General features: G+C 63.0%; 456 protein-coding genes, 1 tRNA gene, 3 pseudogenes and 1 riboswitch (2 of these 461 only partly in view). Of the genes and pseudogenes, 215 read left to right on the top strand and 245 right to left on the bottom strand.

The window, feature by feature from the left end; genetic code table 11:
- From MQW79_RS08385 to MQW79_RS08375, 3 genes are all read left to right on the top strand, one after another.
- A protein-coding gene (locus tag MQW79_RS08385; RefSeq protein ID WP_476587956.1) for a MacB family efflux pump subunit crosses the window boundary here: on the top strand, positions 1–952 show its end. 1,046 nt of this gene lie to the left of the window's left edge; 952 of the gene's 1,998 nt are visible here — the last part of the coding sequence; its start codon lies beyond the left edge, outside the window; its stop codon occupies positions 950–952.
- 447 nt (positions 953–1,399) lie between these two features.
- Positions 1,400–3,280, top strand: coding sequence for an autotransporter assembly complex protein TamA (locus tag MQW79_RS08380; RefSeq protein WP_476587954.1), 1,881 nt, complete (start codon positions 1,400–1,402; stop codon positions 3,278–3,280).
- Complete coding sequence (locus tag MQW79_RS08375; RefSeq protein ID WP_476587953.1) at positions 3,280–7,626, top strand: translocation/assembly module TamB domain-containing protein; 4,347 nt, start codon at positions 3,280–3,282, stop codon at positions 7,624–7,626. Before MQW79_RS08380 ends, MQW79_RS08375 begins: the two co-directional genes overlap by 1 nt.
- Positions 7,627–7,775: 149 nt before the next feature.
- On the opposite strand, the gene MQW79_RS08370 is transcribed toward MQW79_RS08375, so the two are convergent.
- Genes MQW79_RS08370 through MQW79_RS08355 form a run of 4 tightly spaced genes read right to left on the bottom strand, consistent with a single transcriptional unit; the run spans position 7,776 to position 13,532 of the window.
- Positions 7,776–9,644: an extracellular solute-binding protein gene (locus MQW79_RS08370; RefSeq protein ID WP_476587952.1), complete on the bottom strand. Its 1,869-nt coding sequence runs from the start codon at positions 9,642–9,644 to the stop codon at positions 7,776–7,778.
- A gap of 32 nt (positions 9,645–9,676) precedes the next feature.
- The gene (locus MQW79_RS08365; RefSeq protein WP_476587951.1) at positions 9,677–11,311 is read right to left on the bottom strand and encodes an ABC transporter ATP-binding protein; all 1,635 of its coding nucleotides are present in this window, start codon (positions 11,309–11,311) and stop codon (positions 9,677–9,679) included.
- Positions 11,308–12,438: an ABC transporter permease gene (locus MQW79_RS08360; RefSeq protein ID WP_476587950.1), complete on the bottom strand. Its 1,131-nt coding sequence runs from the start codon at positions 12,436–12,438 to the stop codon at positions 11,308–11,310. The genes MQW79_RS08365 and MQW79_RS08360 overlap by 4 nt, the downstream gene beginning before the upstream one ends.
- A complete protein-coding gene (locus MQW79_RS08355) occupies positions 12,435–13,532 on the bottom strand; it encodes a microcin C ABC transporter permease YejB (protein WP_476587948.1) in 1,098 nt (365 codons plus the stop codon). The genes MQW79_RS08360 and MQW79_RS08355 overlap by 4 nt, the downstream gene beginning before the upstream one ends.
- A 205-nt stretch (positions 13,533–13,737) precedes the next feature.
- Between MQW79_RS08355 and MQW79_RS08350 the strand changes: the two genes are divergently transcribed.
- The 21 genes from MQW79_RS08350 (at position 13,738) to MQW79_RS08250 (ending at position 34,500) form a co-directional block, all read left to right on the top strand.
- Positions 13,738–13,971, top strand: a complete 234-nt coding sequence (locus tag MQW79_RS08350; protein WP_476587947.1) for a hypothetical protein — start codon at positions 13,738–13,740, stop codon at positions 13,969–13,971.
- A gap of 143 nt (positions 13,972–14,114) precedes the next feature.
- A complete protein-coding gene (locus MQW79_RS08345; RefSeq protein WP_476587946.1) occupies positions 14,115–14,720 on the top strand; it encodes an AprI/Inh family metalloprotease inhibitor in 606 nt (201 codons plus the stop codon).
- Positions 14,721–14,941: 221 nt separating this feature from the next.
- Positions 14,942–16,090 carry a cell division protein ZapE gene (gene zapE, locus MQW79_RS08340; RefSeq protein WP_476587945.1) on the top strand — a complete coding sequence of 383 codons (1,149 nt, stop codon included), beginning with the start codon at positions 14,942–14,944 and terminating at the stop codon, positions 16,088–16,090.
- A gap of 17 nt (positions 16,091–16,107) precedes the next feature.
- A complete protein-coding gene (locus MQW79_RS08335) occupies positions 16,108–16,575 on the top strand; it encodes a P-loop NTPase family protein (RefSeq protein WP_476587944.1) in 468 nt (155 codons plus the stop codon).
- 100 nt (positions 16,576–16,675) lie between these two features.
- A complete protein-coding gene (gene mdh, locus MQW79_RS08330; protein ID WP_198874472.1) occupies positions 16,676–17,638 on the top strand; it encodes a malate dehydrogenase in 963 nt (320 codons plus the stop codon).
- Between the two features lie 90 nt (positions 17,639–17,728).
- The gene (gene sucC, locus MQW79_RS08325) at positions 17,729–18,922 is read left to right on the top strand and encodes an ADP-forming succinate--CoA ligase subunit beta (protein ID WP_476587943.1); all 1,194 of its coding nucleotides are present in this window, start codon (positions 17,729–17,731) and stop codon (positions 18,920–18,922) included.
- A gap of 4 nt (positions 18,923–18,926) precedes the next feature.
- Positions 18,927–19,457, top strand: coding sequence for a hypothetical protein (locus MQW79_RS08320; RefSeq protein WP_476587942.1), 531 nt, complete (start codon positions 18,927–18,929; stop codon positions 19,455–19,457).
- 62 nt (positions 19,458–19,519) lie between these two features.
- Complete coding sequence (gene sucD, locus MQW79_RS08315; protein ID WP_476587941.1) at positions 19,520–20,428, top strand: succinate--CoA ligase subunit alpha; 909 nt, start codon at positions 19,520–19,522, stop codon at positions 20,426–20,428.
- Positions 20,429–20,989: 561 nt separating this feature from the next.
- A complete protein-coding gene (locus MQW79_RS08310; RefSeq protein WP_476587939.1) occupies positions 20,990–23,995 on the top strand; it encodes a 2-oxoglutarate dehydrogenase E1 component in 3,006 nt (1,001 codons plus the stop codon).
- A gap of 24 nt (positions 23,996–24,019) precedes the next feature.
- On the top strand, positions 24,020–25,294 hold the full coding sequence (odhB, locus tag MQW79_RS08305) for a 2-oxoglutarate dehydrogenase complex dihydrolipoyllysine-residue succinyltransferase (RefSeq protein WP_476587938.1): 1,275 nt from the start codon (positions 24,020–24,022) through the stop codon (positions 25,292–25,294).
- Positions 25,295–25,438: 144 nt separating this feature from the next.
- A complete protein-coding gene (locus MQW79_RS08300; protein ID WP_476587937.1) occupies positions 25,439–25,885 on the top strand; it encodes a hypothetical protein in 447 nt (148 codons plus the stop codon).
- Between the two features lie 82 nt (positions 25,886–25,967).
- The gene (locus MQW79_RS08295; RefSeq protein ID WP_476587936.1) at positions 25,968–26,357 is read left to right on the top strand and encodes an MAPEG family protein; all 390 of its coding nucleotides are present in this window, start codon (positions 25,968–25,970) and stop codon (positions 26,355–26,357) included.
- Positions 26,358–26,604: 247 nt separating this feature from the next.
- Complete coding sequence (locus MQW79_RS08290) at positions 26,605–27,237, top strand: LysE family translocator (protein ID WP_476587935.1); 633 nt, start codon at positions 26,605–26,607, stop codon at positions 27,235–27,237.
- Between the two features lie 20 nt (positions 27,238–27,257).
- Entirely contained in the window at positions 27,258–28,667 is a 1,410-nt protein-coding gene (gene lpdA, locus MQW79_RS08285; protein ID WP_476587934.1) for a dihydrolipoyl dehydrogenase, read from the top strand.
- Between the two features lie 294 nt (positions 28,668–28,961).
- On the top strand, positions 28,962–29,942 hold the full coding sequence (locus tag MQW79_RS08280; RefSeq protein WP_476587933.1) for a TRAP transporter substrate-binding protein: 981 nt from the start codon (positions 28,962–28,964) through the stop codon (positions 29,940–29,942).
- A 65-nt stretch (positions 29,943–30,007) separates the two neighbouring features.
- Positions 30,008–30,532: a TRAP transporter small permease gene (locus MQW79_RS08275; protein WP_476587932.1), complete on the top strand. Its 525-nt coding sequence runs from the start codon at positions 30,008–30,010 to the stop codon at positions 30,530–30,532.
- 5 nt (positions 30,533–30,537) lie between these two features.
- Positions 30,538–31,818 (top strand): TRAP transporter large permease, encoded by a 1,281-nt coding sequence (locus MQW79_RS08270; RefSeq protein WP_476587931.1) that lies wholly within the window; start codon positions 30,538–30,540, stop codon positions 31,816–31,818.
- Between the two features lie 4 nt (positions 31,819–31,822).
- Positions 31,823–32,557 carry a FadR/GntR family transcriptional regulator gene (locus MQW79_RS08265; RefSeq protein WP_476587930.1) on the top strand — a complete coding sequence of 245 codons (735 nt, stop codon included), beginning with the start codon at positions 31,823–31,825 and terminating at the stop codon, positions 32,555–32,557.
- A gap of 16 nt (positions 32,558–32,573) precedes the next feature.
- Positions 32,574–33,398, top strand: coding sequence for a 5-dehydro-4-deoxy-D-glucuronate isomerase (gene kduI, locus MQW79_RS08260; RefSeq protein ID WP_476587929.1), 825 nt, complete (start codon positions 32,574–32,576; stop codon positions 33,396–33,398).
- Positions 33,398–34,159, top strand: a complete 762-nt coding sequence (kduD, locus tag MQW79_RS08255; protein ID WP_476587928.1) for a 2-dehydro-3-deoxy-D-gluconate 5-dehydrogenase KduD — start codon at positions 33,398–33,400, stop codon at positions 34,157–34,159. The genes kduI and kduD overlap by 1 nt, the downstream gene beginning before the upstream one ends.
- 5 nt (positions 34,160–34,164) lie before the next feature.
- Positions 34,165–34,500, top strand: coding sequence for a cupin domain-containing protein (locus tag MQW79_RS08250; protein ID WP_476587927.1), 336 nt, complete (start codon positions 34,165–34,167; stop codon positions 34,498–34,500).
- Positions 34,501–34,633: 133 nt separating this feature from the next.
- Here MQW79_RS08250 and MQW79_RS08245 read toward each other — a convergent pair whose 3' ends face one another.
- Positions 34,634–35,254, bottom strand: coding sequence for a hypothetical protein (locus tag MQW79_RS08245; protein WP_476587926.1), 621 nt, complete (start codon positions 35,252–35,254; stop codon positions 34,634–34,636).
- Between the two features lie 92 nt (positions 35,255–35,346).
- On the opposite strand from MQW79_RS08245, the gene MQW79_RS08240 reads away from it, so the two are divergent.
- The 4 genes from MQW79_RS08240 (at position 35,347) to MQW79_RS08225 (ending at position 40,111) form a co-directional block, all read left to right on the top strand.
- Positions 35,347–35,964 carry a trimeric intracellular cation channel family protein gene (locus MQW79_RS08240; RefSeq protein ID WP_476587925.1) on the top strand — a complete coding sequence of 206 codons (618 nt, stop codon included), beginning with the start codon at positions 35,347–35,349 and terminating at the stop codon, positions 35,962–35,964.
- Positions 35,961–36,308, top strand: coding sequence for a DUF4326 domain-containing protein (locus tag MQW79_RS08235; protein ID WP_476587924.1), 348 nt, complete (start codon positions 35,961–35,963; stop codon positions 36,306–36,308). The genes MQW79_RS08240 and MQW79_RS08235 overlap by 4 nt, the downstream gene beginning before the upstream one ends.
- Before the next feature lie 48 nt (positions 36,309–36,356).
- Entirely contained in the window at positions 36,357–37,574 is a 1,218-nt protein-coding gene (uxuA, locus tag MQW79_RS08230) for a mannonate dehydratase (RefSeq protein WP_476587923.1), read from the top strand.
- A gap of 149 nt (positions 37,575–37,723) precedes the next feature.
- Entirely contained in the window at positions 37,724–40,111 is a 2,388-nt protein-coding gene (locus tag MQW79_RS08225; RefSeq protein WP_476587922.1) for a putative bifunctional diguanylate cyclase/phosphodiesterase, read from the top strand.
- Here MQW79_RS08225 and MQW79_RS08220 read toward each other — a convergent pair.
- From MQW79_RS08220 to MQW79_RS08195, 6 genes are all read right to left on the bottom strand, one after another.
- Positions 40,108–41,247, bottom strand: a complete 1,140-nt coding sequence (locus tag MQW79_RS08220) for a succinylglutamate desuccinylase/aspartoacylase family protein (RefSeq protein WP_476587921.1) — start codon at positions 41,245–41,247, stop codon at positions 40,108–40,110. The genes MQW79_RS08225 and MQW79_RS08220 overlap by 4 nt on opposite strands.
- A gap of 10 nt (positions 41,248–41,257) precedes the next feature.
- Complete coding sequence (locus MQW79_RS08215) at positions 41,258–41,545, bottom strand: MTH1187 family thiamine-binding protein (protein ID WP_476587920.1); 288 nt, start codon at positions 41,543–41,545, stop codon at positions 41,258–41,260.
- A gap of 13 nt (positions 41,546–41,558) precedes the next feature.
- A complete protein-coding gene (locus MQW79_RS08210; RefSeq protein ID WP_476587919.1) occupies positions 41,559–42,293 on the bottom strand; it encodes an ABC transporter permease subunit in 735 nt (244 codons plus the stop codon).
- Positions 42,293–43,105, bottom strand: coding sequence for an ABC transporter permease subunit (locus MQW79_RS08205; RefSeq protein ID WP_476587918.1), 813 nt, complete (start codon positions 43,103–43,105; stop codon positions 42,293–42,295). Before MQW79_RS08205 ends, MQW79_RS08210 begins: the two co-directional genes overlap by 1 nt.
- 118 nt (positions 43,106–43,223) lie before the next feature.
- Positions 43,224–43,976 (bottom strand): transporter substrate-binding domain-containing protein, encoded by a 753-nt coding sequence (locus MQW79_RS08200; protein ID WP_476587917.1) that lies wholly within the window; start codon positions 43,974–43,976, stop codon positions 43,224–43,226.
- A gap of 66 nt (positions 43,977–44,042) precedes the next feature.
- On the bottom strand, positions 44,043–44,840 hold the full coding sequence (locus tag MQW79_RS08195; protein ID WP_476588204.1) for an ABC transporter ATP-binding protein: 798 nt from the start codon (positions 44,838–44,840) through the stop codon (positions 44,043–44,045).
- A gap of 152 nt (positions 44,841–44,992) precedes the next feature.
- On the opposite strand from MQW79_RS08195, the gene MQW79_RS08190 reads away from it, so the two are divergent.
- Positions 44,993–45,823 carry a YdcF family protein gene (locus MQW79_RS08190; protein WP_476587916.1) on the top strand — a complete coding sequence of 277 codons (831 nt, stop codon included), beginning with the start codon at positions 44,993–44,995 and terminating at the stop codon, positions 45,821–45,823.
- A gap of 4 nt (positions 45,824–45,827) precedes the next feature.
- On the opposite strand, the gene MQW79_RS08185 is transcribed toward MQW79_RS08190, so the two are convergent.
- Both MQW79_RS08185 and MQW79_RS08180 read right to left on the bottom strand, forming a co-directional pair.
- A complete protein-coding gene (locus MQW79_RS08185) occupies positions 45,828–45,992 on the bottom strand; it encodes a DUF1328 domain-containing protein (protein WP_198874502.1) in 165 nt (54 codons plus the stop codon).
- A 116-nt stretch (positions 45,993–46,108) separates the two neighbouring features.
- The gene (locus MQW79_RS08180; protein ID WP_476587915.1) at positions 46,109–46,903 is read right to left on the bottom strand and encodes a response regulator; all 795 of its coding nucleotides are present in this window, start codon (positions 46,901–46,903) and stop codon (positions 46,109–46,111) included.
- A 175-nt stretch (positions 46,904–47,078) separates the two neighbouring features.
- Between MQW79_RS08180 and MQW79_RS08175 the strand changes: the two genes are divergently transcribed.
- Entirely contained in the window at positions 47,079–47,282 is a 204-nt protein-coding gene (locus tag MQW79_RS08175; protein ID WP_476587914.1) for a NepR family anti-sigma factor, read from the top strand.
- A 4-nt stretch (positions 47,283–47,286) separates the two neighbouring features.
- Positions 47,287–47,838 carry an RNA polymerase sigma factor gene (locus MQW79_RS08170; protein ID WP_476587912.1) on the top strand — a complete coding sequence of 184 codons (552 nt, stop codon included), beginning with the start codon at positions 47,287–47,289 and terminating at the stop codon, positions 47,836–47,838.
- Here the strand turns inward: MQW79_RS08170 and MQW79_RS08165 are convergent.
- Positions 47,811–48,194: a hypothetical protein gene (locus MQW79_RS08165; protein ID WP_476587911.1), complete on the bottom strand. Its 384-nt coding sequence runs from the start codon at positions 48,192–48,194 to the stop codon at positions 47,811–47,813. The genes MQW79_RS08170 and MQW79_RS08165 overlap by 28 nt on opposite strands.
- Positions 48,195–48,327: 133 nt before the next feature.
- Here MQW79_RS08165 and MQW79_RS08160 point away from each other — a divergent pair, with 133 nt between their 5' ends.
- From MQW79_RS08160 to MQW79_RS08150, 3 genes are all read left to right on the top strand, one after another.
- On the top strand, positions 48,328–49,080 hold the full coding sequence (locus MQW79_RS08160; protein WP_476587909.1) for a Crp/Fnr family transcriptional regulator: 753 nt from the start codon (positions 48,328–48,330) through the stop codon (positions 49,078–49,080).
- A gap of 82 nt (positions 49,081–49,162) precedes the next feature.
- Positions 49,163–50,581: a sensor histidine kinase gene (locus tag MQW79_RS08155; RefSeq protein WP_476587907.1), complete on the top strand. Its 1,419-nt coding sequence runs from the start codon at positions 49,163–49,165 to the stop codon at positions 50,579–50,581.
- Entirely contained in the window at positions 50,578–51,495 is a 918-nt protein-coding gene (locus MQW79_RS08150) for a diacylglycerol/lipid kinase family protein (RefSeq protein WP_476587905.1), read from the top strand. Before MQW79_RS08155 ends, MQW79_RS08150 begins: the two co-directional genes overlap by 4 nt.
- On the opposite strand, the gene MQW79_RS08145 is transcribed toward MQW79_RS08150, so the two are convergent.
- From MQW79_RS08145 to MQW79_RS08110, 8 genes are all read right to left on the bottom strand, one after another.
- Positions 51,492–51,923 carry a phage holin family protein gene (locus MQW79_RS08145; protein WP_476587904.1) on the bottom strand — a complete coding sequence of 144 codons (432 nt, stop codon included), beginning with the start codon at positions 51,921–51,923 and terminating at the stop codon, positions 51,492–51,494. The genes MQW79_RS08150 and MQW79_RS08145 overlap by 4 nt on opposite strands.
- Positions 51,924–51,925: 2 nt before the next feature.
- The gene (locus MQW79_RS08140) at positions 51,926–52,336 is read right to left on the bottom strand and encodes an ElaB/YgaM/YqjD family protein (RefSeq protein ID WP_476587903.1); all 411 of its coding nucleotides are present in this window, start codon (positions 52,334–52,336) and stop codon (positions 51,926–51,928) included.
- 203 nt (positions 52,337–52,539) lie between these two features.
- A complete protein-coding gene (locus MQW79_RS08135) occupies positions 52,540–52,698 on the bottom strand; it encodes a DUF3309 family protein (RefSeq protein WP_476587902.1) in 159 nt (52 codons plus the stop codon).
- An 86-nt stretch (positions 52,699–52,784) separates the two neighbouring features.
- On the bottom strand, positions 52,785–52,952 hold the full coding sequence (locus MQW79_RS08130) for a hypothetical protein (protein WP_476587900.1): 168 nt from the start codon (positions 52,950–52,952) through the stop codon (positions 52,785–52,787).
- Between the two features lie 101 nt (positions 52,953–53,053).
- A complete protein-coding gene (locus tag MQW79_RS08125) occupies positions 53,054–53,932 on the bottom strand; it encodes a transglutaminase family protein (protein WP_476587899.1) in 879 nt (292 codons plus the stop codon).
- Positions 53,933–53,938: 6 nt separating this feature from the next.
- The gene (locus tag MQW79_RS08120) at positions 53,939–56,350 is read right to left on the bottom strand and encodes a circularly permuted type 2 ATP-grasp protein (RefSeq protein ID WP_476587898.1); all 2,412 of its coding nucleotides are present in this window, start codon (positions 56,348–56,350) and stop codon (positions 53,939–53,941) included.
- 3 nt (positions 56,351–56,353) lie between these two features.
- Positions 56,354–59,701 carry a transglutaminase family protein gene (locus MQW79_RS08115; protein ID WP_476587897.1) on the bottom strand — a complete coding sequence of 1,116 codons (3,348 nt, stop codon included), beginning with the start codon at positions 59,699–59,701 and terminating at the stop codon, positions 56,354–56,356.
- A 151-nt stretch (positions 59,702–59,852) separates the two neighbouring features.
- The gene (locus MQW79_RS08110) at positions 59,853–60,620 is read right to left on the bottom strand and encodes a FadR/GntR family transcriptional regulator (RefSeq protein ID WP_476587896.1); all 768 of its coding nucleotides are present in this window, start codon (positions 60,618–60,620) and stop codon (positions 59,853–59,855) included.
- A 450-nt stretch (positions 60,621–61,070) separates the two neighbouring features.
- Between MQW79_RS08110 and chvE the strand changes: the two genes are divergently transcribed.
- The 3 genes from chvE to mmsB all read left to right on the top strand — a co-directional run bounded on the left by chvE (position 61,071) and on the right by mmsB (position 65,203).
- On the top strand, positions 61,071–62,147 hold the full coding sequence (chvE, locus tag MQW79_RS08105; RefSeq protein WP_476587895.1) for a multiple monosaccharide ABC transporter substrate-binding protein: 1,077 nt from the start codon (positions 61,071–61,073) through the stop codon (positions 62,145–62,147).
- A gap of 246 nt (positions 62,148–62,393) precedes the next feature.
- Positions 62,394–63,929, top strand: coding sequence for a multiple monosaccharide ABC transporter ATP-binding protein (mmsA, locus tag MQW79_RS08100; RefSeq protein ID WP_476587893.1), 1,536 nt, complete (start codon positions 62,394–62,396; stop codon positions 63,927–63,929).
- Positions 63,926–65,203: a multiple monosaccharide ABC transporter permease gene (gene mmsB / locus MQW79_RS08095; protein ID WP_476587892.1), complete on the top strand. Its 1,278-nt coding sequence runs from the start codon at positions 63,926–63,928 to the stop codon at positions 65,201–65,203. Before mmsA ends, mmsB begins: the two co-directional genes overlap by 4 nt.
- 62 nt (positions 65,204–65,265) lie before the next feature.
- Here the strand turns inward: mmsB and MQW79_RS08090 are convergent, their stop codons facing one another.
- Positions 65,266–65,988: a DNA helicase gene (locus MQW79_RS08090; protein ID WP_476587891.1), complete on the bottom strand. Its 723-nt coding sequence runs from the start codon at positions 65,986–65,988 to the stop codon at positions 65,266–65,268.
- A 230-nt stretch (positions 65,989–66,218) separates the two neighbouring features.
- Between MQW79_RS08090 and MQW79_RS08085 the strand changes: the two genes are divergently transcribed.
- Positions 66,219–66,881, top strand: coding sequence for a class I SAM-dependent methyltransferase (locus tag MQW79_RS08085; protein ID WP_476587890.1), 663 nt, complete (start codon positions 66,219–66,221; stop codon positions 66,879–66,881).
- On the opposite strand, the gene sseA is transcribed toward MQW79_RS08085, so the two are convergent.
- The 6 genes from sseA to MQW79_RS08055 form a co-directional block, all read right to left on the bottom strand.
- Entirely contained in the window at positions 66,882–67,715 is an 834-nt protein-coding gene (gene sseA / locus MQW79_RS08080; protein WP_476587889.1) for a 3-mercaptopyruvate sulfurtransferase, read from the bottom strand. It lies immediately after the preceding gene.
- An 88-nt stretch (positions 67,716–67,803) separates the two neighbouring features.
- A complete protein-coding gene (locus MQW79_RS08075; RefSeq protein ID WP_476587887.1) occupies positions 67,804–68,790 on the bottom strand; it encodes an ABC transporter ATP-binding protein in 987 nt (328 codons plus the stop codon).
- Positions 68,791–68,793: 3 nt separating this feature from the next.
- Positions 68,794–69,585, bottom strand: coding sequence for an ABC transporter permease (locus MQW79_RS08070; RefSeq protein WP_476587886.1), 792 nt, complete (start codon positions 69,583–69,585; stop codon positions 68,794–68,796).
- The gene (locus MQW79_RS08065) at positions 69,582–70,475 is read right to left on the bottom strand and encodes an ABC transporter permease (RefSeq protein WP_476587884.1); all 894 of its coding nucleotides are present in this window, start codon (positions 70,473–70,475) and stop codon (positions 69,582–69,584) included. The genes MQW79_RS08070 and MQW79_RS08065 overlap by 4 nt, the downstream gene beginning before the upstream one ends.
- A 47-nt stretch (positions 70,476–70,522) precedes the next feature.
- Positions 70,523–71,635 carry an ABC transporter substrate-binding protein gene (locus tag MQW79_RS08060; RefSeq protein WP_476587883.1) on the bottom strand — a complete coding sequence of 371 codons (1,113 nt, stop codon included), beginning with the start codon at positions 71,633–71,635 and terminating at the stop codon, positions 70,523–70,525.
- Between the two features lie 125 nt (positions 71,636–71,760).
- Entirely contained in the window at positions 71,761–72,780 is a 1,020-nt protein-coding gene (locus MQW79_RS08055; RefSeq protein ID WP_476587882.1) for a LacI family DNA-binding transcriptional regulator, read from the bottom strand.
- 487 nt (positions 72,781–73,267) lie between these two features.
- Here MQW79_RS08055 and MQW79_RS08050 point away from each other — a divergent pair, with 487 nt between their 5' ends.
- The 6 genes from MQW79_RS08050 (at position 73,268) to MQW79_RS08025 (ending at position 79,642) form a co-directional block, all read left to right on the top strand.
- Entirely contained in the window at positions 73,268–74,536 is a 1,269-nt protein-coding gene (locus MQW79_RS08050) for an ABC transporter substrate-binding protein (RefSeq protein WP_476587881.1), read from the top strand.
- Between the two features lie 201 nt (positions 74,537–74,737).
- A complete protein-coding gene (locus MQW79_RS08045; RefSeq protein WP_476588203.1) occupies positions 74,738–75,616 on the top strand; it encodes a carbohydrate ABC transporter permease in 879 nt (292 codons plus the stop codon).
- On the top strand, positions 75,616–76,461 hold the full coding sequence (locus MQW79_RS08040; RefSeq protein ID WP_476587880.1) for a carbohydrate ABC transporter permease: 846 nt from the start codon (positions 75,616–75,618) through the stop codon (positions 76,459–76,461). Before MQW79_RS08045 ends, MQW79_RS08040 begins: the two co-directional genes overlap by 1 nt.
- A 12-nt stretch (positions 76,462–76,473) precedes the next feature.
- Positions 76,474–77,478, top strand: a complete 1,005-nt coding sequence (locus tag MQW79_RS08035) for an ABC transporter ATP-binding protein (RefSeq protein WP_476587879.1) — start codon at positions 76,474–76,476, stop codon at positions 77,476–77,478.
- A 161-nt stretch (positions 77,479–77,639) separates the two neighbouring features.
- Entirely contained in the window at positions 77,640–78,428 is a 789-nt protein-coding gene (locus MQW79_RS08030) for a ThuA domain-containing protein (protein WP_476587878.1), read from the top strand.
- Positions 78,429–78,598: 170 nt separating this feature from the next.
- Positions 78,599–79,642 carry a Gfo/Idh/MocA family protein gene (locus tag MQW79_RS08025; protein WP_476587877.1) on the top strand — a complete coding sequence of 348 codons (1,044 nt, stop codon included), beginning with the start codon at positions 78,599–78,601 and terminating at the stop codon, positions 79,640–79,642.
- Between the two features lie 73 nt (positions 79,643–79,715).
- Here the strand turns inward: MQW79_RS08025 and MQW79_RS08020 are convergent, their stop codons facing one another.
- The 3 genes from MQW79_RS08020 to MQW79_RS08010 all read right to left on the bottom strand — a co-directional run bounded on the left by MQW79_RS08020 (position 79,716) and on the right by MQW79_RS08010 (position 81,058).
- Complete coding sequence (locus tag MQW79_RS08020) at positions 79,716–80,312, bottom strand: hypothetical protein (protein WP_476587875.1); 597 nt, start codon at positions 80,310–80,312, stop codon at positions 79,716–79,718.
- 153 nt (positions 80,313–80,465) lie between these two features.
- Positions 80,466–80,618 carry a hypothetical protein gene (locus tag MQW79_RS08015; RefSeq protein ID WP_476587874.1) on the bottom strand — a complete coding sequence of 51 codons (153 nt, stop codon included), beginning with the start codon at positions 80,616–80,618 and terminating at the stop codon, positions 80,466–80,468.
- A gap of 44 nt (positions 80,619–80,662) precedes the next feature.
- The gene (locus tag MQW79_RS08010) at positions 80,663–81,058 is read right to left on the bottom strand and encodes a hypothetical protein (RefSeq protein WP_476587873.1); all 396 of its coding nucleotides are present in this window, start codon (positions 81,056–81,058) and stop codon (positions 80,663–80,665) included.
- A 140-nt stretch (positions 81,059–81,198) separates the two neighbouring features.
- Here MQW79_RS08010 and MQW79_RS08005 point away from each other — a divergent pair, with 140 nt between their 5' ends.
- Entirely contained in the window at positions 81,199–81,450 is a 252-nt protein-coding gene (locus tag MQW79_RS08005) for a GlsB/YeaQ/YmgE family stress response membrane protein (RefSeq protein ID WP_476587872.1), read from the top strand.
- A 66-nt stretch (positions 81,451–81,516) separates the two neighbouring features.
- On the opposite strand, the gene MQW79_RS08000 is transcribed toward MQW79_RS08005, so the two are convergent.
- On the bottom strand, positions 81,517–83,124 hold the full coding sequence (locus MQW79_RS08000; RefSeq protein ID WP_476587870.1) for a bifunctional metallophosphatase/5'-nucleotidase: 1,608 nt from the start codon (positions 83,122–83,124) through the stop codon (positions 81,517–81,519).
- A gap of 233 nt (positions 83,125–83,357) precedes the next feature.
- On the opposite strand from MQW79_RS08000, the gene MQW79_RS07995 reads away from it, so the two are divergent.
- The 3 genes from MQW79_RS07995 (at position 83,358) to MQW79_RS07985 (ending at position 85,164) form a co-directional block, all read left to right on the top strand.
- On the top strand, positions 83,358–83,819 hold the full coding sequence (locus MQW79_RS07995; protein ID WP_476587869.1) for a GtrA family protein: 462 nt from the start codon (positions 83,358–83,360) through the stop codon (positions 83,817–83,819).
- Entirely contained in the window at positions 83,816–84,451 is a 636-nt protein-coding gene (locus MQW79_RS07990) for a class I SAM-dependent methyltransferase (RefSeq protein WP_476587867.1), read from the top strand. Before MQW79_RS07995 ends, MQW79_RS07990 begins: the two co-directional genes overlap by 4 nt.
- A gap of 62 nt (positions 84,452–84,513) precedes the next feature.
- A complete protein-coding gene (locus MQW79_RS07985) occupies positions 84,514–85,164 on the top strand; it encodes a ThuA domain-containing protein (protein WP_476587866.1) in 651 nt (216 codons plus the stop codon).
- Between the two features lie 142 nt (positions 85,165–85,306).
- Here the strand turns inward: MQW79_RS07985 and MQW79_RS07980 are convergent, their stop codons facing one another.
- Both MQW79_RS07980 and MQW79_RS07975 read right to left on the bottom strand, forming a co-directional pair.
- A complete protein-coding gene (locus MQW79_RS07980) occupies positions 85,307–85,945 on the bottom strand; it encodes an NrsF family protein (protein WP_476587865.1) in 639 nt (212 codons plus the stop codon).
- Positions 85,942–86,493: a sigma-70 family RNA polymerase sigma factor gene (locus MQW79_RS07975; protein ID WP_476587864.1), complete on the bottom strand. Its 552-nt coding sequence runs from the start codon at positions 86,491–86,493 to the stop codon at positions 85,942–85,944. The genes MQW79_RS07980 and MQW79_RS07975 overlap by 4 nt, the downstream gene beginning before the upstream one ends.
- 158 nt (positions 86,494–86,651) lie before the next feature.
- Between MQW79_RS07975 and MQW79_RS07970 the strand changes: the two genes are divergently transcribed.
- From MQW79_RS07970 to MQW79_RS07960, 3 genes are all read left to right on the top strand, one after another.
- The gene (locus MQW79_RS07970) at positions 86,652–86,954 is read left to right on the top strand and encodes a hypothetical protein (RefSeq protein WP_476587862.1); all 303 of its coding nucleotides are present in this window, start codon (positions 86,652–86,654) and stop codon (positions 86,952–86,954) included.
- Between the two features lie 83 nt (positions 86,955–87,037).
- The gene (locus tag MQW79_RS07965) at positions 87,038–87,886 is read left to right on the top strand and encodes a cytochrome b/b6 domain-containing protein (RefSeq protein WP_476587861.1); all 849 of its coding nucleotides are present in this window, start codon (positions 87,038–87,040) and stop codon (positions 87,884–87,886) included.
- The gene (locus MQW79_RS07960) at positions 87,883–88,674 is read left to right on the top strand and encodes a molybdopterin-dependent oxidoreductase (protein ID WP_476587859.1); all 792 of its coding nucleotides are present in this window, start codon (positions 87,883–87,885) and stop codon (positions 88,672–88,674) included. Before MQW79_RS07965 ends, MQW79_RS07960 begins: the two co-directional genes overlap by 4 nt.
- A gap of 162 nt (positions 88,675–88,836) precedes the next feature.
- Here MQW79_RS07960 and MQW79_RS07955 read toward each other — a convergent pair whose 3' ends face one another.
- Positions 88,837–89,784 (bottom strand): ABC transporter substrate-binding protein, encoded by a 948-nt coding sequence (locus MQW79_RS07955; RefSeq protein WP_476587858.1) that lies wholly within the window; start codon positions 89,782–89,784, stop codon positions 88,837–88,839.
- Positions 89,785–90,319: 535 nt separating this feature from the next.
- Here MQW79_RS07955 and MQW79_RS07950 point away from each other — a divergent pair.
- Both MQW79_RS07950 and MQW79_RS07945 read left to right on the top strand, forming a co-directional pair.
- Positions 90,320–91,777 (top strand): DEAD/DEAH box helicase, encoded by a 1,458-nt coding sequence (locus tag MQW79_RS07950; protein ID WP_476587857.1) that lies wholly within the window; start codon positions 90,320–90,322, stop codon positions 91,775–91,777.
- 83 nt (positions 91,778–91,860) lie between these two features.
- The gene (locus MQW79_RS07945) at positions 91,861–92,754 is read left to right on the top strand and encodes a 2-dehydropantoate 2-reductase (protein ID WP_476587855.1); all 894 of its coding nucleotides are present in this window, start codon (positions 91,861–91,863) and stop codon (positions 92,752–92,754) included.
- On the opposite strand, the gene MQW79_RS07940 is transcribed toward MQW79_RS07945, so the two are convergent.
- Positions 92,751–94,166 carry an alpha,alpha-trehalose-phosphate synthase (UDP-forming) gene (locus tag MQW79_RS07940; protein WP_476587854.1) on the bottom strand — a complete coding sequence of 472 codons (1,416 nt, stop codon included), beginning with the start codon at positions 94,164–94,166 and terminating at the stop codon, positions 92,751–92,753. The two genes, MQW79_RS07945 and MQW79_RS07940, sit on opposite strands and share 4 nt — an antisense overlap.
- Positions 94,167–94,226: 60 nt before the next feature.
- Positions 94,227–95,039: a trehalose-phosphatase gene (otsB, locus tag MQW79_RS07935; protein ID WP_476587852.1), complete on the bottom strand. Its 813-nt coding sequence runs from the start codon at positions 95,037–95,039 to the stop codon at positions 94,227–94,229.
- A gap of 209 nt (positions 95,040–95,248) precedes the next feature.
- On the opposite strand from otsB, the gene MQW79_RS07930 reads away from it, so the two are divergent.
- Complete coding sequence (locus tag MQW79_RS07930; protein ID WP_476587851.1) at positions 95,249–95,371, top strand: hypothetical protein; 123 nt, start codon at positions 95,249–95,251, stop codon at positions 95,369–95,371.
- Between the two features lie 19 nt (positions 95,372–95,390).
- On the opposite strand, the gene MQW79_RS07925 is transcribed toward MQW79_RS07930, so the two are convergent.
- The 6 genes from MQW79_RS07925 to MQW79_RS07900 all read right to left on the bottom strand — a co-directional run bounded on the left by MQW79_RS07925 (position 95,391) and on the right by MQW79_RS07900 (position 99,306).
- Positions 95,391–96,020, bottom strand: a complete 630-nt coding sequence (locus tag MQW79_RS07925; RefSeq protein ID WP_476588202.1) for a nucleoside deaminase — start codon at positions 96,018–96,020, stop codon at positions 95,391–95,393.
- On the bottom strand, positions 96,020–96,781 hold the full coding sequence (locus MQW79_RS07920) for an META domain-containing protein (protein WP_476587850.1): 762 nt from the start codon (positions 96,779–96,781) through the stop codon (positions 96,020–96,022). Before MQW79_RS07920 ends, MQW79_RS07925 begins: the two co-directional genes overlap by 1 nt.
- A gap of 88 nt (positions 96,782–96,869) precedes the next feature.
- Positions 96,870–97,373 carry an ureidoglycolate lyase gene (locus tag MQW79_RS07915; RefSeq protein WP_476587848.1) on the bottom strand — a complete coding sequence of 168 codons (504 nt, stop codon included), beginning with the start codon at positions 97,371–97,373 and terminating at the stop codon, positions 96,870–96,872.
- 3 nt (positions 97,374–97,376) lie between these two features.
- The gene (locus MQW79_RS07910; RefSeq protein ID WP_476587847.1) at positions 97,377–98,195 is read right to left on the bottom strand and encodes a bifunctional allantoicase/(S)-ureidoglycine aminohydrolase; all 819 of its coding nucleotides are present in this window, start codon (positions 98,193–98,195) and stop codon (positions 97,377–97,379) included.
- A 41-nt stretch (positions 98,196–98,236) separates the two neighbouring features.
- On the bottom strand, positions 98,237–98,920 hold the full coding sequence (locus MQW79_RS07905) for a glutathione S-transferase family protein (RefSeq protein ID WP_476587846.1): 684 nt from the start codon (positions 98,918–98,920) through the stop codon (positions 98,237–98,239).
- 50 nt (positions 98,921–98,970) lie between these two features.
- Entirely contained in the window at positions 98,971–99,306 is a 336-nt protein-coding gene (locus MQW79_RS07900) for an ArsR/SmtB family transcription factor (RefSeq protein ID WP_476587845.1), read from the bottom strand.
- Between the two features lie 51 nt (positions 99,307–99,357).
- Here MQW79_RS07900 and MQW79_RS07895 point away from each other — a divergent pair, with 51 nt between their 5' ends.
- From MQW79_RS07895 to MQW79_RS07885, 3 genes are all read left to right on the top strand, one after another.
- Positions 99,358–99,816 carry an SRPBCC domain-containing protein gene (locus MQW79_RS07895; protein ID WP_476587844.1) on the top strand — a complete coding sequence of 153 codons (459 nt, stop codon included), beginning with the start codon at positions 99,358–99,360 and terminating at the stop codon, positions 99,814–99,816.
- A complete protein-coding gene (locus MQW79_RS07890) occupies positions 99,813–100,262 on the top strand; it encodes an SRPBCC family protein (protein ID WP_476587843.1) in 450 nt (149 codons plus the stop codon). Before MQW79_RS07895 ends, MQW79_RS07890 begins: the two co-directional genes overlap by 4 nt.
- A 139-nt stretch (positions 100,263–100,401) precedes the next feature.
- Entirely contained in the window at positions 100,402–100,524 is a 123-nt protein-coding gene (locus tag MQW79_RS07885) for a hypothetical protein (RefSeq protein WP_476587842.1), read from the top strand.
- Between the two features lie 6 nt (positions 100,525–100,530).
- Here the strand turns inward: MQW79_RS07885 and puuE are convergent, their stop codons facing one another.
- From puuE to MQW79_RS07850, 7 genes are all read right to left on the bottom strand, one after another.
- Positions 100,531–101,949, bottom strand: a complete 1,419-nt coding sequence (gene puuE / locus MQW79_RS07880) for an allantoinase PuuE (protein WP_476587841.1) — start codon at positions 101,947–101,949, stop codon at positions 100,531–100,533.
- A gap of 213 nt (positions 101,950–102,162) precedes the next feature.
- Positions 102,163–102,591 (bottom strand): SRPBCC family protein, encoded by a 429-nt coding sequence (locus tag MQW79_RS07875; RefSeq protein ID WP_476587839.1) that lies wholly within the window; start codon positions 102,589–102,591, stop codon positions 102,163–102,165.
- Positions 102,588–103,007 carry a DUF1801 domain-containing protein gene (locus tag MQW79_RS07870; protein WP_476587838.1) on the bottom strand — a complete coding sequence of 140 codons (420 nt, stop codon included), beginning with the start codon at positions 103,005–103,007 and terminating at the stop codon, positions 102,588–102,590. Before MQW79_RS07870 ends, MQW79_RS07875 begins: the two co-directional genes overlap by 4 nt.
- A gap of 11 nt (positions 103,008–103,018) precedes the next feature.
- The gene (locus MQW79_RS07865) at positions 103,019–103,468 is read right to left on the bottom strand and encodes a DUF1801 domain-containing protein (protein ID WP_476587837.1); all 450 of its coding nucleotides are present in this window, start codon (positions 103,466–103,468) and stop codon (positions 103,019–103,021) included.
- A 3-nt stretch (positions 103,469–103,471) separates the two neighbouring features.
- A complete protein-coding gene (locus tag MQW79_RS07860; protein WP_476587836.1) occupies positions 103,472–103,699 on the bottom strand; it encodes a hypothetical protein in 228 nt (75 codons plus the stop codon).
- Positions 103,696–104,019, bottom strand: a complete 324-nt coding sequence (locus tag MQW79_RS07855) for an ArsR/SmtB family transcription factor (protein ID WP_476587835.1) — start codon at positions 104,017–104,019, stop codon at positions 103,696–103,698. The genes MQW79_RS07860 and MQW79_RS07855 overlap by 4 nt, the downstream gene beginning before the upstream one ends.
- Positions 104,020–104,176: 157 nt before the next feature.
- Positions 104,177–105,157: a LysR family transcriptional regulator gene (locus MQW79_RS07850; protein ID WP_476587834.1), complete on the bottom strand. Its 981-nt coding sequence runs from the start codon at positions 105,155–105,157 to the stop codon at positions 104,177–104,179.
- Positions 105,158–105,324: 167 nt separating this feature from the next.
- Here MQW79_RS07850 and uraH point away from each other — a divergent pair, with 167 nt between their 5' ends.
- From uraH to MQW79_RS07795, 11 genes are all read left to right on the top strand, one after another.
- Positions 105,325–105,675 carry a hydroxyisourate hydrolase gene (gene uraH / locus MQW79_RS07845; protein WP_476587833.1) on the top strand — a complete coding sequence of 117 codons (351 nt, stop codon included), beginning with the start codon at positions 105,325–105,327 and terminating at the stop codon, positions 105,673–105,675.
- 3 nt (positions 105,676–105,678) lie between these two features.
- A complete protein-coding gene (gene xdhA / locus MQW79_RS07840; protein WP_476587832.1) occupies positions 105,679–107,145 on the top strand; it encodes a xanthine dehydrogenase small subunit in 1,467 nt (488 codons plus the stop codon).
- 172 nt (positions 107,146–107,317) lie between these two features.
- Positions 107,318–109,645 carry a xanthine dehydrogenase molybdopterin binding subunit gene (gene xdhB / locus MQW79_RS07835; protein ID WP_476587831.1) on the top strand — a complete coding sequence of 776 codons (2,328 nt, stop codon included), beginning with the start codon at positions 107,318–107,320 and terminating at the stop codon, positions 109,643–109,645.
- Between the two features lies 1 nt (position 109,646).
- Positions 109,647–110,507: a xanthine dehydrogenase accessory protein XdhC gene (gene xdhC, locus MQW79_RS07830; protein ID WP_476587830.1), complete on the top strand. Its 861-nt coding sequence runs from the start codon at positions 109,647–109,649 to the stop codon at positions 110,505–110,507.
- A 1-nt stretch (position 110,508) separates the two neighbouring features.
- Positions 110,509–112,026, top strand: a complete 1,518-nt coding sequence (locus MQW79_RS07825) for an ABC transporter ATP-binding protein (protein WP_476588201.1) — start codon at positions 110,509–110,511, stop codon at positions 112,024–112,026.
- Positions 112,023–113,105 (top strand): ABC transporter permease, encoded by a 1,083-nt coding sequence (locus MQW79_RS07820; protein ID WP_476587829.1) that lies wholly within the window; start codon positions 112,023–112,025, stop codon positions 113,103–113,105. Before MQW79_RS07825 ends, MQW79_RS07820 begins: the two co-directional genes overlap by 4 nt.
- Entirely contained in the window at positions 113,102–114,031 is a 930-nt protein-coding gene (locus tag MQW79_RS07815; RefSeq protein ID WP_476587827.1) for an ABC transporter permease, read from the top strand. The genes MQW79_RS07820 and MQW79_RS07815 overlap by 4 nt, the downstream gene beginning before the upstream one ends.
- Before the next feature lie 54 nt (positions 114,032–114,085).
- On the top strand, positions 114,086–115,171 hold the full coding sequence (locus tag MQW79_RS07810) for a BMP family ABC transporter substrate-binding protein (RefSeq protein ID WP_476587825.1): 1,086 nt from the start codon (positions 114,086–114,088) through the stop codon (positions 115,169–115,171).
- Positions 115,172–115,454: 283 nt separating this feature from the next.
- On the top strand, positions 115,455–116,681 hold the full coding sequence (locus MQW79_RS07805; RefSeq protein WP_476587823.1) for a urate hydroxylase PuuD: 1,227 nt from the start codon (positions 115,455–115,457) through the stop codon (positions 116,679–116,681).
- Positions 116,678–117,979 carry a guanine deaminase gene (gene guaD / locus MQW79_RS07800; protein ID WP_476587822.1) on the top strand — a complete coding sequence of 434 codons (1,302 nt, stop codon included), beginning with the start codon at positions 116,678–116,680 and terminating at the stop codon, positions 117,977–117,979. Before MQW79_RS07805 ends, guaD begins: the two co-directional genes overlap by 4 nt.
- Before the next feature lie 182 nt (positions 117,980–118,161).
- Positions 118,162–120,330: a malate synthase G gene (locus MQW79_RS07795; RefSeq protein WP_476587821.1), complete on the top strand. Its 2,169-nt coding sequence runs from the start codon at positions 118,162–118,164 to the stop codon at positions 120,328–120,330.
- Positions 120,331–120,482: 152 nt separating this feature from the next.
- Here MQW79_RS07795 and MQW79_RS07790 read toward each other — a convergent pair whose 3' ends face one another.
- Together MQW79_RS07790 and ade are read right to left on the bottom strand one after the other, a co-directional pair.
- Positions 120,483–122,111 carry a CocE/NonD family hydrolase gene (locus tag MQW79_RS07790; RefSeq protein ID WP_476587820.1) on the bottom strand — a complete coding sequence of 543 codons (1,629 nt, stop codon included), beginning with the start codon at positions 122,109–122,111 and terminating at the stop codon, positions 120,483–120,485.
- 359 nt (positions 122,112–122,470) lie between these two features.
- Complete coding sequence (gene ade / locus MQW79_RS07785; RefSeq protein ID WP_476587819.1) at positions 122,471–124,177, bottom strand: adenine deaminase; 1,707 nt, start codon at positions 124,175–124,177, stop codon at positions 122,471–122,473.
- Positions 124,178–124,313: 136 nt separating this feature from the next.
- Between ade and MQW79_RS07780 the strand changes: the two genes are divergently transcribed.
- On the top strand, positions 124,314–124,472 hold the full coding sequence (locus tag MQW79_RS07780) for a hypothetical protein (RefSeq protein ID WP_476587818.1): 159 nt from the start codon (positions 124,314–124,316) through the stop codon (positions 124,470–124,472).
- 4 nt (positions 124,473–124,476) lie between these two features.
- On the opposite strand, the gene MQW79_RS07775 is transcribed toward MQW79_RS07780, so the two are convergent.
- Entirely contained in the window at positions 124,477–125,952 is a 1,476-nt protein-coding gene (locus tag MQW79_RS07775) for a diguanylate cyclase domain-containing protein (RefSeq protein ID WP_476587816.1), read from the bottom strand.
- A 168-nt stretch (positions 125,953–126,120) separates the two neighbouring features.
- Here MQW79_RS07775 and MQW79_RS07770 point away from each other — a divergent pair, with 168 nt between their 5' ends.
- A complete protein-coding gene (locus tag MQW79_RS07770) occupies positions 126,121–126,669 on the top strand; it encodes an MgtC/SapB family protein (protein ID WP_476587815.1) in 549 nt (182 codons plus the stop codon).
- 234 nt (positions 126,670–126,903) lie between these two features.
- Here the strand turns inward: MQW79_RS07770 and MQW79_RS07765 are convergent, their stop codons facing one another.
- A complete protein-coding gene (locus MQW79_RS07765; RefSeq protein WP_476587814.1) occupies positions 126,904–127,350 on the bottom strand; it encodes an ANTAR domain-containing protein in 447 nt (148 codons plus the stop codon).
- Between the two features lie 280 nt (positions 127,351–127,630).
- Here MQW79_RS07765 and MQW79_RS07760 point away from each other — a divergent pair, with 280 nt between their 5' ends.
- On the top strand, positions 127,631–129,394 hold the full coding sequence (locus MQW79_RS07760) for a hypothetical protein (protein WP_476587813.1): 1,764 nt from the start codon (positions 127,631–127,633) through the stop codon (positions 129,392–129,394).
- Positions 129,395–129,527: 133 nt separating this feature from the next.
- On the opposite strand, the gene murD is transcribed toward MQW79_RS07760, so the two are convergent.
- The 3 genes from murD to MQW79_RS07745 all read right to left on the bottom strand — a co-directional run bounded on the left by murD (position 129,528) and on the right by MQW79_RS07745 (position 132,687).
- The gene (murD, locus tag MQW79_RS07755) at positions 129,528–130,826 is read right to left on the bottom strand and encodes a UDP-N-acetylmuramoyl-L-alanine--D-glutamate ligase (protein ID WP_476587812.1); all 1,299 of its coding nucleotides are present in this window, start codon (positions 130,824–130,826) and stop codon (positions 129,528–129,530) included.
- Entirely contained in the window at positions 130,816–132,147 is a 1,332-nt protein-coding gene (locus MQW79_RS07750) for a MurL-like N-terminal domain-containing (RefSeq protein WP_476587811.1), read from the bottom strand. Before MQW79_RS07750 ends, murD begins: the two co-directional genes overlap by 11 nt.
- Before the next feature lie 171 nt (positions 132,148–132,318).
- Positions 132,319–132,687 carry a DUF2200 domain-containing protein gene (locus MQW79_RS07745; RefSeq protein WP_476587810.1) on the bottom strand — a complete coding sequence of 123 codons (369 nt, stop codon included), beginning with the start codon at positions 132,685–132,687 and terminating at the stop codon, positions 132,319–132,321.
- Between the two features lie 88 nt (positions 132,688–132,775).
- Here MQW79_RS07745 and MQW79_RS07740 point away from each other — a divergent pair, with 88 nt between their 5' ends.
- Positions 132,776–133,432 (top strand): glutathione S-transferase family protein, encoded by a 657-nt coding sequence (locus MQW79_RS07740; protein WP_476587809.1) that lies wholly within the window; start codon positions 132,776–132,778, stop codon positions 133,430–133,432.
- Between the two features lie 43 nt (positions 133,433–133,475).
- Here MQW79_RS07740 and MQW79_RS07735 read toward each other — a convergent pair whose 3' ends face one another.
- Both MQW79_RS07735 and MQW79_RS07730 read right to left on the bottom strand, forming a co-directional pair.
- The gene (locus MQW79_RS07735; RefSeq protein WP_476587808.1) at positions 133,476–133,877 is read right to left on the bottom strand and encodes a DUF1801 domain-containing protein; all 402 of its coding nucleotides are present in this window, start codon (positions 133,875–133,877) and stop codon (positions 133,476–133,478) included.
- A gap of 175 nt (positions 133,878–134,052) precedes the next feature.
- A complete protein-coding gene (locus MQW79_RS07730; protein ID WP_476587806.1) occupies positions 134,053–134,943 on the bottom strand; it encodes a metallophosphoesterase family protein in 891 nt (296 codons plus the stop codon).
- Positions 134,944–135,056: 113 nt separating this feature from the next.
- On the opposite strand from MQW79_RS07730, the gene MQW79_RS07725 reads away from it, so the two are divergent.
- Positions 135,057–135,530 (top strand): NUDIX domain-containing protein, encoded by a 474-nt coding sequence (locus MQW79_RS07725; RefSeq protein ID WP_476587804.1) that lies wholly within the window; start codon positions 135,057–135,059, stop codon positions 135,528–135,530.
- Between the two features lie 285 nt (positions 135,531–135,815).
- Here the strand turns inward: MQW79_RS07725 and MQW79_RS07720 are convergent, their stop codons facing one another.
- Positions 135,816–136,775, bottom strand: coding sequence for a glutathione S-transferase family protein (locus MQW79_RS07720; RefSeq protein WP_476587803.1), 960 nt, complete (start codon positions 136,773–136,775; stop codon positions 135,816–135,818).
- Between the two features lie 361 nt (positions 136,776–137,136).
- On the opposite strand from MQW79_RS07720, the gene MQW79_RS07715 reads away from it, so the two are divergent.
- From MQW79_RS07715 to MQW79_RS07705, 3 genes are all read left to right on the top strand, one after another.
- Positions 137,137–137,685: a GNAT family N-acetyltransferase gene (locus MQW79_RS07715; protein WP_476587802.1), complete on the top strand. Its 549-nt coding sequence runs from the start codon at positions 137,137–137,139 to the stop codon at positions 137,683–137,685.
- Positions 137,686–137,880: 195 nt separating this feature from the next.
- Positions 137,881–138,507 carry a CoA pyrophosphatase gene (locus tag MQW79_RS07710; protein WP_476587801.1) on the top strand — a complete coding sequence of 209 codons (627 nt, stop codon included), beginning with the start codon at positions 137,881–137,883 and terminating at the stop codon, positions 138,505–138,507.
- On the top strand, positions 138,504–139,679 hold the full coding sequence (locus MQW79_RS07705) for a CCA tRNA nucleotidyltransferase (protein ID WP_476587800.1): 1,176 nt from the start codon (positions 138,504–138,506) through the stop codon (positions 139,677–139,679). The genes MQW79_RS07710 and MQW79_RS07705 overlap by 4 nt, the downstream gene beginning before the upstream one ends.
- Positions 139,680–139,836: 157 nt before the next feature.
- Here the strand turns inward: MQW79_RS07705 and MQW79_RS07700 are convergent, their stop codons facing one another.
- The 4 genes from MQW79_RS07700 to MQW79_RS07685 form a co-directional block, all read right to left on the bottom strand.
- Positions 139,837–140,037: a DUF1059 domain-containing protein gene (locus MQW79_RS07700; protein WP_198874595.1), complete on the bottom strand. Its 201-nt coding sequence runs from the start codon at positions 140,035–140,037 to the stop codon at positions 139,837–139,839.
- A 66-nt stretch (positions 140,038–140,103) separates the two neighbouring features.
- The gene (locus tag MQW79_RS07695; RefSeq protein ID WP_476587799.1) at positions 140,104–141,240 is read right to left on the bottom strand and encodes an AAA family ATPase; all 1,137 of its coding nucleotides are present in this window, start codon (positions 141,238–141,240) and stop codon (positions 140,104–140,106) included.
- Between the two features lie 255 nt (positions 141,241–141,495).
- Positions 141,496–142,368 carry an oxygen-dependent coproporphyrinogen oxidase gene (gene hemF, locus MQW79_RS07690; protein ID WP_476587797.1) on the bottom strand — a complete coding sequence of 291 codons (873 nt, stop codon included), beginning with the start codon at positions 142,366–142,368 and terminating at the stop codon, positions 141,496–141,498.
- Positions 142,369–142,408: 40 nt separating this feature from the next.
- Positions 142,409–142,906, bottom strand: a complete 498-nt coding sequence (locus tag MQW79_RS07685; RefSeq protein ID WP_476587795.1) for a tRNA (cytidine(34)-2'-O)-methyltransferase — start codon at positions 142,904–142,906, stop codon at positions 142,409–142,411.
- A gap of 201 nt (positions 142,907–143,107) precedes the next feature.
- On the opposite strand from MQW79_RS07685, the gene petA reads away from it, so the two are divergent.
- From petA to MQW79_RS07660, 5 genes are all read left to right on the top strand, one after another.
- Positions 143,108–143,659 (top strand): ubiquinol-cytochrome c reductase iron-sulfur subunit, encoded by a 552-nt coding sequence (petA, locus tag MQW79_RS07680; protein WP_476587794.1) that lies wholly within the window; start codon positions 143,108–143,110, stop codon positions 143,657–143,659.
- 14 nt (positions 143,660–143,673) lie between these two features.
- Positions 143,674–144,924, top strand: a complete 1,251-nt coding sequence (locus MQW79_RS07675; protein ID WP_476587793.1) for a cytochrome b — start codon at positions 143,674–143,676, stop codon at positions 144,922–144,924.
- 14 nt (positions 144,925–144,938) lie between these two features.
- The gene (locus MQW79_RS07670; RefSeq protein WP_476587792.1) at positions 144,939–145,808 is read left to right on the top strand and encodes a cytochrome c1; all 870 of its coding nucleotides are present in this window, start codon (positions 144,939–144,941) and stop codon (positions 145,806–145,808) included.
- Between the two features lie 407 nt (positions 145,809–146,215).
- On the top strand, positions 146,216–146,410 hold the full coding sequence (locus MQW79_RS07665) for a hypothetical protein (RefSeq protein WP_476587791.1): 195 nt from the start codon (positions 146,216–146,218) through the stop codon (positions 146,408–146,410).
- A gap of 28 nt (positions 146,411–146,438) precedes the next feature.
- Positions 146,439–146,972, top strand: a complete 534-nt coding sequence (locus MQW79_RS07660) for an adenine phosphoribosyltransferase (protein ID WP_476587790.1) — start codon at positions 146,439–146,441, stop codon at positions 146,970–146,972.
- 155 nt (positions 146,973–147,127) lie between these two features.
- On the opposite strand, the gene MQW79_RS07655 is transcribed toward MQW79_RS07660, so the two are convergent.
- The 7 genes from MQW79_RS07655 to MQW79_RS07625 all read right to left on the bottom strand — a co-directional run bounded on the left by MQW79_RS07655 (position 147,128) and on the right by MQW79_RS07625 (position 151,699).
- The gene (locus tag MQW79_RS07655; protein ID WP_476587789.1) at positions 147,128–147,526 is read right to left on the bottom strand and encodes a GFA family protein; all 399 of its coding nucleotides are present in this window, start codon (positions 147,524–147,526) and stop codon (positions 147,128–147,130) included.
- A gap of 11 nt (positions 147,527–147,537) precedes the next feature.
- A complete protein-coding gene (locus tag MQW79_RS07650) occupies positions 147,538–147,936 on the bottom strand; it encodes a GFA family protein (protein WP_476587788.1) in 399 nt (132 codons plus the stop codon).
- Positions 147,937–148,001: 65 nt separating this feature from the next.
- Positions 148,002–148,412, bottom strand: coding sequence for a VOC family protein (locus MQW79_RS07645; RefSeq protein WP_476587787.1), 411 nt, complete (start codon positions 148,410–148,412; stop codon positions 148,002–148,004).
- Between the two features lie 681 nt (positions 148,413–149,093).
- Positions 149,094–150,113 carry a TerC family protein gene (locus MQW79_RS07640; RefSeq protein ID WP_476587785.1) on the bottom strand — a complete coding sequence of 340 codons (1,020 nt, stop codon included), beginning with the start codon at positions 150,111–150,113 and terminating at the stop codon, positions 149,094–149,096.
- Between the two features lie 176 nt (positions 150,114–150,289).
- The gene (locus MQW79_RS07635; RefSeq protein WP_476587783.1) at positions 150,290–150,634 is read right to left on the bottom strand and encodes a hypothetical protein; all 345 of its coding nucleotides are present in this window, start codon (positions 150,632–150,634) and stop codon (positions 150,290–150,292) included.
- A gap of 31 nt (positions 150,635–150,665) precedes the next feature.
- Entirely contained in the window at positions 150,666–151,223 is a 558-nt protein-coding gene (locus MQW79_RS07630; RefSeq protein ID WP_476587782.1) for a MaoC family dehydratase, read from the bottom strand.
- Positions 151,220–151,699, bottom strand: a complete 480-nt coding sequence (locus MQW79_RS07625) for a MaoC family dehydratase (protein WP_476587781.1) — start codon at positions 151,697–151,699, stop codon at positions 151,220–151,222. The genes MQW79_RS07630 and MQW79_RS07625 overlap by 4 nt, the downstream gene beginning before the upstream one ends.
- Before the next feature lie 234 nt (positions 151,700–151,933).
- Here MQW79_RS07625 and ychF point away from each other — a divergent pair, with 234 nt between their 5' ends.
- Positions 151,934–153,031: a redox-regulated ATPase YchF gene (ychF, locus tag MQW79_RS07620; RefSeq protein WP_476587779.1), complete on the top strand. Its 1,098-nt coding sequence runs from the start codon at positions 151,934–151,936 to the stop codon at positions 153,029–153,031.
- A gap of 485 nt (positions 153,032–153,516) precedes the next feature.
- Entirely contained in the window at positions 153,517–154,056 is a 540-nt protein-coding gene (locus MQW79_RS07615) for a putative immunity protein (RefSeq protein ID WP_476587777.1), read from the top strand.
- On the opposite strand, the gene MQW79_RS07610 is transcribed toward MQW79_RS07615, so the two are convergent.
- The 14 genes from MQW79_RS07610 to MQW79_RS07545 form a co-directional block, all read right to left on the bottom strand.
- A complete protein-coding gene (locus tag MQW79_RS07610; protein ID WP_476587776.1) occupies positions 154,053–154,469 on the bottom strand; it encodes an SH3 domain-containing protein in 417 nt (138 codons plus the stop codon). The two genes, MQW79_RS07615 and MQW79_RS07610, sit on opposite strands and share 4 nt — an antisense overlap.
- Before the next feature lie 133 nt (positions 154,470–154,602).
- On the bottom strand, positions 154,603–155,310 hold the full coding sequence (gene pth / locus MQW79_RS07605) for an aminoacyl-tRNA hydrolase (RefSeq protein ID WP_476587775.1): 708 nt from the start codon (positions 155,308–155,310) through the stop codon (positions 154,603–154,605).
- Between the two features lie 72 nt (positions 155,311–155,382).
- Positions 155,383–156,006: a 50S ribosomal protein L25/general stress protein Ctc gene (locus MQW79_RS07600; protein ID WP_476587774.1), complete on the bottom strand. Its 624-nt coding sequence runs from the start codon at positions 156,004–156,006 to the stop codon at positions 155,383–155,385.
- Between the two features lie 282 nt (positions 156,007–156,288).
- Positions 156,289–157,554, bottom strand: coding sequence for an RNA polymerase sigma factor (locus MQW79_RS07595; RefSeq protein ID WP_476587773.1), 1,266 nt, complete (start codon positions 157,552–157,554; stop codon positions 156,289–156,291).
- Complete coding sequence (locus MQW79_RS07590) at positions 157,517–157,975, bottom strand: YciI family protein (protein ID WP_476587772.1); 459 nt, start codon at positions 157,973–157,975, stop codon at positions 157,517–157,519. The genes MQW79_RS07595 and MQW79_RS07590 overlap by 38 nt, the downstream gene beginning before the upstream one ends.
- A gap of 373 nt (positions 157,976–158,348) precedes the next feature.
- Entirely contained in the window at positions 158,349–159,281 is a 933-nt protein-coding gene (locus MQW79_RS07585) for a ribose-phosphate pyrophosphokinase (RefSeq protein ID WP_476587770.1), read from the bottom strand.
- 110 nt (positions 159,282–159,391) lie between these two features.
- Positions 159,392–160,156 (bottom strand): peptidoglycan editing factor PgeF, encoded by a 765-nt coding sequence (gene pgeF, locus MQW79_RS07580; RefSeq protein ID WP_476587768.1) that lies wholly within the window; start codon positions 160,154–160,156, stop codon positions 159,392–159,394.
- Complete coding sequence (locus tag MQW79_RS07575) at positions 160,153–161,232, bottom strand: class I SAM-dependent methyltransferase (protein ID WP_476587767.1); 1,080 nt, start codon at positions 161,230–161,232, stop codon at positions 160,153–160,155. The genes pgeF and MQW79_RS07575 overlap by 4 nt, the downstream gene beginning before the upstream one ends.
- 7 nt (positions 161,233–161,239) lie before the next feature.
- Positions 161,240–162,064, bottom strand: coding sequence for a prolipoprotein diacylglyceryl transferase (lgt, locus tag MQW79_RS07570; RefSeq protein ID WP_476587766.1), 825 nt, complete (start codon positions 162,062–162,064; stop codon positions 161,240–161,242).
- A 127-nt stretch (positions 162,065–162,191) separates the two neighbouring features.
- On the bottom strand, positions 162,192–162,977 hold the full coding sequence (locus tag MQW79_RS07565) for a sulfite exporter TauE/SafE family protein (RefSeq protein ID WP_476587764.1): 786 nt from the start codon (positions 162,975–162,977) through the stop codon (positions 162,192–162,194).
- Between the two features lie 11 nt (positions 162,978–162,988).
- Entirely contained in the window at positions 162,989–163,312 is a 324-nt protein-coding gene (locus MQW79_RS07560) for a protein tyrosine phosphatase family protein (protein ID WP_476587763.1), read from the bottom strand.
- A 6-nt stretch (positions 163,313–163,318) separates the two neighbouring features.
- The gene (locus MQW79_RS07555; protein ID WP_476587762.1) at positions 163,319–164,233 is read right to left on the bottom strand and encodes an MBL fold metallo-hydrolase; all 915 of its coding nucleotides are present in this window, start codon (positions 164,231–164,233) and stop codon (positions 163,319–163,321) included.
- Between the two features lie 21 nt (positions 164,234–164,254).
- Complete coding sequence (locus tag MQW79_RS07550) at positions 164,255–164,692, bottom strand: DUF6691 family protein (RefSeq protein ID WP_476587761.1); 438 nt, start codon at positions 164,690–164,692, stop codon at positions 164,255–164,257.
- Positions 164,692–165,120, bottom strand: coding sequence for a YeeE/YedE family protein (locus tag MQW79_RS07545; RefSeq protein WP_476587759.1), 429 nt, complete (start codon positions 165,118–165,120; stop codon positions 164,692–164,694). The genes MQW79_RS07550 and MQW79_RS07545 overlap by 1 nt, the downstream gene beginning before the upstream one ends.
- A gap of 89 nt (positions 165,121–165,209) precedes the next feature.
- Here MQW79_RS07545 and MQW79_RS07540 point away from each other — a divergent pair, with 89 nt between their 5' ends.
- Both MQW79_RS07540 and MQW79_RS07535 read left to right on the top strand, forming a co-directional pair.
- Positions 165,210–165,533 (top strand): ArsR/SmtB family transcription factor, encoded by a 324-nt coding sequence (locus MQW79_RS07540; RefSeq protein WP_476587757.1) that lies wholly within the window; start codon positions 165,210–165,212, stop codon positions 165,531–165,533.
- A gap of 191 nt (positions 165,534–165,724) precedes the next feature.
- The gene (locus MQW79_RS07535) at positions 165,725–168,514 is read left to right on the top strand and encodes a bifunctional aconitate hydratase 2/2-methylisocitrate dehydratase (protein ID WP_476587756.1); all 2,790 of its coding nucleotides are present in this window, start codon (positions 165,725–165,727) and stop codon (positions 168,512–168,514) included.
- A 93-nt stretch (positions 168,515–168,607) separates the two neighbouring features.
- Here MQW79_RS07535 and MQW79_RS07530 read toward each other — a convergent pair whose 3' ends face one another.
- Positions 168,608–169,123, bottom strand: coding sequence for a hypothetical protein (locus MQW79_RS07530; protein ID WP_476587754.1), 516 nt, complete (start codon positions 169,121–169,123; stop codon positions 168,608–168,610).
- Positions 169,124–169,185: 62 nt separating this feature from the next.
- Positions 169,186–169,674 carry a hypothetical protein gene (locus tag MQW79_RS07525; protein ID WP_476587753.1) on the bottom strand — a complete coding sequence of 163 codons (489 nt, stop codon included), beginning with the start codon at positions 169,672–169,674 and terminating at the stop codon, positions 169,186–169,188.
- Positions 169,675–169,894: 220 nt separating this feature from the next.
- Between MQW79_RS07525 and MQW79_RS07520 the strand changes: the two genes are divergently transcribed.
- The 4 genes from MQW79_RS07520 to proC all read left to right on the top strand — a co-directional run bounded on the left by MQW79_RS07520 (position 169,895) and on the right by proC (position 172,644).
- Positions 169,895–170,146, top strand: coding sequence for an accessory factor UbiK family protein (locus MQW79_RS07520; RefSeq protein WP_476587752.1), 252 nt, complete (start codon positions 169,895–169,897; stop codon positions 170,144–170,146).
- Between the two features lie 24 nt (positions 170,147–170,170).
- The gene (locus MQW79_RS07515; RefSeq protein WP_476587751.1) at positions 170,171–170,896 is read left to right on the top strand and encodes a metallophosphoesterase family protein; all 726 of its coding nucleotides are present in this window, start codon (positions 170,171–170,173) and stop codon (positions 170,894–170,896) included.
- 345 nt (positions 170,897–171,241) lie between these two features.
- Positions 171,242–171,742 (top strand): type III secretion system chaperone family protein, encoded by a 501-nt coding sequence (locus MQW79_RS07510; RefSeq protein ID WP_476587750.1) that lies wholly within the window; start codon positions 171,242–171,244, stop codon positions 171,740–171,742.
- An 80-nt stretch (positions 171,743–171,822) separates the two neighbouring features.
- The gene (proC, locus tag MQW79_RS07505; RefSeq protein ID WP_476587748.1) at positions 171,823–172,644 is read left to right on the top strand and encodes a pyrroline-5-carboxylate reductase; all 822 of its coding nucleotides are present in this window, start codon (positions 171,823–171,825) and stop codon (positions 172,642–172,644) included.
- Positions 172,645–172,659: 15 nt separating this feature from the next.
- On the opposite strand, the gene MQW79_RS07500 is transcribed toward proC, so the two are convergent.
- From MQW79_RS07500 to MQW79_RS07490, 3 genes are read right to left on the bottom strand one after another with little or no spacing between them, the layout of a single operon-like run.
- Positions 172,660–172,863 (bottom strand): hypothetical protein, encoded by a 204-nt coding sequence (locus tag MQW79_RS07500; RefSeq protein WP_476587746.1) that lies wholly within the window; start codon positions 172,861–172,863, stop codon positions 172,660–172,662.
- Between the two features lie 27 nt (positions 172,864–172,890).
- Entirely contained in the window at positions 172,891–173,157 is a 267-nt protein-coding gene (locus tag MQW79_RS07495; RefSeq protein ID WP_476587745.1) for a hypothetical protein, read from the bottom strand.
- Between the two features lie 8 nt (positions 173,158–173,165).
- The gene (locus MQW79_RS07490; protein WP_476587743.1) at positions 173,166–173,681 is read right to left on the bottom strand and encodes a MarR family winged helix-turn-helix transcriptional regulator; all 516 of its coding nucleotides are present in this window, start codon (positions 173,679–173,681) and stop codon (positions 173,166–173,168) included.
- A 137-nt stretch (positions 173,682–173,818) separates the two neighbouring features.
- Here MQW79_RS07490 and MQW79_RS07485 point away from each other — a divergent pair, with 137 nt between their 5' ends.
- Positions 173,819–174,709 (top strand): branched-chain amino acid aminotransferase, encoded by an 891-nt coding sequence (locus tag MQW79_RS07485; RefSeq protein WP_476587742.1) that lies wholly within the window; start codon positions 173,819–173,821, stop codon positions 174,707–174,709.
- A gap of 56 nt (positions 174,710–174,765) precedes the next feature.
- On the opposite strand, the gene MQW79_RS07480 is transcribed toward MQW79_RS07485, so the two are convergent.
- The 12 genes from MQW79_RS07480 to MQW79_RS07425 form a co-directional block, all read right to left on the bottom strand.
- The gene (locus MQW79_RS07480; protein ID WP_476587740.1) at positions 174,766–175,701 is read right to left on the bottom strand and encodes a fatty acid desaturase family protein; all 936 of its coding nucleotides are present in this window, start codon (positions 175,699–175,701) and stop codon (positions 174,766–174,768) included.
- 78 nt (positions 175,702–175,779) lie between these two features.
- Positions 175,780–176,226 (bottom strand): molybdenum cofactor biosynthesis protein MoaE, encoded by a 447-nt coding sequence (locus MQW79_RS07475; RefSeq protein ID WP_476587739.1) that lies wholly within the window; start codon positions 176,224–176,226, stop codon positions 175,780–175,782.
- Position 176,227: 1 nt separating this feature from the next.
- Positions 176,228–176,479 carry a MoaD/ThiS family protein gene (locus tag MQW79_RS07470; protein WP_476587738.1) on the bottom strand — a complete coding sequence of 84 codons (252 nt, stop codon included), beginning with the start codon at positions 176,477–176,479 and terminating at the stop codon, positions 176,228–176,230.
- Positions 176,476–177,042 (bottom strand): CDP-diacylglycerol--glycerol-3-phosphate 3-phosphatidyltransferase, encoded by a 567-nt coding sequence (pgsA, locus tag MQW79_RS07465; RefSeq protein ID WP_476587737.1) that lies wholly within the window; start codon positions 177,040–177,042, stop codon positions 176,476–176,478. The genes MQW79_RS07470 and pgsA overlap by 4 nt, the downstream gene beginning before the upstream one ends.
- A 170-nt stretch (positions 177,043–177,212) precedes the next feature.
- On the bottom strand, positions 177,213–178,286 hold the full coding sequence (locus MQW79_RS07460) for a 3-deoxy-7-phosphoheptulonate synthase (protein ID WP_476587736.1): 1,074 nt from the start codon (positions 178,284–178,286) through the stop codon (positions 177,213–177,215).
- Positions 178,287–178,608: 322 nt separating this feature from the next.
- Positions 178,609–179,112 carry a pyridoxamine 5'-phosphate oxidase family protein gene (locus tag MQW79_RS07455; RefSeq protein ID WP_476587735.1) on the bottom strand — a complete coding sequence of 168 codons (504 nt, stop codon included), beginning with the start codon at positions 179,110–179,112 and terminating at the stop codon, positions 178,609–178,611.
- Between the two features lie 90 nt (positions 179,113–179,202).
- Complete coding sequence (locus MQW79_RS07450; protein WP_476587734.1) at positions 179,203–180,003, bottom strand: ABC transporter permease; 801 nt, start codon at positions 180,001–180,003, stop codon at positions 179,203–179,205.
- Between the two features lie 2 nt (positions 180,004–180,005).
- Positions 180,006–180,809 (bottom strand): ABC transporter permease, encoded by an 804-nt coding sequence (locus MQW79_RS07445; RefSeq protein WP_476587733.1) that lies wholly within the window; start codon positions 180,807–180,809, stop codon positions 180,006–180,008.
- Positions 180,806–181,810: an ABC transporter ATP-binding protein gene (locus MQW79_RS07440; RefSeq protein ID WP_476587731.1), complete on the bottom strand. Its 1,005-nt coding sequence runs from the start codon at positions 181,808–181,810 to the stop codon at positions 180,806–180,808. Before MQW79_RS07440 ends, MQW79_RS07445 begins: the two co-directional genes overlap by 4 nt.
- 57 nt (positions 181,811–181,867) lie before the next feature.
- The gene (locus tag MQW79_RS07435; RefSeq protein ID WP_476587730.1) at positions 181,868–182,221 is read right to left on the bottom strand and encodes a YciI family protein; all 354 of its coding nucleotides are present in this window, start codon (positions 182,219–182,221) and stop codon (positions 181,868–181,870) included.
- Between the two features lie 227 nt (positions 182,222–182,448).
- Complete coding sequence (gene uvrC / locus MQW79_RS07430; protein ID WP_476587729.1) at positions 182,449–184,332, bottom strand: excinuclease ABC subunit UvrC; 1,884 nt, start codon at positions 184,330–184,332, stop codon at positions 182,449–182,451.
- Entirely contained in the window at positions 184,329–185,117 is a 789-nt protein-coding gene (locus MQW79_RS07425; protein ID WP_476587727.1) for an SDR family oxidoreductase, read from the bottom strand. The genes uvrC and MQW79_RS07425 overlap by 4 nt, the downstream gene beginning before the upstream one ends.
- Positions 185,118–185,276: 159 nt before the next feature.
- On the opposite strand from MQW79_RS07425, the gene MQW79_RS07420 reads away from it, so the two are divergent.
- The 3 genes from MQW79_RS07420 (at position 185,277) to MQW79_RS07410 (ending at position 187,122) form a co-directional block, all read left to right on the top strand.
- A complete protein-coding gene (locus MQW79_RS07420) occupies positions 185,277–185,615 on the top strand; it encodes a hypothetical protein (protein ID WP_476587725.1) in 339 nt (112 codons plus the stop codon).
- 68 nt (positions 185,616–185,683) lie between these two features.
- Positions 185,684–186,607, top strand: coding sequence for a DMT family transporter (locus MQW79_RS07415; RefSeq protein ID WP_476587724.1), 924 nt, complete (start codon positions 185,684–185,686; stop codon positions 186,605–186,607).
- A gap of 74 nt (positions 186,608–186,681) precedes the next feature.
- Complete coding sequence (locus MQW79_RS07410; RefSeq protein ID WP_476587723.1) at positions 186,682–187,122, top strand: hypothetical protein; 441 nt, start codon at positions 186,682–186,684, stop codon at positions 187,120–187,122.
- A 79-nt stretch (positions 187,123–187,201) separates the two neighbouring features.
- Here MQW79_RS07410 and MQW79_RS07405 read toward each other — a convergent pair whose 3' ends face one another.
- Positions 187,202–187,684 carry an SH3 domain-containing protein gene (locus MQW79_RS07405; RefSeq protein WP_476587721.1) on the bottom strand — a complete coding sequence of 161 codons (483 nt, stop codon included), beginning with the start codon at positions 187,682–187,684 and terminating at the stop codon, positions 187,202–187,204.
- A gap of 111 nt (positions 187,685–187,795) precedes the next feature.
- Positions 187,796–188,218, bottom strand: a complete 423-nt coding sequence (locus MQW79_RS07400) for a hypothetical protein (RefSeq protein ID WP_476587719.1) — start codon at positions 188,216–188,218, stop codon at positions 187,796–187,798.
- Positions 188,219–188,364: 146 nt separating this feature from the next.
- Here MQW79_RS07400 and MQW79_RS07395 point away from each other — a divergent pair, with 146 nt between their 5' ends.
- The 3 genes from MQW79_RS07395 to hemH all read left to right on the top strand — a co-directional run bounded on the left by MQW79_RS07395 (position 188,365) and on the right by hemH (position 191,988).
- On the top strand, positions 188,365–189,264 hold the full coding sequence (locus MQW79_RS07395) for a LysR family transcriptional regulator (RefSeq protein WP_476587717.1): 900 nt from the start codon (positions 188,365–188,367) through the stop codon (positions 189,262–189,264).
- A gap of 9 nt (positions 189,265–189,273) precedes the next feature.
- Entirely contained in the window at positions 189,274–190,854 is a 1,581-nt protein-coding gene (locus MQW79_RS07390) for a HoxN/HupN/NixA family nickel/cobalt transporter (RefSeq protein ID WP_476587716.1), read from the top strand.
- Between the two features lie 111 nt (positions 190,855–190,965).
- On the top strand, positions 190,966–191,988 hold the full coding sequence (gene hemH / locus MQW79_RS07385) for a ferrochelatase (RefSeq protein ID WP_476587715.1): 1,023 nt from the start codon (positions 190,966–190,968) through the stop codon (positions 191,986–191,988).
- 155 nt (positions 191,989–192,143) lie between these two features.
- On the opposite strand, the gene MQW79_RS07380 is transcribed toward hemH, so the two are convergent.
- From MQW79_RS07380 to MQW79_RS07370, 3 genes are all read right to left on the bottom strand, one after another.
- On the bottom strand, positions 192,144–192,512 hold the full coding sequence (locus tag MQW79_RS07380; protein ID WP_476587714.1) for a hypothetical protein: 369 nt from the start codon (positions 192,510–192,512) through the stop codon (positions 192,144–192,146).
- Between the two features lie 584 nt (positions 192,513–193,096).
- On the bottom strand, positions 193,097–193,336 hold the full coding sequence (locus tag MQW79_RS07375) for a hypothetical protein (protein WP_476587713.1): 240 nt from the start codon (positions 193,334–193,336) through the stop codon (positions 193,097–193,099).
- A gap of 418 nt (positions 193,337–193,754) precedes the next feature.
- The gene (locus MQW79_RS07370; protein WP_476587711.1) at positions 193,755–194,045 is read right to left on the bottom strand and encodes a hypothetical protein; all 291 of its coding nucleotides are present in this window, start codon (positions 194,043–194,045) and stop codon (positions 193,755–193,757) included.
- A gap of 225 nt (positions 194,046–194,270) precedes the next feature.
- On the opposite strand from MQW79_RS07370, the gene MQW79_RS07365 reads away from it, so the two are divergent.
- The gene (locus tag MQW79_RS07365) at positions 194,271–195,110 is read left to right on the top strand and encodes a DNA-methyltransferase (protein WP_476587710.1); all 840 of its coding nucleotides are present in this window, start codon (positions 194,271–194,273) and stop codon (positions 195,108–195,110) included.
- Positions 195,110–196,990, top strand: coding sequence for an AAA family ATPase (locus MQW79_RS07360; protein WP_476587709.1), 1,881 nt, complete (start codon positions 195,110–195,112; stop codon positions 196,988–196,990). The genes MQW79_RS07365 and MQW79_RS07360 overlap by 1 nt, the downstream gene beginning before the upstream one ends.
- A gap of 613 nt (positions 196,991–197,603) precedes the next feature.
- Here MQW79_RS07360 and uvrB read toward each other — a convergent pair.
- The 7 genes from uvrB to MQW79_RS07325 all read right to left on the bottom strand — a co-directional run bounded on the left by uvrB (position 197,604) and on the right by MQW79_RS07325 (position 204,638).
- The gene (gene uvrB, locus MQW79_RS07355; RefSeq protein ID WP_476588200.1) at positions 197,604–200,096 is read right to left on the bottom strand and encodes an excinuclease ABC subunit UvrB; all 2,493 of its coding nucleotides are present in this window, start codon (positions 200,094–200,096) and stop codon (positions 197,604–197,606) included.
- A 515-nt stretch (positions 200,097–200,611) separates the two neighbouring features.
- Complete coding sequence (locus MQW79_RS07350) at positions 200,612–201,949, bottom strand: sensor histidine kinase (protein ID WP_476587708.1); 1,338 nt, start codon at positions 201,947–201,949, stop codon at positions 200,612–200,614.
- Complete coding sequence (locus MQW79_RS07345; RefSeq protein WP_476587707.1) at positions 201,946–202,608, bottom strand: response regulator transcription factor; 663 nt, start codon at positions 202,606–202,608, stop codon at positions 201,946–201,948. Before MQW79_RS07345 ends, MQW79_RS07350 begins: the two co-directional genes overlap by 4 nt.
- Positions 202,608–203,264, bottom strand: a complete 657-nt coding sequence (locus tag MQW79_RS07340) for a hypothetical protein (protein WP_476587706.1) — start codon at positions 203,262–203,264, stop codon at positions 202,608–202,610. The genes MQW79_RS07345 and MQW79_RS07340 overlap by 1 nt, the downstream gene beginning before the upstream one ends.
- A 188-nt stretch (positions 203,265–203,452) precedes the next feature.
- The gene (locus tag MQW79_RS07335; protein ID WP_476587705.1) at positions 203,453–203,620 is read right to left on the bottom strand and encodes a hypothetical protein; all 168 of its coding nucleotides are present in this window, start codon (positions 203,618–203,620) and stop codon (positions 203,453–203,455) included.
- A gap of 93 nt (positions 203,621–203,713) precedes the next feature.
- Positions 203,714–204,394: a DUF1236 domain-containing protein gene (locus MQW79_RS07330; RefSeq protein ID WP_476587704.1), complete on the bottom strand. Its 681-nt coding sequence runs from the start codon at positions 204,392–204,394 to the stop codon at positions 203,714–203,716.
- Positions 204,395–204,434: 40 nt separating this feature from the next.
- A complete protein-coding gene (locus MQW79_RS07325) occupies positions 204,435–204,638 on the bottom strand; it encodes a hypothetical protein (protein ID WP_476587702.1) in 204 nt (67 codons plus the stop codon).
- 386 nt (positions 204,639–205,024) lie between these two features.
- On the opposite strand from MQW79_RS07325, the gene MQW79_RS07320 reads away from it, so the two are divergent.
- The 4 genes from MQW79_RS07320 to MQW79_RS07305 all read left to right on the top strand — a co-directional run bounded on the left by MQW79_RS07320 (position 205,025) and on the right by MQW79_RS07305 (position 207,768).
- On the top strand, positions 205,025–205,792 hold the full coding sequence (locus MQW79_RS07320) for an amino acid ABC transporter substrate-binding protein (protein ID WP_476587701.1): 768 nt from the start codon (positions 205,025–205,027) through the stop codon (positions 205,790–205,792).
- A 158-nt stretch (positions 205,793–205,950) separates the two neighbouring features.
- The gene (locus tag MQW79_RS07315) at positions 205,951–206,631 is read left to right on the top strand and encodes an amino acid ABC transporter permease (protein ID WP_476587699.1); all 681 of its coding nucleotides are present in this window, start codon (positions 205,951–205,953) and stop codon (positions 206,629–206,631) included.
- Positions 206,628–207,392 (top strand): amino acid ABC transporter ATP-binding protein, encoded by a 765-nt coding sequence (locus MQW79_RS07310; protein WP_476587698.1) that lies wholly within the window; start codon positions 206,628–206,630, stop codon positions 207,390–207,392. The genes MQW79_RS07315 and MQW79_RS07310 overlap by 4 nt, the downstream gene beginning before the upstream one ends.
- 67 nt (positions 207,393–207,459) lie before the next feature.
- Positions 207,460–207,768: a hypothetical protein gene (locus MQW79_RS07305; protein WP_476587697.1), complete on the top strand. Its 309-nt coding sequence runs from the start codon at positions 207,460–207,462 to the stop codon at positions 207,766–207,768.
- On the opposite strand, the gene MQW79_RS07300 is transcribed toward MQW79_RS07305, so the two are convergent.
- A complete protein-coding gene (locus MQW79_RS07300; protein WP_476587695.1) occupies positions 207,769–208,434 on the bottom strand; it encodes a spermidine synthase in 666 nt (221 codons plus the stop codon).
- Between the two features lie 327 nt (positions 208,435–208,761).
- Here MQW79_RS07300 and MQW79_RS07295 point away from each other — a divergent pair, with 327 nt between their 5' ends.
- A complete protein-coding gene (locus MQW79_RS07295) occupies positions 208,762–209,328 on the top strand; it encodes a response regulator (RefSeq protein ID WP_476587694.1) in 567 nt (188 codons plus the stop codon).
- Positions 209,321–209,815 carry a hypothetical protein gene (locus MQW79_RS07290; RefSeq protein WP_476587693.1) on the top strand — a complete coding sequence of 165 codons (495 nt, stop codon included), beginning with the start codon at positions 209,321–209,323 and terminating at the stop codon, positions 209,813–209,815. The genes MQW79_RS07295 and MQW79_RS07290 overlap by 8 nt, the downstream gene beginning before the upstream one ends.
- 25 nt (positions 209,816–209,840) lie before the next feature.
- Here the strand turns inward: MQW79_RS07290 and MQW79_RS07285 are convergent, their stop codons facing one another.
- The gene (locus MQW79_RS07285) at positions 209,841–210,215 is read right to left on the bottom strand and encodes a hypothetical protein (protein WP_476587691.1); all 375 of its coding nucleotides are present in this window, start codon (positions 210,213–210,215) and stop codon (positions 209,841–209,843) included.
- A gap of 179 nt (positions 210,216–210,394) precedes the next feature.
- Here MQW79_RS07285 and MQW79_RS07280 point away from each other — a divergent pair, with 179 nt between their 5' ends.
- The 6 genes from MQW79_RS07280 (at position 210,395) to MQW79_RS07255 (ending at position 219,738) form a co-directional block, all read left to right on the top strand.
- The gene (locus tag MQW79_RS07280) at positions 210,395–211,363 is read left to right on the top strand and encodes an AraC family transcriptional regulator (protein WP_476587690.1); all 969 of its coding nucleotides are present in this window, start codon (positions 210,395–210,397) and stop codon (positions 211,361–211,363) included.
- Positions 211,364–211,461: 98 nt separating this feature from the next.
- The gene (locus tag MQW79_RS07275; protein WP_476587689.1) at positions 211,462–213,591 is read left to right on the top strand and encodes an autotransporter domain-containing protein; all 2,130 of its coding nucleotides are present in this window, start codon (positions 211,462–211,464) and stop codon (positions 213,589–213,591) included.
- Positions 213,591–214,106, top strand: a complete 516-nt coding sequence (locus MQW79_RS07270; protein WP_476587688.1) for a hypothetical protein — start codon at positions 213,591–213,593, stop codon at positions 214,104–214,106. The genes MQW79_RS07275 and MQW79_RS07270 overlap by 1 nt, the downstream gene beginning before the upstream one ends.
- 188 nt (positions 214,107–214,294) lie before the next feature.
- Complete coding sequence (locus MQW79_RS07265; protein ID WP_476587687.1) at positions 214,295–215,200, top strand: AraC family transcriptional regulator; 906 nt, start codon at positions 214,295–214,297, stop codon at positions 215,198–215,200.
- A 154-nt stretch (positions 215,201–215,354) separates the two neighbouring features.
- The gene (locus tag MQW79_RS07260; protein ID WP_476587685.1) at positions 215,355–217,421 is read left to right on the top strand and encodes an autotransporter domain-containing protein; all 2,067 of its coding nucleotides are present in this window, start codon (positions 215,355–215,357) and stop codon (positions 217,419–217,421) included.
- Positions 217,422–217,665: 244 nt separating this feature from the next.
- On the top strand, positions 217,666–219,738 hold the full coding sequence (locus MQW79_RS07255) for an autotransporter domain-containing protein (RefSeq protein WP_476587684.1): 2,073 nt from the start codon (positions 217,666–217,668) through the stop codon (positions 219,736–219,738).
- Positions 219,739–219,825: 87 nt separating this feature from the next.
- On the opposite strand, the gene MQW79_RS07250 is transcribed toward MQW79_RS07255, so the two are convergent.
- The 4 genes from MQW79_RS07250 to MQW79_RS07235 form a co-directional block, all read right to left on the bottom strand.
- Positions 219,826–220,398: a peptidase inhibitor family I36 protein gene (locus MQW79_RS07250; protein WP_476587683.1), complete on the bottom strand. Its 573-nt coding sequence runs from the start codon at positions 220,396–220,398 to the stop codon at positions 219,826–219,828.
- A gap of 110 nt (positions 220,399–220,508) precedes the next feature.
- Positions 220,509–221,177 (bottom strand): SH3 domain-containing protein, encoded by a 669-nt coding sequence (locus MQW79_RS07245; RefSeq protein ID WP_476587682.1) that lies wholly within the window; start codon positions 221,175–221,177, stop codon positions 220,509–220,511.
- 209 nt (positions 221,178–221,386) lie between these two features.
- The gene (gene yciA, locus MQW79_RS07240; protein ID WP_476587681.1) at positions 221,387–221,776 is read right to left on the bottom strand and encodes an acyl-CoA thioester hydrolase YciA; all 390 of its coding nucleotides are present in this window, start codon (positions 221,774–221,776) and stop codon (positions 221,387–221,389) included.
- Between the two features lie 4 nt (positions 221,777–221,780).
- Positions 221,781–222,374, bottom strand: coding sequence for a thymidine kinase (locus MQW79_RS07235; RefSeq protein ID WP_476587680.1), 594 nt, complete (start codon positions 222,372–222,374; stop codon positions 221,781–221,783).
- Between the two features lie 358 nt (positions 222,375–222,732).
- Here MQW79_RS07235 and MQW79_RS07230 point away from each other — a divergent pair, with 358 nt between their 5' ends.
- Positions 222,733–223,122, top strand: a complete 390-nt coding sequence (locus tag MQW79_RS07230) for a DUF2147 domain-containing protein (RefSeq protein ID WP_476587679.1) — start codon at positions 222,733–222,735, stop codon at positions 223,120–223,122.
- Positions 223,119–223,499, top strand: a complete 381-nt coding sequence (locus MQW79_RS07225; protein ID WP_476587678.1) for a DUF2147 domain-containing protein — start codon at positions 223,119–223,121, stop codon at positions 223,497–223,499. The genes MQW79_RS07230 and MQW79_RS07225 overlap by 4 nt, the downstream gene beginning before the upstream one ends.
- A gap of 17 nt (positions 223,500–223,516) precedes the next feature.
- Here MQW79_RS07225 and MQW79_RS07220 read toward each other — a convergent pair whose 3' ends face one another.
- The 3 genes from MQW79_RS07220 to MQW79_RS07210 all read right to left on the bottom strand — a co-directional run bounded on the left by MQW79_RS07220 (position 223,517) and on the right by MQW79_RS07210 (position 226,657).
- Positions 223,517–224,422: a DMT family transporter gene (locus MQW79_RS07220; protein ID WP_476587677.1), complete on the bottom strand. Its 906-nt coding sequence runs from the start codon at positions 224,420–224,422 to the stop codon at positions 223,517–223,519.
- A 162-nt stretch (positions 224,423–224,584) separates the two neighbouring features.
- Entirely contained in the window at positions 224,585–225,817 is a 1,233-nt protein-coding gene (locus MQW79_RS07215) for an aminotransferase class V-fold PLP-dependent enzyme (protein WP_476587676.1), read from the bottom strand.
- A 216-nt stretch (positions 225,818–226,033) separates the two neighbouring features.
- Positions 226,034–226,657 (bottom strand): Spy/CpxP family protein refolding chaperone, encoded by a 624-nt coding sequence (locus MQW79_RS07210; protein ID WP_476587674.1) that lies wholly within the window; start codon positions 226,655–226,657, stop codon positions 226,034–226,036.
- A gap of 126 nt (positions 226,658–226,783) precedes the next feature.
- Here MQW79_RS07210 and MQW79_RS07205 point away from each other — a divergent pair, with 126 nt between their 5' ends.
- A complete protein-coding gene (locus tag MQW79_RS07205) occupies positions 226,784–227,173 on the top strand; it encodes a GNAT family N-acetyltransferase (RefSeq protein WP_476587673.1) in 390 nt (129 codons plus the stop codon).
- A 59-nt stretch (positions 227,174–227,232) separates the two neighbouring features.
- Here the strand turns inward: MQW79_RS07205 and MQW79_RS07200 are convergent, their stop codons facing one another.
- Positions 227,233–227,661, bottom strand: a complete 429-nt coding sequence (locus MQW79_RS07200; protein ID WP_476587671.1) for a CBS domain-containing protein — start codon at positions 227,659–227,661, stop codon at positions 227,233–227,235.
- A 122-nt stretch (positions 227,662–227,783) separates the two neighbouring features.
- A complete protein-coding gene (locus MQW79_RS07195) occupies positions 227,784–228,080 on the bottom strand; it encodes a hypothetical protein (protein ID WP_476587669.1) in 297 nt (98 codons plus the stop codon).
- Positions 228,081–228,223: 143 nt separating this feature from the next.
- On the opposite strand from MQW79_RS07195, the gene MQW79_RS07190 reads away from it, so the two are divergent.
- A complete protein-coding gene (locus MQW79_RS07190) occupies positions 228,224–228,643 on the top strand; it encodes a DUF4864 domain-containing protein (RefSeq protein WP_476587667.1) in 420 nt (139 codons plus the stop codon).
- A 3-nt stretch (positions 228,644–228,646) separates the two neighbouring features.
- Here MQW79_RS07190 and MQW79_RS07185 read toward each other — a convergent pair whose 3' ends face one another.
- Positions 228,647–228,847, bottom strand: a complete 201-nt coding sequence (locus tag MQW79_RS07185; protein WP_476587666.1) for a hypothetical protein — start codon at positions 228,845–228,847, stop codon at positions 228,647–228,649.
- A gap of 145 nt (positions 228,848–228,992) precedes the next feature.
- On the opposite strand from MQW79_RS07185, the gene MQW79_RS07180 reads away from it, so the two are divergent.
- A complete protein-coding gene (locus tag MQW79_RS07180; protein ID WP_476587665.1) occupies positions 228,993–230,054 on the top strand; it encodes a LacI family DNA-binding transcriptional regulator in 1,062 nt (353 codons plus the stop codon).
- Between the two features lie 68 nt (positions 230,055–230,122).
- Positions 230,123–231,325 carry a pyridoxal phosphate-dependent aminotransferase gene (locus MQW79_RS07175; RefSeq protein WP_476587664.1) on the top strand — a complete coding sequence of 401 codons (1,203 nt, stop codon included), beginning with the start codon at positions 230,123–230,125 and terminating at the stop codon, positions 231,323–231,325.
- A 142-nt stretch (positions 231,326–231,467) separates the two neighbouring features.
- Here MQW79_RS07175 and MQW79_RS07170 read toward each other — a convergent pair whose 3' ends face one another.
- From MQW79_RS07170 to MQW79_RS07140, 7 genes are all read right to left on the bottom strand, one after another.
- Positions 231,468–232,595, bottom strand: a complete 1,128-nt coding sequence (locus tag MQW79_RS07170; RefSeq protein ID WP_476587663.1) for a hypothetical protein — start codon at positions 232,593–232,595, stop codon at positions 231,468–231,470.
- Positions 232,596–233,858: 1,263 nt separating this feature from the next.
- Complete coding sequence (locus MQW79_RS07165) at positions 233,859–234,359, bottom strand: hypothetical protein (RefSeq protein WP_476587662.1); 501 nt, start codon at positions 234,357–234,359, stop codon at positions 233,859–233,861.
- A 129-nt stretch (positions 234,360–234,488) separates the two neighbouring features.
- Positions 234,489–235,196: an HAD family hydrolase gene (locus MQW79_RS07160; protein ID WP_476587660.1), complete on the bottom strand. Its 708-nt coding sequence runs from the start codon at positions 235,194–235,196 to the stop codon at positions 234,489–234,491.
- Between the two features lie 199 nt (positions 235,197–235,395).
- The gene (locus MQW79_RS07155; protein ID WP_476587659.1) at positions 235,396–236,289 is read right to left on the bottom strand and encodes a LysR family transcriptional regulator; all 894 of its coding nucleotides are present in this window, start codon (positions 236,287–236,289) and stop codon (positions 235,396–235,398) included.
- A gap of 114 nt (positions 236,290–236,403) precedes the next feature.
- Positions 236,404–237,354: a thioredoxin-disulfide reductase gene (gene trxB / locus MQW79_RS07150; protein ID WP_476587657.1), complete on the bottom strand. Its 951-nt coding sequence runs from the start codon at positions 237,352–237,354 to the stop codon at positions 236,404–236,406.
- A 230-nt stretch (positions 237,355–237,584) separates the two neighbouring features.
- Positions 237,585–238,058 carry a transcription elongation factor GreA gene (gene greA / locus MQW79_RS07145; protein WP_476587656.1) on the bottom strand — a complete coding sequence of 158 codons (474 nt, stop codon included), beginning with the start codon at positions 238,056–238,058 and terminating at the stop codon, positions 237,585–237,587.
- 362 nt (positions 238,059–238,420) lie between these two features.
- The gene (locus MQW79_RS07140) at positions 238,421–238,630 is read right to left on the bottom strand and encodes a cold-shock protein (protein ID WP_035080396.1); all 210 of its coding nucleotides are present in this window, start codon (positions 238,628–238,630) and stop codon (positions 238,421–238,423) included.
- Positions 238,631–239,124: 494 nt separating this feature from the next.
- Between MQW79_RS07140 and MQW79_RS07135 the strand changes: the two genes are divergently transcribed.
- From MQW79_RS07135 to MQW79_RS07120, 4 genes are all read left to right on the top strand, one after another.
- Entirely contained in the window at positions 239,125–240,102 is a 978-nt protein-coding gene (locus MQW79_RS07135; protein WP_476587655.1) for a class I SAM-dependent DNA methyltransferase, read from the top strand.
- Between the two features lie 181 nt (positions 240,103–240,283).
- Positions 240,284–241,300, top strand: coding sequence for a low-specificity L-threonine aldolase (gene ltaE / locus MQW79_RS07130; protein ID WP_476587653.1), 1,017 nt, complete (start codon positions 240,284–240,286; stop codon positions 241,298–241,300).
- A gap of 110 nt (positions 241,301–241,410) precedes the next feature.
- A complete protein-coding gene (locus MQW79_RS07125; protein WP_476587652.1) occupies positions 241,411–242,580 on the top strand; it encodes a GNAT family N-acetyltransferase in 1,170 nt (389 codons plus the stop codon).
- Positions 242,573–243,874 (top strand): lipopolysaccharide biosynthesis protein, encoded by a 1,302-nt coding sequence (locus MQW79_RS07120; RefSeq protein WP_476587651.1) that lies wholly within the window; start codon positions 242,573–242,575, stop codon positions 243,872–243,874. Before MQW79_RS07125 ends, MQW79_RS07120 begins: the two co-directional genes overlap by 8 nt.
- On the opposite strand, the gene MQW79_RS07115 is transcribed toward MQW79_RS07120, so the two are convergent.
- From MQW79_RS07115 to greA (MQW79_RS07100), 4 genes are all read right to left on the bottom strand, one after another.
- Positions 243,871–244,785, bottom strand: a complete 915-nt coding sequence (locus MQW79_RS07115; RefSeq protein ID WP_476587650.1) for a hypothetical protein — start codon at positions 244,783–244,785, stop codon at positions 243,871–243,873. The two genes, MQW79_RS07120 and MQW79_RS07115, sit on opposite strands and share 4 nt — an antisense overlap.
- Positions 244,786–244,889: 104 nt before the next feature.
- Positions 244,890–245,513 (bottom strand): type B chloramphenicol O-acetyltransferase, encoded by a 624-nt coding sequence (gene catB / locus MQW79_RS07110; RefSeq protein ID WP_476587649.1) that lies wholly within the window; start codon positions 245,511–245,513, stop codon positions 244,890–244,892.
- Positions 245,514–245,834: 321 nt separating this feature from the next.
- On the bottom strand, positions 245,835–249,146 hold the full coding sequence (carB, locus tag MQW79_RS07105; protein ID WP_476587648.1) for a carbamoyl-phosphate synthase large subunit: 3,312 nt from the start codon (positions 249,144–249,146) through the stop codon (positions 245,835–245,837).
- A gap of 1,613 nt (positions 249,147–250,759) precedes the next feature.
- Entirely contained in the window at positions 250,760–251,257 is a 498-nt protein-coding gene (greA, locus tag MQW79_RS07100) for a transcription elongation factor GreA (protein ID WP_476587647.1), read from the bottom strand.
- Between the two features lie 440 nt (positions 251,258–251,697).
- On the opposite strand from greA (MQW79_RS07100), the gene MQW79_RS07095 reads away from it, so the two are divergent.
- The 3 genes from MQW79_RS07095 to MQW79_RS07085 all read left to right on the top strand — a co-directional run bounded on the left by MQW79_RS07095 (position 251,698) and on the right by MQW79_RS07085 (position 253,989).
- Complete coding sequence (locus MQW79_RS07095; RefSeq protein ID WP_476587646.1) at positions 251,698–252,036, top strand: ArsR/SmtB family transcription factor; 339 nt, start codon at positions 251,698–251,700, stop codon at positions 252,034–252,036.
- A gap of 256 nt (positions 252,037–252,292) precedes the next feature.
- On the top strand, positions 252,293–252,685 hold the full coding sequence (locus MQW79_RS07090; protein WP_476587645.1) for a VOC family protein: 393 nt from the start codon (positions 252,293–252,295) through the stop codon (positions 252,683–252,685).
- A gap of 83 nt (positions 252,686–252,768) precedes the next feature.
- Positions 252,769–253,989 carry a PQQ-dependent sugar dehydrogenase gene (locus tag MQW79_RS07085; RefSeq protein ID WP_476587644.1) on the top strand — a complete coding sequence of 407 codons (1,221 nt, stop codon included), beginning with the start codon at positions 252,769–252,771 and terminating at the stop codon, positions 253,987–253,989.
- Positions 253,990–254,040: 51 nt separating this feature from the next.
- On the opposite strand, the gene MQW79_RS07080 is transcribed toward MQW79_RS07085, so the two are convergent.
- Both MQW79_RS07080 and MQW79_RS07075 read right to left on the bottom strand, forming a co-directional pair.
- Positions 254,041–254,241, bottom strand: a complete 201-nt coding sequence (locus MQW79_RS07080; protein WP_476587643.1) for a CsbD family protein — start codon at positions 254,239–254,241, stop codon at positions 254,041–254,043.
- A 114-nt stretch (positions 254,242–254,355) separates the two neighbouring features.
- Complete coding sequence (locus tag MQW79_RS07075) at positions 254,356–254,721, bottom strand: response regulator (RefSeq protein ID WP_476587641.1); 366 nt, start codon at positions 254,719–254,721, stop codon at positions 254,356–254,358.
- A 254-nt stretch (positions 254,722–254,975) separates the two neighbouring features.
- On the opposite strand from MQW79_RS07075, the gene MQW79_RS07070 reads away from it, so the two are divergent.
- Positions 254,976–256,349 carry an HD-GYP domain-containing protein gene (locus MQW79_RS07070; protein WP_476587640.1) on the top strand — a complete coding sequence of 458 codons (1,374 nt, stop codon included), beginning with the start codon at positions 254,976–254,978 and terminating at the stop codon, positions 256,347–256,349.
- Here MQW79_RS07070 and MQW79_RS07065 read toward each other — a convergent pair.
- Complete coding sequence (locus tag MQW79_RS07065) at positions 256,346–257,455, bottom strand: THUMP domain-containing class I SAM-dependent RNA methyltransferase (RefSeq protein ID WP_476587639.1); 1,110 nt, start codon at positions 257,453–257,455, stop codon at positions 256,346–256,348. The two genes, MQW79_RS07070 and MQW79_RS07065, sit on opposite strands and share 4 nt — an antisense overlap.
- Before the next feature lie 140 nt (positions 257,456–257,595).
- Between MQW79_RS07065 and yghU the strand changes: the two genes are divergently transcribed.
- From yghU to MQW79_RS07040, 5 genes are all read left to right on the top strand, one after another.
- A complete protein-coding gene (gene yghU / locus MQW79_RS07060; RefSeq protein ID WP_476587638.1) occupies positions 257,596–258,462 on the top strand; it encodes a glutathione-dependent disulfide-bond oxidoreductase in 867 nt (288 codons plus the stop codon).
- A gap of 99 nt (positions 258,463–258,561) precedes the next feature.
- A complete protein-coding gene (locus tag MQW79_RS07055) occupies positions 258,562–258,951 on the top strand; it encodes a YciI family protein (protein WP_476587637.1) in 390 nt (129 codons plus the stop codon).
- A 209-nt stretch (positions 258,952–259,160) separates the two neighbouring features.
- Positions 259,161–260,024, top strand: coding sequence for a flagellar motor stator protein MotA (gene motA / locus MQW79_RS07050; protein ID WP_476587636.1), 864 nt, complete (start codon positions 259,161–259,163; stop codon positions 260,022–260,024).
- 27 nt (positions 260,025–260,051) lie between these two features.
- Positions 260,052–260,972, top strand: a complete 921-nt coding sequence (locus tag MQW79_RS07045) for a flagellar motor protein MotB (protein ID WP_476587635.1) — start codon at positions 260,052–260,054, stop codon at positions 260,970–260,972.
- Between the two features lie 69 nt (positions 260,973–261,041).
- A complete protein-coding gene (locus tag MQW79_RS07040; protein WP_476587633.1) occupies positions 261,042–261,215 on the top strand; it encodes a DUF1328 family protein in 174 nt (57 codons plus the stop codon).
- 6 nt (positions 261,216–261,221) lie between these two features.
- Here MQW79_RS07040 and MQW79_RS07035 read toward each other — a convergent pair whose 3' ends face one another.
- From MQW79_RS07035 to MQW79_RS07020, 4 genes are all read right to left on the bottom strand, one after another.
- Positions 261,222–261,689: an N-acetyltransferase family protein gene (locus MQW79_RS07035; protein ID WP_476587632.1), complete on the bottom strand. Its 468-nt coding sequence runs from the start codon at positions 261,687–261,689 to the stop codon at positions 261,222–261,224.
- 1 nt (position 261,690) lies between these two features.
- The gene (locus MQW79_RS07030) at positions 261,691–263,223 is read right to left on the bottom strand and encodes a permease (RefSeq protein ID WP_476587631.1); all 1,533 of its coding nucleotides are present in this window, start codon (positions 263,221–263,223) and stop codon (positions 261,691–261,693) included.
- Positions 263,220–263,975, bottom strand: coding sequence for an ABC transporter ATP-binding protein (locus tag MQW79_RS07025; protein ID WP_476587629.1), 756 nt, complete (start codon positions 263,973–263,975; stop codon positions 263,220–263,222). The genes MQW79_RS07030 and MQW79_RS07025 overlap by 4 nt, the downstream gene beginning before the upstream one ends.
- 206 nt (positions 263,976–264,181) lie before the next feature.
- A complete protein-coding gene (locus tag MQW79_RS07020) occupies positions 264,182–264,622 on the bottom strand; it encodes an organic hydroperoxide resistance protein (protein ID WP_476587628.1) in 441 nt (146 codons plus the stop codon).
- A gap of 102 nt (positions 264,623–264,724) precedes the next feature.
- On the opposite strand from MQW79_RS07020, the gene MQW79_RS07015 reads away from it, so the two are divergent.
- Positions 264,725–265,165 (top strand): MarR family winged helix-turn-helix transcriptional regulator, encoded by a 441-nt coding sequence (locus tag MQW79_RS07015; protein ID WP_476587627.1) that lies wholly within the window; start codon positions 264,725–264,727, stop codon positions 265,163–265,165.
- 92 nt (positions 265,166–265,257) lie between these two features.
- On the opposite strand, the gene MQW79_RS07010 is transcribed toward MQW79_RS07015, so the two are convergent.
- Positions 265,258–266,238 carry a ribonuclease T2 family protein gene (locus tag MQW79_RS07010; protein WP_476587626.1) on the bottom strand — a complete coding sequence of 327 codons (981 nt, stop codon included), beginning with the start codon at positions 266,236–266,238 and terminating at the stop codon, positions 265,258–265,260.
- Between the two features lie 95 nt (positions 266,239–266,333).
- On the opposite strand from MQW79_RS07010, the gene MQW79_RS07005 reads away from it, so the two are divergent.
- Positions 266,334–266,531 (top strand): hypothetical protein, encoded by a 198-nt coding sequence (locus MQW79_RS07005; RefSeq protein WP_476587625.1) that lies wholly within the window; start codon positions 266,334–266,336, stop codon positions 266,529–266,531.
- Between the two features lie 60 nt (positions 266,532–266,591).
- Here the strand turns inward: MQW79_RS07005 and MQW79_RS07000 are convergent, their stop codons facing one another.
- Positions 266,592–268,580 (bottom strand): bifunctional 2',3'-cyclic-nucleotide 2'-phosphodiesterase/3'-nucleotidase, encoded by a 1,989-nt coding sequence (locus MQW79_RS07000; protein WP_476588199.1) that lies wholly within the window; start codon positions 268,578–268,580, stop codon positions 266,592–266,594.
- 624 nt (positions 268,581–269,204) lie between these two features.
- On the opposite strand from MQW79_RS07000, the gene MQW79_RS06995 reads away from it, so the two are divergent.
- On the top strand, positions 269,205–270,143 hold the full coding sequence (locus MQW79_RS06995) for an IS481 family transposase (protein WP_476584485.1): 939 nt from the start codon (positions 269,205–269,207) through the stop codon (positions 270,141–270,143).
- A 146-nt stretch (positions 270,144–270,289) separates the two neighbouring features.
- On the opposite strand, the gene MQW79_RS06990 is transcribed toward MQW79_RS06995, so the two are convergent.
- Positions 270,290–271,201 carry a sugar kinase gene (locus MQW79_RS06990; RefSeq protein WP_476587624.1) on the bottom strand — a complete coding sequence of 304 codons (912 nt, stop codon included), beginning with the start codon at positions 271,199–271,201 and terminating at the stop codon, positions 270,290–270,292.
- Positions 271,202–271,403: 202 nt separating this feature from the next.
- Between MQW79_RS06990 and MQW79_RS06985 the strand changes: the two genes are divergently transcribed.
- The 3 genes from MQW79_RS06985 (at position 271,404) to MQW79_RS06975 (ending at position 274,611) form a co-directional block, all read left to right on the top strand.
- On the top strand, positions 271,404–272,870 hold the full coding sequence (locus MQW79_RS06985; RefSeq protein WP_476587623.1) for a mannitol dehydrogenase family protein: 1,467 nt from the start codon (positions 271,404–271,406) through the stop codon (positions 272,868–272,870).
- 247 nt (positions 272,871–273,117) lie between these two features.
- Positions 273,118–274,047, top strand: a complete 930-nt coding sequence (gene ypfJ / locus MQW79_RS06980; protein WP_476587622.1) for a KPN_02809 family neutral zinc metallopeptidase — start codon at positions 273,118–273,120, stop codon at positions 274,045–274,047.
- A gap of 51 nt (positions 274,048–274,098) precedes the next feature.
- Complete coding sequence (locus tag MQW79_RS06975) at positions 274,099–274,611, top strand: cupin domain-containing protein (protein ID WP_476587620.1); 513 nt, start codon at positions 274,099–274,101, stop codon at positions 274,609–274,611.
- A 56-nt stretch (positions 274,612–274,667) separates the two neighbouring features.
- Here the strand turns inward: MQW79_RS06975 and MQW79_RS06970 are convergent.
- The 3 genes and pseudogenes from MQW79_RS06970 to carA all read right to left on the bottom strand — a co-directional run bounded on the left by MQW79_RS06970 (position 274,668) and on the right by carA (position 276,935).
- A pseudogene (locus MQW79_RS06970) lies at positions 274,668–274,972 on the bottom strand (AzlD family protein).
- A complete protein-coding gene (locus MQW79_RS06965; protein ID WP_476588198.1) occupies positions 274,972–275,685 on the bottom strand; it encodes an AzlC family ABC transporter permease in 714 nt (237 codons plus the stop codon). Before MQW79_RS06965 ends, MQW79_RS06970 begins: the two are co-directional and overlap by 1 nt.
- A gap of 38 nt (positions 275,686–275,723) precedes the next feature.
- Positions 275,724–276,935 (bottom strand): glutamine-hydrolyzing carbamoyl-phosphate synthase small subunit, encoded by a 1,212-nt coding sequence (gene carA / locus MQW79_RS06960; protein ID WP_476587619.1) that lies wholly within the window; start codon positions 276,933–276,935, stop codon positions 275,724–275,726.
- 192 nt (positions 276,936–277,127) lie between these two features.
- On the opposite strand from carA, the gene MQW79_RS06955 reads away from it, so the two are divergent.
- Positions 277,128–277,580: a GatB/YqeY domain-containing protein gene (locus MQW79_RS06955; protein ID WP_476587618.1), complete on the top strand. Its 453-nt coding sequence runs from the start codon at positions 277,128–277,130 to the stop codon at positions 277,578–277,580.
- 117 nt (positions 277,581–277,697) lie between these two features.
- Here MQW79_RS06955 and MQW79_RS06950 read toward each other — a convergent pair whose 3' ends face one another.
- Both MQW79_RS06950 and MQW79_RS06945 read right to left on the bottom strand, forming a co-directional pair.
- Positions 277,698–278,837, bottom strand: a complete 1,140-nt coding sequence (locus MQW79_RS06950; protein WP_476587616.1) for a GGDEF domain-containing protein — start codon at positions 278,835–278,837, stop codon at positions 277,698–277,700.
- A gap of 124 nt (positions 278,838–278,961) precedes the next feature.
- Complete coding sequence (locus MQW79_RS06945) at positions 278,962–280,152, bottom strand: MFS transporter (protein WP_476587614.1); 1,191 nt, start codon at positions 280,150–280,152, stop codon at positions 278,962–278,964.
- A gap of 185 nt (positions 280,153–280,337) precedes the next feature.
- On the opposite strand from MQW79_RS06945, the gene MQW79_RS06940 reads away from it, so the two are divergent.
- Together MQW79_RS06940 and MQW79_RS06935 are read left to right on the top strand one after the other, a co-directional pair.
- Positions 280,338–280,901, top strand: coding sequence for an HdeD family acid-resistance protein (locus MQW79_RS06940; RefSeq protein ID WP_476587612.1), 564 nt, complete (start codon positions 280,338–280,340; stop codon positions 280,899–280,901).
- Positions 280,902–280,922: 21 nt separating this feature from the next.
- On the top strand, positions 280,923–281,975 hold the full coding sequence (locus MQW79_RS06935) for a glycoside hydrolase 5 family protein (RefSeq protein ID WP_476587611.1): 1,053 nt from the start codon (positions 280,923–280,925) through the stop codon (positions 281,973–281,975).
- On the opposite strand, the gene MQW79_RS06930 is transcribed toward MQW79_RS06935, so the two are convergent.
- Positions 281,966–282,358, bottom strand: coding sequence for a hypothetical protein (locus MQW79_RS06930; RefSeq protein ID WP_476587610.1), 393 nt, complete (start codon positions 282,356–282,358; stop codon positions 281,966–281,968). The genes MQW79_RS06935 and MQW79_RS06930 overlap by 10 nt on opposite strands.
- A gap of 58 nt (positions 282,359–282,416) precedes the next feature.
- On the opposite strand from MQW79_RS06930, the gene dnaG reads away from it, so the two are divergent.
- The 7 genes from dnaG (at position 282,417) to MQW79_RS06895 (ending at position 288,035) form a co-directional block, all read left to right on the top strand.
- Positions 282,417–284,357 carry a DNA primase gene (gene dnaG / locus MQW79_RS06925; RefSeq protein ID WP_476587608.1) on the top strand — a complete coding sequence of 647 codons (1,941 nt, stop codon included), beginning with the start codon at positions 282,417–282,419 and terminating at the stop codon, positions 284,355–284,357.
- Between the two features lie 190 nt (positions 284,358–284,547).
- Positions 284,548–286,605: an RNA polymerase sigma factor RpoD gene (gene rpoD, locus MQW79_RS06920; protein WP_476587606.1), complete on the top strand. Its 2,058-nt coding sequence runs from the start codon at positions 284,548–284,550 to the stop codon at positions 286,603–286,605.
- 10 nt (positions 286,606–286,615) lie between these two features.
- Positions 286,616–286,813 (top strand): DUF4160 domain-containing protein, encoded by a 198-nt coding sequence (locus MQW79_RS06915; protein ID WP_476587605.1) that lies wholly within the window; start codon positions 286,616–286,618, stop codon positions 286,811–286,813.
- Between the two features lie 57 nt (positions 286,814–286,870).
- On the top strand, positions 286,871–287,143 hold the full coding sequence (locus MQW79_RS06910; protein ID WP_476587604.1) for a DUF2442 domain-containing protein: 273 nt from the start codon (positions 286,871–286,873) through the stop codon (positions 287,141–287,143).
- Positions 287,144–287,437 (top strand): hypothetical protein, encoded by a 294-nt coding sequence (locus tag MQW79_RS06905; RefSeq protein WP_476587602.1) that lies wholly within the window; start codon positions 287,144–287,146, stop codon positions 287,435–287,437.
- Positions 287,438–287,448: 11 nt separating this feature from the next.
- Positions 287,449–287,739, top strand: a complete 291-nt coding sequence (locus MQW79_RS06900; protein WP_476587600.1) for an HlyU family transcriptional regulator — start codon at positions 287,449–287,451, stop codon at positions 287,737–287,739.
- 74 nt (positions 287,740–287,813) lie between these two features.
- Positions 287,814–288,035, top strand: a complete 222-nt coding sequence (locus tag MQW79_RS06895) for a hypothetical protein (RefSeq protein WP_476587599.1) — start codon at positions 287,814–287,816, stop codon at positions 288,033–288,035.
- Here the strand turns inward: MQW79_RS06895 and MQW79_RS06890 are convergent, their stop codons facing one another.
- Entirely contained in the window at positions 288,036–288,668 is a 633-nt protein-coding gene (locus MQW79_RS06890) for a Vgb family protein (protein WP_476587597.1), read from the bottom strand. It lies immediately after the preceding gene.
- Between the two features lie 30 nt (positions 288,669–288,698).
- Positions 288,699–289,916, bottom strand: coding sequence for a helix-turn-helix domain-containing protein (locus MQW79_RS06885; protein ID WP_476587596.1), 1,218 nt, complete (start codon positions 289,914–289,916; stop codon positions 288,699–288,701).
- 109 nt (positions 289,917–290,025) lie between these two features.
- Here MQW79_RS06885 and MQW79_RS06880 point away from each other — a divergent pair, with 109 nt between their 5' ends.
- Both MQW79_RS06880 and MQW79_RS06875 read left to right on the top strand, forming a co-directional pair.
- On the top strand, positions 290,026–290,472 hold the full coding sequence (locus tag MQW79_RS06880; protein WP_476587595.1) for an SRPBCC family protein: 447 nt from the start codon (positions 290,026–290,028) through the stop codon (positions 290,470–290,472).
- Between the two features lie 11 nt (positions 290,473–290,483).
- Positions 290,484–290,618 (top strand): hypothetical protein, encoded by a 135-nt coding sequence (locus MQW79_RS06875; RefSeq protein ID WP_476587594.1) that lies wholly within the window; start codon positions 290,484–290,486, stop codon positions 290,616–290,618.
- Here MQW79_RS06875 and MQW79_RS06870 read toward each other — a convergent pair.
- The 7 genes from MQW79_RS06870 to MQW79_RS06840 form a co-directional block, all read right to left on the bottom strand.
- The gene (locus MQW79_RS06870; protein WP_476587592.1) at positions 290,615–291,652 is read right to left on the bottom strand and encodes an LLM class flavin-dependent oxidoreductase; all 1,038 of its coding nucleotides are present in this window, start codon (positions 291,650–291,652) and stop codon (positions 290,615–290,617) included. The genes MQW79_RS06875 and MQW79_RS06870 overlap by 4 nt on opposite strands.
- Before the next feature lie 117 nt (positions 291,653–291,769).
- Positions 291,770–293,464, bottom strand: a complete 1,695-nt coding sequence (locus MQW79_RS06865; RefSeq protein ID WP_476587591.1) for a methyl-accepting chemotaxis protein — start codon at positions 293,462–293,464, stop codon at positions 291,770–291,772.
- Positions 293,465–293,471: 7 nt separating this feature from the next.
- Complete coding sequence (locus tag MQW79_RS06860) at positions 293,472–293,813, bottom strand: hypothetical protein (RefSeq protein ID WP_476587589.1); 342 nt, start codon at positions 293,811–293,813, stop codon at positions 293,472–293,474.
- A gap of 154 nt (positions 293,814–293,967) precedes the next feature.
- Positions 293,968–294,654 (bottom strand): tellurite resistance TerB family protein, encoded by a 687-nt coding sequence (locus MQW79_RS06855; RefSeq protein ID WP_476587588.1) that lies wholly within the window; start codon positions 294,652–294,654, stop codon positions 293,968–293,970.
- 150 nt (positions 294,655–294,804) lie between these two features.
- On the bottom strand, positions 294,805–295,206 hold the full coding sequence (locus MQW79_RS06850) for a hypothetical protein (RefSeq protein WP_476587586.1): 402 nt from the start codon (positions 295,204–295,206) through the stop codon (positions 294,805–294,807).
- A 136-nt stretch (positions 295,207–295,342) separates the two neighbouring features.
- Positions 295,343–295,858, bottom strand: a complete 516-nt coding sequence (locus MQW79_RS06845) for a TIGR00645 family protein (protein ID WP_476587585.1) — start codon at positions 295,856–295,858, stop codon at positions 295,343–295,345.
- A 141-nt stretch (positions 295,859–295,999) separates the two neighbouring features.
- Complete coding sequence (locus MQW79_RS06840; protein WP_476587584.1) at positions 296,000–298,219, bottom strand: OmpA family protein; 2,220 nt, start codon at positions 298,217–298,219, stop codon at positions 296,000–296,002.
- 258 nt (positions 298,220–298,477) lie between these two features.
- Here MQW79_RS06840 and MQW79_RS06835 point away from each other — a divergent pair, with 258 nt between their 5' ends.
- Together MQW79_RS06835 and MQW79_RS06830 are read left to right on the top strand one after the other, a co-directional pair.
- Positions 298,478–298,897 (top strand): secondary thiamine-phosphate synthase enzyme YjbQ, encoded by a 420-nt coding sequence (locus tag MQW79_RS06835; protein ID WP_476587582.1) that lies wholly within the window; start codon positions 298,478–298,480, stop codon positions 298,895–298,897.
- Positions 298,898–298,899: 2 nt separating this feature from the next.
- Positions 298,900–299,730 carry a sulfite exporter TauE/SafE family protein gene (locus tag MQW79_RS06830; RefSeq protein WP_476587581.1) on the top strand — a complete coding sequence of 277 codons (831 nt, stop codon included), beginning with the start codon at positions 298,900–298,902 and terminating at the stop codon, positions 299,728–299,730.
- 295 nt (positions 299,731–300,025) lie between these two features.
- Here the strand turns inward: MQW79_RS06830 and MQW79_RS06825 are convergent, their stop codons facing one another.
- On the bottom strand, positions 300,026–300,742 hold the full coding sequence (locus MQW79_RS06825; RefSeq protein WP_476587580.1) for an SIMPL domain-containing protein: 717 nt from the start codon (positions 300,740–300,742) through the stop codon (positions 300,026–300,028).
- A 117-nt stretch (positions 300,743–300,859) separates the two neighbouring features.
- Here MQW79_RS06825 and MQW79_RS06820 point away from each other — a divergent pair, with 117 nt between their 5' ends.
- The 3 genes from MQW79_RS06820 to MQW79_RS06810 all read left to right on the top strand — a co-directional run bounded on the left by MQW79_RS06820 (position 300,860) and on the right by MQW79_RS06810 (position 304,076).
- Entirely contained in the window at positions 300,860–301,318 is a 459-nt protein-coding gene (locus MQW79_RS06820; protein WP_476587578.1) for a hypothetical protein, read from the top strand.
- Positions 301,319–301,420: 102 nt separating this feature from the next.
- Positions 301,421–302,572, top strand: coding sequence for a fumarylacetoacetate hydrolase family protein (locus tag MQW79_RS06815; RefSeq protein WP_476587577.1), 1,152 nt, complete (start codon positions 301,421–301,423; stop codon positions 302,570–302,572).
- 64 nt (positions 302,573–302,636) lie between these two features.
- Positions 302,637–304,076, top strand: coding sequence for an aldehyde dehydrogenase family protein (locus MQW79_RS06810; RefSeq protein ID WP_476587575.1), 1,440 nt, complete (start codon positions 302,637–302,639; stop codon positions 304,074–304,076).
- Positions 304,077–304,126: 50 nt separating this feature from the next.
- Here MQW79_RS06810 and MQW79_RS06805 read toward each other — a convergent pair whose 3' ends face one another.
- The 6 genes from MQW79_RS06805 to MQW79_RS06780 all read right to left on the bottom strand — a co-directional run bounded on the left by MQW79_RS06805 (position 304,127) and on the right by MQW79_RS06780 (position 310,541).
- Positions 304,127–304,549 carry a DMT family transporter gene (locus tag MQW79_RS06805; RefSeq protein WP_476587573.1) on the bottom strand — a complete coding sequence of 141 codons (423 nt, stop codon included), beginning with the start codon at positions 304,547–304,549 and terminating at the stop codon, positions 304,127–304,129.
- Positions 304,546–305,046: a DMT family transporter gene (locus MQW79_RS06800; protein ID WP_476587572.1), complete on the bottom strand. Its 501-nt coding sequence runs from the start codon at positions 305,044–305,046 to the stop codon at positions 304,546–304,548. The genes MQW79_RS06805 and MQW79_RS06800 overlap by 4 nt, the downstream gene beginning before the upstream one ends.
- Before the next feature lie 185 nt (positions 305,047–305,231).
- A complete protein-coding gene (locus MQW79_RS06795) occupies positions 305,232–305,981 on the bottom strand; it encodes an ABC transporter ATP-binding protein (protein WP_476587570.1) in 750 nt (249 codons plus the stop codon).
- A complete protein-coding gene (locus MQW79_RS06790; RefSeq protein WP_476587568.1) occupies positions 305,971–306,978 on the bottom strand; it encodes a FecCD family ABC transporter permease in 1,008 nt (335 codons plus the stop codon). The genes MQW79_RS06795 and MQW79_RS06790 overlap by 11 nt, the downstream gene beginning before the upstream one ends.
- A gap of 249 nt (positions 306,979–307,227) precedes the next feature.
- Positions 307,228–308,163, bottom strand: a complete 936-nt coding sequence (locus MQW79_RS06785; protein ID WP_476587567.1) for an ABC transporter substrate-binding protein — start codon at positions 308,161–308,163, stop codon at positions 307,228–307,230.
- A gap of 159 nt (positions 308,164–308,322) precedes the next feature.
- Positions 308,323–308,540, bottom strand: a riboswitch (cobalamin riboswitch).
- An 84-nt stretch (positions 308,541–308,624) separates the two neighbouring features.
- On the bottom strand, positions 308,625–310,541 hold the full coding sequence (locus MQW79_RS06780) for a glycoside hydrolase family 127 protein (protein ID WP_476587565.1): 1,917 nt from the start codon (positions 310,539–310,541) through the stop codon (positions 308,625–308,627).
- 135 nt (positions 310,542–310,676) lie between these two features.
- Here MQW79_RS06780 and MQW79_RS06775 point away from each other — a divergent pair, with 135 nt between their 5' ends.
- Both MQW79_RS06775 and MQW79_RS06770 read left to right on the top strand, forming a co-directional pair.
- Positions 310,677–312,302: an MFS transporter gene (locus MQW79_RS06775; protein WP_476587563.1), complete on the top strand. Its 1,626-nt coding sequence runs from the start codon at positions 310,677–310,679 to the stop codon at positions 312,300–312,302.
- Between the two features lie 82 nt (positions 312,303–312,384).
- On the top strand, positions 312,385–313,194 hold the full coding sequence (locus MQW79_RS06770) for an alpha/beta fold hydrolase (RefSeq protein WP_476587561.1): 810 nt from the start codon (positions 312,385–312,387) through the stop codon (positions 313,192–313,194).
- A 182-nt stretch (positions 313,195–313,376) separates the two neighbouring features.
- Here MQW79_RS06770 and phoB read toward each other — a convergent pair whose 3' ends face one another.
- The 8 genes from phoB to MQW79_RS06730 form a co-directional block, all read right to left on the bottom strand.
- Positions 313,377–314,078: a phosphate regulon transcriptional regulator PhoB gene (gene phoB / locus MQW79_RS06765; protein ID WP_476587559.1), complete on the bottom strand. Its 702-nt coding sequence runs from the start codon at positions 314,076–314,078 to the stop codon at positions 313,377–313,379.
- A gap of 176 nt (positions 314,079–314,254) precedes the next feature.
- Positions 314,255–314,965 carry a phosphate signaling complex protein PhoU gene (gene phoU / locus MQW79_RS06760; protein WP_476587557.1) on the bottom strand — a complete coding sequence of 237 codons (711 nt, stop codon included), beginning with the start codon at positions 314,963–314,965 and terminating at the stop codon, positions 314,255–314,257.
- 22 nt (positions 314,966–314,987) lie between these two features.
- On the bottom strand, positions 314,988–315,770 hold the full coding sequence (pstB, locus tag MQW79_RS06755) for a phosphate ABC transporter ATP-binding protein PstB (RefSeq protein WP_476588197.1): 783 nt from the start codon (positions 315,768–315,770) through the stop codon (positions 314,988–314,990).
- Positions 315,771–315,837: 67 nt separating this feature from the next.
- Positions 315,838–317,193 (bottom strand): phosphate ABC transporter permease PstA, encoded by a 1,356-nt coding sequence (gene pstA, locus MQW79_RS06750; protein ID WP_476587555.1) that lies wholly within the window; start codon positions 317,191–317,193, stop codon positions 315,838–315,840.
- A complete protein-coding gene (pstC, locus tag MQW79_RS06745; protein WP_476587553.1) occupies positions 317,190–318,569 on the bottom strand; it encodes a phosphate ABC transporter permease subunit PstC in 1,380 nt (459 codons plus the stop codon). Before pstC ends, pstA begins: the two co-directional genes overlap by 4 nt.
- 70 nt (positions 318,570–318,639) lie before the next feature.
- A complete protein-coding gene (locus tag MQW79_RS06740; RefSeq protein ID WP_476587552.1) occupies positions 318,640–319,653 on the bottom strand; it encodes a PstS family phosphate ABC transporter substrate-binding protein in 1,014 nt (337 codons plus the stop codon).
- A 309-nt stretch (positions 319,654–319,962) separates the two neighbouring features.
- Complete coding sequence (locus MQW79_RS06735; RefSeq protein ID WP_476587551.1) at positions 319,963–320,718, bottom strand: IclR family transcriptional regulator domain-containing protein; 756 nt, start codon at positions 320,716–320,718, stop codon at positions 319,963–319,965.
- 358 nt (positions 320,719–321,076) lie between these two features.
- On the bottom strand, positions 321,077–321,982 hold the full coding sequence (locus MQW79_RS06730; protein WP_476587550.1) for a LysR family transcriptional regulator: 906 nt from the start codon (positions 321,980–321,982) through the stop codon (positions 321,077–321,079).
- 97 nt (positions 321,983–322,079) lie between these two features.
- On the opposite strand from MQW79_RS06730, the gene MQW79_RS06725 reads away from it, so the two are divergent.
- The 3 genes from MQW79_RS06725 (at position 322,080) to MQW79_RS06715 (ending at position 325,671) form a co-directional block, all read left to right on the top strand.
- The gene (locus tag MQW79_RS06725) at positions 322,080–322,409 is read left to right on the top strand and encodes a nuclear transport factor 2 family protein (protein ID WP_476587548.1); all 330 of its coding nucleotides are present in this window, start codon (positions 322,080–322,082) and stop codon (positions 322,407–322,409) included.
- 428 nt (positions 322,410–322,837) lie between these two features.
- Entirely contained in the window at positions 322,838–323,986 is a 1,149-nt protein-coding gene (locus MQW79_RS06720; protein WP_476587547.1) for a serine hydrolase domain-containing protein, read from the top strand.
- A 1,358-nt stretch (positions 323,987–325,344) separates the two neighbouring features.
- Positions 325,345–325,671: a hypothetical protein gene (locus tag MQW79_RS06715; RefSeq protein ID WP_476587545.1), complete on the top strand. Its 327-nt coding sequence runs from the start codon at positions 325,345–325,347 to the stop codon at positions 325,669–325,671.
- Here the strand turns inward: MQW79_RS06715 and MQW79_RS06710 are convergent.
- The 9 genes from MQW79_RS06710 to MQW79_RS06670 all read right to left on the bottom strand — a co-directional run bounded on the left by MQW79_RS06710 (position 325,614) and on the right by MQW79_RS06670 (position 336,233).
- Positions 325,614–327,308 (bottom strand): hypothetical protein, encoded by a 1,695-nt coding sequence (locus MQW79_RS06710; protein ID WP_476587544.1) that lies wholly within the window; start codon positions 327,306–327,308, stop codon positions 325,614–325,616. The two genes, MQW79_RS06715 and MQW79_RS06710, sit on opposite strands and share 58 nt — an antisense overlap.
- Positions 327,309–327,558: 250 nt before the next feature.
- Positions 327,559–328,587: an AAA family ATPase gene (locus MQW79_RS06705; protein WP_476587543.1), complete on the bottom strand. Its 1,029-nt coding sequence runs from the start codon at positions 328,585–328,587 to the stop codon at positions 327,559–327,561.
- A 5-nt stretch (positions 328,588–328,592) separates the two neighbouring features.
- Positions 328,593–330,890: an integrase catalytic domain-containing protein gene (locus MQW79_RS06700; protein ID WP_476587542.1), complete on the bottom strand. Its 2,298-nt coding sequence runs from the start codon at positions 330,888–330,890 to the stop codon at positions 328,593–328,595.
- Positions 330,887–331,801, bottom strand: a complete 915-nt coding sequence (locus MQW79_RS06695; RefSeq protein WP_476587540.1) for a hypothetical protein — start codon at positions 331,799–331,801, stop codon at positions 330,887–330,889. The genes MQW79_RS06700 and MQW79_RS06695 overlap by 4 nt, the downstream gene beginning before the upstream one ends.
- Positions 331,802–332,473: 672 nt before the next feature.
- Entirely contained in the window at positions 332,474–334,429 is a 1,956-nt protein-coding gene (locus MQW79_RS06690; protein WP_476587538.1) for an AAA family ATPase, read from the bottom strand.
- Entirely contained in the window at positions 334,422–334,763 is a 342-nt protein-coding gene (locus tag MQW79_RS06685) for a DUF6634 family protein (RefSeq protein WP_191772224.1), read from the bottom strand. The genes MQW79_RS06690 and MQW79_RS06685 overlap by 8 nt, the downstream gene beginning before the upstream one ends.
- Positions 334,760–335,368 carry a hypothetical protein gene (locus tag MQW79_RS06680; RefSeq protein ID WP_476587537.1) on the bottom strand — a complete coding sequence of 203 codons (609 nt, stop codon included), beginning with the start codon at positions 335,366–335,368 and terminating at the stop codon, positions 334,760–334,762. Before MQW79_RS06680 ends, MQW79_RS06685 begins: the two co-directional genes overlap by 4 nt.
- Before the next feature lie 57 nt (positions 335,369–335,425).
- Positions 335,426–335,656 (bottom strand): hypothetical protein, encoded by a 231-nt coding sequence (locus MQW79_RS06675; RefSeq protein ID WP_476587536.1) that lies wholly within the window; start codon positions 335,654–335,656, stop codon positions 335,426–335,428.
- Between the two features lie 58 nt (positions 335,657–335,714).
- Positions 335,715–336,233, bottom strand: a complete 519-nt coding sequence (locus tag MQW79_RS06670) for a hypothetical protein (protein ID WP_476587534.1) — start codon at positions 336,231–336,233, stop codon at positions 335,715–335,717.
- A 239-nt stretch (positions 336,234–336,472) separates the two neighbouring features.
- On the opposite strand from MQW79_RS06670, the gene MQW79_RS06665 reads away from it, so the two are divergent.
- Positions 336,473–336,748 carry a helix-turn-helix transcriptional regulator gene (locus tag MQW79_RS06665; RefSeq protein WP_476587533.1) on the top strand — a complete coding sequence of 92 codons (276 nt, stop codon included), beginning with the start codon at positions 336,473–336,475 and terminating at the stop codon, positions 336,746–336,748.
- 14 nt (positions 336,749–336,762) lie between these two features.
- Here the strand turns inward: MQW79_RS06665 and MQW79_RS06660 are convergent, their stop codons facing one another.
- Genes MQW79_RS06660 through MQW79_RS06650 form a run of 3 tightly spaced genes read right to left on the bottom strand, consistent with a single transcriptional unit; the run spans position 336,763 to position 340,099 of the window.
- Positions 336,763–337,353, bottom strand: coding sequence for an SCO family protein (locus MQW79_RS06660; protein WP_476587532.1), 591 nt, complete (start codon positions 337,351–337,353; stop codon positions 336,763–336,765).
- A gap of 5 nt (positions 337,354–337,358) precedes the next feature.
- Positions 337,359–337,835, bottom strand: a complete 477-nt coding sequence (locus MQW79_RS06655) for a copper chaperone PCu(A)C (RefSeq protein ID WP_476587530.1) — start codon at positions 337,833–337,835, stop codon at positions 337,359–337,361.
- A 41-nt stretch (positions 337,836–337,876) separates the two neighbouring features.
- Positions 337,877–340,099: a heavy metal translocating P-type ATPase gene (locus tag MQW79_RS06650; RefSeq protein WP_476587529.1), complete on the bottom strand. Its 2,223-nt coding sequence runs from the start codon at positions 340,097–340,099 to the stop codon at positions 337,877–337,879.
- A gap of 67 nt (positions 340,100–340,166) precedes the next feature.
- On the opposite strand from MQW79_RS06650, the gene MQW79_RS06645 reads away from it, so the two are divergent.
- Positions 340,167–340,598 (top strand): MerR family transcriptional regulator, encoded by a 432-nt coding sequence (locus MQW79_RS06645; RefSeq protein WP_461383894.1) that lies wholly within the window; start codon positions 340,167–340,169, stop codon positions 340,596–340,598.
- Between the two features lie 80 nt (positions 340,599–340,678).
- On the top strand, positions 340,679–341,503 hold the full coding sequence (gene nadE / locus MQW79_RS06640; protein WP_461383895.1) for an ammonia-dependent NAD(+) synthetase: 825 nt from the start codon (positions 340,679–340,681) through the stop codon (positions 341,501–341,503).
- Between the two features lie 9 nt (positions 341,504–341,512).
- Here nadE and MQW79_RS06635 read toward each other — a convergent pair whose 3' ends face one another.
- Both MQW79_RS06635 and MQW79_RS06630 read right to left on the bottom strand, forming a co-directional pair.
- The gene (locus MQW79_RS06635) at positions 341,513–341,944 is read right to left on the bottom strand and encodes a c-type cytochrome (RefSeq protein ID WP_191772216.1); all 432 of its coding nucleotides are present in this window, start codon (positions 341,942–341,944) and stop codon (positions 341,513–341,515) included.
- Entirely contained in the window at positions 341,905–342,300 is a 396-nt protein-coding gene (locus MQW79_RS06630) for a MerR family transcriptional regulator (protein ID WP_191772215.1), read from the bottom strand. The genes MQW79_RS06635 and MQW79_RS06630 overlap by 40 nt, the downstream gene beginning before the upstream one ends.
- Positions 342,301–342,371: 71 nt before the next feature.
- Between MQW79_RS06630 and MQW79_RS06625 the strand changes: the two genes are divergently transcribed.
- Together MQW79_RS06625 and lspA are read left to right on the top strand one after the other, a co-directional pair.
- A complete protein-coding gene (locus tag MQW79_RS06625; protein ID WP_248306140.1) occupies positions 342,372–343,250 on the top strand; it encodes a cation efflux transmembrane domain-containing protein in 879 nt (292 codons plus the stop codon).
- Positions 343,247–343,738 (top strand): signal peptidase II, encoded by a 492-nt coding sequence (gene lspA / locus MQW79_RS06620; protein ID WP_476587528.1) that lies wholly within the window; start codon positions 343,247–343,249, stop codon positions 343,736–343,738. The genes MQW79_RS06625 and lspA overlap by 4 nt, the downstream gene beginning before the upstream one ends.
- Before the next feature lie 4 nt (positions 343,739–343,742).
- Here lspA and MQW79_RS06615 read toward each other — a convergent pair whose 3' ends face one another.
- Both MQW79_RS06615 and MQW79_RS06610 read right to left on the bottom strand, forming a co-directional pair.
- Positions 343,743–344,519, bottom strand: coding sequence for a L,D-transpeptidase family protein (locus MQW79_RS06615; RefSeq protein ID WP_386834599.1), 777 nt, complete (start codon positions 344,517–344,519; stop codon positions 343,743–343,745).
- Between the two features lie 58 nt (positions 344,520–344,577).
- Complete coding sequence (locus MQW79_RS06610; RefSeq protein ID WP_386834600.1) at positions 344,578–345,501, bottom strand: cation diffusion facilitator family transporter; 924 nt, start codon at positions 345,499–345,501, stop codon at positions 344,578–344,580.
- 117 nt (positions 345,502–345,618) lie between these two features.
- Here MQW79_RS06610 and MQW79_RS06605 point away from each other — a divergent pair, with 117 nt between their 5' ends.
- A complete protein-coding gene (locus tag MQW79_RS06605; protein ID WP_386834601.1) occupies positions 345,619–346,053 on the top strand; it encodes a copper chaperone PCu(A)C in 435 nt (144 codons plus the stop codon).
- On the opposite strand, the gene MQW79_RS06600 is transcribed toward MQW79_RS06605, so the two are convergent.
- The 5 genes from MQW79_RS06600 to MQW79_RS06580 form a co-directional block, all read right to left on the bottom strand.
- Positions 346,044–347,063: a flavin-containing monooxygenase gene (locus MQW79_RS06600; RefSeq protein WP_476587527.1), complete on the bottom strand. Its 1,020-nt coding sequence runs from the start codon at positions 347,061–347,063 to the stop codon at positions 346,044–346,046. The two genes, MQW79_RS06605 and MQW79_RS06600, sit on opposite strands and share 10 nt — an antisense overlap.
- Positions 347,064–347,074: 11 nt before the next feature.
- On the bottom strand, positions 347,075–347,677 hold the full coding sequence (locus MQW79_RS06595) for a hypothetical protein (protein ID WP_461383897.1): 603 nt from the start codon (positions 347,675–347,677) through the stop codon (positions 347,075–347,077).
- A complete protein-coding gene (locus tag MQW79_RS06590) occupies positions 347,674–348,027 on the bottom strand; it encodes a hypothetical protein (protein ID WP_461383898.1) in 354 nt (117 codons plus the stop codon). The genes MQW79_RS06595 and MQW79_RS06590 overlap by 4 nt, the downstream gene beginning before the upstream one ends.
- A gap of 61 nt (positions 348,028–348,088) precedes the next feature.
- Entirely contained in the window at positions 348,089–348,748 is a 660-nt protein-coding gene (locus tag MQW79_RS06585) for a DsbA family protein (RefSeq protein WP_386834605.1), read from the bottom strand.
- On the bottom strand, positions 348,745–349,167 hold the full coding sequence (locus MQW79_RS06580; protein WP_386834606.1) for a disulfide bond formation protein B: 423 nt from the start codon (positions 349,165–349,167) through the stop codon (positions 348,745–348,747). Before MQW79_RS06580 ends, MQW79_RS06585 begins: the two co-directional genes overlap by 4 nt.
- Positions 349,168–349,883: 716 nt before the next feature.
- On the opposite strand from MQW79_RS06580, the gene MQW79_RS06575 reads away from it, so the two are divergent.
- The 6 genes and pseudogenes from MQW79_RS06575 (at position 349,884) to MQW79_RS06550 (ending at position 355,826) form a co-directional block, all read left to right on the top strand.
- Positions 349,884–352,367 carry a heavy metal translocating P-type ATPase gene (locus MQW79_RS06575; RefSeq protein WP_461383899.1) on the top strand — a complete coding sequence of 828 codons (2,484 nt, stop codon included), beginning with the start codon at positions 349,884–349,886 and terminating at the stop codon, positions 352,365–352,367.
- 197 nt (positions 352,368–352,564) lie between these two features.
- Positions 352,565–353,053, top strand: a complete 489-nt coding sequence (locus tag MQW79_RS06570; RefSeq protein WP_386834609.1) for a DUF411 domain-containing protein — start codon at positions 352,565–352,567, stop codon at positions 353,051–353,053.
- Between the two features lie 151 nt (positions 353,054–353,204).
- The gene (locus MQW79_RS06565; protein ID WP_035083826.1) at positions 353,205–353,612 is read left to right on the top strand and encodes a hypothetical protein; all 408 of its coding nucleotides are present in this window, start codon (positions 353,205–353,207) and stop codon (positions 353,610–353,612) included.
- Between the two features lie 117 nt (positions 353,613–353,729).
- Positions 353,730–354,782: pseudogene (gene copM / locus MQW79_RS06560) on the top strand (CopM family metallochaperone); the annotation flags it as partial.
- 58 nt (positions 354,783–354,840) lie between these two features.
- Entirely contained in the window at positions 354,841–355,134 is a 294-nt protein-coding gene (locus MQW79_RS06555; protein WP_476587526.1) for a YncE family protein, read from the top strand.
- A gap of 401 nt (positions 355,135–355,535) precedes the next feature.
- Complete coding sequence (locus MQW79_RS06550; RefSeq protein ID WP_461383002.1) at positions 355,536–355,826, top strand: hypothetical protein; 291 nt, start codon at positions 355,536–355,538, stop codon at positions 355,824–355,826.
- A gap of 109 nt (positions 355,827–355,935) precedes the next feature.
- Here MQW79_RS06550 and MQW79_RS06545 read toward each other — a convergent pair.
- Positions 355,936–356,397, bottom strand: a pseudogene (locus MQW79_RS06545) (MerR family transcriptional regulator).
- Between the two features lie 459 nt (positions 356,398–356,856).
- The gene (locus tag MQW79_RS06540) at positions 356,857–357,057 is read right to left on the bottom strand and encodes a hypothetical protein (RefSeq protein WP_476587524.1); all 201 of its coding nucleotides are present in this window, start codon (positions 357,055–357,057) and stop codon (positions 356,857–356,859) included.
- A 125-nt stretch (positions 357,058–357,182) separates the two neighbouring features.
- On the opposite strand from MQW79_RS06540, the gene MQW79_RS06535 reads away from it, so the two are divergent.
- Positions 357,183–357,725: a DUF305 domain-containing protein gene (locus MQW79_RS06535; protein WP_386834614.1), complete on the top strand. Its 543-nt coding sequence runs from the start codon at positions 357,183–357,185 to the stop codon at positions 357,723–357,725.
- Positions 357,726–357,781: 56 nt separating this feature from the next.
- On the opposite strand, the gene MQW79_RS06530 is transcribed toward MQW79_RS06535, so the two are convergent.
- Both MQW79_RS06530 and MQW79_RS06525 read right to left on the bottom strand, forming a co-directional pair.
- Positions 357,782–358,132, bottom strand: coding sequence for a DUF411 domain-containing protein (locus tag MQW79_RS06530; RefSeq protein ID WP_476588196.1), 351 nt, complete (start codon positions 358,130–358,132; stop codon positions 357,782–357,784).
- A gap of 462 nt (positions 358,133–358,594) precedes the next feature.
- Positions 358,595–358,978 (bottom strand): hypothetical protein, encoded by a 384-nt coding sequence (locus MQW79_RS06525; RefSeq protein WP_386834615.1) that lies wholly within the window; start codon positions 358,976–358,978, stop codon positions 358,595–358,597.
- Between the two features lie 275 nt (positions 358,979–359,253).
- Here MQW79_RS06525 and MQW79_RS06520 point away from each other — a divergent pair, with 275 nt between their 5' ends.
- From MQW79_RS06520 to MQW79_RS06500, 5 genes are all read left to right on the top strand, one after another.
- The gene (locus tag MQW79_RS06520) at positions 359,254–359,454 is read left to right on the top strand and encodes a DUF411 domain-containing protein (protein ID WP_476588195.1); all 201 of its coding nucleotides are present in this window, start codon (positions 359,254–359,256) and stop codon (positions 359,452–359,454) included.
- Positions 359,455–359,735: 281 nt separating this feature from the next.
- A complete protein-coding gene (locus MQW79_RS06515; protein WP_386834616.1) occupies positions 359,736–360,236 on the top strand; it encodes a DUF305 domain-containing protein in 501 nt (166 codons plus the stop codon).
- A gap of 174 nt (positions 360,237–360,410) precedes the next feature.
- Positions 360,411–360,731, top strand: a complete 321-nt coding sequence (locus MQW79_RS06510; RefSeq protein ID WP_386834618.1) for a hypothetical protein — start codon at positions 360,411–360,413, stop codon at positions 360,729–360,731.
- A 60-nt stretch (positions 360,732–360,791) separates the two neighbouring features.
- Positions 360,792–362,039 carry a L,D-transpeptidase family protein gene (locus tag MQW79_RS06505; protein WP_476587523.1) on the top strand — a complete coding sequence of 416 codons (1,248 nt, stop codon included), beginning with the start codon at positions 360,792–360,794 and terminating at the stop codon, positions 362,037–362,039.
- Positions 362,032–362,319, top strand: a complete 288-nt coding sequence (locus MQW79_RS06500; RefSeq protein ID WP_386834620.1) for a heavy-metal-associated domain-containing protein — start codon at positions 362,032–362,034, stop codon at positions 362,317–362,319. Before MQW79_RS06505 ends, MQW79_RS06500 begins: the two co-directional genes overlap by 8 nt.
- 405 nt (positions 362,320–362,724) lie before the next feature.
- Here MQW79_RS06500 and MQW79_RS06495 read toward each other — a convergent pair whose 3' ends face one another.
- Genes MQW79_RS06495 through MQW79_RS06465 form a run of 7 tightly spaced genes read right to left on the bottom strand, consistent with a single transcriptional unit; the run spans position 362,725 to position 366,517 of the window.
- On the bottom strand, positions 362,725–363,024 hold the full coding sequence (locus MQW79_RS06495; RefSeq protein WP_386834621.1) for a hypothetical protein: 300 nt from the start codon (positions 363,022–363,024) through the stop codon (positions 362,725–362,727).
- Positions 363,025–363,030: 6 nt separating this feature from the next.
- The gene (gene arsH / locus MQW79_RS06490) at positions 363,031–363,756 is read right to left on the bottom strand and encodes an arsenical resistance protein ArsH (protein WP_476587522.1); all 726 of its coding nucleotides are present in this window, start codon (positions 363,754–363,756) and stop codon (positions 363,031–363,033) included.
- Positions 363,731–364,153 carry an arsenate reductase (glutaredoxin) gene (arsC, locus tag MQW79_RS06485; protein WP_386834624.1) on the bottom strand — a complete coding sequence of 141 codons (423 nt, stop codon included), beginning with the start codon at positions 364,151–364,153 and terminating at the stop codon, positions 363,731–363,733. Before arsC ends, arsH begins: the two co-directional genes overlap by 26 nt.
- A complete protein-coding gene (gene arsB, locus MQW79_RS06480) occupies positions 364,150–365,211 on the bottom strand; it encodes an ACR3 family arsenite efflux transporter (RefSeq protein ID WP_386834626.1) in 1,062 nt (353 codons plus the stop codon). Before arsB ends, arsC begins: the two co-directional genes overlap by 4 nt.
- Before the next feature lie 7 nt (positions 365,212–365,218).
- On the bottom strand, positions 365,219–365,644 hold the full coding sequence (arsN2, locus tag MQW79_RS06475) for an arsenic resistance N-acetyltransferase ArsN2 (RefSeq protein ID WP_476587520.1): 426 nt from the start codon (positions 365,642–365,644) through the stop codon (positions 365,219–365,221).
- Complete coding sequence (locus MQW79_RS06470) at positions 365,641–366,168, bottom strand: arsenate reductase ArsC (RefSeq protein WP_386834628.1); 528 nt, start codon at positions 366,166–366,168, stop codon at positions 365,641–365,643. Before MQW79_RS06470 ends, arsN2 begins: the two co-directional genes overlap by 4 nt.
- Entirely contained in the window at positions 366,161–366,517 is a 357-nt protein-coding gene (locus MQW79_RS06465; RefSeq protein WP_386834629.1) for an ArsR/SmtB family transcription factor, read from the bottom strand. Before MQW79_RS06465 ends, MQW79_RS06470 begins: the two co-directional genes overlap by 8 nt.
- Positions 366,518–366,748: 231 nt before the next feature.
- Between MQW79_RS06465 and MQW79_RS06460 the strand changes: the two genes are divergently transcribed.
- Positions 366,749–367,330 carry a hypothetical protein gene (locus MQW79_RS06460; RefSeq protein WP_198878199.1) on the top strand — a complete coding sequence of 194 codons (582 nt, stop codon included), beginning with the start codon at positions 366,749–366,751 and terminating at the stop codon, positions 367,328–367,330.
- 71 nt (positions 367,331–367,401) lie between these two features.
- Here the strand turns inward: MQW79_RS06460 and MQW79_RS06455 are convergent, their stop codons facing one another.
- Positions 367,402–367,854, bottom strand: a complete 453-nt coding sequence (locus MQW79_RS06455; RefSeq protein ID WP_476587519.1) for a DUF305 domain-containing protein — start codon at positions 367,852–367,854, stop codon at positions 367,402–367,404.
- 41 nt (positions 367,855–367,895) lie between these two features.
- Complete coding sequence (locus tag MQW79_RS06450; protein ID WP_476587518.1) at positions 367,896–368,681, bottom strand: MauE/DoxX family redox-associated membrane protein; 786 nt, start codon at positions 368,679–368,681, stop codon at positions 367,896–367,898.
- 456 nt (positions 368,682–369,137) lie between these two features.
- On the opposite strand from MQW79_RS06450, the gene MQW79_RS06445 reads away from it, so the two are divergent.
- Positions 369,138–369,491 (top strand): hypothetical protein, encoded by a 354-nt coding sequence (locus MQW79_RS06445; RefSeq protein WP_476587517.1) that lies wholly within the window; start codon positions 369,138–369,140, stop codon positions 369,489–369,491.
- A gap of 113 nt (positions 369,492–369,604) precedes the next feature.
- A complete protein-coding gene (locus MQW79_RS06440) occupies positions 369,605–370,219 on the top strand; it encodes a hypothetical protein (protein ID WP_476587516.1) in 615 nt (204 codons plus the stop codon).
- Between the two features lie 46 nt (positions 370,220–370,265).
- Here MQW79_RS06440 and MQW79_RS06435 read toward each other — a convergent pair whose 3' ends face one another.
- The gene (locus tag MQW79_RS06435) at positions 370,266–371,096 is read right to left on the bottom strand and encodes an ImmA/IrrE family metallo-endopeptidase (protein ID WP_476587515.1); all 831 of its coding nucleotides are present in this window, start codon (positions 371,094–371,096) and stop codon (positions 370,266–370,268) included.
- 38 nt (positions 371,097–371,134) lie between these two features.
- A complete protein-coding gene (locus MQW79_RS06430; protein ID WP_220304101.1) occupies positions 371,135–371,455 on the bottom strand; it encodes a helix-turn-helix domain-containing protein in 321 nt (106 codons plus the stop codon).
- Positions 371,456–371,606: 151 nt separating this feature from the next.
- On the opposite strand from MQW79_RS06430, the gene MQW79_RS06425 reads away from it, so the two are divergent.
- From MQW79_RS06425 to MQW79_RS06415, 3 genes are read left to right on the top strand one after another with little or no spacing between them, the layout of a single operon-like run.
- Complete coding sequence (locus MQW79_RS06425) at positions 371,607–372,734, top strand: ComEC/Rec2 family competence protein (RefSeq protein ID WP_476587514.1); 1,128 nt, start codon at positions 371,607–371,609, stop codon at positions 372,732–372,734.
- Between the two features lies 1 nt (position 372,735).
- Positions 372,736–374,958: a ThiF family adenylyltransferase gene (locus MQW79_RS06420; protein WP_476587513.1), complete on the top strand. Its 2,223-nt coding sequence runs from the start codon at positions 372,736–372,738 to the stop codon at positions 374,956–374,958.
- On the top strand, positions 374,955–376,172 hold the full coding sequence (locus MQW79_RS06415; RefSeq protein WP_476587511.1) for a patatin-like phospholipase family protein: 1,218 nt from the start codon (positions 374,955–374,957) through the stop codon (positions 376,170–376,172). The genes MQW79_RS06420 and MQW79_RS06415 overlap by 4 nt, the downstream gene beginning before the upstream one ends.
- A 127-nt stretch (positions 376,173–376,299) precedes the next feature.
- On the opposite strand, the gene MQW79_RS06410 is transcribed toward MQW79_RS06415, so the two are convergent.
- A tRNA-Ile gene (locus MQW79_RS06410) sits at positions 376,300–376,375 on the bottom strand.
- Between the two features lie 239 nt (positions 376,376–376,614).
- On the opposite strand from MQW79_RS06410, the gene MQW79_RS06405 reads away from it, so the two are divergent.
- The gene (locus MQW79_RS06405; protein ID WP_476587510.1) at positions 376,615–377,136 is read left to right on the top strand and encodes a DUF2087 domain-containing protein; all 522 of its coding nucleotides are present in this window, start codon (positions 376,615–376,617) and stop codon (positions 377,134–377,136) included.
- A 2-nt stretch (positions 377,137–377,138) separates the two neighbouring features.
- Here the strand turns inward: MQW79_RS06405 and MQW79_RS06400 are convergent, their stop codons facing one another.
- Positions 377,139–377,303 (bottom strand): hypothetical protein, encoded by a 165-nt coding sequence (locus MQW79_RS06400; RefSeq protein ID WP_476587509.1) that lies wholly within the window; start codon positions 377,301–377,303, stop codon positions 377,139–377,141.
- Between the two features lie 224 nt (positions 377,304–377,527).
- Here MQW79_RS06400 and MQW79_RS06395 point away from each other — a divergent pair, with 224 nt between their 5' ends.
- The 12 genes from MQW79_RS06395 (at position 377,528) to MQW79_RS06340 (ending at position 391,991) form a co-directional block, all read left to right on the top strand.
- A complete protein-coding gene (locus MQW79_RS06395) occupies positions 377,528–378,382 on the top strand; it encodes an NHL repeat-containing protein (RefSeq protein WP_476587508.1) in 855 nt (284 codons plus the stop codon).
- A 223-nt stretch (positions 378,383–378,605) separates the two neighbouring features.
- Positions 378,606–379,049: a pseudoazurin gene (locus MQW79_RS06390; RefSeq protein WP_476587507.1), complete on the top strand. Its 444-nt coding sequence runs from the start codon at positions 378,606–378,608 to the stop codon at positions 379,047–379,049.
- Between the two features lie 85 nt (positions 379,050–379,134).
- Entirely contained in the window at positions 379,135–380,556 is a 1,422-nt protein-coding gene (locus tag MQW79_RS06385) for a hypothetical protein (protein ID WP_476587506.1), read from the top strand.
- Between the two features lies 1 nt (position 380,557).
- Complete coding sequence (locus MQW79_RS06380; RefSeq protein ID WP_476587505.1) at positions 380,558–384,772, top strand: vWA domain-containing protein; 4,215 nt, start codon at positions 380,558–380,560, stop codon at positions 384,770–384,772.
- Between the two features lie 14 nt (positions 384,773–384,786).
- The gene (locus tag MQW79_RS06375) at positions 384,787–385,803 is read left to right on the top strand and encodes an AAA family ATPase (RefSeq protein WP_476587503.1); all 1,017 of its coding nucleotides are present in this window, start codon (positions 384,787–384,789) and stop codon (positions 385,801–385,803) included.
- A complete protein-coding gene (locus MQW79_RS06370; RefSeq protein WP_476587502.1) occupies positions 385,800–386,675 on the top strand; it encodes a DUF58 domain-containing protein in 876 nt (291 codons plus the stop codon). The genes MQW79_RS06375 and MQW79_RS06370 overlap by 4 nt, the downstream gene beginning before the upstream one ends.
- The gene (locus MQW79_RS06365) at positions 386,672–387,652 is read left to right on the top strand and encodes an ABC transporter ATP-binding protein (protein WP_476587501.1); all 981 of its coding nucleotides are present in this window, start codon (positions 386,672–386,674) and stop codon (positions 387,650–387,652) included. Before MQW79_RS06370 ends, MQW79_RS06365 begins: the two co-directional genes overlap by 4 nt.
- Complete coding sequence (locus MQW79_RS06360; RefSeq protein ID WP_476587500.1) at positions 387,649–388,401, top strand: ABC transporter permease; 753 nt, start codon at positions 387,649–387,651, stop codon at positions 388,399–388,401. The genes MQW79_RS06365 and MQW79_RS06360 overlap by 4 nt, the downstream gene beginning before the upstream one ends.
- A 29-nt stretch (positions 388,402–388,430) precedes the next feature.
- Positions 388,431–389,444 carry an ABC transporter substrate-binding protein gene (locus MQW79_RS06355; protein ID WP_476587499.1) on the top strand — a complete coding sequence of 338 codons (1,014 nt, stop codon included), beginning with the start codon at positions 388,431–388,433 and terminating at the stop codon, positions 389,442–389,444.
- The gene (locus tag MQW79_RS06350; RefSeq protein WP_476587498.1) at positions 389,441–390,310 is read left to right on the top strand and encodes an ABC transporter ATP-binding protein; all 870 of its coding nucleotides are present in this window, start codon (positions 389,441–389,443) and stop codon (positions 390,308–390,310) included. The genes MQW79_RS06355 and MQW79_RS06350 overlap by 4 nt, the downstream gene beginning before the upstream one ends.
- A 17-nt stretch (positions 390,311–390,327) precedes the next feature.
- On the top strand, positions 390,328–391,128 hold the full coding sequence (locus tag MQW79_RS06345; RefSeq protein WP_476587497.1) for an ABC transporter permease: 801 nt from the start codon (positions 390,328–390,330) through the stop codon (positions 391,126–391,128).
- A gap of 2 nt (positions 391,129–391,130) precedes the next feature.
- A complete protein-coding gene (locus MQW79_RS06340; protein WP_476587496.1) occupies positions 391,131–391,991 on the top strand; it encodes a substrate-binding periplasmic protein in 861 nt (286 codons plus the stop codon).
- A gap of 1 nt (position 391,992) precedes the next feature.
- Here MQW79_RS06340 and MQW79_RS06335 read toward each other — a convergent pair whose 3' ends face one another.
- From MQW79_RS06335 to MQW79_RS06305, 7 genes are all read right to left on the bottom strand, one after another.
- Positions 391,993–392,604 (bottom strand): site-2 protease family protein, encoded by a 612-nt coding sequence (locus tag MQW79_RS06335; protein ID WP_476587495.1) that lies wholly within the window; start codon positions 392,602–392,604, stop codon positions 391,993–391,995.
- Positions 392,601–393,446: a substrate-binding periplasmic protein gene (locus MQW79_RS06330; protein ID WP_476587494.1), complete on the bottom strand. Its 846-nt coding sequence runs from the start codon at positions 393,444–393,446 to the stop codon at positions 392,601–392,603. Before MQW79_RS06330 ends, MQW79_RS06335 begins: the two co-directional genes overlap by 4 nt.
- Before the next feature lie 84 nt (positions 393,447–393,530).
- Positions 393,531–395,261: an outer membrane protein assembly factor BamB family protein gene (locus tag MQW79_RS06325; protein WP_476588194.1), complete on the bottom strand. Its 1,731-nt coding sequence runs from the start codon at positions 395,259–395,261 to the stop codon at positions 393,531–393,533.
- Positions 395,262–395,397: 136 nt separating this feature from the next.
- A complete protein-coding gene (locus MQW79_RS06320) occupies positions 395,398–395,976 on the bottom strand; it encodes a c-type cytochrome (protein WP_476587492.1) in 579 nt (192 codons plus the stop codon).
- A gap of 521 nt (positions 395,977–396,497) precedes the next feature.
- Complete coding sequence (locus tag MQW79_RS06315; protein WP_476587491.1) at positions 396,498–397,436, bottom strand: Kelch repeat-containing protein; 939 nt, start codon at positions 397,434–397,436, stop codon at positions 396,498–396,500.
- A gap of 61 nt (positions 397,437–397,497) precedes the next feature.
- Positions 397,498–397,719 carry a hypothetical protein gene (locus MQW79_RS06310; RefSeq protein ID WP_476587490.1) on the bottom strand — a complete coding sequence of 74 codons (222 nt, stop codon included), beginning with the start codon at positions 397,717–397,719 and terminating at the stop codon, positions 397,498–397,500.
- Positions 397,720–397,795: 76 nt separating this feature from the next.
- The gene (locus MQW79_RS06305) at positions 397,796–398,407 is read right to left on the bottom strand and encodes a LysE family translocator (RefSeq protein WP_476587489.1); all 612 of its coding nucleotides are present in this window, start codon (positions 398,405–398,407) and stop codon (positions 397,796–397,798) included.
- Positions 398,408–398,576: 169 nt separating this feature from the next.
- Here MQW79_RS06305 and MQW79_RS06300 point away from each other — a divergent pair, with 169 nt between their 5' ends.
- Positions 398,577–400,154 (top strand): ABC-F family ATP-binding cassette domain-containing protein, encoded by a 1,578-nt coding sequence (locus tag MQW79_RS06300; RefSeq protein ID WP_476587488.1) that lies wholly within the window; start codon positions 398,577–398,579, stop codon positions 400,152–400,154.
- Positions 400,155–400,295: 141 nt separating this feature from the next.
- On the opposite strand, the gene MQW79_RS06295 is transcribed toward MQW79_RS06300, so the two are convergent.
- Positions 400,296–401,243 (bottom strand): nucleoside hydrolase, encoded by a 948-nt coding sequence (locus tag MQW79_RS06295; protein ID WP_476588193.1) that lies wholly within the window; start codon positions 401,241–401,243, stop codon positions 400,296–400,298.
- Positions 401,244–401,396: 153 nt separating this feature from the next.
- On the opposite strand from MQW79_RS06295, the gene MQW79_RS06290 reads away from it, so the two are divergent.
- The 9 genes from MQW79_RS06290 (at position 401,397) to MQW79_RS06250 (ending at position 416,649) form a co-directional block, all read left to right on the top strand.
- A complete protein-coding gene (locus MQW79_RS06290) occupies positions 401,397–402,662 on the top strand; it encodes an AI-2E family transporter (protein WP_476587487.1) in 1,266 nt (421 codons plus the stop codon).
- An 81-nt stretch (positions 402,663–402,743) separates the two neighbouring features.
- A complete protein-coding gene (locus tag MQW79_RS06285; RefSeq protein WP_476587486.1) occupies positions 402,744–404,600 on the top strand; it encodes a monovalent cation:proton antiporter-2 (CPA2) family protein in 1,857 nt (618 codons plus the stop codon).
- A gap of 97 nt (positions 404,601–404,697) precedes the next feature.
- On the top strand, positions 404,698–407,169 hold the full coding sequence (locus MQW79_RS06280; RefSeq protein WP_476587485.1) for a glycogen/starch/alpha-glucan phosphorylase: 2,472 nt from the start codon (positions 404,698–404,700) through the stop codon (positions 407,167–407,169).
- Between the two features lie 103 nt (positions 407,170–407,272).
- Positions 407,273–409,468 carry a 1,4-alpha-glucan branching protein GlgB gene (glgB, locus tag MQW79_RS06275; RefSeq protein ID WP_476587484.1) on the top strand — a complete coding sequence of 732 codons (2,196 nt, stop codon included), beginning with the start codon at positions 407,273–407,275 and terminating at the stop codon, positions 409,466–409,468.
- Positions 409,469–409,551: 83 nt separating this feature from the next.
- Positions 409,552–410,823, top strand: a complete 1,272-nt coding sequence (gene glgC / locus MQW79_RS06270) for a glucose-1-phosphate adenylyltransferase (RefSeq protein ID WP_476587483.1) — start codon at positions 409,552–409,554, stop codon at positions 410,821–410,823.
- Positions 410,823–412,283 (top strand): glycogen synthase GlgA, encoded by a 1,461-nt coding sequence (gene glgA / locus MQW79_RS06265; RefSeq protein ID WP_476588192.1) that lies wholly within the window; start codon positions 410,823–410,825, stop codon positions 412,281–412,283. Before glgC ends, glgA begins: the two co-directional genes overlap by 1 nt.
- Positions 412,264–413,898, top strand: a complete 1,635-nt coding sequence (locus tag MQW79_RS06260; RefSeq protein WP_476587482.1) for an alpha-D-glucose phosphate-specific phosphoglucomutase — start codon at positions 412,264–412,266, stop codon at positions 413,896–413,898. Before glgA ends, MQW79_RS06260 begins: the two co-directional genes overlap by 20 nt.
- 13 nt (positions 413,899–413,911) lie before the next feature.
- Complete coding sequence (glgX, locus tag MQW79_RS06255; RefSeq protein ID WP_476587481.1) at positions 413,912–415,924, top strand: glycogen debranching protein GlgX; 2,013 nt, start codon at positions 413,912–413,914, stop codon at positions 415,922–415,924.
- Positions 415,921–416,649: a metallophosphoesterase gene (locus MQW79_RS06250; RefSeq protein ID WP_476587480.1), complete on the top strand. Its 729-nt coding sequence runs from the start codon at positions 415,921–415,923 to the stop codon at positions 416,647–416,649. The genes glgX and MQW79_RS06250 overlap by 4 nt, the downstream gene beginning before the upstream one ends.
- Positions 416,650–416,657: 8 nt before the next feature.
- Here MQW79_RS06250 and MQW79_RS06245 read toward each other — a convergent pair whose 3' ends face one another.
- A complete protein-coding gene (locus MQW79_RS06245) occupies positions 416,658–417,245 on the bottom strand; it encodes a TetR/AcrR family transcriptional regulator (RefSeq protein WP_476587478.1) in 588 nt (195 codons plus the stop codon).
- 75 nt (positions 417,246–417,320) lie between these two features.
- Between MQW79_RS06245 and MQW79_RS06240 the strand changes: the two genes are divergently transcribed.
- Positions 417,321–418,235 (top strand): SDR family oxidoreductase, encoded by a 915-nt coding sequence (locus tag MQW79_RS06240; protein WP_476587476.1) that lies wholly within the window; start codon positions 417,321–417,323, stop codon positions 418,233–418,235.
- Between the two features lie 61 nt (positions 418,236–418,296).
- On the opposite strand, the gene ureG is transcribed toward MQW79_RS06240, so the two are convergent.
- From ureG to MQW79_RS06175, 13 genes are all read right to left on the bottom strand, one after another.
- A complete protein-coding gene (gene ureG, locus MQW79_RS06235; protein ID WP_476587475.1) occupies positions 418,297–418,929 on the bottom strand; it encodes an urease accessory protein UreG in 633 nt (210 codons plus the stop codon).
- 17 nt (positions 418,930–418,946) lie between these two features.
- Entirely contained in the window at positions 418,947–419,378 is a 432-nt protein-coding gene (locus MQW79_RS06230; RefSeq protein ID WP_476587474.1) for a DUF3995 domain-containing protein, read from the bottom strand.
- A complete protein-coding gene (locus MQW79_RS06225; protein ID WP_476587473.1) occupies positions 419,375–420,031 on the bottom strand; it encodes an urease accessory protein UreF in 657 nt (218 codons plus the stop codon). Before MQW79_RS06225 ends, MQW79_RS06230 begins: the two co-directional genes overlap by 4 nt.
- Complete coding sequence (locus tag MQW79_RS06220; RefSeq protein ID WP_476587472.1) at positions 420,028–420,501, bottom strand: urease accessory protein UreE; 474 nt, start codon at positions 420,499–420,501, stop codon at positions 420,028–420,030. The genes MQW79_RS06225 and MQW79_RS06220 overlap by 4 nt, the downstream gene beginning before the upstream one ends.
- Positions 420,502–420,507: 6 nt before the next feature.
- Complete coding sequence (locus MQW79_RS06215) at positions 420,508–421,047, bottom strand: hypothetical protein (protein ID WP_476587471.1); 540 nt, start codon at positions 421,045–421,047, stop codon at positions 420,508–420,510.
- Positions 421,048–421,100: 53 nt separating this feature from the next.
- Complete coding sequence (locus MQW79_RS06210) at positions 421,101–421,559, bottom strand: MliC family protein (RefSeq protein WP_476587470.1); 459 nt, start codon at positions 421,557–421,559, stop codon at positions 421,101–421,103.
- 70 nt (positions 421,560–421,629) lie between these two features.
- Positions 421,630–422,742, bottom strand: a complete 1,113-nt coding sequence (locus MQW79_RS06205; RefSeq protein WP_476587468.1) for a class I SAM-dependent DNA methyltransferase — start codon at positions 422,740–422,742, stop codon at positions 421,630–421,632.
- A gap of 91 nt (positions 422,743–422,833) precedes the next feature.
- Positions 422,834–424,543, bottom strand: a complete 1,710-nt coding sequence (gene ureC / locus MQW79_RS06200) for an urease subunit alpha (protein WP_476587467.1) — start codon at positions 424,541–424,543, stop codon at positions 422,834–422,836.
- Positions 424,544–424,655: 112 nt separating this feature from the next.
- On the bottom strand, positions 424,656–425,057 hold the full coding sequence (locus tag MQW79_RS06195) for a hypothetical protein (protein WP_476587466.1): 402 nt from the start codon (positions 425,055–425,057) through the stop codon (positions 424,656–424,658).
- 84 nt (positions 425,058–425,141) lie between these two features.
- A complete protein-coding gene (locus MQW79_RS06190) occupies positions 425,142–425,447 on the bottom strand; it encodes an urease subunit beta (protein WP_476587465.1) in 306 nt (101 codons plus the stop codon).
- A gap of 9 nt (positions 425,448–425,456) precedes the next feature.
- Positions 425,457–426,035 carry a HupE/UreJ family protein gene (locus MQW79_RS06185; RefSeq protein ID WP_476587463.1) on the bottom strand — a complete coding sequence of 193 codons (579 nt, stop codon included), beginning with the start codon at positions 426,033–426,035 and terminating at the stop codon, positions 425,457–425,459.
- 11 nt (positions 426,036–426,046) lie between these two features.
- Positions 426,047–426,349 carry an urease subunit gamma gene (locus MQW79_RS06180; RefSeq protein ID WP_476587462.1) on the bottom strand — a complete coding sequence of 101 codons (303 nt, stop codon included), beginning with the start codon at positions 426,347–426,349 and terminating at the stop codon, positions 426,047–426,049.
- 9 nt (positions 426,350–426,358) lie between these two features.
- Positions 426,359–427,201 (bottom strand): urease accessory protein UreD, encoded by an 843-nt coding sequence (locus MQW79_RS06175; protein WP_476587461.1) that lies wholly within the window; start codon positions 427,199–427,201, stop codon positions 426,359–426,361.
- Positions 427,202–427,281: 80 nt separating this feature from the next.
- Between MQW79_RS06175 and MQW79_RS06170 the strand changes: the two genes are divergently transcribed.
- Positions 427,282–427,626: a hypothetical protein gene (locus MQW79_RS06170; RefSeq protein ID WP_476587459.1), complete on the top strand. Its 345-nt coding sequence runs from the start codon at positions 427,282–427,284 to the stop codon at positions 427,624–427,626.
- Positions 427,627–427,682: 56 nt separating this feature from the next.
- On the opposite strand, the gene urtE is transcribed toward MQW79_RS06170, so the two are convergent.
- The 5 genes from urtE to urtA form a co-directional block, all read right to left on the bottom strand.
- Positions 427,683–428,387, bottom strand: coding sequence for an urea ABC transporter ATP-binding subunit UrtE (gene urtE / locus MQW79_RS06165; RefSeq protein ID WP_476587458.1), 705 nt, complete (start codon positions 428,385–428,387; stop codon positions 427,683–427,685).
- A 2-nt stretch (positions 428,388–428,389) separates the two neighbouring features.
- On the bottom strand, positions 428,390–429,139 hold the full coding sequence (gene urtD, locus MQW79_RS06160; RefSeq protein WP_476587456.1) for an urea ABC transporter ATP-binding protein UrtD: 750 nt from the start codon (positions 429,137–429,139) through the stop codon (positions 428,390–428,392).
- A gap of 5 nt (positions 429,140–429,144) precedes the next feature.
- On the bottom strand, positions 429,145–430,359 hold the full coding sequence (urtC, locus tag MQW79_RS06155; RefSeq protein ID WP_476587455.1) for an urea ABC transporter permease subunit UrtC: 1,215 nt from the start codon (positions 430,357–430,359) through the stop codon (positions 429,145–429,147).
- A gap of 40 nt (positions 430,360–430,399) precedes the next feature.
- Entirely contained in the window at positions 430,400–432,019 is a 1,620-nt protein-coding gene (gene urtB, locus MQW79_RS06150) for an urea ABC transporter permease subunit UrtB (RefSeq protein WP_476587453.1), read from the bottom strand.
- 128 nt (positions 432,020–432,147) lie between these two features.
- On the bottom strand, positions 432,148–433,449 hold the full coding sequence (urtA, locus tag MQW79_RS06145; protein WP_476587452.1) for an urea ABC transporter substrate-binding protein: 1,302 nt from the start codon (positions 433,447–433,449) through the stop codon (positions 432,148–432,150).
- Between the two features lie 238 nt (positions 433,450–433,687).
- On the opposite strand from urtA, the gene MQW79_RS06140 reads away from it, so the two are divergent.
- The 7 genes from MQW79_RS06140 (at position 433,688) to MQW79_RS06110 (ending at position 442,671) form a co-directional block, all read left to right on the top strand.
- A complete protein-coding gene (locus MQW79_RS06140) occupies positions 433,688–437,101 on the top strand; it encodes a hybrid sensor histidine kinase/response regulator (protein WP_476587451.1) in 3,414 nt (1,137 codons plus the stop codon).
- The gene (locus tag MQW79_RS06135) at positions 437,088–438,017 is read left to right on the top strand and encodes a response regulator (RefSeq protein ID WP_476587450.1); all 930 of its coding nucleotides are present in this window, start codon (positions 437,088–437,090) and stop codon (positions 438,015–438,017) included. The genes MQW79_RS06140 and MQW79_RS06135 overlap by 14 nt, the downstream gene beginning before the upstream one ends.
- A gap of 404 nt (positions 438,018–438,421) precedes the next feature.
- Positions 438,422–439,174, top strand: coding sequence for a hypothetical protein (locus tag MQW79_RS06130; RefSeq protein ID WP_476587449.1), 753 nt, complete (start codon positions 438,422–438,424; stop codon positions 439,172–439,174).
- A 107-nt stretch (positions 439,175–439,281) separates the two neighbouring features.
- The gene (locus tag MQW79_RS06125; RefSeq protein ID WP_476587448.1) at positions 439,282–439,746 is read left to right on the top strand and encodes an Lrp/AsnC family transcriptional regulator; all 465 of its coding nucleotides are present in this window, start codon (positions 439,282–439,284) and stop codon (positions 439,744–439,746) included.
- Between the two features lie 142 nt (positions 439,747–439,888).
- A complete protein-coding gene (locus MQW79_RS06120) occupies positions 439,889–440,917 on the top strand; it encodes an ABC transporter substrate-binding protein (protein ID WP_476587447.1) in 1,029 nt (342 codons plus the stop codon).
- Between the two features lie 186 nt (positions 440,918–441,103).
- The gene (locus MQW79_RS06115; RefSeq protein WP_476588191.1) at positions 441,104–441,859 is read left to right on the top strand and encodes an ABC transporter ATP-binding protein; all 756 of its coding nucleotides are present in this window, start codon (positions 441,104–441,106) and stop codon (positions 441,857–441,859) included.
- Positions 441,856–442,671: an ABC transporter permease gene (locus MQW79_RS06110; protein ID WP_476587445.1), complete on the top strand. Its 816-nt coding sequence runs from the start codon at positions 441,856–441,858 to the stop codon at positions 442,669–442,671. Before MQW79_RS06115 ends, MQW79_RS06110 begins: the two co-directional genes overlap by 4 nt.
- On the opposite strand, the gene MQW79_RS06105 is transcribed toward MQW79_RS06110, so the two are convergent.
- Together MQW79_RS06105 and MQW79_RS06100 are read right to left on the bottom strand one after the other, a co-directional pair.
- Positions 442,672–443,013, bottom strand: a complete 342-nt coding sequence (locus tag MQW79_RS06105; RefSeq protein WP_476587443.1) for a hypothetical protein — start codon at positions 443,011–443,013, stop codon at positions 442,672–442,674. It abuts the gene before it with no gap.
- Positions 443,014–443,293: 280 nt separating this feature from the next.
- Entirely contained in the window at positions 443,294–443,821 is a 528-nt protein-coding gene (locus tag MQW79_RS06100) for a superoxide dismutase family protein (protein WP_476587442.1), read from the bottom strand.
- Positions 443,822–443,953: 132 nt separating this feature from the next.
- On the opposite strand from MQW79_RS06100, the gene MQW79_RS06095 reads away from it, so the two are divergent.
- Positions 443,954–446,128 (top strand): FdhF/YdeP family oxidoreductase, encoded by a 2,175-nt coding sequence (locus tag MQW79_RS06095; RefSeq protein ID WP_476587440.1) that lies wholly within the window; start codon positions 443,954–443,956, stop codon positions 446,126–446,128.
- Positions 446,129–446,359: 231 nt separating this feature from the next.
- Positions 446,360–447,127: the 5' portion of a methyl-accepting chemotaxis protein gene (locus tag MQW79_RS06090; RefSeq protein WP_476587439.1), read on the top strand. 327 nt of this gene lie beyond the right edge of the window; 768 of the gene's 1,095 nt are visible here — the first part of the coding sequence; the start codon lies at positions 446,360–446,362; its stop codon lies off the right edge, out of view.

Here is a 447,127-nt window from a genome sequence, read left to right as displayed (position 1 = left end):
CACGGATGCCGAGGCGCTGGCCGATCAGCCCTATGCCGATAGCGTCACCCCGCAGGTCAGCTCCAATGCCACCGCGCTCTACCGCAACACCGCCACCAGCGCTTCGGTGACCGGCGTTGGTGCCGATTATTTCCAGGTCAATGGCCGCACTTTTACGGCCGGCTCGGGCTTCGGGCAGGAGAGCATTGACGCCATGGCGCAGGAGGCGGTGATTGACCAGAATGCGGCCACGGCCATCTTCACCAATGGCGAGGACCCGGTGGGTCAGGTCATCATGCTGGGGAAGGTGCCGGTGCGCATCATCGGCGTCGTCGCCGCCTCGACCGGCTTTGGCGGCGGTCGCGACAATGCCAATGTCTATGTGCCCTATACATCGGCGATGAGCCGGATCCTGGGGCAGAGCTGGCTCAATTCCATCGCCGTGCGGGTCAGCGATGGCTACGATACGGCCCAGGCCGAGGCCGAGATCACCGCGCTGCTGACCGGCCTGCATGGCGGGACGCAGGATTTCTTCCTGCAAAATACCGATACGATCCGCGAAACCATCCAGTCCACCTCGGCGACGCTGACCGTGCTCATTTCCACCATTGCGATCATCTCGCTGGTGGTTGGCGGGATCGGGGTGATGAACATCATGCTGGTCTCGGTTTCCGAGCGGACCAAGGAAATCGGTATTCGCATGGCCGTCGGCGCGCGCCGCAGTGACATTCTCAGGCAATTCCTGATCGAAGCCATCCTTGTCTGTTTTGCCGGTGGCGCGGCCGGCGTGGCGCTGAGCTTTGCGCTGGGCCAGGGGCTCACCACAATCGTGCAGGGCGCGCGGCTCGCCTATTCGACCGAGTCGATCATCCTCGCCATCGTCTCGGCCAGTGTCATTGGCGTGGTCTTCGGCTTCATGCCGGCCCGCTCGGCATCACGGCTCGACCCGGTCGAGGCGCTGGCAAGGGAGTAGTCCTTCATCCCCTCTCCCCTTGCGGGAGAGGGACAGCAATTCTGCGTTCAGCAGAATTGCAGGGTGAGGGGTTCCTTCCACGCACTGGTGCGGGGAGAGTGCAGTGACCCCTCATCCGCCCTTCGGGCACCTTCTCCCGCAAGGGGAGAAGGGGAGAGCGACTGCGGTACTGACCCTCCAGCCTCCCCGGAGGACGCAAAGCCAACCGTGACCCATCGGCCACGCCTCGCCCGCTAAAACCGAACTCTTTCAACAGAATGGGTGGTCCTCGGCGCAGCCTCGCCCTAAACTCGCCACGAAACCTCCGCCTTTTTGGCGAGGGGCCGGAAGGATTAACGGAATCTTTCCGCAGTTGCGGCAATATCGCCGACAGCCCGGTTTGGTTGTCTGCGTAAAAGGGCGGGTAGAGCACTGAAAAGCGCGCGTCTGGTAACGAGTATTGGCGCCTTGTGCATCGGTCTGACCATGGCGGTCGGGGCGACAGCGCCTGTTCATGCGTTTGAGCTCTTCGGCATCAAGTTCTTCGAGGACCAGGCCGAGGAAGATGCCGACGCCATCATCGTCGATCCCCAACCCTATTTCGTCACCTTCACCTCAAGCGAAGGCGGCGCTGTCGAAAACGCGCTGCGCAATGCCTCGGCGCTCATTGCCGACGAGGATGAGCCCGCTTCCGGCGCCGCCGGCCTCATTGCGAAGGCGCGCGGCGACTATCGCCGCCTGCTCGCCGCCCTCTATGCCGAAGGCCATTACGGCGGCACGGTCAGCATCCGCATTGCCGGCGTCGAGGCCGCCAACCTGCCGCCCGATACCAGCCTGCCCGACCCCGTGGATGTGGCCATTGCCGTTACGTCAGGGCCGCTGTTCCGCTTCAATTCCGTTTCCATCGCCAATCAGGCGCCCCTGACCGACGATCCCGACGATCAGGTCGAGCTGCCGGTGCTGCGCGGCTACGGGACCGGGGAGATCGCCAAGTCCTCGGTCATCATGGCGGCCGAACTGCTGGCGGTCGAAGCCTGGCGGCAGCAGGGTTATGCCAAGGCCGAAATCGTCTCGCGCGACGTGGTGGCCGACCACGCCACCAATACGGTCGATGCCGTCATTACTGTCAATCCGGGGCGGCTGGCTGCCCACGGGCCGGTGACGGTCACCGGCACCGATCGCATGAACCCCGAATTCGTCGCCCAGCAGACGGGCCTCGTCGTGGGCGCCGAATATGACCCCGACGATATCGACCGCGCGCACAAGCGGCTCGATCGGCTCGAAGTCTTCCGCGCGGCGCGACTTGAAGCGGCCGAGGATATCGGCAGCGATGGTCTGTTGCCCTACAATCTCCTCGTCGAGGAATTGCCGGGCCGGCGCTTCGGGTTCGGTGCCACCTATTCCACCATCGATGGCCTGGGGGTCGAGGGCTACCACCTCTGGCGCAATCTCTTCGGGCAGGCCGAGCGGCTGCGGCTCGACGCGCGGGTCGCCAGCATCGGCTGGCCAATCGACACGGCACAGTTCGACTATTTCGTGGGCGGCACCTTCACCAAGCCCGGCTTCTACCACCCGGACGTCGACCTTGTGGCCACTGTCTCGGCCGAGCGCACCATCTACCCCAAATATACCGAGACTTCTGCGGGTGGACGCGTCGGCCTCAACTGGTTCTTCTCCGATGACCTCACTTTCGAGGGCGGGGCGACCTTCGAAGTGGCGCGCTTTGACGACCTTTTCGGCATTCGCGACTTCAATACGGCGAGCCTTTATGCCGGTTTCGTCTATGACGGGCGCGATAGCTCGGTCGATCCCACCGAAGGCTGGTATGCCGCGGCCAGGCTCGAGCCCTATTTCGACCTGCGCGGCGGTACGCCGGGTGCACAGCTGGTCGTTGAGGGGCGAACCTATTTCGGCTTCGGCGAAGAGGATCCGTTTGTCCTGGCCGGGCGTGTCAAGGGCGGCGCGGTGCTGGGACCCGACCTTGTCGACATTCCGCCCGACAAGCTGTTCTTTGCCGGTGGCGGCGGATCGGTCCGCGGCTATGGCTTCAAATCCATCGGCGTCGATGACGGTGCGGGCAATATCACGGGTGGGCGCTACCTGCTGGAAGCCTCGCTCGAAGCGCGGGCCAAGGTCACCAATGATATTGGCGTCGTGGGCTTTATCGACGGCGGTTATGTCGCCGCGGACAGATTTCCCGGGCTTGAGGATCTGCGCCTCGGAGCGGGTCTCGGCGTGCGTTACTATACCGGGCTCGGACCGCTTCGCCTCGATGTTGCCGTGCCGCTCAACCGCAAGCCGGGCGACCCCGACTACGCCATCTATGCCGGCATCGGGCAGGCATTCTGATGGCGGGTATTTTCGGTCGTCCAGCTGGAAAACTTCGGCGCAACCTCTTGATCGCCGCGCTGCTGCTGGCGCCCGCCGCCGTGCCGGTAGCGCTGGTGGCGCAGGACATGAACAATGAGGAACAGAAGGACTGGCTGACCAGCTTCGTCCAGGATCGCCTCTCGACGCCGGAGCGGCAGATCCGGCTCTCCAATATCGAAGGCGTGCTGGGCTCCGACGTCTCGATCAACGAGATCACCATTTCGGATGCCGAAGGCGTATGGCTGCGGGTCAACAACGCCGCGCTCAACTGGAACCAGGCGGCTCTGTTCACCGGTCGGCTGGAGATCAATTCGCTCACGGCCGATTCCATCAACTACATCCGCAATCCCATTCCCGTGGAGGGTGCACTTGACCTGCCGGCACCCGAGGCCGGTGGCGGTCTCGAAATTCCGGAATTCCCCGTCGCCATTCAAATCGGCGAATTGAGCGTACCCAGCGTCACTTTCGGCGAAGATGTCTTCGGTCTCGGTTCGGAAATTTCGCTCGACGGTTCGATGACGCTCGAAAGCGGCAATCTCGATGCCATGCTCGACATCGTCCGGCTCGACGGACCGGGCGGCACGCTCGATCTCGATGTCGCCTATCGGCGCGAGGGTAATACGATCGACCTCGGACTGTCGCTGGTCGAGCCGCCCAACGGCGTCATGGCGAACCTGCTCAATATCGAGGGGCGTCCGGCCATGTCGCTGACGCTCGAAGGCGAGGGGCCTGTCTCCGATCTCACCGCGCAGATGCAGCTGCTGGCCGATGACCAGGTGGCGCTGGCCGGCACCGCCACGATCAAGCAGTCCGATGCCGGTTTTACGGTCAATGCCAGTCTGGGCGGTCCGCTGTCGCGGCTCGTGGCCGCGCCCTATCAGGACTTCTTTGGTGTCGAAACGACCCTCACTGCCGAGGCCCTGCTCAAGAGCGGCGGCGGTCTCAGCATTGCCAATCTGTCCCTGAGCGGCGGGCAGCTGGGCCTGACGGCGCGTGCCGAAACCACGCCCGACAATTTCCTGTCACTGCTCGATCTCACCGCCACGGTTGCCGATCCCGAAGGGAGCCAGGTCACGCTGCCGGTGCCGGGTGGTTCGACCCTCGTGCAGGGTGCCCAGTTGCGCGTCGCCTATGGTACCGAGGCCAATGAGACCTGGCAGGCCCAGCTGGATGTCGAAGCCTTCAATGCGGATGGGTTTGCCGCCCAGACCTTGTCCCTGGGCATGGACGGCGTGGCCCGGAACCTGTCAGATCCGGCCAGCCGCATGGTAACTTTCAATGGCGATGGCGCCCTCAGTGGCATCACGGCCGATCCGGGTGTCGAGGCAGCCCTGGGGGACAGCGTCGGCCTTGGCATTGCGGGTCTCTGGAATGCCGGCCAGCCGATCGAGCTGGCGGAGCTGCGCATTGTCGGGCAGGCGCTCGTGGCCGAGGCCAGCGGCGTCATTGATGGCACCGATTTTGACGGTCGCATCGAAGTCGCCACCGACAGCATCGCACCATTCTCCGGCCTGGCCGGGCGGTCGTTGTCCGGTGCGCTCAATCTGGTCGCCAATGGCGAGGTCATGCCGGCTACCGGCGGGTTCGACCTGGTTCTGGACGGCACCGGCACCAACCTCAGCGTCGACGACGCGGCGCTCGACCGGCTGCTGGCGGGCACGGTCAACCTGTCCGGCCGCCTGGCGCGCACCGAGGCGGGCATCACCGCCGACGCCTTCACCATTGCCAATCCGCAGCTGCAGTTTACGGCCGATGGCGCCTTTGCCAGCGACGTTTCCGATTTCAACATCGCGCTCGATCTCGCCGACCTGGCGCTGATCTCCGAGGAAGCGAGCGGCGCCCTCACAGTTCGCGGCTCGGCCCGTTCGACCACGCCTGAAGCGCCGCTGGTACTGGTGCTCGATGGCCAGGTGCAGTCCGGCACGCTCGGGCAATATCGTCTGGCGGATGCCAAGCTCGGTGTCGCGGCCAGCCTGCTCGATGGCACGGTCACGGGCGATGTCTCGGGCAGTGCCATGCTCGACGGCCATCGCGCCCAGCTTGCCGCGCATGTCGAGACCGACGATGTGCAGCAGAGCGTCACCGATCTCGGCTTCGAAATTGCCGGCACTCGCATAACGGGCGCGCTGACCCGGATGGTGGAAACCGGGCTGATCGAGGGGCGTCTGGACGTCGCCGCCAATGATATCTCGCTTGCCGCAGCCCTGCTGCTGACCGACGCCTCGGGCGCGGTCAATGCGGCGGTGGAACTCGTGCCGCAGGATGGCATTCAGGGCGCCGGCATCACCGCCAATGTCACCGATCTCGTCATCAACGACATCGAAATTGGCCAGGCCGACATTTCTGCCGGCATTTCCGATCTCTTCGGCGTGCCCATGGTCAATGGCACGGCCACGGCAACCGATGTGGTGGCCGGCGGGGTCGAGGTGAACACGCTAGATCTCCGCGCCAGCCAGAGCGGCGACACGACCAGCTTTGAAGCGCAGGCGGCGCTGGCGACCGGCGCCAGCGTTGACGTTACCGGCGCCCTGACCCCGGTCGAGGGCGGCTATAGCCTGACGCTGGACGAACTCGATCTCGTCCAGAACGAGCTGTCAGCCAATCTCGCCCGTCCGGTGCAGCTGCTGGTGCGTGGCGAAAGCGTGGGGCTCGATGCCGTGCAGCTGTCGGTTGGCTCGGGCAGCATCACCGCCTCGGGCACCGCCGGCACTGACCTTGATATCGTGGTCGACATTGCCGACCTGCCACTGTCCATCGCCAACACGGTCTCGCCCGGTCTTGGCCTGTCCGGCACGGTCAATGGAAGGGCGGTGGTTTCGGGCACGGCATCCGACCCGCAAGTGACGTTCGAGATGCGGGCCGGCGGCGTCGATGCCAGCGCCATCGCGCCCTTTGGCATCGCGCCGCTGTCGCTTGCCGCGTCCGGGTCGTTCGCCGATCAGGTGGTGACGCTGTCCAGCATCACGGCCAGTGGCAATGCCGGCCTTTCGGTCACCGGCTCGGGTTCGGTTCCGCTTGCAGGCGATGGTCTGGTCCTTGCCCTTTCCGGCTCGGCGCCGCTGGCTTTGGCCAACCAGTTCCTCGCCGATCGCGGCGCGCAGGTCTCCGGCACGGCCAATATCGACGCACGTGTCGGCGGCAGCCTGTCCAGCCCGCAATTTTCCGGCACTGTCACCACCGCGGGCGCCGGGTATGTCGATCCCGAGCTCAACCTGCGCCTGACCGATATTGCCGGGCGGGTGTCGCTCAACGGCACGACGGCCAATGTCGAAAGCCTGACAGCCAATCTGGCCACCGGCGGCAGTCTGTCGGCCTCGGGCACTGTCGGTCTCACCAATGGCTTCCCCACCAATCTCACCGCCAGCATAAACTCGGCGCGCTATGCCGACGGCAACCTGTTCGTGGCGACGCTTTCTGGCCGGCTGACGCTGACCGGTCCGTTGACCTCCGGGCCTTTGCTGGCAGGCACGGTGCGTATCGAGGAAGCCAATATCACCGTTCCCGAAAGCCTCGGCGGCGCGGCTGAACTGATCGATGTCGAGCACGTTCATACGCCTGCCGATGTCGAGCGCACGCTGGAACGCGCCCGCATCGACGAACGCACCGGCATGGCGGCGGGGAGCAATTCGCAGCTGCAGCTCGATATTGCGCTTGAGGCGCCCAACCAGGTCTATATCCGCGGCCGCGGCCTTGATGCGGAAGTGGGTGGCTCGGTGCGGCTGACCGGGCCGGTCAATGCCATTCAGCCGGTCGGCGGCTTCTCCCTCATTCGTGGCCGCCTCGACATTCTCGGGCAACGCCTGATTTTTGAGTCCGGCTCGGTGACGCTGCTGGGCGATCTCGATCCGCAGCTCAATCTGGTGGCCCGCGCCGAGGGCGACGGCATCACCGTCTTCGTGACGCTGACCGGTCGCGCGTCCGCTCCGGATATCGAGTTCAGCTCCAATCCCGTCCTGCCGCAGGACGAGGTGTTGAGCCGCCTTGTCTTCAACCGCTCCATGGGCGAGCTTTCCCCCATCCAGCTGGCGCAATTGGCGGCAGCGGCGGCGGAACTGGCGGGGGGCGGTGGCGGCAGCCTCGCCGAAAGCCTGCGCGGCATTGCCGGCCTTGCCGATCTCGACGTGGTCACCGACGATCAGGGCAATGTTGGCGTCACCGCCGGCACCTATATCCAGGACAATGTCTATCTGGGCGTGACGGCCGGGGCCAACGGCCAGTCCAGGGTCACCATCAACCTGGACGTCACCGACAACCTGACCGTCAAGGGCGCAGCCGGCCAGGATGGCAATACCAGCCTCGGTGTGTTCTACGAGCAGGATTACTAACAGCTCTACACCCCCACCCTTGATCCCTCCCCACAAGGGGGAGGGAGACGATGAACACCGGCGTCTCGGTCCTGCGCCTCCCTCCCCTTGATGGGGAGGGACTGAGGGTGGGGTGGGTCGCGCTCTCGGAGCCCGTGGTGGAACGGGTTCTACCGCGCTGTGGCCCCGCCGGTCTTTTCCGCCTTGGCCTCGTCCCACCACCAAAGCGTCGGGAAACCAGATGAGAATTCGGGTAGTTCGTCGGGCCGGCTGAAGCGGTCCCAGCGGGCCGAGCGGGTCGAGCGCAAAGTGTAGCTGGGGATGACGAAGTGCTTGTTGAGCAGCACCCGGTCGAGCGCCTTGGTAGTTGCTTCCTGGGTTTCGCGGTCATCGGCCACGATCAGCATTTCGATGAGCTCGTCCACAGCCGGATCGGCGACACCGGCATAGTTCTGCGTGCCTTCTTCATTGGCCGTCGAGGAGCCGAAGAAGAAGCGCTGCTCGTTGCCGGGTGAGTAGGACTGCGTCCAGCCCGCATAGATCACGTCATAGTCGAAGCTGCGCGCCCGGTTGATGAATTGCGGGCTGTCGACGGTGCGGATGCTGGCGGTGACGCCGATCTGGGCGAGATTGGTGACAAGGTTCTGTGCCACTGGCTCGATGGTCGGCCCATTGAGCAGGATTTCGAAGGTGAAGGGCTGGCCATTGGGGTCCAGCATCTGGTTGCCTTCGAGGCGGTAGCCAGCTTGGGTGAAGAGGTCGAGGGCGGTGCGCAGGTTGGCGCGAAGCTTCTGCGGGTCGCCGCTCACCGGGTTGGTGAAGGGCTTTTCAAAGACCGACGGCGGGACCTGGTCGCGTACGGTTTCCAGGATTTCCAGCTCCTCGCCCTCGGGCAGGCCTGATGACTTGAAGGGCAGGCCGAAGAAGAAACTGTCGATGCGCTCATACTGGTTGTAGAACAGCGTATTGCTCAGTTCCTCGAAGTCGAAGGCATAGTTCAGCGCCTCGCGTACCAGCGGATCGGCAAACGTGTCGCGCCGCAGGTTCATGACAAAGCCCACCATCAGGCCCGAGCCATTATAGTCCTGCGGGAACAGTTCCTGGATGACGCGGCCTTCGGTGACGGCAGGGAAGTCATAGGCAGTGGCCCAGCGGCGTGCCTGATTTTCGCTCCACCAGTCGAACTGATCACCCTTGAAGGCCTCGAACTGTACCGTCAGGTCGAGGAAATATTCGATGTGATACTCGTCGAAATTGTTCTGTCCGACCTGGGTTGGGTGATCGACACCCCAATAATCCTCGACGCGCTCGTAGACGATGGACTGGCCGGCCTCGAAGCTGGCGAGACGATAGGGGCCGGAGCCCAATGGCGGTTCGAGCGTGGATTCCCCGATATTGCGGGTATTGCCCTCTGCATCCGTGCCTTCCCACCAATGCTGCGGCAGGACCAGCAACTGCCCCAGGATCAGCGGCAGTTCACGGTTGTTGGTCTGGTCGAAGGTGAAGGTCACTTCGCCCGGTGCCGTCACCTCGGCCGAGGTGACGTTGGCATAGTACTGGGCGCGGTCCGGATTGACCTCGATGAGCTTTTCAAAGGTCCAGACCACGTCCTCGGCGGTGACGGGCTCGCCGTCATGCCACTTGGCGTCGGGGTCCATACGGAAGGTTACCGCGCCATAGTCGGGGGCGATCTTCATCGCCTCGGCCAGGTGCACGTAATAGGTGTTGTTCTCGTCGAGCGACGGGGTCATCAGCGTTTCGTAGAGAAGCCCGATGCCGCCGGCGACCTCGCCCTTGGGCAGGATCGGGTTGAAGGTGTCGAAGCCGCCCAGATCACCCAGCCGCACCGTGCCGCCCTTGGGGGCATCGACATTGACATAGTCGAAATGGGTGTAGTCGAGCCCGTATTTGGCCTCGCCATCGAGGGTAAAGGAATTGGTCCAGACGTCGGTGGCGGTCTGCGCGGTGGCGGGGAGAGCCATTGCGAGAGCCAGAAGGCCGGAGAGGAGAAGCGGGGCAAGCCTGAAAGAGGGCGTCATGATGCGGCTCCACATGGGTGTTCGTAGCGAGGTTAGTCGGTTCTTGGGTCGGACGGCAATGCATCTGCGTCCAGGGTCCGGGGTGGCGCAATGTCGAGAGCGGCGGCCAGCAGCTGGCGCGTATAGTCCTCGGCGGGTGCGGCAAAGATATCCGCCGCCGATCCCTCTTCGACCACTAGCCCATTGCGCATGACGATGAGCCGGTGGGCCAGAGCGCGGACGACGCGCAGGTCGTGGCTGATGAACAGGTAACTCAGCTGTCGCCGTGCCTGCACATCGCGCAGGAGGTCGATGACCTGGCTCTGGATGGAGACGTCGAGGGCGGAGGTCGGCTCGTCGAGCACCAGAAGTTCGGGTTCCAGCACCAGGGCCCGGGCAATGGCGACGCGCTGGCGCTGGCCGCCGGAAAATTCATGCGGATAGCGGTTCGCCATTGCCGGGTCGAGCCCGACCTCGCGCAGGGAGGCCGCGACCTTCTCGGCGCGCTGGGCGCGGTTGAGCTGCGGGAAATGCACCAGGAGCCCTTCCTCGACGATCTGTCCCACCGACATGCGGGGGCTCAATGAGCCGAAGGGGTCCTGGAAGACGATCTGCATATGCCTGCGCAGGGGGCGCAGCGCCCGCCAGCTGCGGGCCTGCACGTCATTGCCCATGAGCACGATGCGGCCGCGCGAGGGGATGAGCCGCAGGAGGGCATAGCCGAGCGAGGATTTTCCCGAGCCGCTTTCACCCACCACGCCCAGGGTCTCGCCCTTCCGGATGGCGAGATCGACGCCATCGACAGCGCGGATATGGCCGACCGTGCGACGAAGCAGGCCACGCTTGACCGGGAACCAGACCTTGAGATCCTTTGCCTCGACAATGCTGGGCGCATCCGCGGCCGGCACCTGAGGCCTGCCGCGCGGCGCGGCGGCCAGCAGGTGTTTCGTGTAGTCGTGCTGGGGCCGGGCGAAGATGGTCTCGACCGGACCGCTTTCGACGATCTCGCCCTTGGTCATGACGCAGACGCGGTCGGCAATCCGGCGCACGATGGAAAGATCATGGGTGATGAACAGCATGGCCATGCCATTCTGCTTCTGCAGGGTCTTGAGCAGGTCAAGGATCTGCGCCTGCACGGTGACATCGAGGGCTGTGGTCGGCTCGTCGGCGATCAGCAGTTTTGGGTCATTGGCCAGCGCCATGGCGATCATCACGCGCTGCCGCTGCCCGCCCGAAAGCTGGTGTGGAAAATCGTCGAGGCGCGAGGCGGGATCGGGAATGCCGACGGCGTCGAGCAGTTCGAGCGTGCGGGCGCGAGCAGCGTTCTTGCGCAGGCCCTGATGCACTTCCAGCACTTCGCCGACCTGCCGGCCGATCGTATGGACCGGGTTGAGTGAACTCATCGGCTCCTGAAAGATCATGCCGACCCGGTTGCCGCGCACGGCCCGCAACGCCGCGTCGCTGGCGCCGGCCAGCGTCTCGCCTTCGAACAGGACATCGCCTTCGAGGCTAGCCGTGGGCGGCAGGAGCCTGAGGATCGACAGCGCCGTCACCGACTTGCCAGAGCCGCTCTCCCCCACCAGCGCCAGCGTTTCACCGGGCGCGATATCGAAGCAGACATCCCGCGCCGCCTCATGGGCGCCGAAGTTGACGGTCAGGTCGCGAACGCAGAGGAGGGGGGCGGTCATCGAAACGTCTTTCGTGGATCGAAAGCGTCGCGGACGGCTTCGCCGATGAAGACCAGCAGCGTCATCATGATGGCGATGGTGAAAAAGCCGGTGAGCCCCAGCCAGGGAGCCTGGAGGTTGTTCTTGCCCTGGGCCAGGAGTTCCCCGAGCGAGGGCGAGCCCGGTGGCAGGCCGAAGCCGAGAAAGTCCAGCGACGTCAGCGTCGCCACTGAGCCCGAGAGGATGAAGGGCATGAAGGTCAATGTCGCTACCATGGCATTGGGCAAGAGGTGCCGCCACATGATGGTGCGATTGGAGACGCCTAGCGCGCGCGCCGCATTCACGTATTCGAAATTGCGGGCGCGCAGGAATTCGGCGCGCACAATGCCCACCAGCGTCACCCACGAGAACAGGAGCAGGATGCCCAGCAATACCCAGAAGCTGGGCGCGATGACGCTGGAAATGATCAGCAGCAGATAGAGCGCCGGGATCGAGGTCCAGATCTCGATGAGGCGTTGGGCGATCAGGTCGAGCCAGCCGCCATAATAGCCCTGCGCCGCCCCGGCGACCACGCCGATGACCGAGGACACGACGGTGAGCACGAGCCCGAACAGCACCGATATGCGGAAGCCGTAGATCAGGCGCGCCAGCACATCGCGGCCGCGATCGTCGGTGCCCAGGTAGTGGTAGTTGCCGGGCACGCAGAGCGGGTCGTCGACGCCGAGCGGATAGCGCTGGCAGATCACGTCCCGGGTCAGCATCCAGCTTGGCGGGTTGGCGCCGGCAAAGGCCACATAGGGGTCCACCGTGCCATAGCTGAACCGGATCGGCGGCCAGAGCATCCAGCCATTGGCCTCGATTTCCTCGGCGATGAAGGGATCACGGAAATTGGTGGTAGCGAAGAAGCCGCCGAATTTCGATTCCGGATAGTCGATGAGCGCCGGCACCATCAGCTCGCCCTTGTAGGAAACGAGAATGGGCCGGTCATTGGCGATGAATTCGGCGCCCAGGGTGAGGACGAAGAGCGCCAGGAATATCCAGAAGCTCCACCAGCCGCGCCGGTTGGCGCGGAAATTGGCGAGGCGCCGCTGGTTGAGCGGGGAGAGCCGGGATGGCTTTTCTGGTGCGAGGTCGATCCTGGCGCTCATACGTCGCGGCTTTCGAAATCGAGCCGCGGATCGACCCACATATAGGCGAGGTCCGAAATGAGCCCGATGATGAGCCCGAGCAGCGAGAAGATGTAAAGCGTAGCAAAGACCACCGGATAGTCGCGATTGGCGATGGACTGAAAGCCGAGCAGGCCCAGGCCATCGAGCGAGAAGATGGTTTCGATGAGGATCGAGCCGCCGAAGAAGACGCCGATAAAGGCGCCGGGGAAGCCGGCAATGATCAGCATCATGGCGTTGCGGAAGACATGACCATAGAGCACCTGCCTCTCGTTCAGACCCTTGGCGCGCGCCGTCACCACATATTGCTTGCTGATCTCGTCGAGGAAGGAATTCTTGGTGAGGAGCGTCGAGGTGGCGAAGGCCCCCAGACCCATGGCGGTGATCGGCAGCACCAGATGCCAGAAATAGTCGAGAATCTGCCGCCACCAGGGGAAGGTCGCCCAGCCGGGCGAGGTGAGGCCCCGCAAGGGAAAGATCGACCAGAAGCTGCCCCCGGCAAACAGCACGACCAGCGCGATGGCGATGAGGAAGCCGGGCACGGCATAGCCGATGATGACCACGGTGGACGTCCACACATCGAACCGGCTGCCGTCGCGCATGGCCTTGGCAATGCCGAGGGGGATGGAGACCGCGTAGGCGATCAGCGTCATCCACAACCCCAGCGAGATCGACACCGGCATCTTTTCGAGGATCAGGTCGATCACTGAGATGTCACGATAGTAGCTCTCGCCGAAATCGAAGCGCAGATAGTTGCCGATCATCGAAAAGAAGCGCTCGATCGGCGGCTTGTCGAAGCCGAACTGCTTTTCGATGCGCTCGACCAGTTCGGGCGGCAGGCCCTGGCTGCCGCGATAGCCGGACGAATTGCCCTGCTGTCCGGGCTGGGCGGCAAAGTCACCCGCCTCGCTTCCAGTGATGCGTTCAGTGATGCTGGCATTCTGACCCGAGAGATTGGCCAGGGCCTGTTCCACCGGGCCGCCGGGGGCAAACTGGGTGATGAGAAAACTCACCGCCATGATGCCGAACACGGTCGGGATCATCAGCAAGAGACGGCGGAGAATATAGGCGCCCATCGCTGCTCCAGCGGATTGTCGCTGTCTCGTCCCGTCAAATCATTCTGGCGGGACGGACTTTTCCCAATGCAACACTTCGGTGAACGCTTGGCAAGCCGCCGGGACGCGCTGCCGTCTTCACACGTTTTTGCGATTGCCCAAGTCGGCGAGGGCGCTTGCAGGGCTGGACAGGTTCGGCCACCATGGTGGCAACAGGGAGCCCAGTATGAAATTTGTCCCCATCGTCCAGGTCAGAAGCCAGTCCGTCGCCCGCGTGCTGATGGTGGCGCTCAAGGCCCATGGTTTTCACCCGATGGAGCCGCGAGAGGGCGGTCTGCCGGGCGTCCCCAATATTTTCGGACCCGATGGCTTCGTGGTGGAAGTGCCCGAGGAGGAGGCACAGGACGCCACGCTGCTGGCCAATGATCTGCTCAAGGATATGGAGCTGTCTCACCCCTAGCCAAATGCGGCGCCAGCCTAAAACGGCCACATTGCTATGAGAGCGGGGGTTATGCGGGACGGGCAATTGAACCCGGTTGCGGCTTTGGGTATAAGCCGCCACAAGTGTTAATGAGCCTTAAGCCTATACGGCAGGAGTGATCAATGCAGGATTGGAAGCGCGGCGCTTCATCCGTAGTCGGCCTGGCGGCCCTCGCCCTCGTGGTGGCGGCCTGTTCCCCGTCCAGCCGGACCAACACCGCAAACCTCAATGTCGTCGGCCAGCCCCAGCAGCTGCAGCCGGTGCAGAATTCCACCGTGCAGCAGAATACGCTGCCGGCCATTGGCGCTACCGGCACCCCGGCTCCGGGCCTTGCCGGCCAGCCGGTCCTGGGTGGCCAGACCACGTCCACAACCACCGTCGCGGCGGCCACGCCGGGCGTCGGCGCCAATTCTTCGATCACCACGATCGGTGCGCCTCTGACTACGGGTGTGTCCACGGGGCCCGAGGGCGCCTGGAATGTTGTTGCCGCAGGCCAGACCTGCCGCCTTAACCTGCCGCTGACCGCCAAGACCGGCACCAATTACTACCGCGCCTCGGCCCCGGGTTGCACCCTGCCGCAGATCGCTTCGGTCACCGGTTGGCAGCAAGTGGGCTCGCAGCTGCAGCTCTATGATGAAAACGGCAATATCGCCGCTTTCCTCGCCCCCTCGGGTGGTCGCTATATCGGCACGATGGGCGGCGGCCAGGCCGTCTCGATGGCCCGCTAGTATTTTTGGTGAAGCCGGCCTGCAAAGGCCGGCTTTCTGCGCTTCCGGTGCTCACGTACGGGTGTACGCTCCGCTCCGGTTCTCGAAGAGCCGACCTTTTCGACTCGGCTTGACCAAAATCCTCGGCACCGCCCTCGGGCTTGACCCGAGGGCCACTCCCAACGCATGGGGTGTGTCGTCTGGCCCTCGGGGTAACCCCGAGGGCGGCACCGGATTTGTTGATGTCTCCAAGCGCAACCGCAAAACCCTTCCCCGTCCGTGCTGCCTATGACGAGCTTGTCGCCCGCGGTGCGTTGACGCCCGACCCGGCGCAGGTGGAGGCGGCGCGTGAACTCGATCGGGTGCTGCACGATCTAGTGGGGGCAAAGCCCAAGCGGGTCTTCCGGTTTTTCGAGAAGCCGGCCCAGGCGGTGCATGGCCTCTACCTCCATGGCGAGGTGGGGCGCGGCAAGACCATGCTGATGGACCTGTTCTTTGCCGCAGTGCCGTTCCGCGAAAAGCGGCGGGTGCATTTCCATGAATTCATGGACGAGGTGCATGCCGGCATTGCCGCCTTTCGCAAATCGCCGCGTGGCAAGGGGGACGATGCCGATCCGGTCGAGGCGGTGGTCAAGCCCATTCTCAGATCCGGCCTGCGCCTGCTCTGCCTCGACGAATTCCACGTGCATGACATTGCCAATGCCATGCTGCTCGACCGGCTGTTTTCCAAGCTGTTCGCAGGTGGCGTGACGCTGGTCGCCACCTCCAATGTGGCGCCGGATGGGCTCTACAAAGACGGCCTCAACCGCCAGCTGTTTTTGCCCTTCATTGCGCTGCTCAAGGAAAAGACCGTGGTGGCCGACCTGCCCAGTCAGCAGGACTACCGGCGGCTGAAATTTGCTGGTCAGCATGTCTATGCCTTCGGCACGGGTCCCAACGTGAAAGCCGCGATGGACCAGATGTGGCTGCGCATTACCGGCGGAGAACAGGGTGTGCCGGGTGTGGTGGAAAGCATCGGCCGACAGATCCCGGTGCCGCTGGTGGCCATGGGGGCGGCGCGCTTCGGCTTTGCCGACCTTTGCGAAAGGCCGCTTGGCACGCGCGATTTCGTACGCATCGCGCATCAGTTCGACAGCATGGTGCTCGACAATGTTCCGCAGATGGATCGCACCAAATCGGATGCGGCCAAGCGGTTCATCCTCCTCATCGACTCGCTCTACGATCGCGGCGTAAAGCTGGCGGCGAGCTTCGCCGTGCCGCTGGAACAACTGGGCGCCGACGACAAGACCGCCTTCGAATTCCAGCGCACCTTGTCCCGGCTGACCGAGATGCAGTCGGAGGAGTATCTGCAAAAGGGGCTGCGTGACGCCGCGCCGACGGAAGCGGAGTAGGGGAGTTGGATCGGGTCATGATCATCGGTGGACCCGGATCCGGAAAGACCTGGCTGGCGAGGGAACTTGGCGCGCGGCTCGACCTGCCGGTCATCTCCATCGACGATTACGTGCATGACGCCGCCGGACACCTCCGCGCGCCCGCCCTGATCGATGCAGATGCCAAGGCGGCCGCCGAGGGCGCGCGCTGGATCATAGAGGGTGGCAATAGCCGCACTTATGAATATCGCGGGGGCCGTGCCGATTGTGTGGTTCATCTCACGACGCCACGCTTGCTGCGCCTATGGCGGGTGTGGCGGCGCGACGGCTGGAACCGCTCGCTGCTGACCTGGACCTGGCGCTATGATGCGGTGTTCGGAGGGCGCGATCAGGCCGTCATAGACAGTGCACGCGGACGTGCCATGGCGGTGGCGCTCGACAGTCGCCGGGCCACCAGGTCCTTCCTTGCCACCAATGCCCATCCGGCATTCCCCCTTCGCCCATGAGCAAGGGCGTTTTGCGGGTTACGACGAAGGGTTCACTTGCCCCCCTGCTCTGGGGGGGTTAAGAGGTGCGCCAATTCAACGCAGTCTGGGATGAGGACTTATGGCCCGCAAGAAGATCGCCCTTATCGGTGCTGGACAGATCGGCGGTACGCTGGCTCTGCTGAGCGCGCAGAAGGAACTCGGTGACGTCGTGCTGTTCGACGTGGTCGATGGTGTGGGTCCGGGCAAGGCGCTCGACATTGCCCAGTCCGCCGTGACCCAGTCCTTCGACGTCAAGATGAAGGGCACGTCCGAATACAAGGACATCGAAGGCGCCGACGTGGTCATCGTCACCGCCGGCGTGCCGCGCAAGCCGGGCATGAGCCGCGACGACCTGCTCGAGATCAATCTCAAGGTGATGGAGCAGGTGGGTGCAGGCATTGCCAAGTATGCGCCCAAGGCCTTCGTCATCTGCATCACCAACCCGCTCGATGCCATGGTCTGGGCGCTGCAAAAGTTCTCGGGCCTGCCTGCCAAGCAGGTGATCGGCATGGCCGGCGTGCTCGACAGCTCGCGCTTCTGCCACTTCATCGCCGATGAGCTGGGCGTCTCCATCGAAGACGTCAACGCCTTCGTGCTGGGCGGCCATGGCGATACCATGGTGCCGCTGGCCCGCTACTCCACCGTTGCCGGCATTCCGCTGACCGACGTGGTCAAGATGGGCTGGATGAGCAAGGAACGCCTCGACGAGATCATCCAGCGCACCCGTGACGGCGGCGCCGAGATCGTCTCGCTGCTCAAGACCGGTTCGGCCTTCTATGCCCCGGCGGCTTCCGCCATTGCCATGGCCGAGAGCTATCTCAAGGACAAGAAGCGCGTGCTGCCCTCCGCGGTGCAGCTCAATGGCGAATATGGCGTCAAGGGCACCTATGTCGGTGTGCCTGTGGTCATTGGCGCCGGTGGCGCCGAGAAGGTCGTCGAGATCGCCCTCAACTCTGCCGAGCAAAAGGCATTCGACAAATCGGTCGCGGCCGTGGAAGGCCTGATCGAGGCGTGCAAGAAGATCGCGCCGAAGCTGGCGTAAAGAACTTGAAGCCGCTGGTCCGCCCGGCGGCTTCTGGCTTTCCGGCTCCAGAAATGCCGGATTTTTGTCTGCCCACCCAAGGGGAAATGAATGAACATCCATGAACACCAGGCCAAGGCGCTGCTGAAGGACTACGGTGCTCCCGTCGCCCAGGGCGTCGCCATCTTCTCGGCAGACGAGGCCGAAGCTGCCGCCCGGTCGCTGCCTGGCCCACTCTACGTGGTCAAGAGCCAGATCCATGCCGGCGGTCGCGGCAAGGGCAAGTTCAAGGAACTCGGTGCCGATGCCAAGGGTGGCGTGCGCCTGGCCAAGTCCATCGAGGACGTGGTCGCCAATGCCAGGGAAATGCTTGGCAATACGCTCGTGACCAAGCAGACCGGCGATGCCGGCAAGCAGGTCAACCGCCTCTATATCGAAGACGGCGCCGACATTGCCCGCGAACTCTACTGCTCGCTGCTGGTTGATCGCGCCACCTCGCGTGTCTCCTTCGTGGTGTCCACCGAAGGCGGCATGGACATCGAGGCCGTGGCCGAACACACACCGGAAAAGATCATCACCGTTGCCATCGATCCGATGGCCGGCGTCACCGATGCCGATATTGCCAAGATCAATTCGGCGCTCGAGCTCGAAGGGGCGGCCGCCGTGGACGGCGAACACCTGTTCCCGATCCTCTACAAGGCCTTCACCGAGAAGGACATGAGCCTGCTCGAAGTGAACCCGCTGATCGTCATGACCAACGGCCGCCTGCGCGTTCTCGATGCCAAGGTCTCCTTCGACAACAACGCGTCCTTCCGTCACGAAGAGCTCAAGCCCCTGCGCGACCTCTCGGAAGAAGACAGCAAGGAAATCGAAGCCTCCAAGTATGACCTCGCCTATGTCGCCCTCGACGGCAATATCGGCTGCATGGTCAATGGCGCGGGCCTGGCCATGTCCACCATGGACATCATCAAGCTCTATGGCGCCGAGCCGGCCAACTTCCTCGACGTTGGCGGTGGCGCCTCCAAGGAGAAGGTGACCGCAGCCTTCAAGATCATCACTGCCGATCCGGCCGTGAAGGGCATTCTGGTCAACATCTTCGGCGGCATCATGCGCTGCGACGTCATTGCCGAGGGCGTGATCGCCGCGGTCAAGGAAGTCGGCCTCAAGGTGCCGCTGGTGGTGCGCCTCGAAGGCACCCGCGTCAAGGAAGGCAAGGAAATCCTCGACAATTCCGGCCTCGACGTGATTTCGGCCGATGATCTCGACGACGCCGCCCAGAAGATCGTCAAGGCGGTTCAGGGCTAAGGCGATGCGCTTGGGTCTCGCCATGATCCTGGGTCTGGCACTGGCGGCAACGCCTGTGCTGGCCCAGACCAAGACCAAGGTCAATACGGTGGACGAAGCCGTGTCGGCCCTGGAAGTGTGCGAGGCCTTTGCGCGGGACGAAGAGGGCGCGGTGGATGCCGCGATCTCGGCCGGCTGGGATGCCTATGACGAGGTCGGGGAAAGCCCCTTCATCCGTCAATATGCTGCCAGCCGCGATATCCCGGGCCTGGGCTGGGGCGATATTTTCGTCCTCGTGGAAAGCTACCCCGAGACCAATTTCGGCTATTGCCGGCTTGACCTGGCAGAGCCGGTTGGCAAGGGGCCGGCGGTCATCGAGGCCATTGCCGGTCTTGATCGCTACGCGGGTGAAGTCGTCGAAGAGGACGGCGGAACCTATGCGCGGCTTTCGGGCACGGGCGACGGGGACGTCCTGCTCATGACCCATTGGGACGACGCCAGCTTCGTGATCCAGCTCACCATCATCACGCCGAATACGGCTTCGAGCGAACAGTAAAACCACCCGCTGCGGCGGGGCATGAATGCGGCGCCAGGCGCCCACAGACGGAAGAGAAACAGATGTCCATTCTCGTCAACAAAGATACCAAGGTTCTGGTCCAGGGCCTGACCGGCAAGACCGGCACCTTCCACACCGAGCAGGCCCTGGCCTATTTCGGCACCAAGATGGTGGGCGGCGTGAACCCCAAGAAGGCCGGCGAAATCTGGACCTCGGGCCTGGACGCATCGGCCACCCTGCCGGTCTATGCATCGGTTGCCGAAGGCCGCGACAAGACCGGCGCCAATGCCTCGGTCATCTATGTGCCGCCGGCCGGTGCCGCCGCTGCCATCGAGGAAGCCATTGAGGCCGAGATCGAGCTGATCGTCTGCATCACCGAAGGCGTGCCGGTCATGGACATGGTCCGCGTCAAGGCCAAGCTCGAAAAGAGCAAGTCGCGCCTGATCGGGCCGAACTGCCCCGGCGTGCTGACCCCCGAAGAATGCAAGATCGGCATCATGCCGGGCTCGATCTTCTCCAAGGGTTCGGTGGGCATTGTTTCGCGCTCGGGCACGCTTACCTATGAAGCCGTGTTCCAGACCACCAATGAAGGCCTCGGGCAGACCACCGCTGTCGGTATCGGCGGCGACCCGGTCAAGGGCACCGAATTCATCGACGTGCTCGAGATGTTCCTGGCCGACGAAGCCACCAAGTCGATCGTCATGATCGGCGAAATCGGCGGTTCGGCCGAAGAAGAAGCGGCCCAGTTCCTCATCGACGAGGCCAAGAAGGGTCGCAAGAAGCCAATGGCTGGTTTCATTGCCGGCCGCACCGCTCCTCCGGGCCGCACCATGGGCCATGCCGGCGCCGTGATTTCCGGCGGTAAGGGTGGCGCCGAAGAAAAGATCGCGGCCATGGAAGCGGCCGGTATCAAGGTCTCGTCCTCGCCAGCGCGGATCGGCAAGACCCTGGTTGAAGTTCTGAAGGGCTGAGAGCCGTCCCGAAGGGCAAGTCGCTCCGGTGGAGCGATTTGAGGCGAGCAGGCCATGAGAGCTTGGAGCGACCCCAAGGGGCAAATCTCTCCAGTGGAGAGATTTGAGCGAACAAGGCTCGAATGGCGGGCTCTCGTCCCACCCACGGTACCGTCGTCGGGCTTGACCCGAGGACCTGCCGCAACAGGGTGGAGGCGGCGAATGGCCCTCGGGTCGAGCCCGAGGGCGGCGCGGTGTTTGGAGAGCGTGAGCTTTCCACCCGACAAGACGGACTGGACGGCTTCGGTGGAAAACGTCCAACAGCGACCAATGTCGGTCGCGCTTCGGTCACGGTTCGGTGTTAGGCGTGGCAATATGTTCGGACACGGAATGGTGTTGAGCCTATCGGTTCGGAAGTGACTAGGATTCCAAGCAGCCGCAGCCCTGCTCAGGGGCTGCTACACTTAACAGGATACTAAGGATAAGCGGTCAGTATCCGCACAAATTTCAGGGACCGCATGACACCGGCCTAGCCGGTTTGTTGAGAAGGATGGCAGGGCGCAAGGTCCTGCGACACACGCGATGACACGACAGGAAAAGAACGACACGTTCTTGCTGACCTCGTTCCTCTACGGGGGGAACGCCGACTACATCGAACAACTCTACGCTCAGTTCAAGACTGATCCCTCCAGCGTCGATGCGACCTGGGCCAGCTTCTTCTCACGGCTCGATGACAGTCAGGCCGAGGCCAGGAAGAATGCGGATGGTCCGAGCTGGGGCCGCAAGGACTGGCCCAAGGCGGAGGGTGGTGAACTGATCAGCGCCATGGATGGCGACTGGGCCCAGGCCGCGCTCAAGGTCGAAAAGGCCGTGAGCAAAAAGGCCGCCGCCGAAGGCAAGCCGGCACCTGCCGCGGCCGATGTGCTGCAGGCCACGCGCGACTCGATCCGTGCCATCATGATGATCCGCGCCTATCGCATGCGCGGGCACCTGCATGCCGATCTCGACCCGCTGCGTCTCAAGGCCGATGAGCCGGCCCCCGAACTGGATCCGGCAAGCTACGGCTTCTCCGAGGCCGATTATGGCCGTAAGATCTTCATCGACAACGTGCTGGGCCTGGAATATGCCACCATCCCCGAGATGCTGACGATCCTCAAGCGCACCTATTGCGGCACGCTCGGCATCGAGTTCATGCATATCTCCGATCCCGAAGCCAAGCAGTGGATCCAGGAGCGCATCGAGGGACCAGACAAGGAAATCACCTTCACCGCCGAAGGCAAGAAGGCGATCCTTTCGAAGCTGGTCGAGGCCGAAGGCTTCGAAAAGTTCCTCGACGTCAAGTATACCGGCACCAAGCGCTTTGGTCTGGATGGCGGCGAAGCCACCATTCCGGCGCTCGAGCAGATCATCAAGCGCGGCGGCGCGCTTGGTATCAAGGACATCGTCCTGGGCATGGCCCATCGCGGCCGTCTCAATGTGCTGACCCAGGTCATGCAGAAGCCGCACCGGGCCCTGTTCCACGAGTTCAAGGGCGGCGCCTTCTACCCCGACGACGTCGAAGGTTCGGGCGACGTGAAGTACCATCTGGGTGCTTCGTCCGACCGCGATTTCGACGGCAACAGGGTCCACCTGTCGCTGACCGCCAACCCGTCCCACCTCGAGATCGTCGATCCGGTGGTGCTGGGCAAGGCGCGCGCCAAGCAGGACCTGCACATTTCGCCAGATGGCAAGCTGGTTAACATCGCCACCGACGGCAAGCCAGATCGTTCCATGGTCCTGCCGCTGCTCATCCATGGTGACGCAGCCTTTGCCGGCCAGGGCGTGATTGCCGAGTGCCTGGGCCTTTCGGGCCTCAAGGGGCACCGGACGGGTGGGTCGATCCACTTCGTCATCAACAACCAGATCGGCTTCACCACGAGCCCGATGTTCTCGCGCTCTTCGCCGTACCCGACCGACGTCGCCAAGATGATCGAGGCACCGGTGCTGCACGTGAACGGCGATGATCCTGAAGCCGTGGTGTTCGCGGCCAAGGTCGCGGTTGAATTCCGCCAGAAGTTTGGCCGTCCTGTCGTCATCGACATGTTCTGCTATCGCCGCTACGGCCACAATGAAGGCGACGAGCCCAGCTTCACCCAGCCGCTGATGTACTCCAAGATCCGGAGCCACAAGACCACGCTGGAACTCTATTCGGAAAAGCTGATCGGCGAGGGCCACGTGACCCAGGCCGATGTCGACAAGCTCAAGGCCGACTGGAAGGCCAAGCTCGAAGGCGAATTCGAGGCCGGCCAGGACTATCGTCCGAACAAGGCCGACTGGCTCGATGGCCAGTGGAAGAGCTTCAAGCCCGCTCTCGACGAAGGTCCGCGCCGCGGCGAAACCGGCGTCGAGCTGGAAAAGCTGGTGGCCATCGGCACCCAGCTGACCAAGATCCCGGCCGACTTCAACGTCCACAAGACGGTGAAGCGCTTCATGGATAACCGCCTCAACATCATCGAGAGCGGTGAAGGTGTGGACTGGGCGACCGCCGAGGCCCTGGCTTTCGGCACGCTGGTGATGGAAGGCCATCCGGTGCGCCTTTCCGGCCAGGACGTGGAACGCGGTACGTTCAGCCAGCGCCATTCGGTGCTCAATGACCAGCAGGTCGAGAACAAGACCTATACGCCGCTCAACAATCTCGATCCGGAAAACCAGGCCCGCTACGAAGTCATCAACTCGATGCTCTCGGAAGAGGCGGTGCTGGGCTTCGAATATGGCTACTCGCTGGCCGAGCCCAAGGCGCTGACTCTGTGGGAAGCCCAGTTCGGCGACTTCGTCAATGGTGCGCAGGTCGTCATCGACCAGTTCATCTCCTCGGGCGAACGCAAGTGGTTCCGCATGTCGGGCCTCGTGATGCTGCTGCCGCATGGCTATGAAGGGCAGGGCCCGGAGCATTCCTCCGCCCGTCCCGAACGCTTCCTGCAGCTGTGCGCCGAAGACAATATGCAGGTCGCCAACTGCACGACGCCGGCCAACTACTTCCACATCCTGCGCCGCCAGCTGAAGCGCGACTTCCGCAAGCCGCTGGTCCTGATGACGCCAAAGAGCCTGCTGCGCCACAAGCGCGCTGTCTCAGGTCTCGTGGAACTGGGTCCGGACAGCGTCTTCCACCGCCTGCTCTGGGACGATGCCGAGGCGCCGGGCCTGCCCAAGACCACCATCAAGCTGACGTCGGACGAGAAGATCCGCCGCGTCGTGCTGTGCACCGGCAAGGTCTATTACGATCTGCTCGAAGACCGCGAGAAGAAGGGCATCGACGATGTCTATCTCCTGCGCATCGAACAGCTCTATCCGTTCCCGGCCAAGGCGCTGCTCGATGAACTGAGCCGCTTCCCCAATGCGGAAGTGGTCTGGTGTCAGGAAGAGCCGCGCAACATGGGGGCATGGGCCTTCATCCAGCCCTATGTTGAGTGGGTGTTCGACCAGATGGGTCGTGGCAACCAGCGTGTCCGCTATGTCGGTCGCGCCGCCGCCGCTTCGCCGGCCACTGGCCGCATGAGCGTGCATCTGGAACAGCTCCAGGCATTCCTCGACGACGCATTCGCGCAGTAACCCGAACAAGAAGGACAATTTTCAATGTCGACAGAAATCCGCGTCCCGACCCTGGGTGAGAGCGTTACCGAAGCCACGATCGGCCAGTGGTTCAAGAAGGTGGGCGACAGCGTCGCTGCCGACGAGCCCATTGTTGAACTCGAAACCGACAAGGTGACCATCGAAGTGCCGGCCCCCGCCGCCGGCGTGCTTGAAGCTATTGCCGCCCAGCCGGGCGATACCGTCGATGTCGGCGCATTGCTCGGCGCCATCGGTGGTGCGGCCGGTGCTGCCGCCTCGGCGCCGGCTGCCGCTCCGGCCAAGGCCGAAGTGCCGGCAGCCAATGCCGCGGGTCCCGAACCGGTCAAGCCCGCGGCCAGTTTTGGTACCGACCGCGCCCCGGCGCCGTCGGCCCAGAAGCTGATCAACGAGAACAATCTCGATGCCGCCACCATCGGTGGATCGGGCAAGTCGGGCCAGGTGCTCAAGGAAGACGTGCTGTCCGCACTGGCCCGCCCGGCCGCTGCTGCTCCGGCTCCGGCTGCTGCCGCACCGGCTCCGGCCCCGGCTGCCGCCAAGGCTCCGGCCGCGCCGCGCGCTCCGGTCTCGGCTGACGATGCGGCCGGCGAAGAACGGGTCAAGATGACCCGTCTGCGTCAGACCATTGCCCGTCGCCTCAAGGACGCGCAGAACACCGCCGCCATGCTCACCACCTTCAACGAGGTGGACATGAAGCCGGTCATGGATCTGCGTAATTCCTACAAGGAGCTGTTCGAGAAGAAGCATGGCGTCAAGCTCGGCTTCATGGGCTTCTTCACCAAGGCCGTGGTCCACGCGCTCAAGGAAATCCCGGCGGTCAATGCCGAGATCGATGGCGACGACCTGATCTACAAGAAGTACGCCCATATCGGTGTCGCCGTTGGCACCGACAAGGGTCTCGTGGTGCCGGTCGTGCGCAATGCCGACCAGATGTCGATCGCCGAGATCGAAAAGGAAATCGGCAATCTCGGCAAGAAGGCCCGCGACGGCCAGCTGTCAATGGCCGACATGCAGGGCGGCACCTTCACCATCTCCAATGGTGGTGTCTACGGTTCGCTGATGTCGACCCCGATCCTCAACGCGCCGCAGTCGGGTATCCTGGGCATGCACAAGATCCAGGAACGTCCGGTCGTGGTCGGCGGTGAGATCGTCATCCGCCCGATGATGTATCTGGCTCTCTCCTACGATCACCGCATCGTCGACGGCAAGGAAGCCGTGACCTTCCTCGTGCGCGTCAAGGAAAGTCTCGAAGCGCCCGAGCGTCTCGTGCTCGATCTCTAAAAGTCGCCACTTTTATGCGTTTTGAGGGGCCCGTTCTGCGGGCCCCTCGCTTTTTAACGCTATCGTTATGGGGCGCATGCCCGGCGGTAACAGTCTGTTAGGCAATTGTGCCGCTATGCAGAGGTGATGTTACGGAGTGATGCGTTGCGCGCACCAACAATTCTGACGCTGCTGGTCCTTGCCCTGCCGCTGCCGGCCTTTGCTCAGGAGCAGCTTGATGCGGACCTGGTGGGTGAACTGATGGCTTTTCACGGTTCGAAGGCCATTGTCGAAGTGATGAGCACGCATTGTTACGAAACTACTGGGCTTGATGGCGCCTACAAGGATGCGGCGGCCAACTGGTATTTGAGGAATATCGGCTATCTCGATCTGGCCGACCGGGTGATCGCCCGGCTCGGTGGTGGCGTGGAGGGGCAGCAGAAGGCCGCCGAGACCTATGGCGGCACCCAGATCATGACTGCCTATAACCAGGCGCCGGACAAGAACGCCTTTTGCCGGACCTTTCTCGAGCAGGTCCAGAGCGAAAGCCTCGACATAGACAGTCAGCTTCCTGATATCCTCAAACGGGCACAGGATATTTCTGCATCCTGAGGCAGCAAAGTCTTGCCATGACGTAATTTTCAGATGATCCAATCGCCTCTGCCGGACGTTGGTGAGGCATTAGGAGGTCGTCATGAGCATTGAACTCACTCTGCTGATCTGGAGCGCGGTCGTGGCTTTGGCCTATCTGGGCGTGCAGTCGACCCTTTATCGGATCGACTATGGCGTCGAGCACGCCAACAGCCAGCGGGACAATGAGCGGCCACCCAACAAGTGGACGGTGCGCGGCCAACGGGCGCTGAGCAATTTCCTCGAGACCTATGCGGTGTTCATCGCGCTCGCCGTGGCCACCGAGTTGTCGGGACGCTCCGATGGGCTCACCCAATGGGGCGCCATCATCTGGTTCGGTGCGCGCGTCGCCTACCTTCCGGCCTATTTCATCGACATCAAGCAGATGCGCTCGCTGATCTGGACGGTATCGCTGATCGGGTTGGTGCTGATGCTGGTTGGCGTCGCGCTTTAAGGTCATTCAGAGGACCACGGCGCCGCCCTCGGGCCTGACCCGAGGGCCTTTCCCAACACGTAGATTGTGCCTGTTCTGAGCGGTCCTCGGGTCAGGCCCGAGGACGGCACTGTATGCGGGGCGACGTCGGATTGTCCGATGGTGCCTCCCCATGCTCATAGGGCAGGGGGACCTATGCTCCGCTGCGTTGCCCCTCGCGCGCGGGTGGTGTAACCGTATCCGCGGTTTTTCGCGGCGGAAGCGAGCGATGGATTTTCCCTGGTTCGAATTTCTTGGCCTGATGCTGGCCTTTGGCATTAACGCCGTCATTCCCGGCGCCGATTTCGCCATGGTGCTGCGGCAGTCCGTGGTGCATGGCCGCCGCGAGGCATTGCTGACCTCGGCCGGCATTGCCACATCCATTCTGGTGCACGGCACTTACACCCTGCTCGGCGTCGGCGTGATCGTGGGACAGTCGCTGCTGCTGTTCAACATCCTCAAATGGGCGGGCGCGGCCTATCTGGTGTGGCTGGCCATTTCGGCCCTGCGCAGCCCGCCGCCGCAGCCGCCGGTGGTCGCCGAAGGTGCTGTCGCGCGCAAGGGCGACATGGCAGCCTTTGCCTTGGGTTTCCTCACCAATCTGCTCAATCCCAAGGCCGTGCTGTTCTTCCTCGCGCTCTTCACATCGCTGGTCTCGGTGACGACGCCGGGCGAGGTGAAGGCGATTTATGTGGGCAGCATGAGCCTCATGCTTTTTGCCTGGTTCGCATTGGTGTCGGTTTTCTTTACGACCCCTTCGGTGCGGCAAGGCTTTTTCCGCGTCGGCCGGTGGTTTAATCGGGTCACCGGCATTACATTCCTGGCACTGGCTGTGCGCGTCGCACTCGCACAGCAGCGCTGACACTCTCTGAGGCAAGAACAATGGCAGACCAATTCGACCTTACCATCATCGGCTCGGGCCCGGGCGGCTATGTCTGCGCCATCCGCGCGGCGCAGCTGGGCATGAAGGTGGCCGTGGTTGAAAAGTGGCCGACCCTGGGCGGTACCTGCCTCAATATCGGCTGTATCCCCTCCAAGGCCCTGCTGCACGCCTCCGAGCTGTTCGAGGAAGCCGGTCACGGCTTCAAGGCCCTGGGCATCGATATTCCGGCGCCTGTCCTCAATCTCAGGCAGATGCAGAACCATCGCGCCGAAACCGTGGCCTCCAATGTCGGCGGCGTCGATTACCTGTTCAAGAAGAACAAGATCACCGTCTTCCGCGGCATCGGCTCGATCCCGGCCGCTGGCAAGGTGCTGGTGACGCCGCAGAGCGGCGCCCAGACCGAGATCGCCACCAAGAACATCGTCATCGCCACAGGTTCGGTATCGGCCAACCTGCCGGGCATCGAGATCGACGAGAAGCAGATCGTCACCTCTACCGGCGGCCTGGTGCTCGAACAGGTCCCCAACAGGCTGGTGGTGATCGGCGCCGGCGTCATCGGGCTCGAACTGGGCTCGGTCTGGATGCGCCTTGGCGCGCAGGTGACCGTGGTCGAATATCTCGACCGCATCCTGCCCGGCATGGACAGCGAAGTGGCCCGCCAGTTCCAGCGCATGCTGCAGAAGCAGGTCATGGAGTTCAAGCTCTCGAGCAAGGTGGCCGGGATCGACAAGCAGGAAGACGGCTCGCTCAAGGTTCGCGTCGAACCGGCCAAAGGCGGCGAGGCCGAGTTGCTGGACGCCGACGTGGCGCTGGTCGCTATCGGCCGCAAGCCCTTCACCGAAGGCCTTGGTCTCGAGCTCGCAGGCGTGGCGCTGGATGAGCGCGGCCGCGTCCGCGTCGACGGACATTACAAGAGCTCGGTCGATGGCATCTATGCCATCGGTGACGTCATCACCGGCCCGATGCTGGCGCACAAGGCCGAAGACGAGGGCATTGCCGTTGCTGAAATCCTCGCCGGTCAGGCGGGTCATGTGAACTACGCCGCGATCCCGGCCGTGGTCTATACCAATCCGGAAGTCGCTTCCGTTGGCAAGACCGAGGATGAGCTCAAGGCAGAGGGCGTCAACTACAAGATCGGCAAGTTCCCCTTCACCGCCAATGGCCGCGCCAAGGCCATGCTGGCGACTCAGGGTTTCGTCAAGATCCTGGCCGACGTGGAGACCGACCGCGTACTGGGCGCGCATATCGTGGGCAAGAATGCCGGCGAGATGATCCATGAACTGGTGACGCTGATGGAATTCTCCGGTGCTTCGGAAGATCTGGCCCGCACCACACATGCGCATCCGACCCTCAGCGAAGCCATCCGCGAGGCCGCACTGTCGCTTGGGGACGGGGCCATTCACATCTAGCAAAATCGCGTTCAGAACGCATTCATCCGAGGGGTCCAGGACCCAGTTCGGGATTTGCACAAAGACCCCGGACCATTGTCCGGGGTTTTGCTTTTCCGGGCTAGGGGCTTATTGGCAGACCCAAAGTCATCATACAACATACGAGTTATTGTATGTTGACTTGTCACTTCTTCTTCCATACCAGTTTGTCCCAAGACCCAGTTAACGGCAAACGAAAACCGGGTCGGGCGGCCAGACCGCCACGGCAGGGGGTGGGAGCCCCTGTGCTGCAAGGGACCCTTTGGGAGGACAACCATGTTTCATCTGCCTAAGATGGCGGCTGCCGCCGTCGTCGCATCCAGCCTCATGATTTCTGCCGCCAGCGCCCAGACGGTGCTGCGCTCTTCGGATACCCATCCCGATGGCTATCCCACTGTCGAAGCTGTGAAAAAGTTCGGCGAACTTCTGTCGGAGAAGACCGATGGGGCCTATTCGGTGGAAGTGTTCCACTCTGCTCAGCTCGGCCAGGAAGCCGACACGATCGAGCAGACCCAGTTCGGCGTGATCGACCTCAACCGTATTTCGATCGGCGCTTTCGGCACCCAGGTGCCGGCTGCGACCGTGACCCAGCTGCCCTACATCTTCCGCTCGGCTGACCACTTCCACAACGTGCTTGACGGTCCGATCGGCGAGGAAATCCTGGCGGCCTTCGATGCCGTGGATGTTGTCGCTCTGGCCTTCTATGACGGCGGCGCCCGTTCCTTCTACAACAGCCAGAAGCCGATCACCTCGCTGGCCGACATGGAAGGCATGAAGTTCCGCGTCATGGGTTCGGACATTTTCGTGGACATGGTCGCCGCGCTCGGCGGCAATGCCACCCCCATGCCCTATGGCGAAGTCTATTCGGGCATCCAGACCGGCGTTATCGACGGTGCTGAAAATAACTATCCGAGCTATGACACTGCCGGTCACGCCGAAGTCGCCAAGTTCTACTCGCTTGACGAACACCTGATGGTTCCGGAAGTGCTCGTCGTTTCCAAGATCGTCTGGGATGGCCTGACGCCGGAAGTGCAGGCTGCCATGCGCGAAGCTGCCAAGGAATCGGTTGCCTACCAGCGCGAGCTCTGGACCGCCAAGGAAGTTGAATCCAAGGCCAAGGTGGAAGCTCTCGGCGCGCAGATCAACGAAGTCGACAAGCAGCCCTTCATCGATGCGATGAAGCCGGTCTACGAAAAGTACGTCACCGATCCGGCCCTGCAGGATCTGGTCGCCCGCATCCAGGCGACTGAGGGCTAAGGTCCAGGACTGACGAAGGTCCGGGCCGGCGTGAGCCGGCCCGGTTCGTCTTGAGGAGACTTCCAATGAGAAATGGCCTTCTGGCGTTGAGCCGCGTCTTTGGCGCGATATCGATGGTCGCCCTGTGGATCGCCGCGGTCGGTCTGGTCTCCATGACCATCATCGTCGCCTACCAGGTCTACATGCGCTACGTGGTCAATTCGTCGCCGGCCTGGACCGAGTCTGGCTCGATCATGATCATGAGCTGGTTCATTTTCCTGGGCGCAGCCGTGGGTGTGCGCGAGAAATTCCATATGGGTTTCGACGTGCTGCTCTACGCGATCCCCAAGGCCAGGCCTTTCCTGCGCTCGATCAGCGATCTCGCCATTTTCGCTTTCGGCTTTGGCATGGTCTGGTATGGCGGTGAACTTGCCCTGCGTGGCTGGAGCGTCCGAATTCCGGTGCTGGGCCTGCCGCAGACCTTTACCTATCTCCCGATCGTGTTTTCGGGCGTCCTGATCTGCCTGTTCGTGGCCGAGCGCATGGCGCTTCGCCTCGCGGGCGAACCGGTTGACGCCGAAACCACCGACCACTCCGTCAGCGAGGCCTGATCGCCATGGAATACTGGGTTCTCTTTGGCGTCTTCAGCGTCCTGATGGTTGTTGGCACGCCCATAGCCTTCTGCCTCGGCATCGCCAGCTTTGCCACCATCCTCTATATCGGTCGCCCGCCGATCGTGGTGTTCCAGCAGCTCAATTCCGGCGTAAGCGTCTTTACGCTGATGGCCATCCCCTTCTTCATCTTTGCCGGCGACCTGATGATGCGCGGCGGGATCGCAGCCCGCATCATCCGGTTTGCCGGGTCGATCGTGGGCCATATTCGCGGTGGCCTGGGCCAGGTAAACGTTCTGGCGTCGACATTGTTCGGCGGCATTTCCGGTTCGGCAGTCGCCGAGGCTGCGGCCGTTGGCGGGATCATGATCCCGCAGATGAAAGAGCGTGGTTATGGCGCTGACTATGCGGTGAACGTCACCTCCATGGCGGCGCTGATTGCCTTGCTGCTGCCGCCCAGCCACAACATGATCATTTACTCAATTTCAGGCGGCGGCCGTATTTCGATTGCCGACCTGTTCACGGCGGGCGTCATCCCGGGACTTCTGCTCGCCGTGGCGCTGATGATCACCGCCTATATCGTGGCGCGGATGCGCGGCTACCCGACTGAGCCCTTTCCGGGCTTTTCCAAGGCGCTGCAATATTTCCTGATCTCGATCCCTGGCCTGCTGCTGATCGCGATTATCTTCGGCGGCGTGCGATCGGGTATCTTCACAGCGACGGAAAGCTCCTGCATTGCGGTGATTTACGCTTTCCTCGTGACTCTGCTTGTGTACCGCACCATGGACTGGTCCACCTTTGTCCATTGTGTCATGGGCGCAGTGCGGACTACCGCCATGGTGCTGTTCATCATCGGTGCCGCCGCATCCTTCGGCTGGCTGATGGCCTATCTGCGTGTCGCACCGATCCTGACCGAATTTGTCGGTCAGCTGACCAGCGATCCGCTCATGGTGCTGCTGCTGATCAACGTGCTGCTGCTGCTCCTCGGCACCTTCATGGATATGGGCCCGCTGATTATCATCACCACGCCAATCTTCCTGCCCATGGTGACTTCGTTCGGCGTCGACCCGGTGCATTTCGGGGTCATCATGATCCTCAATCTCGGCATCGGCCTCAATACGCCGCCGCTCGGGCCAGTGCAGTTCGTGGCCGCCGCGGTGGGCAAGATCTCGATCTGGACGGCGATGCGCAGTGTCTGGCCATTTTACACCGCAGGCATCATCGTGCTCGGCCTCGTTACCTACATCCCGGCGCTGTCGCTGTGGCTGCCAAGTCTGTTCCGGTAGCGCCATGTCCCTGATCGACATATCGCCTCCGGCCCGAAAGCCGAAACTCGCCGAAATGGTGGTGGATGTGCTGCGCAAGCGCATCGGCGCGGGCGAGTTCGGGCCGGGAGAGAAGCTGCCGACCGAGAGCCAGCTGAGCACCCATTTCGGGGTCAGCCGCACGGTGGTGCGCGAGGCCATCGCGGCGCTTGCCGCCGACGGCATGGTACAGCCGCGCCAGGGTGCGGGTGTATTCGTCATGGCACAGGCCACATCGGCTTTCAGCGCCATTGCCGGGGAACGCTCCAACAAGATTTCGGTGGCGCTCAATGTGCTCGAAGTGCGCATGGGGATCGAGATCGAGTCTGCCGGCCTTGCGGCCCAGCGTCATAGCACTAGCCAAGTCGCTGCGATCCATGAGGCATGGAACGAGTTCGGGCGCCTGCTGAAGCAGGGCAATCCCACTGGTAAGACCGACTTCACCTTCCACCGCGCCATCGCGGTGGCCACCAACAATCCGTTCTATCTCGAAGTGCTCGATGCTTTGGGCAGCCGCACCATTCCGTGCGACGTGGCTTCGCCCTGGGGCACGGAAAGCGTGCTCACCTACGAATACCAGGTGGGCCTGCACGACGAGCATCGGCGCATTCTCAACGCCATTTCCGCTCGCGATGCCGATGGCGCCCGCGAAGCCATGCGGGATCATCTTTCGCGCAGCCAGGATCGCTATCGTGCGCGCCTGGCCGAACAAGGCCAATAGTAACCAGGACTGACCCATGAGCACCGAATTCGACATTCGCTTCGCCATCGATCCCAGCACGGCCGCGGCCATGGGCACGGACGAGCTGCGCGAGAACTTCCTGATCGATGATCTGTTTGTTGCCGGGCAGGTGCGCTGGACCTATACCCACTACGACCGCATGGCCGTTGGCGGCGCGGTGCCCAATGGCGGCGCGTTGACCCTTGAGGTCATCAAGCCCACCGGCACGACCAATTTCCTTGATCGCCGCGAGCTCATCGCCGTCAATATTGGTGAGGCCGGGACGATTTCCGTGGATGGCACGGACCATGCCGTGGGGCCGCGCGACATGCTCTATGTCGGCATGGGCAACAAGGATGTCCGGTTTGCTGGCGAGGGCGCCAAGTATTACCTGTTGAGCGCACCCGCCCATGCCAGTCACCCGACCACGCTGCTGCAGCAGTCGGGCGCCAAACGCCTTGATATGGGCAGCGCCGAAACCGCCAATGAGCGCTCGATCTACCAGTACACGAACAGCCTCAAAAGCTGTCAGCTGGTGGTGGGGCTCACCCAGTTCGCGCCGGGTTCGGTGTGGAACACCATGCCCGCCCACGTCCATGACCGCCGCATGGAGGCCTATCTTTATTTCGACCTGAAGCCCGATGCCTTCGTGGTGCATCTGATGGGCGAGCCGGACGAAACGCGGCACATGATCGTGCGCAACGAGCAGGCTATCCTTTCCCCGCCCTGGTCGATCCATTCGGGCGCCGGAACGGGCTCCTACACCTTCATCTGGGCCATGGCCGGCGACAATATCGACTATACCGACGCCGAGAAGGTGCCGATGGAAGAGCTGCGCTGATGGATCTCAGCGCATTCTCGCTTACGGGCAAGACCGTCTTGGTCACCGGCGCCAATACCGGCATCGGGCAGGGCATAGCCCTCAGCATCGGCCGGGCTGGCGGAAAGGTTATCGGTGTCGGCCGGTCGTCGATGGAAGAGACCGCCTCGCTGATGGCGGGGCAAGGTGCCGACTTCGTCGCCGTCAGCGCCGATCTTGGTTCGACCAGCGCGGCACAGGCGATGTTCGATACGGCTTGGGATCAACACGGCCCCATCGATGGCCTTGTGAACAATGCCGGCATCATCAAGCGCGTCGACGCAGTGGATTTCACCGAAGCCGACTGGGACCAGGTGATGGACATCAACCTGAAGTCGATGTTCTTCCTCGCACAGTCCATCGGGCGAAAGGCTATTGCCACCGGTCGTCCGGCACGGGTGGTCAACATTGCCTCGATGCTGAGCTTCCAGGGTGGCATCCGTGTGGCCAGCTACACGGCGTCGAAAAGCGGCGTGCTGGGCATCACGCGCCTCCTCGCCAATGAGTGGGCGGCCAAGGGCATCAATGTGAATGCCATCGCGCCGGGCTATATCGAGACAAACAATACCGAGGCCCTGCGCAACGATCCTGACCGCTCATCGGCGATCCTGGGACGTATTCCGGTGGGCCGTTGGGGCGTCCCCTCTGACATCGGCGACGCGGCAGTATTCCTGCTCGCCCCCGCTTCCAACTACATGCATGGCGCCGTCATCCCGGTCGATGGCGGCTGGCTCGCGAGGTAAGAGACATGACTGAACAGCAATTCTTTGCCCAACCCAATGCTACCGAATGGACCACCCTTGGGCCGGGCAATACCCGCCGCGTGCTGATCCATACGCCCGAGCTCATGCAGGTCGAATTCGGCTTCGACAAGGGCGCCATCGGCGCGCCGCACAGCCATCCGCATATCCAGGTCAGCTATGTTGCCGAGGGCAGCTTTGAAGTGACCATCGACGGCAAGGTCGAGGTTGTGGGGCAGGGCGGCAGCTTCATCGTACCGACCGGCCTCGTGCACAGCGTCGTGGCCCTGGAAAAGGGCCGGCTGGTGGACGTGTTTACGCCGCACAGGGCGGATTTTCTTTGAACTTCTCCCACCCACAGTTCCGCCCTCGGGCTTGACCCGAGGGCCTGTCAAGACAGGCGCAGAATTGCAGCAGGTTGAGAATGGCCCTCGGGTCGGGCCCGAGGGCGGCGTCGTGAGCGTCGAGGCGGCAGGGTCACGCCAGTTCCGCCAGCATCGCCCCGTAACCCGCCCCATGCCCTCCCGCCCAGTTCTCCATGCCTCGCTTAGTCAGCCAGCCGCGCCGGGGCGGAATGTAACTGTAGATCCTCCGCTCAGGAGTCTCGTGCCATTGCATGTTGAAAGCGGCGAACCGGGGGAAGAACTCCATATCGGAGTAGGGCAAGTGATCGTGGATCCACCAGGCCAGGGCTTCCCAATCGCCGGTGCGCTCATAGTAGGGAATGAAGCGGTTGACGATCACGCAGGCCGTTGCCCCCATGCGACCCTTGGCATCCATAATATCCCAGATGTGCCCGGCACGGTTCTTGTCGTTGGTGGCACAGTTGAGCTTGTTGACGTTGCCGAAGTGATTGACCTCGCGCGATCGGTAGGCCGAGCGCACCGAGATGCGGCCGAACCTGTCCTGCAGCGGTTCAAGCAATTCCTCGCAGAGCCTTGTTCCCGCCGCGATGGCCAGGTCCGGATTTTCGGGCAGGTTTTGAAAACCATTGATGGCGGCGATTTCAGAATAGAGGAAGTCGCGCATGAAGAAGCTCTGAGACAAGCGCACACGACCGAACTCTTCGAGGGCGCGGACAGAGCGGGGCTGGCGCATGGGGCTTGCTTCCGTAGTGGACGACGGGCACATGCTGGTGCGTTACGTCCGTTGGGGCAACCCGGTTCCGACGACAGAGCCAGGATTGCGCCATGCTGACCATCGCCTTCTACATCGCTGTCACCGCCGAGGCGATGACAGCCGCGCTCGCTGCCGGGCGACGAAACATGGACTGGTTCGGTGTCTGCCTGCTTGCCTGGGTAACGGCACTGGGGGGTGGGACCATCCGCGACATTTTGCTGGACCACTATCCGCTTTCCTGGGTGTCCAATCCCTACCTGGTGCTGCTGGTCTGCGGCGCGGCGCTTTCCACCATCGTGCTGGCGCGGGTGGTGGACAAGCTCAAATGGCCGTTTCTGCTGCTCGATGCCTTTGGCCTCGTGGTTTTCACGATCATCGGCTGCAATATCGGCATTGAAAGCGGGGCGCACCCGATCATCGTTATCGTGGCCGGAATGGTGACGGGGGCGGTTGGCGGTATTCTGCGCGATATCCTGTGCAACGACATTCCGCTGATCTTCAGGGGCGAGCTCTACGCGACGGTCTCCATCCTGACCGGCCTGCTCTACTCGCTTGGCCTATTGGCCGGCGCGCCGGTGGACCTGATGGTCATTGTGTCCATCGCGTTCGGCTTTACGCTGCGCGTACTGGCCATTGCCTTCAAATGGGAAATGCCCAAATTCGTCTACGATCCGGACATGCGCAAATGAGGCCTGAGCGCATCGTCCTGTCGCGACGCGCGGGATTCGACCTGCAGGCGATTTCGCAAGCGCTGAATGGGCTGGCAGCCCAGTCGGTGGCGCGACCGGGGCCCTGGGGTAACCCATTCACAATAGATGCCGTGATGGCCGAAACAGGTCTGAACAAGGATGCCGCACAAGCCGAGGCGGTCGCTCGCTATGCGCGCTGGATGGAAGGCGCGATCGAAGCCGACCGACCCCGGCCGGCCCTTGCGGACATTCGTTCCGCGCTGGGTGGCAAAAACCTCGCCTGCTGGTGTCGGCAGGGTTCACCCTGTCATGTCGATATACTGATCGCTCTGGCCAATGACTGAACCCGGCCGGTCCCTCAAAATAGCCCATATGCAAACGGAGACTTGAAGTTGAGACAGACATGGCGATGGTTCGGCCCCAAGGACCTCACCAGCATTGATGATATCACCCAGGCCGGGGCGGCCGGGGTGGTGAGCGCCCTGCATCACGTTCCCAATGGAGTGGTGTGGACGCCCGAGGAGATTGCCAAGCGTCACAGGGAGATTGCCACCCGCAAGGACGGTACGGCGTCTGGCCTGACCTGGGATGTGGTGGAAAGCCTGCCGGTCACCGAGGACATCAAGAAGCAGAAGGGCAATTGGCGCGAGCATATCGCCAACTACAAGGTCTCGATGAGGCACCTGGCCGATAGCGGCATCGAGACCATCTGCTACAATTTCATGCCGGTGCTGGACTGGACCCGCACTGACCTGCGCTGGACGGTCGCGCATGGCGGCTCGTGCATGCGGTTCGACATCAACGACTTTGCCGCCTTTGACATCCACATCCTGAAGCGTCCAGGGGCCGCTACCGACTTCACCAATGCCATTGCCGACGAGGCGGCCCGCCGCTTCGCGGCGATGGGGGAGGATGACAAGAAGCAGCTGGCCCGCAACGTGACCATGGGTCTGCCGGGCTCGACCGAATCCATGTCGCTCGAGGATGTGCAGGCGCATCTCGACGAGTACGGCGCGATCAGCCGTGAGCAGTTGCGCATGCATTTCGTCGACTTCCTGGAGGAAGTGGTGCCGGTGGCCGAAGAATTGGGCATGCGGCTCTGCTGCCATCCCGACGATCCGCCGTTCGCCCTTTTGGGTCTGCCGCGCATCATGTCCACCGCCGAGGACTACAAGTTCATCCTCGATGCCGTGGACAGTCAGGCCAACGGCATGACCTTTTGCACCGGCTCTCTCGGCGCCCGGCCGGACAATGATTTGCCGGCCATCGTCTCGCAGTTTGCGTCGAAGATCCATTTCCTGCACCTGCGCAACGTCAAGCGCGACAATGACGAGATTGCCGGCTCGTTCTACGAGGCCGAACATCTGGGCGGAGATACCGATATGGTGGCGGTCATCGCCGCCGTGCTCACCGAAGAACGCCGCCGAAAAGCCGAGGGTCGCAAGGATTGGGAAATCCCGATGCGCCCAGACCATGGACAGGACATCATGGACGATCTCGGACGCCGCTCGCAGCCGGGCTACCCCACCATCGGCCGCATGAAGGGCCTTGCAGAACTGCGTGGCGTCATGACCGCTCTGGAGCATGCCCAGTGGGGTCTCAAGGAGTGACGATAGCGTAATGGACTGGTGGCGAGGTTGGCCTTGTCGACCTCGCCCTCGCTACGTTGTTTACCTAGGAAATAATTCCGCCGCGGCTTTATTTGCGCGTTGCTTAGAGGCGCAACTTGCCTGTGTCGAAACACGCAATATTAAGATGAATGCTGCAGATTGCGGCCATGTCCGTGCTCGGAGCAACTTTTTCCCTGATCAATCGATTTGTCGACCGCGCGATCGGCGCGGACGGCCTGTCTCCGGTTTTGCGTGAGAAACTGCTCGGTCAGCAACTCGAATCTGTGGCGCTCATGGTGCCGGCCCTGATGGCCGCATCCCTCATTGTTTCAGCTGCTTTCATGGTGGTGACCTGGAGCCTGCCGGTCTTTGGCATGCTCGCCGCCCTGCTCAGCGCCATCAATGTCATTCATTTTGGCGCCACTCTCCTGGCGCGGCGAATACAGAAGGGCGAGGGGTCGGCGGGAGCGCAAGTGATCCTCGTGTCGCTTGTCGCGGGCGTGCTATGGGCCATCGTGCTGTCCGTAATGCCGGTTGATGGGGACGACAGCGCTATACGAACGGTGACTTTGCTGGGTGCCGGCGGGCTCCTGTGCATCTCGTTGGTCGCGCTCATCAACTTCCCGCAGGCGCTGGCGGCATTGACCATTCCTGTGGTCGTGGGCTCGCTGAGGGGGCTTACGGGGGTCGGTCAATCCGGCGACATTCTGGTGCAGGGAACGCTGATCGGCGGCTTCACCTTTATCCTCCTGACTGTGGTCTTCAATCAGGCCTCGGCTTTCGTGGCCCTGCGCGCCTCGGAAATGCTCGTCGAGGAAAAGGGCCAGATCATTGGCTTGCTGTTGCGCGAGTTCGAGCAGTCGGCCTCGGACTGGGTCTGGGGACTTGACCAACGAGGGATCGTCAACCGGCTCTCTGGCGGGTTCACCAAAGCGACGGGTGCGACGGACGCTGATCTGATGGGCGCCGATTTCCTCGTGTTCCTGCAATTGATCACATCGCCATCGGATCCGATGGTGCGGGAGATCGAGCGGGCCATGGGCGAGCGGGAGACTTTTCATGATGTGGAAATCCAGATTATTGGCACCGGGCAGGAGTGCTGGTGGCGTTTGACCGGCAAGCCAGCCTTCGACTCGGCCGGACAATATCTGGGCTATCTGGGCACGGGCTCGGACATCAGCGAGCGCAAGATTGCCGAGAGGCGGATCACGATGCTGGCGCATCATGACTCGCTGACCGGGCTGCTCAACAGAACCCGCTTCACCGAGCAGCTGGCGCTCAATGTGGCGCGCCTGGAGCGCTATGGCACGCCTTTCGCGGTGATGTTCGTGGACCTTGATCAGTTCAAGGGAGTCAACGACAGCAAGGGTCATATTGCCGGTGACCAGTTATTGGTTGCAGTGGCGTCGCGGATGCAAACCTACTTGCGCGACATCGACGTGGCGGCGCGGTTCGGTGGCGACGAGTTCGCCATCATCCTCCCCGACACTGGCGACAGGGCCGGTGTCGAAGCGCTGGCCCAACGCCTGGTGGCGGGCATGCGGGAGCCATTCCTTGTCGAGGACGACATGTTCCTCATCGGTGCCAGTGTCGGAATTGCCATGGCACCCGGTGATGGCATCCGCCCCGATCATTTGCTGCGCAATGTGGACCTGGCGCTGTATCGCGCCAAGGCCGATGGACGGTCCACGCATCGCTTCTTTGAAAGGCAGATGGATTTCGAGCAGCGGGAGCGTCGCCTGATCGAGGCTGATCTGCGCGGTGCCATCGCCCGGAATGAGCTGGTGCTGCACTATCAGCCCCTGGTCAGCGCCACCGATGGCCAGCCCACGGGATTTGAGGCACTGGTGCGCTGGAACCATCCGACACGGGGGCTGGTCCCGCCCGCCGAGTTCATTTCCATCGCGGAACAATCCGACCTTATCGTCGAGATTGGCGACTGGACCATCAACCAGGCCTGCATTGCGGCATCGGCCTGGCCGGAGCACCTGACGGTGGCGGTCAACCTTTCAGCACGGCATTTCCGTCGATCCGATATCGGCCGGGTGGTGCAGCAGGCGCTTGCACAATCGGGTCTGGCGGCGCGGCGCCTCGAGATCGAAATTACCGAGAGCCTGCTCATTGAAAACCCCGACGAAGTCATCGCAAAGCTGGCCGGAATACGTGCTCTTGGTGTCACGATTGCCATGGATGATTTCGGTACCGGCTATTCGTCGCTGAGTTACCTGCTCAAATTCCCGTTCGACAAGATCAAGATCGATCGCTCTTTTGTCGAAGCCTCGACCAGCGACCCGATGGCGCGTGACATCCTGCGGGCCATTGCCACCATGGCCAAAACCCTCAAGCTGCGGATTACTGCCGAGGGTGTGGAAACGGCAGAGCAGGCGCAATTCCTCTCGGAAATCGCCTGCCACCAGCTGCAGGGCTTCTACTTCGCGCGGCCTCTTGTTGCGGCCGATCTGCCGGCCTACCTGCTGTCGACAGTGACCGGTCGTCTTTCGGTTACTGCGTCCTCCCAGCGAGCCTTGGTAGGTTAGTCTTCGAGCAGATAGCCGCCGGCGCGGGCCGGAAGGATGTCGCTGCCGACGATCTTGGCGACCGAGCTGTTGACCACGACATATTTGGCGCTGGAGCGCGACAGCACGATGCCGTCGGTTCCTGCCCGCAACGGCGAGCGGGCAAGGAAGGCCTCGGGGCCATCCATGGCGATGATGTCGGCGACGACGTCCCCCTTCTTGACGCGATCGCCGAGGCCGACACGGTAGGCCAGAAGACCAGGGCGGTCGGCCCGCAGGACTTCGGTGGCCTCGAACGGCGTTGGGCCGGGGGCAGGCGTGGCGGGCGAGGTCGGCGCGTTGACAAGGCCGCGATCCGTGAAGAAATCGAAGAGCCCCTGCGCATCCTCCGCGCCGATTGAGTCATGCGTGTCGGCCTGTCCGCGATATTCGAGTGTCGCGGTTTGCGCGCCCATCGGAATGGGGTAGCCGGGATTGGCGCGTTGGGCCTTGCGATAAAGATTGGGAAGGACTTCGTCGAAGGAGCCGCCGCCACTGTCCTCGGCAGTCAGGGTCGCGGCCACCTGCATGCGGTCGGCCAAATCCTGCAGGCCCGGCATCAGGTCGGGCGAAGTGAAGATGTGCTTGAGGCTTTCATCGTCGCAGTGGAGGTCAAGGACGATATCGGCGTCGTGGGCGGATTTGAGGATGTGCAGGCGCAGGCGCTGCGCGGCAGTCGCGGGTTGTTGCTGATCGAGCCACGCGCCCACCGCGCCGCGGATAAGCTTGAGGTTGGCTGCGGCGTCCCCGGTCAATTTGCCGGCAATCGTCTCGGCGATGAGCGGGTAGAGATCGGGCCAGCGGCGGTTGAAATTGACGCCGGTCTCCAGATCGTAGCGACCGATATGACGGCGCAGCACTCTGGTGGCCAGGCCCAGCGGATTGACGGAGGGGAAGATGACGAAACGCGCGTTGAGCGTGCCTTTGGCATCCGCATCGCGCAGCATGGGCAGCAGATGGTGCAGGGCCATGGTGCCGGGCTGTTCGTCGGCATGGAGCGCCGCCTGCAAGTGCACCTTGGTCTGTGCGGTCTCGGGGCCCACCGTATACCAGTAGACTGTGGTGGTGTGGCCGGGCGCGTCGCCGGCAAGGTCGAGGTTGTGCAGCGTAAAGGTCATTGGACTGTCATCAGGCGAGGCGGGCCAGCTTGTCGGCCATGGATTGAGGTTTGTCTATGCGGGTCGAGAAGTGCATGGTGCAGAAGATGCGCTCGACGCCGAGTTCATGGAGGCGCGCACAACAGGCTTCGACGGCAGCGCTGACGGCACTCATCTCGCCCTCGATATTGGTGCCATTGGCATGCATTTCGTGGATGAGGCCGGTCGTGGCGAGGACGTCGCGGACTTCCTTGATATAGGCGGAGACCGAGGGGCCAACGCCCATCGGCACGATGCAGAGATCGGCTATAACCTTCATGGTCGTTCCTTGCTCAACGCCACCAGCTGGGAACATAGCGCAGGCGCGGCGGGGCGGGCAGGTGGCGCATGAGCCTCTGGTAGATGAGGCCGAAGATAAAGAAAACCACCAGCGACACCGCGAGGAAGTAGAGCGCTGCGACCGAGAAATGCAGGAAGGCGTTGTAGTCGCGCTCGAACAGGGTCTTGGCCGTCATCATGAGGTCAGCCTGGGCGCCGACCACGGGCAGGGCGAAATAGACGATGGCCGTGGCGTGGAACAGGAACACGACCTCATTGGTATAGGCCGGCCATGCCAGGCGGATGAGGTTGGGCCAGACAACGCGGCGGAACTGTTGGCTGCGGCTCATGCCAAAGGCACGGGCGGCCTCGATGGCGCCGCGTGGCACGGCACGCAGCGCGCCATAGAATATTTCGGCCGTGTAGGCGGCGGTATTGAGCACCAGCACCAGCGGCCCGATAAACAGCGGATGCAGCACGATGCCGGAGATCCCCAGCGGCTTCCACACTGCAAGGTTGAGGGAGAGCGCCAGCGAATAGAACATGAAAAACTGGATGAAGAGCGGCGATCCCCGGAAGGCGTAGATATAGCCGCGCGACAGGCGGTTGATTACCAGGTTGCCCGAGGCCTTGCCCAGCGCGAGGAAGATGGCGAGCACGAAGCCGAGTGGGATCGAGGCGGCGGCGAAATAGATGTTGAACATCACCGCCGGGGCCATGATGGCCAGATCGTTGAAGAAGCCCTGCATCAGGCGGGCACCTCGCTCAGGATGCCCCGACCAGCGCGGCGCATGATCGCCTCGAAGGCGCGCTCGGAAAGCCAGGTGACGAGGATGTAGAACACGAAGAGCACGAGATAGTAGCGCCAGCGCCAGTCGTCATGGACGAGACCGACCGTGGGCAGGAAGTTGGGAGCGCCGAGCCGGTCGGCCCAGAGCACGATATCGGCAATCTGCAGCAGCGAGAGCAGCGACGTCGCCTTGACGATCAGCATCCACACATTGGAGAGGCCGGGCAGGGCATAGACCCACATCTGGCGGATATGAACGCGCCAGAGTACCTGGGCCGCGCTCATGCCGTAGGCGCGGGCAGCTTCCAGTTGCCCGGCGGGTACGGCCCGCATGGCACCATGAATGACATTGGTAGCAAAGGCGCCATAGACGAGACCGAGCGAGACGCTCGCGAGAAGCAGGTATTCGGTCGTGCCCAGAAACCAGTTGGCTTCCCTGCAGGGCGGCCAGGGCGATGTCTGCGCGGCGATGGCCTCCGGAGTACAGACCTGGGTGGAGACGAACCACTCGACCGATTGTTCGAAGGCCAGGGGGAAGAACAGGAAGAACAGGACGTCGGGCACGCCGCGCACGATGGATGAATAAGTTGTGCCGATCAGACGGAGGGCGAAGTAGCGCGAATTCTTGAGCGTGGCGCCTGTCAGGCCAAAAACCACAGCCAGGGCGCCGCCCAGAAGCGCGGCGTAAATTGTGAACTGGAAACTCGCGTACCAGGTCAGATGCTTGCCATTGGTGATGTAGCCGACCCAGAAGGCGAGGTCTTCAAACATGCCGCTATCCCGCGGTTAGAGCGTTTCGAGCAAAAGTGGCTGCGGTTTTGCGGATGAGAAACGCACCGGATGATTGCCTCTCCCGGGGGCCGGGAGAGGCGGATTATGCCGGAGAGGCTTACTCGGCGAAGAACGGGCCCATGCCGTCGAACCACTCGGCGATAAGCTTGTCGACGGTGCCGTCAGCCTTGAGCGTCGCGAGAGCTTCGTCGACCTTGGCCTTGAGCTCGGCGTCTTCCTTGCGGATGCCGGCGCCTACGCCGTTGCCGATCATGACATCTTCGCCAACGAACTCGATTGCGCCATTCGAGGCAGTCACGACCGGATCGAGATAGGCACCGTCAGCCAGGATGGTGTCGAGGTTGCCGGCAGCGAGGTCGGCCATGGCCTGGTCAGCGGTGGCGAAGGTCACGACGGTGTTCGCGCTGCCGAGGTTTTCTTCGGCATAGGCGGCCTGGATCGTACCGCCCTGGACGCCAACGCGGGCGCCTGACAGGGCTGCGAAGTCGAGCGTTGCGCCGGCGGCAGCGACAAACTTGGACGGATCGGGCGGGAAGTAGTTGTCCGAGAAGTCGATGGTTTCGAGGCGTTCGTCGGTGATCGACATGCCGGCCATGATCAGGTCGTAGTTGCCCGCGAGCAGGTTCGGGATGATTGAGTCCCAGTCATTGATGATCCACTCGCAGGTAAGGCCCGCGGTTTCACAGATGGCGTTGCCCAGAGCGATTTCATAGCCAGCCGGCTCACCGGCATCGTTGAGGAAATTCCAGGGGGCATAGGCGCCTTCGGTGGCGATGCGCACGGTTTCCTGCGCCATTGCCGGGGTGCCGAGAGCCAGAACGGCCGCGGCCGCCAGCATCATCTTCTTCATGATCGTTCTCCGTTGAGTGGTCTATTTGCAGTTTCGCCCGGCTTTCCGGGTCGTTTCCCAACGCCATCACGCATGGTTGGCGGCGTTGAGGAATTGCTTGAGCCGGGCAGACTTGGTCGCGCCGAAGACGTCTTCGGGCGTGCCCTCCTCCTCGATCAGGCCCTGATGGAGGAAGATGACGCGGTCGGAAACGGAGCGCGCAAACTCCATGTCATGGGTGACCAGGACCATGGTGCGGCCTTCGTCAGCGAGCAGCTTGATGACGCGCAGCACTTCCACTTCCAGCTCCGGGTCGAGTGCCGACGTCGGCTCGTCAAAGAGCATGACGCGCGGATTGATGCAGAGGGCTCGCGCGATGGCGGCGCGCTGCTGCTGCCCGCCCGAGAGCTGGGCCGGATAGGCGTCGGCCTTGGACCCAATGCCGACCTTGTCAAGCATGGCGCGGGCTTCAGCCTCGACTTCGGCCTGCGCGCGCTTCTGCACCACAAGCGGCGCCTCCATGACGTTCTCAAGGATCGTCATGTGGGCCCACAGGTTGAAGGACTGGAACACCATGCCCAGTTCGGAGCGGATGCGGCGGATCTGGTTTTCATCGGCAATGCGACGGGCCGGAGAGATCCCGGACAGCGCGATGGCTTCGCCATCGATCAATACGTCGCCCTTGTCGGGCACTTCGAGCATGTTGATGCAGCGCAGCAGGGTGGACTTGCCTGAGCCGGACGAGCCGATGAGAGAGACCACCTGTCCCTCGCGCGCCGTGAAAGAAATGCCCTTCAGCACTTCCAGCGCACCGAAAGATTTGTGAATATCGCGCAGCTCTACGACCGGCGATGCCCCCGCGCTGGCGGGTTCAGCCTGCTTCATGCTCACCATTTGGCCCTTTTGGGCGCCTGCCTGACTGGCGACTGCCTTATAATCGGCTGGCAGTCTTGACCGTCTGGTAGAAAACCAGAAGCGAGTGAGATAGCAAGCGAAAAAGCGGGTTTTGCCCGGCATGGCGCGAGGTGAATGGCCGCATGTTCTTTGTGCTCTCGAAAGCGTTCTGGCTCCTGGTTCAGCCGATCAGTGTTGTCCTGCTGCTTATTCTGGCAGCGCTCCTGCTCATCATGTTCAATCGCAAGCGTCTGGCGATTGCGGCGCTGACCATGGCGTTTCTCGTGGTTGGGGTGTTTGCCTTCACCAGCATGGGCTATGTGCTGATCCAACCACTTGAGGATCGGTTCGCAGAGCCGGCGGTAGCGCCGGAGCGTGTCGGGGCAATTGTCATGCTTGGTGGCGCAACCAAGGCGCGCCCAAGCACGGCGCGGCAGACCGTGGCGCTGAATGATGCCGGCGAGAGGCTGACAACGACTTTGTGGCTGGCCCAGCGCTATCCCGATGCGCCGATCGTCCTGTCGGGTGGCGGGGCGCTGCTTTCAGACGATAGTGAGAGCGAGGCCGAGACAGCAAGGCGATTTTTTGTCGGATTGGGCGTGGACGAAAGCCGCCTCGTTCTTGAAGGGGAGTCGCGCAACACGATCGAGAATGCCCGGTTCACACGCGATCTGCTTGGCTCGGATGCGGGACCTGCCGTGCTTGTCACTTCCGCTTTCCACATGCCACGGTCGGTTGGCCTGTTCCGCGCCGAAGGTGTCGATGTCATCCCTTGGCCGACCGACTATCGCAGCACCGGTAGCCAGGGGCTCTGGTTCGACATCGCCGATCCGAATACGAACTTCGACACGGCATCGACAGCCCTGCGCGAATGGATTGGCTTGGTGGTTTATCGTCTGACGGGCCAAATCGAAGACCTGTTTCCTCAACCCCAAACGGCGCCCGCAGGCGCCGCGACCATACCGTCCCAGTAAAGGGTCAGGTCCGACGGAAGAGGCCCACGACCAGGGAAATGACCAGGAAGGCGAGGAAAAGGAAGAACAGGACCTGGGCGATACCGGCCGAAGCGCCTGCAATACCGCCAAACCCCAGAATGCCCGCGATCAGCGCGATGACCAGAAAGACGAGTGCATAGTACAGCATGGTGAACTCCATGTTTTTGAACTTGTCAGGACAACGTTTTCACGACTTCGCGAGTTCCTGAAAATAGAGAAGGGCCGGCGTTAGCCGACCCTTTCGTGATCAATGGTCCCGCAAGCTCAGGCTGCGGCGCGCGAACCTTCGTCGAAGAACAGCGCCTGGCTGATCAGGGCCTTCACCATTTCCGGGTTGAACGGCTTGGTGACAAGGAAGGTCGGCTCGGGGCGTTCGCCGGTCAGCAGACGTTCGGGAAAGGCCGTGATGAAGATCACGGGCACCGAATGGCTATTGAGAATATCGTTCACCGCATCAATGCCCGAGCTGCCATCAGCCAGCTGGATGTCAGCGAGGATCATGCGTGGCTGGGTCTGGTTGAACAGATTGATCGCTTCCTTATGAGTGCGGGCAATGCTGACGACCTTATGACCCAGGCTTTCCACCATCTGTTCGATATCCATCGCGATGAGAGGCTCATCCTCGATGATCATGATCTCGGTGGCGACCTGACGGGAAATGTCGGTGGACGCCTCTTCGAGCAAGCCGGCAAACTCGTCATCGCTGATGTCGAGAACTTCGGCGGCCTGGGCGTGAGTGAAGCCTTCTACCGCTACCAGCAGGAAGGCCTGCCGGGCGCGGGGGGCGAGATTGGCCAGATTGGCTGCCGCGCGCTGTTCCCAGGCAAAACTCGAGCTTGGCTGAGGAATGGACACTGCCGAGGACGAAAACAGTGCCGAGAAAAGTTTGTAGAGGGCGATGCGGTCGCTCGTTGCTTCTGGGAAGAGCGAGATGTCGGCGATCAGAGCCTCGAGGGTAGCGGCGACGTAAGCATCGCCCGATGTCTGCGAGCCGGTAACAGCCCGCGAAAAACGACGCAGGTAGGGCAGATGCGGAGCGATCCGCGTGGACAGTGACATTGAAGAAGACTCCCAGGTGACGCTTTATAGTTCTGAACCTCACGGGGGCGAAAACGGTTGGTTCCGATAAAAGTTCCCATAGTTTGGAACTTTTCCATCTGCGGCGAATTGTGATGGCGAACAAGCTAGCTAAACAAGACTGGTCGGTCGAATACGGATGAAGAAGGATGATCTGGTGACGCAGCAACGTGTGCGCATGCAGGCGGGGCGGGCGGATGATGGGCTCGGTCCGACGTCGGATATTGGCTCGCGTTTGCGCGCACTCTATGGGGCGGTGCAGGACGAAGGAGTGCCAACGCAACTCCTCGACCTCCTTGAAAAACTCGACAGTGCCGAAGAGGCTCAGGTCGGCAAGGCGTCTCGCCGGGACGGGGAGTGACTGCATGGCAGCCGAGGGAACCTCGTTTAAACGTGAAATGCTGGCTACTCTTCCCAGTCTGCGCGCCTTCGCGGTGTCGCTGACCGGCAAGCATGACAAGGCTGATGATCTCGTGCAGGACACGGTCATGAAAGCCTGGGCCAAGCAATCAAGCTTCGAGATGGGCACGAATATAAAGGCGTGGCTTTTTACCATCTTGCGCAATGAATTTTACAGCCAGATGCGCAAGCGCGGCCGCGAAGTGCAGGACACGGATGGTATTTTCACCGAACGTCTGGCTGTCCATCCGGCGCAATATGGATCCATGGATCTGGAGGACTTCAAGACTGCTTTGTCGAAACTGCCCGATGACCAGCGTGAAGCCATCATTCTGATCGGCGCTTCCGGCTTTTCCTACGAGGAAGCTGCATCAATCTGCGATTGCGCCGTCGGCACCATGAAGAGCCGGGTAAGCCGTGCGCGTACGCGCCTGACCGAACTGCTCAAGATCAGCGGCGAGTCTGATTACGGACCAGACGCCGTCTCTGCTCAGGTGACATCGGGCAACGGATACTGACGCCGTCGTTCCGAGACGGCATCCGCAAGTTGGTCATCCGGAATGGGCTTGATGAGAATGGGCGTGCCGGGGAGCTCCGGCACGCCGTTCATCAGCGCTATATTTGCGGTAATACCAATAACTGGGATGCCGCTCTGGGAAATCCGGCGCGCGAGTTCAAGAAGGTCTGGTCGCCCTGTTTCAAGCTCCACAATGGCGAGCCAGGCATCTGACCACTCCGCGGAATGCGCCAGGGCCTCATCGGCTCTGGTGAACGCGACGACCGTACTCGAGAACCGTGTTTCAAGAACGGTCTGGATTGACAGGGCGATAATGAATTCGGTCTCGACGACGAGAGCCGGGCGCCCGCTGTGCATATAGCCACTTTCCGTTGGTTGAACGGCTTAATGGCTCCTTTGCAACACCTCTGTCATTTAACTTTGACATGTGGAACGGGCCACAGGGGTCCGACGTTTCGGCCATGCGATCTCCCTAGCGTCAGGAAATCCGGTGAGTCTTGTCCTTCCAACTACGGGGCGTCGGGTGCCCTGCGAGCAATGCCCGTTGCGCAGCTCTCCGGCCTTCCGGGATTTTTCTGCCCAAGAGTTGAGATTCGTTTCCATCTTCAAGACGGGGGAGTTCACGGCTGAGCCCGGAACGACGATCCTGTCCGAGGGCGGGCATAGTGCTCACCTCTTCACGCTCCTTTCGGGTTGGGCGTTCCGTTACAAGATGCTTGATGATGGGCGCCGGCAGATCCTCAACTATCTTTTGCCTGGCGATCTGGTCGGGTTGCAGGGCTCGGTCATCGGCGAACTGGAACATTCAGTCGAGGCGCTCACCCCCGCAGTGCTCTGCGTGTTCCAGAGGGATCGGCTTGATGAGCTGTTCCGGGAGCACCCAAGCCTGGGCTTTGACGTGACCTGGCTTGCGTCTCGCGAAGAGCGCATGCTGGATGACCATCTGCTCAGCCTTGGCAGGCGCTCTGCGCTGGAGCGGGCAGCCTATCTGCTGGCCTTCCTGCATGAACGTGCTCTGGCAGTGGGGCTGGGCAAATCCAAAGTGCAGATCCCGCTGACCCAACAGCATGTTGCCGATACGCTCGGTCTGTCCATCGTCCACACAAACAAGACATTGCGAAAGCTGACAAATCGCGGTCTCATTCACTGGCTTGGACGCAGCTGCGAGGTGCTCGATGCCGCCGAACTGGCCCGCATTGCGGGTTGGGACGGTCCGGGCGAGCGCGTGCGGCCGCTGATCTAGGGGGCCTCAATGCTGCCACGGGTGACAGTCAAATCTGCCCAGGTGCCGGGGCCTGTCGCCGTTGCGTGTGGAGATGAGCGTCGTGACTGAGCGAGCACAAAAACTCGATGCCCTGAAGCCGGGAAGGCGCGCCACACGACGTCTGGCCGTCTGGGTGTCGCTCGGTCTGATCTGCCTGGCCGCGGTCGCCGCGCTCATGTTGATGCAGGGGATCGACCGGCAGCTCAACGACATTACCAAGACCTATGCTGTGCGCAATGCGGCACGGGAATTGACCCATGCGCTCAGCCAGGCGGAGGCGAGTCAGCGCGGATACTTGCTGACCGCCGATCCCCAGTTTCTGGCACCCTATAGGGAGGCGGTTTCGAGCCTTGACCAGCGCGTGTCCACATTGCTCGAAATGACAGCCGACGATCCCGGGCAGAGTGCGCGCGTCGCCAGCATTACCGGCAACATCACCAACAAGATGGCCGAGATGAACCGGACTGTTGAGCTGGTGACAACAGAGCGGAGCGAAGAGGCGCAGACACTCACCGAAACCGGCATGGGCGCGCGACTGATGGCAGAGGTCAGCGAGACGCTTGAGGACTTCATCGCCGAGGAAGATGCCAAACTTGCAAGCCGCAATGCCGACATCGACCAGACACGCACCGGATTGGTGGTTGCCCTTATCGCGGCGCTGACGGCGGCGGCGATTCTTGCCTATGCACTGCTCGCCCGTTCGCAAAGCCAGGTTAGCGCGCTGACCCAGCGGCATCGCGGGCTGATGACTCAAAATGAAGCGCTCGAGGCGGAGGTGGCCGAGCGCACGCGCGACATCCAGGAGGCGCGTGCTCATGCCGAGCGTGAGCGGCAGCGCGTCGAGGCCCTGTTGCAGGACACCAATCACCGGATCGGGAATTCACTGGCGACCGTGTCGTCGCTGCTGGCCCTGCAGATGATGCGCAGCAAATCCGAACAGGTCCGCTCTGCACTCGAGGCGGCACGCCTGCGGGTGCATGCCGTGGCCTCGGCCCATCGCCGCCTGCGCCTTGGCGATGATCTTGAAACGGCCAGTGCAGACGAATTCCTCTCGGCCGTGCTCGAAGACCTGGCAGAGACCCAGACCGATGGCGGGCGGGTCAATCTGCGCAGCGAGTTGGCGCCGATCGAGGTGAGTGCGCGCGATGCCACGACGCTTGGCATCCTGGTGGGTGAACTGGTCACCAATGCCCTCAAATATGCCTTTCCCGGGGATCGTCGCGGAGAGATCACAGTTGTCTTTGGACGTGACGATGCCAATGTGCCGGTCCTCGTCGTCACCGACAACGGCGTCGGGATGCCAACGATGGACGACGGGGGCGAGCCGGGATTGGGGTCGGTGATCATTCGCCAGCTTGCGGAGCAGTTTGGTGGGTCGCCCATCTATCGCACGCCCTTGGATGGCGGTACTGACGTGACCATTTCGCTACCAGAGTTGAACAAGTCTGCCGTTAGGCCTCAAGAGGACGACACAATTTGAAAATCCGGGCTATTTTCAACCGGGATGGCGGCACCCTCAGGACCATGGATCTGGATGCCTTCTGCGCCCGGGCCGTGGAGATCTTCGTTGCCGAGGGGCACACGCTTGAGTGCCGGGTCGTCGCCGGCAAGTCAGTAGAGGCCGAGTTGCGCAAGGCGGCGCATGACCCCGAGATTGAGGTCGTGTTGGCGGGCGGGGGTGATGGCACCATCTCAACTGCCGCTGCTATGGCGTTCAAGAGTGGCAAGCCCCTGGCCGTGCTGCCCGCCGGGACAATGAACCTGTTCGCGCGTGCCCTGGGCATGCCGCTCGAGCTGGAACGAGCACTCCTGGCGATTGCCCGTGGACAGGTCGAGCGCATCGACATCGCCACGGCCAATGGGCGTCCCTTCGTGCACCAGTTCGGTGTCGGTATTCACGCCCGTCTGGTGCGTATCCGCAATGGCATGATTTATCGCAGCCGGGTCGGCAAGATGATCGCAAGCCTGAGGGCCATTGTTGCCTCGGCGCTCAATCCGCCGCGCTTCGAGGTGGAACTGCATACCGAAAAGGGCGACCGCACAGTCACGGTTTCTGGTCTTGCGGTGTCCAACAATCCACTTGACGACAGCCCGGTGCCAGTGGCCGAAACGCTCGATGCGGGTAAGCTCGGTGTCTATGTCGCCCATAGCGTCAGCAGCCGGGAACTGCTCAGTCTGGTACTCGATGTGATGACTGGCCGCTGGCGGGCCAATCCTGCGGTGAGCGAGACGGAGGTGCGCGACCTGGTCTTGCGCTTTCCCCAGCGCAAACGTGGTACGCATGCTGTTGTGGATGGGGAATTGATCGATCTCGAGACGGCGGTGACCCTGCAGATTCATCCGCAGGGTCTGCCTGTCGTCATGCCGGCCAGGGACTTGCCACCGCGCGCCTAGTCGGCGCTGTCGTCATTATCGCGCAGTAGGGCAAAGGCAGCAATGGCGGCCGCCGGTAGACCGATGCGGAGCAGGGGCGACCTGACCAGCATCGGCAGCGCCGTAATGGCGGCAGTGGTAATCAGCGCGCTTGTTTCGCTGGCGCGCCGTTTCTCGGCCAGTTCGCGCTGCCGCTTGCTGTGTCCAAGAAGAGATCCGAGATATACGGCCAGCGCCAGGACGAGGAAGATACCGGCGAAGATCAGCGCGGAATAGATCGGGCCGACCACATCTGCGAGGGCGATGAAGCCGGCTGCCAAAAGGAATCCGAGGGCGATCAGCCCGAACAGGCCGATCAGCCCATACACGATGGCCGCGGATTTGGCACGGGCCGTCAGCCCCTCGACCTCCAGGCCGAGCAGGGCTGCTAGCGGGGCAATAAGACCCATGGTCAGTGCCGGGTGAGAAGGGCCAGAACAAATCCAATACCGGCCGCGGCCGCGACCGCCGTAAGCGGCTTTTCCCGGATGGTATCCTTGAGCTGCTTTTCCGCTTCGCCAGCCTGGTCCTGCGCATCGTTCAGCAGGCGTTCGCCCTGAACCTGCAGATTGCCGACCTGGGCCTTGGCGAGACTGCGGGCTTCGCTGACCTTATGACCGGTCATCTTGCCCAAGGTTTCGGTGATCGCCTTGAGGTCGGCCTGCAACTGGGCCACCTGGGCTTCCAGGGTCTGCTCTTCGACATCAGCCTTCACAGAGGAAGCCCGTGCAGCTGCGGCAGACTTGGCGGCGCTTGAACTGGCCCGGCTGCTGCCATTGCCCGACTTGCTGCGATTGGGGGCCATTTCTGGGGTGGTTGCCATTTGGACGCTCCTGTTTGGTTATCCGCACAACGCGATGAGACAGGGGAAGTTCCGACTGCCTTCGCGTACACAGTTGAGGTCCCGGCAGCGGGGGGCGCGTGCCGGGACCTTCAGGCGGACCGTGGGGGGCGACCGTCGGTCCGCAATGGGCACATTCCAAAAGGAAACCAGAGGGACCTGGCGTGCCCGGGGGAGAGTGCCTGCTAAATCCTGCCCATAAGCAGAAGGATCAGCACGATGACGAGGACAACGCCGAGAATGCCCGAGGGGAAGTAGCCAAATCCCCGCGAATATCCCCAGGTCGGCAGCGCGCCGATCAGCAGGAGAATGAGAATGATGACAAGAATGGTACCAAGAGTCATAAGCCCTCCAAGACTTTGTTCTTTAGGCGACGTCTTTTTTGATTATTCGAGGCGCCGACCGACCCGGATCGGCGCATCAGGCGACACTAGAGCAGCGCCACCAGGAGTGCGGTCGCCGTCGCCAGGATCAGCGAGGCCGGGAGCAGGGCCATGGCAATATCGGCAAAGCGCGACTGACTATCGACCTGCTCGTTCCACATGATTGCCGTGGCGCGGGCTGACTTCGCATAAGTCTTGGGCTGAGCGTGATACATCTATGCCTCCTGCGACCCGGGACCGCCGGGTCTTTCGTGGCGGTGCCATTGGGCCCGCGTGCCGAGAAAACGGAGGGAGATCGAAATTGGTTCCGCGCGCGCTATTCGACGCGGAGAACGTCGACCGACTGCTTGGTCTCGTGCGAACCATGGGTGCGCAGCACGCCGACGATGGGGGAGATGTCCGCATAGTCGCGGCCATGGCCAATGGAGATGTGGTCCGGCCCTGCAATCATGGCATTGGTGGGGTCGAATTCGACCCAGCCCACATGCTGTCCGCACCAGGCACGCACCCAGGCGTGCATGGCATCGGCGCCCTCCAGCCGTGGCTTGCCGGGTGGCGGATTGGTGCGCAGGAATCCGGATACATAGCCTGCCGGAATGCCGACGCCGCGCAGGCCGGCAATCATTACATGGGCAAAGTCCTGGCAGACGCCCTTGCGCAGGGCAAAGGCCTCGGCCGGGCGGGTTTCCACGTCAGTGGCCTTGGGATCGTATTCAAAATCGCGGTTGATCGCCATGCAGAGTGCCGTGGCGGCGCACAGCGTCGTCTGCTCCCCGGCTGTGACATCGCGCACATAGTCGGTGATGGCCGGAACGATCTGGACGCGCGGCGAGGCCGCCAGGAAATGCTGCGGGCTCGTCGGCGCAATCGACCAATACTGTGCCACTTCGCGCGCCAGCTGCGTCAGCGGGGGAGACAGGTCCGCAGGGGGCGTCAGGTCTTCTACCTGGACCCGGGCGGAGAGGCGGATGGTCAGCTTGTCGTGCGGCTCGGTCATGGTGATGGCGGTGACCGAATTACCAAAAAAATCGAGGAAGCCATTCTGCCGTGCCGGGGCGGGATCGACTGTCAGGGACGTGGCGATCACGCGCTGCACGCCGGGCACATTGGCCGGCGCCACCCTTATATGGTGGCGTCCACCATGAACGGGGGCGTCGTAGTCATATTCGAGCGCCAGGCGAATGTCGTAAAGCATGGCGCCTCAGGTGAAATAGGCTGCGGCGATGAGGCCGGACAGCATGCCGATATCGGCGGCGAGACGATCAAGCCGTTCCGGGGTGAGCGCACTGGGTGCGGTGATGACCAGATCGGTATGAATCTGCAGCGCCAGCTTGGCCGCCGGGGAGAGCTGGCCGTCATCAACGCCGCCCGGTAGCGTTTCGATCTGGTTGCGCAGTTCGGCCAGCTGGAACAGCACCGAGCGTGGATTGAGCGGATCAAGCACGAGCAGATCCACAACGCTCTGCGTGCCGGCGCTCACCGAATAGCGGCGGCGATGCGACATGACGCTGTCGCCGATTTCGAGCAGCATTTCGAGCGACCCGTCCGGGGCGTCCTTGGCGGTCAGCCAGGCCGTGGCGCGGGCCATCTGGATAGCGCGTTCGAGGCGGCGACCGAGCTCAAGGAAGCGCCAGCCGGCGAAGCGATACATGTTTTCGTGCACGAGGCCGGAAAAACCCGCCAGCTTGCGCAGCAGCACGGTCATGGCGCGGGTTGAATCGGCTCCGGCGCTGATGCGTGCAGCAAAGCGCTGGGCAGTCTTTTGCAGGTCATTGAGCGCCAGCCAGCCATCGGGCGAGAAGCGGTCGCGGATCTGTCCGGCGCTGTGCACGGCGCTGTCGATAGAGGCCAACAGGCCCTGCGGCATGGCTTCGGACGCATCGACATCGATGGTTTCGAGGAAGGCCGCCGCATGCGTGAGGATGGGTAGGTCGGATTTGGACAGCTCGGCCAGACGCGCATTATAGGCGCGCAGGATGCGAACCGTAGCTTCGCAACGCTCGGCATAGCGGCCCAGCCAGATGAGATTGTCGGCGGCGCGGCTCGGGAGGCTGCCGGGCGAATTGCGGACCAGTTTCTGGCCTTCCACCGGCAGCAGGGACACCTGCTCGACCGGCTTTGACGACATGACCCACACGTCGGCCGCGTGGCCACCGCGCTGCATGGCTAGGGCGGTCGTATCGGTGGTGGAGCCGACGCGCGCAAAGCCGCCGGGCATGATGGTCCAGCCGTTTTCCGTGCGGGCGGCATAGACACGCAGGGTAATGGGGCGCGGTTCTAGCTTGCCATCGACATAGACCGGTGCGGTGGAAAGGCGCACCGGCTCCTGGCCGACATAGAAGCCGCCCTGAGCTGCGATGCGGGATTTCAGATCAACCTTCTGCTCGTCGCTCATACTGGCTCCGAGCGCAGTGCCCCGCAGGTCGTCGAAAGGCAGCTGGTTGGAGAAGGCCGGGCCGATCATCAGGCTATCGAAATTGTCGAGCACGAATTCCTGCTCGGCGCCCTGTCCGCACCACCAGGTGGCAATCTCGGGCAGTTCGAGCCCGGTGCCGAGAAGGTGCTTGCAGAGGCGCGGCATGAAGGCGGCCAGGGCGCGGGTTTCGAGAATGCCGGTGCCCAAGGCGTTGATCATGGAGATCGAGCCGGAGCGCAGGGCCTCGACCATGCCGGGCGTTCCGATATGGCTGTCATAGCGCAGTTCGAGCGGGTCCGCGAAGCTCGCGTCAAGGCGCCGCCACAGCACGCTGACCGGCTTCAGGCCGGCCACGGTGCGGACCATGACCTGCCCGTCCTCGATCACCAGGTCTTCGCCTTCGAGCAGCATCAGCCCGAGATAGCGGGCGATATAGGCATGCTCGAAATAGGTCTCGTTGAGCTGGCCCGGTGTCAGGATGCCGACGCGGCCGCCGTCACGCCGGGCCTGTGCAAAGAGCGTGTCGCGGAAGCCGCGAAAGAAGCCGGCCAGGCGATTGATGTTGAGCCCGGAATAGATGTCCGAGAGGGCGCGGGTGGTGGCGACGCGGTTCTCCAGGGCGAAACCGGCGCCCGATGGCGCTTGCGTGCGATCGCCCAGCACCCACCAGGCACCGTCCGGCCCGCGGCCCAGTTCAAAGGCGCAGAAATGGAGGTAATGTCCGCTGACCGGATGAACGCCGACCATGGGGCGGAGGAATTCGCTGTTCTGCGCCACCAGTTCGGGTGGCAGGAGGCCTTCCTGCACCAGAGTGTTGTTGCCGTAGATATCGGCGACGATGCGTTCGAGCAGTTCGGCCCGCTGCTTGAGGCCGCTGGAAATCTGCACCCAGTCGGCTTCGTCGATCAGCAGGGGAATATGGGCCAGCGGCCAGGCGCGTTCCTTGCCCTCGGCGCCGTCATACTTTCGATAAAAGACCCCGGCATCGCGCAGATACTGGTCGGCCCGTTCGAAGCGTGCTGCAAGTTCGGTGGGGCCCAGGGCGTCGAATGCAGACATGAGCTTGTCCCAGCCCGGCCGGATGCGGCCAGACGGGTCGATCATCTCGTCCGGCACGCCGGGCAGCAGGTTGTAGTCAGCGATGATGCTGGGACCGGCCGGTGGCTTGCCGCGGGTCTGCTGATTCCGCGAAGTCATGGTTTACGTGAACCGTGGCGGACGCCTGAGGTCAAGCGTCAGCGGAAAGTCATCCGCAGGCTTTTCGGGGCGCATTGGATACGGGCCCGGCGTGTAATTGTGCGGCACGAAGCGGGCGAGCCTCCGGGCCTCAGCCTCGTTGCCATTGACCGGGAAGGTTTCATAATTGCGGCCGCCGGGATGGGCGACGTGATAGGTGCAGCCGCCAATGGCCCGACCGGTCCAGGTGTCGAAGATATCGAAGACCAGCGGCGCGTGGACCGGCATGACCGGATGCATGCCGCTGGCCGGCTGCCAGGCCTTGAAGCGAACGCCGCCGACCACCTGCCCGGCTTTGCCCGACGCGCGGAGTGGCACCGGGCGCTGGTTGCACATGACGCGATAGCGGGCGGGATTGTCAGTTTCCAGCCGGACTTCGAGCCGTTCGACCGAAGAGTCGACATAGCGCACCGTGCCGCCGATGGCGCCCTGTTCGCCCATGACGTGCCACGGCTCCAGCGCCTGATACAGTTCGAGCTTGACCCCTTCCACGCTGACCTCTCCACAGAAGGGGAAGCGGAATTCGAGCTGGGCGGTGAACCATTCGGGTTCGAAATCGAAGCCATGTTGTCTGAGGTCTTCGAGCACGCCCAGGAAATCCTGCCAGACGAAGGACGACAGCATGAAGCGATCATGGAGGGTTGTGCCCCAGCGGGTGAAGTCGCCCTGTGCCGGATTGGCCCAGTAGCGGGCGATGAGGGCGCGGACAAGCAGTTGCTGGGCCAGCGACATGCGCGCATTGGGCGGCATTTCAAAACCGCGGAATTCGACCAGGCCCAGCCGTCCGGTGGGACCGTCGGGCGAATAGAGCTTGTCGATGCAGATTTCGGCGCGGTGGGTATTGCCGGTGACGTCGACCAAAAGATTGCGGAACAGCCGGTCGGTGAGCCAAGGCAGGGGAGCGGTGCCTTCGCCCGGCGGAGGCACCTGGGCCAAGGCAATTTCGAGCTCATAGAGACTGTCATGCCGGGCCTCGTCGAGGCGCGGTGCCTGACTGGTCGGTCCGATGAACATGCCAGAGAAGAGATAGCTCATCGAGGGGTGGCGCTGCCAATGCAGCACCAGCGACTTCAACAGGTCCGGGCGCCTGAGAAAGGGGCTGTCATTGGTCGTGGCGCCGCCGACCACGACGTGGTTGCCGCCGCCTGTGCCGACATGCTTGCCGTCGATCATGAACTTGTCGGCACCCAGACGTGACTGGCGTGCCTCTTCGTAGATGGCGGTCGTGGTGGCCACACAGTCGTCCCAGTTCGATGCGGGATGAATATTGACCTCGATGACACCAGGATCGGGCGCGACGCGGATCACGTTGAGCCGCGGGTCGTGAGGTGGTGCATAACCTTCCACGTGGACCGGCTTGCCGATCTGGCGGGCGGCTGCCTCGGTCGCTTCGATGAGTTCGAGATAGTCTTCCAGCGCCGAGACTGGCGGGAGGAAAACGCAGAGGCGGCCGTCGCGCACTTCCACAGTCAAGGCCGTGCGGACATTGGAATCGATCTCGTCGAGTATCTGTTCGTTGCGGTTCTGCGTCTCGGTGCTGGCGGTGAAGCTGGCGGCGGCCTGCGGACGAATGTCGGCGACCGGCCTTTCGGCAGCTGCGATAATTGTGCCGGGCTCGGGCAAAGGCGGGCGCGGAATGCCCGGGTCCATGGGCACGATATGCGGATAGGACGTTGCGGCCAGGTGCCTGAGGCTCGACAGCGGCAGGCGATAGCCCGCGGCGCTGTCACCCGGCGCGAGATAGAGCTTGCCGCGTCGCGTCTTCCATTGCTCGGTGATCCAGCGGCGACCGGTCGCCGCCGCGTTCCAGCGCTGGATGGGCAGGACAAAGCCGGTGGGATTGGTGAGGCCCCGGCCGAACACGGTGGCGATGCGGGCGCGTTCCTCGGGATCTGAGAGTTTGGAATTGGCCGGGTCGACATTGTCAGGGAGTTTTGACTCCTTGAGGATCCATTCGCCGGGATCCTCATAGGCGGGCAGCACCGTGTCCCCGGCCAGGCCGAGATTGGCGGCGATGGCGCGGTTCAGCGCTTCGGCATCGGCAGGGCCGACATCATAGCGGGTGCCCTCCTTGGCAATGAGGCTTTCGTCCTGCCAGACCGGCTTGCCGTCGAGCCGCCAGTAGAGCGAAAAGGTCCAGCGCGGAAGGCTTTCCCCGGGATACCACTTGCCCTGGCCGTGATGCAGCATGCCTTTGGGCGCAAAGCGATTGCGCAAGCGTCGGATGAGGTCGTCGGCCAGCTTCCGTTTGGTCGGTCCGACGGCACCGGCATTCCATTCGTCGGCCTCGAAATCATCGATGGACACGAAGGTTGGTTCGCCGCCCATGGTGAGGCGAACGTCCTGTTCGTCCAGTACGGCATCGACCTTGTGGCCGAGGTCGTTGAGACGTTGCCAGCTTTCGTCGGAGAATGGTTTGGTGATCCGCGGATGTTCGGCAACGCGTGTCACGCTCATGTCGAAGGCAAAATCGACTTCGGCATAGGAGGCAAAGCCCGAGATCGGTGCGGCGTTGCGATAGTGCGGGGTGGCGGCAAGCGGTACGTGGCTTTCGCCGGTGAGCAGGCCCGATGTCGGGTCGAGCCCGATCCAGCCGGCGCCGGGCAGATAGACTTCGCACCAGGCATGGAGGTCGGTGAAATCGTGGTCCGTGCCTGCGGGTCCGTCGAGCGACACCAAGTCCGGCTTCAACTGGATCAGGTAGCCCGAGACAAAGCGCGCAGCAAAACCTAGATGCCGCAGGATGTTGACCAGCAGCCAGCTCGAGTCGCGGCACGAACCCTTGCCGTTGCCGAGCGTCTCCTCCGGCGACCAGACGCCCGGCTCCATGCGCACGATATAGCTGATGGCCTGCTGCAGGCGGGCATTGATCTCGGTAACGAAGGTCACGGTATTCCGCGGGTTTTTGTCGAGCCCGTCGAGGAAGTTCTGCAGCAGCGGCCCGATCGGTTCCGGCTGACGATAGATCGAGAGGTCTGTGCGCAGATCCTCGGGATAGTCGAACGGCCAGGTTTCGGCGCTCTCTTCGACGAAGAAATCGAAGGGATTGTAGACCGTCATGTCGGCGACGAGATCGACTTCGATCTTGAGCTCGGTCACCGGCTCTGGAAATACGAAGCGGGTGAGAAAGTTGCCATAGGGGTCCTGCTGCACGTTGACGAAGTGCAACTCCGGGGTGACCCGCAGGGAATGGCTCAGGACTTTTGTGCGCGAATGGGGCGCGGGCTGCAGGCGGATGATCTGCGGTTGCAGGACGACCGGGCGATCATATTTGTAGTGGGTCAGATGATAGATGGCGGCTTTGATCGACATGCAGCTTTGTCGCTCGTTTCTAGGCCACAGAATTAGACTTCCCGATAAAGAGCTTAGCGGGGAATGCGGGACTTGAACAGGCGCTAGAAAGGACCAAGGCAGGCTGGAGGCGCCGCCTTCGTCCCTTGCTTGCAAGTGGATCGGAAGTCAGTTAGCGGCCTATTGGTCTTGCCGGTTGGTCCGCCATGCTGGACAGGGCGTTGCGAATGTCGCGTTCGGTGTCTTTCAGGTGCAGGCGCATGGCCTCTCCGGCTGCGCGGGCATTGCCGGCGCGGATAGCCTCGAGAATGCGCTGATGCCATTCGATCGTATCCAACAGCGTGTGTCCGCGATTGGCATGACCTCGCCGGCTGATCTGGATGCCCTGGCGCAGTGGTACAGCCATGGCCTCGAACAAATAGCCGAGTATGCGGTTGCCGCTGGCAAGGGCTACCGCTTCGTGAAAGCCGACGTCGAAGTCATGGAAGCGCCGATCGGCGGCCGGGTCATCGGCCATTGCGGCCTCGGCGTTGTCGCGCATGCCCTGAAGCGCGCTTTCTATTGCGGCGATGCCGGCCCGGTTGGCGCGCTTTGCGGCCAGGGTCGCGCTCTGCACCTCAAGGGACAGGCGCACCTCGACGAGGTCGAATAGACCCTTGGAATCGTTGTGCAATATTGATGTCAGAAAATCGGCGAACGCGGCCCCATCGGGTTCCCTGACGACAGCGCGTTTGCCCTTTGCCAGCTCGAGCAGGCCGCGCCCAGCCAGAAGCTTGACCGCCTCGCGGATCGTGAGGCGGCTGACCGCAAACCGTTCGGCCAGTTCCGCTTCACTGGGCAGGCTGGCACCAGGCATGAGCTCGGTGAGGATTTCATTGGCCAGATTGTCGGCGACGGCATTGGCGGCGCTCGGGTGATCGGGCCGGGATTCTCCGGTCAAAATAGTTCAGTCTCCCCAAAGGTATCAGATACCTTTGAACCGTTGTGGCCTATTCGTTGGCCAGTTGCAACGGCTCCTCCCTCAATTGGTGACACCTTAGCCATGCCTGAACTGTGCAGCAAGCGGGCGTCTTATTTTATTGCAAGAGTCGAAAAATATTGGGGCAAATCGAATCCTGGCTTTACAGTCCTGTCTGATTATCCTAGCGTCCCGGCCCATGGGCTTGGGAGAGTCCATGGCGACATTCCGTCGTCCGTGCCGGAGGACTTCATGCAGATCCGTGCGGCGATGCCCTGGGGCGTCGACCCGACCAGATGCGGTGTAGGCGGCAAACGCAGCTGTGCCTGAGCGGGCGCAGCTGAGGGTGCCGAGCTGTTGAGGCTGCCTGATTTTTCCAGACCCAAAAGACTGAAAAACAACCAATCTCGAATATTTTTAGGGAGTCGAGACGTGAAGGTTCTCAAATCAATCGCGACGCTGGTCGCTACCGGTGCGCTGCTCGCCACCGCCGCCACCAGCGCTTTCGCCCAGGACAAGGGCCAGATCGGTATCGCCATGCCGACCCAGTCGTCGCTGCGCTGGATCTCTGACGGCAATGAGCTGAAGGCTGCACTGGAAGGCATGGGCTACACCGTCGACCTGCAGTTTGCTGAAGACGACATTCCGAACCAGCTTGCCCAGATCGAAAACATGGTCACCAAGGGCGTCAAGGCTCTGGTGGTCGCTTCGATCGACGGCACCACTCTTTCGGCCGTGCTGCAGCAGGCCGCCGATCAGGGCGTCAAGGTCATCGCCTATGACCGTCTGATCCGTGAATCGGGCAATGTCGACTACTACACCACCTTCGACAACTTCCAGGTGGGCGTGCTCCAGGCCAACAGCCTGGTCAAGGGCCTCGAAGAACGCTTTGGCGATCAGAAGCCGTGGAATGTCGAACTGTTCGGCGGTTCGCCGGACGACAACAATGCCTTCTTCTTCTACGACGGCGCCATGGCTGTCCTCGACCCGATGATCGCGGCTGGTGACATTGTCATCAAGTCGGGCCAGCAGGGCATGGAGCAGGTCGGTACCCTGCGTTGGGACGGTGCTGTTGCTCAGGCTCGCATGGACAATATCCTGTCGGCCAACTACTCGGACGGCAGCCGCGTCCACGGCGTGCTGGCTCCCTATGACGGCCTGTCGCGCGGCATCATCTCGTCGCTCCGCGGCGTTGGCTACGGTTCGGGCGACCTCTCCTGGCCGATCATCACCGGCCAGGACGCTGAAGTCCCGTCCGTGAAGGCGATCATCGCCGGCGAACAGTACTCGACCATCTTCAAGGACACCCGCGAACTGGCCCAGTACACCGCCCAGCTGATCGACACCGTGCTTTCGGGCAACGAGCCGACCGGCCTCGACACCACCACCTATGACAATGGCGTCAAGGTTGTTCCCTCGATCCTGCTGACCCCGTACGAAGTCGACGCGACCAACTACGAAGAACGCGTGATTGCTTCGGGCTACATCAAGGCCGAAGAACTGCAGTAAGTTGCAGACATCAGAAATGGGGCCTCGCGGTAACGCGGGGCCCTTACGGATTTCTGGGCTCTTGGGTCCGGCGCAGTCGCAATTGCGGTCTGGTTCCGGATGTCACCCTTTCCCTCGGATCGAGTCCGAGGGCAAACGGGCCCATCGCGAGATCTCAAGCTGGGCTCCGGCTTTCGCCGGAGTGACAATCGAGTGTGGGAGGTCATCCAGTGATGCCTCGGACACTCACCAGATGCAGGGCCTATAATGACCAAGACCATTCTGGAGATGCGCAGCATCACCAAGACCTTCCCAGGCGTGAAAGCGCTGTCCGACGTTAATCTGGACGTGCGGGAAGGCGAAATTCACGCCATCTGCGGCGAGAACGGCGCTGGCAAGTCCACCCTGATGAAGGTGTTGAGCGGGGTTTACCCCTCCGGCACCTATGATGGCCAGATCATCTACCAGGGCGAGGAACAGCACTTCAAATCCATCCGCGACAGCGAGCACAAGGGCATCGTCATTATCCATCAGGAGTTGGCCCTGGTGCCGCTGCTCTCGATTGCCGAAAACATCTTCCTCGGCAACGAGCAGGCCCGGAACGGCGTGATCGACTGGGACGAGACCCGCGATGGCGCGCGCAAGCTGCTCAACATGGTGGGTCTGAACGAGGATCCCGATACGCTGATCACCAATATCGGCGTGGGCAAGCAGCAGCTGGTGGAAATCGCCAAGGCACTCAGCAAGCAGGTGCAGTTGCTTATTCTTGACGAGCCAACCGCGTCGCTGTCCGAAAAGGATAGCCAGGCGCTGCTCGAGCTGCTGCTTGAATTCAAGAAGCAGGGCATTACCTCGATCATCATCAGCCACAAGCTAAACGAGATTTCCCGCATTGCCGACCGCGTCACGGTGATCCGCGACGGCAAGACCATCGAGACGATGGATACCGACCAGATCACGGAAGATCGCATCATCACGTCGATGGTGGGTCGTTCGCTCGATGATCGCTATCCGCCGCGCGAGGCCAAGGCACCGGGCGAGGTGGTGCTGGAAATCCGGAACTGGAACGTTTTCCATCCGCAGCACCGAGACCGCCAGGTGATCCGCGACGTGAACATCAGCCTGCGCAAAGGGGAGGTGGTGGGCATCGCTGGCCTCATGGGCTCGGGCCGCACCGAGTTTGCCATGAGCCTCTTCGGCAAGTCGTGGGGCCAGAAGATCACGGGCGAAGTGCATAAACACGGCCAGAAGATCGATACGTCAACCGTCGACAAGGCCATCGCCAATGGCATTGCCTATGCCACGGAAGACCGCAAGACCTTCGGGCTCAACCTCATCGACCACATCAAGCACAATATCACCCTGGCCAACTTGGCTGGCGTATCCAAGGTGGGCGTGATCGACGACCTGGCAGAGCTCGATGCGGCCAATGATTACCGCAAGAAGACCAATATCCGCTCGTCCAGTGTCTATCAGGTGGTCGGCAATCTCTCGGGTGGCAACCAGCAGAAGGTCGTACTCTCCAAGTGGCTGTTCGCCAATCCGGATGTGCTGATCCTGGACGAACCCACGCGCGGCATCGACGTCGGCGCCAAGTACGAAATCTACACGATCATCAATCAGCTCGCCGCGCAGGGGAAATCGATCCTCGTCATCTCCTCGGAAATGCCCGAGCTGCTCGGCATCACAGATCGTCTCTATGTAATGAATGAAGGCCGCATCGTGGGCGAAATGCCCACCAGCGAGGCGAGCCAGGAAAAGATCATGCGCTCCATTGTGCGCGCTGAAGGAAAAGCATCATGACCACCGAAACTGCACCGACCGGCCCGTCCGCCAAGCCGGCCCAGTCCCATGAACTGACCTTTGCCGGCGCCCTGAAGGCCAATATGCGTGACTATGGCCTGCTGCTAGCCCTGGTCCTCATCATGCTGTTCTTCCAGTATTTCACCAATGGCGTGCTGTTCAAGCCGGTGAACCTGACCAACATCATCCTGCAGAATAGCTACATCATCGTGATGGCGCTGGGCATGTTGCTGGTGATCGTGGCGGGCCATATCGACCTTTCGGTCGGCTCGGTCTCGGGCTTTGTCGGCGCCCTGGCAGCCATGCTGATGGTGGGCTGGAAGTTTCCGCCGGAGCTGGCATTTCTCGCCAATCCGGTTGTGGCCGGGGCCATCTGTCTGCTGGCCGGCGCAGCGATCGGCGCGGCACAGGGCTATATCATCGCCTATCACCGCGTTCCGGCCTTCATCGTGACGCTCGCGGGCATGCTGATCTTCAAGGGCCTTTCGCTGGCCATTCTCGCGGGCAAGTCGGTGGGCCCGTTCCCGGCCGAATTCCAGATGCTTTCTGCCGGCTTCATCCCCGATGTCATCGGACCGACCACCTTGCCATGGCTTGCCGAGAACGGGCAGAACGTGGTGCTGCATACGACGACGATGGTGATCGCCATCCTCGGCATCGTCGGCATGGTGTTCTTCTCGATCCGCACCCGCGCCCGCCGCAAGGCCCGCGGCTATGATGTCGAGCCGTTCAGCCTGTTCGTGATCAAGAATCTGGTGATCAGCGCGCTGGTACTGTTCTTCGCCTATATGCTCGCTTCCTATCGCGGCCTGCCGAACGTGCTGGTGGTGATGGGCGTGCTGATCGCCTTCTTCGTCTTCCTGACCAAGCGCCTGACCTTCGGTCGCCGTATTTATGCACTGGGCGGCAATCTCAAGGCGGCGGCGCTCTCGGGCGTTAAGACCGAACGCACCACTTTCTATATCTTCGCCATCATGGGTGCGCTGGCCGCTCTCGCCGGCATGATCTACGCGGCCCGCCTCAACTCGGCAACGCCGAAGGCTGGCCAGGGCCTCGAGCTCGACGTGATCGCGGCCGTGTTCATCGGCGGCGCTTCGGCGCTGGGCGGCGTGGGTCAGGTGGCCGGCGCTGTCATCGGCGCCTTCATCATGGGTGTGATGAACAACGGCATGTCGATCATGGGCGTAAACATCGACTGGCAGCAGATGATCAAGGGCGTGGTGCTGCTCGCAGCTGTGTTCTTCGACCTCTACAACAAGAACCGCTCGGCCTGATTTTTCCGGGCACAGAGCTGGGGCCGCCGGAGCGATCCGGCGGCCCCCTTTTTTGCTCGCGGTCAGCCGCGGAGCGGACTGACCACCTGTGTCCTCCCGCCATGGAGGAACACGGCGTGGTTAAACTGAGCCAGGTCGAGGGGATTGGGCAGGCGTATGTCGGCGAGACCGGGCAGGGTTTCGGTAGAGGCATCAAAGCTGCGATCGATCTGGCAAATAAAGGCGATCACGTGACCGTTGCAGTGCGCAAAGGTGGCAAGGGCGTCGACTTGTTCCTCAAGGGGCGGATCGGTCCGCTTCTGGTCGAGCAGTTGCAGATAGTCTATCGCGATGAAGGTTTCACGCGGAGCCATGGCCAGACTCGCGATGATGTGGCCTGAGGAGATGGCGTCGGAACAATCCACGCCAAGATCAGGCGCGTAGCGGGTCAGCTCGGCTGGCATCGCAGCAAGTTGCGCAGCGACATCGGCAGGCGTGTAGTCGAGAGAGAAGAAATGCGCCGCGTGTCCGGTCGCGATGGCGGCCAAAGCGAGTCGCATGGCGAACCGTGTCTTGCCCTGCAACGGCCGCGCAGCGATCAGGACGAGTCCGCCGGGCTTGAACGAGGCGTAGAGATGGTGCGGGTCGCTGGCCGCTTCGGCATGCCGGGAGGCGAGCAGGCTCCAGCTCGCGAACCCTTCCCCGGCGGCTACTTTGTCGAGGGCAGAATGGAGGGGAATGGCCGTGGCTCGGGCGTGGTCGCGCGCGGTCCGTTTGAGTCGGTGGATGGGGGCGGAAAGCCGCATTGTTGCTCCAGTCGTTGCTGGCTCGGGCAATCCCTCCTTTTGCCGTCGCACGACGGGGCTGATGGTTCATTTCGGCAATCCGGCAGGTCAGCTGCTTTCCCGGCGGAGGGGGGAGGCGTGGATTGCGCCCAGGCTAATGCTAGCCGATTCCCAGTACCAGAAGCGAGCGGGTTGACGACGGCCTGATAATGTAACTAATGAAGTTACATATAGAGATGGAGTTCTTCGCCATGCCTTCTGTCGAACCTATCAACGCCTATGCCGAGAGTGCCTTCAAGCAGGTGCCCGGCCTGGGTGGACTGCATCGCATGATCGAATTGCTGCTGGCCGAGCGTGTGCCCGAAACGGGACGGGTGCTGGTGCTGGGGGCCGGTGGCGGTGTCGAATTGCGCAACCTTGCGGCCACGCATGCGGGGTGGCGCCTCGACGGAGTTGACCCATCTGAAAGCATGCTGGAGTCGGCGCGGGCGGCGACGGCGGAATATTACGACAGGGTTGCCCTCCAAGAGGGCACGATCATCGACGCGCCGGAGGGACCATTCGATGGGGCAACCTCGTTGCTCGTCTTCCACTTCATCCCCCTGGCGGAGCGGCTCGATACGCTAAGGGGATTGCATCGTCGCCTCACGCTCGGCGCGCCGCTGGTGCTGGCGCATATGAGCTTTCCGCAGGATCAGTCCGGTCGCGAAATCTGGATGAAGCGGCATGCGGCCTTTGCCGTTTCCAACGGTATCGACCCAGCGCATGCCGAAAGCGGGCGGCAGGCCATGCTGGAACGGTTGCACCTGCTCGCGCCCGAGGCGGAAGAAGCCATGCTGGCCGAAGCCGGGTTCAGGGATGTCAGCCTGTTTTTTGCCGGGTTCGATTTTCGCGGCTGGGTGGCTACGGCCTAGTCAGCTCTCGATCTCGGCGTCCTTGTGAGCGCCCCATTCCGCCCAGGAGCCGTCATAGACGGCGACATCCCGGGCACCAGCCTGCTCAAGGGCCATCGCGAGGGTGACGGCGGTAATGCCGGAGCCGCAGGTGGTGATGACGGGCTTGCCGAGGTCGATGCCGCGATCGGCAAAGATGTGCCGCAAATCTTCAGGCGATTTCAGTTTGCCATTGTCGCTGAGAAGACCCACAGGCACGTTGAAGCTGCCGGGAATGTGGCCGGACTTGAGACCGGCGCGAGGCTCGGCCACTTCGCCATGGAAGCGGGGTGCGGGGCGCGCGTCGACCACCTGAGCGGCTTGACTGAGCAAATTGGCGCGCACGGCCGCGAAATCAACGGCGGCGGCAGGATCGAAACTGGTCTCGAAGGGCACCTTGCCGCGGGTGACCAGACCCGTTTCAACCGGCCGCTTTTCGGCGCGCCATTTCGGTCCGCCGCCTTCGAGCATGACGACTTTACGGGCGCCGAAGGTGCGAAAGGTCCACCAGGCGCGCGGAGCGCTGAAGAGGCCAATTTCGTCATAAACGACGATTGTCTGGCTTTCGGAAATGCCGAGCGCACCGACGGCACGGGCAAAATCGGCCGGGGCCGGCAGCATGTGCGGCAGGTCGGTGGTGGTATCGGCAATGCCGTCAATGTCGAAGAAGACTGCCCCGGGGATATGTCCGGCGAGGTATTCCGCCTGGGCGTTCCGGGCGGCATTGGGCATGTGCCAACTGGCGTCGACCACAACGACATCGGGATCACCGAGGTGAGCGGCCAGCCAGTCGGTCGAAACGAATGGATTGTCCAAGGCACGACTCCCTGCTTGTCCGGGGAGAATGGGCTGGAGCCGGAGCGGGGTCAAACCACAATTGACGATGGCGGCACGCCTTGAACGATCAGGCGCCGAGGGTGAGAACGTCGCGCGACGCCAGATGCAGGGTGACGCCATCACCGCGCTGAGGCGGGACGACATTGGCGTTGAATGTGTCGATGCTGAGGAGAGAGCCGTCGACATCGACCTTGAGGCGCAGAACCGAGCCCATGAAGCCAATATCTGAGACAGTGCCGCTGAGCGCCGTGTCGGTTTCGGGGCGCGGCGCCAGCGAGATCAGTTCGGGGCGGATGGCGCGGTCGGGGCCGAAGGTGGCAGCCGGCAAGGCGTTGAGATGGCCCACAAAGGTTGCGGCAAAGCGGGTAGCTGGCTTGTTGTAGATTTCGTGCGGCGTGCCGAGCTGTTCGATATGGCCCGCATTCATCACCACGATGCGATCGGAAATGGATAGGGCCTCTTCTTGGTCATGCGTCACGAAGACCGTGGTGATGCCCAGCTCGCGCTGGATCGACCGGATTTCTTCTCGCAGGGAGATGCGAATTTTTGCGTCGAGCGCCGAGAGCGGTTCGTCGAGCAGGAGCAGGCGCGGGCGCGGGGCAATGGCGCGGGCGAGGGCAACACGCTGCTGCTGGCCGCCTGACATTTCGTAGGGGAAGCGCTTCCCATAGCCGGGCAGGCCGATGAGATTGAGCATGTCCTCGACACGAGCGCGGCGCTCTTCGCGCGGCACACCGGCCACCTTGAGGCCGAAGGCGATGTTGTCGCCCACTGTGAGATTGGGGAAGAGCGCGTAGGCCTGAAAGACCATGCCAAGCTGGCGCTGGTTAGGCTTCAGGCCGGAGATTTCCTTGCCATCGACATGGATGGTGCCGCCGCTGGAAATCTCAAAGCCGGCGATCATCCTGAGGATCGTGGTCTTGCCGCAGCCCGAGGGGCCGAGCAGCGAGATGAACTCGCCCTTGGCAAAGCCGAAGCTGACGCCCTTGACCACCTGATTGCTGCCATAGGCCTTGGAGAGGTTGTCGACGCGAAGGAAGTGCTGGTCGCTCATGATTCAATCCGTACGGGCGGCGGTGCGTGGCGCAAAGCGCGCCAGGAGCTGGATCATGCCCATGGCCCCCCAGGTGATGATGAAGGAGATAATGGCGAGGGCCGAGGGTTCGTAGGCGCGATTGGCGCCGACGATCTGCAGGTATGGCCCGAAACCCGGCCGGTTGAGCAGGCTGGTGATGGTGAATTCGCCGATGACGATAGCGAAGGTCAGGAAGGCGCCAGAGAGCACGGCTACGAGGATATTGGGCAGGATGACTGACGCGATGATGTGGGGCGTTTCGGCACCCATGATCTGCGCAGCTTCGGTGAGGGTCTTGATGTCGATGGCGCGCATACCGGTATCGACGGCGCGATACATGTAGGGCAGCGCCAGGGTGACATAGGCGCAGATGAGAAGGATATCGGTCCCGAGCGCCGAGCCGGTGAAGGGGATGATCGAGGAGGAGTTGTAGAGGCGGATATAGCCGTAAACGAGCACGATAGCCGGAATGATCAGCGGCAGCAGGGTGATGAATTCCATCAGGGGCCGGAGATGCGGCAGGCGCAGACGCACGAAATAGACTGCCGGCACCACGACGAACACGCCAACGACGATGGCGAGGGCTCCGATCAGTGTCGAATAGAGGAAGGTCGCCTGGAAACCGGGATCGGAGAAGACCGAGACATAGCTGTCGAAGCTATAATACCCACGCCGCATCTTGAGCGAGAACTCGAAGGTGGCGATCAGCGGCACGAGGAAATAGGCGGCGCCCAGTGCAAAGACCAGCCAGGCCCAGAACCTGTTGGATTTCATCGCATCCACCTTTCTGATCGGGCCGAGATGACGAGGTAGATGATGTTCGCGGTGGCAGTAATGACGATCATTCCCAAAGCCAGGGCCGCGCCGAGGCCGGGATTTTGCAGGGCATCGCCCCGGATCTGCGCATAGAGCAGGATGGGCACGATGTTGAGCGAGGAGCCGGTCAGCGCATAGGCTGTGGCGATGGCGCCGAAGGCATTGGCGAACAAGAGGCTCAGCGTGCCCAAGAAGCTGGGCCAGAGGATGGGGAAGCCGACATAGCGCCAGAACTGAAGCGACGTCGCGCCCAGGGTCTGTGCGGCTTCGCTCCATTCCTTCTTCAGCCCGTCGATGGCCGGGGCGATCATCAGGATCATCAGGGGGATCTGGAAGTAGAGATAGGTCAGGGTAAGGCCCCAGAAGGACAGGATGTTGAAGCCGGCCCTATAGATGTCGATGTCGAAGACGGTTTTCAGAATAATCGTGACAAGGCCCAGCCGTCCAAGTGTCGCGATGAAGGCAAAGGCCAGTGGCACGCCGGCAAAGTTGGAGGCGACCCCGGAAAAGGTCATGACCGCCGAGCGCAGGCCATCGGGCAGACGGCCGCGGATGATTGCGAGGGCGATGGCAAGACCGATCAGCGCGCCAAGTATGGCGGAGACACCGGAAATGCGGATGGAAATCCAGTACGCGGCGAGAATCTGCTCGGTGAATAGGCCGCCGATATTCTCAAGGGTGAAAGCGCCGTCGCGGCCGACAAAGGCGGCGCCCACGAGATAGAGCGTGGGCAGGACAAGGAACATCACGGCGAAGAGAACAAAGGGCGCCACGCCCAGCCATTCGAAGGACAGGCGGCGCTGGGGGCGGCTGGTGGTCGCGGCAACAGGGATGGCGGTGTCGGTCATGGCTCGCCCAAAGAGGAGGGGCCCGCCTCAGGCGAGCCCCGAGAGCGTTACTCGGAAATGTTGGCGCCGACGGTGGAGTCCCAACCGGCAGTGATCACTTCCTTGGCGGCGTTCTGCTGCTCGATGGTCGGGAACACGGCCTTGGCATAGGCTTCGGCGGGCGGCAGGGCGTCGAGCATTTCCTGCGGGATCTTGCCGGCTTCGGCCAAGGCGTTGAAACGGATCGGGTGGCAGTAGCCTTCGAGCCAGCCGAGCTGACCTTCGTCGGAATAGAGGTATTCCATCCAGAGCTTGGCAGCGTTCGGGTGCGGCGCATGGGCCGAGATGGCCTGCACATAGACGCCGGCAACGACGCCGCTAGCCGGGACGATGATCTCGGCCTGCGGATTGCCTTCAAAGCTGTCGCGCCAGGCGAGCAGGTTGTAGTCCCAGGCGATGAGGATTGGCGTGGTGCCCTGGGCAACCGAGGCGGCCTTGCCGATGACAGGAACAAAGTTGCCGGCGTCGTTGACGCCCTTGAAGAAGTCGAGGCCGGCCTGGGCCGCGCCTTCGTCCGAACCGGTCTGGGCGAGGCCAGCGGCATAGACGGACTGGATGGCCTGGGCCGAAGCACGCGGATCACCGGCGAGGGCGACGGCATTGGCATATTCCGGATTGGTCAGGTCGGACCAGTCGGAGGGCAGTGTGGTGACGAGATCGGTGTTCACCAGCATGGCCATGGCGCCGTAGTAGTCGCCGTACCAATAGCCTTCCTCGTCCTTGGCATCATCCGGGATTTCGTCCCAGGTCGAGACCTTGTAGGGCTGGAGGAGGCCTTCTTCCTTGGCCTGCGGGCCAAAGGCGAGGCCGATATCGAGGACGTCGGGAGCCTGCGGGCCGGTATTGCCGATATTGGCGCGGACGGCTTCCAGCTCGTCGGCCGAACCCGCATCGGGGTTCAGTTCATTGACGGTGATGCCCGGATACTTGGCCTTGAAGCCTTCGATGACCTTGCCATAGCCGCACCAGGAATGGGGCAGGGCGATGGTGGTCAGCATGCCCTCGGCCTTGGCGGCTTCGTAAAGGGCGTCGAGGTCGGTCTGGGCAAAAACCGGAGCGGCAAGGCTCAGCACGGTCAGCAGCGAAACCGAGGTGGTCAGTGCGGACTTGAAATTCGTCATGTGGGAAATCCCTCTGATGTCGATCGGGCGCCGGGAAAGCGCCTGACGGCAGCGGATTAGAGGGCGGTCATGTCACTCCGATAACGGATTGATGACACCAAGGCGACACTGATCAGGCACGCGTCCTAGCCGCGCGGGGCAGGCCCTGAACTTTCGCGCAGGACGAGTTCGACGGGCCAGAGTTCGTGGACGTCGGACTGCGCCTTGCCGGCGAGTATCTGGGTGATCAGCTCGGCTATGCGGCTGCCTGCCTGCCGGATGGACGAGCGGGTCGTCGACATGGAGGGGTACATGTTGTCGGCATTGAGATAGGGGAAGACGTCGTCATGAGCGATCATGGAGACGTCGGTGCCGAGCTGTAGTCCTGCCTGGCGGATGGCGCGGAAAACCCCAAGCGCGGTCATCATCGAGCCGGCGAGGAAGGCGGTGGGCCTCGGCCTCAGCTCCAGCATGGCCTGGGCTAGCCGGAAGGCGATTTCGTCGGTAAAGGCGGAATTGCTGAGCAGGGCCGGATCGGCAGGCACCCCGCGTGCCGTCAGGGCGGCGCGATAGCCGATCTCGCGATGTTCGGCGAAGGTACGGCCCTTGACGCCATTGAGCAGGGCAATACGGCGATGGCCCAGATCGAGCAGATGGCTGGTGGCACGTTCGAGAGCGCTGGTATTGTCGATATCGAGCCAAGCGACAGGACGGCCGATATTGGTGCGGCCATGCAGCACGAACGGGATTTTCAGGTCTGTCAGCAGCTCGGCCCGCTCGTCGCTGACCGTGGGTGAATGCAGAATGACGGCGTCGACCTTCTGGCTGGCTGCCAAACGTCGATAGGCGGCCAGTTCCTCCTGGTGGCTTCCGACGGTAGAGACCAGCATGTCGATTTCCTGGCCGGCCATGTAACTACCGACGCCCGAAAGAAATTCGGACATGTGCGGGCCCAGCTCGTCGGCGCCACGTAGCACGAGGCCAATGGCGCCCGCGCGTCCCGTGGCCAGGCGCAGGGCGCTGGCATTTGGGCGATAGCCAAGCTGGTTGGCTGCCTCGGCAACCCGGCGGCGCGTGGCCTCATTAACTTCCGGATAGCCGTTGAGGGCACGGCTCACCGTGGTTTGCGACAGGCCGAGATGCTCAGCGAGGTCTTTCAGTCTCATAGCGGCGATGCGGCCCGAATGGTGTGACGCGCCGGCGCTCCGCTGACGCAGGGGCGCGAAAAACCGGTCGTATCAGCCATTAGGGCAGGCGGCGCCGTTTGAACAGGGCTTACCGCCATTCTCCTCCCAAACCCATTCAAAGCGATTTCAAATTTTGATGCAAGAGGCGGAAATCGTTTCAAGTCGATGAGGTGCGTACGTCATCCCAGGAAATAGGAATTTTAACGATTGGTGTTGGTGTGCTTTGATAAGTAAATGAAATTACGACATTAAATCTCGATCATGCGGAAAATGTCTAAAAATCCCCTGGAGCGCCGCTTGACAGTTTTTCGGGGCTCTGGTTCTTTATCGTCCAAAGCGCTTTAAAACGAAACTGAATACCGGTTCCACAAAGCGCTTTTGAAGGGGGAGGAATCTTGGTCTGTCGCCTTGGCGCAGAACCATTGTGCACACCTCTCCCGTGACAGTTTTTTCGGGAGGATTTCCAATGAAGTTGAAGACGCTGCTCGTTTCGATGATGGCGAGCGTGACGCTGGTGGCCGGTGTGGCCCAGGCGGCCGAGCTGTCCATCGTGTCTGGCGACACCGGCACGGGCCTCGAATTCCTGCGCGGCCAGCTCGACAAGTTCGAGGCCGATACCGGTCACACCGTGACCATCGTTCCGATGCCCTCGTCCACGACCGACCAGTTCGGCCAGTACAGATTGTGGCTGGCAGCGGGCAATACTGACATCGACGTCTACCAGACCGACGTGATCTGGGCTCCACAGCTGGCGGACCAGTTCCTGGACCTCAGCGAAGCCGCCGCCGATGTCGTGGGCGAGCACTTCCCCTCGATCATCGAGTCGCAGACCGTGAACGGCAAGCTGGTTGCCCTTCCGGCCTTCACCGACGCCCCGGCGCTCTACTACCGCAAGGACCTGCTGGAAAAGTACAGCAAGGAAGTCCCGACCACCTGGGCCGAGCTCGAGGCGACCGCCAAGGAAATCATGGATGCCGAACGCGCCGAAGGCAATTCGGAGATGTGGGGCTTCCTGTTCCAGGGCAATGCCTATGAAGGCCTGACCTGTAATGCTCTAGAATGGATCAAGTCCTTTGGCGGCGGCCAGATCGTCGAGCCCGATGGGACGATCTCGGTCAACAACGAACAGGCCGCCATGGCTATCGACATGGTTGCTGGCTGGGTCGGCACCATCTCTCCTGAAGGCAACCTGGCCTATATGGAAGAAGAAAGCCGCGGCGTGTGGCAGCTGGGCAATGCCGTGTTCCACCGCAACTGGCCCTATGCCTACTCGCTGGGCAATGGCGCCGACTCGCCGATCGCCGGCAAGTTCGACGTCGCCCCGCTCCCGGCTGGCGAAGGCCCGGATGCGCGTTCGGCTGCAACCCTGGGCGGCTGGAACGTCGCCGTTTCCAAGTACTCGCCCGATCCGGACGCTGCCATCGAACTGGCGCTCTACCTGGCTTCGGCTGAAGTGCAGAAGGAACGCGCGCTGATGCAGTCCAACCTGCCCACGATCGAGGCGCTCTATGACGACGCCGATATCGCTGCGCAACAGCCGATCATCCCGAACTGGAAGGAAATCTTCCAGAACGCGGTGCCGCGTCCGTCCGCCCCGACTCAGGCTTCCTACAACGAGGTGTCCTCGCTGTTCTGGAGCGCCGTGCATGACACCCTGTCGGGCAACGGCTCGGCCGCCGAGAATCTCGAAATTCTCGAAGCCGACCTGACCGACCTCAAGGGCGACGCCTGGTAAGTCCTCCCAGGGGCCCGAATGCGAAGCGGGCGGCAGGAAATTTCCCGCCGTCCGCTTCGCGCAATAAAGAATCAGGAGCGTCGGGGAGAATACCGGATGGCGACCGAGACAATGGGTGCGACTTCAGTCGTGCCGAGACGTGGGATCAGATCGGAGCTGACGCAGCAACGCGCTCAGGCGGCCAGGCTGTTCCTGATCCCCATGCTGATTGCCCTGGCCATTGTGGCTGGCTGGCCGCTGCTGCGCTCGATCTGGTTTTCCTTCACCGATGCGTCGCTGAACGATCTGGAAGGCGCCGAGTGGATTGGTTTTGGCAATTACCTGCGCTGGCAGGTGCTTGAGAGTAGCGGAAGTATCCGTTGGCGCGGCCTGCTGGTCGACCCGGCCTGGTGGAATGCGGTGTGGAATACCGTGCGCTTCGCGTTCTGGTCAGTGCTTTGGGAGACTGTCCTGGGCATGATCGTGGCGCTGGTGCTCAATGCGGAATTCCGCGGGCGCGGTATTGTTCGCGCTGCCATTCTGATCCCATGGGCTATCCCCACCATCGTCTCCGCCCGCATGTGGGGCTGGATGCTCAACGACCAGTTCGGCATTCTCAACGACCTGGGTATGCGTCTGGGACTGCTGAGCGAGAAGGTCGCCTGGACCGCTTCGCCCGATACAGCGATGACGGCCGTGCTGATCGTGGATATCTGGAAGACCACGCCCTTCATGGCACTGCTGATCCTGGCCGGGCTGCAGATGATCCCCAAGGACATCTACGAGGCTGCCGAGATCGACGGCGTCCACCCGGTCAAGCAGTTCTTCAAGATCACGCTGCCGCTGGTGCGGCCGGCGCTGATGGTGGCGATCATCTTCCGCCTGCTCGACGCGCTGCGCATCTTCGACCTCATCTATGTGCTGACGCCCAATAGCGCAGCGACCAAGACGATGAGCGTGCTGGCGCGTGAGAATCTCTTCGACTTCGACAAGTTCGCCTATGGCTCGGCCATGTCGACCTTGCTGTTCCTGATCATTGCGGCCCTGACCATCCTCTATATCTGGCTCGGGCGCGTACGGTTCGACGGGGGAGACCGCTGATGACCGCGTCATTCGATCTTTGGAAATTCACCAAGTGGGTGCTGTTCTACCTTTTGGTGGCCGTCATCGTGGTGGTCAGCGTCTTCCCGTTCTATTACGCGGTGCTGACCAGCTTCAAATCCGGCACGGCGCTGTTCCAGGTCAATTACTGGCCAACCTCTTTCTCTCTGAACAATTACTGGAACGTGCTCAATACCGGCAGCTTCCCGCGCAACCTCTTGAACTCGATCTTCGTGTCATCGGTTACGGTGCTATTGGCCCTGTTCATCGCCATCACCGCCAGCTTTGCGCTGAGCCGCGTTCGGTTCCGCGGCCGGGGCCTCCTGCTGATGACTATTCTCGGGATTTCTATGTTCCCGCAGATGGCAGTGCTGGCCGGCCTGTTCGAGCTGATCCGCTTCATGGGCATCTACAATACGCCCTGGGCGCTGATCTTCTCCTACACGATCTTCACGCTGCCCTTCACAGTCTGGGTGCTGACAACGTTCATGCGCGACCTGCCGGTAGAAATCGAGGAAGCGGCCATTGTCGACGGCGCATCGCCCTGGGTGATCATCACGCGTGTGTTCATGCCGCTGATGTGGCCGGCGCTGGTGACGACGGGTCTGCTCGCTTTTATCGGCGCCTGGAACGAGTTCCTGTTTGCGCTGACCTTCACCTCGAGCAACGAGACCCGCACTGTGCCTGTGGCCATCGCGCTGCTCTCGGGCAGTACGCAATATGAAATCCCTTGGGGCAATATCATGGCTGCGTCGGTGATCGTCACCGTGCCGCTGGTGATCCTCGTGCTCGTTTTCCAACGCAAGATTGTATCTGGTCTGACTGCCGGCGGCGTCAAAGGCTAAGGAGAAACAAAAATGGCTGCGATTGAACTTCGCAACGTCCGCAAAGCCTTTGGCATGGTCGAGGTCATCAAGGGCGTAGACCTGGAAGTGCGCAAGGGCGAGTTCATGGTCTTTGTCGGCCCCTCGGGCTGCGGCAAGTCCACCCTCCTGCGCCTGATTTCGGGCCTTGAGGACATCACGTCGGGCGAAATGCTGTTTGATGGCAAGGTGGTCAACACGCTGGCCCCGTCCAAGCGCGGCATTGCCATGGTGTTCCAGTCCTATGCCCTCTACCCGCATATGACGGTCTACGAGAACATGGCCTTCGGTCTGACGCTCGAAAAGGGCAAGGACAAGGAAGAAATCCGCAAGCGCGTCGAGAAGGCCGCGGACATGCTGCAGATCCGTCAGTATCTGGATCGCCTGCCCAAGCAGCTGTCGGGCGGCCAGCGCCAGCGCGTTGCCATCGGTCGCGCCATTACCCGCGATCCCAAGGTCTTCCTGTTCGACGAGCCGCTCTCCAACCTCGACGCGGCCCTGCGCGTGGCCACGCGCATCGAGATCGCCAAACTCCATGAGGGCATGCACGACACGACCATGATCTATGTGACGCACGACCAGGTGGAGGCCATGACGCTGGCCGACCGCATCTGCGTGTTGCGCGATGGGCTGGTGGAGCAGGTGGGCACGCCCATGGAACTCTACGAGAAACCGGACAGCTTATTCGTAGCCGGCTTCATCGGGTCCCCGAAGATGAATTTCATCGCCGGCGACAAGGCCACCGCCTTCACCTGCACCACGCTGGGTGTGCGCGGCGAGCATTTGGAAATCAAGCCTGATGGCATCTGGGAGGGGACGGTGATTCATACCGAAAACCTGGGCGCCGACACCTATGTCTATCTCGAAATGGGCCAGGAAGAGCCGGTTGTGGTGCGGATCGAGGGGGCGGCGGAATATCAGAGCGGCACCGTGCTCCGCGTCTCGCCGCTGGCAGACAAGGTCCATCGGTTCAACGAAGCGGGCACCCCGATCCGCTAAGCCCATCACGATCAGGCGGCGGCCATCTGGTCGCCCCTTTTTCCAGCACATTCGTCCTGACCGGGAACCTGTTGCGCGAGCAGGTTCGCGCTTTCGCAAGGACGAAGCGAAGTGTAAACAGCGGCATTCCTCCCCCTTGCCGCTCTAGCAGGAGACTTACTATGCCGATCCGTACCCTGGTCTGGGGCGAAAACGTCCACGAGCAGAAGAACAAGGTGGTTGCCGAAAACTACCCGAACGGTATGCACAACCAGATTGCCAAATTGTTGTCCGAAGACAGCAATCTGTCGGTCAAGACCACGACGCTGCAGGATCCCGAACATGGTTGCACCGAAGAGGCGCTTGCCAATACCGACGTGCTGATCTGGTGGGGCCACGCAGCGCATGACAAGGTCGACGATGTCGTCGTCAAGCGCGTCATGGAACATGTCTGGCAGGGCATGGGGCTGATCGTGCTGCATTCTGGCCATCACTCCAAGGTTTTCAAGGGCTTGATGGGCTCCCCGGCCAACCTGCACTGGCGCGAAGCCGGCGAGCGCGAGCGTCTGTGGGTGGTCAATCCGGGCCATCCCATCGCCAAGGGGCTCGGGCCGTATTTCGAGCTCGAATATGAAGAAATGTATGGCGAGCCCTTCAGCGTCCCGGAGCCGTTGGAAACCGTTTTTGTGTCGTGGTTTCAAGGGGGTGAGGTGTTCCGCTCGGGCCTGACCTATCGTCGTGGCGCCGGCAATATCTTCTACTTCCGCCCCGGCCATGAAACCTATCCGACCTACCACGATGCCAATGTGGGCCTCGTGCTCCGCAACGCCGTCAACTGGGCCTGTAACGGCGACCGGCACGCGCATTTGATGAAGGCGCCGAATACGCCGGTGGGTGAGGCGATCGAGAAGATCGAAGAGCGTGGGGCCAAGCTCAGTTCGGCTGACCATGCGGGGCAAGTGAAAGAATAGTCACGCATCCAGGCCGGCATTTCCCGGCCTGGGTCCCGGACCCGTCGGATGAACGGAAAAACGCCACTAAACGTGGCCGATGAACAACGAAGAAAAAGCCGGGGCGTCGATCGCAGTCTTGCGCAGGCGACCCGGCATTAAAAACGGGCCAAGGCCCAGGGAATAAGAACATGCGGATCCTCATTCTGGGAACCGGTGGCATGGCCAATACTCATGCCAAGCATTTTTCGGCCATCGAGGGCGTGACCCTGGCGGGTGGTGTCGACGTCGATCCGGCGCGGGTCGAGGCGTTCTGTGCCGCGCACAATATCGAGCGCGGCTTTGGCTCGCTCGATGCGGCCCTGGCTTGGGGCGAATTCGACGCCGTAGCCAATGTGACGCCCGACAGCGTACACTATCCCACGACCATGGCGGCGCTGGCTGCGGGCAAGCATGTGTTCTGCGAAAAGCCGCTGGCAACGGATCATGCGCGCGCCATGGAAATGACCGAGGCGGCCGAGCGGCTTGGCCTGGTCAATATGGTCAACCTTACATATCGCAACGTGTCGCAGCTCCAGAAGGCACGCGAAATCGTGCAGTCCGGGCAGGTGGGCACAGTCAAGCATTTCGAGGCGAGCTATCTACAGAGCTGGCTGGTCAGCAAGGCCTGGGGCGACTGGCGCACGGAAAGCCAGTGGCTGTGGCGCCTGTCCAAGAAGCACGGATCCAACGGCGTGCTCGGTGATATCGGCGTGCATATCCTCGACTTTGCGGCCTATGGCGCGGGCAGCGATTTTTCCGATGTGTTCTGTCGCCTGCACACTTTCGAAAAAGCCGAGAACAACCGCATCGGCGAATATGACCTCGACGCCAATGACAGCTTCGCCATGACGGCGCAGCTCGAAAACGGCGCGCTGGGCGTGATCCATGCGACGCGCTGGGCAACCGGCCACTTCAACGAGTTGCGCCTCAGGATCTACGGCGAAAAGGGCTCGGTGGAAGTGCAGCACCGTCATGACTGGAGCAAGCTGTTTACCTGCCTTGGCGACGATATCGAAACCGGTACCTGGACCGAAGTGCCGGTCGATGCGGTGCCGACCAATTATCAGCGCTTCGTTGATGCCTGCCGGGCAGGCCAGAATCTCGAACCAAGCTTCCGCCATGCCACCAATATCCAGAAGGTGCTTGACCTGGCGACAGTGACGGACCGCGAGCGGGCCGAGCATCGGGTGTAGGCCGGACCTTCCGCGCAAACAAAAAGCCGGACCCAAAGGGTCCGGCTTTTTTGCGTCCAACCGAAGCCGGGCGTTAGTCCTGGCTGTTGGTGTAGATCACCACCGAGCCATCCTGGTCATTGCTCAGCGCAATCACGTCGGACACGTCGATTGCGTTGCCGCTCAAGAAGCCGGTCAGGGCTTCATTGCCATTGATGGCATCCTGAAGGGCGGTGATGTTGCTGGCATTGCCATTGAGCGCGTCGTTCAGGGCATTGGCGTCGAAATTTGCGATATCTGCGACATCGACGACATCAACATTACCCACATCAGAAATGTCGCTGACATCGGCATTACCGGCCTCGATCATCGAGAGCAATTCGTCGAAATCGGCAACATCGCTGATGTTACCAGTATCGCCTACCGAGTTGGTCACATCCCCCACCGAACCCGAGGCGTCTCCGCCGACATCGCCGGAATTGGTCACGCCTCCAACGGCAGAATCAACGCCATCAACAGTAGAGTCGACGGTATCGTTCAGGGTGTCGACGGTGCTGTCCAGCGTATCTGTTACCCCGTCAATGGTATCGTTGAGGAGATTGTTGTCCTCGCTGTCCTGCGCAATAGCAGCAGCAGAAGTCAAAGTCAGTGCAGCAACAGAAGTCAGTAGAATTTTCTGGATATAACGCATTGTCTTATACTCCAAGATTGATTTTTTTTATTAAACCTCGAAAGGTTCGAGGAGATAATCCAATTGAAACTGGATCGTTCCGTCGCAAATTAAAGCGTGATCGCGGATCTTGCTGCAAGAATATTGCGGAGAAAACTCGGGTGCGGCGGGGCTTTAGCGTGTCATGGCATGGTCCACGATCACGGCGTCGTTATTGATCGTGATCGAAACCATATCGACTGGGTCAATGCCGGCGCGCGCCAGCCACTGGATCAGTCGAGGCTCCGTAGCAAGCGCCAGAGCGTGGCCGCGGGGGAGTGTACACATGGCCTGCCGGGAGAGAATCGGAAGACCGCGATCGAGAGCTCGTGTCAGCTCATTGAGGTGATGAGGGAGTGTGCGGAACAGGGCTGACCGGATACGGTACCTCCGCGTGCCGGGCCGGGGATACCAGCTGCAGGAGCGAGCCCGTCGGGAGGCTGGGCGGGAACATTTCGTGATGACGCCTTGTCGCCTACCGGACCGGAGGGCGCTCCGAGATCGATGCTGACGTCGTTGATCGTCACAGCTGCGTTGCCCCCGACGTGGTCGTCGTCGCGACCGAGGGACATGGAACCAGAGCTTTCGACGCCGACCGAAACGGCGCTGTCCAACAAATCCAGACTCTGGACCTGTGCTCCATCACCTTCAATGGCGGGATTAATTTCCTGGGCATTGGCGGGTAGAGCCAGGCCGAGCAGGACAGTGGCAATCATGGGGATTTTCATTGACCTCTCCTCATTGATGGCCCAACGGGTCCGATGAGGGACGGTTCAATCAATCCTGCGGGCGGCTCAAAATAGGTGGCTCGTATTGCAACCCACCGGACCCATTCCAACTTATCCTGCAAAACAACAGGAGCGTCGGCATGAGTATTATCTGGGCCATTGTCATCGGCTTTTTCGCCGGACTGATCGCCAAATGGATTACACCGGGGGACAACAAGCCTTCGGGCTTCATCCTCACCACAGTGTTGGGGATCATCGGGTCGGTCGTGGCGACATGGCTCGGTCAGGCCATCGGCTGGTACGGCCCCGGAGACGGAGCGGGTTTCATCGCCTCGATCGTCGGTGCGGTGATTATCCTCCTGGCCTGGGGGCAGTTGGCGCGCCGGGCGTAAACTGAGGAAAGTGGAAAGAAAAAGGGCGCCCAGCGGGCGCCCTTCGCTTGTCTGGAAACCAGACTCCTACTCGAGGATGGTGATGCGGCCATCGGTATAGGGCGTGTATTCGCCACCCAATTCGGCAATGTAATCTGCCAGGACCTGCTCCAGCGGCGGGCCGAAGTCGTAGGGATTGTCGCCTTCGGCGAAGGTGCCATAGCCGTCGCCGCCGCCACGCATGTAGTTGTTGGTGACGATCTTGTAGGTGGCTTCTTCATCGATCGGGGCCCAGGCATCGCCCCCCACCAGCACCTGCACATCGCTGATGCGTTCGCCAGCGGGGTTGGCCAGGGTATAGCTGTATTTGAGGCCCGCGACCTGCGGGAAGCGACCAGCACCGTTCTCGATGTCGGACACGCCGTTCTCGAGCGCATCGATCACATCGGCGCCGGAGATTTCGACAGTGGCAAGCGTGTTGGAGAAGGGCAGGACGGTCAGCACTTCACCCATGGTGATTTCACCGGCGTCGATGGAGGCGCGCAGGCCCCCGCCATTCTGGATGGCGATGGTGGCGCCCTGGTCGGCCACGCGGTCGAGCATGGCGTCGGCAACAAGGTTGCCCATGGAGCATTCCTCGACGCGGCAGACTTCGCGGCTGCCTTCAATGGCCTCGGTGGAGGTGCCGATGACTTCGGCCATCAGTTCCTGCAGCGGGGCTTCGCGTTCGGCCAGGAGCGCCGCGAATTCGGCATTGGGTTCGACCGAAGCATCGATAAGGATCGGCGCGCCTTCGGCGGAAATGACATTGCCTTCATCGTCCCAGGTGACCGTGAGATCGCCCAGATACTTGGCGTATGCGCCGGCGGTAACGACAGGGACTTCCTTACCATCGGGATTGTTGACCAGCGTCGGGTAGGGACCTGCCGCCGCTTCGTCGGTATTGGACAGAAGCGTGTGCGAGTGGCCGCCGACGATGACGTCGATGCCAGGGACATTGGCGGCGATTTCCAGATCCTGGGCGTAGCCGACATGGGTGAGGGCGATGATCTTGTTGACGCCGGCAGAGGTCAGGGCGTCGACCTGGGTGCGCAGGCTGGTGATCGTGTCCTCGAATTCGACATTTTCGCCGGGGGATGAGGTTTCGTCGGTGTCTTCGGCCAGGGCCGATACGAAACCGATCTTCTCGCCGCCGATTTCGAGCACATGGGTGCCCTCGAACTTACCTGCCAGCAGCGGCTCGTTGGTGACATTGGTATTGCCCGAGATGATCGGGAATTCGATTGCGTCGATGAACTTGGCCAGCTCTTCCGGCCCGTCGTCGAATTCATGGTTGCCGACAGCCATCAGCTCGATGCCAAGCAGGTTGGCAAATTCGGAAATAATTTCGCTGCGGTATTCGGTGTAGAACAGGGAACCCTGGAACTGGTCGCCGGCATCCAGGAGGACGACATTTTCGCCTTCGACGGCGGCGCGGGCGGTGTCGATCGCGGTCTTGAGGCGGGCAACGCCACCAAAACATTCACCGGCGGCATCGGTTTCCGCATCGCAGTTGGAATCGGAGCTGGTGATTGGCCCGAAACGGGAGTGGAAGTCGTTGATGTGCAGGATGTTCAACGTGTAGTCGGCGTGAGCCGCAGTCGAGAAACCTGCGCATAGCGTGAGCGCGGTAGCGCCCAGAAGAATATTCTTCATCCCTGTTGTCCCTTTTGCATATTGCATTCGACGTTTCCCATCGCCGGCACACGCGTTTCGCGGCCAGCCGACAGCGCCGGGAACAGTTAATCAGGGAATTATGACAGTGAAAAGTGGACCTTTTGGTCAAATATGACAGCTGTATGACACTGTGATCGCCGGGGATGTAAACACGGTTGCAACAGTTGGACGCTATGGTCGTTGTGAAATTGGTGTTGCCGGATCGAGTGTTCATGAGTGCCGCCCTGGAAAGCCTGATGCGGGATCCACCCGGAGTGAAGCCTGCGGATCAGTCGCGCGGGGGGATCATCTTCTTCGTCTTGATCGGTAGCGGGGCGGCGCTTTGCTACGTGCTCGTCTCCACTCTCATGGTTGGCCTGCTGCCCTTGGCGGATGCCTGGATCGTCAGTTCGGCCTGCTATGCCGGCTTTGTCGTGCCAGTCTACCTGCTGCATCGCCGGTTCACTTTTGCCTCGGATGCGTCGCATTGGCAGGCGCTGCCGCGCTACGTCGCGGTGCAGATGATGGCCGTGCTGCTGGCCACGCTTTTTGGCTACGTTTTCCACGGCACCTTGGCCTTGCCCAGTTTTCCGGCGGCGGTGCTGGTGACGGCGCTGACCTCGGGGATCAACTTTGTCGTGCTCAGGAGCTGGGCCTTCGCCTTCGAGCGGTCATTCGAGACCGCGACGGCATGAACCAGACCAATCGGGGCAAGCAGGCACTCAATGCGGTGCATGGCGCGCTGATTTTTCGACGGCGGGTTTCGGCCCTGGCCGATGCATTGGCATCCACCATTCCGGCCGGACAAGGCCATGTGCTGGACCTTGGATGTGGCGATGGGCAGGTGGCGGTGGCGCTGATGGCGCGACGACCGGACCTGAGGGTCGAAGGCGCAGATGTTCTGAAGCGACCGCTGACCCATATTCCGGTCACCCTTTATGATGGCGTGGCTCTGCCCTTTGCCGATGGCAGCTTTGACCACGTGACCATTGTCGATGTGCTGCATCACACCGATGACCCGGCGGCAGTGCTCGCTGAGGCGGCGCGCGTGGCCAGGGTCGGCGTCGTGGTCAAGGACCATCTGCGCGAGGGGTGGCTCGCCGGCCCGGTGCTGCGGGCCATGGACTGGGTGGGCAATCGCGGCCACGATGTGCGGCTTCCATACAACTATCTCGATGCCGACGAGTGGCAGGACCTGTTTCTGAAAACGGGGCTCATCGAGGGGCAACGCACTGAAAATATTGGTCTTTACCCGGCTCCGCTGAGCTGGGTGTTCGAGCGGCGGCTGCATTTCGTGACCAGATTGCAGGGTGCCAAACGCATCTGACGGCTTTCAATACCTGTTCACTCTAGTATTCTCCGCGCCGTTTGATTTGCGGGGTAACGCATATGCGCAGTGCTTTGATCGTCTATGGCGGCTGGGAAGGTCACGACCCGGAGGAATGCGCCACCATCTATCGCCGGTGGTTGCATGAGGACGGCTATTCGGTTCGCACCGCCACGGAGACCAGCGCTTTTGCTGATCCGTCCATCGCCGATCTGTCGCTGATCGTGCCGATCTTCACGATGAGCAAGATTGCCAAGGAAGAGGTGGAGAACCTGACCAAGGCGGTACAGAACGGCGTGGGCTTGGCCGGGCACCATGGCGGCATGAGCGACGCCTTTCGCGAGGCGGTGGACTACCAGTTCATGGTGGGGGGCCAGTGGGTGGCCCATCCGGGCAATATCATCGACTATACGGTGGACGTGACCAAGCCGGATGACCCGATCATGGCCGGGCTGCCAACGTCTTTCCCCTACAAGTCCGAGCAGTATTACATGCATGTCGACCCCTCCAACGAGGTGCTGGCAACGACGACCTTTACCGGCGAGCATGCGTCCTGGATCGATGGCGTGGTGATGCCGGTCGTGTGGAAGCGCCGTCATGGCCAGGGCAAGGTGTTTCACATGACGCTGGGGCACCAGGCCAAGGAATTCGAGAATTCCAACATGGCGACGATCATGCGCCGTGGGATGAACTGGGCGGCGCGGGACGAGTAGGGTTAGGGCCCATTCCCCATACTTTCCCAAACACCACTCCGCCCTCGGGCTCGACCCGAGGGCCGGCTGAGGCGAACGCGATGTGGTGAGTGGCCCTCGGGTCAAGCCCGAGGGCGCCCCTGTGGATGCGAATGCATCGCGTTCACCACCTGAGCATCAGCCGGCCCAGCAGCGCGCCCAAAGTCGCGGTCAGGGCGATACCGAGCGAGTACCAGACCGCCATAAACATCATGGCGCTTTCGCCGCAGAAAAAGGCATAAGTCCAGGCGCCGAAGCCGCCGGCGAGGAGGCCGGCAGCCAGCCCAGCCATCGCCGGCGAGCGGGGCGCCAGCGGGCGCATGGCCCAGAAGAGGGCCGCGAGCATGGGCAGGCCGGTGAGCGGGATCAGCCAGGGGCAGACCATGGCGGTTTCGCCCATCAATTCGGGCATGGCAAAATCAGTACCCATCCAGCGCATCGTGCCGAGGCCAAGGCCCAGAAGCAGGATCAAGGCGGCGAGGATGAACGGCCAGCGGATGCGGCCATCGGGACGACTCAAGGCCGGGACAGCGGCAAGGCCGATCAGCGCGAAGGCCAGCGTGTAGACGAATTTCACCCAGAACATGCGCTCGCCCATGAGCGGCACGAAGGGGCGGCCGAGCCAGAGATCGAGCACGACAAAGGCATAGGGCAGGGTGACGAGCGCGCCGAGGGCAAGAGCGGTCCAGATGCGCTTTTCGAGGGCGCGGGGCGGCACGGGCTGGAGGTCGGCGCTGAGGCGGCTGATGAGTTCGTCGGTCATTTCCCGCCTCCGGCAAAGCGCGCCATCAACGACTTGAGCCCACGATGGATGGAGACCTTGGCCGCCGTCTCGGAAATGCCGTGGCGCGCCGCGGCCTCGGCAACGGAAGCGCCTTCGAGCCTGGTCTGGCGGATGAGATCGGCGGTGCGATCAGGGACATTGGCGAGCACGGCCTCGACATCGCGCCGGTCGGCTGCATGGGCGCTGTCATCGCTGGCAAAGAGCGGCGCGTCGTCATCGAGCGGTACAGTGGGGCGAATGGCGTGGCGGCGGACATGATCGACGAATTTGTGGTGGGCAATGGCGTGCAGCCAGGCCGTGAAGGGCCGGGAGCGATCATAGGTCATGCGCCGCGAATGCACGGCCAAGAGGGTTTCCTGCACAAGATCCTCCGCATGCGAGGCGTGGGCAGCGCTGAGACGCCGGGCAAACCAGGGGCGCAGGTAGCGCGTCAGGTCGGCCAGAAGCACCCGATAGGCGGATGCATCGCCATCGAGCGAAGCGAGCATCAACTCGCGCAGCCGCTGTTCGGTGCCGTCCGCCTGCATTGGTTCTCCATTCGGGCCGGAAAGCCAAGAGGTTACACGGCGGCAGCGAAAAAGCGAGCAGGCATCACGGCTGCGTGAAGAGGTAACTGAAACGAGTACGGCGGCGAATGGCTGGGCAGTACCGGGGCAGGGGCCGCGGTCGTACAAGGGAGACTGTCATGTTCGTCAAATCCATTACTCTGTGCGCGGCGACCGCGCTGATGCTGGTGGCCGCCAATAGCGCCCTGGCGCAGGACGCAATGGCCACCAACAGCATGTCCACGGATGGCATGGCCATGGATGCCATGGCGCCGATGATGAGCGACGAGGACCTGGCGCTCTGCGTGGAGCAGGCCAAGGCGATCACGTTTCCAGAAGTCGCCAACGTGGCCGAAATGGCCTGCCACACCCTGCACAATGGCGGCGACGCCATGGGCGGCGACGCGATGATGGGTGGCGACGCCATGGCGCCCAAGCCATAACATCGACGTGATGACGACCATCTGCCGAATGCGCTACCGTTGCTAACAGGCAGATGGTCACCTGACCGGCCGAGGGGGAGAGTATGACAGAGCAAGAGGGATTGCCCCCGGTGCAGGGGCCCCTGGTCTACCGGCAGTCGATCTGGACGCGGGTCACCCATTGGACCTGGGCGATCTGCCTGTTCTTTCTGCTGCTCTCTGGGCTGCAGATATTCAATGCGCATCCGGCGCTCTATATCGGCCAGCAATCGGGCTTTGAGTTCGAGAATGCCGTGCTCGAGATCGGGGCGGTCAATACGCCACAGGGTCCACGCGGGCGCACGACGGTCTTTGGTCAGACATTCGATACGACGGGCGTGCTGGGCATGAGTGGTTCGGCCGAGCAACCTGTTTTCACCGGCTTTCCGGGCGCTGTCACCATTCCCTCCTATCGCGATCTCGCCACCGGCCGGGTGGTGCATTTCTTCTTCGGCTGGGTGTTTGTCGCGGCTTTGTTTGTGTGGTTCCTCGCCAGTTTCATCAACGGGCATCTCAGGCGCGACATCGTGCCTGGCGGCGCCGATCTTGCGGGGCTGCCGAAGGATGCGCTCGATCATGCGCGGTTCCGCCTGCATCACGGACGGCGTTACTCGCCTTTGCAGAAGCTCAGTTACTTCACGGTCTTCTTCGTGCTGTTTCCGCTGATCATTCTCACGGGACTGACCATGAGCCCGGGCATGGATGCGGCCTGGCCGTGGCTGCTCGACATTTTTGGCGGGCGACAGACGGCGCGCACCATTCATTTCGTGGTCATGGTTCTGCTGGTGCTGTTCTTCATCGTCCACATCATCATGGTGCTCCTGGCCGGGCCGCTCAACGAGCTGCGCTCGATGATAACGGGCTGGTATCGCACCAGTCCGCTGACGCAAAGCGAACAGGGAGACCGGCCATGACCAGCCTGATCGTCAACCGCCGCAAATTTCTCATCGGCTCGGCCGCGCTTGGGTCATCGCTGGCGCTCAGCGGCTGCAATCAGTTCGACTTCCTCGGGCAGCGCGGCAACCCGGTGCGCGCAGCCATGGAGAGTGCCAATGTGCTGACCTATCAGGCTCAACGCGCGCTGATCGGCGACCAGGTCCTTGCCCGCGAATATGCCGAAAGTGAAATCCGGCAGGGCATGAAGCCCAATGGATCAACGGAGCCGACGACGCCGGAATACATGTTCCTGCGGGGCATGAACTTCGAGCCCTATCGGCTGACCATCAAGGGCATGGTGGAAAAGGAAGTGAGCTTCTCGCTGGCCGAGCTGCGCAACATGCCGGCGCGGACGCAGATCACCAGGCACGACTGCGTGGAAGGCTGGAGCTGCATTGCAAAATGGACCGGCACGGCGCTGGGCCCGGTGCTCGACCAGGCCGGGGTGAAGCCGGGTGCGCGCTATTGCGTCTACCACTGCTACGACAATATCCAGCGCACCCTCTCTGGCGACATTCTCTACTATACGAGCTCTGACCTGGTGGACGCCTATCATCCGCAGACCATTCTCTCCTATGGGCTCAATGATCAGATGCTGCCGGTCAGCAATGGGGCGCCGATCCGTTTGAGGATCGAGCGGGCGCTGGGCTATAAGCAGCCCAAATATCTGCACACGATCGAACTGGTGGATGACCTCAAGCCGTTCGGGCAGGGGAAGGGTGGGTATTGGGAGGACAATGGGTACGATTGGTATGGCGGGATTTGAGCTCCGCCATTCCCCCCGCGGCTGACCTGGCATCCCCCTCACCGAGTCGGCTTCGCCGACCCACCTCTCCCCGATGGGGAGAGGAATAAGGGTGTGCGCGGGAGCATTCTTCTCCCCATTGGGGAGAAGGTGGCGCGCAGCGCCGGATGAGGGGAAGGCTCGCTATTCCACCAGTCCCGCATCGCTGCGCTCGATGAGTTCGGTCAGTTCCTCGATCTCATTCGCGTAGCTGCCATAAGTCCGGATCCATTCGGAGGGCCAGTCGCCGGTCTGGCCGGCCTCGACAGCGGCGAGACGACGGCCAATGGGGTGGGCGACCATGGTTTCGAGGGCGGATTGTTCCCAGCGGTCGTCGAGCAGCATGATGTCGGCCTGATATTGATCGGCCTGCTCCCAGCTGACCGTGAGATAGCTGGTGCCGGGATCGGCTGGCGGCGAGACCAGCGGCAGCCCCCAGGCGGCGAGGTCGTTGAGTTCGCCGAACAGGGCCGGGACGGCAATCGAAATGTTCTGGCTGCCGGGTGAGACGGCGATGACCGAGAGGCCGGGCTTTTCGGCAAGGGCTGCCTTCAGGCCGGTGACGGCGGCGTCGAGCGCGGCGCGGTCGGCGGCGAGGGCAGGCGTGTCCGTGTTGGCGCCGAGGCTTTCGGCAAAGGTCTCGTAGGTTTCGAGAATGTCGAGGATCGAGGTCGAGCGGGGAATGCCGATAATTGGGGCGATTTCCGCGAGCCGGGTCTGGATGGCGTCCTCGTGGGTGCCGCCCTGATAAATGTGCTCGGTGAGCGAATATTCGGTGACGATGAGATCGGGGTCGAGATTGAGCACGGCCTCTGCGTCGATGTCGAACCAGCCCCGCGAGACGATCGGTATACCGGAAATGTCCATGCCGTCGAGGCTCTGGTCGCGCGAGGGCTGCCCGTCGAGGAAGATGCCGACCGGCCGGATGCCGTAGGAGAGAAGGGCGGCAGCGACGCTGGAATGGGCGACGATGCGGGTGGGCGTTTCGGGCAGCGTGACCCTGCTGCCGGCGCCGTCGGTATAGGTCCACTCGGCCGAGAGGGCGGGGGTTGCGAGGGCGATGGCGGCGGTGATGAGGATGGTGCGGAGCATGGGGCTTGGTCGCATTGTTGCCGGGCTAGTGGCAAGGCCTCGTGCACTTTCGAACCCCCACCCGGCCTCCCCCTGACGGAGGGGGAGGAGCTACCCCCACCCTAGCTCCGCTAAGGCCTGACGACCTAGCGGCGCTACCCTCCCGTACGGGGAGGGAGTGAAGGAGCACCGGCCCACGCGCAGCTTTCCTCGCCAGTGTGCATCGTTTCCCGCGCCCGTGTGGGGAGGGATCAAGCGTGGAGTGTGTCGGGAAGAGGCGAGGGGCAGCCATGCGACGGATAAACTTGCGTTTTTTTGAAACTTCCCCCATATGAGCGTCACGTCGCGGCAGAATGGCCGCCGATGGACTTCTCTTCTTGCTTCTGCGGTGAGCGGCGAAGTCAGCCCGGATACCAGAATTGCCCAGTGGCGATCGGTCCGGGTTTGAGCCAGCACCCGCGCGATACTCCTATCGCCCGATTGCATTTATTGACACGCGCCACCCGCGTTACGGGATGGCGCCTGCGCGATTTCGCGCAACAGGAAAGACAACAGTTTGTCCGATTTCACTTCGCTCGGCCTGCCCGCCCTCATCACCGACAGCCTGACTGCCGGCGGCTTCACCGAGCCCACCAAAATCCAGACCCAGGCCATCCCCAAGCTCCTCGAAGGCCGGGACATGCTGGGTATTGCCCAGACCGGCTCGGGCAAGACGGCGGCCTTCGGCCTTCCGATCCTCGCGGGTCTGCTGACCCTGACCGGGCGTCCGCGCCCGATGACCACGCGCGCGCTGATCCTGGCGCCGACGCGTGAACTGGCCGTGCAGATCGAAGAGAACCTGCGCAAGTTCGCCGGCTCCAAGATGAAGCTCGATACCGTGCTCGTGCTGGGCGGCGTGTCGCGCTACCACCAGGTGCAGAAGATCGCCAAGGGTGTCGACGTGGTCGTGGCCACACCGGGCCGCCTCAAGGATCTGCTCGACGACAACAAGATCCGCCTCAATGAAACGCGCTGGCTGGTGCTGGACGAAGCCGACCGCATGCTCGACATGGGTTTCATCGCCCCGGTGCGCGCCATCGCCAAGCAAATCGGCCTCAAGCGCCAGACCATGCTGTTCTCGGCCACCATGGCCGCGGAAGTGGAAGACCTTGCCAAGACGCTGCTGAAGGACCCGATCAAGGTCGAGGCCGCTCCGCAGGGTTCCACCGTGGTCAAGATCGACCAGCGCGTGATCATGTCGGGCGCCAAGGCCAAGCGTGGCGTGCTCAACGACCTGCTCGCCGATGAGAAGGAAGGCATGGAGCGCGTCATCATCTTCTCGCGCACCAAGCATGGCGCCGACCGCGTGGCCAAGAACCTGGCCATCGATGGGCATGAGGCTGCGGCCATCCACGGCAACAAGAGCCAGAATGCCCGGCAGGCCGCGCTCAAGGGCTTCGCCAATGGTTCGGTGCGCATTCTGGTCGCGACCGACATTGCGGCGCGCGGCATCGACGTCAAGGACATCACTCACGTGGTCAACTATGAATTGCCCGACGATCCGGAAAACTATGTGCACCGTATTGGCCGTACAGGCCGCAACGGCGCTTCGGGCATCGCCATCACCCTGTGTGACGGCACCGAGAAGAGCAAGCTGCGCGATGTGGAGCGACTGATCCGCCGCACGCTGCCGGTTTCTGGCGACGTCAACCTCGTCGAAGAAGCGCCGGCACCGCGCGGTGCCCGCAATTCGCCGGGCGCTCCGGCCGGCGTCCGCACGGCGCGCAACCCCAAGCCCAATCCGCGCAAGTTCAACACGCCCCGTCCGGGCGGCGAACGCGGTCGCGGTGGCGCAGCCCATGCGGCGGCGGATGGGGAGCGTAGCGGCACCGGGCAGGTCAAGCATGTCCGCCGTGATCCGGAAACGGGCAAGGTGGTCGGCGCCAAGCCTGCCAACGGCAAGGGCGGCAAGCAGCGCTGGTCCAAGGGCCAGCGCGATGCTGGCCGCGCCAAGCGCAGCGCTGCCAGCGCGTAAGTGTTTTGCTGAAGCTTCAGCGCAAATCAGTCTAGAAGATGGGCGGCCCTCGGGTCGCCCATCTGCATTTGAGGAGACGTTGCATGACCAGCATTGCCATTGTCGGGCCCGGTGCCATCGGGGGAACGCTTGCCGCCTGGCTGGCGCAGAACCCGGCTTTCGACGTGTCGGTCTGCGTGCGCACGCCGATGACCGATCTCGTGGTCGAGACGCCGCAGGGCACCATCCGTGCGACGCCGAAAGTGCTGACCGATCCGGGCCAGGCTGAGCCGGTGGACTGGGTGCTGATTGCCACCAAGACCTATAGCGCCGAAAGCACCAGGCCTTGGATCGAGGCGCTCAGCGCCCAGGGCACGAGAGTGGCGATCATCCAGAATGGGGTGGAGCATGTGCGCCTTTTCGAGCATCTGGTGCCGGCGGCGCGGCTCGTGCCCGTCATGATCAACCTGCCGGCAGCGCGCAGTGCGCCGGGGCGGATCACCCAGAGCCGGCATGGCATCATCGCCGTGCCGACCGGGCGCAATGGCGAGGACTTTGCGGCCCTGTTCAACCACACGGAAATCGAGGCTGCGACGCATGTCGATTTCCTGTCGCAACTCTGGATCAAACTGACCGGCAACAGTGCCGCCATCGTGCCGGCACTGACGCTGCGCGCCACCGGGCCTGTGTGGTCCGATGACCTCGAAGCCATCGTGCGGGGGCTCGCGGAAGAATGCGCCGCCGTGGGCCGAGCCGAGGGCGCCGATGTGCCGCAGAGCGTCGTGGAGACTGTGGTGACCAGCATGAAGGCCATGGCGGAAGGGTCTGTCGGCGGATCGCTGCATGCCGACCGGTTGGCCGGCAACCCGATGGAGATCGATGCGCGAAATGGCGTCATCGTGCGGCTGGGCGAGAAACATGGCATTCCCACGCCCAATAACCGGATGCTGGTGACGCTGCTGGGCGCGTCGGACAGCCCTTGGACGAAGAAGGGCTAGGCCACCGAAGCCAGATAGAGAATGTCGCGGGTGGCGCTGGCCTTGCGCAAAGTGCTGGGGGCGAGGCGATCGAGGAAGTTTATTGCCCAGTCGTCGACATTGTAGTGCTGGGCAGCATCCATGAGCGCGCCCCAGCGCTGTTGGCGTTCTTCGAGCGGCATGTCGAGGGCAATGCGCAGCGCTTCGGCAGTTTCGTCGGTATCGAACGGATTGACCAGCAAGGCTTCGGGGAAGATCTCGGCGGCCCCGGCAAAGCGCGACAGCACCAGAACGCCGGGATCGTCCGGGTCCTGGGCACCGATGAATTCGTGCGCGACGAGGTTCATGCCGTCGCGCAGCGGCGTGACGAGGCCGACGCGGGCGAGCCGGTAAAGACCGGCCAGGCTCGGCTGGCCATAGGCGCGCTTCACATAGGTGAGGGGCTGCCAGTCCGGCTCGGCGAAGCGCCCCATGACCCGGCCGCAGATAGCGTCCAGGGTGTCGCTGGTTTCCTGATATTCCTTGATCGTATCGCGCGAGGGCGGGGCGACCTGCAGCATATGGACCGAGCGGCGCAGGCGGGCATTGTTGGCAAGGAGCTTCTCATAGGCTTCAACCCGCTGCGGCAGACCCTTGGAATAGTCGAGCCGGTCGACCCCCAGGATCAGGCGCTGATCGCCAAGCGCGCGCTTCATGCGGTGAACCATTTTCGTGGCGGCGGGACTGACGGCAAGCCGGGCAAAGGCATCCGGATCGGAGCCGATCGGAAAGGCGTCGATTTCGGTGCGGCTGAAGTCGATGGCCTGAACCTTGTGGCCGCCGAAGGTCGAGGGCGCCTGATGCTCGGCGAATTCGGTGAAGGCGGCGACGTCGCGCTTGGCCTGCATGCCGACGAGGTCGTAGCGTGCGAGGTCGCGCATCAGCTCCTCGTGATGGGGGATGGCATAGAGGGCATCGGCGGTGGGGAAGGGGATGTGAAGATAAAACCCGATGCGATTGCGCGCGCCGAGCTGGCGCAGCTCCGACGCCAGCGGGATCAGGTGATAGTCGTGCACCCAGATGACGTCATCGGGCTTGAGCAGAGGGAGCAGGGCGCGGGCGAACTGCTGATTGACCCGGCGGTAGCCCTCGTACCAATGGCTCTCGATGGTGGCCAGATCTAGCCGCAGGTGGAAGCTGGGCCAGAGGATGGAGTTGGAAAAGCCAGCATAATAGGCGTGGTGGTCATCGCGGGCGAGATTGATCTGCGCGACCTGCAGCCCGTCAATGTCCTCGAACCAGGCCTCGCGAGAGGGCTGCTCGGCCAGCTTGCCCGACCAACCGAACCAGAAGCCGTCGCGTTCGCTCAGTACCTTTCGCAAGGCCACGGCCAGCCCGCCAGCGGCGGGTCCCTTGCCGGGAGTGCGGTTCGATACGACAACGATACGACTCATTGGGACAATGTCTCCTTGATGGGCTAGAAAGGGAGGGGCCGCATGGCGGCCCCGTTCAGGTCAATGTGCGGTTGTGTCCGAAAGGATGGGCGTTTCGTCTTCGACCTCCGCCGCGGCCTCCGGGCGGTGAGCCATTTCGGCGAGGCCGCGCAGCAGCGCATGGACGGACGCCACATCGGCGATGCGCATGCGGGCGACAGTTTCTCCCGGCCCGAGCTTGATGCCGATGCCGCCAAGTTCCTGGGCTACGCGAAAGGCGTCTTCGTCGGTGCGGTCATCGCCGATGAAGATCGGCACGCGGCCGACAAAGGGTTCTTCCTGCATGAAGGCGCGCAGGGCGCTCCCCTTGTCGACGCCAGCCGGGCGGGCCTCGATCACCATCTTGCCGGGCACGAGGATAAAATCGAGGTGATCGGCAATAGCCTCGCGCATTATCATCAGGCATTCCTGCTCCAGCTCGGGTGCCTGCCGGTAGTGCAGGGCCACGGCACCGTCCTTGGGCTCGAGAATGAGCTCTGGGTGGCGATCGAGGAGCGGGGCTACGGCAGCGGCGATGGCGTCAGCGCCGGCGCTGATTTCTTCGTCAAGTTCGAGCATGGTGCCATCGGCACGACGGCGCTGGGCGCCGTGGGCACCCGCCACCGGCAGATGCAGGGGCGAAAGAAACCGATCAATGTCAGCAATTTCGCGCCCGGTGATGACGGCGAAGGCGTGGTCGAAGTCGCGCGCCGCGCGATCCAAACCCTCTGCGAGTTCGGTCGGCACTTCGACCGCGTCGGGTGTTTCGGCGATCTCGACAAGGGTGCCGTCGAAATCGGTAAAAATGGCAAGCAGCGGCGCGGACGCGCCGGTCTGTTCCGTCAGTTCGGGCATGGTTCCCCCGCGGTTCCAATCGTGGTCATTGGTCAAACGCGACGGGGAGAGAAAGGTTCGTTCAACCCAGCCATGCGCCTAGCAGGCTTTCTGAACACTCGATTAATGAGGCATTCGACGGCGGTTCAACGGTGCGTGACTACAAGGAGAACAAGGCCGGCGGGCAAAGCCCAAGATCGGCCAGGCGTCAAATGAGGGTTCTCCAGATCATGTCCCAGCTTCTGCTTACCGCGCTGTTCGCCCTGTCGATCAGCTTCCTGACCTTTGCGGCCTCTTTTGCCGAGGCGCCGCGCAGCGACTTCCTGCCCGAAACGGCAGTGGTTCAGCGCTAGACGATATTCTGCCCGCCTGTCAGGCGAGCGGGATACCCTTGTTTCCCTTGTCCTTCTGATAGCGGCCGGAGAGGTCCGCATAGAGCGCGTTGAGATCGTCGACGCGGGCGAGCAGGGCTTCCCGATTGCTGCGATCAAGGCCCGCAATCATGTCCTGGAGGCCGTGGCTCGACCAGAAGGCATTGCGCCGGTTGTAGAGGTCGCGGTCTGGCGAGACGGTGCCGGTTTCCGGCTCCGGCACGGCATAGACCGCCTTGAGGATCTGGATATCGTAGGGAATGGCGAAACTGTCGCGGCTGTCCTGATGGCTGAACAGGTAGTAGAAATTGTCAAAGCCCGACCAGGTGATGCCCGAGAGACAGAGCGAGCAGGGCTCGTGGGTGGCGAGGAAGACGCAGTCCTTCGTGGCCGGACGCTGGTCCTCGGGGAGTTCGAAGAAGCGCTTGATGGCGTGCATTTCACCGTGCCAAAGCGGGTTTTCGACTTCGTTATTGGTCTCGGCCACAACGACCGACAGGTCGGACTTGCGCAGGATCGCCGCTCCAAAGAGCTTGTTGCCGCGGGCCACGCCCCTGGATGTGACAGGGGCGATATCCTTCTCGATGACGTCGAGAAGGCGAGAAATCAAAGCGGCAGTTTCCAACCAAATTACTCCGAGGTGCGAACCAGTCCGATAAGCGGAATGCCAGCGGCGTCGAGCAGGCGCAAGCCTTGCGCATCATGCTCGTATGACGCGACGGCGGCCAGAGCGACGAAGTAGGCATCTTCCTGCGCCATGATCGTCTCGTCGCAGGCCATGCGGGTGGCTGCCGCCGGGCCGAAGCTGAGGCTCTCGCCGGCAAGCGTGGCTTCGGTGAAGAAGTTGTTGCAACCGCCCGTTCCGCCCGCGCGGTGGTCTGCCGCGATTGACAGCGTCAAAGCATTGGGTCCGACGACGGGGCGCCCGCCGATGCTGGTGACGGTCCAGACGGTATCGAGCAGGTCGGCGGTCGGGAGTGGGGGAACGGGGTCAACGATGGGCTGCGGCGCGTAATTGACCACGATGCCGGTCAGGGCGCCGGGCTCTTGGGGCACCGGCACCGGCACATTGTTGCGGAACAGGACCCGGCCACCGGAGCTGATTTCGGCGATCAACCCGTGGGCGCCGTCATGGGCATCCACCTCGCTGCGGACGTTGAGCGTGAAGGCGATCGGCACCTGTCCGCGGGTGGGGATGCTGGCGGTGGCGCCAACGACGGGGCTGGCGTCGCCCAATTCGACGAGCATGACGCGGAGCCAGGCATCCTGTGGAAGCGCTATGCGCTCGCGATAGGTGACGGTGCCGTCGAGGACGACGGGCTGGGCCAATGCCGGGGTAGAGAGGACAAGGAAAAGCGCCATCATGGCGCCGACGATTTTCGACAAGGACATGTTCGTCTCCATCCAAATACCGGGCTGCCGCATGGACAAAAGACTACTCCAAGCCTGATTTGGTTGCGAGGCTGCGGTCGATTTACGGTTACGACCGCCCGGAAACGGTCCATGGCGTTTCGAAGTGATGTTCTTCGAGATTGTTGCCCTCGCCACCCCGATCCACCACGAGGTAGTCGCTTTCACGCTCGAGCGGGGTGAGGACGCCATGCCAGGTATTCATGGCGATGTTGACGCCCTGGCCCGCCGCCGGGCGGAAGGCGCGCAGGCGCACCGGACTGCCAGATGCGTCCTCGGCCACGATGACCAGCCAGGGGGCGTCAGAGAGCGGATAGAAAGCCTGACTGCCCAGGGGATGGCGTTCGACCAGACTGAGAGTCAGTGGCAATGCATAGGGCTGGCCACGAAAAAGCGAGATCAGGGGGCGTGCATGCACGCCCCCCAATTCGATGCGGGCCAGGTCGTGGTAGCGCTCGGTCATGCCGGCATTGATGGGATAGTGGTGCGCTCCCTCGCGCTCGATCACCTGTCCGAAAGGCGCGAAGGCGGCGGCGCTGAGGGGCTCGATATGGATGGTGCGCGGATCTGCCATGGCTCAGAACGGCAGTTTCGCGTGGCGGTTGACGTCCTTGTAGAGAAGATACCGGAAGCGCTGCGGACCGGCATAACAGGCCTGGGGGCAGAAGGCGCGCAACCACATGAAATCGCCGGCCTCGACCTCGACCCAGTCGCGGTTGAGCCGATAGACGGCCTTGCCTTCGAGCACATAGAGGCCGTGCTCCATGACATGGGTCTCCTCGAATGGAATGACCGCGCCGGGCTCGAGCGTAACGATGTTGACATGCATGTCATGGCGTACATCGGTTGGATCGACGAAGCGCGTCGTGCCCCAGGTATTGTTGGTGCCGGGCATCCAGATAATCGGCTCATCCTGCTCGTTGGCGACGAAGGGGGGCGGTATCTCGATACCTTCGGCGACCTCGTAGCGCTTGCGCACCCAATGGAAACGGACCGGTGCGGCAGACTTGTTGACGAGGCTCCATTTGCAGCCCGGGGGCAGGAAGGCATAGCCGCCTTCCTTGAGCAGATGCGTCTTGCCCTCAATGGTGACGGTCATCTGTCCCTCGACCACGAAGAGCACGCCCTCGGCTTCGGCATTGGGCTCGGGCCGCTCGCTGCCACCGCCGGGGAAGACTTCCACGATGTATTGCGAGAAGGTCTCGGCAAAGCCCGAAAGCGGGCGGGCAATGACCCAAAGGCGGCTGTCGCGCCAATGGGGCAGGTAGGACGTGACGATGTCGCGCATGACGCCGCGCGGCATGAAGGCATAGGCCTCGTTGAAGGTGGCGCGACCGGTGTGAAGAGTCATCTGGTCGGGCAGACCGGCGGAAGGCAAGGCGTAGGTGGAGGCCATGATGGTCCGTTTCTAATGCCCGACACGCGTGTCGGACGACTTCAGGCTGTGGCGCGATAATCAGCGACGATGCGCCCTGCCGCAAGGGCTTCGCTCTCATAAGCCGCCTTGCGCCAGATTTCCTTGAGGGCTGCCGCGTACCAGTCCTGCATGCTGGGCAAGGCGAGCAGCCGCCGGGCATAGTCAGCGGCCCCGGGGCTGAGCTGCAGGTCATAGGTCTGCACCCGGAAGGCAACCGCCGAGAAGAAGGCGTCCACAGCGGTAAAATCGGAGCCCGCCAGAAAGGGGCCACCGAAGCGGCTGAGGCCTTCGGTCCAGAGCGCGTCGAGGCGGGCAATGTCAGCGGCAAGTCCGCTCGGGATCGAGGCCAGCTCGACCCGGATGCCGACATTCATGCCGCAGATGTTGCGCAGGTGGGAAAAGCCCGAATGCATTTCGGCCGCCGCCGAACGGGCGAAGGCCCGGGCAGTCTTGTCGGCCGGCCAGACATGGGGATGGGCCTCGGCGAGATATTCGGCAATGGCGAGAGAATCCCAGACGGTGGTCGTGCCGTCGACGAGGCAGGGAAAGCGACCGGACGGGGAGACATCTCGGAAGGCGAGGTCGGGGCCGTCATTGAAGGGGCGGACCTGTTCGGTAAAGGGGATGGCGAGCTCGCGCATCAGCACCCATGGGCGCAGCGACCAGGACGAGTAGTTCTTGTTGGCGACGAACAGTGTGTACATGAGGGCCCTCCCGTGACACGCGCATATCGCCTTGCCCTACGGCCCGCAAGTCAGAGTTCGGCCATCGACCCGGTGGAGGATTTGAGGCGTGCGAGCATGGACGCGGCGTAAGCAGCATAGGGGCCGATCCAGCGTTCGTGGATGGCGTGGACGGGCAGGGCGTCGAGGTGGTTCCAGCGCTCGCGGCCACGTCTCTCGGCGACGACCAGGCCGGCTTCTTCGAGCACGCTCAGATGCTGCATGACCGTGCAACGGTCGATGTCGGGGAAAAGATCGCAGAGCATGCCGGTGGTGCGTGACTCGGTCTTGAGGCAATCGAGAATGCGCCGCCGTACGCGGTGGCTCAAGGCCTTGAAGATCAGGTCGTCAGCATCGTCATTTGACATGTTATATATTTATAACATATCGTGTGGACCGTCAAGCCGAGGAGATATGGAATGGGTTATGAATTCACGGTGCGCGGGCGGATCGCCAAGCCGGTGCATGAGGTGTTCGAAGCGGTTGCCGACCCCAGGGAATTGTCCGCCTATTTCACCACTGGCGGCGCCGACGGGCGGCTGGAAACCGGTGCCGTGGTGACCTGGGACTTTCATGATTTTCCCGGAGCCTTCCCGGTCAATGTCGTGGAGGTGGTGCCTGACCAGAGGATCGTGCTGACCTGGGATGCGGCGCCCGATGACGATCCGGCGGGCCTCTATCAGACCACGGTCACCATGACGTTCGAGGGGCTGGAGGATGGCCGCACACTGGTCTCCATCCACGAAGCCGGCTTCCGCGAGAACGATGCCGGTCGCAAGGGTGCTTTCGGCAATTGCGAGGGCTGGACCGGCATGCTCTGCGCCATGCGGGTGTGGAAGGAGCATGGCATCCATTTCCGCGAGGGGTTCTACAAGTGAGCAGCACTGTTACAGCCGTGGCGCGACACACATTCGCGACTCTTTCGCCCGAGGCGGTCTATGACGCCTGGACCGATGCCGGGATGATGCGGCGGTGGATGGAACGGCACCTGAAGGCGCGGGACGTCGGCGCTGCGGTGACGCGGGTCGAGACTGACGCCGTTGTCGGCGGTCGGTTCGACCTGGCAGATACGCGCGAAGGGTCCGAGGCCTGGGGCTATTATCGTGTGCTGGAGCGTCCCGGGCGGATTGCTTTCACCTGGTTTGTCAGCCCGGAAGAGGAGGCAGAGGACAATTCGCTCGTCACCGTGACCATTGGCCCTCAAGGCAGCGGAAGTGCCGTCGCCATTGCTCATGAGATGGACGCGGAATGGGCTGACTATATCGATCGCACTGCCGGGGCCTGGAAAAGCATGCTGGAGGCGATCGACGCGACTTTTTCGTAGCGCCCCCATGGGTTTTTTGGATGACCGTAATCCATCCCGACGGCCGCGGGTGCCGTTCGGGACGGCGTGAACCCCTGGTTAAGGTTACGCAATCTTCAATAGTTGGCGCTATGCTTGGGGCATTATGCGTCATGTGTTGTTGAGTATCGGCGTTCCACCGCACCATTGGGTGCAGCACAACTTGCCCTGGCTGGCCGTGCTGGGCATGGTGTTCGGCTTCGACCGCGACGACGGGGCTATTGACCGCCGTCGCGACGAATAGCCTGATTTACGGCAGGATCGCCCGCAATCGCAGATAGGCAATGCGCTCCACCTGGGCGCAGGCGGTGGTGAATTCCGCCTCGGCCATGTTGGCGAGACGCTTCTCGAAATTTTCCAGGATCGAGAGCTTTGTGTGGTCGCGCACGGCGATAATGAACGGAAACCCGAACTTGGCGACATAGGCGGTGTTGAGCAGGGTGAACTGCTCGCGCTCGACATCGGTGAGGGCGTCCAGGCCCGCCGAGGCCTGTTCGGCGGTGGAATCGGCCGTGAGGCGCTTCGCGGCGGCGAGCTTGCCGGCCAGATCAGGGTGGGCGCGCAGCACCGCGAGACGTTCTTCCGGCGTCGCCAGGCGGAACTGGGTGCGCAGTGAAAAATGCAGGCCGACAGCCGTGTCATTGGCCGGCCCCATTTCCGCTTCCCAGGCGCGTTCGGCGATCCAGGGCGAGTGTTCGAAGATCGATCCATAGCGGGCGACGAACTCGGCCTTGTCGAGCGTGGAAGGCACGACTTCGGGGGCGATATAGGGATGTTCCTGGGCCCAGTGCTGGGCAATGGCGAGGCGGGTGGGGACCCAAACCCTGTCAAAACCCTTTATGTAATCGACGAACTTTTTCAGGCCCTGATAGCGGCCGGGCTGGCCGACGAGCCGGCAATGGAGACCGATGGACATCATCTTGGGCGAACCGGCCTGGCCTTCGGCATAGAGGCAGTCGAAGCTGTCCTTGAGGAAGGTGAAATATTCCTCGCCATTGTCGAAGCCCGGACCGGTGACGAAGCGCATGTCATTGGTCGAGAGGGAGTAGGGGATGATGAGCTGGGGGCTGCCTGCGATGACCTTCCAATAGGGCAGGTCGTCGTCATAGGTGTCGGAGATGTAGGCAAAGCCGCCTGCTTCCGCGACCAGATCGACCGTATTGAGGCTGGAGCGGCCGGTATACCAGCCGAGTGGACGCGCACCGGTGGCGATGGTGTGGAGGCGGATGGCCTCGGCGATCTGCAACTTCTCCTCGCTGGGCGGCATGTCCTTGTGCTGCACCCATCTGAGGCCGTGACTGGCGATTTCCCAGCCGGCCTCCTGCATGGCGGCAAGTTGCGCCGGCGCGCGCATCAGCGCGCTGGCAACGCCATAGACGGTGACGGGCAGGTCGGCTTCGGTGAAGAGGCGATGCAGCCGCCAGAAGCCGGCGCGGGCGCCATATTCATACATGCTCTCGACATTGGCATGGCGCTGGCCGGGCCAGGGCACGGCGCCAAGCACGTCGACCAGGAAAGCCTCGGAGGCCGCGTCGCCATGAAGGACATTGTTTTCCCCGCCCTCTTCGTAATTGAGCACGAACTGCACCGCCACATGGGCGCCGCCGGGCCAGTTGGCATGGGGCGGGGTCTGGCCATAGCCGTGCATGTCGCGGGGATATCGGTTCATGGAATGGTCTCACGATTCAGGCGGGAGACGGAATGGTATGCGGAAGGCGGGGGAGGGCGCTAGGCTTCTTGCGTTTCCGGTTTGCGCTTTGCCCAATACGCCACTGTCCCGTCCTCGGGGTTGACCCGAGGAGCAGTCTCCACGTTCGCGAAGGGTGAGGTTGGCCCCCGGGTCGAGCCCGAGGGCGGAACTGTGTACGGTGAGAGAATGGGCCTAGTCCTGCCGTCCGGCGACCTCTTCGAGCTTGGCCAAAAAGCCCTTCCAGCCGGCATGGGCGCCACCAAAGGCCTGTTTCTGGTTGGGGTGGAAGCCAGACTGTTCGACGCGCAGATGCGTGCCCGAGGCTATGGGCGTCAACGTGTAGGTGACGACGCTCCTGAGGGCGTAAAGCGGATCGTCATTGGCGAAGTCCCAGGTGTAGCTGAGCGTGCGCTCGGGTTCGATGGCGAGGACTTCGCAATCCAGGACGCCGCCCCATTCGCCGCGCAGCTTGAACTTGTGGCCGACAACAGGACTGAAGTCGTTGTTCATCAGCCACTCTGACATGAGGTGGGAGGTGGTCAGCGCTTTCCAGATTTTCGACACGGGTTGAGGGATTTCGCGCTCGACTGTGACGGTGCGGGTTTCGGTTGAGGGGGTCATTTCTTCTTGCCCTTGCTGGCTTCGCCATTGGCGGTGGCTGCAGCCTTGATGAGGTCCTTGAAGGCAGGACCGTCGATGGCTTCGCCTTCAAAAAAGTCGATGGCGCGGCGGACGCCACCTTCGAGGCTGGAATTGAACAGGTGGTCGGGGTCGTCGAGCGAAGCGCCCTTGGGGAATGTGGTCTTCACTGCGGCCTTATAGACCTCGCCGGTGCACAGAATGCCGTTGTGCGACCAGACCGGCTTGCCCCATTTCCACTCTTCCTCGACATCGGGCAGCGCCTCATGGATGAGCTTGCGCAATTCTGCGAGCTTCTGGCCGCGCCAGTCGGGCAGGTCGGCGATGCGCTGGTCGATGAGCTGGGTGGGGGTGGCGCCGGTGGCGAGATCGGCGGCGCTGTTCTTGGAAAAGGTCATGGTCTCACTCCTTACAATTTCTCGCCGGGCAGGCGGCTGGCCTGCTTCACCCAGTCAGCAAACTGGTCCTCGTCGATGACGTCGTTTTCGTAGATGTCGAGGTAACGCACTGCGGCCTGCCTGGATGTTCCGGGCGGCTTGGGCTCGAGCTGCGAACCGTTGTGGAAGGCGACCTTCACGTATTTTGTCATGCAGTGATAGCTGACGAAATAGACGTCCTGCTCGAGGCCATAGAAGGGCGTGTTCCACTTGACCGCCTTCTGCACGCCCGGGACGGTCTTTTCGATGATGGTATCGAGCTTCCTGCCGACGGCGCTCTGCCAGCCTGGCATGGCGGCGATGTAGCGCTGGACGACCTCGTCACCGTAGCCCTTTGAAATCTGCGGATTGCCACCGGAAAGACGGACAATGCCATCAGCACCGGGCTTGAGCGGGGGCTTTTTTGCTTTTCCTTCAGCCATGGTTCAGCCCGCGGCAGCGGGCGCCCGGCGGCGACCAAAATAGTGCTGGAAGGCCATGAAGAGACCCGAGAACATGAGGAGAAACAGCGGCGGCAGCGGCGAATAGGTCACCAGCGGCGGCACGCTGGCATAGCCCAGGGTGAAGATGGCCACGAAATTGGCGACGACCGCCAGGGTGAAGACGATGCCGGTCCAGCGGTGGAAGCTGCGATTGAAGCGCGAAAAGGTCATTGGTCTATCCTTGTAAGCAAATTTTCGAGGGCATCGAGCCGCGCCTCCCAGAAGCCGGTCATTTCCCTGGACCAGTCCAGCAATGGGGCAAGGGCCTCGACGCGGGCGGAATAGTGGGTCTGGCGGCCGGCATGACGGTCCTGCACCAGCCCGGCCTGCTTGAGCACGGCAAGGTGTTTTGAGACCGTGGGCTGGGCGACACCGGCCGCATTAGTCAGTGTGCCGACGGTCTGTTCGCCCTTTTTGCAGAGCTGTTCAAAGATGGCGCGCCTGGTTGGGTCGGCCAGCGAGCGGAACAGGGCATCCTGAGTGTCGGTCATGGAAATTCATTCATGATTGGCTATGGATCAAATCAATAGCCGAACGTGAATGGATGTCAAGAGGTCGGCTGTCAGCGTTCCTTGCGGCCGACTTCAGCATGGACCCCCCGGCCTTCGTCGGGGAGCGGCTGGGTGTATTGGTCCTTCTACGGCTGGACTAGATGGCGCCGGGCAGGGACAGGCCCTCAAAATAGGCCTTGGCGTGGTCGAAAAAAATGGCCGGGGCCAGGTGCAGGGCCCCGCCGGAGCGGACGAGGATGCCGAAGCGATTGGTGGGCAGACCACTATCGTTCAGGGGCCGGAACACCAGCCGGCCGGCGGCGATCTCGTTCTGTGCGCCAATCGGCGTCATGATCGAAGCATAATGGCCGCCCAATGCCAGCTCGACCAGCAGGCGGATCGAATTCACCTCGACCAGCGGCGGGGTGATGCTGGCCGAGGAGCGCAGAAAAGGCTCGATCACTTCGCGGATGGAAATCTCGGGCTTGCCGACGGCCAGGGGATGGCTGAGGCATTGCCCCATGGTGAGGTACTCCGTCTGCGCCAGCGGATGATCGGGCGCCATGACCGCGCCGATGGACACGTCGCGCCGGAAGGCGATGTCCACCTGGCGCGGGGGCCTGGCAATGAAGCCGAAACCGATATCGATTCGCTCGTCGACCAGCCTTTCGACCACTTCGGCGGAGGGAATGATGGAAACATCGAGGGTCAGGCGCGGATAGCGCTTGCCAAATTCGCTGATCAGAGGCGGCAGGAAGGAAAGGCCGACGCTTTCGGCGGTGGCAATGCGGACAGCCCCGGCGCGGACCCCGCGCAGCAACTCGATCTCGGAGACTGCCGCTTCCATGGGCGCGACGAGGCGGCGGGAATGGCGGAAGAGGATTTCGCCGGCCGGAGAGAGACGGAGGCGCTTGCGCTCGCGCAGGAAGAGCGCGATGCCCAAGGCGTCCTCGAGCTGGGCGACCTGCCGCGTGACGGCGGAGGAGGCGACGTTGAGCCGGCGCGCCGCCTCGCGGATGGACAGGTGGGTAGCCACGGCGTTGAAGTAGAGGAGCGAGGGCTGGTGAAAGACACGGGCCAGCAGACTGGCTGAAAGCGCGTGTTCGCGCGGGCGATCGGGGCTGTTGCGCGGGTCCAAGGCAGCACTCCTTTGTTGCCGTATTGGCAGCATAGTGCTTCCAACTTGAGAGTATCAAGAGCACCCATGCGTGCTATGGTGCTGCACGGGGAACGAATATCAGAGCATGCCGCCCGGCCGGACAAGGCCAATGTTGTTGAGCGCGCGGCATGCGGAAGGAGCAGCGAATGGCGGGCGGAGCCCTCACCACCCATGTCCTTGACACCATGCATGGCACTCCGGCGCGCGGTATGCGGCTGGAACTGCACTATGTGCATGGCGACCACACGCATCACCTGGCGGACAGCTATACCAATACGGATGGACGCGTGGACCAGCCGCTGCTGAGCGACCAGTTCCAGCATGGCGAATATGAAATCCGCTTCCATGTCGGTCAGTATTTCGAGCGCATTGGCGTCGAGATCGAGACGCCCTTCCTCGATGTGGTGCCGATCCGTTTCACCATTTCCGAAGACAAGCACTATCATGTGCCGCTGCTGGTCAGTCCCTTCGCGTATTCGACATATCGGGGGAGCTGAAACATGGTCGAGGTCGCCAATGCCATCCGTTTTCTGCTCAATGGCGAAGAGGTGACGCTGACCGATGTAGCGCCCGACCTGACCCTGCTCGACTGGCTGCGCCTCGAGCGCCGGTTGCGGGGCTCCAAGGAGGGCTGCGCCGAGGGCGACTGCGGCGCTTGTACGGTGCTGGTCGGGCGGTTGATGGGCGACGAGATCATCTATGACTCGGTCACCGCGTGCATCCGGTTCGTGGGGAGCCTGCACGGCACTCATGTCGTCACCGTCGAGCATCTGCGCGGGGAGAATGGTGCGTTGCACCCGGTGCAGCAGGCCATGGTGGATCACCATGGCAGCCAGTGCGGTTTCTGCACGCCCGGCTTTGTCATGAGCCTTTATGGCCTGTGGATGCGCGACCCCAATCCGACGCGCCCCGCCATCGAAAAGGCACTGCAGGGCAATCTTTGCCGTTGCACCGGCTATGCGCCGATCATCCGCGCCGCCGAGGCAATTTCTTCCTATGGTCAACCGCAGGGCGACCCTCTCTGGGCCGAGCGCATTGCGGTCAAGGACAAGATCAAGGCGATCAATGACGGGCGCCGGGTCGAAATCGGGACCGGCGACCAGCGCATCATCATTCCGGCCTCGCTCGATGACTTCGCTGCGGTCTATGAGGCCAACCCCGAAGCGCGGATTGTCGCCGGCTCCACTGATGTGGGCCTGTGGGTGACGAAATTCATGCGCACCATCGGGCCGGTCATCTTCATCGGTCATTTGCAGGAATTGAAGCGCATCGCCGAGAATGACAGCGAAGTGCGCTTTTATGCCGGCGTCTCCTATTCCGAGGCGCTGCCGGTCATTGCGGCAAGTTTTCCGCAACTGGGCGAGCTCTGGAACCGTATTGCCGGCGAACAGATCCGCAATATGGGCACGATTGGTGGCAATATCGCCAATGGTTCGCCCATTGGCGATACGCCGCCGCCCTTCATCGCGCTTGGGGCAAAACTCAGCCTGCGGCGCGGGGAGCATCGACGCGAAATCAAGCTCGAAGACTATTTCCTGGCCTATGGCAAGCAGGACCGTCAGCCGGGCGAGTTCGTCGAGAGCGTGACCCTGCCGCTGCTGCCGGCTGGCGAGACCTTTGCCACCTACAAGATTTCCAAGCGGCGCGAGGAGGATATTTCGGCGCTGTGCGGCGCCTTCCGGGTGTTCGTCAATGATGCCGGTACGGTCGGCATGGCGCGCATCGCCTTTGGAGGCATGGCGGCGACCCCCAAGCGGGCCAGGGCGGTCGAGGCGGCTTTGATCGGCAAGGCCTGGACGATGGAAACCGTCGAGGCCGTGGTCGGCCATTTCGCAGAGGACTATCAGCCGATCAGCGACATGCGCGCCTCGGCGGACTATCGGCTGCTGGCGGCGCAGAACCTGCTCAAGCGGTTCTATCTCGATAGCCAAGGCGAAGCGGTGCGGCTCAAGCGAGAGGTGGCGTGATGGGATTTGCACAGAACCTCCCTTCTCCCCTTGAGGGAGAAGGTGCCCGAAGGGCGGATGAGGGGTCTCTTCCATCTCAGTCAGGCGTGAAAGCAGCACCCCTCACCCGTCTCGCGCTGCGCGCGATCCACCCTCTCCCTCAAGGGGAGAGGGGAAGAGCGGAGTACAGCGCATGAACAAGCAATCGCCCATCAGCCTCGCCACGCTGCACACCAATACCCGCCATGACAGCGGGCCCAAGCATGTGTCCGGCGCGGCCGAATATATCGACGACATGATCGAGCCGGTCGGCACGATGCATGCCTATCTGGGCTTGTCGACCCGCGCCCATGCCGAGATCGTCTCGATCGACTTCGCGGCAGTGAAGGCGGCGCCGGGTGTGATCGGCGTGCTGACGGCCGAGGATATTCCGGGCGAGAACGACGTGTCGCCCAGCCACAAGCATGACGAACCGATCTTCGCCGTGGACAGGGTGCAGTTCTGGGGTCAGCCGATGTTCGCCGTCATCGCCGAAACGCGCGACGCGGCGCGACGGGCGGCGCATCTGGTAAAAATCGAGTATCGCGACCTGCCGTTTTTTACCGACGTGCGCGGGGCGCAGGCGGCCGGCGGCAAGCTTGTGACCGAGCCGCTGAAACTCGAACGGGGCAATGTGGAAGCCGAAATGGCAGCCGCGCCGCGCCGGGCCAAGGGTGCCATCACCATAGGCGGCCAGGATCACTTTTACCTTGAAGGGCAGATCGCCTTCGCCATTCCGGGCGAGGACGAGGATGTGGTGATCCATTCCTCGACCCAGCATCCGAGCGAAGTGCAACTGATGGTGGCTCAGGTTCTGGCTATTCGCCACAATGCGGTGACAATCAATGTGCGTCGTATGGGCGGCGGCTTCGGGGGCAAGGAAACGCAGGGGAACCTGTTTGCGGCGGTAGCGGCGCTGGCGGCTAAGAAATGGAACCGTGCCTGCAAGATCCGCCCTGATCGTGACGACGACATGCAGGCTACCGGCAAGCGTCACGACTTCGTGGTCGATTATGACGTGGGCTATGACGAGAGCGGCAAGATTCTTGCCGTCGACGCCGTCTATGGGGCGCGGGCCGGGTTTTCCTCGGACCTGTCCGGGCCGGTGACGGACCGGGCGCTGTTCCATGCCGACAATGCCTATTGGTATCCGGCAGTACGGGTGCGCTCGGAGCCGCTGTACACCAACACCGTCTCCAATACCGCCTTTCGCGGTTTCGGCGGCCCGCAGGGCATGATGGCCGCGGAGCGCTGGGTCGAGGACATTGCCTATGCGCTGGGCAAGGACCCGCTCGACATCCGCAAGGCCAATTTCTACGGCACCGATACCGACAATGTGACGCCCTATCACCAGAGCGTGGAAGACAATGTCATTCACCGGATGGTGGATGAACTGGAAGCCTCGTCGGACTACCAGGCGCGCCGCCGGGCGGTGTTGGACTTCAATAAAGCGAACAAGGTGCTGAAGAAGGGCATTGCGCTGACGCCAGTCAAGTTCGGCATTTCCTTCACCGCCACCTGGTACAATCAGGCCGGCGCGCTGGTGCATGTCTACAAGGACGGCTCGATTCATCTGAGCCATGGCGGCACCGAAATGGGGCAGGGTCTCTATATCAAGGTGGCGCAGGTGGTGGCCGAAGCCTTCGGGGTCAATCTCGACACGGTCAAGATCATGGCCACCTCGACCGGCAAGGTGCCCAATACCTCGGCCACCGCGGCGTCGTCGGGCTCCGATCTCAACGGCATGGCCGCCTGGGATGCCTGCGAGCAGATCAAGGCGCGGCTAATCGCGCATGCGGCCAAGCTTTACGAGGTCGACGAAGTCGATTGCCGCTGGGTGACCGGCGGGCTCGATGTGGGCAACAAGCATGTGCCTTTCGCAGAGCTGGCCGCATCGGCCTATATGAACCGGGTGCAGCTTTCGGCAGCCGGCTTCTACAAGACGCCAAAAATCCACTGGGACCGGGCGACCGGTCGAGGGCATCCATTCTACTACTTTGCCTATGGGGCCTCGGTCAGCGAAGTGACGATCGACACGCTGACCGGCGAATATACGGTGGACCGCGTCGACATTCTCCACGATGTCGGCAGATCGCTGAATCCGGCCATCGATATTGGCCAGGTGGAAGGCGGATTCATCCAGGGCATGGGTTGGTTGACCACCGAAGAGCTGGTCTGGGATGCCAAGGGACAATTGAGGACCCACGCGCCCTCGACCTACAAAATTCCGTTGGCGAGCGACATTCCTCCGGTCTTCAACGTGAAACTGGCCGAGTGGAGCGTCAATCGCGAGCCGACGATCGGCCGCTCGAAGGCCGTGGGCGAGCCGCCCTTCATGCTGGCCATGAGCGTGGTGGAAGCCCTCGGCATGGCAGTGGCTGCCGTGGGGGACTACAAAAAGGCGCCGCAGCTGGATACGCCCGTCACCCCGGAGAGGGTGCTGATGGGGGTAGAGCGAATGAAGGGGGCAAAGGGCTCCTGACATGACCAGCTCCGCCGCGCTTGAAGCCTTTTTCGCAGCCAATCCCGACGCGATTGCGTGCGAACTGACTTCGGTGCGGGGTTCTTCTCCGCGCGAGCAGGGGACGTTCATGCTGGTGGGGCTTGGTGCGATCTTCGGCACGATCGGTGGCGGGGCGCTGGAATATATGGTCATCGACCATGCGCGGCGGCTGATTGCCGAGGGGCGAGCCGAGGAGGCCATGGACGTACCGCTGGGGCCGGAGATCGGCCAGTGCTGCGGGGGGCGGGTCAAGGTCGGGCTGCGCCATGCCGATGCGGCGCTGCGGGACAGGCTGATGGCACAGACCATCGCCGAAGAGGCGTCGGCGGCGCATGTTTATGTGTTCGGGGCCGGCCATGTGGGGCGCGTTCTGGCGCAGATCCTCGCGCTGCTGCCGGTCAAACTTGAGGTCATCGATACGCGTCAGGAGGAACTCGATGCGCTGCCTCCGGGCATTGCGCATCGCCGGGTCGCCATGCCGGAAGCGGTGGTGCGCGCGGCGCCAATGGGCAGTGCCTACATTATTCTCACTCATGACCACGCGCTGGATTTTCTCATTGCGCAGGAAGCCCTTGCCCGCAGCGATAGTCCCTATGTCGGCATGGTTGGCTCGAAGACCAAGAGGGCAAAATTCACCAGCTGGTACCTGGAACAGGGTGGCGAGAGACGGGCGCTGGAGCGGCTGATTTTACCGATTGGGGCGCAAGGGCTTGGGGATAAACGCCCTTCGGTTATTGCGGCACTGGCGGCGGCTGAAGTTATGGTCCAGATTGGGGGACGGGAAGCTTCAGTCGGGCACGGGTCCATCCCCTCCATAAAGGGGATGGCGAGTGGATTCTGATATGCCCAATCGGCTCGAATTGAGCGGCATTACCAAGCAGTTTCCGGGCGTTCTGGCCAATGACCACGTAACTTTCGCGGTCAAGCCGGGGGAAATCCATGCGCTGCTGGGCGAGAATGGCGCGGGCAAATCCACACTGGTCAAGATGATCTACGGGATCATGCAGCCCGACGCCGGCGAAATCCGCTGGAACGGCGCGCCGGTTGTCGTGCCCAATCCCAAGGCCGCGCGCAAGCTCGGTATCGGCATGGTTTTCCAGCATTTTTCGCTGTTCGAGGCGCTGACAGTGCTCGAAAATATCGCGCTGGGCATGGATGCAAAAATTCCGTCGCGGGAACTCGAAGCGAAAATCCGCGAGGTCATGAATGCCTATGGCCTGCTGCTCGATCCGCACCGGACCGTGGCGACGCTGTCGGTGGGCGAGCGGCAACGTATTGAAATCGTTCGGGCCCTGTTGCTGAACCCGCAGCTGCTGATCATGGACGAGCCGACCTCGGTGCTGACGCCGCAGGAGGTGGAGCAGTTGTTCACCGTCTTGCGCAAGCTCGCGGCCGAGGGCTGCTCGATCCTCTATATTTCGCATAAGCTCCATGAAATCAAAGCCTTGTGCGATACGGCGACGATCCTGCGCGGCGGCAAGCTGGTCGATACCTGCGACCCCAAGCAGGAAACCAGCCGCTCCATGGCCGAGAAAATGATCGGTACGGGGCTCAAGGATATCATCAAGCCGGAGGGCCGCAGCTTCGGCCCGCCGAAGCTATTAGTTAACAGACTGTCAACACCAAGGGCCGGTCATTTTGACATTCCGGTCAATGATGTGAGTTTCACCGTCCGGGCCGGGGAAATCCTCGGAATTGCCGGGGTGGCCGGCAATGGACAGAACGCCCTGCTCGATGCGCTCAGCGGCGAAATCCGCAGCGAGGACCGCGACGCCATCACCATCGATGGCAAGGGCATCGGCATGATGGGCACGACCGAGCGGCGGCGGCATGGACTTTGCGCCGTGCCGGAAGAGCGCAATGGCCACGCGGCCGTGGGTGAATTCAGCCTCGCGGACAATTCAGTGCTGACGGCACGCGACCGGCTGGGCATGGTGGTCATGGGGCTGATCAATTCGGGCGCCGCCAGGACCTATACCGGCAAGGTGATCGCCGATTTCGCGGTCAAGGCACTGGGCCCGGCCTCGACGGCGGGCTCGCTGTCGGGGGGTAACCTCCAGAAATACATCATGGGCCGGGAAATCCTGCAAAAGCCGAGTGTGCTGGTGGTGAGCCAGCCGACCTGGGGCGTCGATGCCGGTGCGGCTGCGGCGATCCACCAGGCGCTGGTAGACCTCGCTTCGGCCGGGTCGGCCATCGTGGTCATCAGCCAGGACCTCGATGAGTTGCGGGCGCTCAGCGACACGCTGGCTGTCATCAATATGGGCCGGCTGAGCGAGGCTCGTCCGGTCAAGGATTTCAGCGTCGACGAGATTGGCCTGCTGATGGGCGGCGTCCACGGCACGGTGGAGGCCGCATGATGCAGTTCCGTCTCGAAAAGCGCCGCGAGCCGTCCAAGGTCATGCTTTATGCCACCCCCGTCGCGGCGGTGCTGCTGACCATGGTGGTGGGAGCCATCATCTTCTCGGCCATCGGCTATGATGGCGTGGGTGCGGTGCGGGAAATTTTCCTCACGCCGCTGACCAATTCGTTCAAGTGGCAGGACCTGGGGGTCAAGGCCGCGCCGCTGATCATCATCGGCGTCGGGCTTTCCATCGCCTATCGGGCCAATGTCTGGAATATAGGTGCCGAGGGCCAGTATATCATGGGCGGCCTTGCCGCGACCTGGGTGGCGCTGTCGACCCATGGCATTGGCGGCTGGTGGACGCTGCCGCTGATGATGGTGGCCGGCGTGGCCGGTGGCGCAGCCTATGCGGCGATACCGGCATTGCTGCGCACAAAGCTCAACGTCAATGAAATCCTGACGTCGCTGATGCTCACCTATGCCTCGGTGCAGCTGATCTACTATCTCGTCCGCGCCTCCTGGAAGGACCCGATGGGCATGGGCTTTCCGCAGACCAGGCGCTTTGCGGCCGAGGCGCTGCTGCCCAATATCATTCCCGGGACCATTGTTCATGCGGGTGTGCCTATTGCCATCATCGTGGCCGTGATCGCCTGGTTCATTATGACCCGTTCGGTGTTTGGCTATCAGATGCGCGTGGTGGGCGCGGCGCCGCATGCCGCCCGCTATGGCGGCTTTTCGGAGAACAAGACCATCTGGCTGGCCATGCTGGTCAGCGGCGGGCTTGCGGGCCTTGCCGGCATGCTCGAAGTGGCCGGGCCGTTCCAGCGCATGGTGCCGGGCTTTCCGACCAATTACGGGTTCACGGCGATCATCGTGGCCTTTCTCGGAAGGCTCAATCCGCTGGGTGTGATCTTTGCCGGCATCGTGATGGCCATCACCTTCGTCGGTGGCGAGGTGGCGCAAACCACGATCGGCCTCTCCAATTCGGCGACCGGCGTGTTCCAGGCGATGATGCTGTTCTTCCTTCTGGCCGGTGACATCCTGGTGCGCTACCGCATCAGGCGGGTCGCTCCGCAAGGGGAGGCGCGCACATGACCACGGACCTGATCATTGCCATCATTATCACCGTGGTCGGCGCGTCGACGCCGATCCTGATTGCCGCGCTGGGCGAACTGGTGGTGGAAAAATCCGGCGTCCTCAACCTGGGCGTCGAAGGCATGATGCTGGTGGGTGCCATCACCGCCTTCGTCGTGCTGTTCACGACCGGTAACCACTACCTCGCCATTCTCTGTGCCGCCGGTGCCGGGGTCGCGACCTCGCTGATCTTCGGCTTCCTGACCCTCAGCCTTTCGGCCAACCAGACGGCGACGGGCCTGGCGCTGACGATTTTCGGCACCGGTTTTTCGGCCCTTGCCGGTCAGGGCTATTCGGCCCGGCCGGTGACGCTGATGGGGCCGTTCTTCCCGGCGGACCTCGCGACGCACCCTGTCTGGCGAGTGCTGTTCGGCTATTCGGCGCTGGTCTATTTCTCCTTCGCCATGGTCCTTGCCGTGTGGTGGTTCCTCAAGAAGACCCGCACCGGCCTGATCCTGCGCGCCGTTGGCGAGAACGACCTTTCGGCCCATTCCATCGGCTATTCGGTGGTGGGTGTGCGCTATGCGGCGGTGGCCTTTGGCGGGGCGATGGCCGGTATTGCCGGGGCCTGTTTCCCGCTGCTGCTAACCCCGCAATGGGCTGAACGCATGACCGCAGGTCGCGGCTGGATCGCCGTGGCGCTGGTGGTGTTCGCGAGCTGGAAGCCGTTCCGGCTGCTGGCCGGCGCCTACCTCTTCGGCCTCGTCATGACCATGGAGCTTTATGCCAAGGCCAGTGGCGGGCCGCTGTCGGCCATTCCGGCCGAACTCTGGGCTGCCATGCCCTATCTTGCCACCATCGTGGTGCTGGTGCTGATATCGCTGCGCCGTGACGCCTCTTCCAATGCCCCGGCCTGCCTCGGCAAGCCGTTCTTGCCAACCAATTAGGCCAGCGCTCAATGACTGACCTGATCCATACGACCCGTCATCCAGGAGAGAACAATGACGCTTAATCGTCGCACAATGCTCAAGGCCGGCGTTGCCGCCGCAGCCCTGCCGCTGCTCGGCGGCAAGGCCTTCGCCCAGACCGAACCGCTCAAGGTCGGTTTCGTGCTGGTCGGCACCATCAATGACAATGGCTGGAACTATGCCCACAACCAGGGCCGCCTGATGCTCGAAGAAGAACTCGGCGATGCCGTCGAGACCGTCTATGTCGAGAACGTTCCGGAAGGCCCGGACTGCGAGCGCGTGCTGCGCGAGCTGGCCCAGCAGGGCTGCAAGCTGATCTTCGCCACCAGCTTCGGCTTCGGTGACTCGGTGATCAAGGTTGCCGAGCAGTTCCCGGACATCAAGTTCGAGCACGCGACCGGCTATATGCGCGCAGCCAATGTGGCGACCTACAATGCCCGCTTCCATGAAGGCCGTGCCGTTTGCGGCACCGTGGCCGGCCATATGTCCAAGACCGGCAAGGCCGGCTATATCGGCTCCTTCCCGATCCCGGAAGTGGTCATGGGCATCAATGCCTTCGTGCTCGCGGCCCGCAAGGTCAACCCTGACTTCACCATCACCCCGGTCTATATTTCGACCTGGAACGACCCGGCCAAGGAAGCTGACGCTGCCCGCGCCATGATCGACCAAGGCATCGACGTGATCGCCCAGCACACCGACGGCCCCGCCGCCTTGCAGGTTGCCGAAGAGCGCGGCATTGTCGGCGGCTTCGGCCAGGGTGCCGACATGAGTGCCTTCGCGCCCAATGCCCAGCTGACCTCGATCATCGACAACTGGGGCCCGCACTATGTGGCGACTGCCAAGGCCGTGATCGACGGTACCTGGGAGAGCAAGGACAGCTGGCCGGGCCTCAAGGAAGGCGAAGTCCAGATCGGGCCGTTCGGTCCGACCGTGCCGGAAGATGTCATTGCCGCTGCCGAAGCGGTCAAGAATGGCCAGATCGATGGCTCGTTCAACATCTTCACCGGCCCGATCAACGACCATACCGGCGCCGAAAAGGTCGCCGCCGGCGTGACCCTGACCGATGCCGAGCTGCTCAGCATGGACTGGTATGTCGAAGGCGTCATTCCGCCGGCGTGATTGGTTGGCTGATGTGAATTGAGGGGGCGGGTCCCGGCCCGCCCCTTTTTGATGGCTCCTTATCCCTTCTCCCCTTGTGGGAGAAGGTGGCGCGTAGCGCCGGATGAGGGGTTCAGCGCGGGTGGAGGGATACCCCTCACCCGCCGTTCGGGCACCCTCTCCCACAAGGGGAGAGGGGGGCCGGTGAATTGTGAGAATTCGTGCCACTCGAGCGTAGCTCTCGTGGCCTTCTCACCTCAAATCGCTTCACTGGAGCGATTTGCCCTGCGGGACGGAGAAGAAGATGGGCGAACTGGCAATCCTTTACGAATGGGCGATGTTTGCGGCGCGGTGGCTGCATGTCGTGACGGCCATCGCCTGGATCGGGTCGTCGTTCTATTTCATTGCGCTCGATCTTGGCCTCAGGAAGACCCCGAGCCTGCCGCCGCTCGCCCATGGCGAGGAATGGCAGGTGCATGGCGGGGGTTTTTATCACATCCAGAAATACCTGGTGGCGCCGGAATTCTTGCCCGAGCACCTGACCTGGTTCAAATGGGAGAGCTACGCGACCTGGTTCTCGGGCGCGATGCTGCTGGTGCTGCTCTATTATGTCGGAGCGGACCTGTTCCTGGTCGACCGCAATGTGCTCGACGTGCCGAGCTGGGTCGCCATCCTCATTTCGGCAGGGTCAATCGTGCTGGGCTGGTTGCTCTACGATACGCTGTGCAAGTCACCCATCGGGCAATCGACCACCGGGCTGATGCTGGTGCTGTTCGCCATCCTGGTGGCCATGAGCTGGGGCTATACGCAGCTCTTCACCGGGCGCGCAGCCATGCTGCATATGGGCGCCTTCACGGCGACGATCATGACCGCCAATGTGGCCATGATCATCATTCCCAACCAGAAGATCGTGGTGGCGGACCTGAAGGCGGGACGCGTGCCCGACGCCAAATATGGCAAGATCGCCAAGCAGCGGAGCCTCCACAACAACTACCTGACGCTGCCCGTCATCTTCTTCATGCTCTCGAGCCACTATCCGCTGGCCTTTGCGACGCAGTGGAACTGGGTGATTGCCAGCCTGATCTTCCTCGTCGGCGTCGTGGTCAGGCACTATTTCAACACCCGCCATGCGCGGAAGGGCAATCCGCACTGGACCTGGGCCGTGGCGGTCATCCTGATGCTGGTCATCGCCTGGCTGTCCACGAGCCCGAAACTGCCCAGTGCGGACAGTGAAACGCTGGTGACGGCGACCGGTGAACGCTTCATGGCGACCGAGCATTTCGCCTCGGCCAGCCTTGCCGTGCAGACGCGCTGCGCCATGTGCCACACAGCCGAGCCTGTGTGGGAGGGCATTTACGAGGCGCCGAAAAATGTCATCCTCGACAATGACGTGGCCATTGCCAACAACGCCCACGCCATCGCCATTCAGGCCGGCTGGAGCCATGCCATGCCGCCGGGCAATGTGACGGAAATGACCGATGCGGAACGGGCGCTGCTGGTCGAGTGGTATCGCGAAGGATCGGGCTCATGAGCCGAACCGTACTGCGCGGGCGGGTGCTGAGCTTTCATCGCGCGCCGCAGGCCATCGATGACACGGAGAGCTACCTCTATCTGGAGGATGGCGCCGTCAGCATCGAGGATGGGGTTGTCGTTGCGGTTGGCGATTTTGACAGCGCCGATACGTCAGGCGCGGTAATTGTCGATCATCGGCCCAATCTCATCATGCCGGGCTTTATCGACCTGCACCTGCATTATGTGCAGAGCCAGATGATGGCGGCCTATGCGGGCTCGCTGCTGGAATGGCTCAATACCTATACATTCATCGAGGAGCAGAAGTTTGCCCAGCAGGGGCATGCCGATGCGGTGGCGGTGGATTTCTACGACGCGCTGATCCGGCATGGCACGACCACGGCTGTCGCCTATTGTTCGAGCCATCCGCGCTCGGTCGACGCGTTCTTTGCCCAGGCGCAGCGGCGCAACATGCTCATGGTCGGCGGCAAGGTGATGATGGATCGCAACGCCCCCGAAGAACTCTGCGACACACCGCAATCGGGCTATGACGACACCAAGGCGCTGATCGCCCGCTGGCACGGCAGGGGCAGGGCGCTCTATGCCATCTCGCCGCGCTTCGCGCTGACCTCGACCCCCGAGCAGATGGAGATGGCGCGGGCGCTGGTTGCCGAGCATCCCGATTGCTACGTGCAGACGCATGTGAGCGAAAACCAGGCCGAAATCAGCTATGCGATGGAGCTCTATCCCGAGGCCAAGGACTATACCGGCATCTACGAGGATTATGGGATCCTCGGCCGCAAGACGCTGCTTGGCCATGCCATCCACCTCAATCATCGTGAGACCGCCGTCCTGGCCGAGACCGGATCGGTGGCGGTATTCTGCCCGACCTCGAACCTGTTTCTTGGCTCGGGGCTCTTCGACCGAGAGCGGCTGGTGAACAGTGGCGTGCGGGTTGGCATCGCCACCGATATTGGCGGGGGCACCAGCGTTTCCATGCTGCGCACGCTCGACGAGGGCTACAAGGTGCTGCAGCTGCGCGGGCAGCGGCTCAACCCGTTCGCGAGCTTCCACATGGCGACGCGTGGCAATGCCGAGGCGCTGGGGCTGGAAGACACGATCGGCTCGATTGCGCCGGGGCGCGCCGCCGATCTGATCGTGCTCGACGCTGCGGCGACGCCGACGATGCGCATGCGCCACCCAACGATGACCACGCTGGCCGAGGAGCTTTTCCTGCTTCAGACCCTCGGCGACGACAGGGCGATTGCCGAGGTCTATGTGGCGGGTGCAAGGGCGAAGTCCACTTTGGTCGGGTTGTGAGGGCGGCCCCGCTGATCTAACGTCGTGCCGTCCTACTATTTGGGCGTGATCTTCCAGTTATCGTCATTGCCCGGCTCGACCGGGCAATCCAGCGATGTTGAGGCATCCTGTGACCACCCGGTCAAGCCGGGTGGTGACGGCGCGGGGAGATCGCGCCAGACTCACTTTTGAGAAGGCTTTCCATGACTGACTACCAGACCAAATCCGGCCTTTCCGTGCACAAGCTGCTCGTCGACTTTGTCGAAACCGAAGCGCTGCCGGGGCTGGCTGTAACGGCAGAGCAGTTCTGGGACGGGCTGGCCAATCTTGCCCGCGAACATGTGCCGACCAATGCAAAGCTGCTGGCCAAGCGCGACGACATCCAGGCCAAGATCGACGACTGGCATCGCAAGTATGGTCCGGTGGCCAACAATCCGCAGGGCTACGAATTCTTCCTCAAGGAAATCGGCTACCTGGTGCCCGAGCCGGCTGATTTTACCATCGAAACCGAGGGGCTCGACCCGGAAATCTCCAGCACCTGCGGGCCGCAGCTGGTGGTGCCGGTCAGCAATGCGCGTTATGCGCTCAATGCTGCCAATGCGCGCTGGGGCAGCCTTTATGACGCGCTTTATGGCACCGATGTCATTGCCCGCGATGGCGACCTGGTGCCCGGCAAGGGCTATAATCCCGCGCGCGGCGCGGCGGTGGTCAAGCGGGCGGCACAGTTTCTCGACGAGGCCTTCCCGCTGAGCACGGGCAGCCATGCCGATGTCACCGCCTATATGGTGGCCGAGCAGGGCGGCATCGCCAACTTCATCATCGACACCAAGGCGGGTCCGGCGACGCTGCAGGACCGCGCGGCCTTTGTGGGATATGCGGATAAGGGCGGCAAGGCCGAGATCGTGCTGCGGCATAATGGCCTGCATGCGGTGCTGGTCATCGACAAGTCGAGCACGATCGGCGCGTCGCATGCGGCGGGTCTTTCCGATGTCATCGTCGAAGCTGCGCTGACCACGATCCAGGATTGCGAGGATTCGGTTGCGGCCGTCGATGCCGAGGACAAGGTCGGGGTCTATCGCAACTGGCTGGGCCTGATGACCGGCACGCTGGAGGACACGTTCGAAAAGGGTGGCCAGACGGTCACCCGGCGCCTCAAGGCGGATCGCGTCTATCGGGCGGCGTCGGGCGGGGAACTGGTGCTCAAGGGGCGCTCGCTGCTGCTGGTGCGCAATGTGGGGCACCTGATGACCACGGATGCGGTGCTGCTCGAGGGCAAGCCCATCGGCGAAGGACTGATGGACGCCGCGGTGACGGCGCTCTGCGCCATGCACGACAAGGGCGCCAATGCGCGCGAGGGCGCGATCTACGTCGTAAAGCCCAAGATGCATGGGCCCGAGGAAGTGGCTTTTGCCTGCGCCATTTTCGCGTCGGTGGAAGGCTTCCTCGGATTGAAGCCCAATACGATCAAGATCGGCATCATGGATGAGGAGCGCCGGACCTCGGCTAACCTGAAGGCGGCGATCTACGAGGCGCGGCAACGCGTGTTCTTCATCAATACCGGGTTTCTCGACCGGACCGGCGACGAGATCCACACTTCGATGGAAGCGGGCGCGGTACTGCGCAAGGACGAGATCAAGTCCGAGCGCTGGATTTCCTCCTATGAGGATCGCAATGTACTGATCGGGCTGGCCTGTGGTTTTTCGGGCCGGGCGCAGATCGGCAAGGGCATGTGGGCGCGTCCCGACGACATGGCGGCGATGATGGAGGCCAAGATCGGCCACCCCAATGCCGGCGCGAATACGGCCTGGGTGCCCTCGCCGACCGCGGCAACACTGCATGCGCTGCACTATCACCAGGTCGATGTGTTCGAGGCCCAGAAGCGTCGGCACAACCAGGCGCTGCCGGGTCTGGGCGAACTCTTCTCGATGCCGGTGCAGGCACCCTATTCGCTCAGCCGCGAGGAGATCACCCGTGAACTTGAAAACAATGCGCAGGGCATTCTGGGCTATGTGGTGCGCTGGGTGCAGCAGGGTGTGGGCTGTTCCAAGGTGCCTGACATCAACAATGTCGGGCTGATGGAAGACCGCGCCACCTGCCGCATTTCGAGCCAGGCAGTGGCCAACTGGCTACGCCACGGCCTCGTCAGCCGCGACGAGGTGACTTCGGTGTTCGAGCGTATGGCCGCCGTCGTGGACGGGCAGAATGCCGGAGACCCGCTCTATCGGCCGATGTCCGAGAATTTCCAGTCTGTCTCCTTTACCGCGGCGCTGGACCTGGCCCTGCATGGGGCGGACCAGCCTTCGGGCTATACCGAGCCGCTGCTGCATGCTGCGCGGCGGAAAGTGAAGGCAAGGGACGCGGCTGGGAGGTAGGACGACAGAAACCGCCACAACCACAGGGCCGTCCTCGGGCTTGACGCGAGGACCAATCGGGACAGCCGCCAAACCCGCGTTTGAGACTGGTGGCCCTCGGGTCAGGCCCGAGGGCGGCGCGGTGGGTGTGGCGAGCGGGGCTTTCCCTGCAGTTAATCCACCACATAAGTCGGTAGCGTCACGCTCGTGCCCTCGTGAAAGATCTCCACATCGTTGGCGACGAGGATGGTCGCGGTGCTGATAGGCTCATCGGTGCCCATGTTGCGGGCGTAGCGGGGATGCGCGCCCGAGGCGACGAGCAGGCGTAGCCGGTGACCGGGCAGGAAGGTGTGGGCGGTGGCGTGCAGCGGGATGACGAGCTGCCAGCGCCCGTTGTCGTCACGTGGCGTCTCCGGCGTGACCCTCACAAAGCCATCGCAGATATTGCGTGAGACGCCATCGGGTCCGACATCGTTGAGGCGGACGAAAAAGTCGGCATGGGGCAGGGCAGCGCGGGCGACGAGGGCAACGCGGCACTGGCCGATGATGGTCATCTCGCTGGTGAGAACGCGGCTGGTATAGCGCAGCACGTCGGAGCGCGCTTCCAGCGCGGCGTTGTCGATGGAGCCGGCGCCGGTAAAGGCAAAGATGGCACCGCCCAGATTGGGGGTGGGCCTCGCCGGGTCATAGCGATAAGTGTCGCTGCCTGTGCCGGACGGGCTGTTGTTCGCCAGGATGCCGTTGCTGCCAATCTGCCAGGTGAGCGGCGATGGCGGGCCGGGCGGATAGGCGTCGAATTCATGCCATTCATTGCGGCCTGATATGTGCAGGCGAACCGGGCGGTCGCGCAGGCCAGAATGGTCATCCAGCAGCCATGCGCGCATCCAGTTCAGCGTTTCGCGCAGGTTGTCGCGCTGCAATTCCTCGGCGATGTGAAACCAGCTGCCGATGGTGAGATAGGGCCGGTGGCCAAGTTCCACCAGCCGCTGGTAGTCGGCCAGAAGCGGATCGACCATGAAGTCGAACCAGCCGGAGATGAAATGGACCGGCGGGGTGTTTTCGCTGAGACGGTGGCGATGGTCGAGATCGGCCCAGAAGGCATCATTGCCGATGGCGTGTTCGAACCAGTGACGCCAGAAGCCGATAGGGTGGCCTACCGCCTTCTTGTCGGCTTCGAGCAGCGGCAGGACGGCGGCGGCCTTTTCGGTGCGGCGCTCGATGTCGCCGGAGAACATGCGGGCAGCGGTGTGCAATGGGCGACGGCGGAGTCCTTCGATGACCTGAACCCAGCTCAACCACAGATTGAGGTGAAAGGCCCCGGCGGGAAAAACGACAGGGCGAAAATCGGTCGTGGTCACCTTGGTCGCCAAAGCTGCCGTTTCGGGCAGGGCATCGCTGATCGCCCACTGCGCATAGCCCAGATAGGACGGGCCGGTGAGGCCGATGCGCCCGTCATACCAGCTCTGGGCCTTGATCCAGTCGAGGGTGGCCAGGCCATCGGCGCGCTCATTGGCGAAGGGGTCGAATTCGCCGCCGGATTTTTCGGTGCCCCGACAGGCCTGGATGACGACATGGAAGCCACGCTCGGCATAGGCCTCGGCAATGCCGGCAAAGCCACGCCGTCCGTAGGGCAGACGCATCAGGATCGTAGGGTGAGGGCCGGGACTGTCGGGGGCGTAGTGATCGGTCTTGAGGATGATGCCGTCGGCCATGGGGACGGCAATGCCACGCTTGCGGCGCACCCCGTTGAGGCGCGGCGGCAGGTCTTCGACCCAGGCAAAGTAGTGAGAGGACACGCTCATTGGATCGGGCCTCCCATTGCGGCGACCAAGCTCGAATTCATGGCTCGTCCTTCACACAACACGCTGCCGACGGGCTGAATCTGGTGCATGCGAGGCCACATGCCAAGAGGCATGATTGTGAGCGGCTCGGCCTGTCGCTGCGACGGAACTCAGTCGTGGGTGAAATCCCACCATGGCGGGAATTCTTGCCTATGGAATGGAGGGGGATAACCTAAGCCTCGTGCTCGGCCCGTCACCCCACCCCCATTCCTTCCCCATCAAAGGGGAGGGAGGCGCAGGCATCAGTCGCCGGTGTTCATCGTCTCCCTCCCCTTGTGGGGAGGGATGAAGGGTGGGGGTGCTGCAACCGCCGGATGACTCTAGACGAAATCGAACTTGTCGACGTCGAAGAGGCCGCGGTCGGTCATCTTGAGGTGCGGGATCACAGGCAGAGCGAGGAAGGCCACCTGCAGGAAGGGTTCGGGCAGGACGCAGTCGAGCGCTTTTGCAGCGTCGCGCAGCTGGTGGAGATCGTGGGCGACATCTTCGAAGCTCTTGAGGCTCATGAGCCCGGCAATGGGGAGGGCCAGTTCGGCCGTGACCTTGCCGCCGTCGGCCACGGCAAAGCCGCCGCCCAGCTCGATCAGGCGATTGACGGCCACAGCCATGTCCCCGTCATTGGCGCCGACCACGGTGATGTTGTGGCTATCATGGCCGACGGACGAGGCGATGGCGCCCCGCTTCAGACCGAAGCCGGTGACGAAGGCGCGGCCGATATTGCCGTTCTTGCCGTGGCGCTCGATGACCGCGACTTTTATCACATCGGCATCGAGGTCGGGCTGGAGGCCCGTATCGGAGGTCGCCAGCGTTACTTCCTCGCGGAAGGTGAGGATGAGGCCGGGTCGGACGCCGATGACGGGAACGCGATTCTGGCCGGGCTTTGGTTCGGTGATGAAGGCGTCGGGGGAAACCGGACTGGCCTTCATCGAGGAGAGGCCGACCGGGGCGACCGGGTCCCTGAGTGCAAAGAGCTCCGGCGTCACCAGACGTCCCGCGGCGATGACATCGGAAACGCGGCACTCTTCAAGGCTGTCGAGAATGGCAATATCGGCGCGCCAGCCGGGGCCGATGAGACCGCGATCCCTGAGGCCGAAAATGCGCGCAGCCGAATGACTGGCGGCGCGGTAGACGTGGTGCAGGGGCCGGCCCATGGCGATGAGGCGACGGATGGAGCTGTCGAGATGGCCTTCCTCGGCTATGTCCAGGGGATTGCGATCGTCGGTGCAAAGGGCGACGAAGCTCGACGTGTTTTCGTCGAGCACTTCGGCAAGCGCCTTGAGATCCTTCGAGACCGATCCTTCGCGGATGAGGATGGCCATGCCTCTGGCGAGCTTCTCGCGCGCCTCGGCGGCTGATGTGGCTTCGTGGTCGGTGCGGATGCCGGCGGCGAGATAGCCATTGAGCGCCTGGCCGAGGAGCAGCGGCGCATGGCCATCGATATGCCCATCCTGGAAGGCGACGAGCTTGGCGAGAATGCCCGGATCGGCGTTGAGCACGCCCGGGAAATTCATAACTTCGGCGAGGCCGACCACTTTGGGGTGGTCCCTGAACGGCAGCAGGTCGTCGATTTCGAGACGGGCGCCGGATGTTTCAAAAGGCGTGGCGGGCACGCAGGAGGAGAGGTTGACGCGCACATCCATGATGGTGCGTTCGGCGCTGTCGAGGAAATAGCGCAGGCCCTCGGCCCCCAGTACATTGGCGATTTCGTGCGGGTCGCAGAGCACGGTGGTGACGCCGTAGGGCAGCACGCAACGGTCGAATTCGAGCGGTGTCACCAGCGAGGATTCGATATGCAGATGCGTGTCGATGAAACCGGGCACCGCGAAACGGCCCGTGCCGTCGAGGGTTTCGTGGCCCTCATAGGTGCCGTGGGTGCCCACGATACGATCGGCGACAATGGCGATGTCGGTGATGGTGACGGCGCCAGTGATGACATCGAGCAGGCCGATGTTCCTGATGACCAGATCAGCCTTTTCCTTGCCCTGCCCGGCCATGATCATGCGGGTGAGGAGGGCGGGATCGGTCATGGTCTTGTTCTCATTGCTGTTCATGCCGAAGGGTCGGCTTGGGTGGTCGCGGCGTCAAGCCCCTTGCGACGCATGGGGGGAACCCAGCGTCGCACGCGCCGTTGGTTCAACAAGACGCAAAAAACAGGAGTACCGCATGGAGACCTACGACCCCGACAAGAACACGACCGAAGTGCGCCAGGCCAGCCCGCGAAAAATGAACCTCCGGGTGCTGGTGTTTTCGCTGGTGACTATCGTCGTCGCATTCGCAGTGATTTATTTCGTCTTCGGGATGATGCAGCCGGCCCAGCCCTGATGCCTCAGGCGGATTGACGCATGAAAGCATCGTGCAGTTGCGCCTGGCGTCGGGCCGGCTCGGGCGGCGCGTCGGGTGTGTAGAGACAGTACCGGTTGCGCCCGCCATCCTTGGCCCGATAGAGGGCGTCATCGGCAAAACGCAGCAGCTCCGTTTCGTCATGAGCCAGGTCCGGCGCGGTGGCGATACCGACGCTGACGCCGATGGACACCGTACCGGCTGACAGTTGAACCGAGCGGGACAAGGTCTCGATAATGGCCTCTGCGAGCGCCTGCGGCTGGGCGTGGCCGTGGATGCCCGGCATGATGATGGCGAATTCGTCGCCGCCGAACCGGATCAGCGTATCCTCAGGCCGCATCAATGTCGCAAGCCGGGCAGCGACGGCCGTGAGCAGTTCGTCGCCGGCGGCATGGCCGAGCGTGTCATTGACCTGCTTGAACCGGTCGAGATCGAGAGCCAGCACGGCGAGGCGAGGCTCGCCCGCCGGCATGGCGCGGAAGCCTTCATGGAGACGGGTGCGGAACAGGCTGCGATTGCCCAGTCCGGTCAGGGGATCATGCAGGGCGCGGTGGCTCGCCTCTTCGCGCTGCGCCTGCAACGCGGTCATCGCGCGGTAAAGGCTGGCAAGGAGCAGAGCCACAATCAGCACGCCGATGGCGAAAGCGGAGGCCAGAGCGGGCATGGCAGTCTGCAACAGGCGCGTGCCGGAGTGATCGGCCTGCCAGGTAAGCCAGGCGATGACTTGGCCAGCCTTGTTGGTAATCGGCAGGTGTGCACCAGTATCCGGGTCCGGTGGCACGGTGACGAATTCCGGGCCGGTAATCCTGTACTGGTCACCCAGATAGGTGGCGGACGTCTCGTCAAGCAGCAGGACCGAGACATAGAGAGCCTCGGTGCCGGGAGCAGGCGCGTTCTCTCCGCTATAGGAGAGAATTGGCATGATCGAAACGAGCGCGGGGTGACCCTCATAAAGCGCGAAATCCATGACATGGGGCGCTTCGTCGCTTACGCCGGAATTGTAGGCGGAAATCTGCGCTTCGATTTCGACGGAAGCCAGTTTGGCCAGCATCGGCGCCAATTCGGCAGCCGCCTCGGTGGCAGATTTGGAGCGGATGTGACCGCCCTCGCGCATGGCCATGATCGGCGCGCCTGACGCATCAAGGATCAGGCTGCGATTGTGGCCATAGGAATCGTAGGCATAGGTGCCCAGATTTTCGACCAGCCATTGCTGGTCGCCGGAAGCGACGGCCTCCACCGCCTCGTCCCAGACGGCGACCTCGTCCTGAGCGAGATAGAGCTGGTTGCCAAGTTCGGCGATGGCGCGTTCGAGCAAGGCCTTGTCGCGGGCAAGGGCATTGTCATCGACGCGCTGCGCCGACCAGGCAAGGAACCATGCCAAGGCGCCAATGGTGATGCCGGTGACCACTGCGATGGGCAGCAGGAACCGGGCCGTGAACTGCGTCGATCCCGACAAGCGCATCTTTGCCCCCGAACGTTGCGGGGCAAATCTGGGAGAAGCCCGTTAGCACGGGCTTAATCTCGGATCGGCTTCGATTTTCTGCGTTAATGAGCGGTATCGCGGCGCGGAACCGGGGCGCGCTGTTGCGGGTTGTCGCAGAAGCGTCACAATGTCGAGCGGCACAGCGAAATGGATATCGGCAACGAGTTTGGTTGGGTGGAGACTTATCTGCCCGCGCATATCATCGCGATCAGGCTGGCCATCGCGGCCGCGCTGGGGGCACTGATTGGCATCGAGCGGGAAATAAACACGGCCGAAGCGGGCCTGAGGACCCATATTCTGGTGTCGGTCGCCGCGGCCCTGTTCACGATCCTCGCCTTCGAGATTTTCCACACTATCGAATCCGGTGCCCAGGGGCCGCAGGCCGACCCGATCCGCGCGGTCGAGGCTGTCACCGCCGGCATCGCGTTTCTGGGGGCCGGTGCCATCTTCAGGAGCGGTGCGGGCGTACAGGGGCTGACCACGGGGGCTGGCATGTGGCTGGCCGGCGCGGTGGGCCTGGCGACGGCGCTGGGATATTATCTGATCGCCACAGGCGTCGCCGTGCTGGCCGTGGTGGTGATGGCGGCGTTGCGCGCCGTGGCGCATCACGTCATCAGGGGCAAAGAGCGGCAAGGGGCATCCCAGAGCCCGGAAGGGCCGCGGGGAGAGACAAACAGGCGTGCCGAGCAGCGCTGAGGGACATGCGCCAGCGGCGATTTGCCTCTCCCCCCGTACGGGACACGACCGGGAGGTGCCGTGCCCGCGCCCATGCGCAGGACCTTGCGAACAAGATCGCGCCAAGGATCGGCGGCGGTGCAGACCACCGATCTTTTCAAACGGCGGAGAGTGTCGCTTGGGAATGCAGCCTGGTCTGACGACCTCACTGCAGCTTCACTCTCCGCCTAGGCATGTAACCTGTGGACGCAGGAGTCACATGCCAACCGCATCCAGGCGCTGACTGCGCGCCCAGAAACTGACTATGGAGGCGACCTCGTGCCGATAGGCATCGCGGTCGGCCTGCCGAAAGAAAACGGCGGAGGCCCCGGCATCGTGCAGGGCCTCTCGCCCCGCCCGATCAGTCGTCTGCGTCATGACGGCAAGGGGAACACCCTTTTGCCGGAGCAGCGCCTGGTTGCGGATCACGAATTCGAGATTCGCGCCGCTATGGGCCTTGAGATCGACAATCACCAGTCCCGGCCATTCGTGGCGGACATCGGCCAGGTTCGCAGTCAGGAAGGCTTCACCGGCCGTCGGCAGGTTGAAGTGCTTCACATCCGGAGCCCCATGCGCCAGCAGCATGCGGGTCAGCAGGTGGGCGGAATGACCGTCATCATCAATCAACGCGATGAATGGCGTGTCGTCGAAAACTGCGTACACAAGTCACCTCATCCCACGCCGCGTGGGCTCCGAACAGAACAAAACGCCAGCGCTGTCCAAAGCCATTCCGGCTCGGGCAGTGTGGTTTATACGATTTGTAGAACACGCCCGGCGGGGCCTGACCGCACGGGGAACATGTCGCGTTCGTGACGTCGACGAGACGGCGTATGATTGAAACGAGTCTGCGCGGGGAGGCAAAATCAGGTAAAACCAGGGTTACCCGCCTTGCGTTTTACATGTAAAGCGGCGCACAGTTCCCTTGAGGTTTCAGGGGCATAGTGTGGCGGAGATCGTGGCGGATAGTGAGGGGGTAAATCGGGCCCTTGCCAGCCTCGTGGCCTGGCCCGAGATCGCACGCTCGCCGCAACTGGCCAATTTTCTCACCTATATCGTCGAGCGCCGGCTGCGCGGCGACGCACAGTCGATCAAGGCTTACTCCATTGCCGTCGACGTTTTCGGGCGCGCTCCCGATTTCGATCCGCAGGCTGATCCGATCGTCAGGGTGCAGGCGCGGCGGCTGCGCGGGCTGCTCGATCAATACTATCGCGGCCCGGGCGCAGACGATCCGATACGGATTCTCTTGCCTATAGGGCGATATGTCCCGGAATTCGTCGCTGCCGACGACATGCCCGTGGCTGCGGTTGCTGCGCCGCCGCCGCCGGAGCCTGCCAAAGCGCAGCCCGTGCCTACCAGCCGGGGCAGGCCGCGCGGCCATGTGACCCTTTCATGGTTCGTGCTCCTGGTGCTGGCGCTGGGCGCCGTGGCCGCGACCTATTCGCTTGCGACCTGGGGGCCGCGGCGCGATCAGCAGGTTGCCGTGTCGGGGGCGATGCAGATGCCGCGTCTCAGGATCATGGAATTCCAGAACCTGACCGGTGACAACAGGCTCTCCCCCTCCATTGCGGCCCTCGCGGTCGAACTGGTGACCGATTTCGATCCGCTGCTGATTGTCGATGTCTTGTTCGGGGGGCGCGGTGATATTGACGGCGCTACCCGCGTCGAGGATTTCGTGCTGACCGGCATCGTCCGCCGCGACAGCGCGGTCGAGACCGACTACCAGTTCAGCGCCATCCTGACCGATGCGGCCACCAATAGTGTCGTGTGGAACTGGGCGTCAACGATCTCGGCGGAGCGGATCAGCGAGGCGGGCGGCATTTCCTTCGTTTCGCAGGAACTGATCCTGAGGCTGGGCGGCCCGCGCGGCCCGCTGCATTTCAAGGCGCGCGAACTGCTGGCGCGCACCGACATTTCCGGCCAGGAAAACTTCTATCTGTGCAGCATCCTGTTCGTCGCCTATCGGACACTGCCCAGCCCGGGCACTGCGGCGCGACTGGATGCCTGCCTGCGGGCGCTGCCGGAATCGGCGGAGATGAACGGGAATGTCCTGGCCGCACGCGCCAGTCTGGTGGCCGAGGCTCCGCTGGATGCGCGCTGGGCCGAGGAGGCGCAGCGCGATCGATATGCCCAGGCCGACAACATGCTGGTGCAGGCCCTGCGCATAGCGCCTACGAGCAGCTTTGTCTGGGAACAGCAGGCCCGGCTCTACGAGGCGCAGGGCGAGCACGAAAAGGCGCTGGCCGCCTATGGAACATCGCTGCAGCTCAACTCCGCCAATATTGACGCCATGGCAGCCTATGCGCGGTTGCTGTCGCTGGTCGGTCGCCTCGACGCGGCCCTGCCGCTGGCGCGACGCGCCATTGACGCGGTGCCGCCGCTGGAGGTGCCGGACTGGTTTGAATGTGTGCCGGCACTGGGCGCCTGGAAGGAACAGAACCTGCAAACTGCCGCGCGATTGGCCCAGGAATGCGCCCGGGTCGACAAGGAGCTCGGGCCAATCGTGGCCCTGCTCGTCGCGCATGATGCGGATGATGCAAAGGTGCTGGCGGAGTCGCTGCCCAGAATTCTCGAACAGCCGACGTTCCGCGGCTATGGCATCCTGCGGCGGTTGCGGGTCAGAATGTCTGATGAGGACCTGATCGGCCGGATCAGGCAGGCGCTCGTCGCAGCCGGCGTGCCGGAAGCCAGTATCGAGGGCGCCTACTGAGCGTCGCCCAGGGCGCGTGGGATTCAGAGATGGCGGGCTGCAAATGCCAGCTTTCCGCCCCTCCGGTGCTCATGGGCAAAGCGCACGCCCCGCTCATGGTCCTTGGAGCATGGTTCTGGGTGTTCTTCCGCCCCTACTGGGCCGGCGAAAAGCCTTTGCGGCATAATTCGATGAAGCGGGTGCCACGTTCCTCGAAGTTCCTGAACTGATTGTAGGACGGCGCGCCGGGCGACAGGATCACCGTGTCGAAACGGGACCGCCTGGCGCCCAGAGCGGCAATGGCAGCGTCGAGATCAGGCGCTTCGACAACGTCCAGATCAGGTGCGACAGCCCGGGTGGCGGTCGCCAGCCGCTGGCCGGTGACCGGCAGGGTGACGAGCGTGGTGACGCCGCGCAGGGCGAGCAGGGCCGCCAGTTCGGTGTAATCCTGCTCTCGTTCATGACCGCCGGCGATGAGGGCAATGCGACGGCCCGGATAGGCGGCGAGGGCCGCCTTGGTGGCTTCGGGCGTGGTCGAGATCGAGTCGTTGACGACCGTGATGCCGCCGATGCCGTGTTCCTCGAGGCGATGGGGCAGGGGCCTGAAAGCGGCAATGCCGAGAAGAATGCCATCCATCGTGCCGCCGACGCCAAGGGCGATCTGGGCGGCGAGCAGGGCATTGTCGAGGTTGTGGGCGCCGCGCAGCCGCGAATGAGCCACCGCGTTCTCGATGATGCGGTTCTGCTCCGGTGTCAGGTCGGGCAGGAGGCGACGATGGTCGCGCACGGCCTTGGCAACGAGGGCATTGCCCCGCGCGGCCGCACCCAATGCAACGGCAAAGGCGCCATCGCGGTCGATCAGGTGAAGCTTGTCGGCATAATAGCGCTCGACCGAGCCGTGCCAGTCGACATGCTCGGGATAGAGGTTGGTGAGCGCGGCCACGTCGGGCAGGAAATTCATGTCTGCGGTCTGGTAGCTCGAAAGCTCGAAGACCACGACTGCATGCTTGTCGGCGATTTCGAGCGGGGCGAGGCCGACATTGCCGGCCAGGCCCGCGTCGATGCCCGAGCGGGTGAGCATCAGATGGGTCAGCGTGGCGGTGGTCGACTTGCCCTTGGTGCCGGTAATGGCGATGACCGTGCGGCTGTGCCTGTATGTGGCGCCCCAGAGATTGAGGTTCGAGGTGATCGGCACCCCGGCCACTCGTGCGGCATCGAAGACTGGCTTGTAGCGCGAGACACCGGGGCTTTTGACGATCAGCCCGAAGCGGCCTGCGGCAATGGAAGCGGGCAGGTCTTCGATGGCAATCTGCTCGGTGTCCGGAATGTCGGCGCTGCCGCTATCGACGGCGACGAAGACCTTCAGCTCCGGCTGGCGCGCCTTCAGGAAGGCGCGAGTAGAGAGGGCCTCGCGGCCGGCACCATAGAGCAGGACCGGAGTGTCAAACCGCATAGGCGGCCACCTTGGCGGCGAGCGCCGGGGGAATGTGGTGGTCGTGGCTGTCGGTCAGGCACTCGGCCATGGCGAGCTGCAGCTTTTCCTCGCCATACTGGGCGAAGAGATCGGCCTTGATGGCGCGGACAATGGCGTCCTCATGCCAGTCAGCGTGGCGGGTCAGCGTATAGAAGCAGGCGGCGGCTTCGAGAATTTCGCCAACGCATTCCCACGGCTTCTGGCCGGTGAGGCCTGCCAGCTCACGGAAGGACTGTTCGTTGGCCGGTTCGTCGAGCAGGTTCTTGCCGAAAATCCTGAGCATCCGGTCCTTAGCCATGAAGGGCGCGAAGATCAGGAAGACGAAGTGGCACTTGGGACATTCACCGCACCAGAGCGGACCGTCATTGCCGTTGAGGCGGAAATTGCGGTTGCAGCTTGAAAAGACGCTGTCGAACTTCTTTTCCTTGGTGAAGAGCGAGGCGATGCGCGCTTCCGAATAGGGACGCAGCAGCGAGAAATATTTCAGCGCGCCACCAGTGGCATTGGCGAGCGTATCCGAAATCAGCAGTTCGAAGCCGAGCGACTTGGAATATTGGTGATTGGTCTCGCGCCCGTCGAACACCACATTGCCTTCACTGGCCGAGCGCTCATTGGACAAGGCGATCTGGTTGTAGCCGTAGAGCAGGGCGCAGAGCGAAGCGATCATGGAATTGATGGCCGTCGAGGGAACATGGCCATTGTAAAAGCCCTCGACCTGGCCGAGGCGGATCATTTCCGGGTCCAGCTTGCGCGTCACATAGACCGGCGCGACGCCAATCGCGTCGATGGAGGTGACGATCGGGCCCTTGGGGTTGACCGCGAAGGGCGTGAACTGCTGGCCGGTATGGGTCAGGAGGTCGACACTGACGAGGCTGTCCTTGCCGCCGCCAATGGGGAGCAGGGTGCGCTCGGGCAGGGCAATGGGCCTCTGGCGCTCGGTGGCGTCGGCAGGAGCGGTCAGGCTGAGCTTGCCGAAGCGGGCCAGCTCATTACGGGCATAGAATTCACCCAGTCCATTCTCATAGACATCGATGACGAAGGCGCGTTCGGCCGCGGTGAGCGGAATGGACGGGGCCTCGATCGAGAGGGGCGCGCGCAGCTTGAAGTAACTGACGCCAAGGACGAGTGCGGTGAGACCAAGCAGTTTTGCAAAGTTCGGGGAGGCGGCAGCGTCCGTGTCGGCGCCCGAGGGCAGGGTCAGGACTTCGGTAAAGCTGAGCTCATTGAGCGTGTAGGGAAAACGCGCCTCGCCAGTGGCGGGATCGAAGGATGGGCTCTCGATACGGAAGAATTCGGTCACGGGCAACTCGCTGGCTTCAATCACCATATAGGTGATTTGCTGCCGTGGCGGGAGTGGGGCGTGGAGCCGTCCCGCAGGCAAAACATGCCAGTGGCACGATTTGAGGGGAGAAGGCGATGAGGGTGAGGCCCGAATGGCGCACGCCGACGCGCATAAGCCGGTCCGATCATGCTAAGCGGCGGGCGGGACCCTGAGGATCTTTTCCATCGGCCGGCCCTTGGCCAATTCGTCCACGAGCTTGTCGAGATAGCGCAGGTCGCGCATCAGCGGGTGATCGATTTCTTCGAGGCGAACACCGCAGATGACACCCTTGATGAGGAAGCGGTTGGGATTGAGGCGCGGGGCGTTGTCGAAAAAGTCCTGGAAGGTGGCCTTTTCTTCCAGCGCCTTGTCCAGCTCGGCCTGGCTATAGCCGGTCAGCCAGCGGGTTACTTCGTCCACTTCATCCTTGGTGCGGCCCTTGCGTTCCGCCTTGGTGATGTAGTGGACATAGACGCTGGCGACGCTCATGCCGTAGATGCGATGGTTTTCGTAGTTCATGGCGGCAGAATACTGTGAGACCGCTGACGGTGTCGAGCCGGCCGGGTGTCGTTCGTCGCCAGGGTGTATCCAGAACTGGAGCTGTCCGATGCTGCCGATCCTCACCGTCTTCAAATGGTCGCCCGATGGCGGCATGGGCATGGCGCGGGACATGCGGGTGCGCTGGGCTCTTGAGGAGGTGGGCCAGCCCTATGAGGTGCGCTTCGTGACGTTCAAGGAGATGAAGCAGCCTGAACACCGGGCGCGCCAGCCCTTTGGGCAAATCCCGGCCTATGAGGACGGTGGGCTCAAGCTTTTCGAGTCCGGCGGTATCATCCACCACCTGGCCCAGACTCATGCGGGTTTGTTGCCGGAGGATCCGGGTGCGCGGGCACGGGCGGTGACCTGGATGTTTGCGGCAGTGGCCACGGTGGAGCCGCCCATTGTCGAGCGCGAGCAGGCGGATTTTACCGATGCCGGGCAGAGCTGGTACAGCGTGGAGCGCCTGGCGTTTCTCGACGACCGCATCCGCGTGCGGCTGGCGGACCTGTCGGCGGTGCTTGGCGAGAAGGACTGGTTGGACGGCGATTTTTCTGCCGGCGACATCATGATGGTGCTGGTGTTGCGTCGGGCAGATTCGGCGCTGGTGGCGGAGTTTCCCAACCTTGCGGCCTATATTGCGCGGGCCGAGGCGCGGTCGGCCTATCAACGGGCCTATGCGGCGCAGCACGAACTCTATTCTGGTGAACCGCCGGCAGAGTGGTGAGGCTGGGCACACACCTGTGGATGGGGAAGCACAGCACGGTAGCCTACATCAGGCGCTCAAGCCGTCCTTTGCGCTTGACGATGTTCTTGTAGTCCCACTGCACGTTGCGGGCTTCTTCAAGCCAGCTGACCAGTTCATTGTCGTTGATCTGGGTAGGCGAAGTGTAGCGCTTTTCGGCGGCCTTGAACGTGCCTTCCTTTTCCAGCCCCGGCGTCTCGAAGGACTGGCCGTTCCAGAACAGCAGGCGCACCGGACCCTTGAGCTTGGAATAGCCCACGATCGGGTTGCCATCGAGGAACCAGACCGGATGGGCATGCCAGATCTTGCTTTCCGCGTCGGTCAGCACGCGGTCGATGATGGTGCGGAGGTCGTCGCAGATCAGGCGGAATTCGTCGAACTGCGCGGCGTTGTATTCATCGATGGTGGTGGGTTTGGTGACGGTCATGCGGGCCTCCCTCGGCGCGATTATATCGCGACGACGAGGGAAGCGGGGGGATTTCGACGGGGGGATATTCGTCCCCCTCCGTCACCACCGGGCTCGTCCCTGTGGTCCATGCCCCAACTAGCTGGATTGCCGGGACAAGCCCGGCAATGACGATGGGCTGGGTAGCGAGCTACGCTCAGTAGATTCGCATCTGCATGCGCATGACGATATCTGCACCCAAACGCTGGAAGCCGTATTCGCGCATGGTGCAGCGCCATTCGCCGCCGGATTTTTCGATGCGGAAGAGATTGTAGCGGGCCGGATCGTCGAGCGTGCCGCCCTGGGCGGCGCTGGCGGCGGCGACGCCGATGACCGGCACTTCGTGGGTCTTGCCCGGAATGTGGTGGATCGAGGAGCGGTGGGTGTGGCCATGCAGGACCAGCTCGGCCCCGGCATCCGCAATGACCTGGCGGAACAGGCGGTGGCCCTTGAGGCCGAAGGAGGGGTGCTGCAGTTCCGCATTGGGCGGATGGTGGATCAGGACGACCCGGAAATAGTCGGCATCGCCGAGAAGCTTGAGGATGCGGCTGAGGCGGGCGGCCTGTTTTTCCTCAAAACGGCCGATGGCCATGAAAGGCGGCGTCGGGACGGCGCTGGAACAGGAAATGATGGCCATTTCTCCCACGCGCCGGACGAAGGGAAAGGCTTCGCCCTCGAGGGTTTCACCCTTGAGATAGTCGCCCCACTGCTCGCGTGCATAGTCCAGGGCGCCAGGGACATAGGCGTCGTGATTGCCCGGGCAGACGGCGGTGCGATCGGGGCCGCCCAGGGCGCGCAGCCAGTTGCCAGCGCGTTCGACTTCGCTGTTGAGCGCCAGATTGGTCAGGTCGCCGGTGACGGCGGTGAAATCGGCATTCTGCTCCTGCATGTGGGCAACGAGCTGGGAGAGTGTCTCGGTGTTCATCTCGCCATGGCGCTTGAGCTTCCAGTTGAGGAAGCCGGTGATGCGCTTGCCCACCAGGTCGCGCATGCCGACATGGGGCATGGGCGAAAGGTGGATGTCGGAGATGTGCGCCAGGGTGATCATCGCGGGGGGTTTTGCCAGAACGTGGGGCCCAAGAAAACGTTCAATCGACACAACACACGATTTTGTCGCGGGCCAAGCTCTGCTACCGAGGGGGCCAAACGGAGAGCCAGCCGATGATGAATCGCTTCCAGCGCGTGCGCGCCAAGGTGTTTTTGACCCTCAAGGGGCTCTGGCATCGCATGACCGTGGGAGCGCGCGTCATGGTGGTGGATGGCGACAAGGTTCTCCTCATCCGCCACACCTATGTGCCGGGTTGGCAATTTCCGGGTGGCGGCGTCGGGCCGGGGGAAACCTTCGAGGAAGCAGGGGCCCGCGAGACGCTGGAAGAAACCGGCTACAGCGTTGTGGGGCGGATGGAGTTGTTCGGGCTCTATCACAATTCGAGCCCGGTGACCGATCGGGATCACGTCGCGTTCTACGTGGCCAAGCAATTCAAGTTCGAGTTCGACCGCAAGCCGGACCACGAGATTGCCGAGATCGGCTGGTTCGACCGCCGTGCCCTGCCTGAAAAGGTGACCCCGGCCACGAGCCAGCGGATCGACGAGTATTTTGACGGCGTCGAGAAGCGGACGGTCTGGGGGTATTAGCGCCGACCTTATTCTTCTCCCCCTCGGGGAGAAGGTGGCGCGTAGCGCCGGATGAGGGGGACGCCGCCACCGCGTCGGCGCCGCGGATGGTTCCCCCTCACCGACTCGGCTGCGCCGAGCCACCTCTCCCCGAGGGGGCGAGGAAAAGTGGCATCGAGCGCAATCCCCCTCGCTTGTGCATGGACCACCCGGTCAAGCCGGGTGGTGACGGTGAACAAGAGACGCAGCGCTCGTTCTGAGTGGCCCTCGGGTCAGGCCCGAGGGTTGATGCCTGAGCCTAGCCAATCAATCCAAGAACGGTAGTTCAGGGCCGATCGGGATGATCCGGTGCGGATTGATGGTCGTGTGGCTCCAGTAATAGTGGGTGCGGATATGGTCGAGGTCGACCGTTTCCTTGACCCCGGGTACTTCATACAGCGCCTTGAGATAATGCGACAGGTTGGGGTAATCGGCGATGCGCTTGCGGTTGCACTTGAAGTGGCCGACATAGACCGCGTCGAACCGCACCAGCGTGGTGAAGAGACGCCAGTCGGCCTCGGTAATGCTGTCGCCGGTCAGATAGGCGTTGTCGCCCAGAAGACCCTCGACCCAGTCCAGCGCCTCGAAGAGTTTTGAGACGGCCTCGTCATAGGCCTCCTGCGTGGTGGCAAAGCCGGCCTTGTAGACCCCATTGTTGATGTCGTCATAGACGCGGGCATTGATCGCGTCGATCTGCTCGCGCTTGTCGGCGGGATAGTAGTCGTCGGTATTGCCGGTCAGCTCGTTGAAGGCCGAGTTGAACATGCGGATGATTTCCGAACTTTCGTTGGAAACGATCGTATTGGTCTTCTTGTCCCAAAGCACGGGGACAGTGACGCGGCCGGTATAGTGCGGGTCGGCCTCGGTATAGACCTGCCAGAGCGTATCCTTGCCCAGGAGGGCGTCGCCGGTGGAGCCCCCGGCTTTGTCGAAGCTCCAGCCGGTTTCGTCGGGCATTTTTGGCGCGACCACGGAAACAGAGATGAGGCCCGTCAGCTCCTTGAGCTGGCGGAAGATCAGGGTGCGGTGGGCCCAGGGACAGGCCAAGGACACATAGAGATGGTAGCGGTCGGCCTCGGCGAGGAAGCCGCCGGTGCCGGAGGGGCCGGGCGCGCCATCTGCGGTGACCCAGTTGCGGAATCCGGCCTGCGAACGGACGAACTTTCCGCCGGTCTTCTTGGTGTCATACCACTGGGTCGACCACTTTCCGTCGATCAACTGTCCCATTGAATTTGCCTTTCGGTCATCTTGCTGTCGGGTTTGCCTGACCAAATCGACAAACAGCCAGCCGGTTGCAGTGCTGACACAGAGCTAATGGCGCCCAAGGCAAAGGATAAGACCGGATTGGCGTAACAATCCGTTATGCATCCGGGGCACAGCAGCGGCGCGACGGAGGAAATCAGGTTCATGGACCCAATATTCCCATTTACGACCACCCACGCTGGTGCTAATGCGGATTCAGACGTGGAGGCGTCCAGGATGGTGAAGGTTTTGCGGACAAACCGACGACCCTAGCAGGTCGTTTCGAGCGGTAGGCCAGAGGGCCGGCCGCGCCTTGTTCTGCACATTCCTTTCCTGGATCTGACCCATGACCACGCTTGTTGCGGCCGAGGCCGCTGCCACCCCTGTTGCCGGCCAGCCGACCGTGCGTCTCGCAACGCCTGACGATGATGTTTTTGTCGAGGAGCTGCAGGCGATCGCCTTTGGTCCAGGCCGTTTTGCGCGGACCGCCTTCCGGGTGCGGGAACGTTTTCCGATCGATCCCAGCCTGAGCCTTATCGCTGAAGTCGATGGCACGCCCTGCGGCTCAGTGTGGATGACGCCGATCAGCGTTGACGGCCGCAAGGGGTATCTGCTTGGGCCGCTGGCGACCCACCCCAATTTCCGCAAGCGCGGCGCCGGCAAGCTGCTGGCGCGTCAAGTCAGCAAGCTGGCCCTGTCGCGCGGCGAAGGCGAATTCGTGCTGCTGGTGGGTGATCAGGATTACTATTGCCCGCTGGGCTGGGAGATTACCACGCCGGGCGCAATCCAGTTCCCCGGCCCGGTCGATACCAGCCGTGTGCTGCTGATGGCTGAGGACAAGAGCCTCGCCAAGTCGCTCAAGGGGTCGATTGCGGCCTTTGACGAGGGGCGCTGAGGCGTTCTTTCCCTTTGCGGGGAACCCCCACCCTTGGTCCCTCCCACAAGATGGAGGGAGACGATGAACACTGCCACCTCGGCCGTGCGCCACCCTCCCCATGATGGGGAGGGTGGGGTGGCTGGGCACAAAATTGGTGCCAGACCGTTCCGGCTTCCATACACTCAGCATATCGCGACCATCGCCGAGCCCATTTTGACCATCGAGACCGACATTGTTGCCGAGCTGAGCGTCCGGCTGCTGGCCGAGCCGCCGCCGCTGGAGCCGGCGCAGGAGCTGGTGCCTGACTGGCAGCCGCTCAAACCCTTCGAGCGCCCGCCGGTGCCCGCGGCAGTGCTGATTGCGCTGATCAGGCGACCAGAGGGTCATACCGTGCTCTACACGGAACGCTCGCCCGACCTTCGGGCCCATTCCGGGCAGGTGGCCTTTCCCGGCGGCAAGATCGACCGTGCCGATGCCGGGGTTGCGGCCGCGGCCCTGCGCGAGGCCAATGAAGAAGTGGGCATGGCGCCCGAGGATGCCACTATCCTGGGCTATATGCCCACCTATTACACCGGCACCAATTACCTGATCACGCCTGTTGTCGCCGAGGTGACGCCCAGCGGCCCCTTCGTTCCCAATCCTGGCGAAGTCCATTCGGTGTTTGAAGTGCCGCTCAGCCGCATCCTCCTGGCCGACACTTATGGTCGGTTCCGCATCAGCCGTGGGGGCAAGGAGCATTCCACCTGGCAGATCGACCATGATGGCCATGTGATCTGGGGCATTACCGCCAACCTGACCCGGCTGTTCCGCGATCGGATCCTGGGCGAGGTGGCCGCATGATCCCCGACCGGATCACCGGCGCCGAATGGCTCGAGCGGCCGGCTGTGCAGGCCATATTTGCAGCACTTGATGGGGCCCAGGGGCGCACGAGGGCCGTTGGCGGTGTGGTGCGCGACAGCCTGATCGGGCGGATGCGCGAGCATGCCGATATCGACATGGCCACCGAGCTGCTTCCGGTGGCAGTTATGCAGAAGGCGAAGGCCGCCGGGATCGCCACCTATCCGACCGGGATCGAGCACGGCACGGTCACGCTGCGAAGCGAGGGCACGACTGTGGAAGTCACGACACTGCGCCAGGATGTGGTGACCGACGGGCGCCACGCACAGGTGGCCTTTGGCACGGATTGGGTCGCCGACGCCGAACGGCGCGACTTCACCATCAATGCGCTTTACTGCTTTGCCGATGGACGGCTGTTCGACCCGCTTGGTGGGGCGGGAGACCTGATCAATGGCCGCGTGCGGTTCATTGGCGATGCGCGGCAGCGGATCGCCGAGGATGGATTGCGCGTCTACCGGTTCTTCCGGTTTTCCGCCAGCCATGGGGGCGAACAGTTCGACGCCGAAGGACTGGCGGCGTGCCGGGATGCCGCCGAGGAGCTGGATCACATTTCGCGCGAGCGGGTGGGGACGGAAATGATGCGCATGCTGGCGCTGCCGCATGTCGCGAGGACCATCGGCGTGATGGACAGGCTGGGGCTGATCCGCACGGAGCCGGGCGCGACGCAGGCCCTGGCGCGCTATGAGGCGCTGGGCGGACGGACAGCGACGGCGCGGCTGGCACTGCTGGGGCGCGACGGGCTTGAACTGCGCCAGACGGATTGGCGGCTGAGCAAGGCCGTGGTGACGCATGCCGAGCAGATCGGCGAGGCCGCAGCGATGCTGCGTCGCGGCGATACTGCCTGGGCGGCATATCGCTTCGGGGAGGATGCGGTGGAAGGGTTGGCCGTGGCCGCCGCGGAGGAAAACTGGCCACGCGAGCGGCTGGCCGAGGCGGCGCGGGAACTGGGCCGGTTGCCGGTGGCGCCGCTGCCGGTGCGCGGCGCCGACCTCGAGGCTGCCGGCATGAAGCCCGGACCCGATATGGGCGCGGCGCTGGGCATGCTGGAGCGGGCCTGGGTAGAGAGCGGGTTCACGCTCGACAAGGACGCCCTGCTGGAACGGATCTTCCACTGAGGGCGTGTGGGGCGGATTGCCCCGCGCCCATTGTCACCACCCGGCTTGACCGGGTGGTCCATCCCACTTGGATTGCCCTGTCAAGCCGGGCAATGACGAAGGAGTGGGGAGCTTAGGCGCGCAAAAGAAAAGCCCCGGCGAACCGGGGCTACTGGCATCAGTGCTTGGTCTGGTTGCCCAGATCGTCGACATCCACGATGCGCTCCTTGATGCGCTCGACCATTTCGGGGCGCACTTCGGTTTCACCGTTGAAATTGCGCATATTCTCGACCGCCCGACGGACCACTTCGGCCTCGCTTTCGGCTTCGGCGCGCCAGGTGGAACCGGGAATGAGAGTACCGGAATCGAAACGTTTCATCGCGAACCTCCTTTTTCCTCGCAATGGACTGTCTGACCGAACGATGTTCGCGCGCCGATTGTTCCCTTACTCCTCGGGGAAGATGCCGATCTCGGACAGGCCTTCGATCCAGGTGGCACCGTCGCGGCGGATGACGGTGCGTGGGGTGATGCCGGTTTCCTCGGCAATGGCCTCGGCCAGCGGCCCAGAATGGGTCACGACCCAGACCTGGCTGCGGGTGGCAGCCCTTGCGATGGCGCGGGCCAGGGCCGGCAGCAGATCAGGGTGGAGCGAGGTTTCGGGCTCGTTGAGAGCGATGAAGGGCGGCAGGCGATAGGCCAGGAGCGCACCAAGCAGGGCGAGAAATTGCAGCGTGCCATCGGACAGTTCGGCTGCGGCAAAAGGCCGGTGCGGCACTTCCGGGAAGACCATGGAAAATGTCGCGTCACGCCCGGGCGGCGGAACATCGAGACGGGCCCCTGGAAAGGCTCGATCAATAGCCTCGTCGAGGTCCAGCGTGTCGCCCCTGATATGGCGCAACGTGGCGAAGACTGCGCCCAGATTGCCGCCATCGGCGTCGAGTGTCGGGGCCGTGACGGCCAGCGACGGCCGTCGCAGGGGTGAGCCGGCGTCGGTGCGGAAGCCATGGTAGAAGCGCCAGGACGAGAGCAGGTACCGCACCACATCGAGCTCTGGCAGGGTGCCGCGCAGAGCGGAAAGTGCGGTTTCACTGGGCAGAAGCACATGATCAAGCTGCCGGAGGCGCCCGCTGTCATCGCGATACCAGGCGGCGGGTCCGTTGCGCTCGAGCAGGGTCACCGGGCGTCGTCCGGGCAGTATCAGGCTTTCGGACTTGATCTGCGGTTCTTCGGCAAAGACGGCCTCGTAGCGGCTGTCGCCGAAGCCCACTTCGACAGCATAGCGCGGCACGAAGGCCGTCTCTTGGTCGTCGGGGAGGCTGGTTTCGAGGCCGACTTCGAAATTGAGCAGGGGCTTTTCGCTGGTCTTGCGCGGTCCGGCCCAGATGGCGGAGGCAAGGCCCCCTTCGCGCGCCAGACTGAGCGCCAGATCGCCCGTGGCGGCGGCATGTACGAGTTCGAGGGCACGGTACAGGTTGGTCTTGCCCACGCCATTGCCACCCACCAGCACGGTGAGGCGCTTAAGGGGGAAGCGGATCGACCGGATCGAGCGGTAAAACTGGATATCGAGATCGGTGAGGGACATGGGGGGGAGAATGGCAGGGTCTGAAGGATCTCGCCAGTCGTGGTATCTCGAACCCCCACCCTTGGTTCAGCCATTCGAGCACATCTCTCATGGCCTTCTCGGCTCAAATCGCTCCACTGGAGCGATTTGCCTTCGGATGCCTCAAAGCCCCACAAGGGGGAGGGAGACGATGAACACCGGCGCTGTGGTCCTGCGCCTCACTCCCCTTGATGGGGAGGGGAATGAGGGTGGGGTGACTTTGCCGGTGTCAACGCCTCACGGCCACTTCACCGCCGGGGGCATCGAGCTCAGGATCGAATTGACGTTGCCGCCGGTCTTCAGGCCAAAGGTCGTGCCGCGGTCGTAGAGCAGGTTGAATTCGACATAGCGGCCGCGGCGGACCAGCTGCTCATCGCGCTCGGCCTCGGTCCAGCTTTTCTCGAAATTGCGGCGCACCAGTTGGGGATAGATGCTGAGGAAGGCCTCGCCCACGGCCTGGGTGAAGGTGAAATCGGCATCCCAGTCGCCGGAATTGAAGTGATCGTAGAAGATGCCGCCAATGCCGCGGGCCTCGTTGCGGTGGGGCAGGAAGAAATATTCGTCACACCAGGCCTTGAGGCGCTCATAGTCGACGCCAGGGCGTCCCTCGCAGGCGGCCTGCATGGCGGCGTGGAAATCCACCGTGTCGGGGTCGGTCTGGGTGCGTCGTGCGTCAAGCACCGGGGTAAGATCGGCACCGCCGCCCCACCACTGCTTGCCGGTGACGATCATGCGCGTGTTCATGTGTACCGCCGGAACATGCGGGTTCCAGGGGTGGATGATGAGCGAGATGCCCGAACTCCAGAATGCGGCGCCGGCTTCCGTGCCGGGCATCTGTTTGGCGAATTCCTCGGAGAAACTGCCGTGCACGGTCGAGATATGGACGCCAGCCTTTTCGAAGACGCGGCCATGCAGCATGGACATTTCTCCGCCCCCGCCAGCGGAGCGATCCCATGGTGTGCGCTCGAAGACGCCGGGCGCCATATCCGCGTGGGGACCGGAAACTTCAGCCTCGATGGATTCGAGTTCGGCGCAGATCCGGTCGCGCAGGGTGCGGAACCAGGCGCTCGCAAGGGTCTTTTTGGTGTCGATGTCGGCGGGAAGGGTCATGGCGGGGAAATGGACCTTCAGATGAGTTCTGTAAAGTGTGTCAAATAGGACCGGACGAAACTGACACGGCGGGATCGGCAGGAAGGGCGCCGGTCTGGCGCAGCGCTTCACCCAGTATCATGCCGCCGGCCAGGGCCACATTGATCGAGCGCAAACCGGGGCGCATGGGGATGCGCAGACGCAGGTCGCAGATTGCGGCGACGGCATCGGGCACGCCGGCGCTCTCGCGGCCGAGGAGCAGGATGTCGCCGGGCTCGAAGCGGGCCTGGTAAGCCGACTCGGACCCCTTGGTGGTCAGCAGGGCAAGGCGGCGGTTCTCCGCACGGCGCCAGGCGTCGAACGTGGCGAAACTGGTGTGTTCGACCAGCGCCGCCTTGTCGAGATAGTCCATGCCCGAGCGGGTCAGATTGCGGTCGGTCAGGGCAAAGCCGGCGGGGTGGATGACATGGACGGTGACACCGAGGCAGGCGCCCAGGCGCAGCAGGGTGCCGGTATTGGCGGCGATGTCGGGCTGGTAAAGGGCCAGGGCGATGGTCAAAGGTGCTGCTCCAGCACAAGGAAAATCCCGGAAATCAGGGTTCAAAAGGGTATAGTGTCGCAGTTGGGTACTGTCACGGTTCGTGCACTGGACAAGTTCCTGTGACAGTGCAAAAAGGACCTACCTGACGGGCCGCTTGAGGGCGCACGGCGGTCGATTCTGCTTATGCGGGCGATCGTATCGGCGCCGGAACCGTCAAATATGCATGTTACGGGGATACGGACCTTGGCCACGCAAGCAGAACATTCATCCACCAACCGGCGCGACTTTCTTTATGTCGCCACCGGCGCTGTCGGCGCGGTTGGCGCTGCCGCAGTGGTTTGGCCGCTGATCAATCAGCTCAATCCCGACGCTTCGACCCTGGCCCTGGCCAGCATCGAATTCGACGTTGGCGCCATTCCGGAAGGGCAGTCGGTGACAATCACCTGGCGCGGCCTGCCGGTCTTCGTGCGCCACCGCACGGCGGCGGAAATCGAAGAGGCGCGGGCAGTTCCGCTTGCTGATCTCAAGGATCCGGAAACGGATGAGCAGCGCGTCAAGGAAGGCCACGAACAGTGGCTGGTGATGATCGCGAACTGCACCCATCTGGGCTGTATTCCTGTTGGCGAAGCCGGTGATTTCGATGGCTGGTTCTGCCCCTGCCACGGTTCGCACTATGACTCGGCCGGTCGCATTCGTCGCGGTCCCGCGCCCAGCAACCTGGTCGTGCCGCCTTATGAATTTGTCAGCGATACGCTGATCCAGATCGGTTAGTGGGGGCTTTTCCGATGTCCGAACATTCTTCCTATACTCCCGGAACTGCCGTCGAGAAGTGGCTCGACGATCGCCTGCCGGTCGTCCGTTTCGCCAAAGAACACTTGATGGACTTCCCCACGCCCAAGAACCTCAACTACTGGTGGACCTTCGGCGCCATCCTGGTGATGTGCCTTGGCGTGCAGATCGTGACCGGTGTCATCCTGGCGATGCACTACACGCCCAATGTCGGCCTGGCCTTCGACTCGGTGGAGCATATCCGCCGCGACGTGAATGGCGGCCGCGTCATCCAGGCCGTCCATGCCGTGGGCGCCTCGATGTTCTTCGTTGCCCTCTACATCCATATGTTCCGCGGCCTGTTCTACGGCTCCTACAAGGCGCCGCGCGAGATCATCTGGATCCTGGGCGTTTTGATTTTCATCCTGACCGTCGCCACGGCCTTCATGGGCTACATCCTGCCCTGGGGCCAGATGTCCTTCTGGGGCGCCACGGTTATCTCGAACATCTTCTCGGCCATTCCGTTCATCGGCGAGCAGATCAAGCAGCTGGTGCTGGGTGGCTTTGCCGTCGGCAACCCGACGCTCAACCGCTTCTTCTCGCTGCACTACTTGCTGCCCTTCGTGATCGCCGCCATTGTGGGTCTCCACATCTGGGCCCTGCACGTGCCGGGCAACAACAATCCGATCGGCGTTGAAGTGAAGGAAAGCCGCGATACCGTTCCCTTCCATCCGTACTATACGATGAAGGACCTGTTCGCGATGGTGCTGTTCATGATCCCGTTCGCGTGGTTCGTGTTCTTTGCCCCCGATATCCTGGGTCACCCCGACAACTACATCATGGCCAACAGCCAGGTGACGCCGGCCCATATCGTGCCTGAATGGTACCTGCTGCCGTTCTACACGATCCTGCGCGCCATCGACTTCAACGTGCTGTTCATCGACTCCAAGCTTGGCGGCGTCATCGCCATGGGCGGCGCGCTGGTCATGCTGCTGGTCGTGCCGTGGCTGGATACCGGCAAGGTCCGCTCGGGCACGTTCCGCCCGCTGTTCAAGTGGTTCTTCGCGCTGTTCGCGATCAACTTCGTGGGCCTGACCTATCTGGGCGCCCAGCCGGCCGAGGGCATCTATACCGTGCTCGCCAAGGTCTGCACCGCCTATTACTTCCTGTACTTCCTGGTCATCCTGCCGGTCCTGTCGCGTATCGAAACGCCCAAGCCGCTGCCGACCAGCATTTCCGAGAGCGTTCTCGGCAAGGCACACGCGTGATCGGGGCCCAAACCATGTTCAAGACCAAGATCATCATTGCCGCAGTCGTCGCCATGGCTGGCATGTCCAGCCTGCAGGCCCAGGCCGCCGAGGCCGGCGCTCATGTCGAGCGCCAGAACTGGAGCTTTGCCGGTATCTTCGGAACCTACGACCAGAACCAGCTGCAGCGTGGTTTCCAGGTGTTCCGCGAAGTCTGTGCCAGCTGCCATGGCGCGCACCTGATTTCGTTCCGCAACCTGAGCGAACCGGGTGGCCCGAGCTTCTCGGAAGAGCAGGTCAAGGCGCTTGCGGCCGAGTATGAAGTTGCCGATCCGACCGTTGAAGGCGGCGTCCGCCCGGCCGTTGCCGCCGACCGCTGGCCCTCGCCTTTCGCGAACGATCAGGAAGCCCGTGACGCCAATGGTGGTTCGCTGCCGCCCGACTTCTCGGTGCTGGCCAAGGCTCGCGGCGTGACAGATCCCTTCCCGACCTGGGTGTTCAACTACTTCACCGGCTACCAGGAAGGCGGCGTGGACTATATCCATGCGCTGCTCAACGGCTACCACGAGGAAGTACCAGAGACCGCTCCGCATGGTTCGGACGGCGAGCCCTTCCAGCTGCCTGAAGGCAAGTATTACAACGACTACTTCCCCGGCCACGCCATCGGCATGGCGCCGCCGCTGGCCGATGGCTCGGTGACCTATGAGCCGGGCGAAGACGGTGCCACCGTTCCCGAAACCCTCGAGCAGTACTCGACCGACGTTTCCGCATTCATGATGTGGATGGCCGAGCCGCACCTGGTTGCGCGCAAGCAGACCGGTTTCGTCGTGCTGCTGTTCCTGGTGCTGTTCGCCGGCCTCATGTACGCCACCAAGCGCAAGCTCTGGGCGGGTATCGAGCACTGATCACCGACCGCTTCGCGGTAAAGTCGCTCCGGTGGAGCGATTTTGGGTGATCAGGCCCGGAGAGCTACGCTCGCAGGGCATGCACTGAAGTTTGAGATTGAAAGAGGGGCCCGTGAGGGCCCCTTGCTTTTGGTGTAGGGTCACTCCCACCCAGCCTCCCCCTGAAGAAGGTGGAGGAGCGCAGCGAGGGCGCTTCAGCCTATCCAGCCTGATCCGAGGTTCAGACAGTCTAGGACTACTACGTCTGCGATCGTGGATGGTGGCTCTCGGGTCATGCCCGCGGGCGGAGCGGGGATAGACAAGGCGTGACACGATCAATTGCGCCTGCTGCGACCGTCCGCCCCCTTGCCATTGCAAGTCCCAATCGCGATATTGCCTGCACTCGGGTTTGTTGGAGGAGCCGCGCGATGTCCGCCGTTCGCCTTGCCGTTGCCATGGTCAGCACTGCCATTGCGCTGAGCCGCCATCCGGTGGTGCGGGCGGGCGTTCAGGCCGTCGCCAGCAATCCCAAGGCGCGTGAGACGGCCATCGCCACAACGCGCAACGCCGCCTACAATGCCGGTGTCATTGCCCGACACGTGCTGGGCCGCAACAAGACCTGACCGCTTTTCCAAACAGACAAGGCCATTGATGTCGCTCGACCTGAAGTCGCTCGTCCGCACGATTCCGGACTACCCCAAGAAGGGCATCCTGTTCCGGGATATCACCACGCTGATCGAGCATCCCGAGGGGTTCCGCCAGAGCATCGAGCAGATTGCCGGTGTCTATCGCGGCCAGGGCTTCACCCATGTTGCGGGGATTGAGGCGCGCGGTTTCATCTTCGGCGCCGGCATGGCGATTGCGCTGGGCACCGGCTTCGTCCCCGTGCGCAAAAAGGGCAAACTGCCGGGCGAAACCATCGGCCAGAACTACGCGCTCGAATATGGCGTGGACACGATCGAAATTCATGCTGATGTCATCGGCGCGGGCGACAAGGTGCTGCTGATCGATGATCTGATCGCCACCGGCGGAACTGCCTTGGCCGCCGTGAGCCTGCTGCGCCGCACTGGCGCGACTTGCGACGACGCCGCATTTGTCATCGACCTGCCCGAAATCGGCGGGGCCGAAAAGCTCAAGGCTGCCGGTGTACAGGTGAACACGCTGATGGCGTTCGAGGGCCACTGAGTCCAAGCCTTGTAGGAAGCAAATCCAGTCCCAAACGCGGTGCTGCCCTCGGACTTGATCCGAGGGCCCCTCGAAGCGTTCGCGGTGTTGTGAGTGGCCCTCGGGTCAAGCCCGAGGGCGGAACCGTGGTGCTGAAAACAAATGGTCCGCTCGGGTTACCAGCCGTTGCGTCCGTCGAGCGGTTCGATCTCGATCAGGGACCAGTCGAGGCCGTCCACGAGGTTGAGGTTGACCTGGCAAGACGTCATCGACGGCGGGGCGCCTTCGCCGATCCGGGGCGTGCCATCGTCATCGTAGACGTCGGACCAGTCAATGCTTTCGCCCCAGGTATGCATGCCGCACTTGCCGCAGAAGTGGTGAGAGCCGAGCGTGGGATCAGTGGAGTAGCTGCGCTGATCGACCGCCTGCAGAACCGTAATCTCGCCAATCCCGTAATAGGCCCATGTGGCGCCGGTGCGCTGGCAGAAGGTGCAGTTGCAGCGCGTGCCCTTGCGCGGGTGGTCGGGGAGGGCAATCGTTGTATTGCCGCAATGGCAGGAGGCGATGAGAGGCATGTCGGTGCTCCCTACCAACTATTCCGGCCGTCCATCTTCTCGATGCTCACTGAAGCCAGGTCGAGGTCGTCGATGAGGTTGAGATTGACCGCGTAGATGCGCTCTGTCGGCATCGCATTGGGGTCGCCACCCTTGGGGGTGCCGTCCGCATTGTACATCGATGCCCAGTCCGGGCTGTCGCCCCAGGTCTGCATGCCGCAGGTGCCGCAGAAATGGTGGTTATTCAGTCCACTCGCCGAATAGGTAGCTTCGTCGTCGCGAGACAGAAATTTCAGTTCATCGGCCTTGTAGTAAGCCCAGACGGCGCCGGTGCGCTGGCAGTAGCTGCAATTGCAGGTCTTGGCTTCCGTCGGCTGCGCAGGCAGGGCGATGCGGGTGGCGCCGCAATGGCAGGTCGCGGTCAGGGTCATGGCGTAGCTCCTCGTGGCTTCCGCTCACCATCGCCCCATGCGCTGACAGCCTATGTCAGCACGGTTCAGGCCGCCTGTACGACGTTTTGCGCCCGCTCATCGGCACTGGCATCGACGAGGCAGAACTGGTTGCCCTCGGGGTCGCGCATCAGCGTGTAGGTGGGCAGGACACGGTCGACACTGGCCCCGGCCTCCTTGAGGCGTTCGACCTCGGTGGCGCGATCGGACACCTGCACCTCGAAATGAACGCGGTTGTTGTCGGGACGTTGGCCATCGACATTCTGGAAGCATATGGAGGGGCCAGGACCGTCGATGAGCACCGTAGTGGGCTCTTCGGGTTCGAGGCCGAGAGCGGCGCTGATGGCCCCGGCCACATCAGATTCACGGACCGAATAGCCCTCAAGCAACTCGGCCCAGAAGGGGGCCAGAACGGCCGGTTCTGCACAGTCAAAGACGATTTCGTGGATGGCGCCCATTGTCCTGTCTCCTTGTCGTTTGACAATTCGTTAATAGGCAATTGCGGCAAGACTGGCGCGACATCGAGACGGGTCTGAGGCCGCACCAGATTGCCTGCGGGCTGCCGCAAGCGGGCACTTCGGCCCGGCAGCCCCGGCATGGCTGCCGGGACTGCGGTCACCTCAGCGCGTGCGCCCTTGCGGGCGCAGCAATTGCGAGAGCGAGGGCAGGGGGCCTGCGCTGCTCGGGGGCGCCGATGCGATCCGGCCCGGCGGCTTTGCGCTGGGCAGGGGCGCTCCCTTGTGCCGCGGCACCTGATGGGAGTGGGTTACCGGCGTCGGGCGCTGGAACTGATTTTTGGGCATGAGTTTGTCCTTTCCCGCCCGGCAGGTTTCTGCACGGGCCGGATGAAAGCAGAAAGATGCGCGGCATGGCCGCGCGGTGAAGCGGGGATGGAAAGGACGCGGGGGATGCAGGAAAAGCCGGAGAGGGACTAGGGCACCTGTCTGCCGTACTCGTCGAACCCTGCAGCCAGCACAGCATGGTCACACGCTGGGCGTGGAACCTGTGTGGGGCGAGCGTCCGGGACGAGTTTTCAGATCATTTGGGTGCAAGACCTCCGTATCAACATGCTGATGATAGGCAACAAAAAAGGCCGGCGTCAACCGCCGGCCTTTCAACGATCTGGCCTTCAGCCCGGATTACGGCTCGAGCTTGCCGGTTTCGGGATGCTCTTCAGCGCTGATATTGGGCTCGTTGCGGGTCTTCCACAGCGAGAAGATGATACCGCCCGCGAGGATGGCCACCGTCACCGTCAACGACAGCAGAGTGTCGATGTGGATGTGGAACGGCACCAGCGAGATCTTGATACCGACCAGCACCAGAATGATGGCCAGCGAAGTCTGCAGATAGCGGAAGCGGTTCATGGCCGCAGCCAGCGCGAAGTAGAGCGAACGCAGGCCCAGGATGGCGAAGATGTTCGACGTGTAGACGATGAACGTGTCCTGGGTCACGGCGAAGACGGCGGGCACCGAGTCGACGGCAAAGATCAGGTCGACGACTTCCACCATGATCAGCGCCACGGCGAGCGGGGTCAGCCAGGTGACGATCTTGCCGGTCTTGGGATCGGGCTCCTTGACCGTGAAATTGCGGCCATGCAGCTGCTTGGTGACGCGGAAGTGCCGCGCGATGAACTGATAGACCTTGTTCTCTTCCAGGTTCGGCTCTTCGTCCTGATGGCTGAACATGCGAATGCCGGTGAAGACCAGGAAGGCACCGAAGCCGAGCAGGATCCAGCTGAACTGGTTGACCAGAGCAGCGCCGACACCGATCAGCACCGCGCGGAACAGGATCACTCCGAGAATGCCCCAGAACAGCACGCGGTGCTGGTAGAGGCGGGGAATGCCGAGGAAGCCGAATATGGTGGCGATGACGAACATGTTGTCCATCGCCAGGCTCTGTTCGAGCAGATAGCCGGTGTAGAATTCGAGGCCCGCCTCAGCGCCGCGGCTGAACCAGACCCAGCCGCCAAAGGCCAGGGCAATACAGACGTAAAAACCGTAGAGCAGCAGGCTTTCCTTGGCTTCGATCTCGTGCTCATCGCGGTGGAGGATGCCGAGGTCGAAAACAAGCAGAGCGATCACGATCGTGATGAACGCGACCCAGAAGTAGACGGGAGTACCGAGAAAATCGCCCGAAAGGGCGGCAAGAAGCGATTCCATCGCCGGACCTTCTCCATGTAAACAGGTGGAGCAATTCCGACATCGCCATGGAGAATCCATGACCAGAGGGGCCCGGCATTGCCCTCTTTAAATGCTCGAAAGCGGATTAAAGTTCAAGCCCCACCTTGGGAGGGGGTAAGCCCGGCGGGAGGCCCGGACCCCTTCGATGAAGGGAATCAGCGCGGGTTGCAGAGCATGACGATGGCGTCGGCGGTTTCCAGCTGAAGGGCGGCGCCATAGTTGACGTCATCGACCAGCCGTGCGGCCTGGATGGACATGGACGCACGCAGGTTGCCATCGTTGAAGCCGACGCCATCCTGATAGGGCGTGACCGTGCCGGTACCCGAGGCGGCGTCGCCCATGGTGCGCGAGGCCCAGCCATAGACATTGCCGTAAAGGGTGAGGATGCCCACACGGTTGGTGGTGGCGTCACGACAGCTCCAGTTGCCTTGATAGGCCTGGGCAAGGGCTGGCGTGGCGGACAGGGCGGTGAGGGCGAAGCAAAGGGCGAATCGGCGCATGGCACGAGAGTGCCGACGCGCCCGGACGGTTTCAAGACCCGCGACGGATCAGCTTTCCGAGAACGGGCACCCTGGTGAGTGCGAGCAACACTCTAAGCTTGAGCGGCATCGAATAGTCGCGAAGCTTGGAGAAGCCGACGAGTTCGGCCCGGTAGACCAGGTCGCCATGCTGGTTAACTGCTTCGAGGTGATTGAACAGCAGGCCCCAGCCGGGGATCGAGTTGGACGGGCGCTTGCCGGTGACAATCAGGGTGTAGGACACGGTGTCGCCCGGGCGCACCGGCGCCTTGAATTCCATGGAATTGACGCCGGGGGAGGGGCCGGACACGCCGGGCTCCTTGCCTTCGCCGCGCAGTCGCTCCTCTTCGGCAAAGAGCGTGTCGACCATCTTGCGGTGGCCGATGCTGACCGTGTGCCAGCCCGAGGCGATCAGCCCGCCGAAATGGCTGTGCTTGGCCAGTTCCGGATCGGTGTGGAAGTATTGCGGATCGTAAGCCAGGGCGAAGCGAATGATCTCCTCGGCCTCGAATGTGTGGGAGCCGAGCGGGAAGGGCTCGTCGATGGTGATGTCTTCGAACCAGCGGGTCATTCGGCCGCCTCCACATTGCGGCATTCCACCAGATTGGCCAGTCGCATGGTCATGACAGGCTTCTGCTTCTGGTTGCGGATGTCGAAATCGAGGGTGACAATACCCCATTGCGGGTGACTGCCGGAGCGCCGCAATTCGGCGATGGTGACGGTGCCGCCAATAGTGTCGCCGACCATGACCGGCGCTTTCCATTTCAAATCTGTGAAACCCAGACCACCGGCCGAGGCAATTTTTGAGAGGAAGCTGTCGACCAGCATCTTGAGGCTCAAGCCGCCCGTCTGCCAGCCGCTGGAGGCGAGGCCGCCGAGCAGGCTCGCCTTTGCGGCCGCCTCATCGAGATGAAACGGAAAGGGGTCGAACTCGCGGGCAAAGGCGATGATCATCTCCTTCGATACCGCGGTCCGACCCAGGTCGATCACCTCGCCCACGGCGAGATCCTCGAAATGACGCCGATCATGAGTGACAGGATTGGTCATTTGCTTGCCCTATACGTCAACGCGGGTTTTCGCATGATATCGCGTATGGAGCAAGCCGTGTCACCCCACCCTCATTCCCTCCCCATCAAGGGGAGGGAGGCGCAGGCCTCAGTCGCCAGTGTTCATCGTCTCCCTCCCCCTTGTGGGGAGGGATCAAGGGTGGGGGTGGACGCAAACATTGACATCTCTGTCAATCCGACCCAATTGGAGCCCAACAGTTTCCCGGAGATACCCATGGGCTTCAAGATGGGCATTGTCGGCCTGCCGAATGTCGGCAAGTCGACGCTTTTCAATGCGCTGACCCGCACCGCTGCCGCACAGGCGGCGAACTTCCCCTTCTGCACCATCGAGCCCAATGTGGGCGAGGTGTCAGTGCCCGACGAGCGCCTGGAAAAGCTGGCGGCGATCGGCAAGTCGGCGCAGATCCTGCCGGCGCGCATGAGCTTTGTGGACATTGCGGGCCTGGTAAAGGGCGCAAGCCAGGGCGAAGGCCTGGGCAACCAGTTCCTCGCCAATATCCGCGAAACTGACGCCATTGCCTATGTGCTGCGCTGCTTTGAAGACAGCAATGTCATCCACGTGTCCAACCGCGTCGATCCGCTGGCCGATGCCGAAGTGGTCGAGACCGAGTTGATGCTGGCTGACCTCGAAAGCCTCGAAAAGCGCCGTGCCGGCGTCGAGAAGAAGGCCAAGGGCAATGACAAGGACGCCAAGGTCACCCTGGAGCTGATCGACCGTGCCCTGGTGTTGCTGCGTGACGGCAAGTCGGCTCGCTTCGTCAAGCGCGATCCGGAGGAAGAAAAGGCATTTGGCGAGCTGCAGTTGCTGACGAGCAAGCCGGTTCTCTATGTCTGCAATGTCGACGAGGGCTCGGCCGCGACCGGGAATGCGCTTTCGGACAAGGTCGCCGAATATGCCAAGGCGCATGATGCGGGCATGGTGATCATCTCGGCCGAGATCGAAAGCCAGCTGGCCCAGCTTCCCGATGACGAGCAGGCCGAATATCTTGAGTCGCTCGGCCTCGATCAGCCCGGCCTCAACCGCCTGATCCGCGCTGCCTATGACCTGCTTCACCTGCAGACCTATTTCACCGTCGGCCCCAAGGAAACCCGCGCCTGGACGATCCATCGCGGCGACCGCGCCCCGCAGGCGGCCGGCGTCATCCACACCGATTTCGAGCGCGGCTTCATCCGCGCCCAGACCATCGGCTACGACGATTTCGTGACCCTGGGCGGCGAAGTGCCGGCCAAGGAAGCGGGCAAGGCCCGAGACGAAGGCAAGGACTATGTCGTCAAGGATGGCGACGTGATGCTGTTCAAGTTCAACGTATAATCCCAGGCTTCCGACAGGTCGGGCTCGAGATGAACAGCCGGTGCCTCCTCAGGGGGCGCCGGCTTTTGCCATTTTAGCGCCCCCTGATAGTCGACGAGGTCGCCCCAGTGCGGCTGCCAGAGGGCACGGTCGTTGATAAAGACGAAGGTGCCCACCAGGTTCTGTCGCAGGCGCTCGAGCGCGGCCCGGAGAGGACAAGGTCGGGCTGGGCCTCATCCGCCTCATCCTCTCCCTCGATCCGCGCCAGCGCCTGCCCCAGGCGTCGATACACATGCACCAGCACGGCTTTTTGCGGGGCGTCGGATGGCGTTTTCACGCAGTAGTATCTGTCGCGCATGGTGCTTCCCTCAAGGCAAGGCTGCACCAGCGTGGTTAAGCGACGACTAGGGGATGGGTGCGGGCAAGTGCGGAGTCCGGCCGTTGTCGGATTGTTGCCCGCAGGAGCTGATCCGCGTAATGGTGCGGCATACCCATGCGAGGGGCATATGGCACTTTCGGTACAGACATTGAGTGAAGCGGACCGGCGGATGGTGGCCGACTGGGCCGCTGATTGTGCCGAGCGGGTGCTTGCCCTGTTCGAGGCAGAATGTCCCGAAGATGACCGTCCGCGGGATGCCATCGCCCGCACGCGGGCCTTTGCGCGCGGGGAGCTGGATACGGCCGGAGAAATCCGCCGCCGGTTCGGTGGCGGCAGCGCCGGGCGTGACGAGGGCTCCCCGGCCGCAACGGCCGCTGCCAGGGCGGCGGGGCAGGCCTCGGCCGTGTGCCATATGGGCGCTCATGCGCTCGGTGCGGCAGCCTATGCGGCCAAGGCCGTTGCCGTGGCCCATCCTGACCGGCCCGATGCGGCGGCGGCCGAAATCGACTGGCAGCTTGGGCAGCTCAGCGCGGACGCGCGCGTCGCCCTGCGGTCGCTGCCGGCACTGGGCACGGATCGCTCAGGTCCGCTCGGGCCTGGTCTGCTGGCGAAGGGCCAGGTCGGCGCGATCATTCGGGAACTGCAGGAGCGACTGGGCTCGCGCTAACGTCTCAGCGCGGCCGGCGGCGTGGGCCGCTGTCGCGGGGCCTGGGTGGTGGTGAGCGGTTCGCTGACCCATCCCTCAAGCGTGGGGTTGATGTCGATGAGCAGCCAACCGTCCTGGCGGGCGAGGACTTTGAGCGGGGTGCCGCGCGGCAGGGTCATGATCAGGGGGCCGGACGTGCTCGGCAGATGGCGGACATTGAGCTCGGCAACATTGACGTAGCGCGGCTGGCTCAGTGGCGCCGGGGCAGCAGCGGGTTGGGGCGCGGGAGCGGATTGGGCCGGTCGCGATGTCGACGGGCCGGGAGCGGCGTTGCGATGGTCGACCATGCCGAACTGATAGATTGCAAAGGCCATGAGCCCGAGCAGACCCAGTCCGATCCAGTTCGAGTCCTGCTGCTTTTTCCTGGCTGCCATGATTCTACTCCATGGCAGCAATTTTAGACGTCTGGACCTTAACAGAATGCGTCTGCGCACCCCTGGACTGTCACCTCAGGGCCCATCCTGAGCTGACCCGGGTATGACGGGCGTTCGTGAGCGGGTGCTCTGCCTATTCCTTGCCGAACAGTTTGCTGAGCATGTCGGCCATTGGGCCGCTTTTGGGGACTTCGGCCTGCGGCTTTGCCGGACGGGCCTGGCGGATATGGCTCTGGCCGGCGACGGGTTTTTCGGCCTTGGCGGGGGCGGGTTCTTCACCCTTTACCGCGAGGGCCAGCTTGTTCATGAAGCCGTTGTCGTCGCCCTTGAGCAGCATGGGCGCCTGGCGGGCGATCTCGTCGAGCAGCGGATCGAGCCAGGCCTTGTCGGCCTTGGCGAAATCGCCCAGCACGTGGTGGGTGACGTTTTCCTTGCCGGGATGGCCGATGCCGAGGCGGACGCGCTTGTAGTCGAGGCCGATCTGCGGATCGATCGAGCGCAAACCGTTATGGCCGCCATTGCCGCCCCCGACCTTCACGCGGACCTTGCCGGGCGCCAGATCGAGCTCGTCGTAGAAGACGACGATGTCGCTGTTGTCGATCTTGTAGAAGCGGGCCACCTGCTGGACGCTGTCGCCGGATTTGTTCATGAAGGTCTGCGGCTTGAGCAGCAGCACCCGCTCTGGGCCGACAGTGCCCTCGGCCAGAAGGCCACCATGCTTGGTCTTCCAGGTGGAAATGCCATTGGCTGCGGCGATGGCGTCCACCGCCATGAAGCCGATATTGTGGCGATTGCCAGCATATTGGGCGCCGGGATTGCCCAGGCCAACCAGCAGTTTCATGCGCATACTCCGGAAATGAAAGAGGCGACCCGGAGGCCGCCTCAGTCATATAGCAGAATTGAGGCGGTCCGATTACTCGGCCGAGTCCTCTTCGCCTTCAGCAGCGTCGGTGCCGCCGCTCGACTTCAGAGCCGAGGGAGCAACGATCGTCGCGATCGTCACGTCAGCCTCGTGGCTGTGGTCGACCGAGCCCTTGGGCAGCTTGATGTTCGAGATGTGGACGGTATCGCCGATGTCGAGGCCGGTGAGGTCAACAGTCACGAATTCGGGGATGCTGTCGGCGGAGACGGTCAGATCGAGCGTGTGGTGCACGATATTGAGCGTGCCGCCACGCTTGAGGCCCGGGCTGGCTTCTTCGTTTTCGAAGTGAACCGGAACCTGGACGTTGATCTTGGCGCCCTTGGACACGCGCAGGAAGTCGATGTGGATCGGCTGATCCATGACGACGTCGAGCTGGTAGTCACGCGGGATGACCTTGTGGATCGTGCCGTCGACGTCGAGGTCGAGCACGTGCGACTTGAAGCCACCGGAATAGATGAACTTCAGCGCGTCCTTGTAGGCCACGGAGACGGTGACGGGGGGCTTCTTGTCACCATAGATAACTGCGGGAACGAGTCCCTGACGACGAGCTTCGCGAGCGGCCCCCTTGCCCACTCCGTCACGCGCCTGTGCCTTGAGCACTTTATTCTGAGCCATGGAAAGCATCCATTTGGTTGGTGTATGCGTCATCACAACAACATACGCGCCCGTCCTCCAGGGGTGACGAGCGCTTCATGCGCCGGGCTATAGAGGAAGACGGGGCGGGGAGCAAGGGATTCCCCGGGGCAGGTGGGTATTTGTAAGGCGCGAAGCGGACCCCCACCCTTGATCCCTCCCCACAAGGGGGAGGGAGACGATGAACACTGGCGACTGATGCCTGCGCCTCCCTCCCCTTGATGGGGAGGGAATGAGGGTGGGGTGACGGCGGAGTTTCCGGCTCTACCCATCCACCAACTGTGCCCTTTTTCCCTCCAGCCAGTTGCGGATGGCAGGATCGGCGGAGAGGCCCATGGCGAGGGTCAGCGCCTCATGCGCTGCGGCCTTGTCGCCGGCTTGCGCCAGCAAATGTCCGCGCAGGGCCCAATAGGGCTGGTAGTCCTGCATGCGCCGGTCCGCGGTGAGGGAGGCGATGCTGTCGAGAGCGGCCTGTGGTCCCTCGATTTCGGCCAGGGCAGCAGCGCGGTTCAGGCGAACGACCGGCGAGGCAGTCATGGCGAGAAGAATGTCGTAGAGACGGACGATGACCGGCCAATTGTCCTGCCCCGATAGCCGCCGCGCGATGTGGGCGGACTGGATGGCAGCCTCGATCTGGCAGCGGCCGGTTGGGCCGGAGGCGCTGGCAGCATGGAGCAGGTCCTCGGCGGCCGCGATGGCATCGCGATCCCAGAGGGCTGTGTCCTGCTGGTCGAGCGGGACATAGGCGCCTGTCCCGTCGCGCCTGGCGGAGCGACGGGCATGGGAATAGAGCATCAGCGCCAGCATGCCCTTGGCTTCGGGCGCGTCCGGGGCAAGCGCCGTAACCAGTCTGCCGAGCCAGATGGCTTCGGTTGCGAGCGTGCTGTCTTCGTCGTCGAAGTCGGTCCAGCCTTTGGCATAGGCGGCGTAGATGGCTTCGAGCACGGCATCGAGCCGCTGCGGCAGTTCGGCGGTTTCTGGGATCTCGAAGGCGATGCCCATTTCGGCAATGCGCCCCTTGGCCCGCACCAGACGTTGACCCATGGTTGCCGCCGGCACGAGGAAGGCAGCGCCGATATCGGCAGCGGTGAGACCCAGAATGGTCTGCAGGATCAGCGGCGCGCGCATGGCAGGCTCGATCTGTGGGTGGGCGCAGGCAAACATCAGCGCCAGGCGCCGGTCGGGGATCGCTTCAGGGGACATGGCCAGATCGTCCAGTTCTTCCCGGATCAAGGTGAGATGGGCTTCGCCCTGCCGCCGGGTGGTGGCGCGCCTGATTGCGTCGGTCTGGCGTCGCCGGGCAACGGTCAGCAGCCAGGCCTCCGGATTCAGGGGCACACCTTCACGCGGCCAGGATTCCAGCGCCGTGGCAAAGGCCTCGGCCAGGGCATCCTCGCCACCCGCGACGTCGCGCGTGCGCGCCGCGAGAAAGGCGAGGAGCCGGCCATAGCTCTCCCGCGCGACCCTTTCGGCCGCGCGGTCGGCTGGCCGCTCAGGCACCGGCGTTCCCGGGACCGGACGCGAAGCCATCGTCGGCACACCAGGCTGGCTCGTTGGCGGAGACGGTGTTGAAGATGGGTCGGATTTCGATGGGGCCCCATTGCGCGGCGGGACAGCGGGCGGCCCATTTGACCGCCTCGTCCATGTCGGCGCATTCGATGACAAAGAGCCCGCCGAACTGCTCGCGGGTCTCGGCATAGGGGCCTTCCTGGACGCTGAGATGTCCGCCTTCATTGGTGAAGCCGGCTTGCGTAAGCTTCACCTCACCGCCTTCCATGCGCAGGGTGCGGGCCTGTCCTGTCGGGCCGAGCGCGGCGGTGGAAATGAAGGCGCCGGCCTTGGTCAGTGCCTGCTGGTAGGCGTACATGCCGTCCATGGCCTTGGCCATTTGCTCGGGCGGGATAGCGGCGCCGGCCTGTTCTTCGGCGTAGAGCATCAAAAGATAGCGCATGGCTCTGGTCCTTTCTCTGTGGGCCGCATCATAGGGCGGCACAACACTGTCGGGGAGAGAGCGTGCGTTTCGACAGGGGATGATTTTTTGTTTTCGGGGAAGGGTCGCTGTTGCTCGCTACCCTGCATCATTGCCGGGCTCATCCCGGCAATCCATCTTGGCGTTGCAGCGAATGGACCACCGGGACAAGCCCGGTGGTGACGATGGAGTGGGGCGGCTAAAGCCCTTGCGAAAACAAGTGCAGAGCCCTCGGGTCAAGCCCGAGGGTAACGACTTCAGAGGAGGCGGCCGCTCGCCACTCGACCGCAGGTCTCGTGGCCTAGTCAGCTAGAATCGCTCCACTGGAGCGATTTTGCCGCGAAACGGCCGCAGCCTAGTCAAATAGACTCGAAACGCTCTGTTCGCTGGCGGTGCGGGCGACGGCTTCGCCGATCAGCGAGGCGATGGACATGCGGCGGATATTGGCGGCAGCCTTGGTGGCGTCGGTCTCGAGGATGGAGTCGGTGACAACCAGTTCTTTCAGCTTGGATGCCGCAATGCGTTCGGCAGCGGTGCCGGACAGGACCCCATGCGTGATATAGGCCGAGACTTCCTTGGCCCCGGCCTTGAGCAGGGCCTCGGCGGCGTTGACCAGCGTGCCGCCCGAGTCGACGATGTCGTCGATGAGAATGCAGGTCTGGCCCTGGACGTCGCCGATGATGTTCATGACCTCGGACACGCCGGCGCGGGGGCGGCGCTTGTCGACGATGGCGAGGTTGGCGCCGATGCGACCGGCGACATTGCGGGCGCGAACCACGCCGCCGACGTCGGGCGAAACGATCATGACGTTCTTGACGTCATAATTGTCCCTGATGTCGCGCACCATGACCGGGGCGGCGGTCAGGTTGTCGGTCGGAATATCGAAGAAACCCTGGATCTGGGCGGCGTGCAGATCGAGCGTCAGCACACGATTGGCGCCAGCCTCGGTGATGAGGTTGGAAACCAGCTTAGCCGAGATGGGGGTGCGGGGGGCCGATTTACGGTCCTGCCGGGCATAGCCGAAATAGGGCAGCACGGCGGTGATGCGGCGGGCCGAGGAACGGCGCAGCGCATCGGCGATGATCAGCAGCTCCATCAGGTTGTCATTGGCCGGAAAGCTGGTCGATTGCAGGATGAACACATCCTCGCCGCGCACATTCTCGTGCACTTCGACATAGACTTCATTGTCGGAAAAGCGCTTGACCGTGCAGTCGGTCAGGGGAAGTTCGAGATAGGAGGCAACGGCCTGCGCCAGAGGGCGGTTGGAATTGCCGGTCACCAGCTTCATGGGCGCGATCCTGTCTCAACCGGTCCCGGGGGCGGGACCTATCAGTTTCGCGGGCAGCTTTAGCGAGTCAAAATCAGACTCGCAACGCCACTTTCGGGGAAGGCCGTAAATTAAACGCGTGTCAGTCCGATGACGGCGATCTGCCGGCCGGTGCGGGTCTTGTGGTGCGTTGCATGGCGGTGGGAAAAGTAGCGGCCGGGATGGGCATAGGTGCAGGCGCCGACCTGCTCGACCTGTGCCAGGCCGGCTTCGCGCAGCTGGCTTTCGACAAATCCGGGCAGGTCGAAGTGCGGCTGGCCACCATCGGGCGTGTGGAAATGACGCTCGCCCATGGGATGCAGGGCGAGAAAATCGGCCTTGAACGTTTCGCCCACCTCGTAGCTGGCGCCGTGAATGGTGGGGCCATAGGCGGCGACGATGCGGCGCGGCTCGGCGCCCAGCCCTACCATGGCGGAAATGGTGTTGCCGACAATGCCATCGACAGCGCCGCGCCAGCCGGCATGGGCGGCGGCGATGACCCCGGCCTCGGGATCGGCAAACAGGATCGGCGTACAATCGGCAGTGAGGATGCCGAGAGCGAGACCGGGCGTGGCGCTGACCATGGCGTCGGCATCGACCGAGCCAGGGGAGATCGGACCGCTGATGGTCTCGACCCGGATCGAATGCGTCTGCTTGAGAATGGCAAGCGGGCCGATGTCGAGCGCGGCCTCAACCGTCCGGCGGTTGGCTTCGACCTGCTGTGGATCGTCACCGACCGAGGTCGAGACGTTGAGACCGGCGAAGTCGCCTGTGGACACGCCGCCCATGCGGCCAAAAAAGCCGTGGCGGATGCCCGGCAGGGCGCTGATGGCGGATGCTGTCTCGTAGTGGGTCATGACACGAAGCCCGGCGGCATCAGGCCGGGGCTGTGGGCGCAGAAGACCTTGAACAGGGTGCCCATCTGCTGGTCGGAGACGAGGCGGTCCTGCGCGGTCCTGATGTCGTTTGCCAGGGTCGGATTGGCGCGGGCGAGGGCGGCGGCGCGTTCGCCAATGCCGAGGCGGGAAAGAAACTGACCTTGCCCGGCGAGCGGCTGTGTGGCCAGGCCCGCCTGCCGGGCGACCACGCCAAGAGCCCCGAAATCGACATGGGCGGAAAGATCGGTCTCCCCGGGGGCTTCGAGCACATCGGCATAGGCGTGGCGACGGACACCCTGCAAGGTGTCGCCCGTCTGGGTCTGGGCATAGCCGTAGTCGATCGCAAGAATGCTGCCGCCCTGCTTTGCGACGGCCTTGGCCAATTGGCGCATCACTTCGGCGCCGCCAAAACACACTTCGAACATGGAATCGAGGTCGGCATTGGCCACGGCGTCGGGCATGGAGGCGGGCGGGATCGGCGTCGGTGACAGGCCGAAGACGCGCTTGCCCTCGGCAAGACCAATCTGGCGCTCGTGCCAGCCGTCTTCCTTGCGGATGAACTGGCGGATCGGCAGGGCGTCGAAGAATTCGTTGGCGACGACCAGGATCGGCCCCTCGTCGAAGCTCTCGAAATTCTGCAGCCATTTGGGCTCATAGACTTCGAGCCTCGCCTGCTGCTCTGCCATCAGCGGGGGGCTGGTTTCGAAGAGCCGCAGTTTCAGGGCGTCGCGGAAGCCGGGGGCGCGGCAGGCGACGCGCAGGATGTCGGCCATCAGCACACCCCGGCCGGGGCCGAGTTCGAGCAAAGTGAAGGTTTTGGGCTCGCTCATCTGCTGCCAGAGATTGACCAGCCAGAAGCCGATCAGCTCGCCGAACATCTGCGAAATCTCGGGAGCGGTGATGAAATCGCCGCTGCTGCCGATGGGCTCGCCTGAGCGGTAATAGCCCTTGGATGGATGGGTGAGGCACAGGCCCATATAGGTGGCGACCGACATCGGGCCGGAGGTGCGGATCTGCAGTTCGATCTGCTGTTCGAGGCTGAGGGTTTCGGTCATGGGCAAATCACGGGCGCAATGGGTTTTCGCGACGAGACGCGGCGTAGGTGACCAGAATGAGGCCGCCGAGAAGGATGGGGAAGCTCAGCAACTGCCCCTGGGTGAGCCAGTCGCCATAGAGATAGCCGATATGGGCATCGGGCAGGCGGACGAACTCAACAGCGATGCGCGAGAGCGAATAGCCGATGGCAAAGATCCCGGCCACGAGCCCCGGCTTGCGCAAGGCGTAGAAAACGTGGGTGGCGAGGCGAATGAGGAGGAAGACGAGAAGGCCTTCGAGCGCGGCTTCATAAAGCTGGCTTGGGTGGCGGGCGACCTGCAGCGGATCGGTGGGGAAGATGACGCCCCAGGGCGCGGTGGTGGGTGCGCCATAGAGCTCGGCATTGATGAAATTGGCGACGCGGCCAAGGAAGATGCCGATGGGGGCGACGGCGGCGATGAGATCGAGACTGGAGAGCCAGTTGCCCTGCTTTGAGCGCGTGAAGAGGATCGCGGCCAGCATCAGGCCGAGCATGCCGCCATGATAGGACATGCCGCCATCGAGCGTGTTGATGATCTGCCCAGGATTTTCGAGATAGTAAGGCAGGTTGTAGAAGAGCACGTAGCCCACGCGTCCGCCGATGACGATGGACAGCATGGCCCAGAAGGCGAAGTCCCAGATGTCCTTGGCGGGAAATGGCGGATTGCCCTTGTGCCAGAGACGGTTGTTGGCGAGCAGCAGATAGCCGTAGGCGGCGCCCAGCAGCACCCCACCGAGATAGGCCAGTGCATACCAGCGGATAGCGAACGGGCCGATGGCAAAGGCGATGGGGTCGATATTGGGGAAGGGCACGCTACGTCTCTCCTTGGCGTCGACCGGATGTGCCGAGAAGATGCGTCGGCAATGTGACTGCCATAACCCCCACCCGGCCTCCCCCTCAAGGGGGGAGGTGAAGAAAGGTCAGCGTGGCGCGCCCATCCTAGAGGAAGGACGAGGCCGTCTGGATGGCCATATAGACGGCCACGACAATGATGAGACTGGCAAAGGCAATGTTGAGAGCACCCTTGCGGCTCGCCAGCAGTCCTGCCGTGCGGACGCCGAGCAGACCGCCCAGAACGCCGCCGCCGATGAAGACGGCGGCCAGCGGCCAGTCGACGAGACCCGAAAAGGCGTAGCTCAGCGCCGTCGTGAGGCCAAAGGCGGTGACGGCGACCAGCGAGGAGCCGATGGCATTGAGCATGGGCATGCCGGTGGAGGCGACCAGACCCGGCACGATGAGGAAGCCCCCGCCAATGCCGAAAAAGCCCGAGAACGCGCCGGTAAGGCCGCCGAAGCCGAACACTTTGGGGGCCTTTTCGCGGTTGCAGGTGGCGCCCGGTGTGCCAACATTGCCGCGAGCCCGGAACATCAGCACGCCGACCACACCCATGAGAATGGCGAAGAGGAAAAGAAGCTTTTCTCCATCCATGGCCTTGCCCAGGATCGAGCCGGCAAAGGCGCCGGCAATACCTGCCAATGTGTACATCAGGGCGCAACGCCAGATGACATTGCCCCGGCGGGCATGGTTGACGAGGTTGGCCCCGGCATTGGCGGCCACGGCAAAGGCGCTGGTGCCAATGGCGACATGGGCCACCGGAACCCCCACGACATAGACCATGAGCGGGACGGCAAGGATGGAGCCGCCGCCGCCGAAAAGGCCCAGGGTGAAGCCCACGAGGCTCCCCGACAGGCCGCCCAGAAGATATTGCAGGGGTTCCAGAAACATGACCGATCCCGTCAGGCGGTGGCGGCGTAGAGGCTGCCGGCGCGGCCGCCAGAGCGGCAATAGCCCAGGATGGGTCCGTCCACCTCGCCGCGGGCCTGGGCAAAGCGGATGAGCTGGCCTTCGGTCAGCTGGCCCGAAACCGGAATGTGATAGGCCTTGAGGCCGAACTGTTCGGCAGCGGCGGCAATCTCGGCAAAGGTGGGCTGGCCGGCATCTTCATCGTCCGGGCGGGCGCAGACGATGGCCTTGAAGCCGGCATCGGCGATGAGCGCGATCTCGTCGGGCGAAATCTGCGGCGACTGGGAAAAGGTGTCGTTGATCTTCTGAATGCGCACGAGTGCTTACTCCTTGGTGCGGGAAAGCCCGTTGACGGGCACTTTGAGGAAGGTCTGGCCGCTGTCGTCGGCGGGCGGCATCTGGCCGGCGCGCATGTTGACCTGCAGCGAGGGGATGATGAGCTTGGGCATGGACAGGGTCGCGTCGCGGGCTTCGCGCATGGCGACGAAATCATCTTCCGAGGTGCCGTGGCCAACATGGATATTGTGGTCGCGCTCATCGGCGATGGTGGTTTCCCACTGGATGTCGCGGCCGTTCGGGCCGTAGTCGTGGCACATGAACAGGCGCATCTCGCCCGGCAGGGTCAGCAGGCGCTGGATCGAGCGATAGAGCGTGCGCGCGTCGCCCCCGGGAAAGTCAGCCCGGGCGGAACCGCCATCGGGCATGAAGAGGGTATCGCCGACAAAGGCTGCATTGCCGATGACATGGACCATGTCGGCCGGGGTGTGACCTGGGGTGAACAGAACATGGGCGGTCATGCTGCCGATCTGGTAGGTGTCGCCATCCTTGAACAGCCGGTCGAACTGCGATCCATCGCGCTGGAATTCGGTGCCTTCGTTGAAGATCTTGCCGAACGTGTCCTGCACGACGCAGATCTGGTCACCAATGCCCAACTGGCCGCCGAGCACGGACTGGATATAGGGCGCGGCCGACAGGTGGTCGGCATGGACATGGGTCTCGATCAGCCATTCGAGCGTCCAGCCATTGTCGCGGATATGGGCGATGATCCGGTCGGCGCCCTCATAGGTGATGCTGCCCGAGGCGTAGTCGAAATCCATCACCGAATCGATGACGGCGCAGGCGGTGGAAGCGGGGTCCTTGACGATGTAGCTGATGGTGTTGGTCGGCTCGTCGAAGAAGGCGACGACTTCGGGCCTGACACTAAGATCAGGCGTGAAGGGCAAGAGGGAGAGGGTCATTTCTGTTTCCTTTCCGAGGGTTCAGGCCATGGCCCGGCGGCGCGTTGAAACGGCCCGCAGAGCATGGGCCAGGGCCATGCCGCCAATCATGGCGGCGACGAACATGAGGGGCGCGGGGTGGCCGGTGCCCAGCGCTGGTATGGCGCCACCCGGACAGAAGCCGGAGAGGCCCCAGCCGATGCCGAACAGTGCCGAGCCGCCGATCAAGGGCAGGTCGATGTCGCGCTTTTGCGGCAGGTGGAACGAGCGATCAAACAGGGGCGCGGGTCGACGCAGCACCAGCCGGTAGCCGACAAAGGTGACTGTCAGGGCTGTGCCCATGACAACGAGCAGGCTGGGGTCCCAGGTTCCGAACAGATCGAAGAAGTTGAGGACCTTGGCGGGATTGCCCATGCCTGAAATGGCAATGCCGAGGCCGAAGACGAGGCCGATGGCGAGGGCCGACAGAAGACTGCGCATCAGATGCCCCCCAGCGCGTGACGCAATACAAAGACAGTAGCAAAGGTGCTGGCCATGAAGCTGAGCGTGGCAGTAATGGAGCGGGCGGAGAGGCGGGCAATGCCGCAAACGCCATGGCCCGAGGTACAGCCGCCGCCAAAGGTGACGCCGATGCCCACCAGGAGGCCGCCAGCGACGATGGCCCAGAGTGGCAGGTCGGCTTGCACAGCCAGCGGATTGCCGGATAGCACGTACAGGAGCGCCGGGGCGGCAATGGTACCGGCGAGAAAAGCAAGGCGCCAATCGAAGCCGCCGCGCGAGAACAGCGCGCCGGAGAGAATGCCGGTCATGCCGGCAATGCGGCCATGGAGGGCCATGAGGGCCGTGGCGGCGAGGCCGATAAGCGCCCCGCCAAGGGCCGCTTCAAAGGGTGTAAATGTGGTAATCATGGTCCATTCGTCAGTGGGAGCAGCCCCGTGGTCCGGCCGCCATTCGAAAACAGTTGTTTCGTATATTCGAATATTCTAATATGTCAAGCATGAACCAGACGCCGCCCATCACGATGCATATTGCCGATCTCGAGCCGCGGGCGGAGGAGGCCGCGCAGCTGCTGGCCGCCATGGCCAATCCCAAGCGCCTGCTGATCCTGTGCAACCTCCTCGAGCAGGAGCGCAGTGTGAGCGAGTTGGCGCGGATCGTGGGACTGGAACAATCGCCGCTGTCCCAGCACCTCTCCAAGCTCCGGGCCATGGGTCTGGTCAAGACGCGGCGAGAGGGGCAGGCGATCATGTATCGCCTCGCCTCGGAGGCCGTTACGCAGGTCCTGACCACGCTCTACGCGATTTACTGCGCTCCCAGCTGAAGCTCGGCGGCAACTGAAGCCATTGCCCATTCCCGACCGGGCCTTGCTCAAACAAAAGTACTTTGTTTGCGCAAATGCGATAGGTTGCCCGCTGGCCCTGGTTGGCGTAGTCGGACCTGGACCTTCAGGCCGATCGGCAAACCCCGAATTTCTGGCGCCTGGCGCCGCACACTTTTGATGTTGAGATAGCGATGACCCTGTACTCCGATTACCTGGCTGAAATCGAAAGCAGAAAAGAACAGGGTCTGGCACCCAAGCCGATCGACGGTGGCGGGCTGACCGGCGAAATCATCGCCATCATCCGCGATGCAGGCAATCCGCAGCGCGCGGATGCGCTCAAGTTCTTCATCTACAACACGCTGCCTGGCACCACGCCGGCCGCCAGCGTCAAGGCGGCCTTCCTCAAGGAAATCATCCTGGGCGAAGTGGCGGTCGCCGAAATCACCCCGAGCTTTGCGCTGGAACTGCTCTCGCATATGAAGGGCGGCCCCTCGATCCAGGTCCTGCTCGACGTTGCGCTGGGCACCGGCGTCCATGCCGCCGCTGCCGGCGATGTCCTCAAGACGCAGGTCTTCCTCTACGACGCCGACATGTTCCGCCTGCGCGATGCCTACAAGGCCGGCAATGGTGTCGCCAAGGACGTGCTCGAAAGCTATGCCAAGGCCGAATTCTTCACCAAGCTCCCGGATGTCGAGGACGAGATCAAGGTCGTGACCTATGTCGCGGCCGAAGGCGATATTTCGACCGACCTTCTCTCGCCGGGCAACCAGGCCCATTCCCGCGCTGACCGCGAACTGCATGGCAAGTGCATGATCTCGCCCGAGGGCCAGGCGCAGATCGTGGCGCTTCAGAAGCAGCACCCGGACAAGCGCGTGATGATGATCGCCGAGAAGGGCACGATGGGCGTGGGCTCCTCGCGCATGTCGGGCGTCAACAATGTGGCGCTTTGGACCGGCAAGCAGGCCAGCCCTTATGTGCCCTTCGTCAATATTGCGCCCATTGTGGCCGGTACCAACGGCATTTCGCCGATCTTTGCCACCACGGTCGACGTGACCGGCGGCATCGGCCTCAATCTCAAGAACTGGGTGAAAAAGCTGGGCGAGGACGGCAAGCCGATCCTCAACAATGAAGGCAACCCTGTTCTTGAGCAGAAATACTCGGTCGAGACCGGCACCGTGCTCAAGATCGACACCAAGGCCAAGAAGCTGCGCGACGAGGCCGGCAACGAACTGGTGGACATTGCCTCCGCCTTCACCCCGCAGAAGACCGAATTCATGAAGGCCGGCTCGTCCTATGCCGTGGTCTTCGGCAAGAAGCTGCAGACCTTTGCCGCCCAGACACTGGGCATCGAGGCGCCGCAGGTGTTCGCCCCGAACAAGGAAATCACCGTTGAGGGCGTTGGCCTCACCGCCGTCGAGAAGATTTTCAACCGCAATGCGGTTGGCGTGACCCCGGGCAAGGTTCTGCATGCCGGCTCGGACGTGCGCGTGATCGTCAATATCGTCGGCTCGCAGGATACGACCGGTCTCATGACCGCGCAGGAGCTGGAGGCCATGGCGGCCACCGTCATCTCGCCGCTGGTCGATGGCGCCTATCAGTCGGGCTGTCACACGGCGTCGGTTTGGGACAAGAAGGCCCAGGCCAATATTCCAAAACTCATGGCTTTCATGAACAATTTCGGCGTCATCACCGCGCGTGACCCGGTGGGCCACTATCACGCCATGACCGACGTGATCCATAAGGTGCTCAACGACATCACGGTTGACGATTGGGACATCATCATCGGTGGTGACAGCCATACCCGCATGTCCAAGGGCGTGGCCTTCGGCGCCGACTCGGGCACCGTGGCGCTGGCGCTCGCCACCGGCGAAGCCACCATGCCGATCCCGCAATCGGTCAAGGTGACCTTCAAGGGGCAGATGAAGCCGTGGATGGACTTCCGTGACGTTGTGCATGCCACCCAGGCACAGATGCTGCAGCAGCATGGCGACAACGTCTTCCAGGGCCGCATCATCGAGGTGCATCTCGGTACGCTGCTGGCCGATCAGGCCTTCACCTTCACCGACTGGACGGCCGAGATGAAGGCCAAGGCGTCGATCTGTATTTCCCAGGATGAGACGCTGATCGAGAGCCTCGAAATCGCCAAGTCGCGCATGCAGATCATGATCGACAAGGGCATGGACAATGCCGCGGGCACTCTCAAGGGCCTCATCGCCAAGGCAGATCGCCGCATCGCCGAAATCCGCTCGGGCGAAAAGCCGGCGCTCAAGCCAGATGCCAATGCCAAGTATTTCGCGGAAGTTGTCGTGGATCTCGACGTGATCGACGAGCCGATGATCGCCGACCCCGATGTCAACAATTCCGACGTCTCGCGCCGCTACACCCACGACACCATCCGCCCGGTTTCCTACTATGGCGGCACCAAGAAGGTGGATCTGGGCTTTGTGGGCTCGTGCATGGTGCACAAGGGCGACATCAAGATCGTCGCCCAGATGCTCAAGAACCTGGAAAAGGATGCGGGCAAGGTCGAATTCAAGGCGCCGCTGGTTGTCGCCGCGCCGACCTACAACATCATCGACGAGCTCAAGGCCGAAGGCGACTGGGAGATTCTCCAGAAGTATTCCGGCTTCGAGTTCGATGACGTGTCGCCCAAGACGGCCAACCGCACCGAATATGAGAACATCCTCTATCTCGAACGTCCGGGATGTAACCTGTGCATGGGCAACCAGGAAAAGGCCGAGAAGGGCGACACCGTTCTCGCCACCTCGACCCGCCTGTTCCAGGGCCGCGTGGTGGAAGACTCGGCCGACAAGAAGGGCGAGTCGCTGCTGGCTTCGACCCCGGTCGTGGTGCTTTCGGCCATCCTTGGCCGCACGCCGAGCGCCGAGGAATACCGCAGCGCCGTTGATGGCATCGACCTGACCAAGTTTGCACCGCCGACCTCGACCAACCCGATCGACAGCAAGTCGGTGCACTACTAAGGCATCCGGCGCTCCCCAGCGCCCGCCAAAGCAACGGCCCGGCACTTCACTCCGAAGCGCCGGGCCGCTTTGTCTTCAGGGTTGCCTGCGCGTCTAGACGAAGGCCAGCCAATCGCTGCATTGCTCGGTCCATTTGCCCGAGCCGAGGCGCTGCTGCACCGCCTCGGCCTGGCCGCCATAAATCTGCTCGACCGTGCGGTCGATGAAGTACCAGAGCTTCTGGTTCACGTTGAAGGTCTGGCCATTCATGCTCATGGCGTCCTGCATGCCGGCGCCATTGGCATGCATGTCGACGACCAGGGCGATCAGGTCCTCGTGCATGACGCAGAGGTCGCTGAGAGTTGAACTGCGAGACCCTTCGGCGCCCCAGTCATAGGCGGCGAGCTTTTCTGTTGGGAGGTAGCCGGCCAGCTGGGCTCGGGTGCAGGGACTGAACGTCGTGGGTTCAGGCTCAGCCAGGTTTATGTGGGGTGGATAGATATGCGCTACCCGGTGCAACTCACCCGCAGACGTCATCTCGAAGACCGTGGTTATGCCGTTGGATCCCATGGCCACGCGCTTGCCGGAGATGAAGATGGCGTCGTAGTCCCCTGACCTTGGGGGGATCATCCTGCCAGTAAACGATATCGCCGGTCGCCGTGTATTCAGTGGCAGCGAAGTTGCAGACGAACTCACTGCCAAAAACCGCGAAAGGCCATTGGAATTTCACCGACTTGCCGCCATGGGCCACTGTCCCGGTAGGGTTCGAGCACGGTGAAGTCTGAAGGCCGGGCAGTTGCGGCTTCCCCGGCGTCATTCCCAGCCGGCGCGCCGACGGGGGTATCGACTGACCCCGCGGCCGCAGCGGGCTGGAAGGCGCCGATATCGAAGCTGGCCAGCTGGGCCAGGACCGGATCGCAATTATAGTCCTTGAAGGAGGCGAGGAAGCGCACGCGGTCATCGATGGCCTCCTGCCATATGGTGCGGATGCGCTCATTGCCGATCTCGCGGTCGGCCCATTGCTGCACCACCTGCCGCTCGGTTTCGGCCGAGCCGTTGCAGAAGGTGGCGCCGGCCAGAATTTCCACCGTGCCGGCGAGCTTGTCGAACTGGGGGTTGGCGGCAGCGACGGGTGCCGTTGGGCACAACAGGCAAAAGGCAAGCAGAGGGGCAAGGCGCATAAAGTCATCCGACACTGATCCAGCCCACAAGACTGTCCAGCAGGGCGTGGGTCAATTGTGTTCACTGGCAATGACTTACCGAAGGTGAACGACACGCCTTTGTGTTGCAGCGGCCGGTTGGGTGTCGATGGCGCGGGGCGCCATTCGCCGCACTGGCCAAGTGGCGGCCCGTGTCCTACATATCGGGGCAGACAAGACACACAAGCGACGGAAGCGCGCCATGAACCAGAACAATCGGATTTTCGACGGGTTGGGCCGGGTGATGAACGAGGCGGCGGGCGTAGCCGACGGCGTACGCCGCGAGGTCGAGACCGTGGTCAAGGGCCAGGCGCAACGGATCGTCAATGACATGGACCTGGTCAAGCGCGAGGATTTCGACGCGCTGCGCGAACTGGTGCAGGTGCAGGGCGAAGAAATCGAGGTCCTGCGCAAGGAACTGGCGGAACTGCGCGCCGGCAAGGCCAAGGCCTAGTTCCCGCGCAGAGGTTCTGACAGCGTGCGCATCGCGGTTCTTTCGGACATTCACGGCAATGTGCCGGCGCTTGACGCCGTGCTGGCCGATATGGCGCGGCAGAGTTTCGATGCGGTCGTTTGCCTGGGCGACCACGTGAGTGGACCGATCGACCCCGGTGGCGCTGCGGCTCGGATCATGGCGCTCGGCGCGGTCTCCATCCGCGGCAACCATGATCGCTGGGTGTCGGACCCATCGCGGCGCGCCAATCCGTGGTCAGTGGACGTGCTGGCGCGCAATGTGCTGAGCAGCGAACAGCTGGCCTGGCTGACAAGCCTGCCGGCGACCGCGACACTTGGCCAGGACCTGTTCCTCTGCCACGGAACGCCGGCCGACGATGAAGCCGCCTGGCTCGACAATTTCTACGATGGCCGCGCGACGGTTCTGCCTTCTGAAGAGGATGTGGCGCGCCAGGCGGTGGGGATCGGGCAGGAAGTGATCCTATGCGGTCACACCCATATTGCGCGAGCCCTGCGGCTCAGCGACGGACGGTTGATCGTCAATCCCGGCTCGGTGGGCATGCAGTTGCTTCGCGGCTCCCCCGATGCGCATTATGCCGTCATCGAAAGACGGCCCACGGGCTGGCAAACGGCGCTGATCGGCGTGCCCTATGATACCGAGGCGGCCGCGCGCATGGCGGAGGCCAATGGCTATCCCGGCTGGGGGGAGGCGATACGGTTCGGATGGGCCGGCCCCGAGACGCTCGGGTAAGTGCGAGTTCTAGGCTCCGATCCCGCCGGCTTTGCGGACTTGTGGAAAAGTGGCGGCCGCGCGGCTGTGGAAAGCCCCATGAATGGCCCGGAAAAGCGCCATTTCGGCACAGAGGCAGGCATCGGCGTTAATGGTCCGTTAACCATAATCTCGTGATCATCATCCACAAGAGATTGGCCTTCCCCTCTCCCGCCGCGTCCCCGGAATCAGAGACGCGGTGTAGGGTTCAGTTCGGAGGACGATTCTTGAGCCGTGCGAGCGGCGTGTTTGTTCTTCCGTGCGTACCCCGAGAGTGGTGGCCGAATGGCCGCGTGGACAAAAACGCCTTTAGGACGGACTTTTTGCATGTCCCTGATTGAATTCGAGCCCGATCGCGTCTCCCACCCGGTGGACCTCGTCGAGCATATCGCATCGATCAATGACTGGACCTTCGAGCGGCAGGATGCCGACGAAATTTCCATTTCCGTACGCGGCGGTTGGAGCGACTACCATGTGTCGTTCAACTGGATGGAGGACCTCGAAAGCCTCCATATCGCTTGCGCCTTCGACCTCAAGGTGCCTGACGGGCGCCGCGCCGAAATCAAGCAACTGATCAGCCTCATCAACGAGCAGCTCTGGATCGGTCACTTCGATATCTGGAACAAGGAAGGCGTGGTGCTGTTCCGCAACTCGCACCTGCTGACCGGCGGCGCAGATGTGTCGCCCCCGCAATGCGAGGCGCTGCTGCGCTCGGCCACCGATAGCTGCGATCTCTACTACCAGGCCTTCCAGTTCGTGGTCTGGGCCGGCAAATCGGCCGCCGATGCGCTCAGCCATGTGATGTTCGAGACGGTCGGCGAAGCCTAGACACGCTCGCTCATTGCATTCGGACCCTCTCCTGGGGCATGTCTGGGGCCAAGCTCAGACATGCCCAAGGAGGCCCGCCGATGACAAACCTTCACACGATCGGTCCCGTCATGCTGGTTGGTGCCGGCAAAATGGGGATTGCGCTGGCGCGCGGCTGGCTCGATGCCGGCCTGCCCGCGAACAATCTGGTGCTGGTGGATCCCTCGCCGGGCGAGGCCGCGCGCGAACTGGCCGCCGATTTCGACCTCGTCATTCATCCCGAAGCGCTGGGTCTGATGCCAAATGTGCTGGTTCTGGCGGTCAAGCCGCAGATCATCGGCGCGGTCATGGACGGGCTCAAGCCCGTGATCGGACCGCATACGCTGATCCTCTCGATCGCCGCGGGCATTTCCATCGAAAAGCTTTCTGCGGGCCTTGGCACCGGCCGTATCGTGCGCAGCATGCCCAATACTCCGGCGCAGATCGGCCAGGGGATCAGCGGCGCCGTCGCCGGCCCCGATGTCGAGGCGGGGGATAGAGCCGCGGCAGAGGCGCTGCTGTCCGCTGCGGGGCAGGTGGTCTGGTTCGATGCTGAAGCAGACCTCGATGCCGTGACCGCGGTTTCCGGCTCGGGCCCGGCCTATGTGTTCAACCTCGTGGAGGCACTGGCCGCAGCCGGTGTCGCGCAGGGGCTGAGCGAACATGTGGCCATGCAACTGGCGCGGCAAACCGTGATCGGTTCGGCGGCACTGATGGCAGCGGACCCGGCTCCGGCGAGCGTGCTGCGGCAGAACGTGACCTCGCCCAATGGCACTACGGCGGCGGCGCTCGCTGTGCTATTGGCCGACGACGGGTTGACACCGTTGATGGAGCGGGCGGTGGATGCGGCCCGCAAGCGGAGCGAGGAACTGGGAGGCGGCTAGCGCGCCGTTGGCCCGCTAGCGCGTGTTCCGGCGCCGGTCGACATGTCCGACCAGCATGTTCCGGATCGAGCGGACCCAGTCGCGCAGGTCCTGGTCGGCGTCGCGCAGGTTTGCCTCGGCGCTATCGAGGGCGAGATGGGCTGAAAGCAGGTCGGCGTGCTGGCCGGTGGCGACGTGGCGCTGAAAACAGGCCAGCGCCAGGTTGGCGTTTGTAATCACCGGGTTGCCATATTCGGGCGCACGCCATTACAGGTCCTGCGCCCGCAATAGCATATCGATGGCGCGGTCGAGCTTATCGCGCAATACCCCGCCGTCACTGACCTCAAGGGCCTCGCGCAGCAGCAGGGCGCCATAATTGGCGAGGACTTCGATGCTGGCGCTCGGGAGTTCGGCCAAGGCCGGCTCGTACAGCACAGTTAGATACAGCGCCGCAGCTTCGTCGAGCTGACTGGCATAGATGTGGGATTGTGCGGCGATCAGCAGGGCGAGGACACCTTCCGGGCTGCCGATCATGCCAGCCGTCAGAGCTTGGCCGTCAGGTTCAACCTGTCCAGCACCGACCGGTCGGCGGGGTCGACCATCCCCACCAGAAACTGGCGCACGATGCGAGCCGCTTCGGGCGGCATGGCAGCGATGGACGAGTCGATGCGACTGGCCTGGGTGGCCGAGAGCTGGGCGAAGAAGTCCCGGCCCTTGTCGGTCGCGTAGAGCAGACGCTGCCGCCGGTCGGCATGGCCGGTGCGCTGCTCAACATAGCCATTGTCGATGAGCTGGCGCAGGACCCGGGCGAGGGACTGCTTGGTGATCTTGAGGACGTCGAGCAGGTCGGCGACCGGCATGCCGGGCCTGAGATTGACGAAGTAGAGCACGCGGTGATGAGCGCGCCCAAAACCCTGCCGCTCAAGCAGGGCATCGGCATCGCCCGTGAAGTCGCGGTAAGCGAAAAAGAACAGGCCCATGATGTCGAGGGGTAGATGGGCGTGCACGGCTAGAGAATTTATGTCAGCGTTGTTGACATTTTTTCGGTCCGCTGGCATGGTCCCTCCATCGGCGTCATCTATTGGTCTTATCACAAAGCCGTTCCGGTTTGCCAAGGGTATGGCCGCTGATGCATGATCGAGCAAACGGCCGCTTCTACAGGAACGGCGCAAAGACCGAATTTCGGAGAGGAAAAATGGCAGGCCTGCCTATGGACCAGCGCGAAGGCTGGATCTGGTTTGATGGTGAACTCAAACCCTGGAAGGACGCGAAGGTGCATGTGCTCACCCACGGCCTGCACTATGCCAGTTCCGTATTCGAGGGCGAGCGCGCCTATGGCGGCGAGATTTTCAAATCCCGCGAACACACCGAACGCCTGATCCGTTCGGCCGCGACTCTCGACATGCCGTTCCCCTACACGGTCGATGAAATCGAGGCCGCCAAGCAGCTGGTTCTGGAAAAGAACGGCCTGGTCGACGCCTATGTGCGCCCCGTTGCCTGGCGCGGCTCGGAAGAGCTCAGCGTGCCGGCCCGCAAGAACAAGGTGCATGTGGCCATCGCCGCCTGGGTGTGGCCGAGCTATTTCTCGGTCGAGGAAAAGCTCAAGGGCATCCGTCTCGAGTGGAGCAAGTGGAAGCGTCCGAGCCCGGAAACCATTCCGTCTTCGGCCAAGGCCGCCGGGCTCTACATGATCTGCACCCTTTCCAAGGATGCGGCCATGGCCAATGGCTATGCCGATGCGCTGATGCTGGACTATCGCGGCTATGTGGCCGAGGCGACCGGCGCCAACGTGTTCTTCGTCAAGGGCAAGACCATCACCACGCCGACCCCGGACTGTTTCCTTAACGGCATCACGCGTCAGACCCTCATCGCGCTGGCCAAGGAAAATGGCTACACGGTCACCGAGCGGCATATCATGCCCGAAGAGCTCGGCCAGTTCGACGAGTGCTTCCTGACGGGTACGGCTGCGGAAGTGACTCCGGTGTCGCTGATCGGCGACAACACGTTCACCCCCGGCGAAGCCTGCCGCACGCTGATCGACGCCTATGCCCGCGCGGTGACGCCGAAGAAGGCCGCTGCCGAATAAGGGATTGTTCCCGTTGAAGATTTGAAGGCCGGGCCGCGGGGTCCGGCCTTTTTTGTTCAACTCGCCGGAATGGAGGCGGTGCCGAAGAGGGTCTCGCGCACGAGGCCGGTCGTGTAGCCGCGGGTATTGTGGGCGCGGGCAACATAGGCGGGATTGGCCATCAGCGCCCGGTGGAGCTGGGGCAGATTGTAGAAGGGCACGCTCGGATAGAGATGGTGCTCGAGATGGAAATTGACGTGGTGCGGGGCGAAGAAGGCGCGCTCCCAGGTATAGGGCAGGACCGAGCGGGTGCCGCCCAATTCGTGCGTGTAATCCATCGACCCGAAATGCTCGGCCACGCTGCGCACATGCATGAGCAGGAAGAAGGTCGTGAGGTAGGGCACGAACCAGTAGAGCAGCACATCCATCCAGATGCCGAGCAGGGTGAAAACCGCGGCCATGGCGACATAAAAGCCAAGCCGAACAAGGCGATGGGAAAGGGGGGGCTTTTCGGCGGCCTTGAGCCGATGCAGCATGCCGAAGATGTCGAGGATCGAGCCCAGGACGATGAAATAGCTGAGGATTTCCAGCACACCTTCCTGCCAGGCCTTGGGGAAAGTGAATTTGCGATGGCCCAGCTTGAACACCCAGTCGGGGTCCTTGTCGGTATTGGTGTAGCGGTGGTGGGCGAGGTGATTGGAGCGGTAGCTGGCGACGGTGGTGAGCACCGGCCAGGCAAGCAGGATGTCGCAGACCCAATCGCTCAGCGCCTTGTTTCCGTTGAGGAAACGGTAATGCGCAAAGTCATGCAGCAGAACGCCAAAGCCATGCATGCGGCCGCCGATGACGGCCACGGCGAGCAGGTAGACGAGCGGGTTCTGCGCCCACTGGGAGAGGGCAATGGCGGCGGCGATGACGCCCCAGTCGAAAAGGACGGCCAAGGCGGTGCGCCAGGGATGCAGCACCGACAGGCGCTTGATCGTGGCCGCGTCGATATAGGCTGGTGACGACAAGGTGCCCCTCCCGGTCGAATACGTTAACAGAAGGTTAACACATTGCGTCGCTGGTGGTGGGCACTTCGGGAAATGAGGTTAACGCGACCAGCGTGCGCGGGCCTCGTCGTCGTCGTCCCTGGCTTCGACCCAGCGCAGGCCTGCGGGTGTCTCCTCCTGCTTCCAGAAGGGGGCGCCGGTCTTGAGATAGTCCATGAGGAACTGCGCGCCGTCGAAGGCGGCTTGCCGATGCGGGGCGAGGACCATGACCATCATGATGGTTTCGCCCGGCACGAGGCGGCCGAAGCGGTGGATGACGGCGGCGTCAATGAGGCCGAAACGGGCCATGGCCTCTTTGCGGATTGCTGCGATCTCGTTTTCGGCGAGGGCCGGATAGCACTCAAGAATGAGGGCACTGACCGGATCGTCCGAGCGGGAGCGCACGAGGCCGGTAAATGTGACCATGGCTCCGGCCTCGGTATGGGCAGCCTGAAAGGCGTTGGCCTCGGCGCCGGGATCGAAGGGGAGTTGCGTGACCCGGATCATCTCAGCCGCCGGTCATGGGCGGGAGGATGGCCACTTCGCGCGCGCCCGCCAGGGGCGTGTCCCAGGGGACGATGCGGGCGTCGCGTGCCAACTTGAAGATGGCAGGATTTTCCATGGCCAAGTCGAGGGCATCGTCCTGGGTGCGGAGCCAGGCGACGAGATCGGCGAGGGTGACGACGTCGGGTGGTGGCGTGACGTCATCGCTGGCGCGGTTGAGGCGCTCCCGCAGCCAGGCGAAGTAGAGGATTTTCATTTGCCGACGCCCGACAGGTGCGGCCAGGAGGCGCGCAGATATTGCCAGCCGGTCCAGAGAGTAATGATGCCCGCGGCCCAGAGGATGACGTCGGAAACCAGGGTCAGGCCGGGCATGATGGCTTCGCCCAGTACGAAGGCGAGGGCAACCAGCTGGATGGTGGTTTTCCACTTGGCCAGCTGGGTGACCGGGAGAACCACGGTCTTGTTACCCAAAAATTCCCTGAGGCCGGGGATGAAGGTCTCGCGGAACAGGATGGCGGTGACCGGGATGAGGTCAAGCGCTGAAAAGCTGCGGTCCCAGGCGAGGACGGTGATGAGGACAATGACGAGAATCTTGTCGGCGATGGGATCGAGCATGCGCCCCAGATCGGAATACTGGTCCCAGGCGCGGGCGAGGTAGCCATCCACCCAATCGCTGGCGGCGGCGATGACATAGAGCGCCAGGGCGATGGCCCTCAGCAGTGGATCGCCCGCCAGGATCAGCGCGCAGATGGGCACGATCGCCAGGATGCGGGCGATGGTGATGATATTGGGGACGAGGGTGAGCGGGTTCCGGGTCATGGGCGGAGAGAACAGGATGGGGGGCGGGGGGTCAAGGGGCGTCGGCGGCGGCACCCCCACCCAACCTCCCCCTGAAACAGGGGGAGGGACCTATCCAGTTTGGGGAAGCACTTGTGAGTAACTCCGATCTGCTCCTCCCCCTGTTTCAGGGGGAGGTTGGGTGGGGGTGCTTACGCCACCGCCTGATTGGTCGCCGCGCGGCGCTGCTTTACCGAGGCGGCCAGAGCACGAAGAGCCGTGACGGTCGTGTCCCAGTCAATGCAGCCGTCGGTGATAGACTGGCCGTAGGTCAGCTCCTGGCCTTCCACGAGGTCCTGGCGACCGGCACGCAAGTTGGATTCGACCATGACGCCGATGATGCGCTTGTCGCCTGCGGAAAGCTGATTGCCGATGTCAGCGAGGACCAGCGGCTGGTTTTCCGGGTTTTTCGACGAATTGGCATGGCTGGCATCGATCATCAATGCGGGATTGAGACCGGCCTTGACGGCGGCATTGGCGGCAGCGTCGACCGAGGCGGCGTCGAAGTTGGTGGTTTTGCCGCCGCGCAGGATGATGTGGCAATCCTGGTTACCGGTTGTCGCCGCGATGCCCGACCGCCCATCCTTGGTGACGGCCATGAAATGGTGTGGCTGACCAGCGGAGAGAACTGCGTCGAGCGCGATCTTCACATTGCCATCGGTACCGTTCTTGAAGCCGACCGGGCAGGAGAGGCCGGAGGCCAGTTCGCGGTGAATCTGGCTTTCGGTGGTGCGGGCGCCGATGGCGGCCCAGGCGACGAGATCGGCCAGGTATTGCGGCGTGGTCATGTCGAGGAATTCGCAGGCCGAGGGCAGGCCGAGATTGGCGATGTCGAGCAGGAGGGTCCGGGCGGTATGGAGGCCCTGCGTGATGTTGAAGCTGCCATCGAGATCAGGATCGTTGATGAGACCCTTCCAGCCCACGGTGGTGCGCGGCTTTTCGAAGTAGACGCGCATGATGATTTCGAGCTCGCCACTCAGTTCCTCGCGCAGGGCAACAAGGCGGCGGGCATAGTCCATGGCGGCGGCTGGATCGTGGATGGAGCAGGGGCCGACGATGACGGCGAGGCGGTCATCCTGTCCGACGAGGATGTTGTGGAAGTCGTGACGTGCGGCGATGACCGTGCGCGTGGCGGCGTCGGTGCGCGGATGGGTGCGCATCACCTCGATGGGTGTCGGCAACGGCTTGATTTCGGTGATGCGAAGGTCGTCGGTGGATTTGAGCATTTGGTGGTCCTCGGGGATTTTACGCGAGGGGCCAACAAAAAAGCCGCCTCGGAAGTCGGGCGGCTGGCTTGCGATTTGGGTGGTATCTTTTGGGGTCAGATCACACGCGCGCAATAGCCTCCGCCGGGAGCGGATAGCTAAAATACCAATAAAAGGTGGCTGCGTTGATCATGGGGCAGAAGCTAGCCGAGGAAATCGGGACTGTCGAGTCCCGACTTTAGGAGGGGTGCAATGAGCACCCTCACCTAGCTCTGCTACGGCCCTTCGGGCCTAGCGGCGCTACCTCCCCCGTCATGGGGGAGGTGCAGGATCGTGGTGGCCGTTAGAGGCGCGCCTTGCCGACGTCGCCCATGTCGGTCTTGGCGCCGGTGACGGCGGCGACCAGCATCTTGGCGCCGGTGACGATCATGTTGGGGCTATCCCAGACTTCGCCATCCTCGGGTACGACGCGGAGGAGTCGGATCTGCGGGTCGTTGGCGTCGTCCCACCAGGCCTTGTCGAAATTGCTCCAGAGATCAGCGATCTTGGCGCGGTCATTGGAGACTTCTGCTTCGCCGGCGATGACCACGTATTTATGGCCGCCATTGTCGGCCCAGGCGAGCGAGACGTGCGGATAGTTCTCGATCTCGGTGAGTTTGTGGCCCTCAATATCGGTGAGGAAATAGATGGCGTGTTCATCACGACGGACGCGGGCCGACATTGGCCGGCTGCGCTGCTGCTTGCCGTCCCAGGTGGTCAGCATGCAGATGTCGATCTTTTCGGCCAGCTCCCAGATGCGGTCGATGGCTTCCTCGGCGCTGAGGATATTGTTGTTGTCGTCGCTCATGACGGTTCTCCAGATTGACTGGAGGGCGAACGGTTTGCGCGGTCGAGGGTTGCCCCGGTGGGCCGGATGGTCGATCAATTCTGATGGAGATCAGCCGCCGGCGCCCTGATAGTTGCGCAGGCAATACCGCCAATGTGCCATGGCCAGCAGCACGAAGAGCGGGCCTATCACCAGCGAGGCCAGGCCCGCCCAATCGCCCAGGATCGGCACCGGCTTGCCCAAGGCCACGGCAGTGGGGATGAAAGCCAGAAATCCGAGCGGCGCGATCGTCAGCATCATCACCTGCAGGGGCAGTGGGAAGATGTTGAGTGGATAGCGGGCCAGCTCCCAGAAGCCGAAGAAGATGGAAAAGAGGTGGCGCGAGCGGACCCAGATCAAAGCCGTCGCCCCGATCATGGTCATGAGGGCGGCCGTCAGCATGGCGGCGCTGACGGTAGCGGCGATGAAGTAGAGCGCGATGAAGAGCGTCCAGTCCACGCTGACTTGCAAGAGCGACCAGATCATCAGCCCGGAAGCGAGGATGATGTGGCCCCCATAGCCTATGTTGAGGCCGGAAAAGGCCAGGAAGAGCCACGGGCCGACCGGCTTCACCAATATTGCGTCGAAGGTGCCCATGCGCACCTTTTCCTCGATGTCGCGGAACTGGGTGAAGCTCAGGGCCGCGCCAAGCGAATAGGCCAGCAGGTGGAAGGCCAGCAGCAGGGCCATTTCCGGCCATGTCCAGCCCCCCAGCGTCTCGAAGCGGAAGACGATCAGGGCGATCGCGGCATACATGGCGGCGTAGGAAAATCCCTGCGACAACCAGGCCAGCAGCATGGCGCCGCGATATTCCATGCGGGTGCGCACATAGATGCCGACCAGATGCGGGATAAGAGTGAGGCCCCTGAGCATGGTCACCCTCCCTGTACGACGAGGCGGTATCGGGCCTGGGCCCAGAGCCAGGCGACGAAGCTGCCCAGGGCGAGTAGCCAGACGAGGCCGAGTCCAAGGGTGGACCAGGTCTGTGCTGCATCGAGTTTGCCGAGATAGACGGCCGAGGGATAATAGCTGACCCAGGCGAAGGGCAGGTAGCCAAGCGCAGTGGCGAGCGGCGCAGGCATGAACCAGAGCGGGATGATGGCGCCGGAGGCCAGTGCCATGATGCCGCGCAAAAACCATTCCAGCGCAAAAACCGTCATGAGCCAGAAGGCGAGCAGACCTGCAAGGCAGGCCAGGCAGAACAGGATCAGCCATGAGACCACGGCAAAGGGCACGAACATAACCCCGTGAAAGAGGCTGGCCGGCGGGAGCAGACCAACGGCAAGCGCCACGACAATCGCAACGGGCAGGGTGATAACGATCTGGTCAAAGGCGTATTGGCCGAAATGATTGGCAGCCAGAAAGCCCGGATACTGGAAGGGCTTGAGCAGGAATACCGTGACGTCGCCAGTGCGCACCGATTCACCCAGCTCGTTGATGAGGCGGTCGGTGCGCCAATGCAGCAGGGAGCCGGCGATGAGCACATAGGTGATCATTTCGGGCAGGCTGACGCCGGAAACCTCGCTGGAGCCGAAGCCGGCAAAGGCGGCGCTCCAGACCGCGATATAGGCAAAGACAGACACCAGTTCGCCAAACACGCTCGCCCAGACCTGGTTGCGATAGGCCAGGCGCGACTGAAAGGCCGTGGTGGCAAAGGCTGGATACGCAAGCAGCCTCATGCTGGCGATCCCGCCAGGCCGGGCTTGTTGAGGTAGAAGGTGCGGATCACCTCCTCGATGTCGGGTTCCTCGAGCTTGATGTCCTTGAGACCGTGGCCCCGGCCGACTTCGTTGAGCACGTCGACGAGCGAGACGGCTTCGTTTTCGAGCAGGAAATGCTTGGCGGCGCCCTCGTCAGCGGTGAGTGTTGCCGTGGTCAGGGCGAGGGGGCCCGGATCGGTGGCAAATTCGAGCGTCAGGCGGCGGCGCGAGCCGAGGGTGGCGCGCAGGCGTTTCAGCTCGCCATCGAAGAGCAGCTTGCCGTCATCGACCATGATGAGGCGCGGGCAGATCTGCTCGATGTCGACGAGATCGTGGGTGGTGAGGATGATGGTGGTGCCGCGCTCGCGATTGATCTCGGCGAGAAATTTGCGCACCGCATCCTTGGCCACGACGTCGAGACCGATCGTGGGTTCATCGAGGAACAGGATTTTCGGGTCGTGCAGCAGCGCCATGGCGATCTCGGCGCGCATGCGCTGCCCCAGCGAGAGCTGGCGCACCGGCCGGTCGATATAGGCGCCCATGTCGAGCATTTGCGTCAGATAGTCGAGATTGTCGGCATAGCGCGCTTGCGGGATGTCGTAGATGTGTCGATTGAGATCGTAGCTGTCGCGCACCGGCAGATCCCACCAGAGCTGGCTGCGCTGGCCGAAGACCACGCCGATGTCGCGGGCATTGACCATGCGATGGGAATGGGGTTCGCGGCCGAGCACCGAGAGCGTGCCGGCACTGGGCGTCAGGATGCCGGTCATCATCTTGATCATGGTCGACTTGCCGGCGCCGTTGGGGCCGAGATAGCCAACCGCTTCACCCGGATGGATGGCAAAGGAAATGCCGTCGACGGCGCGGATTTCGGTGTAGTCGCGCGAGAAGAGGCTGCGCAGGGCGCCGCCAAAGCCGGACTGGCGCTTGAGCTGGCGAAAGGTCTTGCCCACGCCAGCAGCGGAAATAATCGGTGCCATGAAAGAACTCCCCGACAGGAAGCTAGCCGATTCTTGCCGGGGTGAAAGGGATTTGGCTCAGCTGGCCATGTTGAACTGCTGGAGCTGCAGCACGGTGACCTCGCCGTCCCATTCGGGCCAGTGCTGACGATGCAGTTCGACGAAGCGGGTGGTCCACTCCACGACTTCCGCATCGGTTTCCAGTTCGTAGATGGCGTAGCCGCCAACCATTTCCTTGGCTTCGGCAAAGGGGCCATCGGTGATCATCTGGCCCTTGCGGGTGGTGACGGTGCCGGCCAGGGCCATGCCGCCGGACTCGGTCATTTTCGCGCCCGCCTCCATGCCGAGCTGGACGATGGCGGCCATCAGTCCGGCCGGCGGCTGGCTCGCGACCTCGGGGTTGAGAGTCTTGACCATGGTGAGGAATTTCATTTCGGGTCTCCCTTGGGGTGGTTGCCGAGGCGACGGATGGCGAAGGGGGATTTCGACAAATTCTACGAAACCCACTGCATCCCATACCCCCACCCAGCTTTACTACGGCCCGGTGGGCCTAGTGCCGCTACCCTCCCCACAAGGGGGAGGGAGTGGATGAACACCAGCACCAAGGCCTGCGCCTCCCTCCCCTTGATGGGGAGGGATTGAGGGTGGGGTGACCAGGACTAAGTCCGATTGAAGTGGTCGTAGACCAGCTGCGCCATGGCCTTTGAGATCGTGGGCACGGATTCGAGGTCGGCGAGGGAGGCGCGGGCGACGGCCTTGGCGGAGCCGAAATGATGGAGCAGGGCGCGCTTGCGGGCGGGACCGATGCCGTCGATCTCATCAAGCGGGTTCCTGATCTGCTCCTTGTTGCGCTTGGCGCGGTGGGTGCCGATAGCGAAGCGATGGACCTCGTCGCGCAGACGCTGAACATAGTAGAGCACCGGATCGCGGTGGGGCAGCATGAAGGCCTCTCGGCCTTCCATGAAGAACTTTTCGCGGCCGGCATCGCGTTCCTCGCCCTTGGCAATGCCGATGAAGGTCACTTCCCGGGGCAGGTTCAACTCGGCAATGACCTCGCGCACGGCATTGAGCTGGCCGGCGCCACCGTCAATGAAGACGACGTCGGGCCAGTCGGGCATGCCGGTCTGCTCGTCCTCGGCATCCGTTTCGCTCTCGCTGGCCAGGCGGGCGAAGCGGCGGGTCAGCACTTCGCGCATCATGCCGAAGTCGTCGCCGGCGACGATGTCGGATTTGATGTTGAAGGTGCGATAGTGCTTCTTGGAAAAGCCTTCCTCGCCCGCCACCACCATGGCGCCAACCATGTTGGTGCCTGAAATGTGGGAATTGTCATAGGCTTCGATGCGGCGCGGAATGTTGTCGAGGCCGAAACAATTGGCCACGCCTTCGAGCAGGCTGCGGTTGGAGGCGCCCTCGGCCAATTGCCGGCCGAGCGCCTCGCGGGCATTGTTGAGGGCGTGGTTGACCAGATCGCGCTTTTCGCCGCGCTGGGGCACTTCGAGGCGCACCTTGCGGCCGGCGCGGGTCGAGAGGGCTTCCTCGATCAGGTCAGGTTCACTCATCTCGTGACTGAGCAGGACGAGGCGCGGCGGGGTGCGATCCTCGTAGAACTGAACGATGAAGGCTTCCAGCACTTCGGCATCGGTGAGGCTGTCGTCGGCCTTGGGGCGGAAGGCGTGGTTGCCCCAGTTCTGGAAGGCGCGGAAGAAGAAGACCTGGACGCAGAACTGGCCACCCTCGTGATGGATGGCGAAGACGTCGGCCTCCTCGACAGACTTGGCGGTGGCATCGCCCTGCGACTGCACGAGGGCGAGGGCGGAGAGGCGGTCGCGGATCAGGGCGGCGCGCTCGAAATCGAGTTCCTCGGCGGCCTTGTTCATATCGGCCTGGAGATGGCTGCGCACCGCATCGGATTTGCCGGAGAGGAACTGGCGGGCATCCTCGACCAGCTCGGCATAGCCTTCGAGGCTGATCTCGCGGGTGCAGGGGGCGGCGCAGCGCTTGATCTGGAATTGCAGGCAGGGACGGGTGCGGGCGGCGTAGAAGCTGTCCGAGCAATTTCGCAGAAGGAAGGCCTTCTGAAGACTCGCAATGGTGCGGCTGACCGCAACGGCCGAGGCGAAGGGGCCGAAATAATGGCCCTTGCGACGGCGCGAGCCGCGATGCTTGGTCAGCTCAGGCGCCTCGTGATCGGTGGCGATCAGGATGTAGGGAAAGCTCTTGTCGTCGCGCAGCAGCACGTTGAAGCGCGGCTTCAGGCGCTTGATCAGATTGGCTTCGAGCAGCAGCGCTTCGGATTCGGTCTCGGTGCGCACGAATTCCATGCTCACCGTGGCCGCGATCATACGCTGGATGCGGACGGGCAGGCCTTCGGGCCTGGTATAGTTGGTGACGCGCGACTTGAGGCTGCGCGCCTTGCCCACATAAATGACGCTGCCATCGGCATCGAGCATGCGATAGACACCCGGCGCGGCGGGCAGGGTGCGGACGAAGGCCCTGATGACCTCGGGGCCGGATGGGGGCGGGGTGGCAGGCGCGTCAGTCATGATCGGGGCGTCGGCGCGCGGCGGCTGGGCCAGGCAAGGTGCTGGCCGCCATCAAGGGCGAGCATCTGGCCGGTAAAGGCGGGCATGGCGAGGATGTTGAGGACGCCCTGGGCGATGGCTTCGGGGCCGGCGTGACGCCGGAGCGGCAGGTTGTCGACAGAGCGGTCGAACTCCTCCTGGGTCTGGCGTGCATTGGGCAGAACCGGTCCAGGGCCGATGGCATTGACGCGGATGGCCGGCGCGAATGACTGCGCAAGGGTCTGGGTGGCTGTCCAGAGCACTGACTTGGAGAGAAAGTAGCTGAAATAGGCCGGGCTGGGATTGAGCACGCGCTCGTCGACGATGTTGACGATATTGCCTTCCGCCCCAGCGGGAAGCTGGGCGGCAAAATCGCGGGCAAGAAAGATCGGTGCTTCGGCATGTACCGCGAAATGGGCATCCCAAAGCGCCTCGTCAACATCTCGGGCGCTATCGGGCTCGAATGTCGAGGCATTGTTGATGAGAACGGTCAGCGGGCCAAAGACCGCGGCAGCGTCGGCAATCAGCCGGGCCCGTTGCCGGCGATCGGCAAGATCAGCCTGAAGTATTTCTGCGCGGCCACCGGAGGCGCAGATGTCTGCCTTGAGCGCCCTGGCGCCCGTGGCGTCCGCGCGATAGTGGATCAGCACGGCATGGCCTTGTGCCGCCAGAGCAGAGGCAATGGCTGCGCCAATGCGGGTGCTGGCGCCGGTAACGAGTGCCACGGGAGGGGTCTGATTCGGCTGGATTTCGGGCGTCTGGGACATCGGCGGGACCATAGGCTGGACGGGGCACGGCTTCAATCGGGCTTGCGGGGCAAGGGCACAGTTAGGATTGGCAGCTGTCATGGTGTGGCAGCAGGCTGTTTTGGCTTTGCCGGATGGGAAAACGGACGTAGCCTTCGATGACGGGGCGGGAGGCCCCGGATGAGAGAAGGGGGACAGATGGATGTCATCGTGCCCATCCTCGTGCAGTTGATTGCCGGAGGCGCGGGCGGCAATGCCGCCGGGCAAGTGGCAACACGGCTGAACCTGGGTGTGGCCGGAAACTCGATAGTGGGCGCCATTGGTGGCCTTGCCGGAACCTGGCTCGCGGGTCTGATACCGGGTCTCGATACGCTGGTGGGTGCAGCCACCGGCGCAGCGGGGACCTCGGGGTCACTGGACCTGGGTGCGCTGGCTGGTCAGGCCGTCACAAGCCTGGTCGGCGGTGGTCTGTTGACGCTCGTCGTCGGCATGGCCAAGTCAGCCATGGTGAAGCGCTGACGCCTGGAATAAGCTATCGGCGCCTCGCGGCATGGATCGCTGCGGGACGCCCCTGATTCGAGTCACCTATGCCCACTCCCTCCCTTGGCCTGCGCACCGACCATATCGGGCGCGGCATCGCCTTGACCGTGGTCACCATCGGCGTCTTCGGCATCCAGGATGCCATCGCCAAGCTCCTGGTGCAGGACTATTCCCCTTTCCAGATCACGATGATGCGGTATTGGGGCTTCGCCATTTTCGCGCTGGTGCTGGTGGCGCGGCAGGCCCCTTTGCGGCAGGCGCTGCGGTCGCGGGCGCCCAAGACGCAGATCCTGCGCGGCGTGCTGCTGATGGCCGATATCTGGTTCTTTGCGCTGGCGCTGCAGACGGTGCCGCTGGGCGAATTGCAGGCCATCGTCATCGTCTATCCGCTGCTGGTGACGGTATTTGCCATTCCGATCCTGGGCGAAAAGGTGGGCGTATTCCGGTTTGCGGCTGTCGGGGCCGGGTTTGTCGGGGCGCTGATCATCATGCGGCCCGGCGGCGTGCCGCTCGACTGGGGCGCGGGCTTCGCGCTGGCATCGGCCGCGCTTTACGCGCTCTACATCGTCATCACCCGCAAGGTGACGGCGATCGATAGCGCGGCTACCAGCATGACCTATGCCGCCCTGGTTGGCCTGGTCCTCTCGGGCGGGGTGGGCGTGTTCTTCTGGCAGCCCATGCCATGGCCGGACTTTGCGCTGGTCGTGGTGGTGATGATCACCACCTGTGCCGGGCATGGGCTGATGACCATTGCCCTGACCATGGCGCCGGCCAGCGTGCTGCAGCCGTTCAATTACTTCTCGCTGCCCTGGGCCATCGTGCTGTCCATTGTGGTCTTCGGGCAGTGGATCGACCCGATCTCGCTGGTCGGCGCGGCTGTCATCGTTGGGGCAGGCCTGGTGGTGATGGCGCGCGAACGCGTTCGGCGGGTGCCCAAGGCGCCGGAAGAGGCCCTGCCGGGTGTTGAATAGGCGAGGTCTTGAACTGGCCGGCCCCAAAGGGCATGTGTGACCAGGAAAACTGATCATGCTTGAGGGAGGGCGCCATGATCTGGCTGATCGAGATTGCGCTGGTGCTGCTTCTGGTTGGCGGCGGCTGGACGATGATGACGCGCAAGCGGCAGGACAGCCAGCGTGAAGCGCTGACCATGCGCCGCGTCGATGCCTATATCGAGACCATCAGACGCGAGCGTCGCAGCCCGGACCTGGCCGCCATGAGCGACACCGAGTTGCGCGACCTGCTGCATTCGGGCGCGCGCAACCTAAAGGTGGCCGAACAGCGCAAGAGCTGGATCGTGCTCGGCTGCGGCGCTGCAAGCGTCATTGCGGCGGCCGTCGCGGGCAGCCAGGAAGGCTGGGTGAGTTTCGGGGTCGTGGCGGCCATCGGCGCCATCGTCACCTATGGCACGAACGAGTTTCTGGGCCGCCGCATGCGTGCGCCGCTGGAAAAGCGCGGCGTGGATATCGACCGGCTGATGGTCGAATGACTGCTGAAGGTCAGCGCGTCCCGCTCGCACATGAAAACGCCGCCCCGAGAGGGCGGCGTCTGGCTTGCAGGGTCCTGGCTCAGGTGCCCATGCAGAAATAGCCGTTGGGTCCGTTGAAGCACATGTTGAAGTTCGGGTCCCTCGGATGGACCGGGTAGACGGGCTGCGGGCGGGGAGGACGCGGATTCCAGTGCGGCGGACGCGGCGGCTGCGGGTTCCAGTGCGGCGGATGTGAATCCCAATGCGGAGGCTGCGGACGCGGCGGGCGCGGCTTCCAATCATCATCCCAATGGCCGCCAGCGCCGCCAATGGCCAGATAATTGGCTGAGACCCAGCCATCGGGACCGGGCTTCTGGACGTAGCACCAGCTGCCGCGGCATTGCTGCACATCCACGGGCTGCCCGCGCCGAAGGGTATCGACGACGTTGTAGCCGGTGCCGGGACCGGAGCGGACATTGACACTGCCGGTCGCAACGGCGGGTGCGGCGGAAGCGGCAGCCGTAGCAGCGAGAACGGCCAGCGTCGCGAGTCCGGAGATTATGAGGTTTTTCCTGAGGGCCATGGTTGAGTTCCTTTCCCTGTGGCTGGCATTGGTGCCTTGCCAACAGAAAACGCCAACGCGGATGAACCCAGGCTGAACGAGGTGTTAAGCCTGCGGGTTCCAGCCCTGGGGTCAGAGGCGCAGCAGCTCCACGAAGCGTCCAAGCGCTCGCGAGAATTTCTTGCGGTGCCTGGGCTTGAGCTCACCCATCAGGGCCTCTTCGAGCTGCGCCCAATGATCGGCCAACGCATTGCGGGTGCGCAGGCCGCGCTCGGTCAGGGCGATGCCGGGCTGGAGCTCGGGGCCAACGGCCTGACGGGCGATGAAGTCGCGATTGGCCAGCCGTTCGAGACGGCTTGCGAGCATGTCGAGGGGCAGGCCCAGTTCTTCGGCCAGTTCCGCCTCGGTGGTGCCGGAACGGCCAAGCTCGAAGAGGATCGCGTCGTCGCCTGGCTCAAGCCCCTTGGCGAGCACCGGCACCAGCAACGCCTGGCGCGCGAGCTGGCCGGCCTCGATGAGCCGATAAAGCGCAGAGCGGGAAGAGGGCTTGGACATGGGCACGAAAATAGTCTGAACTCCTTGTCGGCGTCGATCAGGCTCGCATCCTATCGTTAATCGCCCAACGACCAAGCGGCGTTATTGTTCACTCAACGCAGATGAGTTATGCGTCGATTGCTCTACCGCAGTTGAACGGACTCGCCATGACGCAGGACCTTTCCCGCATCCGTGCCTTTGTGCAGGTTTTCGACGCGGGCGGATTTTCCGCCGCGGCGCGCCAGCATGGACGCTCCAAGGCGCTGCTGAGCAAATATGTCACCGACCTGGAAGACTATCTGGGTGTGCGGCTGATGAATCGCACTACGCGCCGGCTGAGCCTGACCGAAGCCGGAGAGGCCTACTACCGGGAAGCCTCGAGCCTGTTGCAGCAGCTCGACGACCTCGATGCCACCATTGCCGACCAGACCGCCGAGCCGCGCGGCATGCTGCGCGTTTCGGCCCCGCGCAATTTCGGCGAGAGCACGCTGGCGCCCGCGATCTTTGCCTATCTCGCCAAATATCCCAAGGTGACGCTCGATCTGCGGCTGGAGGATCGCTATGTCGACCTCGTCGACGAGGGGATCGATGTGGCCCTGCGCATCTCGACGCTGGCCGATTCCTCGCTCATCGCCCGCAAGATTGCCGACATGCATGTCGTGATGGGCGCCTCGCCGGAGCTGATCAAGAGGGGCGGGACGCCAAAACACCCCGAAGACCTCAGGCACATGCCCTGCATTGTCGACGTGAACCTGCAGGGCCAGTCCAATTGGCGCTTCACCGAAGATGGCAAGACCATCTCCGTGCCGGTGAGCGGACCAGTACGGGTCAACTCGCCACTGGCGGCACGCACCGCAGCCATTGCCGGTCTCGGTTTTGTCGTATTGCCCTCCTATCTGGCTGAACCGTCTGTCAAGGCGGGAGAACTGGTGCCTGTTCTGGTCGATTTCCTGCCGACCGGGCAGACGCTGCAGGCTGTTTATCCACATCGGCGTCACCTGGCCGGAAAGGTGCGGGCGCTGATCGATCACCTGGTGGAGTGGTTCGCCATCCACCCCGTCCACTAGGGGTTCTACTTGCCCAAACTTCCTGCCCTGCTGATCGGCGCGACCGTGGCTGCGCTCGCATTGGCGCAGCCTGCACTGGCCCATCCGCATATCCTGATCGATGCCAAGACCGTGGTTGGCCTCGACGATGCGGGAAGGGTGGAGCGACTGTCCTATGCCTGGACGTTCGATACTGCCTTTTCGGTGTGGATGGTGCAGGGGCTCGACGTCAATGGTGACGGCGCCGTCACGCCCGACGAAATGCAGGCGCTGGCCGACGAGAACATGCTCGGCCTCGCCGATTTCGGCTTTTACACCTTTGCCGGTGACGGCATGGCGTTCACGGCGGCGGGCGACCAGGGCATGGTCTACGAGGACAACCGCGTCACCCTCAGTTTCTCGATCGATGCGGTGGAGCCGCAAGCGGTGGGCGAGCGGTTCGAGCTGGGGATCTATGACCCGGAATATTACGTCGCGATCACCACCCGGTCGGCAGCCGATGTGACGCTGGCCAATGCCCCGGAAGGGTGTTCGGTCGAGCTGCTGCCGCCGGTGCCGATGGCGCCCGAGGTGGAAGAGCGGCTCTATGCGCTGGGACCCGAAGTGCTGGAATTGCCGCCGGACCTGGCCGCTGCAATGCGCGGGACCCAGGGGCTTATCACCATTTCCTGCGGTGCCGCTACGCCCGCGCCGGCGACGGCGCTGGACGCCGTCAACCAGGTCGGCGCTGCGCGACCGGCCACGCCCTTTGGCGGACCTCCGGCCGAGGTGGGCCTGAACCTGCCGCGGAGCGGGTTCCTCGGCTGGCTGCAACAGCAGCAGGTTGCCTTTTACAGCGCCATGACCACTTCGCTCGATGCGCTGAGGACTGACTGGACGGCGTTCTGGGTGCTCGGTGGCCTCAGCTTCCTCTACGGGGTATTCCACGCCGCAGGGCCGGGGCATGGAAAGGTGGTGATATCCTCCTATGTGCTGGCCAATGAAAGCCAGCTGCGGCGCGGTATCGTGCTCAGCGGCCTTTCGGCGCTGATGCAGTCGCTGGTGGCCATTGGCTTCGTGCTGGTGCTGGCGGGCGTGCTCAACCTCACCAGCACGGCGCTGGGTGAGGCTGCCCATTGGGTGGGCGTCGTTTCCTATGCCATGGTGGCGCTGCTGGGCCTGTGGCTGGTGCTGCGCAAGCTGTTTGGCTGGGGACACGGCCATCATCACCATGACCATGACCACCACGACCATGACCACCATGACCATGATCATGGCGAGCATATGCATCACGCCGTGGGGCCGCAGGACCTGAGGGGAAGCTGGCGCGAGCAGCTTGGCGTGGTGCTGGCGGTGGGGTTGCGACCCTGTTCCGGCGCGCTGGTGGTGCTGGTCTTTGCCCTGTCGCAGGGGCTCCTGGTTGCGGGGATCCTCGCGGTGCTGCTGATGGGGCTGGGAACAGCCATCACCGTGGCCGCGCTGGCGACCGTGGCGGTCAGCGCCAAGGGTCTGGCCGGGCGGATTGGCGGGGTCGACAGTCCGCTGGCGCACCGTATCGTCTGGTGGGCCGAATTGCTGGGCGCGTTTGCCGTGCTGGGATTCGGTGTGCTATTGCTGATTGCAAGCCTCTAGCACCCCGTCCCTGATCTGGCGCGAAATCCGGCGCGACCCATCGCCGCCTTGCGATCGGGGCGCAATTGGTTATGGTGCGGACCACACTGGAACCCTTCCAAACTGGCCCCAATGTCCAATTTTCTCCCCCCCGACCATCCGCAAGTGCCCAAGCAGAAGATCGGGGTCCTGCTGCTCAACCTGGGCACGCCAGATGGCACGGACTACTGGAGCGTCAGGCGCTATCTCAAGGAGTTCCTGTCCGATCCGCGCGTCATCGAGACCAACAAGTTCCTGTGGTGGCCGATCCTCAATCTGGTCATTCTCTCGTTCCGGCCGCAGAAGAGCGGGCACGCCTATGCCCAGATCTGGGACAAGGAAAAGAACGAGAGCCCGCTGCGGGTGATCACCCGCGAACAGACGGAGAGCCTAGCACAGCGCCTCAGCGGCGAGGATATCATGGTGGAATTCGCCATGCGCTATGGCAATCCCTCGACCCAGAGCGTGCTGGAGAAGATGCAGAAGGCCGGATGCCAGCGCATCCTGCTGGTGCCGCTCTATCCGCAATATTCGGCGACGACCACGGCGACCGCCAATGACAAGGCGTTCGATGCGCTCAAGACCATGCGCTGGCAACCCGCCGTGCGCACCGCGCCCGCCTATTTCGACGACCCGGCCTATATCGCCACGCTGGGCGATTCCATCCGCGAGGGCGTCGCCAGGCTCGATTTCGAGCCGGATGTGGTGATCACCTCATACCATGGCATGCCGGTGGACTACCTTAGGAAGGGCGACCCCTACCACTGCCAGTGCTTCAAGACGACGCGGCTGCTGCGCGAATACCTTGGCTGGCCCAAGGAGAAGCTGATGGTCACCTTCCAGAGCCGGTTCGGGCCCACCGAATGGCTGCAACCCTATACCGACAAGACCCTCGAAGACCTGCCCAAGAAGGGCATCAAGAAGGTCGCCATCCTGGCCCCGGCCTTTTCAGCGGACTGTATCGAGACGCTGGAAGAGATCGCCATGGGTGGCAAGGATACGTTCATGGAAGCGGGCGGGGAAAACTATGCCTATATCCCCTGCCTCAATGCGTCCCAGGGCGGCATGGACTATATCGAGGCCATGGTGCGCCGGGAATTGGCGGGGTGGGTTTAGGCCTGTCCGCGCTCACCCCCACCCTAGCTTTGCTAAGGCCTCCGGCCTAGCGACGCTACCCTCCCCACAAGGGGGAGGGAGACGATGAACACTGCCGACTGATGCCTGCGCCTCCCTCCCCTCGATGGGGAGGGAATGAGGGTGGGGTGACTGTTTCACCACCCCGGCCCGAGGAAGTCCGGCGGGGTGACGTTGATGAGGCCGCGCCCCACAATGTAGGAGCGGGTCACCCAGCCCATGTCGGGGATGCGGCAATAGGTGGTGGCATTGGCCGGCCAGAGCGTGTGGCCGGCATCGCCGATCAAGGAGCCGCGATCGCTGTCGCTATCGGTCTGGGTGCACTGGTCGATGGGGATTTCCTGCCCCTCGCGGAGATAGCCGACAATGGCAAAGCGATCGTCCGGCCCGGCATAGACCGGGATATTGCCGCCCGACACGCGGGCCGTGACGGTCATGGCCAGGGCCGGCGTCGCAAGGGCGACGAGGGCAGTGGCGGCGAGGGTGGTAATGGCGAGGGCACGCATGGGAGCCTCCTTGTCTGGTCTCTGGAAGGTTCAATGACAAAAGGGCCCCGCCGGTTCAATAGCGCTGTGCGGATCGCCGCCGCCATTCGAGCTTAGCTCTCATGGCCTTCGCAACCTCAAATCCCTCCACCGGAGGGATTTGCCCTTCGGCACGGTTCGAAGTACGGCATCGGCTTGCTTAGGGGGGCCCGGAACACAGGCGGTACCGTGGGGGCCCGGCTGCCGGCGCATCGACGCTGTCCTGTAACTGGTGTCCATCGTCCAGGCTCCGCTTTCGGGGGAACCGTTCCTGTGTACGCCAGACAGCGCCGAAGTTTTCTACCCACGCAGGGGCGCGCCCTCCCCATCCGATCCTCCCCGCCCTGCCATTTGCCCATAGGGCTCAAGGCCTTCTGGCCTCCGGCCGCGCCACTGGCGCGTCCGGCCCTGCGGGACGCCCCGAAGTGCGTCGGGACCGCGTAACTGGCGGGGATGGGTGGGCGTATGGAGGAGGTTTTTGGGGCGGGGATAAGTTTTGTGTGCGGTGCTCCCAGTACTCGATGCAGGGGGTGCCTACTCCAATGCCGCACCCGCGCACTGGCGGCTCAGTATCGTCCATGCTCGCGTATGGCCGTCTCTATCTCGGCCTCGAGGGCCGGATGGGCCTCCACGGCCCGGGCGAGAAGGGCCGTATTCACGTGGTCGATGGCGACGGCGATATCGTGGACGCATCTGCCATAGTCTGCTTCGGACAGGCCAGACCGCAGCATCGGCAGGATGTCCTGGAGGGTTCGATTGGCAGCAAAAGCCGTGCGCGCCATGGTGCGCGCGAGTTCGATATCCATCACATCACCACTTCAGGCAGAGGTTGAGGCATTTGTGATAATCCCGGAGGTTGATATCGCTGCCCGAGAATTGAGGCCGCTCCAGGAGTGGATAGCAGATGTCGACGCAGGACGAGTAAAGTCTGGACGAGCTTCCAATTCTTCGTACTGCCGCAACAAAATCAGAAAAATCCGTACCGCCAGACCACCTCCCGTCATCGGGACGTCCGGGTGGATGGCGGGGCTGCCCTGGGTCAAATCCACCTTTCGCAACTGCGATGAATCGACCAAAGGCGCGGTCGACCTTCGATTGGCTGGTCGCCGCCCGCATTGCTTGAATCATCCGTTGTAACTGACTTGTCTCGCCTTCCATGCTCTCTCCTGTTTGGAGGAGATTTTGACGCGTGTTGGCACAACGGGGATCAGCTTGTGGTTGGCCTCAGTACCGCACTCCGCGCCTGGCCACGATCTGCGCGATCCGCTCGGTATCGCCGGCATTGAGATAGCGCCCGCGTTCGAGGATTTCGAGGACATATTCCTCATAGGTCAGCCCGATCAGCGCGGCACGCTGGGCGCGGAGTTTGGCCACGTCAAACGGCGCGTCGAAGGCCTTCTTCTTCGCATGGGCCCATTCGAAATAGCGGCCAATCCCATTCCTGCCCCAGGGCGGGGTGTGGGTGTCATCATCATCAAGCGGCGGGCCGCCGTTGGAGAGGAGAGCGGTGGTCATGCGGGGAGTGTGGGGTTGGACGGGTTATGCGTCCAACGAAGGATTTTTATTGGGGGGATAGGGTGGGGTTATTAGCTGCGGCGCTATTGTCAGTGTCGCGTACGATCACCAGCTCATAGGGCCTGCTCAGGCGGTGACAGCCATTTTCGGGGTCGTAAGTTCTGTCGCGACCTTCGCTTCAGCGAACTCTTACGGTAGAAGACTATCGTTGTCAGAAAGATTCGAATGCTAAGCGGCACGCACACATGGTCCGGAACCACCAGCACGGGCATCCCTTGGGAGGTGCACCGGGGCGACGCAAAGGAAACGGCGAAACTTCTCGAGCCTAATTCTATCGATTGTGTAGTTACCTCACCACCATACTATTGGCAGAGAGACTACGACGTTGAAGGTCAGATGGGCCAAGAGAGCTCTATCCAGGAGTATGTTACGAAACTCTGCGACACTTTCGACGCTATTCGGCCGGCTTTGAAGTCAACGGCCGTTGTGTTCCTAAACATAGGTGACACATATTACTCGGCGAAAGGTCTGCCAAAAGGGGACGACAAAAAAAACCGTCATCGACGTATCGGGTTGAGGGCAGTCGACACAAGCGGTCTGGGGGTGCCTCGGAAAACTGCCATTGGAATTCCTTGGCGTGTGGCCCTAGAGCTTATCAACCGAAAATGGATATTGCGAAGCCCAATTGTGTGGCACCGCGCCAGTGCCATACCGGAGCCGACCGCAAAAGATCGGCCGTGGCGGACCTACGAGCACATTTTCATGTTTACCAGTACTCAACGTTACTGGTTTGATAGAGGGAAACTGGGTGGCGACGAGGACGTGTGGGTAATACCATCTCAGAGGCTGGATAGATCGAAGTACCGCCATTCTGCGCCGTTTCCTGACGCGCTTGCCGAGCGTTGTATAGAAGTAGGCACGCCGCAAAGAGGGGTAGTACTTGACCCGTTCGTAGGCTCTGGAACTTCTCAGCTGGCTGCTTCGCGCCTTGGGAGGGCGTCGGTGGGTATAGAGTTGAACCCGGAGTTCTGCAAAATGGCTGTCGAACGGTTGGAGGCGATCTAGTGGCATATATCTCCACCGAACAGGTCGTACTGTCGGCCAAGCGACTGGCCGACCTGCACGTATTCTTTGGCTTCGCCTTCCTGGGCTTTAAGAAGGCCGATATCCCCGTCGGTGTGGCAGTCCCGCTTACCTACCGCTATATTCACGTTGAAATTCTTGAGAAGTACTTCCGGCTTCTACCGGATGTAGAGAAATTCTTTAGCCCATTCGCTAGCTCCAACCCTTCTAATCCCTGGGTGAGCAATCGATACGCATCGACCACTTTACAGCGCGTTGTAAAAGATACTTTTGGCGACGCGTTTGTGCACGCGGGTAAATCGACATGGGGTTGGCGCGAAGAATACATCGATATTTTGGGCGGTTTGATGCGAAGCAATCGTAGCTCGCGCATTCCGGTCGCTGACCTTGCAGTCTGGCTATATCGAGATCGCGTCATTGAAGAAGGATTGAGGCCTGCCAGGCAGCTCGAACTGTGGTTTCAATCTGAGTTCAATTTCTCAGAGCGAGAGTACGAGCAGTTATGCTCGCCAGATCGATTTGATCGGCGTATCGAGTTAGCAAGTGATCCATATGATGAAAGCACGGTTCTTAACACTTTTGGGTGGCCGGACCTTGCGAAGCCAAATGACGGTGCCGTTCTTGAGTTCATTGAACTTAGGAATGTTGGTCCTGTTCGCGATGTTCCGTACGAACCTTCAGCCCGGCTGAATCTTATAGTCGGCGACAACAGCGTTGGAAAAACATTCATCTTAGACACTGCGTGGTGGGCGCTGACGGGCGTTTGGGCTGATTTCCCTGCCGAGCCAAAAGACGGCAATCATCGGCGATCATCGGAAATCGAGTACACGCTAAAGAGCGGCCCAGCGCTGGCTCGACCAAATCTGGCACTCTACGATCCCTACGAAGGGGGCTGGAAAAAGAGGCATGATGAGACCGAAGGGTTCGCGTTCTATGCGCGGCACGACGGGTCGTACGAAATTTGGGACACTCTAAGAAGCTCTTCCGCAAAATGGCGGTCGGTCCCAAATGTTCTTACGTTCAGCAAGTCGGCAGTTTGGGACGGATTGGTAGTCACAGATGGCAGCGGACGAAAAAGACACGTCTGCAATGGCTTAATCGTGGATTTGGTAGATTGGTACGCGCAGGGCAGCGAGAGTTTCGAGGGGCAGCTTTTTTCGCGCGCGCTGAAAATCATCGCTGCCGGCACCGAGATATCTGGGCTAGGGCCACCTACTAAAATCGCTAGCGATTCTCGTGCCATTCCATCACTCAGGATGCCCTACGGCAGGGTGCCAATCGTATATGCATCAGCGGGAACTCAGCGAGCGCTGTCCATCGCCTACTTGTTGGTCTGGGCTTGGACGGAACACACCCAAAGCGCCGAAGCCGTCAACAGGAAACCGTTTTCAACGCCCGTCGTCCTACTCGATGAGTTGGAAGCGCACCTGCACCCAAAATGGCAGCGGCAAATACTGCCTGCTTTGCTGAGAATGCTAGAAGGCTTCGGACCGGGGGTGCTCGCACAGGTACATGTCGCCACGCACTCACCGCTGGTTCTGGCTTCGGTGGAGCCAATGTCCAGCGACAATGACAGGATACACCATCTGTTTTTGGACAATAGCGAAGTGAACCTTCGATCAATGACCTTCGAGAGACAAGGCACTGTAGACGCGTGGTTAATGTCTGAATTTTTTGACATGGACTCCGCGCGATCCAAAGATGCGGAGGACGTCATTGGGGCCGCAAAGGACCTGCAAGTCCTAGGGCAGGAAGCGCCTAAGCGAGATGTCTTGAGAGTTCACCAGCGCCTTCGAGAGGTGTTGCCGGATGATGATGATTTCTGGATACGTTGGAACTATTTCAGGCGGCAGTTTGAATGATACCATTCACCCTTCAGCCCGAGCCCGGTGACTTCCAAGCTAAGGTTCGTTCGCCTGGAACATTGTTCCTTGCTACCGTTCCTGCTGGTACAAAGGCAAAATTCCGCGGCAAAGAATATTGGCGGGCATGTAAAGATGATCTGCGCGAGGCGTTTGGCCATATCTGCGCGTACACATCCCTTCACGTTGAAGAAGTGACCGGCGCAGACACCGTTGAGCACTTTCTGCCAAAAGACAGTCACCCCGAGCTTGCATACGAATGGACCAACTTTAGATTCGTATGTTCAAGGATGAACGGACGAAAAGGCACTAGGCCCGGAGTCATGGACCCTTTCCTAGTGACCGCTGGACTTTTTCAAATTGACTTTCCGTCTATGCTCATGGTCGTCAACTTAAGCGAGCCACAGGCAGCGGCAGCGGAAGCTACGATAAGCACACTGGGCTTGAACGATGAAAAATGTACTCGGTCGCGGTTTCGATATGCTCATCTTTACGCGACTGGCGAAGTGACCAAGAATTTTCTGTCTCAGCATGCTCCTCTGATACATAACGAGCTTGAGCGACAGTCAATAACGAAGACACATTTGGCCGAAATGTTTGGTCATCCGCCAGCTTAGCTCACTTCGCCCTCCAGCGTATCCAACTCCATCTCGCGCAACCGCTTCACCTCGTCCCTCAACCTCGCCGCCTTTTCAAACTCCAGATTCGTGGCCGCCTCGCGCATCTCGCGTTCCAGGTCCTTGATGACGGTGGCGAGGTTGTCGCCGGTGACGACCTTTTCCTTGCCGTCCTTGCCCTTGCCGATGGAGACCGTGACGTGGTCGCGTTCGGCGGTGGAGTCGATGATGTCGTTGATGCGGGCTTTCACCGACTGCGGGGTGATGCCGTTGGCCTCGTTATAGGCGATCTGTTTTTCGCGGCGGCGGTTGGTTTCGGCGAGGGCGCGTTCCATGGAGCCGGTGGTGCGGTCGGCATAGAGGACGACCTTGCCGTCGACGTTGCGCGCGGCGCGGCCGATGGTCTGGATGAGGGAGGTTTCGGAGCGCAGGAAGCCTTCCTTGTCGGCGTCGAGAATGGCGACGAGGCCGCATTCGGGGATGTCGAGGCCTTCGCGGAGGAGGTTGATGCCCACCAGCACGTCGAAGGCGCCGAGCCTGAGGTCGCGGATGATCTCGATGCGCTCGATGGTGTCGACATCGGAGTGCATGTAGCGCACGCGGATGCCCTGTTCGTGCATGTATTCGGTGAGGTCCTCGGCCATTTTCTTGGTGAGGACGGTGACGAGCGTGCGGTAGCCGGCCTTGATGGTCTGGCGGATCTCGTCAATGACGTCATCGACCTGATGGGTGGCCGGGCGGATTTCGACCGGGGGATCGATGAGGCCGGTGGGGCGGATGACCTGTTCGGCGAAGACGCCGCCGGTCTGTTCCATTTCCCAGGAGCCGGGCGTGGCCGAGACATAGACCGATTGTGGGCGCATGGCGTTCCACTCCTCGAAGCGGAGGGGGCGGTTGTCCATGCAAGAGGGCAGGCGGAAGCCGTATTCGGCCAGGGTCGCCTTGCGGCGCAGGTCGCCGCGATACATGGCGCCGAGCTGGCCGATGGTGACGTGGCTTTCGTCGACGAAGACCAGCGCGTCATCGGGGAGATATTCGAACAGGGTCGGGGGCGGCTCGCCGGGCTTGCGGCCGGAGAAGTAGCGCGAATAGTTCTCGATGCCGGCGCAGGAGCCGGTGGCTTCCATCATTTCGAGATCGAAGAGGGTGCGCTGTTCGAGGCGCTGGGCTTCCAGGAACCGGCCGGCGCCGTTGAGCTCCTGGAGGCGCGCGGCCAGCTCGGCCTTGATGAGTTTCAGCGCCTGGTTCATCGTTGTGCGCGGGGTCACGTGGTGTGAATTGGCGTAGATGCGGATGAAGGTGAGGTCGGCGCTCTTCTTGCCGGTGAGCGGATCGAATTCGGTGATCGACTCGATCTCGTTGCCGAAGAGGGAGACGCGCCAGGCGGCGGCCTCGTAGTGAGCCGGGAAAATCTCGACCGTATCGCCGCGCACGCGAAAAGTGCCGCGCACGAAGCCGGTATCGCCGCGCTTGTATTGCAGGGCGACGAGTTTTGCGAGCAGCTGGCGCTGGTCGATCTGCTGGCCCTTCTGCACGTCGATGGTCATGGCGGTGTAGTCTTCCACCGAGCCGATGCCGTAGATGCAGGAGACCGAGGCGACAATGATGACGTCGTCGCGTTCGAGGATCGCGCGCGTGGCCGAGTGGCGCATGCGGTCGATCTGCTCGTTGATGGTCGATTCCTTCTCGATATAGGTATCGGTCCGCGGGACGTAGGCCTCGGGCTGGTAATAGTCGTAGTAGGAGACGAAATACTCGACCGCGTTGTCCGGGAAGAAGCCCTTGAACTCGCTGTAGAGCTGGGCGGCGAGGGTCTTGTTGGGCGCGAGGATCAGCGCCGGGCGCTGGGTGCGGGCGATGACCTGGGCGGCGGTGAAGGTTTTGCCCGAGCCGGTGACGCCGAGCAGGACCTGGTCGGTCTCGCCGTTTTCGACGCCTTCGACGAGTTCCGCAATGGCGGTGGGCTGGTCGCCGGCGGGGACATAATCGGTGGCGAGGCGGAAGGGTTTGCTCTCGCCGCGCTTGGCCGGACGCTCGGGGCGATGCGGCACCCAGGGGGCGGAGCCTTCCACTTCCTTGCGGCCATGCAGGATGATCTGCTCGAGCGCCTTCACCGTGGCGGTGACGCCGACGGTCTGGGCGTTTTCGAGAGACTCGTTCTTGCGGGCCTTGTTCTTCTTCACCGAGGCATCGAGCGCTTCGCGGAGTTTCGCCTGGGTTTCCGGATCGGCGGCGGCGACGCGGGAGATGTCGCGGGCGGTGAGCTTCTGGGACGGCATGTGGCCGAAACCGGCCTGCGGCGCTTCGCCGAGGCCGGAGAAATCGACGCGGTCGACCGAGTTGATCTTGGTCTTGCCGGTCTTTTTCGACATGCCGGTGGCGGTGTCGTTGTTCGACTTGGTGGTGCGGCGCTTTTCGAGCGCTGTCTTGGGCGCGGCGGCTTCCTTCTCGGCGGCATCGGCCCGGTCGAGGGCGCGCTTGTTCTTCATGCGCTCGGCATAGAGCGGCTTGGACGCAGCAATGTCCTCCGCCTTCTCGATCTCGCCGAGGAAGTCGTCGATGGAGAATTCGGCCTTGCCGGGGCGGGTCGATTTGGGGGCCATGGCGCGCTCGCGAGGTCAGCATGAGGGGCGGGATGAGATGAACCCATAGATGGGTGCTCTGTCACGCAATGTCAGCAGGGGAATGGATCACGACTTGTAGCGGTTGCCATCGCAAATGGAAACCGTCGCAGGATGGGTGTGTTCCCGGATCCGTCCCTGCCAAGCTGACGGGAAGCTGACAAGCGGCGAGATTGAAATATTATCGTCGGCCCAATGGTTTAGAGGAAACGCATCGCGGCTGGCGGCGTTGAAGACCCTGAACGGCCGGTGGCGGCCGCAGATACGGGAGAAGACCTATGGCCAGCCTGATCATTTTCGCTGTCTGTCTTGCCGTCGGCTGCGTTGCAGCGGCCGTGCTGCTGATGCCGGCGCCGGAAACCTCGAACGAGGCCTCGTAGCGCTCAGCCAGCTGCCTGAGGCAAGGTCACACGCACAGCCAGGCCGCCGTCCTGTGACTGTCCGAATTCGATGCGACCGTTGTTGAGGGCGACGATTTCGAGGGCTATGGCGAGTCCATGGCCGGTGCCGGGAATAGTTTCGTCGAACCGGCGACCGCGTTCGCCGAGCTGATCGCGCCGATCGGGGGGAATACCCGGACCGTCGTCGCCGACCTCGAGGATCACGGAGCAGCCCTCGGCCCGTGTGTTCACCACGACGCGCGAGCGCGCCCACTTGCTGGCATTTTCGAGGATGACGCCGACGAGCTCGATCAGATCCTGGCTGTTGACGTCGACTAGGCATTCGCGCGGCAGTTCGGCGATCCAGTGCAGGTCCTCGCCATGGGCAGTCTTTTTCAGAACAGTGATGGTGCGCAGGACGGCGGTGTTGAGCGAGGTGCTTTCGCCGCGTTCGGCTGTGCGCATGTGGAGGGCGCTCAGGCGCATCTGGTAGTCAACGCGCTTCGACATCTGGAAGGCGAGGTCGTCGACTAGGTCGGCATCGGCTGCATTGCCCTTTTCGCGGACGCGCAGGGCGATGCCGTGAAGCGCGGCGAGTGGGGTCTTGAGGCCATGGGCCAGATCGGATGCCCGCTGGCGCGCGCGCTCGCTGTTGACCTCGCGCTCGTCGAGGAGGGCGTTGACTTCATCGACCAGCGGCCGCACTTCGCTGGGCACCCCGGTCTCCAATCGCCTGATCTGCCCCTGTCGTATCTGGTCGACGGAGCGGCGCAGGCGATCCAGGGGCGCCAGGCCAAGCCAGAGCTGCAGCCACGCTGCAAGCAGGATGATGGCGCCGAGCAACAGGAAGAGCCGGGTGAGATCGCGCTGGAACTGCGTGGCGGCGATATGGACCGGCAGGTGGTCTTCGCCCAGGCTGATGCGCAGGGGTTGGCCGTTGGCCTCGATGGTCCTGCCCAGATAAATGACATGAAGGCCGCGTTCGTCGGTGAAATGGACGAGATCGGGGCTGTCTCCGGCAATGGGCGGTATGCCTCCGGCCCACAGCGACCTCGATTGCAGCACCTCGCCGGTCTCAAGATTTTCGATCTGCCAGTAGCGGCCACCAAGCGGGGTTTCGTAGCGCGGATCGGGCATGGGGCCCGTCAGTGCAAGCTTTGGAGAAGCGAGGTCGATGAGGGCGACCAGGCGCGTCATTGCCGCATCAAGATCCTCGCTGACGCTGCGCTCGAGAGTGCTCACAAAGAGGAACTGCAGCACGAAGGCGGCGGCGGTAAGCGAGCCGATTACCCAGACAACAGACAGCGCCATGAGGCGAAGCTTGATGGAATTGACCTTCAATAGCCGTCACCGAGCATGTAGCCAAAGCCGCGGCGGGTCTTGATGACTTCGGGGGCAAGGCGCTTGCGGACGCGCGCCACGAGAACTTCTACCGCGTTGGAATCGCGCTCATAGTCCTGACGGTAGAGATGTTCGGTGATCTCCAGTTGCGAGATGACCCGGCCGCGATTGTGCAGGAGATAGGAAACCAGCTTGAACTCCTGCGGGCTGAGGTCGAGCGGCAGGCCGTCCTGCGTCACCTGCTGGATCCTGGTATCCAGTTCGTAGGGGCCGAAAGGGATCCGCGCGGTGGCGTGGCCGCCGGCGCGTCGGATAAGGGCCCGCAGCCGGGCGACGATTTCCATGATGTGGAAGGGTTTGACGACATAGTCGTCAGCGCCGGCTTCGATCCCTTCGACCCGCTCCTCCCACTGGCCGCGCGCCGTGAGAATCAATACCGGCATGGTCAGAGACGCCCGGCGCCAGCGCTTGAGCACGGTGAGGCCATCCATGCGGGGGAGGCCGAGGTCAAGCACGACCGCATCGAACGTTTCCGTCTCGCCGCGAAACAGGGCCGCTTCGCCGTCCCCCTCCCGCTCTACCGTGAAGCCGGACTTTTCCAGCGCGAGCTGGATGGATTGCGCAATCTGGTCGTCATCCTCACAGAGCAGGATACGCATTACTGGCTCCCGATATAGACGCCGGAGCGGGCGTGGTAATACTGAACGGACAAGCGACCGCCGGGAGCAAGGACCTTGATGGCGTAGACCAGCATCCCGTCGACGCGCAGCAGGCTGGCATCGACGATCTCCCCGCCACCGTGTTCACCAATGAGCTCGGTCAGGCCCGACAGAGGCAGGACCTGCCGTGCCTCGACGGCGCTGCGGACCTGATCGGCCGAAAGCGGCACAGGATTGGCGGCGGTGCCGGGGGGTGCTGCACGGGTGGGCGGGGATGACGGCAGAGCGTTCCCATTCGGGACCGGCGTCCCGCTGGAATGGGGCCCGGGCAGGCCGTCACGCTGGCCAGTTCGGGGGCCATCCTGGCCCGGAGGGCCGCCGCCCTCCTGAACAGGTGCGCTTCCGCTCTGGCCTGGCGGGCTGCTCCCCTGGCCCGGTAGCGTTCCGCCGTGACCGAGGGTGTCACCGGCCTGTCCGGGAGCGTCGCTGCCCAGGCCAGGAGCATTGCCGCTATTGCCCGGTGAGGCGCCGTCACGGCCATTTCCATTGTTGCCGTTTGACTGGCCCGGCGCGTTGGCGCTGTTGCCCTGCGCCAGGCTCGGTGCAGAACAGGCAAGAGCAATCATGGTGGCGATGAGAAGGCGTGGGAGCATCATGGCAAAATACCCGTCCTTCCCTGACAAAACGCTTACAAGGCGGCCAAGCCTTTACTTATCCACCCTGTGTTAGTGTCGGGGTGTTGGCGTCCACCCATGCAGGACCGTCCGCATACGGGACCCCGGTACGCGCCCCCGCCCTGTTGACAGAGCCGGGGTCCCGCTTTTTCCCTTGGCGCCCCGGGCCTTCACTTGGCCTCCTGAGCGCTGACAGCGGTTACCGGCATCAATGCGCCGACCACGCCTCCCAGGACGGACAAATCTTCAGGCAGGAAGACAATGAGACCCAAGGCACCAATCGCCGCTGCGCGCAGCCGCTTGCGGCGCTGCAGGCGCTGTTGTGTCGTCGCGACCATAATCTCAACTCCAATAAGGTAGAGGCGCCGGTCCGCGGACCGACGCCGCTTCGTCCGCGCTCAGCTGACGCCTGAGCGCGGCGATTTGCGGGGTCAGCGCACCAGGTAGACAATCTGGCGGGTACCCGGATCGACCAGGACAGCCTGTCCATTGATATAGACGTAGCTGTATTCGTAGTCGGGTATGGTCTGCAGGGTCACGGTTTCGGGAACACCGGCACCGATGACGACTTCGCCCTCGAGATAGATCGGATCGATCGGGTTGGAGGTCACGAAGGTGCGGACGGTTTCGGGTGGGTCGATGACTGCACCTGCCGAGGCGCCGCCGGCGGCGCCGATCGTGCTGCCCACCGCTGCTCCGATAGGCCCGCCGACCAGCGCACCCACTACGGCACCACTGGCCGCACCGACCACCGCGCCGCTATCGGCCGAGCCGTCATCGGTATAGGTGACGGTGCCGAGACCGACATCGGCGTAGCGATCGGTGAGGACCACGACTTCACCCGACAGATCGGCCGTGAGGTAGTCGGAATAGGCCCAGCCCTCGACGCCATTGTAGTTCACGCGGCACCACTTGCTGCCTTCAAGGCACCCATCGACTGCCGTGGTATCGCCGGAGGCAATGAAGCCAACGGAGGCGTATTGCGGGCCGGGGCCGGAGCGGATGTTGAGCTCTGTGGTGGCGGTGGCCGAAGCGGACTGCGCCAGGGCGATGCCTGTGAGGGCCGAGGTGGCCAGCATGGCGCCGGCCGCGAGTTTGAGGATGCGATTCATTCGATGGTCCTTTCCGGCTCCGGAGAGCCGTCTCTTCAGGTTATTCGGTGACGGTGACTTCGGGCAGGTCGACATTGACGGCGTCGCCGTTGCTGGAAATGCCGCCATTGACCAGCCAGAGGATCAGCAGCACGGCGACGACTGCCGCGACGATGGCGCCAACCAGGCCGAAAGGGCTACCGCCGGTGACGACAGTTTCGCGGTGGACCGGCTGCTCAATGATGGTTTCGCGTTCGATGGGCATGTTTGTCTCCGATCAATTTCTTGATGGTGAGGTAACGCGGTATGCTGACGCTGGTTTCTGCTAAGTCGCTGATATAGAGATAATATTTGTCCATTCTTGATTGTAAGCCTATTGTCAGCTTGCTGCCGCCTGTCTCTCGCGACGCGGCGGTGAACGGGCTGGCGAGCGGGGCTGGACGTGGCGTCTCCGATCCCTCCGGTCGCGCGGGAACGGCCAACCGGGCAATGGCAGGCTCCGGATTGCGCTGGCCGGAGCACGTGCGCATCGGCGGCGGGGCAGAAAGGAAAACATTCATTCAAGTCATTGAACTCGCAGGATCGCGGGCGCAGATTCCGCCACAGAATGCCTCGGCCGTCTGGATGGCCAGGCAATGCAAGGACACACAGATGACATTCTCCAAAGTTCTTCTCGCCCTGGGCGTGCTGACCCTGGCCACCCCGGCTTTTGCGCAGACGGCGCTGGATCAGGTGAAGTCGGCGGGCGTGCTGAAGATCGGCACCGAGGGCACCTATGCGCCCTTTACCTTCCATGACGATACTGGCGAGCTGGTTGGCTTCGACGTCGAAATCGGGCGCGCCATTGCCGACAAGATTGGCGTCGAGGCCGAATTCGTCGAAGGTCCGTGGGACGGGCTGATCGCCGGCATCGACGCCAATCGCTATGACGTGGTGATCAACCAGGTCGGCATCAACGAAGAACGCCAGGCCAAGTATGACTTCTCCGAACCCTATATCGCCTCGAAGGCGGCGCTGATCGTGGCGGAGGACAATACCGACATTACCGGCTTCGAGAGCCTGGCCGGCAAGAAATCGGCGCAGACGCTGACCTCCAATTTCGGCAAGCTGGCCGAGGAATATGGGGCCGAGCTGGTCGGGACCGACGGGTTCGACCAGTCGATTGCGCTGGTGGTGCAGGGCCGGGCCGATGCCACCATCAATGACAGCCTGTCCTTCTACGACTTCAAGACCCAGCAGCCGGATGCGCCGGTCAAGGTGGTGGCCACGGCCGAGGATGCCGATTTTTCGGGCGTGATCCTGGCCAAGGGCAAGCCGGAACTGCTGGCCGCAATCAATGAGGCGCTGGAGGCCATCAAGGCCGACGGCACCTATGCGGCCATCTCCGAAAAGTACTTCGGCGAAGACGTCTCCCAGTAGGGGTTGCGCTTCCACCCACGCGATCGACACCCCCGGGCCCGACCCGGGGGTTTTTTGCGCGTGGATCGGATATAGTGCAGTGCCCTCGGGTCGTGCCCGTGGGTAACGCCCTGGGGTGATGCCCATCAGGCCATCGCGCCGCCTTCTGGAAAGTTGCCATGCCGCACTGGCTCTCGCTGATGATCGAGTCGTTGCCGTCCCTGTTGTGGGCGTGCCTCGTCTTTACCGTTCCGCTGACGCTGCTGAGCTTTGTCATGGGCCTCGGCGTTGGCCTCCTGGCGGCGCTGGCGCGGCTGTTCGCGCCCTGGCCGGTGGCGGCCGCGGTGCGCTTCTATGTGTGGATCATCCGCGGGACGCCGCTGCTGGTGCAGCTGTTTCTGATTTTCTATGGACTGCCGAGCGTGGGCATCGTGCTCGACGCGTTTCCGGCCGCGCTGATCGGCTTCACGCTCAATGTGGGCGCCTACACGTCCGAAATCGTGCGGGCCGTGTTGCTGGCCGTGCCCAAGGGGCAGTGGGAAGCGGCCTATTCGGTAGGCATGACCTGGGGGCAGGCGATGCGCAGGACCATCCTGCCGCAGGCCACCCGCATCGCCGTGCCGCCGCTGTCGAACACGTTCATTTCGCTGGTCAAGGATACGTCGCTTGCCGCGGCCATTACCGTGCCGGAACTGTTCCGGGCCGGGCAGCGGATCGTGGCGACGACCTATGAGCCGCTGATCATCTATATCGAGGTGGCGCTGATCTATCTGGCGGCCAGCTCGGTGCTCTCCTGGCTGCAGGGGCATGTCGAGAAGCGGTTTTCGCGCTATGGCGGCTATATCGAGGCGGCGTCATGATTGCGCTGGAAAAGATAGAGAAGCGCTTTGGCGAGAACCATGTGCTCAGGGGGGTAAGCGTCACGGTGCCCGAGGGGCATGTGACCGCGCTGATCGGGGCGTCGGGCAGCGGCAAGAGCACGCTGCTGCGCTGCGTCAACCTGCTGGAAATTCCGCAATCGGGGCGGGTATGCATCGACGATGCCGTGATCGACTTCGTGCCGGACGGGAAGGTCAATCGCGCGTCCATGCTGGCGCTGCGGCGCAAGACCGGCATGGTGTTCCAGAATTTCCAGCTGTTTCCGCATCGCACGGTGGCCGAGAATGTCATGGAGGCGCTGGTGACGGTGCTGAAATGGCCCAAGGACAGGGCGCGCGCGCGGGCGATGGAGCTGCTCGACAAGGTCGGCATGCGCTTCAAGGCTGACGAGTGGCCGTCGAGCCTGTCGGGCGGACAGCAGCAGCGCGTGGCCATTGCAAGGGCGCTGGCGCCTTCGCCAAAGGTGCTGCTGTGCGACGAGCCGACTTCGGCGCTCGATCCGCAGCTGGCGGCCGAAGTGATCGAGGTGCTGGCGCAGCTGGCGCGCGAGGGCACGACCATGCTGATGGCGACGCATGACCTGCGGCTGGCAGCCAGCATTGCGAGCAATGTGGTCTATCTCGATGCGGGTGAGGTGGTGGAGGCGGGGCCGGCCAAACAGGTTTTTGGTACGCCGCGCGAGGCGCGGACCAAGGTGTTCATCTCGACCCTGACCGGCCAGGCCGGCGAGATGATGGGCTAGCGGGATTTCGTGGCGGCCGGCAATCCGGTACACTGGGCCCGCGGCTGTTGAAACACGAGGTGTTACCGTGGCGTATGTCTTTTATGCCCTGGGGACTGTGGTCGTGCTGCTCGGTCTTGCCTGGAGCGGCCTCATCCTGACCCAACCGTTTAACGAAGACCATTTCATCATTGCCGTCATGACCATGGCGCTGGCGATGATCCCGGGCCTGGGCGTGACGGGGACAGGCCTGCTGTTCCTGGCCATTGGCGGCATGCTGCGGCGCCTCGACAAGATCGCCCATCGCAATGCGGATACGGCCAGTGCCATTGCGGCGCTGGCTTCCCGCATCGAGCGGCAGCAGCCCTCGCTGCGGACGCCGGGCGCGGTGACCTGATTACTTCGTCGCAAACCAGAGCGTGTGGCGATCGCCCTTGCCGTTGTCGCGGGCGCGGACGGTAAGTTCGTCAACCTGCATGCCGGTCTGCCTGAGGCGCTTGGTAAAGCGGGCGTCCGGGTGGGAGGACCAGATCGCCAGGTGCCCGCCCGGGGTCAGGGCCGCCCGGCCGGCCGCAAGCCCCGTGGCGTTGTAGAGCCGGTCGTTGGCGGGGCGGAACAAGCCATCGGGTCCGTTGTCGACATCGAGCAGGATGGCGTCGAAGGGTTTTCCGGCGCTGATGGCCCCTGCCACATCGCCGAGGTGAATGCCCACGCGCGGGTCATCGAGGCTGTCGCCATGCAGCGGCTTGAGCGGTCCGCGCGCCCATTCGACGATTTCGGGCACCAGCTCGGCCACGGTTATCTCGCTGTCGGCGGCAAAGCAGTCGAGGGCGGCGCGCAGGGTGAAGCCCAGGCCAAGCCCGCCGATCAGGATACGGGGCTTTGGCCGCGCGCCGAGCCGGGCGGCCGACATCTTGGCCAGCTGCTCCTCGGAATTGCTCATGCGGCTGTTCATCAGGGTGATGGTGCCGGACATGACGGAATATTCGGTGCCGCGCTGCATCAGCGTCATCGGGCCGCCGCCGGGCATGGTGGTCTCGCCGAGTTTTTGCCAGGGCAGCATGGAGGATGTCCTTCTCACGGGAAGGGGTGGGGTACAGGAAGGGTGTGGCTGCATCAAGAGGGCCACCGCCATCACCCGGCCCTCATTCCCCCTCCATCGAGCAGGTCGTCGAAATCACTGGCGGCCGATCCCAGGGTCGACAATCCGCTCTTCAGCCACACGCTGTTCTCAGTCTGCCTGGACGTGGCGATCTGGGGGGTGTTGCGGCTGTGTGTTTCCACTGGTGCGGTGAAGCTGGGCCAAGTCCTTGCCGAAGCCTCTGAGTGAACACAGATTTTGCGACCGGTTTAAGGGAGTGTCAGCAGTTTTCCGGTAAGCCACGGGGCCATGGCGCTGAAGTTCGAAGAATCGGTCAATCTGACGGAGGTCGGCTTTCTGATAGCCGATCCCAGTGACCTTTACCGCGAACTCTTCCGCCGGCTGCTCTACGGTTTTGGCTGCAAGACCGTGCATGAGGCTGCTGATGCCCCCACTGCTGCGCGTCTCCTGACCGACCGCGACGTGGATTTCCTGATCGTTGCCGCCGACCTGCCCTGGCCGGGCAAGGAAAAACAGGCCGGCAGCGGCATCGAATTCGTGCGCGCCATCCGCCTCGACACCAAGCATATTCGCCGGTCCATTCCCATGGTCATCACCATGGGTACGGCGCGGCGCATCAGCGTGCACCAGGCCCGCGACTGCGGCGCCAATTTCGTGCTTTCCAAACCTGTGGCGCCGGTCGTGCTCTATGACCGGATCAACTGGATCGCGCGCAAGCCGCGCCCGTTCTGGGAAAGCCCCACCTATTACGGCCCCGACCGCCGCTTCCGTGAGGAAGACCACGAAGGCGTGCCCAAACGGCGTCAGACCGATGCCGAAGACGAGACCGTTGCACTGGAGGAAGCCGATGTCTGATGGTGCAACCGGGCGCCTGGTCAATGTCCAGACAAAATTCAGCCGCGAGGCCACCAAGCCTGGCGGGATCAATCGCAGCGGCGCCAATATGGCCTCTGACCGCTCGATTTCGGCGATGAAGGCGCAAGTCGAAGGGCAGATCGAGAAGGCCATCGTGCCGCTCATGGCCCTGTTGCGCGCCTGGCCCGATGTCGACGTGGCCAAGGGCTGCCAATGGGCTGCCCAGACGCGGGACCTGGCCGGGCTGGCCGGGATGCACCTGCTCACCGAAGTGGCCATGCATACCTTCGACTGCCTCGACGTGGTGCTGATCGACAAGGTGGACATCCGCCCGGAAGAGGCCGCCTGCTACGCCGATGCGCTGGCCTTTGCACAACAGGGCCTGTGCCGGGGCAGCGACCTTGAACCGTTCATGCCCTTGCTCAGGGACCTGGAGACGCTGACCAATCGCGTCGTGGCGAGGGCAGAGGTCAAGACGGCGCGCTGACCGGAGCCTGCGCGCCGCCCGTGGCTCAGACGCGGGCCGGCATGAAGATGATGATCGCGAACATCAGCACGCCGGCAAAGGCGATGATGGACGCGCCGGCGACAACGGGCACCATGGCGGCATTGCCATCAAGCATGAGATAGAGCGCCACGCCCATCACGATGACGCCCAGCACATAGACGAGATATTGCAGGCGCGGCAGCAGGCCGACGGCCTTGGCCGGATTGAGCGCCAGGTAGCCGCCGAACAGGGCGCTGGTGACCCAGCCGAGCAGGTTGATATGAGCGTGGGCGCCGGTGACGGCATGATTGCCGCTCATCGACATGTAGATGCCCACGCAGATGCCGGCGATCAGAAACAGGATGGCCGTGCGGAAGTAAAGTTGTGCCAGTACTGGCATGCTGAAAGTCCCCCCAAGTTGCCCTGGCCGCCATCATGGCGACTCATATGCAATTGAGGACGCTATCACGCCCGCGTTATTGCAAGAGGCCTGTATTATGCGAGCCGGCCGACAAAGCGGCAATGCATTGACAGGCTTCAGATTTGTCATAGCGTATTTGCCTCTGGATGGGCCTTTGCATGGAAGAATGGTTGTTTTCGAGCGGCGGCTGTTCGCGGCCGCACCAGTTCGCGAGTTCGGAACGGCTGCGCTTCCGGCATGGGGCGACGCGCGCCTATCTCGAGGAAACGCAGGTCCTGCCCGGCGTCTGGCTCTATCGGGGCGAGGCATCGGCGCAATGCCGGTTCCAGATCGACGTGGGTGGGGGCGAGCGGCAGGGTCGGGTGGTGCTGGGCGGCGTGCTGTCCAGCCGGGGCCTGCTCAAGCTTGAAGGCTGCGATGACATGGTATGGCGCGATGACGGACGGTTCTACGCCGTCTCGCCGGTGGAACGCCATTGCCACTATGACATCGATGCGGAGCGAGGCTGGCGGGCGGTCGCCGTGCGGATCGAGGCCGAGGCCATGGATTTCCTCGGCGCCGATGACGGCCTGCCCGAAATGGTCAGCGACGTGCTTGAGGCGCGGCGGGACGACCTGGCCGACATGGGCACCTTGCCCGGCGGCATAAGACGCGTGAGCCAGTCCTTGTTGCGGACGCCCTTCGAGGGGCCGATCGGGCGCCTTTTCATGCAGGCCAAGGTTCTGGAACTGCTGGGGCACCAGTTCCAGCATCTCGACGGCCAACCGGCAGTGCGGACATTGACGGCGCGGGAGCAGGCAAGGATCCGCATGTCGCGCGATATGCTGCTCGCCAACCTGCGCGATCCGCCTGATCTCGAAGCGCTGGCCAGCGCCGTGGGCATGTCGTCGAAGAAACTCAATCGCGGGTTTCGTGATCTCTATGGCACGACCGTATTCGCCTACCTCCATGACGCGCGGCTCGACGCGGCGCGGGCGGCGCTCGAGGCAGGCACGCCACTGCCGCTCAAGCAGCTCGCATGGGATCTCGGCTATGGCCAGGTAAGCAATTTCGTAACCGCCTTCCGGCGCCGGTTCGGGGTAACGCCGGGCAGCCTGCGCGAAGGCCGTTATGTTTCCCGGCAATGATTATGCGTGATCCGACCAAGCGTTGAGATCAGGCTGAGCCTCTCTTAGTTCGCAAAGCCGGTCCCCCAGGGATCGGCTTTTGCTTTCGGGAGAACATCATGACCAGGCGGACTTTCAGCAGGACGAAAAGGCGGAACGAGGGGCGTTGGCTGCTGGCTGGCCTGCTGATGGCGACTACGGCGATGGTCTTGATCCCGGAAGCAAAGGCGCAGAACCGGATCGATTATTACCATTCGCCTGATCCTCTCGATCCTCGTGATGTGCGGATCGACGCCATAAGTGGAAACGGGGCGTATTTCGGCGGGTCCATAGTCCAGTCCTCATCCGGGCTTTTTCGGGCCATGCGCTGGGACCAGGGCGGCGGGGTGATTGACCTGGGGTCCAGTCCGGGCGCCGGCTCGGTCGTAACCGGCATGTCGTATGATGGGCGAGTGATTGTCGGGTCGTCAAACTTCTGGAACATGCCGGGGGCTTTCCGCTGGACGGAAGACGGCGGGCTCGAATATATCGGTTCGCTCGGTGGCAACCAAAGCTCGGCAACTGACGTGTCCGCGGATGGCAATATTGTCGTCGGCGTCGCGCGCAAGGCAAACTTCCTCTATGCCGGGTACGTCTGGATCAAGGATGCGACCACCGGCGTCGCCACCAATCCGCAAATGCACGAACTGCCAACGGCCATGGCCAACGCCGATCAGTTCGAGATCAAAGGCATTTCTGGGGATGGACGGTATGCCGTCGGAAGCGAGTCGGAGTTCCTCGTCCAGCCCTGGCGTGGCTACCGCTATGACATCAGCGACATCGCGGCCGGCAATGTCAGCCATGTCGACCTTGGGCATTTGGGCGGTGACGAAACAATTGCGGAGGGTATATCCAATGACGGCAGGGTGGTCGTCGGATACAGCGCACTTCTCCCGGATTTTGGTGGCGGCTATCGCGCTTTCCGCTGGGTAGAAGGTGATACTGGTGGGCAGGGCAGCACGCCCATGTACAATCTGGGGACCCTCGGCGGCACGTCAAGCTGGGCCACGGCTGTCTCGGGTGACGGGACCGTTGTTGTCGGCAGGGCCACGGACGTGGACGAGAACGTGAACGCCTTCCGGTGGGCCGAAGATACGGGAATGCTCGCGGTGGCAGACTGGCTTCGCGCGGCCGGAGTGGATGTGGGCCGGCCGTTGGTCGATGCCACCGGAGTCACGGATGATGGCACTGTGGTCGTCGGCACGATGTGGGACGAAAACAGCATTCGCGTAGGCTACGTCGCCCGCGTTACCGGCAATGGCGGCGGCTCGGGGATCATGGACGTCGCCGAATACCAGCAGACGCTTTATGCGGGCGCCGGTGGCATTGCCAGCGCGGGCGAGTTCCTTTCGTGGCTGCCGATGAATGGGGCGCATCACCGGCCGCTGATGCTGACGCCAGAGCTCGAGGGCGACATGTGCGCCTGGGCGACGGGGGACTTTGCCCATCATGGCGGCACATCCACGGGTCTCGGCCTCGCGGAAATCGGCGCCTGTACCGACCTGGCGGGCGGCGCGGTGCGGATCGGTGGCGCGGTGGGTACGACGCGGGCCTGGCAGGACCTGGCGCTGGGCGGATCGAGCCGCATGGCGGGCCAATATGTGCTGGGCGAGGTCGACTGGCAGCCCGATGGCACGCCGCTGCTGCTGTCGGTGACCGGCATGCTGGGCGGCTGGCAGGCCAATATCGACCGGGCCTATTCCAATGGCGCGGCCACGGCTGTGTCGAGCGGGCAGACCAATGCCACGGGCGGGGTGATCCGGGTTCGGGCCGACTGGCTGGATGCCGCGACGCTGGGCAATACGACAATCAATCCGTGGAGCGCGGTCAGCCTCGGGGCGCTCCATGTCGATGGCTATAGCGAGAGCGGTGGGCCCTTCCCGGCGAGGTTCAATGCGCAGAACCTGACGCATGTGGATGTCCGCGTCGGCGTGACGGCAATCACCGAGCTGTCGGCGCAGACCCAGCTGTCGACCACGTTCGAAGTGGCGCATCGCAGCGGGACGGCGCCCAGCGCCAGCGGTCAGGTCGATGGGCTGTTCGCCTTCTCGCTCGGCGGTGGCCAGCAATCCAATACCTGGCTGCGGGTGGGGGCGGAACTCGACCACAAGATCAATGACAGCCTGTCGCTGTCGGGCTCGGTGCATTTCGCCACGGCGGGGCGCGATCCATCCATCGCCGGTTCGATCGGCCTCAAGGGAGCATTCTAGTGACGACTTCCATTCTCAAGGGCGCGGCCCTGGCGCTGGCGGTTGGCGCCGTCTCGGCGGGCCTGACTTTCGTGATCACTCCATCGTCCGCCTTGGCGCTCGATGCGCGGGAGGCGGAGGCCGTGGTGTCGGTCATGGAGGAGCTGATCGCGGAGATGGGCGAGAACATGACCACCGATGCTGCCGACATCTTCTACGACTATGACTCGCTGAGCGCCGCGCGGATTCCCGCTGCAGGCTTCGACCGGGATAGCTGGATCGAGGCCTATAATGCGGTCGCCGGAGGCTATATGGCCAATATACCGCAAGAGCAGATCGATGCCATGTTCGCCGAGCCGCTGGCCAATCTGGATGCTTCCGCGCTGCCCGATGACCAGAAGGCGATGATGCGCGAACATGTCGAAGGACTGATCGCGGAAGTGCAGATGGTGCGCGAAGAGGGCAAAGCCCATGCCGACGTGGTGCGGCCCTTCGAAAGCCGCCTCCATCCTCTGTTCGGGGCCTTTGGCGAATGACATGACCTGATTGGCGCGCCGGACAGGTGCGCCAATCCGCGGCCCTTCCGGCTTGCTCGTGACCCTTGCGCATAACTTTTGCCGTCTTGCCACAAAGCAAGGCGGCGATAAGTTATGGCCTTTGCGCTTGGACGGGCAAAGCATACTTGAAGCATAGCTGGCTATTTTCATCGAAGCAGGAAAGAGTGGTGGGCGAGTTCGATGCGACTGGGCGCATCGACATGAGCGACGGCCCCTATCGGGGGTTTCTTGAGCATGTGCCGGTGCGTGGCGGCATGAGCCTGTTTCGTGCGGTGGGCCATTCGGACTCGCCCTATATGCTGGGCGCGCCGGGTGGTGGAACCTCGGACAATCTCATCCTTGGCTGTATCGTCAGCGGCACCGGTGTGCTGGAGGCCGAGGGCAATGCCGACCAGCTCTGGCGCGACAATGGCCAGATCTATGCCGTGAGCATTTCCGAACGGGCCATCCGCTATCGCCTGCAGCCGGACCATCCGTTCCGCTCGGTGGCGATGATGCTGACGCCGGAGGCGGTGGACGAGCTGGCGCGTGATCATGACCTGCCCGAACTGGCGCGCCGCCGACACGGGCCGATCTCGTCGATGCGCGCCGCAGCCCCGCTGGCGCGCAAGGTGGCCAACGACCTGCTCAATCCCACCTATTCAGGACCGATGCAAAGGCTCTATCGCGAGGGCAAGGCGCTGGAGCTGCTGGCCCTGCAACTGGGCCTTCTGGCGAGCTGCAAGGAGAGCAACCTCACCAGCCAGGAATTGCGGCGGGTGCGTGAGGCGCGGGAAATTCTCGAGGCCAATCTGCAGGACCCGCCGGACCTGCATACTCTCGCCGCCGCCGTTGGCCTCAGGACCAAGCGGCTCAACCAGGGCTTTCGCGAGATCTATGGCACGACGGTGTTCGACCTGTTGCTCGACATGCGCATGAGCGCGGCGCGCGACATGCTCGACCAGGGGCTGGATGTGCCGCTCAAACAGCTGGCGTGGACGCTGGGCTATGGGCAATCGAGCAATTTCATCTCCGCCTTCCGCCGGCGGTTTGGCGTGTCGCCGGGCGCCTATCGCAAGCGCGCGTCGGACTGATCGTCCATATGCGCGACGGCCCGGTTATGCGATTCAGCCAGTGCATTGGGGCAGGGGCGTTGGCGTTGTCTGCCTAGGGTTATCACAGCAGTTTCCCGGCAAGTGAGCCGACTCCCGAACGGGGCGGTTCGTTCGCCTATCGGGAGACTGAGTGATGACGCTTCTACGCACGATTTCCATTGCCGCGCTGGCCACCACGGCCCTGTCCGGCCCCGCCCTGGCGGCGGGGACGATCCAAGACGTCGGTGAGATTGGGTCGGGATGGTATTGGAACCGTGCCTCCGGCGTTAGCGGCAATGGACAGTATGCGACTGGCCATGGCTATAACGGCACAGGTTCTGTGTCATTCCTTTTGACGCCTGATGGCGTAGTGACCATTGCCGACCCGGGTGGCTGGTCGGTGTACGCGATTGACGTGTCCAACACTGGTGTCGTGGTCGGCCAAATGACGTCCATCGAGACCAGCGCCATCCGCTGGACCGAGGCGGGCGGCGTTCAGGATATCGGGCGGCTTGAAATGTCCAATGGCGGACCGAGCTTTGCCAGGGGCGTTTCCGATGACGGGACCCGTGTCGTCGGATATAGCGACCGTCCGTCGATCGACAATTACGAGGCCTTCCTCTGGGTCGAAGGCGCCACAACGGGCGTTGTGGGCAATCGCCAGATGTATGGCCTGGGGACACTGACGGGCGGCGAAGGCAGCTATGGCACGGGCATATCCGGCAATGGTCTATGGGGGGTGGGTCTCGCCGGCAATGCGGACAACGACAACCGCGCTGTCCGCTGGTCGCTGGCCGATATCGAAACGGCGTCGACGACCATTGAGGATCTGGGGACGCTGGGCGGGCTGTCGTCTGCCGCATATGGTGTCAGCAATGACGGTACAGTGGTTGTCGGAAACTCAGCCAACGGCGATGGCCATGACAGGGCCTTCCGCTGGGTCGAGGGGGCGACCGGCGGGGTCGCGGGCAATGCGCAGATGTACGACCTGGGAACGCTGGGTGGTGAAGACTCTTTTGCATGGGCTGTGTCAGCAGACGGCTCGGTTGTGGTCGGCAATGCCGAGAACATCTGGAACGATAGCCGCGGATTCAGGTGGACGGCGGGCACAGGCATGATCAGCATCGAGGACTGGCTCGCGGCCAATGGTGTTGCCGTGAATACGACGATTGCAACGGCAAACGGCGTCTCTGATGACGGTAATGTCGTTGTCGGCGAGCATACGGGGTCCGGTGGAGGCCGCGCCTATATTGCCCGTGTCACCCCCAATCAGGGCGGCGGCGGCTCGGGGATCATGGATGTGCCCGAATACACACAGACCCTATTGGCCAATGCGCGTGCTGCGCAGATGGGCGTCGACCTGACCTGGATGCCGCTCAACGGGGCGCATCACCGGCCGCTGATGATGCAGGGGCGGATGGAAGACGATACCTGCCTGTGGAGCGTCAGCGACCTGGCCTACAAGGCCAATACCGATACCGGCATTGCGCTGACCGAAGTGGGTGCCTGCGGCGCCCTGGGCGATGGCGTGGTGGCGGGGCTCGGCGTTGGCGCCAGCACGTCCTGGCAGGGGCTGGCGCTGGGCGGCAATGCGCAGCTGGGGGGCGCCTATGTGATGGGCGAGGTCGACTGGAACCCCGATGGCACGCCGCTGCTGCTGTCGCTGACCGGCGTGCTGGGCGGCTGGCAGGCCAATATCAACCGCGCCTATACCAATGGCGCGGCGACCGACATATCGAGCGGGTCCACCGGCATTACTGCGGGTGTTATCCGGGCGCGGGTTGACTGGATGGATGCGGCCGTTCTGGGCAATGTCAGCATCAATCCCTGGATCTCGGGCGCCATCGGCCACACGCATATGGGCGGCTACACGGAAAGCGGCGGGGCCTTCCCAGCGCGGTTCGACGCGCAGAGCCTGGTGCAGGGGGAAGTGCGCCTGGGCGTGACGGCCAAGGCGGAGATCACGCCGGAAACGACGCTCAGCGGAACGCTGGAAGTGGCGCATCGCAGTGGGGGCGCGCCGGGGTCCAGTGGTCAGGTGCTGGGTCTTTTCGACTTTGACCTGGGCGGGGGCAACCAGGGGTCGACCTGGGCCCGGGCGGGTCTTGATCTGGACCACGCCATTACCGAGGATCTGAGCCTCTCCGGCTCAGTTCATGTGGCGACCCACGGTCAGGACGCCACTGTTTCGGGATCGCTGGGTCTGCGCGCAACGTTCTGATCCGCCCTGAATGACTGGGGCATTTGCCAAGCAAAAGGCGCCATCCGGAAGGGTGGCGCCTCTCTCGCATGTCATGCCGGATCGGACTCCGGCGCGTTGTGCCATCCGGCGGGGTTATGCCATCTGGCCAGTGCGTTGGCGAAAGGGCATGCGCGTTGTCCCGATAGCGGGCTTTCAGCAGTTTCCCGGCAAGTGAGCCGACTCCCGAACGGGGCGGTTCGTCCGCCTATCGGGAGACTGAGTGATGACCTTCTTGCGCACGATTTCAATGGCCGCGCTGGCCACGACGGCCCTGACCAGCGCTGCGTCGGCACAGGCGCGGTTCGACAATGCCGGCGAGATCGCCCCGGGTACATACTGGCAGTATGGCACAGCCGTCAGCGGCAATGGGATGTATGTCGCGGGATATGGCTTTTCCGGCGGCTACCACGCCTTCCTGATGGATGAGGACGGAACGATCAACCTCGGGCAGCACAATGGCGATGACACTTTCGCCTATGCCGTATCGAACACGGGTGTCGTGGTGGGCAATTCGCAGGGACCTGGCACGACGAGCGCCTGGCGCTGGTCCGGCGACGGAGGCTTTGAGGACCTTGGGCGCCTGGAAATGCTCAATGGTGGCAATACATTTGCCACCGGCATTTCAAATGACGGCACGCGCATCGTGGGTCACAGCTTCCGGCCTTCGGTGGGGTTCTACGAGGCTTTCATCTTCGTCGACGGCGCTTCGGGCGGCGTGTTCGGGAATGACCAGATGTTCGGCCTCGGCACGCTGAGTGCCACGGGCGGCAGCGCCGCAAATGGCATGTCGGGCAATGGTCTATGGGCGGCGGGCCAGTCCGGCAATGCCGCGGGCGACGGGCGCGCCGTGCGCTGGTCGCTGGCCGACTACCAGACTGCGGCGTCGACGATCCAGGATCTGGGCACTTTGGGTGGAAACTATTCGACGGGCATGGATGTGAGCAATGACGGGCGGGTGGTGGTCGGGTCGGCCGAGAATGCCGCCGGCGAAATGCGCGCCTTCCGCTGGGTCGAAGGGGCGACCGGCGGCGCGGCAGGCAATGTCGAAATGTATGACCTTGGTACTTTGGGCGGGAACGAATCCTGGGTCAATGCGGTCAGTGGCGATGGCGCGGTCGCGGTTGGCTATGCGTTTGATGACACGGGCTATGACCATGCCTTCCGGTGGACCGAGGGCGCGGGCATGGTCAGGGTGGCGGACTGGCTGGCGGCCAATGGTGTCGATGTGGGGACGACACGGCTCTATGACGCGTCCGGTGTATCCGACGATGGAAACGTGATTGTCGGGCAGGCGGTGCCGGACAACGGTGCGCCGCGCGCCTACATCGCCCGGGTGACACCGGACCAGGGCGGCGGCGGCTCGGGGATCATGGACGTTGCCGAATACACTCATTCGCTGCTGGCCAATGCGCGCACGGCGCAGATGGGCGTGGACCTGACCTGGATGCCGCTCAATGGCGCGCATCACCGGCCGCTGATGATGCAGGGGCGGATGGAAGACGATACCTGCCTGTGGAGCATCAGTGACCTGGCCTACAAGGCCAATACCGATACCGGCATTGCGTTGACCGAAGTGGGTGCCTGCAGCGCCCTGGGCGATGGCGTGGTGGCGGGCCTGGGCGTTGGCGCCAGCACGTCCTGGCAGGGACTGGCTTTGGGCGGCAATGCGCAGCTGGCGGGCGCCTATGTGATGGGCGAGGTCGACTGGAACCCCGACGGGACGCCGCTCCTTCTGTCGCTGACCGGCGTCCTGGGCGGCTGGCAGACCAATATCAACCGCGCCTATACCAATGGTGCGGCCACGGACATGTCGAGTGGCTCGACGGGCATCACCGCCGGGGTCATCCGGGCGCGTGTGGACTGGATGGACGCGGCGGTTCTGGGCAATGTCAGCATCAATCCCTGGATTTCGGGCGCCATCGGCCACACCAATATGGGCGGCTATACCGAAAGCGGCGGGGCCTTCCCGGCGCGGTTCGACGCGCAGAGCCTGGTGCAGGGGGAAGTGCGTGCCGGTGTAACGGCCAAGGCGGAGATCACGCCGGAAACGACGCTCAGCGGAACGCTGGAAGTGGCGCATCGCAGTGGGGGCGCGCCGGGGTCCAGTGGTCAGGTGCTGGGTCTTTTCGACTTTGACCTGGGCGGGGGCAATCAGGGGTCGACCTGGGCCCGGGCGGGTCTTGATCTGGACCACGCCATTACCGAGGACGTTCGCCTCTCCGGATCACTGCATGTCGCCACCCAGGGGCAAGATGCGACAGTGTCCGGATCGCTTGGGCTTCGCGCCACATTCTGACCTTCCCTGATGGGGCGGGAAGCAAGCGAGAGGCGCCGTCCAGGCTGGACGGCGCCTCTGATTTTTCCTCACGGCAGATCGGCGATCCTAATAGACGCGGATCGAGGAGAGATTGCTGGCCAGGTACGGGTCGAGGACCGGTTCGCTTTCGACGATGCGTTCGCAATAGGACTGGAAGAAGCGGTCCCGGCAGATGGCGGCACTGGTCGGGGTGGTGACCGATATGGAGCGGATGCGGTTGTCCCATCCCCAGGTTGCCAGATCCTGGAAGACTTCCCCCGTTCCGGCGCAGAAGGAACGACCGGTGAAGTGGGTTCCCTCGTAGAAGCACATGGTGCCGCCAGCCAGGTCCGGCCACTTGTTATCGGGATCGAGAATGGGCCAATAGGGATCCTTGCCGAAATCGACCAGATGGGCGTCGGTCCAGCCGCGACCGCCGGGGCCGTCGACATTGCACCACAGCTTCTGGCAGCGCAGGATCTTGATGGCGACTTCGGCAGGGATTTCGCCGGTGACATCGTAGGCAGCGCCCGGACCATTGCGCAGGACCAGGATTTCGCGACTCCAGCCGTGGCTTCCGGACTCGGACAGCGACAGGGCCGGTATGGCGGGGGCGAGCGAGAGGGCGAAGGCTAGTCCAAAGGCAGCAAGCAGGCGCATGACAATCCACCTCGTTGATGTGGAAGAAGAATACCGTGCGGCGCCAAGGGTTGCAAAGCAAAGCGCCGCCCGTTTCGGGGCGGCGCTGCTCAAGGACTAGGCCAGATCGATCAGCGGGTGCGGATCGAGGCGATGTAATTGTCGAAATCACCCAGCGAGGAGGCGCTGGTGGTGTAGGTGCGGCACGACACATAGTTGGGTTCCGAGCAGACCTGCACTTCATAGCCGCGCGGATTGTCGATGGACGAGATGCGATCCGTCCAGCTGCGCAGGTCGCGGGTCGACTGGCCGGGCTGCATGCAGAAGCTGTCGCCGCGGAAGCCGGTGCGATCGAAGAAGCAGATTTCGTCGTAGACCGGCTGGATCACCGGCGGCTGCGGACGCGGCGGGCGCGGGGGCTGCGGCTGGTTGCCGACGCCGATGCTGATCTGCGGGCCATTGGGACCGCCGACGGTGAAGCCGAAGCTGAGGCCCGGATTGGATGGGTTGACCGGAGCGCCGCCACCCGCATTGAGGTAGCTGGCCGAGACCCAGCCATCCGGACCCGGCTTGGTGACGTAGCACCAGGAGCCCTGGCACCGCTGCACGTCGACCTGCTGGCCGGCGCGGGCGACGTCAACCACGGCAAAGTTGGTGCCGGGGCCGGAGCGGACATTGACATTGCCGGTCACAGTGCCCGGGGCCGCATAGGCGGCGGGCAGAAAGACGACGACGGCGGCGGCCGCAACGGCAACGCCGGTGGCCAGGTTGAGCAGGTTCTTACGGGTCTGACGGTGCATGACTTTTTCCCTCTGGTCTGGCCTTCCGGTCCCGGACTTCCGGAACGACGCTTGCGGTGGCCGCGCCAATTGTTTTCTGACTCCAGAAACGGAGTCCTGATGAAAAGAGTTCCGGCAAGTGCATGTCGGGAGACGATTCTGCCCCCGCACTCGCCGGTGCGTTGGGGAGAAAAAAGCAGAGCGTGCCTGAACGCAGGCTGAACGGACAATCAGGCTGGCGGGATCGACCGCTTCTGGCCGTTTTCGTCGAGAGCGACATAGACGAAGCGGGCCTCGGTGACCTTGCTGCGGTCATCGAGACGGTTGCGGCGCACCCAGGCTTCCAGGCCCACCGTGATCGATGTCGTGCCGACCCGCTCGATGCTGGCATAGACGCAGAGCACGTCCCCAACCTTGACCGGCGCGATGAAGGTCATCGCCTCGACGGCAACGGTGACGACGCGGCCCTTGACGCGCTCGATGGCGGCGATGGCACCGGCAATGTCCATCTGGCTCATCACCCAGCCGCCAAAAATGTCGCCGGCAGGATTGGTATCGGCGGGCATGGCCAGAGTGCGGATGATCAGGGCGCCCTTGGGTTCGGTGGCGGTGTTGAGCATGTCGTCAGGGTCCCTTTACCGGCCAGCGGCCAAACGCTTCTTCCCAGTGCTTGCGGCAGAGGGAGACATAGTCTGCCTTTTCAGGCGCAACCGTATTGCCATCGGTCTGCACGCGGCCATTTTCGTCGCGGCGCACGACCATGGTGGCCTTGCCGCCGCACCAGCAGATGGTGCGGATCTCGCGCAGCGTATCAGCGACGGCCAGCAGTTCGACCGCGCCGGGGAAGGGGCGCCCGAGGAAATCTGTGCGCAGACCATAGCACATGACTGGGATGTTGAGGCGATCGGCGACGCGCGCCAGCTGCCAGACGTGATCGCGGGTCAGGCACTGCACTTCATCGAGAAACACGCAGTCGATCTTGGATTCGAGCGCATAGTCGTGGATGCGCAGGTAGAGATCGTCCTCGTCATCATACAGTTCGGCCGGTTCGGAAATGCCGAGGCGCGAGCTGATGATGCCCGGCTGGCCGCCGGCATAGGCCGCGCAGGTGAACAGCAGCACGCGCATGCCGCGTTCGCGGTAATTGTAGGCAGCCTGCAGCAGCAAGGTGGATTTGCCGGCATTCATCGCCGCATAGGAAAAGTAGAGCTTGGCCATGGTCGCGCCTGGTGGATCAACTGCTGTTGTGGCGCAGGGTGACCCGTGGCGCGAGGCAAAAACGACTGGGCTCCACAAAAAAAGGGCCGCCCGCAGGCGGCCAGAACCGACTTTGGATCGGTCGGAAGGGACGGGGTTGGCGGTCCGGACCTTCCTGTACCCGCGCGGCGTTGGGGACGCGGGGCGGGTAATCCTGGCCAATGGGGGGAGCCGGGATGAACAGGACCCTAGTGGCGCCAGATGACGGGCGCGTGACGGCATTGATATGGATTGGATTTATTGTCGACACGTTTGGTGTTCAGCTTGGGTTCAGCCGCGCGGAGCCAGATTTGGATCAGTTCAGCGTGGGAGGATCGTCATGCCCAGACTAAATCGCGTGTTTGCCGCCCTTGCATTGTGCTGTGTCCCGGTGGTGCCGACATTGGCCTCGCCCAGTGGCGTCTGGGAACTGGAGACACGCGATACGCGGTTTGCCCTGGACCTTTGCGGGGACGGCACGCAGCTTTGCGGCGCCCTGGTCTGGCTCTCGGACACTGACTATAACGAAGAGTACAAGCCCTATCTCAATAAACCCATGGCGCAGGCGCTGCGTCCGTCGCGCGCTGGCGAATGGAAGGGCACGATGCACTTCATGGGCTACCGGCTCAATGGCACCATCACCCAGCACAGCGCTGACCACATGACCCTGTCGGGCTGCGCCTTTCTCGTCGTCTGCAAAACCTATCAAATGTACCGGGTGACCCCATGATGCGCGCCGCGCTTGCTCTGATCCTCGTGATTTCTTCTGTTCTGCCCGCACTGGCCTCGCCCGCCGGCATGTGGGAGATCGAAATGCGCGATTCCCGCTATGACGTGACCCTGTGCGGCGACGGTACGCAGCTCTGCGCGGAACTGGTCTGGCTGGGCAATGGCGCCGACAACGCGGAAAACCTGCCCTATCTCAACACGCTGCTGATCGACCATGCGGAGCAGACCAAGCCCAACCAGTGGAAGGGTGATCTGCATATTTATGGGCAGCGCGCTTCGGGCACCATCACCCAGGTCAGCGCCGACCAGATTACCCTCAAGGGGTGCTTTGCCTTCGTGATCTGCCGGACCTACCAGATGTATCGCTTTGTCGAGTAGGCTCGGCTGATCGGCTCCTAGTTGACGACCCGGGGCTCGTGCGGCTTGCGGCGGGCCCAGAGGGCAGGGATGCCCTCGACCAAAAGGATGGCACAGAAGATCAGCGTGGCGCCGGCATAGCCCACCACCGGCAGGCGTTCGCCGAGCAGGAGCGCACCGCCCAGGGCGGCAAAGAGGCTTTCGGCCGACAGGATGATCGCGGCATTGGCCGGCGGCACATGCTGCTGGCCGATGGCCTGCAGGGTGAAGCCGACAGCCGTTGAGAGCACTGCTGCATAGGCAATTTCCAGCCAGCCGGAGGAAATGGCTGCGAACGTCGGCGCCTCGGTGCCGAGCGCGATGGCGCCCGAAACCAGGCCGGCAAACAGAAAGCTGATCGCCGAGACAAAGATCGGCAGGCCAGTCAGGCGGGCGACGTGACCGAGCAGGATCACATGCATGGCCCAGAAGACCGCGCTGCCCACGATCAGCCAATCGCCGGCGTTGAAGCTGTCGAGACCGCCGCCATTGAGGAAATAGATGCCGACCAGCGCCAGGGGCACGCCAGCAAAGATGATCGGATGCGGGCGGGTGCGGAACAGGATGAAGCCTAGGAGTGGCACGAAGAACACGTAGAGGCCGGTGAGAAAGCCGCCATTGGTGGCGGTGGTGGTGGCCAGACCCGCCTGCTGCAGCCAGGAGCCGAGGAAGAACACCGTGCTCATGGCGAGGATGAAGAACCAGTGCGTTCCGGTGAGGGGCATTCCCCTTCGACGCAGTTCGCCGAGCGCCAGCGGCAGGATCAGCAGGCCGCCGATGAGGAAGCGGACGCCGGCAAAGGTCAGCGGGCCCATGGAATCCATCGCCGATTTCTGGGCGATGAAGGCAAAGCCCCAGAACATGGTGCAGAGCAGGAGGAGCAGGGAGGCGACGGGACGGGACATTGCTTGATCGATCTGGATTGCGGAAACCTGGTGGGCCGGAACCCCCACCCTTGATCCCTCCCCACAAGGGGGAGGGAGACGATGAACACTGGCGACTGCGGCCTGCGCCTCCCTCCCCTTGATGGGGAGGGATTGAGGGTGGGGTGATTGGCGAAGCGGAGACTACAATTCGGCGTCCAGCGCCCGGATGAGCTGCTGGATTTCCTCCGGCGTCGTGTAGTGCACGAAGGAGAGGCGCAGGACGCCGTGATTGACCGGGTCTATGCCGAGGGCTTCGAGCAGGCGCACGGCGTAGAAATTGCCACCCGAGGCCATGATTCCGTGCTTTGCCAGGCGCCGGGCGATGTCGATACCGGGCTCGTTGGCGAGAACGGAGATGGTGGGCGCCCGGCGGGCCGGGTCGGACGGGCCGACCAGGCGGATGTCGTTGCGGGTGCGCAGATAATCGAGCAGCGGCTTGGACAGCGCGACTTCCTGGGCGCGCATGGCGGCATGGGCGCGGCGGAAGGGATCGATGCCTTCGATGGTGGCGGGGGCGCGCTGCGCGATCTGTTCGAGATAGTCGACAATGCCCGCCGTGGCGGCGATCTGGGCGTGGTCGGGGCCGGCCGGGGTCAGGCGATAGCGCAGCTTAGAGTCGTTGAAATAGTGACCCTGATTGGGCAGGGCGCGGGCCAGTTCGGGGCGGATGGCCATGACGCCCTGATGGGGGCCGTAGGTCTTGTAGGCCGAGAAGAAATAGATGTCGGCGCCGAGAGCGGCGAGATCAGGCAGGCCATGGGGAGCATAGCTGACGCCATCCACGGCGAGTACGGCGCCGACGGCATGGGCGCGGGCGGCAATTTCGGCGACCGGATTGATGTCGCCCACAATGTTGGAGCAATGCGGGGCTGCGATCAGTTTGACCTTGTCGTCGAGCAGGGCGTCGAGCGCATCCAGGGTGAGGCAGGCCGTTTCGGTGTCGACCTGCCATTCGCGCACTTCAATGCCGCGTTGGGCGAGGCGTCGCCAGTTGCCAGTATTGGCCTCGTGGTCCTGATTGGTGACGACAATGGCGTCGCCGGGCTTGAGCCATGCGGCGAAGGCATTGCCCAGGACATAGGTATTGGCCGAGCTGGACGGCCCGATATGGATCCAGTCGGCAGAGACATTGAGGGCGCGGGCAAGGCGCTCGTAGGCATGGTCCATGGCCTGGCCCGCGGCCGCGGACGCTTGATAGACACCGTAAGGCTGGACCTTGGTGGTGCGGTAATAGCGATCGAGGATGTCGAGTACGGCCTGGGCGGTATATGAACCGCCGGCATTTTCAAAGAAGGCCTGGCCAGAGAGGCTGGGCTCGGAAAAGGCCGGGAACAGGGCGCGGATGGACGACGGATCGAGGGGAAGGGTGCTCATGGAATGCCCGCAGACAGAGGTCGCTCACTCGTAGTCGAGGTGCATGCAAAAGCAAACCCCGGCTGTTGAGAGCCGGGGTCGGCGATGTCCCGACTGTTGAGGGCGAAGAGGGACATCGCGGGGACGACCTGCCGACGAAGGGCGGCAGGCCGGGTCGGTTTGATAACGGGATGCCGGATGCGCTGCGCGCCACCTTCTCCCATGGGGAGAAGGAGATCAGCGGTTGCCCGGGCCCATGGGGCGCTGGCCGCCAAAGCCGCCATGCTGGCCGGGACCGAAATTTCCCTGATGCTTGCCGTGCATGCGCTGGCCCGGCTCAGGGGTCAGTTCGGCCAGCTGCTCGTCGGTCAGGCTGTCGAAGAAGGCGGTGAAGGCAGGCTGCACGGCTTCGAGAGCGGCAAGCCGGGCCTTCTCGACGGCAATGCGGTTGTCGAAGCGCTCGGCAATGCTGGGTGCCTCGGCCGTTTCGCCCTCAGCCGGAGCGGCAGCCCGAAAACCCTCGGTGGCAGTCTCGAAAGCAGCGGCGGCCGCCAGGGCGTCGGACTTGAGGGTTTCGAGCAGCACGGCCTGCTCGTCGGTCAGGTCCACGGCGTGGCTGAGGCGCACGATGGCAATCTCGATGGCCTCGGCGCCGCGCTCGACGCCGAGGAGGCCAAAGCCGCCCATGCCGCCGTGGCGCGGGCCGGGGCCCTTGCGCGGGTCAGGCGTGGCCGACGCTTCGGAGGGCTGGGTCTGGGCCATGGGAGCGGAGGCATCCTGGGCCAGGACAGGCGCGACGGCGCCGAGGCCGATCGACGCAGTCATCAGGGCCACGATGGCGGTGGTGGGAATCGTCTTCATGGTCGTTCATCCTTTGCATGGGACAGCCGGCAACCGGCATGACCAGACGCTAGCGAAGGCGACCTCTTCACGACCTTGCGATGGCGTGAAGGATTGGAGAGGTTGGTAAGGTGGAGGAGCCTGTCCTTGATTGATTATCGTGACAATCCGTTTCCAGCGCCCGACGCGTTGGCCGCCTTCTGGCAGCGGGCGTGGGGCGGCTCTCCGCCAGGTCACTATGACCGGGTCCTGGAGCGGGGACTCGGGCATGTTTGTGCCTATGACGGCACGCACCTTGTCGGGTTCGTCAATGTCGCCTGGGACGGAGGCGTCCACGCCTTCATTCTCGACACCAGCGTCGACACGGCCTATCGGCGGCGCGGCATTGCGACCGAACTGGTGCGCCGGGCGGCCGACCTGGCGCGGGCCGGTGGGGCCGAGTGGCTGCATGTCGATTTCGAGCCGGCACTTGAAGGCTTCTACAGGGCGTGCGGATTTGGTCCGACGGCGGCAGGATTGATGCGGCTCGACGTCTAGACCTTTGTCTGGCCGCGCCTTTCGAATCGCAAACCTGTTGCCGGAAGCGCTCCAGATTGTCAGCTGGCGATATATTCGCGCAGCGCCTCGGCCTCGTGTTCGACTTCGGCGATCTTGAGTTTCACCACGTCGCCGATGGAAATGATGCCTACCAGCTTGCCGCGCTCGGCAACCGGCATGTGGCGGATGCGGCGGCGGGTCATGCGTTCCATGACCTCGTCAATGGTGGTCATTCGGTCGGCGGTGACCACGCTTGCGGTCATGCAGTCGGCAATGGACAGGGACAGAGCGCCGCCCGGATGCTTGCCGAGCTGTCGCACGATGTCGCGCTCGGACAGGATGCCGACAATCTTGCCTGTACCCTCGGTGATGACGATGGCGCCGATATTGTGTTTGTTGAGCAGGCTGACGGCATCGGACAGCGTGCCGGTTGGGGGCAGGGTATGAACCTTGGTGCCCTTGGTTTGCAGGATGGTGTCGACATGCATGGGTCAGTCCTCCTGAAAGTCAGAGGAGTGTGAACCTGCCTATGGCGCTCGGCAATAGGCCGAAAGTCAAAAAAGGGGCCGGCGCAGAGGCCGGCCCAGTCGGAGGGAAACAGGTCTGGCGCTCAGGTGGCTTCGCGCGTCGTCGCCCAGTTGGTCGGGCGGGCTGCGCGAGGCGCCTGAACAGGCAGAGTGCCGCGCCAGGTGAAGCGAACCGCTTCGAAAAGCAGTGCCAGAACCAAGAGGGTAAGCGGCACCATAAAGACCGCGACTTGCATGTCTGGCTGCTGGACGAAACGGGCTGCCTGGGCCTGGGTGACGTCGTCAACAAATGTGCTGGCGACAATCAGCGCGATGGCCAGCGCACCAAATACGGCAAGCAGCCTGAAACCTTTGCGCCTCGTAGACGTAGATATGTGCATGGGATCGACGTCGTCCTCGTTTCCGGTCATGCCAGAACAGCAGGCAATCGCGGTTCGAGTATGAAGCGAAGGGGGCGGCTCGGGACCATTTGAGGGCAGAACTGTGGCGGGTGCGGCGACCGCCCGAGCCACGGAGGCGTGTCATGCGCTTGCTGCTGAAGATTATTTTCGCCGTGCTTTTGCTGTCGCCCGTCGCCGCTCAGGAAATAATAGAGGCTGAGCGTCCCTGGGAAGTCTGCGTGACAGGGCAGATCGAAGCTTTGCGCGAAAAAGACGGAGCCGCTGCGCTGTCCTTTTCAGGGGCCGGCTTCCGAGCGACCTATCGCGACCCCCAGAAGTTCATAGAGGACATCGAGCGCTCCGGCTACAAGGCCATCGGTGCCTCGCGCACCCACACATTCGGCATTCACCGGGAAATCGCGCCCGGAATCGTCGTGCTGGTGGTTGAACTGGTCGGTATCGATGGCCGGGTGTGGGAAGCCATATACCAGGTGAACTCAGAACCTGATGGCTGGCGCATCCAGGATGTGATGTTGCGGGGGACACCCGTCATCGCCATCTGAAGGTCAGACCCCGGGAAAGGCCCGCATCGGGTCGGGCCCGCCCGCGCGCAGGTCGGTCGCAGTGCCGCCGGCCTGACGGCGCAGCCATGACAGGATGGGGCGGCCGCGATGGGTCCGGCGATGCCGGGCCACCGCCTCGGAAATATCGGGATCATAGAAAGACTGCTGGAAAACGTCCTTGAACATGTAGCTTGCGGGGATCATTTTTCGCTCCATGGTTTGAATCGGTTCAAGCGCTCAACGTGTGAGGTCTTGAATCGGTTCAAAAATGAATTGCCGGGCAGTCCGAGTCAAGCTGAATTGAATCGATACAAAAAATTTGTTACGGGAAGCGCGTGAGGAGCAATATATGACCAGCCAAAGCGCTCCGGCGAAATTGCGTGATGTGGCCAAGGCCGCCGGTGTGTCACAGGGCACGGCCTCGAACGTGTTCAACCGGCCCGAAGTGGTGCGGCCGGAAGTGCGGGAACGCGTGCATGCGGCGGCCAGCAGGCTGGGCTATGCCGGCCCGAGCCTGACCGGACGGCTGCTGCGCGCGGGCAAGGTCAATGCCATCGGCGTGGCCACGGCCGAGCCGCTGACGTATTTCTTCGAGGATCAGTGGGCGCGCGCCTCGATGCTGGCGCTCTCGGCGGCCTGTGACCGGCGTGGGGCCGGCCTGTCGCTGGTATCGAGCGCCAATGACGAGCGGCCTGCCTGGAACATCCAGAGCGCGCTGGTCGATGGCCTGGTGCTGCTCTGCGCCGAAGAGGGCAGGGCGCTGATCGGGGAGACCGAGAAGCGCGAACTGCCCTTCGTGGCCTTGGGCATGGAAGAAGGGCTGGGCGATGCACCGGGCATTGCCATCGACAACTTTGGTGGCGCGGCGGAAGCGGCGCGTCACCTCGTCGCGCTGGGGCATCGCAGTGTCGCCATTCTCGGTATCGGCGAAATGTGGAACCGCGTCCTGGCCACACCCGACCAGGTGCTGCAGACGCCGTATCTTACGGTTACGGATCGGGCCAGGGGATATTGGGCCGGAATGGAAGAGGGCGGTGTTGCCCCTTCGGACCTTCCTTATACCGACACGGACGGCACGCAGGAGAGCGTCTGGGCGGCCATGGACCTGTTGTTCGCGCAGCAGCAAAGGCCCACCGCCATTCTGAGCATGTCGGACCGGGTGGCACTCTCTGCCATGGGGTGGCTGAGCCAGAAGGGGCTCGGTGTCCCCGGCGACGTATCGGTGATCGGCTTCGACGGGGTGCCGGAGGCAGAAGAGGCCGTGCCGGGCCTGACCACGGTGCAGCAGCCGTTCGACGCGATTGCCGAGCTGGCCGTGGCGGCCATTCTCGATGGGCAGACGATCGACCGGGATGCGGTGCAGCGCCTGCCCCTCGTGGTGCGCGGCAGCACCGGCCCGGCGCGCGGTTAGGCCTTCCCGGCTCCGCCTCTATCGACTAGAAACGCCGCGACTATTGTCCGCTGCGCTGGGAGGCGAAATTGGGTTTTCTGTCTGATGCACTGGGGCGTGTGGCGCCGTCGGCAACCGTGGCGATCAGCCAGAAGGCGCGTGTCATGGCCGCCGAGGGCAGGGACATCATCGCCCTTTCGGCCGGAGAGCCGGACTTCAACACGCCCGAAAATGTCCGCGACGCCGCCAAGCGCGCCATGGACGAAGGCAAGACGCGCTATACCAATGTCGATGGCATTGCCGAGCTCAAGGAAGCGGTCGCCGCCAAGTTTCGCCGCGACAATGGGCTGGACGTGACTGCGGCAGACTGTTTCGTCAGCTCGGGTGGCAAGCTGATCATCTTCAATGCCCTGATGGCGACGCTCAATCCGGGCGACGAGGTCATCGTGCCGGTGCCCTATTGGGTGAGCTATCCCGAAATCGTGCGGCTGTGCGGCGCCGAGCCGGTGTTTGCGGTGGCCGATGCGTCGACCGGGTTCAAGCTGTCGCCCGCGACGCTGGAGGCAGCGATCACGCCGCGCACCAAGTGGCTGATCCTCAATACGCCCTCCAACCCGACCGGCGCGGCCTATTCGCCGGCCGAACTCAAGGCGCTCGCAGAGGTGCTGCTGCGGCATCCGCAGGTGCATATCCTCACCGACGACATCTACGAAGTGCTCGTTTATGACGGGCTGACCTTCGCCACCATCGCGCAGGTGGAGCCGGCGCTGCAGGCCAGGACCCTCACGATGAACGGAGTTTCCAAGTCGCACGCGATGACCGGCTGGCGTATCGGCTACTGCACGGGGCCGCGGCCACTTCTCGCGGCCATGACCAAGCTGCAGGGACAGTCGATTTCAAACCCCGCCTCAATCTCGCAATGGGCGGCGGTCGAGGCGCTCAACGGACCGCAGGACTTCCTCAAGGAGTGGCGCGACGTGTTCCAGGCGCGGCGCGACATGGTAGTGGCGGGGCTCAATGCCAATACCGGGCTCGACTGCCTGACCCCGGAAGGGGCGTTCTACGTATTCCCTTCGTGCCAGCGGCTCCTGGGCAAGACCAGTGCCGGCGGAACGAAACTAACCACTGACGAGGATTTCGTGCTGGCGCTGCTGGAGGAAACCGGCGTGGCCCTGGTGCACGGCACGGCCTTCGGCCTGCCCGGGCATTTTCGCCTCAGCTATGCGGCGAGCAATGCGGAACTGGAGGAAGCTGTGCGGCGCATCCAGGGGTTCTGCGCGGGGATTGCGTAGGGCTGGAAGGCCATTCCTTCGCCGGACCGCCCTCGGGCTTGACCCGAGGGCCAGTATTGGCGCGCAACCGCGGTTTCGGTGGGACCCGATAGCGGCCCTCGGGTCAAGCCCGAGGGCGGCCCGGTGGGATGCGAAGATCGGTCTAGCCCCCGAGTAGCGATGCAAGGCTGCCGGGGTTGGCGCTGGTGCCTGATGTGGCCTGCCCGAACATTTCCATCAGTTTCGACGTGGTTGCATAGGACTGCATGGCGGCCTGATAGAGCTGGTCGGACCAGCCGACGGCCAGGCGTTCCTCGTGGCTGAGCGAGGTGAAGGCGGCGATGATGTTCTGGCTGAAGGCCGTCGGGTCGCCGGACTTGCTGGCGGACTGGAAGCCGGCCAGCAGAGTAGCGCCGCTCTTGGCCTGAAGGGCGGAGCGGGCAGCGTTGATTTCGGTCTGGGTGAAGTCGCCGGTCTTGTCGAGCACGATGGACGACAGGGTCCGGCTCGAAAATTTCGACATGTCGATATAGGTGCCGGTCGTGGTGTTGCGATTGAAGGTCGCGAGCTTGCCGTTGGCTTTGGCCTCGGCATAGATCTGGTCGAGGGCCGCGCGGGTATTGGAGGCGAGATCGGCCATCGAGACGGGCTCGGCGACCTCACCTGTCGCCACCAGCGCCAGATAGAGCGCGACCGGATCGCTGTCGCCGGCATCGGGCAGGGTGCGGGGCTTCGATTGCAGCTGCTTGAGACCTTCGGTGACAGCGTCGCGACCCGCCTTCCAGTCGGCGCTGGCTTTCTCCTCCACCCCGAGACCATCGAGATAGGCGGCCGCAGCCTTGTATAGATTGGTGTAGTTGCCGGTGACCCTGGCGATGGCGGCAGGGCCGGACAAGGCCGCCTCGAAGCGGCGCTGCATTTCGAGGCCGGCGGCCTCGCGTTCGTCGCTGGTAAAGCTGTCGCCGCTCGACATGGCGTAGAGTTCGCGTTGATCGAGCGTTGAAAGGTCGAGCGCCAGCTTGCCCTGCTGCAGCGGGCTGGTGCGGCCAGCCTCCTTGAGGAGATCGGCGAGCTTGGTGCGGGCGTCGGCAAGGACGGTGGCGAGATCGCGCTCGGCGAGGGCGGCTCTGGCTTCATCGGAGAGCACGACCTCGGTGGCAGAGGCAGAGGTCGTGGCGGCCTGATTGGTGGTCGCGGCGGTGTTCGCCGTCCTGGCAGCGGTGCTCGTCGAATAGGACGACCCATAGGCCTGATAGGCGGAATAAGCAGAACTGGAATTGACGGCGACCATGCTGAAGCTCCGGCTTTAGCGGGGGTGTTGCAAGTCGCGTGCCGGGAAATTGTGCAGGAAAATCAGTGGATCTGGTGGGTCGTTGACGGGCGGGCGGCAAGATGTGCCGGGCAAGGCCTGCCGCACAAAAGAAAGCCCCGCCCGAGGGGATGGGCGGGGCCATTCGGTCGTCGGTCGAAACCGCATGACCTTGGAGGGACGGGTCACCACGAACTCCGTCGTTGAGATCAGTATCGGACTCCCCGTGCTGCGACACAAACGCGCAATGGGAAATGCTGCCATGCAGATTCGCCTGGCGTGCTGCGGTGAGCCTGGTGGGCAGGTCTGCCGCAGATTCGCGCTAAGCCTTTGTGTGGCCGGGAGAATGCGTGGCGGGAGGCAAAAAAGAGGCTCCAACCGAAGTTGGAGCCTGATGATAGGGCCGAAGCCAAATCGCAAGTGATGGCCCGGATGCAAGGGAGGAGGATTTGCACCAGACCGGTGGACCGTCGCTGAGGGAGGAGGATTCAGCTTCGATCCGGTGTCGACTAACGCGGGTCCGAGGGAGGAGGATACGGAGCGGCGTCCTGTCGACGATTACGAATATAAGTTTTGACCTTTTGGTCAGCAATGTCGAACTCGGCATGGGAGCTATGCATTAGGCACAGCGACAATCTGTCCAACAAATAGGCAACTCGACAGGCTGGCGACAGGTTCCGGCCGCGACGCGCGTTCTGGCAAAAAAAGAGGCCCCATCCGAGGATGGGGCCCGATGGTCGGCTGAGCCGATCCGAAAGTGGGGCAGAGAGCAAGGGAGGAGGATATGCCGCTCTGCCATGGACCTCGGATCAAGGGAGGAGGAGATGATCCTAAGTCCGCTGTTGCGATGCGGGGTCCGAAGGGAGGAGGAGATCGGAGCGCGCCTCAGCAACGAGGTCATATATGAACTCTACTGGTTTGATAGACAATCCCGAAACTGACATGTCAGCCATGCGTTTTTGGGAGAGATGGTTATGCAGGAGAGCAAAAGAAAAAGGCCACCGCTCGAGGGGAGAGCGGAGGCCTAAGGGATGACAGATCGGGGACCTGTCAGGAGGGAACGCAGCGGGCGCAAGGGAGGGAGGAGAAAACACCCGCTGTGATGAGTGGGCATATAGGGGGCGGTGGCACCCAAGCCAATCCGGCTGGGGTTATGCCAGCCATGCGCGTTGCGCATGCAGTGGCGAAAAGATCAACAAAATCAGTAGTCATGCCTGTGGGTGCGACGGGCTGCCACAGGGGGCGTCAGTCGAAAATCGCGCTCAGAATGGTGCGCATCGACTGCCCTTCGCCCAGGTCGATATCATCGATGCGCCAGACCAGGGGATCTCCTTCGACCTCGTAATGGGCCGGAAGAAGGATGAGGGTGTTGGTATAGCTGGCGTCGGGATAGTCGGAAAAGCTGTAGGTGATCGGCACGGTGGCGACCAGGTCCTGCATCTTGGCCGCACCCACGTCGCAGCCATCCGCATAGTCAGGAAAGCTCCGCCAGGGCAGGCCATCGCCCAGAGGCGGCTTGTCGCCGGGATTGGCGAGCTCGAATGCGGTGTTCTTCTCCCAGGCCATGGCGACAAGGGTCTGCAGGTCATCGGTAAGCATGGCATGGGCCGGCGTCATGTCATTGCCCAGGCTGCCGATGCAGAAAATCTGACCGACCTGTTCGGGGGTGATCGTCACCATCTGTGCCTGCACAGGCAGGGCCACCAAGAACGACGGAAGCAGACAGAGAGCCTTGGCGTGACGCATGGTGTTCCCCCCAATGACGATGCGAACGGCGCCAGCTCGTCTGACAGCCAGCCGAACTCCATCCCCTAGACGGGGGAGGGAGCGACAGCGGCGTTCTTGCCCTGCCGTCAACGTTCTAGTTGTTCGATACTAGACTTGGGCCTCGAAGCCGTCGATGGCTGCCTGCAATTCACCCAGATGGGCAATCCGCGCATAGCGTGGCTCGCTCTGCGGCTCCTCGGCATGCTCGTAGGACCAGGTAAGGTCATGCGGCACATAGGCCGCATAGGCGCCGGCGGCGAGGGCCGGGAGAATGTCGGACTTGAGGGAATTTCCGGCCATGATGGTGTGCTCGGCGCCTTCGGTGTGACGCGCGAAGATGCGGCGATAGACCGGCTCTGTCTTGTCGGAGACCACTTCCACGGCCGCGAAGTAATCGGCGAGGCCAGAGGCCGCCAGCTTGCGTTCCTGGTCGAAGAGGTCACCCTTGGTGATCAGGATGAGCCGGTAGCGCTGCTGCAGGTCGTCGAGTGCGGCATCGACATAGGGCAGGGTTTCGAGCGGAAAATCGAGCAGTTCGCGACCGGCCGCGAGGATTTCGGCGATGACCGTGCCGGGAACGCGATGCTCGGTCACCTCCAAAGCTGTCTCGACCATGGAGAGGGAAAAGCCCTTGGCGCCGAACCCATAGAAGCGAAGGTTGCGGGCGGTGGCCGTTATCAGCCGCTCGGTGAGGTCAGGGGCGTCGGTATAGTCGCGCAGCAGATCGGCAAAGCGCTGTTCGGTGAGGCGGAAAAACTGCTCGTTCTGCCAGAGGGTGTCATCGGCATCGAGGGCAATGGTGGTGATGCGGGGCATGGGTGGATACTCAAAAGGACTATCGGGACCAGTACCCCCACCCAGCTCTGCTACGACCCTTCGGGTCTAGCGACGCTACCCTCCCCACAAGGGGGAGGGAGGGGATGAACACCGGCGGTTTGGTCCTGCGCCTCCCTCCCCTCGATGGGGAGGGACTGAGGGTGGGGTGGAGCAACGCGCTCCGACAGATGAATAGTCCTTAGAACGACCACTCCCTGGCCTTGGAGACCAGGAAGTCGCGGAAGACGCCGACGCGTTTGGAATTCTTGAGGGCGGGCGGATAGACAAAATAGGCTTCGTAGGCGGGCAGTTCGACTTCGGGCAGGATCTGGACGAGGCCGTCTTCCTTTTCCGTCACATAGTCGGGCAGCATGGCGATGCCGATGCCGGCGCGGCAGGCCTGCAGCATGCCGTAGATGGCGTTGACGCGCAGGGCAGTCCGGCGCGGGCTGGAATCGGTGCGGCCCATGCGCTCGAGATAGTTGATGTCGCCCAGATAGGACGGCACCGGCTCACCGAAGCTGATGATGCGGTGATCGTCCAAATCCTCGGCCGAGGCGGGCATGCCGTGCTCGTCGACATAGGTGTTGGACGCGTAGAAATGGTTATGCACCGTGAACAGCTTGCGCTGGATCATTTCCGACTGGTTCGGGCGGTGCAGGCGAATGGCGACGTCAGCCTCGCGCATGGCGAGGTCGAGCTCGGCATCGTTGAGGCGGATTTCGAGCTGGATCAGCGGATAGAGCTTCAGGAACTCATCGAGCCTTGAGGAAAGCCAGGTCGAGCCGATACCAACAGTGGTGGTGACGATCAGCGGGCCGGTGGGGACGTCCTGGCTTTCGGACATCTGGGTTTCGACCTGCTGCAATTCCCAATGCATGCGATGGGCGGTGCGGAAGAGCTGCTCGCCCACTTCGGTCAGGACCAGGCCGCGCGCGTGGCGGATGAAGAGCTTCAGGCCCAAATCATCTTCAAGGGCGGAAATCTGGCGGCTGACGGCCGACTGGCTCATGCCCAGCTTTTCAGCGGCGTGAGTAAAAGAGCCCGACTCGGCGGCGGTGTGGAAGATCCGGAGCTTGTCCCAGTCGAGCATGGTGGCGGCGCTTTCCTTGTTGTTCTTCAGCCAGGTCGGACGGTCACCCCCGCCTGGGGCGAGGGAGGCACAAGAATTGTGACGGGAGCGTGACTTAGGGTCGACATTCCGGGACTATTCCGCCGCTTCCGCGAGTTCATGTTCGGCCAGGTAGCGTTCGGCATCGAGAGCCGCCATGCAGCCCATGCCGGCAGCCGTAACGGCTTGACGATAGATGTCGTCGGTGACGTCACCCGCGGCGAACACGCCGGGAATATTGGTTTCGGTGGAGCCGGGCTTCACCTGCAGATAGCCGCCGGGCTTCATGTCGAGCTTGCCCGCAAAGATGGCAGTGGCCGGCGCGTGGCCGATGGCGACAAAGACGCCGTCGATCGGCTGCTCGTAAGTCCTGCCGGAGGTGCGGTCCCTGAGGGTGACGGTGTTGACCGAGGGCGGCATGGGCGCGCCGCCCACTTCCACCACTTCGGTGTTCCAGCGCACTTCGATCTTGGGGTTCTTGAACAGGCGCTCCTGCAGGATGCGCTCGGCGCGGAATTCGTCGCGGCGATGCACGACGATGACCTTTTCGGCAAAATTGGTGAGGAACAGCGCCTCTTCCACCGCGGTATTGCCGCCGCCGACCACGAGAACCTGCTTGCCGCGATAGAAGAAGCCATCGCAGGTGGCACAGGCGGAAACGCCAAAGCCCTGGAACTTCTGCTCGGACGGGAGACCCAGCCACTTGGCCTGGGCGCCGGTGGCGATGATCAGGCTATCGGCCGTGTAGACGTCGCCGCTGTCGCCGGTCAGCACGAAGGGGCGCTTGTCGAAATCGACATTGGTGATGATGTCGTTGACGATGCGTGTGCCGACATGCTCGGCCTGCGCCTTCATCTGGTCCATGAGCCAGGGGCCCTGGATGACATCGGCAAAGCCGGGATAGTTTTCCACATCGGTGGTGATGGTGAGCTGGCCGCCGGGCTGCAAGCCCTGGATCATGACAGGCTCGAGCATGGCGCGCGCCGCATAGATGGCAGCGGTATAGCCGGCAGGGCCAGAGCCAATGATGATGACCTTCGCGTGCATCGCGACGCTTCTCCAGTAAGTTCAGGTATTCATCCCTCGGCCTTAGTTAAGGTCCTAAGGGGGCAGGTTTCAAGGCAAAGTCGCTCCCGGCGAGCATATGCCCGCGGGAGTGCACATGAAAGGGACATGAAATCGGGCAAATGCCTCATTTTGGGGCGGCCTCCGGCAAGATTTTCTCGCCTTCCCGCTGCAGACGCGAACCGCGTCTGCCCTGGGCCCGGATCTGATTCTCAGACGAAGCGAATCTTGAGGATTTCGTAGCTGCGGGCGCCGCCGGGCGCCGCGACCTCAAAACTGTCGCCTTCTTCCTTGCCGATCATGGCGCGCGAAATCGGCGAGGAGATGGAAATGCGGCCCGCAGAGGCATCGGCCTCGGGATCGCCGACGACCTGATAGGTCTTTTCTTCCTCGGTGTCCTCGTCGATGAAGGTGACGGTGGCACCGAACTTGACCCGGTCGCCGCTCAGCTTGCTGACATCGATGACGTCGGCCAGAGCGAGCATGGTCTCGAGCTCCTTGATGCGGCCCTCGTTGAGGCTCTGCTGCTCCTTGGCGGCGGAGTATTCGGCGTTTTCAGACAGATCGCCATGGGCACGCGCTTCGGCAATCGCGTCGATAATGCGACGGCGCTCGTGGCTGGTGCGGTGTTCGAACTCAGCGGCAAGGGCCTTATGGCCCTGAACTGTCATCGGAACCTTGTCCATAATCGTGCTGCCTCCAATGGGCTCGGCATAGTAAAAGCCGCCGCGTGGCCGGATAACCGGGCCGCGACAGGCCTAGATTGATGGTGAACCCGCCGCTGCACAAAGTGCCCGGCAAGCTGTCCTCCCGCCAAACCTGGTTCGGCTACCGCTTCACGACAGGTCTTTGCGGGAGATGGCGGCAGCTTGCCCGCGCCGCGTCGCCGGGTCAAGCCAATGTGCTGGGGTTGCCTCGTGGACCACCGGTCAAGCCGTGAGGCTGTGGGAAAGTCCAGCGCCAGCGCCCGTATAGGCCTGGCTGGAGGGCAATCAAAAAGGCGCGCCCCGGAAAGGAACGCGCCCCCAATGGATGTCTCTTCGGTGGATCAGGAGGCCGTGAGATTGTCGGCGGCGGACTTGCCGGTCCGCTTGTCCTTGACGATCTCGTAGCTGACCTTCTGGCCTTCATCCAGGCCATTGAGGCCCGAACGCTGGACAGCGGAGATGTGGACGAACACGTCGGCCCCACCTTCGTCCGGTTGAATGAAGCCATAGCCTTTTTGGCCGTTGAACCACTTAACGGTACCAGTTGCCATGATGCGCGTTCCCTCGTGCAGTCGCTGCTGGAGCGGCCCCGGCCATGCACCGACCGGGAACCTAGTTGATATCGAAATATCGGAAGATGACGTCAGCAGTTGCGAATGGAATTCGCGTCTTCAGATCAGTCGGCCGCAATATTCGATGGGGCGAAGCGTAACCCGAAATTCAGGGCGCTTCAATATGTTGTGTAGACACGACAATGCACACGGAAAGACCAGTGGTTTTTCCGTGCCATCAAGGGTTTAGGGCCAGTTCGCCGCAGACTGCGTGAGCGGCGGTCGACTGGCGCAAGGATGCGTGGCTGCCATTCTTTGCCGGGCGTAGGGGCTGCCGACATATGGACGAATTTACTTTAACTGAGTCCATCCCGATGGAAAGTGAACATTTGGTCACAGAGCCGTGTCGCGCAAATCCCTTGCCTTCGCGCCTGCTTTGCGGCAAATCCCGCGCGCCGCGCCACAGGGGCCGGTTTTCTCGAAAGATCTTCGTCTTGATCAAGGCGTTCTATTCCTCCGGCGATGTGATCGCCGACCGGCGTGCCGACTATGCGCGCGGGTTGGCCGAACAGGGTGATTTTTCGGCTGCGGCCGAACTGATGGAACAGGCGCTCGACATGGTGCCTGAATGGGCGGCCGGATGGGACCTGGCCGGGACCTATCATGAGAAGGCCGGCAATATTGCCGGCGCCATAGCCGCCTGGCGACGGCTGGAAGCGCTTGACGATGACGGCGTCTTCGGGGCGCGGCTGAAGCTGGCAGCGCATAATTCGGGCCCCGCGGGCGAGGGCACGGCGGTGGGCTATGTCGAAGCCCTGTTCGACCAATATGCGGCCAAGTTCGAGGCCTCGCTGGTGGGCAAGCTCGGCTATCGCGTGCCCGACCTGCTCGATGACCTGGTGAACGAGGAAATGGCGCGGCTCGGCCTCGGGGGCTTCGAGCGGGCGCTGGACCTGGGCTGCGGCACCGGCCTCATGGGCGAAAAGCTGCGGGCCAAGGTGGCGCATCTCGAAGGCGTCGACATCTCGGCGGCCATGATCGCCGAAACGGCCCGCAAGGGCATTTACGACAGTCTCTCCAAGGCCGAACTGGTGGCCACCCTCAATGCCCGCCGTGCCGACGCGGACCTCGTGACGGCCGCCGACGTGCTGATTTATTGCGGGGCACTGCAGCCTATTCTGACGGCACTGATGCCGGCCATGCGGCCCGGCGGGCTCGTCGCCTTTTCGCTCGAGGCGCATGACGGGGTGGAGGAAATCTTCCTCAGGCCCAGCCTGCGCTACGCGCATGGCGTGGAGGCGGCGCGCAATGCGCTCATCGTGGCCGGCTTCGAGCTCTTGCGCTTCGAGACTGCCGTGCTGCGCTTCGACCGCGGGGCGCCGATCACGGGGATCCTCGTGGTGGCGCGCAAGCCGGCGGTGGAACTGACGGCGGCCAATGATGAAGTCGAGGGCGGGGACGTCGCGGCTTAGCAAAGCGTGCCCCCACCCGGCCTCCCCTGACGAAGGGGGAGGAGCAGAGTTGCGTTCGGCCCTGCAACTGGCGTGGGGCGGTCAAGTGAAGTGTCCGCGGGTCAAGCCCGAGGATGACGATCTGTGGGGTGGATACGCTCTGCGGTTCTGCTAATCATCCGGCTCCACCAGGGAGCCTGCCATGAACACCATTCGCCACGATTTCCGGTCCGATACTGTTACCAAGCCGAGCGCCGGGATGCGGGCGGCCATGGCGGCGGCCGAGGTGGGCGACGATGTGTTCGGCGATGATCCGACGGTCAACCTGCTGGAGCAGCGGATGGCCGGCATGCTGGGCAAGGATGCGGCCCTGTTCGTGCCCTCGGGCACGATGTCGAACCTGCTGGCGCTGATGAGCCATTGCGGCCGCGGCGACGAGTTCATCGCCGGACAGAAGGCGCATCTCTATGTCAACGAAGCCGGTGGCGCGGCGGTGCTGGGCTCGATCCAGCCGCAGCCGATCGCCCATCAGGCCGATGGTACGATGGCGCTCGCGGATATCGAAGCGGCGATCAAGCCCGATGACAACCACTATGCGCGCACACGGGTAATCTGCCTCGAAAACACCTTTGGCGGCCGCGTCATTCCGATGGGATACATGCTCGATGTCGCCGACATCGCCCGTCGCCACGGGCTGGGTCTGCATCTGGACGGGGCAAGGGCCTTCAATGCGGCGACGGTTCTGGACATGGACATTGCCGATTTCGCGAGGCCGTTCGATACGGTCTCGATCTGTCTTTCCAAGGGCCTGGGCGCCCCTGTCGGTTCGGTGCTGATCGGGCGGCAGGACCTCGTGGACGTCGCGCGACGGCACCGCAAGATGCTGGGGGGCGGCCTCAGGCAGTCGGGCCTGCTGGCGGCGGCGTGCCTTTATGCACTGGACCACAATGTCGCGCGGCTTGCCGACGATCACCGGCGGGCCCGGCAATTGGCCGAAGGACTGGCGCGGCACGGGGCACTCAGGGTCAGCCAGCCCGAGACCAACATCCTCTGGGTCAATGCCGATGCCGAAATCGGCGAGCGCTTCGACGCTTACCTCGCGGACAACGGGATCGCGGTGACGGGCCGGTATGGGCAGCAGCGCTGGGTGACGCATCTGGATGTCAGCGACGACGATATTGCCGGGGCTTTGGCAGTGGTCGATCGCTTTTTCCGTTGATCCAAATCGCCGTTGATGCGGCGCTGGCAACACTTTGTTTGCCGTTTGCAGAAACGTCGTGTTGAGACGTGCCTGCTTAATTCCTCTTTGGACAAGAGGAGTTTGCGTCGATGCCGGGAGGGGGAAGCCTCACCAGCCGGGTGCTTGTCACCCTGGAGGAGATTGACGCCATTGCTACGGCATGGCGGACACTCGAGGCCGACTGCGCCGATCCGCTGACCTATTTCCAGGGCTTTGACTGGTGCCGCAACTGGGTCGCCCAGTTCTGCAATGACGGCGTGCATTCCCCCTATGTGGTGACCGTCTGGCAGGGCGAACGGCTGATTGCGCTGTGGCCGCGCATGGTGGTGGAAAGCGCCGGCATCAGGCGTCTCGAAACGCTGGGCGTGCCGCATAGCCAGTTTTGCGGAATTCTGATGCGTCGCGATACGGAGCCGGTCGAGGCGGTCGTGCGGCTGCTGCGCCTCGGCGTGCGTCAGTCGGGCTGCGATGTGCTCCTGTCGCGCGCGGTGCTGGCTGGCAGCACGCTAGACCATGTGCTGGGTGACAAACCATTGGTGCAGGGTTCGGACAATTCCGCCTCCATGCTCGACCTCTCGCGGTTTGCCAGCGCCGAAGACTATGTGGCGCAACTGGGCAAGCTCCAGAAGCGCAATCGCAACCGGCGCCGCAATCACCTGGCGCGCCTGGGTCCGCTCGATTTCGAGGTGATCTGGCCGGAGAGCGACAGGTTTGAACCGCTCGTGGCGCTCTGCATTGCGATGAAGCGGCAGTGGTTGTCCGAAACCGGGCGGTTGGGCACGGGATTTGCGATGCGGGGGCTCGAAGATTTTCTCGCCTCGCTCGCCGGCAATCCCGAAGCGCTCGAAGGGGCGTGTCTCTCGGTGCTGCGCGCCGGAGAAAGGGTCGTGGCGCTGGAACTGGGTTTCATCCGCGACGGGCACTACTACGCCTTTGTCGGTGGGTTTGACTGGGACCTGCGAGACCTTTCGCCGGGCAAGGTGCAGATGGAATTCACCGTCGCCTGGCTGATCGCGCAGGGGGTGGAATGCTATGACCTGCTGATCAATCCAGCCGAGTACAAGGCGAGCTGGACGAACAGGAGCGTCCCCGTATCCACTCGGGCCGAGGCGCTGAACTGGCGCGGGCGGTTCTATGCCGGAGCCTGGCTGCCCCGGATCAGGCCGGCGCTGAAGCAATTTCACGCCAGCATTCCCCTGCTGGTGGACCGGGTCGTCGCCTTCCTGCGACCGGCCGCCTGTATCATTCTCTATGTCTGAGGCCACAAACGGCCCGCGCGATGCGGCGATGGCGCTGGTCATCCGCGTTGCCGGCGCGGGCCTGGTCTTTGCCCTGCAGGTGCTGCTGGCGCGATTGCTGCCCGAAGACGGCTATGGCGGCTATGTCACGCTCTGGACCTGGATGCTGGCGCTGGGCAGTTTTGCCGCGCTGGGCTTTGCCGAATCCAGCCTGCGCTTCCTGCCGCGCTATCAGATGCGCGGGCGCTCCGATGCGCTGGCACAGTATTGGCGCTTTGGCCTCGCGGTGGTGCTGGGTGTTGGCGGATTGCTGGCCGCGCTCGCGGTGGTGCTGGCCCTGGGGCTGGGGCTCGATGGCGTCGGCCTGACAGTGTTGCTGGTGGGCCTAGGCCTGCCGGTGCTGGGGCTCGAATACTATCTTGAAGGCGTGGCGCGCAGCTTTGGCTGGTTCCGGCTGGCTGCGGTACCTGTCTATATCCTGCGGCCCGTTCTGATCGGTTCGGTGTGCCTGTTGCTGGCGGCCGCTGGCATCGACCTGACGCTGCCTGTTGTCGGTGCGGTGCTGATCGGCAGCATGGGTATTGTCGTGTTGCTGACGGGGCTGCTGCTGGCCCGGCGATTGCACGGCCTGGCCGTTTCGGGAGCCATTTCGGGGGCCGGGCAGAAGCGGCTGTGGCTGACGGCCTCGCTGCCGCTTCTGGTGCTGTCGGGGCTCGACGATCTGGCTGCCTATGCCGATGTGCTGGTGCTGAGCCTGTTGGTGGCGCCGGAGCTGGTGGGCGTTTACTTCGCCGCGGCGCGGGCGCTGGCGCTGGCCGGCTTTGTTGCCTATGCCATGGCGCTGGTATCAGGGCGGCGCTTTGCCGTCGACCTGGCCTCGGCCGATCGGCTGATGCTGCAGGAAAGCATGCTGCAATCGACCCGGCTGACGCTCTGGGCCACTGTCGTGGCCGTGGGTATGGCCCTCGTGGCCGCCCCCTGGCTTTTGGGCGCCTTTGGCGAGGGCTTTGTCGAAGGACAGGGGATCATGATGGTCCTCGGGATCGGCATGGTCGCGCGCGCCATGTCCGGTCAGGCGGGGGAAGCGCTGATTGTGCTGGGCCGGCAGCGCGAGGGGCTTGCCGTGGCTTTTGGCGTCGTTGTCGTCACCCTGGCGCTCGGACTGGTGCTGGTGCCGCCTTTGGGGGCGCTGGGCGCCGCCCTGGCCAGTGCAACGGCCATGGCATGCCGGACACTGGCCCTGGCCATGTTGCTCTGGCGCAGCGACGGGTTGCGCGTGGTCAGCCTCGGATTGCCCAGACTGGCGCGCACCTAGCGCCTTGCGCTGGCGCGCATCAGATGAACGCTGCCGCCGACCTCGGCGCGGCGGAAGGAAATGGCCGCAAGTTCATCGTCATTGAGGGCCGTTTCGCGCCAGACCGCGTCGATGGACGCTTCCTGCCCCAGATGCCGGTCGATGCCGATAAACCGGAAGGGCGTGGAATCGTCGACGGCCTCCGGATGCTCGCCGCCTGTCCATTGATACTGTCCGCTTTCGGCATTGGCCCAGAAGCCCAGGACGGCCAGCTCTGCAATGGCATGGGCGGGCGTCGACACTTCGTCGGACTCGGCGGTGTAAAGTTCGGGCCAGGCGCGGACCCGGCCCTCGATGTCTTCCCAGGCGACAGCGTCGAAGCTCGCATAGGGGGCGAGGCAGGGGCGACCGGTGCAATCGGCCTTGCTGGCTTCCTTGTCCGAGATGACGCGGCTGCTGGCTTCCATGAGAATGGCGGCATTGTTCATTTCGGGCGTGAAGACGAAGCGCCAGGCCATGTGCTCGCCGACCCCGAAATCCTCGACGGGCGCGGTGTTCTCGATACCATAGGCGTCGGCGGTCTCGGCGTGGATGACCGATGCGAGATTGTAGTGGCGGACCTCGATCAAGCTATAGGGCGTGCCGTCGTCGCCGATCAGCTCGGCATAGTCGATGGCGGTGCGGGTGCGGACGCCCTCGATGGCCTTGTCGGCAATGAGCATGGCCTTTTCGATGGGCCCGACCGTGCCGCCGGGGGTCATGGCAGTCAGATCATGCCACTGGTCGATCAGCCGCACGTCGAGGGCCGGAATATCTTCGGCCGCAAAGCCCTCGGCGTAAATGAAGTCGCGGATCTGGTCATCGAGCGACTGGGCGGATGCGAGACCGGTACCGGCGAGCAGGATGGCGGTGGCGAGGAGCGTGCGGACCATGGTTCCCCCGAACATCTGGACGCTTGAACACTAACTGGTCCGAGATGAACCGGACATGACTGAAATGATACTGGCGGATGCACATGGCATCCGCCAGAGCCGGATCAGCCCTGTTTCCAGGCGTCGTAGAGACCGGCAATGTCGCCGGAGGTCAGAAGCGGCATGGCCAGAGACAGCCGTTCTAAAGGCCAGTCCCACCACGCCATTTCGAGCAACATGGCAATCTCGTCATCGCCGAACCGCTTGCGGATCGGCTTGGCCGGATTGCCGCCGACAATGGTGTAGGGCTCGACGTCCTTGGTCACCAAGGCCCGTGTGCCGATGACGGCGCCATGACCGACTTTGACGCCGGGCATGATGACGGCTTCGGAACCAATCCAGACATCGTGGCCGATGACGGTGTCTCCGGCGGGCTGGAAGGCATTGCTGGCGGTGGCGAATTCGGGCGCATCGGGCACGAAGGCGAAGGGGAAGGTGGAGACCCAGTCGTTCCGATGGCCCTGATTGCCGGCCATGATGAAGGCGGCGCCCGAGCCGATGGAGCAGAAGCTGCCGATGATGAGGCGATCGACGCCCGGCTCGGTCATCAGGTAGCGGGCGCAGTCGTCAAAGCCGTGGCCGTGATAGTAGCCGGAATAGTAGCTGTAGCGCCCGACCACGATATTGGGATTGGTGACCTGGCGGTCGAGCGGAATGCCCAGGAACGGGCTTTCGAAATAGTTGGACATGATTGTTCCATGAAGGAGCGCCGCGTGGGCGCGGAGTGCAGAGAACCGGATGCGCAGCAGCAATCGCCGGCGCGTCGGCCGGTGGAATGGCGCATCCTCCCGCTTGTCTTGCGGGCAGAAGCGCTATGCGCTGGTTCGGTCTGCGGACTTCATGGTGGGGCAGGGGTAACGCAAGGAAGGACGGGTGTCGATAGGCCTCTCACCCCTATCGAAAGTCACCCTCGGGCTTGACCCGAGGGGACTACACTTAGTGATGGCCCGGCGAATTGAAGAACCCTCGGGCCAAGCCCGAGGGTGACGATCCGGTGGCCGGTCGACCAATCAGGCCGCGAAATATTCCTGCAGGGCGCGGACCTGGAGGCCGCCCTGCTTGAGGGCGACGATGCCTTCCACGGCGGCGAGGGCGCCGTCGATGGTGGTGTAGTAGGGGATCTTTGCCAGGAGCGCCGTGCGGCGGATGTCGCGGCTGTCGGAGATCGATTTGAGGCCATCGGTGGTGTTGATCACCAGCTGCACGCCGCCGTTCTTCATCGAATCCACGATATGCGGACGGCCTTCGAGCACCTTGTTGATCTTGGTGGCCGGGACGTTGTTGTTGATCAGATAGGCCGCGGTGCCGCCGGTGGCGAGGATTTCGAAGCCGGCTTCGACCAGGTGGCGGGCCATGTCGACAATGTACTGCTTGTCGTCGTCACGCACGGAGATGAAGGCCTTGCCCGAGGTCGGGACCTTCTGGCCGGCGCCCATCTGCGACTTGGCGAAGGCAATGGCGAAATCGGTGTCGAGACCGATGACTTCGCCCGTCGACTTCATTTCCGGGCCAAGCACGGTGTCGACGCCGGGGAAGCGGTTGAACGGGAACACGGCTTCCTTGACGGCGATGTGCTTGAGCTTCTTCTCGACGAGATTGAAGCTCGACAGCGCTTCGCCGGCCATGACGCGCGAGGCGATCTTGGCGATGGGTTCGCCGATGACCTTGGCGACGAAGGGCACGGTGCGGCTGGCGCGCGGGTTCACTTCGATGAGGTAGATCGTGTCGTCCTTGTAGGCGAACTGCACGTTCATCAGGCCACCGACCTTGAGGGCGAAGGCGAGTTCGCGGGTCTGGCGCTTGAGTTCCTCGATGACTGCGGGCGAGAGCGAGCGCGGGGGCAGGGAGCAGGCGGAGTCGCCGGAGTGGATGCCGGCCTCTTCGATATGCTCCATGATGCCGGCGACGAACACGTCCTTGCCATCGCAGAGCGCATCGACGTCGATTTCGATGGCGCCCGAAAGGTAGGCATCGAACAGCAGCGGATTGTCTGACAGTACCGAGTTGATCTGGCCGGTGCGGTCATTGGGGTAACGCTGCAGGATGTCGGGCGGGACGAGGCCGGTCAGGGTGTCCTGAATGTAGCGCTCGAACTCGTTGGCGGAGTGGACGATGGCCATGGCGCGGCCGCCCAGCACATAGGACGGGCGGATGACCAGCGGATAGCCGAGGCGCTCGGCCACGAGGCGGGCCTGTTCGAGCGAATAGGCGATGCCGTTCTTGGGCTGGGTCAATTCGAGCTTGTTCAGGAGCTTCATGAACAGGTCGCGGTCTTCGGCCAGATCGATGGCGTCGGGCTGGGTGCCCAGGATCGGCACGCCGGCCTTGGCGACGGCGTCAGCCAGGTTCAGCGGGGTCTGGCCGCCGAACTGCACGATGACGCCATGCAGGGTCCCGTTCTGCTTTTCGGTGAGCAGGATCTCGATGACGTCTTCCTCGGTCAGCGGCTCGAAATAGAGGCGGTCGGAGGTGTCGTAGTCGGTCGAGACGGTTTCGGGGTTGCAGTTGACCATGATGGTTTCATAGCCGGCATCGGCCAGCGCGAAGGCCGCGTGGCAGCAGCAATAGTCGAATTCGATACCCTGGCCGATACGGTTGGGGCCGCCGCCGAGAATGACGACCTTCTTGCGATCGGACGGACGCGCCTCGTCATCGACCTTGCCGCCGAAGGGGGCTTCATAGGTCGAATACATATAGGCGGTGGGCGAGGCGAATTCGGCGGCCGAGGTGTCAATGCGCTTGTAGGCGGGCCGCACTTCGAGGCTGTGGCGGAGCTTGCGGACGTCAGACGCCTTCAGGCCGGCGAGCTGGGCGAGGCGGGCGTCGGAAAAGCCCATGGACTTGAGCTGGCGCAGCGTGGCCGCATCCTTGGGCAGGCCGAACTCCCTCACCCTGGCTTCCATGTCGACGATGCCGCGCATCTGCTCGAGGAACCACGGGTCGATCTTGCAGGCTTCGAAAATGTCCTCGTTGGAGACGCCGAGGCGCATGGCTTCAGCGACGTGGAGGAGACGCGACGGGGTCGGCGTGCCCAGGGCCTGCTTGATGGCGGCCAGATCCTCGCCTTCGCCAAGGCCGGGAATGCCGACTTCGTTGAGGCCGGTGAGACCGGTTTCAAGCGAGCGCAGGGCCTTCTGCAGCGATTCCTGGAAGGTGCGGCCGATGGCCATGGCCTCGCCCACCGACTTCATGGCGGTGGTCAGGCGGTTGTCGGCGCCCGGGAACTTTTCGAAGGCAAAACGCGGGATCTTGGTGACGACATAGTCGATGGTCGGCTCGAAGGAAGCCGGGGTGGCGCCGCCGGTAATGTCGTTTTCGAGCTCATCGAGCGTGTAGCCGACGGCGAGGCGCGCCGCGACCTTGGCAATGGGGAAGCCGGTGGCTTTCGAGGCCAGCGCCGAGGAGCGCGACACGCGCGGATTCATCTCGATGACGACCATGCGGCCATCGGCCGGATTGATGCCGAACTGGACGTTGGAGCCGCCGGTTTCGACGCCGATCTCGCGCAGCACCGCCAGCGAGGCGTCGCGCATGATCTGGTATTCCTTGTCGGTCAGCGTCAAAGCCGGGGCGACGGTGATCGAGTCGCCGGTATGGACGCCCATCGGGTCGATATTCTCGATCGAGCAGATGATGATGCAGTTGTCCTTCTTGTCGCGGACAACTTCCATTTCGTACTCTTTCCAGCCAAGGACGCTCTCTTCGACGAGCACTTCATTGGTGGGCGAGGCGTCGATGCCGCTCTCGCAGATATTGAGGTATTCCTCGCGATTATAGGCAATGCCGCCGCCGGTGCCGCCCAGGGTAAAGCTGGGGCGGATAATGCAGGGCAGGCCGATCACCTCGAGCGCCTGCAGGGCTTCGATCGTGTTGTGGGCGAGCATCGAGCGCGGCGTTTCGAGCCCGATCTTCTTCATGGCATCGCGGAACAGCTCGCGATCCTCGGCCTTGTCGATGGCTTCGGCCGTGGCGCCGATCATCTCGACGCCGAACTTTTCGAGCACGCCCATCTTGCGCAGGCTGAGGGCGCAGTTGAGTGCCGTCTGGCCGCCCATGGTCGGCAGCAGCGCGTCGGGGCGCTCCTTCTCGATGATTTTTGCGACCACTTCGGGGGTGATCGGCTCCATATAGGTGGCGTCGGCCAGGTCCGGATCGGTCATGATCGTCGCCGGGTTCGAGTTCACCAGAATGATCCGGTAGCCCTCTTCCTTGAGCGCCTTGCAGGCCTGGGTGCCGGAATAATCGAACTCGCAGGCCTGCCCGATGATGATCGGACCCGCACCGATGATGAGGATCGATTTGATGTCGGTACGCTTTGGCATGGTGCTCGCTCTGGCTATCTGGTCACTGACAGACGGGCGAGGGGGAGAATCGCCCGGAACACACCCGTCCGCGCGAAACCCGCGCTGCAGTTGAGCACTGCGCCGCAGGGGAAAAGACCGAACATGGTGGTTAAGCGGGCGGTGTAACCGAAGAGTCGCCGGAAGGGAAGGGGGTGGGTCGCCCGGATTTCCGGACGACCAGCAGCACTCGCAGTAGAGTGTTGGTTCGTTCACCGTCGAGCCGCAGTCGCAAGCGCTAAAGTGAACTGCTCATTTGTCCGTCAGGATGGGTACGAGCGAAAGTGCCCGCACACATACTCTAGACGGCCAAAGCGGATGCGTGTGTAAGGATTGATCCAAACCATCACGATACCCTCAGAGGGGTTGATGTTGGGCGACCAAAGTGCAACCTTTACAGTGGAGCCGTAAAGTCGTCGCGCGCTAGTCGCCGATTGCTTTGCCACCACGTAGGCCACCTTTCCCCTGCCAGGGATCGGTGGTCTACTTGTTTAGTCTCCCCGATGCGCCGGTGGCTATTGCGTCGGGGCTAACGCAAGGAACATGCTTAATCTCCCGACTGCTCTTTGCGGTCTCCCGTGGGGGAGTCTGGGGGCGGAGCTTGCGTGCCGCCAATTGGGTTGATGTTGCTTGACTTGGGGCCATCGCTTTGCCCCCACTCGGCCAGTCCGTAGCCAAGGGGCTTCACGTTGTTAAAGCGAGGGGAGGTCGTAAGGAAGGATGCTACGGTTCTAGCGGGGTTCTTCCCACCGATGTCGATGCCGAGCGCCTCCATATAAGGCACGAAATCTGAGGAAGTTGCTCTCGCTCCTCGTTCCTTTAGGAACGCTATCGCGGCCTCTTCAACGGCGCGTGTCTTTCTCGCCATAACCAAACTTTCGCGGACCGGCCTGACCTGCCTTGTCCTGCTCCACCAGTGCCTGCGTCCTCTTTCTGTTCTTCATGGTCTTGGCTGGTCTCCGTTGGCTTGGTGGGAGTTAGGTAACCGATGATCCACTTTTTGCCGCCGTATACTTCTGCAAGCTCGTTAAGCTTCTGAAGCAGCTTATATTCCTCGCTCTCTTGTAGAAGCCGGACGAGGCGATCCTGTTCCATAGATAGCGAAATGCCGAGGGTAGAATTTCGCGGGGAAGTGGACATCGTGAGCTCGCGGGAATCGGGTCGGTTTAGTGTAATCCTAGACTGCCGCCATGCGGTGTCAAGACGTTTCTTGAAACAAACCAGAACTTAACAAACTAAGAATGGGCGGAGCGTCTTGGTCTGGCTTTTGTGCCTCAAGTTCTGGTGCGCTGTTGCCCTGGTGGAATTGGGTTTCGGTGATCGCGAAGGTGGTCGTTCAGTTTGCGCTGGAAGGAAACCTCTCGCGGAACCGTGTGCAGGATTTCCCGGCTACTTGCGCCTGACCATCCCCTCCTAGCTTGCTACGGCCCTTCGGGCCTAGCGGCGCTACCCCCCCCTGTCAGGAAGAGGTGGACCGTGGACTGGCCACATGTTTTCAGTAGGCCACCGTAGTCCTTCGAGACTGCGCTTTGCGCCTCCTCAGGATGAGGACTCACCGGTGTGCCTGCGCGGCAACTCGGGATGAGGACAGGGTATCAGCCGCGTGGACGCTCACCGATCCCCACAATCTCCACCTCCGCCTCGCCCACCGTCGCCACATCCCCCACAGCCTTGCCCATCAGCGCCCGCGCCAGCGGTGAAGCGAAGGACAGCGTCCCCGCCTTCGGATCGGCTTCGTCTTCGCCGACGATGGTGTAGGTTTGCGTGCGGCCGTCGTCGCGTTCGATGGTGACGCGGGAGCCGAAGGCGACGGTGTCGCTGGTTTCCGGCGGCGGTACGAGCTGGGCGGTGCGGAGGCGTTCGGTGAGGTAGCGGAGGTCGCGATACGGGTTGGCGGCCTGGCGGCGGCGTTCGTTGATGTCCTCCATGGCGAGCGCGGCTTCATAGGCTGCCCTGGCTTCGGCCAGCTGCCGGTTGAGCGCGGCGAGGCCGTCCGATGTGACGAGGTTGGGGCCCGCGGAAATGGGTTTTTCCGGCAGCATGGTTTCGGCGGCCGTCTCGGCGCTGTCTTCCTTGGTAAAGGCTACGCTCACTGCAGAAATCCTGGCTGAGGCTGGATGAAGGGCGATCCTCGGCTCGCGGCAACTGTCGCGGCCTGGGGTCACCCCTATGTAGGTACTCTGGCGGTGATGTGAAACGCCTGGCGCGGGGATTGGTAGCGGGAAACATTATCCCCGCTGCGAAAATCTCCCCCATAATTCCCCCATCAACCGGGCAAAGATGGAGTTGCAACGATCAACTGCCCGGTGACAGTCGGGAGGGCTCTGAATCGTTACGCAGCCTGGGTCCGGGGATGGGTTGGGGCAGCAATGTCCTCCCTAGGAAACCCCCTGCCGGAAATCCCGATGCTCCGAGGCGCCCCGCGTCTCATATTTTACTTACTCAGAGGCGAAGGGCGTCTCGGAGCACCATCAGCTTGCTCGACACCCACTTCAACTCGGCTTGACATGCAATAAAACCCTTGCCTATAAACATGCAAGGAAATACTTGCCTATTGGTGCTGATGGAACCGGACCAGCTCGACGCGATCTTCAAGGCTTTGGCGGACCCGACGCGGCGGCGGATCGTGGATCGGCTGGCGGCGCGGCCGAACCAGTCCCTGTTCGAGCTGTGCGCCGGGGCGGTGGCTGAGGGCCAGCCGGCCATGTCGCGGCAGGCGGTGAGCCAGCATCTCGACATGCTCGAACGGGCGGGGCTGATCAGCGTCAGCTGGTCGGGGCGGACGAAATTGCACACGCTGGAACTGGGGCCGCTGCGAGGGGCGCAGGCGGCGTGGCTGGGGCGGTATCTTACCGATGAGGCGAAGCCGTGACCCCTACCCGAGCTTGGCTATGGCCGGCGGTCAGCTTCGCTACCCCCCCCGTGGGGAGGGATCAAGGGGCGGCCGCGCAAGGCGTGAACTATCCCCCACCGTCACCACCGGGCTTGTCCCGGTGGTCCATGCGATGCGGCGGAATGGATTGCCCGGTCAAGCCGGGCAATGACGAAGGATACGAGATGGCTCGGGTTAGCCAGGCTGCCGCGGGTCGTGCCCAAGTGGCCAGTCAGTGGAAAGAAAGGACCAAAGAATGAAAATCTATGTGACGAGCGTGCTGGTGGACGATCAGCAGAAGGCGCTGGAATTTTATCGGGACAAGCTGGGTTTCGTGGTGAAGCACGATATCGATCTGGGCGGCGGCAATCGGTGGCTGACGGTGGTGTCGCCGGAAAATCCCGAGGGCACCGAACTGCTGCTTGAGCCCAGCGGGCATCCAGCCGTCGGGCCATTCAAGGAGGCGCTGGTGGCCGACGGCATTCCCTATACGTCGTTCATGGTCGATGACATCGCGGCCGAAACGGAAAGGCTCAAGGGCCTGGGCGTTCGTTTCACGGTGGAGCAGATGGATGCGGGCACGGTGCTGATGTCGGTCTTTGACGACACCTGCGGCAATCTCATCCAGATCGTGCAGTTGAAGGGGTGAGCCCAACGGCATCGTGAACGGCCAGCATGCAACGATGGGGGCGGCCAGGCTTTGGCCTCAGCAGAGGAAGAAGGAGATTTCCGATGCTGAACCCATCCCGATTACTGGCCGGCACGATGTTGTCGGCAGCCCTCTTGAGCGGACCCGCCCTGGCCCAAGGCCAGCCGGTGGAAACCGCGCCGGCCAATGCCCCAGACCAGACGCCAGCCTTTGAAGGGCAGACGCGGGCGCCCCAGCCCGAAGCGCCGGTAGCCACGCAGACTGAAGTGATTGCCGAAGGCCTGCCGCATCTGTGGGCCATGGAATTCCTGCCTGACGGGCGCATGCTGGTGACGGCCAAGGCGGGAGCGCTGCATATCATTTCGCCCGAAGGTGATGTCAGCGAGCCCATTGCCGGCGTGCCGGAGGTGGATGCCGCCGGGCAGGGGGGCCTGCTCGACGTAGCGCTGGCCACTGACTTCGACAGTTCCGGACGGATTTACATGTCCTTTGCCGAGCCGCGCGAGGGGGGCAACGGAACGTCGGTCGCCGCTGCGACGCTGGTGCTCGACGAGGCCGGCGGCGAGACGCTGGAGGATGTCGAGGTGATCTTCCGGCAGGAGCCGACCTATGCCGGGGAACTCCATTACGGATCGCGTATCGTGCCCACAGAAGATGGAAACCTCTTCGTCACCGTGGGCGAACGCTCGGACGAACCCATCCGGGACCAGGCGCAGGAGCTGCAAAGCGGCCTGGGGAAGATCTTCCGTATTACGCCGGAGGGTGAGCCGGCGGAGGGTAACCCCTTCTCCGCCGAGGAAGCCTTGCCCGAAATCTGGAGCCTTGGGCACCGCAATGTGCAGTCGGCCACGCTCGATGGCGAGGGACGGCTCTGGACCGTGGAGCATGGCGCCATGGGGGGCGATGAACTCAATCGTCCCGAGGCCGGCCTCAACTATGGCTGGCCGGAAGTGACCTATGGCGTGGCCTATAGCGGCGACCCGATCGGGGAAGGCGTGACCCAGAGCGCTGACACCGAGCAACCGGTCTATTACTGGGACCCGGTGATCGCGCCGTCGGGCATGGCCTATTACGAGGGCGAAGAATTCCCCGAATGGGATGGCGCCTTGCTCGTCGGTGGCCTTGTGGCCCAAGCAGTGGTCGTGCTGCACATGGATGGCGACAGGGTGGCCCAGGAAGAACGGGTCGACATGGGCGCCCGTATCCGCGACGTGCGGGTGGGGCCGGATAGTGCGGTCTATGCCGTGACCGAAGATCGAGACAGCGGCCAGTCGAGCATTGTCAGGATCAGCAAGGCCGAATAGGCACAAAAAAGCCCGGTGCGAACACCGGGCTTTTTTTAGAGGGCAGCCAGCTCAGTGCAGGCGGCCGGACCAATCGTCGATTTCCTTGCGGACCTCGTCCTTGGTCTTGCCATAGCGCTCCTGAAGCTTGCCTTCGAGCTGCTCGCGATTGCCGTCGATCTGGGCCATGTCGTCGTCCGTGAGTTTGCCCCACTGTTCCTTGGCCTTGCCCGAAAACTGCTTCCAGCTGCCTTCGATACGATTCCAATCCATAAGACGTCTCCTCTTGTTGGTTGTGGGAGGAAAACGCGCGCGCGGAGTCGGCGTTCCCACATCGTGATCACGATGTCGAGCTTGTGGCCGAAGGCTTCGGCAGGCCTGCGCCGCTCAGGCGGCGCGGGCGATGACCTGGCTCATGAGCGCGGCGAGAACGACGTCGACGCTATAGGGCTTGGGAATGAAGACCGCGCCATCGGGCAGCTGACCGGCCGCGGGGGTAACGCCGCCAGAGACCACGACGATGGGGAGGCCGGGGCGCTGTCGTGCGGCGAACCGCGCCAGTTGCAGGCCGTCATAGCCGCCGGGCAATTCGATGTCGGTGATAAGCGCCTGGATATTGTCGAGCAGGCCCATGGCACCCCTGGCGGTGGTCACCGGCACGGCCTCGATCTGGCGATCGGCGAGGTCGTCGACCAGGGCCAGCAAAGTCAGAATTTCGTCCTCGACCACGAGAACACGCGAGAGAGTGGTCATGGGAGATGTCCATTTGAACTAGAGCGAATGTTGTAGTCACAAGCCAGCAGCCGGCAAGTCGTTGCATGAGGCATGTGCATGGCTGCCTGCATGGTTAGCAATTGGTTCAAATTTTACGCATGCGGCCCGAGAGTGCCGGCGCCAGTGTTCCAGATCGGCGCCGCCAGGTTGATCCGGTCAGGCATTTTTGGGGTTCACCAGGGTAGTCGCTTAAGTATTGACGCGTAGGCTTGTGCTTCCGCCGGAGGCAAGCCGTGACCAGTCGCGAGACCATTCATCTTTCCGAAGTCGTCGGGGCGCTGAGCTTCGCGCTCGACATTACAGAGGGGCAGCCGGTAGGCCATAGCCTCCGCTGCTGCTGGATCGGCATGCATGTCGGGGCGGGATTGGGCCTCGGGGAAGCCGCTCTCTCTGACCTCTATTATACCCTGCTGCTCAAGGATATCGGCTGCAGTTCCAATGCGGCGCGCATCTGCCAGCTCTACCTGGCCGATGATCTGAGCTTCAAGGGCAATTACAAGGTCGTCGATACCAAGCTGCCGGAAATCCTGCGCTTCCTGATCGCCAATACGGCCCGGAAATCCGGATTCGTCGAGCGGCTGCAGACGCTGGTGCATATCGCCCGCAATGGCGGAGAAATCTCGCGCGAGCTGATCGAGACTCGTTGCCAGCGCGGCGCCGAGATTGCGCGTTCCATGCGCTTTTCCGAGGCGGTGGCGCAGGGCATTCTCGACCTCGATGAGCATTGGGACGGCAGTGGCCAGCCGGTCGGGCTCAGCGGCACGGCCATTTCCCAATTCGGACAGATCGCGCTGCTCGCCCAGGTGGTCGACGTGTTCTTCATGCGCGGCGGCGCCGAGGCGGCCCTGGCCGAAGTCGGCGAGCGCGCCGGGCGCTGGTTCGACCCGGAGCTGGTGGCGATTGTCGAAGAGCTGCGGGACGATCCGAGTTTCTGGCAGGCGCTGCTGGCCAGTGATCTCGATGCCAAGGTGATCGATCTCGAACCGCAGGCGCTGACGCGCGCGGTGGACGAGGACTATCTCGACGACATTGCTGCCGGTTTTGCGCAGGTCGTGGACGCCAAGAGCCCCTTTACCGCCGGGCACAGTGACCGCGTGGCGCTGTTCGCTGACCTCATCGCCGAAGAACTGGGTTATGCGCCGGAGCGCCGGCGGTGGCTGAAGCGCGCCGCGCTGCTGCACGATATCGGCAAGCTGGGCGTGTCCAACAGCGTGCTCGACAAGAACGGCAAACCGGATGAAGACGAATGGGCCGAGATCAAGAGGCATCCGGAACTGGGCCGCGTCATTCTTTCGAAGATCGCGGCTTTCAGCGACATGGCACGGATTGCCGGTGACCATCATGAAAAGCTCGACGGGCGGGGCTATCCGCATGGCATTGCCGGGGCGAGCATAGACCTCGACACGCGCATCGTCACGGTGGCCGATATCTTCGATGCCCTGACGGCAGACCGGCCCTATCGCAAGGCCATGCCCGTATCGGTGGCCTTCGGGATCATGGAAAAGGAAGTCGGAACCGCCATCGACGCCACGGTGATCGCGGCGCTGCAGCGTGGGTTCTCGCGTCTCGAAACCGTGGCCGAGCCGGTCAGCACTCAGGCGGCCTAGAGCTGGGCGCGGTAGAGGCCGACGCGGATGCCGCCATGCAGGACCGGGGGCAGCGGCGGCTCGAAGCTGAGGCCGGTGGCCTGGGCAAGCTGCTTGTCGGCGGTGATGATGCCCACCCGCCAGCCTTTGAAACGCGTCTTGAGCACCGTGCCAAGGGTGCGGTGCACGCCGATCAGCGGGCCCTTCTGGCCGATACGCGTGCCGTAAGGCGGGTTGACGATGACGAGGCCCGGCGGTCCTTCAGGCGGCATCAGATCCTCGATGGATTGCTGAGTGAAGTTTGTCAGCGCGACGACGCCGGCGCGGGTAGCATTTTCACTGGCCATGCGGATGGCGCCGGCATCGCGGTCGGAGCCGAAAAAGCGCTGGGTGCTGGCGCTGGCCTGACCGGACGTGCGCAGCTCTGACCAGGCGGCGGCGTCGAAACCGGGCAGGTGCTCGAAGGCAAAGGTCCGCTCGCGGCCTGGATTGAGGCCGAGGGCGATTTCGGCGGCCTCGATGACGAACGTGCCAGAGCCGCACATGGGGTCGAGCACGGGCTCGGCGCCTTTGTAGCCGCATTGACGGAGGAACATGGCGGCCATGGTCTCCCGCATCGGGGCCTTGGCGACGCCCTCCTTGAAGCCGCGCTTGTGGAGGCTTTCGCCCGTCGTATCGAGGCTGATGGTGACCAGATCGTCCTCGATGCGCACCATCACGCGCAAGTCAGCTTCTTCCGCGATGGGGGCGCCCAGCTCTTCCCTGATGGCGGTGGCGACGCGCTGGGCTGCTGCACCAGCATGATAGATGCGCGAGCGCTTGCAGGTGGCTTCGACATGGACGGGGATGTCGGGGCGGAGAATTTCCGACCAGGGCAGCTTGCGGGCGCGCTTGTCGAGCTGGGCCAGGTGCATGGCGCGGAAGGAGGCGACGCGCGCCAGAATGCGGGTGGCGCCGCGCAACACCAGATTGGCGCGCCAGACATCGGGCCAGGTGCCGGGGAAGGCTACGCCGCCATCAACGACCGTTGCCGCGCCAAAGCCGGCGGCGCGGGCCTCATCGGCAAGCGGCGCTTCAAGGCCAGGCGTGGCGACAAGGAAAATCTCGAAAGGGGCTGGTGCGGTCATGGCGGAGGCTTAGCCTCGGGCAGAGAAGCTGGCAACGAAGATTCCGGTGCCGCGGGGTTACGCCAGTCACGAACTGTGCTTATATCGGCAAAAGGCGATGGACGTTCGCCTCAAACAATCCACATCAGAAGAGCTTCGCGATGACCGAATATGTGCCGCCCAAAGTCTGGACCTGGGACAAGGAAAACGGGGGCGCCTTTGCCAGCACCAACCGGCCCATTGCCGGGGCGACGCATGACAAGGAACTGCCGCGCGGCGAGCATCCGATCCAGCTCTACTCGCTGGCGACGCCGAACGGCCAGAAGGTGACCATCATGCTCGAGGAGCTGCTGGCGGCCGGGCATGATGCGGAATACGACGCCTGGCTGATCAATATCGGCAAGGGCGACCAGTTCGGTTCGGACTTCGTGGCGATCAATCCGAATTCGAAGATCCCGGCGATGATGGACTATTCGCCCAAGGAGCCGATCCGCCTGTTCGAGAGCGCCTCGATGATGCTTTACCTGGCGGACAAGTACGATGCCTTCCTGTCCAAGGATGTTGCCAAGCGCGCCGAGACCATGAACTGGCTGTTCTGGCAGATGGGCAGCGCACCCTTTGTCGGAGGCGGCTTCGGGCATTTCTATGCCTATGCGCCGATCAAGATCGAGTATGCGATCAACCGCTATGCCATGGAAACCAAGCGTCAGCTCGACGTGCTCGACCGGCAGCTGGCAAGCCACGAATATGTATCGGGCAGCGACTATACGATTGCCGATATGGCCATCTTCCCCTGGTATGGCGGACTGGTTCTGGGCCGCGCCTACAATGCGGCGCAGTTCCTCGACGTGGAAACCTACAAGAACGTTCTTCGCTGGGCCAAGCAGGTGGATGCGCGCGAGCCGGTCAAGCGCGGCCGTTGCGTGAATGCCGCGGGCGGGCCGGAAGACGAGCATCTCTATGAGCGCCATTCGGCTGCCGATATCGACAAGGTGCTGGCCGTGCGCAAGGAGCGCGGCACGGTCTGAAACAGGAAATCCCCGCCAAGGCGGGGATTTTTTGCATCTTTCGGTCGAAATCGGCCATTCTCGTTCGTCGTCAGGGCACAACCCGAACGGAGGACAGATATGCGCTTCATGGCCCTGGTCTATTTCGAGCCCGGCTCGATGTCTCACCTAACGGCGGAGGATTTCCGTCAGCTCGGCGATGACACTATCGCGCATGACCACAAACTTCGCGACAGCGGGCACCTGATCTTTGCATCGCCGCTGGCGGGACTGGAGACGGCGCGGTCGCTGCGCAATGTCGATGGCGAACTGATTGCCGTCGATGGGCCCTATGCCGAGAGCAAGGAAGTCGTGGGCGGTTTTCTGCTGCTCGAGGCCGAGAGCCTGGATGTCCTGCAGCCGCTGTTCGAGGACGATCCGATCCTCAAGTATGGGCGCATGGAAATCCGGCCGCTGGTTGTGCACCAGCATAGCGAAACAGGCGAAATGCGACCCGAATTCTCGCTCTGACGATTAGCAGTCGTCGAGCAGATGAATATGTAGGGCCCTCCCGGAAGGGAGAAAATCCGTGCTGCATCAACGCCTGAATGTGCGCGAACACCAATAGGGGCCGCTGCGAATACACTCGCTGTTAAGCCTAGTCGGACCATTATGCGGCCCAATGGAGCCGCGTTCACGGCACCAAGCGTCCCTAGCGTATCCGAGTTCGAGTAAGCCCCATGCGTCTGATTATCGGTGTTATCGTCGTTTTCGCCTGCGTGTTCGGCGGATATGCGGCGATGGGTGGGCATGTCGAAGTGCTCTGGCAGCCCTTTGAATTCGTGATCATTCTGGGCGCGGCAATCGGTGCCTTCATCATCGCCAATGGCGCACCGGTGCTCAAGGCCGTGCCGGCCATGTTCGGCACGATGTTCAAGGGGCCCAAGTATAACAAGACCGCTTATCTCGAACTGCTGGGCATGCAGTTCTCGATGTACAAACTAATCCAGCAGAAGGGCATTCTGGGGATCGAGCCGCATATCGAGGACCCGCACAATTCCACCCTGTTCAACGCGTTCCCGAGCTTCGCCAAGAACCACCATGCGGTGGAGTTCGTGTGCGACTACATGCGCATGGTGACCATGGGTTCCAACAATGTGCATGAGATGGATGCGCTGATGGACGAGGAACTCGAAACGCACCACCAGGAACAGGAACGCATGGTTTCGGCGATGCAGGCCATTGCCGATGGTACGCCGGCGCTCGGTATCGTTGCCGCCGTGCTGGGCGTGATCAAGACCATGGGCGCCATTTCCGAGCCGCCCGAGGTGCTGGGTCACCTGATCGGCGGCGCACTGGTGGGTACGTTCTTTGGCGTGTTCGTGGCCTATGGCTTTTTCGGTCCCATGGCCCAGTCGCTCAAGAGCGCCTACGAGGCCGAGTCCAAGTATTTCCTGTCGCTCAAGGTGGGTCTCCTGGCTCATATCGGCGGCCAGCCGCCGGTCATGGCCATCGAGTTCGCCCGCAAGGCGCTGATGAGCGAAGTGCGCCCGACCTTTGCCGAAGTCGAAGCCTCCACCGCCGCGCTGCCGGCCACGACTTAAGTGTAGATAGAGACCGGGTAAGCCAGAATGGCGAATTACGACCAGCCCATCATCATCAAGAAGGTCAAGAAGGCCGCCCATGCTCACCATGGTGGCGCCTGGAAGATTGCCTATGCCGACTTCGTGACGGCGATGATGGCCTTCTTCCTCCTGATGTGGCTGATCAGCATGACCACGCCCGAGCAGAAGGAAGGCCTGGCCAATTATTTCGCTCCCGCCGCCCTCAGCATGACGACCAGCGGCGCCGGCGGCGTCATGGGCGGCAATGCCATGGACAATTCGGGCAACCAGATGTCTGGTTCGTCGGCCGATATTGTCGAGGATGCTCCGGCTTCGCCACAGAGCTCGACGCAGGGAACGACCGCGACCCATATCGGCGGTCCGGCGCGCGAGCAGGGCAGCGAAATGCAGGCCAGCAGCGACAGCGAATTCAACCTCAAGTCGATTGATGCCGAAGCCTTCCACAGTGCCGCCGCCAGCATCAAGCAGGCCTGGCAGTCGCTGCCTGAGGTTACCCCCTTCATGGACAATCTGCTGGTGGAGGAAACCGCAGAGGGCCTCGATATCCAGATCGTCGACCAGCAGGGTCGTCCGATGTTCCCCGAAGGCTCGAAATATCCGCTCGAACATACCCGCGCCGCCATTGCCGCGATCGGGCCGATCCTGCAGCAGCTCAATGCGCAGGTGACGATTTCGGGTCATACCGCAGCCGGTGGGCGCTATGACAATCCGCGCTATGGCCCCTGGGAGCTGTCGGCCGACCGTGCCAATGTGGTTCGGTCGGTGCTGGGGGAATTCGGCATGAGCGATGACCGCTTCAAGGCCGTTTCCGGGCGGGCGACCGACGAGCCGTTCTTCCCCAATGATCCCTATATGTCGGCCAATGAGCGGGTGCGCATCACGGTGCTGCACGCGCCGCCGCCAGTGCCGGCGGGCCTCCGACCCTAGCCCGCGTCAGGGAACGCAGACGCCACGCCTTTCGTTGTGCCATCATCGAACGGAAGGCAAAAGCGTCATATGCTACAACTCCTTATCGTCCTCATTCTGGTTGCGCTGGTGTCCGGCGCACTGGGGTTCAGCGGGCTCGCCGGTGCGGCAGCGACGCTGGCCAAGATCGTGGCTGTGATCATGCTGATCGGCGTGGTGCTGATCCTGATCCTGGGCTTTATGGGGCTGGCCATCCTGTTCTAGACAGGGCTAGAGAAGGAGCTTGAAGCCTTCGTGGCTCATGGCGAAGCCGAGCTTCTTGTAGAAGCGATGGGCGTCGAGGCGGACCTTGTTGGAGGTCAGCTGCACCATGCCGCAACCGGCTTCGCGGCTGCGCTCGATGGCCCAGAGTACCATTTCGGTGCCGAGGCCATTGCCTCGCTGGTCGCTGCGGATGTGCACGTTTTCCAGCATGGCGCGCTTCATGCCGAAACGGACGAGACCGGGCAGGACGCTGATCTGCAGCGTGCCGACGATCGCGCCATCGCGCTCGGCCACGACCAGCCGCTCGCGCGGATCAGCAGCGATCTCGTCGAAAGCGGCGCGATTGCGCGGGTCGAACAGGGTGGCGCGGTCGAGCGGAGGCGTGTCCGTGCCACGCGCATCGCCGGCATGGCACAGTTCAAGGATCGTAGGGATGTCGTCGGGCGTGGCGTCCCGGAAGATAAGGGCAGACATTTCAGGCTTTTCTCGGTGCGATGAGTCGGGCCAAGCCTAGCACGGCAAGCGCCAGAATGGCCGGACCGATCGCCAGGGCCGAGCCTGCAGCCCAAAGCGCACCAGTGGCGGCCCAGAGGATGGAGGAGAAGGCTTCACTCAGAGTAGCGGCCCGCGAGGCCACCTGGCGGCGGCGGAACATCGAGCGTTTGGCCGTGACCCGGAACCAGAGCTGGATGGCGGTCGAGGTCGATGCGGCCATGATCGCGCAGACGGCGGTGACCAATGCCATAGGCCATGAGGCAATGGCCAGCAAGACCAGCAATGGCGCGAGAACCACGAGGATGACCGTCAATACCGCTTCGATCTTGGCGCGGAGCACGGTCGACTGTGTCAGCGGGGCCGTAGCGACAAGGTCGTGTGCGTCTTCGCCTGATATGGCCAACCATGAGAGGCCACCCGCGAGCTGTCCACAGGCCATGACCAGCACCGGCACGATGACGATGAAAGTACCGTCGCCGGCGCCATAGTTGATCCAGAGCAGCAGCGCGGGGGGCACAAGATAGAGCAGTTGCATCAAGGTTTGCGAGAGCAGCCATGGGTCGCGCTGGAGAAGTTTCCATTCCTTGCGGCGAAGGGCCTGGCGCTGGGTGATGGCGGCAAAGGCGCGCGGCGAGCCGCGGCGCTGGCTGCTGACGTGGTTGAGGCCCGCAGCAGAGGTCGCCAGGCGTCCATAGCTGGGCGCGACAGTAGCGACCGTCAGCACCAGAACGGCCAGACTGAGGCCGATCAGTAGAAAGGCAGGAACGGGCTCGCCCAGGGCGGCACGGGCGGGGAGCCAGAGCCAGCTTTGCGCATCTGGCATTGCGGCGATCAGCGCATCGGACTGGAAGAGGTCAAACCGCGAATAGCCGCCATGGGTGAGGATTGCCGCCGCCTGGATACCAATGACAAAACCGGCCCCGACAATCCCGGCGACGATCTGCGCGATAAGGCGCGTGCGGCGCGGGCCGGCCAGGCGGAAAAGCAGGCGTGTGAGGGTCATGGCGATGGCCACCGACAGGGCGGCCAAGGCGATGAGAACCAGACATGCCGAAAGCCAGCGGGGGCCATCCTGTAGGGATAGGGCGATGACCAACGGGGAAATGAGCAGCACGCCGAGCGTGGCTGTTGACGCAAAGACGGCGCCGGCCCGGACTGCAAAGAGGCGGTTGCTTGACGTCGGCGAGGAGAGAATGAGGTCCAGATCGGAGCGGCCGTAATAGACACGCGTGACCGCCTCGAGCGCCTGCGACAGGGTGACCGTCCAGAACAGGAGGCCCGTGCCGGAGACCAGCACGAGCGTATCCTTGTCGAGAACAATGCCGCCCTCTACCCAAGGACGGATGGCGAACCAGGCAATGAGCAGCATGAGGCCATAGACCAAGCCTCCGCCGACGATCCAGCCGAGGAGACGCACGCGCTGTCCACCGGTCATCATGGCGAGGGCATCGCGCCAGGCGAGCCGGAATTCGTGAGCGGCCAGCCAGGGCAGGGAGGCGGGCGCGAAGCTCACGCTGCGTCCTTCCCGGTTGACTGGCCTTCAGCCACGAGGTCGAGGAAGATTTCCTCCAGCGTCGTCTCGCGGCCAATACGGGTGCGCAACTCGGCCAGGGTGCCCTCGGCGATGAGACGACCCTGCGCGATGACGCCAATGCGTTCGGCCATGCGCTCGGCCACTTCGAGGATATGGGTGGTCATGATGACGGTGACGCCCGCAGCGGTGCGCTGGCGCAGCACGTCCTTGACCTGTCGCGCCGAGCCCGCATCGAGCCCGGTCAAGGGTTCATCGAGGATGATAAGGTCGGGATCATGAACGAGGGCGCCCGCCAGGGCGACCTTCTGCAACATGCCCTTGGAAAAGCCGCCACACAATTCGTTGGCATGGGGCGAGAGGCCCAGCCAATCAATCAGGTCGCCTGCCGAGGCCTTGGCGCGGGCGGGATCGACCTGCCAGAGACCGGCAACGAAATCGAGATATTCGAGCGGGGTGAGCCGGTCATAGACCATGGGCTCGTCGGACACCCAGGCCATGCGCCGCTTGGCAGCGACCGGATCGGCCAGGGCGTCTATTCCCAGAATGGAGATTGAGCCTGCATCCGGCTTCAGCAAACCTGCGACCATGCGCAGGATCGTGGTCTTGCCCGCGCCATTGGGTCCGAGAAGGGCGTAGAATTCGCCTCGCCCAATGGTCAGGTCGACTCCCTTGACGACGGGGCGATCAAAGCTCTTGGCAAGACCGGACAGGACGAGGGCTGGGCTGGGCATGGCAATCGGATCCCGAAACTATGGGGGAACACTAGTGAGCAGGTGTTTCGCGGCGGTTTATCGGCAGTGTTAAGATTTGCTGCTTCCCGGCTGGTGCAGGGACGGTGTGCAGGGCGCAGCTTTTGCCGCCGCCTGGAGGTAAATGACAAATGGCCACTCAAGCGAGTGGCCATTTTCGTTTTGGAGCTGCGGTGAGCTCGGATCGCTTATACGACCGTCAACGTCACGTCGACATTGCCGCGCGTGGCGTTGGAATAGGGGCAGACCTGATGGGCCTTGTGGACGAGGTCTTCTGCCTGGGCCCTGTCGAGACCAGGGATGGTGACCTTCAACTCGACTTCGATGTTGAAGCCCTTGCCGCCTTCATTGGCGTTCTCGCCGAAGGACACCGAGGCGTCGATACGGGTATCGTCAGGCACCTTCACCTTCTCGCCGCGCGCGACGGCCTTGATGGCGCCGAGGAAGCAGGCGGAGTAGCCAGCGGCGAAGAGCTGCTCGGGATTGGTGCCGGGGCCATCATTGCCACCCATCGCCTTGGGCGTATCAAGCTTTACCTCCAGGCGACCGTCATCGGTCTTGCTGTGACCGTCGGCGCGACCTCCGGTGGTGTGGGCGTGGGCGGTGTAGACGGCAGACTTAATAGCCATGGTGCTTCTCCGTGCTTGGGATGGCATTTATATAGTGTGCAATTAAATTGTGCGCAATATAATTTTGTATGCTAGATTTGGGACGCTGATGCGAGGTTTCCGATGACCGACAAACCGATGCCTACGATCGACCAGATGCTGTGCTTTGCCGTCTATGCGGCCGGCCATGCCTTCACCCGCTTCTACAAGCCGCGTCTGGACGCGCTGGACCTGACCTATCCGCAATATCTGGTGTTCCTCGTCCTGTGGGAACGGGATGATCTCACAGTCAAAGCACTGGGAGAGAAATTGTTCCTCGATTCGGGCACGATCACGCCGCTGATCAAGCGGCTCGAGGCGCGCGGGCTTGTGCGACGGCAGCGGGATGAAGTCGATGAGCGTCAGGTCCGCATCCGGCTCACGGGCGAGGGGCGGGCGCTGAAAGCCAAGGCAGAGGCCATTCCGCTGGCGGTGGTTAAGGGAACGGGGCTGACGCTCGAAGGCGCCGAAGCGATGCGGCTGGAATTGCTGGCGCTGCGGGAGCGGCTGGATGGGGCGGAGTAGGGGAGTGGGCACGGAGCCCGACACCCCGGACTTAGCAAGCTGACTCCTGCTCAGCTTCCCTCCTCACAAGAGGTGAAGGAGGCGAAGCCCTGTTAGCGTAGACCAACAGCGTCCACCTGGCCCGAGGAGCACTCGCTTTCGTTGGGATTTGCGGCCAGCATGAGTGGGCCAAAATCGTCGGGGCCGGTGATGTCGCCGGTGAGATTGATCTGCAATTCGGTGATGAGGATGCGATTTCCGTCCTCGATGCAGGACATGGAGACGCGGTCGCCAGCGCCCTGGCCAAACGCGGTGTCGAAGGCGGAGCGGACCTGAGCGAGGGTGATGCGCTTGCCGATATTGCCGGCGAAGAGATCGACGACGTCGGACGTGTTGAGGGCCAGCATGAGGTCGAGCGAGTCAGTGAAGTATTCGGGCTGATCGGCGCCGTAGCAGGTGCCATGCTTGGTCCATTCGTGCCGGTCGAGGCCGGACTGTGAGCCAGGCATGACCATGTCGAGGTCGCGGCGCTGGGCAATGGTGAGGTCGAGCATAGGCAGGTCGCGCCAGCGGCCGTCGCGGCTGGCCCAGATGTCGCGCTGGGAAACGCCGCAATATTCGTTGTTGCGGGGCTGCGGCCACAGGCCGTGCAGGGTGAAACTGGTGGCTTCGAAGCTGTCGGGTCGCTGGTTACGGCATTCGTTGGTGCGCGAGGCGGTTTCACAGAAAGCCGGCTGCCAGTTGACGGCCAGGACATATTGGGTGCCGCGATAGGGGGTGGAGGCAGAGGGTGTGTCCCCTTGCCTTGCGATGGAGGCATCGGTGGTGCCGCAGCCGATTTCGACCCAGCGGCGCTCTGGATCGGCGCCGGGGATGATCAGCCAGAAATGGGTGGGCGGCGACTTGTTGGCGGCGACAAGGTCGTATTCGGTCCCGGGAGCGAGCGTTACATCGCCCGGATTGGTCTGGCGGCTGATCGACTGGTAGGCCGGGCAGGCGCCTGACGCGGTGAAGGTGCCGGAGAGGGGGACTTCAGCGCGGGCCGCGAGCGTCGGGAGCGAGCATAATGCCAGGGCAGTCAGTATTCGCAGCATGGTCTGTTCCTTGCCTTGCGAGACGCCTCTGAGACAGAACGAGGAACCGCCTCGAAGGCTGGGCCGTTCTTCACTCCAAATCACAGGAGATGTAAATGGCTGAACCCAATCGTGAAACCGTCATCGTGGATCGCGGCGGCAGTGGTGCCGGCATGATTGTCGGCATTGTTGTCGTCGTGGCTGCGCTGATCATCGGCTACCTCGTATTCTTCAACGGGGACGGCGCGGGCGGCGGCACTGTCGATGTCGACGTGCCGGCGGTAAGCGTGGACGTGGTGCCTGACGGGCAGTAATTCGCAGGTTCTGGACATGCAAACGGGCGCCCGATGGGCGCCCGTTCTGTTTCTGGCGCGTCAGAGTGCGATGCGGTAGATGCCGAAACCGGCTTCGTCGGTCTCGCCTGTCGCCTCGATACTGACTGCGGTCACGTCAGACACCTTGTCGGCGGCATTCGGACCCGTGGCAAACAGAACCGTTGTGTCGCCGATCGGGGCGAGGGACCAGTTGCTGTCGGCCTTGGGGTCGATCGTGCCGTTTTCGATGATGAAGCGGACAATGATGTCGCGGTTGGTATCGGGACCGATGAAGACGATCTTTTCGGCATTGATGCCCGGGAATGACCCGCCGCCACCGGCGCGATAGTTGTTGGTGGCGACGATAAATTCCTGAGCCGGGTCGATGGGTGCGCCATTGTACTGGAGATCGACGATGCGGCTGGCATCGGCGTTTTCCAGGGCACCACCATCGGCAGCGTATTTGGACGGCTGGGTCAGGTCGATCTTGTAGGTTACCCCGTCAATGACGTCGAAATTGTAGGACGGGAAAGCGGGATTGATGAGTTCGGCATCGGTGGCGCCGGCCTCGACCTGGTTGAAGATGCCGGCAGACCGCTCCAGCCATTCCTTCACGTCGGCGCCGGTGATTTTCACCGCCTGAATGGTGTTGGGATAGAGGTAGAGATCGGCCACGTTCTTGATCGCCACCGGCCCAACAGGGACGTCGGTATAGTATTCCGGACCGCCACGGCCACCAGCCTTGAAGGGCGCGGCGGCCGACAGGATCGGCAGGCCTTCCCACTCGGTGCCCTTCATCATCTGCTCGATGTACCAGGACTGGGCCTGCGAGACGACCTGCACGGACGGATCATCGGCGACGAGCGCGAAGTAGGAATGCAGCGGCGCTGCAGTTTCGCCCACGGGGCGACGGATGTAGTCGAGGGTTTCCTGGTGCTCGGTTTCGACCGACGCCTCGACTTCGGGGACCGACTCAACGGTGGGGACGTTCTTGTTGTCGACGCGTTCGACGATGGGGCGGGCTTCCGAGGTATGCGAGACCACGGTCCAGTTGCCATCGACATCAATTTCGAGGAGCAGGTCAACCAGACCCATATGCGAGCCCCAGAATCCGGGCATGACGGCGGGCTTGCCGTTGAGCGTGCCGGCGGCGGTGTCGACGCCCTCGATTCCCTCATAGGCCGGGCCCGGGAAGACCAGGTGGTGATGACCGGTCAGGACCACGTCAATGCCTTCGACAGCGGCGAGCTGGAGCGAGGCGTTTTCCATGCCCGGAACATGCTCGCCGCCCTCAATGCCGGAATGGGAGAGGGCAACGATGATCTGGGCGCCTTCCTCGCGCATTTTCGGCACATAGGCCTGGGCCGTTTCGACGATGTCGCGCACCACGACCTTGCCGGTCAGGTGTGTCGCATCCCAGGTGAGGATCTGCGGCGGCAGGAAGCCGATGACGCCGATCCTGATCGTGTGGGTGGCACCCGAGCCGTCGGTAAGTTCCTTTTCGAAGATGCGGTAGGGTTCGATATAGGTGTCGTCGGACAGGGCATCGGCGCCCAGTTCGGCGCCGCGCACCAGATTGGCGGAGACGAAGGGGAAATTGGCGCCTTCGAGAGCCCGGTCGAGGAATTCGAGACCATAGTTGAACTCGTGATTGCCCAGGGTGGCGGCGTCATAGCCCAGCGTATTGAGCGCTGCGACGGCCGGATGGATGTCTCCCTGGTTGAGGCCCTTTTCATAGGCCATGTAGTCGCCCATCGGATTGCCCTGGATCAGGTCGCCATTGTCGAACAGCACGGCATTGCCGGCTTCGGCACGGATTTCCTCGATGATGGCAGCAGTGCGCGCCAGGCCCATCGTGTCGTTTGGCGCGTCGGCATAATAGTCATAGGGAAGGATGGCGACGTGAATGTCCGTCGTCTCGATGATGCGCAGATGGGCCTGATTGGCCTGGGCCAGCACCGCAAAGGGATGCATGGCGACCATGGCGCCAACGCTGGCCGAACCGGCCAGGAAGCTGCGCCGGGAAATGCTCGGGAAAAAATTCATGATCGTCTCCAAGAAAATTGCCCTGCCGCGGGGGCCGCACGCTCCCGCGGATGCCGGCTTCAGCCGGTTTGTTGCGCTCCCGGTGGCGTGGGAACGGGCTCGCTCATGCCCAATGGAGGTGACGCTGACATGACGTTGCGATGGAGAGGCTATGAAGGTTTTACCGATTGGTCAATTTATGACAGTTTGGTGACAGGGCGTGTCGTTATGCCGGGTGGCTCGGAAGCCTCCGGTCTGCGCGGTCGATGGAGCCCCGAGACGGCTTTCGTCCCTTGATGTTTAGTCTTGTGAGACGAGAACCGCCTCGGGGCGTCGGGATTTCCGGCAGGGGGTTTCGCTTAGGGCCGGCTTACGCCGGAATTTCCCATCCCCGGACCCACACCCCGTAACGATTCAGGGTGCTCCCAACTGTCGCCGGACGGTTGATCGTTGCAACCCCATCTCCACCCGGCTGATGAGGGGAGAATAAAGGGCGTGGAAGTAGCGGGGATAAGTTTGTGGGCTCGCCGTAGAACCCGCTTCGTGGGCACCCCCACCTAGCTGTCGAAGCTATGAAGGTTGTTCATTCGGAGAAGGACTGAGAAGCTGGGGTTGCGAAACCAATCCATCTGTCTCGGAGCTCCCCGAATGAACGTGCACAAGAATGCGCGCCTGACGCCCTCAGGTCGAGTGCTTTTGGTCAACCGTATGCAAGCAGGCTGGCCAGCCAAACGTGCCGCCGAGGCCGCCGGTGTGTCGTCTCGAACGGCGCATCGCTGGCTGGCGCGGTATCGTTCTGGCGACCGGCAGTTGCGTGACCGCAGCTCGGCTCCCCGTTATTGTCCGCATCGCCTGGCTCAGGAGCATGTTGCCGCGATCGCACAGCTGCGCCACCAGCGTCAAACCGGTCCAATGATCGCCCAGGCCCTGGGGCTGGCCCGCTCAACGGTGGGGCTGGTTCTGCGTCGGCTTGGACTGAACCGCCTGGACCGGCTGGACCCCAAGCCAGTGGCCGTCCGCTACGAACGCGAGCGTCCCGGCGAGTTGGTGCATATTGATATCAAGACCCTGGGACGCTTCAAACGCACGGGGCACCGCATCACGGGCGCGCGGATCGAGCACAACAGGGGGCGAGGCATTGGCTGGGAACATCTGCATGTGGCAATCGATGATGCGAGCCGGCTGGCCTATACCGAGGTGCTGCCCAGCCTGGGCAAGGAGGACGCCACCGCCTTTCTCAACCGGGCTGTGCGCTGGTTCGAGCGGCTCGGCGTGACCGTCGAGCGCATCATGACCGACAATGGCTCGGCCTATAGCTCAAAGCTCTTTGCCAACGCCATCCAGGCTGCCGGCATCCGCCATATCCGCACCCGACCCTACCGTCCCCAAACCAATGGCAAGGCCGAGCGCTTCATCCAGACTTCTCTGAGGGAGTGGGCCTATGCACAGCCATACGAGACCTCAGAACATCGCAAACAGGCCATCGGCCCTTGGACCGACGACTACAATCTGAACAGACCTCACTCCGCCATCGGCGGAAAAACTCCGTTCCAAAGACTGAACAACCTACTTGGAAACGACACCTAGCTGCGCTATGGCCTGAAGGCCAAGCTGCGCTACCTCCCCCGTCAAGGGGGAGGTGACAGATCGAGTTTGTCGGAAGGCTTGTGCAAACACCGATTGGCTCCTCCCCCTACTCCAGGGGGAGGTTGGGTGGAGGTGTTTACCGGGGGTCAGCCCTGAACCAGCTTCGGATCCACCAAGGCGCCCTTGTGGCCGATGACGATGCCGGCGGTGCGGTGGGCGGCTTCGGCGGCTTCGCGCAGGGACTTGCCGTTGAGGCGGGCCGAGAGATAGGCGCCGTTAAAACTGTCGCCGGCGCCGGTGGCGTCGACCACTTTCGCGCCCGGCGGCGGGGCGAGGCGGACGCGTTCATGGGCGGTGGCGATCAGCGCTTCCTTGCTGCCATCCTTGACCACAACTTCCTCGACGCCGAGTTCGAGATAGCGGTCGGCCGTGTCATCGACGGTCTTGTCGCCGAAGAGCGGCGCTTCGTCGGTATGGGTGGGCAGGACGATGTCGCAGAGGCTGGCGGCGGCAGTGAGCACGCCGGCCATGACGCGCGGAGATGACCAGAGCGCGGGGCGGAGATTGGTGTCGAAGGCGATTTTTGCGCCTTTGTCGCGGGCCTTGACGATGGCGCCGAGCAGGCGGCCGCGAGCGCGGGGAGCGAGGATGGCCAGGGTAATGCCGGAGAAATAGACGAGTTCGGCGCCTTCCACGGCCTTGGCGAGCGCCTGCCTGTCGTCGGCGAGGAGCTTGGCGGCGGAGGTGTCGCGCCAATAGGTGAAGTGCCGGTCGCCTTTTTCCTGGTGGATCAGGTAGAGGCCGGGACGGCGATTGGGGATGGTCTGGATATGGCTGGTGCCGATGCCATTGTCCTTGAGGAAGGCACGGATGTCGTTGGAATAGCGGTCTTCGCCGAGGGCCGTCACGTAGTCGACGGACCAGTCCTTGCCGAGCAAAGCGCGCAGATACCAGGCGGAGTTGAGCGTGTCGCCGGCATAGCCGAGGCGATAGGAACGGTCTTCGCCGCCGCTCATCTCGATCATGCATTCCCCGATGGAAACGATCCGCTTGGCCACAGTCTTCTCCTCTTCCCGACGGCCTCGTTTAGCACAGGCCTTGTTGCATGGAAGCAGGCACCGACCTGACTTTGCTGACAAAACAGAGATTCCCGCTTTCGCAGGAACGGCACTGTGGTAGTGGCAGTAAAAGCATCAATGGAACTTCCATACAAGATGAGAAGTGACTATGGTGCGCCCGAAACTATCGCCGGAGCATTCGATGACGCGCCTCAACCAGCAGAGCCTTGCCAATGTTGCCAAGGGCACGGAAGTGCCGGGCTATGATCGCGCCAAGGTGACGCCGGGCATTGTGCATCTGGGGATAGGTGCGTTTCATCGGGCACATATGGCCGTGTATGTCGACGACCTGCTGGCCGGGGACCCGAGCTGGGGCATAGTGGGCGCGAGCCTGAGGCGGCCGGACACCAAGGAAGCGCTGGAGCCGCAGGACGGGCTCTATACGATTGCGGTGCGCGATGCCGATGGTACGCATCCGCGGGTGATCGGCTCGATCCTATCGGTAATGGACGCCAATACCGAGCGCGACGAACTGCTGGCGCTGATGGCTGATCCCAAGATCCGCATCGTCTCGCTGACGGTGACCGAGAAGGGCTATTGCTACGCTCCGGCTACGGGTGAGCTCGACCAGGGGCATGTCGATATCGTCCATGACCTTGCCAACCCGACGACGCCGAAATCGGCGCCGGGCATGCTGGTCGAGGCGCTGGCGCGGCGCAAGGCGGCGGGCATTGCCCCGTTCACGGTGATGAGCTGCGACAACCTGCCGAGCAATGGCGAGACGGCCAAGCGGATCGTGACGAAGTTTGCGGCGCTGCGGGGTGCTGCTCTTGGCGAATGGGTGAAGCAGGTGGCTTTCCCCTCGACCATGGTGGACCGTATCGTTCCCTCGACCACCGACGCGGACAGGGCGGAGGTGGCCGGCCTGATCGGGGCGGAAGACGCCTGGCCGATCATGACCGAACCTTTCACCCAATGGGTGATCGAGGATCATTTCCCGAGCGGGCGGCCGGCCTTCGAGACGGTGGGAGCGCAACTGGTCAAGGATGTCGAGCCCTTCGAGCATATGAAGCTCAGGATGCTCAATGGCTCGCACTCGACAATGGCCTATACCGGCTATCTCGGGGGCTACGAATATATCGCCGAGGTGATGGGCGATCCGGCCTATGTAAAACTCGTGCATGGGCTGATGACCGAGGAAGCGATGCCGACGCTGGACATGCCCGGTGTCGATCTTGGCGCCTATCGTGACCAGTTGCTGGAGCGGTTCCGCAATCCGGCGCTGAAGCACAGGACCTGGCAGATTGCCATGGATGGCAGCCAGAAACTGCCGCAGCGCCTCCTGGGCACGATCCGCGACCGGTTGAAGGAAGGGCAGGGGATCGAGCGGCTGGCGCTCGGGGTGGCGGCGTGGATGCGCTATGTCACCGGCGTCAACGAGGATGGCGGCGAAATCGATGTGCGCGACCCGCATGCGCTCAGGATGATGGCCATTGCCGCCGATGCCGGGGACGACCCGGAGGCGCTGTTCGAGGGGCTTGCGGCGCTGACCGAAGTCTTCGGCACCGACCTGGCCGGCAATGCCGTGTTCCGGAAAACGGTGGTCGGACATCTCGAAAGCCTGTTCGACGAAGGCGCGAAGGCGACCGTGGCCAAGGTGGCGGGGTAATTTCACTCCTCTCCCTGTGGGGGACGGTGCCCGGGGCGCACCGAATTCGCAGGAGCGGATTTCGGTTGGATGAGGGGCCGAGGCGTCGTTTTCCGCACGGAGCAGGTGTGGCGAATTCACCTCACCCGTGTCGCACTCCGCGCGATCTACCCTCTCCGGCGAGGGGAGACGGGAAGAGCAGTGGAACCCGTTCCTCTGCGCCGGATTTTACTGCTAGCGTCAGCGAAAATCTGAAAAGGCGTCAGACATGAAGTGGCAGGGGCGGCAGCGCAGCTCGAATATCGAGGATCGGCGCGGACAGCGAAGCGGCGGGGGTCTTGGTGGCCTAGGGGGTCTCGGCGGCCTTAGTCGCGGCGGCGGCATCCGCATTCCAACCGGCGGTGGATCGCGCGGGGGCATTTCCAGCCTTGTGGGCATCATTGTGGTGCTGGGCATCATCTGGTTTGCGACGGGTCAAAATCCGCTCGACATGCTGACCGGCGGATCAAGTTCGGGCCCGACGTCCGGCGCGACGTCCACCCAGCTCCCCGCCGAGGGACAGGACGAGCTGGCCGATTTCGTCGGCGTGGTGGTCAAGGAAACCGAGGACCTGTGGAACGAGCAGTTCGCGGCCATCGGCGAGGACTATCCCGAGCCGACCGTGGTGCTGTTTTCCGGGCAGGTCAATTCAGCCTGCGGCATGGCGGATTCGTCGGTGGGGCCGTTTTATTGCCCGGGCGACAGCAAGGTCTATATCGACCTCAGCTTCTATGACCAGCTGCACCAGCAGTTCGGGGCGCCCGGCGATTTTGCCCAGGCCTATGTGCTGGCGCATGAAGTGGGGCACCACATCCAGAATCTGACCGGCGTATTGCCGGAGTTCAACCAGATGCGCCAGAGCATGAGCCAGGAAGAGGCCAATGCCTATTCGGTGCGGGTCGAATTGCAGGCCGACTGCTATGCGGGTGTGTGGGCCAGTTATGCGGGCCAACAGAACCTGCTCGACAGCGGCGATATCGAGGAAGCGCTCAACGCCGCCAACCAGATTGGCGACGACACGCTGCAGAAGCGCATGCAGGGCTTTGCCGTCCCAAAAACCTTCAACCATGGCACGTCGGCACAGCGCAAGGCGTGGTTCGAGCGGGGCTATCGCTCGGGTGATCCCGGCGATTGCGACACGTTCTCGGGCAGTGTGTGAGCGAACTTCCGAGGCTCCTCCTGCGTTGGCCAGAGAACACAGGAGGAGACAATGATGGGCAATATCACCGATGTATCGCTGGAATTTTTCGCCGATGGCGGCACGATACCGAATAGCAACCTGCCAGTGGTGATCTACCGTCGGGCGCTGGGGGCGGAGCCGGCGTCCGCCGAAGCGCTGGAAAAGCTGTTCGACGGGAATGGCTGGCCGAGCCAGTGGCGCGCCGGCGTCTATGACTTTCACCACTATCATTCGACGGCGCATGAATGCCTGGGCGTGGCGCGCGGCACGGCCACGCTGATGCTGGGTGGACCCGAGGGGCGAGAGTTTGCGCTGGAAGCGGGCGACGTTGTGGTGTTGCCGGCGGGCACCGGGCATCGGAGGCTGACCCAGGACCCGGACTTTCTCGTTGTCGGCGCCTATCCGCCCGGGCAGGACTGGGACCTGCTGAAGGGGGAAGCGGGGGACAGGCCCGGCACTGATGAGAGAATCGCACAGGTGCCGCTGCCCACAACCGACCCGGTGGGCGGGCAGGGCGGACCAGTTCTGGAGAAGTGGCGCTAATTGTCCTTGGTCGCGCCTTCGAACCGCAAAACCGGGACCACTTTGCTGAAATCGCTCTACAGACCGAACAGGTGACGGGCCGCCATGGCGGCGGCCCAGCCAGCGGCCAGCATGATGAGGCCCGGATAGCGCAGGCTGACGAGGCCGGCGACGATGAGGGCAAGGCGCACGTCCCAGCCGCTGGTGAAAAAGGCGGGCGCCCAGAGCGTGGTCAAGACGGGCGGCGGGCACCGCGTTGAGCGCCTGTTCGAGTCGCGGCGGCAGGGTGCGCATGCGGGTGATGAGCACATAGCCGCCGACGCGCGTCATAGGTGGCGACAGCGGCGGCGAGGATCAGCCAGACGGTGGACAGGTCCTGCATCAGTGGGCCGCCTCTTCCACGGCTTCGGCAGGCTTGGGCGGCAGAGGCAGCATGGCGGCAACGGCGACCCCGCAAATGGCGCCGATGCTCACATGCCAGGGCGACCCCACGAAGTAGTAGCCGAGCACCGAGCCGGCCATGCTGGCAGCAACCACCGGGTAGAAGCCGGGCTTGCGGCGGAAGCCGACGACGAGGCCGAGGAAATAGATGGGCAGCAGCACATCGATGGCCCAGACCTTGGGATCGCCCAGCATTGAGCCGAACCAGGCGCCGAGCACCGAGAAGACCAGCCAGGACACATAGATGACGAGGCCGAAGGCCATGTACCAGGCAAAGCTCAGCGATTTGCCGGATTCAGAGCGCCTGATGGCCTCGGCAAATTGCGGGTCGATGAGGAAGAAGAAGGCCACGGCCTTCTGCACCAGGCTGAAGTGGCGGATGTAGCGCGCCAGGGCCGCGGAATAGAGAATGTGCCGGAAATTGACGGCGAAGACCGATAGCACGATGAGCCAGGGCGCGACGTGCTGGCCAAAGAGCTCGATGCCCACCAGCTGGCTGGCGCCGGCATAGACGGTGGCGCTCATGAGCCCGGCCTCGGCAATGGTCAGGCCATTGTCGACGGCCACGGCGCCGAACAGCACGGCGAAGGGCGTGGTGGACAGCGCGATGACCGCGCCGCCCTTGAGGCCGTCGATGATGTCGTTGCTCATGATGCTACCGCGAAGGCGACTCGGAGGGGACTCCGAGTGGATCAGGCTGCGGCGCCCGGAGCAACATATTCGGGCTTTTCGGCAATGCCCTTTTGCTTGCGCACCTGATTGAGGAAACGCGTGAAGAGATAATGGCTGTCCTTCGGCCCGGGGCTGGCTTCGGGGTGATACTGCACCGAGAAGATCGGCTTGCCTTCGACGGCCAGGCCGGCATTGGAGCCATCAAACAGCGAGACGTGGGTCTGGGTGACGCCTGCGGGCAGGCTTTCCGCATCCACGGCAAAGCCATGGTTCATCGAGGTGATCTCGACCTTGCCGGTGGTCAGGTCCTTGACCGGATGGTTGGCGCCGTGGTGACCCTGGTGCATCTTTGACGTGGTGCCGCCCAGCGCCAGGCCAAGCAGCTGGTGGCCGAGGCAGATACCGAACATCGGCTTGCCCGTCTCCATCAGCTTCTGGATGGTCGGGACGGCATATTTGCCGGTCGCGGCCGGGTCGCCCGGGCCGTTGGAAAGGAAGATGGCGTCGGGATTGTGCGAAAGCACGTCGGCCGCCGAGGCCGTGGCCGGCACGACGGTGACCCTGGCGCCCTGGTCGGCCAGGCAGCGCAGGATGTTGCGCTTGGCGCCGTAGTCGATGGCGACGACGTGGAATTCAGGGCTTTCGAGCTTGCCGTAGCCCTTGTCCCACTGCCAGCCTGTCTGGTCCCAGTGATAGGTCTGGGCGGTCGTGACTTCCTTGGCCAGGTCGAGGCCTTCGAGGCCCGGGAAGGCGTTGAGCTCGGCCATGATCGAGCCCTCGTCGAAGACGCCCGTCGGCTCGTGGGCGACAACGCCATTGGGCATGCCGTTTTCACGGATCAGTGCGGTCAGGGCGCGGGTGTCGATACCGGCAATGCCCACGATGTTGCGCTTCTTGAGCCAGGCGTCGAGCTTTTCGGCGGCGCGATAGTTCGAAGGGTTGGTGATATCGGCCTTGATCACAACGCCGCGCACGCCCGAGAGGGCGGCCATGTTCACCGTCTCGATGTCTTCGTCATTGGTGCCGACATTGCCGATATGGGGGAAGGTGAAGGTGATGATCTGCCCGGCATAAGACGGGTCGGTGAGGACTTCCTGATAGCCGGTCATGGCAGTGTTGAAGCAGACTTCGCCAGCCGCGTGACCGACTGCGCCGATGCCATGGCCTTCGAGGCGCGTGCCGTCAGCCAGAATAAGAACTGCGGTCGCGGGGGTCTGCTGCCAGCCGGTCACTTTGGGTCTCCAAGCTCGGTTTATCGGGCGCGCGCAACAAGAGCGGTGGCCAAGGGCCTGCCTTCATGCGCGGCGAAAGATGTCGGTTGAGGCCTCCTCTTAGAAGGCCAAGGCGGGCAGCGCAAGTGGCGAAGCACGCGTTATTTGCCTATATGGGGGCGACAGATTGCATGACAAGGAGCCGAACGAGACATGCGTGAAGACATCAGCGAAGGGCTCAAACTGGCGCTCAAGGCCCGCGATCAGCGCCGCACAGCGACCCTGCGGTCGATCAACGCGGCCATTGCGGACCGCGATATCGCCAATCGGGGCGATGGCAAGGGTCCGGCCACCAATGACGAGATTTTGTCCCTCATCCAGAAGATGGTGAAGCAGCGCGAAGAAAGCTTTGCCATCTATGCCCAGGCGGGGCGGGCCGACCTGGCCACGGTGGAAAAAGAAGAAATCGACATTCTCAACGAGTTCCTTCCCAAAGGCCTCAGCGAAGAGGAGGTGGCCTCTGCCATCCAGGCCGCGATTGCCTCCACTGGTGCCGAAGGGCCCAAGGACATGGGCAAGGTGATCGCCCAGCTCAAGGCCGACTACCCGGGACGAATCGATTTCGGCAAGGTCAGTGGCCAGGTCCGCGCGGCGCTGAGCGCCTGAGGTCCCATTCTCCGTTATTTCCCGGCAGGCCAAGGCTGGACCGGGCAAGCCAGTTGATGACGCATGGGCTACCCGGTCAGCCGGGTGGCCCATGATCTGGTCCTTCGCGTCTGCGCGCTAGGCGACCATTCGAAAGGGAGCCACGTGGACCTGGTTGCGGCCTGATTCCTTGGCCCGATAGAGGGCCGCATCGGCGCGGCTGAGGACCGAGGCAAAGGTCTCGGACTGACCGCCCGTGGCCATGCCCGCACTGACAGTGGCAATGTCGTCGCTGTCGCCGATCGGCAGGCTCAATTCGGCAAAGGCCTTGCGAACCCGTTCGGCGACCGCCCGGGCCGTCTCCCAGTCGCGCCCGGGCAGGATGGCGCAGAACTCCTCGCCGCCGAGGCGGGCAATGATGTCAGTGGGGCGCAGTTCGTCGCGCATGACCCCTGCGAATGTCTGCAACACCACGTCACCGTGGGCATGACCCAGGCGGTCGTTGATCTGCTTGAAATGGTCCAGGTCGAACATGATGACAGCAAGGCCGGTGATGACATCGGTATCGCGGAACCGCCGGAACAGGGCACGGCGATTGAGAACGCCCGTCAGCGCGTCGGTATTGGCCTCCAACCGGTGCCGCTTGGCGGCGCGGGCATGGTGCAAGGTCAGCGAGATGGCGCCGATGCCGGTGAGGCCGACCAGCGAGAGGATGGAATTGACATCTTCCGCCCAGTTGTCTGGCGGCCCCTGCAGCACCCACGCGCCCTCGATCAGCAACATTGCTGCACAGGCCAGGAAGGACAGGGCGACCAGACCATAGAGCGTCGCGTTGGCCAGCATTGCCAAGCGACCCTCGCTGCGGCCGCGCCAGTATTCGAAACCGCACAGCGCCATGATGATGGCAGCATTGATGTTGAGCATCATCGTGCCGACGCCCGAAAGGCCCATGACCCAGGCGGGCGCCATGGTGGCTATGGCAATGAGGCCAACCCACAAGGGCGGAATAGCCGAACGGCCGTTGAACAGGCGTGACCCGGAATAGATGCTGCTCAGGCCAGCCAACAGAATCGCAAAGGGAATTAGCTGGTTGAACATGGCGTAATTGCCCTGGCGGAGACCAAGCCCGGCCAGAGCGAGCACGACAAGGCCGATGCCGGCGGCGCCATGGACGAGATAGGTTTCGGTGCGCGAATTCAGCCAGCCGATGACCAGCGCCACCACGAGGGATGCGCCGGAAAAGGCGATGCCGATGAGCAATGACGCGTTGTCGATCATTGAGCCAATACCAAAGTCCCGGGAGGCGGACCCAAGTGCCTCCTTAACGCGGATCTGGCCAAGAGACGGTTACGCGGTTCCCCTCAGTTGGGATGATGGTGTCTGAAAGGTTATCAGGTTGGGTCTATTGGGCCGCCATTCCGGCCGGCAGCGGCGGCGAACGCTCGTCACTGCGCTCCCAGGCGGCAGACCAGATGGCGATAGCCGCTGCCATGGCCAGCGCCACGGCTCCGATGAGTGGCAGGCTCTGATAGCCCCAGCCGGCTTCGATAAAGCTTGCGCCCAACACGGCCCCAATGGCGATGCCGATGTTGAAGCCGGCCGGAATGAGAGCCGAAGTCAGATTGGGCGCGTCGGCGGCCCACATCAGCATGCGTGACTGGAGGGGCGAGCCAAAGGCAAAATTGGCACCGCCCCACAGGATCACACCGATTGACATTGGAATGGCAAAGGGACTGGCAAAGTAGATGCCGATGAACAGCAGGACCTGGACGGAGAGAATGACGATCAACGAGGGCAGCAGGCGCCAATCGGCAAGGCGTCCTCCAATGAAGACGCCAATCGTCGACCCCGCACCATAGAGCAGCAGAATGACCGGAATGGCCCCGGAGGGGAGGCCGGTGACTTCGAGCAGCAGGGGAGCGATGTAGGTGAAGAGGCTGTACTGGCCGATCATGACCAGAATGGCGATGAGAAAGCCCAGAAAGACCTGCTGCCTGCCGAGCGCCGCGAACTCCCGGCGGAAACTGCCCTTGCTGGCTCCTGCCCCGGCATTGGCGGGCAATACGGCCGCGACGGCCAGGGAGGCGAGCAGGCCCAGGATGCCGACTGCCCAGAATGTGGCCCGCCAGCCAAAGGCTGTGCCGATGGCGGTGCCGCCGGGCACGCCGAGCACATTGGAGACCGTCAGCCCCGACAGGATCAGAGCCATGGCAAAGCCGCGCCGCTCGGGCGGGACGATGCTGGTGGCGATGACAAAGGCGATGCCGAAATAGGTGCCGTGCAGGACTGACACGAAAATTCGGGCGAGCAGCAGAAGTTCGAAATTGGGCGCGATGGCGCAGAGTGCCTGTCCAAAGGTGAAGCCGAGGCCCAGCAGGATGACGAGCAGCTTGCGGTTCATCTTCTTGGTGACCACGGCCAGCAATGGCCCGCCAATGGCGATGCCGATGGCGTAGCCAGACACCAGATACCCAGCCACCGGAATAGACACGCCAAGCCCAAGCGCGACATCGGGCAGGACGCCGGCGATGACGAATTCGGCCGTGCCAAAGGCAAAGGCGGCCAGGAAGAGGGCGAGCAGGGGCAGGGACATGGCTGAGATCTGTGCTGATGCGGCAGCCTGGCTCATTTCACGCCAAGGCAGTGAGGACAATCCACAATTTGCCCCAACCACTATAGAAAAACTAAACTGATGGCGGCTCTTGGACGTTTCCGCGGCGCGCGTTACCCTGATCATGTCGAGTTGGGAAGCGGCGATGCCGCGAGGAGCGAATTCGAATGACCGTATCTTCGTCCACCAAGAAGCGTTTTGCCCTGATTACCGCCCTTCGCGGGCTTCTGATGCTGGCTGCTGGCCTCTACGCGATCATCCTGCCCATGCAGGCGCTCGCCGTGCTGATGCTGTTCGGCGGTATCCTGCTGATCATCGATGGCGCGCTGGGTCTCTGGAGCCTCACTTTCGGGGCCGGCAAATCCGGAAATTACTGGTTCGACGTCATCGCCAATGCTGTGTCCCTGATCCTTGGCGTGGTGATCCTCATCAGTCCGATGCTGTCGACCGTCTTCACCGTCACCGTCATTTCCTACCTCGTAGGTATCTGCGCGATCATCGTTGGCCTCATGCAGGTCATCGTCGTCGTGATGGAGCGCGCCAGCTATGCGAAGATCTGGCCCGTCGTGGTGTCGGGCCTTTCCTATATCCTGCTGGGCCTGATCCTGCTGTTCTTTCCGACGCTGGGTGCGGCGGTGGGCATGGTCATCGGTGGAATACTGCTGGTGATCTTCTCCATCGGCTTGTTTGGCTGGGCCTGGCGGCTCTACCAATCCAGCAAGGTCGCCTGAACCGGGTCCAGGATAGTCAAGATGAACGAGATTTCGGCGCGCGGGCGCTGGACTGCAGCGCGCGCCAATGAGTGGTATGCCAAACTTCCGTGGCTGGTCGGGGCGAACTTCGTCCCGTCCAGCGCCTCCAACCAGCTGGAGATGTGGCAAGCCGACCATTTTGCGCCCGATGTCATCGATCGAGAGCTGGGTTGGGCGGCCGATATCGGCATGAACACGATGCGCGTCTTCCTGCATGACCTGCTCTGGCAGGCGGATGAAGCGGGGTTCCGGGATCGCATTGCCCATTATCTCGACATCGCATCGGGCAAGGGCATCAGCACCATGCTGGTGCTGTTCGATTCGGTGTGGAACCCGGATGTGGCGCTGGGCAAACAGCCCGAGCCGCGCCCCGGGGTGCACAATTCACAGTGGGTGCAGGGTCCGGGCAGGGCGCTGGCCGACAGGGCGCAATGGGCGCGTCTCGAAGATTATGTCGGGGGCGTCGTTTCGGCCTTCGGACAGGACGAGCGGGTCATTGTGTGGGACGTCTGGAACGAGCCCAGCAATCTCAATGGCGGGCGGTTTGATGAACTCGAGAACAAGCGGGAGCTGATCTCAGAACTGCTGCCGCAGGTGTTCCAGTGGACACGCGCCGCTGATCCGGTTCAGCCGCTGACCTCGGGCGTCTGGTCGGGCAAGACCCTCTATGACGATGCCCATGCGCGCATCCAGATCGAAAATTCCGACGTCATCAGTTTCCACGACTATCAGACGCCGGAAAAGTTCGAGGCGAAGCTCATGGACCTGCCGCGCGACCGGCCGCTGTTCCTGACCGAGTTCATGGCACGGACGCCGGGCAGCACGTTTGAGGGCATATTGCCGATCGCCAGGCGGGAGAAGATCGCTTCCTATTGCTGGGGGCTGGTCGCGGGGCGCAGCCAGACACTCTACCCCTGGGACAGCTGGGCCAATCCCTATGTCGAGGCGCTACCCGATCCCTGGTTCCACGACGTGTTCCATGGCGATGGCACGCCCTATCGGGCGGATGAGGTGGCGCTGGTCCGGGAGCTGACCGCGGCCAGTCAGCGGTAGATCACCGGCACGCCGGCCACGGTGTCGTCCTGGCGAAGCACTTCCGCGCCTTCGGGCAGTGTGATCTCGATATTGCCATAGGCATCCCAGCGCGGGGCGAGGTCGGCTTCTGCCGCGACTGAAACAAAGCTCGCTGCGTCGAAGGGGACTTCTTCGGCCGGCGGGACCAGGGCGGCCTGCATGTTGGGGCCCGAGCCGCCGCAATCGCGCGAGAATGTGACGAGATCGAACTGCTGGTCCGGCGCGGTCTGACGGGAGGTTTCCGTGACAGTGCAGGCGGGGACCAGAAAGCTGGCCATCCAGAGCGTTGCGCCGATCAGCAGGGCCGGCAGCAGGGTGAGGGCCAGAAGAACTGGAATGGGCATGCTGGAGCGGCGGGCCATGGGTGTGGATAAGTTCCTTGTTCGTGACTCGGACGCGAGCAGCGCCTAAATAACACAAATGCGCTTTACCGATACGTTCCTGGACGAAATTCGCCAGCGCCTGCCGATTACGCAGGTGGTGGGTGAGCATGTCCTGTGGGACAAGCGCAAGAGCCAGCCGGGCAAGGGCGACATGTGGGCCTGCTGCCCCTTCCATGCCGAAAAAAGCCCGAGCTTTCATGCTGACGACCGGCGCGGCATCTATCACTGCTTCGGTTGCGGTGCGAGCGGCGACCACTTTCGGTTTCTGACCGAAAAGGCCGGTATGAGCTTTCCCGAGGCGGTCGAGAAGCTGGCCGGGATGGCGGGCGTGCCGATGCCTGTTCGCGATGAGCGGACCGAAAAGCGCGAGGCAGCGCAGCGGACGCTGATCGACGTCATGGAACTGGCGACCAAGTATTTCGAGGCAGCGCTGGCCCATAATATCGGGGCGCGGGCGCGGGGGTATCTGTTCGAGCGTGGCGTGTCGCCGGCCAGCCAGGCGCGGTTCCGGGTCGGCTTCGCCCCGGATAGCCGCAACGGACTCAAGGAGCATCTGGCCGCCAATGGCGTTTCGGCGCAGGCCATGGTCGATACCGGGCTCGTCACGAGCCGCGACGATGATCCGCTGACCTATGATCGGTTCCGCAACCGCGTGATGTTCCCTATCACCGATTTTCGCGGGCGGGTTATTGCCTTTGGCGGCCGCGCCATGAGCCCGGATGTGCCGGCCAAGTATCTCAACTCGCCCGAAACCGAACTCTTTTCCAAGCGGCAGACGCTCTATAACGGCTTCACCGCCAAGACGGCGGCCCGCGACGGCGCCAGCGTCATCGTGGTGGAAGGCTATCTCGATGTGATCGCGGCGGTGTCCGCGGGCTTTGAGGGCACGGTGGCGCCGCTGGGCACGGCGCTGACCGAAGAGCATGTGCAATTGCTCTGGCGGATGAGCGATACGCCGATCCTCTGTTTCGACGGCGACAAAGCAGGTTTGAAGGCGGCCGAGCGGGCCGCCGACCTGATCCTGCCGCATCTGAAGCCGGGCAAGACTGTCAAGATCGCGACGCTGCCGGAGGGGCAGGACCCGGACGACCTCATCAAGGCGCAGGGGCGCGGCGCGTTTGCCGAGGTGATCGAGAAGGCGCGCAGTCTGTCGGACATGGTCTGGAGCTTTGAGACCGGCGGCCTCGTGCCCGAGGCGCCGGAAGAGCGCGCGGCGCTGCAGGCGCGATTGCGCGAGCGCGCCAATGGCATCCAGGATTCCACTGTCCGCTTCCACTACCAGCAGGCGTTCGATGAAAAGCTGAAGGCTTTTTTTGCGCCGCTGCGGCAGGGCGGGCGCGACAACTGGCAGCGTGGCGGCAAACCGGCCTATGGCCAGAGCGGCGCCTATGGGTATCCCGCGAGGGGGACACCGCGCCTTGTCGTTTCCGACACATTGCGCAATTCGCGGCTGCTGCGGTCCGGTGCGGTGGCCGACGCCACGCCGCGCGAGGCCACGATCATCCTGACCCTGGTCAATCACCCGGCAGTGGTGGAAGACCTGTTCGAGACACTGGCTGCGCTCGACTGCGAAACGACGGTGGCGCAGAAAGTTCTGGGCGACATCCTGGCGCTGGCGGTGCGGCACCACGATATTTCGGCCGACGACATGCGCTCGGCCCTCGGCGTGCGGGGGCATGGTCCGGCGCTGGCCAGGATGACCGACACGCTGACCCGCCAGGGCGTGTGGCAGGTGGGGCCGGAGACCGCCCGCGTGGACGCCGAGACCGGATTGAGTCACGCGCTGGCCTTGCATAACAAGAAAGTTCAGCTAAATAGAGAGCTGAAGGCAGCCGAAGCCGCGCTGGGCGAAGACCCGAGCGAAGAAACCTTTGAACGGCTGCGAGACATCAAGAACCAGATTACCACTGTCGATGGCACAGAGGCATTGATCGAAGGATTTGGTTCGCTATCGGGACGCGCAACTCGCAGTTTCTAGAAATATTTTTCTAGTAGCTGGCGACGATGCGCGATTTTGCGTTGCAGCGAATCAGCTTCCAGCGCGCCGGATGCGAACTTTTTTCATGCGGCGCGTTAACGCTCCGGTGAGCACTCCTTTACCTTGTCTTGAGTTGTCACCACCTATGACAAAGCCGGGACCATCGCCCATGGGTCCCGAGGAGTACCAGATGGCCACCAAGGCAGCGAACAAAGCCTCCAAGGAAACGGAAAAGCCGGAAGCCGGCGCGCCCGAAGCCTCCAACGACAGTCCGCTCATCGATCAAAACGATGCGGCCGTAAAGAAGCTGATCAAGGTCGCCAAGAAGCGCGGCTACGTTACCTATGAAGAGCTCAATGCTGTTCTGCCCTCCGACGAAGTGAGTTCGGAGCAGATCGAAGACTTCATGTCCATGTTCTCGGAAATGGGCATCAACGTCGTTGATGAAGACGAGGTCGAAGAGACCGAGGTCGAAAAGGACGAGGACGAGACCGGCTCGGAGGTCGCCCCCTCCAGCGGTACTGCCGTCGCCAATACTTCCAACACGAAGTCGGGTTCGGACCGCACCGATGATCCGGTGCGCATGTATCTGCGCGAAATGGGTTCGGTGGAACTGCTCAGCCGCGAGGGCGAAATCGCCATCGCCAAGCGCATCGAGGCCGGTCGCGAGACCATGATCGAGGGCCTGTGCGAATCGCCGCTGACCTTCCAGGCCATCATCATCTGGCGCGAGCAGCTCGCCCAGGGCGAAATCCTGCTGCGCGACATCATCGACCTCGAAGCAACCTATGCCGGCCCGGACGCCAAGCAGGCGGCGCCCGAAGTGCATGCTCCCCCGCCAAAGGCCGAACCCGAACCGGCCAAGGCTGCGCCGAAGGCTGCACCAAAGCGCGCCAGCTCGGGTGACGATGAAGACGACTACGTCCCCGAAGAGCCGGAAGCACCGCAGGACCCGGTCGAGGACGACGACGACGAATTCGACAACGCCCTGTCGCTTTCGGCTATGGAAGCCGAACTCAAGCCGCAGGTCGTGGAAACGTTCGATCGCATCGCCGACGCCTATGGGCAGATGCGCGAAATCCAGGACCGTCACGCCGAAGACCGCACCGCCAAGATTTCGGATGCCGAGACCAGCAAACTCAGCGCGCTGCGCGCCGACGTCATCACCGACGTGAAGTCGCTGTCGCTCAATACCGGCCGTATCGAAAGCCTGGTCGAGCAGCTCTACGACATCAACAAGCGCCTGGTGCGCCTGGAAGGACGCCTGCTCCGCCTGGCCGAAAGCTACGGCGTCAAGCGCGAATCCTTCCTGCAGAACTATTATGGCCGTGAGCTCGATCCGAGCTGGGAATGGTCGCTGGAAAGCTTCGAAGGCAAGGGCTGGTCGGAATTCGCCCGTCGCGAAACCGATACCATTGCCGAAATCCGCACCGACATCTCGACCATTGCTACCGAAGCGGGTCTCGATATTGGCGAATATCGCCGCATCGTGCACAAGGTGCAGAAGGGCGAGCGCGAAGCTGCAATCGCCAAGAAGGAAATGGTCGAGGCCAATCTGCGTCTCGTGATTTCTATCGCCAAAAAGTACACCAATCGCGGCCTGCAGTTCCTCGACCTGATCCAGGAAGGCAATATCGGCCTGATGAAGGCCGTGGATAAGTTCGAGTATCGCCGCGGCTACAAGTTCTCGACCTATGCCACCTGGTGGATCCGCCAGGCGATCACCCGCTCGATTGCCGACCAGGCGCGGACCATCCGCATTCCGGTGCACATGATCGAAACGATCAACAAGATCGTTCGTACGTCGCGCCAGATGCTCCATGAAATCGGCCGCGAGCCGACGCCGGAAGAGCTCAGCGAAAAGCTGCAGATGCCGCTCGACAAGGTGCGCAAGGTCCTCAAGATCGCCAAGGAGCCGATCTCGCTCGAAACGCCGATCGGCGACGAGGAAGATAGCAACCTGGGCGATTTCATCCAGGACGTGAATGCGATCCAGCCGATCGATGCGGCGATCCAGTCCAACCTGCGCGAGACCACGACGCGGGTGCTTGCATCGCTCACCCCGCGCGAAGAGCGTGTGCTGCGCATGCGCTTCGGCATCGGCATGAACACCGACCATACGCTCGAGGAAGTCGGCCAGCAGTTCTCGGTGACCCGCGAACGTATCCGCCAGATCGAAGCCAAGGCGCTGCGCAAGCTCAAGCATCCGAGCCGGTCGCGGAAGCTCAGGAGTTTCCTGGATAACTAGGGAGTGGGCGGTGCCGACAATCTCATGGTTCTACGGTATCGCCATACAGATGTACTTCGTCGATCATCCGCCACCTCACTTCAAGGCGACCTATGGTGAGTTCGAGGCAAATGTTGCGATAGGGACAGGCAAAGTCATCGACGGCAAGTTACCCCGGCAGGCGGCCCGCCTGGTCAAGAATGGACGGATTTGCACCGTTCGGAATTGATGGCCAATTGGGAACTCGCCAGGAACCATGGGTTGCTTGAAAAGATAGTTGGGCTCGATGCTAACCAAGGTAACTGACTTCAAGATTTTGGATGGCTACAGGGTTAGCGTGCATTTCAACGATGGCACCTTCGGTACGTTTGACCTGGATGTGCTGGATTTAGGCAAGGGCCCGGCCTCCGAACCGTTGCGAGACCCAGGGCATTTCAGGCGCGCCTTCCTGGAGTTCGGCGCGCTCACATGGCCCAATGGTTTCGATATCTCGCCTGAGTGGCTGCGTCGGGAAATAGAAGCGGCCGGTGAACTTCACAGGGCGACGGCGGCAGAATAGGTGAGTTCAATTCCGCTCAAACTCACCTCTCTCCGCACCGCCATTCCGTTCAAGCTGGTGGTGGCATTTTCGGACGGCACCTGGGGCACGTTCAATGCCGCCCCCATGCTGGCCGAGCGCGGCGAGGGGACCGAACCGCTGCGCGACCGGGCCTATTTCGCCAAGGTCGAGCTGGTCAACGGCAAGCCGATCTGGCCGAACTATTTTGACATCTCCCCGCTTTGGCTGCAGGAGGAGATGGACAGACGCGGCGAGCTGGAAAGACCCCGGCCCGTCAGGAAAACAAGACTTTAGGGAGACCCGCCATGTCGTTCTTCAAGAAGCTCTTCGGGGCCGGATCTGCCAGTGCCGAACCTGTGGGTGACAAGGTGCTGGGAGAAGAGGGCTACAAGGGCTTCACCATCAAGGCCATCGAAATGAAGGCGGGCTCGGAATTGCAGCTCGCCGGGCTCATCGAGAAAGAGATCGGTGGCGAACTCAAATCCTACCGCTATATCCGCGCCGAGCGGATGGCGTCGCGCGATGACCTCGTGGCGCTGGCTCTGATGAAGGGCCGCCAGATCATCGATGAGCAAGGCGAGCAGATCTACCGCTGATTGCCACGCCGAATACTGAAGTTGACGACCGCGAGCCGCCAGGCTCGCGGTTTCCCGTTTGAAAGGAGCCAGAAATGGCCAAGAAACCCACCGCCCGCACCGAATTCGTGATGTTCGACATCGTCTACGAAGACGGCTCCCAACGCTCCAACCGCAAGGTGGATGCCAACCTTCTTGGTGGTCTCGACGGCGATGAGCCGGCGCGCACGGCCATCATGGAGCAGGACCGCGCCATTTCGGAAAAGTCCGGTCAGCCGCCGCTGGCGATCAAGTCGATCAAGCGCAGCGGCAAGTAATCAGCGCCGGGGGCGGCGCACCACGCGCAACTTGCCGCTGCTGCCCCCACCGCAATAGAACCGGTCGCCGCCATTGCTCTCCATGCCGGAGACGCCCGTGCCGGGCGGCATCTCTATAGCATCGAGCACTTCGCCGGTTGCGGGGTCGATATGGCGAATGTCGCTCCTGTCGTCCTGCCAGGTGCCGTGCCAGAGTTCGCCATCTACCCAGGTTACCCCGGTGACGAAACGCGATGTCTCGATGATGCGCAGAACCTTGCCCGTCGTCGGGTCGACCTGGTGGATGCGCCGGGCGCGATATTCACCCACCCAAAGCGAGCCTTCGGCCCAGGCCAAACCCGAAGCTCCGTCGCCTGGTGCGGGGATGGTGGCAAGGATATTTCCCGTCTCGGGATCGATCTTGTTGATCTGGTTTTCCCCGATCTGAAACAGATGTTTCCCGTCATATGCCGTGCCCGCATAGGCCGGGGTGTCGATGCTGCGTGTGGTCTGCCCGGTGGCCGGATCGAGCGCCTGGAGCTTCTCGCCAGTGGCGAACCAGACACTGGTGCCATCGTAGGTGACGCCGTGAACCTGCTGTGCGCCCGGAAACGGACCAAATTCCTCGATGATCTCGGCGGTCGATATTTTCATGGCGCGTTCTCCTGTGGTCTGCTGGCAATCCTAGCTGCCGGGCAGCGGGCCCGGGAGTAACAACAATGTCGGGAAACCCGGCATCGCCGGGGTAATCCAGCGCTGGGCTGGTCCCTTGCCAAAGTTCTGGACCTTTCCACGGGTGGCCAGGTCTTCGAGGGCACGCTGTACCGTTCGCGCACTCGTGCCCAAGGCGAGGGCAAGGGCGGAACTCGACCAGGCCTCTCCATCGGCCAGGAGCGCCAGGAGGTTGGCATGCCGATCCTGCTGGGGCGGCGTGAGCACCACAAGCTCGGTGTGGCTTGTCACCAGGCGAAAACCATCGGTGGTCGCTTCGATGCCGGCCAGTGGCTCGATGAGTGCGCGGAGGCGACCAATTTCGACGCGCAGGCGCGCTCTATGGGACTCGTCGACAAACCGGGCGCCGAAGGCGCTCGCCAGCAGGACGTCGCGCGTCTGGGGCTCCGGCCAGGCTTGGCCGAGAGCACGAAGAAGGGCGAACAGGACGGGGCGGCCACCGAGGGGGACCATGTTCCCTGACTGGCGCAGGAGATTTCGGCAGGCATCGATGATGAGGGCGTCGGAGGCAAAGAGTGCCTCGATGCCGCCGATGCCAAGTGGCGCGACGTCGCCCCGTCGCCAAAGCAGCGCGGACTGGCTTTCGAGATCCCGACCGGCGGTCTCCACCTCTGCGATGAGACTGGCATTGCCCGAAACACGGGCGGCCGCGAGGGCCTGTTCGAGGGCCCGGCGGGCCACCTGAATGTGAAACCGGCGCATGGCGATACCGGCGCGCAGCAGGTGCCGCGCCGCGGCCAGCGGTGGGGAGAGGTCTTCCGCCTGATCGCTGTCCAGAAGAGCTTCGGCGTCGTCGACATGACCCAGTAGAAGGGCGCGGCGCGCCGCTATGTGCAGCGCATGGACGGCATTGGCCAGATCGCCACGGACAAGCAGCGTGTCCCTGATGCTGTTGAGCTGCGCGTCGGGCCAGCCAAGGTCTCGCGACACAAAGGCTATTTCGATGTCTGCCAGCTGGCAGCGCGCCCTGGACAGCGCTTCGCCGGCGCCAAACTGACGGGCTGCCGACTTGAGCAGGACACGGGCGCGTGGGAGGTCGCCCAGTTGGGCCATGGCAATGCCGCGCAGGGCCAGGGCGGCCGCATCGTCACGCAGGGCCACGCGCTTGAGGGCGCCCAATATATCGCCCACGGCCAAAGCGTGGCCGGCGGCTGATATCACGGCGTCCATGGCAATCCCGACACTCTTGTCACTCCCGGTCCCCGCTGCATTGGGCCTAGCGTCCACCTGCCGCGAATGGCGGCACCAACAATACGAGCGGACAACAAGGAGAGATGCAATGCCGGATATCGTGCACAGAGTTGGGATCCAGTCGGCCAGTGCGGAAGCGACCTATGAAGCGCTGACCACGCTGGATGGGCTTGCCGGCTGGTGGACCGAGGATACGAGCGGCAATGGTGCGGTCGGCGGCGACATGCGGTTCACCTTCGCCGACAAGGGGTTTTTCCTCATGCGGGTGGTGGAGCTCGATCCCGGCAAGCTGGTGCGCTGGCGGGTCGTGGATGGTCCGGCTGAGTGGATTGGCACCGAGGTGCGTTACGAGCTGGCGCAGGAAGCGGACTATACCATCGTGCTGTTCACCCATTCCGGATGGGCAGAGGCGATCCCCTTCATGCGCCACTGCAGCACAAAATGGGCGATCTTCCTGATGAGCCTCAAGTCGCTGGTCGAGACGGGCAAGGGGGCGGCTTTTCCCCATGACGTCAAGATCGACAACTGGAACTGACGGGGGCCGTGATGATCCCCGCCAGCTATCTGATGAAGGAGCGCTTTCGGCGTGCGTTCGAGCAAGACGGCCTGCCGCGTCGCCGAAAGGCGTGGCCTCGCGCGATGGGCCGCCTGCTGCACGCCTGCTGGTCGGTCTTCTTCTAGCCCAGCGACTTGTCCACGGCAGGCTTGACGACGGTGCCGTAGAGCTCGATGGCCTTCATGACCTTGTCGTGCGGCAGGGTGCCGACGCTCAGCTGCAAGCCGAAGCGGTCGTGGCCGAACCATTCGTGCTGCATCAGGATCTTGTCGATCACCTCCTGCGGCGAGCCCATGTAATAGGCGCCCTCAGGCGTGGTGCCCGCCTCGAACTGGGCGCGGGTGGTCGGAGGCCAGCCCCGTTCCGCGCCGATCTTGGACATGACGGCGCTATGGGCGGGGAAGGCGATGTCGCGGGCGGCCTGGCTGTCCTCGGCAATGAATCCATGGCCCGAGACGCCCAGCCTGAGCCTGGAGGCATCGTGTCCGGCCTTGGCGCCGGTCTGGCGGTAGAGCTCGGTCAGGGGTTGGAACTGACGCGGGCGACCGCCGATGATCGCGATCATCAAGGGGAGGCCGTAATAGGCAGCGCGGGCCACCGAATTCGGGGTTCCGCCAACGGCAATCCAGAGTGGCAAGGGGTCCTGGAGCGGCTTGGGGAAGATTTCGAGGCCGGGAATGGGCTTTGTATGCTTGCTGCCGGGCCAAGAGACCTTGCCGCCCTGGCGGATGCTGAGCAGCATTTCGAGCTTTTCCTCGAACAGGTCGTCATAGTCGTCGAGGTCGAGGCCGAAGAGCGGGAAACTCTCGATGAAAGAGCCGCGTCCGGCCATGATCTCGGCCCGGCCGTTGCTGATGAGATCGAGCGTGGCGAATTGCTGCCAGACGCGCACCGGGTCTTCGGAACTGAGGACAGTGACGGCGGTGGAGAGGCGAATGGACCTGGTTCGCGCGGCGGCGGCGGCAAGGATGGTCACCGGGGCCGATGCGACATAGTCGGAGCGGTGGTGTTCGCCCAGGCCATAGAAGGCCAGGCCAAGCTGGTCGGCGAGCTCGATTTCCTCGATCAGGTCGGCGAGGCGCTCGGCCGGCGACTGCGTCCGATTGCCGTTGAGGGGATCGGGCGTGTTTTCCGCAAACGAATAGAGGCCAAGTTCCATGATGTGTCTCCTTGCGACCCCATTTGGCGGCGCGAGGCGCCGGGTTCAAGAACGCACATGGCTGTTACCGCCGGCCTCAGGCCAGCATGTCGGGCGGCGGGCTGGCCCTCACGCTGCTCAGGCGGCCTGAAGACCCCGGGCAGTGACGGCGGGATCGATACGGAAGACACCCACGGCACTGTCCAGCGTGGAGGCCTGTTCCTCGGCCTGAGCAACGGCGGCATTGGTCTCTTCGACCAGAGCAGCATTGTGCTGGGTGATCTCGTCGATGCGGCGGACGGCGCCTTCGACTTCGGCGATCGCCATGTTCTGGTCGGCGACGGCTTCGGCAATGCCCTGCATCAATTCGTTGCTGGTGCGCGCGGCGCTGGCGATCTGGGCCAGGGTCGAAGCGGCGCGGCCCACCAGCTGATTGCCTTCGCTCACCTGTCGCGTCGACTGTTCGATCAGCCCCTTGATCTGTGAGGATGCTTCCGCGGCAGACTGGGCCAGGCGGCGCACTTCGATGGCGACAACGGCAAAGCCCTTCCCGGCCTCGCCGGCGCGTGCGGCTTCGACCGACGCGTTGAGGGCCAGAAGGTTGGTCTGGAAGGCGATGTCGTCAATGAGGGTGATGATGCCGGCGATCTGCTGGGACGAGCGGCCGATACGGTCCATGGCTTCGGTCGCTTCTGCCATGACAGTGCTGCCGGTCTCGGCGGTGGCCACGACGTTGGCGGTGGCGGAGCTGGCCTTGCCGGCCCGATCTGCATTGGTGCGGACCGTGGCTGCCAGGCCTTCGATACTGTCGGCGGTCTGGCGCACGGTGGATGCCTGACGCGTGGTGCGTTGCGACAGGTCGGAAGCACCTGCCAGGAGTTCGGCTGTTGCATGCGTCAGGGTGCTGGAAGCCGTGCGAATGGTCTGGACGACCTCGGTCAGGCGGTCGGCCACGGCATTGGTATCGGTCTTGAGACGTGCGAAGGCGCCGCGATAGTTGCCCTGCATGCGGTGGGTCAGGTCCTGCGCGGAAAGGGCCGCCATGGCGGACGAGGTTTCGCTGAGCCCGCTGTCGATGGTTTCGACCAGGGTATTGATGGAGCGCGCCAGTTCGTTGAGATCACCCTCGACGAATTCCATCGGGACACGACGGCTGAAATCGCCGTTGAGCGCCGCAGTGACCACAGTACCGAATTGCTCGCGCAATTCGCTGAGCGTGCGGCGACGCTCTTCGAGCCGCAGAACTTCGCCTTCTTCGACTTCGCGGGCGAGGCCGCGCGCCTGCTCGGCATGAGCTTCGGCTTCCGCGGCATTCTCACGGGCCATGGTCAGGAGGCGGAACGTGTTGTGCATCAGCCAGATAAGGCCCGCAGCCTCCATGACGAGGATAATGGCGTGCAGGGCGATGCGGAAAATGCCGCTGCTGCCATAGAAGACGAGATCGGGCAGCAGCATGCCGACGCCCAGATGGTGCACGGCCACGACGGCGGTGCCGATGAGAATGACGCGCACATCGTAGAGCAGGGCGCTCAGGGCCAGGGCGGCGAAGAAGGCCATGTGCAGGTCGGTCTGCCAAGGCGTTCCTTCGGCGGCAGCGATGATCGTCGCAATCTGGGTCATCAGGACCGTGATCGCCAGATACCGAAAGGCCGGTGTCTTACGCATGGTGACGAAGCTGACTGCCAGGACGACGATACCAGCAAGGGCAATCACGGCCGGCGTGTCGATCATACCCTGAACGACCCAATCGACGCCTGTGGCAGCCAGACCGGCGATGACGGCAAGGGCAAAGACCACATTGGTGGCCATGGCGCGGATATGCGAGAGAGTCATCGGAGCCCTATTCGGTCACGGGTGCGCAAAGGCCGCTTGCGGCCAGGAAAAACAGGCCGCCAAGAGCGCGCATGCGCGACTGAAAAGCCGCGTCAGGCGCGTAAGCGACAACGATATTGGGGATGCGGGTTGGTGCAACGACAGACCCGCCAGCTTCACGCACCAGAGCCCATGCCGTTTCTTCAGATGTCAGGGGCGGAAAAACGACCGCGATCTGGCCGATGTCGGGCGCGCGCAGAGGCGCGGCCAATGCGATTGCGGACACGAGGGCGAACAGGGCCGCCGGCAGAAGGTGCAGTCGCGAAGAGTCACCGCTGTCGCGCCGTTGCGACAGGTGCAGGGAGGTCATCTTAGGGTCTTTCAAGGGATCAGCCCCGCAAAACCCTAGCCAACCGCCGCTAAAGAAACTCTAAAGGAGGTGAACAATTCCATAAGGCCCGATACGGATCTGACCCGACAGAACGAAAGTTCTGCGCGCGCATCTGCGCGCAGAGCCGGTGTCATCAGACATTGCTGTCATTGGGCGTATAGGCCCAGGGCGATGCGGGCGTCGCCGCCGGCTGCGGTGTCTTTTCGCCGGCCTGTCGGTGGATCTCGGTGACAAGGGCAGGATCGAGCTTGAGCTTGATGGCGAGGGCCTCGAGATAGGCCTGCTCAGCCGCGGTATCGGCGCTGATGGCGACGAGCGAGGCTGCATAGATCTCGGCTGCGTGCTCGGGCGTGTCGGCGCGCGCGACAACGGCATTGATGTCCAGCGGGGTCGAGAGCTCGTCGAATACCCAGGCCTTTTCCTCGGGGGACAGCGGCATGGTCTTGAGCTTTTCGAAAATGGCTTCCTTCTCGTCGGCGTCAATCCGGCCATCGGCCTTGGCGGCGGCGATCATGGCGCGGACCAGCGTCTTGCCGAGCTGCTCCTGTGCCTGCTCGTCATCGGGCGCGGGAATGAAGGCCTCTTCGCGCGGGGCTGGAGCGGAACCGTTCTGGCTCTGCTGATGGTTCTGCCAGGCTTTGTAGGCGAGGCCCCCGACAGCAGCCAGCGCGCCGGCCTTGGCGGCAGTGCCCAGCAGCTTGCCCGGGTTGCCACCTGACAGAAGCATGCCTGCGGCGAGCCCTGCGGCGCCGCTCATGGCGGTGCGCTGCGCGTTCTGGTCGGTCTGCAGGCTTTTGAGGATTTGATCGATGTTGAACATGGCGTCTCCCTTAGCACGGTGCAGAGATGGGAATTGTCGATAGTGATCGCAACAGGCATGACCAATTTGTCAGACAAATGAAAAACCCCGGCCGAGGCCGGGGTCTTTGCGGGCTCTGGAGGGAGGGACCAGAGCCGGCTAGCTGCCCACTTAGTTGGTCGGGGCAGCCGGAGCAGCGGGATCATCGGCAGCCGGGGCATCAGCCGGAGCGGCCGGTTCAGCAGCCGGGGCGGCTTCAGTCATCGGGGCGGCATCAGTGGCCGGGGTTTCGACGGCAGGAGCCGGAGCCGGGTCAACGGCCGGAGCTTCAGTCATCGGGGCCGGCGCAACAGCCGGATCAGTCGTCGTGGTGGTTTCCACCGCAGGGGCACCGTTCACGTCAACAGTGGTCGACGGGCCGGAATTGGCCGAGAAAACCAGATAGCCAATGGCCAGCAGGGCCAGCGCAACGATGATACCGACAAACCAGCCGGTGCCATTGCTTTCACGGGTATAGACGGTGCGGTTGCCGTCCTGGGTATAAACAGTGTCACGATCGGGATTATTGGACATTAGTTCGCTCCTGTTGTTTCAGCGCTGGCAAATAAACGCGGCCCTGAAGGCAGGAGTTCCCGGAATCGTGATGCCTCGTGGAATCTGTGATCGCGCACAGAATCCGTTTTGAGATTCAAAAGCTTGGCCCGGTGTCTTAGAGGTCGGGGCCGCTGTTGTTTTGTGGCTTTTTTGAGATTTTGTCGATCAGCGCGAGGAAGAGCGCCGAGATGATGAAGGTCACGTGCAGGATCGTGTACCAGAAAATGTTCTCGCTGGTGTAGTTCGGCACATTGAGAAAAATCTGCAGCAGGTGGATCGAGGAGATGGCAACAATGGTGGAGGCCACCTTGATCTTGAGCGAGCCGGCGTCGATCTGCCCCAGCCAGTGGACGTCGTCGTCGTCGTCGAAGCGCGAGACGAAGTTCTCGTAGCCGGAGATGATCACCATGACGACGAGGCTTGCGATCAGCGCCGCGTCAATCAGGCCCAGAACCTTGAGAATGGCTTCGGTCTCGTCGATGCTGAAGAGCTTGTAGCCGAAGTCGAAAAGCTTGATGCCGAAGGTGATGGCATAAAAGACCAGGGCGAGGCCCAGGCCGATATAGAAGGCCACCAATAGCCAGCGGGAGGCCAGAATGATGCGTTCGACGAAAATTTCCAGCTGCTTCATGGCTCTCTCCGGGCGGGCCGCGCAGAGATAGCGATTTCAACGGTGCTTTCAAGCGTCGACATGACGCAGATCGCGCCAAGAGCTCATAAAAGAAGGCCGGGTGCTGGACCCGGCCTTCTTCATTTCTGTGGTGGTCGTCGCTTAGTTCTGGGCGACCGTGATCAGCGGCGTGATGCGGCGGATGGTGGCGCGACGGTTTTCGCGTTCGGCCGCTTCCGTGCGGATCTTCAGGTAGCGCTCGCCATAACCCTGGGTGGCCAGGTTTTCGGGCGGAACGCCATAGAAGTCGGTCAGGACGCGGGCAACCGTTGCCGCACGCATATCCGACAGGCGCAGGTTGGAGATATCCGAACCCACCGCGTCGGTGTGCCCTTCGATGAGGAAGGTCTCGTTCGGATTGCGCTCGAGCAGGGTCAGCATGGCATTGGCCACTGCCGAGAGGTTCTGCACCTGGTCGCGGCCGATGGTGGCGGCGCCGGTATCGAAGGTGAGGTTACCAACTTCGAGGCGACGCACGCTGTCACGCAGTCGGGCCGAGCGCTTCACTTCGTCGATCGAGTAGAGGCGGGCCACGTTCTCGACCGGCGGCTGGGCGAAGAATTCGGCCACTTCGTTTTCGTCGGCATAGCGAGCATCCAGCACATATTCCTGCACCGGAATGTTCAGGCGGAGCGGCGGCAGGTTGGCAGCCGGGTCGCGCCATTCGACCAGATCGTCGTAGTAGCGATCATCGAAGTAGGCCAGCACATATTCGCGGCCATCGGGGGTGATGCGCGAGCGGCGCAGGATATCGCCGTTCCGATTGCGCACGGTGATGATCTGGGTGCCGTCGGGACGGGTAATCACTTCGCGGACGCGGCCGTTGCTGAGGTCCTCGTAGTAGATTTCGTCGCCACGGGCCGGATCATAGAAGCGGTCGGTATCCTGACCGATCGAATTGACGATCAGCTGCGTGCCAACCTGAACGATCAACTGGGCAATGGCATTGCCGGTATTGGTCTCGATGACCGGGGCTTCCACGATGGTTACCGGGGTCTGCTGCACGCCAGTCTGCACAGTGTTGTTGTCACCGGTCACCGTCGTGTTCACGTTGGTGATGTTGTTGGTGATATTGTTGACCGTGTTGTTGATGATCGTCTGCTCGACGGTCGTACCACCAGTGGCAGCCACGGCAGTACCCGCTTCAGCGGTCACGGCCTGCGGCGGTTCTGCCTGCATGGTTTCAAGGACGACGGCCTGAGCTTCAGCATCGCTAGTCGGCGGGGCGACCGGCTCGGCTGGCGGCGGTGCAGTTTCGGCCTGAGCACTGGCATCGACTGCGGCCTCGCCTTCGACGGGGGCGGCTTCCTCGTCCTTGGCGCTGTCGAGAACCGGAGCGATCTGCTCGGCGGTTACGCCTTCGGGCAGTTCTTCGACCATTTCAGCTGGCTGGCCGTCCGAGGTGGTTTCCTCGACGGGCGCAGGCTGTTCGTCACCCGGGAGCGGAGCCGCCGGGTCGGCAGGCTGCTCTTCGGCCGGCACCGGAGCCGGCTGCTGGTCGGCGGGGACCGTTTCGGGCAGCGGCGAGAGGGTCAGGCCAAAGTCGGCGGTGCAGGTGGCGTTGTCGGTGTAGCCGAGCAGGCCGCAAATGGCGGTGATTTCGGCCAGGGCAGCGTCGATCCGGGCCTGGGCATCAGGCACGCCGGCGGCCAGATCGGCGACGGCAGTGTTGTAGGCGTCGACGTGAGCCGCGAGCTGGGCTTCGATGTCGTCCTGCTGGGCGGCAGGTGCGGCCTCTTCCGCAGCCGGAGCAGGTTCTTCAACCGCAGGCTCCTCGCTGACGGGTTCTTCGGCGACCGGTGCCGGTTCCTCGGCAACAGGAGCTTCCTCGACGACGGGCTGTTCAGCAGCAGGCGCGGCCTCGACGGGCGCCTCTTCCACAACAGGTTCTTCGGCTACAGGCTCTTCGGCCACAGGTTCTTCAACCGGAGCAGGCTCGGGCGCCGGTGCAGGCTCTTCTGCAACAGGCTCCTCAACCGCCGGCGCTTCTTCAACGACCGGTTCTTCCACCGGCGGCTCCACGGCAACGGGTTCTTCGGCCGGGGGCGGCTCTTCAGCGACCGGCTCCTCGGCGGGAGCCGCACCTGCGCCCGCGGCGAGGGCTGCGATACATTCTTCGAGGCTGGCATAGCCACCCACGATGCAGAGTTCGGTCAGGGCCGTCTGCGCAGCTTCAAGCGCTGCGGCATCACCCGATGCCTGAGCCTGAACGTAAGCTTCGTAGGCAGTCTGCAGCTCAGCATTCTGGGCATGGGCGGAAATGGGCGCAAAGGCCAGCATGCCAATGCTGGTCCCAGTAAGGAGCCAGTTTTTGAGGCGCATTGTTCTTATCCTTTTGTGTTTGTAACACGTCCTGACGAGCATCGTGGGCCGATCCTGAACGCCGAATGAACGGCGATCCCCAAGGACTGACCCTGTCCGGCAGGCTCCTGAGCCCCTGAACGCGGGGGAATATCGCGAGTTCCGTGAGTGACGCTCATGCCACAGGGACCGTTGCAATAAGGCACCAATGCGGCGAGCTGGACGGATGCGCACAGGCACGGCTTTTCGCCTGTCCCGCAGGCGTGCTAGGGCGGTCGCATGCAGCAAGCCTTGGACAGCGCCGTCGTCGTAACCAAGGGGCAGGGGCTTTATGAAGTCACCCAGTCCCTGCGGGCCTTCGTGGCTCGTTCGGCAATCGTGACCGGTCTGCTGACCGCCTATGTCCGCCACACGTCCTGCTCGCTGCTGATCCAGGAAAATGCCGATCCCGATGTGCAGACCGATCTCAACGGTTTCTTTCAGCGGCTGGTGCCTGAAGGCATGGAGTGGCTGACCCATACGACCGAGGGGCCTGACGACATGCCCGCCCATATCAAGGCGGCGCTGACCCAGACGTCCATCGGCATTCCAGTCAGCAATGGCAGGCCGGTGCTGGGGACCTGGCAGGGACTTTATCTGTTCGAGCACCGCGCGCGGCCACATCGGCGCGAGCTGGTGTTCCATATTATCGGGGAATGATCATGGATTGGGGCAGCCTCGTCGGCTATTGGCCGTTCGTGCTGGGATTGATGGCAACCGGCGTGGTGTCGGGTATCGCGGCGGGGCTGCTCGGGATTGGCGGCGGCGCCGTGATCGTGCCCGCCCTCAGCAATGCCCTTCTGCTGATGGGCTATGACGCCGATGTGGTGCAGCATGTAGCCGTGGGCACGTCGCTGGCCATCATCATTCCCACCGGCATCATGAGTGCGCGGGCGCATCACAAGCGCGGGGCGCTGGACATTGCCGTGCTCAAGCTCTGGGCGCCGTTCATCGTCATCGGCACCTTTATCGGCGGGTTGATGGCCGGGCTCTATTCGGGCGACGTGCTGCGCATCGTTTTTGCCGTCATGGCCTTCCTCATCGCCGCCAACATCATCTTTGCCTGGCAGACCAAGCTGATGGGACACCTGAAGGGGTCGAGCCTCACCCATCGCCTCTCGGCGCTGGTGGTGGGCTACGTGTCGTCACTGATGGGCATTGGGGGTGGGTCGCTGACCGTGCCGACCCTGGTGGCCTTCGGCGAGACCATGCACAAGGCGGTTGGCACGTCGGCGGCCATCGGCGTTGCCATTGCCGTGTCCGGTACGGCCGGCTTCCTGATCTCGGGCTGGGGCGTCGAAGGCCTGCCGCCGCTCAGCGTAGGCTATGTGAACCTGCTGGCGCTTGCGCTGGTCGGGGTGCTGGCCGCGATCTGTGCACCCTGGGGGGCGGCGCTGGCGCATCGGCTGGACCAGAAGACGCTCAAATACGTGTTCGCCATCTTCCTCGTGGCGATGGGGCTCAACATGCTCTGGAAGGTTGTGACGGGGTAGGAGCGTCGGCAGCGCAGCCGCCGGTTATTGCGCCACGTCAGCATAGCTGCCGTGGCCTTTTCGTCTAAAAACGCTCCACTGGAGCGTTTTTACCGCGAAGCGGTCGACGAAAAGGGTTGGTGGGGACGGGTGACTACGGTATTCCGTCCGCCCCCACCGCCCAAGCCCCCTCGATGAGGGGATCGGGTGTTCAAAAGCGGACCGATAGACTCGATCCGCCCCTGAAGAGATACAACGCGCGATACGCGGTCCGGGTTTGGCCAAAACATGGCAACGACCGGACTTCTTCACGAATTTATTCGGCGCCGTTGTTCAAATCCCACGATACGTTGACGGTGATCGCAAAACTCATTTCGCCGGCTTCGACCGGCACCGGGGCACCAGCCGCCATCTCGGCTCGCGCATACATGGGGTAGGGCTGGGGAGAATTAAAGCTCTGCTGTTCGGTGATCGATTCAAGATCGCCAAGTGTTGCCCCCGCGACACCGGCATAGAGTTCGGCTTTTTCGCGGGCGTCGGCAAAGGCGGCCTTGCGGGCCTCATCCAGCAGATCCGACGGATCGGCAACAGAGAAGCTGACGCCGTTGACGGTGTTGGCACCGACGGTGACCGACTGGTCGAGAATGCTGCCCAGGTCTTCGAGGTCGCGGACCACGACGGTGACCGTGTTCATGACCTGGTAGCCGTTGATCTTTGGCGGCAGCGAATAGCCATTGGCGTCGCGCTCATCGGAATAGACATAGTTGGGATTGACCGTGAAACCCGAGGTCTGGATGTCGCGCGTCTCGATGCCGGCTTCCTTGAGGGCGGCGATCAGGTCGCTCATCGCGGTGGTGTTGGCGTCGAGCGCTTCGCGGGCAGTTGCGCCCTGCGTGGTGACGCCGGAGCTGATGGTGGCCATGTCGGGCGCGGCGCGCACTTCGCCGCGACCTTCGATGGAGATCGTGCCGGCATAGGCAGGCAGGGCGGTGGCGATGAGGGCGAACGGGACGATGACGCTGAGGGCACGCATGGCAAACTCCTTGTAAGTGCTCGGACCGAGGTGTCCGAGGGCAATGCGTCAGTATTGGGGCGCACCTGAACGGGAGTTGAACGCGATGTGCTATGATCGGGAAAAGGAGGCACCGCCATGTGGGATACGCTCAGTGCCATGGTCACCGTCATCGGCCTGCCGACGGCCATCACCTTTTATATTCTGGACCGCATCAAGCAACGGGCGCAGGAGGAAGAGCAGACTTACCTGCATCTGTCGGACGCCTATGTCGCCTTTCTCCGGCTGGCGATGCAGAACGCCGACTTGAGGTTGCTCGACCCTGATGCGACGCCAGGCCTCGATGCAGAGCAGAGCGCACGCAAACACGCATTGCTGGGCATCCTGCTGTCCCTCTTCGAGCGTGCCTATATCCTGACTTACCGTGAGCGTATGAGCGGCGCCGAACTTCGGCGCTGGCACTCCTGGGAAGACTGGATGGTGGAATGGTGCCGTCGCGAAGACTTCCGCTCCGCCATGGAAATCGAGTTGCCGGGCGAAGATCCGGAATTCGTCACCTACCTGAAGCGTCTCGCGGCCGAAAATCCGCCGAAGTGATCCTACGGAACACCCGTTCATAAGTATGATTTATCGCGCGCAAGGCTTGCGTTCGCGGGGGCGGCTGGGCTAGTGACAGGCTGACTTTTCAGGGGACCAGAGATGAGCGTAAACGACATTCCGCAGGGCGTTCTCGTCGGCCGCGCCTGGGTACCGGGTTTCGAGCATCCGCGTGTCGTAACGGTGCGCGACGGCCAGCTTGTGGACATCACAGCGCGCGGCATGGCGACGGTGCGCGACATTGCGGAAAGCGGCCGGGCGGCCGAGCATGTGCGCAGCGCAGCGGGTACGGTCGTCGGCGAGATTGGCGCGGTCGTGGCCAATGCCAAGGCAGAAACGCCCAGCGAATCCCTGCCCCGCCTCCTGGCCCCCATCGATCTGCAGGCCATCAAGGCCTCGGGGGTGACCTTCGTGGTGTCGCTGCTCGAACGCGTGATCGAGGAGCAGGCGCGGGGCGACAAGTCGCGCGCCGATGCGCTGCGTGGCGAAATTCTCGACCTGATCGGGACTGACCTCAGCCAGCTGGTTCCCGGTTCTGACGGCGCCATGAAGGTGAAGGCGGCGCTGATCGAAAAGGGTGTTTGGAGCCAGTATCTGGAAGTCGGCATCGGCCCGGATGCCGAAATCTTCACCAAGAGCCAGGTGATGAGCGCCGTGGGCTATGGCGCGCAGGTGGGCCTGCACCCGATTTCGAGCTGGAATAATCCCGAGCCGGAAGTGGCGCTGCTGGTGACCAGCAAGGGCGAGATCATCGGCGCGACGCTGGGCAATGACGTCAACCTGCGTGACGTCGAAGGCCGTTCGGCGCTGCTGCTGGGCAAGGCCAAGGACAACAATGCCTCCGCGTCGCTGGGGCCGTTCGTGCGCCTGTTTGATGGCGACTTCACTCTCGACACCGTCAAGCAGGCCGAGATCGCGCTGCGGGTCGAAGGTACGGACGGCTTCGTGCTCGAAGGCCAGTCGAACATGGCGCAGATTTCGCGCACGCCGGAATCGCTGGTGGCCGCGACGCTGGGCGAGCATCATCAATATCCCGATGGGCTGGTGCTCTATCTCGGCACGATGTTTGCGCCGGTGAAGGATCGCGACGGCGCCGGCAAGGGCTTCACCCACAAGCTGGGCGATGTCGTCTCCATTTCGACACCGAGCCTCGGTAGGCTTACCAATGTCGTCAATCTCTCCACCAAGTGCCCGCCCTGGACCTACGGCACCAGCCACCTGATGCGTGACCTGGCGCGGGCGAACCTCCTCTGATTTGTAGAATTTCCAAGCGCTTGGCCTCCCTTCGCGAGCGCGCATCCTGCTGAAAGGCCTCACCATGACGCAATTGCACAAGAACCTGATCGACGGTGAATGGGTCGGCTCGGATGGTGTCGAGAACATCAACCCATCCAATATCAATGAAGTGGTGGGCGTGTATGCCCGCGCCACCGCCGAGGAGACCAAGCAGGCGATCGCCGCCGCCAAGGCTGCCTTTCCGGCCTGGTCACGTTCGGGCATTCTCGAGCGCCACGCCATCCTCTCCAAGACCAGCCAGGAAATCCTGGCGCGCAAGGTCGAGCTGGGCGAATTGCTGAGCCGCGAAGAGGGCAAGACCTTGCCCGAAGGCATCGGCGAAGTGACCCGCGCCGCCCAGATTTTTGACTTCTTCGCCGGCGAAGTGCTGCGCCTTGCGGGCGAAGTGCTGCCGTCGGTGCGCCCGGGCGTTGGCGTTGAGATCACCCGCGAACCCATTGGTGTCATTGGCATTATCACGCCGTGGAACTTCCCGATCGCTATCCCGACCTGGAAGATTGCCCCGGCTTTGGCCTATGGCAATACGGTCGTGATCAAGCCGGCCGACCTGGTTCCGGGCTCGACCTGGGCGATTGTCGACATCCTGGTCCGCGCGGGCCTGCCCAAGGGCGTGCTCAACCTTGTCATGGGCAAGGGCTCGGTGGTTGGCCAGACCATGCTCGACAGCAAGGACGTCAATGCCATCAGCTTCACCGGTTCGGTGGGCACTGGCAAGCGTGTCGCTGCTGCCTCGATCGAAGTCGGCCGCAAGTTCCAGCTGGAAATGGGCGGCAAGAATCCGACCATCGTGCTCGACGACGCCGACCTCAAGGTGGCCGTGGAATCGGTGGCCCAATCGGCCTTCTTCTCGACCGGCCAGCGTTGCACGGCCTCCAGCCGCGTCATCGTGACCGAAGGCATCCACGACAAGTTCGTGGAGGCACTGGCCGAGCGTACCCGCAACCTGCGCGTGGGCGATGCCCTTGATAAGAATACTGAAATTGGACCAGTCGTGGACCCGAGCCAGCTCAAGCAGGACACCGACTATATCGAAATCGGCAAGGGCGAAGGCGCCAAGCTGGTGGCTGGTGGCGAACGCGTGACGGCCGGCACGGAAGGCTATTTCCTGCAGCCGACGCTGTTCACCGAGGCGACCAATTCGATGCGCATTGCCCGCGAGGAAATCTTCGGGCCGGTGGCCGCGGTCATCAAGGTGAAGGATTACGAGGAGGCGCTGGCCACCTCGAACGACACCGAATTTGGTCTAAGTGCCGGTATCGTCACGACTTCTCTCAAGTATGCGACGCACTTCAAGCGCAATGCCGAGGCCGGCATGGTGATGGTCAATGTGCCGACCGCGGGCGTGGATTTCCACGTGCCCTTCGGCGGGCGCAAGGGCTCCAGCTACGGCCCGCGCGAGCAGGGCAAGTATGCGGCCGAGTTCTTCACCGTGGTGAAGACCGCCTATACCGCAGCCGGCTAATTTGTTCGCAGACTGTTAACCGGAACGGGGCCCAACGGGCCCCGTTTTCGTTACTTGCGGCGCTGTGTCAGCGCCATGCCTGCCAGAATGAGGACAATCCCTGCTGCGCTGGCCCAAAGCGTCACCGGCACGCCACGCAGAAAATCGAAGACAACGCCGGTGACCATCTGGCCCGACATGACCAGCAGGGTGGAATTGACGGCGCCGATGCGGGTGATGAGCCAGGACCCCGAGGCGACGAAGACCACGCCGATGGCGCCGCCGGTGAACACCCACCAGGGAATTTCGGCGAGGTTGGAGGGGATCAGTCCGCCAACGACGAGGCCGAGCACCGTCAGCACCACGAAGCCGACGAAGTGGTTCCAGAAGGACGAGATCAGCGCTGTCGAGGACAAAGACAGTCGGCCATTGACCTGGCGGCTGAGGATGATCAGCAGGCCGACGCTGAAGGCGAAGAGGATGGGGAGGATCATGCCGCGCCTCCGAGCCCAAAGAGAATGATGAGCAGGCTGCCAGCGGCGATGAGAATGACGGCGCCGGCATCGCGCAGGTCGAGGCGACGCCTGGGGAGACCCAGCAGGCCCCAGAAGTCGGCGGCCAGGCTGAGGGCGACCTGGCCGGCAAGGCCGAGGGCCAGGGTGCCGGCCAGGGCGAGGGGTGAATTGACCGCCTCGGAGGTCAGCATGACGGTGACGGCGCCAAAGATGCCGCCGAGATAGGCCCATGATGGGGCGGGGCCCACAGAGGCACGGGCAATGGCGGCCTCGCGGCGCTGGTTGCGCCAGAGCACGGCGATGATCAGCACCGCGACCACGGTGCCAACGCCATGGGCAAGCCAGGACGAGAACAGGGGGCCGCCATAGCGGCCGGCCTCGCCATTGACGAAGACGGCCATGGTGAGGAGACCGCCGCTGCCAAAGGCCGCGAGCAGATGCAGCGGACTGGGCCGCTGGGCAATGGGGGAAGTCATGAAATCAGTCCGACTCAAATGGGAGTGGCTGGAAATCTAGAGAGGTTCGGAGGTTACGGGAACTGCTGCCGCACGCCACCGGTCGGCCGTCACCCCCACCCTAGTCTCGCCAGGGTGCTGCGCACCCAGCTTCACTACCCTCCTCTCAAGGGGGAGAGTGGTTAGGGGCGAGATGTCGGAATTCTTCAAATGGCCCCGGCGATGCGGAAGGCGCCATCAATGAGTTCGCCATCGACGCGGTAGATGGCGGCGAGCCGATCGCGGGTGAGGACGTCGGCGATGGGACCTTGGGCGACCAGTTTGCCGTGATCGAGCAGCAGGATTTCGTCGCAATAGCGGGCGGCCAGGGTGATGTCGTGGAAGGAGGCCAGGACGGTGCGGCCGCGCTGGCGGACACGATCAAGCAGGCGATACTGGAAGTGCAGGTCGAGATGATTGTGCGGCTCGTCGAGCAGGTAGAGCGCCGGATCGAGCGCCAGGAGCTGGGCGAAAAAGACGCGTTGCTGTTCGCCGCCGGAGAGGCGGGCTGCGTCGTCATCGGCGCGGTCGAGGAGGCCGATTTCGTCGAGGGCGGCGGTGACGCGGCGCTCGGCCGCAGTGGAGGGCAGACGCAGGGGCAGGAGGCCGAGGCGGACGACTTCGCGGAGGCTGAGGCCCGCGAGGTCGACCTGTTCCTGCACGAGAGCGCCAACCTCCGTGGCGTAGAGGCGGCGGCGAATGGAGGAAATGTACTGGCCTGACAGACGCACAGAGCCGGACGTGGCGCGCTCGGCACGGTAGAGGATGCGCAGCAGGCTCGACTTGCCGGCGCCGTTGGGGCCGAGCAGGCCATAGAATTTTCTCGGCTGCAGCGAAAAGTTCACCGCATCGAGCAGGGCCTTGCCCTCCTTGACGAGACTGAGGCCAGAGACGTCGAAAAAGGGATCAGAGGCCACGGCGCACCCTCCGCAGGATGAGAATAAAGGGCGGGGCGGCGAAGAGGGCGAGGAGTACGCCGAGCGGCAGTTCCTCGGGCGCCAGAAGAATGCGGCAGAGCAAATCGACCACGATCAGCACCAAAGCGCCGAGCAGAACAGCGAGCGGGATCAGGCGGCGGTGGGTGGCGCCGATGAGAAGGCGCGCCATATGCGGCACGATGAGGCCGACAAAGCCGACAATGCCGGCGCCAGCCACAGAAAGGCCGGCCAGCAGGGCCGCGCCGATGAAGAAGAGGGTGCGCAACAGGGCGACGGGAATGCCGAGGGCGGTAGCGCGCTCGTCGCCGAGCAGGACGGCATCGAGCATGGAGGCGCAATAGAGTGAGACGAGCAGCATCGGCGGCAGGGCCAGGGCCAGGGGGATGAGGTCGGACCAGGCGGTGCCGGCGGCCGAACCCATGAGCCATTGAAGAGCCTCCTGCGTCGCATGCGGATCGGCGATGTGAAGGAAGAAGGCGGAGATCGACTGGAAGAACAGCGATACGGCGATGCCGGCGAGGATCAGCACCAGCCGGTCGAGGCCGCGGGCGGGACTGAAGGCGAGGGCGAGCGTAATGACGAAAGCGACGGCCGCGCCGCCAAAGGCGAGTAGCGGCAGGCCAACCGCGACGAAGCCGGCGGGCAACCAGACTATGGCGCCCGTCGCGGCGGCAGACGCGCCCGAAGAGAGGCCGAGCAGATAGGGATCGGCGAGAGGATTGCGCAGCAGGGCCTGCATCAGCACGCCCGACAGGGCAAGGGCGGCGCCAACCAGGCCAACCATGAGCACGCGCGGCAGGCGCCATTGCCAGATGATGAGGACCAGATGTGGCTCGGCCTCGGGCAGGCGGAGCAATGCGTTCATGCGGGCGGACCAGGAAAGGTCGGCCGTGCCCCAGAAGGTACCGGCGAAGGCGGCGAGCAGCAGGGCGGTGGTGGTGAGCAGGAGGGCTGCGGTGGTTCTTGTGCCTGACATCTTGTTCCGTCGATAGCCGAACCCCCACCCTTGATCCCTCCCCACAGGGGGGAGGGAGACGATGAACATTGCGGCCGATGCTTGCGCCTCCCTTCCATTGAGGGAGGGGGTGGGAATGGGGTTCCTGGCCCATCCGCGCCGTCACCACCCGGCTTGACCGGGTGGTCCATGCGGGCCGAAGCAGATGGATTGCCCGGTCAAGCCGGGCAATGACGGTGTTGGGGGCTACCGAGCTTTCGACTACCGGGCTCAGTTCAGCGCCGCCAGTTGGGCGCCGAGGTTTTCGACGCCTTCGACGTAGCGGACGCCGAGGAGGGTGGCGGAGAATGGGACGGTGACGAACTGGTCGTTCTGGACCGCAGGCAGGGTCGAGAGGACCGGGTCGGTCTTGAGGTGGGCGATCTTCTCGGCGGCGGTGGACCACTCGGCATCGATAAGCACGATGACATCAGGATTGCCAGCCACCACAGCTTCCCAGGCCAGGTCGGCCCAGCGGCCTTCGACCCTGGCGGCGATGTTTTCGAGACCGACAGAGTGGAGCAGCAGGCCCGGTGCGCCGCAGCAAGCGGCCGAGAAGGCGGTTTCGGTGCCCGAGTCGTAGAGGAAGGCGCGCTTGCCCTGGCCCGGATTGGCGCCGGCCACGGCATCGAGACGGGTGCGGATGTCAGTGGCGACCGCGGTGGCCATGTCCTCGACGCCGAACAGGGCGCCGATGCGCTCAAGATCGATGAAGAGGGGATCGGTGGTAAGCTTCACGTCGGCCGGGTGCAGGTTGCGGCATTCGGCATTGACGAGATAGGTGCCGATACCGAGCTCGTTCCATTCCTGCTGGCTGCCGAGGGCCTTTTCGCCAAAGGCGGAATTGAAGCCGGCAAAGAGGAAATCCGGGTTTTCGGCGAGCACGACCTCGCGAGCCGGATATTCGGCAGCAAGGACCGGGATGCTGTCATAAGCCGCCTTCCAGCGTTCGGGAATGGCATCATCGAGATAGGCCGTGCCGGCGAGGTGAGATTCGAGACCCAAAGCCAGCATGATTTCGGTGGCCTGCTGGTTGAGGGTGACGACACGGCCCGGCGCGGCGTCGAAGGGGGAAACGGTTTCGCAGCTTTCGATTTTCAGATCCCGAGCAAAGGCGGGGGTGACAGCCAAAGCCAGGACGGCGGCCGTGACAAAGCTGAGTTTCATTGGATAGCTCCCAAAGGATGGGGGTATGCGGCGCTTGGCGCCAAACCGGCGTCAGCTTGCATCGTGCCTTGCGTCCTCGGCTGAGGATGCAAAGCTGCGTATTCGCACACGGACGTGTCGCGTCATCATACCTGCCCCTGCCGGAACACCTCGTCCGGCTTCATGGTTTTTCGTTGGGCAGGTCTCCTGGCTCACGGCTCCTGACGCGCTCGCCGTCTTCCCGGGTGGTGGACCCAGTGACATAGGTGGCGAAGTGCTGACCGCTTACAGTTGCGAGGGCAGCCTCGGTTTTGGCCCCTGATGGGTAATCCGCACCGTGTTCCCTTTTAATCCCCGTTGGCCTGAGCCGCCGGGGAACCGAACGACATGGCGGTTATGCGGGGGAAAATGAGGAAGTGTCAATGGGATGGGTAGGGTACTCCCACCCGGCCTCCCCCTGCTACAGGGGGAGGAGAAAGGGCTCAGCCCTCCCTGATCCAGACGCTCATGGGGCCGGGAGCGCGGTTGGCCCAGAGGTAGTAGGGGATGGCGGTGAGGGGCGTCGGCGAGGGCGCAGGGGGCGTCGTGCGGTAGAGGTCGTTGCCCCAGTCGTCGCCGGCAAGGTTTTGCGCTTCTGCCACGAGGGTGACGATGCCGCCGAAAAGATCGGGGCGCAGGTCCTCGCTTATCGCCGCATCGCGCGGCAGGACGAGATCGGGGACTGGCGCCGGATTGTCGACCTGCTCGGCGCAGTAGACGAGGGGGCCGCGGGCCAGGGCGACGCGGCCGCGATCCATCTTCACCTTGGGATTGGCGTAGAGGCGGCGGGGCGGCATGGGGAGGTCGAGATCGATGGTGTCGCCCTCGATCCAGTCGCGGGTAATGGTGAGATAGCCCTGCTGGGTCTGTCCGGGCACATCGACCGGGTTGCCGTTGAGATCGGCGACGGCGTCCTTGGCCCAGGCGGGGATGCGGAGCTTCAGCGTGAAAGGGCCGTGGCCATCGGGGTGCACGGTGATGCGGATCGTGCCCGAGAGCGGATAGAGCGATGACTCTTCGATGCGGATGCGGCGGCCGTCGAGATCAAGCGTGGCGCTGTTGCCGCCATAGAGGTTGATGGCGATGGCATCGGGACCGGTGGAATAGAAATAGCCGCCAACCGAGGCGATGAGGCGCGACACGTTCATGGTGCAGCAGGGGCAGGGGTGCCAGGGCCAGCGGCGATGGGAGCCGTCGCTTTCGAGTTTGTTCTCGTAGAAGTAGAGGGTGCCGTCGCGGCCGAGGCCAGAGAGGACGCCGTTGTAGAGCGCCAGCTCCATGGCTTCGGCATAGTGGCCGTCGAGATCGAGATTGAGCATGCGCTGGGCCCAGAAGACGAAGGCGATGGACGCGCAGGTCTCGCAATAGGCGGTGTCGTTGGGCAGGTCGTAGTCGGTGGTGAAGCCCTCGTTGGAAGCCGACGGGCCGAAGCCGCCGGTGACATACATGCGGGTGGTGGTCACGTCCTTCCAGAGCACTTCGCAGGCATGGCGGAGGCTGTCGTCATCCAGTTCGGCGGCGAGATCGGCCATGGCCGAATACATGTACATGGCGCGGACGGCGTGGCCGACCACCTTGTCCTGCTCGCGCACCGGCTTGTGCGACTGGGAATATTGGTGATTGCCGCTCTTGTAGAAATGGAAATCCTTCGGATCGGCGCCGCGGGCAACCGCTTCCTCGTCGAAATAATGCGGTTCGGCGCCGCGCTGGTCGATGAAATAGGCCGCCAGGTCGAGCTGCTTGCGCTCGCCGGTGAGGCGATAAAGTTTGACCAGCGCCAGCTCGATTTCCTGATGGCCGTCGTAGCCCTTTTTCTGGCCGGGGCCCGTGCCGAAGACGGTGCGGATATGGTCGAGATAGCGTTCGAGCACATCGAGCAGCTGGCGCTTGCCGGTGGCCTGATAGTAGGCGATGGCGCCTTCGAGCAGGTGCCCGGCATTGTAGAGTTCGTGGCGGTCGCGCAGGTTGGTCCAGCGCTTGTCGATCTCTTGGCCCTGATACCAGAGATTGAGGTAGCCGTCGGGCATCTGCACCTCGGCGAGGCGCGCGGCGATGGCATCGACCCTGGCTTCGAGATCGGGGTCGCGGCGGTGGCGCAGGGCATAGCCGGCGGCCTCGATCCACTTGCCGATGTCACTGTCCCAGAACACCTGATGGGTATGGCCATCGGGTCCACCCATGCGGGGGATGCGCAGGGGTGGCGGCGGGTCTTTGAGTTCGAGTGACTCGAGAATGCCGCTCTCGCCGAGTTTTTCAAACTGGCTGGGAACGGTGCGGGTGAGCACGATTTCGAGCCGCTCGGCCCAGAAGGGCCCAGTGAGGCTCACCCGGGTGAAATCGACGGGGGAATAGCTGCGCATGATGTCTCCTCGAAATAAGTATGACTTATTGATCGGAGGGCAGCAATGGGGCGCGGGATGTGAAGGGCAGAGCAACCAGCGGGCTTGCCTCCGTGCGCCGGCTGGCTCATGAGACAGGTCAGGAGATTGTTCGACATGTCCAAGGGTCCCACGGTTCTCGCGCCGCTGCGCAACGAGAATTTTCGCATGCTCTGGCTGGCGACGCTGGCGTCCAATCTGGGTGGGTTGGTGCAGGCGGTGGGCGCGGGCTGGATGATGACCACGCTGACCACGTCGCACAATATGGTGGCGCTGGTGCAGGCATCGAACACGCTGCCGATCATGGTGTTTTCCATCGCCGCCGGGGCGCTGGCCGACAATTTCGACCGGCGGACGGTGATGCTGATTGCCCAGACGGGCATGGGGCTGGTGTCGCTGGCGCTGGCCATTACCGCCTGGCTCGGCCTGCTCAATCCGTGGCTGCTGCTGACCTTCACCTTCCTCATCGGCGCGGGCACGGCGCTGTTCAACCCGTCATGGCAGGCGTCGATGGGCGATGTGGTGCCGCGCGAAGACCTGCCGGGGGCGGTGACGCTCAATGCCATGGGCTTCAACATGATGCGCAGCGTCGGTCCGGCGGTGGGCGGCATGATCGTGGCCTTTGCCGGGGCGGGCGCGGCCTTTGCGCTCAATGCCGTGTCCTACATTCCGCTGATCGGTGCGCTTTATCGCTGGAAGCCGCAGCGGGCGCCGGCGCGCCTGCCGCGGGAGCGGCTGGGCAGCGCCATGTGGGCCGGCGTGCGCTATGTGTCGATGTCGCCCAACCTGATGACCGTGATGTTCCGCGGGTTCCTGTTCGGCGCGTCGGCCATCGTCATCCTGGCCCTGCTGCCGGTGCTGGCGGAGGACTATCTGGGCGGTGGCGCGCTGATCTATGGCACGCTGCTGGGCTGTTTCGGGGTGGGCGCCATCCTCGGCGCCTTCCTCAACGGGCGGGTGCGGCAGGTGTTCAGCAACGAGAACATCGTGCGGGCGGCCTGCCTCGGCTTTGCCCTCAGCTGTATCGGCCTGGCGTTCAGCCGCGATGCCGTTCTCAGCCACATCCTGCTGCTGCCCGCCGGGGCGAGCTGGGTGCTGGCGCTGAGCCTATTTAATGTCTCGATCCAGCTCGCGTCACCGCGCTGGGTGGTGGGTCGGGCGCTCTCGCTTTACCAAACGGCCACGTTCGGCGGCATGGCGGGCGGCAGCTGGATCTGGGGCGTGACCTCGGACGGGCTCGGCATGGACTGGGCGCTGCTGATCGCCAGCGGCGTGCTGGTGATCTGCGGCCTGGTGGGCCTGAAACTGGCGCTGCCGCAATTCGACCAGCGTGACCTCAATCCGCTCGACACCTTCAATGAGCCGATCCTGCGGCTGGATCTCAGGCCGCGCAGCGGACCGATCATGGTGATGATCGACTACCAGATCCTGCAGGAGGACATTCCCGCCTTCCTGCGGCTGATGAGCGAGCGACGGCGCATCCGCATCCGCGACGGAGCGCGGCAATGGACCTTGCTGCGCGACCTCGAGCGGCCCGACCTGTGGGTGGAGAGTTATCACGTGCCCACCTGGGTCGACTATGTGCGGCACAACCTGCGGCGCACCAAATCCGACGCCGACAATATCGAGCAGCTGCGCGCCCTGCATCAGGGCGAGGGCCTGCCGCACGTGCACCGCATGATCGAGCGGCAGACGGTGCCGCTGGACGATACCACGCCGCTGAGGGACTTGCCGGAGGTTTAGGCTTGGCGGGAGCGGGCCGTTTCCCTGTCGAAAATCCTGGCTGCTGCTCGTCGTCCGATCATTAGCGATCCGGAGGTCTCAAATGTCGTTGCCTACTCCAACCCGGTCGGGCTACGCGCCCGTCAACGGAATCGAATTGGCCTATGCCGTGTTCGGCGCGGGCGAACCGCTGGTGCTGCTGCATGGCGGCCTGCAAACCATGGACGATTTCGGCCCCGTGCTGACCGAGCTGGCCAAACACCATCAGGTCATTGGCGTGGATCTCCAGGCGCATGGCCGCACCAGACCTTTCGACCGCCCAATGAGTTTCGAGGCTTTCGCCACCGACGTGGCCGGGCTGATCCGATGGCTGGACCATGAACGGGCCGATGTCGTCGGCTATTCGATGGGCGGCATTACCGCCATCCGGCTCGGCATCGACCATCCCGATGTGGTCAACCGGCTGGTGGTCGCTTCGGCGCCCTACGCCTATTCGGGGTGGCACGACTATAATGCCGAGGGCATGCGGACCATCGGCGCGCATATGGCCCCTGAGATGATGCAGACGCCGCTCTACGAGGCCTACAAGGCGGTCGCGCCCGACCCGGAAAACTTTCCCAAGCTCTTTGAGCAGATGGGTGCCTTTATCGGCAACGACTATGACTGGTCATCCGAGGTGGGCGGGATCAAGAGCCCGACCCTGCTGGTGGTGGGAGACTATGACGCGGTGCGGATCAGCCATGCCACGCATTTCTTCGAGCTGCTGGGGGGTGGCAAGGTCGATGGCGGGTGGGCGGGGGAGGGCATGACGCCGAACCGCTTCGCCGTCATTCCAAGCACCACCCACTACACCCTCAACACCGACCCGCGCTTCGGACAGGCGGTGCTCGATTTCCTGGCCATTGCCGATTAGGCCGTTTCACAATTCTGAAGCGGAGACATGTATGGCCGTCATTGCCGGGCCTGTCCCGGCAATCCATCCTACAGCGGGCATGGACCACCGGGCCCTCGGGTCAGGCCGGAGGGTGGGCCGGTAGTGACGATTGGGGAGGTAGCGGTGTTTCAAATGGTCCGCGAAACGCTCCAGTCGCCGGTTCAGGCGTTGGCGGCAAACCGTTCGTCGAAGGCGTAGCCGGCGCCGCGGACGGTGCGGATCGGGTCGGTTTCGCGGCCGCGGTTGATGGCGCGGCGGAGGCGGCCGATATGGACGTCGACGGTACGCTCGTCGACATAGACATCATTGCCCCAGACGCCGTCGAGAAGCTGTTCGCGCGAATAGACGCGGCCGGGATGGCGCATCAGATATTCGAGCAGACGGTATTCGGTGGGTCCCAGATGCACGTCGCGGTTGGCGCGGCGGACACGGTGAGTGGTGCGGTCGAGCTCGAGGTCGCCGACCTTGAGGGCGGTGGTGACGAGATTGGGATTGGCCCGGCGCAGCAGGGCGTGGATGCGCGCCAGCAGTTCGGGCACCGAGAAAGGCTTGACCACGTAGTCGTCGGCGCCGGTGGAAAGACCGCGGACGCGCTCCTCTTCCTCGCCGCGGGCGGTGAGCATGATGATCGGCACGCGGGCTGTTTCATCGCGGGCGCGCAGGCGTCGGCAGAGTTCGATGCCGGAAATCTCGGGCAGCATCCAATCGAGCAGGATCAGGTCCGGCAGCTTTTCGGCAATGGCCTGCTGGGCTTCGTCGCCGCTCTCGGCGGTGACGACGCGAAAGCCCTCGGCTTCGAGATTGTAGCGCAGCAGGATGGCGATATCGCCTTCGTCTTCGACCACGAGGATGGTGGCGGGCATTGGATGTGCTCCGTCGATCGGACTGACCTTGGTCATCCGAGAGTTCTGAGTTCTTGGCTTTACCCCCACCTCACCTCCCCCTGAAGGAGGGGGAGGGGGTTGAGAGTGCGGTGCTACGAGGAAGGCCCCCTCATCCGGCGCTGCGCGCCGACCTCTCCCCGAAAGGGAGAAGTGCCTTACGCTTTAATCTGCTGGCGCTGCAGTTCCTGCACGTCGCTGGTGAGCTGCTTGCCGGTGGCCAGGTAGTAGGCGCGCTCGGCAATGTTGGTGGCATGGTCGCCGACGCGCTCGAGGCTCTTGGCGCAGAACAGCAGGTGGGTGCAGGTGGTGATGTTGCGCGGATCCTCCATCATGTAGGTGAGGAGTTCGCGGAACAGCGAGGTGTGCATGGCATCGACCTCGTCGTCACGGTTGCACACTTCGACGGCTGCGGGCGCCTCGCGATTGCCATAGGCATCGAGGGCATCCTTGACCTGCTGCAGGACCAGCGCGGTCATGTTCTTGACGCCGTTGTAGAAAGTCGGCTGCAGGTTGAGGCCTTCGAGCTTGAGCGAGCGGCGGGCCAGCTGCTTGGCCATGTCGCCGATGCGTTCGAGATCGGAGGCGACGTGGATGGCAGTGATGATGGCGCGCAGGTCGCTGGCCATGGGCTGGCGGCGGGCAATCATCGACACGGCCATGTCATCGATCTGGCGCTGCATGTCGTCGATGCGCTGGTCGGCAATGATGGTCAGGTCAGCCAGTTCACGGTCAAGCTTGAGCAGCGAGCGGGTGCCGTTCTCGACAGCGACCTCGACGAGACCACCCATTTCGGCAATGGCCTGGGCCAGGGCGGCAAGTTCCTCGTTGTAGGAGGTGACGATGTGATCGGTACCGGTATTTGGCATGGTTTGTCCTCCAGATCCGCGATCAGCCGATGCGGCCCATGATGTAGTCCTGGGTCTGCTTGTTCACCGGATTGGTGAAGATGTCCTCGGTGTCGCCCTGTTCAATCAGGTTGCCCAAGTGGAAGAAGGCGGTCTTCTGCGACACGCGGGCTGCCTGCTGCATCGAGTGGGTGACGATGACGATGGTGTAGTTCTCGCGCAGCTCGTCGATCAGCTCTTCGATGATCGCGGTGGCGATCGGATCAAGGGCCGAGCAGGGCTCGTCCATGAGGATCACTTCGGGACCCACGGCAATGGCGCGGGCGATGCAGAGGCGCTGCTGCTGGCCGCCGGAAAGACCGGTGCCTGGCTCACTGAGGCGATCCTTGACCTCTTCGAAAAGGCCCGCCTTGCGCAGCGAGGAGACGACGATTTCATCGAGGTCGGCCTTGGAGCGCGCGAGGCCGTGGATGCGCGGGCCATAGGCGACATTGTCGTAGATCGACTTGGGGAAGGGATTGGGCTTCTGGAAGACCATGCCGATGCGGGCCCGCAGCTCCACCACGTCGAGCTTGGGATCGTAGATGTCCTGGCCGTCGAGCTCGATGCGGCCGCCGACCCTGGCGCCTTCGATCGTGTCGTTCATGCGGTTGATGCAGCGCAGGAAAGTGGACTTGCCGCAGCCCGACGGCCCGATGAAGGCGGTGACGGCGCGGTCGGGGATGTCGATGGAGACGCCATGCAGGGCCTGCTTGGCACCGTAATGAACGGTAACATCACGGGCGGTGAGGCGGATGGGATGGTCCATCAGTTCGGCGGGATTCATGGTCTGATCCAGGGTCTTTTGGGTCACTTTAACCTTACCGGCGAGAACGTCCATTTCCGAAGTCTCCTTAAGCGCGCTTTTCAAGACGCGACCGCAAGAAGATCGCGATGGCGTTGAGGGTAATCATGAAGGCCAGGAGCACCATGATGGCAGCAGAGGTGCGGGCCTCGAAGAAGTTGCGGTTCTCGTTGCCCTGCCAGAGGTAAATCTGAACCGGAAGAGCGGTTGCCTGATCCATAGGCGTGCCGGGCACCGCGGCCACGAAGGCATTCATGCCGATCAGCAGGAGCGGCGCGGTTTCGCCAAGGGCCTGGGCCACACCGATAATGGTAGCGGTCAGGATCGAGGGAAAGGTCACCGGCAGCACATGGTGAAACACCATCTGCGTGCGCGAGGCGCCCATGCCGAGGGCGGCCTGGCGCAGGGCCGGGGAGACGCCCTTGAGGGCCGCGCGGGTCGCAATGATGATGGTCGGCAGCGTCATCAGGGTCAGCACCAGACCGCCGGCCAGCGGGGCCGAGAGGGGGAGGCGGAACCAGTTGATGAACACGGCGGCGCCGAGCAGACCGAAGACGATGGAGGGCACGGCGGCCAGGTTGTTGATGTTGACCTCGATGAGATCGGTCAGCCTGGACTTGGGCGCGAACTCTTCGAGGTAAATAGCGCTGCCCACGCCGATCGGCACGGCGAGGACGACGACAATCAGCATCATCCAGAGCGAACCCATGAGGGCGCCGAGGAGACCCGCAGCGGCAGGTGCGGAACGGCTGTCGACATTTGATATCAGCGCCCAGGCAAAGCCGCGCGAGATGGTGCCGTCTTCTTCGAAGATGTCGATGAGGGCGCGCGCCGGGGCGGAGAGCTGCTGCTGGGCATCGCCCAGCTCGCGATTGATATTGCCCTTAACCCAGTTGTCGGTATTGGCAGAGGCGAGCAGGTCCATCTCGACCGTCTGACCGAGCAGGCTGGGGTCGTTGACGAAGCGCTCGCGGACACGGTGGCGCGCATCGGTCTCGGGGATGCTCAGAATCTGACGGCTGTCGATCTCGAAACCAGCAGGGGCAGCCTCACGCAGCGCGGCTTCGACGACATTGTTCCAGTTGAGCATGGCAACCGAACGCTCCCAGGCGAGGCGCTCGGCACGATAGGCAGCATCTGACTGGCCTTCGGAGCGTACCGGCGCCGGATCGACATTGAGCAGCTCGGGATCGAAGGTGACCGCCAGGTGCATGTTGGTCTGGGTGAAGGCCGGGATGCCCTTGCGCAGAACGTCGGCGAACAGCAGCGCCACGAAGCCCAGCGCCAGGACGATGGCGACGACACCGAAGAGGCGGAACAGGCGCTCCCCATTGTGGCGACGACCCAGGCCGGCGCGAACGCGATTGCGACGTTCAGCAGCCGAGTCAGTGGTGGTGCTGGTCATTCGTACTGCTCCCGGAAGCGGCGGACGATGTAGAGGGCGACGATGTTGAGGCACAGCGTCATGATGAAGAGGGTGAGGCCCAGGGCGAAGGCAACAAGGGACTGCGGGCCGGTAAAGTCGGTGTCGCCGGTGAGCTGATTGACGATGGAAACCGTGATGGTGGAGACCGGCTCCAGCGGATTGCCGCGCAGGATCGGCGCGTTGCCGGCAGCCAGAACCACGATCATGGTTTCGCCGATGGCGCGGCTGACGGCGAGCAGGAAGGCGCCGACAATGCCGGGCAGCGCAGCGGGGATCAGAACATTGCGGATGGTTTCAGACTGGGTTGCTCCCAGGCCATAGGCACCGTCACGCAGGGTGCGCGGCACCTGGTTGAGAATGTCGTCGGAGAGTGACGAGATGAAGGGGATGATCATCACGCCCATGACCAGACCGGCGGTCAGGGCGCTGGTGGCGCTGATGTTGAGGCCGATGGCGCTACCGAAATCCCGCAGGAACGGGCCGACCGTCACCAGGGCGAAGAAGCCGTAGACGATGGTGGGAATCCCGGCGAGGACTTCGATAACCGGCTTGACCACCGCGCGCACCGAGCGGTGGGCGTACTGATTGAGGTAGATGGCGGCCATGAGACCGACCGGAACCGCAACCAGCATGGCAATGGCCGAGATCATCAGCGTGCCGGCAAGGAGCGGCAGGATGCCGTACTGACCCGCATCGCCCGTGCCGGTCGACGAGAATTTTGGCGCCCAGACGGTGCCGAAGTAGAAGTCGATGGGATTGATGAAGGTAAAGAAGCGGAAGGCTTCGCTGACGAGCGATGCGACAATGCCCACGGTGGTCAGGATGGCCACGGCGGAACAGGCAAGCAGCAGCACGGTGATGGCGCGCTCGACCTGGTTGCGGGCCCTGAGGCGGGGCGTGATATTCTTGCGGGCATAGAGCAGGCCCAGCACGCCGAGGCCGGCGGCGGCGGCGATCATCACCATGAAGGTGATGAGCTGGAACTGGCGGATATTGTCGCCGGCAGCCTGCTCGAAGGGCTGAAGCTCGCCGGCGACGCCGAAGCCCGAGGCGATGTCGCGCAGGCGCTGCATCTGGTTGTTGAGGCCGGCCTGATCCAGGTTCGCCAGAACATCAGCAGGTATCTGCGACACGGCATACCAGTGGAACACGCCGGGCGAGAAGAAGGCCCAGGCGCCGAGAACGAGCAAGGCGGGGATCAGGGTCCACAGCGCGACAAGAGCGCCGTGATACTGCGGACGCGAATGCACGCGAACGCCTTCGGGTGTTGCAAGCGCACGGCTCTTCGACCAGCCCATCTGGTAGGCCAGGCCGAGGAGAACCACGAGAAGTCCGGCAATGATCAGGGTGTTCACTTTGTCAGGCTTCCCACTATGGCCCCGCGATGAAAGACGGGCCCCGGAAACCGAGGCCCGTCAGGGTTGCTTACTGCTGGAAGGCAGCGAGGACTTCAGCGGACTTCTCGGCCGGCTGCGGGATCAGACCGGCAGCTTCGAGGATGCCACCGGGGCCCGACACGCCTTCGGACAGGAAGTATTCGGTGAATTCGGCCAGGCCGGGGATGACGCCGACATGTTCGCCCTTGACGTAGAAGAACAGCGGGCGGGAAACCGGATATTCACCCGAAGCAACGGTTTCGAGCGAGGGGGTCACGCCATCAACGGTGGCAACCTTGAGGGTGTCGCGGTTCTGTTCGTAGAAGGACAGGCCGAACACGCCGACAGTGTTGGCATCGGAGGTGAGGCGAGCGAGGGTTTCGGTGTAGTCACCGGCGATCTCGACCACGACGTCCTGACGGAAGGTGGTTTCGATGGCTTCGATCTCGTCGTCGGAGAGGCCTTCCGGCAGACCAGCAGCTTCGGCACCGGGGGTGACGACGCGTTCCTGGAAGACTTCACGGGTGCCGTGGTTGGAGCCCGGGATGGCCAGGGCGATCGGCTGGGCCGGGAGCGACGCGTCGATCTGGTCCCAGGTGGTGTAGGGGTTGGCAACCATGGCGCCGTCAACCGGAACCTGGGCCGCAATGGCAAGGAACACCTGGGCCGGGGTCAGGGCGAAGTCGCCGCCGGTGGCCGAGGAGGCGAAGACGATGCCGTCGAAGCCGAACTGGATTTCGCGGATGTCGGTGACGCCGTTGGCAGCACAGGCTTCACGCTCGCCGTCGCGCATCGGGCGCGAAGCATTGGCAATGTCGATGGTGTTGTCGCCAACGCCTTCACAGAACTGGCTGAAACCGCCGCCGGTGCCGCCCGAACCCACGACCGGGGTGTTGAACTCGGGGAAAGTGGCGCCAAATTCTTCGGCGACGATCGACGAGAAGGGAAGAACGGTCGAGGAGCCGGCGATCTGGATGGTATCGCGCGACTGGGCGAAGGCGGCGGAGGTGCCGAACGCTGCGAGAGCGATCACGGCGGCGCTGGCGTAAAGTGCGGTCTTCATGGAATGTCCCTTCCGGAATTCATTTTCAAGCTTGGCCAGCCATTCGTGGGCGGCCCTCAGACGCGGCAGACCATAGGAGCGCCTCGCAACGGTTTTATTGCAGTTGCGTGACTGGTTTGTGACATTCTAGTGCATTGAAAATGCGGGATTAATTCCGGAACAAGTGGGATTTTTACACCGCAATGTGACTGCCTCCATGACGGCGCTGGCCGCGATTGTGACAGTCTTGAAGGGACTCGCTGAGGGAGTCCTGCCCGGCTCTCGGGGACAAACTATCCGGCTCCTGCGACAGTTTTCTGACGCTGCCGCTCAGCGCAGAAGCGGCCGGACTTCAGCCTGGACCTTGCGCATCAGGGGCAGGAAATGCGCGATCATGCGCGAGGTCGGGGCGCGGGCCGTCTGGGCGCCGATATTGATGGCGGCCACGACCTCGCCCCTGGCATTGTGCAGCGGCACGGCAATGGAGCAGAGCCCCAGCTCCAGCTCCTGATCGATCACGGCAAAGCCCTGTGCCGCGATGACGGCCAGCTCTGTGGTGATGGAAGCCATGTCGGCCTTGGTCCGCTCGGTATAGGCGATGATGTCCGACCGATCGAGAATGGCCTGGGCTTCCTCGCGCGGCAGGGCGGCGAGCAGGGTGCGGCCCATAGAGGTGCAATAGGCGGGCAGGCGCGCCCCGGCGCCCAGATTGATCGACATGACGCGGCGATTGGAGGCGCGGGCAACATAGAGAATATCGGTGCCATCGAGGACGGCAGCCGACGTGCTTTCGCCGGTGGCGCGGGAGAGTTCTTCCAAAAAAGGCTGGATCAGCCGGGGCAGGGGCGTGCCGGCAAGATAGGAATGCCCCAGATTGAGCACGCGCGGCGTCAGCTGGAAGAATTTTCCGTCATAGCTGGCATAGCCGAGATGGGCGAGGGTGAGCAGGCACCGCCGGGCGGTGGCGCGCTCCAGTCCGGTGCGCTGCGCCACGTCCGATATCGACATGCGCGCATGTTCTTCGTCAAAGCACTCGATGACGGAAAGGCCGCGAACGAGGCCATGAATGATGTCGCCATCGCGCATTGTGCGACCTCCGGACTTTGGGCGTCAGGCGCACAAGGTAGGCGAGGGAGGGGCGGAGGGGAAGGGGGAGGGAAACGCCAGGAGGGAAGGGGGAGCGCCAGGGAGGGAAGGGGGAAGGGGAACGCCAGGGAGGGGGAAGGGGAACGCGAGGGAGCGGGAAGGGGGAGCGGGGGAGGCGGGGAGGCGGGGAGGGGGGGAGCGGGGGAGCGGGGAGGTGTGGGCGCCTAGGCAAGGCCTGGTGGGGCGCCTGCTTTGGAGTGGGAACGAACAGTCAACTTCATCGAGTGCCGAAATTGCAGACGTTCCGGACGCCGGGAACGGCTTCGGAATGTTCCCTACTGCCCGCAGCGGTCTTATCCTACGCCAGCTTTCCCGCGGCAAAATCACGTGCGAGTGCGACAAAGGCCCGGAAGGCGGCGGAGGAATTGCGGCGATTGTAATAGTAGAGGCACAGTGGCGCGAGCGGTGGGGTCCAATCTTCGAGAATGCGCACGAGGCGTCGAGCAGCGATGTCCTCACGGACATCAGACTCCATGAGATAGCCAATACCCACGCCATTCGTGATCGCGATCCGCGCCAGCGATGCCTCGTCGAGAGTGATCTGGCCGTCAACGTCGAGTTGTAGCTCTTCGCCGTCTCTCTCAAACCGCCATCGAAGCATGGCCCCATCGGGAAGCCGCCCGCGAATACAGGGGTAAGATAAAAGATCCTGCGGCACTTGGGGGATAGCCCTGTCTTCGAAAAAGGTGGGGGATGCGACGACTGCCATACTGCGCGCCTGGCCCAGCGGGATGGCGATTGCGTCGCTCGGAACCAAATCCGCGCTTCGCACGCCCAGGTCAAAGCCCGCCGCCACGACGTCGACCAGCCGTCCTTCGGTGACGATGTCGATATGAACCTGCGGATAGCGCTGGAGATAAGTCAGGACGAGAGGCGACATGATTTCGCGCGCCGCAGTGGCAAAGGCATTTATGCGTAAGGTCCCGGAGGGCGTCTCCTGCTGGGCGCGCGCGGTGTTCATGGCCTTCTGGATGTTTTCCAGCGCTGGCTTGATCTGAGCGACGAAGATCCGCCCCGCATGGGTGAGCGAAACGCTGCGGGTGGTGCGATTGAACAACCGCGCATCAAGCTCGCGCTCAAGCTTGCCCACCGCGTTGCTGATGGCCGTGGTCGACATTCCGAGTTCAACAGCGGCGGCACGGAACGAGCCGCACCGAACAATGGCCAGCACCGCTTCAAGCTCGATCAGCGAATGACGCGCCATTATCCCGATCTTCGTGACATGCTATGCCGATTTGTCTCGATTATCAGGAGGAAAGTCCATCACTAAGTTAGCGTCATCACCAACAAGGAGATGACCAGTGACACTGAACCTAGCCAAGCCGATCGCCGACTACATTGATGCAAATGCCCGTCTCGACATCGAAGGCATGATGAAGCCTTTCTCGCCCGATGCCGTCTTCATCGACAACGGCAAGCATTTTGAGGGACAGGCGGCGATCCGCCATCTGCTCGAGGAAGAAGTGCTTCCGGTGAAGGCAATCTTTACGCCAGAAACGGCGCGGGAAGACAATGGCGAGGTCGTGCTTGAAGGTCCCGGTCATGGCAACTTCCCGGGCAGCCCGATCCACTTCACCTATCGTTTCACGCTGGCGCAGAACGCCATCAAGACTCTGAAGGTCTCAGCATGAGAGACAAACCCAAGGAGTTCGCGGGGCGGCTTTTAGGCTGAGCACAATTGCGTGGGAATGGACGGAATGGGGTCGGATGCTGCCCGTCTGTTTCCACCGCATTTTCCGCTCCATCGCGCGTCACCCACGGCAATGAGCCGGGGGCTATGCATCTTCGCAAAAGCACCCACCCGGCCTCCCCCTGAAGAAGGGGGAGGATAAAAAGTGTGGCTTCGCAGGGGCTGCGGCGAGCGCGATGCACAGCGCCCAAAGGCTGGGGCATCGACCGCTTTTGGTACCGTCGGGCAGGCGACAGGCCTGGGGTATGGGCGGTTGGCTCCGTGGGCGCTCCCGTTCTCTTTGCGAACAGATATTCATTGGGTGTCGAAATATCCGCGGTCCGTTCGTCGCGTTTGAGAGAGTGACATTGCCGGCGCGGGGAGAGCAAAGTGGCTGAGGATGCAGACCTTCAAGAGCGACTTCAGAGCCTGGTCGAAGGACCGTTGCAGCCGGGTGCGGTCCTTGGACTGCTGCGGGACGGAAGGATCAGCCTGTTCTCCGCGGGCCATATGGAACGCGAGGAGCGGCGCGCGATGACGCCGGACGCGATTTTCCGGATTTCGTCCATGGGCAAACCCATTGTTGCGCTGGCCCTGCTGCAGCAGATCGGAGATGGTCTCGTTGGCCTGGATGATCCGGTTGCCAGGTGGCTGCCGGAACTTGCGCAGCCCCGTGTGCTCAAGCGGATCGACGCCCAGTTGGACGAGACCGTGCCGGCGGAGCGACCGATCACCGTCGAACACCTGCTCGGTTCCCGGCTTGGTACGGGCATATTGCCGATGCATCCCGGCGCAACGCCGATCCAGCGCGAGATTTCCAGGCTTGGGCTTCTGGGATATGGCCCCGACGATCCGGCAAATCCAATGAGCCAGGACGAGTGGATGGGCCATATCGGGTCTTTGCCGCTCATGGCACAGCCGGGGACCAGCTGGTTCTACAATGCAGCGACCCTCGTCCAGGGTGTCCTCGTGTCCCGGATTGCCGGGAAGCCGTTGTCGGACGTGATAGCCGAGCGGATCACGGCGCCGCTTGGCATGATCGATACCGGATTTGTCGTCCCTGAAGAGAAACGCGATCGCCTGACGGCGGCCTACAGCGCTGACTTGGCGCAGACCGATGAACCCGGCTCCAGCGCGTGGCTGCGCCGACAGGCGTTCGAGGCGAGCATGGTTTCCACCGCTGCCGACTATCTTGCCTTCGCCCGCAAGATCGGCAGCGGCGGCAACGGACAAGGGGGCCGGGTCATTGGCCAAGAACAGCTCCGCTGGATGCTGTCCGACCACCTGACGCCGAGCCAGCGGGACGCGGGGGCCGCTTTCCTCGACGGTCGAGGCTGGGGATATGGTCTATCGGTCGATGCAGGTCGCCTGGTCGGGTCCGACTTTGCGGGCGAAGTGGGATGGGCCGGTGGTCTTGGAACGTCGTGGACCCAGCATCTCGGACCAAATGCGTCGGTCGTCATCCTGGGCTGCCGGGCCATCGATGATCCTGATGTCTACGCCGCCCATATCGACCTGACGCGGCGGGCATTGGGCTAGCCGAGCCACACTGCGGGTAGAAAAGGTCTGAAAATTGGTGGGCCCACCAGGACTCGAACCTGGAACCAGGCCGTTATGAGCGGTTCTACTATAGCGGAGCTGCCAAATAATCCGCCTGAAACGGAGGTTTCGAATCTGCGTCGCCAACGCGAAGCGGAAACGCTTGTTGCGCTCTTCGACCTAGAAGGGACCAGGATCCTATTGCTGGCGAATACATGACCAAGCATATCTTATGCCGCGCCTGCCCCCTGCGACATGTCATAATTAAACGACAAGCGCAGTCTCACGTGCAATACTGGCCTCAATCGCTGACCAGTTTGTGGCATCGGCGATGACAGTCCAATGCCCCCAAGAGGTTCAAGCTGCCGCCACGAAACCTTTGAGGTGGCGTTATGTCAGCCAATTTTCATGCAGTGATTTGCTGCCCTTCTTGTCGCCAAGCTAATTCAGTCGGCGCCGCAAACCTTCCAAATGGAACTCCGTGGAACTGCAGCCGATGTGGCCATCTATTGGCCAAGTGGCTGGCAGACCGTGATGATGGGCAGTTCTTTCCGGTGGCGGCGGCAAGGGTCAGCGAAAGCGGGCGTGCTCGGTAGGGAGGGTGAGTCAGTCTTTGGACAAGCCTACCTCGCTCACCGGGTTTGGTCTGAAACACGCGACGCCGCGGGTTTTCGACCTTTTTTGCCGCAGCATCCCGGCACCAAGCGCAAGCTGTATGGGTTTGACGTCTGTGCCTCGTGGGGGAAAAAGTGGGGAACGTCATCGCGTTCCCCACGCAAGAGGCGGAATCCGTAATGCGACCAAAAAGAGTTGAGTCGATCCGCCCCTGCATTCCGGGGCTCGGCAAAAAGCCTAGATTCGACTGGACCACGTTTCAAGACTCGATTCTCGACCCGCGACCGTGAACCGTGAGTCGATTGGGCCGATCTGGCCACGTTTTATGAGTCGATCCGTTGCCGAAGTGGCGGCGTGACCCGGATGAGCGGCAAAAGAAAACGCCCGGCTCGTCGAGTCGACGACCGGGGTCATGCAGGCGCACGCCTGTTCTCTATGGTGTGGATATAAACTTCCGATCGGCCATTAAGGAGCCGGCGATTTATGCGTCGCCGTCCGCGCTCAGCCGAGCCGGATCGTCTTTCCAATCACCTGTTCATGTTAGACGGTTGAACCCGGTGCACCAAATCGGAACGTGGCAGCGGGATCAGCCCACCCCTCCTTGCGCACCGGCGATGCATCTGTTGCTTCCGAAGAGCCGGACTGCCAGAACAATTTGCAAAATTCGAACGACTGGTCATTGGACCACACGTACGCGCCCGCATCACGACGATCGCCTTTGACCGGGATGCCTTCGGAGCTACGTGTGTTTCGTCGATGACATCCGTGGCGATCGCGTACTCGAACTCGAGCTGCTGGTGGCCAACATCATCAACGATCACGTGCTTGCTCGTCCGAGGACGACGGTTCTTCTTGCGACGGAGCAACGAGGCAATCTCCTCAGCCGATCCGGCAGCGTCGATGTCGGCCTCGAGGAACATGTCTGCCTGAAGGGCATCCTGTGCCTTGGCCTTGGCTTCGGCCCGGAAGCGTTCGAGCTCATCCACGGCAGTTTCGCATCCAGCCATGCTGGTCATGCGGCGTCCTTCCTTGAGGTGGCGAGCCAGCCCGTGACCTGTTCCCGGTCGTAGAGGATGCCGCGGTGCTCGCTGAGTTCGGCCACGGGCTCGATGCCGCCCTCGGCCAGCTTGCCCCGGACCCAGCGGTAACCCACGCCGATAAGGCGAGAGGCCTCGGCGGTGGAAATATAGGTCCGGGCGACCTGCACGACGTCGGCGCGGCGCAGGTTGCAGACACCGGACCCGTGCTCGGGCAACAGGTCGGCGTCGATCATACCAATCACCGTAGCCACCGTGATCCCCAGGATGTCGGCTGCCTCGGCACGGGTGACCATCGGCTCGACGGCGTCGCTAATGCCAACCTCACTGGCGACGGCTGCCACCACCTCCTCGAAGGATGATGCCGCAAGCTTGACCAGTGTGGCGCTCAGGCGACCCGCCACCTCGAACACGGCCAAACGGCCTGCCAGCACGGCCTGGACGAGCGCAACCCATGGCTTTTCGCCAGCCGGCAGCCGGTACATGGCCTTGCTGAGCCGGATATGGAAGGTGCCGGTGGGCCCGCTGCCGATCTTGGTTTCGATGTCGCGGATCAGGGCATCCACGGTGGAGCGGCGATACTGGTTCTTGCCGACCACCGTCAGCAGCACCGGCCCGGTCACCTTCTCGATCAGGCCCGCCTGCGCGAGCTGCGCAACGGCCCCGTTCGGGATGCCGAGGCGGAGGCCCACGGAGGAGGCGCTCTCCAGATCCGCCCGCACTGCCGCAAGGGCCGCGATCTCCTCCGCTACGAACAGCACCGGCCCTTTCTTTGTCCCCGGGGCGCGATGGTGCGTCAGCTCCGGTGTCTTGGCCAGTCGCTGGAAGAGCTTCAGGCGAATGCCGAAGCGTTCGGCAGCCTGCTGGGACGTGATCAGGTCGGTGCGACCGCGGTGCTCGGTGCGCCGCACGGTTACGCCGGCGGAGCTCGTCGCCATGTTGCGAAGGACCGCTTCCCGAACCACCTTGCGCACGCTCTCGGTCAAGGTCCGGTCCGCGGTGAGCGCATAGACCTGCCCGAGTTCGGCCTTGATGCCGTAGAAACCCGGGCGGTCATGGGATGTCGCACGCGCCCGATCGCACAGGCCATCGAAACCGGTACGCCAGTCCAGGATGATCCGCCCGGCTTCCGCCAGGCGTTCCGGGGTGAACAGGCGTTCGTAGTCGCTACGCGTGGTGGGCTTGGCCGGAGAGGTGACGGCCCTTTTCGGGTCCTGATCAAGGACGCCGACGATGGCCATGCACAGGTCGAAGATCTCGCCGCGATCGAGGCCGGTCAGATCATCGTCAAATGCCGGAGCGAACCGTTCCCGAACCGCCGGATCGGGGTCGATCAGCCCGGTGACGAAATCCAGTGCCGCCATGTCCTCGATCTCGACCAGCGGCTGCGGGAAGTCCCGGAGGTCGACCGCAGGCTGCACGAAACCCAGGTCGTCATTTCCCGCACAGCGGTCGCAGAAGCACACGCCGTAGGTGCGGGAGAACCCTAAGGTGGCGCCGCATACCGGGCAGTCAGAAAGCAGGAGCTCCTTGGTGCAGGGATCGAAGCCGATCGGCCTGAGTTGCCACATGGCGCGGATATAGGGCGCTTCGGCAAGCCCGCGGGGCGAGACGCGACGGATCGGCCCCTCGCGTGCTTGGTGCGGATGGACGTGCCGAAGAAAAGGCAACGGCCATCGTCTGCAATGGGGTGGGTGGCGCGCCGCAGCGACGCCACCTCCGTTCCCAGCAGTTCGGCGAGACCGGCGGCATCCATCTCATTGAGACTGGCAGCGATGCTCGCCGGGTGCAGCGTGTCGATACCCACGAGGGCCAGAACCTCTGAAGGAAAGCGGCGACCGTTGGCGGACGTCGCCCGGCAAAGGGCGCCCGCCAGGTGCTCGTCCTCCGCGATGCGGACGGGGATGGGGAGCCTGGGCATCAGACCAGCTCCAGGCTCTTGGGCGCCGCGTGGAACGGGTTCTCGGTCAGCTCGCCGCGTCCCACGATGATGATGTCCACGGCTTCCTCGAGGTCCTTGCGGGTGAGCACCTTGTTGCCGCGGGTGAGTGCGAGGATGGTCGCCTTCTCGACAATGCGGCAGAGCAGGCCGAGGCGACCCCGCGATGCGACATAGAGCCGGCTGGGGATGTCGCCGTTGACGAGCGGGGGCGGCTCCTCGAACAGGCCGGTCTCCTTGAGCTTGAGTGCCAGGCGCCCGCAGAAGGACATGAAGTCGAGGCGTTCCTTCTCCACGGCCCAACGAGGGGTCTCGAACTCGATCTCGTCGAGGACGCGCCCCTTGAACTGGGTGCTCGCCATCAAGAGATCGCGGGCCTGCAGGATGCCCATGAAAACCAAGGGGACCGACCCGCGGATCATCATGACCTTGAGGGTGTCGGCCACGTTCTGGTCACGCGAATGGTCGAAGACGATCTGGTCGCCGGTCGCCGACATCTTGATGCGCTTGTTCGCAAGGTGCTGGATTTCGTCGATCACCAGCATCTCGACGCCCAGGTCACGGATCAGCTTGTAGACCCGACCCCACAAGGACTGCTTGGTGCCCTTGTCGGGGTTCGGATCCTCGAAGGCGATCAGGATGTCGGTGGCGAGGCTCTTCGGGGTCGCCTGGGCGGACAGGGTCACGTGCACGACCTTCTTCTGCTTGCGGGCCAATTCGTCCGCATCCATGGCCGCCAACGACGGGTCTTCCGCCACGAGGCGCGGCAGCACGGTATTGTGGATGTAGCTGCCCACCGTGTGGCTCTTGCCCGAATGGGACGGGGCGAAGATGCACAGGCTACGGCGGGGCTTGCCGTTGTTCTTGGCCTTGGCGTGCGCCAGGCGGACGGCATCGAACTGCTCATGGGCCTTGGTGAGCGCGTCGTGGGTGATGTGCAGGGACTCGAAGGTGGTCCAGACAGCACTGGTGATCATGGCGATATTGGAGGGGGAGACGATCTTGTTCATGGTGTTTACTCCTGATCTGCAGCTGCGAGTTGGCGCAGGAAGCCCATAGGGTCGCGCAAGGCATAGTCTTCGGTATGGGACGTGGGGGTGACGACCGGAAGCTCCGGCGATCGGGCCTTGCCGGGGCTGTCGCGGGGCTTTTTCTCCCGCTTGGGCTTCCCGCGATCGCGCCCGATGGAGGGGATGCGGTCGTCGGTCCGGTGGATCGCCGCCGTGTCGTGGCGAACGTCGGCACTTCCGTCAGGCGTCGCCTGCACCGCTTCCTGGATGACACGGTCGCCCGGCACGAGACTGGGAGCCTTGTCGATTTCGGCGGCACGCTTGCGGGCCTTGCCGAAACCTTCGATCGGCAGTTGCGAGCGGATCATCCGGTTGTAGGCGGCCCTGGCCGCGATCATCGCGTCCTCGTCGTGGAAGGCGATGCTTTGGGCGGTGGCGAAGGCTTCGACCGCCTCGACCACCTTCCAGCTGGTGCCCTGCGTGTAGCGGGATTTCACATTGGGCATCCTGACCGACTTGCGGCGGTCGAAGTCCCAGATCATCACGTAGCTCGCGTCGACGCGGTCACACGTGACGAAGACGTCGACGTTGCCCGTCTTGTGGAAGGACCCCTTGACGTGCTTCTTGCGCCCGTACTTGAGCAGGCGGTTGAGCAGTTCGGAGGTGATCTCGGGGTCGTGGAAGCGCTGGCCATCTACGGCCACACCCTGCGGGGTGAGCACGCACCGCTTGCCCTGGCCGAGAAGACCGTCGAACAAGGCAGGATCGTCGACGGTGGCCCGTGACTTGTTCTGAATTCCCTGGGCCCACTTCTGTGCCGGGGCACAGCCGATCTCCCCGTTGGGCTCCAGGTGGCGAACGTGTACCAAGTGGTGCCACATCAGGTATTCCAACTGGCGGATCGTGTGGGCCGAGTTGACGCGGTTATCGATGCCCAGCTTGGCCCGGAGTTGCGGGGTGAGTGGGATGCCCCCTGGGAGGCGGTGCCAGACATGCTCGTTAAGGTCATCGAACGCCTGCTCGACCACGGCCTTGAACTGGGGCGTGCGGATGGGTGCCCAGATCACCGAGATGCCGGCGGCCTCGCAGGTGGCCTGGAAGGACATGCCGACGAATTCCCAGCCGTTGTCGACGATGATGCACTTGGGCTTGCCCCAACCGTCGCAGGCACCCTTCACCTCGCCGAATTCGTCGACCAGGAAGTCCTTGAAGCGGATCACCTGCTTGAGGCAGAGGTTTACCGTGTAGATGGAGGGCGGCTCGTAGGTGAGCACGGCGCCCAGGCGCATGCGGGTGCAAACGTCCACCGCGAGCGTGAGGGTGGGCTTCTCGACCAGGAGGATGTTGCCGTCCTCGTCCTCGACCAGGGCCCAGCAGTCCACGATCGTGTGGTCGAACGCCACGTATTCGAGCGGACGCGTCGCCTCGATGTGCTTGCCGCGACCGCGGAAGCGGGCGTCGGCGGCAAGCTGCCCATAGCGTTCCTTCCAGCGGTACCAATCTTCGGCGAGGGAGATCCAGAGACGAACACATTCCTTGGACGGCTTGCGCAAGGAAGGGGGCACCGGCAGCCGCTTGGCCTTCAGGTCGTTGATTTCGGTGTTGATGGCGTCCCAGAAGTCATTGCGGACCTCGTGCAGCGGCTTCTTGTCCGGGTGCCAGTAGGCCTGCACCATCTTGTCGGCCTCGCGGATGACCGCGGGGTGCCAGCGGCGGAGCTTGTCGTGCTTGCCGTAGTCGTAGAAGAACGCGGAGAGCGGGCGGGACTGGAAGACCCCGCACTGGTCGATGGCCCGCAGCAGGGTCGGTGCGGAGGGGATGAAGGTGACGCCATTGCGGCGCGCCTCCGCTTCCTTGGACTGGATGAAGTCCCGGATGCCGGCATGGCCGCGGGTGAGCAGCGGCTTCTCGTCGGCCTCCACCACGAACCAGCGGACATCCTTCGCATGGTTGAAGATCTCGACCTTCTTCAGGCGGCGCGACTGCTCCGTCACGGTGATGCCGGTTTCCTCGGGATCGAGCAGATTGGTCGGGTCGACATCCCCGAGCTCGAGCGGGCTCTTCCGGGTCCGTAGCTTCACCGGAACCCGTACGGCCCTGCCGTCCGAACGCATGCGCTTGAAGAGCGGGACAGCGACCGTGAAATCGGGGCCGTCGGCACGCTCGAAGACAAGCAGACCGCGCATGTCCATGCGGACGAACCGGGCAGCCCAAGTCTTGTCGGGGCCTTCCTTGATCCAGTAGACGTCGTCCTTCTCGAGGTCGAAGTCGATCCTGGGCAGGTTCATGCCGTTGAAGCTCATCGACGCATGACTCCATGAAGGTCCTTGCCGTCGCCGACGAGGCGGACACGGGTGTCGGGACGCAGGTCGTTGTCGAGACCGATGTGAACGACGCGGCGCACATGCAGGGCCGCCGCCTTGGCCATGCCGATGGGGCGACCGCCCAGCGCACGAACGAGGCCGGCAAGATCGGCGTAAGTTGCGGCCACGTACTCGGCGGCGACCCGCACATCCTCGGCATCGACCGAGGTGTCGTGGTCGAGACCGATCTCACGGACGGAATAGGCGATGTCGTGCATGGCGATGTCGGACTGGCGGACGGTGACGAAGCCCCAGCCGAGCCGGTGATAGACTTCCCGCGCCAGAGTCAGCTTGGCCTTGTAGTCACTCTCGTCGGCACGACGGTCCTTGTCGGTCTTCACCTCGACCAACACCACCATGTTCACGCCGTCCGCCATGTGCGGGCGCCATTCCGCAACGGCCTGGTCGAACGGAACACCGTTCAGCAGCATCTCGCCGAACGCGCGATCGACTTCGATCCGGGCATCGGGGAAGTACACCCAGCGCTTGGCGCTGCCCACGACCTGCATCTCGAGCCGGTGAGGCTGCGCCAGGAAACGATGCACCGCGGTCGCCACCTCGCAGAGCTGCATGAAGGGATACTCGCCCTCCATGCTTTCCCATGGCGAACTGCGGAAACCGGCCTTGATCATGTAATGGCGACCGGTCGGCTTGCGGTGCCGCCCGTTGATGATGGTGCGGACCGGACCGCCGTCGTCGGCAACGAAGATGTGGGCCACGACCAGTTCGCGGTCCATGCGGAGTTGACGACTCAGGTCGAGCCGTTCCTTTTTGCGGGGCCGACGCGACAGGGCATCGGGCACGGGAGTATCGAAGGCGATGTTTTCCGGATCGCCGGGGAATTCAGGCATGAGTTCTCCTACTCACGCCCGGAGAAAGCTTGACGCGAGGCTGCGTCCAGCAGATACTCCTGAGCGTGGTTCGGGCCGTAAGGCCGGTTCCATGGCAATGGGCCGGAGGGTCCATTGTGTTAGCGGGTCGGCTGTAAGGCCGGTTCGTGGCGACGGACTGAGAGGTCTGTCGTGGTGTGCACGGTCGGCTGTGAGGCCGGTTTCGCAACGGGCCGTAGGTCCATTGCAGTGCTTGGACGAACCCCTTTTGCTTGCAGGCTGGGTGGGGTCGTCGGTATTTTCAACGCCCTGGAGAAATCCGGGGCGTTTTCATTTTCTGGTATTCTCTTCGGACTAGGCTCCGTTCGAATCCGCCATCATCATCTGCGGAAGAACCCAGGGTTGAAAAGGCCCTCCGCGATTTTTTCTGGTGAGGGTGCAACCGGAATGGTGGAGTTTGGACTCTACCTTATTTCAATTTCTTAACGTGTTACTTTAAGAACGAGGCCTGGGTTCCGGCGTCGGTGCCGGATTGAGACTCGACCGTGCCAGTCGGGTCTGGTGATGCCTTGGGGGCGCTTTCGGTAGCCGGTTCTCTGATTCGCCGATCCAATGTTGACACCGGAAAAAACGAAGATTTCGAGTGTCCACAGAATTCACATCCTGTTGCTGGAAAGTCACACCAGGCTGCGCTCAGTAACGCTTGCGAGGCATGGAGGCAGAGCTTTCAGACTCTGTTTTGGTGTCGACGATTGCCAGGATGTCATCTCGGTTGACGGTTCTTCGCGCCAGCAATGCGTCAGATAGCCTGCAGAGCGCATCCCGATTCGCGGTGAGCGTCTTCAGGGACCTGTCGGCCAGAATGCCGAGTCGGGTCTCGACTGCATGGCAGGCGATGGGGTCGCGCATGAGGTGCAGCATTACCTCATCGGGTTCGCAGCGCCAACGTGGCGTGCCGTCGATCAGGCCGAGAGTGAGGTAAGCGACCGCCAACGTTTGAACCGCCAGCGCCAGGTCGCTCGAGGCGGAACCGCCCGCACCCGAGCTGGGGGAGCCATAGATGAGAATCTCGGCTGCCCGTCCGGCCAGAAGCATCTCCACCCTGTTCTCGAGTTCGACAATGGTCTCGATTCGCGTTCCTGGTACCGCCAGTTGGGTGTGACCGCCGCTGTTGGCGCCGGCACCACCGGGTTCGATTGTGACCAGGTTCAGGCTCTCGGGCATGTGCAGTGCGGCAAGGAGGGCATGGCCGGACTCGTGGACGGCGATACGCCTCGCCACTTCGGGCGATGTTTCCCCGCCGGGCATCAGGACCGACTTGAGGTCGTCGAGCGTGATCTCTTGGTCGGCGCGGCGGGCCCGGCGGCGGGCGCTGCGGACGACATCCATGATGTCCGCACCCGTCATCGCGCGACTGGCGCAGATCGCGGCGACGTCGCCGAGGTCGGCACCAGGGAGTGCCGAGCCGAGGTGATGCCGGAGGATGCGCACTGCTCCATCCGGACCTGGCGGACCCAGGAAAACGGCTCGTTCGAGGCGCCCGTTTCGTAAGATGGCGGGCGAAATCGCATGCAGCCGATTTGTCGCTCCGACCACGATGACGCCGGCCCTCTCGGCCACCGCACCGTCCAATGCAATCAAGAAATCGGCGACGACCGGAGCCCAATAATCCCTATTCTTGCTGTCAGTGGCATCAAGATTAGGCACCTGGTCCAGCTCATCCAGGAACAATAGGCATGGCGCGGCGGATCTCGCCCGCTCGAATAGATCGCGCTGTGCGCGAATGACAGTATCAAGATAGCCGGTTGTACTGGCGAACAGGTCGGCAATGCTGCCGATGACAACCGGAATGCCGAGATATTGCCCCAACGACCGGGCGTATGTGGTCTTGCCCGTGCCCGGCGGGCCATGGAGGACAATACCGCGGTCGACGTCGGCCCACCCGATCCGGTGTGCGGCGACGTCTGCCAGGTCGATCTTGAGGTCCTGCGCCCAGAGACGAGCGTCACCGAATTCGACAGCCTCCTCCATCGAGGGCAGGACCTCGTCGCCGCGGGTCATCCCGGTCTTGTTGGCGATGGCCCGGCCAAGCTTCTCCACCACGCCGGCGGCATCCGCCTGGAAGGAAACGAGGGAGCAGATCTCGTCGAAGTCGAGGGCGCCGACGTTGAGTGCATCGAGGCCGCGGGGAACCGGACCGGTGCAGACGCTCCGAAGGAAACTCCGCAACAAGGCAGGGTCCGGAGCGGGCACGGTCACCGTCACGGATGCCACGGTGCGCAGCAACGGTGGAAGGGTAGACGGCGTGACCGCCACCCCGACCACCACGTGACCGGCTTCCAGATGGAACTTGACCGCCTTGCGGTCGTCCTTAGCCGCCTTCGGACCGCCGGGGTAAACCGAATGGACCGTGTCGTGCAGCTCCGCAATGGCCTCGCCGATCGGCTCCTGCCATTCCGTTGAGGGCACTACGACCACCAGGTGCCCGCTCGTGCCCTTGGCCAACGCGTTGCGCACCGACTTGGGGAGAGTGCGCTCGACCACGAGATCGGCCAGCCGCTCCTGGATCGTGCGCTCGTCCTTGGTGTTCTTAATCGTCCTCATCTCATGCTGCTCCTCGGGGAAAACCAAATCGTCGAGCTCACCCATGCTGTTTCTCCCCGGTGCGGCGCGGCTCGAGCAGGTAGTACCGGCTCATCGTCCTCGCCCAGCGTTCGTCCCCGTCGATGGCGAAAAGCTCGGAAGTGATCGCAGGGCGATGGTCCGCGATCCTCGGGTGTCCTTTGACCGTGCCGACCAGGGCGATGCCGGAGCGCGACAGCACGCCCCATTCCCCGAGCGTGGGCGCCTCCGCCAGTTGCGCGGCAGACGGAGCGTGACCGGATGCAAGCCGGCGAAGGTCCGCCGCCAAGGCTTCGAGTCGATCCGCGGTGGCGAGGGGATCGGCGCCTAAAAAGTTCACGGCCTGGTGGCGCCGGCTCATAGCGGCTGCACCAGGTGCACTTCGGTGGCGGGAAGGATCGGCTTGTCGAGGTCGACATAGAGGCCGCCTTCGACGACCAGGGCCATTATGGCCGAGATCGGCTCCTCCCCGCGTACCATCACCGCCAGGTCCAGCAAAGGTGCGCTGCCGCCGTTGTCGATCAGGTGGGCCAACAGCTTCATGCGGTCGGTCAAGCCGATCTCGGCACCTTCGGCACCCGCGATCATCATGGCGTTGGTCAGGCGGGGCTCGCGGCGGATGAACGATTCCGGCACCAGCACGATCGTGTGGCCCATGGTTGCGGCCAGTGCCTTCAGTTCCAAGAAGGCATGCCTGCCATGGCCGCGCCAGGCCGCGTTGCAAACGCAGACCAGGTAGACCTCGCGCCGGCCAAGGGCGACCTTGATGGCGGTGAAGTCCTCCGCGGCGATCATGAGATCATCGGCCAGGTCGTCAGGCACCCGATCGTCGGTGAGGCGCCTGACCGAAGGGTGGACCAGGACCAGGGCCTCCGCGGACTGGCGCAGGGAACGGCGACGGCGTCCGGAGGTCGTGCCGGCATCGGCGGAGCCGGACGGAAGGCGTGCAGCATCGGCATCGAGCATGCGAGGTCTCCATGTTGAAGCAAAGCGGTGAGTTCGAGAGCGAAGACGAGCTGGCGTCTAGGTCGCCGGGTCGGTCATGATCTCGTAGGGCAGTCCGTAGGACTTGAGCATGTGCCCCAGGTCCCGGACCTTGAAGGTCATGGGGTCCGTTCCGGCAGGAAGGCGGATGAATTGGCCGTCTTCGCCTCCGACGATCTCCAACTCATGGCGGTCGAAGCCGGCGCGGTAGATCAGTTGCGACAGCAAGGCCTGTGCTTCCGACGAAGCATTCGTGGCGTTTGCGGGCATGAGGTTTCCTCCGGCTCGAAAGCTCGAGACCATCAAGAAGGTCGATGACGCGGACGGATCAGAAGACGCAGTCGCGACCGGTGAGCAGCTGCATCGCCCGGCATCCAACGGGATCCCCGACGTGCTTGTCGTAGCAGGCCAGGTCGACGCCCATCCGCACCGGATCGCGGATCAACTCGATCAAGATGCGGGCCTTCTCGCTGGTGGCGTCCCGGACGGGAAGCATGGCTATGGCGCGTTGTGGAAGGAGCACGCAGGGCCTACCGCACTTCTCCATGGACCCCTTCAGCGCCAGAAGGAGCTTCATGGCTTCAGGACGGAACCAGTGACGTGAGGGAACGCCGACCAAGGTCACCGGTCGCTCGTCGAGCATGGCCTGGCAGGTGGCCAACGAGGCAGCCTCCAACCCCAAGGACGCGGCGAAATGGGTGACGAGGGGATCCGAGCCGATCACGGCCACTTCGTCCAGCCGGGAGAGCGAGTCGAACAGGATGGAGGAAAGTTTCCGCCGGGTATCCCGGTGGCGCAGGTTACGGGACTTCGATTTAAGGTCTTGGGGACGCACGAACAAAGACACAGGTTCACTCCCTGCATGCAACGAACAGGCCGAACACGATGAATATTCAGGACGTCGTGCGGGCTATGCACGCGGGGGAAGGTCTTGTTGCGGTGCCTGACCGATGGACACCTGCTGCTTCCAATGCTCTAGTCACTATAGCTATTCGCGGCAGAAGTCAAGGCCCGATGTACATTTTGTGCAACGACTGCAAGTTCGGTTAAGTTTCGGTTGTCATCAGGTCGATTCGGAACGGCATCTTGAGCGAACAGCAGCACCGACCAACGCCCGCCCAGATCCGGGCGGGACGAGCCCTCCTCGACTGGAGCCAGCAGGAGCTTGCGGGACATTGCGGCATCGGTCGCCGGACCGTAGCGGCCTACGAGAACGGTGGCGACAGGGTGATGCCGACCAGCGTCGTGGCCATGAAAGAGGCCTTGGAACGTGCCGGCGTCAGGTTCAGTGGCGAAGACGAGCCCGAAGGCGTGCATCGGGTCCTTCCTAGCCGTGAGACTCCCGATCGTGACGTGAGGTGATGCCGGGAAAGGTATTATCCCTCGTCGACGAGGCGGCGAACCTTGGCCAGCCTGACGTCGAAGCCTTCCTCGGCAGCAAGGGTTCCGAAGAACCGTCCATCGGCGTCGACGAGTTGGATGGAGGCCTGGTGCTCCATCTGGTAGTCGCCGCCTTCCATGGGCACTTTCTCGAAGAAGATGTAGCGGTCCTTGGCCATGGTGGCGACTTGCGCAAGGTTACCGGTCAAGCCGGCGATGCGAGGATCGAAGTACTCGACATAATCCTTCATGATCTCCGGCGTGTCGCGCTCCGGATCGACGGAGACGAAGACGACCTGCAGCTTGCCCGCGTCCGGTCCGAGCGCCTCGAGGATCGCCGACATCTCGGCCAAAGCCGTGGGGCACACGTCGGGGCAATGGGTGAAGCCGTAGAACCATGCCGAAGGCTTGCCGAGGAAGTCCGACTGCGTGACCGGAGCGCCGTCCTGGTTCACCAACGAAAAGGGCTTGGCATAGATGGCTTCCCCAGCATTCCCTGGCGTAAGGCGGGGCCCGAAAGCCAGGAAGGCAGCGCCGACAGCTGCGATCGCCACCAGCACCCAAAGGATGCCTCGAAGCCTGCGCAAGCCGGTCACTGGCCGTGACCTTCATGAGAAGCGCCGGATCCGGTGGATCGCTCCTCCACCTTGAACGTGACGTCGATGCGACCAGCCTTCTCGAACACCAGGGTAGCGGGCACCTCGTCGCCGGCGCGGTACCGCTCGGCAGGTTGGACGAACATGGCATGCGTGCCGTTGTCCAACCACACGGTCTCACCGGCGGGGATGACGAGGCCTTCCTTCATGGGCTGCATGCGCGCGATGCCATCGGTCACGGTCGACCGATGAATCTCCACCTTCTCGGCAGCGCTGCTCTCGATGGCGACGAGGCGGTCATCGGTGTCGCCCATGTTCTGGATGGAGAGGTATCCGCCGAGTACCGGCGCGTTCGGCGGGGCCTCCTCGATCATGGGATGGTCGAGATAGATCGAACCTTGCGTGAAGTCATGGGCGAATCCGCTCCCTGCCGTAAGGATGCCGATCAAGGCGATGGTGACAAATAGCTTCACGTGGTCCGATCCCTTTTTCTGGAGAATACCGCCTCGACAGGTCAGACGGAATGCGACCGGCTGCCCCGCCAGGCCAGGAGGCGCATGGCGTTCGCAGTCACCAGCACGGTTGCACCCGTGTCCGCAAGGATGGCAGGCCACAGGCCGGTCACGCCGATGACGGTCGTCACGAGGAACACGGCCTTGAGCCCGAGCGCCAGGGTGATGTTCTGCCCGATGTTCGCCATCGTGGCCTTCGACAAGTTGATCATGTCGGCGATGTCGGTTACGCGCCCATGCAGCACTGCGGCATCGGCAGTCTCGAGCGCCACGTCGGTGCCGCCGCCCATGGCGATGCCGATATTGGCGGCAGCCAGCGCCGGTGCGTCGTTGATGCCATCGCCCACCTTGGCCACGACCTTGCCTTGCGATTGAAGCTCTCGAACGATCCGCTGCTTGTCCTCGGGAAGCAGGCCGGCCCGAACATCCATACCCAGCGAGGCGCCGATGGCGCTGGCGGTGCGCTGGTTGTCGCCGGTGAGCATCACTGCTCCGACGCCCGCATTGCGCAAGGCCTGCAGACCGGCCCCGGCATCAGCCCGGGGCTCGTCGCGGATGGCGAAGATGCCGGCGAGCGTCTCGTTGGCAAGCAGCACCGAGACGGTCTTGCCCTCGTCGTTGAAGGCGACGATGCGTGCCCGCAACTCGTCGGGGATCGTGGCGCGTTCGGCGGCTGCCTCGACAGAGCCGAGAAATGCCTGGTCGGTGCCGATGCTGCCGGTGACGCCCTTACCGGGAACCGCGGCAAGATCGAAACCCGGAGGCACGGGTGCCTTGTCCGCCTTGGCCCTGGCGAGAATGGCGAGGGCGAGCGGATGGCTCGATCCCGTCTCGAGCGCCGCAGCCATCGAAAGCACCTGGGTCTCGCTGCGGCCAATGGCCAAGATATCGGTGACCTTCGGCTTTCCTTCGGTCAGCGTACCGGTCTTGTCCATGGCGACCATGGTGATGGTGCGGAGCTGCTCGAGCACGGCGCCGCCTTTGAGCAGCAACCCGCGACGGGCACCGGCAGACAGGGCCGCAGCGATGGCGGCAGGGGTGGAGATCACCAGTGCGCAGGGGCAGCCGATCAGCAGGATGGCGAGGCCCTTGTAGACCCACTCGCTCCAGGATGCGCCCATCAGCAGCGGCGGCACGGTGGCGACCAAGGCGCCGACCAGCAGAACGCCGGGCGTGTAGATCTTGGAGAACCGATCGATGAAGCGCTCTGTCGGTGCCTTGGATTCCTGTGCCTCCTCCACCAGGGCGATGACCCTGGAAATGGTGTTGTCGGCAGCGGCAGCGGTGACGCGCACCCTGATGGCGGTGTCGGTGTTGATGGTGCCGGCGAAAACAGTGTCGCCGACGCCCTTGCTCTTGGGGACGCTTTCACCGGTGACCGGTGCCTCGTCGATGGCACTGCGGCCCTCGACGATCTCTCCATCCGCCGGGATGCGGTCGCCGGGGCGCACCAGCACCACCTGCTTCAGTGCAAGACTGGATGCCCGGATTTCACGCACCACGTCGCTATCGACCAGTAATGCCGTCTTCGGCACCAGATCAGCCAGACCCTTGATGCTGGCACGGGCACGGCCAGCGGCGAAGCCTTCCAGCATCTCGCCGACAAGGAAGAGCAGGACAACCGTAGCCGCTTCTTCGGTGGCGCCGATGATCACGGCGCCTACGGCGGCGATCGACATCAGCGTTTCGATGGAGAACGGGCTGCCGGCCATGGCGCCGGCGACGGCACGGCGACCGATCGGGACCAAGCCCACCAGCAGCGCGACCAGGAACGCCCAGTGCCCGACATCCGGGACGACCCGACCCACGAGGTAGGCCAGCAGCAGCGCGATGCCGCAGGATGCCGTCAAGATTGCCTTTCGGGTGCGCCACCACGGTACGCCCTCATCGGCATCATCGGCATCATCGGCACCATGCAGATGAGGATGACCGCCACCTGCCTGATCGTCATGCTCGCCATGACCTTCGCCATGCTGGTCCACGGGCCGGGCATTGGATGCGCCCTGAAGGCGGCGGGTGGGGTAGCCCAGGTTTGAGACACGCTTGGCAAGGTCGGCGAGATCGGCGCCGTCCGAATGCTTCACCGACATGGTGCCCGACACGACGGATACGGATACGTCCTCGACTCCTTGGATACGACGTGCCGCGGTGTCAACCTTTGAAGCACAGCTGGCGCAATCCATGCCTTCCACCTTGAAGCGGGTAGTTTCGATCCTTGCGTCCATCGGCAGCGACTCCTTGAATTCTCCATCATTGCCGTACATCCTCCAGCGACTATAGGAGCAAGCGGAAATGAGTCACGGCATCGCGATTGGAAAAGTCTCGCAAGCGACCGGGGTCAAGATCCCCACCATCCGGTACTACGAGCAGATCGGGTTGCTGCCGGCTCCGCCGCGCACCGAAGGAAACCGCCGGACCTATGACCGCAAGGACGCCGAGCGCCTCACCTTCATCCGGCATTCACGAGAGCTTGGCTTCGAGATCGACCAGATCAGAACGCTTCTCGACCTGCAGGATCGTCCAGATCAGTCTTGTGCCGACGCCGACACCATCGCCAAGGCTCGTCTGGTGGAGGTGAAAGCGAAGATCGCGAGCTTGACGGCGTTGCAGGCCGAACTCGAGCGGATGGTCGATGGCTGCAGCCATGGTCGGGTCGAGAGCTGTCGGGTGATCGAGATCCTCGCCGATCACGGCAAGTGCAAGCACCATCTGCACGACGCTTGATCCGAAGCCAGATGGATCGACCACTACCTTCGATGTGGATCACGTTCGGAAACCGGTCAGTCAGTCAGATTGGAACACCATTGACCTCTCAAGTCCAAATCATCGCCGAGCTCGGTGTCGCGCCATCGTTCGAAGTCTCCGTCGAGGTGGACCGGCGGGTCTCGTTCCTCAGGGACTACTTGGTGCGCTCCGGCCTGACGACCTATGTCTTGGGCATCAGCGGCGGCGTCGATTCGACCACAGCGGCCATGCTGGCACAGCGAGCCGTGAGGGACCTGCGGGCCGAGGGCCGCGAAGCGCGTTTCATCGCGGTACGGCTGCCCTATGGAGTTCAGGCCGACGAGAAGGACGCCCAGGCGGCATTGTCGGCGATCGAACCGGATCAGACCTTCACCGTAAACATCAAGCCTGCCGCTGACGCCATGTGGCGGCAGATCCGGGCAGCCGGCTTCGAGCCCGAGAATGAGGGACAGGAGGACTTCCTGCTCGGCAACGTCAAGGCGAGGCAGCGGATGATCGCCCAGTTCGCCCTGGCGGGAGGTCTAAAGGGCCTCGTCATCGGGACCGACCATGCCGCCGAGGCGGTCATGGGCTTCTTCACCAAGTTCGGCGACGGCGCCGCCGACATCCTGCCGCTCGCCGGCCTGACCAAGCGGAGGGTCCGCGCCATAGCAGCCCACCTCGGTGTACCGTCGGAGCTGGTGTTCAAGGTGCCTACGGCGGATCTCGAGGACGATGCCCCTTTGCGGCCAGACGAGGACGCCTATGGGGTGACCTACGACCAGATCGACGATTTCCTCGAAGGCAGGGCGGTTCCCGATTTCGCCCGCGATCGGATCGTGAACGCCTATCGCGCGACCGCCCACAAGCGAGCCCTTCCGGTCGCCGCCAACGCCGCGGCCTGACGGCTTCGTCTATGGTTGGAGCGGGTCCGAAGCGGACTTGGCGGCCTGCACGTCGCGCTGACGTTCGGGCCAGGTGCTCTTGATGTAGTCGAGCGCGGCGGCGATCTCGCCGTCGTCGAGCACCGCACCGAAGCCTGGCATGTCGGTCTCGTAGCCGGGCATCATGGCCGCCGGCCCTTCCTTGACGATCCGGAACAGTTGCCGGTCGGAGTGGTGCCAGGTATGACCGGTCGCGTCGTGGGGCGGTGCCGGCAGGCGCCCGGTCGGCAGCCGCTGCTTCCAGTTCGGCTGACCTTCGAGGTTCGCGCCATGGCAGCTTGCGCAATAGTCGACATAGACCTGCCTGCCGGAAACGTCCTCGGCAAGGGCCGCCCCCGCCGCTCCCGCCAAGGCGACCGCGATCAGAACGGCGAGGTGTTGAGCGCTTCGATGACACGACATTCAGCGACGACCCCCTTCCGGCATTCGGCGACCATCCGCGACAATTCTGCTCGCAGGCTCTGCAACTGCGCCAGGCGGCGTTCGACCTCGTCCAGTTGAGCCTGGGCGATTCGGCTGGCATCGGTGCAGGAGGCCTCGGGCTGTTCCTGCAAAGCCAACAAGGTGCGGACGGACTGCAGGTCGAAGCCGAGATCGCGGGCGTGGCGGATGAATCCGAGACGGCGGACGTCCGCCTCGCCATAGATGCGGCGCCCGTTGCCCTGTCTGGCCGGTACGGGCAGCACGCCCGCTCGTTCATAGTAGCGGATGGTCTCGACATTGACCCCCGCGTTGCGGGAGAGATCCCCTATCTGCATTTCCTGCTTGCTCCTGTAGTGACTACAGGTTGTAGCCTCTGCACCAAATCGTCTCAAGAAGGAGCAAGGGCATGAGCGCTGCTGCCGAAACCGTACGCTACCAAGTCACCGGCATGGACTGCTCGTCCTGCGCCGCCAAGATCGAAGGGGCCGCCCGCAAGGTGGACGGCATCCAGGACGTCAAGGTCTCCATCGCCTCCCAGATCATGACGCTCGAGGTGGACGATCCTGGTCGGCGCTTGCCAATCCTCGAGACCGCGGTGACGGACCTCGGTTACCAGCTCGACCGGATCGGCGGGCAGAAGGGGGCGAACTCCGAGCACGACCACGACGAGGAGGGCGACGACGACCACATTCCGGACCTCTCGCACGTCACGCCGGCCTACAAGCGGGCTCTCTGGATCGTCGTGCTGCTCAACGTCGGCTACGGCATCGTCGAGATCGCCGGCAGCTTCATCGCCGGCTCCCAGGCGCTGCAGGCCGATTCGCTCGACTTCCTCGGCGACGGGCTCATTTCGTTCCTGGGCCTGATCGCCGTTGGCTGGGGACTTGCCGCCCGGGCGAAGGCGGCCCTGCTGCAAGGCATCTTCCTTGGCCTTCTGGGACTGGGCGTGGTCGCGTCCACCGTCTACCGAGTCTTCATCGAGCACCAGCCCGAGAGCCTGGTGATGGGCGTCTTCGCGCTGATTGCGTTCGTGGTCAACGTGCTGGCCGCAGTGGTGCTTATCCCGCACCGCAAGGGCGACGCCAACATGCGAGCGGTTTGGCTGTTCTCCCGCAACGACGCCATCGGCAACCTCGCCGTGGTTGCCGCCGCGGGTGCGGTCTGGTGGACCGGGTCGCAGTGGCCTGACCTGATCGTCGCCTTCGCGGTGGCCGGCCTGTTCCTGCAGTCCGCTTGGTCGATCATCCGTGATGCGAGGTCTGACCTACGGCAGGCTGGCCGATGAGCACTCGCGACTCCTCGCTCTTCCTCGTTCTGGGCGTCATCGGCGTGGACGCCTCCACCAAGGAGGCCGCCCTGATGTACCTCGACGGGGCTGGCGTGCCGGTGCTGCCGGTGTTGGACCTTACCCTGGGATTCAATACCGGCGTGAGCTTTGGCATGTTCGCCGCGGACAGGCCCGGGGGCTGGTGGGCCATCGTCCTCGTGACCCTCGTGGTGTCCGCGGTGGTCGCCTGGCTGTGGCACAGGAGCCGTGGACGACTCGAGCGCTTTGGCTACGCCGCCATCCTGGGCGGGGCACTGGGCAATCTCGTCGACCGCATTCCCGATGGCGCGGTCACCGACTTCATCGACCTGCACGCGGGCGGCTGGCACTTTCCCACCTTCAACCTGGCCGACGTCGGCATCACCGCCGGCGTCGTCATGCTTCTGATGGCGACCATTACCGGCGCCTTCGCGGGCCGTACCGCATCCGGTTCCGGGCGCCCTTAGCCCATCAAAGGGCGGCCATGGTCGAGAGCGGCGCGACGTGGCAGGTTCCGTTGGGATCGAGCAGAGCGGCGCCCGTGCGGTTGAACACGTAACGCTTCTCGCACACGTCAACCGCCGGCAACTGCAGCGTGCGGTCGAAGATGTCCGTGCCCTCCTTGAGGTTGCGCCAGAAGGGGGCATGGGGGCTGGCGGCGTGCCGTGCGAGGTTTGCCTCCGTCATGCGGAACGGCAGCAGCTGCAGCTGCACGGACTGGTTGCCGCCCCGGAAGCTCTCGCGAACCATGGCGTAGAGTTCCTTGATGCCGTCGTCGGTCATGGCGTAGCAACCCACCGACTTGCAGTCGCCGTGGATCATCAGGTAGCTGCCGGTGCGTCCCCAAGCCTGGTCGAACTTGTTCGGGAAGCCCACGTTGAACGACAGGAAGTAGCTGGATTTCGGATTCATCAAGGCCGGGGTGACGTCGTAGAAGCCTTCCGGAGATTGGTAGTCGCCCTCCTGGATCTTTGGACCGAGTGCTCCGGACCACTTGCAGATCGGATAGGTCTTAAGCAGTGCGTATTGGCCGCTGCTGGTCCGCTTCCAGACCTCGAGCTCCGAACTCTCCTTGAAGACCCGGATCATCATCGGTTCGGTCGGTGAGGAGCCGATCGCCGCCATCTGGTCCACCAATCCCTTCGGCAATGGGACGTTGTGACGATTGTCGCCGACGAATTGGCTGCAGCCGGTCAGCACGACAGCGGCGATGACGAGTGCGGCGGCTTGGATGAGGCGAGCGAGCATCTGGGTCCAGTTCAGTTCCTGGCAACCATATCCCCTGAGGGTTACCTCTTCGTGAGCCTCACCCTTCGGCCTTGGGAACGATGTCGCGATCGTGTTCGACCATGCCGGCCAACTCCATCTCGATCGTTGCGTGCTCGATCTCGAACTGGTCATGCAGGCTCTTCTTGAGCGCCTCCTTGAGGCTCGTGGCGGCGGCGAGGTCGTTGCGATCGGTCGCAAGATGCACCTCTATCGCCGTCCGGCCTTCGCTGATCTCCCAGACATGGAGATGGTGGACGTCGACGACGCCGTCCGCCGATCGGAGGTGCCGAAGCAGGCCGTCATGGTCGAAGCCTTTCGGCGCACTGTCCATCAGGACCGCTATCGATTCCCGGATCTCCGTCGAACCGTGGACCAAGACGTAGACGGCGATCAGGGCGGTTACGGCAGGATCGACCCAGGACGCCGATGGTCCCCAGATCATGATGGCGATGCCGCTGGCGATCACCGCGACGGTGCCCAGCGCATCGGCGATCATATGAAGGAAGGTGCTGCGAACGTTGAGGCTGCCGAGATCCTTGCGCAGCACCCACGCTGCGAGCAGGTCCTCGACCAAGGCGATGACGCCTACGATCAGGACCGTGGTGGGGACGACTTCAACCGGTTCCAGGAAACGGGTGCCGGCTTCCCACAGCAGATAGAGGCCGATCATGATCAACGTCGTGAGATTGATGAGCGCGCCAACGGTTTCTGCCCGGGCATAGCCGAAGGTTCGCCTCTCGTTTGCGGCCCGCTGGGCGATCCGCCAGGCAATATAGGACACCAGAACCGAGCCGGCGTCCGACAGGTTGTGCGCTGCGTCCGCGATCAGGGCGAGCGAGCCGGAGATGGCGCCGCCCACCACCTCGGCGACAGCAATGCCGAGGTTGAGCGCCAAGGCGATGAGCAGCCGGCGGCCTTGTCCTGGGCTACGGTTGGCAGCGGATCCGTGCGAATGGGACATGCAAACCTCCTTGCGTCGAGGTCAACCTAACTCCTCCAGTGACTAGAGGAGCAAGCGCATTGTCGCAGATGCGCGTTGAGCGTTGCTCCGGTCCCTTGCGAGTGTCAGGCTGCGGTCATGAAGAATATTATCGTTGCAGCTCTTGTAAGCGGATGGGCGTCCATTTCGGTCGCTGCCGAATTGCCCCTAGCCGTGATCGACGGCGTAGTGGTCGAGGAAGCCTGGGCAACCACGCAGCCGAACGGCGTCGAGATCTACCTCGTCATCAACAATCGCAACACCCGCGGCGTCTGGCCCATAGGCATCGAAGTGCCGGGGGCATCGATTACGAGCGTCGTCAGGTCGGACGGGGAGGCCTTCGAGCCAACCTTGCCACCGCATGCGGAACTGTACATGCAGCCCGGCGGCGTGCGCATCGAAGTCGTGGGACCCTTTGTGGATGCGTCCGTGCCCGTCACCGTTTCTATTGACGATTCTGAGGTGACGGTGGATGCCCGGGTCTTAGGAGCCGATGAGCTTCCACCTGATCACCACGATTACGATCACGGCTGATCGAGATGTTGAAGGAGATTGTCCACCACAACCTTTGAGTCCCTGTCAGCACCGAGGATCAGGGCGGATGCTCTATTCCGCTGCCATGGGCGGCCAAGGAAGTGCAGCCCCGATGTGCCCGCTGGCACTTCTAGCCAGCTGTCGTCGTTCCGATAACCGACCGCCCAGATAACCGACGCGACAACGGCATGGCTGCCGTCCACGAAGGTTGCGGTGCCACCGGATGCGTGCACCAGCCTCGATCGGATGCTCACGCCTTGACCGCGCAGCGCAGCCAAGCTGCGCCCGCGGTCCGGAAAGGGATCGGTGGCTTGCATTATCCTGCCGACGGGCGATCGAGGTGAGACAGAGAGCAGCCCCACCCGATCCATCAGCGTCCAGGTGCTGATACCGAGCACACGCTGCGGGTACAGGCGACGGGGCTTGCCGGTAGCGAGCAGCACGGCATGGGTGGCCGCCAGCTCGACAGCGATGTCCCGGCCCGACGCGCCGTCCCCGACCACCAGCACCGGCCCCGTTTTGACGCTCAGCGGCGACCGGTACGTGGACATGGTGAGCTGGGCGACGCCGGGTCCGAACCGCGACGCCACCTCCGGTACGATCGGCTGCTGGAAACCGCCCGTGCAGACCAAGGCGGCTTGGCTGCGCACGGTGGCCCCGTTGCCCAACTCGGCGACGAACGCGCCGGCAGTGTCACACCGCAATCGCACCACCCGGGTCCCGCTCATCACCGGCAGACGGTGGGTTGCACAATAGCGCTCGAGGTAGTCGGCGAATTCGAGCCTTCCCGCATAACCTTCGGGGTCGCCGTCGAGCGGAGCGCCGGGCAGAGAGCTCAGGCGCCGCGGGGTGAACAGGGTGAGGCTGTGGTAACGATGCCGCCAGCTGTCGCCCACCTGCGCAGATGCATCCACCACAAGGTGTGGCACACCAGCCTGGGCGAGCCGGTAGGAAGCCGCCGAACCGGCTTGCCCTCCACCAACGATCAGGACGTCAACATTCTGGTCCATCGGTCAGCAGGTCACGGCCCGGCGGGCTCGCAATGGCTTCCGCCGAAGGCCTCTTCCTCGTACCCGTCAGGCAGATCGTTGAAGGCTCGCGCCCTCTTCGGCGACTCAGGATTGGTCATGGCCTTGATGACATCGTCTGCGGAAGCGATGATGCCGGAACGCTCCAGCCCGCGGAGCATGGCCACCGTTGACAGCAGGTGGAGGTTGTCGGGCTTTCGAAGAAACCTGACGTTGCGGAAATCGGCATCCTCGAAGAGCAGGAGAACAGGCGCTCCGTTCGTCGTGTACTTCTGCACGCCGTTGGCCATGAACTCGACAACCGCTGCGTCACCTAGCCCTCGACCGCTCTCGAACGTGCCGGCCTCGCGCGCAGCTCTGGCAGCATTGCCGACGAACGTTTCCTCCACGGTCAAGCCTTTGCCATTAAGCCCGTCCAAGAAAGCCTTCACCTCCCGGTCCTTGGGGTAGGATAGGTCGCCCGTGACTTCGGCATAGATCTCATCGACCATGACGATGGGCATGTCCAGGGTGGTCAGGAGTTCGAGTCGGCCTGCCGTCCACAGGCTGTTCAACGGCCCGGAATCCGGAATAAGGAGCACGCAGCGAGTCTTCATTGATCCTCCTCCTGACGCGGCTGCTGCAGTAGTCCCACGATGGTGTCGGTCATCGCCTCCAGCACATGGGCGGGCAACTTCGGCAAGGGCAGATCCCGGTCGCCCAGCGAAACCAGCAACTGAGCGTAGTCGCGCAAGCCCAGGGCTTGGATAGCAGTCTCCTTCGAAATACGCCCTTCGGAGAAATCAACCAGAGGATCGGACATGCGAACGTTCTCCCCCTTATAGCCGGTGACACGTTCAAGGTGCCCCCGGACGATCGCGGTCACGGTCGTGCCCTCACGGGCAGCATAGGCTTTGGCATGCTGCACCAGATCGTCGGGCAGATTGAACGTGGTGTTTCGTTTCATGGCTCACCTCGCTCACATATATATGTGATGTGAACTCCACCGACAAGGCGCAGGGTTCTCGCTAGAGAGCATTGGAGGCGGCGACCTCGCTCGCGACCAGATCGGCAAGGGCTTGCGGATCAGCGCTCGCTGGCGCCTTACCGTTGACGAAGAAGGTGGGCGTCTGCTGCACGCCGAGGCGCTCCACATCGGCCATGTCGGCGTTGAGAACGCCAGTCATGCCGGGCCGCAAAACGTCCTGCCCGGCCTGTTCCACATCGAGACCAGCCTCGCCTGCAATCTGCCATGCCAGATCGAGGTTGGGTGCACCATGCACCGCCCATTCCGGCTGGCGGGCAAGGAGCGCTTCGAGCACCGGGATGAAGAGGTCCTGGAGACGGGAAGCCTCGATGATCTTCACCGCGGTGTCTGAACCTTCGTGGAAAGCTGCATAGCGCAGCACCAGCTTCACCTGGTTGGGATGACGATCCATGATCTGCTTCACGATCGGGTAGAATGCCCGGCAGGCTTCGCAGCTGGGGTCGAAGAATTCGGTGATGGTGACTGGAGCGTCTGCAGGGCCGATCACCGGTGAGTGGGGCCGTGCGAATCCTGCGTCTTCGACGGTGGGGAGGACGGGCGATGCGCTTGGCGTCGGGATGGGCCGGTAGAACCAGGCTGCGAGGCCGAATGCGGCGACGGCGATGATTGCGACCGCCACGACGGCAAGGCGCTTGTTCATGATTGTTTCCTCGCGAGGGGCAAGAGCAGGAGGGTGATGCCGGCAAAGGCGGCGGTGGAGAGATAAGGGATGGGAATGCCCATGATCAGCATGCCGGCTCCGGAACAGGAAGGCCCCGTTGCCGAGCACGGGACAATCGGCGCAGGCAGGAGTCCGGCATACTGGAGGGAATGGTAAGCGGCGATGACGAGGCCGACCGAGGAAAGCGGCAGGGCATATCGCCAAGTGTCCATATCGCCGCGGAAGGCGCCGACACCTAGGATCACGACCAGCGGGAACATGGCGATGCGCTGATACCAGCACAGGGTGCATGGCATCTGCCCCATGACCTCACCGATGAACAGGGTGCCGAGCGTGGCGACCAACGCGATAAACCAGCCGGCGATGAGCAGGGTCCACTGATGCGTTTCGCGCGGCATGCAAACTCCTTGGTTGGGAAAGATCCTTACGATCTATAGCCGCTAGAGGAGCAAGGGCAATTTCGCCGCATCCCGACTGCTCGTCCGCAGGCGGCCCGGAGCTGCTTTTATAAATCGAGTTATAATAAACGAGATTATAGTGTGCAGCTTCGCTGCCCGGTCTAGTGCGGGGTCTTGCCCGAGTGTCGCTGCCATCGATGACGTAGTCTTGCCCGACTTAACCTTAGGCTAAGGATGATGGGCTGGATGATCCGGACGGTGTGGTGAGGAATGAACATCTCAATCCATCGTTGGCTATTGCCCGTTGTGTTCGCGCTGCTCGCACTGATGCTGTCCATGCATCAGGCAGGTGCTGCCGTTCATGTGGCCGAGCACGGGATCGATGCGGTCGCAGTTGGTTCCGATAGGGCACGATACGCCCGATGTGATTGTGCATCCTTGGAGGGATGCGACGTCAGGCCGATCCGCGGATAGCTCATGTCAAAGACTGCCATCTCGAGGTGCGGAGAGGTGGCATACTCAGGAGTGAAGGCCCTCTCGACCAGGAGCATCTTCGTCTCCTTGTCACAGCAGCTCGTGCCTTCGCTCGGTGGCATTTGTGTCGATCCCAGCCCATAGTCGCGGACACGCGACTGGCGATTGTCTCTTGACCTTCCAACAGTGGGAAGGCGCACGCTGGATAATGACGATTCTCGAGCACTTCCCGGACGAGGTACATGATGGCCAGAACGAGCAAAGACCAACACCAACTCTCCCCGGGTGCCTCGAAGGAGAATGGCTCAGGTAAGGGCGGCGGCGAGCATCACCGATCGGGACATCATCACGAACACGGCCCCGACCACTCGGGGCACCATCACGGACCGCAGCACCCAAACGGTACGGAGGCGGCCCCGTCCGACAGCGCCCATCGTGTCGAGGACCCAGTCTGCGGCATGATGGTCGATCCCCACACAACGCAGCACAAGGCCGAGCACGCGGGCCGACCATATTACTTCTGCTCGGCGGGATGCCGCTCGAAGTTCATGGCCGACCCGGAACGTTACCTCGACCCGGCCGTCGCTGCGGCCAAGGCGGAGCCCGTTCCCGAGGGGACGGTCTACACTTGCCCCATGCATCCGGAGATCCGGCAGATCGGCCCAGGTTCGTGCCCCATCTGCGGGATGGGGTTGGAGCCGGTGCTGGTCAGCCTCGAAGCTGAGCCCAATCTGGAACTGATCGACATGCGGCGGCGCTTCTGGATTGGGCTGGCGCTGACGATTCCAGTGTTCATGCTCGAGATGGGCGGCCACCTGATCGGCCTCGACCACCTCATCAGCCAACGCAACTCGAACTGGGTCCAACTGCTCTTGGCCACGCCGGTCGTGCTCTGGGCAGGGTGGCCCTTCTTCCAGCGCGGCTGGCAATCGCTGGTTACGCGCAACCTCAACATGTTCACCCTGATTGCGATGGGGACGGGTGCGGCGTGGGTATACAGCATCGTAGCGACGCTGGCGCCGAGCATCTTCCCGGATGCCTTCCGCCAGCCGGATGGCTCGGTCGCGGTCTACTTTGAAGCGGCTGCGGTTATTACGGTGCTGGTGCTGCTCGGGCAGGTACTGGAGCTGCGTGCCCGCGAGAGCACCAGTGGCGCGATCCGGGCGCTGCTCGACCTTGCGCCCAAGACCGCGCGGCTAATTCGTGATGATGGCACCGAGGAAGAGGTTCAACTCGACGGCGTTCATGTCGGCGACCGCCTGCGGGTCCGGCCCGGCGAGAAGGTGCCGGTGGACGGCGAAGTCCTGGAAGGCCGCAGCGCCGTCGACGAGTCGATGGTGACCGGCGAGTCCATGCCGGTGACCAAGGAGGTGGGTTCGAGGGCGATTGGCGGCACCATGAACCAGTCCGGCGCGCTGGTGATTGAAGCGCGCAAGGTCGGCCGGGACACCATGCTGTCGCAGATCGTCCAGCTCGTCGCCGAGGCGCAGCGCAGCCGCGCACCCATCCAGCGCCTCGCCGACCAGGTATCGGGCTGGTTTGTGCCGGCAGTGATCCTCGTCGCCGTCCTCGCCTTCATCGTCTGGTCGATCTGGGGCCCCGAGCCGAGCTTCTCCTTCGGCCTTATCGCAGCCGTTTCCGTCCTCATCATCGCCTGTCCTTGTGCGCTCGGCCTTGCAACGCCGATGTCCATCATGGTCGGCGTCGGGCGCGGCGCTCAGAATGGCGTTCTGATCAAGAACGCCGAGGCGCTTGAACATATGGAGAAGGTGAACACGATCATCGTCGACAAGACCGGCACACTCACCGAGGGCCGGCCGGCGGTGACTGCCATCATTCCGGCGTCCGGCTTCACCGAGGAGGAGGTGCTGCGCCTTGCCGCCAGCGTGGAGCGGGCGAGCGAGCATCCGCTGGCGCTCGCCATCGTCCGTGCAGCCGAAGAGAGAGGATTGGTGATCGCACCAGTTGAAGATTTCGACTCGCCCACTGGCAAGGGCGCGCTTGGCGTGGTCGAAGGCAAGACAATCCCGCTTGGCAATGCAAAATTCCTTGCCGAACAAGGGGTCGATGTCGCCCCGCTGGCCGAGCAGGCAGACAGGTTGCGCGAGGATGGGGCAACCGCGATCTTCATGGGCATCAATGGACAGGTGGCGGCGATCTTCGCCATCGCCGATCCGGTAAAGGCATCGACGCCGGAGGCGCTCGCGGCGCTGAAAGCACGAGGCATCCGGGTGGTCATGCTCACCGGAGACAACTGGACGACAGCGAAGGCCGTCGCGCGTCAGCTCGGCATCGACGAAGTGGAGGCCGAGGTCCTGCCCGATCAGAAGAGCGAGGTCGTGCAGCGGCACAAGGCGGCCGGCGAGGTGGTGGCGATGGCCGGCGACGGGGTCAATGATGCGCCGGCACTCGCAGCGGCGGATGTCGGCATTGCCATGGGCACCGGCACCGATGTGGCGATGGAGAGCGCGGGCGTCACCCTGCTGAAGGGCGATCTTGTTGGCATCGTGCGGGCGCGGCGGTTGTCGCAGGCGGTGATGGGCAACATCCGGCAGAACCTGTTCTTCGCCTTCATCTACAATGCCTTGGGCGTACCGGTGGCCGCTGGGGTCCTCTACCCGTTCTTCGGCATTCTTCTCTCGCCGATCATCGCCGCGGCAGCGATGGCGTTGTCATCGGTGAGCGTCATTGCCAACGCGTCGCGGCTACGCGCCACCAAATTGTAGGAGACCGAGTTGACCGATACGCTTCAGGAGGCTGGAACCTTCAGCAATGCATCTCTTCCTTGCGCTGCATCAAGTTCTGCGGCGACAGCTGTGGTAGTATCTGCCAGTCGGTGCCAACAGGAAGCCCGCCATGCACGGCCCTGATCAGCTGCGCATTCTTCCGCTGAGATCGTCGGCCGTGGCTGTGAGGACAAAAGATGCGAAATGACCATGCCATCAGCCGGAGAGCCTTCGTGGCAGGTCTTGGCTCGATATCTGTTCTGCTTTCAGTGCCGGTGACAGGGTATGCCGCAAGTCTGCCGCTCGTCACCGTTACCAAGGATCCGAGCTGCGGCTGCTGCACGGGGTGGGCCGAGCATATCGAGGCCGCGGGCTTTCCGGTGCGGATCGTTGAATCGCAGAACATCGACGCCATCAAACAGCAGCTCCGCGTGCCCCCGGCCCTCTACTCGTGCCACACGGCCGAAGTGGACGGCTATGTCGTCGAAGGCCACGTTCCAGCCGCGGCAATCCAGCGTCTCCTGACCGAGCGTCCGGCGGCCACGGGCCTCGCGGTTCCTGGAATGCCAGCCGGGTCGCCCGGCATGGACTTCCCGGGCGTGACTGCCGAGCCCTACGAGGTATTTCTGTTCGCTCCCGCCGACCAGAAGGTCTTCGGGCGTTTCCGCAGCGCGCAGGAGATCTGAAGCTGTTCATGATTCACCCGTTTGACACCAGTTTGATCCGGAGCGGGGACTGCGGGGCAGAACCTGCCCCTGTCAGTAGCTCAGGCTGCCTGAGGCCGCCGGATGCTGGCGGGCACATGGATGTCATCGGGTGCGTGAAGAAAGCCACGCCATGAGCAGGAGCTCGACTGCAACGTTCTGGTCGAGAAATGACTGGCTGCGCCAGTTCATGACCGGACTGCTGCTGCTCGTCTTCAGCGCTTTCGCTGTCCTGGGAACGGCACATGCCAGCTCAAGCACGCATGCCACGCACCAGGATCAGGCCGTTGCCAGTGCGCAGCAGGACGCCTATTCGCATTCCGACGACCGCAGCGAGGTTGCGGACGAACCATGCTGTCACCCTGAAGCGGCGCCGGATCGCGATTGCGGACAGGTCTGCACCTTTCTCGCCCTGCTTCCCGATCCGCTGCCGGCATTGCCAACACTGGACGGGGAGCCGCCCCTTCGCATTCAGCCCAGCGACCTGGGCCGAAATCCTTCAGGCATCCTGAGGCCACCGCGTCTGACGTCGATTGCATAGTGAAGCACGGCCGGGAGCCGTTCGTTCCCGGCTGCTCCAGCAACCGACAATCAGACGAAGCCGGAAACCGCACGTCCGAGGATGTGACGTGGTTTCTCCGGCGCCAAAGGATGCACAATGATGTACCGAACAGTAATTGCCCTCTCCGCCACTCTCCTGATGGGCGTCTCCGGCGTGGCTCTGGCCCAGCAGGCAGAGCATGACGCCCACCGACCCGGACCGCTGCAGGCGCAGGAGGATCGGGCTCCTGCTCCCATGTCTCCTTCCGACCCCGACGCGACAAATTTCACCAAAGCCTATGTGGATGCGATGGACGAAATGCACGGGCCGATGATGGAGGGCGTCCTGGCCGAAGACCCGGACGTCGCTTTCGTGCGGGGCATGATTCCGCACCATCAGGGTGCGATCGACATGGCGAAGATCGTGCAGCAATACGGCGATGACCCGCAAACGGGAGAGTGGGCGGCGCAGATCATCGAAGCACAGGAGCGTGAGATCGCCGAAATGCAGGCATGGCTGCAGGCGAATGCCAGCCCGGATCTTGCCGGTTTCCTCCAGACAGGCGGAACCGTCTACTCTGCCAACGAGGGCGGCAATTCGATCACCGCCATCGACCTCGGCACCGGTTCGGTGGAAACCGTTCAGATCGGGGTGTCGCCGCATAATGTCGATCTGACGCCGGGCGGGAACCTGCTGCTCGCGGTCGGGAGCCCTGCCTCCGATCACGCTCACGGATCGGCTGACGACGCACACGCCGAGGCCGAAGCTGGCCGAGGAGTTCTGGTGGTGCTCGATCCACAGCGACTATCGCAACCTGTCGCCACCGTAGAAGTCGGGGCGCATCCGGCGCATGTCGTCGCCGACCGCCAGGGGCGTGCCTATGTTTCCGTGTCCGGCGGGAACGAGATTGCGGTCGTTGATCTCGCAGCGGCTTCGGTGATCGAGCGCATAGCGACCGGAGCCTACCCGCACGGGATGCGCCTCAGCCCGGATGAGAGCGAGCTCTATGTGGCCAATGTCGAGGACGGCTCGGTGTCCGTCATCGACACCCAGGACCTGACGGAGCTTGCCCGCATCGAGGTGGGCACAGCGCCCGTTCAGGTCGGGTTCACGCCCTCGGGCGATCAAGTCTACGTCTCTCTTCGAGACGAGAACCGGGTAGCCGTCATCGACACTGCATCGCACGAGGTGACGAACAGGATCGGCGTCGGGGCCGAACCCGATCCAGATGTTCGCCACCGCCGATGGAGCCTACGTCTATGTGGCCAACCAGGGCTCCGAGGCGGAGCCGAACGACACGGTTTCCGTAATCGAGACCGCAACTGGACAGGTGCTCAAGACGATCACCACGGGAGACGGGGCACACGGCGTCTCGGCATCGGCTGACGGGGCATTCGTGTTCGTGACCAACATTGCCGACGACACTGTGTCGATCATCGACGTGGCGAGCCAGGACGTCGTCAAGACTGTCCCGGTCGGTGATCGCCCGAACGGCATCGTCTACGGCGGATCAAACCAGTAAGCAATTTGGGCCGGAGCGGGCAGCTCCGGCCCAAAAACAATCTGGGGGGACACGCGAATGCCGGCTCCCCCTCGGCATTGAACAGGGCAGGACGCCGGCCCCATTCCTGGCCGAGTTGCCACCGAGTTTTCCAAACCTTGAGGCGGGGGACGGGTCCAACACTGGCCCCCTATTCCAGTCCCCACGTCTGGCAGGTCAACGAGGATCGAACGGCGGTGAAGGGGCATCTAGCCACCGATCCTCAATGAGGGCACCGACTTGTTCGACCAGACACTACAGCTGCCGGCGGCCGACGTTTGCGAGAAGCGCTACGTCTTCAACCGCTATGGCACCGGGGGACCGCCTCTCGACCCCGAAGGCGCGTGCCCGGGGTGATCGACTCAACGAGGTTGCCCTGTAGCGTGACAGGGGAAGACCCGGCCTGTCCCATGCCCCATCCGGTCTTCGTGGTGTTGGGCTCCCTGGTCACCTACCGAAAACCGCTTCACTACAAGCGGCATGGCGAACTCGAAGCCGATGAGAAGGTCATCGCCGGCACCGCGCTCGACGAGGCGTTCTACAAGCACCTCGCCGGCCTCGGCGAGCTCGGCCAAATCTACGTCATCGAGAACAACGATCCACCATCGGTGATGCCATTGGGCGTCAAGATCGAGGGGTTCTCTGGTGAGACCGGCGACGGTCGGCAGGGTTAGTTTCCAGTCAGGCCTGCCTCACCTTCCTGGTCGCTCCGCTCGGCTGTGGATAGCGTTTTTCATAAGAATGTGGCGTAGGGTATTCAAATTCAGAAATGGATATCATTTTTCATGATTTCACCGAGCGGCGACGCAGTTCACGAGCTGGCATGACTTGGTGCTTGCACTTGCCGTGGTCGGCAAGGATGTCGATGACCTGGCAGCTCTCGACCCGCCCATGGGAGCAACCTTCGACAATACGCTCCAGTTCGGCCTCAAGCGCCTTGAGGCTGGCGATCTTCTCCTTGACCTCGACCAGCCTGGCCCTGGCGATAACGTCGGCTTCGCCGCATGACTGGTCCCGGCGGTCCTGCAGCGAGAGCAAGGTTCGGATCTGATCTATTTCGAAGCCGAGTTCCCGGGAATGCCGGATGAACGTCAAACGGTGCGCGTCTTTGCGGTTATAAGTCCGCCGGTTACCCCCGGTCCGGGGCGGTGGCGGCAGCAAGCCGATCTACTCGTAGTACCGGATAGTGGGCACCTTCACTCCGGTTGCTTCCGAAACTTTGCCAATCGCGATGCCGTGATCCATCAACGCTGCTCCTATAGTCGCTTGAGCATGTAGGTCTGGCGCAGAGATTGCAAGGATTCGGCGCCGCGGACGCAAGGATTGATACGACACGCTTTCGTGCCGAGGGCAGGATTGCGCTAGCTGTATCTCCACAATGACACGGCGGGTGCGCCGGTGGAGGACGTTTCGGTTCCGGTGGTATCCGGCACCATGCCGGTGAAGCATGGCCGGGGCGCCGACTTTCAGTACCTTGCCCAGCGGGTATGGATCTCGGTTATCCAATGCGGCTTATCCGGGCGTCGCGAGCCCTTCGGGTGAAACCAGGAGATGGCCGTGTATGACGGTTCTTGGCTCGGCGTTGGCGCTGCCGGACGGGCGCGAAGTGATGCTCTACCGCGCGACCGCGGCGGACACTGAGAAGTGCGCTGTGCGCCGCGATTCCTGGTCAAGCAATGGGGAACCAAGCTAGGTAAGGCCAGTTCAATCAGGATGCATCGGTATGTCGAAAGAAGGCGCGGATGGCGCCTGCCGCTGATGATTGTAATCATGCTCGCCGTATTGGCGAGTTTGACGCTTCATCACGGCGCAATGGCAAGCCAACCTGCCGCTGGGCATCACGTGCAGCAGAACCACGTTCATTCCGGTGACGCATGTATCTCGCCCCTTTGCGGGCAGCAGCATCACACCCTGCCGGAGTGCTGCGGCCTGGGTCTGTGTTTGGCAGCCTTGCCGGTGCCCGCCGTCGCCGAAACTCCCGGGTGGAGCGGAGGGTCCCACCAATTGATGCCGCTGCACGTGGACGTGCGTTGGCCGATTCACCGTCTGGATCGTCCACCAAGGAATTCCTGAATTTCGGAACTTTTCTCGAAACCACAGGAATGATCAAGATGAACTTCTTACAAGCAACCACTGCCGCAAGCCTCCTGCTAGCCGTCTCGACGGGAGCCATTTTCGCCCAGGACCATCAAGGTCATGACATGTCCGGCATGACCTCGGGTCAAATCCAGCTTCCGGAAATCTGCATGACCGGCGGCGAGCATCCCATGGAGGAAATGTCCATGGAGCCTGGGCAGATGGACGAAGCTCACATGGCCCTCATGGCAGGGATGGACGAGATGAACCGACTGATGATGATGGGCATGATGGCAGATGACGTCGACGTGGCGTTCGTATGCGGCATGATTCCTCACCATCAGAGTGCGGTGAACATGGCCAAGGCCGAGCTTGAGCACGGCGACAACGAAGACGCCAAGGCGATGGCCCAAAAGATCATCGACTCCCAGGAGCAGGAGATCGCCGAAATGATTTCCTGGCTTGAGGAGCAAGCCGGAGCCGAGACACAAAACTAGAAACCGGGAAGGGGTGCCATCGGCGCCCCTTCTTCCGCCCACGACCAGAACGGTCCCTACAGCTGCTGCGCGCGGGAATCGCATGAACGCAGACTGCTGCCCGGATCCAATGCGATCACGTCGTAGCTGTCGGAGGGGGCATCGGTCACGCATCCGCGGATGCTCAAAGGGGCAGCGTACAACAATACCCTTGTCGCCGCGGCAGCCACATGACCTTCAATCAGGTAGCCTGCGATCTCTGCCGTGTGGCAGGAGCGGAGGTTGCAGGAATACCCTTCTGATCTTTCAGTGTTTCCATATCCCTCAAGATCGGGGAACAAACCGGAGTTTAGCGACTGAGGTCCAGCCGGCGCAGCAACTGTGCGTTGATCGCGACGACTACGTACTGGCAGACATCCACACTGCACCAACCGCCGGCGCAAGCACGATACCGGCCCAAAAAAAAGCACCCCGCCGCGAGCGGAATAGCGATGATATTGTAGCCCGCCGCCCACCAGAGGTTCTGCTCCTCGGCGCCAATGTTGCTTTTTCTTCTTTGCGCTCGTTGGCTATTCTTGAGCCCGACACCAGGGTTCACGGAGTATGGTCGTAGGGGGATGGCGCGCCGGCTACGCTGGCACCAGACTCCGTCGCCCTGGAAGCGTTGGGGGAGGAGACGGCGTGCTCATGGGCGCCGTGACCGCGCAGCGCATCGAAGAGGATATGACCGACCCAGTTCGCCGCGAACAAAATAGGCACGACTGCGGCACCCAGAAGCAGTAGCAGTAGGATAGACTGGCGTGCATCATTCATGCTGCAGGACAATACCTTAAAGATACTTACAGGAAGCTGACCGCGGAATCGCTATGATGCCGCGCCATTCACTGGGGTCAAAATGGGCCAGGGCTCCGGATCGCGTCGAGCGTCTTCGCGGTCATGGTCGAAGTGGAGCACTCCAACGCGGCGGGATGGGGCTCTGCCTGTTTGACGGGAAACACGTTTGGAACCTGGTCGATGGCTGCAGTGCACTGGAATGTCAGCGACCAGGCGAGCAACGCCTTGTTGTGGACTGATGCCGGCGGAGGCCGTTGAACGAGGACCACGGTTGCCGCTGTGCCCAGAAAGGCCGCCACAGCTGCACCGAAGAAGGCTGTCTGGAAGCCAGGCAGCAGGTCCGCCGTTCCGGTGCCGCCATGAGGTGCGACCCAGGCCGCCAAGGCCACCATCACGGCCAGACCCGCCGCGGATCCGACCTGATAGGTGGTGTTGATCAAGCCGGAGGCGATGGTTTCGATCCACCCTATGGGCGATGGGGCGACGGCAGGGAGCTTTGCACGGTGATTGACGGTACGAGATATGACATCGGAGTACCGTATATTCACGAGGTGCGGCGGAGGACCACTCAATGCTCGCATTAGCCGAGAAAATGATAATGTCGCAGTGAAGAGGCCGTTGTGCGTATTGATCGGGCTCTTGATGAAGAGCAATCAAGCAGGAGAGATTGCCGAGATGCAAAGGCGCGGTTTCATCCGAGATAGTCTTGCTGTCGGTGTCGGTGTCGCGATGCCGATATCTCGGTCCTTCGCAGCAGTGCCCACCGCCTTGCAGGTGTGGAACCGGCGAAATGGCGGGGTACGTCCTGGAGGGGCACGATCCAGCCATGGCCGCACGACGGCTGCTGCATCTGCGCCCCACCGTGCGGGGCTTGGCTGTTCCCGGAATGCCCTTGGTCGCCGAGCGGCGCGGGTGACGAGGTCTTCATGCGGTTCAAGGGGCGTGAAGTCATGTGAAGGAAAGCCTCCTATGCAGTGCGCCGGAATGCGGCGCCGGTGCATCGATCTTCCCTTACTTGGGGCTTGACCTTCACGCCGTGGCAAGGCCCCCTTCAGTCGATCATTGGGAACCAGACCACATTCCCGTCCGCAGGACGGCTACTGAAAGAACACGATGCCGGCGAGAAGCACAGTGCTTCTTGTGCGTGCGCCCGAGCAAAGAAGTCGCCATAGCGGCCCTGACATGGAGGATTGAAGCATGACGGATCACGCGCATCACACGGCTCCCCACTCGGACCAAAGCTCCCATGGGGCTCACGGGCGTCCTTACCTGATGTTCTGGATCAACATGATCCTGGGGCTGATCGTCATGTACGTCGTCATGTTCTCCATGATCGACGGGTGGCGGGACTTCCGGAACAACCTCAACATGTTCTACATGGCCGTGACCATGTGGGCGCCCATGGGCATTTTCATGCTTGCGACCATGCCCGGCATGTTCCCGAAGCGCCGGACGAACATCGTCCTATACGCCGCCTTCGGTGTGCTGACGGTGTTGTCGTTCTTCGGTACCCGGGCGCAAGCCTTTATAGACGACCGGCAGTTCGTAGACAGCATGATCCCGCACCATTCCGGCGCTATCCTCATGTGCCGTGAGGCTGACCTGGAAGATGCCGAACTGATCGCTCTGTGCGGCGAGATCATTGAGGCGCAACGTCGCGAGATCGAGCAGATGGAAGCGATCGGCGCCCGTCTGTAGCAGACTACCAGGGGCTGGTCGTAGACGGACGACCGAGCATGGCGCGGGTTATCAACTTTTGAACAATTGCGTGGTTGAATCTACGCGACCCCTGAGGGCCGGCGATCTCATTGTCGCCGAACTGTGCGGTAGAATGGACGCCCTAACAGACTTGTCGCCGGATCCTTGGTTGGAATGGCTTGGTTCACTCGAAAACTATTGCCCATCCTGCTCTCGTTCTTCGCGCTGGTGGTGGTCGCACCACCGGTGAGCGCTGCCATCGAAGACGGCGTCTCGGCGGCAGTTCAGGTCCATGGGGATCAGCACGCTGATTGCACTGGCCAGCATGCGCCTCATGCAACGAGCTGCTGTTCTCTGGTGACGGTCGTGGAGCCCTGCGGCGCGTCGTGGGCGTTGGACCATCGCAGGAAAGCAGATTTCGTGCTGCAATCCAGTTTCGCTGGCGTGGCGACCTACCATCCTTCCAAGCACTTCCGTCCACCCCGCGCCTCCTGATCTCCAGCTTCGGCGCAATGCCAGCGCCACATTTTTGCATTTTCGAACTGGAATCGAGAGATGAAGAGACGAGACTTCATGCGGCTGCTCCCGCTCGGCATGGCCGCCACCCTTCCCATCATGCAACCCGCGCGCGCGCAGTCGCTCTGGGACATGATGAACCAAACCCGCACCTTGAGCGATGCCGAACAGCAGGCCAATAGCGCTGCAGCTATTCAGGCGATCGACACTGTGGAGCCCATTCTCAGCTACGACACTGCCAACAACTTGCAGATGGCCATCGCCCAGTATGAGCCCTTTGTGGCTCGAGGCGGCTGGGAACAGGTGCCGCAGGAGACATATGGCGTTACCATGGGCGTCAACCGTGATGGGGTGGTGCAGCTCAAGCGTCGCCTGATCTCGTCGGCAGACATGGCCATGGTGGAGCGGGTCGATGAGGCCATGGACGCTCAGACCGACGCCGCCCTGCGACGCTTCCAGGCCCGTCATGGCCTTCAGGTAAGCGGACAGGTCGACGAAGCTACCTGGTATGCCCTCAATGTACCGGCCGAGACCCGACTGCACCAGCTTCGTCTCAACCTGCTGCGGGTGCAGAACATGGCGTCGGCGTTGGCGGACCGCTACGTCGTGGTGAACATTCCCGCCGCCTTCATCGAGGTTGTCGAAGGCGGGATGGTGCAGCGCCGGCACACCGCCGTGGTCGGACGCATCGACCGGCAGACGCCCATCCTCAAGAGCCGCATTCACCAGATCAACTTCAACCCGTACTGGAACGTGCCGGTCTCGATCATCCGGCGTGACCTGATCAAGTACATGAACGAAAACCCGAACTACCTTACCGAGCAGAAAATCCGCATTCTCGACGGCAACGGCCAGGAGCTCCAACCCAGCCAGATCAACTGGCAGACCGAGGAAGCGGTGAACTACCGGTTCCGCCAGGATCCGGGACCGCAGAACTCGATGGGGAACGTCAAGATCAACTTCCACAATCCCCATGCCGTTTATCTGCACGACACGCCGACCAAGGGTCTGTTCGGGGAGAACGCCCGGTTCTATTCGTCAGGCTGCGTCCGCGTCGACCAAGTCCAGGATTTCGTCGGCTGGGTGCTACGCGACAACGGGGACTGGGGCCCGGGCGAGGTCACCAATGTATTCGCCACCGGCGAGCGGAAGGACGTCGAGGTAACCAACCCTCCGGAGATCCACACGACCTACATCTCGGCGTGGGCGAACCGGAACGGGGTCGTCAGTTTCCGGGACGATGTCTACGAGTTCGACATGGCCGGCAAGGTCAGCTTCGATGCATGACGTCCTGGGGGTCGGGGAGAAGCTGACGATCGGGATCGCCGGGATGGCCTGCGACGGCTGCGTCCAGGTGCTGGAGAACGCGGTCAATCGGCTCCCGGGCATTGCCTATGTCGGAGTTTCGCTGAGCGGCGCAAGCATGACCGTCCGCAGTGGCCAGGGGTTCGACCTCGCCGACTTGTTTGGTTGCGTGAAAGCGCTCGGCTACGAAGTGTCGGAAGTCGGGAAAGAATTTCCCGGCATCCCGACGGAATGCTCCTGTCGAGCACGCGCCAGAGCCTGATGACGTGACCAGATCTATAGAGCGGTTGCGAGATAGGTAAATTGCAGAACGTGATCTTTGTGCACTAACGAGCTGGCATTACTGATCTTGACGGACAGCAGCGACGCCACACTTCAGCGAACACCGCGACGCAGCAGGTGCCGGCGCCAGTCAAGACCCAGAGCGATGGCTCCGGTCCGATAGTGCCGAGGGAGACCGACAAGGCGAATGGCGCCAATGCGGTGCCAGTCCATGGCTTGCAGCAGCCAGGTGGTTAGCGGCCAGAAGATCGTCGACGCAAAGCCTGCGATCAGCGTGAGGTGAGTAATGCTGCGCTGCGCGCGGAGCCCGTTGTCTGGGCGAGGAACCCGAACGCCGTGGAATAGTGCACGAAGGCCTACGCCAATTCGACAAGGATCACGCTAGTCAGGAAGGCCATGGCGTTCCCCGCCAGCCCGCCGCAAGCGCTGCGGCAGCACCAATCGAGCCTATCGACATAACCCTGCCTGCACCGACCCGATCTGCTAGCCCGCCTGCCCAGGGCGAGACGAGCCCGCCGGCGAGCAGTGCGAGGGAGATGCAGCCGAAGATCCACTCCACCGGTGCTTGCAGGTCGCCGGCGACGTTCGGGGCAAGGATGCTGAAGCTGTAATAGAGGGTGCCGTACCCGATGATCTGGGTGACGCCGAGCCAGATGGCGTCGGCATTGGAGTGGGTATCGGCCATCGTATCCTAGATCGACTTGAGGCCGACCCGCTCCTCGAGTTTGGCTGCCGCTTCCTTGCGCTCGCTGTAGCGGGAGGTCAGGTAGCCGGATACGCCGCGGTTGATCAGCGTGAACTTCACCAGCTCTTCCATTACGTCGACGACCCTATCGTAGTAGGATGACGGTTTCATGCGACCGTCTTCGTCAAACTCCTGGAAGGCCTTCGCCACCGAGGACTGGTTGGGGATGGTCACCATCCGCATCCAGCGTCCGAGAATGCGCATCTGGTTGACGGCGTTGAAGGACTGGGACCCACCCGACACCTGCATGACCGCCAGAGTCCGACCCTGCGTGGGCCGAATGGCGCCGCCAGGAAGCGGTATCCAGTCGATCTGCGACTTCAACACCGCGCTCATCGCACCATGGCGTTCCGGCGATGTCCACACTTGGCCTTCCGACCACAGCATGGCCTCGCGCAGCTCCTGAACCTTCGGGTGGGTGTCGGGGGCGTCGTTCGGCAACGGCAGCCCATTGGCATGGAAGATGCGGACCTCGGCGCCGAAGGCCTCAAGCAGCCGTTGCGCCTCGAAGGTCAGTAACCGGGAATAGGAGCGCTCTCGGAGCGAGCCGTAGAGCATCAGAATGCGTGGTTTGTGGTCGAGGGCAGGAGCGACGAGCTGGCCGAAATCGGGAACCTGGAAGGCTGCAGACAGGACGTTGGGCAAATCAGACAAGCCGCTTCCCTTCGGCATTGATGATGACTTCGCCGTCTTCCTTGATGAACGGCCCGATATCGGGGTTCTCCAGAATGTCGAGCACGACTTCGGATGGCCGGCAGAGCCGGGTGCCCACCGGGGTCTCCACGAGCGGACGGTTGAGCAGGATCGGGTGCGCTTCTATGGCATCGAGCAGGTCGTCGTCGGTCTTGGCCGGATCGGCAAGGCCGAGTTTGTCGAAAGGCGTATCCTTCTTGCGGATCGCATCGCGCAGGGAAATGCCGGCAGCGGAGACCAGCTCGACGATCCGTTCGCGGCTGGGCGGGGTCTTGAGGTATTCGATGACGGTGGGCTCGACACCAGACTGCCGGATCATCGCAAGCGTGTTGCGAGACGTGCCGCAGTCGGGATTGTGGTAGATAGTGATGCTCATTCGGCGGCCCTCGTTTCAGTGTTGTGACGGACGGCTGCGCTACGTTCGTACCAGCCCTTGCTGCGGTTCACGATCCAGACCACCGACAGCATGACCGGCACTTCGACCAGCACGCCGACGACGGTGGCCAACGCTGCTCCCGAGTTGAAGCCAAACAGGGCGATTGCGGCGGCAACGGCGAGCTCGAAGAAGTTCGAGGCGCCGATCAGGGCGGAGGGCCCGGCGACGCAGTGTTGCTCCCCGGAGACCCTGTTCAGGAAGTAGGCCAGTCCGGAGTTCAGGTAAACTTGGATCAGGATCGGCACAGCCAGAAGGAGAATTACTGTGGGCTGAGCGATGATCTGCTCGCCCTGGAAGCCGAAGAGCATGACAAGTGTTAACAGCAGCGCCGCGATCGAAATCGGCTGCAGGACGGCCAGCACCCGGTTAATGGCGTCGATGCCGCCATTGGCAAGCAGCCAACGACGATAGAGCTGGGCGGCGATGACGGGCACGACGATATAGAGGCCGACCGACAGCAGCAGCGTGTCCCAGGGAACGGTTATCGCCGATAGCCCTAGCAGTAGGCCGACGATTGGGGCAAAGGCGACGACCATGATGGCGTCGTTCAGGGCGACTTGAGAAAGGGTGAAGTGCGGTTCGCCCCTGACCAGGTTGGACCAGACAAACACCATGGCGGTGCACGGTGCCGCGGCCAGGATGATCAGGCCGGCGATGTAGCTGTCGATCTGCATCTCCGGCAGCATCGGGCGAAACAGCCAACCGATGAAGAGCCACCCCAGCAGCGCCATCGAGAAGGGCTTGATCGCCCAGTTGATGAAGACGGTGACGCCGATGCCGCGCCAGTAGGAACCGACCTGCCGCAGGCTCATGAAGTCGATGCGGACCAGCATGGGCACGACCATCAGCCAGATGAGCACTGCCATAGGGATGTTGACCTGAGCGTACTCAAAGGATCCCAGACCCTGGAAGACGGCAGGGAAGAAGTGGCCGGCGGCGATGCCAACGACGATGCAGATGGCGACCCAAATGGTCAGGTAGCGTTCGAAGATGGACATGGGAAACCTAGATGGCGCGGAACAGCATCAACGCGGATGAGCAGATGGAAGAGGCCTGACGTGTCCTGAGGATCGCGGAAGGTGCGTCCTCACGGTCGATGACCTCGAAGCCAAGATGCTTGAAGAAGTCGGCTGCCGTGGTGGTCAGCAGGTACGCTCGCGTGCCGCCGGCATTGGAGATCTCACGAAGCATGCCCTCGGCTACTGTACGCCCGGCGCCAGTGCCCCGGCTTTCCTGCGGCACGACAACGGATCGAAGAAGGGCGTCCTCGCGGTAGAGCTCGAAGCCGCCGAAACCGAGGAGTCGACCGTCCTGCTCGAATCTGAAGAACGACCGGTCAGGTTCACCAACATCGTCGGTAGGAAGCTTTGCTTCGGTGAGAGCGGCGAGGAACTTCGGATCGTTCCCCGGTATGGGAGTCGGGCTGATCATGCGACCTTGGACGACTTGGTGGTCGTTCCGTCCATGGCGCCAATGCCTTCAAGCTTCGAGTTCAGCGCCATGCGGTCGATGCTGGCGATCGGCAGGTTGATGAAGGCGCCGATCCGGTTGCGCAGATAGCGCATGGCATCATCGAAGGCGGCACGTTGCTTGAACTCCGGTCCGTCAACCGCGGCGGGGTCTTCGATGCCCCAGTGGGCGGTCATCGGCTGACCGGGCCAGATCGGACAGACTTCGCCGGCAGCGTTGTCGCAGACCGTGAAGATGAAATCCATCTTGGGTGCATTTGGGGCGGCGAACTCATCCCAAGCCTTCGAGCGAAGGCCATGAGTGGGAATGCCGACCTTGGTCAACGTCTCCAGCGTCATTGGATGAACCGACCCCCTGGGCGTCGAGCCCGCGGAGTATGCCTGAAAACGGCCTTGGCCGACATGGTTGAGGATCGCCTCGCCTAAGATCGAGCGGGCGGAATTGCCGGTGCAGAGGAACAGGACATTGTAGACGCGGTCAGGCATGGCTCGACTCCTTCGGTGGGCAACAAGGGGTGAACTCGGCGACGAGCGGCTCGCACAGCTCCGGTCGACCACCGCAGCAGTCTTGCACCAGAAAGCTCGCAATCTCCCGAACACGATCAACGACGGCACGATAAACGATCGAACGACTGTGACGCTCGGACTCGATCAGGCCGGCACGGGTTAGTACGCCCAGGTGCGACGACATCGTGTTCTGTGGCACCTCTAGGCGGCGCGCGATTTCCCCTGCCGGCAGTCCTTCAGGCTCGTGTTCCATGAGCAAGCGGAAGGTATACAGACGGGTCGACTGCGACAGTGCAGCGAAGACTTCGATCGCATGTGTTGATTCCATATATCGAAGATTATGGATTTATCATTCGCTGTCAAGATGAGGTTTTTGCAGCGTCTTGTGCAGGGCGTGGAAGCGTCAGCACTGCCACAACTAACAGCCGGTGTGATGAGACATGACCCCGCGCAGGATCAAACCTGTTAGCATGCCAAGTAGGCGTTGGCTCGACCCGGTATTGCCTAAGGGTCACTCGCGCGATCATACGCGGGACCGACGCGCGGAGGAGTAGCAGCGGTGTTTCGTCCCGAACTGTCAAAGGAACAGCTCCTCGAGATCATCGGCGCCATGTCAGAGGACGACGTGGCTCGATTTCTTTATTGCCAGGAGATGGCCGGTACTTATTTGGCAGTCGGCAAGTTCGAGGACATGCTGATCAGCGCCATGCAGATGTGCGACCGACTCAAGGTGCAGCACAGGCTCGGTGAAGACGCCGACCGGTGGGACCGGTTCGTGGCAAAACGGGCCACGCTTCAAGGTTCTACACTGGGATCACTCATCAAGGTTCTGGAAAAACACGGCATCGCGGCGGAGGACATCAGGTACCTGAAGTGGATCAAGGACAAGCGCGACTACTTCGTACACCGCCTGTTCCATGAAGGGGTGTGGCCCGGCGACTTGGACGGGGAAGACTGCCGCTTCATGAGCAGGCGTTTGCTGTCCATACAGCTTTGGCTCTCCCGGGCGGAGCGCCGGATCTGGATCATCTTCGAACGCGCCGGGCTCCTAACGCTTGATCGCCTGGACGACGGCGGGTTTCTCGCGATGAACTCCGGCCTGGAAGACCTGCTCCGCGGTGACGACGACGAATCATATTGACCGCCATCGAACCCAAGGACCTCGCGAGGCGGCGTTCGATGGCGATCAAGCGTCACGATCGTTTTGCAGGCCTATTCGGAAGCGCCTTCGCCCGAGAGCCAGCCCAGCATTTCGGCAATTTCTGATTCCTGCGCGTCGATGATCTTCTGCGCCATCTCCTTGGCCCAGGCATTGTCGCCATGTTCAAGCTGGGCCTTGGCCATGTTGATGGCGCTCTGGTGGTGGGGGATCATGGCGCAAACGAAAGCGACGTCGATGTCCTCGACCATGCCTGCCTGCATCATCAGCCGGTTGTTCTCGTCCATTCCCGCCATCAGGTCAGAATGTGGCTGGTCCATCTCGTGATCCATTTCCATCGGTGCCGATGCAGGAGCTTCCGCGGACAGGCAGATCTCGGGCAATCGGGCCACCGATGGCATGTCGACAGGTGCGGCAGCGGTGCCGTGACCGGCATGTGCATCCTGCGCCAATGACGGCAATGTCGACATGCCGAGGACGGCAAGGGCGATAATGGTGTGCTTCATCGTTCGTCTCCGTTGTTCAAAGAAATTCGCGTGCGTTGAGGTTACATCGCGTGCCCGGCGGGAATGATCCCGAGAGCGGAAAGCCCCATCCAGACCGCCATTGCGATCATCATCAGGTTCTCGGTGAGCGAAACGAACCCGAGAGGCACGTTGCTCGACCCACCAACGCAGGCGCACTTGAGCTCCCGCCTGTCGACGTAGACGGCCTTGAACACTGAAACGGCCCCGACCGTCCCGATGAAGAGGGCCACGGGCACCGAAAGCCAGGTTAGCGCTCCGGCCACCATCAGGATGCCCGCAAGACCTTCGGCATAGGGGTAGATGTAGCTGTAGGGCACCCAGCGCTTGGCCAGCAGGTCGTAGTTAAGGAACATGGTCGCGAAGGTCTCGACGTTCTGGAGCTTGAGCAGCGCCAGGACCACCATCGAGAAGCTGATGAACCATTCCAGCGCCCGGAGGGTGAGAGGGTTGCCGCTCACCGCAAAGCTCGCTGCCATGGCGGTGAGGGCGGTCATGGCGAACAGCACCGCCACGGGCCGATACGTAGTCGCCTTGGGATCCGCGACCGTCTTGCCCAGGAAGCGGCGGGTGTCGTCGTAGCCGCCGATCCGCCTGCCATCGACGAACACCTGAGGTGTCGTCTTGACGTCGTGCTCGGTCTTGAATGCGTCGGTTTCTTCGCGGGTGGTAAGGTGGTGATCCTCGACCTCGTAACCGGACCGCTTCAGCAGATCCACGGCCTTGAGACCATAGGGGCAGGTGTGGCTCGGCATCACCATACGATGGATAACCGCCTTCTTGCCGGCGTTGGCCACCACGGTGGACATAGGTTTGCTCCTTGTCGAATTGCTGTCGTGCTTCCTTTCTGCACCTTCCCATCATTGGAAGGTCAATACCCCTGCGGACGAGGATGGTAAGAGGAGAGTGAACGCTGATCCGACAGCCGTCGCTGCAACCTTGCCCATGATCGCCACCATTATGATGGGGGATCAAGGCTTTCCCGCCTGGAATGATGGGTGCTAACCACCAACCAGTTGCTTTCGATGGTGGAACGAGGTCGCAAATAGAGTTGCGATGGCATTTAGCCGCCACTTCAGGTCCGATGATGTCGAGTCGACGTCATTAGAGGTGTTGTAACCATCACTATGTCCCGATTGATGGCAACTTGGGGTTAAACCCTTTCGCAAGATGCCGAATGCACAATGACGAGGCACCTTCGGAGACATGGGATGCCTCGTCGAGTGGCTTTCGAGCCGGATGTAACTTTGGGAGACCTTTTGGTCTTGGCTCGTCTGGGGGCATTGGTCCACGGAGACGAAGCCGTCTTTCCCACCACTGCGCTCAAGCAGCAGACCGGCGCCAGCAGCACGCGTATCAGGAACGCCATGATCCGCATCGCCAACGTCCTCGGCCCGGTGGAGGTCGACGGCAACAAGCGTCGGACCCAGAGACCCAGTGGCAAGGGTCGCAACTTCGGCGGCGCCGCCGTTCTCGCGAGCATGCTTATCGAGATCGCGCAGGATGAAGAGACGGACCAGGACCGGCTTCGGCACGAGATCACCCAGCTGGTCGACCACCTCGATCACCAGCGCAAGCAGGGCGCATTCAAAAGGTCGCGGACACCCCCGCGGTTCTGAAGAGTCGGCGATCTCGGCTTGCGTCGGCCACGTGGAGCGTCCCCGCTGCGGAAGCCTGTGGATCCCGGTCGAGGCGGCTTGCCCGCGACCGATTCGCAGACCGTATTGGCGGGATGGCAAACAAACATCGCGAACCCCTCGGGCGGCGGCTGGATCGAGCCCTGTTCACGCGGCCATTGTTCGAGACGGTGCTGTTCGAGAACCGACTGACGGTAGCCGACCGGGCGGTGGTGGTCGCCTGGACCCTTCGCTCCGTGGCAAGATACCGTTGGAACCAGCTTCGTTCGGTCACCGGCGAGATGGCCGACATCATCCTCTTCCGCGTGCTGGCGGGAGGGCGTGTGCCTTGCACCGGCATGACGCCCCTTCTTAGGGCGGGAGCACTGGTCTGGTATCAGGTAACCGACTGGTCCGTGGCCCAACGCGTCCGTCGAGCGTTCGGTAGGGTTTCGATGCGATATGACTGCACCACCCTCTATTGCGGCTGGCGTCAAAACGCGAAGCGGGACGAACCGCTCCCCGTCTTCGTCCTGCTGGATGCAGACCGGCATGTCCTCGAAGTCGCCTATGCCGATATCGGGGAGCACGGCGTCGATAGCCTGTCGCCGGGGATCGGGCCTGATCTGCGGCCCATGCAGGCAGAACTCGTCCCGGCCCTCATGGCATTGGCGACATTCTTGGGCGTAAAAGATTTCGACGACCAGTTGCCTCGGTTCACCGACACGTAGCCGGTCGGTGGACCGCAGCGTCGTGGGTCGGGCGAAGACGTCCCCCTCAACGCTTGAAGCGATCGAACGAATCCTCCTCGTCCGGAGCCTCGGAATGCCATGAACGCGCCGATTGCGTGCCGAGGTGCAGGAGCGTGAGTTCCATTTCATAGCGGGAGGACGCTATGCAGGATTCCTCCACCGGCTCGTCGAACCAGACGCCGGCACTCTGCCTGACCACGACGGTGGGGTCGACATCGGCACCCATGGTGGCGACCAGCGATGCCCCCGGCAGCTCGAACACGGAAGCCCGTGTTCGTATGAACTTGCCCGAACGGAATGCAGGGCCGCTGGCCTTGGCCCAGCGCGCAAAACCTTCGTTCGAAACCACCAGGATGGAGCGGCGGTTGGTGTATTCGAGCCAGCGCAGTATCGCAGCTGTCAGCGATACGCCGTAACGCTTGGCGCATTCGCCGAGCTCCTCGAAGGTGGGCTTGTGGTCCGGCGGGATCAGCGCCCGGAAGTCGTGCAAGGGCATCAGGAGGAACGCGGCGAAGGTGTCGGCTTCCTTTTCGATGCCTTCGACCTCGCGGCGCACGATGGCGTCCTCGCCACACCAGAACCCCTTGGGCTGCTTCTCCCGATGCAGGAGATAGTGGCCCAGTTCATGGGCGACCGTGAACCTGGCGCGCTCAGCCGTTTGCTTGCTGTCATAGAGGATGCCCCATAGGTTCTTCCTGGTCTCGCCGGGGAGAAGCGCCCCCTCGAAGCCGTCGAGATCGTCGGCCTCGACGCGCTTGATCGGAGCATCCGGAAATCGCTGGGCCGAATATTGCAATGCCAGTGACCGGACGTCGATCGGATAACGGTCAGGGCCATCACGGTGGGCGGCGTCCAACAGTTTCGTCAGTTGTATCGCCCAGCCCTCTGGCCCCATCAGTCGTCCTCGTCGAGCGCCTTAGCCAATCGTCGCAGCCGCGCCCGAGCTTCGGGACTCATCTGGCTGTACTTGCGGAAGAATGCCTTATCCTCAGCAGCTTGCAAGTTCCCGTCGTCCACGCCCATGAGATAGTCGCCGGTGACGTCGAGCGCCGCCGCGATCTTGGCGATCTTCTCCGCCGAGGGTCGTGGCGGGTCCTTGTTCTCGAGCTCCCAAATATAACTCTTGCTCGAGTCAGTGGCGGTCGCGAGCTGGTCAAGCGTCATGCCCTTCTTCTTACGAAGCTCGCGAATCCTGTCGCCAAACGGTGCGGCCATGCGTGTTCAAACTCCTGCCAAACGCACCGAACGACAAAAGTTCGGTGTAGACGCATTGTAGCACCCTTGACAGCAGCAGCAAGGAGTTCCATTTGTTCGGAGTAGACGTACTTAACGGGTCGCTAATTCGCTATGGAAGGGCATACTCGACATGACCAGGCTTACCTTCTTCCCGCTCGGCAATGCCGACACCACCTTGATCCGACTGGCCGACAACCGCCTGGTCCTTCTCGACTACGCGGACATGCGCAACCCGAACGACCAGTTCGACAGTCGTTGCGACCTTCCTGTTGCGTTGCGCAAGGAAATGTCAGAAGCCGGCCAGACCGACTTCGCCGTAGTGTGCTTCACCCATCTGGACAACGACCACATCTGCGGCGCCAGCGACTTCTTCTGGTTGCGGCACTCCACCGCCCATCAGGGCAAAGGCCGCCCGAAGATCGATGAATTGTGGGTGCCGGCCGGCGCGATCACGGAAACCGGCCTGGTGGGCAATGCCGCCACCATCCGCAAAGAGGCGCGCCATCGCCTCATCGAAGGTACCGGCATCAAGGTCTTCTCCCGTCCTGAACTGCTAAAGGAATTCCTCGCGTCACACGGCCTGACGCTCGAAGACCGCAAGCACTGCATCGTCGACGCAGGTAAGCTGGTGCCGGGGTTCACCAGGGAAGGTTCGGCTAAAGCGGAATTCTTTGTGCATTGCCCCTTCGCCTGGCGCACCGACGAGCGGGGGCTCGAGGACCGCAACAAGGATTCCGTCGTACTTCACGTCACCTTCATCGAGGGCGGCGTCGAGACAAAGGCCCTGCTCGGATCGGACGTAGAATACGGAACGCTCTGCGAGATCGTAAAGACCAGCAAGAAGCACGGGAACGAGCACCGCCTCGAGTGGGATGTGCTCAAGCTCTTCCACCACTGCTCCTACAAGTCCATCGGGCCCGAGATTGGCGAGGACGAAACGGAATCCGTGGACGAGACGCGCTGGCTCTTCGAGGAGCAGTCTCGCGATGGATGCATCATCGTGTCGCCCAGCTGGGAGATCCCGCAGAAGGGCACCGCGGAGGACGACGACGTTCAGCCGCCGCACCGCCAGGCCGCCAATCATCACAAGCGCGTCGTCGCCGACCGGGGTGGAGAGTTTAAGGTGACCATGGAGACGCCGGACAGGATCAGGCCGAAACCGTTCCGGATCGACATCACCGCGTTTGGCGCTGCGATCAGCTATATCAGCAGCAGTTCGACCGGGACGGCAACCTCCACGCCGGTTCGGGGCGGCTGACATGCAGCCCTGGATCGCCTCCTTTCCCGTGGTCGAGTATTCGGCCCTCGGAAACCCCCTTGCCAGCGCCTTCGTCGATCACGTGCGCGATGGCGGGGACGGCATCTTCGAGTTGGTAGAAGCCCGCTGCGATCGCGGCATGGAGCTGATCCTGGCTAATGTGCGGACCGAACGCCCACAGCGCCCGGTCGTCGCAATCGACCGGGTTGAGCCCATCGCGATTGTCTTCGGGGATGGAAGGCACGGCCCTTGCGTAATGGCGCTTCGTGAGGATTTCCCGGATACGCCGCACCAAGCCCGCCTGCCCAAGGGCATGCCGTTCTGTATCTGCATCGACGACCGGCCATGGTCGGAGGCGAAATCGTCATATGGCCCGGCAGAGCTGGGTCATCGCATCCTGCAGTGGTTCCGGAAGGCGGCACGTGGCCAGTTGCACGACGCGGCCCAGCCCCTCGAACCATTCTTCTCGCTGCAATCACCATATGAATTGATCATGCCCCGCGAGGTCTGGGCTTGCGATGCCGACAAGGTCACGGAGCTGATCGGCATCGTTCAGGATCACCAGCGCCAGACGATGGTGACATTGCTGCCTGCGGAACGGCGACAAAGCGCCACCCCGGTGATCTCCGTGATTGCCTACGACCTGTCCGCGGAAGCCATGTCCCGAATGCGCCAGGCGCCGGCGACACTGGCCGATCTCGCCGAGGAGACCCTGCGACGTGGCGTGGACGTCGTCGCGGACCTAAAAGCTCGGCTGAAGACCTGGTATGCCGACGAGACGCGGCGTGCCGCCGTTCTCAACTCTCATCCGTGCATCCTGCTCCGCTTGCCCATGATCAACCCGGTCACAGGCCATCTAGAAGGGCTCGACACGGTCGGCTTTATGGTCGACGGCACTGTCGGCGACATCGGGGTGGCGCTCGGCCTGTTCTATTGCGACCGGAGCAGCGACCTGAACAGTATAGGATATCAGCTCCGCTTTCCTTCCGGCGATCCTGATCTCGACGCCGTTCGCCTCGAAGGATGCCTGGTCCACGGTGCGTTCGACACCCAGTTGGCTCGGGCGATTTCCGGGGTGGCTTCGCCCGTGGTGGGCAAGGCCGTGATGATTGGCGCCGGTGCCATCGGCTCCTCCGTTGCGGAAATCCTTGCGCGTGAAGGCGCTTTCGACAGCATGGCCGTAATGGACGACGACACCCTTCTTCCGCACAATCTTGCCCGCCATACGCTGACGTCCAATGAGGTGACGCGGCCGAAGGCGACCAGCATTGGTCAGCGCCTGCAGTCCATTAGGCCTGACCTCGACGTGTCGACGATCGACGGGAACTTCCTGGCCGAACCATCCCCCGAGGCGGAAGCGTTGCTGCAGGCTGCTGACACCATCGTCGACGCCTCGGCTTCGGTAGCCGTTGGCCGCAGGCTAAGCGACCTTGCCGGCCATGCGCGGCGCGTGTCGATCTTCTTCAACCCGACCGGTACCGCGGTCGTGCTGCTCGCCGAGGACGAGGATCGCCGCATCGACCTGCGCGCTCTGGAGGCGATCTATCATCGCGCCATCCAAACCGATCCCGTCCTCGAGAACCACCTCGTTGACAGCGAGATGATCCGGTACACCGGTGCGTGCCGAATGCTGACCAGCCGCATACCCGCGTCGCGGGTGCAGGTATTGTCGGGTCTGGTGGCAAGCGGGCTTAGCCAAGCGCTCGGCAGCAGCGAAGCCTGCGTCAAGATCTGGTCCCTCGGCGAAGAGGGGGAAGTCTCCTTGGTCTCACCGGAAGTCGGTTTGGCCATAGATCATGCGGGGGACTGGACGATCAGGATGCCCGATACCCTTTCGGCTGAGCTCGCCGCCCAGCGCCTGAAGCGGCTGCCGAACGAAACGGGTGGCGCATTGCTTGGCATAGTCGATCCGCAATCGAAGCGTATCGAACTGGTGGCCGCGGTTCCTGCTCCGAGCGACAGCACGGAAGCGCCGACCGAATTCATCCGCGGCACGATGGGACTGCGCGAAACCGTGGAGGCAGCCATTGCCCGTTCCGCGGGGCAGATCAGGTATGTGGGCGAATGGCATTCTCACCCCAAGGGCAGTTCAAGCCGGCCCAGCACCATCGATATCGAACAACTTGCCTGGTTGAGCACGACCATGGCCGGTGATGGCATGCCCGGCGTGATGTTCATCGTCGGGGAGAACGAGGCCCGGCATCTGGTCGGGACGATGCGATGACCGATACGACATTGGGGGTTGCCGGAGCCGAACAACCCCTCCGCCTCGGGCTGGCACTGTCGGGCGGTGGGACTAGGGCTGCAGTCTTTCATCTGGGGTTGCTGCTCAGGCTTGCCATTCAGGACCAGCTCGAAAGCGTTTCGGCAATATCGACGGTATCGGGCGGCAGCCTGGTGATCGCAGCGGTGTTCGGCAACAACGGCAATAAGTGGCCAACATCGGCGGCCTTCAGGGAAGAGGTATATCCGACCGTAAGAAGTCTCTTGACCGAGAGGGATCTCTTCAGCATCCCGGCCTTGTTAAATCCTGGCAGCCTGCTCAAGCACAATTTCCGGCTCGTGAACCGGCGTGCTCACGTATTGGCCGATCGACTCGGCACGGAATGGGGTGTCACCGGCAACCTTGCGGATTTGCCCACCAGTCCTAAATGGTGGATCAACGCCGCCTCCATCCATTCCGGCAAGAACTGGCGCTTCAGTAACGGCGAGATGGGTGACTGGAAATTCGGTCGGCACTACTCGCCTGCCGTCAAGATCGCCGAAGCCGCCGCGGCCTCGGCAGCGGTGCCCTACGCAATCGGTGCCCTTCGGCTCGAAATACCGCAGGGCGGCTGGTATCGAACCGATCCGGCTACGAGGAAACCGCAGCAGGCCATCGATCCCAACGTTCGGGTCCTCCTCATCTGGGACGGAGGAGCCTATGATAATCTTGCTCTGGAAGCCCTGGTGAAGCCGGGCCAACCCTCGACCGATTTCGATTTCCTCATCTGCAGCGATGCATCCGGGGTCCTGGCTCCGCCTTCCGGGGGAGTGGTGGCCAATCTTTTTAAAGGGAATTTGGCCACGCCTCGCCTATTCGACCTGATGGGGGACCAGGTCAGAAGCCTGCGGTCGAGGATGCTCATGCGCGAGTTCGACTACGGGCCCCTGCGCGGCGTCATAGTACGCATGGGTAACTCGATCCGCGATATCGACCTTAAGGCGGGCTTCATTCGACCAGAGTCGGAGCATGCCGCATATCTCAGCGATGAACTGACGAAGGCTGCCGTCGCTCATCCCACGGCACTGAATAGGCTATCGCCTGCAGAATTCGACCTCATTGCCCGCCACGGCTTCGAATGTTCGGATGCCACGCTTGCGGCCCATGCCGGAACCGAATTCGATAAGCGCAGCACCTGGCTGTCGACCAACGAAATGCCGCCAAGAAAAAGCTGAGAGCCGGACCGTGACGATCCGACTCTCGTATTGCAGTTCAATCGACTCACGACTTTTGGTCGATGCCCGGTTTTCCAGGGTCAAATCGACTCAACATTTTTTGGTCGCATTAATCCGCTGAATTTGCTGGTGGGCCCAGCAGGACTCGAACCTGCAACCAGACCGTTATGAGCGGTCGGCTCTAACCATTGAGCTATAGGCCCCCTTCAGCCTCTTAGCAGGGTCAATCGCCGTGTCAAAGGGGTGCTGCATGCTTGTGGATTTTTCTGCTGCGCGGTATGCCGGTGCAACGGTCTGCAGTTCACCGAGGCGTCGCCGTCCCGCATGGGAAGCTAAACCTGCTTCTATCCTGATCTTCGACACGCACCTCACTCGTGCCCGTCGCAAGCCGGCGACCATGACACCGCTGCAAGGCGGATATGGGCATGCTCGAGGATGAACCATGTCGAGACAGATCCTGTCCCTCACCATTGCCGACCTGTCGGCTTTTGCCAAAAGCCTGCGCGAACAGCTGACCAAACTTGACGAGAACCCTGGTCAAGTGGACATGCTCAACATGCTGGCTCGCGCGGCCGGTTTCCGGAACTACCAGCACCTGAAAGCGGTGACCGAAGAGGCGCCGCCGGCCGATGTTGTCGATCTCACGCTGGTCGAAAAGGTCGCCCGGCATTTCGATGCCGATGGCGTGCTGCTGCGCTGGCCCGGCAAGAACAGTCTGCAGCCGCTGTGCCTCTGGGCGCTGTGGGCGCGCATGGAGCCGGGCCGCGACTATGCGGACCGGGAGAATACCGAGCTGCTCAATGCCTGGGCCAGTTTTGGCGATCACGCCCTGCTGCGCCGGGCCATGGTGGATATGGGATATGTGACCCGCACGCCGGATGGGCGCTCCTACAGGCGGATCGAGCAGAAGCCGCCGGCCGAATTATCGGCGCTGCTCAGGCGGATCACGCCTCAGCCCGTCTGAGCTCAGACCTTCTTGGAAATGCGTTGCATGGCGACCCTGGAAAACAGGTCGCCCTGCTGCGTCGACTTGTTGATCTGGATGGCCGCAAAGCCATTGGCGAGCGCGGCGGTCCGCTGGGCAATCTCGGCCGCTGCGGCGCGGCGGGCGCATCTGCTGCATCCGCTCATAGGCGGGACGCTGATGCATATTGAAGCGTGTGATCCTCGTGGCTTTCATGCAGGCATGGGGCCGCCACAGGCCTTAATGAGACCTGAATCTCACAGAATGGTGACCGGGACGAAGCGACCATTCCGACAGGCGGCGGGACTTTGTTGCAAACCCAATCTTTTGATCTGCTTGAATATCCGGTCGCGCCTGTCATTGTTCGGTACATTAATGGAGGAGATTTTTCATGCGCAAATTGATTACTTTGAGTGTGTTGGGCGGGGTTGCCGCAATGTCGATGCTCGCTGTTGTCCATGCCGAGGAGCTGTGGCGGGCAGGGGGCTTCAGCACGCCGGAATCGGTGGTGTTCGATGAGGCCAATCAGCGCCTCATCGTTTCCAACATCATCGGCGAGGCGACCGAGGCAGATGGCGAGGGTTCACTGTCGGTCGTGGATCTCGAAGGCAATGTCACCGACGCCGAATGGGTGACCGGGCTCGATGCGCCCAAGGGGCTGGCGATCTCGGGTGGCAGCCTCTACGTCGCCGACCTGACCAATATCCGTGTCGTCGACCTGGCGAGCGGCGCGGTGGAGACGATCGCCATCGAGGGGGCAACCTTCCTCAACGACGTGACCGCCGCCGAGGACGGCACGGTCTACGTCACCGATACGTTTGCGAATCGCATCTACGCGATTGCCGACGGCACGGCCACGCTGTTCCTCGAAGATGCGGCGCTCAACAGCCCCAATGGCATACTCGCAGACGGTGACGCGCTCGTGATCGCCAGTTTCGGCGTGCTGGCGGAAAAGCAGGAAGACATGGTTCCGGGCGGACTGGTCTCGGTCGACGTGGCGTCCAAGGCGATCACGCCCGTGGCGGGAACAGAGCAGCTGGGCTTCCTCGATGGCATCGTCCGGGTCGGCGACCAATGGGTGGTGACGGACTTCTTTGCCGGAAAAGTCATGACTGTTCAGCCTGATGGCTCGTCGGCAACGCTGGCGGAACTGGGCATGGGGACGGCGGATCTGGGCACGGATGGCACGTCGGTCTACGTGCCGTTCATGATGGCCGGCGAGCTGATCAGTCTCGGCATGGACTGACCCTTCACACCCCACATTTCGGGGCTGAAGTGCTGTATTGGCGGGCGTTTAAATTCGGACGCCGCAATATTGAAGGCCTTGTGGATTGGGCCTAAGGTTTCCCTTGGAGGACCCCGCCAATCGTCAAGCTGACCCCGGAATAAAGTCCGGGTGCGGCTGGCTACTAACAAGAGGATGCGATCGCGCAGGCGATCAGCATCACCATAACTTTGGAGTTATTGAGTTGAAATTCTCTAGCATATTGGTCGCTGGTGCGCTGGTTCTGGCGTCCACGCTGTCTCTGGCTGCTGCAGAGTATGAAGTACACATGCTCAACAAGGGCAGCGACGGCAAGACCATGGTCTTTGAGCCGGCCTTCCTGCAGATTGAAGTCGGCGATACCGTCAAATTCATCCCGACCGATCGCGGTCACAATGCCGAAACCATCAAGGACATGTTCCCCGAAGGTGGCAACGAGTTCAAGGGCAAGATCAACGAAGAGTTCAGCGTAACCTTCGACGTGCCCGGCGCCTATGGCTACAAGTGCCAGCCGCATCTCGCCATGGGCATGGTCGGCCTGATCGTCGTCGGTGAAGATCCGGCGAACCTGGACGCGATCACCAATGCGCGCGGCCCGGCCAAGGTCAAGGAAGCGTTCGCCGAACTCGCTGCCCAGGTCGGTCAGTAAGCATAAGTCCCGGGCGGGGTCGCCAAAGGGTCTGTTCGCGCTTCGGCGTGACAGGTTTTGGAGATTCCGCCCGTGGAGTCGGCGCATGTCTGAGCAAAGCTATCACGGCTCACAGCAGGTGTTCGACGTATTGGCCAAAGCCGGCCAACGCGCCCAGATTGCACATCTTCTGCCATTGTTGGTGTTTGGACTGGCCGCAGGGGTTGCCCTGTTCGGGGCTGCGATCGTGTGGCTGGGTCAGGTCTGGCTACAGATCGCCATGCCGCTGGCGGGCGCCGTTGCGCTGGCCATTCTGATCGGGTCCGGCTTCGTTCTGGGGCGCCGCAACCGGCCAGGCGTCGTTGCGCGCCGCATGGATTTCGATCTCGGTCTCGAAGAGCAGCTCTCCACCGCGACGGATGCATCCCTCGGAAGCCGGAACAATCCGGTTGTTCGCTCCCTTGTGGCCCAGGCCAACGAGACGGCCGCGCGGATCGATGTTGCGCGCGCCGTGCCATTGGGGAGCCGTCTGCTCGGCATCAGTCTCGGTGCGCTGGTGCTGGCCCTGGCAGGAAGCGCCATCGCCTATGGGCTCTACGCCCGACCTGCCGCCGTGGTGAGCGCAGCGGATGCTGTGACGGAAAGCGACATGCAGCTGGAAATTGCAGCAGAAGACCTCGATGTGCTGGCTGAGCTGGTTGCCGCCGACGCCGACCGGCGCAACAGCGACTATCTCGAGGCGCTGGCTAATTCCATTGAAACGCTTGCACAGGCGGCGCGTGACGGCGCCTCGCAGGAGGACTTGCAGGCCCAGCTGCAGCAGCTGATGGAGCATGCCAATGCCGGCTATGCCGGGGAGAGCCCGGAATGGCTGCAGGATGCTTCGGGCAATGCCGGATCGGCGCTTCAGAACGCCGTGGCGTTCAACGCTGCCCAGCAAAAGGCCGCCGAGCAACGCGCCAGGCTGGCGGAGATGCGTGGCGACGGGCCACGGATCAGTTCGGCCGACATGTATACCTTGTCTGATGACCGGCTGGCGCGCAGTGCGGCGGCGCAGCCGCCGGGCAATTCTCCTCCGGACGCCAACGCAATGGCTGAGCGCGAGGGCGAGCTGCACAATTCGAGCCTGGGGGGCGGGGAAACAGCGGCCCGACCGATGGAAGACGATGCATTCACCAGCGCCGGATCGCTGCCAGTGGGTGCGGCAGCACAGTCGGGCAAGGGCGAAAGCAATATTGCCGGCGGTGGCTCGCAGGCCCTGGCGGCAGACAGCCAGTTCCTTGAAACCATGGCTGACCCCAGCCAGGTGGTGTCGATCGCCGCCGAAAATGTGTCCGAAGGCAACCGTATCCGCATGCATGTGCCCACCACGGCCGAGGTGACAGAAGCCGGCGCGCTATCGAGCGGTAGGGGTGACGCCTGGGACCGTCAGGCTGCACAGCTGGTCACGCGCCAGTCCATCGAGCCGCATGCGGGTGCGGTCGTATCGCACTATTTCAATCGCCCCGTCGCAGAGCCGGGATCGTAAGATGCAGGTTCTTGCTCCCGCCGCCCTCATCCTTGCAGCGCTGGCCCTGGTCATCCTGGCGTTCCATATACGCCGGCGGCGCAGCGTGGGCGTGCCCAGCCTGGTCATCTGGCGGCAATTGCAGGCCGGGCAGGTCAAGCGCAACCGAACGTGGCAATGGCCCAAGCCGAGCTGGTCGCTGGCGCTGCAATTGCTGGCCCTGCTCGCCATGGTCGCGGCGCTGGCCCAGCCGCTGCTGAACCGTGGCGAGATTGTCGACCACTGGGTGTTCGTGCTGGACCGCTCAGGTCCGATGCAAGCCACTGGCGGCGGCGAGACGCTGCTCGCGGCGGCCAAGAGCCAGATCGAAGCGCGTCTCGGCGCTGCTGGAGATGGCCCTCAGTCGCTGATTGCCGTGGGTGAATTCAGCGAACCGATACTGGTCAACCAGGCTGCGGATGCAGCCGGCATGGCCGAGGCGGTGGCATCCGTCGGGCCGGAGGATGGCCCGGCCAACTGGGCACGCCTGCCGGTCGCTTTGCGTCCGCTGATCCGTGCGGGGAAAGCGACGCGTGTCGTGGTTTTCAGCGATCGCGCGGTGGACCTGCCTGTCATGGACGGGGTTACGCAAAACAGTGTCGTCCTCAATTCCGACGTGCCCAATGCGGCGATTTTGGCCGAGTTGGAAAAGGCGGGAGACGAAGCGGGCAAGTGGACGCTGACGGGTGTCGTTCGCCTCGATCCCGGCATGGCGAGCACCGAAGTCGTGGTCGGCTTTGCCAGCGAGGCGGGACAGGCGCCACTGGAATGGAGCCGGCGCACGATCGGCAATCCGGAGGCGGCGCCCGCTGGCGAGGTGGTCGAACGCAGCTTTTCGGTGCAGCTCGACCTGCCCGGCGCCGGCATTGTCAGTGTGGCGCTGGCCGATGACGGCAATCTGTTCGACAACCGGATGCAGTTCGTCATCAAGCCGGCGCCGCGGGGGCTCGACATTCTCTATGTCGGCGAGGGTAACCAGCCGCTGCTGGGTGCGTTGCGAGCCGTCGAAGGCACGGAAATCTATCAGGCGCCGCAATTGCCTGCCGATCTTGGCCAGTTCGGACTGGTTGTCGTGGATAATAGCGTTGTCGACCGACAGCCCGAAAGCAATGTGGTCTGGATCGGTGCGGCCGGTATCGGCGCCGCTGCGCCTGTGGTGAAGGCTGGCTCTGAGCCCACTGGCGCAGCGGCGCACCCGCTGATGCAGGGCGTGTCCTGGGCGGATATCAGCACCGGGGACGTGTATGCGGTTCCGACGCATACGGGCGAGGAAGTCGTATTGCGCTCAGGAGATGATGCGCTGGTGACGACGGCGCGGACACCCTTCGGGCGCGACATTACCCTGGCTTTTGATCCGCGGTCGGGCAACTGGGCGCAGCAGCCGTCCCTGCCGGTCTTTGTCGCCAATTTGGTGGCCTGGCTCGGACTTCAGCCGGAAGGGTTGCTTGCAGAGCCTTGCCAGGTGGGGACGCTTTGCCAGGTGGATCGGCGCTATGAGGGAGGCTCGATCGCGGCAGTCGGTGGTGACGACAGCGTCGCGCTGGCCGGCGCGAGCTGGATCCCGGATCGGGCAGGCCTGTTTGAGATTGCACGGGGAGAGCGGAGCGAGATCATCGCCATCAACGCCGCGGCGGCAGATGCCGGTCAACCGGGTGCTGTCGGGCAGCTTCCCGCGCTGCCGCTGCCGCTCTGGAGCGCTTTGCTGGCGCTGGCGCTGATCGTGCTGGTTGCAGAGACGATCGTTTCCGGACGCGGCCCGGACCGGTTCCTGCTCGCCGAGGGACTGCGCGGCGACAATCCACTGGGGTATCGCCGAAGGGTGGCGCTGGCGCTTCAAGTGCTGGCGGTGGCGCTGGCGCTCGCGGCGCTGTTGAACGTGCCCATGCCCTGGCGGCAGGGTGGCGAAACGCTGGTTGCGGTGATCGGACCGGGCGGCGGTAGCGACGATGAGGCGATAGCGACCGTGATTGCCGGTGCGGAGCCGGGATTTGGCATGGAGGCGCCAAGCCGCAGCGGAAGCACCAGTGAGGCGCTGAAGCTCGCGGCCGCTTCTGTTCCCTGGGGCGTGCCGGGCCGTATCGCGGTATCGGGTGCCACCTATTCGGATCCCGACGTATTGGTCGGCCTGGCTCCGACGCTTGCCGCCCGCGACATCGTCGTTGATGCGGGGGTGGCGAGTACAGGCCCACAAGGCACGTTCGTGGCGGCGCTGGAAGCGCCTGAGCCCGTATTTGCCGGCGACACGTTCCGGCTGACGGGCGTGGTTCATGCGGATACCGATCGGCCCGCCACGCTGCGCTTCGGTCGCGATGGCCAGACGCTGGTTGAACAGAATGTGGCGCTCACCGCCGGCGATAACCGCGTCGAGACCATCATCTCGGATGTAGCGGCGGGCGAGGGGGCGTATCGGCTCGATATCCTGGACGGAACTGCAGGTGTACCCGAAGAGCGGGGGATGTCGCGGCTGGTTTCGGCGGGAGACGCGCGGCAGGTTGCGGTCATCGCCAACGACCCTGACCGGGCCGAAGCCTTCGTCGGCTGGCTGCAGAGCCAGGGGATTACCGGGATTGCCATTGAACCGGACCGCACGCCGTACCGGCCGCGCGACTGGGCCGCCTATGATGGGGCGGTGCTGATCGACGTGCCGGCCATCGCGCTGACAACGCTGCAGCAGCAGCAGTTGGAGAGCGCTGTGGCGGAACAGGGGCTGGGCCTGCTGATCCTGGGTGGTCCGAACAGTTTTGGGCCGGGCGGGTATCTGGAGACGCCTCTGGAAGAAGCATCGCCACTGTCCAGCCGCGTGCCGCGCGACGCTCCGGAAGCGACGCTGGTTTTCGTGCTCGACCGCTCGGGCAGCATGCAGCAGCCGGTGGGCAATGGCACTCGCCTCGACGTGGCCAAGCAGGCAACGCTGGCGGCCGTCGAACTGCTCAACCGCAATAGCCAGGTCGGTATCGTCGTGTTCGATTCCGAACCGACGACGGTGGTGCCGCTTTCGCGCATCGCTGACCCGGCCGAGGTGACGCAGGCGCTCAGTTCCGTCGATCCGGGCGGCGGCACGTCGGTGTATCCGGGGCTGGAAGCGGCCTATGACATGCTACAGGATGTGGATACGCCTGCCCGGCATATCATCGTGATGACCGACGGTCTCAGCCAGCCGGCGGATTTCCCCGGCCTCCTCAACCAGATCCGCAGCGCTGGCATAACCGTGTCGTCGGTGTCCATCGGCGAGGGTGCGGAGCGTACGCTGATCGAAGAGATTGCCCGGCTGGGCGGCGGCAGCTTCCATGCCACCGACGACTTTGCTGCGCTGCCCTCGATCCTCTCGCAGGAGGCCATGCTGCTGTCGGGATCGCCCATCGAAAGGGGCAGGACGCAACCGCTCTGGGCCAGCCGCACAGAGCCATTCCTGCGCGGCCTGCCGGCGACACTACCGCCGATCGATGGCTTCGTGCTGACCACGGCCAAGCCGGCGGCGCAACTGTCGATGGCCGTGACCGACAGCAAGGGCGAGCCCATGCCGCTGCTGGCATCGTGGCGCTATGGCGCCGGTCAGGTTCTGGCGCTGACGACAGAAGCTGTCGGTCCATGGACCGCTGGCTGGCAGGCGATGGACAGTTATGCGCCGTTCTGGGCGCAGGTGGTGCGCCAGTTCCTGCCCGGTGTCGAGCGGGGCGACCTGGTGCTGAACCTGCGACAGCAGGGCGATGGCCTGGTGGCGGACCTGGTCGTTTCGGGTGAGGCCGCCGAGGTCGAGCCCAGCCTTGTGGTGCGTGGGGACGGAGGGAGCGAGGCGCCCCTGGTTCTCACCCGGATGGGCGTGGGACGATATCAGGCCAGTTACTATCCGCCTTCGGAAGGCATTTTCCGCTTCGCGGCGGCGGCCGGTGATGCAAGCGTGGAGCGGGCGATTGCCGCGGGATATCCTGCATCCCTGCGCGAGGCCGGGCAAGATCATGGATTGCTGCAGCTGGCCGCGCTGACTTCCGGGGCGGGCGGCGAGCGTGTCGCCGGCGACCGCTGGGTCACGGTATCGGGCTGGTCCTTCTGGCTGCAGCTCGCCATTACCGTCTTCATGCTTGGACTGGCCGTCCGCTACACCGGAATGCTGGCGCCGCGCGCCAGCGCTCCTCCCCGTTTCCGCCCCCAGACCAATGACAAGGTTCGTCCGCCAGCGGACGAGCTCGTCCATCCCTAGTCGAGGAAGACCAGATGTCGTCACCTGTCATGACCAGTGAACAAGCAGCAGATGCCGAGATGAACCGGCTGTTGACTGCCCTTGCCGCAGCGCGGACGGAAATCGGCCGGGTCGTGCTGGGGCAGGAACAGATCATCCAGGACCTGATGATTGGCCTGATCGCCGGCGGGCATGTGCTGCTCGAAGGTCCGCCCGGCGTCGGCAAGACGCTGCTGGTGCGCACCCTGGCCAATGCCACGGGCCTCTCCTTTGCGCGCGTGCAGTTCACCCCTGACCTGATGCCGGCTGATATTACCGGATCGATGGTGCTGGTGCCCGATGTGAGTGGCCGCAATGTGCTGGAGTTCCAGCGTGGGGCCATCTTCACGCAATTGCTGCTCGCCGACGAAATCAACCGCGCGACGCCGCGCACGCAGTCGGCGCTGCTCGAGGCCATGCAGGAGCGAACCGTCAGCGCGGCCGGGACGACCATGGAACTGCCAGAGCCATTCTTTGTGCTGGCCACACAGAACCCGCTCGAAATGGACGGCACCTATATCCTGCCGGAGGCGCAGATCGACCGCTTCCTGCTGCAGCTCGATGTGCCGCTGCCGACTGCCGAAACCCTTTCGGCCATTCTCGACAGCACGACCGGTACGGTCGAGACGGTGGCCCAGCAATTGCTGACCCCCGAGGATATCATCGCGGTTCAGGCGCTGGTGCGCGGCGTGCCGATGGCCGAACATGTGCGCCGGGCCATTGCCGGATTTGCCATCTCGACCCAGCCGGAGGCGCCCGGCGCCCATCCGGACGTGAAGCGCTACCTGCGCTTCGGGCTCAGCCCGCGCGGCGCGCAGGCCCTGGTGCTGGCGGCAAAGGGGCATGCGCTGCTGAACGGGCGGTTCAATGTCAGTTTCGAGGACGTGAAAGCGATGCTGCTGGCCACCACGCGGCATCGCGTGCACCTCAATTTCGAAGGCCGCGCCGACGGCGTTTCGCTGGAGGCGCTGCTGGGCAAGCTGCTCGACACGAGCATCAAGGGGGTGCTGTGACACCATCTCCGGCTCTGCTCGAACAACTCTCGACGGCGCGCTTCCTGATGCATCGGGCAGCGCCCTCCGTCGGTATTGGCGAGCGGCGGTCCAGTACCAAGGGCGCGGGACTCGAATTTGCCGAGCACCGGCCATACCGGGCGGGCGACGATGTGCGGCATCTCGATCCGCGGGTCATGGCGCGGCTCGGCGAATCCTATATCCGGCAGTATTTCGTGGACCGGCAACTGCCCATCTACATCCTGCTGGATGGGACGCGCTCGATGCTGGCCGGTGATCCGCAAAAATTCGACGTGGCCGCCGAAATCGCGCAACTGGCCGGGTTTGTCGGACTGACGGCCGGGGACCGGGTGCGCGTCGGCGTTTCGGATGAGGCCGGCTTCCGCTGGTCGCAGGCCTTCCAGGGTGGCGCCCGCGCGCCGCTGCTGTTCGCGTGGTTTGACGATGTCCGGGCCGGTGGCCGCCGTGATTTCAGCGTGGATGTGGAACGCGCGGCGCGCGACATGGGCAAGGCCGCCTATGTGGTGATCATCAGTGACTGGTGGGATGAGAATATGGGTCGAGCGCTCAATGCGCTCGAAGGCCAGGAACATGAAGTGGTCGGCATCCAGGTGGCCGCGCCGGCCGAAATCGACCCGATAGTGCTGGGGACCGGCAATGTGCATCTGATCGACGATGAAACCGGCGATGAAATCGAAACAGTGATCGATGAAGAGGTCATTGCCAGCTATCGTAACCGGCTAGAGGCCTTCCAGGCCGGGCTGCGCCAGCGTCTTGTCAGTCGGGGCGGGCGGTTTTTCGCCCTGTCCTCGTCGGTAGACGTATCGAGGTTTTTCATGCGCGATCTGCGCGCTGCGGGGGTGCTGCTGTGAGCCAGACCGGATCGGCAATCGAGGTCAGTGGGCTGACCAAGCGCTATGGGCGCATGACAGCCCTGGATGCTGTCGACCTGACTGTTCCGCAGAATTCCACCTTTGCCCTGCTCGGACCCAATGGCGCGGGCAAGACGACGCTGATCCATATCCTGTGCACCATATTGCAGGCCGATGAAGGGCAGGCGCTGATCGCCGGCGCGGATGTGCGCAAGCGCCCGCTGCAAGCGCGGCGCAAAATCGGGGTCGTGTTTCAGGAGCCCAGTCTGGACGACCGCCTGACTGCCTTCGAAAACCTCGATTTCCATGGTCGCGTATACAATGTCAGCGCGGCCGACCGTCGGCAGGGCATCGATGAACTGCTGGCCCTGGTGGAGTTGACCGAGTGGCGCGATGCGGTGGTGCGGACCTTCTCCTCGGGCATGAAGCGCCGGCTGGAAATAGCGCGCGCACTGCTGCACAAGCCGCGCATCCTGTTCCTTGACGAGCCGACCGTGGGGTTGGACGCGCAATCGCGCGCTGGCATCTGGACCTATCTCGACACCTTGCGTCGGCAGCGCGACCTCACCGTGGTCGTCACCACGCATTATATCGAGGAAGTCGAGAACTGCGATCAGGTCGCCGTCATCGACCATGGCAAGATCATCGCCAACGGGACGCCGGCTGAGCTCAAGAGCCAGTTTGGGCGCGAAACGGCGCGGGTCATGCCACGCAGTCCCGAGGTGGCCGCGGAAATCGTCGCCAAGCATGGGCAGTTGCAGGCGGGCAAGGATGGCTCGATCATTCTCGATGCGGGGGCGCCGGGCTTTGCCGACGGCTTTCTCGCCGAGTTCGGATCGCGCGTCCGCTCGGTGTCGTTCGACACGCCGAGCCTTGAGAGCGTGTTCCTGACGCTGACCGGGCGGGAATTGCGCGACCGCGGTGCCGCCGAGCATGAGCGACGCGGCGCTGAGGGCCGGCGAGGGGGAAGGTCATGAAGATCATCCTCTATCGGCTGTTGTTCCTGGCCGCGCTGATCGGGCTCTGGTGGTATGCATCCACCATTGTCGAGCGCGGCCTGGTGCCATCGCCGTGGGCGACTTTTCAGGCGGCCGGCCAGCTGATCGCGGAGGGCCGGCTCAGCACGGCGCTGGTCGACAGCATTTCGATTTATCTCGGTGGCTATGCGGTCGCCATACTCGTCGGCATTCCGCTAGGCCTCTTGATGGGCACGGTTCGGCCGCTGGGCAAGACGCTGGAAGTGTTTGTCTATGCGCTTTCGGCGACGCCGCGTGTTGCCTTCATTCCCCTGATCATCGTGTTTCTGGGGCTTGGGGCACAGGCGAAAATCCTTATCATCTTCCTCGGCGCGGTCATGCCGATCCTGATCAACAGCTATGCCGGTGCGCTCAATTCCGACCAGGAACTGATCGAAATGGCGCGCTCGGTGGGCGCGCGACGCAAGCGGATCTTTTTCAGCATTGTGCTGCCGGGTGCGGTACCCTTCATTCTCGTGGGCCTGCGTGTCGGGGCCACGATCGGCCTGATCAACACGGTCGTCGCCGAACTCTATACTGCCGTCAAAGGCCTGGGCGGGCTGCTTGCCATTTATGGCAACACATTCCGCATGGCTGAGTATTTCGTCATCGTGCTGACCCTGGCGCTGATCGGCGTCATCGTCACCGAAGCACTCCGGTACCTGGAAAATCGACTTGGGCGCTGGCGCCGAAGCGATGTCGTTGCGTGAAAACAAAAGAGAGATTTGAGGAGGTCATCATGAAGAAACAATTTGGCGCCTTCGTCGCTGCCACCATGCTGTTTGCGGCCGCGCCGGCCCATGCAGAGCCGTTCCGTCTGATCGTGACGGACCTTGAGACGCCGCTCGTGCCCAATTCGGTCATGGACCTGGCCGTGCAGCAGGGCTATTTCGAGCGCGAGGGCGTGGATGTGGAACTCGTCCGCGTGCAGCAGACCCCGTCGGCCCTTGCCGCCATCCAGGCCGGTGAAGGCGAGATGGCCAATATCGGCGTCGATGCCCTCCTGCTGCTGGTGGCGCAGGGTGCCACGGACCTGCGCGCCGTGGTCTCGCCGAACAAGTCCCTGCCATTTCTCATCGCCTCGAAAGACACGGTCGCTACACCTGCCGACCTGGCTGGCAAGAGCTTCGGCATTGGTCGTCCCGGCAGCCTCGATCACGGGCTGAGCACCCGCGTCATGGCGGCCAATGGCGTCGACACCGATGCGGTGGAATTCGTGGCGCTCGGTCAGCCGAACGTCCGCGCCCAGGCGCTGGTTGCCGGCCAGGTCGATGCGACCACGGTGTCGATCGGCGTCTGGAGCTCGATCCCGGACAAGACGGGCCTGCATGTGCTTGTCGACCAGGACGCCTATTATGAAGCGGCGCCGCAGGTCAGCAAGGTCAACATCGTGACCAGCAAGGTGCTCGAAGAGCGCCGCGACGATGTCGAGAAGGTCGTCGCCGCCCTGATCAAGGCGTCGCGTGACTTCGCCGCCGATCCAGCCGTGTGGGTTTCGGCCATGCAGACGGCCCTGCCGGCACAGGACAAGGCCGTGCTCGATGAGCTGGGCGCCAGCTTTGCCAAGAGCTGGAGCGTCAATGGTGGCCTCAGCAAGGACGAACTGGATGCCACGGTTACCGCGCTCTACGAGGGCGAGGACTTTGCCTCGGTTCGCCAGGTCGAGCTTGGTGAATGGGTCGACTTCTCTGTCATCGATGACGTGCTGGCCGAACTGGGCACCGATGACGCGATGGATCCCGTGACCCGATGATCGACGCGACCGCGCCAATGCAGCAAAAAGCGAAGGGCCCAGACGCCGGGCCCTATCGCGTGGAGCTGCGCGGCGTCTCCAAAACCTTTGGTGCCGGCGAGAAATCGGCCGGCACCGTCGCCCTGAAGGACGTCAACCTGACGGTGCGGGACAGGACATTCGTGTCGCTGCTCGGCCCGTCGGGGTGCGGCAAGACCACGGTTCTGCGCATCGTGGACGGTCTCATCCGGCCGGACGAGGGGCAGGTGCTGGTCTCGGGAGAGCCACCGAAGCCGGGGCCAGACATGGGCTTCGTGTTCCAGTCGTTCCGACTGATCCCGTGGTCAAGCATTGTGGGCAATGTCGAATTCGCGCTGGTGGAGTCGATCCCGGACCGGGCGGAACGACGCGAACGTGCGCGTCACTATGTCGAGCTGGTGGGGCTGGGACGGTTTGCCGATGCCTATCCCAGCGAGCTATCCGGCGGGATGCGGCAGCGCGTTGCCCTTGCACGGGCCCTGGCGCCGGAGCCCGACATCCTGTTGCTCGACGAGCCATTTGCCAGTCTCGATGCGCAGACCCGCGAGCTGATGCAGCTCGAGCTGATGCGGCTGTGGTCGGCACGGCAATCGGTGGCGCTGTTTGTCACCCACAGCGTCGACGAAGCGATCCTGCTGGCCGATCAGGTGGTGCTGATGGGTCCGCGTCCCGGTCGCATTCTCGAGGTGATCGATGTCGGCCTCGAACGCCCCCGCTGGGGCTATGACGTGCGCTCGGAGAAGCGCTTCATCGAATTGCGGACTTATCTGTGGGACCGCATTCGCACTTTGGTTCTGACTGATCCCGAATCCGACTTTTTCGGTCGTGACGCGGGCGTTGCTGGTTGACGAGTGGAGGAGCCCTGATGGGCCTGCTGGGTGGAATTTACGCGATCTGGCTGCGCGAGGTGAAGCGCGCCATCCGCGATCGCGGGCAGCTGATCGGCGGCGTGAGCCGGCCGCTGATGTGGGTGCTGATCATGGGTATCGGCCTCAATCCCTATTTCCGGGGCGAGGTGTTCGGCGAGGTGCGCTTCGCCATTCCCTATACCTATATCCAGTTCATCTTTCCGGCGATCGTCGTCCTCAACATCATGTATACCTCGGTTCAGTCGGCCGTTTCGGTCATCTGGGACCGGGAATTCGGCTTCCTGCGGGAAGTGCTGGTTTCGCCTATGCCTCGCTGGGCGGCACTTCTGGGCAAGATCCTTGGCGGCACGACGATCGCCGTGTTCCATGGCTGCCTCGTGCTGCTGCTGGCGCCATTTGCCGATGTCGTCCTCACCTGGGAGCGGCTGGCGGTGGGGTTGCTGCTGATGTTCGTGCTGGCCTTTGGCCTTACCTCCTTTGGTGTCGTCATCGCCTCGCGCATCCGCAGCTTCGAGGGCTTCGGCGTGTTTTCCAATGCCGTCATCCTGCCGCTCTATTTCCTGTCCAGTTCGATATTTCCGCTCGACCCCGCGCTCACCCGGGCCCAGACCCTGGTGGTGTATCCCGAATGGCTGGTAACGCTCGTCGAATGGAACCCGATCACTTACGCGGTCGACGCGCTGCGCGGCACCTTCATCAACTTTAACCAGTTTGATCCCGCACTGGGGCCGATCGTGCTGTCCGTGATGGCGGTGGGCTTCTTCATCTGGGCGCTTCTCGACTTCCGGAAGGCGTGAGAATGGCCGCCGAGAACACCAAGAGGGGGCCGGGGCGCTCGCGTCCGCGCTGGATCGGGGACCTGGGAACGGTGGGAGTCATCGGCGCCCTGTTCGCCGCTGTCTATCTCCTGCCGCCGGACAATTCCCTGTCGAGCATTGAAGACACGGGACGCATCACGGCCTGTGTGCCGACGCTCTATCCTCCACTGGTGACGGGCGATCCGCAGGCGCCGGGCTTTGACATCGAACTGCTCGGCCTGTTGGCCGAGGAGCTCGGCCTGCGCCTGTCGGTGTTGCCCAATTCGGCGATGGCCACTGATTTCAATCCGCGCAGCTGGCGCGTGACGCGTGCGCAATGCCAGGTGCTCGCGGGCGGCATTGCGCTGACGCCTCCGGTGTTGTCCTATCTCGATGCCACGGAGCCCTATCTCTCGACCGGCTGGGCCGTAGTGTCGCCAGAGGCACTGGACAGTATCGAGGACAAGACGATCGGCTTTTACGCGGGCCTGAGCGGGCTCGACCGGCTGGCCCTCAGCCGAAGCCTGAGGGCGCAGGGCTTGCGTCCGCAGATCGTCAACTCGGCCGAAGAGCTCGAAAAGCGCATTGCCGACGGGTCGGTCGATGCGGGGATAACGGAAGCGCTGATCGCGCGGCAGATTGCCGGCTCCAATGACTGGTCGGTCTCCTGGGCGCCGGGGACGGACGAGCGCTATCCGCTGGGTATCGGATTGTGGAAGGGCGACCTGACGCTGAAGCGCCGGATGATGGGCGCCCTTGCCGGCATCGAGGCGGATGGCCGGCTCGATGCCCTCAAGCAGAAATACGACATTGCCGATATTCAGACCGTGCTGGGCGGCGGGAGCGTGCCGGAGCTCGACTGACTCAGGTGCCCGTCAGGGTCTTGATCAGCGGGTCGAGCAGGCGGCGGATGACCACGCCCCGGTCGAGGATGGCCAGCGCCACGAGGACCAGTGCAATAATGGTGGTGCGTGGCCGGATGCGCTCATAGAGCCGGGGCAGGGCCGCCTGGAGCAGGTAGCCGCCCGCCATTGGCGGCAGCGGGATCAGATTGACCACAGCGAAGACGACGCTCATTTCGGCGAAGGTGCGCAGGGCGAGATTGACCACGTTCGAATAGGACGGCTGCAGGTGGGCCACTGACAGGCCGCGCAGTTGCAGGAGCAACAGGAACAGGACGACCGGGATTACGAGAGCGACGAAGACAGCGCCGGCCAGGCCAACGCGTCCTTGGCGCAGGTGCCCGGGGTCGATGTCGACCGGCCTGATCCAGCCCCCCATGGTGAACACGGCCGCAACGATGCCGAGCGGATCGGCATGGGCAAGCGGATTGGGCGTCAGGCGTCCGTCGAATCGTGGCCCGCGATCGCCCAGGGCGGTGACGACGCCCACGAGGGCCACTGCATGGACCATGCCGACCAGCAGCAACCCGATAATGCGCAGGACGATGATCTGCAGCGGTAGTTCAAAACTCATTGGGGGGCGCTCGTCGGGCCCAGATTGTGCGCTTCAACGAGGTCGGCGATCGTGCCGTCCGCAATCAGTTCGGCGATTGCGTCGCCCAGGATGGAATTGAGGTAGGTGTTGTTGGAGCGCGTGGCCATGCCAATGTCGGTGCGCCTGTCCACGAAGGGCAGGGGCAGGAGCTGATAACCGGCGGCCTCCGGGTCACCATTGGTAGCGAAGTAGAGGGCTGGTTCCCAGATCACGGCAGCACCGATCTGGCCGCTGTCGAGCTGCTCGAGGATGCGCTGGTTGTGATAGAGCGTCGAGCGCTTCCAGCGCTGATCCTTGGGCAGGGTATTGAGATAGCTCGCCAGGCGATTGTCTGAGACGGAAAGGCTGCGGGTGCCGATGCGCTGATCGAGCGGCAGGTCGTCGATCGCGGTAATGTCGGGTGAACGGGTGATCAGCAGGTTGCCGGTGGACAGGTAGGGTCGCGTGAGAAGGATCCAGTCCGGCACGGAATTGGCCAGCACATAGCCCATGATGACGTCGCAGCGCTCTGCCAGCATGATGAAGATGGCTTCCTCAAGATAGGGCAGCCGGTAGTCGAGCGGGTTGGTCGGAATGCGGCCATTGGGCATGGGAACCAGGACCGGCTCGACCAGAAGAACCGAACCGACAGTCTCGACGAGTTCCTGCTCGAACGCCGCCATCATCCCATCGGGATTGTAGCAGAAGGCGATGCTGTTGCCGTCCTGACGCAGAGTATCGGTGTAGAGGTCACGGGGGACGACGTCGACGATGGGCTGGGCCTGAGCCGGGGCCATTCCCGCCACTACGACAAGAGCCAGAAGCCGAGCAAGGTTCTTCACGATCGGATATCCATTCTGAAGTCGGTAGCAAAAGGCCCGGCAAAGAGGGTTCTTTGCCGGGCCCGGTTTGGATGCCGCTACAGCTTAGTTCGCAGCAGCAGTGGTTTCCGGCAGGGCGAACACGTACACCGCGTTGCTGCCCGAAACCGTGTCAACGGTGCTGCCCGACGCTTCGATCAGCGCCGTGCCATAGCCCGGGCCACCGGCCGGGATGGCGACGTACTGGCGACCATCGACTTCATAGGAAATCGGGTGACCGGTGGCGCGCGATGCCAGGGTGGTCGACCACACGGTTTCACCGGTTTCCTGGTCGATTGCCTTGAACTTGCGATCCAGACCGCCCATGAACACCAGGCCGCCGGCGGTTGCTGCAACCGGAGCATAGATCGGGGTCTCGTCGGTCCAGCTCCAGACGGTCTCACCGGTTTCGACGTTGATGGCGTCGAGACGGCCAGCCTGGGTGACGCCTTCCGGCAGCACGTATTCCAGCTCGGTGTTGTAGACGTCGAGGCCGGTCGGCTCCTGATCCAGCACAGATGCGTTGGCGCACATGTTGGTCAGCGGGACGAACATGACCTTGGAGTCGGGGTTGAAGGCGCTCGGCGGCCAGTCACGACCACCGAGGTAGGTCGGGCACATGAAGGTCGGGGTGTCGACTTCGGTCGGAATGGCTTCTTCGTTGACGGTGACGAGGCCGGTGTCGTCGACATTGGCGATCAGCGTCTGCTGGACGGTGTCACGAGCGTAGATGAATTCGCCGGTTTCGGCATCAAACTGCCACATCACACCGGTCTTGCAGGGCACGCCGGTGAGGACGCGCTTTTCGCCCGGTTCGGCAGTGCCAAGGGCCAGAAGGCCTTCCATATCTGGAGACGGCTGCGAGTTGATGTCGACCGGGACCATTTCATAGGTACATTCCTGGTCCCAGTTGTCGCGCGGCAGCACCTGGTGACGCCAGACGATCTCACCGGTCTTCGGCTTCACGGCGAAACGGGTGTTCGAACCGTACATCGTGCCGCCGACAGTGTTGCGCTGGAATTCAGCGGCCGGGCCAGCACCAGTCGAACCGTAGAAGACGAGGTCGGTGACCGGATCGTAGGTCATCTGGCCCCATGCACCAGTCATCCAGCGCTGGTCTTCGGTGGAGTCACCCCAGGTGTCGTCGCCTTCCTCGCCAGCCTTGGGAATGAAGCTGTTGCGCCACAGTTCTTCACCGGTGGCAGCGTCGTGACCGGTGACGTAGCAGCCAAATTCGGAGAACTGGCAGGTCGAACCAGCGACGACGACGCCGTTGGCAACGATCGGACCGGTGGTGTTGGAGATCAGATCAGCACCGCCGCCACGATCACTTTCCCATGCGACCTGGCCGGTCTTGGCATCCAGGGCAACGATGAAGTTGTCCCAGGTGGCCAAGTAGATCTTGTCTTCGTAGAGCGCGATACCGCGCTTGTTTTCGCCCAGCGAGTTCAGGGTCTCGCGGTCGGGGAGCTGACGGCGGTATTCCCAGAGCATCTGGCCGGTGGTGGCATCGAGAGCCTGAACCACGTCGCCCGGAGCCGCAATGAACATCACGCCACCGAATTCGAGCGGGGCGGACTGCAGGTTGCCCGGCTCAAGAGCGCGCGCCCAGACCAGGGTCAGCTGACCCACATTGTCCTTGTTGATCTGATCAAGCGGGCTGAAGCGGTAGTTGGTGATCGTGCGGCCGTAGGACGGCCAGTCACCGGCTTCCGGATTTGCCAGGATGTCGTCGGTCACAACGGGCAGGGCGTTGATATCGACCTGAGCATTTGCAGACGAAGTCACGCTGAGCATCGCAACGGATGCCAGCAAAACTGAAAGTGTGGCTCTCATTCTCTTCCCTCGGGATAGAAGGCGCCCGAGTTATTTCGGGCGTCGTTTTTGCTTGGTAGAACCGCCGTGGCCGGCGGGTAGGCACGTCAAATCGACATCAGTCCTTGGGCTTGCGGGTGATGTAGATGTTACCAAGTTGTTCTTCGTTCCAGACCAGCTGGCTCTCGCCCGGCTCGGCGCCGTGCATTTCCATGATGTAGGCAACAATATTCACGTAGTCCTGCTCGTTGCCGATCTTGCCGGCGGCACCCGGGGGCATGTTGGCATGCGCGAAGGTGTAGAAATCGAGCAGTGAGATCTCTTCCCACTTCTTGTTGAGGTTTGCGCCGGTAACACCCGGGCCGCCGGGCGTGCCGCGGCCGGTCTTGCCGTGGCAACCCTGGCAATACTGTGTGTAGAGCGAGCCGCCCGCAGCGGCCTGTTCGGCCGTGAAGACGCCATCCCAGATCGTACGCTCGGACGTGTCGATCTCGTCGGTAGAAACCTGTTCCGCCGCGGTGACTTCGGGGAGATCGGTCAGATCGGGAGCCTCAACCACGCCGTCGGAATGCTGGGCGTAGGCGGGAATCATTGCTGCAAGCAAAGCGATAGTGGGCGCAAGCGCCAGAATCTTTTTCTTCAAAACTAGGTCCTCACAGGCGAAGGGCGCGCCGTTGGGGTCGGATGCGCGCAACATTTTCGTCGCCACTTGAGGGGAGCCTAGTGCCCTGCGGCGGGTTGCCGCAAGAGGGCACATGTAAAAAAGCGAAAAAATCCTGACGAAAGCAAGAAATTACTTCCATTCCCGAAGTTATTTAGATGATGTCTTGTCTCTGCGTTCGGGCCAATTTCGGGCGTTTTCTCTCGGTGGTATCGATTGCAGAAAGTAATAATCACGGACGTGCCTAGGCCAGTGGATTATTTTCAATGTCTTGATTGCTAAAATTGAGCGCCGTCGTGACAGAAGTCTTGTATATTTTTCCGTACAGGTTGCGAATATCCAAGCTTAACGGCCGAGCGCGGCGCACGGTGACGCGCAATAGATTTTGGCGGCGAAATCAAACAGCCTCGACCCTGAAAAGGCGTGGTAACATGTTAGTCAAAAATGTGGTGCATTTCAGTCACGCACGGCCGACCTGCCGTGTCCAATCAGTATTGTCGGCGGAGTATTACTGTAGGCGCGTGGAGAAGGGGTCAAAGGCGTGCGGGAAGCTGGCCCTATCGCTCGAATATTTCCACGGTGGCGGAACTGTCGCCTCCCGGTCGCGGCGACCCCAAAAGTGTAAACATAGTGCCTTCGTATACAACCGCCCCGAAACCGTGACGGGGTGTAATCAAGGGCGGATATGTCCGCCATATGTCTTGGCTGAGGTCATAGGCTTCGACGGTGTCGAAGACGTCCACCCGGGTTTCCCCGCCCATGACGAACATCTCCTCGTCAAGGGCCGCCGAGGCCGCTCCGCTGCGCGGGGTGGGCATGGGAGCGCCTTCCGACCACGAATCAGTGCTCGGGTCATAGAGCTCCGTCGTCCCCAGATTGAATGCGGGATCGCCATCGATGCGTCCGCCCGCAGCGATCAGTTTTCCATCGATGACGGCGAGCGAGAGGTGGTCCCGGGCCGTGGGCACGGGCGCGGCTGCTTCCCAAGTGTCCGTCGCCGGATCATAGACCTCGTGGGCAGGGTGGTTCCTGAGACTAGCGCTATTGCCGCTCACGACGTGAATCTTGCCGTCGATCACAGCTGCCGCTCCGGCTGCCCTGGGCGTCGGCATGGCGGTGCGCTCGGTCCATTCCATGGCGGCGGGATCGTAGGCCCAGACCTGGCCGGTGACATCCCAGTCGTTCCGGTAACCGCCGAAGACGTAGATGAGCCCGTCATGACCGGCGGCGGCTGCATGATGCACGGGATAGGGGAAGGGCGCGCCAGTGCTCCAGGTGCGGGTTTCCAGATCCAGGATCAGCAGCTCGGTGCGGCCGCCATAATCACCGACGATGTAAGCGTGCTGTCCGATGGTGGCGACGGCGATCTCCGATCGTTGTCCGGGGGCGTCGTCGATGCCGGTCCAGGTGCCGACCTCGTGGGCGGCGACCGGGGTCGCCATCAGGCCAGCTGAAACAAGAGCTAGCAGTGCGTGTGCAAGACGGAATTTCGACATTGTCACCTCCCCGAAGCGTCAGTCTAGCATCAGGGTAAGGCGAAGTCTGGACGATCAGGGATCAGGCAGTCTTGGAGATGCGGGACATGGCAATCTTGGAATAGATATTGCCCATTTCCACGGCATTGCTGGCCTGAATATTCGCAAAGCTATTGGCCAGATTGGCCGTCTTCTGGATGGTTTCGGCGGCCATTGCCTTGCGCTCACGCTGATACTGCATCCGGTCATAGGATGAGAACTGGTGCATGTTGTAGCGGTTGATCTTGGTCGAGCCATAAGCCATGCGGCAAGGCTCGCCCAATATGGTTAACAACGCGTGAATTGGTTAGCGGATTGCTAACACAATCGTCGCGTCAGGCTCAGTGCTGCGTGACAACCAGCGCGGCGGCGCCGGCCATCATGACGCCGGCGGTCTTGTTGAGGCGACCAAGGGCCTTTTCGCTGCGGAACATTTCGCGGGCGGCCGAAGCCAGCCAAGCATAGCCGCAGCCGATGATCAGCAGGACCACGACCACGATGATGGTGAGTTCCACGAAGGCGACCGGGTTCATCTCACCCAGCGGCACGACCGTCGGCAGGATGGCCAGATAGAAGACGATGGTCTTGGGATTGCCCATGGTCAGCGAGAAGCCGGCAAGGAAGGTCTTCCAGGGGTCCTCGTTTTTCGGCTTCATCTGCTCGGAGCCGGGGCGGGCGGTCCAGAACTTCCAGGCGATGTAGAGCAGGTAGGCCGCACCGGCCCAGCGGACGATGGTGAAGACCGGGCCAAACCAGGTGGCAATGGCGGCAAGGCCGAAGACGGCAAAGAAGAAATAGACAAGATCGCCGGCGAGGATGCCCAGAACCATGGGGAAAGCGCCCCTGAACCCGCCACCCAGCGCTCGTGCCACCACCGCGGCAACGCCGGGGCCGGGCACGAGCACGGCAATGGCATAGGCTACGGTGAAGGCCGAAAGGGTGAAGAGGTCCATGGCAAGTCTCTGAAGCTGAGCGCGCGGACACTACGCCTCAGCGCAGTGATTTGCCAGCGGCGGCGCAAGCGATTATGTAGGGGTTATCGCAACCCGACCGGACGGTTCCCAATGGATCGCACCCTCACAGCAATGCCGACCTGCCTTGCCCCTGAGGATTTGACGAACCATGCCTTCCGTGACGCTTTCGAACCTGAGCTATTCCGGCCCTGACGGCCAGACGCTTTTCTCCCATCTTGACCTGAGTTTCGGTACCGGGCGCACCGGGCTTGTCGGCCGCAATGGCGTGGGCAAGACGACGCTGCTGCGGCTGATTACGGGCGCGCTGACGCCTGCATCGGGCACCGTGACCGTCGTCGGTCGTATCGGTCTCTTGCGGCAGGAGGTGCAGCCGCAAGAGGGGGAGACCATTGCGGATCTCTTCGGCGTGCGGAAGGGTCTGGCTCTCCTTGCCCGCGCCATGGCGGGGGAGGCGAGCGCCGACGAACTTGTCGAGGCCGACTGGACGCTTGAGGCGCGGCTGGACGAGGCGCTCGAGCAACTGGCGCTGGATGTTCGGCCCGAGACGTTGCTCTCGGCCCTGTCGGGCGGGCAACGGACGCGGGCGGCGCTGGCGGCCCTGGTGTTCGACGCGCCGGATTTGATCCTACTCGATGAGCCGACCAACAATCTTGATGCCGATGGCCGCGCGGCGGTGGCGCAGATGCTGGCGGGCTGGCGCGGGGCGGCGATTGTCATCAGCCATGACCGCGATCTGCTCGATACGATGGATGCCATTGTCGAACTGACGGGCCTCGGCGCCAGCACCTATGGCGGCAATTACACACACTACCGGGAGCGCAAGGCGCTGGAACTGGCCTCGGCACAGCGCGATCTCAGCGTGGCCGAGCGGCAGGTACGGGATGCCGCGAAGGCGGCGCAGGAAGCGCGGGAGCGGCAGGACAAGCGCGATGCCGGTGGCCGCAAGAAAGCTGCCAAAGGCGATGCGCCAAAAATCCTCCTCGGTGGACTGAAGCGGCGCGCAGAGGCCACTGCAGGCGGGCTCGACCGGCTGGCGGAAAAGCAGGCCGACGCGGCGCAGATGCAGGCGGCGGAGGCGCGCGCGAAGATCGAAGTGCTGGCGCCCTTTGCGGTGAAACTGAAGCCGAGTGGATTGCCCGCAGGCAAGGTGGTGCTGCGGGCGAGCGGGATCAGTGGGGGATATGATCCGGAACGGCCGGTGATCCGAGACTTTTCCCTGGACCTCGTCGGGCCGGAGCGGGTGGCGATCACCGGGCCTAACGGGGTGGGCAAGACGACCTTGCTGAAACTGCTCACGGGCGGTCTGGAGCCCAGTTCAGGGACTGTGCAGATCGGCGGGTCGATGGTGTTGCTCGACCAGCAGGTGGGGCTTCTGGATCGGGGCGAAAGCATTGTGGACAATTTCAGGCGGCTCAATCCGGACAGCTCGGTCAATGACTGCCGGGCGGTGCTGGCGGCGTTCAAGTTCCGCAATGACGCGGCTCTGCAGGTGGTGGGGACGCTGAGCGGCGGGGAGATGTTGCGGGCAGGACTTGCCTGCGTGCTCGGGGGCGCAACGCCACCCATGCTGGTGGTGCTGGATGAACCGACCAACCATCTCGATATCGAGGCCGTGGAAGTGGTGGAGGCGGGGCTGCGGGCGTTTGACGGCGCCCTGCTGGTGATCAGCCACGACCGGGCGTTTCTGGAGGCGATCGGGGTGGAGCGGGAGGTGGTGCTGGGGTGATTCCTCTCCCCATTGGGGAGAGGTGGCTCGGCGTAGCAGAGTCGGTGGGGGATATCTCCACTCGCGCTGAAACATCCCCCTCATCCGGCGCTGCGCGCCACCTTCTCCCCGAGGGGGAGAAGAATGGGGCCGGTGACCTGCCTAGGGCAGCCGGGCCAGGCGCTCGGTTAGCAACTGATAGAAGCCCTCGGCATTGCCTGAGCGCAGCCAGGTGGCATTGTGGGCGCGGCCGGAGACGTGCCAGTAGTCGCAGACGGTCATACCGACGGTGAGCTCGCTCGCTGTTTCAATCGTCACGTTGCAATGGCGCCCCTCGAAGAGCTCGGGCTGCAGCAGGTAGGCGATGACGGTGGGATCGTGCAGGGGGGCGCCTTCCCAGCCGTATTTCTGGAGATCGAAGGTTTCCGAGAAGGTGAGCATGGCGTGGACGGCTTCACCGGACCTGTTGCCGAGCGCCTTGATGGCCTCGAGGCGGGCCGGGGTCGACTGGATCATGTGAGTGACGTCGAGCGGCTGGATGGTGATCGGGGCGCCGCACCGCATGACCACGTCGGCGGCCTCGGGATCGACATAGATGTTGAATTCGGCCGCCGGGGTGATATTGCCCACCTCGAAATAGGCGCCACCCATCATGACGATTTCCTGGATGCGATCGGCAATTGCCGGCTCCTTGACCAGAGCCATGGCGATATTGGTCAGCGGCCCCAGGGTGCAGAGGGTGATGGTCTTCGGCTCGGCATTCATCAGCGTCTCGATGATGAAATCGACGCCGTGCTGAGCCTGGAGCGGAATGGTCGGGTCGGGCAGGACCGGGCCGTTGAGGCCGGTATCGCCATGGACATGCTCGGCGGTGACGAGATGCCGGCGCATCGGCCGGGCGCAACCGGCATAGACGGGCACGTCGGTACGGCCCGACAGCTCGACCACCTTGCGGGCATTGTTGGCATTGTGGTGGAGGCCCACATTGCCGGCCACGGCGACCACGCCGAGCACCTCCAGTTCCTCGGGCGACGCCAGCGCCAGGAGGATGGCGACGGCGTCGTCCTGACCGGGATCGGTGTCGATGATGATCTTGCGGGGCGGCTGCACTGGCATGGAAATTCCGGCGATTCGGGACGGTTGGCGCGATCCTAGCGAAGCGCCCTCGCCCGGTCGACTGCCGCGCACGATGGCGTGAGGTCGCAGGGGAACGAAGTGGATGGGCTTCACGTTTCCGGTCAGTCCCAAACTGCGGAACCTCCAATGCGCCAGAATAACGCCGATCCGGCGCCCGCCGACTTCAATGAAAGCCAGTTCGAGCGCGTGCTCAACAATGTTGCCCGCCTGGCCATGGTGGGTGTCGGTTTTGCCGTGCTGCTCACCATGCTGCGCGCGGGCCAGGTGTTCCTCGCACCGGTGACCCTGGCCATCGTGGTAGGGCTGATGTTCGGTCCGGTGGCCGACCGGGTGGAGCGCTGGGGCGTGCCGCCGGCCTTGTCGGCCGGCGTTGTCGTGCTGTTGCTGCTGGGGGTGATCGCCAGTTTCGCCACGCTGTTTGCAGTACCGCTCAGCGAGTGGGTGGCGCGTGCGCCGCTGATTTGGGAAAAGCTGCAGGCCCAGCTGGCCAACCTCCGGGAGCCGCTGGAGTCGGTCGGGCAGTTTCAGGAGCAACTGACGTCGGTGCTGGGCAATAGCAGCACGATGTCGGTGCAGGTCGAAGATGGCAGCGCGGTGACCGGGGTCGCCATGCTCGCCCCCGCCATCCTGGCGCAGGTCGCCATCTTCCTTGCCAGCCTCTATTTCTTCGTCGCCACGCGCGACCATATCCGCATGTCGGTGCTCTCAATGTGCGTGACGCGGCGGATGCGGTGGCGGACGGCGCATGTGTTCCGCGATGTGGAACAGAAAGTCAGCCGGTTCCTGCTGTCCGTGACCATGATCAACCTGTGCGTCGGCACAGCGGTGTCGATTGCCATGTGGATCATCGGCATGCCGTCGCCCATTCTCTGGGGCGCGATGGCTGCGGTGCTCAACTATATCCCCTATGTGGGACAGGCCATCATGATCACGGTCTTGCTGGCGGTCGGACTCGGCACCCAGACCGAGCTGTGGCAGATCCTGCTGCCGGTGATGTGCTATGCGGGCATCAACTTTGTCGAAGGCCAGATATTCACTCCGCACTTCATTGGCCGGTCGCTGACGCTCAATCCGTTCATCATCTTCCTGTCGATCACCTTCTGGATCTGGGCCTGGGGCCCGGTGGGCGGTCTCGTAGCTGTGCCGACGCTGCTGATTGCGCAATCGCTGATCACCCACGCCCTGCCCAGCAAGCCGGTTGCACCCCGTCGGCCCGTCCGGCGCACGGCGCGCATGACGGATCGCGACGAATTGCTGGCCAATGCCGCGCAGGCGATTCGCGAACAGCGCCAGGATGCCGAGAATGATGCCGAGGCGGAAAGCCGTAAGCAGGAACGCCGCGAGCCGCCCCAAGGCACCGGGCCGACGGGTGTCGAGCCCAGCGCGAGCTGAAGGGCGGCCACGCGCGCGCCCAGCTTGACGGGGAGCCGCTGCAGCACCAGTTTCGAGGCCTGATCGAATCTGGGGTGATGAATGGCGGGCGAAGTTGTAGCGCATGCAGCCGAGGCGGCTCATCACGGCGTCGACCTGGTGCCGGTGGTGGCGCTGCTGGCGGCAGGCACAATTGCCGTACCCATTTTCAAGCGGATAGGGCTGGGCGCGGTGCTGGGCTATCTGGCCGCCGGCCTCCTGCTCGGACCGTCCGGCATCGGGCTGATTTCCGACCCGGCAGCGGTGCTGGCCACCGCCGAAATGGGTGTGGTGCTGTTCCTCTTCATCATTGGCCTCGAAATGGAGCCGACACGGCTCTGGGCCCTGCGCAAGCAGATATTCGGCCTGGGCGTTGTCCAGGTGGGTATTTGCGGGGCGCTGCTGACCGGCGTCGGCGTGCTGCTGGGGTTTGCACCCATCGTGGCTTTTGTTTTCGGCATGGGTTTCGTGCTGACCTCGACAGCCATCGTCATGCAGATTCTGGGCGAGCGCGGCGAACTGGCCACCGAGGGCGGGCAGAAAATGGTGTCGATACTGTTGCTCGAAGACCTCGCCATCGTGCCGTTGCTGGCCGTGGTGGCGCTCCTGGCGCCATCGAGCGGCGATGTGTCCATGGTGACGCGTCTGGCGTCGCTGGGCGTGGCGCTGGGCGCGATATTGTTGCTGATTTTCCTTGGGCGGCGGATCATGAACCCGTTCTTTTCGCTCCTGGCGCAGGCCAAGGTGCGCGAGGTGATGACGGCGGCGGCGCTGCTCGTGGTGCTGGGCGCGGCGCTGCTGTTCCAGGTCAGCGGCCTCTCCATGGCCATGGGCGCCTTCCTTGCCGGCGTGCTGCTATCGACCTCGACATTCAAGCACCAGCTCGAAGCGGACGTGGAGCCGTTTCGCGGACTGCTTCTCGGGTTGTTCTTCCTCGCTGTCGGCATGTCGCTCGATCTCGGGGTGGTGGGTGAGAACTGGCAGATCATCACGATCAGCGTTGTGGCCTATATGCTGGTCAAGGCGAGCGCGATCTATGTGATTGCGCGTGCGCTTCGATCGAGCCATGGCGAGGCGCTGGAGCGGGCCGTGCTGATGGGGCAGGGCGGTGAATTCGCCTTCGTGCTCTATACGACGGCCGCCGCAAACGGCCTGATCGACGGGCCGACCAATGCCATTTTCACCGCGACTGTCATCGTGTCGATGGTCCTGACCCCCTTCGCCATGATCGGGATGCGATACCTGATGCCCAAGCAGGTCCAGTCCATGGAGGGCGTGGAGACTGCCGACGGGCTGTCGGGCCGGGTGCTGATCATCGGCTTCGGGCGCTTCGGGCAGATCGCCAGCCAGCCGCTGCTGGCGCTCCGCCATTCGGTGTCGATCATCGACAACGACACCGACATGATCCGCGCCGCAGCGCAGATCGGGTTCAAGGTCTACTACGGCGACGGTACGCGGCTCGATATTCTCCGGGCCGCCGGCGCAGGGGCTGCAGACTTGATCCTGGTCTGCACAGATCAGAAGGACCAGACCACGCGGATCGTGGAACTGCTGCGCGACGAATTTCCGCTGGCGCGGGTGATGGCGCGGGCCTTTGACCGGGTGCATGCCATCGAACTGGTGCAGGCCGGGGTCGACTACCAGAAGCGCGAACTGTTCGACTCGGCGGTGACCTTCGGGGGTGAAGCCATTCGCATGATGGGGGCCGACGAGCAGCAGATCGAGGATGTGCTCGAGGGGGTCAAGGCGCGCGACAATGAGCGTTTCGAACTGCAGCTCAATGGTGAAGACTGGCGCACCGGGGGACAGCTGCTGCTCAGCAACGCGCGTGAACAGGCGCGCGAAGGCGGGGTCTCCGTGGATAGGGAGGACGCCGAGGCGGCGGCCAGGCGGTCCGCGCAGCCGATGCAGGGCAGCTAGGCGCCAAGGTCGCGGCAAGGGGCTTTCCCGTGCACAAATTAAGTGCAAGAGTGCCCCTATTCTGAGGGGAATATCGTCATGAACACTGGATTGCGACATGCCGCAAAAACCGATCGTCTACGATGCTCCCACGCCCGAACCCCGCGCGACCACAGTTGAGGCCCTACAGGCCGAAATCCTTGAAAACCTGATTTACTCCGTCGGCAAGGACCCCATTGTCGCCCGGCCGCATGACTGGCTCCGCGCGACGATTCTGGCGGTGCGCGACCGGGTCATGGACCGCTGGATGGAGAGTTCGCGCGAAACGTGGCGGACCTCCAACAAGCGCGTCTATTATCTCAGCCTCGAATTTCTCATCGGCCGCCTGATGCGCGATGCGATGAGCAATGTCGGGCTGATGGAGCCAGTGGCCGAGGCGCTCAAGAACCTCAATGTCGACCTCGGGGATCTCATCAATCTCGAGCCCGACGCGGCCTTGGGCAATGGTGGCCTGGGGCGCCTGGCGGCGTGTTTCCTGGAATCCATGTCCTCGGTGAAAATCCCGGCCTATGGCTATGGCATCCGCTACGTGCATGGCTTGTTCCGCCAGGAAATGAGCGAGGGCTGGCAGGTCGAACTGCCGGAAGACTGGCTGGCCCATGGTAATCCGTGGGAGTTCGAGCGTCGCGAAAGCGCCTATGAGGTGGGCTTTGGGGGGCATGTCGAGCCGGTGACGGACCCCGATGGGGAAGTGCGTCAGGAATGGCGGCCGAACGAGCACCTGCTGGCGGTGGCCTATGACACGCCGATCGTCGGCTGGCGGGGCTCTCGCGTGAATACGCTCAGGCTCTGGAGCGCGCAGCCGATCGACCCGATCCTGCTCGACAAGTTCAATTCCGGCGACCATATCGGTGCGCTCGAGGAAAGCGCCAAGGCGGAAGCCATTACCCGCGTGCTCTATCCGGCCGACTCGACGGCGGCGGGGCAGGAGCTGCGGCTGCGGCAGGAATTCTTCTTCTCCTCGGCTTCGCTGCAGGACATCGTGCGGCGGCACCTGCAGCAATATGGCGATCTCGGTTCGCTCTCCGACAAGGTGGCCATCCAGCTCAACGACACGCATCCGGCCATCTCGGTGGCTGAGCTGATGCGCATCCTCGTGGATGACAACGGCATCAAGTGGGACAAGGCCTGGAAGATCGCCAAGGGCACGTTCGGCTACACCAACCACACATTGCTGCCCGAGGCGCTGGAAAGCTGGCCGGTGGCCCTGCTGGAGCGGCTGCTGCCGCGCCACATGCAGATCGTCTACCAGATCAATGCCGACGTGCTCGCCGAAGCGCGGACCAAGAAGGGATTTACCGACCAGCAGATCGCGGCGGTGTCGCTGATCGACGAGCATGGCGGGCGCCGCGTTCGCATGGGCCAGCTGGCCTTTGTCGGTTCGCATTCGATCAATGGCGTGTCGGCGCTGCATACCGAGCTGATGAAGCAGACGGTGTTCGCTGACCTGCATCGTCTCTATCCGGAGCGGATCAACAACAAGACCAATGGCATCACGCCGCGGCGCTGGCTGATGCAGTGCAATCCATCGCTGACGAAACTGATCAGCGAGCGGATCGGCCCCGACTTCCTCGATGACGTGGACAAGCTGCACCAGCTGCTGCCGCATGCCGAGGACCCGGGGTTCCAGAAGCAATTCGCTTCGGTCAAGCTCGAGAACAAAAAGCGTCTGGCCAAGCTGATCAAGGACCGGCTCAATATCAAGGTCGATCCGGAAGCGATGTTCGACGTGCAGATCAAGCGCATCCACGAATACAAGCGCCAGCTGCTCAACATCATCCATGCCGTCGCGCTCTACGACGAAATCCGCGCCCACCCGGAAAAGGAATGGGTGCCGCGCGTGAAAATCTTCGCCGGCAAGGCGGCGCCGAGCTACTGGAACGCCAAGCTGATCATCAAGCTGATCAACGATGTCGCGCGGGTGATCAACAATGACCCGGCAGTGCGGGGTCTGCTCAAGGTGGTGTTCCTGCCCAACTACAATGTGAGCCTGGCCGAAGTGATCGTGCCGGCCGCCGACCTCAGCGAACAGATTTCCACCGCGGGCATGGAAGCCTCGGGCACCGGCAATATGAAGTTCATGGCCAATGGCGCCGTCACCATCGGCACGATGGACGGGGCCAATGTGGAAATGCACAAGGAAGTGGGCGCCGACAATATCGTCATCTTCGGCCTCACCACCGAACAGGTCGAGGACAAGCGGGCGCGCTCGGAAGTGCCGCGGACGGCTATCGATGCCTCGCCGCGCCTGCGCGAAGCGCTGGATTCGATATCGTCCGGCGTGTTTTCGCCCGATGATCCGCATCGCTATCGCGACCTGGTCGGCGGGCTCTACGACCATGACTGGTTCATGGTGGCACGCGACTTCGACGCCTATGTCGCGGCGCAGGCCAAGGTGGACGAGCTTTGGCGCGACAAGAAGAAGTGGAGGGCCATGTCGATCCGCAATACGGCGAGTGTCGGGTTCTTTTCGTCGGATCGAACGATACGGCAATATGCCGAGGAAATCTGGGGCGTTCAGACGGCCTGATTTTCTGGTGCGCGCAGCAAACGCCCAAACAAGAGGAACGGGGCTGCGCTGGGTTGAGTTGAGGCTTGCAGGTTGAGAAGCAGGCTGACGGGGGAGTGCAGGCGTGGGCGTGAGCAAGGAAAACTGGCAGGCCGATAGTCAGGAAATCGAGGCAATCGTGGCGGGACGCCACAGCAATGCCTTTGCTTTCCTCGGCCTGCATGAGGTGGACGGGCATTGGGTGCTGCGCGCTTTCGTGCCCCATGCCGACACCCTCAACGCCTTCTCGCTCGATGGCGCGTCGCTTGGCCATATGGTGCCGCGCCATCCTGCGGGCTTTTTCGAAGCCAAGGTCGACCTCAAGGCGCGCCAGCCGGTGCGCTACGAGGCCAGCAATGCCGGCGGGAGCTGGACAGTGTACGACCCCTATTCCTTCGGGCCGGTTCTGGGGCCGATGGACGACTACCTTATCGGCGAGGGCAGCCATCTGCGGCTGTTCGACAAGATGGGCGCCCATGAAATGGAGTTCGAGGGCATCCATGGCACCCATTTCGCGGTCTGGGCGCCCAATGCGCAGCGCGTGTCGGTCGTCGGGCCGTGGAACGAGTGGGACGGGCGGCGTCACCCGATGCGCAATCGGCAGGGCATCTGGGAAGTGTTCATTCCAGTGCTGGGTACGGGCACGATCTACAAGTACGAGATTGTCGGGCCCAGCGGTCAGGTCCTGCCGCTCAAGGCTGACCCGTTTGCGCGTCAGGCTGAACTGAGGCCGCGGACCGCCTCGGTCGTGCCCGACCCGACGCCGTTCAAGTGGACTGACCAGCAGTATATGGAGGAGCGCGCCGGTCGCGACTGGCGGCGCACGCCCATGTCCATCTATGAGGTGCATCTGGGTTCATGGCGCCGCCGACCCGATGGCAGTTTCATGAGCTATGACCAGCTGGCCGAACAGCTCGTGCCCTACGCTGCCGACATGGGCTATACGCATCTCGAATTTCTGCCGGTCTCAGAGCATCCGTTCGATCCGAGCTGGGGGTACCAGCCGACCGGCCTTTTTGCGCCAACCTCGCGCTTCGGCGATCCGGCCGGATTTGCGCGGCTGGTCAATGCAGCGCATGAAGCGGGGCTGGGTGTCATCCTGGACTGGGTGCCGGCGCATTTCCCGACCGACGAATTCGGCCTCAGCCATTTCGACGGCACGGCGCTCTACGAGCATGAGGACCCCCGCCAGGGATTCCATCCGGACTGGAATACGGCGATCTACAATTTCGGGCGCAAGGAAGTTTCCGCCTTCCTCACCAATAATGCGCTGTTCTGGTTCGAGCAGTTCCATGTCGACGGTCTCAGGGTCGATGCGGTGGCGTCGATGCTCTACCTCGATTATTCGCGCCAGCCGGGCGAGTGGGTGCCCAACAAACATGGTGGCAACCAGAACCTTGAGGCTGTGGCCTTCCTGCAGCGGGTCAATGCCGAGGTTTACCGGCAGTTTCCGGGCGCCTTCATGATCGCAGAGGAATCGACGGCCTGGCCTGGGGTCAGTGCGCCGACCTATGCGGGCGGGCTGGGCTTCGGCTTCAAGTGGAACATGGGCTTCATGAACGACACGCTGCGTTTCATGAGCCGCCAGCCGGTGCATAGGCGCTTCCATCATAACGACATGACCTTCGGGCTCATGTACGCCTTTTCCGAGAATTTCGTTCTGCCGCTGAGCCACGACGAAGTGGTGCATGGCAAGGGCGCGCTGCTCAACAAGATGCCGGGCGATGACTGGCAGCAATTTGCCAACCTGCGCGCTTACCTCGCCTTCATGTGGGGGCATCCGGGCAAGAAGCTGCTGTTCATGGGCCAGGAATTCGCGCAGCGCGAAGAGTGGAGCGAGAGCCGCTCCCTCGACTGGTGGTTGCTGGATTCGCCGCCGCATGAAGGGATGCGACGGCTGGTGGCCGATCTCAATGCGGCCTATCGCAGCCTGCCGGCGCTCCACGAACGGGACTGCGAGCCGGACGGGTTTGAATGGGTCATCGGCAATGACCACACCAATTCGGTGCTGGCCTGGATCCGCAAGGCGCCCGGTGCCGATCCGGTTCTGGTCATCACCAATATGACGCCAGTGCCGCGCAGCCACTACAAGGTGCCGCTGCCCAAGGCAGGCCGCTGGGTCGAACGCATAAATACCGATGCCGGGTGGTATTCCGGAGGGAACACAGGCAACCAGGGCGCCGTTATCGCCAGGGCTGTCGAGGGGCAACATTTCCTGGCGGAGGCAGAGCTTTACCTGCCACCGCTGGCGACACTGTTCCTGAAATACGAGCCGGACTGATCCGGCAGGTTGGAGCATGATCGCAAGGTCATGCAGAGGGTACAAGACCCGGGGCAATTCGGGCATTTGCGGAGGGACGTAGAATGGCTGACTATCGAGTACCATCGCCGCTGGCGCGCGAGGCCATGGCCTATGTGCTGGCCGGAGGACGCGGCACGCGCCTGATGGAGCTGACCGACCGACGCGCCAAGCCGGCCGTGTATTTCGGCGGCAAGGCGCGCATCATCGACTTTGCGCTCAGCAATGCCATCAATTCGGGCATTCGCCGCATTTCGGTGGCCACCCAGTATCAGGCGCATAGCCTGATCCGCCACCTGTCACGCGGCTGGAACTTCCTGCGGCAGGAGCGCAACGAGAGCTTTGACGTGCTGCCCGCTTCGCAGCGTGTGGCCGAGGACATGTGGTATGCCGGCACGGCCGATGCCGTGTACCAGAACATGGACATTATCGAGGATTACGGCGCGCGCTATATCGTGATCCTCGCGGGCGACCACATCTACAAGATGGACTATGAAATCATGCTGCGGCAGCACGTCGATACGGGCGCCGACGTGACCATCGGCTGTCTGGAAGTGCCGCGCATGGAGGCCACCGGCTTTGGCGTGATGCATGTGGACGGCCGCGACCGGGTGGTGGATTTCGTCGAAAAGCCCAAGGACCCACCGGGCATCCCTGACAGGCCGGACATGGCGCTGGCCTCGATGGGCATCTACGTGTTCGAGACGCGCTTCCTGATGGAACAGCTGCGCCGCGACGCCGCTACCGAAGGCTCGAGCCGTGACTTCGGCAAGGACATCATTCCCTATATCGTCAAGAACGGCACGGCCTGGGCGCACCGGTTCAACCGCTCCTGCGTGCGTTCGAGCAACGAGAAAATCAGCTACTGGCGCGATGTCGGTACGGTGGACGCTTATTGGAAGGCCAATATCGACCTCACCGACATCAACCCTCAGCTCGACCTCTACGATCGCGACTGGCCGATCTGGACCTATGCGGAAATCACCCCGCCAGCCAAGTTCGTCCATGATTTCGACGGACGGCGCGGCTCGGCGGTCAATTCGCTGGTGTCGGGCGACTGCATCATTTCGGGCGGCCATCTGCAGCGCACGCTGCTTTCCACCGGCAGCAGGGTGCATTCCTATTCGGTGCTCGAGGAAGCGGTGGTGCTGCCCTATTGCGACATCGGGCGCAATGCGCGGCTGAAGAAGGTCGTCATCGATCGCGGCGTTTCGATCCCGGAAGGGCTCGTCGTGGGCGAGGATCCGGAATTCGACGCAAAATGGTTCCGGCGGACCGACGAGGGCGTGACGCTCGTTACCCAATCCATGATCAACAAGTATCTGGCGGATCGATGATCGAAGTTCTTTCGGTCGCCTCCGAGGTCTACCCGCTCATCAAGACGGGGGGCCTGGCCGACGTGGCCGGCGCCCTGCCGGCGGCGCTGGCAGAATCCGGCGTGACCATGCGCACGCTGGTGCCGGGTTATCCAGCCGTGCTGGGCAAGCTGACCGGCGGGCGTGAAGTGGCAGTGCTGAGCGATCTCTTCGGCGTGCCAGCGCGTCTGGTTGCGGGGCGGGTCGAAGGCCTCGACCTCATCGTGCTCGATGCCCCGGCGCTCTATGACCGGCCCGGCAATCCCTATATGGGCCCGGAGGGCTGGGACTGGCCGGACAACTGGAAGCGCTTCGCGGCGCTGAGCTGGGTGGCCTCCGAGCTGGGCCTTGGCCTCGTGGACGGCTATCGTCCGCAGGTCATCCATGCCCATGACTGGCAGGCGGGCCTGGTGCCGGCCTATGTGAAATTCGGTCCGTCCTCGACCATCAAGACGGTCATGACCGTGCACAACATGGCCTTCCAGGGCACGTTCGGCGCGGAAATCTTTGCACAATTGCGGTTGCCGGCGCATGCCTTCTCGGTGGAAGGCGTCGAATATTACGGCGGGGTCGGCTATCTCAAGGCGGGCGTCGAATGCGCCGATGTGGTGACGACGGTGTCACCCACCTATGCCGCGGAAATCCGCACGCCAGATTTCGGCATGGGGCTCGAGGGCCTGCTCAACAATCGGTCGGAAACCGTGCATGGCGTGCTCAACGGCATCGACATGGATGCCTGGAACCCCGCCAGCGATCCGGCTTTGGTTCACAACTACACGGCCGGCACCATGCAAGGCCGCATCGCCAACAAGCGCGCGGTGCAGGAGGCGTTTGGCCTCGAACCATCGGACGGCCCGCTGTTTTCGGTGGTGAGCCGGCTGACCTGGCAAAAAGGGATCGACCTTCTGGTCGCCAATATCGAAATGCTGGTGGCGGCGGGCGCACAGCTCGCCGTGCTGGGGTCGGGCGATGCGGCGCTGGAAAATGCTGTGCGGGCCGCGACCCAGGCGCATCCGGGCCGGGTGGGCCTGGTGACCGGTTACAACGAAACGCTCAGCCATCTGGTGCAGGGCGGGGCCGACGTGATGGTGGTGCCATCACGCTTCGAGCCCTGCGGCCTGACCCAGCTCTATGCCCTGCGCTATGGCTGTATTCCGCTGGTGAGCCGCGTCGGTGGGCTCAATGACACTGTCATCGACGCCAATGTGGCGGCCCTGCAGGCCGAGGTGGCGACGGGCGTGCAATTTGCCCCGCCCACCGAGGGCGCGCTGGCCGATGCGCTGAGGCGCACACTGGCCCTCTATGCGGACGAAAAAACCTGGAAGAAAATGCAGCGGCGCGGGATGAAGTCGGATGTGAGCTGGGCCACCAGCGCCGCCCGCTATGCCGAGCTCTATGCCTCCTTGATCGGATATTCGACAGATGATGCCCAAGACGATTAAGACCACGCCCTATACCGACCAGAAGCCCGGTACATCGGGGCTGCGCAAGCGCGTCACCGTCTATAGCCAGCCCAACTACGTCGAGAACTACATCCAGTCGATCTTCGACAGCCTGGAAGGATTTGCCGGCGAGACGCTGGTGATCGGCGGCGACGGGCGCTTCTACAATGATGTCGCCATCCAGAAGGCGATCCGCATTGCGGCGGCCAATGGTTTCGGCAAGGTGCTGGTGGGGCAGGGTGGCATTCTCTCGACGCCTGCCGCCAGCCATGTCATCCGCCACTACAGGGCCTTTGGTGGCCTCGTGCTGTCGGCCAGCCATAATCCTGGCGGGCCGGAGGGCGATTTCGGCATCAAGTATAATATCGGCAATGGCGGGCCGGCGCCGGAAAAAATCACCGATGCAGTGTTTGCGCGGAGCAAGGTGATCGACAGCTACAAGACGCTGGAGACGCCCGATATCGATCTGAACACTGTCGGCACGCAGCAGGTCGGCGACATGGTGGTCGAGGTTATCGACCCGGTGGCCGACTATGCGGCGCTGATGCAGACGCTGTTCGATTTCGACGCGATCCGTGCGATGTTCGCCGGTGGCTTCCGCATGACCTTTGATGCGATGAGCGCCGTGACCGGGCCCTATGCGCATGCGATCCTCGAAGGGATGCTGGGCGCGCCCAAGGGAACAGTGATCAACGGTACGCCGTCGCCGACCTTCAATGACGGTCATCCCGACCCGAACCTGGTCTATTGCAAGGACATGCATGACCTGCTGATGACGCCGGAAGGTCCCGATTTCGGTGCGGCTTCGGATGGTGACGGGGACCGCAACCTGATTATCGGCAAGAACCGGTTTGTGACGCCATCGGACTCGCTGGCCCTGCTGGCGGCCAATGCGCATCTGGCGCCGGGCTACAAGGCGGGCATTGCAGGCATTGCCCGCTCCATGCCGACCAGCGCCGCGGCGGACAGGGTGGCAGAAAAGCTCGGCATCGAAATGCACGAGACGCCGACCGGCTGGAAATTCTTCGGAAACCTGCTCGATGCCGGGCGCGTCACCATCTGCGGCGAGGAAAGCGCCGGCACGGGCTCGAACCATGTGCGCGAAAAGGACGGGCTTTGGGCCGTGCTGCTCTGGCTCAACATCCTGGCGGTGCGCAAGGAGGGTGTGGACCAGATCGTGCGCGAGCACTGGAAGACCTATGGCCGCAACTATTATACGCGGCATGACTATGAAGAGGTCGACGCTGGTATCGCCAATACACTGGTCGATGACCTGCGCGCGAAACTGCCGTCGCTGCAAGGCAAGGTGTTTGCCGACGACCTGCAGGTCGCCTATGCCGACGACTTCACCTACCACGATCCGGTCGACGGCTCGACCAGCGCGAAGCAGGGGATCCGCATCGGCTTTACCGATGGCTCGCGAATAGTCCTCAGGCTCTCCGGAACCGGCACGGTGGGGGCCACGTTGCGCCTCTACCTTGAACGCTATGAGGCCGCCGATGGACGCCATGATCTCGACACCCAGCTTGCCCTCGAACCCCTTATCGGGATCGCCGAACAGCTGGCAGGGATCAGGGCCCGCACCGGGCGGACCGAACCCAGCGTCATTACCTAGATCGGCCCTCTCCATGGAACCAAAGCTGGTGCCCCAAGCCGGGCGCACGGAAAACCTCGGCGCGACCATTACCCCGGAAGGCGTGAACTTCGCCGTCTATTCGGAAAGCGCGACCCAGATCTGGGTCTGCCTGTTCAACGAACAGGACGAGGAGGTCGGGCGGTTCGAGCTGGATGTCCGGGCGGACAATATCCATGCCGGGCTGATCGCCAATATCGGTGCCGGGGCGCGCTATGGCCTGCGGGCCGACGGGCCCTATGATCCGGACCAGGGCCTGTTCTTCGATCCGCACAAGCTGCTGGTCGACCCCTATGCGCGGCATCTGGACCGTGTCTTTGTGCGCTCGCCGCGGCTGCGGCTGGGACGCGAGGAAGCGGTGGACACCGCGCCGCTGGTGCCTAAGGCCATTGTGCGCGGGGTGACGGATGAGAAGGCGGCGCCGCGGCGCAAGAAGGTGCCGAACCTGTTCTACGAACTCAATGTGCGCGGCTTCACCATGCGCCATCCCAGCGTGCAGGGTCCGCTGCGCGGCACGGTGGCGGCGCTGACGACGCGGCGCGTCATCGATCATTTCAAGCATCTGGGCGTGGATACGGTGCAGCTGATGCCGACCGCCGCCTGGATCGACGAGGGGCACCTGCCGGCTTTGGGACTGACCAATGCCTGGGGCTACAACCCGGTGGCCTATTTCGCGGTCGATCCGCGCCTTGTGCCGCGCGGCCCGCAGGAATTGCGGGTGATGACCGATGCCTATCGCAAGGCCGGCATCTCGGTGATCCTCGACGTGGTCTACAACCATACCGGCGAGGGCGATCAGCAGGGTCCGATCCTCTCGATGATGGGGCTCGATCCGCAAACCTATTACCGCTGGGTCGAAGTCGATGGCAAAAAGCATCTGGTCAACGATACCGGCACCGGCAATACGCTGCGCTGTGATCACCCGGCCGTGCAGCGGCTGGTGATCGAGAGCCTCCGCTATTATGTGGAAGAACTCGGCGTGGCGGGCTTCCGCTTTGACCTCGCCACTATCCTGGGCCGCGATCCGGCATTCAATCCGGAAGCGGAGATGCTCAAGAAGATCAAGGCCGATCCGGTGTTGAGCAAGGTAATCCTGGTGGCCGAGCCCTGGGATCCGGGTCCGGGCGGTTATGCCGTGGGCAAGTTCGGGCAGGAGTTCCAGGAGCACAACGACACCTATCGCGACGAAATCCGCGCCTTCTGGAAGGGCGAGAATGGCAAGATCGGCGCACTGGCCGGCAAGGTTTCCGGCTCGGCCGAAATCTTCGACGTGGCGGGTCGCAAGCCGCATCACGGCGTCAACATGCTGGCCGTCCATGACGGGTTCACCCTGCGCGATCTCGTGACCTATCACGACAAGCACAACGAGGCGAACGGCGAGAACAACAAGGACGGCCACAACAACAACCAGTCCTGGAACTGTGGTGTCGAAGGCGAGACCGAGGACGAGCACATCAATGCCGCTCGCAAGCGTGACGTCAGGGCCATGCTGGCCACGCTGTTCCTGTCGCGCGGCACGCCGCTGATCCAGCAGGGCGACGAGATGTATCGGACCCAGCAGGGCAACAACAATGCCTATGCCCAGGACAATGAGATCACCTGGCTCGACTGGGAAGGCGCCGATGGCGCACTCGTGGATTACGTGGCGGCCGTCAATGCTTTCCGCAAGGCGCATCCGGCGGTCAGCCATGACCATTGGCTCACCGGGCAGGATCGCAACGGCGTGCGCGACGCGGTGTGGCTGCATCCCGATGGTCGCGAGATGAACGAGGGCGACTGGAACGACAGCGCCGCCTCGGTGCTCGGCCTCCACCTGCGGCACAAGGAGGACGAAGTCCTCGTCTGGTTCAACCGGCGGATCGATCCGGCTGTGGCGCGGCTGCCCGAGGGTGGCTGGGCCGTAGGCGTCCAGTCCGATCCGGGTGAGCCGGTGCCGCTGACCGAGAGTACGGCGACCTTGCCGCCGCGATCGGTGGTGGCGCTGGTCCGGCCCAAGGCGACGGAATGATCATCGCCCAGATCAGCGATATTCACGCCGATGGCTCGGAGCGGGCCATCGAGCGGCTGGATAGAGTGCTGGACTGGCTGAAGCCGCTGCGACCTGACGCGCTTGTCGTCAGTGGAGACCTCTGCGAAGCGGATTTCGAGGGTGAGTATCAACGGGTCAGGGCAAGGCTCGAACGGCTTGGGGCGCCCTATTTTGTTGTGCCAGGCAATGTCGATGACCACGTCGAGATGCGCCGGGCCTTTGGCGATCGGTTCGGCTGGATGTCGGACCGGCCCCTGAACTGCGAGGGCGTCGTCCAGGGTGTAAGGGTGATTGGCCTCGACGTGACAGTGGCGGGCGCCGATCACGGCGATGCCGCGCCGGTGGTCGATTGGCTGGCCAGGCAGCTGGCGGGACCGCCGATGCCGACGCTGATCTTCCAGCATCAGCATCCGTTCCCCACGGCGATTACCGGCAAGGATCGCAATATTTGCTTCAATGGCGAGAGGCTCGCCGCTGCCATCGAGGCTGCCGGCGATGTGGTGATCGGGTTTACCTGCGGGCATGTGCATCGCCCGCTCTTCACCAGCTTTGCCGGGCGGCAGGCGACGATGGCTCCTTCGATCAAGAAGGCCAACCGGCTGCGGCTGGATGACAAGGACAGCGAAGCGGTCGAGCCGCCGGGCCTGCTGATCCACCACATCAAGGATGGGCGTCTGGTCAGTCATGTGGTGATGGTCGACTGACTGGCCTGCTAGGCCAGGACCCGCGGAAGGGCAGCGAAGGCTTCTTCGACCAGATCGGCAATAGGGCGCCTGCCGCCTTCGGCGCGCCAGGCATCGAGTGTCACCCGGCTTATGCCAATCGACAGCATGGCCACCAGGCGCAAGTCCAGATCGCTTTCTTTCGGCCAGCGCGCCCTCAGGGCTTCGTAGACCAGGGTCTCCTCGGCGATATAGCTGGCGCGCTTGCGCGACTGAACCACCTCGCTCGCGAGCATGAGCTCATCGATGGCCGTCAAGGCTTCGAGTGAAAAGCTGCGCGCGGTCCGCAGCATAGTCCGCCACACGGTTTCGAGTGGCTTGCCCGGCGCGGTATCAGCGGCCAGCGCCAATACCAACTGCTCGCCAAAGCCCTTGTGGGTGGAGAGCAGAATGTCGTCCTTGGACTTGAAATAGTGAAAGAAGGTGCGGCGCGATATGCCCGCATCTGCGGCGATAGCGTCGAGCGTCGTCGCCTCATAGCCTTGTTTGGCAAAGAGTTTCAGAGCGCTGTCGGTGATGCGCCGCAGCGTATCCTGCCGTTTTTGCTCCCTCACACCGATCATTGCATCGCCAGACACGACCTGCCTCTTGAAATTATGCACTGAGTGCAATATTTAGATTGCACGAGTGCAAATTTAGAGGCCGAGAGAGCAATGGGCAAGTGGAGCGTGGCGGATATTCCTCCGCAGGATGGACGCGTGGCGGTGGTGACCGGCACCGGTGGGTTGGGCTTTGAGGACGCATTGGCGTTGGCGCGTGCCGGGGCCGACGTCATCGTGGCGGGGCGCAATGCGCAAAAGGGGGCGGAGGCCGTGCGGCAGATCAGGAGCGCAGTGCCGGCGGGGCGCGTGACGTTCCAGGCGCTGGACCTGGCTAGTTTGAAGTCGATTGCGGACTTCGTGGCGCGGGTGAGCCAATCGCACGACAAGGTCGACATCCTCATCAACAATGCCGGGGTGATGGTACCGCCGACCCGGCAGGAGACCGAGGATGGGTTCGAGCTGCAGCTGGGGACCAACTACCTGGGTCACTTTGCGTTGACGGCCGGCCTGTTGCCGCTGCTGCGCCGAGGCAGGGATGCCCGGGTGGTAAGCCTCTCCAGCGTCGCGGCTCGTGACGGGCAGATGCATTTCGAGGACCTGCAGTTCAAGGCCAACTACGTGCCGATGAAGGCCTATGGCCAATCGAAGATCGCCTGCCTGATGTTCGCGCTGGAATTGCAGAGGCGCAGTGAGGCAGCGGGCTGGGGTATCAGCAGCCTCGCAGCGCATCCGGGCGTTTCGCGAACGGACCTCCTGCACAATGCGCCGGGGAAGATGAGCATCCAGGGGCTGGCGCGGACCTATCTCTGGTTTTTGTTCCAGCCAGCGGCGCAGGGTGCACTGCCAACGCTATATGCGGCAACGGCGCCGGAGGCACAGGGCGGTCGATACTACGGCCCCGACGGGATGAGCGAGATCCGTGGCTATCCCAAGCTGGCGCGCATTCCGCCGCAGGCGCTCGATACAGATGTTGCGAAACGGCTGTGGGATGTGTCGGAAGAGCTGACGGGCGCGCGGTTTGCGTAAGGGCATCCCTTCCCTGCTGTCGCCCCTGCTTTCGCCGGGGCGACAGCGGGAAGGGGCGGTCCTACTCGGCGGCCTGGGCGGTGAAGCCGCCGTGCTTTTCGATGAAGCTGATGATCTGATCGAGGCTCTCGCGGCGCAGCAGGTCGGTGAAGACATAGGGCCGGCCTTCGCGCACCCTTTGCGTATCGCTTTCCATGACCTCGAGGCTGGCGCCCACATAGGGTGCCAGATCGGTATGGGTGATGACGAGGAGGTCGGAGCGGGAAATGGCAGGCCCGCCCTTGCGCGGCACTTTTTCACCCTGGGCGACTGAAATCACATAAATGGTCAGGTCCGCAAGGTCCGGGGAAAAGGTGGCGGCCAGGTTGTCGCCACCGCTCTCGATCAGGATGATGTCGAGATCGGGGAATTTCTGGTTAAGGCCATCAATGGCAGCGAGGTTGAGCGAGGCGTCCTCACGAATGGCCGTGTGCGGGCAGCCGCCGGTTTCGACGCCGACAATGCGGTCCTCGGAAATGGCCTGCACGCGCGAGAGGATCAGCGCGTCTTCCTGGGTGTAGATGTCATTGGTGACCACGGCCATGGAATAGCGCTCGCGCATGGCCTTGAGCAGCATTTCGCAAAGCGTCGTCTTGCCTGAGCCGACGGGCCCGCCAATACCGATACGCAGGGGACCATTGAGGCTCTTGGGCATGATGGATGTCCTTTGCGTTAGATGAAGCGCAGATAGATGAGAACAAGAAAGCCGATGCCGAGGAAGAGGCAAAGCGGCGAATAGACCCTGCGGTCGTTGAGGCGGAAGTTGGGCTCGGGTGTCATTTCGGCCCACCATGGCGTGTAGCCGATGATGCCGCGCGCCAGGAAAACCGCGGCGAGGGCTAGACCCACGAGGTTGAGCTGCCAGCCGCCGCTGTCATGATCGGCCAGGGCGAGGGCAAAGCAGCCGGCGGCGAAAGTGGCGATGGATACCGCGAGCGAGGCCAGTTTGGGCGGCATGCGGTCGATGTCCTTGAAGCCCACCACCGTCTGGGCCAGGAGTTTTTCATTGCGGATCGGCCAAGTTCGGCCGAAGGCCCACATCAGGTGGGCGATGGACACGGCAAACAGGCCAATGAACATGAAGGACGCGAAGAGCATGTTCATGACCGGAAAATCCTCGTTGTCAGGGTTTCGTGCTGCATCTGTGCAATATCTGCGCCATAGGCCACGCCGCCAATATCGTCCAGTGCGGCATTGAGGCACAGATCAGCCATTTGAGCGATCTGTGGCTCAAGCGCGGCCATGATGGCAAGGCCATCGCCCTGGCCGATTGGCACCAGGCGTACCGCAACCGAGACCTGGCTGTGCACCGTGGCGGTGAGGAAGGCAGTGAGCGTATCGCGCCGATCGATGGCATGTGCTCCCGCGAGTGCGCCGACGGCAATTGGATAGGGGCAAGGTTTGGGGAGGGTCAGCGGGGTTTCGGTGGGCCAGGCGGTGCTGGCCAGGACGAAGGCGTTGCCGGTGACCACAGTTTCCGCGTGGCGCTCTCGTGCCGGGGTGAGGGCCATGCAGAGGTCGGCCAGTTCGGCAAGCCGGGACGCATCGGCGTAGCCCGCATGCGCGTGGGCGAGCAGGATGGCATCAGTGCGCAGGCCTCCATGGGCGAGCGTGCCGGAGATCCAGTCCTGCGTCGTGGCGCGATCAGTGACACCCCCGCCGGCGATGGCGGTTTCTAGGCCCGCGGACCATGCGAAAGCCCCCACGGGAAAGGCCGGGGAGAGCCAGGTCAGCAGCTTTTGCAGGTTGGCGCTCATTTGCGGGCAATGAGGGCGTGGCCGCCGTCGCCATGGGAATGGCCGTGATAGGCGCCATGTTCGGCAAAGAAGGGTTCGGACACATTGGTCACTGACGCACCAAGGCCCTCGAGCATGGTCTTGAGGACGTGGTCGCGCTTGATGAGGATGCGTCCCTGTTCAAGCTGGGCCGGCGTGTGGCGATTGCCGATATGCCAGGCGAGGCGGAGCAGATGGCCAGCATCTTTCGCCCGGATTTCGTAGAGCAATTCCTCGGCGGCCAGGATGGTCACGAGGTCACCATTGTCGAGCTCGAGCGCTCCATTGTGGTCGAGCGTGATGGTGGAGGGGAAATCCACCATGATCTCGGTGCCCTTGGCGCTGGTGAGCAGCTTGCGGCGCAGGCGGCGCTCGTCATGGGCGAGGGTGATGGTGTCGATGACCGGACCGGTGCCCTGATTGGCGGCAAGGTGGGCTTTGGCGTGACGCATGGATGACTAACTAACCGTATTGAAGAAGCGGACGATGAGGAAAAGCTGGTAGCCGATATGGGCGGCCACGATGGACAGGTGAATGTTGCGGCTGGCACTTCGCCAGGCCAGGACGCAAAGCGCAAGGCCTATGGGGACCTGGAGGAAGTAGCTCCAGTCGAAGCGGCTCCAGTGGTTCTGTCCCTTGATCAGGGTATCGACGGTATCGAGGGCAAAGGTGGACGCGAGAAGGCCGAAGAACCAGTGCCGGCGCTTGAGGAAGAAATCTTCGTAGCCGGAATATTCGGAAATATTGTCCGGGGAGAGCATGGCCGCCATCAGGAACAACGTGATGGCATAGGCCATGATGAACAGGACGAGTCCGAAACTCCAGAACTCGATGCGGTGAAGGGCAAATTCCCACCACCAGAACAGAACCAGTTCCAGCAGCATCGAGCCGACCCACAGGAGGTGGAGCACCGACACCTTGCTGCGATTGGGATGTTGGATAATGCCAGCAACCGTCATGAGAAGCCGCGTGATGGCGAGGCCAATCACTGTGCCCATGACGATACGAACGTGCGGGAAAAGCTCTGCTGCCGGCGATGGATCCATCGCGGTCAGGGCGTATTGCTGGCTTCGGTGCAGGTAACGAGGGGTTCGGCATCCTCGCCCGCCGTCAGGTCGCCGAGGGTCGCCTCGCCCTGATGGCTCCACCATTCATAGGGGCCGGCCACATAGCGGGCGCCGGATCCCGAAACGGTCGTGGCAAAAACCATGGCTTCGCCATCAACGGGGACGATGGCGAGGAAGTTGGGGGCGGCGTTGATGTATTGAACGCGCAGGGTCTGCTCGTCGTCGCACTGATAGAGCACAATGTTGCGCTCGATATTGCCGTCGCTTTCGAGGGTGATGGTGAGGCTGGCCGTCGTCGCAGGGGCCGTCGCAAGAGGGGTGGATGGTTCCGGGGTCTGGGCCGAGGCCAGACCGACAGTGGCAACAGCGAATGCGACGGCAGCGGAGATGCGGAGCGAGATCATGACAGTCCTCAGGTCTGGTGCAGCGATTTGCATGGCCATCAGGGCAAACAATCATGGCGATTGGTCGATCTGGCAAGCTTTCGCATGCAGGTTTCGGTTGATTTGAGCGTCAAGGTGCTCTCAGCACAAACAGATGGCCGTCGATGGGGTAGCCCTGTTCCTGCCTGATGACGTGCGGCGCGTCCGCGACGGTGTCCAGATCGAAGCGGCGCGTCTGCGTGGCGATATAGGCGGGCGAATGCGCAAAGCGGCCGCTGGCGCGGATCTCGATGTCCGCCGCATCAGTGGTTTCGATGGAGAATGCGATCAGCCCGCCGGATGCAAGGCGATTGCGCATGGCGGGGAGCACGGCGTCGAGGTCGCCCATGTAGATAAAGACATCGGCTGCGGTGATGAGGCCATAGGGCCCGGCAAAGCCGGGGTCCGATGCCATGACGGAGACGCAGTCGCCCACTGCCAGAGTGCGGTAGAGGCCAGTCGCATGCGCCTTCTCGATCATGTTGGGTGCAAGGTCGATGCCATCGATCGCAAGGGGTCTCGATGCGAGCGCCCTGGCCACGAGACCAGTGCCGCAACCCAGATCGAGGGCGGCAGTGCCCGGGATCGCGCAGGTGGAGAGCATGGCAGCGAGGGCTTCGGGAACACCATAGCCGAGCGTCCCCGTCAGATGCTCGTCGAAGTAGCCCGCATAGTTGTCGAATAGATGCGTGACATAGTCCTGATGCGGCGCCCCTTTTTGGGTGAGGGCCGACACGAAGTGGTTGGCGAGCCGGTTGTCGGGCTGTTTCCGCAAGACCTTGCGCAGGGTTTTGAGCGCGTCTGACTGCCGGCCTTGATTGAGCAGCGCGTCAACGAGGTCCATCATCAGCTCGGGATCATCAGGGCGGATGGCGAGGGCGCGGCGGAAAGCCTTCTCGGCCTCGGCATTGCGGCGGAGGGCAAGCAAGGCCTTGCCCCGGAGCTGCAGGCGGCCTGACGTCACCGGGCCGATGGAAACCGCACGATCGAAGCAGTCAGCGGCGATTCCGGCTGCCCCAGTCTGCATGGCGACCCGCCCCATCAGCTCATGCGCTTCGGCCAGCCCCGGCGCCAGCCGCACCAGTGCGACGCTGCGCGGGGCGGCATCCTTCCACTTGCCGTTGGCCACAAGCTGCTGCACTTCGGCCAGCAGTTCGCGGGCCCTCAGCGCGGTCACGGGATCGGATGGAAAGCCTCTTTGCACGCGACCCTGTCCCCCAGGAATGACACCAGGGGGACTATCTGCATCAGGACGGATTCAGACAAATGACGACGGCGTGAGGCGACGTGTGCCGCTAGAACAGGAAGTACCGCTGCGCCATGGGAAGAACCGTGGCGGGTTCGCAGGTGAGCAATTCGCCGTCGGCACGCACTTCATAGGTTTCGGGGTGCACGTCGATTTTGGGCGTCGCGGTATTGAGCTTCATGGCCGCCTTGCCGATGCCGCCACGTGTGTTCGATACCGGCAGCAGTTGCTTGTCGACGCCGAGGCGGTTGCGGAGGCCGGCATCGTGGGCGGCCTGGGAGATGAAGACCACCGAAGAGCGGCTGACCAGCTTGCCATGGGCCGCGAACATGGGGCGATAGTGCATAGGCTGGGGCGTGGGGATCGAAGCATTGGGATCGCCCATGGGGGCGGCGGCAATTGAGCCACCGAGCAGCACCATTTCCGGCTTCACGCCGAAAAAGGCGGGGTTCCAGAGCACGAGATCGGCGCGCTTGCCCACTTCCACCGATCCGATGTGCTGGCTCATGCCGTGGGCGATGGCGGGGTTGATGGTGTATTTGGCGATGTAGCGGCGGACGCGGAAGTTGTCGTTGTCGCCGGTTTCGTCAGCGAGGCGCCCGCGCTGGCGCTTCATCTTGTCGGCGGTCTGCCAGGTGCGGATCAGCACTTCGCCAACGCGGCCCATGGCCTGGCTGTCGGACGAAATGACCGAGAGCGCGCCCATGTCGTGCAGGATGTCCTCGGCGGCGATGGTCTCCTTGCGGATGCGGCTTTCGGCGAAAGCAACGTCCTCGGGGATGGACTGGTCGAGGTGATGACAGACCATGAGCATGTCGAGATGCTCGGCAATGGTGTTGACCGTATAGGGGCGGGTCGGATTGGTCGAAGAGGGAATGACATTGGGCAGGCCCGCGACCTTCAAAATGTCCGGGGCGTGACCACCCCCGGCGCCTTCGGTGTGGAAGGCATGGATGGTGCGGCCCTTGAAGGCGCCGACGGTGTCCTCGACGAAGCCGCTCTCATTGAGCGTATCGGTATGGATCATCACCTGCACGTCGAAGGCATCGGCAACCGAAAGGCAGTTGTCGATGGTGGCGGGCGTGGTGCCCCAGTCCTCGTGGAGCTTGAGGCAGGAGGCGCCTGCGAGGATCATTTCCTCGAGCGGGGCCGGCAGGGCGGCATTGCCCTTGCCTGCGAGCGCCAGGTTCATCGGGAAGGCATCGAAGCTCTCGATCATGCGCTCGATATGCCAGGCGCCGGTGCAGGTGGTGGCCAGCGTGCCATGGGCGGGGCCGGAGCCGCCGCCAAGCATGGTGGTGACGCCGCTCATCAGCGCTTCCTCGATCTGCTGAGGGCAGATGAAGTGGATATGGGCGTCCATGCCGCCCGCGGTGATGATCTTGCCCTCGCCGGCAATGGCCTCGGTCGAGGGCCCGATGATGATGTCGACGCCGGGCTGGGTGTCGGGATTGCCGGCCTTGCCGATGCCGGCGATGACCCCGTTCCTGAGGCCGATATCGGCCTTGTAAATGCCGGTATGATCGACGATCAGCGCATTGGTGATGACGGTGTCGACGGCGCCCTCGGCGCGGGTCCGCTGGGACTGGCCCATGCCGTCGCGGATGACCTTGCCACCGCCGAACTTCACCTCTTCCCCATAGGTGGTGAAGTCCTTCTCCACCTCGATGAAGAGCTCGGTATCGGCGAGGCGGATACGGTCACCAGTGGTGGGGCCGTACATATCGGCGTAGGTGGCGCGTGAAATCCGTGCTGGCATGGTCGGTCCCGTAATTGCCCGGGACAAAGGCTTCCCGGAGTGACTGTATCTGTCGCAACCGGGCTGGCAAGGGCCCGGAGCGCGGCGGCGTGCCGTCCGCGCTCCGGCAGGATCAGTGCCGAGGGCGGGACTGGCGGAAGACAGCGATGGCGCGGTCGATGAACTGGTCCACCAGCTGTTCGCCCGCTGCCACGTCGGCATCGTTACGCTGGGTCGCAGCGACCAGCGAAACGGCCAGAAGCTGGACGGCAAAGGCCTGCTTGTCCTTGCCATCCTTGTAGAGCTGGTTGCCGCCCTTCTGGAAGGAGGCGAGCAGCTCGTTGTACCGGGCGGCGTCGAGTGCCTTTTTCACGGCCACCCAGTTCTTCTGACCAAGTTTTTCTGCCAGGTCAGATGCCAAACTGCCAATCAGAAGCACCGCCTCGGGGTCGCTCTTGCCCTCATCCTGCAGATCCGAGATCACGGAAACGAGGCGTTGCTTGAAGGTGGCTTCCTTGGAAGGCTCGATGGTCATTGGTGCGGTCCTGGATTTCAGTCCCGCCCTTTAACCAGCTTTCGCCCCGCTGCGCCATGGCCGGCGGGCCGAAATGCCAAGGCTTCAGATGTCTCCCATGATCAATTGGCGGAAACCGAAAATGCGACGCGCGCCGGCTATGGGTACAAGCCGGACTTCGCGGGTCTGCCCGGGCTCGAAGCGCACTGCCGTGCCGGCGGCGATGTCCAGCCGCATGCCGCGCGCCTTGTCGCGATCGAAGCGGAGGCCGGCATTGGTTTCGTAAAAGTGGTAGTGCGAGCCGACCTGGATAGGGCGGTCGCCGGTATTGGCGACCTCGATGGTGAGAACCGGTGCGCCGGCGTTGAGCTCGATGTCGCCCTTGGCGGGGAGGACTTCTCCGGGGATCATGATGTCTCTTCAGCCTCCAATGGCCAGATAGATGCCGCCGAGCGCCGTGAGCCCGCCAGCGACGCGCGCCACGGCCTGGCCACCGAAGCGACCGAGCAGCAGACCAATGCCGATTCCGGCCGCATGGAGCGCTGCTGTGGCGAGGATGAACCCAATTGCGAATTCCCAGGCGCCAGCCTCACCCAGTTCGCCACCATGGGCGTGACCATGGAAGAAGGCGAAAAACCCGACCAGGGCCGCCACTGCGGCAGTGGGGATCGGCAGGGCCAGAGCAATGGCAATGCCGATGAAGATGACCGAGGCCAGGATGACCGGCTCGACAAAGGGCAGTGGCATGCCGAAGATGGCGGCGGCGAAGCCCAGGCCCATCGTGCCGACGAAGGCAGCCGGCACAACCCACAAGGCGCGTCCGCCCTGGGTAGCGGCCCAGAGCCCCACTGCCACCATGGCCAGGATGTGATCGAGCCCGAAGAAGGGGTGGCTGAAACCGGCGGCAAGGGAGCCATGCTCGGCCGGGTCGAGATGGGCAAAAGCCGGCATCGTTGCTGCCAGGGTAATCGCCATTGTGATCAGGCTGCGCTTGAGCATCGGGGTCCTCGTTATCGAATGGGCTGGTGGACGGTGACCAGCTTGGTGCCGTCCGGGAAAGTGGCTTCGACCTGTACGTCATGAATCATTTCGGCAATGCCTTCCATGACCTGGTCGCGGGTGATGACATGGGCCCCGGCTTCCATCAGCTCGGCAACGGGGCGGCCGTCACGGGCGCCCTCTACGACGAAATCGGTGATCAGGGCGATGGCCTCGGGGTGGTTCAGCTTGACGCCGCGTTCGAGGCGACGGCGCGCCACCATGGCGGCCATGGAAATGAGCAGCTTGTCTTTTTCGCGGGGGGTGAGGTTCATCGCTCGGTCCTAGAGATGCCAGAGGCGCGGCAGGCTGCCGGCGCCGGTCAGTTCGATCAAAACTGGTACAATCAATCGCCGCAAGGCAAGCCCAGTTGGCGCCATGGCGCGGATAACGAGCCGCTCGCCATTGGCGCTGGCGGCAATTGGCGCGTCGAGCGGCAGAATGGACCTCAGGTTGGCGCAAAAGGCTACAGCCCTGTCTGTGGTCGCGGCCACATGGAGTACGGTCGCGAAGGCGCGATTGCCGGCCAGGAGCGAGAGGCCCACGCGCTCGGAGGGATCGGCTTCAAGGCGAGTTGCTTCGGCATGGACGAGCCGGCCATTGCGTCGAATGCGCCAATTGTCCCGGAGCAGAGCATCGGCGGCATCCTCGCCCATCGCGTCCCGTCCCAGAAGCACGGATTCTATGGCAGTCAGGGTTGCGCCCTCTTCGAGATCGGCTTCCAGCATGCGATTGAGCATGCTCGCGGCGAAGAGAATGGTCTCCTGCGGGAGCCAATCGAGATGAGCGCCCTTGCCGACGCGCAAATGCGTATGGACCTGGGCGAAGTCGCCCGTCGAGCGGTAGCTGCGTTCGCAGGCCTGTGTCGTGAGGATCAGATGCCCCCCGTCGGCAACGTCGGCGCTCCATTGGAGGTGGTCACCCCCGGTGATGCCCCCGGCAGTGTTGATGAGCACAGCTTCGAGGCTCCTAGAGTGCGTGTTTGGCAAGCGGATCTTGCCGCAACCCTCCTGAAAAAGCGTGTCGAGGCGGGTGCGATCCGGGCCCTGCTTGGTCGCAATACGGCCAGTGCCGCGAGCCCGCTGCAGGAGGGGCGCCACCGATGTCGTCGTCCGCGGAAAATTCAATGCAACGATCCTGCCGCTATGCCGTTATTCGGGAGAGCAAACGCTCTTTTCAGAGAAGCTTTTCAAGAGGTTATACAAAAATGACCATTAAATCCGCACTTTCCGTCGTTGCCCTCGCCGCCGGCCTTGCTGCCACCCCCGTGTTCGCACAGGGCATGATGATCGGTAGCCAGACCGTTGCCGAGGCCGACGTCGAGATCGTCAAGGCTCGTTGTGTCGAGCTGCAGACCGCTGCTGACACCGGTTCTTCCGAGAGCGACGTTGAAACGGCCAATGTCGAATCGGATGAGCCGGAATCGGTTACTGAAGGCGAGCCCAACTTCGAAGACGAAGCCAATGATGACACCGACGACCAGGCTTCTACGCTTGATCTCGAAGTCGTCACCCTTGAGGACTGCGAGGCCGGTGGCTGGTTCGATATGTAATCGGATCACATCCGTCTCCAAAGGCGCCTGGCTTCGGTCGGGCGCTTTTTATTTGCCTAAACCATCAGGTGACGACGAACGCCGGGCAGGTCGAGATCGCTGGCTGGGCCCGCATGCATGATTTCCCCACGATCCATGACATAGATGTCGTCGGAAATTTCGCGGCAGAAATCGAGGAACTGCTCGACAAGAAGGATGGTCATGCCTTTTTCGTCGCGCAGGAATTGGAGGGCGCGGCCGATATCCTTGATGATCGAGGGCTGGATGCCCTCGGTCGGCTCGTCGAGGACCAGAACCTTGGGTCGGGTGACCAGCGCACGCCCGATTGCGAGCTGTTGCTGCTGGCCACCCGAGAGATCGCCGCCCCGGCGGCCCAACATGGATTTGAGCACCGGGAACAGCGCGAAAATGTAGGGCGGAATATTGCGCTCGGAGCGCGGAAGGCCGGCATAGCCGGTTTCGAGGTTTTCCTTGACCGTGAGGAGCGGGAAAATTTCCCGGCCTTGGGGCACGTAGCCAATACCCATGCGGGCGCGCTTGTAGGGCGGGCTGCGCCTGAGGACGTCGTCGCCGAAAGTGATATTCCCGGCGGAGATGTGGTTGATGCCCGTTATGGCGCGGAGCGTCGAGGATTTGCCCACGCCGTTGCGTCCCAGAACGGCGGTAATGCGTCCCGGCTGGCAGGATATGGAAATGCCTTTGAGCGCCTGGGCGGCTCCGTAATGCAGGTCGATGGCATTGATGGTGAGCGCGGCAGACATGGCTACCTCCCCAGATAACGTTCGATGACGACAGGATTGGCGCTGACCTGTTCGAGTGAACCCTCGGCCAGCACCGATCCCTCGGCCAGGCAGATGACCCGCGAGCCGAGGTCGCGCACGAAGCTCATGTCGTGTTCGACGACGACGACTGAGCGGGTTCTGGCGATTTCCCGCAGCAGTTTGGCGGTCTCCTCGGTCTCGCTGTCGGTCATGCCGGCGACGGGTTCGTCGACGAGCAGAAGCTTCGGATCCTGTGCAAGCAGCATGCCAATTTCGAGCCACTGCTTCTGGCCATGGCTGAGATTGGCGGCGAGCTCATCCATTCGAGGAAGGAGGCGCACGGTTTCGAGGATTTCGGTGATGCGGGCAATGTCGGCGTCGCTGGCGGTGTAGAACAGCGTGTTGAAAATGCCGCGGGGCTTTTTCAGCGCCATTTCGAGATTGTCCCAGACCGTGTGGCTCTCGAAGACGGTGGGTTTCTGAAACTTGCGGCCAATGCCAAGATTGGCGATGGCGGCTTCGTCCAGCTTGGTGAGGTCAGTACGGCCATCGAACAGGACCTGGCCTGCATCGGGACTGGTCTTGCCGGTGATGATGTCCATCATCGTGGTCTTGCCCGCGCCATTGGGGCCGATAATGGCCAGCATTTCGGCAGGCTTGACGATGATCGACAGGTTGTTGATGGCCTTGAAGCCGTCGAAGGCAACCGAGACGCCGTCGAGATAGAGCATGGTGTCGGTGGCTGTGCTCATGGCTCCTACTCCGCCGGTTTGGGTTGGGTGTCGTCGCCGAAGGTGGCGGGATCTCCGCCGCGCTCGATGTCCACAGAACGGGTCGGCGTGGGCAGGGGTGGCGGCGGTGTTTCGCCGGTTTCACGGGCACGGCGCAGGCCGCGGAATTGTGCCCAGAGGCCGACAATGCCTTTTGGCAGGAAGAGGGTGGTGAAGATGAAGAGGGCGCCCAGGGCGAAGAGCCAGAATTCGGGGAAGGTGGTGGTGAACCAGGATTTGCCCAGGTTGACGACGATGGCGCCAATGATCGGCCCGATCAGCGTGCCACGACCACCTACGGCCGCCCAGATCACGACCTCGATGGAATTGCCCGGCTCAAATTCGCTGGGGTTGATGATGCCGACCTGGGGCACATAGAGCGCACCGGCGATGCCGGCCATGATGGCCGAGACGGTGAAGGCGAAGAGTTTCACGTATTCAACGCGATAGCCGAGGAAGCGGGTGCGGCTTTCGGCGTCGCGGACGGCGACCATGACCTTGCCGAGCTTGGAATTGACGATCATAGAGCAGATGAGCACCGAGGCTGCCAGGGCAAGGGCGGTGGCGGAGAAGAGGGCGGCGCGGGTGGTCTGCGCCTGGACCGGGGCGCCCAGGATATCCTTGAAGTCGGTGAGGCCGTTATTGCCGCCAAAGCCCATGTCGTTGCGGAAAAAGGCCAGGAGCAGGGCGAAGGTCATCGCCTGGGTGATGATCGAGAGATAGACGCCGGTGACGCGGCTGCGGAACGCGAAGAAGCCGAAGACGAAGGCGAGCAGGCCGGGGACGAAGACCACCATGGCCATGGCGAACCAGAAATTGTCGAAGCCCAGCCAGTACCAGGGCAGTTCCTTCCAGTTCAGGAAGACCATGAAGTCGGGCAGGACCGGGTTGCCATAGACGCCGCGGGTGCCGATCTGGCGCATGAGATACATGCCCATGGCATAGCCGCCGAGCGCGAAGAAGGCGCCGTGGCCGAGCGAGAGGATGCCGCAATAGCCCCAGACGAGATCGAGCGCGAGCGCCAGGATGGCATAGGCCAGATACTTGCCCATCAGCGAAACGAGATAGGTCGGGACGTGGCCGAACTGCCCCGGCGGGATCAGGAGGTTGGCCATGGGCACGAGAATGGCCACGGCGAGGAAGATGCCGATCACCCAGATGGCCTTCTTGTCGAGCGCGCGGAACAGGGCTTGGGTCAGCATGCGATGTCTCCGGAAGTCAGGGTGTGGACCAGGGAAGCGGTCATTGTTCCACCGCCCTTCCCTTGAGGGCGAAGAGGCCCCGCGGACGTCGCTGGATGAAGAGGATGATGAGGACGAGGATAAGGATCTTGCCGAGTACGGCGCCGGCATAGGGTTCGAGGAACTTGTTGGCGACGCCCAGGGTCAGGGCGCCGACCAGCGTGCCCCAGAGATTGCCGACGCCGCCGAAGACCACGACCATGAAGCTGTCGATGATGTAGTTCTGCCCGAGGTTGGGGGAGATGTTGTCGATCTGCGTGAGGGCAACACCGGCGAGGCCGGCAATGCCCGAGCCAAGGCCGAAGGTCATGGCGTCGACGAAGGGGGTGCGGATGCCCATGGAAGAGGCCATGCGACGGTTCTGTGTCACGGCGCGCATCTGCAGGCCCAGCGGGGTGCGATTGAGCACCAGCAGCAGCATGAAGAAGACGATCAGCGCGAAAATGACGATCCAGAAGCGCCCGTAGGTAATTGAAAGACCGTAAAATTCGGTCGATCCGGCCATCCAGGAGGGGGCGATGACCATCTGGTTGGTGGGGCCGAAGATGGAACGCACGGTCTGCTGCAGGATCAGCGACAGGCCCCAGGTGGCGAGCAGGGTTTCGAGCGGACGGCCATAGAGCCAGCGGATGATGCCGCGCTCGATGCCAACGCCGATGGCGCCGGTGACGAGGAAGGCGCAGGGCAAGGCGATGAGCAGGGAATAGTCGATCAGGCCGGGGAAATTGTTGCGGATGATCAACTGCACGAGGAAGGTGGTATAGGCGCCGAGCATGACCATTTCGCCATGGGCCATGTTGATGACGCCCATGACGCCGAAGGTGATGGCCAGGCCGATGGCAGCCAACAACAGCACCGAACCCAGCGAGACGCCGAACCACACATTCTGCAGGGCACCCCAGACGGCGCGTTCCTGTTCGAGCCCGGCAATGGCCGAAGCGATGGTGGCCTGCAGTTCTTCGGGCGCGTCGGTGCGGGCGGCGGTGAGAATGGTGATGGCGTTGCGGCTGGCGCCCGAGGCGATCAGCGGCACGGCGGCCTGACGGTCTTCGAGGCTTTGCTCGGTGTCGCGGAAGATGGTGACGGCGCGGGCCGTTTCCATGGCCTTGCGGACCGTGGCGTCGGTTTCGGCGGCGATGGCTTCGTCGAGCAGCGGTATATTGGCCGGGTCGGGGCTGGCGAGAAAGCCATTGGCGGCGGTGAGGCGCGTGGCGGGATTGTCGCTCATCAGCGTCATGCCGGCGAGGGCAGCGGCAATGTCGCGGCGGAGGCCGTTGTTGACACGAATTTTCGCCAGGTCGGCATCGGCGCCGAGTTCTACGGTCTCGCCGGTCAGTGGCTCGACATGGTTTGAACCGCGCTCGATGATGACGGCGCCAGAGGCCTCATCGACGTAGAGATTGCCCTCGCCAAGGGCGGTAAGGACCGGAACCACGGAAGGGTCGCCGGTGCCGGCGAGGGTGGTGACGAGATCACCGAGCTCGCGGAGGCTGGCCTCGCCCATGGCGGCGATGGAGGCGGGGATATCCACCGGCGTTTCCTGGCTCAGGGCCTGGAGGGGCTGGATGAACAGAAGCGAGAGCAAACACAGGACCAGGCGGAGAGCGCGAAGGGTCAGCATGGCGGGTGGTCCTTGTGCATTGGTCGGAGAATTGGCGGGCGGTAGAACCCCACCCGGCGTCCCCCTGCAAGAGGGGGAGGGGTAGATCGTGGGTGTGGCGGGGCCGGTGCGGACCCCGCCAGCTCGACTTACTGGGCGACGGTGCCGCCGCAGGTCTTGGTTTCGGTGTTGTAGTTGCCGCACATGGTCGGGGCGGTCCAATCGGCCTCGAGCATCTTGCTTTCGGGCAGGAAGTCGGACCATGCGTCGCCCGGAACCACGTCTTCGGTTTCCCAGACCACGAAGAACTGGCCGTCGTCCTGGATTTCACCGATCAGCACGGGCTTGGTGACGTGGTGGTTGGGGAGCATCTTGGCGATGCCGCCGGTCAGGTTCGGGGTCTCGAGGCCGACGATGGCATCGATGACGGCATCGGCGTCGGTGGTGCCGGCCTTTTCGACAGCAGCAACCCAGAGGTTGAAGCCGATCAGGTGGGCTTCCATCGGGTCATTGGTGACTCGGTCTTCCGAACCGATGAACGACTGCCAATCAGCGATGAAGGCTTCGTTTTCGGGGGTTTCGACGGACATGAAGTAGTTCCAGGCGGCAAGGTGGCCGACCAGCGGGGTGGTGTCGAAGCCGGAGAGTTCTTCTTCGCCGACCGAGAAGGCGACGACCGGGATGTCTTCAGCCAGAACGCCCTGGTTGCCCAGTTCACGGTAGAACGGCACGTTGGCGTCGCCGTTGATGGTCGAGACCACGGCGGTCTTCTTGCCTTCCGAACCGAAGGCCTTGATGTCGGAGACGATGGTCTGCCAATCGGAATGACCGAAGGGCGTGTAGTTGATCATGATGTCTTCGGCGGCCACACCCTTGTCGAGCAGGTACTGTTCAAGGATCTTGTTGGTGGTCTGCGGATACACATAGTCGGTACCGGCGAGCACCCAGCGTTCCACGCCTTCTTCTTCTGCGAGGTAGTCGACAGCCGGGATAGCCTGCTGGTTGGGCGAGGCGCCGGTGTAGAAGACGTTGCGTTGGGATTCTTCGCCTTCGTACTGGACGGGGTAGAAGAGCAGCGAGTTGAGTTCTTCAAAGACTGGCAGCACGGACTTGCGGCACACCGAAGTCCAGCAACCGAACACGGCATCGACCTGGTCGACTTCGATCAACTGGCGGGCGAGTTCGGCGGCCAGCGGCCAGTCCGAAGCAATGTCGACCACGACGGGTTCGAGTTGCTTGCCCAGGACGCCGCCCTTGGCATTCTGCTGTTCGATGAGGAACAGCATGGTGTCCTTGAGCGTGGTTTCCGAAATCGCCATCGTGCCCGAGAGCGAGTGGAGGATGCCCACCTTGATGGTTTCGTCCTGTGCAACGGCCGGGAAGGCCGACAGGGTAACGCTGCCGGCGAGAGTCGCGGCGAGCAGAGCGCGCTTGGCGCCGTGAATATTCATTTGATTGTCCCTCTAGAACTGTTGAGCCCCGAAGACACCGTTTGGGAGGCGTCTAGGGGCACACTGGGACAGCTTTTAACGATCGCCCTATACGTCGATTGACGTAACCAGCTGCGGCCCAGATTCTGAAAAGCAATCGAAAGCCCTGAAAAACCGCGTGATTTTCGCCAAATCCATGCTATTCAGGCATTGGTGATTTTTTGGGCAGCACCCCTTATTGGTTAAGGTCTAGGCGAATATGGCACGGCAGCGGATCATTCCGATCAGGCGCGAATACAATCGCTGGGTGGCCAACCAGACCCTGGAAGACTATGCGCTGCGCTTCACCGCCAAGTCGGCGCGACGCTTTTCCAATGACCGAATCTCGCAGACGGCCATCGGCGCCATCTCCTTCCTGGCGCTCGAAGCCATAGGCGGGGCGATCACGCTGAGCTACGGCACCACCAACGCGCTTATCGCCATCGTCATTGCCTCGATCGCCATCCTGCTCGTGGGCGTGCCGATCTCGCGCTATGCCACGCGCCACGGCGTGGACGTGGACCTGCTGACGCGTGGGGCGAGCTTTGGGTATATCGGCTCGACGATCACCTCGCTGATCTATGCCAGCTTCACCTTTATCCTTTTCGCCATCGAAGCCTCGATCATGTCGAGCGCGTTGCAACTGGCCTTCGGCATTCCACTCTGGATCGGGCATATCATTTCGGCACTGGTGGTCATCCCGCTGGTGACGCATGGCATCCGCATGATTTCGTCCTTCCAGATGCTGACGCAGCCGATCTGGATCGTGCTCAATATCCTGCCCTTCTTCTTCATCGCCTTCATGGACTGGGAGAAGTTCGACCTGTGGCGGGCCTTTGCCGGGCTGGGACAGCCGGAAGGCGCGGCGGGCACGATTGCGCCCTTCCAATTGGCGAGTTTCGGCGCGGCCTCGGCGGTGATCCTGGCGCTGATGACGCAGATCGGCGAGCAGGTGGACTTTCTGCGCTTCCTGCCGGCGGAAGGGGCGCCAAAATGGCGGCACAAGATCGGCATTTTCCTGGCCGGCGCCGGCTGGGTGGTGGTGGGCGCGCCCAAGCTGATCGCCGGTTCATTCCTGGCTTTCCTCGCGTTGTCGGCCGGGGTGTCGCCCGAGCATGCCTCGGAGCCGGGCTACATGTATGCGGTCGCCTTTGGCTACATGATCCCCAACGAATTCGTGGCCCTGATGCTGATGGCCGTGTTCGTGGTGGTCAGCCAGCTCAAGATCAACGTGATGAATGCCTATGCGGGATCGCTGGCCTGGTCGAACTTCTTTTCGCGGCTGACCCATAGCCATCCGGGGCGCGTCGTCTGGCTGCTGTTCAATGTGGCCATTGCGCTCCTGCTGATGGAGCTGGGCATCTACCGGCTGCTGGAAGAGACGCTGGGCATTTTCTCGATCATCGCCATGGCCTGGCTCTGCACGATTTCGGCCGACCTGTTTGTCAACAAGCCGCTGGGCCTGGCGCCGCCGGGCATCGAGTTCAAGCGCGCCCATCTCTATGACATCAATCCGGTGGGTGTCGGGTCGATGCTGATTTCGGCGACCATTGCGCTCACCGCCCATTTCGGCGCCTTCGGCGAGACCGCTTCCGCGCTGGCGCCCTATATCGCGCTGGTTGTCTGCTTCATCGCCTCGCCCGCCATCGCGTGGATAACCCGGGGCAAGTATTACCTGGCACGCAAGCCGCGCAAATCCTGGGCGTCGAAGACATCGCTGACCTGCTCGATCTGCGAGCATCCGTTCGAGCCTGAGGACATGGCCTGGTGCCCGGCCTATGCGGCGCCGATCTGCTCGCTCTGCTGTTCGCTCGATGCGCGCTGCCACGACATGTGCAAGCCGCATGCGCATTTCCGGGCGCAGACCCATGCGGTGGCGGCGACGGTGCTGCCGCAATGGGCCATAGACAAGTTGCAGTCGCGGTTGGGCCGCTACGGCATTTCCATGGGTCTGGCGCTGGTCATGCTGGGAAGCACGCTGGGGCTGATCTACTATTTCGCCAGCCGCTCGGCCCCGCACACCGCCGACGTCGTGGGCGGAACGCTGCTGGTGGTATTCTTCGTGCTGGCGGTGGCGGCCGGGGTCATGACCTGGTTCCTGGTGCTGGCGCATGACAGCCGCCTCGTGGCCGAGGAGGAAAGTTCGCGCCAGAACACGCTGCTGCTCAAGGAAATCGACGCCCACGGCAAGACCGATGCCGCATTGCAGCGGGCCAAGGAAAAGGCCGAAGCCGCCAACCAGGCCAAGAGCCGCTATGTGGTGGGTCTCAGCCATGAATTGCGCACGCCGCTCAACGCGGTGATGGGCTATGCTCAGATCCTTGAGCGCGATGCGGACCTGCCGGAGAACCGGCGTGGCTCGGCGCAGGTGATCCGCCGCAGTGCCGAGCACCTGTCGGGGCTGATCGACGGGCTGCTCGACATTTCCAAGATCGAGGCGGGGCGGCTGCAGGTCTATACGAACGAAATCAATATCCAGGACTTCCTCGACCAGATCGTCGACATGTTCCGCCTGCAGGCCGAGGCCAAGGGGCTCGAGTTCCGGCATGTGCGATCGCCGTCGCTGCCGACGCATGTGCGCACGGACGAGAAACGGCTGCGGCAGATCCTCGTCAACCTCCTCTCGAACGCGATCAAGTTCACCAGCGTGGGCCATGTGAGCTTCGAAGTGGGCTATCGGATGCAGGTGGCCAGTTTTACCGTCGAGGACAGCGGCAGCGGCATTTCACCTGGTGACCTCGACCACATTTTCGAGCCCTTTGTGCGCGGCGAGGCGGAGCGCAACCGCTTTACGCCCGGGCTGGGGCTGGGGCTGACCATCACCAAGCTGCTGACGGAAACGCTGGGCGGGGAAATCACCGTATCGAGCACGGTGGGCGTGGGCACGCGCTTCCAGGCGCGGCTTATGCTGGCCAAGGTGGAGCGGCCGAGCAAGCTGATAGCACCGGCTCGGGCCATCCTTGGCTACAAGGGGGCGCGACGCAGCCTGATGGTGGTGGACGACAATGACGACCATCGCGAAATGATGCGCGAAATGCTGACTCCCCTGGGCTTCGATGTGCTGACGGCGGGAAGCGCTGAGGCGTGTCTGGCGAAGCTTCCCGCCCACCCGCAGCACGCTCAAGCGCTGGGTCAGGCCGCAGTGACCGCAAGCGGTTACCCCGACCTGTTCTTCGTCGATATCCGCATGCCCGGCATGAGCGGGTGGGAACTGGTGCAGGTGTTGCGGCAGCGCGGCATTGTCGCCCCGATCATCATGCTCTCGGCCAATATCGGGGACGGCGCCAATCCCACCAGTGCCGATGCCGGTCATAGCGATACACTGGCAAAGCCGTTCGATATCAGCCAGCTGATCGACAAGCTGGGGGCGCATCTGGAACTTGAATGGACGCATGCAGCGCCAGACAGGCCGCCGGCGCCGGCAAAAATGCGGTCGCCAGGGGTGGAGCCCTTGCGTGACCTGGCCGAACTCGGGCAAATCGGGCATGTGCGGGGGATTGATGCCAAGCTGGAGGAGCTGGCATCTGATCCTGCCAACCAGCCGCTTGTGGACGCCCTGAGGCGCCACATGCGGGATTTCGATTTCGACGGGTTCGCCGAGACGCTGGAACGGGTGGGCAATGAGCCGGATTGAGAGGGAACAGGACATTGTCCTCCTGGTCGATGACTCGCCCGAGTCATTGGGCTTCCTCACTACGGCGCTGGAACAGGCCGGTGTCACCGTGCTGGTGGCGCGCTCGGGCGAGGCGGCGCTCAAGATCGTCGAACGGGTGACGCCCGACGTGGTGCTGATGGATGCGGTCATGCCGGGGCTGGACGGGTTCGAGACGTGCCGGCAGATGAAGGCATTGGCCTCGCTGACCCACGTACCTGTTATCTTCATGACCGGGCTGACCGAGACCGAGCATATCGTGCATGCGCTCGAAAGCGGCGGCGTGGACTACCTTTCCAAGCCCATCAATGTCGACGAATTGCGCGCCCGCATCCGGGTGCACCTGGCCAATGCGCGGCGGGCGCAGAGCGCGCGTATCGCGCTCGATGCGGCTGGCCGGCATCTGGTCGCCTTCGGGCCGGAAGGGGCGGTGCTGTGGTCGACGCCACAGGCCAACAGATTGCTGGAGCGGTCGGGCGTCGATGCAGCGGTGCAGCCAGTCATGTCCCGGCAGTTCGTGGGGTGGCGACTGGCTGCTGGAAGCGACATTGCGCCCGGTGGCGGGTTTGATCTCGATGTCGCCATCGCGCCGGGGTTGCAATTTGCCTTTCTCGGCGTCGTGGGCGGGGACGAATACCTGTTCCGCATCGCCCGCGCGCAGGAAGAGGGCCAGGAAGAGGCACTGCGGCAGTATTTCGGGCTGACGGCGCGCGAAAGCGATGTGTTGCTGTGGATCGCGCGCGGCAAATCCAATCGCGATATCGGCGACATCCTGGGCCTGTCGCCGCGTACCGTGAACAAGCATCTCGAGCAAGTCTATGCCAAGCTTGGCGTGGAAAATCGTGCTTCGGCCGCGATCAAGGCCATTCAGGCGCTACAAACCCCGTTCGACCTCTAGGTCGGCAAGGCCCTGCCGCTCATCACAAACAATGGTCAGAACCCGTTTGCGGGAACCGCTGCGCGCGCCATGAGTTGAGTGAGCGAACCGGGCAAGCTTGGAGGACCCGGACCCAAACGGCGGGCTGCCAACAGAGCCCCCGCCTATAGATCGGTGGCTGGCCGCAGAGGCTGACGCTCCTTTGAGGCTGCCCCGGAGGGGCGCGGAACTTCGGTTTCGCGCCCTTATTTTTTTGTCCTTTCAAATAAAATTAATGGGTAATTGGACGGCATTTATAATTAAACTCCAGTTTAAAACGTAAATCTCTGTTATGTATACTGTACTTGCTGATCCAAAGTTTGGAACTGATTTCCGGGTTCAGTCGTGTCTTCTGTGCGGCGTTTTGTCGCTGAAGGAGATGAACTATGAAACTGATGATTTCAGTCGGCGTAACGCTGGCTTTGATTGTTGGGGCCTCCGTGCCCGTTCAAGCCCAATCTCTTCTGGGAGGACTGATCGGCGGCTCTTCTGATCCGGCATTGATTACGCTGGGATCCGGTGATGCCGGCCAATCGGGCCTCGTCAATCTTGGCCTTGGCGGCGACAACCAGGTGCTTGATCTCAATGTCGGCAAGGGGGACTTGGCCAATGCCACGGTGGGCTCTGGGAGCTCGGGTGGGCTGGGTGCCAATGTCGGGCTGCTCAACAATAATGCCCGCATCGGCGTGGGGATCGGTGGAAACGACCTGCTTGATGTCGATGTCGGCATTGGTGGCGGTGGTTCCGGCGGTGGTTCTGGCGGCGGTGCCGGCGGGAGCGGGGGTGGCGGATCCATCCTGGTTCCGGGCACCAGCATTGCCGGCGTGGGCAATAGCAGCGGTGATGTCAGGTGCCAGGGCGTGTCGAGCAGTGAGCTCGAGCGTCTGATCCTGTCGACGCGCGTGGACAATTCCTGGCGCCGGGCGCAGGGTGTGGATGTGCGCAAGGTGGCGGTCTGTCCCGAGTTGCGCGCCTGGCTGGCCGCTGCATTGCAGCAGACCGGCCTTGGCCACACGCTGCAGTCGGCCATTGCCGGCGATGCGCTGCTGGCCGCGACGCTCGATCGCTCGTCAACGTCAGCCGGTCGCGTCTTTGCTGTGAGCAAAAATGGCAGCCGGCTTACAGTGTTTGTTTACTAAACCCAAACCGGCCCGCTCATGTGGGCCGGTACTTTCCCTTGCCGTGCTTGTCAGCTGGCGGGGGCGGTCGCATGGTCGGGATGGATTCGCCAGTAACGGAGATCGCCGTGCCCCCTCAGCCTGACGCCACTGATCGCAAGCTTCTTCGCGAATTGCAGCGCGACTCGCAGCGCAGCGTGCAGGTGCTGGGGGAAAGCGTGGGGCTTTCGCCTTCGGCCTGCCATCGGCGCATCAAGGTTCTTGAGGAATCCGGTTATATCATCGGCTATCGGGCCGAGTTGGACGCCATCCTGCTCGGCTTTGGCATGCAGTTCTTCATCGAAGTCGGGCTGACCAGTCAGAGTGAATCCGCGCTCGATGCCTTCGAGGCTGCCGTGCAGGACATTCCCGAAGTGCTTGAATGTCACCTGATGGCGGGGCAGTCGGACTATATCCTGCGCGTGGTCTGCCGCGACCACGAGGACTTCGAGCGGCTGCATCGGCGGCTGAGTGCGCGGTTGCCGGGCGTGGCACGCATCCATTCCAATATGAGTATCCGCAGGGTGAAAGCGCGGACAGGGCTGCCGATCTAGGCAGTTCTGCTGTCAAAAAAATGGCGACATGCACACAATATGTGCAGCGCCAAAAACTGACGCCATATTGGTCGGAATCTGCTTGCCAGCCAGAAAAGGCTGCGCTTGATTTGTCCCATAACAATTGGGGACGTCAAAAAACATGCTTTCACGCCGCCACTTTACCGCTGCCCTGGCGCTGGCGACCGGCCTGAGTGCCGCGGGCATGCTGCCCGCGCTCGCGCAGACCGATATCAAGCTGACGCTGGACTGGCGCTTTGAAGGTCCGGCCGCCGGTTTCCTTCTGGCGCAGGACAATGGCCACTTCGCCGCAGAAGGTCTCAATGTGACCATCGACACCGGCAATGGCTCGGTGGAAGCGATCCCGCGCGTGGCGACCGGCGCCTATCAGCTCGGCTTTGGCGACATCAATTCGCTGATCAAGTTCCTCGACGAAGATCCGGCCCAGCCGGTCAAGGCCGTGATGATGGTCTATGACAAGCCGGTCTTCTCGGTGGTGGGGCGCAAGTCGCTCGGCGTGACCGAGGATCCTAAATCGCTCGAAGGCAAGAAGCTCGGCGCGCCGCCGCCGGATGGCGCCTTTGCCCAGTGGGTCGCCTTCAAGGAAGTGGCTGCCATCGACGACAGCGCCATCACGCTCGAATCCATCGGTTTCCCCGTGCGTGAACCGATGCTGGCCTCGGGTGAGGTGGATGGCGTCTTTGGCTTCGCCTTCTCGGTGATCCTCAACCTCAAGGCCAATGGCGTTCCGGACGAGGATATTGTGCCGATCCTGTTCGCTGACCACGGCCTCAATCTTTATGGCAATGCCATCATGGTCAATGAGGCCTTTGCCGAGGAAAACCCGGAAGCCGTGAAGGGCTTCCTGCGCGCGCTGGCCAAGGGCTTTGCCGATGCTGTGGCCGATCCGGCCGCCGGTGCCGCAGCAGTGCTGGCCCGCAATGAAACGCTCAATATCGATACCGAGACCGAGCGTCTCGAAATGGCCAATGCCATGAACATCAAGACCCCCTATGTGGTCGAGAACGGTTTTGGTGGCATCGACGAGGCGCGCCTCGCCGCTTCCATCGAAACGCTCAAGATTTCCATGGGCCTTCAGGGGAATGTGGCCGCCGCCGACGTGTTCGACGCGCAGTACCTTCCGCCGGTCGAAGAGCGCATGCTGCCCTAGGGACAACGAGCTTCCTCCTTCTCCCCGCAACGGGAGGAGGGGACCCCGGGTGATTAAGGGACGCCCGGGCTATCCGCCCCGAACCATTCTTCCGAGGGAACGGGAATGGTTTCGGGGCGGGTCCTTTTTTACTCAAGAGCGGAGGCGCCATTGGCCACGCCCCTGGTTTCCATCGAGAATGTCGACATGCGCTATGGCGGGCCGGATGGCACGCTGGCGGTGAGCGGGCTCAACCTGAAAATCGATCGCGGCGAGTTCGTCGCCGTGGTCGGTCCTTCCGGTTGCGGCAAGTCCACGTTGATGAAGCTGACGACGGGGCTGCACATTCCGCAGACCGGTGCCGTGATCGTCGCCAATAGCCAGGTGACCAAGCCGGTCTCAATCGTTGGCATGGCTTTCCAGAACCCGACCATGCTGCCCTGGCGGACGACGCTGCAAAACATCCTGCTGCCGCTCGAAATCGTCGAAAAGCATCGCCACCGCCTGCGGGCGCACAAGGCCGAGTATGTCGCCAAGGCGGAAAAGTTGCTGGAAACGGTCGGCCTCAAAGGCTTTGGCGACAAGTTCCCCTGGCAGCTGTCGGGCGGCATGCAGCAACGCGCCAATCTCTGCCGGGCGCTGATCCACGAGCCGGAACTGCTGATGCTGGACGAGCCGTTCGGCGCGCTCGATGCGTTCACCCGCGAAGAGCTGTGGTGCGTAATCCGCGACCTGCATGCAGCGCAGGGCGTGACCATCGTGCTGGTGACGCATGACCTGAGGGAAAGCGTGTTCCTCGCCGACAAGGTGGTGGTGATGAGCGCCCGGCCGGGCAGGGTGATTTCCGAGCATGTCGTGCCCTTCGAGCGACCACGGCAGCTGGAACTGCTCTATGAGCCAGCTTTCAACGATATGGTGCAGAAGCTGCACGGGGAAATTGCCACTGCGAGGGCCGCAGCATGAGTGCCGTCGAGACTGTCACACCCGTCGCCACGCCACCCCGGCCAAATTTCAAGATCAACTGGGTCCGGCTTTCGCCACTGCTCTATACGGTGGGGCTGTTCGTGATCTGGGAAGCCGGCGTGCGCCTGTCGGGCCTGCCGCATACGATCTTCCCGACGCCGACGCGGGTTTTTGAAGCCATCGTCCAGTACTGGTCGCCGATCTGGAAGAATTCGCTGCAGACCCTCTATACGACCGTGCTCGGATTCATCATCGCCATCGTGGCAGGCCTGGGGATCGGGCTCTTCATCGGCTGGTCCAAGACCATCTATGCCGGGCTTTATCCGATCATGGTGGGGTTCAATGCCATTCCCAAAGTGGCGCTGGTGCCAATCCTGGTCATCTGGTTCGGCATCGGCACGGTGCCGGCGGTGCTGACGGCCTTCCTGATCTCGTTCTTCCCGATCGTCGTCAACGTGGCGACTGGCCTTGCGACCATCGAGCCCGAAACTGAAGACGTGCTGCGCGCGCTCGGGGCCAAGAAGCTCGATATCATGCTGAAAGTCGGTATTCCCCGCTCGATGCCGTATTTCTTCGGCTCCCTGAAAGTGGCGATCACCCTGGCCTTTGTGGGCTCGGTGGTGAGCGAGACAGTGGCGTCCAATTCGGGGCTGGGCAACATGATGGCCTCGGCACAGTCGAACTTCAACGTGCCGCTTGTATTCGCGGGCCTGCTGATGCTGGCCGTCGAGGGCATCGCCATGTACGCCCTGATGGCATGGGTGGAAAAGCGGATGACCGGCTGGGCGCACCGCTCGACCATGGCGCAGTGATCAGGTGAGCGCGTTCCAGACCGAAAGGACCGGTACGGCAAGCGCGCCGACGACGCTGGGCGCAAGGGCAGCGGCGTAGCCGAAGGCCCGCGCTGCAGGGCGTCTGTAGCCGAGGAGCAGGGTCAGGGTGGCGATGACAAACCACAGGGCCATCAGCGGCGCGACGTTCAGCCACGCATAGGGCAGGGTCGCGAGCAGCGACAGATGGACCAGGACCGCTGGAAGCATCAGCGCGACGGTGGTCTGCACATAGTCGTTCTGCTCGAGGGCGTGCGCATCATGGATTGGTGTGCTGCCGAGGGGGGCAAAGCGGCTCCTGCCCTGTCGAATAAGCCCAATCATCAAGGGCGCCGCGACGCCCGCGAGGTAAGGCAGGTAGCAGGTCAGGCGATCCGGTATCGCGTCGGAGACCGGGGCAGAGGCAGGGTAGACGAAGTGTCCGCCCACAATAAAGACGAATGACGCTGCGCATCCCATAAGAGATCCGCGGGACGGGGTAGCGCTGGCCGCGCCAATGTCGGTCGTGCTTGTCATGAAATGAGATTAGTCGAGCCTGACGCCAGGCGCAAATGCATTGCGTGTGGGCGGCGGGTGGCCTTAAGACCACCCGCATGTGCCAGCACTACTGCACGGCCGCCTCAATGACGGCACAGAACTGCCTGTCGCCGGAATTGCCGGAGGGATCGGTCACCTGATCGTCTGCTTCGGCGTGGATGACCACAGCGGTGCCGTCCTCGTCAAAGACATAGCCATCCGAGCCTTCGATCAGCGAGATGGTCTCGGAGGTGAGGTTGATGTCTGCCATCCCATCGTCGTCGGCGGTGAGGTTCGGCAGGTCGCCGGCATGCGGACCTTCGGGGTTTTCGAGGCCATGCTGATGGTCGCCGGGATTGAAGTGAGCGCCGGCGGATTCAAACTTTCCCGTGGCATCACAGTCGCCGGTTTCGTGGAAATGAATGCCATGCTCGCCGGGCTCCAGACCCATGGCGTGGCCGGTTATGGCGACAGCGCCATCGCTCTGGCTGAAAGTGATGGTACCGGCCTCCTGGCCGTTCAGGTCAATCAGGGTGCCCTGCGCTTCCTGAGCGATAGCGGGGGTCGCAAGCAACAGGGTGGCGAAGGACAGGCTGGCAAGAGTTCGCATGGTCATTTTTCCTTTGTTTCCAGCGCGTCCAACGGTGCTGCCTGCCGTGCGTTCCCCAGGATCGGCTCCGCATGGTAAGAGTTGATCGCTTGCCTTGGCCGATCGAGACGCCGACAATGGCGGCGTGGGAGAAGCAGTGTGAGCGATATCAACCAGATCGTGGGCGGGGGACCAAAGAAGGTCCTTTACACCCTAGCCACCATCAACCGGATTGGTGTGGGCAAGGCGGCCAAGGCGCTGACTGCCAAGAATACCTGCAAGGCCTGTGCCTATGGCATGGGTGGGCAGAATGGCGGCATGACCAATGAGCTGGGAGAGTTTCCCTCGGTCTGCAACAAGAGCGTGCAGGCGCAATCGACCGATATCCAGCCGGCTATCCCGCGCAGCATATTCGAGCATACGATCGACGACCTGGCCGAGCTGACCGGGCGTGAAATGGAGCAATTGGGGCGGCTGGGCACGCCGCTGTTCCGGCGCGCCGGGGGAAGCCGGTTCGAGCCCGTCAGCTGGGACGATGCGCTCAATCATGCCGCGCAGCGACTGGCGGGAGTCAATCCGAACCGGACTTTCTTCTATTCCTCCGGGCGATCGTCCAACGAGGCAGGGTTCCTGTTCCAGTTGCTGGCACGGGCCTATGGCACCAACAATGTCAACAACTGCTCCTACTATTGCCACCAGGCCACCAGCGAGGGACTGGCGACGACCATCGGCAAGGGCACGGCGACCATCGAGCTCGAGGATCTTACCGGAGCCGATCTGATCTTTGTCATCGGTGCGAATCCCTCGTCCAATCATCCGCGCTTCATACACATGCTCAAGAACTGCCGTGAACGCGGTGGGCAGGTGATCGTCATCAATCCGGCGAAAGAGCCGGGGCTGGTCAAGTTTGCGGTGCCGAAATCGCCCGTCTCGATGCTCAAGGGTGGCAGCGACATCGCCTCGGACTATCTGCAGCCACGGATCGGCTCGGACATTTCGCTGTTCAAGGGGCTCTGCAAGGCCGTGCTGGAACAGGGGACGGAGGACCGCGATTTCATTGCCGGGCATGGCGCAGGGTTCGAGGCGTTCGTGGCTGACATCAGCGCGCTGACCTGGGATGAGATCACCGGGGCCTGTGGCCTTGCCCGCGACGAGATTGCGCGCGTCGCGGCCGCCTATGGTCGCTCGCAGCATGCCGTCTTCGCCTGGGGCATGGGGATGACCCACCATGTGCACGGGGTGGCCAATGTTGAGGCCATTGCCAACCTGGCGCTGCTGCGCGGCATGGTCGGGCGGCGTTTTGCTGGCCTTTTGCCATTGCGCGGCCATTCGAACGTCCAGGGTATCGGCACGATCGGGGTGAAGCCGGTGCTGGCGCGGGACGTACTCAAGCGCATGGAAGAGGCCTTCGGCGTGACTTTTCCGGAGGAAAAGGGGCTCGACACCATGGCCTGCATGCGGCGGGCCGAAGCGGGTGAAATCGATGCGGCCGTGATCATGGGCGGCAATCTCTGGGCGGCAACGCCGGACACGGCCTTTTCGACGCGGGCCATGGAGCAGATCGGCTTCAAGCTCTTTCTCACCACCACGCTCAACCAGGGGCATGTGCATGGCGTCGGGACGGGTGAGGTGATGATCCTGCCGGTGACGGCGCGCGACGAGGAATGGGAGCCGACGACGCAGGAATCCATGTTCAACTTCGTGCGGCTCTCCGATGGCGGGATTACCCGCATCGAGACGGTGCGCCCGGAAAGCTGGATCCTCGGGCAGTTGGGCAAGCGGATGCTGCCGCATTCGCGGATCGATTTCGAGGCATTCTCGGGCCATTCGAAACTGCGCGACGCCATCGCTGCCATCGTGCCCGGCATGGAGGAGCTGGCCGATATCGACGTGGCCAAACAGGAGTTTCACATCCGCAACCGGGTGCTGCATGAGCCCGAATTTGGCACGCCGGACGGCCGAGCGCATTTTGTCGTGACACCCGTGCCCAGGCTAGTCGAGGGGCAGATGATGCTCGCCACGGTGCGCAGCGAGGGCCAGTTCAATTCGATCATCTATGAGGAAACCGACAGCTATCGCGGCAAGGCGGGGCGCAACGCGGTCTTCCTCAACAAGGACGACATGGCGGCACGCGGGCTGAGCGAAGGCCAGAGCGTGGTGGTATTGTCCGAGGCTGGGCAGATGGAGGGCGTGGCCACGTTGTTCGATCTGCCCCGCGGTTCGGTGCTGGCCTACTACCCCGAGGCCAATGTACTGGTGGGGACGGCGGTCGATCCGCGGAGCAAGACACCGGCTTTCAAATCCGTGCCGGTCGAGGTGCGGGCGTCGAACTAGATTTTTTTTGCCCAATACGAGGGCGGCTGCAAAGTTCGATCCTGCTGGATTGCGAAGTTGTTTGGCGCAATGCACATAATATAGTCAATATAAGTGTATGCTGCACATTCTTGCAGTATTTACGGGCCGTTTACCAAAAAATTCCTAGTATTCGCCGGGGCATGAGGGTTTTGCTGCGGTCGGTCCGGGCAATCTGTTCAGCGCTCGAAGCGTCACTTCGGAAGTCCAGCCATGGAAAGTCGCGCCAAGAACGAGCTCGCCGCCTCTCCCCGCGCCATGCGGGTGGTGATGGAGGGGATCGGGCAGGAATTGCACACCTATTCGGTGGGCAACCTGCAGATCGTCAAACAGACCAAGCTGCTGGCGGTCAATGCCATCATCGAAGCGGCGCGGGCCGGAGATGCGGGCAAGGGCTTTGCCGTTGTTGCCAATGAAGTGCAGCGCCTGGCCGAGAGCGCCGCCGATATTGCCGCGCGGTTCCAGGATGTACTTATTGGCCGGATCAGCTTGGGGCGGGCCATGTCCGGCACGCTGGTCGACGAAATGGAAGGCGCGCGCCTGACCGATCTGGCGCAGACGCTCGTCCAGCTGATCGTGCGAAATCTCTATGAACGCACCGCGGATGTCCGCTGGTGGGCCACCGATACCGCCTTCTGGCAGGCGCTGGAGGGGGACGACGCCGAGGCACGCCGCTTTGCCGCCCAGCGGCTGGCAACCATAAACCGGTTCTATACGGTCTATTCCGACCTGGTGCTGACCGATGCCCGCGGACGGGTGGTGGCGAGCGCCAATCCTGGTCATGCCAAGGCGCTGCTGGGTGCCGACCTGTCGCGCGAAAGCTGGTTCCGTGGCGCCATGAATACCAAAAGCGGCGACGACTATGCCGTGGGCGAGGTGATGGAAAGCCCGCATCACGACAAGCGCGAAGTGCTGGTCTATTCCACCGCCGTGCGCGCCGGGGGGCGCAATGACGGACCGGCGCTGGGCGCGCTCGGCGTC

The organism is Devosia sp. Micro-HW1 (genome assembly GCF_056341075.1).
The sequence above is the reverse complement of the archived record's forward strand: the minus strand, read 5'-3'. Positions and strand labels throughout refer to the sequence as shown.

What these genes read in the sequence shown, in the direction of transcription:
- MQW79_RS06195 (WP_476587466.1), bottom strand. Translation starts at nt 425,057, where the DNA reads ATGACCATCGAGCCTTCCAAGGAAGCCACCTTCAAGCAACGCCTCGTT.
- MQW79_RS06315 (WP_476587491.1), bottom strand. Translation starts at nt 397,436, where the DNA reads ATGTCGAAATTCCGTCTTGCACACGCACTGCTAGCTCTTGTTTCAGCT.
- MQW79_RS06180 (WP_476587462.1), bottom strand. Translation starts at nt 426,349, where the DNA reads ATGAACCTCACCCCCCGCGAAAAAGACAAGCTGCTCATTTCCATGGCC.
- kduD (WP_476587928.1), top strand. Translation starts at nt 33,398, where the DNA reads ATGGATCTCAGCGCATTCTCGCTTACGGGCAAGACCGTCTTGGTCACC.
- MQW79_RS07460 (WP_476587736.1), bottom strand. Translation starts at nt 178,286, where the DNA reads ATGCTCAAATCCACCGACGACCTTCGCATCACCGAAATCAAGCCGTTG.
- MQW79_RS07575 (WP_476587767.1), bottom strand. Translation starts at nt 161,232, where the DNA reads ATGACCGAAACCCTCAGCCTCGAACAGCAGATCGAACTGCAGATCCGC.
- MQW79_RS07040 (WP_476587633.1), top strand. Translation starts at nt 261,042, where the DNA reads ATGCTACAACTCCTTATCGTCCTCATTCTGGTTGCGCTGGTGTCCGGC.
- MQW79_RS07940 (WP_476587854.1), bottom strand. Translation starts at nt 94,166, where the DNA reads ATGAGTCGTATCGTTGTCGTATCGAACCGCACTCCCGGCAAGGGACCC.
- MQW79_RS07400 (WP_476587719.1), bottom strand. Translation starts at nt 188,218, where the DNA reads ATGTCCAAGCCCTCTTCCCGCTCTGCGCTTTATCGGCTCATCGAGGCC.
- MQW79_RS06835 (WP_476587582.1), top strand. Translation starts at nt 298,478, where the DNA reads ATGCAGCAAGCCTTGGACAGCGCCGTCGTCGTAACCAAGGGGCAGGGG.
- MQW79_RS07625 (WP_476587781.1), bottom strand. Translation starts at nt 151,699, where the DNA reads ATGACCAATCCTGTCACTCATGATCGGCGTCATTTCGAGGATCTCGCC.
- lspA (WP_476587528.1), top strand. Translation starts at nt 343,247, where the DNA reads ATGAGCACTCGCGACTCCTCGCTCTTCCTCGTTCTGGGCGTCATCGGC.
- MQW79_RS06605 (WP_386834601.1), top strand. Translation starts at nt 345,619, where the DNA reads ATGAAGAATATTATCGTTGCAGCTCTTGTAAGCGGATGGGCGTCCATT.
- MQW79_RS06320 (WP_476587492.1), bottom strand. Translation starts at nt 395,976, where the DNA reads ATGTTGCGCGCATCCGACCCCAACGGCGCGCCCTTCGCCTGTGAGGAC.
- MQW79_RS06290 (WP_476587487.1), top strand. Translation starts at nt 401,397, where the DNA reads ATGCGCCAGAATAACGCCGATCCGGCGCCCGCCGACTTCAATGAAAGC.
- pstA (WP_476587555.1), bottom strand. Translation starts at nt 317,193, where the DNA reads ATGACCAGCACCACCACTGACTCGGCTGCTGAACGTCGCAATCGCGTT.
- MQW79_RS07335 (WP_476587705.1), bottom strand. Translation starts at nt 203,620, where the DNA reads ATGGTCGCGACGACACAACAGCGCCTGCAGCGCCGCAAGCGGCTGCGC.
- MQW79_RS07200 (WP_476587671.1), bottom strand. Translation starts at nt 227,661, where the DNA reads ATGCATGTCGACACCATCCTGCAAACCAAGGGCACCAAGGTTCATACC.
- MQW79_RS07445 (WP_476587733.1), bottom strand. Translation starts at nt 180,809, where the DNA reads ATGAGGCTGCTTGCGTATCCAGCCTTTGCCACCACGGCCTTTCAGTCG.
- MQW79_RS07340 (WP_476587706.1), bottom strand. Translation starts at nt 203,264, where the DNA reads ATGATGCTCCCACGCCTTCTCATCGCCACCATGATTGCTCTTGCCTGT.
- MQW79_RS07120 (WP_476587651.1), top strand. Translation starts at nt 242,573, where the DNA reads ATGTCTGAGGCCACAAACGGCCCGCGCGATGCGGCGATGGCGCTGGTC.
- MQW79_RS06645 (WP_461383894.1), top strand. Translation starts at nt 340,167, where the DNA reads ATGAGTCACGGCATCGCGATTGGAAAAGTCTCGCAAGCGACCGGGGTC.
- MQW79_RS06100 (WP_476587442.1), bottom strand. Translation starts at nt 443,821, where the DNA reads ATGACCATGCGAACTCTTGCCAGCCTGTCCTTCGCCACCCTGTTGCTT.
- MQW79_RS06825 (WP_476587580.1), bottom strand. Translation starts at nt 300,742, where the DNA reads ATGCGTGCCCTCAGCGTCATCGTCCCGTTCGCCCTCATCGCCACCGCC.
- MQW79_RS08065 (WP_476587884.1), bottom strand. Translation starts at nt 70,475, where the DNA reads ATGACCGACACCGCCATCCCTGTTGCCGCGACCACCAGCCGCCCCCAG.
- MQW79_RS06250 (WP_476587480.1), top strand. Translation starts at nt 415,921, where the DNA reads ATGATCATCGCCCAGATCAGCGATATTCACGCCGATGGCTCGGAGCGG.
- MQW79_RS08125 (WP_476587899.1), bottom strand. Translation starts at nt 53,932, where the DNA reads ATGCTTTACGACATTCGCCTGGCGCTCGAATATGACTACGACGCCCCC.
- proC (WP_476587748.1), top strand. Translation starts at nt 171,823, where the DNA reads ATGACAAACCTTCACACGATCGGTCCCGTCATGCTGGTTGGTGCCGGC.
- pgsA (WP_476587737.1), bottom strand. Translation starts at nt 177,042, where the DNA reads ATGACCCGGAACCCGCTCACCCTCGTCCCCAATATCATCACCATCGCC.
- MQW79_RS08130 (WP_476587900.1), bottom strand. Translation starts at nt 52,952, where the DNA reads ATGTATCACGCTCAGCCCAAGACTTATGCGAAGTCAGCCCGCGCCACG.
- MQW79_RS06510 (WP_386834618.1), top strand. Translation starts at nt 360,411, where the DNA reads ATGGCTTGGTTCACTCGAAAACTATTGCCCATCCTGCTCTCGTTCTTC.
- MQW79_RS06515 (WP_386834616.1), top strand. Translation starts at nt 359,736, where the DNA reads ATGACGGATCACGCGCATCACACGGCTCCCCACTCGGACCAAAGCTCC.
- MQW79_RS07370 (WP_476587711.1), bottom strand. Translation starts at nt 194,045, where the DNA reads ATGACCACCGCTCTCCTCTCCAACGGCGGCCCGCCGCTTGATGATGAT.
- MQW79_RS07330 (WP_476587704.1), bottom strand. Translation starts at nt 204,394, where the DNA reads ATGAATCGCATCCTCAAACTCGCGGCCGGCGCCATGCTGGCCACCTCG.
- MQW79_RS06780 (WP_476587565.1), bottom strand. Translation starts at nt 310,541, where the DNA reads ATGCGCAGCTATTCCCCCGTCGATTTCACCCGGGTGAGCCTCACTGGG.
- MQW79_RS06215 (WP_476587471.1), bottom strand. Translation starts at nt 421,047, where the DNA reads ATGGGCACAGTGATTGGCCTCGCCATCACGCGGCTTCTCATGACGGTT.
- MQW79_RS08350 (WP_476587947.1), top strand. Translation starts at nt 13,738, where the DNA reads ATGAAATTTGTCCCCATCGTCCAGGTCAGAAGCCAGTCCGTCGCCCGC.
- MQW79_RS07635 (WP_476587783.1), bottom strand. Translation starts at nt 150,634, where the DNA reads ATGCGCCGATTCGCCCTTTGCTTCGCCCTCACCGCCCTGTCCGCCACG.
- MQW79_RS07490 (WP_476587743.1), bottom strand. Translation starts at nt 173,681, where the DNA reads ATGCCAGCGGACCGAAAAAATGTCAACAACGCTGACATAAATTCTCTA.
- MQW79_RS07600 (WP_476587774.1), bottom strand. Translation starts at nt 156,006, where the DNA reads ATGGCTCAGAATAAAGTGCTCAAGGCACAGGCGCGTGACGGAGTGGGC.
- MQW79_RS07425 (WP_476587727.1), bottom strand. Translation starts at nt 185,117, where the DNA reads ATGTCCCAGACGCCCGAAATCCAGCCGAATCAGACCCCTCCCGTGGCA.
- MQW79_RS07780 (WP_476587818.1), top strand. Translation starts at nt 124,314, where the DNA reads ATGGAGACCTACGACCCCGACAAGAACACGACCGAAGTGCGCCAGGCC.
- MQW79_RS07195 (WP_476587669.1), bottom strand. Translation starts at nt 228,080, where the DNA reads ATGCACATATCTACGTCTACGAGGCGCAAAGGTTTCAGGCTGCTTGCC.
- MQW79_RS07180 (WP_476587665.1), top strand. Translation starts at nt 228,993, where the DNA reads ATGACCAGCCAAAGCGCTCCGGCGAAATTGCGTGATGTGGCCAAGGCC.
- MQW79_RS06590 (WP_461383898.1), bottom strand. Translation starts at nt 348,027, where the DNA reads ATGAAACGAAACACCACGTTCAATCTGCCCGACGATCTGGTGCAGCAT.
- MQW79_RS07980 (WP_476587865.1), bottom strand. Translation starts at nt 85,945, where the DNA reads ATGACCGACGAACTCATCAGCCGCCTCAGCGCCGACCTCCAGCCCGTG.
- MQW79_RS07455 (WP_476587735.1), bottom strand. Translation starts at nt 179,112, where the DNA reads ATGAGCGACGACAACAACAATATCCTCAGCGCCGAGGAAGCCATCGAC.
- MQW79_RS06470 (WP_386834628.1), bottom strand. Translation starts at nt 366,168, where the DNA reads ATGCCTGACCGCGTCTACAATGTCCTGTTCCTCTGCACCGGCAATTCC.
- MQW79_RS07930 (WP_476587851.1), top strand. Translation starts at nt 95,249, where the DNA reads ATGTCCCAGCTTCTGCTTACCGCGCTGTTCGCCCTGTCGATCAGCTTC.
- MQW79_RS06500 (WP_386834620.1), top strand. Translation starts at nt 362,032, where the DNA reads ATGCATGACGTCCTGGGGGTCGGGGAGAAGCTGACGATCGGGATCGCC.
- MQW79_RS07215 (WP_476587676.1), bottom strand. Translation starts at nt 225,817, where the DNA reads ATGAGCACCCTTCCCCTCGATCCGTCGTCCATCCGCGCCCTGTTCCCG.
- phoB (WP_476587559.1), bottom strand. Translation starts at nt 314,078, where the DNA reads ATGCCCGCCACCATCCTCGTGGTCGAAGACGAAGGCGATATCGCCATC.
- phoU (WP_476587557.1), bottom strand. Translation starts at nt 314,965, where the DNA reads ATGCCAAATACCGGTACCGATCACATCGTCACCTCCTACAACGAGGAA.
- MQW79_RS07550 (WP_476587761.1), bottom strand. Translation starts at nt 164,692, where the DNA reads ATGCGCAGTCTTCTGTCGGCCCTCGCCATCGGCCTCGTCTTCGGCCTC.
- yghU (WP_476587638.1), top strand. Translation starts at nt 257,596, where the DNA reads ATGACCGAATATGTGCCGCCCAAAGTCTGGACCTGGGACAAGGAAAAC.
- sucD (WP_476587941.1), top strand. Translation starts at nt 19,520, where the DNA reads ATGTCCATTCTCGTCAACAAAGATACCAAGGTTCTGGTCCAGGGCCTG.
- ureG (WP_476587475.1), bottom strand. Translation starts at nt 418,929, where the DNA reads ATGCCCAAGAGCCTCAATGGTCCCCTGCGTATCGGTATTGGCGGGCCC.
- MQW79_RS07435 (WP_476587730.1), bottom strand. Translation starts at nt 182,221, where the DNA reads ATGAAATTCCTCACCATGGTCAAGACTCTCAACCCCGAGGTCGCGAGC.
- MQW79_RS06860 (WP_476587589.1), bottom strand. Translation starts at nt 293,813, where the DNA reads ATGACCTCCCTGCACCTGTCGCAACGGCGCGACAGCGGTGACTCTTCG.
- MQW79_RS07820 (WP_476587829.1), top strand. Translation starts at nt 112,023, where the DNA reads ATGATGCAGTTCCGTCTCGAAAAGCGCCGCGAGCCGTCCAAGGTCATG.
- MQW79_RS08020 (WP_476587875.1), bottom strand. Translation starts at nt 80,312, where the DNA reads ATGCGTTATATCCAGAAAATTCTACTGACTTCTGTTGCTGCACTGACT.
- glgC (WP_476587483.1), top strand. Translation starts at nt 409,552, where the DNA reads ATGGCTGACTATCGAGTACCATCGCCGCTGGCGCGCGAGGCCATGGCC.
- MQW79_RS08165 (WP_476587911.1), bottom strand. Translation starts at nt 48,194, where the DNA reads ATGCACAGCGGGCGCCCGGCTCTCGTCGTCGAGACCGAATTCATTATC.
- MQW79_RS07140 (WP_035080396.1), bottom strand. Translation starts at nt 238,630, where the DNA reads ATGGCAACTGGTACCGTTAAGTGGTTCAACGGCCAAAAAGGCTATGGC.
- MQW79_RS08090 (WP_476587891.1), bottom strand. Translation starts at nt 65,988, where the DNA reads ATGCGGCTTTCCGCCCCCATCCACCGACTCAAACGGACCGCGCGCGAC.
- MQW79_RS07185 (WP_476587666.1), bottom strand. Translation starts at nt 228,847, where the DNA reads ATGATCCCCGCAAGCTACATGTTCAAGGACGTTTTCCAGCAGTCTTTC.
- MQW79_RS06610 (WP_386834600.1), bottom strand. Translation starts at nt 345,501, where the DNA reads ATGTCCCATTCGCACGGATCCGCTGCCAACCGTAGCCCAGGACAAGGC.
- MQW79_RS08220 (WP_476587921.1), bottom strand. Translation starts at nt 41,247, where the DNA reads ATGACCTTTACGCTGCACAACCTCGACCTTGCCGGCGACGCGCCCGGC.
- MQW79_RS06350 (WP_476587498.1), top strand. Translation starts at nt 389,441, where the DNA reads ATGATCGACGCGACCGCGCCAATGCAGCAAAAAGCGAAGGGCCCAGAC.
- murD (WP_476587812.1), bottom strand. Translation starts at nt 130,826, where the DNA reads ATGCGGTTTGACACTCCGGTCCTGCTCTATGGTGCCGGCCGCGAGGCC.
- MQW79_RS07345 (WP_476587707.1), bottom strand. Translation starts at nt 202,608, where the DNA reads ATGCGTATCCTGCTCTGTGAGGATGACGACCAGATTGCGCAATCCATC.
- MQW79_RS06450 (WP_476587518.1), bottom strand. Translation starts at nt 368,681, where the DNA reads ATGTCCACCGTGGTGGCCAACGCCGGCAAGAAGGCGGTTATCCATCGT.
- odhB (WP_476587938.1), top strand. Translation starts at nt 24,020, where the DNA reads ATGTCGACAGAAATCCGCGTCCCGACCCTGGGTGAGAGCGTTACCGAA.
- MQW79_RS07250 (WP_476587683.1), bottom strand. Translation starts at nt 220,398, where the DNA reads ATGCGCCTGCTTGCTGCCTTTGGACTAGCCTTCGCCCTCTCGCTCGCC.
- MQW79_RS07510 (WP_476587750.1), top strand. Translation starts at nt 171,242, where the DNA reads ATGTCCCTGATTGAATTCGAGCCCGATCGCGTCTCCCACCCGGTGGAC.
- greA (WP_476587656.1), bottom strand. Translation starts at nt 238,058, where the DNA reads ATGGACAAGGTTCCGATGACAGTTCAGGGCCATAAGGCCCTTGCCGCT.
- MQW79_RS07280 (WP_476587690.1), top strand. Translation starts at nt 210,395, where the DNA reads ATGGAAGAATGGTTGTTTTCGAGCGGCGGCTGTTCGCGGCCGCACCAG.
- MQW79_RS07720 (WP_476587803.1), bottom strand. Translation starts at nt 136,775, where the DNA reads ATGGGACAGTTGATCGACGGAAAGTGGTCGACCCAGTGGTATGACACC.
- MQW79_RS08240 (WP_476587925.1), top strand. Translation starts at nt 35,347, where the DNA reads ATGCTGACCATCGCCTTCTACATCGCTGTCACCGCCGAGGCGATGACA.
- MQW79_RS08335 (WP_476587944.1), top strand. Translation starts at nt 16,108, where the DNA reads ATGATCATCGGTGGACCCGGATCCGGAAAGACCTGGCTGGCGAGGGAA.
- MQW79_RS06940 (WP_476587612.1), top strand. Translation starts at nt 280,338, where the DNA reads ATGACCGTATCTTCGTCCACCAAGAAGCGTTTTGCCCTGATTACCGCC.
- MQW79_RS07080 (WP_476587643.1), bottom strand. Translation starts at nt 254,241, where the DNA reads ATGGATTGGAATCGTATCGAAGGCAGCTGGAAGCAGTTTTCGGGCAAG.
- MQW79_RS06805 (WP_476587573.1), bottom strand. Translation starts at nt 304,549, where the DNA reads ATGATCCTCCCCATCCTCTTCGCCTTCAGCGTCGGCCTGCTGATCATC.
- MQW79_RS07715 (WP_476587802.1), top strand. Translation starts at nt 137,137, where the DNA reads ATGACCACGCTTGTTGCGGCCGAGGCCGCTGCCACCCCTGTTGCCGGC.
- MQW79_RS06495 (WP_386834621.1), bottom strand. Translation starts at nt 363,024, where the DNA reads ATGGCCGATACCCACTCCAATGCCGACGCCATCTGGCTCGGCGTCACC.
- MQW79_RS06790 (WP_476587568.1), bottom strand. Translation starts at nt 306,978, where the DNA reads ATGTCAGGCACAAGAACCACCGCAGCCCTCCTGCTCACCACCACCGCC.
- MQW79_RS07705 (WP_476587800.1), top strand. Translation starts at nt 138,504, where the DNA reads ATGATCCCCGACCGGATCACCGGCGCCGAATGGCTCGAGCGGCCGGCT.
- MQW79_RS06775 (WP_476587563.1), top strand. Translation starts at nt 310,677, where the DNA reads ATGTCCAAGGGTCCCACGGTTCTCGCGCCGCTGCGCAACGAGAATTTT.
- MQW79_RS07770 (WP_476587815.1), top strand. Translation starts at nt 126,121, where the DNA reads ATGGATATCGGCAACGAGTTTGGTTGGGTGGAGACTTATCTGCCCGCG.
- MQW79_RS06635 (WP_191772216.1), bottom strand. Translation starts at nt 341,944, where the DNA reads ATGTCGTGTCATCGAAGCGCTCAACACCTCGCCGTTCTGATCGCGGTC.
- MQW79_RS07065 (WP_476587639.1), bottom strand. Translation starts at nt 257,455, where the DNA reads ATGACCGCACCAGCCCCTTTCGAGATTTTCCTTGTCGCCACGCCTGGC.
- MQW79_RS06465 (WP_386834629.1), bottom strand. Translation starts at nt 366,517, where the DNA reads ATGGAATCAACACATGCGATCGAAGTCTTCGCTGCACTGTCGCAGTCG.
- MQW79_RS06850 (WP_476587586.1), bottom strand. Translation starts at nt 295,206, where the DNA reads ATGTCCAATAATCCCGATCGTGACACTGTTTATACCCAGGACGGCAAC.
- MQW79_RS06885 (WP_476587596.1), bottom strand. Translation starts at nt 289,916, where the DNA reads ATGGACGCCGTGATATCAGCCGCCGGCCACGCTTTGGCCGTGGGCGAT.
- MQW79_RS07315 (WP_476587699.1), top strand. Translation starts at nt 205,951, where the DNA reads ATGCCGCACTGGCTCTCGCTGATGATCGAGTCGTTGCCGTCCCTGTTG.
- MQW79_RS06685 (WP_191772224.1), bottom strand. Translation starts at nt 334,763, where the DNA reads ATGAGCCGGCGCCACCAGGCCGTGAACTTTTTAGGCGCCGATCCCCTC.
- pth (WP_476587775.1), bottom strand. Translation starts at nt 155,310, where the DNA reads ATGAAACTGCTGGTTGGCCTGGGCAATCCCGGCGCCCAATATGCTGGC.
- yciA (WP_476587681.1), bottom strand. Translation starts at nt 221,776, where the DNA reads ATGCTCAACACCGCCACCGAACCCAAGGGCGCCCTGATCATCCGCACT.
- MQW79_RS06950 (WP_476587616.1), bottom strand. Translation starts at nt 278,837, where the DNA reads ATGATCGACAACGCGTCATTGCTCATCGGCATCGCCTTTTCCGGCGCA.
- MQW79_RS08225 (WP_476587922.1), top strand. Translation starts at nt 37,724, where the DNA reads ATGCTGCAGATTGCGGCCATGTCCGTGCTCGGAGCAACTTTTTCCCTG.
- MQW79_RS07535 (WP_476587756.1), top strand. Translation starts at nt 165,725, where the DNA reads ATGACCCTGTACTCCGATTACCTGGCTGAAATCGAAAGCAGAAAAGAA.
- MQW79_RS06900 (WP_476587600.1), top strand. Translation starts at nt 287,449, where the DNA reads ATGTCGTTCTTCAAGAAGCTCTTCGGGGCCGGATCTGCCAGTGCCGAA.
- MQW79_RS07235 (WP_476587680.1), bottom strand. Translation starts at nt 222,374, where the DNA reads ATGGCCAAGCTCTACTTTTCCTATGCGGCGATGAATGCCGGCAAATCC.
- MQW79_RS06135 (WP_476587450.1), top strand. Translation starts at nt 437,088, where the DNA reads ATGAGCCGGATTGAGAGGGAACAGGACATTGTCCTCCTGGTCGATGAC.
- sucC (WP_476587943.1), top strand. Translation starts at nt 17,729, where the DNA reads ATGAACATCCATGAACACCAGGCCAAGGCGCTGCTGAAGGACTACGGT.
- rpoD (WP_476587606.1), top strand. Translation starts at nt 284,548, where the DNA reads ATGGCCACCAAGGCAGCGAACAAAGCCTCCAAGGAAACGGAAAAGCCG.
- ureC (WP_476587467.1), bottom strand. Translation starts at nt 424,543, where the DNA reads ATGCCAGCACGGATTTCACGCGCCACCTACGCCGATATGTACGGCCCC.
- arsN2 (WP_476587520.1), bottom strand. Translation starts at nt 365,644, where the DNA reads ATGATCAGCCCGACTCCCATACCGGGGAACGATCCGAAGTTCCTCGCC.
- MQW79_RS06430 (WP_220304101.1), bottom strand. Translation starts at nt 371,455, where the DNA reads ATGGCCGCACCGTTTGGCGACAGGATTCGCGAGCTTCGTAAGAAGAAG.
- MQW79_RS06700 (WP_476587542.1), bottom strand. Translation starts at nt 330,890, where the DNA reads ATGAGCTTCAACGGCATGAACCTGCCCAGGATCGACTTCGACCTCGAG.
- MQW79_RS07190 (WP_476587667.1), top strand. Translation starts at nt 228,224, where the DNA reads ATGCGCTTGCTGCTGAAGATTATTTTCGCCGTGCTTTTGCTGTCGCCC.
- MQW79_RS08185 (WP_198874502.1), bottom strand. Translation starts at nt 45,992, where the DNA reads ATGCTGTACTATGCACTCGTCTTTCTGGTCATCGCGCTGATCGCGGGC.
- MQW79_RS07595 (WP_476587773.1), bottom strand. Translation starts at nt 157,554, where the DNA reads ATGGCTTCGCGTCCGGTCCCGGGAACGCCGGTGCCTGAGCGGCCAGCC.
- MQW79_RS07475 (WP_476587739.1), bottom strand. Translation starts at nt 176,226, where the DNA reads ATGATCCGGGTCACGCAACTCCCCTTCGATCCCGGCGCCGAGGCCAAC.
- MQW79_RS06230 (WP_476587474.1), bottom strand. Translation starts at nt 419,378, where the DNA reads ATGAACATGCTCTTCGCGTCCTTCATGTTCATTGGCCTGTTTGCCGTG.
- MQW79_RS06565 (WP_035083826.1), top strand. Translation starts at nt 353,205, where the DNA reads ATGAGCAGGAGCTCGACTGCAACGTTCTGGTCGAGAAATGACTGGCTG.
- MQW79_RS07025 (WP_476587629.1), bottom strand. Translation starts at nt 263,975, where the DNA reads ATGCCCAGCCCAGCCCTCGTCCTGTCCGGTCTTGCCAAGAGCTTTGAT.
- MQW79_RS06600 (WP_476587527.1), bottom strand. Translation starts at nt 347,063, where the DNA reads ATGGACCAGAATGTTGACGTCCTGATCGTTGGTGGAGGGCAAGCCGGT.
- MQW79_RS06985 (WP_476587623.1), top strand. Translation starts at nt 271,404, where the DNA reads ATGACGCGCCTCAACCAGCAGAGCCTTGCCAATGTTGCCAAGGGCACG.
- MQW79_RS06690 (WP_476587538.1), bottom strand. Translation starts at nt 334,429, where the DNA reads ATGGGTGAGCTCGACGATTTGGTTTTCCCCGAGGAGCAGCATGAGATG.
- MQW79_RS06415 (WP_476587511.1), top strand. Translation starts at nt 374,955, where the DNA reads ATGACCGATACGACATTGGGGGTTGCCGGAGCCGAACAACCCCTCCGC.
- ltaE (WP_476587653.1), top strand. Translation starts at nt 240,284, where the DNA reads ATGAACACCATTCGCCACGATTTCCGGTCCGATACTGTTACCAAGCCG.
- catB (WP_476587649.1), bottom strand. Translation starts at nt 245,513, where the DNA reads ATGTCCAACTATTTCGAAAGCCCGTTCCTGGGCATTCCGCTCGACCGC.
- MQW79_RS06650 (WP_476587529.1), bottom strand. Translation starts at nt 340,099, where the DNA reads ATGGACGCAAGGATCGAAACTACCCGCTTCAAGGTGGAAGGCATGGAT.
- MQW79_RS06875 (WP_476587594.1), top strand. Translation starts at nt 290,484, where the DNA reads ATGATCCCCGCCAGCTATCTGATGAAGGAGCGCTTTCGGCGTGCGTTC.
- MQW79_RS08075 (WP_476587887.1), bottom strand. Translation starts at nt 68,790, where the DNA reads ATGAGCGACCAGCACTTCCTTCGCGTCGACAACCTCTCCAAGGCCTAT.
- MQW79_RS06335 (WP_476587495.1), bottom strand. Translation starts at nt 392,604, where the DNA reads ATGAGTTTTGAACTACCGCTGCAGATCATCGTCCTGCGCATTATCGGG.
- MQW79_RS07155 (WP_476587659.1), bottom strand. Translation starts at nt 236,289, where the DNA reads ATGCTCGACTGGGACAAGCTCCGGATCTTCCACACCGCCGCCGAGTCG.
- hemH (WP_476587715.1), top strand. Translation starts at nt 190,966, where the DNA reads ATGTCCAATTTTCTCCCCCCCGACCATCCGCAAGTGCCCAAGCAGAAG.
- MQW79_RS07485 (WP_476587742.1), top strand. Translation starts at nt 173,819, where the DNA reads ATGGCAGGCCTGCCTATGGACCAGCGCGAAGGCTGGATCTGGTTTGAT.
- MQW79_RS06585 (WP_386834605.1), bottom strand. Translation starts at nt 348,748, where the DNA reads ATGAACAAGCGCCTTGCCGTCGTGGCGGTCGCAATCATCGCCGTCGCC.
- MQW79_RS06910 (WP_476587604.1), top strand. Translation starts at nt 286,871, where the DNA reads ATGCTAACCAAGGTAACTGACTTCAAGATTTTGGATGGCTACAGGGTT.
- MQW79_RS07095 (WP_476587646.1), top strand. Translation starts at nt 251,698, where the DNA reads ATGCAAGGAAATACTTGCCTATTGGTGCTGATGGAACCGGACCAGCTC.
- MQW79_RS07865 (WP_476587837.1), bottom strand. Translation starts at nt 103,468, where the DNA reads ATGGCTGAAGGAAAAGCAAAAAAGCCCCCGCTCAAGCCCGGTGCTGAT.
- MQW79_RS08195 (WP_476588204.1), bottom strand. Translation starts at nt 44,840, where the DNA reads ATGAAGCAGGCTGAACCCGCCAGCGCGGGGGCATCGCCGGTCGTAGAG.
- MQW79_RS08085 (WP_476587890.1), top strand. Translation starts at nt 66,219, where the DNA reads ATGCCTTCTGTCGAACCTATCAACGCCTATGCCGAGAGTGCCTTCAAG.
- MQW79_RS08210 (WP_476587919.1), bottom strand. Translation starts at nt 42,293, where the DNA reads ATGCAGGGCTTCTTCAACGATCTGGCCATCATGGCCCCGGCGGTGATG.
- MQW79_RS07375 (WP_476587713.1), bottom strand. Translation starts at nt 193,336, where the DNA reads ATGGATATCGAACTCGCGCGCACCATGGCGCGCACGGCTTTTGCTGCC.
- MQW79_RS07905 (WP_476587846.1), bottom strand. Translation starts at nt 98,920, where the DNA reads ATGTACACACTGTTCGTCGCCAACAAGAACTACTCGTCCTGGTCGCTG.
- MQW79_RS07775 (WP_476587816.1), bottom strand. Translation starts at nt 125,952, where the DNA reads ATGCGCTTGTCGGGATCGACGCAGTTCACGGCCCGGTTCCTGCTGCCC.
- MQW79_RS08050 (WP_476587881.1), top strand. Translation starts at nt 73,268, where the DNA reads ATGAAGTTGAAGACGCTGCTCGTTTCGATGATGGCGAGCGTGACGCTG.
- ychF (WP_476587779.1), top strand. Translation starts at nt 151,934, where the DNA reads ATGGGCTTCAAGATGGGCATTGTCGGCCTGCCGAATGTCGGCAAGTCG.
- MQW79_RS08060 (WP_476587883.1), bottom strand. Translation starts at nt 71,635, where the DNA reads ATGACGAATTTCAAGTCCGCACTGACCACCTCGGTTTCGCTGCTGACC.
- MQW79_RS08355 (WP_476587948.1), bottom strand. Translation starts at nt 13,532, where the DNA reads ATGGGCGCCTATATTCTCCGCCGTCTCTTGCTGATGATCCCGACCGTG.
- MQW79_RS06615 (WP_386834599.1), bottom strand. Translation starts at nt 344,519, where the DNA reads ATGCTCGCTCGCCTCATCCAAGCCGCCGCACTCGTCATCGCCGCTGTC.
- MQW79_RS06310 (WP_476587490.1), bottom strand. Translation starts at nt 397,719, where the DNA reads ATGGCTTATGGCTCGACCAAGATCAACCGCTACAACATGCACCAGTTC.
- MQW79_RS06770 (WP_476587561.1), top strand. Translation starts at nt 312,385, where the DNA reads ATGTCGTTGCCTACTCCAACCCGGTCGGGCTACGCGCCCGTCAACGGA.
- MQW79_RS07300 (WP_476587695.1), bottom strand. Translation starts at nt 208,434, where the DNA reads ATGCTGCCCTGGCAAAAACTCGGCGAGACCACCATGCCCGGCGGCGGC.
- uraH (WP_476587833.1), top strand. Translation starts at nt 105,325, where the DNA reads ATGGCGGGCGGAGCCCTCACCACCCATGTCCTTGACACCATGCATGGC.
- MQW79_RS07660 (WP_476587790.1), top strand. Translation starts at nt 146,439, where the DNA reads ATGTCGCTCGACCTGAAGTCGCTCGTCCGCACGATTCCGGACTACCCC.
- MQW79_RS06400 (WP_476587509.1), bottom strand. Translation starts at nt 377,303, where the DNA reads ATGAGCGGATGCAGCAGATGCGCCCGCCGCGCCGCAGCGGCCGAGATT.
- motA (WP_476587636.1), top strand. Translation starts at nt 259,161, where the DNA reads ATGCGTCTGATTATCGGTGTTATCGTCGTTTTCGCCTGCGTGTTCGGC.
- MQW79_RS07415 (WP_476587724.1), top strand. Translation starts at nt 185,684, where the DNA reads ATGCCCACTCCCTCCCTTGGCCTGCGCACCGACCATATCGGGCGCGGC.
- MQW79_RS08275 (WP_476587932.1), top strand. Translation starts at nt 30,008, where the DNA reads ATGAGAAATGGCCTTCTGGCGTTGAGCCGCGTCTTTGGCGCGATATCG.
- MQW79_RS07170 (WP_476587663.1), bottom strand. Translation starts at nt 232,595, where the DNA reads ATGGTCGCCGTCAATTCCAGTTCTGCTTATTCCGCCTATCAGGCCTAT.
- MQW79_RS07590 (WP_476587772.1), bottom strand. Translation starts at nt 157,975, where the DNA reads ATGCGCTATCTTTTGATGCTCTACGCCGAAGAACAGGCCGGCGCCGCT.
- zapE (WP_476587945.1), top strand. Translation starts at nt 14,942, where the DNA reads ATGTCTCCAAGCGCAACCGCAAAACCCTTCCCCGTCCGTGCTGCCTAT.
- MQW79_RS07230 (WP_476587679.1), top strand. Translation starts at nt 222,733, where the DNA reads ATGCCCAGACTAAATCGCGTGTTTGCCGCCCTTGCATTGTGCTGTGTC.
- MQW79_RS06855 (WP_476587588.1), bottom strand. Translation starts at nt 294,654, where the DNA reads ATGTTCAACATCGATCAAATCCTCAAAAGCCTGCAGACCGACCAGAAC.
- MQW79_RS07495 (WP_476587745.1), bottom strand. Translation starts at nt 173,157, where the DNA reads ATGATCGGCAGCCCGGAAGGTGTCCTCGCCCTGCTGATCGCCGCACAA.
- MQW79_RS07540 (WP_476587757.1), top strand. Translation starts at nt 165,210, where the DNA reads ATGAACCAGACGCCGCCCATCACGATGCATATTGCCGATCTCGAGCCG.
- MQW79_RS08310 (WP_476587939.1), top strand. Translation starts at nt 20,990, where the DNA reads ATGACACGACAGGAAAAGAACGACACGTTCTTGCTGACCTCGTTCCTC.
- MQW79_RS06115 (WP_476588191.1), top strand. Translation starts at nt 441,104, where the DNA reads ATGCGCTATGGCGGGCCGGATGGCACGCTGGCGGTGAGCGGGCTCAAC.
- MQW79_RS08375 (WP_476587953.1), top strand. Translation starts at nt 3,280, where the DNA reads ATGGCGGGTATTTTCGGTCGTCCAGCTGGAAAACTTCGGCGCAACCTC.
- uvrB (WP_476588200.1), bottom strand. Translation starts at nt 200,096, where the DNA reads ATGAAGAACAAGCGCGCCCTCGACCGGGCCGATGCCGCCGAGAAGGAA.
- MQW79_RS06105 (WP_476587443.1), bottom strand. Translation starts at nt 443,013, where the DNA reads ATGATTGGGCTTATTCGACAGGGCAGGAGCCGCTTTGCCCCCCTCGGC.
- MQW79_RS07730 (WP_476587806.1), bottom strand. Translation starts at nt 134,943, where the DNA reads ATGATCACCCTGGCGCACATCTCCGACATCCACCTTTCGCCCATGCCC.
- MQW79_RS07470 (WP_476587738.1), bottom strand. Translation starts at nt 176,479, where the DNA reads ATGAAAATCCTCTACTTCGCCTGGCTGCGGGAGCGCCTCAACCGCGCC.
- MQW79_RS08250 (WP_476587927.1), top strand. Translation starts at nt 34,165, where the DNA reads ATGACTGAACAGCAATTCTTTGCCCAACCCAATGCTACCGAATGGACC.
- urtE (WP_476587458.1), bottom strand. Translation starts at nt 428,387, where the DNA reads ATGTCTGCCGCGCTCACCATCAATGCCATCGACCTGCATTACGGAGCC.
- MQW79_RS07015 (WP_476587627.1), top strand. Translation starts at nt 264,725, where the DNA reads ATGACCGACAAACCGATGCCTACGATCGACCAGATGCTGTGCTTTGCC.
- MQW79_RS07960 (WP_476587859.1), top strand. Translation starts at nt 87,883, where the DNA reads ATGACCAGCCTGATCGTCAACCGCCGCAAATTTCTCATCGGCTCGGCC.
- MQW79_RS07090 (WP_476587645.1), top strand. Translation starts at nt 252,293, where the DNA reads ATGAAAATCTATGTGACGAGCGTGCTGGTGGACGATCAGCAGAAGGCG.
- MQW79_RS07380 (WP_476587714.1), bottom strand. Translation starts at nt 192,512, where the DNA reads ATGCGTGCCCTCGCCATTACCACCCTCGCCGCCACTGCCCTCGTCGCC.
- glgX (WP_476587481.1), top strand. Translation starts at nt 413,912, where the DNA reads ATGGAACCAAAGCTGGTGCCCCAAGCCGGGCGCACGGAAAACCTCGGC.
- MQW79_RS07450 (WP_476587734.1), bottom strand. Translation starts at nt 180,003, where the DNA reads ATGCTCAGGGGCCTCACTCTTATCCCGCATCTGGTCGGCATCTATGTG.
- MQW79_RS06300 (WP_476587488.1), top strand. Translation starts at nt 398,577, where the DNA reads ATGCCTTCCGTGACGCTTTCGAACCTGAGCTATTCCGGCCCTGACGGC.
- MQW79_RS06345 (WP_476587497.1), top strand. Translation starts at nt 390,328, where the DNA reads ATGGGCCTGCTGGGTGGAATTTACGCGATCTGGCTGCGCGAGGTGAAG.
- MQW79_RS06260 (WP_476587482.1), top strand. Translation starts at nt 412,264, where the DNA reads ATGATGCCCAAGACGATTAAGACCACGCCCTATACCGACCAGAAGCCC.
- guaD (WP_476587822.1), top strand. Translation starts at nt 116,678, where the DNA reads ATGAGCCGAACCGTACTGCGCGGGCGGGTGCTGAGCTTTCATCGCGCG.
- MQW79_RS07735 (WP_476587808.1), bottom strand. Translation starts at nt 133,877, where the DNA reads ATGACCGTCACCAAACCCACCACCATCGATGAATACAACGCCGCGCAG.
- MQW79_RS07875 (WP_476587839.1), bottom strand. Translation starts at nt 102,591, where the DNA reads ATGACCCCCTCAACCGAAACCCGCACCGTCACAGTCGAGCGCGAAATC.
- MQW79_RS07900 (WP_476587845.1), bottom strand. Translation starts at nt 99,306, where the DNA reads ATGTCAAATGACGATGCTGACGACCTGATCTTCAAGGCCTTGAGCCAC.
- MQW79_RS08320 (WP_476587942.1), top strand. Translation starts at nt 18,927, where the DNA reads ATGCGCTTGGGTCTCGCCATGATCCTGGGTCTGGCACTGGCGGCAACG.
- MQW79_RS07325 (WP_476587702.1), bottom strand. Translation starts at nt 204,638, where the DNA reads ATGCCCATCGAACGCGAAACCATCATTGAGCAGCCGGTCCACCGCGAA.
- urtD (WP_476587456.1), bottom strand. Translation starts at nt 429,139, where the DNA reads ATGAGCACAGCCACCGACACCATGCTCTATCTCGACGGCGTCTCGGTT.
- MQW79_RS07825 (WP_476588201.1), top strand. Translation starts at nt 110,509, where the DNA reads ATGCCCAATCGGCTCGAATTGAGCGGCATTACCAAGCAGTTTCCGGGC.
- MQW79_RS07220 (WP_476587677.1), bottom strand. Translation starts at nt 224,422, where the DNA reads ATGTCCCGTCCCGTCGCCTCCCTGCTCCTCCTGCTCTGCACCATGTTC.
- MQW79_RS07915 (WP_476587848.1), bottom strand. Translation starts at nt 97,373, where the DNA reads ATGGCAGATCCGCGCACCATCCATATCGAGCCCCTCAGCGCCGCCGCC.
- MQW79_RS08040 (WP_476587880.1), top strand. Translation starts at nt 75,616, where the DNA reads ATGACCGCGTCATTCGATCTTTGGAAATTCACCAAGTGGGTGCTGTTC.
- puuE (WP_476587841.1), bottom strand. Translation starts at nt 101,949, where the DNA reads ATGAACCGATATCCCCGCGACATGCACGGCTATGGCCAGACCCCGCCC.
- MQW79_RS06890 (WP_476587597.1), bottom strand. Translation starts at nt 288,668, where the DNA reads ATGAAAATATCGACCGCCGAGATCATCGAGGAATTTGGTCCGTTTCCG.
- MQW79_RS06505 (WP_476587523.1), top strand. Translation starts at nt 360,792, where the DNA reads ATGAAGAGACGAGACTTCATGCGGCTGCTCCCGCTCGGCATGGCCGCC.
- MQW79_RS06385 (WP_476587506.1), top strand. Translation starts at nt 379,135, where the DNA reads ATGTCTGAGCAAAGCTATCACGGCTCACAGCAGGTGTTCGACGTATTG.
- MQW79_RS07525 (WP_476587753.1), bottom strand. Translation starts at nt 169,674, where the DNA reads ATGCGCCTTGCCCCTCTGCTTGCCTTTTGCCTGTTGTGCCCAACGGCA.
- MQW79_RS07860 (WP_476587836.1), bottom strand. Translation starts at nt 103,699, where the DNA reads ATGACCTTTTCGCGCTTCAATCGCAGCTTCCACCGCTGGACCGGCATC.
- MQW79_RS07405 (WP_476587721.1), bottom strand. Translation starts at nt 187,684, where the DNA reads ATGGCCCTCAGGAAAAACCTCATAATCTCCGGACTCGCGACGCTGGCC.
- MQW79_RS08180 (WP_476587915.1), bottom strand. Translation starts at nt 46,903, where the DNA reads ATGTCACTGTCCACGCGGATCGCTCCGCATCTGCCCTACCTGCGTCGT.
- MQW79_RS07420 (WP_476587725.1), top strand. Translation starts at nt 185,277, where the DNA reads ATGAGAGAAGGGGGACAGATGGATGTCATCGTGCCCATCCTCGTGCAG.
- MQW79_RS06540 (WP_476587524.1), bottom strand. Translation starts at nt 357,057, where the DNA reads ATGCTGCTGCCCGCAAAGGGGCGAGATACATGCGTCACCGGAATGAAC.
- MQW79_RS07585 (WP_476587770.1), bottom strand. Translation starts at nt 159,281, where the DNA reads ATGAAGCTGGTGACCGGCAATTCCAACCGCCCTCTGGCGCAGGCCGTT.
- MQW79_RS07290 (WP_476587693.1), top strand. Translation starts at nt 209,321, where the DNA reads ATGTCTGATGGTGCAACCGGGCGCCTGGTCAATGTCCAGACAAAATTC.
- MQW79_RS07970 (WP_476587862.1), top strand. Translation starts at nt 86,652, where the DNA reads ATGTTCGTCAAATCCATTACTCTGTGCGCGGCGACCGCGCTGATGCTG.
- petA (WP_476587794.1), top strand. Translation starts at nt 143,108, where the DNA reads ATGCATGTTACGGGGATACGGACCTTGGCCACGCAAGCAGAACATTCA.
- otsB (WP_476587852.1), bottom strand. Translation starts at nt 95,039, where the DNA reads ATGCCCGAACTGACGGAACAGACCGGCGCGTCCGCGCCGCTGCTTGCC.
- arsC (WP_386834624.1), bottom strand. Translation starts at nt 364,153, where the DNA reads ATGAGCATCACTATCTACCACAATCCCGACTGCGGCACGTCTCGCAAC.
- MQW79_RS06220 (WP_476587472.1), bottom strand. Translation starts at nt 420,501, where the DNA reads ATGCGTCACGCCAAAGCCCACCTTGCCGCCAATCAGGGCACCGGTCCG.
- MQW79_RS07255 (WP_476587684.1), top strand. Translation starts at nt 217,666, where the DNA reads ATGACCTTCTTGCGCACGATTTCAATGGCCGCGCTGGCCACGACGGCC.
- MQW79_RS06440 (WP_476587516.1), top strand. Translation starts at nt 369,605, where the DNA reads ATGGCAAACAAACATCGCGAACCCCTCGGGCGGCGGCTGGATCGAGCC.
- MQW79_RS07670 (WP_476587792.1), top strand. Translation starts at nt 144,939, where the DNA reads ATGTTCAAGACCAAGATCATCATTGCCGCAGTCGTCGCCATGGCTGGC.
- MQW79_RS06625 (WP_248306140.1), top strand. Translation starts at nt 342,372, where the DNA reads ATGAGCGCTGCTGCCGAAACCGTACGCTACCAAGTCACCGGCATGGAC.
- MQW79_RS08005 (WP_476587872.1), top strand. Translation starts at nt 81,199, where the DNA reads ATGAGTATTATCTGGGCCATTGTCATCGGCTTTTTCGCCGGACTGATC.
- MQW79_RS06680 (WP_476587537.1), bottom strand. Translation starts at nt 335,368, where the DNA reads ATGCTCGATGCCGATGCTGCACGCCTTCCGTCCGGCTCCGCCGATGCC.
- MQW79_RS08360 (WP_476587950.1), bottom strand. Translation starts at nt 12,438, where the DNA reads ATGAGCGCCAGGATCGACCTCGCACCAGAAAAGCCATCCCGGCTCTCC.
- MQW79_RS06170 (WP_476587459.1), top strand. Translation starts at nt 427,282, where the DNA reads ATGACCATTAAATCCGCACTTTCCGTCGTTGCCCTCGCCGCCGGCCTT.
- MQW79_RS08170 (WP_476587912.1), top strand. Translation starts at nt 47,287, where the DNA reads ATGGCAGCCGAGGGAACCTCGTTTAAACGTGAAATGCTGGCTACTCTT.
- MQW79_RS06935 (WP_476587611.1), top strand. Translation starts at nt 280,923, where the DNA reads ATGAACGAGATTTCGGCGCGCGGGCGCTGGACTGCAGCGCGCGCCAAT.
- MQW79_RS08290 (WP_476587935.1), top strand. Translation starts at nt 26,605, where the DNA reads ATGGATTTTCCCTGGTTCGAATTTCTTGGCCTGATGCTGGCCTTTGGC.
- MQW79_RS06955 (WP_476587618.1), top strand. Translation starts at nt 277,128, where the DNA reads ATGCGTGAAGACATCAGCGAAGGGCTCAAACTGGCGCTCAAGGCCCGC.
- MQW79_RS07555 (WP_476587762.1), bottom strand. Translation starts at nt 164,233, where the DNA reads ATGACCCTCTCCCTCTTGCCCTTCACGCCTGATCTTAGTGTCAGGCCC.
- MQW79_RS06975 (WP_476587620.1), top strand. Translation starts at nt 274,099, where the DNA reads ATGATGGGCAATATCACCGATGTATCGCTGGAATTTTTCGCCGATGGC.
- MQW79_RS07725 (WP_476587804.1), top strand. Translation starts at nt 135,057, where the DNA reads ATGATGAATCGCTTCCAGCGCGTGCGCGCCAAGGTGTTTTTGACCCTC.
- MQW79_RS06305 (WP_476587489.1), bottom strand. Translation starts at nt 398,407, where the DNA reads ATGGACCTCTTCACCCTTTCGGCCTTCACCGTAGCCTATGCCATTGCC.
- MQW79_RS07655 (WP_476587789.1), bottom strand. Translation starts at nt 147,526, where the DNA reads ATGCCTCTCATCGCCTCCTGCCATTGCGGCAATACAACGATTGCCCTC.
- MQW79_RS06325 (WP_476588194.1), bottom strand. Translation starts at nt 395,261, where the DNA reads ATGCTCAGCGTGACTTCGTCTGCAAATGCTCAGGTCGATATCAACGCC.
- MQW79_RS08265 (WP_476587930.1), top strand. Translation starts at nt 31,823, where the DNA reads ATGTCCCTGATCGACATATCGCCTCCGGCCCGAAAGCCGAAACTCGCC.
- ypfJ (WP_476587622.1), top strand. Translation starts at nt 273,118, where the DNA reads ATGAAGTGGCAGGGGCGGCAGCGCAGCTCGAATATCGAGGATCGGCGC.
- MQW79_RS07565 (WP_476587764.1), bottom strand. Translation starts at nt 162,977, where the DNA reads ATGTTTCTGGAACCCCTGCAATATCTTCTGGGCGGCCTGTCGGGGAGC.
- MQW79_RS06190 (WP_476587465.1), bottom strand. Translation starts at nt 425,447, where the DNA reads ATGATCCCCGGAGAAGTCCTCCCCGCCAAGGGCGACATCGAGCTCAAC.
- dnaG (WP_476587608.1), top strand. Translation starts at nt 282,417, where the DNA reads ATGCGCTTTACCGATACGTTCCTGGACGAAATTCGCCAGCGCCTGCCG.
- MQW79_RS07745 (WP_476587810.1), bottom strand. Translation starts at nt 132,687, where the DNA reads ATGAACTACGAAAACCATCGCATCTACGGCATGAGCGTCGCCAGCGTC.
- MQW79_RS06360 (WP_476587500.1), top strand. Translation starts at nt 387,649, where the DNA reads ATGAAGATCATCCTCTATCGGCTGTTGTTCCTGGCCGCGCTGATCGGG.
- MQW79_RS06225 (WP_476587473.1), bottom strand. Translation starts at nt 420,031, where the DNA reads ATGAGCGCCAACCTGCAAAAGCTGCTGACCTGGCTCTCCCCGGCCTTT.
- MQW79_RS07740 (WP_476587809.1), top strand. Translation starts at nt 132,776, where the DNA reads ATGCTGCCGATCCTCACCGTCTTCAAATGGTCGCCCGATGGCGGCATG.
- MQW79_RS07645 (WP_476587787.1), bottom strand. Translation starts at nt 148,412, where the DNA reads ATGGGCGCCATCCACGAAATCGTCTTTGACTGTGCAGAACCGGCCGTT.
- xdhB (WP_476587831.1), top strand. Translation starts at nt 107,318, where the DNA reads ATGAACAAGCAATCGCCCATCAGCCTCGCCACGCTGCACACCAATACC.
- kduI (WP_476587929.1), top strand. Translation starts at nt 32,574, where the DNA reads ATGAGCACCGAATTCGACATTCGCTTCGCCATCGATCCCAGCACGGCC.
- MQW79_RS08120 (WP_476587898.1), bottom strand. Translation starts at nt 56,350, where the DNA reads ATGACTTCGCGGAATCAGCAGACCCGCGGCAAGCCACCGGCCGGTCCC.
- MQW79_RS06830 (WP_476587581.1), top strand. Translation starts at nt 298,900, where the DNA reads ATGGATTGGGGCAGCCTCGTCGGCTATTGGCCGTTCGTGCTGGGATTG.
- MQW79_RS06280 (WP_476587485.1), top strand. Translation starts at nt 404,698, where the DNA reads ATGCCGCAAAAACCGATCGTCTACGATGCTCCCACGCCCGAACCCCGC.
- MQW79_RS07795 (WP_476587821.1), top strand. Translation starts at nt 118,162, where the DNA reads ATGACTGACTACCAGACCAAATCCGGCCTTTCCGTGCACAAGCTGCTC.
- MQW79_RS07665 (WP_476587791.1), top strand. Translation starts at nt 146,216, where the DNA reads ATGTCCGCCGTTCGCCTTGCCGTTGCCATGGTCAGCACTGCCATTGCG.
- MQW79_RS07410 (WP_476587723.1), top strand. Translation starts at nt 186,682, where the DNA reads ATGATCTGGCTGATCGAGATTGCGCTGGTGCTGCTTCTGGTTGGCGGC.
- MQW79_RS07640 (WP_476587785.1), bottom strand. Translation starts at nt 150,113, where the DNA reads ATGGAATCGCTTCTTGCCGCCCTTTCGGGCGATTTTCTCGGTACTCCC.
- MQW79_RS07810 (WP_476587825.1), top strand. Translation starts at nt 114,086, where the DNA reads ATGACGCTTAATCGTCGCACAATGCTCAAGGCCGGCGTTGCCGCCGCA.
- urtC (WP_476587455.1), bottom strand. Translation starts at nt 430,359, where the DNA reads ATGCTGACCCAAGCCCTGTTCCGCGCGCTCGACAAGAAGGCCATCTGG.
- MQW79_RS06420 (WP_476587513.1), top strand. Translation starts at nt 372,736, where the DNA reads ATGCAGCCCTGGATCGCCTCCTTTCCCGTGGTCGAGTATTCGGCCCTC.
- MQW79_RS06675 (WP_476587536.1), bottom strand. Translation starts at nt 335,656, where the DNA reads ATGCCCGCAAACGCCACGAATGCTTCGTCGGAAGCACAGGCCTTGCTG.
- MQW79_RS06395 (WP_476587508.1), top strand. Translation starts at nt 377,528, where the DNA reads ATGCGCAAATTGATTACTTTGAGTGTGTTGGGCGGGGTTGCCGCAATG.
- MQW79_RS08235 (WP_476587924.1), top strand. Translation starts at nt 35,961, where the DNA reads ATGAGGCCTGAGCGCATCGTCCTGTCGCGACGCGCGGGATTCGACCTG.
- xdhA (WP_476587832.1), top strand. Translation starts at nt 105,679, where the DNA reads ATGGTCGAGGTCGCCAATGCCATCCGTTTTCTGCTCAATGGCGAAGAG.
- MQW79_RS07530 (WP_476587754.1), bottom strand. Translation starts at nt 169,123, where the DNA reads ATGATCCCCCCAAGGTCAGGGGACTACGACGCCATCTTCATCTCCGGC.
- MQW79_RS06815 (WP_476587577.1), top strand. Translation starts at nt 301,421, where the DNA reads ATGAGCGTAAACGACATTCCGCAGGGCGTTCTCGTCGGCCGCGCCTGG.
- MQW79_RS07115 (WP_476587650.1), bottom strand. Translation starts at nt 244,785, where the DNA reads ATGGTCCGCACGCTCCTCGCCACCGCCATCCTGCTCGCCGGTACCGGT.
- MQW79_RS06405 (WP_476587510.1), top strand. Translation starts at nt 376,615, where the DNA reads ATGTCGAGACAGATCCTGTCCCTCACCATTGCCGACCTGTCGGCTTTT.
- uvrC (WP_476587729.1), bottom strand. Translation starts at nt 184,332, where the DNA reads ATGACTGACGCGCCTGCCACCCCGCCCCCATCCGGCCCCGAGGTCATC.
- MQW79_RS06870 (WP_476587592.1), bottom strand. Translation starts at nt 291,652, where the DNA reads ATGGAACTTGGCCTCTATTCGTTTGCGGAAAACACGCCCGATCCCCTC.
- MQW79_RS07295 (WP_476587694.1), top strand. Translation starts at nt 208,762, where the DNA reads ATGGCGCTGAAGTTCGAAGAATCGGTCAATCTGACGGAGGTCGGCTTT.
- MQW79_RS07985 (WP_476587866.1), top strand. Translation starts at nt 84,514, where the DNA reads ATGCGCAGTGCTTTGATCGTCTATGGCGGCTGGGAAGGTCACGACCCG.
- MQW79_RS06285 (WP_476587486.1), top strand. Translation starts at nt 402,744, where the DNA reads ATGGCGGGCGAAGTTGTAGCGCATGCAGCCGAGGCGGCTCATCACGGC.
- MQW79_RS06110 (WP_476587445.1), top strand. Translation starts at nt 441,856, where the DNA reads ATGAGTGCCGTCGAGACTGTCACACCCGTCGCCACGCCACCCCGGCCA.
- MQW79_RS07965 (WP_476587861.1), top strand. Translation starts at nt 87,038, where the DNA reads ATGACAGAGCAAGAGGGATTGCCCCCGGTGCAGGGGCCCCTGGTCTAC.
- MQW79_RS06340 (WP_476587496.1), top strand. Translation starts at nt 391,131, where the DNA reads ATGGCCGCCGAGAACACCAAGAGGGGGCCGGGGCGCTCGCGTCCGCGC.
- MQW79_RS07275 (WP_476587689.1), top strand. Translation starts at nt 211,462, where the DNA reads ATGACCAGGCGGACTTTCAGCAGGACGAAAAGGCGGAACGAGGGGCGT.
- MQW79_RS06930 (WP_476587610.1), bottom strand. Translation starts at nt 282,358, where the DNA reads ATGGCCCGCCGCTCCAGCATGCCCATTCCAGTTCTTCTGGCCCTCACC.
- MQW79_RS06945 (WP_476587614.1), bottom strand. Translation starts at nt 280,152, where the DNA reads ATGTCCCTGCCCCTGCTCGCCCTCTTCCTGGCCGCCTTTGCCTTTGGC.
- MQW79_RS06785 (WP_476587567.1), bottom strand. Translation starts at nt 308,163, where the DNA reads ATGAAACTCAGCTTTGTCACGGCCGCCGTCCTGGCTTTGGCTGTCACC.
- arsH (WP_476587522.1), bottom strand. Translation starts at nt 363,756, where the DNA reads ATGCCGAAGGGAAGCGGCTTGTCTGATTTGCCCAACGTCCTGTCTGCA.
- MQW79_RS06695 (WP_476587540.1), bottom strand. Translation starts at nt 331,801, where the DNA reads ATGCCTGAATTCCCCGGCGATCCGGAAAACATCGCCTTCGATACTCCC.
- mdh (WP_198874472.1), top strand. Translation starts at nt 16,676, where the DNA reads ATGGCCCGCAAGAAGATCGCCCTTATCGGTGCTGGACAGATCGGCGGT.
- MQW79_RS06570 (WP_386834609.1), top strand. Translation starts at nt 352,565, where the DNA reads ATGCGAAATGACCATGCCATCAGCCGGAGAGCCTTCGTGGCAGGTCTT.
- MQW79_RS07995 (WP_476587869.1), top strand. Translation starts at nt 83,358, where the DNA reads ATGAGTGCCGCCCTGGAAAGCCTGATGCGGGATCCACCCGGAGTGAAG.
- MQW79_RS08030 (WP_476587878.1), top strand. Translation starts at nt 77,640, where the DNA reads ATGCCGATCCGTACCCTGGTCTGGGGCGAAAACGTCCACGAGCAGAAG.
- MQW79_RS06355 (WP_476587499.1), top strand. Translation starts at nt 388,431, where the DNA reads ATGAAGAAACAATTTGGCGCCTTCGTCGCTGCCACCATGCTGTTTGCG.
- MQW79_RS07010 (WP_476587626.1), bottom strand. Translation starts at nt 266,238, where the DNA reads ATGCTGCGAATACTGACTGCCCTGGCATTATGCTCGCTCCCGACGCTC.
- MQW79_RS07610 (WP_476587776.1), bottom strand. Translation starts at nt 154,469, where the DNA reads ATGGCAGCCAGGAAAAAGCAGCAGGACTCGAACTGGATCGGACTGGGT.
- MQW79_RS07615 (WP_476587777.1), top strand. Translation starts at nt 153,517, where the DNA reads ATGGCACTTTCGGTACAGACATTGAGTGAAGCGGACCGGCGGATGGTG.
- MQW79_RS08245 (WP_476587926.1), bottom strand. Translation starts at nt 35,254, where the DNA reads ATGCGCCAGCCCCGCTCTGTCCGCGCCCTCGAAGAGTTCGGTCGTGTG.
- MQW79_RS07920 (WP_476587850.1), bottom strand. Translation starts at nt 96,781, where the DNA reads ATGTCCTTGTCGAAAATCGTCGGCGCCATGATGGCGCTTTTCCTTGTC.
- MQW79_RS07990 (WP_476587867.1), top strand. Translation starts at nt 83,816, where the DNA reads ATGAACCAGACCAATCGGGGCAAGCAGGCACTCAATGCGGTGCATGGC.
- MQW79_RS07700 (WP_198874595.1), bottom strand. Translation starts at nt 140,037, where the DNA reads ATGAAACGTTTCGATTCCGGTACTCTCATTCCCGGTTCCACCTGGCGC.
- MQW79_RS06120 (WP_476587447.1), top strand. Translation starts at nt 439,889, where the DNA reads ATGCTTTCACGCCGCCACTTTACCGCTGCCCTGGCGCTGGCGACCGGC.
- MQW79_RS07545 (WP_476587759.1), bottom strand. Translation starts at nt 165,120, where the DNA reads ATGATTACCACATTTACACCCTTTGAAGCGGCCCTTGGCGGGGCGCTT.
- MQW79_RS06735 (WP_476587551.1), bottom strand. Translation starts at nt 320,718, where the DNA reads ATGCGCGATGGCGACATCATTCATGGCCTCGTTCGCGGCCTTTCCGTC.
- carB (WP_476587648.1), bottom strand. Translation starts at nt 249,146, where the DNA reads ATGCCAAAGCGTACCGACATCAAATCGATCCTCATCATCGGTGCGGGT.
- MQW79_RS06995 (WP_476584485.1), top strand. Translation starts at nt 269,205, where the DNA reads ATGAACGTGCACAAGAATGCGCGCCTGACGCCCTCAGGTCGAGTGCTT.
- MQW79_RS06740 (WP_476587552.1), bottom strand. Translation starts at nt 319,653, where the DNA reads ATGAAGACCGCACTTTACGCCAGCGCCGCCGTGATCGCTCTCGCAGCG.
- MQW79_RS07210 (WP_476587674.1), bottom strand. Translation starts at nt 226,657, where the DNA reads ATGAAGACGATTCCCACCACCGCCATCGTGGCCCTGATGACTGCGTCG.
- mmsB (WP_476587892.1), top strand. Translation starts at nt 63,926, where the DNA reads ATGACCACCGAAACTGCACCGACCGGCCCGTCCGCCAAGCCGGCCCAG.
- MQW79_RS07630 (WP_476587782.1), bottom strand. Translation starts at nt 151,223, where the DNA reads ATGACCCGCTGGTTCGAAGACATCACCATCGACGAGCCCTTCCCGCTC.
- MQW79_RS07285 (WP_476587691.1), bottom strand. Translation starts at nt 210,215, where the DNA reads ATGCCAGTACTGGCACAACTTTACTTCCGCACGGCCATCCTGTTTCTG.
- hemF (WP_476587797.1), bottom strand. Translation starts at nt 142,368, where the DNA reads ATGACCCTTCCCGCCGACATCGACACCAAAAAGACCCTTGCGAGCGCC.
- MQW79_RS08345 (WP_476587946.1), top strand. Translation starts at nt 14,115, where the DNA reads ATGCAGGATTGGAAGCGCGGCGCTTCATCCGTAGTCGGCCTGGCGGCC.
- urtB (WP_476587453.1), bottom strand. Translation starts at nt 432,019, where the DNA reads ATGCTGACCCTTCGCGCTCTCCGCCTGGTCCTGTGTTTGCTCTCGCTT.
- MQW79_RS08115 (WP_476587897.1), bottom strand. Translation starts at nt 59,701, where the DNA reads ATGTCGATCAAAGCCGCCATCTATCATCTGACCCACTACAAATATGAT.
- MQW79_RS06185 (WP_476587463.1), bottom strand. Translation starts at nt 426,035, where the DNA reads ATGCTCAAGCGCAGCCTGATCACAATGGCGATTACCCTGGCAGCAACG.
- MQW79_RS08270 (WP_476587931.1), top strand. Translation starts at nt 30,538, where the DNA reads ATGGAATACTGGGTTCTCTTTGGCGTCTTCAGCGTCCTGATGGTTGTT.
- MQW79_RS08025 (WP_476587877.1), top strand. Translation starts at nt 78,599, where the DNA reads ATGCGGATCCTCATTCTGGGAACCGGTGGCATGGCCAATACTCATGCC.
- MQW79_RS06820 (WP_476587578.1), top strand. Translation starts at nt 300,860, where the DNA reads ATGTGGGATACGCTCAGTGCCATGGTCACCGTCATCGGCCTGCCGACG.
- MQW79_RS06130 (WP_476587449.1), top strand. Translation starts at nt 438,422, where the DNA reads ATGAAACTGATGATTTCAGTCGGCGTAACGCTGGCTTTGATTGTTGGG.
- MQW79_RS07225 (WP_476587678.1), top strand. Translation starts at nt 223,119, where the DNA reads ATGATGCGCGCCGCGCTTGCTCTGATCCTCGTGATTTCTTCTGTTCTG.
- MQW79_RS06575 (WP_461383899.1), top strand. Translation starts at nt 349,884, where the DNA reads ATGATGGCCAGAACGAGCAAAGACCAACACCAACTCTCCCCGGGTGCC.
- ade (WP_476587819.1), bottom strand. Translation starts at nt 124,177, where the DNA reads ATGACCGATCCCGCCCTCCTCACCCGCATGATCATGGCCGGGCAGGGC.
- MQW79_RS07945 (WP_476587855.1), top strand. Translation starts at nt 91,861, where the DNA reads ATGACCAGCATTGCCATTGTCGGGCCCGGTGCCATCGGGGGAACGCTT.
- xdhC (WP_476587830.1), top strand. Translation starts at nt 109,647, where the DNA reads ATGACCAGCTCCGCCGCGCTTGAAGCCTTTTTCGCAGCCAATCCCGAC.
- MQW79_RS06810 (WP_476587575.1), top strand. Translation starts at nt 302,637, where the DNA reads ATGACGCAATTGCACAAGAACCTGATCGACGGTGAATGGGTCGGCTCG.
- MQW79_RS06555 (WP_476587526.1), top strand. Translation starts at nt 354,841, where the DNA reads ATGTTCGCCACCGCCGATGGAGCCTACGTCTATGTGGCCAACCAGGGC.
- MQW79_RS07815 (WP_476587827.1), top strand. Translation starts at nt 113,102, where the DNA reads ATGACCACGGACCTGATCATTGCCATCATTATCACCGTGGTCGGCGCG.
- MQW79_RS07910 (WP_476587847.1), bottom strand. Translation starts at nt 98,195, where the DNA reads ATGGCCTCCACCTACGCCTTGCCTTCCGCCGGTCTGCCCGACCAGATG.
- MQW79_RS07035 (WP_476587632.1), bottom strand. Translation starts at nt 261,689, where the DNA reads ATGTCTGCCCTTATCTTCCGGGACGCCACGCCCGACGACATCCCTACG.
- MQW79_RS06880 (WP_476587595.1), top strand. Translation starts at nt 290,026, where the DNA reads ATGCCGGATATCGTGCACAGAGTTGGGATCCAGTCGGCCAGTGCGGAA.
- urtA (WP_476587452.1), bottom strand. Translation starts at nt 433,449, where the DNA reads ATGAATATTCACGGCGCCAAGCGCGCTCTGCTCGCCGCGACTCTCGCC.
- lpdA (WP_476587934.1), top strand. Translation starts at nt 27,258, where the DNA reads ATGGCAGACCAATTCGACCTTACCATCATCGGCTCGGGCCCGGGCGGC.
- MQW79_RS06240 (WP_476587476.1), top strand. Translation starts at nt 417,321, where the DNA reads ATGGGCAAGTGGAGCGTGGCGGATATTCCTCCGCAGGATGGACGCGTG.
- MQW79_RS07870 (WP_476587838.1), bottom strand. Translation starts at nt 103,007, where the DNA reads ATGACCTTTTCCAAGAACAGCGCCGCCGATCTCGCCACCGGCGCCACC.
- MQW79_RS07045 (WP_476587635.1), top strand. Translation starts at nt 260,052, where the DNA reads ATGGCGAATTACGACCAGCCCATCATCATCAAGAAGGTCAAGAAGGCC.
- MQW79_RS08370 (WP_476587952.1), bottom strand. Translation starts at nt 9,644, where the DNA reads ATGACGCCCTCTTTCAGGCTTGCCCCGCTTCTCCTCTCCGGCCTTCTG.
- MQW79_RS06800 (WP_476587572.1), bottom strand. Translation starts at nt 305,046, where the DNA reads ATGACTTCCCCCATTGCCCAGCGGCCCAGTCCGCTGCATCTGCTCGCG.
- MQW79_RS07440 (WP_476587731.1), bottom strand. Translation starts at nt 181,810, where the DNA reads ATGGCACCGATTATTTCCGCTGCTGGCGTGGGCAAGACCTTTCGCCAG.
- MQW79_RS08035 (WP_476587879.1), top strand. Translation starts at nt 76,474, where the DNA reads ATGGCTGCGATTGAACTTCGCAACGTCCGCAAAGCCTTTGGCATGGTC.
- MQW79_RS07245 (WP_476587682.1), bottom strand. Translation starts at nt 221,177, where the DNA reads ATGCACCGTCAGACCCGTAAGAACCTGCTCAACCTGGCCACCGGCGTT.
- MQW79_RS08140 (WP_476587903.1), bottom strand. Translation starts at nt 52,336, where the DNA reads ATGGCAACCACCCCAGAAATGGCCCCCAATCGCAGCAAGTCGGGCAAT.
- MQW79_RS08055 (WP_476587882.1), bottom strand. Translation starts at nt 72,780, where the DNA reads ATGAGACTGAAAGACCTCGCTGAGCATCTCGGCCTGTCGCAAACCACG.
- MQW79_RS07975 (WP_476587864.1), bottom strand. Translation starts at nt 86,493, where the DNA reads ATGCAGGCGGACGGCACCGAACAGCGGCTGCGCGAGTTGATGCTCGCT.
- MQW79_RS06730 (WP_476587550.1), bottom strand. Translation starts at nt 321,982, where the DNA reads ATGGCGCGTCATTCGCTGATCGAGCTTGAAGCGGTGCTGGCCATTGTT.
- MQW79_RS07320 (WP_476587701.1), top strand. Translation starts at nt 205,025, where the DNA reads ATGACATTCTCCAAAGTTCTTCTCGCCCTGGGCGTGCTGACCCTGGCC.
- MQW79_RS08365 (WP_476587951.1), bottom strand. Translation starts at nt 11,311, where the DNA reads ATGACCGCCCCCCTCCTCTGCGTTCGCGACCTGACCGTCAACTTCGGC.
- MQW79_RS07165 (WP_476587662.1), bottom strand. Translation starts at nt 234,359, where the DNA reads ATGCGTCACGCCAAGGCTCTCTGTCTGCTTCCGTCGTTCTTGGTGGCC.
- MQW79_RS06140 (WP_476587451.1), top strand. Translation starts at nt 433,688, where the DNA reads ATGGCACGGCAGCGGATCATTCCGATCAGGCGCGAATACAATCGCTGG.
- MQW79_RS06210 (WP_476587470.1), bottom strand. Translation starts at nt 421,559, where the DNA reads ATGGCCATGCAAATCGCTGCACCAGACCTGAGGACTGTCATGATCTCG.
- MQW79_RS07650 (WP_476587788.1), bottom strand. Translation starts at nt 147,936, where the DNA reads ATGACCCTGACCGCGACCTGCCATTGCGGCGCCACCCGCATCGCCCTG.
- MQW79_RS06630 (WP_191772215.1), bottom strand. Translation starts at nt 342,300, where the DNA reads ATGCAGATAGGGGATCTCTCCCGCAACGCGGGGGTCAATGTCGAGACC.
- MQW79_RS08280 (WP_476587933.1), top strand. Translation starts at nt 28,962, where the DNA reads ATGTTTCATCTGCCTAAGATGGCGGCTGCCGCCGTCGTCGCATCCAGC.
- MQW79_RS07855 (WP_476587835.1), bottom strand. Translation starts at nt 104,019, where the DNA reads ATGACCGACACTCAGGATGCCCTGTTCCGCTCGCTGGCCGACCCAACC.
- MQW79_RS08010 (WP_476587873.1), bottom strand. Translation starts at nt 81,058, where the DNA reads ATGAAAATCCCCATGATTGCCACTGTCCTGCTCGGCCTGGCTCTACCC.
- MQW79_RS06840 (WP_476587584.1), bottom strand. Translation starts at nt 298,219, where the DNA reads ATGCGCCTCAAAAACTGGCTCCTTACTGGGACCAGCATTGGCATGCTG.
- MQW79_RS07520 (WP_476587752.1), top strand. Translation starts at nt 169,895, where the DNA reads ATGAACCAGAACAATCGGATTTTCGACGGGTTGGGCCGGGTGATGAAC.
- trxB (WP_476587657.1), bottom strand. Translation starts at nt 237,354, where the DNA reads ATGCACGCGAAGGTCATCATCATTGGCTCTGGCCCTGCCGGCTATACC.
- MQW79_RS07365 (WP_476587710.1), top strand. Translation starts at nt 194,271, where the DNA reads ATGCTAAGCGGCACGCACACATGGTCCGGAACCACCAGCACGGGCATC.
- arsB (WP_386834626.1), bottom strand. Translation starts at nt 365,211, where the DNA reads ATGTCCATCTTCGAACGCTACCTGACCATTTGGGTCGCCATCTGCATC.
- MQW79_RS08200 (WP_476587917.1), bottom strand. Translation starts at nt 43,976, where the DNA reads ATGAAGAAGATGATGCTGGCGGCCGCGGCCGTTCTGGCTCTCGGCACC.
- MQW79_RS06705 (WP_476587543.1), bottom strand. Translation starts at nt 328,587, where the DNA reads ATGAACAAGATCGTCTCCCCCTCCAATATCGCCATGATCACCAGTGCT.
- MQW79_RS06380 (WP_476587505.1), top strand. Translation starts at nt 380,558, where the DNA reads ATGCAGGTTCTTGCTCCCGCCGCCCTCATCCTTGCAGCGCTGGCCCTG.
- MQW79_RS08145 (WP_476587904.1), bottom strand. Translation starts at nt 51,923, where the DNA reads ATGGGTCTTATTGCCCCGCTAGCAGCCCTGCTCGGCCTGGAGGTCGAG.
- MQW79_RS07020 (WP_476587628.1), bottom strand. Translation starts at nt 264,622, where the DNA reads ATGGCTATTAAGTCTGCCGTCTACACCGCCCACGCCCACACCACCGGA.
- MQW79_RS07675 (WP_476587793.1), top strand. Translation starts at nt 143,674, where the DNA reads ATGTCCGAACATTCTTCCTATACTCCCGGAACTGCCGTCGAGAAGTGG.
- MQW79_RS07790 (WP_476587820.1), bottom strand. Translation starts at nt 122,111, where the DNA reads ATGAGCGTGTCCTCTCACTACTTTGCCTGGGTCGAAGACCTGCCGCCG.
- MQW79_RS08215 (WP_476587920.1), bottom strand. Translation starts at nt 41,545, where the DNA reads ATGAAGGTTATAGCCGATCTCTGCATCGTGCCGATGGGCGTTGGCCCC.
- MQW79_RS06895 (WP_476587599.1), top strand. Translation starts at nt 287,814, where the DNA reads ATGGCCAAGAAACCCACCGCCCGCACCGAATTCGTGATGTTCGACATC.
- MQW79_RS07695 (WP_476587799.1), bottom strand. Translation starts at nt 141,240, where the DNA reads ATGTCCCTCACCGATCTCGATATCCAGTTTTACCGCTCGATCCGGTCG.
- pstB (WP_476588197.1), bottom strand. Translation starts at nt 315,770, where the DNA reads ATGAATCCCGCCGAACTGATGGACCATCCCATCCGCCTCACCGCCCGT.
- MQW79_RS08135 (WP_476587902.1), bottom strand. Translation starts at nt 52,698, where the DNA reads ATGACTCTTGGTACCATTCTTGTCATCATTCTCATTCTCCTGCTGATC.
- MQW79_RS07895 (WP_476587844.1), top strand. Translation starts at nt 99,358, where the DNA reads ATGGGTTATGAATTCACGGTGCGCGGGCGGATCGCCAAGCCGGTGCAT.
- MQW79_RS06425 (WP_476587514.1), top strand. Translation starts at nt 371,607, where the DNA reads ATGACCAGGCTTACCTTCTTCCCGCTCGGCAATGCCGACACCACCTTG.
- MQW79_RS06580 (WP_386834606.1), bottom strand. Translation starts at nt 349,167, where the DNA reads ATGCCGCGCGAAACGCATCAGTGGACCCTGCTCATCGCCGGCTGGTTT.
- MQW79_RS07085 (WP_476587644.1), top strand. Translation starts at nt 252,769, where the DNA reads ATGCTGAACCCATCCCGATTACTGGCCGGCACGATGTTGTCGGCAGCC.
- MQW79_RS07395 (WP_476587717.1), top strand. Translation starts at nt 188,365, where the DNA reads ATGACGCAGGACCTTTCCCGCATCCGTGCCTTTGTGCAGGTTTTCGAC.
- pgeF (WP_476587768.1), bottom strand. Translation starts at nt 160,156, where the DNA reads ATGACCCACTACGAGACAGCATCCGCCATCAGCGCCCTGCCGGGCATC.
- MQW79_RS07955 (WP_476587858.1), bottom strand. Translation starts at nt 89,784, where the DNA reads ATGCTCCGCACCATCCTCATCACCGCCGCCATCGCCCTCGCAACCCCC.
- MQW79_RS06375 (WP_476587503.1), top strand. Translation starts at nt 384,787, where the DNA reads ATGTCGTCACCTGTCATGACCAGTGAACAAGCAGCAGATGCCGAGATG.
- MQW79_RS08015 (WP_476587874.1), bottom strand. Translation starts at nt 80,618, where the DNA reads ATGTGTACACTCCCCCGCGGCCACGCTCTGGCGCTTGCTACGGAGCCT.
- MQW79_RS06865 (WP_476587591.1), bottom strand. Translation starts at nt 293,464, where the DNA reads ATGACTCTCTCGCATATCCGCGCCATGGCCACCAATGTGGTCTTTGCC.
- MQW79_RS07805 (WP_476587823.1), top strand. Translation starts at nt 115,455, where the DNA reads ATGGGCGAACTGGCAATCCTTTACGAATGGGCGATGTTTGCGGCGCGG.
- MQW79_RS07160 (WP_476587660.1), bottom strand. Translation starts at nt 235,196, where the DNA reads ATGCCCCGCATCACCACCATTGCCCTCGATGCCGATGACACCCTCTGG.
- MQW79_RS06595 (WP_461383897.1), bottom strand. Translation starts at nt 347,677, where the DNA reads ATGAAGACTCGCTGCGTGCTCCTTATTCCGGATTCCGGGCCGTTGAAC.
- MQW79_RS08045 (WP_476588203.1), top strand. Translation starts at nt 74,738, where the DNA reads ATGCTGATTGCCCTGGCCATTGTGGCTGGCTGGCCGCTGCTGCGCTCG.
- MQW79_RS08295 (WP_476587936.1), top strand. Translation starts at nt 25,968, where the DNA reads ATGAGCATTGAACTCACTCTGCTGATCTGGAGCGCGGTCGTGGCTTTG.
- MQW79_RS08070 (WP_476587886.1), bottom strand. Translation starts at nt 69,585, where the DNA reads ATGAAATCCAACAGGTTCTGGGCCTGGCTGGTCTTTGCACTGGGCGCC.
- MQW79_RS07260 (WP_476587685.1), top strand. Translation starts at nt 215,355, where the DNA reads ATGACGCTTCTACGCACGATTTCCATTGCCGCGCTGGCCACCACGGCC.
- MQW79_RS08205 (WP_476587918.1), bottom strand. Translation starts at nt 43,105, where the DNA reads ATGTTTGAAGACCTCGCCTTCTGGGTCGGCTACATCACCAATGGCAAG.
- MQW79_RS07005 (WP_476587625.1), top strand. Translation starts at nt 266,334, where the DNA reads ATGGCTGAACCCAATCGTGAAACCGTCATCGTGGATCGCGGCGGCAGT.
- MQW79_RS07310 (WP_476587698.1), top strand. Translation starts at nt 206,628, where the DNA reads ATGATTGCGCTGGAAAAGATAGAGAAGCGCTTTGGCGAGAACCATGTG.
- MQW79_RS06845 (WP_476587585.1), bottom strand. Translation starts at nt 295,858, where the DNA reads ATGAAGCAGCTGGAAATTTTCGTCGAACGCATCATTCTGGCCTCCCGC.
- MQW79_RS06455 (WP_476587519.1), bottom strand. Translation starts at nt 367,854, where the DNA reads ATGAAGCACACCATTATCGCCCTTGCCGTCCTCGGCATGTCGACATTG.
- MQW79_RS07075 (WP_476587641.1), bottom strand. Translation starts at nt 254,721, where the DNA reads ATGACCACTCTCTCGCGTGTTCTCGTGGTCGAGGACGAAATTCTGACT.
- MQW79_RS08190 (WP_476587916.1), top strand. Translation starts at nt 44,993, where the DNA reads ATGTTCTTTGTGCTCTCGAAAGCGTTCTGGCTCCTGGTTCAGCCGATC.
- MQW79_RS08000 (WP_476587870.1), bottom strand. Translation starts at nt 83,124, where the DNA reads ATGAAGAATATTCTTCTGGGCGCTACCGCGCTCACGCTATGCGCAGGT.
- mmsA (WP_476587893.1), top strand. Translation starts at nt 62,394, where the DNA reads ATGACCAAGACCATTCTGGAGATGCGCAGCATCACCAAGACCTTCCCA.
- MQW79_RS07055 (WP_476587637.1), top strand. Translation starts at nt 258,562, where the DNA reads ATGCGCTTCATGGCCCTGGTCTATTTCGAGCCCGGCTCGATGTCTCAC.
- MQW79_RS07125 (WP_476587652.1), top strand. Translation starts at nt 241,411, where the DNA reads ATGCCGGGAGGGGGAAGCCTCACCAGCCGGGTGCTTGTCACCCTGGAG.